Origin of the sequence: Methylobacterium sp. UNC378MF (assembly GCF_900103195.1) — a bacterium.
GTDB lineage: Bacteria > Pseudomonadota > Alphaproteobacteria > Rhizobiales > Beijerinckiaceae > Methylobacterium.
This window is the reverse complement of the sequence record NZ_FMWU01000003.1, coordinates 1-327,520: the sequence shown is the minus strand read 5'-3', so window position 1 is coordinate 327,520 and position 327,520 is coordinate 1. Positions and strand designations below refer to the sequence as shown.

At 69.2% G+C, this 327,520-nt stretch carries 349 protein-coding genes, 2 tRNA genes and 4 pseudogenes; 183 read left to right on the top strand and 172 right to left on the bottom strand.

The features are described 5' to 3' along the window. Window positions 1-719 precede the first annotated feature (719 nt). Window positions 720-1,625, top strand: a complete 906-nt coding sequence (locus BLT59_RS05160; protein WP_091777163.1) for an NAD(P)-dependent oxidoreductase — start codon at window positions 720-722, stop codon at window positions 1,623-1,625. Window positions 1,626-1,671: 46 nt separating this feature from the next. Here the strand turns inward: BLT59_RS05160 and BLT59_RS05155 are convergent, their stop codons facing one another. From BLT59_RS05155 to BLT59_RS05145, 3 genes are all read right to left on the bottom strand, one after another. After that, window positions 1,672-1,908, bottom strand: a complete 237-nt coding sequence (locus BLT59_RS05155) for a DUF6894 family protein (RefSeq protein WP_091777162.1) — start codon at window positions 1,906-1,908, stop codon at window positions 1,672-1,674. 72 nt (window positions 1,909-1,980) lie between these two features. Continuing rightward, window positions 1,981-3,912 carry an ABCB family ABC transporter ATP-binding protein/permease gene (locus BLT59_RS05150; protein ID WP_091777161.1) on the bottom strand — a complete coding sequence of 644 codons (1,932 nt, stop codon included), beginning with the start codon at window positions 3,910-3,912 and terminating at the stop codon, window positions 1,981-1,983. 84 nt (window positions 3,913-3,996) lie between these two features. Then, window positions 3,997-4,197, bottom strand: coding sequence for a DUF1127 domain-containing protein (locus tag BLT59_RS05145; RefSeq protein WP_091777160.1), 201 nt, complete (start codon window positions 4,195-4,197; stop codon window positions 3,997-3,999). 104 nt (window positions 4,198-4,301) lie between these two features. Between BLT59_RS05145 and BLT59_RS05140 the strand changes: the two genes are divergently transcribed. After that, window positions 4,302-5,636 (top strand): aminotransferase-like domain-containing protein, encoded by a 1,335-nt coding sequence (locus BLT59_RS05140; RefSeq protein WP_091777158.1) that lies wholly within the window; start codon window positions 4,302-4,304, stop codon window positions 5,634-5,636. 11 nt (window positions 5,637-5,647) lie between these two features. Here BLT59_RS05140 and BLT59_RS05135 read toward each other — a convergent pair whose 3' ends face one another. Beyond that, window positions 5,648-7,141, bottom strand: coding sequence for a LysM peptidoglycan-binding domain-containing protein (locus tag BLT59_RS05135; RefSeq protein WP_091777156.1), 1,494 nt, complete (start codon window positions 7,139-7,141; stop codon window positions 5,648-5,650). Between the two features lie 227 nt (window positions 7,142-7,368). Between BLT59_RS05135 and BLT59_RS05130 the strand changes: the two genes are divergently transcribed. Next, the gene (locus BLT59_RS05130; RefSeq protein WP_091777154.1) at window positions 7,369-7,965 is read left to right on the top strand and encodes an LOG family protein; all 597 of its coding nucleotides are present in this window, start codon (window positions 7,369-7,371) and stop codon (window positions 7,963-7,965) included. A gap of 72 nt (window positions 7,966-8,037) precedes the next feature. Here BLT59_RS05130 and BLT59_RS05125 read toward each other — a convergent pair whose 3' ends face one another. Then, a complete protein-coding gene (locus tag BLT59_RS05125) occupies window positions 8,038-9,699 on the bottom strand; it encodes a methyl-accepting chemotaxis protein (RefSeq protein ID WP_244513840.1) in 1,662 nt (553 codons plus the stop codon). A 401-nt stretch (window positions 9,700-10,100) separates the two neighbouring features. Here BLT59_RS05125 and BLT59_RS05120 point away from each other — a divergent pair, with 401 nt between their 5' ends. Beyond that, on the top strand, window positions 10,101-11,888 hold the full coding sequence (locus BLT59_RS05120; RefSeq protein WP_091777153.1) for a methanol/ethanol family PQQ-dependent dehydrogenase: 1,788 nt from the start codon (window positions 10,101-10,103) through the stop codon (window positions 11,886-11,888). Here the strand turns inward: BLT59_RS05120 and BLT59_RS05115 are convergent. Continuing rightward, window positions 11,842-12,771, bottom strand: coding sequence for a LysR family transcriptional regulator (locus BLT59_RS05115; protein ID WP_091777151.1), 930 nt, complete (start codon window positions 12,769-12,771; stop codon window positions 11,842-11,844). The genes BLT59_RS05120 and BLT59_RS05115 overlap by 47 nt on opposite strands. 92 nt (window positions 12,772-12,863) lie before the next feature. Here BLT59_RS05115 and BLT59_RS05110 point away from each other — a divergent pair, with 92 nt between their 5' ends. Further along, entirely contained in the window at window positions 12,864-13,733 is an 870-nt protein-coding gene (locus BLT59_RS05110; RefSeq protein ID WP_091777149.1) for an aldo/keto reductase family oxidoreductase, read from the top strand. 158 nt (window positions 13,734-13,891) lie between these two features. Here the strand turns inward: BLT59_RS05110 and BLT59_RS05105 are convergent, their stop codons facing one another. The 7 genes from BLT59_RS05105 to BLT59_RS05075 form a co-directional block, all read right to left on the bottom strand. Next, window positions 13,892-15,121: an ABC transporter substrate-binding protein gene (locus tag BLT59_RS05105; protein WP_091777147.1), complete on the bottom strand. Its 1,230-nt coding sequence runs from the start codon at window positions 15,119-15,121 to the stop codon at window positions 13,892-13,894. Between the two features lie 397 nt (window positions 15,122-15,518). Then, on the bottom strand, window positions 15,519-16,403 hold the full coding sequence (locus tag BLT59_RS05100; protein WP_091777145.1) for a beta-keto acid cleavage family enzyme: 885 nt from the start codon (window positions 16,401-16,403) through the stop codon (window positions 15,519-15,521). A gap of 18 nt (window positions 16,404-16,421) precedes the next feature. Next, a complete protein-coding gene (locus tag BLT59_RS05095; RefSeq protein ID WP_091777144.1) occupies window positions 16,422-17,180 on the bottom strand; it encodes an SDR family NAD(P)-dependent oxidoreductase in 759 nt (252 codons plus the stop codon). Continuing rightward, a complete protein-coding gene (locus BLT59_RS05090) occupies window positions 17,177-18,127 on the bottom strand; it encodes a 3-hydroxyacyl-CoA dehydrogenase family protein (protein WP_091777142.1) in 951 nt (316 codons plus the stop codon). The genes BLT59_RS05095 and BLT59_RS05090 overlap by 4 nt, the downstream gene beginning before the upstream one ends. Window positions 18,128-18,192: 65 nt before the next feature. Next, entirely contained in the window at window positions 18,193-19,044 is an 852-nt protein-coding gene (locus BLT59_RS05085; protein ID WP_091777140.1) for an AAA family ATPase, read from the bottom strand. 199 nt (window positions 19,045-19,243) lie between these two features. Beyond that, window positions 19,244-19,885, bottom strand: a complete 642-nt coding sequence (locus BLT59_RS05080) for a hypothetical protein (protein ID WP_091777138.1) — start codon at window positions 19,883-19,885, stop codon at window positions 19,244-19,246. Continuing rightward, on the bottom strand, window positions 19,882-21,141 hold the full coding sequence (locus BLT59_RS05075) for an ATPase (protein WP_091777136.1): 1,260 nt from the start codon (window positions 21,139-21,141) through the stop codon (window positions 19,882-19,884). The genes BLT59_RS05080 and BLT59_RS05075 overlap by 4 nt, the downstream gene beginning before the upstream one ends. A 313-nt stretch (window positions 21,142-21,454) precedes the next feature. On the opposite strand from BLT59_RS05075, the gene BLT59_RS05070 reads away from it, so the two are divergent. Further along, window positions 21,455-23,299: a cation:proton antiporter domain-containing protein gene (locus tag BLT59_RS05070; RefSeq protein WP_091777134.1), complete on the top strand. Its 1,845-nt coding sequence runs from the start codon at window positions 21,455-21,457 to the stop codon at window positions 23,297-23,299. Between the two features lie 76 nt (window positions 23,300-23,375). Here BLT59_RS05070 and BLT59_RS05065 read toward each other — a convergent pair whose 3' ends face one another. Next, the gene (locus tag BLT59_RS05065) at window positions 23,376-23,783 is read right to left on the bottom strand and encodes a hypothetical protein (protein WP_091777132.1); all 408 of its coding nucleotides are present in this window, start codon (window positions 23,781-23,783) and stop codon (window positions 23,376-23,378) included. Window positions 23,784-24,118: 335 nt separating this feature from the next. Between BLT59_RS05065 and BLT59_RS05060 the strand changes: the two genes are divergently transcribed. Next, window positions 24,119-25,294 carry a vWA domain-containing protein gene (locus BLT59_RS05060; protein WP_091777130.1) on the top strand — a complete coding sequence of 392 codons (1,176 nt, stop codon included), beginning with the start codon at window positions 24,119-24,121 and terminating at the stop codon, window positions 25,292-25,294. Window positions 25,295-25,435: 141 nt separating this feature from the next. On the opposite strand, the gene BLT59_RS05055 is transcribed toward BLT59_RS05060, so the two are convergent. Together BLT59_RS05055 and BLT59_RS05050 are read right to left on the bottom strand one after the other, a co-directional pair. Next, complete coding sequence (locus BLT59_RS05055; RefSeq protein ID WP_091777129.1) at window positions 25,436-25,756, bottom strand: 2Fe-2S iron-sulfur cluster-binding protein; 321 nt, start codon at window positions 25,754-25,756, stop codon at window positions 25,436-25,438. Between the two features lie 134 nt (window positions 25,757-25,890). Then, on the bottom strand, window positions 25,891-26,211 hold the full coding sequence (locus BLT59_RS05050; protein ID WP_091777127.1) for an Hpt domain-containing protein: 321 nt from the start codon (window positions 26,209-26,211) through the stop codon (window positions 25,891-25,893). Window positions 26,212-26,499: 288 nt separating this feature from the next. Here BLT59_RS05050 and BLT59_RS05045 point away from each other — a divergent pair, with 288 nt between their 5' ends. Next, entirely contained in the window at window positions 26,500-33,897 is a 7,398-nt protein-coding gene (locus BLT59_RS05045) for an apolipoprotein A-IV repeat region-like domain-containing protein (RefSeq protein WP_091777125.1), read from the top strand. A gap of 135 nt (window positions 33,898-34,032) precedes the next feature. Here BLT59_RS05045 and BLT59_RS05040 read toward each other — a convergent pair whose 3' ends face one another. Both BLT59_RS05040 and BLT59_RS05035 read right to left on the bottom strand, forming a co-directional pair. Continuing rightward, the gene (locus tag BLT59_RS05040; RefSeq protein ID WP_091777123.1) at window positions 34,033-34,473 is read right to left on the bottom strand and encodes a DUF1489 family protein; all 441 of its coding nucleotides are present in this window, start codon (window positions 34,471-34,473) and stop codon (window positions 34,033-34,035) included. 108 nt (window positions 34,474-34,581) lie between these two features. Next, on the bottom strand, window positions 34,582-35,796 hold the full coding sequence (locus BLT59_RS05035) for a hypothetical protein (protein ID WP_091777121.1): 1,215 nt from the start codon (window positions 35,794-35,796) through the stop codon (window positions 34,582-34,584). Window positions 35,797-35,935: 139 nt separating this feature from the next. Here BLT59_RS05035 and BLT59_RS05030 point away from each other — a divergent pair, with 139 nt between their 5' ends. The 6 genes from BLT59_RS05030 (at window position 35,936) to BLT59_RS05005 (ending at window position 42,238) form a co-directional block, all read left to right on the top strand. Further along, window positions 35,936-37,111, top strand: coding sequence for an MFS transporter (locus BLT59_RS05030; protein WP_091777119.1), 1,176 nt, complete (start codon window positions 35,936-35,938; stop codon window positions 37,109-37,111). Window positions 37,112-37,160: 49 nt separating this feature from the next. Beyond that, on the top strand, window positions 37,161-38,315 hold the full coding sequence (locus tag BLT59_RS05025; RefSeq protein ID WP_091777117.1) for an ABC transporter permease: 1,155 nt from the start codon (window positions 37,161-37,163) through the stop codon (window positions 38,313-38,315). Between the two features lie 10 nt (window positions 38,316-38,325). Continuing rightward, complete coding sequence (locus BLT59_RS05020) at window positions 38,326-39,135, top strand: ABC transporter ATP-binding protein (protein WP_175543931.1); 810 nt, start codon at window positions 38,326-38,328, stop codon at window positions 39,133-39,135. Between the two features lie 107 nt (window positions 39,136-39,242). After that, complete coding sequence (locus tag BLT59_RS05015; protein WP_091777115.1) at window positions 39,243-40,325, top strand: MlaD family protein; 1,083 nt, start codon at window positions 39,243-39,245, stop codon at window positions 40,323-40,325. A 121-nt stretch (window positions 40,326-40,446) separates the two neighbouring features. Next, on the top strand, window positions 40,447-41,025 hold the full coding sequence (locus BLT59_RS05010; RefSeq protein WP_091777113.1) for an ABC-type transport auxiliary lipoprotein family protein: 579 nt from the start codon (window positions 40,447-40,449) through the stop codon (window positions 41,023-41,025). A 244-nt stretch (window positions 41,026-41,269) separates the two neighbouring features. Beyond that, entirely contained in the window at window positions 41,270-42,238 is a 969-nt protein-coding gene (locus BLT59_RS05005; RefSeq protein WP_091777111.1) for an AraC-like ligand-binding domain-containing protein, read from the top strand. A gap of 12 nt (window positions 42,239-42,250) precedes the next feature. Here BLT59_RS05005 and BLT59_RS05000 read toward each other — a convergent pair whose 3' ends face one another. From BLT59_RS05000 to thiE, 3 genes are all read right to left on the bottom strand, one after another. Continuing rightward, entirely contained in the window at window positions 42,251-42,877 is a 627-nt protein-coding gene (locus tag BLT59_RS05000; protein WP_091777109.1) for a helix-turn-helix domain-containing protein, read from the bottom strand. A gap of 124 nt (window positions 42,878-43,001) precedes the next feature. Beyond that, window positions 43,002-43,817 carry a bifunctional hydroxymethylpyrimidine kinase/phosphomethylpyrimidine kinase gene (gene thiD / locus BLT59_RS04995; RefSeq protein ID WP_091777107.1) on the bottom strand — a complete coding sequence of 272 codons (816 nt, stop codon included), beginning with the start codon at window positions 43,815-43,817 and terminating at the stop codon, window positions 43,002-43,004. After that, window positions 43,814-44,524, bottom strand: a complete 711-nt coding sequence (gene thiE, locus BLT59_RS04990; RefSeq protein ID WP_091777105.1) for a thiamine phosphate synthase — start codon at window positions 44,522-44,524, stop codon at window positions 43,814-43,816. The genes thiD and thiE overlap by 4 nt, the downstream gene beginning before the upstream one ends. A 192-nt stretch (window positions 44,525-44,716) precedes the next feature. Here thiE and BLT59_RS04985 point away from each other — a divergent pair, with 192 nt between their 5' ends. Continuing rightward, window positions 44,717-45,712: an NUDIX hydrolase gene (locus tag BLT59_RS04985; protein ID WP_091777103.1), complete on the top strand. Its 996-nt coding sequence runs from the start codon at window positions 44,717-44,719 to the stop codon at window positions 45,710-45,712. Window positions 45,713-45,733: 21 nt separating this feature from the next. Here the strand turns inward: BLT59_RS04985 and BLT59_RS04980 are convergent, their stop codons facing one another. The 6 genes from BLT59_RS04980 to BLT59_RS04955 form a co-directional block, all read right to left on the bottom strand. Beyond that, window positions 45,734-47,290 carry a serine hydrolase gene (locus BLT59_RS04980; protein ID WP_091777100.1) on the bottom strand — a complete coding sequence of 519 codons (1,557 nt, stop codon included), beginning with the start codon at window positions 47,288-47,290 and terminating at the stop codon, window positions 45,734-45,736. A gap of 160 nt (window positions 47,291-47,450) precedes the next feature. Further along, entirely contained in the window at window positions 47,451-47,732 is a 282-nt protein-coding gene (locus BLT59_RS04975) for a DUF333 domain-containing protein (RefSeq protein ID WP_091777098.1), read from the bottom strand. 13 nt (window positions 47,733-47,745) lie between these two features. Next, on the bottom strand, window positions 47,746-48,564 hold the full coding sequence (gene panB / locus BLT59_RS04970) for a 3-methyl-2-oxobutanoate hydroxymethyltransferase (protein WP_091777096.1): 819 nt from the start codon (window positions 48,562-48,564) through the stop codon (window positions 47,746-47,748). A gap of 214 nt (window positions 48,565-48,778) precedes the next feature. Next, window positions 48,779-49,375, bottom strand: coding sequence for a rhodanese-like domain-containing protein (locus BLT59_RS04965; RefSeq protein ID WP_091777095.1), 597 nt, complete (start codon window positions 49,373-49,375; stop codon window positions 48,779-48,781). A gap of 2 nt (window positions 49,376-49,377) precedes the next feature. Then, complete coding sequence (locus BLT59_RS04960; RefSeq protein WP_091777092.1) at window positions 49,378-50,217, bottom strand: quinoprotein dehydrogenase-associated SoxYZ-like carrier; 840 nt, start codon at window positions 50,215-50,217, stop codon at window positions 49,378-49,380. Window positions 50,218-50,258: 41 nt separating this feature from the next. Then, a complete protein-coding gene (locus tag BLT59_RS04955) occupies window positions 50,259-51,221 on the bottom strand; it encodes a quinoprotein relay system zinc metallohydrolase 2 (RefSeq protein WP_091777090.1) in 963 nt (320 codons plus the stop codon). Between the two features lie 126 nt (window positions 51,222-51,347). On the opposite strand from BLT59_RS04955, the gene BLT59_RS04950 reads away from it, so the two are divergent. Next, window positions 51,348-51,914, top strand: coding sequence for a TetR/AcrR family transcriptional regulator (locus tag BLT59_RS04950; protein ID WP_091777088.1), 567 nt, complete (start codon window positions 51,348-51,350; stop codon window positions 51,912-51,914). Here the strand turns inward: BLT59_RS04950 and queC are convergent. The 4 genes from queC to BLT59_RS04930 all read right to left on the bottom strand — a co-directional run bounded on the left by queC (window position 51,901) and on the right by BLT59_RS04930 (window position 54,800). Further along, entirely contained in the window at window positions 51,901-52,620 is a 720-nt protein-coding gene (gene queC / locus BLT59_RS04945) for a 7-cyano-7-deazaguanine synthase QueC (protein WP_091777086.1), read from the bottom strand. The two genes, BLT59_RS04950 and queC, sit on opposite strands and share 14 nt — an antisense overlap. After that, window positions 52,610-52,966, bottom strand: coding sequence for a 6-carboxytetrahydropterin synthase QueD (queD, locus tag BLT59_RS04940; protein ID WP_091777084.1), 357 nt, complete (start codon window positions 52,964-52,966; stop codon window positions 52,610-52,612). The genes queC and queD overlap by 11 nt, the downstream gene beginning before the upstream one ends. A gap of 100 nt (window positions 52,967-53,066) precedes the next feature. Continuing rightward, window positions 53,067-54,020 carry a dihydrodipicolinate synthase family protein gene (locus BLT59_RS04935; RefSeq protein ID WP_091777082.1) on the bottom strand — a complete coding sequence of 318 codons (954 nt, stop codon included), beginning with the start codon at window positions 54,018-54,020 and terminating at the stop codon, window positions 53,067-53,069. Window positions 54,021-54,122: 102 nt separating this feature from the next. After that, entirely contained in the window at window positions 54,123-54,800 is a 678-nt protein-coding gene (locus BLT59_RS04930; RefSeq protein ID WP_091777080.1) for a GntR family transcriptional regulator, read from the bottom strand. A gap of 121 nt (window positions 54,801-54,921) precedes the next feature. Between BLT59_RS04930 and BLT59_RS04925 the strand changes: the two genes are divergently transcribed. Then, window positions 54,922-56,517, top strand: a complete 1,596-nt coding sequence (locus tag BLT59_RS04925; RefSeq protein WP_091777078.1) for an ABC transporter substrate-binding protein — start codon at window positions 54,922-54,924, stop codon at window positions 56,515-56,517. 139 nt (window positions 56,518-56,656) lie between these two features. Here the strand turns inward: BLT59_RS04925 and cobT are convergent, their stop codons facing one another. Beyond that, on the bottom strand, window positions 56,657-57,697 hold the full coding sequence (gene cobT / locus BLT59_RS04920) for a nicotinate-nucleotide--dimethylbenzimidazole phosphoribosyltransferase (RefSeq protein ID WP_175543930.1): 1,041 nt from the start codon (window positions 57,695-57,697) through the stop codon (window positions 56,657-56,659). Window positions 57,698-57,783: 86 nt separating this feature from the next. Here cobT and cobS point away from each other — a divergent pair, with 86 nt between their 5' ends. From cobS to BLT59_RS04905, 3 genes are read left to right on the top strand one after another with little or no spacing between them, the layout of a single operon-like run. Continuing rightward, window positions 57,784-58,617: an adenosylcobinamide-GDP ribazoletransferase gene (gene cobS, locus BLT59_RS04915; RefSeq protein ID WP_091777076.1), complete on the top strand. Its 834-nt coding sequence runs from the start codon at window positions 57,784-57,786 to the stop codon at window positions 58,615-58,617. A 52-nt stretch (window positions 58,618-58,669) separates the two neighbouring features. Continuing rightward, entirely contained in the window at window positions 58,670-58,882 is a 213-nt protein-coding gene (locus BLT59_RS04910) for a DUF1289 domain-containing protein (RefSeq protein ID WP_091777074.1), read from the top strand. Next, on the top strand, window positions 58,879-59,571 hold the full coding sequence (locus BLT59_RS04905) for a retropepsin-like aspartic protease family protein (RefSeq protein WP_091777072.1): 693 nt from the start codon (window positions 58,879-58,881) through the stop codon (window positions 59,569-59,571). The genes BLT59_RS04910 and BLT59_RS04905 overlap by 4 nt, the downstream gene beginning before the upstream one ends. A gap of 12 nt (window positions 59,572-59,583) precedes the next feature. On the opposite strand, the gene dusA is transcribed toward BLT59_RS04905, so the two are convergent. The 4 genes from dusA to BLT59_RS04885 all read right to left on the bottom strand — a co-directional run bounded on the left by dusA (window position 59,584) and on the right by BLT59_RS04885 (window position 62,239). Continuing rightward, on the bottom strand, window positions 59,584-60,591 hold the full coding sequence (gene dusA / locus BLT59_RS04900; RefSeq protein ID WP_091777070.1) for a tRNA dihydrouridine(20/20a) synthase DusA: 1,008 nt from the start codon (window positions 60,589-60,591) through the stop codon (window positions 59,584-59,586). Between the two features lie 180 nt (window positions 60,592-60,771). Then, window positions 60,772-61,047, bottom strand: coding sequence for a hypothetical protein (locus BLT59_RS04895; protein WP_175543929.1), 276 nt, complete (start codon window positions 61,045-61,047; stop codon window positions 60,772-60,774). A 193-nt stretch (window positions 61,048-61,240) separates the two neighbouring features. Continuing rightward, on the bottom strand, window positions 61,241-61,444 hold the full coding sequence (locus BLT59_RS31695; RefSeq protein ID WP_244513838.1) for a hypothetical protein: 204 nt from the start codon (window positions 61,442-61,444) through the stop codon (window positions 61,241-61,243). A 579-nt stretch (window positions 61,445-62,023) separates the two neighbouring features. Further along, window positions 62,024-62,239 (bottom strand): hypothetical protein, encoded by a 216-nt coding sequence (locus BLT59_RS04885; protein ID WP_139173955.1) that lies wholly within the window; start codon window positions 62,237-62,239, stop codon window positions 62,024-62,026. A gap of 1,297 nt (window positions 62,240-63,536) precedes the next feature. Between BLT59_RS04885 and BLT59_RS04880 the strand changes: the two genes are divergently transcribed. Next, entirely contained in the window at window positions 63,537-65,114 is a 1,578-nt protein-coding gene (locus BLT59_RS04880) for a methyl-accepting chemotaxis protein (RefSeq protein ID WP_091777067.1), read from the top strand. A 55-nt stretch (window positions 65,115-65,169) separates the two neighbouring features. Here BLT59_RS04880 and BLT59_RS04875 read toward each other — a convergent pair whose 3' ends face one another. Then, a complete protein-coding gene (locus tag BLT59_RS04875) occupies window positions 65,170-66,045 on the bottom strand; it encodes an SDR family oxidoreductase (RefSeq protein ID WP_091777065.1) in 876 nt (291 codons plus the stop codon). Window positions 66,046-66,401: 356 nt separating this feature from the next. Here BLT59_RS04875 and BLT59_RS32105 point away from each other — a divergent pair, with 356 nt between their 5' ends. The 3 genes from BLT59_RS32105 (at window position 66,402) to BLT59_RS04865 (ending at window position 67,345) form a co-directional block, all read left to right on the top strand. Further along, on the top strand, window positions 66,402-66,524 hold the full coding sequence (locus tag BLT59_RS32105) for a hypothetical protein (RefSeq protein WP_280141029.1): 123 nt from the start codon (window positions 66,402-66,404) through the stop codon (window positions 66,522-66,524). 13 nt (window positions 66,525-66,537) lie between these two features. Then, window positions 66,538-66,753: a hypothetical protein gene (locus tag BLT59_RS04870; RefSeq protein ID WP_091777063.1), complete on the top strand. Its 216-nt coding sequence runs from the start codon at window positions 66,538-66,540 to the stop codon at window positions 66,751-66,753. A gap of 166 nt (window positions 66,754-66,919) precedes the next feature. Further along, window positions 66,920-67,345, top strand: a complete 426-nt coding sequence (locus tag BLT59_RS04865; RefSeq protein WP_091777061.1) for a GFA family protein — start codon at window positions 66,920-66,922, stop codon at window positions 67,343-67,345. Between the two features lie 101 nt (window positions 67,346-67,446). On the opposite strand, the gene BLT59_RS04860 is transcribed toward BLT59_RS04865, so the two are convergent. Continuing rightward, entirely contained in the window at window positions 67,447-68,094 is a 648-nt protein-coding gene (locus BLT59_RS04860; protein WP_091777060.1) for an urease accessory protein UreE, read from the bottom strand. 221 nt (window positions 68,095-68,315) lie between these two features. Between BLT59_RS04860 and BLT59_RS04855 the strand changes: the two genes are divergently transcribed. From BLT59_RS04855 to BLT59_RS04845, 3 genes are all read left to right on the top strand, one after another. Further along, the gene (locus BLT59_RS04855; protein ID WP_043347377.1) at window positions 68,316-68,585 is read left to right on the top strand and encodes a hypothetical protein; all 270 of its coding nucleotides are present in this window, start codon (window positions 68,316-68,318) and stop codon (window positions 68,583-68,585) included. Window positions 68,586-68,737: 152 nt separating this feature from the next. Continuing rightward, window positions 68,738-69,478 (top strand): TerB family tellurite resistance protein, encoded by a 741-nt coding sequence (locus BLT59_RS04850; RefSeq protein WP_091777058.1) that lies wholly within the window; start codon window positions 68,738-68,740, stop codon window positions 69,476-69,478. Window positions 69,479-69,582: 104 nt separating this feature from the next. Then, window positions 69,583-70,338, top strand: coding sequence for an N-acetylmuramoyl-L-alanine amidase (locus BLT59_RS04845; RefSeq protein WP_091777056.1), 756 nt, complete (start codon window positions 69,583-69,585; stop codon window positions 70,336-70,338). 13 nt (window positions 70,339-70,351) lie between these two features. Here BLT59_RS04845 and BLT59_RS04840 read toward each other — a convergent pair whose 3' ends face one another. Then, window positions 70,352-71,386 (bottom strand): TerC family protein, encoded by a 1,035-nt coding sequence (locus BLT59_RS04840; RefSeq protein ID WP_091777202.1) that lies wholly within the window; start codon window positions 71,384-71,386, stop codon window positions 70,352-70,354. A gap of 167 nt (window positions 71,387-71,553) precedes the next feature. Then, window positions 71,554-72,519 (bottom strand): GlxA family transcriptional regulator, encoded by a 966-nt coding sequence (locus tag BLT59_RS04835; RefSeq protein WP_091777054.1) that lies wholly within the window; start codon window positions 72,517-72,519, stop codon window positions 71,554-71,556. A 118-nt stretch (window positions 72,520-72,637) separates the two neighbouring features. On the opposite strand from BLT59_RS04835, the gene BLT59_RS04830 reads away from it, so the two are divergent. Further along, window positions 72,638-73,315, top strand: coding sequence for an HD domain-containing protein (locus BLT59_RS04830; RefSeq protein WP_091777052.1), 678 nt, complete (start codon window positions 72,638-72,640; stop codon window positions 73,313-73,315). A gap of 56 nt (window positions 73,316-73,371) precedes the next feature. Here BLT59_RS04830 and BLT59_RS04825 read toward each other — a convergent pair whose 3' ends face one another. Continuing rightward, window positions 73,372-74,904 carry an MDR family MFS transporter gene (locus tag BLT59_RS04825; protein WP_091777051.1) on the bottom strand — a complete coding sequence of 511 codons (1,533 nt, stop codon included), beginning with the start codon at window positions 74,902-74,904 and terminating at the stop codon, window positions 73,372-73,374. A gap of 257 nt (window positions 74,905-75,161) precedes the next feature. Between BLT59_RS04825 and BLT59_RS04820 the strand changes: the two genes are divergently transcribed. After that, a complete protein-coding gene (locus tag BLT59_RS04820; protein WP_091777200.1) occupies window positions 75,162-76,379 on the top strand; it encodes a TIGR03862 family flavoprotein in 1,218 nt (405 codons plus the stop codon). 10 nt (window positions 76,380-76,389) lie between these two features. On the opposite strand, the gene BLT59_RS04815 is transcribed toward BLT59_RS04820, so the two are convergent. After that, on the bottom strand, window positions 76,390-77,298 hold the full coding sequence (locus BLT59_RS04815) for a collagen-like protein (RefSeq protein ID WP_091777049.1): 909 nt from the start codon (window positions 77,296-77,298) through the stop codon (window positions 76,390-76,392). Window positions 77,299-77,529: 231 nt separating this feature from the next. On the opposite strand from BLT59_RS04815, the gene BLT59_RS04810 reads away from it, so the two are divergent. The 4 genes from BLT59_RS04810 to BLT59_RS04795 are packed head-to-tail and all read left to right on the top strand — an operon-like array spanning window position 77,530 to window position 83,786. Then, the gene (locus tag BLT59_RS04810) at window positions 77,530-78,309 is read left to right on the top strand and encodes an ImuA family protein (RefSeq protein WP_091777047.1); all 780 of its coding nucleotides are present in this window, start codon (window positions 77,530-77,532) and stop codon (window positions 78,307-78,309) included. Beyond that, window positions 78,236-79,990, top strand: coding sequence for a Y-family DNA polymerase (locus BLT59_RS04805; RefSeq protein ID WP_091777045.1), 1,755 nt, complete (start codon window positions 78,236-78,238; stop codon window positions 79,988-79,990). The genes BLT59_RS04810 and BLT59_RS04805 overlap by 74 nt, the downstream gene beginning before the upstream one ends. Next, the gene (locus tag BLT59_RS04800) at window positions 79,987-83,277 is read left to right on the top strand and encodes an error-prone DNA polymerase (RefSeq protein WP_091777043.1); all 3,291 of its coding nucleotides are present in this window, start codon (window positions 79,987-79,989) and stop codon (window positions 83,275-83,277) included. The genes BLT59_RS04805 and BLT59_RS04800 overlap by 4 nt, the downstream gene beginning before the upstream one ends. Window positions 83,278-83,321: 44 nt before the next feature. Beyond that, window positions 83,322-83,786 carry a hypothetical protein gene (locus BLT59_RS04795; RefSeq protein WP_091777041.1) on the top strand — a complete coding sequence of 155 codons (465 nt, stop codon included), beginning with the start codon at window positions 83,322-83,324 and terminating at the stop codon, window positions 83,784-83,786. A gap of 39 nt (window positions 83,787-83,825) precedes the next feature. Here the strand turns inward: BLT59_RS04795 and fae are convergent, their stop codons facing one another. Next, a complete protein-coding gene (fae, locus tag BLT59_RS04790; RefSeq protein ID WP_012318995.1) occupies window positions 83,826-84,365 on the bottom strand; it encodes a formaldehyde-activating enzyme in 540 nt (179 codons plus the stop codon). A 345-nt stretch (window positions 84,366-84,710) separates the two neighbouring features. On the opposite strand from fae, the gene BLT59_RS04785 reads away from it, so the two are divergent. Further along, the gene (locus tag BLT59_RS04785; protein ID WP_012318997.1) at window positions 84,711-84,926 is read left to right on the top strand and encodes a hypothetical protein; all 216 of its coding nucleotides are present in this window, start codon (window positions 84,711-84,713) and stop codon (window positions 84,924-84,926) included. A 7-nt stretch (window positions 84,927-84,933) separates the two neighbouring features. On the opposite strand, the gene BLT59_RS04780 is transcribed toward BLT59_RS04785, so the two are convergent. Next, window positions 84,934-85,383: a hypothetical protein gene (locus BLT59_RS04780; protein WP_091777198.1), complete on the bottom strand. Its 450-nt coding sequence runs from the start codon at window positions 85,381-85,383 to the stop codon at window positions 84,934-84,936. A 247-nt stretch (window positions 85,384-85,630) separates the two neighbouring features. On the opposite strand from BLT59_RS04780, the gene lexA reads away from it, so the two are divergent. Continuing rightward, window positions 85,631-86,356, top strand: coding sequence for a transcriptional repressor LexA (gene lexA / locus BLT59_RS04775; RefSeq protein ID WP_091777039.1), 726 nt, complete (start codon window positions 85,631-85,633; stop codon window positions 86,354-86,356). On the opposite strand, the gene BLT59_RS04770 is transcribed toward lexA, so the two are convergent. Further along, a complete protein-coding gene (locus BLT59_RS04770; protein WP_091777037.1) occupies window positions 86,350-88,641 on the bottom strand; it encodes a ComEC/Rec2 family competence protein in 2,292 nt (763 codons plus the stop codon). The genes lexA and BLT59_RS04770 overlap by 7 nt on opposite strands. A gap of 194 nt (window positions 88,642-88,835) precedes the next feature. On the opposite strand from BLT59_RS04770, the gene gltX reads away from it, so the two are divergent. From gltX to BLT59_RS04755, 3 genes are all read left to right on the top strand, one after another. Next, window positions 88,836-90,263 (top strand): glutamate--tRNA ligase, encoded by a 1,428-nt coding sequence (gene gltX, locus BLT59_RS04765; RefSeq protein ID WP_091777035.1) that lies wholly within the window; start codon window positions 88,836-88,838, stop codon window positions 90,261-90,263. A gap of 242 nt (window positions 90,264-90,505) precedes the next feature. Then, the gene (gltA, locus tag BLT59_RS04760; RefSeq protein WP_091777033.1) at window positions 90,506-91,795 is read left to right on the top strand and encodes a citrate synthase; all 1,290 of its coding nucleotides are present in this window, start codon (window positions 90,506-90,508) and stop codon (window positions 91,793-91,795) included. Window positions 91,796-91,847: 52 nt separating this feature from the next. Beyond that, window positions 91,848-92,753 carry a DNA-3-methyladenine glycosylase family protein gene (locus BLT59_RS04755; RefSeq protein ID WP_091777031.1) on the top strand — a complete coding sequence of 302 codons (906 nt, stop codon included), beginning with the start codon at window positions 91,848-91,850 and terminating at the stop codon, window positions 92,751-92,753. Window positions 92,754-92,918: 165 nt separating this feature from the next. On the opposite strand, the gene parC is transcribed toward BLT59_RS04755, so the two are convergent. Then, entirely contained in the window at window positions 92,919-95,165 is a 2,247-nt protein-coding gene (gene parC, locus BLT59_RS04750; RefSeq protein ID WP_091777029.1) for a DNA topoisomerase IV subunit A, read from the bottom strand. Window positions 95,166-95,364: 199 nt separating this feature from the next. Further along, window positions 95,365-96,084, bottom strand: coding sequence for a DNA repair protein RecO (gene recO, locus BLT59_RS04745; RefSeq protein WP_091777027.1), 720 nt, complete (start codon window positions 96,082-96,084; stop codon window positions 95,365-95,367). A gap of 155 nt (window positions 96,085-96,239) precedes the next feature. Between recO and BLT59_RS04740 the strand changes: the two genes are divergently transcribed. After that, window positions 96,240-96,632: a hypothetical protein gene (locus BLT59_RS04740; RefSeq protein WP_091777025.1), complete on the top strand. Its 393-nt coding sequence runs from the start codon at window positions 96,240-96,242 to the stop codon at window positions 96,630-96,632. Window positions 96,633-96,651: 19 nt separating this feature from the next. Further along, complete coding sequence (locus tag BLT59_RS04735) at window positions 96,652-97,347, top strand: gamma-glutamylcyclotransferase (RefSeq protein WP_091777023.1); 696 nt, start codon at window positions 96,652-96,654, stop codon at window positions 97,345-97,347. 156 nt (window positions 97,348-97,503) lie between these two features. Here BLT59_RS04735 and BLT59_RS31155 read toward each other — a convergent pair whose 3' ends face one another. Beyond that, on the bottom strand, window positions 97,504-97,647 hold the full coding sequence (locus BLT59_RS31155) for a hypothetical protein (protein ID WP_173009175.1): 144 nt from the start codon (window positions 97,645-97,647) through the stop codon (window positions 97,504-97,506). Window positions 97,648-97,822: 175 nt separating this feature from the next. Between BLT59_RS31155 and BLT59_RS04730 the strand changes: the two genes are divergently transcribed. Next, window positions 97,823-98,446, top strand: a complete 624-nt coding sequence (locus BLT59_RS04730) for a hypothetical protein (protein WP_091777021.1) — start codon at window positions 97,823-97,825, stop codon at window positions 98,444-98,446. 23 nt (window positions 98,447-98,469) lie between these two features. Here the strand turns inward: BLT59_RS04730 and BLT59_RS04725 are convergent, their stop codons facing one another. Both BLT59_RS04725 and dnaE read right to left on the bottom strand, forming a co-directional pair. After that, the gene (locus BLT59_RS04725; RefSeq protein WP_091777019.1) at window positions 98,470-99,771 is read right to left on the bottom strand and encodes an Nramp family divalent metal transporter; all 1,302 of its coding nucleotides are present in this window, start codon (window positions 99,769-99,771) and stop codon (window positions 98,470-98,472) included. Between the two features lie 388 nt (window positions 99,772-100,159). Next, the gene (gene dnaE / locus BLT59_RS04720; protein WP_091777017.1) at window positions 100,160-103,678 is read right to left on the bottom strand and encodes a DNA polymerase III subunit alpha; all 3,519 of its coding nucleotides are present in this window, start codon (window positions 103,676-103,678) and stop codon (window positions 100,160-100,162) included. A 539-nt stretch (window positions 103,679-104,217) separates the two neighbouring features. Between dnaE and BLT59_RS04715 the strand changes: the two genes are divergently transcribed. Continuing rightward, window positions 104,218-105,510, top strand: a complete 1,293-nt coding sequence (locus tag BLT59_RS04715; RefSeq protein ID WP_091777015.1) for a glycosyltransferase — start codon at window positions 104,218-104,220, stop codon at window positions 105,508-105,510. 184 nt (window positions 105,511-105,694) lie between these two features. Here the strand turns inward: BLT59_RS04715 and BLT59_RS04710 are convergent, their stop codons facing one another. The 4 genes from BLT59_RS04710 to proS all read right to left on the bottom strand — a co-directional run bounded on the left by BLT59_RS04710 (window position 105,695) and on the right by proS (window position 109,752). Beyond that, window positions 105,695-105,955, bottom strand: coding sequence for a hypothetical protein (locus BLT59_RS04710; RefSeq protein WP_091777013.1), 261 nt, complete (start codon window positions 105,953-105,955; stop codon window positions 105,695-105,697). A gap of 436 nt (window positions 105,956-106,391) precedes the next feature. Then, on the bottom strand, window positions 106,392-107,105 hold the full coding sequence (locus BLT59_RS04705) for an ABC transporter ATP-binding protein (RefSeq protein WP_091777011.1): 714 nt from the start codon (window positions 107,103-107,105) through the stop codon (window positions 106,392-106,394). Between the two features lie 13 nt (window positions 107,106-107,118). Continuing rightward, complete coding sequence (locus BLT59_RS04700) at window positions 107,119-108,417, bottom strand: lipoprotein-releasing ABC transporter permease subunit (protein WP_091777009.1); 1,299 nt, start codon at window positions 108,415-108,417, stop codon at window positions 107,119-107,121. Between the two features lie 9 nt (window positions 108,418-108,426). Continuing rightward, entirely contained in the window at window positions 108,427-109,752 is a 1,326-nt protein-coding gene (proS, locus tag BLT59_RS04695) for a proline--tRNA ligase (protein ID WP_091777007.1), read from the bottom strand. A 611-nt stretch (window positions 109,753-110,363) separates the two neighbouring features. On the opposite strand from proS, the gene BLT59_RS04690 reads away from it, so the two are divergent. Beyond that, complete coding sequence (locus BLT59_RS04690) at window positions 110,364-110,558, top strand: YegP family protein (RefSeq protein WP_091777005.1); 195 nt, start codon at window positions 110,364-110,366, stop codon at window positions 110,556-110,558. Window positions 110,559-110,564: 6 nt separating this feature from the next. Here BLT59_RS04690 and BLT59_RS04685 read toward each other — a convergent pair whose 3' ends face one another. The 19 genes from BLT59_RS04685 to BLT59_RS04595 form a co-directional block, all read right to left on the bottom strand. Then, the gene (locus BLT59_RS04685) at window positions 110,565-110,891 is read right to left on the bottom strand and encodes a DUF1467 family protein (protein WP_091777003.1); all 327 of its coding nucleotides are present in this window, start codon (window positions 110,889-110,891) and stop codon (window positions 110,565-110,567) included. Between the two features lie 4 nt (window positions 110,892-110,895). Beyond that, window positions 110,896-111,300 (bottom strand): methylmalonyl-CoA epimerase, encoded by a 405-nt coding sequence (mce, locus tag BLT59_RS04680; protein ID WP_091777001.1) that lies wholly within the window; start codon window positions 111,298-111,300, stop codon window positions 110,896-110,898. 216 nt (window positions 111,301-111,516) lie between these two features. Beyond that, window positions 111,517-113,190 carry a ribonuclease J gene (locus tag BLT59_RS04675; RefSeq protein ID WP_091776999.1) on the bottom strand — a complete coding sequence of 558 codons (1,674 nt, stop codon included), beginning with the start codon at window positions 113,188-113,190 and terminating at the stop codon, window positions 111,517-111,519. 16 nt (window positions 113,191-113,206) lie between these two features. Then, on the bottom strand, window positions 113,207-114,010 hold the full coding sequence (locus BLT59_RS04670) for a biotin--[acetyl-CoA-carboxylase] ligase (protein ID WP_091776997.1): 804 nt from the start codon (window positions 114,008-114,010) through the stop codon (window positions 113,207-113,209). A gap of 7 nt (window positions 114,011-114,017) precedes the next feature. Next, a complete protein-coding gene (gene nuoN / locus BLT59_RS04665; RefSeq protein WP_091776995.1) occupies window positions 114,018-115,463 on the bottom strand; it encodes an NADH-quinone oxidoreductase subunit NuoN in 1,446 nt (481 codons plus the stop codon). A 10-nt stretch (window positions 115,464-115,473) separates the two neighbouring features. Continuing rightward, window positions 115,474-116,994, bottom strand: a complete 1,521-nt coding sequence (locus BLT59_RS04660) for an NADH-quinone oxidoreductase subunit M (RefSeq protein ID WP_091776993.1) — start codon at window positions 116,992-116,994, stop codon at window positions 115,474-115,476. A 1-nt stretch (window position 116,995) separates the two neighbouring features. Continuing rightward, a complete protein-coding gene (nuoL, locus tag BLT59_RS04655) occupies window positions 116,996-119,101 on the bottom strand; it encodes an NADH-quinone oxidoreductase subunit L (protein WP_091776992.1) in 2,106 nt (701 codons plus the stop codon). An 82-nt stretch (window positions 119,102-119,183) separates the two neighbouring features. Continuing rightward, entirely contained in the window at window positions 119,184-119,489 is a 306-nt protein-coding gene (nuoK, locus tag BLT59_RS04650) for an NADH-quinone oxidoreductase subunit NuoK (protein WP_043351891.1), read from the bottom strand. Between the two features lie 22 nt (window positions 119,490-119,511). Further along, complete coding sequence (locus BLT59_RS04645; protein ID WP_091776991.1) at window positions 119,512-120,132, bottom strand: NADH-quinone oxidoreductase subunit J; 621 nt, start codon at window positions 120,130-120,132, stop codon at window positions 119,512-119,514. A 222-nt stretch (window positions 120,133-120,354) separates the two neighbouring features. Continuing rightward, entirely contained in the window at window positions 120,355-120,843 is a 489-nt protein-coding gene (gene nuoI / locus BLT59_RS04640) for an NADH-quinone oxidoreductase subunit NuoI (RefSeq protein ID WP_091776990.1), read from the bottom strand. Window positions 120,844-120,866: 23 nt separating this feature from the next. Then, window positions 120,867-121,889 carry an NADH-quinone oxidoreductase subunit NuoH gene (gene nuoH / locus BLT59_RS04635; protein WP_091776989.1) on the bottom strand — a complete coding sequence of 341 codons (1,023 nt, stop codon included), beginning with the start codon at window positions 121,887-121,889 and terminating at the stop codon, window positions 120,867-120,869. A 13-nt stretch (window positions 121,890-121,902) separates the two neighbouring features. Then, complete coding sequence (gene nuoG / locus BLT59_RS04630; protein WP_091776987.1) at window positions 121,903-123,984, bottom strand: NADH-quinone oxidoreductase subunit NuoG; 2,082 nt, start codon at window positions 123,982-123,984, stop codon at window positions 121,903-121,905. Between the two features lie 10 nt (window positions 123,985-123,994). Further along, entirely contained in the window at window positions 123,995-124,204 is a 210-nt protein-coding gene (locus tag BLT59_RS04625; RefSeq protein ID WP_012319031.1) for a hypothetical protein, read from the bottom strand. Between the two features lie 4 nt (window positions 124,205-124,208). Next, window positions 124,209-125,510 (bottom strand): NADH-quinone oxidoreductase subunit NuoF, encoded by a 1,302-nt coding sequence (gene nuoF, locus BLT59_RS04620; protein ID WP_091776985.1) that lies wholly within the window; start codon window positions 125,508-125,510, stop codon window positions 124,209-124,211. 9 nt (window positions 125,511-125,519) lie between these two features. After that, window positions 125,520-126,881: an NADH-quinone oxidoreductase subunit NuoE gene (gene nuoE / locus BLT59_RS04615; protein ID WP_091776983.1), complete on the bottom strand. Its 1,362-nt coding sequence runs from the start codon at window positions 126,879-126,881 to the stop codon at window positions 125,520-125,522. A gap of 10 nt (window positions 126,882-126,891) precedes the next feature. Continuing rightward, window positions 126,892-128,082, bottom strand: coding sequence for an NADH-quinone oxidoreductase subunit D (locus BLT59_RS04610; protein ID WP_091776981.1), 1,191 nt, complete (start codon window positions 128,080-128,082; stop codon window positions 126,892-126,894). Window positions 128,083-128,098: 16 nt separating this feature from the next. Beyond that, complete coding sequence (locus tag BLT59_RS04605; protein ID WP_091776980.1) at window positions 128,099-128,746, bottom strand: NADH-quinone oxidoreductase subunit C; 648 nt, start codon at window positions 128,744-128,746, stop codon at window positions 128,099-128,101. Between the two features lie 9 nt (window positions 128,747-128,755). Further along, a complete protein-coding gene (locus BLT59_RS04600) occupies window positions 128,756-129,355 on the bottom strand; it encodes a NuoB/complex I 20 kDa subunit family protein (RefSeq protein WP_043353985.1) in 600 nt (199 codons plus the stop codon). Window positions 129,356-129,397: 42 nt separating this feature from the next. Next, window positions 129,398-129,763 carry an NADH-quinone oxidoreductase subunit A gene (locus tag BLT59_RS04595; RefSeq protein WP_007560754.1) on the bottom strand — a complete coding sequence of 122 codons (366 nt, stop codon included), beginning with the start codon at window positions 129,761-129,763 and terminating at the stop codon, window positions 129,398-129,400. A 363-nt stretch (window positions 129,764-130,126) separates the two neighbouring features. Between BLT59_RS04595 and BLT59_RS04590 the strand changes: the two genes are divergently transcribed. After that, a tRNA-Asp gene (locus tag BLT59_RS04590) sits at window positions 130,127-130,203 on the top strand. A 202-nt stretch (window positions 130,204-130,405) separates the two neighbouring features. Here the strand turns inward: BLT59_RS04590 and BLT59_RS04585 are convergent. The 34 genes from BLT59_RS04585 to BLT59_RS04425 are packed head-to-tail and all read right to left on the bottom strand — an operon-like array spanning window position 130,406 to window position 146,607. Beyond that, a complete protein-coding gene (locus tag BLT59_RS04585) occupies window positions 130,406-130,807 on the bottom strand; it encodes a GIY-YIG nuclease family protein (protein WP_091776978.1) in 402 nt (133 codons plus the stop codon). Continuing rightward, window positions 130,804-131,952: a hypothetical protein gene (locus BLT59_RS04580; RefSeq protein WP_091776976.1), complete on the bottom strand. Its 1,149-nt coding sequence runs from the start codon at window positions 131,950-131,952 to the stop codon at window positions 130,804-130,806. Before BLT59_RS04580 ends, BLT59_RS04585 begins: the two co-directional genes overlap by 4 nt. Further along, window positions 131,915-132,190 (bottom strand): hypothetical protein, encoded by a 276-nt coding sequence (locus BLT59_RS30530; RefSeq protein ID WP_139173952.1) that lies wholly within the window; start codon window positions 132,188-132,190, stop codon window positions 131,915-131,917. The genes BLT59_RS04580 and BLT59_RS30530 overlap by 38 nt, the downstream gene beginning before the upstream one ends. Before the next feature lie 43 nt (window positions 132,191-132,233). Next, window positions 132,234-132,623 carry a hypothetical protein gene (locus tag BLT59_RS04575; protein ID WP_091776974.1) on the bottom strand — a complete coding sequence of 130 codons (390 nt, stop codon included), beginning with the start codon at window positions 132,621-132,623 and terminating at the stop codon, window positions 132,234-132,236. Then, the gene (locus tag BLT59_RS04570) at window positions 132,620-132,892 is read right to left on the bottom strand and encodes a hypothetical protein (protein ID WP_091776972.1); all 273 of its coding nucleotides are present in this window, start codon (window positions 132,890-132,892) and stop codon (window positions 132,620-132,622) included. Before BLT59_RS04570 ends, BLT59_RS04575 begins: the two co-directional genes overlap by 4 nt. 3 nt (window positions 132,893-132,895) lie before the next feature. Then, window positions 132,896-133,117, bottom strand: coding sequence for a hypothetical protein (locus BLT59_RS04565; protein ID WP_175543928.1), 222 nt, complete (start codon window positions 133,115-133,117; stop codon window positions 132,896-132,898). Then, entirely contained in the window at window positions 133,092-133,427 is a 336-nt protein-coding gene (locus BLT59_RS04560; protein WP_091776971.1) for a hypothetical protein, read from the bottom strand. Before BLT59_RS04560 ends, BLT59_RS04565 begins: the two co-directional genes overlap by 26 nt. Further along, a complete protein-coding gene (locus tag BLT59_RS04555; protein WP_091776969.1) occupies window positions 133,424-133,795 on the bottom strand; it encodes a hypothetical protein in 372 nt (123 codons plus the stop codon). The genes BLT59_RS04560 and BLT59_RS04555 overlap by 4 nt, the downstream gene beginning before the upstream one ends. Continuing rightward, window positions 133,792-134,562: a hypothetical protein gene (locus BLT59_RS04550; RefSeq protein ID WP_091776967.1), complete on the bottom strand. Its 771-nt coding sequence runs from the start codon at window positions 134,560-134,562 to the stop codon at window positions 133,792-133,794. The genes BLT59_RS04555 and BLT59_RS04550 overlap by 4 nt, the downstream gene beginning before the upstream one ends. After that, window positions 134,562-134,837 (bottom strand): DUF2312 domain-containing protein, encoded by a 276-nt coding sequence (locus BLT59_RS04545; RefSeq protein WP_091776965.1) that lies wholly within the window; start codon window positions 134,835-134,837, stop codon window positions 134,562-134,564. Before BLT59_RS04545 ends, BLT59_RS04550 begins: the two co-directional genes overlap by 1 nt. Continuing rightward, window positions 134,834-135,520, bottom strand: coding sequence for a DUF7168 domain-containing protein (locus BLT59_RS04540; RefSeq protein WP_091776963.1), 687 nt, complete (start codon window positions 135,518-135,520; stop codon window positions 134,834-134,836). Before BLT59_RS04540 ends, BLT59_RS04545 begins: the two co-directional genes overlap by 4 nt. Beyond that, window positions 135,517-135,870: a hypothetical protein gene (locus BLT59_RS04535; RefSeq protein WP_091776961.1), complete on the bottom strand. Its 354-nt coding sequence runs from the start codon at window positions 135,868-135,870 to the stop codon at window positions 135,517-135,519. The genes BLT59_RS04540 and BLT59_RS04535 overlap by 4 nt, the downstream gene beginning before the upstream one ends. Continuing rightward, window positions 135,867-136,523, bottom strand: coding sequence for a hypothetical protein (locus BLT59_RS04530; RefSeq protein WP_091776959.1), 657 nt, complete (start codon window positions 136,521-136,523; stop codon window positions 135,867-135,869). Before BLT59_RS04530 ends, BLT59_RS04535 begins: the two co-directional genes overlap by 4 nt. Further along, window positions 136,520-136,807: a hypothetical protein gene (locus BLT59_RS04525; protein WP_091776957.1), complete on the bottom strand. Its 288-nt coding sequence runs from the start codon at window positions 136,805-136,807 to the stop codon at window positions 136,520-136,522. The genes BLT59_RS04530 and BLT59_RS04525 overlap by 4 nt, the downstream gene beginning before the upstream one ends. Beyond that, a complete protein-coding gene (locus tag BLT59_RS04520) occupies window positions 136,804-137,622 on the bottom strand; it encodes an MmcB family DNA repair protein (protein WP_244513836.1) in 819 nt (272 codons plus the stop codon). The genes BLT59_RS04525 and BLT59_RS04520 overlap by 4 nt, the downstream gene beginning before the upstream one ends. Window positions 137,623-137,666: 44 nt before the next feature. After that, the gene (locus BLT59_RS04515; RefSeq protein WP_091776956.1) at window positions 137,667-138,035 is read right to left on the bottom strand and encodes a hypothetical protein; all 369 of its coding nucleotides are present in this window, start codon (window positions 138,033-138,035) and stop codon (window positions 137,667-137,669) included. Next, the gene (locus BLT59_RS04510; protein ID WP_091776954.1) at window positions 138,032-138,388 is read right to left on the bottom strand and encodes a hypothetical protein; all 357 of its coding nucleotides are present in this window, start codon (window positions 138,386-138,388) and stop codon (window positions 138,032-138,034) included. Before BLT59_RS04510 ends, BLT59_RS04515 begins: the two co-directional genes overlap by 4 nt. Beyond that, window positions 138,385-138,825: an ASCH domain-containing protein gene (locus BLT59_RS04505; RefSeq protein WP_091776952.1), complete on the bottom strand. Its 441-nt coding sequence runs from the start codon at window positions 138,823-138,825 to the stop codon at window positions 138,385-138,387. Before BLT59_RS04505 ends, BLT59_RS04510 begins: the two co-directional genes overlap by 4 nt. A gap of 1 nt (window position 138,826) precedes the next feature. Then, a complete protein-coding gene (locus BLT59_RS04500) occupies window positions 138,827-140,911 on the bottom strand; it encodes a DNA cytosine methyltransferase (RefSeq protein ID WP_091776951.1) in 2,085 nt (694 codons plus the stop codon). Beyond that, on the bottom strand, window positions 140,908-141,117 hold the full coding sequence (locus BLT59_RS04495) for a hypothetical protein (RefSeq protein ID WP_139173949.1): 210 nt from the start codon (window positions 141,115-141,117) through the stop codon (window positions 140,908-140,910). Before BLT59_RS04495 ends, BLT59_RS04500 begins: the two co-directional genes overlap by 4 nt. Next, entirely contained in the window at window positions 141,114-141,881 is a 768-nt protein-coding gene (locus BLT59_RS04490) for a helix-turn-helix domain-containing protein (RefSeq protein WP_091776947.1), read from the bottom strand. The genes BLT59_RS04495 and BLT59_RS04490 overlap by 4 nt, the downstream gene beginning before the upstream one ends. Further along, window positions 141,881-142,165 (bottom strand): hypothetical protein, encoded by a 285-nt coding sequence (locus tag BLT59_RS04485; protein WP_091776945.1) that lies wholly within the window; start codon window positions 142,163-142,165, stop codon window positions 141,881-141,883. Before BLT59_RS04485 ends, BLT59_RS04490 begins: the two co-directional genes overlap by 1 nt. Next, the gene (locus BLT59_RS04480; RefSeq protein WP_139173946.1) at window positions 142,162-142,557 is read right to left on the bottom strand and encodes a hypothetical protein; all 396 of its coding nucleotides are present in this window, start codon (window positions 142,555-142,557) and stop codon (window positions 142,162-142,164) included. Before BLT59_RS04480 ends, BLT59_RS04485 begins: the two co-directional genes overlap by 4 nt. Then, window positions 142,554-142,784: a hypothetical protein gene (locus BLT59_RS04475; protein ID WP_091776941.1), complete on the bottom strand. Its 231-nt coding sequence runs from the start codon at window positions 142,782-142,784 to the stop codon at window positions 142,554-142,556. The genes BLT59_RS04480 and BLT59_RS04475 overlap by 4 nt, the downstream gene beginning before the upstream one ends. Beyond that, window positions 142,784-143,185: a hypothetical protein gene (locus BLT59_RS04470; protein ID WP_091776939.1), complete on the bottom strand. Its 402-nt coding sequence runs from the start codon at window positions 143,183-143,185 to the stop codon at window positions 142,784-142,786. The genes BLT59_RS04475 and BLT59_RS04470 overlap by 1 nt, the downstream gene beginning before the upstream one ends. Beyond that, window positions 143,182-143,472 (bottom strand): hypothetical protein, encoded by a 291-nt coding sequence (locus BLT59_RS04465; protein WP_091776937.1) that lies wholly within the window; start codon window positions 143,470-143,472, stop codon window positions 143,182-143,184. Before BLT59_RS04465 ends, BLT59_RS04470 begins: the two co-directional genes overlap by 4 nt. Next, window positions 143,469-143,924 carry a hypothetical protein gene (locus tag BLT59_RS04460; protein WP_091776935.1) on the bottom strand — a complete coding sequence of 152 codons (456 nt, stop codon included), beginning with the start codon at window positions 143,922-143,924 and terminating at the stop codon, window positions 143,469-143,471. The genes BLT59_RS04465 and BLT59_RS04460 overlap by 4 nt, the downstream gene beginning before the upstream one ends. Then, window positions 143,921-144,292 (bottom strand): hypothetical protein, encoded by a 372-nt coding sequence (locus BLT59_RS04455; protein WP_091776933.1) that lies wholly within the window; start codon window positions 144,290-144,292, stop codon window positions 143,921-143,923. The genes BLT59_RS04460 and BLT59_RS04455 overlap by 4 nt, the downstream gene beginning before the upstream one ends. Continuing rightward, the gene (locus BLT59_RS04450; protein WP_091776931.1) at window positions 144,289-144,570 is read right to left on the bottom strand and encodes a hypothetical protein; all 282 of its coding nucleotides are present in this window, start codon (window positions 144,568-144,570) and stop codon (window positions 144,289-144,291) included. The genes BLT59_RS04455 and BLT59_RS04450 overlap by 4 nt, the downstream gene beginning before the upstream one ends. Before the next feature lies 1 nt (window position 144,571). Next, the gene (locus tag BLT59_RS04445) at window positions 144,572-145,060 is read right to left on the bottom strand and encodes a hypothetical protein (RefSeq protein ID WP_091776930.1); all 489 of its coding nucleotides are present in this window, start codon (window positions 145,058-145,060) and stop codon (window positions 144,572-144,574) included. A gap of 1 nt (window position 145,061) precedes the next feature. Continuing rightward, window positions 145,062-145,337 (bottom strand): hypothetical protein, encoded by a 276-nt coding sequence (locus BLT59_RS04440; protein ID WP_091776928.1) that lies wholly within the window; start codon window positions 145,335-145,337, stop codon window positions 145,062-145,064. A gap of 1 nt (window position 145,338) precedes the next feature. Further along, window positions 145,339-145,752, bottom strand: coding sequence for a hypothetical protein (locus BLT59_RS04435; RefSeq protein ID WP_091776927.1), 414 nt, complete (start codon window positions 145,750-145,752; stop codon window positions 145,339-145,341). A gap of 1 nt (window position 145,753) precedes the next feature. Beyond that, window positions 145,754-146,098, bottom strand: coding sequence for a hypothetical protein (locus BLT59_RS04430; protein WP_139173943.1), 345 nt, complete (start codon window positions 146,096-146,098; stop codon window positions 145,754-145,756). After that, on the bottom strand, window positions 146,095-146,607 hold the full coding sequence (locus tag BLT59_RS04425; RefSeq protein ID WP_139173940.1) for an HNH endonuclease: 513 nt from the start codon (window positions 146,605-146,607) through the stop codon (window positions 146,095-146,097). Before BLT59_RS04425 ends, BLT59_RS04430 begins: the two co-directional genes overlap by 4 nt. 96 nt (window positions 146,608-146,703) lie before the next feature. On the opposite strand from BLT59_RS04425, the gene BLT59_RS04420 reads away from it, so the two are divergent. Then, window positions 146,704-146,970, top strand: a complete 267-nt coding sequence (locus BLT59_RS04420) for a hypothetical protein (RefSeq protein WP_091776922.1) — start codon at window positions 146,704-146,706, stop codon at window positions 146,968-146,970. Between the two features lie 15 nt (window positions 146,971-146,985). Here the strand turns inward: BLT59_RS04420 and BLT59_RS04415 are convergent, their stop codons facing one another. Then, window positions 146,986-147,516 (bottom strand): hypothetical protein, encoded by a 531-nt coding sequence (locus BLT59_RS04415; protein ID WP_091776921.1) that lies wholly within the window; start codon window positions 147,514-147,516, stop codon window positions 146,986-146,988. Next, window positions 147,513-148,292 carry a LexA family transcriptional regulator gene (locus BLT59_RS04410; protein ID WP_280141033.1) on the bottom strand — a complete coding sequence of 260 codons (780 nt, stop codon included), beginning with the start codon at window positions 148,290-148,292 and terminating at the stop codon, window positions 147,513-147,515. The genes BLT59_RS04415 and BLT59_RS04410 overlap by 4 nt, the downstream gene beginning before the upstream one ends. Window positions 148,293-148,389: 97 nt before the next feature. On the opposite strand from BLT59_RS04410, the gene BLT59_RS04405 reads away from it, so the two are divergent. The 71 genes from BLT59_RS04405 (at window position 148,390) to BLT59_RS04090 (ending at window position 194,681) form a co-directional block, all read left to right on the top strand. Then, entirely contained in the window at window positions 148,390-148,635 is a 246-nt protein-coding gene (locus BLT59_RS04405) for a helix-turn-helix domain-containing protein (protein WP_091776917.1), read from the top strand. After that, window positions 148,632-148,868: a hypothetical protein gene (locus BLT59_RS04400; protein WP_091776915.1), complete on the top strand. Its 237-nt coding sequence runs from the start codon at window positions 148,632-148,634 to the stop codon at window positions 148,866-148,868. The genes BLT59_RS04405 and BLT59_RS04400 overlap by 4 nt, the downstream gene beginning before the upstream one ends. Then, entirely contained in the window at window positions 148,869-149,345 is a 477-nt protein-coding gene (locus BLT59_RS04395) for a hypothetical protein (RefSeq protein WP_091776913.1), read from the top strand. Next, window positions 149,346-149,954: a hypothetical protein gene (locus BLT59_RS04390; RefSeq protein ID WP_091776911.1), complete on the top strand. Its 609-nt coding sequence runs from the start codon at window positions 149,346-149,348 to the stop codon at window positions 149,952-149,954. Between the two features lies 1 nt (window position 149,955). After that, the gene (locus BLT59_RS04385) at window positions 149,956-150,246 is read left to right on the top strand and encodes a hypothetical protein (protein ID WP_091776909.1); all 291 of its coding nucleotides are present in this window, start codon (window positions 149,956-149,958) and stop codon (window positions 150,244-150,246) included. Between the two features lie 75 nt (window positions 150,247-150,321). Further along, window positions 150,322-150,513, top strand: coding sequence for a hypothetical protein (locus tag BLT59_RS04380; protein WP_091776907.1), 192 nt, complete (start codon window positions 150,322-150,324; stop codon window positions 150,511-150,513). Window positions 150,514-151,212: 699 nt separating this feature from the next. Continuing rightward, a complete protein-coding gene (locus BLT59_RS04375; protein ID WP_091776905.1) occupies window positions 151,213-151,404 on the top strand; it encodes a hypothetical protein in 192 nt (63 codons plus the stop codon). After that, window positions 151,401-151,598, top strand: coding sequence for a hypothetical protein (locus BLT59_RS04370; RefSeq protein WP_091776903.1), 198 nt, complete (start codon window positions 151,401-151,403; stop codon window positions 151,596-151,598). The genes BLT59_RS04375 and BLT59_RS04370 overlap by 4 nt, the downstream gene beginning before the upstream one ends. Before the next feature lie 9 nt (window positions 151,599-151,607). Beyond that, window positions 151,608-152,495, top strand: a complete 888-nt coding sequence (locus BLT59_RS04365) for a TAXI family TRAP transporter solute-binding subunit (RefSeq protein WP_091776901.1) — start codon at window positions 151,608-151,610, stop codon at window positions 152,493-152,495. 4 nt (window positions 152,496-152,499) lie between these two features. After that, on the top strand, window positions 152,500-152,712 hold the full coding sequence (locus tag BLT59_RS04360) for a hypothetical protein (RefSeq protein ID WP_091776899.1): 213 nt from the start codon (window positions 152,500-152,502) through the stop codon (window positions 152,710-152,712). Continuing rightward, window positions 152,713-152,967, top strand: coding sequence for a hypothetical protein (locus BLT59_RS04355; RefSeq protein WP_091776897.1), 255 nt, complete (start codon window positions 152,713-152,715; stop codon window positions 152,965-152,967). A gap of 107 nt (window positions 152,968-153,074) precedes the next feature. Then, on the top strand, window positions 153,075-153,896 hold the full coding sequence (locus BLT59_RS04350) for an MT-A70 family methyltransferase (protein ID WP_244513834.1): 822 nt from the start codon (window positions 153,075-153,077) through the stop codon (window positions 153,894-153,896). Then, window positions 153,893-154,057, top strand: a complete 165-nt coding sequence (locus BLT59_RS31150; protein ID WP_165923124.1) for a hypothetical protein — start codon at window positions 153,893-153,895, stop codon at window positions 154,055-154,057. The genes BLT59_RS04350 and BLT59_RS31150 overlap by 4 nt, the downstream gene beginning before the upstream one ends. Beyond that, on the top strand, window positions 154,054-154,548 hold the full coding sequence (locus BLT59_RS04345) for a hypothetical protein (RefSeq protein WP_091776896.1): 495 nt from the start codon (window positions 154,054-154,056) through the stop codon (window positions 154,546-154,548). Before BLT59_RS31150 ends, BLT59_RS04345 begins: the two co-directional genes overlap by 4 nt. A gap of 123 nt (window positions 154,549-154,671) precedes the next feature. Further along, window positions 154,672-155,064, top strand: a complete 393-nt coding sequence (locus BLT59_RS04340) for a hypothetical protein (RefSeq protein WP_091776894.1) — start codon at window positions 154,672-154,674, stop codon at window positions 155,062-155,064. 354 nt (window positions 155,065-155,418) lie between these two features. Continuing rightward, window positions 155,419-156,450, top strand: coding sequence for a helix-turn-helix domain-containing protein (locus BLT59_RS04335; protein WP_175543926.1), 1,032 nt, complete (start codon window positions 155,419-155,421; stop codon window positions 156,448-156,450). Between the two features lie 91 nt (window positions 156,451-156,541). Then, on the top strand, window positions 156,542-157,105 hold the full coding sequence (locus BLT59_RS31145; RefSeq protein ID WP_175543925.1) for a hypothetical protein: 564 nt from the start codon (window positions 156,542-156,544) through the stop codon (window positions 157,103-157,105). A 58-nt stretch (window positions 157,106-157,163) separates the two neighbouring features. Then, window positions 157,164-157,598 carry a Ros/MucR family transcriptional regulator gene (locus BLT59_RS04330; protein ID WP_091776890.1) on the top strand — a complete coding sequence of 145 codons (435 nt, stop codon included), beginning with the start codon at window positions 157,164-157,166 and terminating at the stop codon, window positions 157,596-157,598. Window positions 157,599-157,806: 208 nt separating this feature from the next. Then, a complete protein-coding gene (locus tag BLT59_RS04325; RefSeq protein ID WP_175543924.1) occupies window positions 157,807-159,501 on the top strand; it encodes an AIPR family protein in 1,695 nt (564 codons plus the stop codon). A 510-nt stretch (window positions 159,502-160,011) separates the two neighbouring features. Then, complete coding sequence (locus tag BLT59_RS04320) at window positions 160,012-160,326, top strand: hypothetical protein (protein ID WP_091776887.1); 315 nt, start codon at window positions 160,012-160,014, stop codon at window positions 160,324-160,326. 74 nt (window positions 160,327-160,400) lie between these two features. Beyond that, complete coding sequence (locus tag BLT59_RS04315) at window positions 160,401-161,429, top strand: hypothetical protein (protein WP_091776885.1); 1,029 nt, start codon at window positions 160,401-160,403, stop codon at window positions 161,427-161,429. A gap of 124 nt (window positions 161,430-161,553) precedes the next feature. Beyond that, a complete protein-coding gene (locus BLT59_RS04310) occupies window positions 161,554-161,832 on the top strand; it encodes a hypothetical protein (protein ID WP_091776883.1) in 279 nt (92 codons plus the stop codon). Window positions 161,833-162,391: 559 nt separating this feature from the next. Then, window positions 162,392-162,718, top strand: coding sequence for a hypothetical protein (locus tag BLT59_RS04305; protein ID WP_091776881.1), 327 nt, complete (start codon window positions 162,392-162,394; stop codon window positions 162,716-162,718). A 61-nt stretch (window positions 162,719-162,779) separates the two neighbouring features. Continuing rightward, window positions 162,780-163,010, top strand: a complete 231-nt coding sequence (locus BLT59_RS04300) for a hypothetical protein (RefSeq protein WP_091776880.1) — start codon at window positions 162,780-162,782, stop codon at window positions 163,008-163,010. After that, the gene (locus tag BLT59_RS31140) at window positions 163,010-163,174 is read left to right on the top strand and encodes a hypothetical protein (protein ID WP_175543923.1); all 165 of its coding nucleotides are present in this window, start codon (window positions 163,010-163,012) and stop codon (window positions 163,172-163,174) included. Before BLT59_RS04300 ends, BLT59_RS31140 begins: the two co-directional genes overlap by 1 nt. 4 nt (window positions 163,175-163,178) lie before the next feature. After that, on the top strand, window positions 163,179-163,556 hold the full coding sequence (locus BLT59_RS04295) for a hypothetical protein (protein ID WP_139173937.1): 378 nt from the start codon (window positions 163,179-163,181) through the stop codon (window positions 163,554-163,556). Continuing rightward, window positions 163,556-163,708, top strand: coding sequence for a hypothetical protein (locus tag BLT59_RS31135; RefSeq protein WP_175543922.1), 153 nt, complete (start codon window positions 163,556-163,558; stop codon window positions 163,706-163,708). Before BLT59_RS04295 ends, BLT59_RS31135 begins: the two co-directional genes overlap by 1 nt. A gap of 1 nt (window position 163,709) precedes the next feature. After that, on the top strand, window positions 163,710-164,021 hold the full coding sequence (locus tag BLT59_RS04290; RefSeq protein WP_091776875.1) for a hypothetical protein: 312 nt from the start codon (window positions 163,710-163,712) through the stop codon (window positions 164,019-164,021). Window position 164,022: 1 nt separating this feature from the next. After that, window positions 164,023-164,175 carry a hypothetical protein gene (locus BLT59_RS31130; RefSeq protein WP_175543921.1) on the top strand — a complete coding sequence of 51 codons (153 nt, stop codon included), beginning with the start codon at window positions 164,023-164,025 and terminating at the stop codon, window positions 164,173-164,175. Beyond that, a complete protein-coding gene (locus tag BLT59_RS04285) occupies window positions 164,172-164,468 on the top strand; it encodes a hypothetical protein (protein WP_091776873.1) in 297 nt (98 codons plus the stop codon). The genes BLT59_RS31130 and BLT59_RS04285 overlap by 4 nt, the downstream gene beginning before the upstream one ends. Continuing rightward, window positions 164,465-164,668 (top strand): hypothetical protein, encoded by a 204-nt coding sequence (locus BLT59_RS04280; RefSeq protein WP_091776871.1) that lies wholly within the window; start codon window positions 164,465-164,467, stop codon window positions 164,666-164,668. Before BLT59_RS04285 ends, BLT59_RS04280 begins: the two co-directional genes overlap by 4 nt. Window positions 164,669-164,724: 56 nt before the next feature. Continuing rightward, entirely contained in the window at window positions 164,725-165,072 is a 348-nt protein-coding gene (locus BLT59_RS04275; protein ID WP_244513833.1) for a hypothetical protein, read from the top strand. Next, the gene (locus tag BLT59_RS31125; RefSeq protein WP_175543920.1) at window positions 165,056-165,205 is read left to right on the top strand and encodes a hypothetical protein; all 150 of its coding nucleotides are present in this window, start codon (window positions 165,056-165,058) and stop codon (window positions 165,203-165,205) included. The genes BLT59_RS04275 and BLT59_RS31125 overlap by 17 nt, the downstream gene beginning before the upstream one ends. A gap of 178 nt (window positions 165,206-165,383) precedes the next feature. Beyond that, window positions 165,384-166,232, top strand: coding sequence for a recombinase family protein (locus BLT59_RS04270; RefSeq protein ID WP_091776869.1), 849 nt, complete (start codon window positions 165,384-165,386; stop codon window positions 166,230-166,232). Window positions 166,233-166,237: 5 nt separating this feature from the next. Then, complete coding sequence (locus BLT59_RS04265) at window positions 166,238-166,498, top strand: hypothetical protein (RefSeq protein ID WP_091776867.1); 261 nt, start codon at window positions 166,238-166,240, stop codon at window positions 166,496-166,498. A 78-nt stretch (window positions 166,499-166,576) separates the two neighbouring features. Continuing rightward, on the top strand, window positions 166,577-167,305 hold the full coding sequence (locus tag BLT59_RS04260) for a hypothetical protein (RefSeq protein WP_091776865.1): 729 nt from the start codon (window positions 166,577-166,579) through the stop codon (window positions 167,303-167,305). 201 nt (window positions 167,306-167,506) lie between these two features. Further along, on the top strand, window positions 167,507-168,073 hold the full coding sequence (locus BLT59_RS04255; RefSeq protein WP_091776863.1) for a terminase small subunit: 567 nt from the start codon (window positions 167,507-167,509) through the stop codon (window positions 168,071-168,073). 22 nt (window positions 168,074-168,095) lie between these two features. Beyond that, on the top strand, window positions 168,096-170,087 hold the full coding sequence (locus tag BLT59_RS04250; RefSeq protein ID WP_210185965.1) for a terminase gpA endonuclease subunit: 1,992 nt from the start codon (window positions 168,096-168,098) through the stop codon (window positions 170,085-170,087). Next, window positions 170,078-170,308 carry a phage head-tail joining protein gene (locus BLT59_RS04245; RefSeq protein WP_091776859.1) on the top strand — a complete coding sequence of 77 codons (231 nt, stop codon included), beginning with the start codon at window positions 170,078-170,080 and terminating at the stop codon, window positions 170,306-170,308. Before BLT59_RS04250 ends, BLT59_RS04245 begins: the two co-directional genes overlap by 10 nt. Next, entirely contained in the window at window positions 170,308-171,975 is a 1,668-nt protein-coding gene (locus BLT59_RS31690) for a phage portal protein (protein WP_091776857.1), read from the top strand. Before BLT59_RS04245 ends, BLT59_RS31690 begins: the two co-directional genes overlap by 1 nt. Then, window positions 171,884-173,083: an HK97 family phage prohead protease gene (locus BLT59_RS04235; RefSeq protein ID WP_280141032.1), complete on the top strand. Its 1,200-nt coding sequence runs from the start codon at window positions 171,884-171,886 to the stop codon at window positions 173,081-173,083. The genes BLT59_RS31690 and BLT59_RS04235 overlap by 92 nt, the downstream gene beginning before the upstream one ends. Before the next feature lie 36 nt (window positions 173,084-173,119). Beyond that, entirely contained in the window at window positions 173,120-173,512 is a 393-nt protein-coding gene (locus tag BLT59_RS04230; protein WP_091776853.1) for a head decoration protein, read from the top strand. Window positions 173,513-173,581: 69 nt separating this feature from the next. Further along, window positions 173,582-174,622, top strand: a complete 1,041-nt coding sequence (locus tag BLT59_RS04225; protein ID WP_091776851.1) for a major capsid protein — start codon at window positions 173,582-173,584, stop codon at window positions 174,620-174,622. Between the two features lie 74 nt (window positions 174,623-174,696). Beyond that, the gene (locus BLT59_RS04220; protein ID WP_091776849.1) at window positions 174,697-174,948 is read left to right on the top strand and encodes a hypothetical protein; all 252 of its coding nucleotides are present in this window, start codon (window positions 174,697-174,699) and stop codon (window positions 174,946-174,948) included. 6 nt (window positions 174,949-174,954) lie between these two features. Next, window positions 174,955-175,308, top strand: a complete 354-nt coding sequence (locus tag BLT59_RS04215) for a head-tail joining protein (protein ID WP_091776847.1) — start codon at window positions 174,955-174,957, stop codon at window positions 175,306-175,308. Beyond that, window positions 175,305-175,898: a hypothetical protein gene (locus BLT59_RS04210; protein ID WP_139173934.1), complete on the top strand. Its 594-nt coding sequence runs from the start codon at window positions 175,305-175,307 to the stop codon at window positions 175,896-175,898. The genes BLT59_RS04215 and BLT59_RS04210 overlap by 4 nt, the downstream gene beginning before the upstream one ends. A gap of 37 nt (window positions 175,899-175,935) precedes the next feature. After that, window positions 175,936-176,166, top strand: a complete 231-nt coding sequence (locus BLT59_RS04205; RefSeq protein ID WP_091776844.1) for a hypothetical protein — start codon at window positions 175,936-175,938, stop codon at window positions 176,164-176,166. 6 nt (window positions 176,167-176,172) lie between these two features. Continuing rightward, window positions 176,173-177,696, top strand: coding sequence for a phage tail sheath C-terminal domain-containing protein (locus tag BLT59_RS04200; protein ID WP_091776842.1), 1,524 nt, complete (start codon window positions 176,173-176,175; stop codon window positions 177,694-177,696). A gap of 68 nt (window positions 177,697-177,764) precedes the next feature. After that, complete coding sequence (locus BLT59_RS04195) at window positions 177,765-178,124, top strand: phage tail tube protein (RefSeq protein WP_091776840.1); 360 nt, start codon at window positions 177,765-177,767, stop codon at window positions 178,122-178,124. Window positions 178,125-178,132: 8 nt separating this feature from the next. Beyond that, on the top strand, window positions 178,133-178,462 hold the full coding sequence (locus BLT59_RS04190; RefSeq protein WP_139173931.1) for a phage tail assembly protein: 330 nt from the start codon (window positions 178,133-178,135) through the stop codon (window positions 178,460-178,462). 123 nt (window positions 178,463-178,585) lie between these two features. Further along, entirely contained in the window at window positions 178,586-181,105 is a 2,520-nt protein-coding gene (locus tag BLT59_RS04185; protein ID WP_091776836.1) for a lysozyme family protein, read from the top strand. A 35-nt stretch (window positions 181,106-181,140) separates the two neighbouring features. Next, a complete protein-coding gene (locus tag BLT59_RS04180; protein WP_091776835.1) occupies window positions 181,141-181,617 on the top strand; it encodes a DNA circularization N-terminal domain-containing protein in 477 nt (158 codons plus the stop codon). A 6-nt stretch (window positions 181,618-181,623) separates the two neighbouring features. Then, window positions 181,624-182,298, top strand: a complete 675-nt coding sequence (locus tag BLT59_RS04175) for a hypothetical protein (protein WP_091776833.1) — start codon at window positions 181,624-181,626, stop codon at window positions 182,296-182,298. 9 nt (window positions 182,299-182,307) lie between these two features. After that, entirely contained in the window at window positions 182,308-183,471 is a 1,164-nt protein-coding gene (locus tag BLT59_RS04170) for a phage baseplate assembly protein (RefSeq protein ID WP_091776831.1), read from the top strand. A gap of 13 nt (window positions 183,472-183,484) precedes the next feature. Next, on the top strand, window positions 183,485-184,576 hold the full coding sequence (locus BLT59_RS04165; RefSeq protein ID WP_091776829.1) for a phage baseplate assembly protein: 1,092 nt from the start codon (window positions 183,485-183,487) through the stop codon (window positions 184,574-184,576). 10 nt (window positions 184,577-184,586) lie between these two features. Beyond that, the gene (locus tag BLT59_RS04160) at window positions 184,587-185,111 is read left to right on the top strand and encodes a phage GP46 family protein (RefSeq protein WP_091776827.1); all 525 of its coding nucleotides are present in this window, start codon (window positions 184,587-184,589) and stop codon (window positions 185,109-185,111) included. A 73-nt stretch (window positions 185,112-185,184) separates the two neighbouring features. Further along, window positions 185,185-186,258 (top strand): baseplate J/gp47 family protein, encoded by a 1,074-nt coding sequence (locus BLT59_RS04155; RefSeq protein WP_091776825.1) that lies wholly within the window; start codon window positions 185,185-185,187, stop codon window positions 186,256-186,258. Further along, a complete protein-coding gene (locus BLT59_RS04150) occupies window positions 186,255-186,971 on the top strand; it encodes a YmfQ family protein (protein ID WP_091776823.1) in 717 nt (238 codons plus the stop codon). Before BLT59_RS04155 ends, BLT59_RS04150 begins: the two co-directional genes overlap by 4 nt. A 24-nt stretch (window positions 186,972-186,995) precedes the next feature. Then, window positions 186,996-188,168 carry a hypothetical protein gene (locus BLT59_RS04145; protein WP_091776821.1) on the top strand — a complete coding sequence of 391 codons (1,173 nt, stop codon included), beginning with the start codon at window positions 186,996-186,998 and terminating at the stop codon, window positions 188,166-188,168. A gap of 55 nt (window positions 188,169-188,223) precedes the next feature. Beyond that, window positions 188,224-188,736 (top strand): hypothetical protein, encoded by a 513-nt coding sequence (locus tag BLT59_RS04140; protein WP_139173928.1) that lies wholly within the window; start codon window positions 188,224-188,226, stop codon window positions 188,734-188,736. A 75-nt stretch (window positions 188,737-188,811) separates the two neighbouring features. Continuing rightward, window positions 188,812-189,468, top strand: a complete 657-nt coding sequence (locus tag BLT59_RS30525) for a hypothetical protein (RefSeq protein ID WP_139173925.1) — start codon at window positions 188,812-188,814, stop codon at window positions 189,466-189,468. A gap of 10 nt (window positions 189,469-189,478) precedes the next feature. Beyond that, window positions 189,479-190,717, top strand: coding sequence for a collagen-like protein (locus tag BLT59_RS30520; protein ID WP_139173923.1), 1,239 nt, complete (start codon window positions 189,479-189,481; stop codon window positions 190,715-190,717). 9 nt (window positions 190,718-190,726) lie between these two features. Continuing rightward, window positions 190,727-191,236 carry a DUF4376 domain-containing protein gene (locus BLT59_RS04130; RefSeq protein ID WP_091776817.1) on the top strand — a complete coding sequence of 170 codons (510 nt, stop codon included), beginning with the start codon at window positions 190,727-190,729 and terminating at the stop codon, window positions 191,234-191,236. Window positions 191,237-191,240: 4 nt separating this feature from the next. After that, window positions 191,241-191,687: a hypothetical protein gene (locus BLT59_RS04125; protein WP_091776815.1), complete on the top strand. Its 447-nt coding sequence runs from the start codon at window positions 191,241-191,243 to the stop codon at window positions 191,685-191,687. Between the two features lie 156 nt (window positions 191,688-191,843). Next, window positions 191,844-192,239: a septal ring lytic transglycosylase RlpA family protein gene (locus tag BLT59_RS04120; protein WP_091776813.1), complete on the top strand. Its 396-nt coding sequence runs from the start codon at window positions 191,844-191,846 to the stop codon at window positions 192,237-192,239. After that, window positions 192,239-192,472 (top strand): hypothetical protein, encoded by a 234-nt coding sequence (locus BLT59_RS04115; RefSeq protein WP_091776811.1) that lies wholly within the window; start codon window positions 192,239-192,241, stop codon window positions 192,470-192,472. The genes BLT59_RS04120 and BLT59_RS04115 overlap by 1 nt, the downstream gene beginning before the upstream one ends. Before the next feature lie 14 nt (window positions 192,473-192,486). Then, window positions 192,487-192,750, top strand: coding sequence for a DUF7940 domain-containing protein (locus BLT59_RS04110; protein WP_091776809.1), 264 nt, complete (start codon window positions 192,487-192,489; stop codon window positions 192,748-192,750). Further along, window positions 192,750-193,265 carry a lysozyme gene (locus BLT59_RS04105; protein WP_091776806.1) on the top strand — a complete coding sequence of 172 codons (516 nt, stop codon included), beginning with the start codon at window positions 192,750-192,752 and terminating at the stop codon, window positions 193,263-193,265. Before BLT59_RS04110 ends, BLT59_RS04105 begins: the two co-directional genes overlap by 1 nt. Before the next feature lie 3 nt (window positions 193,266-193,268). Beyond that, window positions 193,269-193,700: a hypothetical protein gene (locus BLT59_RS04100; protein WP_091776803.1), complete on the top strand. Its 432-nt coding sequence runs from the start codon at window positions 193,269-193,271 to the stop codon at window positions 193,698-193,700. Beyond that, complete coding sequence (locus tag BLT59_RS04095) at window positions 193,624-193,944, top strand: hypothetical protein (RefSeq protein ID WP_091776800.1); 321 nt, start codon at window positions 193,624-193,626, stop codon at window positions 193,942-193,944. The genes BLT59_RS04100 and BLT59_RS04095 overlap by 77 nt, the downstream gene beginning before the upstream one ends. A gap of 134 nt (window positions 193,945-194,078) precedes the next feature. Continuing rightward, complete coding sequence (locus BLT59_RS04090) at window positions 194,079-194,681, top strand: hypothetical protein (RefSeq protein WP_091776797.1); 603 nt, start codon at window positions 194,079-194,081, stop codon at window positions 194,679-194,681. A gap of 82 nt (window positions 194,682-194,763) precedes the next feature. Here BLT59_RS04090 and BLT59_RS30515 read toward each other — a convergent pair whose 3' ends face one another. Beyond that, window positions 194,764-195,525, bottom strand: a complete 762-nt coding sequence (locus tag BLT59_RS30515; RefSeq protein ID WP_139173921.1) for a hypothetical protein — start codon at window positions 195,523-195,525, stop codon at window positions 194,764-194,766. A 252-nt stretch (window positions 195,526-195,777) separates the two neighbouring features. Here BLT59_RS30515 and BLT59_RS04085 point away from each other — a divergent pair, with 252 nt between their 5' ends. Further along, window positions 195,778-196,167 carry a hypothetical protein gene (locus BLT59_RS04085; protein WP_091776795.1) on the top strand — a complete coding sequence of 130 codons (390 nt, stop codon included), beginning with the start codon at window positions 195,778-195,780 and terminating at the stop codon, window positions 196,165-196,167. Between the two features lie 140 nt (window positions 196,168-196,307). Beyond that, entirely contained in the window at window positions 196,308-196,505 is a 198-nt protein-coding gene (locus tag BLT59_RS04080; RefSeq protein WP_091776792.1) for a hypothetical protein, read from the top strand. On the opposite strand, the gene BLT59_RS04075 is transcribed toward BLT59_RS04080, so the two are convergent. The 6 genes from BLT59_RS04075 to BLT59_RS04045 all read right to left on the bottom strand — a co-directional run bounded on the left by BLT59_RS04075 (window position 196,502) and on the right by BLT59_RS04045 (window position 199,575). Continuing rightward, entirely contained in the window at window positions 196,502-196,807 is a 306-nt protein-coding gene (locus BLT59_RS04075) for a hypothetical protein (RefSeq protein WP_091776788.1), read from the bottom strand. The genes BLT59_RS04080 and BLT59_RS04075 overlap by 4 nt on opposite strands. Beyond that, window positions 196,804-197,031 (bottom strand): hypothetical protein, encoded by a 228-nt coding sequence (locus BLT59_RS30510; RefSeq protein ID WP_139173919.1) that lies wholly within the window; start codon window positions 197,029-197,031, stop codon window positions 196,804-196,806. The genes BLT59_RS04075 and BLT59_RS30510 overlap by 4 nt, the downstream gene beginning before the upstream one ends. Before the next feature lie 495 nt (window positions 197,032-197,526). Then, on the bottom strand, window positions 197,527-198,183 hold the full coding sequence (locus BLT59_RS04065; RefSeq protein WP_091776781.1) for a class I SAM-dependent methyltransferase: 657 nt from the start codon (window positions 198,181-198,183) through the stop codon (window positions 197,527-197,529). A 425-nt stretch (window positions 198,184-198,608) separates the two neighbouring features. Beyond that, on the bottom strand, window positions 198,609-198,791 hold the full coding sequence (locus BLT59_RS04055; protein WP_091776775.1) for a hypothetical protein: 183 nt from the start codon (window positions 198,789-198,791) through the stop codon (window positions 198,609-198,611). Between the two features lie 3 nt (window positions 198,792-198,794). Further along, a complete protein-coding gene (locus BLT59_RS04050) occupies window positions 198,795-199,301 on the bottom strand; it encodes a hypothetical protein (protein ID WP_091776771.1) in 507 nt (168 codons plus the stop codon). A gap of 13 nt (window positions 199,302-199,314) precedes the next feature. After that, window positions 199,315-199,575, bottom strand: a complete 261-nt coding sequence (locus tag BLT59_RS04045) for a hypothetical protein (RefSeq protein WP_091776769.1) — start codon at window positions 199,573-199,575, stop codon at window positions 199,315-199,317. A gap of 130 nt (window positions 199,576-199,705) precedes the next feature. On the opposite strand from BLT59_RS04045, the gene parA reads away from it, so the two are divergent. Continuing rightward, window positions 199,706-200,368 carry a ParA family partition ATPase gene (gene parA / locus BLT59_RS04040; protein ID WP_091776767.1) on the top strand — a complete coding sequence of 221 codons (663 nt, stop codon included), beginning with the start codon at window positions 199,706-199,708 and terminating at the stop codon, window positions 200,366-200,368. 5 nt (window positions 200,369-200,373) lie between these two features. Further along, window positions 200,374-200,652 carry a ribbon-helix-helix domain-containing protein gene (locus BLT59_RS04035; RefSeq protein WP_091776765.1) on the top strand — a complete coding sequence of 93 codons (279 nt, stop codon included), beginning with the start codon at window positions 200,374-200,376 and terminating at the stop codon, window positions 200,650-200,652. 250 nt (window positions 200,653-200,902) lie between these two features. Here the strand turns inward: BLT59_RS04035 and BLT59_RS04030 are convergent, their stop codons facing one another. Both BLT59_RS04030 and BLT59_RS04025 read right to left on the bottom strand, forming a co-directional pair. Further along, window positions 200,903-201,805 carry an EamA family transporter gene (locus tag BLT59_RS04030; RefSeq protein WP_091776763.1) on the bottom strand — a complete coding sequence of 301 codons (903 nt, stop codon included), beginning with the start codon at window positions 201,803-201,805 and terminating at the stop codon, window positions 200,903-200,905. Window positions 201,806-201,845: 40 nt separating this feature from the next. After that, entirely contained in the window at window positions 201,846-202,169 is a 324-nt protein-coding gene (locus tag BLT59_RS04025) for a DUF1127 domain-containing protein (RefSeq protein ID WP_091776761.1), read from the bottom strand. Between the two features lie 114 nt (window positions 202,170-202,283). Here BLT59_RS04025 and BLT59_RS04020 point away from each other — a divergent pair, with 114 nt between their 5' ends. Continuing rightward, entirely contained in the window at window positions 202,284-203,675 is a 1,392-nt protein-coding gene (locus tag BLT59_RS04020; RefSeq protein WP_091776759.1) for an aminotransferase-like domain-containing protein, read from the top strand. A 10-nt stretch (window positions 203,676-203,685) separates the two neighbouring features. On the opposite strand, the gene BLT59_RS04015 is transcribed toward BLT59_RS04020, so the two are convergent. Both BLT59_RS04015 and BLT59_RS04010 read right to left on the bottom strand, forming a co-directional pair. Beyond that, on the bottom strand, window positions 203,686-205,011 hold the full coding sequence (locus tag BLT59_RS04015; protein WP_091776758.1) for a sensor histidine kinase: 1,326 nt from the start codon (window positions 205,009-205,011) through the stop codon (window positions 203,686-203,688). Further along, the gene (locus BLT59_RS04010) at window positions 205,011-205,676 is read right to left on the bottom strand and encodes a response regulator transcription factor (protein WP_091776756.1); all 666 of its coding nucleotides are present in this window, start codon (window positions 205,674-205,676) and stop codon (window positions 205,011-205,013) included. Before BLT59_RS04010 ends, BLT59_RS04015 begins: the two co-directional genes overlap by 1 nt. Before the next feature lie 329 nt (window positions 205,677-206,005). On the opposite strand from BLT59_RS04010, the gene BLT59_RS04005 reads away from it, so the two are divergent. The 10 genes from BLT59_RS04005 to BLT59_RS03960 all read left to right on the top strand — a co-directional run bounded on the left by BLT59_RS04005 (window position 206,006) and on the right by BLT59_RS03960 (window position 216,968). Continuing rightward, a complete protein-coding gene (locus BLT59_RS04005; RefSeq protein WP_091776754.1) occupies window positions 206,006-206,686 on the top strand; it encodes a DNA-binding protein in 681 nt (226 codons plus the stop codon). Window positions 206,687-206,776: 90 nt separating this feature from the next. Beyond that, window positions 206,777-207,085 (top strand): hypothetical protein, encoded by a 309-nt coding sequence (locus BLT59_RS04000; protein WP_244513843.1) that lies wholly within the window; start codon window positions 206,777-206,779, stop codon window positions 207,083-207,085. A 79-nt stretch (window positions 207,086-207,164) separates the two neighbouring features. Next, the gene (locus BLT59_RS03995; protein ID WP_091776752.1) at window positions 207,165-208,916 is read left to right on the top strand and encodes an ABC transporter ATP-binding protein; all 1,752 of its coding nucleotides are present in this window, start codon (window positions 207,165-207,167) and stop codon (window positions 208,914-208,916) included. A gap of 76 nt (window positions 208,917-208,992) precedes the next feature. Beyond that, complete coding sequence (locus BLT59_RS03990) at window positions 208,993-209,868, top strand: aldose 1-epimerase family protein (protein WP_091776750.1); 876 nt, start codon at window positions 208,993-208,995, stop codon at window positions 209,866-209,868. A gap of 3 nt (window positions 209,869-209,871) precedes the next feature. After that, complete coding sequence (locus tag BLT59_RS03985; protein WP_091776748.1) at window positions 209,872-210,570, top strand: uroporphyrinogen-III synthase; 699 nt, start codon at window positions 209,872-209,874, stop codon at window positions 210,568-210,570. 357 nt (window positions 210,571-210,927) lie between these two features. Further along, window positions 210,928-212,841 carry a translation initiation factor 2 gene (locus BLT59_RS03980; RefSeq protein ID WP_244513831.1) on the top strand — a complete coding sequence of 638 codons (1,914 nt, stop codon included), beginning with the start codon at window positions 210,928-210,930 and terminating at the stop codon, window positions 212,839-212,841. A gap of 125 nt (window positions 212,842-212,966) precedes the next feature. Further along, window positions 212,967-214,592 (top strand): heme biosynthesis HemY N-terminal domain-containing protein, encoded by a 1,626-nt coding sequence (locus tag BLT59_RS03975; protein WP_091776744.1) that lies wholly within the window; start codon window positions 212,967-212,969, stop codon window positions 214,590-214,592. 239 nt (window positions 214,593-214,831) lie between these two features. Next, entirely contained in the window at window positions 214,832-215,266 is a 435-nt protein-coding gene (locus BLT59_RS03970; protein WP_091776742.1) for an NUDIX hydrolase, read from the top strand. 101 nt (window positions 215,267-215,367) lie between these two features. Next, window positions 215,368-215,442, top strand: a tRNA-Thr gene (locus BLT59_RS03965). 116 nt (window positions 215,443-215,558) lie between these two features. Then, a complete protein-coding gene (locus tag BLT59_RS03960) occupies window positions 215,559-216,968 on the top strand; it encodes a DUF6538 domain-containing protein (protein ID WP_244513830.1) in 1,410 nt (469 codons plus the stop codon). 339 nt (window positions 216,969-217,307) lie between these two features. Here BLT59_RS03960 and BLT59_RS30505 read toward each other — a convergent pair whose 3' ends face one another. Beyond that, the gene (locus BLT59_RS30505; protein WP_139173917.1) at window positions 217,308-217,565 is read right to left on the bottom strand and encodes a hypothetical protein; all 258 of its coding nucleotides are present in this window, start codon (window positions 217,563-217,565) and stop codon (window positions 217,308-217,310) included. A gap of 166 nt (window positions 217,566-217,731) precedes the next feature. Between BLT59_RS30505 and BLT59_RS30500 the strand changes: the two genes are divergently transcribed. The 5 genes from BLT59_RS30500 to BLT59_RS03940 all read left to right on the top strand — a co-directional run bounded on the left by BLT59_RS30500 (window position 217,732) and on the right by BLT59_RS03940 (window position 223,733). Further along, window positions 217,732-218,352, top strand: coding sequence for a hypothetical protein (locus BLT59_RS30500; protein WP_139173915.1), 621 nt, complete (start codon window positions 217,732-217,734; stop codon window positions 218,350-218,352). 106 nt (window positions 218,353-218,458) lie between these two features. Next, entirely contained in the window at window positions 218,459-219,106 is a 648-nt protein-coding gene (locus BLT59_RS30495; RefSeq protein ID WP_139173913.1) for a hypothetical protein, read from the top strand. A 1,218-nt stretch (window positions 219,107-220,324) separates the two neighbouring features. Further along, window positions 220,325-221,710, top strand: coding sequence for a hypothetical protein (locus BLT59_RS03950; RefSeq protein ID WP_091776737.1), 1,386 nt, complete (start codon window positions 220,325-220,327; stop codon window positions 221,708-221,710). Further along, on the top strand, window positions 221,707-222,153 hold the full coding sequence (locus tag BLT59_RS03945) for a hypothetical protein (RefSeq protein ID WP_139173911.1): 447 nt from the start codon (window positions 221,707-221,709) through the stop codon (window positions 222,151-222,153). The genes BLT59_RS03950 and BLT59_RS03945 overlap by 4 nt, the downstream gene beginning before the upstream one ends. Window positions 222,154-222,227: 74 nt before the next feature. Next, on the top strand, window positions 222,228-223,733 hold the full coding sequence (locus BLT59_RS03940) for a phage tail tip lysozyme (RefSeq protein WP_139173909.1): 1,506 nt from the start codon (window positions 222,228-222,230) through the stop codon (window positions 223,731-223,733). Between the two features lie 97 nt (window positions 223,734-223,830). Here the strand turns inward: BLT59_RS03940 and BLT59_RS03935 are convergent, their stop codons facing one another. Beyond that, entirely contained in the window at window positions 223,831-224,787 is a 957-nt protein-coding gene (locus tag BLT59_RS03935) for a DUF5655 domain-containing protein (RefSeq protein WP_091777186.1), read from the bottom strand. 149 nt (window positions 224,788-224,936) lie between these two features. Beyond that, on the bottom strand, window positions 224,937-225,479 hold the full coding sequence (locus BLT59_RS03930) for a hypothetical protein (protein ID WP_091776731.1): 543 nt from the start codon (window positions 225,477-225,479) through the stop codon (window positions 224,937-224,939). A 180-nt stretch (window positions 225,480-225,659) separates the two neighbouring features. On the opposite strand from BLT59_RS03930, the gene BLT59_RS03925 reads away from it, so the two are divergent. The 4 genes from BLT59_RS03925 (at window position 225,660) to BLT59_RS03915 (ending at window position 229,729) form a co-directional block, all read left to right on the top strand. Further along, window positions 225,660-226,214, top strand: a complete 555-nt coding sequence (locus BLT59_RS03925; protein ID WP_091776729.1) for a recombinase family protein — start codon at window positions 225,660-225,662, stop codon at window positions 226,212-226,214. 469 nt (window positions 226,215-226,683) lie between these two features. Then, window positions 226,684-226,911, top strand: a complete 228-nt coding sequence (locus BLT59_RS30490) for a hypothetical protein (protein WP_139173907.1) — start codon at window positions 226,684-226,686, stop codon at window positions 226,909-226,911. A gap of 76 nt (window positions 226,912-226,987) precedes the next feature. Then, a complete protein-coding gene (locus BLT59_RS03920) occupies window positions 226,988-227,353 on the top strand; it encodes a hypothetical protein (protein WP_091776727.1) in 366 nt (121 codons plus the stop codon). A gap of 1,128 nt (window positions 227,354-228,481) precedes the next feature. Then, window positions 228,482-229,729, top strand: coding sequence for a flavin-containing monooxygenase (locus tag BLT59_RS03915; protein WP_091776726.1), 1,248 nt, complete (start codon window positions 228,482-228,484; stop codon window positions 229,727-229,729). Between the two features lie 390 nt (window positions 229,730-230,119). Here the strand turns inward: BLT59_RS03915 and BLT59_RS03910 are convergent, their stop codons facing one another. From BLT59_RS03910 to BLT59_RS03860, 11 genes are all read right to left on the bottom strand, one after another. Continuing rightward, window positions 230,120-231,052: a 2-hydroxyacid dehydrogenase gene (locus BLT59_RS03910; protein ID WP_091776724.1), complete on the bottom strand. Its 933-nt coding sequence runs from the start codon at window positions 231,050-231,052 to the stop codon at window positions 230,120-230,122. Next, window positions 231,049-231,504 (bottom strand): type II 3-dehydroquinate dehydratase, encoded by a 456-nt coding sequence (locus BLT59_RS03905; RefSeq protein WP_091776722.1) that lies wholly within the window; start codon window positions 231,502-231,504, stop codon window positions 231,049-231,051. The genes BLT59_RS03910 and BLT59_RS03905 overlap by 4 nt, the downstream gene beginning before the upstream one ends. Window positions 231,505-231,580: 76 nt before the next feature. Beyond that, complete coding sequence (locus tag BLT59_RS03900; RefSeq protein WP_091776720.1) at window positions 231,581-232,528, bottom strand: LysR family transcriptional regulator; 948 nt, start codon at window positions 232,526-232,528, stop codon at window positions 231,581-231,583. A gap of 59 nt (window positions 232,529-232,587) precedes the next feature. Continuing rightward, window positions 232,588-233,262 carry a DUF1028 domain-containing protein gene (locus BLT59_RS03895; RefSeq protein WP_091776719.1) on the bottom strand — a complete coding sequence of 225 codons (675 nt, stop codon included), beginning with the start codon at window positions 233,260-233,262 and terminating at the stop codon, window positions 232,588-232,590. Beyond that, entirely contained in the window at window positions 233,259-233,681 is a 423-nt protein-coding gene (locus BLT59_RS03890; RefSeq protein WP_091776717.1) for a RidA family protein, read from the bottom strand. Before BLT59_RS03890 ends, BLT59_RS03895 begins: the two co-directional genes overlap by 4 nt. Window positions 233,682-234,140: 459 nt before the next feature. Next, entirely contained in the window at window positions 234,141-234,758 is a 618-nt protein-coding gene (locus BLT59_RS03885; protein ID WP_091776715.1) for a glutathione S-transferase, read from the bottom strand. 66 nt (window positions 234,759-234,824) lie between these two features. After that, entirely contained in the window at window positions 234,825-235,970 is a 1,146-nt protein-coding gene (locus tag BLT59_RS03880) for an ABC transporter ATP-binding protein (protein ID WP_091776713.1), read from the bottom strand. Beyond that, a complete protein-coding gene (locus tag BLT59_RS03875; RefSeq protein ID WP_091776711.1) occupies window positions 235,951-236,769 on the bottom strand; it encodes an ABC transporter permease in 819 nt (272 codons plus the stop codon). Before BLT59_RS03875 ends, BLT59_RS03880 begins: the two co-directional genes overlap by 20 nt. Next, the gene (locus tag BLT59_RS03870; protein ID WP_091776709.1) at window positions 236,769-237,632 is read right to left on the bottom strand and encodes an ABC transporter permease; all 864 of its coding nucleotides are present in this window, start codon (window positions 237,630-237,632) and stop codon (window positions 236,769-236,771) included. Before BLT59_RS03870 ends, BLT59_RS03875 begins: the two co-directional genes overlap by 1 nt. A gap of 137 nt (window positions 237,633-237,769) precedes the next feature. After that, complete coding sequence (locus tag BLT59_RS03865; RefSeq protein WP_210185964.1) at window positions 237,770-238,804, bottom strand: ABC transporter substrate-binding protein; 1,035 nt, start codon at window positions 238,802-238,804, stop codon at window positions 237,770-237,772. Between the two features lie 241 nt (window positions 238,805-239,045). Further along, entirely contained in the window at window positions 239,046-240,239 is a 1,194-nt protein-coding gene (locus BLT59_RS03860; RefSeq protein WP_091776707.1) for an alpha-hydroxy acid oxidase, read from the bottom strand. A 712-nt stretch (window positions 240,240-240,951) separates the two neighbouring features. On the opposite strand from BLT59_RS03860, the gene BLT59_RS03855 reads away from it, so the two are divergent. From BLT59_RS03855 to BLT59_RS03840, 4 genes are all read left to right on the top strand, one after another. Then, complete coding sequence (locus BLT59_RS03855) at window positions 240,952-242,115, top strand: ABC transporter substrate-binding protein (protein ID WP_091776705.1); 1,164 nt, start codon at window positions 240,952-240,954, stop codon at window positions 242,113-242,115. A gap of 64 nt (window positions 242,116-242,179) precedes the next feature. Then, window positions 242,180-243,055 (top strand): branched-chain amino acid ABC transporter permease, encoded by an 876-nt coding sequence (locus BLT59_RS03850; RefSeq protein ID WP_012329745.1) that lies wholly within the window; start codon window positions 242,180-242,182, stop codon window positions 243,053-243,055. After that, the gene (locus tag BLT59_RS03845; RefSeq protein WP_091776703.1) at window positions 243,052-244,881 is read left to right on the top strand and encodes a branched-chain amino acid ABC transporter ATP-binding protein/permease; all 1,830 of its coding nucleotides are present in this window, start codon (window positions 243,052-243,054) and stop codon (window positions 244,879-244,881) included. Before BLT59_RS03850 ends, BLT59_RS03845 begins: the two co-directional genes overlap by 4 nt. A gap of 6 nt (window positions 244,882-244,887) precedes the next feature. Continuing rightward, the gene (locus BLT59_RS03840; RefSeq protein WP_091776701.1) at window positions 244,888-245,655 is read left to right on the top strand and encodes an ABC transporter ATP-binding protein; all 768 of its coding nucleotides are present in this window, start codon (window positions 244,888-244,890) and stop codon (window positions 245,653-245,655) included. Window positions 245,656-245,816: 161 nt separating this feature from the next. On the opposite strand, the gene BLT59_RS03835 is transcribed toward BLT59_RS03840, so the two are convergent. The 3 genes from BLT59_RS03835 to BLT59_RS03825 form a co-directional block, all read right to left on the bottom strand. Then, a complete protein-coding gene (locus tag BLT59_RS03835; protein WP_091776699.1) occupies window positions 245,817-246,008 on the bottom strand; it encodes a hypothetical protein in 192 nt (63 codons plus the stop codon). Between the two features lie 201 nt (window positions 246,009-246,209). After that, entirely contained in the window at window positions 246,210-247,793 is a 1,584-nt protein-coding gene (locus BLT59_RS03830; RefSeq protein WP_091776697.1) for a GMC family oxidoreductase, read from the bottom strand. Next, on the bottom strand, window positions 247,790-249,349 hold the full coding sequence (locus tag BLT59_RS03825) for an ABC transporter substrate-binding protein (protein WP_091777182.1): 1,560 nt from the start codon (window positions 249,347-249,349) through the stop codon (window positions 247,790-247,792). The genes BLT59_RS03830 and BLT59_RS03825 overlap by 4 nt, the downstream gene beginning before the upstream one ends. 252 nt (window positions 249,350-249,601) lie before the next feature. Between BLT59_RS03825 and BLT59_RS03820 the strand changes: the two genes are divergently transcribed. From BLT59_RS03820 to BLT59_RS03805, 4 genes are read left to right on the top strand one after another with little or no spacing between them, the layout of a single operon-like run. Then, the gene (locus BLT59_RS03820; RefSeq protein WP_091776695.1) at window positions 249,602-251,185 is read left to right on the top strand and encodes an ABC transporter substrate-binding protein; all 1,584 of its coding nucleotides are present in this window, start codon (window positions 249,602-249,604) and stop codon (window positions 251,183-251,185) included. Beyond that, entirely contained in the window at window positions 251,182-252,168 is a 987-nt protein-coding gene (locus tag BLT59_RS03815; RefSeq protein WP_091776693.1) for an ABC transporter permease, read from the top strand. Before BLT59_RS03820 ends, BLT59_RS03815 begins: the two co-directional genes overlap by 4 nt. Beyond that, window positions 252,168-253,004: an ABC transporter permease gene (locus tag BLT59_RS03810; RefSeq protein WP_091776691.1), complete on the top strand. Its 837-nt coding sequence runs from the start codon at window positions 252,168-252,170 to the stop codon at window positions 253,002-253,004. Before BLT59_RS03815 ends, BLT59_RS03810 begins: the two co-directional genes overlap by 1 nt. Beyond that, on the top strand, window positions 253,001-254,653 hold the full coding sequence (locus BLT59_RS03805; protein WP_091776689.1) for an ABC transporter ATP-binding protein: 1,653 nt from the start codon (window positions 253,001-253,003) through the stop codon (window positions 254,651-254,653). Before BLT59_RS03810 ends, BLT59_RS03805 begins: the two co-directional genes overlap by 4 nt. A gap of 9 nt (window positions 254,654-254,662) precedes the next feature. Here BLT59_RS03805 and BLT59_RS03800 read toward each other — a convergent pair whose 3' ends face one another. Next, window positions 254,663-256,699, bottom strand: coding sequence for a molybdopterin oxidoreductase family protein (locus BLT59_RS03800; protein WP_091776687.1), 2,037 nt, complete (start codon window positions 256,697-256,699; stop codon window positions 254,663-254,665). 80 nt (window positions 256,700-256,779) lie between these two features. Between BLT59_RS03800 and BLT59_RS03795 the strand changes: the two genes are divergently transcribed. From BLT59_RS03795 to BLT59_RS03770, 6 genes are all read left to right on the top strand, one after another. Continuing rightward, window positions 256,780-257,679, top strand: a complete 900-nt coding sequence (locus BLT59_RS03795) for a fatty acid desaturase (protein ID WP_091776686.1) — start codon at window positions 256,780-256,782, stop codon at window positions 257,677-257,679. After that, complete coding sequence (locus tag BLT59_RS03790) at window positions 257,676-258,698, top strand: alpha/beta fold hydrolase (protein ID WP_091776684.1); 1,023 nt, start codon at window positions 257,676-257,678, stop codon at window positions 258,696-258,698. Before BLT59_RS03795 ends, BLT59_RS03790 begins: the two co-directional genes overlap by 4 nt. 301 nt (window positions 258,699-258,999) lie before the next feature. Next, window positions 259,000-261,039, top strand: coding sequence for a YgiQ family radical SAM protein (locus tag BLT59_RS03785; RefSeq protein WP_091777180.1), 2,040 nt, complete (start codon window positions 259,000-259,002; stop codon window positions 261,037-261,039). 668 nt (window positions 261,040-261,707) lie between these two features. Continuing rightward, window positions 261,708-261,989, top strand: coding sequence for a hypothetical protein (locus BLT59_RS03780; protein ID WP_091776682.1), 282 nt, complete (start codon window positions 261,708-261,710; stop codon window positions 261,987-261,989). A gap of 480 nt (window positions 261,990-262,469) precedes the next feature. Further along, window positions 262,470-263,327, top strand: coding sequence for a manganese catalase family protein (locus BLT59_RS03775; RefSeq protein ID WP_091776680.1), 858 nt, complete (start codon window positions 262,470-262,472; stop codon window positions 263,325-263,327). Between the two features lie 181 nt (window positions 263,328-263,508). After that, the gene (locus BLT59_RS03770) at window positions 263,509-263,760 is read left to right on the top strand and encodes a metal-sensitive transcriptional regulator (protein WP_348272280.1); all 252 of its coding nucleotides are present in this window, start codon (window positions 263,509-263,511) and stop codon (window positions 263,758-263,760) included. A 42-nt stretch (window positions 263,761-263,802) separates the two neighbouring features. Here the strand turns inward: BLT59_RS03770 and BLT59_RS03765 are convergent, their stop codons facing one another. Next, window positions 263,803-264,048 carry a hypothetical protein gene (locus BLT59_RS03765; protein ID WP_091776676.1) on the bottom strand — a complete coding sequence of 82 codons (246 nt, stop codon included), beginning with the start codon at window positions 264,046-264,048 and terminating at the stop codon, window positions 263,803-263,805. 299 nt (window positions 264,049-264,347) lie between these two features. Here BLT59_RS03765 and BLT59_RS03760 point away from each other — a divergent pair, with 299 nt between their 5' ends. Together BLT59_RS03760 and BLT59_RS03755 are read left to right on the top strand one after the other, a co-directional pair. After that, window positions 264,348-265,097, top strand: a complete 750-nt coding sequence (locus BLT59_RS03760; protein ID WP_091776674.1) for a sigma-70 family RNA polymerase sigma factor — start codon at window positions 264,348-264,350, stop codon at window positions 265,095-265,097. Window positions 265,098-265,183: 86 nt separating this feature from the next. Further along, window positions 265,184-265,564, top strand: a complete 381-nt coding sequence (locus BLT59_RS03755) for a TonB family protein (RefSeq protein WP_091776672.1) — start codon at window positions 265,184-265,186, stop codon at window positions 265,562-265,564. Window positions 265,565-265,639: 75 nt separating this feature from the next. Here BLT59_RS03755 and BLT59_RS03750 read toward each other — a convergent pair whose 3' ends face one another. Beyond that, the gene (locus tag BLT59_RS03750; protein WP_091776670.1) at window positions 265,640-265,876 is read right to left on the bottom strand and encodes a hypothetical protein; all 237 of its coding nucleotides are present in this window, start codon (window positions 265,874-265,876) and stop codon (window positions 265,640-265,642) included. Between the two features lie 376 nt (window positions 265,877-266,252). On the opposite strand from BLT59_RS03750, the gene BLT59_RS03745 reads away from it, so the two are divergent. Continuing rightward, on the top strand, window positions 266,253-266,474 hold the full coding sequence (locus BLT59_RS03745) for a hypothetical protein (protein WP_091776669.1): 222 nt from the start codon (window positions 266,253-266,255) through the stop codon (window positions 266,472-266,474). Between the two features lie 100 nt (window positions 266,475-266,574). On the opposite strand, the gene BLT59_RS03740 is transcribed toward BLT59_RS03745, so the two are convergent. Both BLT59_RS03740 and BLT59_RS03735 read right to left on the bottom strand, forming a co-directional pair. Next, window positions 266,575-267,162, bottom strand: a complete 588-nt coding sequence (locus BLT59_RS03740) for a TadE/TadG family type IV pilus assembly protein (protein WP_091776667.1) — start codon at window positions 267,160-267,162, stop codon at window positions 266,575-266,577. Continuing rightward, window positions 267,156-267,767 carry a TadE/TadG family type IV pilus assembly protein gene (locus BLT59_RS03735; protein ID WP_091776665.1) on the bottom strand — a complete coding sequence of 204 codons (612 nt, stop codon included), beginning with the start codon at window positions 267,765-267,767 and terminating at the stop codon, window positions 267,156-267,158. Before BLT59_RS03735 ends, BLT59_RS03740 begins: the two co-directional genes overlap by 7 nt. A gap of 387 nt (window positions 267,768-268,154) precedes the next feature. On the opposite strand from BLT59_RS03735, the gene BLT59_RS03730 reads away from it, so the two are divergent. From BLT59_RS03730 to BLT59_RS03720, 3 genes are all read left to right on the top strand, one after another. Beyond that, a complete protein-coding gene (locus BLT59_RS03730) occupies window positions 268,155-269,555 on the top strand; it encodes a TadE/TadG family type IV pilus assembly protein (RefSeq protein WP_348272279.1) in 1,401 nt (466 codons plus the stop codon). A gap of 54 nt (window positions 269,556-269,609) precedes the next feature. Beyond that, window positions 269,610-270,647 (top strand): HD-GYP domain-containing protein, encoded by a 1,038-nt coding sequence (locus tag BLT59_RS03725; protein ID WP_091776661.1) that lies wholly within the window; start codon window positions 269,610-269,612, stop codon window positions 270,645-270,647. A 62-nt stretch (window positions 270,648-270,709) separates the two neighbouring features. After that, window positions 270,710-273,427 (top strand): hybrid sensor histidine kinase/response regulator, encoded by a 2,718-nt coding sequence (locus tag BLT59_RS03720; RefSeq protein WP_091776659.1) that lies wholly within the window; start codon window positions 270,710-270,712, stop codon window positions 273,425-273,427. Window positions 273,428-273,784: 357 nt separating this feature from the next. Here the strand turns inward: BLT59_RS03720 and BLT59_RS03715 are convergent, their stop codons facing one another. The 5 genes from BLT59_RS03715 to BLT59_RS03695 form a co-directional block, all read right to left on the bottom strand. Beyond that, the gene (locus tag BLT59_RS03715; protein ID WP_091776657.1) at window positions 273,785-275,029 is read right to left on the bottom strand and encodes a KpsE/RkpR family capsule polysaccharide export protein; all 1,245 of its coding nucleotides are present in this window, start codon (window positions 275,027-275,029) and stop codon (window positions 273,785-273,787) included. A gap of 254 nt (window positions 275,030-275,283) precedes the next feature. After that, complete coding sequence (locus BLT59_RS03710) at window positions 275,284-275,478, bottom strand: helix-hairpin-helix domain-containing protein (protein ID WP_091776655.1); 195 nt, start codon at window positions 275,476-275,478, stop codon at window positions 275,284-275,286. Between the two features lie 56 nt (window positions 275,479-275,534). Beyond that, entirely contained in the window at window positions 275,535-275,969 is a 435-nt protein-coding gene (locus BLT59_RS03705) for a response regulator (RefSeq protein ID WP_244513828.1), read from the bottom strand. 20 nt (window positions 275,970-275,989) lie between these two features. Beyond that, complete coding sequence (locus BLT59_RS03700) at window positions 275,990-277,108, bottom strand: sensor histidine kinase (RefSeq protein WP_091777178.1); 1,119 nt, start codon at window positions 277,106-277,108, stop codon at window positions 275,990-275,992. Between the two features lie 204 nt (window positions 277,109-277,312). Next, on the bottom strand, window positions 277,313-277,810 hold the full coding sequence (locus tag BLT59_RS03695) for a peptide deformylase (protein ID WP_091776651.1): 498 nt from the start codon (window positions 277,808-277,810) through the stop codon (window positions 277,313-277,315). Between the two features lie 991 nt (window positions 277,811-278,801). On the opposite strand from BLT59_RS03695, the gene BLT59_RS03685 reads away from it, so the two are divergent. Together BLT59_RS03685 and BLT59_RS03680 are read left to right on the top strand one after the other, a co-directional pair. Continuing rightward, the gene (locus tag BLT59_RS03685; protein ID WP_091776647.1) at window positions 278,802-281,843 is read left to right on the top strand and encodes a PAS domain S-box protein; all 3,042 of its coding nucleotides are present in this window, start codon (window positions 278,802-278,804) and stop codon (window positions 281,841-281,843) included. 469 nt (window positions 281,844-282,312) lie between these two features. Continuing rightward, the gene (locus BLT59_RS03680; protein ID WP_091776645.1) at window positions 282,313-283,161 is read left to right on the top strand and encodes an HTD2 family dehydratase; all 849 of its coding nucleotides are present in this window, start codon (window positions 282,313-282,315) and stop codon (window positions 283,159-283,161) included. Window positions 283,162-283,270: 109 nt separating this feature from the next. On the opposite strand, the gene BLT59_RS03675 is transcribed toward BLT59_RS03680, so the two are convergent. Beyond that, on the bottom strand, window positions 283,271-283,708 hold the full coding sequence (locus BLT59_RS03675; protein ID WP_244513827.1) for an NAD-binding protein: 438 nt from the start codon (window positions 283,706-283,708) through the stop codon (window positions 283,271-283,273). 179 nt (window positions 283,709-283,887) lie between these two features. On the opposite strand from BLT59_RS03675, the gene BLT59_RS03670 reads away from it, so the two are divergent. From BLT59_RS03670 to BLT59_RS03660, 3 genes are read left to right on the top strand one after another with little or no spacing between them, the layout of a single operon-like run. Continuing rightward, complete coding sequence (locus BLT59_RS03670; RefSeq protein WP_091776643.1) at window positions 283,888-284,394, top strand: DoxX family protein; 507 nt, start codon at window positions 283,888-283,890, stop codon at window positions 284,392-284,394. After that, window positions 284,391-285,635, top strand: a complete 1,245-nt coding sequence (gene chrA / locus BLT59_RS03665) for a chromate efflux transporter (RefSeq protein ID WP_091776641.1) — start codon at window positions 284,391-284,393, stop codon at window positions 285,633-285,635. The genes BLT59_RS03670 and chrA overlap by 4 nt, the downstream gene beginning before the upstream one ends. A 14-nt stretch (window positions 285,636-285,649) precedes the next feature. Further along, window positions 285,650-286,462 carry a sulfurtransferase gene (locus BLT59_RS03660; RefSeq protein WP_091776639.1) on the top strand — a complete coding sequence of 271 codons (813 nt, stop codon included), beginning with the start codon at window positions 285,650-285,652 and terminating at the stop codon, window positions 286,460-286,462. Here BLT59_RS03660 and BLT59_RS03655 read toward each other — a convergent pair. Further along, the gene (locus tag BLT59_RS03655; protein WP_091777176.1) at window positions 286,456-286,791 is read right to left on the bottom strand and encodes a PadR family transcriptional regulator; all 336 of its coding nucleotides are present in this window, start codon (window positions 286,789-286,791) and stop codon (window positions 286,456-286,458) included. The two genes, BLT59_RS03660 and BLT59_RS03655, sit on opposite strands and share 7 nt — an antisense overlap. A 127-nt stretch (window positions 286,792-286,918) precedes the next feature. Beyond that, window positions 286,919-287,259, bottom strand: a pseudogene (locus BLT59_RS03650) (nickel/cobalt efflux protein RcnA); the annotation flags it as partial. On the opposite strand from BLT59_RS03650, the pseudogene BLT59_RS31685 reads away from it, so the two are divergent. After that, window positions 287,252-287,404, top strand: a pseudogene (locus BLT59_RS31685) (chromate transporter); the annotation flags it as partial. The pseudogenes BLT59_RS03650 and BLT59_RS31685 overlap by 8 nt on opposite strands. A gap of 339 nt (window positions 287,405-287,743) precedes the next feature. On the opposite strand, the gene BLT59_RS03640 reads toward BLT59_RS31685, so the two are convergent. Together BLT59_RS03640 and BLT59_RS03635 are read right to left on the bottom strand one after the other, a co-directional pair. Further along, complete coding sequence (locus tag BLT59_RS03640; protein ID WP_091776635.1) at window positions 287,744-288,667, bottom strand: DUF6328 family protein; 924 nt, start codon at window positions 288,665-288,667, stop codon at window positions 287,744-287,746. Window positions 288,668-288,748: 81 nt separating this feature from the next. Further along, a complete protein-coding gene (locus tag BLT59_RS03635) occupies window positions 288,749-289,648 on the bottom strand; it encodes a phosphatidylserine decarboxylase (RefSeq protein ID WP_091776633.1) in 900 nt (299 codons plus the stop codon). A gap of 296 nt (window positions 289,649-289,944) precedes the next feature. Here BLT59_RS03635 and BLT59_RS03630 point away from each other — a divergent pair, with 296 nt between their 5' ends. Then, on the top strand, window positions 289,945-290,952 hold the full coding sequence (locus tag BLT59_RS03630) for a CorA family divalent cation transporter (RefSeq protein WP_244513821.1): 1,008 nt from the start codon (window positions 289,945-289,947) through the stop codon (window positions 290,950-290,952). A 30-nt stretch (window positions 290,953-290,982) separates the two neighbouring features. Here BLT59_RS03630 and BLT59_RS03625 read toward each other — a convergent pair whose 3' ends face one another. Genes BLT59_RS03625 through BLT59_RS03615 form a run of 3 tightly spaced genes read right to left on the bottom strand, consistent with a single transcriptional unit; the run spans window position 290,983 to window position 296,090 of the window. Beyond that, window positions 290,983-293,139 (bottom strand): ATP-binding protein, encoded by a 2,157-nt coding sequence (locus tag BLT59_RS03625; protein ID WP_091776631.1) that lies wholly within the window; start codon window positions 293,137-293,139, stop codon window positions 290,983-290,985. Beyond that, the gene (locus BLT59_RS03620) at window positions 293,132-295,897 is read right to left on the bottom strand and encodes a PAS domain-containing hybrid sensor histidine kinase/response regulator (RefSeq protein ID WP_175543919.1); all 2,766 of its coding nucleotides are present in this window, start codon (window positions 295,895-295,897) and stop codon (window positions 293,132-293,134) included. The genes BLT59_RS03625 and BLT59_RS03620 overlap by 8 nt, the downstream gene beginning before the upstream one ends. Before the next feature lie 4 nt (window positions 295,898-295,901). Continuing rightward, window positions 295,902-296,090: a type II toxin-antitoxin system ParD family antitoxin gene (locus tag BLT59_RS03615; protein ID WP_091776627.1), complete on the bottom strand. Its 189-nt coding sequence runs from the start codon at window positions 296,088-296,090 to the stop codon at window positions 295,902-295,904. Window positions 296,091-296,665: 575 nt separating this feature from the next. Here BLT59_RS03615 and BLT59_RS03610 point away from each other — a divergent pair. After that, complete coding sequence (locus BLT59_RS03610) at window positions 296,666-297,751, top strand: sensor histidine kinase (RefSeq protein WP_091776625.1); 1,086 nt, start codon at window positions 296,666-296,668, stop codon at window positions 297,749-297,751. A gap of 31 nt (window positions 297,752-297,782) precedes the next feature. Here BLT59_RS03610 and BLT59_RS03605 read toward each other — a convergent pair whose 3' ends face one another. The 4 genes from BLT59_RS03605 to BLT59_RS03590 all read right to left on the bottom strand — a co-directional run bounded on the left by BLT59_RS03605 (window position 297,783) and on the right by BLT59_RS03590 (window position 300,618). Next, window positions 297,783-298,016, bottom strand: a complete 234-nt coding sequence (locus tag BLT59_RS03605) for a DUF6894 family protein (RefSeq protein WP_091776623.1) — start codon at window positions 298,014-298,016, stop codon at window positions 297,783-297,785. A gap of 239 nt (window positions 298,017-298,255) precedes the next feature. After that, window positions 298,256-298,447 (bottom strand): hypothetical protein, encoded by a 192-nt coding sequence (locus BLT59_RS31120; protein ID WP_091776621.1) that lies wholly within the window; start codon window positions 298,445-298,447, stop codon window positions 298,256-298,258. Between the two features lie 376 nt (window positions 298,448-298,823). Continuing rightward, window positions 298,824-299,483: a DUF1345 domain-containing protein gene (locus BLT59_RS03595; RefSeq protein WP_091776619.1), complete on the bottom strand. Its 660-nt coding sequence runs from the start codon at window positions 299,481-299,483 to the stop codon at window positions 298,824-298,826. Window positions 299,484-299,622: 139 nt separating this feature from the next. Further along, window positions 299,623-300,618 (bottom strand): hypothetical protein, encoded by a 996-nt coding sequence (locus BLT59_RS03590; RefSeq protein WP_091776617.1) that lies wholly within the window; start codon window positions 300,616-300,618, stop codon window positions 299,623-299,625. A 172-nt stretch (window positions 300,619-300,790) separates the two neighbouring features. Here BLT59_RS03590 and BLT59_RS03585 point away from each other — a divergent pair. Continuing rightward, window positions 300,791-301,445 (top strand): annotated as a pseudogene (locus BLT59_RS03585) (GGDEF domain-containing protein); the annotation flags it as partial. A gap of 222 nt (window positions 301,446-301,667) precedes the next feature. On the opposite strand, the gene BLT59_RS03580 reads toward BLT59_RS03585, so the two are convergent. The 3 genes and pseudogenes from BLT59_RS03580 to BLT59_RS31680 form a co-directional block, all read right to left on the bottom strand. Further along, window positions 301,668-303,776 carry a response regulator gene (locus BLT59_RS03580; protein ID WP_091776615.1) on the bottom strand — a complete coding sequence of 703 codons (2,109 nt, stop codon included), beginning with the start codon at window positions 303,774-303,776 and terminating at the stop codon, window positions 301,668-301,670. After that, complete coding sequence (locus BLT59_RS03575) at window positions 303,773-309,586, bottom strand: HAMP domain-containing protein (protein WP_091776613.1); 5,814 nt, start codon at window positions 309,584-309,586, stop codon at window positions 303,773-303,775. The genes BLT59_RS03580 and BLT59_RS03575 overlap by 4 nt, the downstream gene beginning before the upstream one ends. A gap of 360 nt (window positions 309,587-309,946) precedes the next feature. Continuing rightward, window positions 309,947-310,991 (bottom strand): annotated as a pseudogene (locus tag BLT59_RS31680) (integrase core domain-containing protein); the annotation flags it as partial. 1,203 nt (window positions 310,992-312,194) lie between these two features. Between BLT59_RS31680 and BLT59_RS03555 the strand changes: the two are divergent. After that, on the top strand, window positions 312,195-312,977 hold the full coding sequence (locus tag BLT59_RS03555; protein WP_244513817.1) for a PAS domain-containing protein: 783 nt from the start codon (window positions 312,195-312,197) through the stop codon (window positions 312,975-312,977). Here BLT59_RS03555 and BLT59_RS03550 read toward each other — a convergent pair. The 6 genes from BLT59_RS03550 to BLT59_RS03525 form a co-directional block, all read right to left on the bottom strand. Beyond that, window positions 312,892-314,169: a cation:proton antiporter gene (locus tag BLT59_RS03550; protein ID WP_091776605.1), complete on the bottom strand. Its 1,278-nt coding sequence runs from the start codon at window positions 314,167-314,169 to the stop codon at window positions 312,892-312,894. The two genes, BLT59_RS03555 and BLT59_RS03550, sit on opposite strands and share 86 nt — an antisense overlap. 146 nt (window positions 314,170-314,315) lie before the next feature. Continuing rightward, a complete protein-coding gene (locus BLT59_RS03545) occupies window positions 314,316-315,176 on the bottom strand; it encodes a transglutaminase family protein (RefSeq protein WP_091776603.1) in 861 nt (286 codons plus the stop codon). Between the two features lie 654 nt (window positions 315,177-315,830). Beyond that, window positions 315,831-316,187, bottom strand: coding sequence for a hypothetical protein (locus BLT59_RS03540; RefSeq protein ID WP_091776601.1), 357 nt, complete (start codon window positions 316,185-316,187; stop codon window positions 315,831-315,833). Between the two features lie 475 nt (window positions 316,188-316,662). Next, on the bottom strand, window positions 316,663-317,634 hold the full coding sequence (locus BLT59_RS03535; protein WP_091776599.1) for an alpha/beta fold hydrolase: 972 nt from the start codon (window positions 317,632-317,634) through the stop codon (window positions 316,663-316,665). Window positions 317,635-317,934: 300 nt separating this feature from the next. Then, window positions 317,935-318,135, bottom strand: coding sequence for a hypothetical protein (locus BLT59_RS03530; protein WP_091776598.1), 201 nt, complete (start codon window positions 318,133-318,135; stop codon window positions 317,935-317,937). Between the two features lie 73 nt (window positions 318,136-318,208). Beyond that, window positions 318,209-318,595: a hypothetical protein gene (locus BLT59_RS03525; protein ID WP_139173903.1), complete on the bottom strand. Its 387-nt coding sequence runs from the start codon at window positions 318,593-318,595 to the stop codon at window positions 318,209-318,211. 480 nt (window positions 318,596-319,075) lie between these two features. On the opposite strand from BLT59_RS03525, the gene BLT59_RS03520 reads away from it, so the two are divergent. Continuing rightward, window positions 319,076-319,333, top strand: a complete 258-nt coding sequence (locus BLT59_RS03520; protein ID WP_139173901.1) for a hypothetical protein — start codon at window positions 319,076-319,078, stop codon at window positions 319,331-319,333. 111 nt (window positions 319,334-319,444) lie between these two features. Here the strand turns inward: BLT59_RS03520 and BLT59_RS30470 are convergent, their stop codons facing one another. Next, a complete protein-coding gene (locus BLT59_RS30470; protein WP_139173899.1) occupies window positions 319,445-319,807 on the bottom strand; it encodes a hypothetical protein in 363 nt (120 codons plus the stop codon). 141 nt (window positions 319,808-319,948) lie between these two features. Here BLT59_RS30470 and BLT59_RS03515 point away from each other — a divergent pair, with 141 nt between their 5' ends. From BLT59_RS03515 to BLT59_RS03475, 10 genes are all read left to right on the top strand, one after another. Next, on the top strand, window positions 319,949-320,158 hold the full coding sequence (locus tag BLT59_RS03515) for a cold-shock protein (protein ID WP_012329763.1): 210 nt from the start codon (window positions 319,949-319,951) through the stop codon (window positions 320,156-320,158). A gap of 105 nt (window positions 320,159-320,263) precedes the next feature. After that, window positions 320,264-320,626: a DUF6481 family protein gene (locus tag BLT59_RS03510; protein ID WP_244513816.1), complete on the top strand. Its 363-nt coding sequence runs from the start codon at window positions 320,264-320,266 to the stop codon at window positions 320,624-320,626. 42 nt (window positions 320,627-320,668) lie between these two features. Next, on the top strand, window positions 320,669-320,866 hold the full coding sequence (locus tag BLT59_RS03505; protein ID WP_091776590.1) for a hypothetical protein: 198 nt from the start codon (window positions 320,669-320,671) through the stop codon (window positions 320,864-320,866). A gap of 634 nt (window positions 320,867-321,500) precedes the next feature. Beyond that, window positions 321,501-321,746 (top strand): hypothetical protein, encoded by a 246-nt coding sequence (locus BLT59_RS03500; RefSeq protein ID WP_091777170.1) that lies wholly within the window; start codon window positions 321,501-321,503, stop codon window positions 321,744-321,746. A 45-nt stretch (window positions 321,747-321,791) separates the two neighbouring features. Continuing rightward, window positions 321,792-322,028: a hypothetical protein gene (locus BLT59_RS03495; RefSeq protein WP_091777168.1), complete on the top strand. Its 237-nt coding sequence runs from the start codon at window positions 321,792-321,794 to the stop codon at window positions 322,026-322,028. Window positions 322,029-322,219: 191 nt separating this feature from the next. Then, window positions 322,220-322,438, top strand: a complete 219-nt coding sequence (locus BLT59_RS03490; RefSeq protein WP_091777166.1) for a hypothetical protein — start codon at window positions 322,220-322,222, stop codon at window positions 322,436-322,438. 246 nt (window positions 322,439-322,684) lie between these two features. Beyond that, a complete protein-coding gene (locus BLT59_RS31115) occupies window positions 322,685-322,840 on the top strand; it encodes a hypothetical protein (RefSeq protein ID WP_175543916.1) in 156 nt (51 codons plus the stop codon). A 458-nt stretch (window positions 322,841-323,298) separates the two neighbouring features. Further along, window positions 323,299-323,511: a hypothetical protein gene (locus tag BLT59_RS31675; RefSeq protein ID WP_244513815.1), complete on the top strand. Its 213-nt coding sequence runs from the start codon at window positions 323,299-323,301 to the stop codon at window positions 323,509-323,511. 303 nt (window positions 323,512-323,814) lie between these two features. Beyond that, complete coding sequence (locus tag BLT59_RS03480; RefSeq protein WP_091776586.1) at window positions 323,815-324,183, top strand: hypothetical protein; 369 nt, start codon at window positions 323,815-323,817, stop codon at window positions 324,181-324,183. Between the two features lie 124 nt (window positions 324,184-324,307). After that, window positions 324,308-324,550 carry a DUF6522 family protein gene (locus BLT59_RS03475; RefSeq protein WP_091777164.1) on the top strand — a complete coding sequence of 81 codons (243 nt, stop codon included), beginning with the start codon at window positions 324,308-324,310 and terminating at the stop codon, window positions 324,548-324,550. 281 nt (window positions 324,551-324,831) lie between these two features. Here the strand turns inward: BLT59_RS03475 and BLT59_RS03470 are convergent, their stop codons facing one another. From BLT59_RS03470 to BLT59_RS03465, 3 genes are all read right to left on the bottom strand, one after another. Beyond that, on the bottom strand, window positions 324,832-325,041 hold the full coding sequence (locus BLT59_RS03470) for a hypothetical protein (protein ID WP_244513814.1): 210 nt from the start codon (window positions 325,039-325,041) through the stop codon (window positions 324,832-324,834). A gap of 66 nt (window positions 325,042-325,107) precedes the next feature. Further along, window positions 325,108-325,239: a hypothetical protein gene (locus BLT59_RS32100; RefSeq protein ID WP_280141026.1), complete on the bottom strand. Its 132-nt coding sequence runs from the start codon at window positions 325,237-325,239 to the stop codon at window positions 325,108-325,110. 43 nt (window positions 325,240-325,282) lie between these two features. Further along, window positions 325,283-325,558, bottom strand: coding sequence for a hypothetical protein (locus BLT59_RS03465; RefSeq protein WP_091776582.1), 276 nt, complete (start codon window positions 325,556-325,558; stop codon window positions 325,283-325,285). A 1,389-nt stretch (window positions 325,559-326,947) separates the two neighbouring features. Here BLT59_RS03465 and groES point away from each other — a divergent pair. Together groES and BLT59_RS03455 are read left to right on the top strand one after the other, a co-directional pair. Further along, complete coding sequence (gene groES, locus BLT59_RS03460; RefSeq protein ID WP_091776580.1) at window positions 326,948-327,235, top strand: co-chaperone GroES; 288 nt, start codon at window positions 326,948-326,950, stop codon at window positions 327,233-327,235. 99 nt (window positions 327,236-327,334) lie between these two features. After that, window positions 327,335-327,520, top strand: a 186-nt coding sequence (locus BLT59_RS03455; RefSeq protein WP_279603349.1) for a TCP-1/cpn60 chaperonin family protein, incomplete at its 3' end; no start/stop codon positions are given.

The following is a 327,520-nucleotide window of genomic DNA, read 5'->3' as shown; positions in this document are numbered from 1 at the left end:
CGCGGTGTCTTCCGACGCCCCGGACCTGCGCCTGCCTGCCAAGCGGTCTCTGCGAGGCGCACGCACCTCCGGAACCCGCTATCAGCGCCGTGGCCTTCCAGCCGTCCCGCCTCGTCGTGGGCGGGTCCGCAGGTCGCTCAGGGTCAGCCCAGAAGCGGGTCGGCGCGGGGGCATTTCCGCACCCGCCGGGCAAAGCACCGCCCGGTCTCACGCCCGCCACCGAGACACGCCCCGTACCGGTTCGCCGCCCGGGGCGATGGCGGCTGAGAGCCACCGACGCAGGCACCGCCCTCACCCACGGACCCGCCCGGTCAGCCACCGGACGAGCCCCTTGAAGGACGCCCCAGGATCGCTCCCGAAGCGCCGTGGGCAGGTGCGGCTAGGAAGCACAAAATAGGAACATTGTCAAGATCGGGGAGCGATGGGGCGCCTCGACGCGTGAGCGCGCGGCGCGGGTCCCCTCTCCCGCACGCGAGAGGGGGTAGGGCGCGGATGTCGCGACCGGAGGCGCCTGCCATTCAGACCGTTGCAGCACGACCGGGAGCGGCCCAGAGCCGCCTTCGGATCCGGATCCCGGATCCCGTTGCGCGGCCCCGGGATGACCTGCCTCCCACGAATGGCAGGGGCCGGGACTGGAAGACGGCCCCGTCCGGCGACATGCTGGCGCGGCGCCTCCCCCACACGGGCGGGCACCCGGCACTCGGAACAGGGACAACCGCATGGCTGCGCGCCTCGCCCTCCTCGGTCTCGGCGCGATGGGGCATCCCATCGCCCGCAACCTCGCCGCCAAGCGGGACTCCGACGGCGAGACGCTCGTCGCGATCGATTCCGATCCGGTTCGCCTCGCCGGCCTCGACGCGCCGGGCCTCGTCGCCACGACCGATCCCGGTCAGGCCGCCGGCGCCGACGTGCTGTTCCTGTGCCTGCCGAACGGCGACGCGGTGGAGGCGGCCCTCCTCGGGACCGGAGCCCTGGCGGAGCGCCTCGCCCCGGGGGCGGTCGTGGTGGATCTCAGCACCATCGCGCACGCCAAGGCGCTGGCGATCGGCCGCGCCGTGGCGGCGACGGGGCGGTCCTTCGTTGACGCGCCCGTCTCCGGGGCGCCGGCCGGCGCCGAGGCCGGAACGCTCACCGTGATGTGCGGCGGCGAGGCCGGGGCGGTCGCGCGGGTGCGCCCGCTCCTGGAGCGGATCGGCACGACCCTCCTCCACATGGGCCCGGCCGGGTCCGGCCAGCTCACCAAGACGATCAACAACGTGCTCTACGACATCAACATCGCGGCGCTGGCCGAGGTGCTGCCGATGGCCGTCGCCATGGGGCTCGACCCGGATCAGGTCGCCCAGGTGGTCACCACGGGTACGAGCCGGAGCTACGCGGCGCAGTATTTCGTGCCGCGCATCCTCCAGGGCCGCTTCGACGAGGGCTACCCGATGGGGGCGGCCTACAAGGACCTCGTCGCCGCCGCGGCGATCGCGGCGGAGAACGGCTTCCCGATGCCGGTCACCGCGGCCGCCACCGCCACCTACCAGACCGCCCTGCGCCAGGGTCACGGCGACCGGGACAAGGGTGCCATGGTGCTGCCGTTCGAGGACCTGCTCGGGGTCCGGGTGCGGTCGCGGCCGTAGAGGCATCGGGCGGTCGATCCCGACCGTCCCACCCGCGCCCTGGAGCTTACGGCAGCTCGAGCACGTCCTTCAGCGGCACCACCGCCAGGACCTGACCCGACGCGTCGGCGATCTCGAAGGACTGCCCGGCCAGCACCGCGCCGTCGACCCGCTGGATCTCCAAGAGCGCCCGGGCGGAGCGCTCGGCCTCGCTGCGGGCGGCGTCGAGGTCGGGCAGGTCGGAGCCGTCGAGATCCTCGACCCGCCACTGACCGTGCCGGATGTGCAGGTAGAAGCGCGGCATAACCGGAAAACCGCGCTTACCGCCTCGGGTTGCGTTCCGCCTGGACTGCGCTCTCCACGTGTGGCCTCCCGGTCACTCCGCGGCCTCGGTCTCCGGCACGGCGGCGTGGCCCGACCGGGGCGGGAGCACCGGCGCGTCGGCGCGCTGGAGCACCTCCAGGGCGGCGTCGGCCTCCCGCTGGCGGTCCCACAGCGCCGCGTAGACGCCCCCGGCCTCCAGCAATTCGGCGTGGGTGCCGCGCTCGACGATTCGGCCGTGATCGAGGACCAGGATCGCGTCGGCATTGACCACCGTGGACAGGCGGTGGGCGATGACCAGGGTGGTGCGGCCGCGGCTGACCCGGTCCAGAGCCGACTGGATCTCGGCCTCCGTGAAGGAATCGAGCGCCGAGGTCGCCTCGTCGAGCACCAGGATCGGCGGCGCCTTCAGGATGGTCCGGGCAATCGCGACCCGCTGCTTCTCGCCGCCCGAGAGCTTCAGGCCGCGCTCGCCCACCGGCGTGTCGTAGCCCTCCGGCAGGCTCGACACGAAGCGGTCGATCTGGGCGAGCCGGGCCGCCTCGCGCAGCTCCGCGTCGGTGGCGTCGGCGCGGCCGTAGCGGATGTTGTAGCCGATCGTGTCGTTGAACAGCACCGTGTCCTGCGGGACCATGCCGATCGCCGCCCGCAAGCTCGCCTGCGTCACCGCGGCGATGTCCTGCCCGTCGATGCTGATCCGGCCGGCCGACGGCTCGTAGAACCGGAACAGCAGGCGCGAGAGCGTCGACTTGCCGGCGCCCGAGGGCCCCACCACCGCCACCGTCTGGCCCGCCGGGATCTCGAAGGAGACGCCGCGCAGGATCGGCCGCTCGGGATTGTAGGCGAAGCGGACATCCGCGAACCGCACCGTTCCGCCCGCCACGGCGAGCGGAGCGGCGCCCGGCCGGTCGGCGATCTCGGGGTTCTGCCCGAGGATGCGGAACATGTCGTCGATGTCGATCAGCGCCTGTTTGATCTCGCGGTAGATCATGCCCATGAAGTTGAGGGGCATCGCGAGCTGCACCAGCATGGTGTTGGCGAGCACGAAGCCGCCGATGGTGGTGCGCCCGGCCAGGATGTCCCGGGCGGCGAGCCACATCACCACGGTCATGCCCAGCGTGAAGATCACCGCCTGGCCGGCATTGAGCACCGCCAGCGACACGTAGGTCTGGGTCGAGGCCTTCTCGTATTTCGCCATCGACTCGTCGTAGCGGGCGGCCTCGCGGGCTTCCGCGCCGAAGTACTTGACCGTCTCGTAGTTGAGCAGCGAATCGACCGCCTTGGTGTTGGCGTCCGTGTCCGACGCGTTCATCCGGCGGCGGATGGCGATCCGCCACTCGGTCGCCTTGTAGGTGAAGGCCAGATAGGCCGCGACCGTCAGGAAGGCGGTCGCCGCGTAGGTCCAGCTGAACTCGTAGGCCAGCACGCCGAGCACCAGCACGAACTCGACGATGGTCGGCACCAGGGTCAGCACCATCAGGCGCGACAATTCCTCGATGCCGGCGCGGCCGCGCTCCAGCACCCGGGTCAGGCCGCCGGTCTTGCGCTCCAGGTGGAAGCGCAGCGACAGGCGGTGCATGTGCTCGAAGGTCTGGAGCGCCAGCCGCCGCACCGCGTGCATCGCGACCTTGGCGAACAGCCCGTCGCGCACCTGGGTCAGCGCCGACATGGCGATCCGCGAGACGCCGTAGAGGGCGATCAGCAGCATCGGCGCGGCGAGCAGGCCGGTGGGCACCGGCGCATGATCGCCCGCTTGGCCGCCGACCGCCGCGACCAGCGCGTCGGTGATCCACTTGAAGGTGAACGGCGTCACCATGGTCACGAGCTTGGCGGCGAGCAGCAGCCCGAAGGCCAGGAAGACCCGGCGCTGCAGATCGGGCCGCCCGTGGGGCCAGAGATGCGGCCAGAGCCGCCGGTAGGTGGCGATCAGGCCGGGGCGCTCGGCCGGGATCTTCGGCCCGGCCGCGGGCGCGGTGTCATCGGTCATGGGGATTCTGGGAAGCGTGTCGCGAGACCCGCATATAGGCCGGTGATCGCGCCGGATCACCCGCGCTGCGTGCATGTCCCCGTCTCACGCCCGCCAGAACGGCTTCCCGATCTCGGCGCGCAGGTCCCACGGTTCGAGGCCGGCGTCCCGGGCCTGGTCGGGGTGGAGCGCCGCCAGGGCGCGGCGCGTGCGGATCCGCTGCAGCCACGTGCGGAGCAGGGACGGGCGCGGGGACGGGCGCGGGCGAACGAGGGCGCGTGACGACGACAATGTGACGGCAGGCATCGCAGACGATCCGGTGGCGGGAATGCAGTCCGGCCGGGATTGCTGGCGCAGCATTGATCCGATACAAAACTCGGATCAATCGAAACATTGACCTCGGAGCAATTATGCGAGCCGCGGATTACCGCTCCGTCGCCGACGCGATCGCGGCCGACATCGCGGCGGGCCGGCTCCGCCCCGGCACGCGGCTGCCGCCGCAGCGCGACTTCGCCTATGCCCGCGGCATCGCGGTCTCGACGGCGAGTCGCGTCTACGCGGAGCTGGCCCGCCGGGGGCTGGTGACCGGCGAGGTCGGGCGCGGCACCTATGTCCGCAGCGATCCGGGGCGTGCCGGCCTCCTCCGGCCGGAGCCGCCCCCGGCGGCCCTCGACCTGCAGCGGACCCATTCGCGCCTGCCCGAGCAGGAGGCCGTCCTGGCCGAGACCCTGGCGGCGCTCGCCCGCGACGACGGCCAGATCGGCTTCAGCCAGTACGGGCCCGCGGGCACGCCGTCGGCGCAGGCGATCGCCGCCGGGTTCCTGGCCCGGGAGGGCTACGCCCCCGATCCCGCCGACATCCTGTTCACCGGCAACGGCCGGCAGGCGCTGGCCGCCGCCCTGGCGGCCCTGGCGGCGCCCGGCGAGCGGATCGGCTGCGAGCCCCTGACCTATCCGGGGGTGAAGGGCATCGCGGCACGGCTCGGGATCACGCTGATCCCGCTCACCATGGACGCCGAGGGCGTCTGCCCCGAGGCGCTGCTCCAGGCCCACCGGGCGACCCCGCTGAGCGGCGTCTATCTCCAGCCGACCCTGCACAACCCCCTCGGCGCCACGATGGGGCCGGCGCGCCGGGCCGCCCTGGCGGAGGTGCTGGAGCGGACCGGGCTCACCGCCATCGAGGACGCGGTCTACAGCTTCCTGGCCGAGGCGCCGCCGCTCGCCGGCCTCGCGCCGGACCGGGTGATCTTCGTGGACAGCCTGTCGAAGCGGGTGATGCCGGCGCTGACGGTCGGCCTGATCGCCGCGCCGCCGTCCCTCACCGACCGGCTCGCCGCCTCCGTCCGCCAGGGCGCCTGGACGGTGCTGGGCCTGTCGCTGGCGGCCGGCATGCACTGGATGGCGGGGGGCTCGGCCGCGGCGCTGGCTGAGGCCAAGCGCCGGGACGCCGCGGCCCGGCAGGCCCTCGCCCGGGCGGCTCTGGCCGACCTGCGGTTGGTGGGCGATCCGCAGGCCTACCACCTCTGGCTGGAACTCCCCGAGACCTGGCGAGCCGAGGCCTACGCGGCCGCGGCCCTGCGCCAGGGCATCGCCCTCCTCCCGGCCTCGGCCTTCGCGGTCCATCCCGGTCACGCGCCGAACGCCGTGCGCCTCGCCCTGGCCTCGCCGTCCCGGGAGGAGCTCGACCGGGCACTGCGCAGCCTGCGCCGCCTGGCCTTCGCGGGCGACGATCAGGTGGTGGAGTAAGGCGGGACCGCTCAGCCGCGCTTGTCGGTGGGCAGCACGAAGATCTGGCCCGGATAGATCAGGTCCGGATCGCGGATCTGGTTCTGGTTGGCGTCGTAGATCACCGTGTAGCGCTCGCCGCGGCCGTAGGTGCGCTGGCTGATCCGCCAGAGATTGTCGCCGCGGGTGATCCGGGCGGTGCTGATCTCCGGCACGAACACCGCGCCGACCTGGTTCGGCCCCGCCATGTCGGCCATCGGGGCGTTCGAGGCGGCGGCCGGGGGCGATGCCGCGGCCGGCCCGTCCCGATCGGCACCCGCCCGCGTGCCCTGATCGCGCACCCCGCTTTGGGCGGGCGACGGTGCGGGCTCGGCGGTCTCCCGGGCGGCAACCTGCGCCGGCTCCGGCACCGACAGGGGAACCGCCGCGCGGCTGGCGACCTTGCCGGTGGCCGGATCGACCTGGTCGATCCGCACCTGATACTGGCCGGGCTTGAGCCCGCGCCCGATCGTGAAACTCGCCCGTCCGTCCGGCCCGATGCTGCCCGGGGCGACCGGCGTGTCGTTGAGGTAGAGCTGGATCCGCGCTCCCGGTGTGCCGGTGGCCGTCACGAACAGGCGGCCGTTCCCCTGCACGTCCACGCTGACGATCCGGGTCGTCGCCGACCCGGACGCCGCGGCCTCGCGGTTCTCTCCCGTCCCGGCCGGCCGCGCCGTCGGCGCGCCGCCGGTATTCCTGCCGCCGGGTTCGGCGCCGGGCTTGGGACCAGTCTTGGGACCAGGCTCGGGGCCGACCTTCGAGCCGACCTTGGCGCCGGCCCTGGCGTCGGCCGTCGCGCCAGGCTGCGACAGCACGACGGTTGCGGCGTCCGGGGCGGTCAGGGCCACGAGGGGCTGGCGGTCCCGTCCAGGGGCGACGTCCACCGCGACGCTCTGCTGCGACTCGGTCGCGCGCCCGTCCACGCCGGTCATGCGCAGGCGCAGGGTGCTGGCGCCCGCCGGCAGGGCCGGCGGCACGATCGCGAACTGGCCGTTGGCGTCGGCCTTGGCCCGGGCCACGGGCTTGCCGTCGACCAGCATCTCGATCGCGGCGTCCGGTGCGCCGCGGCCGGCGACCACGGCATCGCCGTTCGGCTCGATGCGGACGATGTCGAAGCGCGGCGCCTCGGCCGCGTCCGGCCGGCGCGAATCCGCGCCCGGGCCGGGCCCGGCCTGCGATGCGCCGGGCGCGGCGACGCGGGGATCCGGCGGGAGCGCGGCCATGGTGCCCGCCCCCGGCGCCGGGCTCGCCCGGCCCGGCTTGTCGTCGCGGAAATCGATCGCCGGATCGGGGCGGCCGGCCTGGGCGCCCGGATCGGCGAGGCTGCGCAGGCTGCCGCTCGGCACCGACGGTGCGGACGTCGCCGGGCCGGAGCGGCCGGTGAAGCGCCGCAGGGAGTCGCCGCCGAACAGCGCCAGCACGAGTCCGAGTCCGCCGAGGAGACCGGCGAGCGCCAGGGCGAGACTGCGCCGCACCTGTCTCGACATCGCCACGAAGGCCTCCCCTGATCCTGCCGCCGCCCGTCGGGCGGGCCCTGCGCCCGCGCGAAAATCGTCGACGGCGCCGCCCATAATACCGTACATGGTCCCGACACCAAGCCGTCCCGCCGCCCAGGCGGGTGAATCCCCCGCGAATTCAGCAGTTTGGCACGTGGAGTGCCGGTTGCGGGGCTCGTTCTGGACGGCTCGCAACGGACGCGCGAGGAGGGCGCCGGATGGCTCCGGTGAGGACAGTCTGTGTCTATTGCGGCTCCGGCTTCGGCCGCGACCCGGCCTTCCGCGCGGCGGCCGAGACCCTCGGCACCGCGGTCGCGCAGGCCGGGATGGGCCTCGTCTATGGCGGCGGCGATGTCGGGCTGATGGGCACGGTGGCGCGTGCGGCGCTCGCCGCCGGCGGCCACGTCACCGGCATCATCCCGGATTTCCTCCAGGCGCGCGAGCACATGCTGGCGGACATCCAGGAGACCGTGGTGGTGTCCGACATGCACACCCGCAAGCGCCTGATGTTCGAGCGCTCGGACGCCTTCGTGACCCTGCCGGGCGGCATCGGCACCCTGGAGGAACTCGTCGAGCAGCTGACCTGGGCGCAGCTCGGGCGGCACCGCAAGCCCGTGGTGCTGGTCTCGGTCGCCGAGTTCTGGTCGCCGCTGCTGGCCCTGTTCGAGCACATGCGCGGCCACGGCTTCATCCGCGAGGGGCTCGATCTCAGCTACCTCGTCGCCCGCGAGGCGGCCGACGTGGTGCCGATGCTCCGCCAGGCCGGCCACGAGCCGGATCCCCAGGCCGAGACCATCGTCCAGCAGCGGATGTAGCCGCGGATTTGAGAGGCGGAAGGGGGCGGCGCGCGGGGCGCGGGCCGCCCCGAACCCCCGATGCCGGCGCGATCAGGCTGCGCGCACGTCGGCGATGAAGCGCTGGACCTCGGCGCCGAGCCGCTCGGCGTGGCCGGACAGGGCCGAGGCCGAGGCGAGGACCTGCGTGGCCGCCGCCCCGGTCCCCTCGGCGGCATCGGCCACGCCCGTGATGGTGGTGGTGACCGCCCCGGTCCCGGCCGCCGCCTCCGCGACGTTGCGGACGATCTCCTGCGTCGCCGCCGATTGCTCCTCGACCGCCGTGGCGATGCTGGTGGCGACGCTGTTGATCTCGCGGATCCGTCCGGTGATCGAACCGATGGCCGCCACTGCCTCGGTGGTCGCCCCCTGGATCTGCCCGATCTGCGCGGCGATCTCGTCTGTGGCTTTGGCCGTCTGGTTCGCCAGTTCCTTGACCTCGGTGGCGACCACCGCGAAGCCACGCCCGGCCTCGCCGGCCCGCGCCGCCTCGATGGTGGCGTTCAGCGCCAGCAGGTTGGTCTGCCCGGCGATGTTCGAGATCAGCCCGACCACGTCGCCGATCCGGGTCGCGGCGGCGCTCAGCGCCTGCACGGATTGGGCGGTCCGGTCGGCCTCGCTCACGGCACCCTGTGCCAGGTCCGCCGAGCCGGTCACCTGCCGGCCGATCTCGGAGACCGACGAGCCGAGCTGCTCGGCCGCGGAAGCCACCGTCTGGACGTTGGTCGATGCGGCCGCCGCCGCCGAGGCGACGGTGGCCGATTTCATCGCCGTCTCGTTGGCCGTGCCGGTCATGCTCTCGGCGGTGGCCTGCAATTCGGTGGCGGCGTCCGAGACCACCCGGATGATCCCGCCGACCGTGCGCTCGAACCCGTCGGCGATCGCCTGCATCGCGGATTTGCGCCGCGCCTCGGCCTCGGTGCGGGCCTCGGCGGCCTCCGCCTCGAGGGTGCGGCTGCGGATCAGGTTGTCCCGGAACACACGGGCGGACCGCGCCGTCTCGCCGATCTCGTCGAAGCGCTCGGTGTAGGGGATCGCGACGTCGCTCCGGCCGTCGGCGATGCCGAGCAGCACCTCGCCGATCCGGCGGATCGGGCGGGAGACGCCGAAGATCATCAGCAGCGCCGACGCCAGCACGACAGCGAGGCCGACCAGCCCGATGATCAGGCCGCGCCAGCTCGCCGCATCGGCCTGGGCCAGGGCGGCCTCGGTCGCGCCCGCCGTGAAGGACTGCGCGTTCTTGATCGATTCGCCGATGACCCGGTCGGCCGCGGCCTCGATCTCGCCGAGCGCCCTGCGCGCCTTTGCCCGGGCCTCCGGCTGCCTCTCCGTCAGGTACGACCGGGCGTCGCCGGCGTAACGCAGCAGCCCCTCCTGGGTCCGCTTGAGCACGTCGGGCTTGAGCGCGATGGCGATCGGGCGATCGAGGCCCTCGGCGGCCGGACGGGCGATCTGGTCGAGTTCCCTGGTGGCCGCTTCGTCGAGCCTGTCCGCGGGCCGGGCTTCGAGGCTGTGCAGGGCGTCGCGCATCCGGGCCATCGCGAGCTGCGCACCCACGATCCCGTTCAGGATCGTCTGCTCGCGGCCGATCGCCGCGATATTGCCGACCATGGTCTGTGCGCTGAACCATTGGTTGGCGATCATGCCGAAGACCAGAAGGCAAGCCGTCACCGCGGCGATGGTGACCTTCGTGCCGATCTTGAACTTGAGTGTCACCGTTCATCCCCCGTCGCGAACAGGGAACATCGCCGATCGCGCAGCGCAAGTCATCGTCCTTTTGACAAAGTCCAAGGAACGACGATCTCGTTCGGCTTCATGATCTTGGATAAAAACTATGCTATCGGCTTAATGTGCTAATACTGGCGCGGAAAATAGCAATATTACTGTAATGATGTCAGAAAATATTGTTCGACAAGAAATATTTAACCCTTCTCGCGAATGCGCGCTGCCTCCGAGCAACGACATGGAGGACGCCGCGTCGCCCACGGTGCCGGAAAGGCTCGGCGGGCGACGCGGCGGTGCGTCGGCGATGTCGGCCGGGTCCGACGCGCGGGCGGATGCCCGGCATCCGGTGTAAGAGGCCGCCGGCTCCCGCCTCGGACGAGGAATGGTTCAGGATGCGCGCTTCCCTCCTCGCGGCCCTGCCGCTCGCCTGCCTCGCCGGCGGGGCATCGGCCGACCCGGGGCCGGTCCTCCAGACCCTGGACTACGCCAACACCCGCTATTCCGATCTCGACCGGATCGACGCCGGCAATGTCGGCCGCCTCAAGGTCGCCTGGACCTTCTCCACCGGCGTGCTGCGCGGCCACGAGGGCGCGCCGATCGTGGTCGGGCACGTGATGGTCGTGCACACGCCGTTCCCCAACGTGGTCTACGCCCTCGACCTCGACCAGGGCGGGAAGATCCTGTGGCGCTACGCGCCGCGGCAGGACGCGAGCGTGATCGCGGTGATGTGCTGCGACACGGTCTCGCGCGGGCTGGCCTACGCGGACGGGCGGCTGTTCCTGCAGCAGGCCGACACCACCGTGGTGGCGCTCGATCCGGAGAGCGGCCGGGTGCTGTGGTCGGTGAAGAACGGCGATCCGGGCCGGGGCGAGACCAACACCGCCACGGTCCTGCCGGTGCACGGCAAGCTCATCGTCGGGCTGGCGGGGGGCGAGTACGGGGCGCGCTGCCACGTCACCGCCTACGATCAGGCGACGGGCAAGCGGCTCTGGCGCGCCTACGCCACCGGGCCGGATGCCGACATGCTGGTCGATCCGGAGACGACGACCGAGCTGGGGCGCCCGATCGGCACGGATTCCTCCCTGAAGAGCTGGGCGGGCGACCAGTGGCGGACCGGCGGCGCCTGCAGCTGGGGCTGGTTCTCCTACGACCCGGATTTGAACCTCGTCTATTACGGCACCGGCAATCCCGCGACCTGGAACCCGGCCCAGCGCCCGGGCGACAACCGCTGGTCTCAGGCGATCATCGCCCGCGACGCCGATACGGGCATCGCCCGCTGGGTCTACCAGATGACCCCCCACGACCAGTGGGACTATGACGGCGTCAACGAGATGATCCTCACCGAGCAGGTGATCGGCGGCCGGCCGCGCAAGGTGCTGACCCATTTCGACCGCAACGGCTTCGGCTACACGCTGGACCGCGCCACGGGCGCATTGCTGGTGGCGGAGAAGTTCGACCCCACGGTCAACTGGGCCAGCCGGGTCGAGACGGATCCGGCCGCGCCGGGCTACGGCCGGCCTCTGGTCGACAAAAGCTATGCGCCGGGCGAGGCCGAGGAGGACGAGACCACCAAGAACATCTGCCCCGGCGCGCTCGGCGCCAAGAACCAGCAGCCCGCCGCCTACTCGCCCAAGACGCGCCTGTTCTACGTGCCGACCAACCACATGTGCATGGATTACGAGGCGTTCCGCGTCACCTACACGCCCGGCCAGCCCTATGTCGGCGCGACCCTGACCCTGCACCCGCCCGAGGGTTCGGGCCGGACCGGGGCGTTCATCGCCTGGGACGGCGCCAGGGGCCGGATCGCCTGGACGATCCCGGAACCCTTCTCGGTCTGGTCCGGGGCGCTCGCCACCGCGGGCAACGTGGTCTTCTACGGCACCCTCGAAGGCTACCTGAAGGCGGTCGATGCCCGGGACGGGCGCGAACTCTACCGGTTCAAGACGCCGTCCGGCATCGTCGGCAACGTCACCACCTACCTGCACGACGGAAAGCAATACGTGGCGGTGCTCTCGGGCGTCGGCGGCTGGGCCGGGATCGGGCTGGCGGCCGGGCTCACCGATCCCGCCGACGGCTCGGGGGCGGTCGGCGGCTACGCGGCCCTGTCGCAGTATACGGCGCCGGGCGGGCAGCTCACGGTGTTCGAACTGCCGGATCCGGCACCGCCGGCCGGCCACTGACGAAATCCACGAAGGCGCGCAGCGGCGCCGGCAGGTGCCGCCGGCCCGGATAGTAGAGGAACGGCCCGGAAAATTCCTGCCACCAGGGTTCCAGCACCGGCTCCAGGGCGCCGCTCTCGAGATGCGGGCGCAGCCAATCCTCGAACAGGTGGACGATCCCCGAGCCGGCGACCGCCGCCGCCACCGCGAGGTCGCTGGCGCCGACGCGCACGATCAGCGGCCCGGACGGGTCCACCCGGACGATGGCGCCGTCGCGCTCGAATTCCCAGGGCGCCGTCAGCGCGCCGCTGGGGAAGCGGCCGAGCAGGCAGGCGTGCTCCAGGAGGTCGCGCGGATGGCCCGGCCGGCCGCGTCGGTCGAGATAGGCGGGCGACGCCGCGGTGGCGAAGCGCTGCCGCCGCGGGCCGATCGGCACGGCGATCATGTCCTGCTCCAGCCGCTCGTCGTAGCGGATGCCGGCGTCGCAGCCCGCCGCCAGCACGTCCACGAAGCCGTCCTCGACCACCACCTCCAGGCGGATCTCCGGGTAGGCCGCCAGGAAGGGCGGCACGAGCGCCGGCAGCACCAGCCGGGCGGCGCTGAGCGGCACGTTGAGCCGCAGCGTGCCCGCGGGCCGGTCGCGGAACCCGTTCACCACGTCGAGGGCGGATTCCACCTCGGCGAGCGCCGGGCCGAGCCGCTCCAGCAGGCGGGCGCCGGCCTCGGTCGGCGCGACGCTGCGGGTGGTGCGGTTCAGGAGGCGCACGCCCAGCCCCGCCTCCAGCCGGCGCACCGCCTCGCTGAGGCTCGACGCGCTCCCGCCGCTCGCCCGGGCGCCCTCGCGAAACCCGCCGGCCCGCGCCACGGTCACGAAGGCGGCGAGGTCCGCGAGATCCTGGGTCATCGTTCGAGAATCCGCACAGGCCGTGCCGATTGTCACGGCTTATCGGCGCAAAAACGGGCGTCTACATCCGGGGCACCAACAGGAGATTTGCCATGACCGATCTCGCGCAGGCCGGGACCTTCCGACTCGGCGACCGCACCGTGAAGCGCCTGGGCTACGGGGCCATGCAACTCGCCGGGCCCGGCGTGTTCGGGCCGCCCAAGGACCGCTCCGCCGCGGTCGCGGTGCTGCGCGCGGCCGTGGCCGCGGGCGTCGACCACATCGACACCAGCGACTTCTACGGGCCGCACGTCACCAACCAGATCATCCGCGAGGCGCTGCACCCCTACCCGGACGATCTCGTGATCGTCACCAAGGTCGGCGCCAGGCGCGGGGCCGACGCCTCGTGGAACCCGGCCTTCTCGGCCGCGGACCTCACCCAGGCGGTCCACGACAACCTGCGCAACCTCGGCGTCGATGCCCTCGACGTGGTCAACCTGCGCCTGATGTTCGATGTCCACGGCCCCGCGGAAGGGCCGATCGAGGCGCCGCTGACGGTGCTGGCGGAGCTGCAGCGGCAGGGGCTGATCCGCCGGATCGGCCTGAGCAACGCCACGCCGCGCCAGGTCGCGGACGGGCGCCGGATCACCGACATCGTCTGCGTGCAGAACCAGTACAACCTCGCCCATCGGAGCGACGACGCGTTCATCGATGATCTGGCAGCGGCCGGTATCGCCTACGTACCGTTCTTCCCGCTGGGTGGGTTCAGCCCGCTGCAGTCGGACACCCTGTCGGAGGTGGCGGCCGGGCTCGGGGCGACGCCGATGCAGGTGGCGCTCGCGTGGCTGCTGCGCCGGTCGCCCAACATCCTGCTGATCCCGGGGACGTCCTCGCTCGGCCACCTGCGGGAGAACCTCGCGGCGGCCGCGCTCGCGCTCCCGGATGAGGCGATGGCGGCCCTCGACCGGATCGGGGCGGCGTGAACGGCTTCCGTTCGGACGCGTCGGTTGCGGTCTCCCCTCCCGTCATCGCGAGCGTAGCGAAGTGACCCAGGGCAGCGCGACGACGGTCGGCGTCGCGCCGTCTGGATTGCTTCGCTCCGCTCGCAAAGACGGCGGTGCCGCCATGATCGACTCGACGCCTACTTCGCCGTCTGCTGCGCCAGCATCGGGCAGCCGCCCTCGCTCATCGGCCGGAAGGCCTGCTCGGCGGGGATCGTCTCCAGCACCTTGTAGAGGTCCCACTCGCCCTTCGACTCGGCGGGCGCCTTGGCCTCGAACAGGTACATCGGGTGGATCTTGCGCCCGTCCGGACGGATCGTGCCCTTGCCGAACAGGGGGTCGTCGGTGGGCATCTCCTTCATCTTGGCGACCACGGCGGCGCCGTCCTTGGCCGAGTGCAGGGCTTCCACCGCCTTCAGGTAATGCAGCGTGCTGGCGTAGACGCCCGCCTGGTAGGAGGTCGGCTTCTTGCCGGGCATCCGCTTCTCGAAGCGCTCCGCGAAGGCGCGGGTGCCGTCGTTGAGGTCCCAGTAGAACGAGGCGGTGAAGGCGAGGCCCTGCGCCACCTCCAGGCCCAGCGAGTGGATGTCGGTGATGGCGATCAGCAGGGCCGCGAGGGTCTGGCCGCCCTGGCGGATGCCGAATTCGTGCGCCTGCTTGATGGCGTTGGCGGCATCCAGCCCGGCATCGGCCAGCCCGATCACCTGCGCGCCCGAGGCCTGGGCCTGGAGCAGGAACGACGAGAAGTCCGGGTTCGGGAACGGCGTGCGCACGCCGCCGACGACCGTGCCGCCGTTCTTCTCCACCACCGCCTTGGTGTCGCGCTCCAGCGCGAGGCCGAAGGCGTAATCGGCGGTGATGAAGTACCAGGACTTGCCGCCGCGCTTGAGCATCGCCTTGCCGGTGCCGTTGGCGAGCGCCGCGGTGTCGTAGGTCCAGTGCACGGTGTTGGGCGTGCAGGCCGGGCCGGTGAGGTCGGCGGTGCCGCCGCCCGAGTTGATGAAGGCCTTGTTCTTCTCCTTGGTGATCTGCGCGATGGCGAGCGCCACCGAGGAGGTCGGCACGTCGAACACCGCGTCGACGCCGTCGCGGTCGTACCATTGCCGGGTGATGGAGGCGCCGACATCGGGCTTGTTCTGGTGGTCGGCGGCGACGACCTCGACCTTCAGCCCATGCGCCTCCGGCTTGAAGTCCTCGACCGCCATGCGGGCGGCGACCACCGAGCCCTCGCCGGTGGAATCGAAGTAGACGCCGGAGCGGTCGTTCAGCACGCCGATCTTCACCGGCACGAGGTCGGCCGCGAGCGCCGCGCCGGCGCCGAGCGCGCACAGACTTCCGAGCAGCCGCGCGGCGAGGTGGCGGAGCGTCATGTCTCTCTCCCTGTCGTGTCGCACCCGGCGGCGTTGATCGCCGCTCGGGATGTTTCCGAATGCAGACTATCCGTGGCGGTTCGCGGCCGGAACGGCCGCCGGTGAGGATGCGGGCGATCCGTCAGGGGCGGGCTTTCCCCTCCCCCACTGAGGCTACGATATTCGCACATCGTCGGCCGAGACGCGCGCTCCTCCCCCTTGCGGGGAGGAGCCGGAGGTGGGGGTGGTTCAGGATGAGGCGGTGCGGTGCCTTCTGCACCACCCCCACCCCTGGCCCCTCCCCGCAAGGGGGAGGGGACAAGCGCTTTTCTTTCACACCGTTGGTGTCGGACTGAGACGTGTAAATCCGTTGGCCCACAGAGGGGGGAGGAAGATCCGCGGCAGGCGCGCAGGCCATCTACCCCCGCGGCGCCAGCCCGAAGATCGCCCGCGCCTGGTCGGGGGTGGCCGGCTCCCGGTCGATGTGCGCGAGCAGGCTCACGGCCTTCTCGACCAGCGCGGCGTTGCTCGGCGCGAGTTTTCCGCGGGACAGGTACAGGTTGTCCTCCAGTCCGACGCGGACGTTGCCGCCCATGCCGGCGGCGACCGCGAGGATCGGGAACTCCTCCCGGCCGATGCCGAAGGCCGACCAGATCGCGTCCTCCGGCAGCCGCGCCCGCATCGCCACCAAAGCCTCCGGCGTCGCCGGGGCGCCCCAGGGGATGCCGAGGCAGATCTGGAACAGGGGCGGGCGCGCCAGATGCCCCTCGGCGATCAGGTGCCGGGCCAGCTCGATCTGGCCGAGATCGAACACCTCGATCTCCGGCTTCACCCCGGCCGCCCGGATCTGCGCCGCCATGGCGCGCAGGTGGCCGGGGGTGTTCAGGAACAGGTGCTCGCCGAAATTCATCGTGGCGATGTCGAGGGTGCAGATCTCCGGCCGCAGCGCGCCGACGTGCCGGGTGCGGACCTCCGGGGCCACGAAGGTCGTGCCCGGGCCGGCGACCGCCGGGTCGGGGTCGCCCGGCACGAACCGCCCCCCCGCCCCCGTGGTCAGGTTGAGGATCACGGCGTCGTTCTTCTCGCGGATCCGCTCCACCACCTCGCGGTAATGGGCGAGGTCCATGCTGGGCGCGGCGGTCTCGGGATCGCGGACGTGGATGTGGACCACCGCGGCCCCGGCGGCGGCGGCTTCGAGCGCCGATTGGGCGATGGCCTGCGGACTCACCGGCACGGCCGGGTTCTTCCGCGGCGTGTCGAAGGAGCCCGTGAGGGCGCAGGTGATGACGGTGGTGCTCGACATGTGTGTGCTCCCCGAGCGTCAGATCGCGCCGCCGTCGACCGTGATTGTCTCGCCGGTGATGTAGGCCGCGCCGGCCGCGAGGAAGAAGATCGTCTCGGCGATGTCCTCCGGCCGGGCCATCCGGCCGAGCATGGTGCGCCCCACGGTCGCGGCCTTGCGCTCCTCCGACCAGGGCTCGGTCCAGGGCGTGGCGACGAGGCCCGGCGCCACCGCGTTGACCCGCACGTCCGGCGCCAGCGCCCGGGCGAGGCTGCGGGTCAGGTTGATCAGCCCGGCCTTGCTGGCCGCGTAGGCCACCGAGGAGCCCCGCCGCCCGAGCCCGGCGACCGACGCGGTGTTGACGATGGCGCCCCGGCTCGCCTTGAGGGTCGCGGCCGCGGCCCGGGCGCAGCGGAACGGCCCGAGCAGGTTGGTCCCCAGGATCGTGGCCCAGAACGCCTCGGTCATCGCGTCGAGGTCCTCGAAGGCGATGGGCGTGGTGGTGCCCGACGTGCCGGCATTGTTGATGAGCACGTCGAGGCCGCCGAGCCGGTCGATCCCGGCCGCCACCATCGCCTCGGCTTGCCCGGGCGCGGACACGTCTCCGGGCAGCGCGATCACCGAGAGCCCTGCTCCGGCGAGCCGGGCGGCCTCGGCGGGGCCGCGGGAATCGTCGGGCAGGTGGTTCAGCGCCACCGCGGCGCCGTTGCGGGCGAAGATCGCGACGGTCGCCAGCCCGATGCCCGAGGAGGCCCCGGTGACGAGGACGCGCCGTCCGGACAGGTCCGCTCCGATCATGATCCCTCCATCCGGCCGATCCCGGCCATCGCCGCCTTGAGCGCCAGGAGCTTGCGGTCGCGCTCCTGGAACAGCTCTTCCGGAGAGCGCCCGCCCCAGTCGAAGTAGCCGCGCCCCGCCATCACCCCGGTCCGGCCGGCGGCGCAGAGGGCATCGAGGGTCTCGGAGCGGGTGCGCGGCGGCGGCGGCGCGTAGCTGCCGTTGGCCAGCGCCCGCTGCGTCAGCTCCAGGCCGGTGAAATCGGCCTTGGCGAGGTGGCCGAGGATCGGGATGCGCAGCGAGAGGCCGTGGATGATCGCGTCGTCGATGTCCCGCGGCGCGGCGACGTCCGCGTCGAGGAGCCGGAACACCTCGGCGCTGATCGCCTGCTGGATGCGGTTGGCGATGTAGCCGGGGATGAAGCGCTTCAGCACGATCGGGACCTGGCCGAGGGCGCGCACGAGGTCGGCCATGGCGGCGACGACCGCCGGGTCGGTGCCGGGCCCCGGCACCACGTCGACGAGGTCGACGATGTAGGGCGGCGTGTACCAGTGCAGGATCAGCGCCCGCGCCTGCCGGCGTTCCGGGATCAGCGGGAAGACGTCGAGGTAGCTGGTGTTGCTGGCGAGGATCGCGTCGGCCGGGCAGAGCCGGTCGAGCTCCGCGAAGAGCGCGCCCTTGGCCTCCGGGTTCTCGGTGATCGCCTCGATGACGAGGCCGGCGCCCGACACCGCCGCGTCGAGCTCGGCCTCGACCCGGACGGCCCGGTCCAGCCGCGCGGCATCCCAGCCCTCCGCTGCGGCGCCCGCCTCCCGCAGGGTCGCGAGCGCCGATGCCATGAGGCCGGGGATCCGCGCGCGGGTCTCGGGCTGCGTGTCGGTGATCCGCACGCGGTGTCCGCCGAGCGCCAGCACCAGGGCGATGCCGTGCCCCATCACGCCGCCGCCGACGATCGCGATCTCGCCCATGCCGCACGCTCCTGTCCCTGTCCCGGGCTCCTCTCTCGGGAGTCCTCGGGTCTTCCGTCCGGCCCTCAGCCGCCGCGCTGGTCCCGGCGCATCATGAAGGCCAGCTTCTCGAACAGGCTGACATCCTGCTCGTTCTTCAGGAGCGCCCCGTGCAGCGGCGGGATCAGCTTGCGGCCGTCATGCTCGCGCAAGGTCTCGGGGGCGATGTCCTCGGAGACGAGGAGCTTCAGCCAGTCGAGCAGCTCCGAGGTCGAGGGCTTCTTCTTGAGGCCCGGGACCTCGCGCATCGCCAGGAAGGTCCGCAGGGCCTCCTCGACGAGGCGGTGCTTGATGCCCGGATAATGCACGTCGACGATGCGCTGCAGCGTCTCGGCGTCGGGGAACTTGATGTAGTGGAAGAAGCAGCGGCGCAGGAACGCGTCCGGCAGCTCCTTCTCGTTGTTCGACGTGATGATCACGATCGGCCGGCGCACGGCCTTCACGGTCTCGCCGGTCTCGTAAACGTGGAACTCCATCCGGTCGAGTTCGGTGAGGAGGTCGTTGGGGAACTCGATATCGGCCTTGTCGATCTCGTCGATCAGCAGGACCGGGCGCTCGGGCGCCGTGAACGCCTCCCACAGCTTGCCGCGCCGGATGTAGTTGCCGATCTCCGAGACCCGCGGGTCGCCGAGCTGGGAGTCGCGCAGGCGCGAGACCGCGTCGTACTCGTACAGGCCCTGCTGCGCCTTGGTGGTCGACTTGATGTTCCAGACGATCAGCGGCGCGTTCAGCCCCTTGGCGATCTCCTCGGCCAGCACGGTCTTGCCGGTCCCGGGCTCACCCTTCACGAGGAGCGGCCGTTCCAGGACCACGGCGGCGTTGACCGCCGCGGTGAGGTCGGGGGTCGCGACGTAGGTCTCGGTTCCGGAAAAGCGCATCGCGGTCTCGGAGAGGTGGGCTCGGGCCCAGGGGTAACGCGCCGTGCCGCCGGGCCGCAAGCGCCGAGCCCATCTGGCCAAATCTGTCCGAGCCCGTCATCACGAGCGAAGCGAAGTGACCCAGGGCAGCGCGACGTTTTGAGGCGTGACGACGCCCTGGATTGCTTCGCTCGCAAGGACGGTATCGCCGCGAGCGATCTCAGCCCTTCTCGTGCCAGACGCAGTTCCGGGCCAGGATCTCCAGGTTGACGTCCGACTTCTGCGGCTGCGGCAGGGTCTTGCCGTCCATGGCGAGGTCGATCTTGATCTCGACCTGACCCTTCGCCTCGGCCGTGCGGCGGGAGAAGTAGCAGTATTGCTGGTAGGGCTGGTCGGCGCTGTCCTTGAAGTTCCAGCCGGTCACGATCTGCCCGTCGAGGTAGGGCACCTGCTTGAACACCGTGAAGGTGGTGTTCACCGCAGCCTTCGAGGCCGGGGCCGCGTCGCTGCCGAGCTGCGCCCGGGTGGGCGTCGGCGAGGCGGCGACCTTGGGCAGGCCCTCGAGCTTGAGCGTGTTGTCGGTCAGCGTGACCTCGCCCTTGGTCTTCAGGGTCACGTCCGAGAGCGCCGCCTGCATGGCGGCGGCGATCTTTTCCGCCGCGGTGTCGAACTGGTTCAAGGTCGCCCAGCCATAGGCCGCGGCGCCGACGCCGATGCCGGCGAGGCACGCGAAGGCGCCGAAGCCCAGGGCCCGGAACAGGAAAGCCCGGGCCGCGACGTAGCTCGAATCCGCCCGCAGGCGGGAATTCACCTGCTGAGCGAGGGCGATGTTCTCAGGGGTCCCGCTCGCGACGTAGTTCATGCGCCGGCTCCAGCGGCAGGGAGGGTCGGGCCCGGATGGGTCTGGTTGGGCATCGCCTGCTGACCCGGGGCCGGGCGGTTCATCGGGATCACCGCGCCCGAGGCGTTGGCGGCCCGCGGCAGGATCGGCTCGGGATGCGAGCGCAGGGCGTCGGCGATCGCGTCGAGCATGTAAGGAGCGGCCTCCGGATTCACGGCGGCGCCGAGATCGTCCTCGTCCATGAAGGTCCGGCGGGTCGAGACCGCGCAGAGCGCCAGAATGGTCGACGCGAAGGCGGCGCAGACCGCGGGCAGGAACACGAAGATCCGCAGGAAGGCGTGGACCTGGCTCTCGGTCACGTCGATCGGGTCGACGCCGTAGACCATGGCGGTGAAGGAGTGGAGCTGCGAGCGGTTGACCGCGTTCCGGTAGCCCTGCTCGGCGTCGGCCACGCGGCGGTCGGCGGCGCCCGGATCGAGGGCGGCGCGCGCCTTGCGGGCCTCCTCCAGGTCCTTGATCATCCCGGCGCGGTCGGCGGACGCCTTGGCGACGCCCTGGGACAGGGCGGCGACGCGGGGATCGGCCACGCATTTCAGGTTCTGGTACTTCCGGCCCTTGCTGTTGGTGCCGAAGACCCGCTCGCAGCGCTGGGCCGGCAGGCCGGCGAGCTGCTGGGCGTTGTCGGCGGAGCGCTTCTCGATCTGGTCGAGCTCGGCCGTGTACTGGGCCACACGCTCGTCCGCGGCCTTGATCCGGTCGCCGATCGTGGCGCGGTCGGCCTGGGCGTCCTTCAGGGCGGTCTTGGTCCGGGCCGCCTCCATCAGGCGGGGGTGGAACATCATCTCGCCGAGCTGCGACACCGACTTGGTGGTCACGCCCGCCGCGAAGATGATGCCGAGCACCGCCAGGGCGCGCACGAAGTACGAGCGCTGGGTGCGGGCCAGGATGCCCAGCGGCACCCGGCACAGCTCCACCGCCGCGTAGACCAGCGGGGCCAGCAGCATGAAGTAGAAGGCGTGCCAGTCTCCGTCGCTGTAGACGCCGGCGAACAGCCACGCGCCCCAGAGCGAGGCGCCGATCACCATGAACTCGACGAGGTACGCGATCCCCACGTAGCCCCACTTTATGCGGTAGCCCTTCTCGACGTGGCGCTGGTGTCGCCAGCGATCCGTCTCGAGCCTCCACTCGCGCTTCTCGCGCTCGAGATCGCGGCTGGGAGGCGCTGGCGGACCGGAAAATATCGATTTGATGGAGATCATCGGCCTCGTCGCATCCATCCGGTCCAGTTCCGGGCTGGGCCCGGCCGAGCTTAACCCCCGGTTAACTCAGGCGTGTATGCGCCCATTGTGCCGATTTTGAGCCGCGTTGCACGCCTCCACCGCACGCATCCTCTGGATGGCCGGCTCCATCCCGCGTGCCGGTGACGGAAATGTCTCACCCCGGGTCTGTATCCGGCTTGTGTCAGATCGCACATGTGCGGGACCGGTCGGGGGCCGAATCCGGTTGCTCGAAGGGCGGGCCCAACCCATGATCGCGCAGCCGTGATCGGCATCCCCCTGCCCCCGAGAGACGAGGTTCGATCCGCCGCCGATGCCAGAGGTCCACGCCGGCTCCTACAAGGAAGCGATCCTGTTTCTCGTCACAGCGGGCATCGTGGTGCCGCTGTTCCACCGCCTCCGGATCTCGCCGGTGCTCGGCTTCATCGGCGCCGGCGCCCTGCTGGGACCCTTCGGCCTCGGTCGCCTGGCCGATGCTCATCCCTACGTGCACCTGTTCACCATCGGCAATCGCGCGGAGATCGCGCATCTCGCCGAGTTCGGCGTGATCTTCCTGATGTTCATGATCGGGATCGAGCTGTCCTGGGAGCGCCTGCGGGTCCTGCGCCGGCTGGTCTTCGGCCTCGGCTCCCTGCAGGTGGGCTGCTCCGCGCTGATCCTCGGGGCGATCCTCTACGGGCTCAACGTGCCGCTCGCCGGCGCAGTGATCGTCGGCATCGGCCTCGCCCTGTCGTCGACCGCCGTGGTGCTGCCGGTTCTGGCCGAGCAGAAGCGGCTGAACGCGCCCACCGGCCGCACCAGCTTCGCGGTCCTGCTGTTCCAGGATCTGGCGGTGGCGCCGGCCCTGTTCGCGATCGCGGTGCTCGGCCGCGACGATGGCGGCGACAAGGGCTGGGCGCTCGCCATGGCGCTGGGCCAGGCCGCCGTCGCGCTGGTGCTGATCGTGGTTGCCGGCCGCCTCGCTCTGCGCCCGCTGTTCCAGCTCGTGGCGCGCACGCGCTCCACCGAGCTGTTCATGGCGGCCTGCCTGCTGGTCATCGTCGGCACGGCGCTGACCGCGGCGGCGAGCGGCCTGTCGATGACGCTCGGCGCCTTCGTGGCCGGCCTGCTGCTCGCCGAGACCGAGTACCGCCGGGCGATCGAGGCGACGATCGACCCGTTCAAGGGCCTGCTGCTCGGCGTGTTCTTCGTCTCGGTGGGCATGAACCTCGACCCGGCCCAGCTGATGGCGACGCCCGGCGCGATCCTCGGCCTGTCGCTGGCGCTGGTCCTGATCAAGGCCGCCGTGGTGATGATGGCGGCCCCGGTCCTGAAGATCCCCCGCCCGGTGGCCCTGGAGACGGCGCTCCTGCTCGGCCCGAGCGGCGAGTTCGCGTACGTGCTGATCGGCGGAGCCATGGCCACGGGGCTCGTGCCCGAGGATGTCGGCGCGGCGGCCCTCGTGGTGACCACCGTCACGATGATCATGATCCCGGCTCTGGCGGCGATCGGCCGGCGGCTCAAGATGCGGGCGACGGCCAGCGCCCAGGCCGCCGTCAAGGCGGAGCCGTGGCCGGAGCGGGTGGAGAACCGGGTGATCGTGGCGGGCTTCGGCCGCGTCGGCCGGCAGGTCGGCGAGATGCTGGAGCGGCACAAGATCCCGTATCTCGCCCTCGATTCCGACGCCGCCCGGGTCGCCGAGCAGCGCCGCGCCGGGGCGCCGGTCTATTTCGGCGACAGCGGCAACACCGAGATGCTGCGCCGCTGCGACATCGCCACGGCCCGGGCGCTGGTCGTCACCCTCGACAATCCCCGCGCCGTCGAGGCTGCGGTGGCGGCAGCCCGCGCCGAGCGGCCGGACCTGACCATCGTGGCCCGGGCCCGCGACGCCCGCCACGCCTCCGCGCTCTACGAACTCGGCGTCGACGACGCGGTGCCGGAGACGATCGAGGCGTCCCTGCAGCTGTCCGAGGCCGTGCTGGTCGATGTCGGCGTGCCGATGGGGCTGGTGATCGCGTCGATCCACGAGCGGCGGGACGAGTATCGCACCTTGCTGAAGAAGCGCGAGAGCGAGGCGAAGCCGATCTTCCGGGCCCGGCGGACCGTGGGCAAGGCCCTGGGCAAGGCGCCGGTCAAGCGGGAGCCCGAGCGCCAGGAGGCGGCCGGCCAGGAGGCCTGAGGGCGGCCTTCCGCGGTCGTCGCCGGAACGCCGCGACGCGCGCGGCCGGTCGGCAGGCTCCGATGCGGCTTCCGCCTCAGATCAGGGCAGGATGCGCGTCGTCGTGTTTGGGCCGCCGCGCCACCCGGCTGCGCGGCGCCGGCTCGAACCCGTCGGCGAAGCTGCACCGGTAGACCAGCTCGTCCGCCGGCCCGAGGCCGGTGAGGAGGGGCACCGTCACGGTGTCTCCGGAGAAGCGCCAGCCGCGGGCGCCTTTGTCCCAGTAGAGCCAGACCGTCCCGGGATAGCCCCGCAGGGTGAAGACCGCGGCCTTGCGCGACAGGGCCTGCACCGCCCGCGGGGCATACATGCCCTTGTCGCGGTAGGCCTCCCGGGTCGCCTCCGGCTGACGGTCCATGAAGGTGTTGCGCACCAGCTGAATCGTCGCCCCCGGCTTCCCGAGAAACCGCTTGAATTCCGTCAGATTCCGCAGGATGACCGCCATCGCAGGTCTCCTCGCTTGGCCGGTGCGGACCGCGTTGCCGCCTCCGCACACACTCGATGCCCCGAGTTGAGCGATTCCCGTGACCGATTGAGTGACTGGACGAGGCTTGTCCGGGCACATATCAACAGATTCGGTGACTTATACCCAGGTTATGAGTCCCGTCGGCCCGGAGAGACTCATTCCGGCCCAGGAATCAGCCGCGTCGGCGGGGCTGAATCTTGTCGACCATCGCCGAAGACTCGGGCGACATCCGGGAAAGTCCTGACCCGCCCGGCGCGGCTCCGGCCGATTCGCACGGACTTGACCCGGGCGCCCGGCTGGCGCGTTCTCCCGGGATGCTGCTGCAGTTCTTCACGGCCCTCCGGGACGCCAAGGTTCCCGTCTCCCTGAAGGAGTATCTGACGCTGCTCGGCGCCCTCGACCGGGGCCTCGCGGAGCACGATGTCGAGGCGTTCTACTTCCTGTCGCGCACGGCGCTCGTGAAGGACGAGGCGCATCTCGACCGGTTCGACCGGGTGTTCGGCACGGTGTTCAAGGGGCTGGAGACCCTCGGTGAGGCGGTGGAGCCGAGCCCCATCCCCGAGGAATGGCTGAGGAAGCTCACCGAGAAGTACCTGACCGAGGCCGAGAAGGCGGAACTCAAGGCGCTCGGCTGGGACAAGCTGTTCGAGACCCTGAAGCAGCGGCTCGCCGAGCAGAAGGGGCGCCACCAGGGCGGCTCGAAATGGATCGGCACCGGCGGCACCTCGCCCTTCGGCGCCTACGGCTACAATCCCGAGGGGATCCGCATCGGCCAGGACGGGAACCGCAACTTCCGGGCGGTGAAGGTCTGGGACAGGCGCGAGTTCAAGGATCTCGACGACGACCGGGAGATCGGCGCGCGCAACATGCGCCTCGCGCTGCGGCGCCTGCGCCGCTTCGCCCGGACGGGCGCGGCCGAGGAGCTCGACCTCGACGGCACGATCCGCGAAAGCGCCCGCCAGGGCTACATCGACGTGAAGCTGCGGCCGGAGCGGCGCAATGCCGTGAAGGTCCTGCTGTTCCTGGATGTCGGCGGCTCGATGGACTGGCACATCGAGCAGGCGGAGGCGCTGTTCTCGGCGGCGCGCTCGGAGTTCAAGCACCTCGCGCACTATTACTTCCACAACTGTCCCTACGAGGCGGTCTGGACCGAGAACCGCCGGCGCAACGAGACGAAGACGCCGCTCCTCGACGTGATCCGCACCTACGGGAGCGACTACCGGCTCGTCTTCGTCGGCGACGCCTCGATGAGCCCCTACGAGATCGCCACCCCCGGCGGCTCCGTGGAGCATTGGAACGAGGAGGCGGGCGCGGTCTGGATGCAGCGGCTCCTCGACCACTTCCCCAAGGTGGCGTGGCTGAACCCGGTGCCCGAGGCGCACTGGGGCTACACGCAGTCGATCGGCATGATGCAGCGGCTGGTCGCCGGCCGGATGTTCCCCCTCACGCTGGAGGGGCTCGACGCCGCGGCGCGGGCGCTGGTGCGGTAAAGCGCAACCTTCCCGGGCTTCGGGCGCGCCCGTCCGACCCGCTCCCTCATCCTTCGAGGTCTCCGCTCCGGCACCTCAGGATGAGGGGGGTGCGTTGGACGGCGGATCCGGCGCCCGGCCGCTCCGCCAGCGGAGGGCCTGTCAGCCCTGCTGGGACGGCGTCGTCACCACGAGACCATCGAGTGCCGGCGTGATCTTGATCTGGCAGGAGAGGCGGGAATTCTCGCGGACATCGCTGGCGAAATCCAGCATGTCCTGCTCCATGTCCTGCGCCTTGCCGACCGTGTCGATCCAAGCGTCGGCCACGTAGACGTGGCAGGTGGCGCAGGCGCAGGCGCCGCCGCATTCCGCGTCGATACCCGGGACGTTATTACGCAGAGCCGTCTCCATCACGGTCGCGCCGACGCTGCCTTCGACGGTGCGCTCCGTCCCGGCGTGGTCGACGTAGGTGATCTTGGGCATGCTGGGGGCTCCGGGCTCGCGTCGAGCGCAACCTGTCCGACGGGCGGCGTGCCTGCTTGGCGGCTGGAAACGCGGAATGCAAGCGCGGCTTTAGACACCGCTCCCGGATCCAGCGCCGCATTGCAGCGATGCCGTCACGCCCGCGCCTCCGCGATCTCCGCGAGCGCCTGCGCGACCGCGGCCGCGAGGGCGTCGACCGGCACGGGGCCGTTGCTCTCGCGCAGACGCGCCTCTGCGGCATCCGCCAGGGTCCGCACGTGGACGGCCCCGACCCCGGCGGCCGAGCCCTTCAGGGTATGGGCGAGGTCGGCGCGCTGGTCCCGCGGCAGGGCCGGGTCGGCGAGGCGCGGCAGGATCGACCGGCACTGGCCGGCGAACAGCTCCAGGACCTCGCGGGCGAGATCGGCGTCGCCGCCGGTCTGGGCCTCGAGTTCCGCGGGGTCGATGGCCTGCATGCTCGGGCTCCCGGCATCCGGATTCGTCGGGGATTGCGGATCTGATCCACACAATTCACCCCCTGATTCGCCGGGTGGGGATCGCGCCGGACCCCTCCTGTGCGGCAGGATGGTAGAGGCGGTGAGCGACGGGCCCGGTAACCATTCGGTTAACGTTTTCTGGGGCCGGTCGAGGGCTCGGGTATCGGCAGTCGCTGCCCGAGTTTAGTCTTGTAATGGTAAACGGGGCGTTGCGTCTCCGGTTCAAGCCTCTCCAGGCGCCGGTGAACCCGTGTAACGAGGCGTTGAATGGCGACCGAGAAGAAGCTGAAGGACCCGGCCGAGGCCGCGCTCTCTGCGATCGAGCAGGCGCTGAACCTCGACGCCCTGACGCCGAACGGCACCGATGGCCGCGCCGAGCCGCGCCTGCCCGATGTCGGTGACGCCGATCCCCTGCGCGACGGCGGCCTGGAGGCCGCCGGGCGGACCATGCCGCCGCGCCTGGACCTCGACCCGCCGCTCGCCTCCGACCTGCCGCCGCCGGGGCTGGACCGCCCGCGCCGCGAGGGCGGGCTCCTGCCTCCCGACCGCTCGCTCGTGGCCAACGACGACCGGCGCAACATCGGCATCCTGCAGCAGACCCTGCGGGTGCGTTCTTCGCCCAAGCCCTACCTGTTCGCGCTGGCCGCCGGCGCCGTCTGGATCGGCGCCCTCGTGCTGATCGCCTGGGCCAAGTCCGAGGGTGACCTGCGCGCCGTTGTCTCGGGGCTCACCGCCCTGCAGGCGAGCGTCGGTGCCGCGGCCCTGTTCGCCCCGGTGGTGCTGTTCGTGATCGCCGCGATGCTGGCGGTGCGCGCCCAGGAGATGCGCCTCGTCGCCCGCGCGGTCGGCGAGGTCGCGGTGCGTCTGGCCGAGCCCGAGAGCTTCTCCACCGACGCGGTCCTGACCATGTCGCAGACCGTGCGCCGCGAGGTGGCGGCGGTGGGCGACGGCGTCGAGCGGGCGCTCGCCCGGGCCGGCGAGCTGGAGACCCTGGTCCGCGGCGAGATCGCCACGCTGGAGCGCGCCTATTCCGACAACGAGATCCGCATCCGCTCCCTCGTCGACGAGCTGGTGGCCCAGCGCGAGGCGATCGTCACCAACGCCGACCGGGTGCGCAACGCCATCACCGGCTCGCACCAGAGCCTGAGCCAGGAACTGGAGGGCGCCTCCGACCGGATCGTCTCCGCGGTGACCGGCGCGGGCGAGCGCGTGACCGGCGCCCTGGAGACCCGCGGCGCCGCGATCACCGCCTCCCTGGGCGAGGCCGGCGACCGGGTGGTCAACCTGATGACCGCCCGGGGCAGCGACCTCGTCGACACGCTCGCGGCCACCAGCCAGGAGGTGCGCGGCAGCTTCCAGGAGGTCGGCGAGACCCTGACCCGCGCCTTCGAGAGCCGCGCCGGCGCGGCGACCGGCGCCTTCCAGGCCGCCGGCGCTGCCCTGGCCGAGCGCCTGTCCGAGAATGCCGGCGCCCTGACCCGGACCCTGGAGGAGACCGGCAGCCGCGTGGGCGACGCGCTGGAGCGTCAGGCCGGCACGGTGCGCGAGAGCTTCGAACGGTCGGTCACGGGGCTGGAATCCGTCTTCCTGGCGCGGGGCTCGGAGCTGACCGAGCGCTTCGGCGCGATGGGCGCCGAGATCACCGCCCGCTTCGCCGATACCGGCTCGGCCCTGACCCAGGATATTGCCGGCCGCGGTCTCGCCCTGCGCGCCGAGATCGAGAGCGCGGGCCTGTCGGTCGCCGAGACGATCGAGGGCCGCGGGCGCGACGCCCAGGCCGCCCTGGTGCTGGCCGCCAGCGGCGCCGGCGAGACCCTGACCGCCCGTGCCGGCGCCGTGCGCGACGACCTTGTCGGCACCGCCGAGCGGATCGCCGAGGCGCTGGCGGAGCGCGGCGGCGCCCTCGCCGAGCGGATGGACGGCATCGCGGCGCGCCTCGACGAGACCGTGACGGTCCGGGCCGCGGATCTGGAGCATCGGGTCGCGGCGGCGGCCGAGCAGGCCGGCGGCAGCATCGCGCACCGGACCGAGACGGTCGCGGCGAGTCTGGAGGCTGCCTTCGCGGCCCTGGGCCAGGGCTTCGAGGCGGGCGCCTCCTCCGCGGTCCAGTCCCTGCGCGGCACCGTCGAGGGCCTGTCGGGCGAGATCGACGGCCGCACCGCCGAGGCGGTCGCGGCGCTCCAGCGCGGCGCCGAGGCGGCCACCAATGCCCTGCGCGGCACCGCCGAGGACGCCACCGGCGCGGTCGAGGCCCGGACCCTCGAGGCCGTGCGGGTGTTCGAGCGCCGGGTCGCGGATTCCGCCGCTGCCCTGTCGGCGCGCACCGAGGAAGCGGCCGCCGCCCTGCGGAATGCCGCCGATCAGGCGAGCCAGGCCGCCGAGACGCAGACGCGGGATGCCGCCGCCCGGCTCACCGAGGCCCTGGAGACCCTGCGCAACGCGTCCGGCGAGGTCACCGGCGCCGTCGAGGCCGAGACCGCGATCCTCACGGCCCGGTTCCGCGACGCCGCCGACCGCGCCGGCACCGAACTCGGCGCCCGCGGCACCGCCGCCGTCGCGGCGGTCCGCGCCGCCCTCGACGATCTCAACCGTGAACTCGCCGCCCGGACCGGCGACGCCACCGGCAGCCTCGCCGAGGCCGCCCGCGCGATCTCGGCCGACCTCGCGGCCCGGATCGGCGAGATGGAAGCCGCCTTCGGCGCGCATGGTCGCGGCGTGGCCGAGCTGCTCGCCAGCCATGCCGACGAGACCCAGGCCCGGATCAGCGGCACCGGCCGCGACATCGTGCTCGCCGTGGCGAGCCAGGGCGCCCGCATCGCCGACACCCTCAGCCAGACCGGCGCGAGCTTCGCCGAGACTGCCGACGGCCGGGTCCGGGCGATCGACGAGACGCTGGGCAACCGCCTCGCCGCCCTGCAGGAGACCATCGCCCGCGGCGACATCCTGGCCGACCGGATCGGCCGCGACACCGCCGCGCTGGGCGAGACCGTCGGGGCCCGTCTGGAGGAGATGGACCGGCTCCTCACCGGCAAGGGTCAGGACGTCGCCGAGACGATCGCCGCCCGGGCCCGCGAGGCCGGCAGCCTGATCGAGACCCATCTCGGCGGCCTGGAGACCCGCTCCGCGGAGCGCGCCGCCGAGATCGCCGCCGCCGTGGCGGCGCTCGTCCGTCAGATCGACGACAATCTCGGCAGCCGCGCCGACGCCGTGGACGCGGCTCTGCGCGCCCGGACCGACGACATGGCCCGGATCATGGCCGAGGGCCATCGCGGCCTGATCGAGATGCTGGAGGGCCGCACATCCGGGCTCGGCCAGGACATCGCCCGGCACACGGGCGAGATCGCGCGCCGGATCGAGGAGAGCGCCGGCCATTTCGACACCGGCGTCATCGGTCGCCTGCAGGCGATCGCCGAGACCCTGGACGAGCGCGCCCGCCTCGTGGACGAGAGCTTCGGCGTGCAGGCCTTCGAGGCGATCCGCCTGATCGAGGCGCGCACCCGCGCGGTGGACGAGGAACTGGCCGGCCGGACCCGCGACCTCGTGGCGATGATCGCCGACCGGACCGGCGGCCTCGACGGCGCCATGGCCGAGCGCGTCCGCGCCCTCACGGGCACCATCGAGGAGGCCACGCGCGGCCTGGAGGCCGCGCTGGCGAACCGCGCGGATTCGATGATCCGGCTGGTGGACGAGCGCACCGAGAATGCCGACGCGGCGCTGGCTGCCCGCACCGAGGCCGTGCACGCGGCCTTCGCGGAGCGCGCCGACCTCCTCGGCCGCCTGATCGACGCGCGCATCGCCGCCATGTCGGGCGAGCTCGACGAGAAGGGCCGCGCCGTGTTCGGGGCGATCGGCGGACGGATCACCGAACTGGCGCGCCTGTTCGACCGCGGCGGCACCTCGCTGGCCGAGCTGATCGACCAGCGCGGCGAGAGCGTGCTCGCCAAGCTCCAGCAGACTATCGCGGATGCCGAGCGGATGCTGGACGCCGGCGAGGGCCGCCTGGGCCACACCCTGTCGAGCCGCACCGCCGACATCAGCGGCCTGCTCGACGAGGGCGTGCGCTCGGTCCACACCCTGCTGGACGACCGGACCAACCAGATCCGCGTGATGCTGGACGACCACGCCGGCACCCTGGCCGCGACCCTCGACGGCCGCATGGGCCCGATCCACGAGGCTCTGGACGGCCGCGGGCAGGCGCTGGTCGCCGCCCTGGAGGGCGCGTTCGGCTCCGCCACCGGCGCCCTCGACGACCGCACCCGCCAACTCGGCAGTCTGTTCGACGAGCGGCTGGGCCATCTCGAGAGCTTGGTCGACGGCCGCGGCAACCGCCTCGCCGACACGCTCACCGCCCGCGCCCAGGCCCTGCGCACCCTGTTCGAGGAGGCCCAGGCGGCCCTCGATGGCGTGGTCGAGGGCGGCGGCGGCCGCTTCGCCGCCACGGTCGATGCCCGCATCCAGTCCCTGCGCGCGGTGCTGGAGGAGGCGCCCGCCGCCGTCTCGGCCCTGGTGGAGACCCGCGAGCGCCAGCTCGCCGCCACCCTCGACGCCCGCACGCAGCGCCTGCAGACCCTGTTCGAAGAGGCCCAGGCCGGCCTGCGCGACCTCGTGGACGGGCGCGGCCAGGAAGTCGCCGACGCCATCGCGGCCCGGACCGAGGGCCTGCGCACGACCCTCGACGCGGCGCCCGCCCAGATGGCGGACCTGCTCGACAATCGTCTCGCCGACCTCCAGGGCCTGTTCGAGCGGGCGCAGGGCGAGATCGACCGCCTCGTGGACAATCGCGGCCGCCAGATCGCCGGGACGATCGAACATCGCACCCAGGCGCTCCAGGCGACGATCGAGGGGGTGAACCCGGCCATCGCCGGGCTGCTCGAGGAGCGCGAGAACCGCCTCGCCGAGACCCTCAAGGAGCGGACGGGCGAGCTGCAGACCCTGTTCGATCGGGTGCAGAACCGCCTCGGCGCCCTGGTCGAGGGCACCGGCCGCGACGTGTCCGAGCGGGTCGACGCGCGCATCGAGACCCTGCGGGCGACCTTCGAGCAGGCGCGCGCGTCGATCGAAGGGCTTCTGGAGGAGCGCAGCCAGGCCCTGGTGGCGGCGGCCGAGGGCCGCACCGGCGCCCTGGTCGAGGTGTTCGATACCCGCCTTCGCGATCTCGACGGTGCCGTCGAGGGCCGCACCGGTGCGCTGGTCGAGACCTTCGACGCCCGCCTGCGCGCCCTCGACGGCGTCGTCGCGGGCCGCACCGGCACGCTGGTCGAGACCTTCGACACCCGTCTGCGGGAGCTGGACGGCGTGGTCGAAGGCCGCACCGCGGCCCTGGCGCAGGCCGTGGAGGCGCAGAGCGAGGCCCTGGCCCGCGGCGTCGACGCCCGTGCCGATGCCTTCACCCAGCGCATCGACAGCCGCATGCGGCTGTTCGCGACCCTGGTGGCGCAGCGCGCCGACACCCTGGCCACCGCCTTCGACGATCGCCATGACGCCTTCGCGGGCCTCATGGACGAGCGCACGGCGTCCCTGGTCGCCGCCCTCGACGAGCGGGCCCGCGCCCATGCCGAGCAGGTCGAGGCCCACAACGCGGCTTTGGCCGAGACGCTCAGCCGCCGCGAGGAAGCGCTCGCCGGCCTGATCGACGCCCGCACCGAGGCCCTCGGGGCCGGGTTCGAGCGGCGTGCCACGGCGCTCGGCGCCCTGGTGGATGCCCGCGGCGAGGCCCTGTCCCGCCGCCTCGCCGAGAGCGCCGAGACTCTGGTGCGCGCCATCGAGGAGCGCGGCGGCGCGCTGCTCGCCAGCGTCGAGGGCAGCGGCCGCGCCGTCGGCGACAGCCTGGAGGGCCATGTCGAGCGCCTGCGCGGCGCCATCGACGGGCCGATGATGGACCTGTCCCGAGCCCTGGCGGACCGGGCCGAGGCGATCGAGCGGGCGCTCGCCGAGACCGGTGTGCCCCTGGCCGAGAGCCTGCGGGAGCGGACCGAGGAACTGGCCGTGCAGTCGCGGGCCTCGGCCGAGTTGCTGCGCGCCGCCGTCGAGGACGGCGCGGGCCGCACCCTGTCGGAGCTGTTCGAAACCAACGATCGCATGGGTCGCGAACTCGGCAGCCTGCTCCAGCGGATCGAGGCCGCCAACACGGCGCTGACCGACCTCGTGGCCGGCGCCGACACCAATCTCGGCGCGATCGAGCAGGGACTCGCGGGCCGGATCGAGCAGGTCCAGACGGCACTGGAGCGCATCGCCGCCGAGACCGGCCGGGCGAGCGCCGGCGTCTCGGCCCAGGTCGAGGCCCTGCGTGGCGCCGCCGACGGGGCGCTCAGCGAGGCCTCGCGCCTCGCCGAGACCCTCGACGGGCGCGGCCGCTCGCTCGGGGAGCAGACCGCCGCGCATGTGGCGGCCCTCGACCGGGCCGCAGCCTCCCTCGCGGCCATCGAGGAGCGCATCGGTTCGGCGCTGTCGGGCCGGGAGACGAAGCTCACCGAGGCGCTCGCCGCCTTCGAGGCCCGGGCCGCCGCCCTGGAGCAGAACGGCAACGTCCTGGCCGAGACCATCGAGCAGACCCTGCGCGCCGCCGAGGAGCGGGCCCGCACCGTCGGCGAGTCCCTGGCCCAGTCGGCCCAGGGTGCCGGTGCCTCGGTGACGAGCGCCTTCGCCGACCTGAAGGACAGCGCCAGCGCCGAGAGCGAGAAGACGGCCCAGGGTGTCCGGCAGGTCATCGAGGAGGCGGCCCGCGAGATGCGCAGCGGCTTCCAGGAGGCCCAGGCCAGCTTCGGCGACTCCTTCTCGGCGCTGCGCGAGATGGCGGGCTCGATCCGCGGCGAACTCGACGCGACCCGCGCCGAACTCGCCAAGGGCGTCCTCGAACTGCCGCGCGAGACGCAGGATGCCACCGGCGAGATGCGCCGGGTGGTGGCGGACCAGATCAAGGCGCTCAACGAACTGTCGTCCCTGGTCGCCCGCTCGGGCCGCTCGGTCGACGTCGCCCAGCCGCAGGCGCAGACCCAGCGCCGGGTCGCGGAGGGTGGCGGCCGCGCCGTCGCGGCGGCGCCTGCCGCCGCGGCACCCGCGGCCGCGCCGGCCGCACCCGCGGCTCCGGCCCTGCCGGCCCCCGCGGCGACGCCGCGGACCGCCACCGCCAGGATCGAGGCGCCGCGCCCCTCCGCGACCGCCCGCCCGGCGCAGGCCGGCGACAAGCGCGGCTGGCTGTCCGACCTGCTGACCCGCGCCTCGCTGGATGACGACGAGGAACCGGCGGCAGAGGCTCCGACCGCCGCACCGGCCCCCGCAGCGCCGGCCCGCCGGCCCGCGGTGGCCGCCGCCGAGACCGGACGGATCGCCCTCGACACGATCTCGACCGACATCGCCAAGATGATCGAGCATCGGACCGCGGTCGACCTGTGGGAACGCTACCGCCGCGGCGAGCCGAACCTGTTCGACCCGCGGATCTACACGCCGCAGGGCCGGGCGACCTTCGCGGAGATCCAGCGTCGGTACCGGTCGGATGCGGAGTTCCGCCGCAGCGTCGACCGCTATGTCAGCGAGTTCGAGCGCCTGCTCGGCGACGTCGTCAAGAACGACAGCGACGCCAAGCGCACCGACGCCTACCTGACCTCGGAGACCGGCAAGGTCTACACGATGCTGGCCCATGCCAGCGGGCGCTTCGACGGGGCGTAGGGCGACGTATCCCGCCGGGCCGGGCGGCTCCGGCGGGACACACGGAGGAGGATGGGGGAGGCTCATGCCATCCTCGCCTCATCCTGCGCTGCGCTCCAGCACGTCGGGATGAGGGCGCGGACCGGAGGATCCTGGTCAGAGCAGGCCGAGGCCGACCAACTCGCGCCGCAGAGCCTCGGGCATGGCGGCGAGGTCCCCGGAGGCCTCGGCCCCGAGATCGGCCGGCGCGTCGCGCGCCGTGAGGTAGCGCCACCCCTGGAAGGGCCGGTAGGGCCGGGGCGCCACCGGGACGAGGCGCGGATCGAAGACCAGCCGGCAGCGCGGGATGCCGTCCGCGCCGGTCAGCGGCTCGATCGCGGTGATCGCCTGCCGGCAGGACAGCGTCCCGCGGATCACCCAGTAGATCGAGCCGTGTCCGGTGATCTCGTGATGGCGCTTGGGCAGGGTGCGGGTGACGTGGAAGGGGGCCGCTGGCCGTCCCTCCCGGAGCGCCTCCTCCCGGAACCGGGTCTGCCGGGCCTCGAGGTCGGCGATGGTGGCGGGGCCGACGCAAAGCTTGATCAGGTGCAGGGCCACGGAGGTGTATGCTCGGGATTGCCGGGGGCGCCCCTGATAGCAGGGTCCGCGCCGGGGCGCGCCTGCCGAACCGTCCGGGCGAGAGGCGTCGGCCCCGCGCGGAACCCCTCAGGCGAACAGGGCGAGCCGCTGCTCCGGCGTCAGCGCCTCGATCTCGGCGAAGCTCGGAGCCGGCTCCTCCGGCGGCATGGCCGGCTCGGGGGCCGCCGCGACGTCCTCCTCCCAGGCGAGGTCGGCCATGTCCTCTCCGATCGCGGTGTCGGGCTCCGGCGCGGCCGCGGCGAACGGCTCGGTGACAGGAGGGGAGGCCGCCGCCGGGGCCGGCTCGAAGGCCGTCTCAGGGACAAGGTCCGGGATCGCCGCCGGGACGGTCTCGATGTCGGCCTGCAGGTCGGTCTGCGGATCGGTCAGCAAGTCTGCCTGCAGATCGCCCTCCTCGACCGGCGCGAGGGCGGCGTCCGGCTCAAGATCCGCGACCAGGTCCGGCGCGGCGATGTTCGCCTCGGCCGGCGCTTCGGCCGGTGCTTCGGCCTCCGGCTCGGCCGCGGCCCACTCGGCCTCCGCCGAGACCGGCAGGAACACCAGATCCTCGTGGAGCGCGGGGCTGCCGGGGCGGGCCACGAGGGCCGCCACTGTGACGGCCGGCACGTCCATGGCGATGTAGCGGTCGATGTCGCTCTGGTTCAGATCGGCCGGCTCGCCGGCCGGCCGCGCGGCCCGGTGGGGCGGCACCCGCACCGCGTCCTCGCCCCAGATGGCGATCATCGCGGAGACCCGGTCTTCCAGGTAGCGCAGGGTGTAGACGATCCGGGCGGTGCGCTGCGCGGTCAGGTCCTGGAAGGAGCAGGCCGTGTAGATCGCGGTGGCGTGGCGGTCGAGGTCGTCGCAGGCCTGCGCGTCGGCGCCACGCTCGCGCAGGGTCCAGGCCGCCTCCTGGATCGCCTCGGCGGCGCCCAGGATGTCGGAGGTCGCCTGTTCGGTCTCGCGCACGATGGCGTCGAGGGCGAGCGAGGCCTGCGTCAAGCGGGTCTCGTCGCTGTTCGGGGCGTTGAGCGCCGCGATCTCGCCCTTGGTCCGGCTGATCGCGTCGGCCATGTCGAGGAGGTTGCCGCGCAGGTGGCCGAACGCCTCCTGGCCGCGGTCGGCGGTGACGCTCCGCTCCAGCCGCGCGATCGCCCCGAGCAGCACCTCGGTCTCGGCGCCCCGGTTGCGGCGCGCATATTCGGCGAGGAACCAGCGACCGCGCTCGCTGGCGCTGATCGTCGCCTCGATCGCCTCGTACTCGGCCGAAGCGTTCGCGCTCGGGTTGACGGAACCGAACATGGGCCTCTCTGGACGCTGACGGCGGGCGCAGTGGCGGCCCGCCCCGGTGCGCCTCAATCCCCGGGAATTTGACAGAGTCCCTTTAACGGGCGCTTACGGGCGGCCTTCCGCCTCCCGCCCCCTCCCGTCGAGACCCGCCTTGCCCCGCCCGTCCGGCCCGGCGCGCCTGTCGCTGCTCTATGCCGTGGTGTTCACCGAGATCGGCATCGCCATGCCGTTCATGCCCATGTGGCTCGACGCGCTCGGCCTCGATGCCGGGGTGATCGGCCTGCTGCTCGCCCTGCCGATCGCCACCCGAATCGCCGCCACGGCGCCGCTGATGGCGCTCCTCGACCGCGGACTGGGGCCCCGGCGGCTGATCCTGCTCGGCAGCCTCGCCCTCAGCCTGACCTACGCGCTGATGCCCGCGGCGGCCGGGATCGCCTGGCCGTGGCTCGCCGTGCTGATCGTGCTCAACGCGGTCGCCGGCGCGCCGCTGGTGCCCTGCATCGACTATCTGACCCTCGCGGCCGTGCGCCGGGACAGCCGCCTCGCCTATTCGCGGATCCGGATGGCGGGTTCCGTCGCGTTCCTGATGGCGAACCTCGCGGGCGGGGTCCTGCTCTCGGCGCTCGGCGGGCGGCTCGCCGTGCCGCTGCTGCTGACCGGCCTCGCCCTCGGCGCGGCGGTGGTGGCCTGGCGCAGCCGCGCGGTGACGGCGTTGCCGGCGGCGGCGGAGGGATCCGGCCGCCCCCGGCTGCCGCTGAAGCTCTGGCTGTGCATCGGCGCGGCCGCCGCGATCCAGGCGAGCCACGGGGCGATCTACGGGTTCGGCAGCATCTACTGGACGAGCCAGGGGATCCCGCCGGCCTGGATCGGCTCGCTCTGGGCGACGGGCGTGCTGGCCGAGATCGCCCTGTTCGCCGCCCTGCCCGCCCTGCCCGCCGCCTGGCGCAGCCCGGTGCGGCTCCTCGGCGCCGGGGCCGTCGCGGCGATCCTGCGCGCGTGCGGCATGTACCTCCTCGGCGACCATCTCGCCGCGCTGGTGCCGCTCCAGTGCCTTCACGGCCTGACCTTCGGGGCGACGCAGCTCGGTGCCATGGCGGCGGTCTCGGCCAACGCGCCCGACGGTGCCCGCGGCCGGGCGCAGGGCACGCTCAGCGCCGTCAATGCCGGGATCTCGGTGGTCGCCACCTTGGGAAGCGGCCTCGCCTACCGGGCCGGCGGCCCCCTCGCCTTCCTGCTGATGGCGCCGCTGGCGGCCGCGGGCCTGGGTCTCGCCCTGGCCTCCCGCCGCGCACCGGGGGTGAGGTTGGAGACGGATCGTCAACCGTAATGTCGTCATAACCGCCGGGCAGGGTGGTGCCTCGATCGAGGAGTTAAGGGTGTTGCTGAGCGAGGGCACTGTTCCCGGCGCCTTGGCCGGCGCCGCGCTGCGGGAGCGGTCGGCCGACGGCCGGCTGGTGCTCGACGGCCGCTGGACCGCCGACCAGGCACCGGCCGTCGAGGCCGCGGCCGCGGGCATCGCGGCGGCCGGCCGCGCCGGGCCGGTGGCGGTCGACCTGTCGGGGATCGCGCGCCTCGATACGCTCGGCGCCTGGGTGCTGGAGCGGACCCGCGCCGAGATCGCGCAGGCGGGCAGCACCCTCACCTATCTCAACGCACGGCCGGAGCACCGCACCCTGCTGAGCGAGGTGCGCCTGCGCGAGCCTGACGCTCCGGCACCGCGGCGGCACGGGCCGGTCATCGGCCTGCTCGACGCCACCGGGCGCCAGACCGTGCAGGGCGGCCACGAATTCGTCACCGCCCTCGCCTTCCTGGGCGAGCTGATCGCCGCCTGCGGCCGCGTCGCCCTGCGGCCCGGCACGTTCCGCGGCAACGCCCTGATCAACCAGATCCAGCAGGTGGCGCTCAACGGCACGCCGATCATCGTGCTGATCTCGTTCCTCGTGGGCGGCATCGTCGCCCAGCAGGGCATCTTCCAGCTCCAGCGCTTCGGCGCCCAGACCTTCGTGGTCAACCTGATCGGCCTCTTGATCCTGCGCGAGATGGGCGTGCTGCTCACCTCGATCATGGTTGCCGGCCGCTCCGGCTCGGCGATCACCGCCGAGATCGGCTCCATGCGCATGCGCGAGGAGGTCGACGCCCTGCGGGTCATGGGCCTCGATCCGGTCGAGATCCTGATCGTGCCCCGGGTGCTCGCCCTGATGATCGGTCTGCCGATGCTGACCCTGATCGGCGACCTCGCGGCGCTCGCCGGCGGCGGCCTCACCGCGATGCTCTACGGCGGCCTGACCCTCGACCAGTTCCTGGTCCGGCTCCAGGCGGCGGTGGGCGTCCACCACGTCATGGTCGGCCTGATCAAGGCGCCGTTCATGGCGCTGACCATCGGGGTGATCGCCACGATCGAGGGCTTCGCGGTCGAGGGCTCCGCGGAATCGCTCGGCCGCCACGTCACTGCGTCGGTGGTGAAATCCATCTTCATGGTCATCGTCCTCGACGGCCTGTTCGCGGTGTTCTTCGCCGCGATCGACTTCTGAGGGCGCCCCGATGAATGCCTCGTCGAACGCCTCGTCGAACGCCTCCGCCCCGATCATCCGCGTGCGCGACCTCGTGGTCGGTTTCCGCGACCGCAACATCCTCAAAGGCCTGAGCCTGGACATCCGCGCCGGCGAGATCCTGGGCTTTGTCGGGCCCTCGGGTCAGGGCAAGTCGGTGCTCACCCGGACGATCCTGGGACTCAACCCCAAGCGCGCCGGGACGATCGAGGTGTTCGGCCGTGACGTCGATGAACTCACCTATGCCGAGCGGCGCCGGATGGAGCAGCGCTGGGGCGTGCTGTTCCAGCAGGGTGCCCTGTTCTCGGCGCTCACCGTCAAGCAGAACATCCAGGTGCCGATGCGCGAGCACCTGAACCTGTCCGAGCGCCTCCTCGACGAGTTCGCCCGGCTCAAGATCGAGATGGTCGGCCTGAAGCCCGACGCCGCCGACAAGCTGCCCTCGGAATTGTCGGGCGGCATGATCAAGCGCGCGGCGCTCGCCCGCTCCCTCGCGCTCGATCCCGAGATCCTGTTCCTCGACGAGCCGACCTCGGGCCTCGACCCGATTGGCGCGGGCGAGTTCGACGACCTCGTCTCGACCCTCAAGGAGACGCTGGGCCTGACCGTCTTCATGGTCACCCACGACCTCGACAGCCTCTACACCGCCTGCGACCGCATCGCGGCGCTCGGCGACGGCCAGATCATCGCGGCCGGCACGATCGACGAGATGCTGGCGAGCGACCATCCCTGGCTGCGCTCCTACTTCCACGGCAAGCGCGCCCGGACCATCGCCACCGGCGGCGCCTCGGCTCATGCCTGATCCGATGCCTGATCGCAGCCCCACCCAGATCCCGCCCTGCTCCCCACCGGGAGCCGGGGCCGCAGGCCCGGGCGGATCTCCGCCGGCCAGAACCGCAGGTTGAGCGCATGGAAACCCGCGCGAATTACGCCCTCATCGGGGCCTTCACCATCGCCGTCATCCTGGCGGGCTTCGGCACCGTGCTGTGGCTCTCCGGCGGCTCGTCGCGGCAGGTCAGCCAGATCGTCCGCATCGTCTTCTCCGGCTCGGTCGGGGGGCTGTCGCGCGGCTCGAGCGTGAACTTCAACGGCATCAAGGTCGGTGAGGTCACCGATATCCGCCTCGCCCCGCAGGATCCCCGCCGGGTGCTCGCCACGATCAAGGTCGATCCCGCGACGCCGCTCCGGGCCGACACCCGCGCCCGCCTCGATTCGGCGATGCTCACCGGCGTCTCGGTGATCTCCCTGTCGGGCGGCAATGCCGACGCGCCGGTGCTGGCCCCGATGGCCAACGGCGAGCCGCCGACGATCTTCGCCGATTCCTCCGACATGCAGGACATGATGGCGCTGGCACGCCAGGTGGCGCAGCGGGCCGACGACATGCTGGCCCGGCTCGACCGGCTCGTCTCCGCCAACGAGGGGGCGATCAACCGGTCGCTCGCCAATGTCGAGACCTTCTCGAAGACGCTGGCGGATGCCGGCCCGAACATCTCCGCGCTGGTCAAGGCGGTGGACGGGGCCAAGCTCGGCCGCGTGATCGACAACGCCGACCGCTTCTCCGCGGCCCTGTCCAAGGCCAGCCCCGACATCGAGGCCGGCCTGCACGATGCCCGCTCCCTCGCCGCCAAGCTCAACGCCTCGGCCGACAAGATCGACGCGGTCCTCAACGGCGCGCAGGGCTTCCTGGGGTCGGCCTCCGGCCAGGAAGGCTCCAGCACCTTCTCGGAGATCCGCGCGGCGGCGATCTCGGTGCGTGACGCCGGCAAGGCGTTCCGGACCATGTCGGAGAACCTCGACAAGCGCACCGCCAGCATCTCGGCCAATTTCGGCCGGCTGAGCGGCACCGGCCGCCGGGAGGTGGAGGCCCTGTCGGGGGACGGCCAGCGGACGCTGAGCACCCTCAACCGCACGGTGCGCAGCCTGGAGCGCGACCCGAGCCAGGTGATCTTCGGCGGCAAGCCATCGTTGCCCGAATACAACGGCGGGCGGTGAAATCGCGTGTGGCCGGGCGCATGTGTCCCGGCGCACGGCACGGATGCCACGGCGGATTAGTTTTAACCGCATAGCTTATACAGCTCCGCCGTTCGCCGGCGGGGTCCTTCAGGTCATGCGTATGGTCCGCTCGTCCCACATCGCCGCCGCCGTGCTGCTCGCCGCCCTCCTGGGCGGCTGCGGCGGCGCGGCGCCCCTCACCTTCGACCTCGCGGCGCTGCCGTCCGCGGGGCGGCCGGTCGCGGCCGGCCGGTCGATCGCGGTCTCGGAGCCGGTGAGCATCCAGCCCTTCGAGGCCGACCGGATCATCGTGCGCGAGAATGGCGGGGCGCTCTCCTTCCTGGGCGGCGGCCAATGGGCCGACCGGCTGCCGCGGCTGATCCAGACGCGGCTCATCCAGAGCCTGGAGAATTCCGGCCGGCTCCGCTCGGTGAGCCGGCCCGGCGATAAGGTCGTGGCCGACTACCAGCTGATCAGCGAGATCCGTGCCTTCGACGTCCAGGCCGGGACCGGCGAGGCGGTGGTCGACCTGTCGCTGAAGCTCGTCGCCGATGGCACCGGCAAGGTGACGGCGGCCCGCATCTTCACGGCCCGGGTGCCGGTGGCCAAGGTCGACGCCGGCAACGGCGCCCGCGCCCTCGACCAGGCGTTGACCACCGTGCTGGCCGACGTGGTGCGGTGGGTGAATAGCGGGCGCTGACGCCCCGAGGCTGGCCGTCGCCGACGCGTCCGCGGGGCCAGGGCGTTCACGATAGAACGTCTCCCCGAATGCCAGCCGTGCGGATCCACTCCGCGGTCCGTCAGGCGCGACGGGCGATGGGACGAGCCCGACGATTCATCGTGAGCGCGCGGGAATTCCTGCCGATCGGTCCGTGTCCCGCGGCGTCGTGCGTGGACGGATCGCGGTTGCAGTTTGCAGCAATCGCGGTCATACGGCTGCCGCGATGCAGACCCTGTTTTCAACCGAAGGTGTATTGGAAAAGGATAGGTTTCGCCTTTGGCGAGACGTCTGCGAAGATCGCTTGGTTCCTATGGCGCAGACTTGTCTCAACGACGAGCCCTTTGACGCGACGATTGAGGGAACCAGTATCGGCGGCCTGGTCTTCACGAAATTCGCCCTGCGCAATCTGCGTGCGGCCACGACACCGCGCACGCTTCGCCATGAAAACCATAAGACCGACCACCTGTTCATGAGCATCGTGCTCTCGGGACACGTGCGCGCAAATCAGTACGATCGATCGAGCACGGATCGGGTCGGCGATTTCTCGATCCGGGATACGAATACGCCCTGGACGATCGAGCACAGCGGCTACAGCGAGGTGCTGGCCATCGGGATCCCGCGGGAGCGGCTGGAGGAGTCCCTGGGATCCGCCCGCCTGTTCGCCGGCGTCACCGTCGGCGGCGATCTCCCGACCGCGACCCTGACCCGGTCCTTTCTGAGCAACCTGCTCAGTCTGGGAGACCGGCTGACGCCGCAGGTGGCCGAGAGTTTGGTCTCGACGGGCCTCGACCTGATCGTCGCCAGCCTCGCGGAGCGGCTCGCGCAGGAGGTGCGGCAGCCCGTCCGGGACAGCGTCGTGATGCAGCGCGCCCAGGCCTATATCGAGGCCAATCTCCACGATCCGAGCCTGGACCCGCCCCGGCTCGCGGCCGCGACCGGCGTGTCCCTGCGGCGGCTGCAGCTGCTGTTCGGCGCGCAGGGGCGGCACATCTCCGACTGGATCTGGCACCGCAGGCTGGAGGCGGCCGCCAAGCGCTTGGCCGATCCGGGCTGCCTCCACATGCCGCTGGGGACCCTGGCGTATGGCTGCGGCTTCATGAGCCAGTCCCATTTCTCCCGGCGGTTCAAGGAGCGCTACGGCCTGGGCCCGCGCGACTACAGACAGCGGGCCCTGTCGCGCGCCGCCGAATGAGCGGCGCGGTCCTCACTCCATCACGGCGGCCTTCATGATCACCACCATGGTGGCCCGGGCCGGACCGTCCGTGCAGCGCACGAGGTGGGGCCGGTCACAGCGGTAGCGCAGGGTCTCGCCGGCCCGCGCCCGCTGCACGATGCCGCCGATCTCGACCTCGAACGCCCCCTCGGTGACCGACAGGGACTCCACCGAACCGCGCTGGTGCGGGTCCGAATCGAGGAGGCCGCCGGGATCGGCCGTGACCTCGTACCATTGCAGCCACTCGATCGTCTTGAGCCAGCCGATGATCGCCAGCCGCACCTTCCCGTCCTCGGAGACGAGGATCGGCGTGTCGGCCCGGGAGGTCTTCTCGATGAACGGCTCCTCGTCGCCGGTAGCCAGAACCCGCTCGATGGACACGTCGAGCGCCTGCGACAGGCGCCAGATCGTCGCGAGCGTCGGGTTGGTCTCGTTGCGCTCGATCTGGCTGATGATTGACTTGGCCACGCCTGATTGCTCGGCCAGTTCCGAGAGCGACAGGTTGTAGGCCTTGCGCAACCGCTGGATGGTCTTGCCGAGCTGGCCGGAGAGGACCTGCGCCCCGGTCAGCAGGTCGCGCCCCCGCGCCCGGTCGGGCCGTTCCGCCTGATCCTGCATCGTTCCCGATCCGCCTGCGCCGTTCCATTATCCGAACGATCGTGCGCTTCTTCAAACGCAATCGCTGCCCGGTTGCAAGGCGGCGGGCGGTATGCGCACCGGAAAGCGCCGGCGCCCGACCGGTCTACGACCAGACGGCGTGGAAATGGTGGACCGGCCCGTGCCCGGTCCCGACCGCCAGGCTGTCCGCCGCCGCGAGGGCGGCCGTGAGGTAATCCTTGGCGTCCGCCACCGCCTCGGGCAGCGCCAGGCCCTGGGCGAGTCCCGCCGCCACCGCGGCCGAGAGCGTGCAGCCGGTGCCGTGGGTGTTGCGCGTGGCGATCCGCGGCGCCGACAGGGTCCGCAGGGCGCCGTCCGCGGTGACGAGGTGGTCGATGCTCTCGCGCCCCGTGCCGTGGCCACCCTTGATCAGCACCGCCCGGGCGCCGAGGGCCAGGAGCCGGCGCGCCTGGGCCACGATCGTCGCCGGGTCCGTCGCGACGGCCTCGCCGAGGAGCACCGCGGCCTCCGGCAGGTTGGGGGTGATCAGGTCGGCCCGCGGCAGCAGCCGCTCGCGGAGCGTCGCCACGGCCGCGTCGGTGATCAGCCGGTCGCCGCTGGTGGCCACCATCACGGGGTCCAGAACGACCGGGATCGACCCGGCGTGGCGCGCCAGGCCTTCGGCGACCGCCGCGATCACCGCGGTTTGGGACAGCATGCCGACCTTCACGGCCTTCACGGCGAGGTCGGAGAACACGCTGTCGATCTGACGGGCGACGAAATCCGCCGGCACGTCGTGGATGCCCTGGACGCCCTTGGTGTTCTGCGCCGTCAGCGCCGTGATCACGCTGGCGCCGTAGACGCCCAGCGCCGAGAAGGTCTTGAGGTCCGCCTGGATGCCGGCGCCGCCGCCGGAATCCGAGCCCGCGATCGTCACCGCGATGGGGGCGGGGGTGCTCATCGGGCGCCCGCCCGCTCGGCCAGGGCGGCGTCGATTCGCGCGCGCAGATCGCGGGCACGCTGCCGCACGGATTCGGCGCCGAACAAGGCGGTGATCACCGCGACGCCGTCCGCCCCCGCGGCGATCACCGCGGCGGCGTTGTCGAGGCCGATTCCCGCGATGGCGCCGAGCGGCAGGCCGGCCCCGCGGGCGAGGCGGGCACGGAAGGCGATGCTGGCGAAGCCGTCCAGGCCCACCGGCGGGTCGGGATTGTCCTTGCTGGTGGTGGCGAACACGCCGCCGATGCAGGCATAGTCGACGGGCAGCCGGTACAGCTCGTCGGCCTGGGCGGGCTTCTTCAGGGTGAGGCCGATGATCGCGCCCTCCCCCAGGAGCCGGCGCGCGTCGGCCGGGTGGAGGTCGCTCTGGCCGAGATGCACCCCGTCCGCGCCCGCCGCGAGGGCGAGGTCGACGCGGTCGTTGACGAGGACCGGGACCCGGCCGCCCACCGCCGCCAGGATCGCCCGGATCCGCGCCAGGGCGGCCCGCGCATCGGCGATGTCCTTCTCGCGGTACTGGAGCAGGGTGCAGCCCCCCGCCACCGCCTCGGCGCCGAGCTCCGCCAGCCGCGCCCCGTCGGCGCCGCAGACGCCGACGTCCAGGAGCCCGTAGAGCCGCAGGTCGACGGCCCGGCTGCCGGTCGCGGGAGAAGTGGCGGTCGCTGGCATCGCTGTCGTCGCTCGATACGCCCCGGCCGGCTCCGTGCCGGCCCTCCCGGGGCCCTGTTTGGGCAGCCCTCGCGGCGTTGGCAAGCGGGCCGGGCCCGCTCCGTCATACGGCGGCGTTGACGCGCGGCGATCCTGTCCCCCTATAGGTGGGACCCGCTACGGCGTATCCCGGGGAGAGGCGGTCGAGGAACGATGAAGGGTGCCGCGACGCAGACGGATGCGCGCGGGGCGCAGGCCCCGCCGGAGCGCTCCTCCGTAGGCCTCGTCGCGGTGATCGTCGCCGCGACCAAGGGGGAGCCGCGCGCCCTGACGATCCGGGTCCCGGACCAGGCGCCCGGCCGCGGCGACGGCCTGCCGGCCGGCCCCCTCGTCCCCGAGCACGCCACGCTGGAGCGGGGCCTGCGCGCCTGGGTCGAGCGGCAGACGCACCAGCGCCTCGGCTACGTGGAGCAGCTCTATACTTTCGGCGACCGCGACCGCTCCGGCACGGCGACCGTGTCGGGGGTGCACTCGCTCTCGGTGGCCTATCTGGCGCTCGTCCGCGAGGAGCGGCCGGCGGGGATCGCCGAGGCCGCTTGGCAGAACTGGTACCGCTACCTGCCCTACGAGGATTTCCGGCAGGGGCGCCCGCGCCAGCTCGATGCCATCGAGGCGCGGCTCGCCGCCTGGGCGTCCGAACCCGAGGATTGCGCCACGCGGACCCGCCGCCTGGACCGCCTCGGCCTGACCTTCGGCATGAACGGCGGCACGTGGAACGAGGAGCGCGTCCTCGAGCGCTACGAGCTGCTGTTCGAGGCCGGGCTGATCCCGGAGGCGCGGGGCAACCCGGGCCCGGCCCTGCCGAACGATCCGACCGGCGTGCCCATGGCGTTCGACCATCGGCGGGTGCTCGCCACCGCGATCGGGCGGCTGCGGGGCAAGATCAAGTACCGCCCGGTGGTGTTCGAGCTGATGCCGCCGGAATTCACCCTGCTGCAGCTGCAGAAGACCGTGGAGGCCCTGTCGGGGACGCAGCTGCACAAGCAGAACTTCCGGCGCCTCGTGGCCCAGCAGGGGCTGGTGGAGGAGACCGAGAGCGTCACCAGCGGCGCCGCCGGCCGGCCGGCGCGGCTGGTGCGCTTCCGCCGGGAGGTGCTGCTGGAGCGCCCGGCCCCGGGCCTGCGGCTGCCGTCGCGGCGCGCGGGGTGACGGCCGCGGTGCTGTCCGGGCTCAATCCTGCCGCGCGAGGGTGCCGAGCCCGCTCGCGTTGAGCGCGTCCACCGTCAGGGCGGCGGCCCGGCCGTCGCTCCCGATGGCGAAGCGGATGGCGGAGGGGCGATCGGGCGCCTCCGCGTCCGGGAAGCTGAGGAAGAGGTCGCGGTCGAAGTGCTGCAGCGGGTACCGGCGCGCGCCGTTGGGCCCGACCGTCAGCGTCAGGGCGCCGTCCGCCTCGGCCACCACGGCCTCGCCGACATAGGCGTTGGCGTAGCGCCCCGCGTAGGCCGACGGCGCCAGGGGCGCGGAGGCCCCGACCGGCTTCGTGCCGTGGGCCGCCTTGTCGGCGGCGATGCCCGGCGCGAACAGGTTCTCGTAGGCCGCGCCCCAGGCCGTCACCCAGTCCCGGCCGACCCGGCCGTCGAAGACGAGGTCGGCGAAGCTGTCGGCAAGCCCTTCCGGCACGCCGGACGGGAAGGCGTTGGTCAGGACGAGGATCCCGAGACCGGCCTCCGGATGGATCGAGACGAGGGTCTGCGCGCCGACGCTGAAGGCGCCCGCGTGGCCCCAGACGAGGCCGTGGCGGCCGTACTCGACGTTCCAGCCAAGGCCGTAGAAGGACGCGGCCCCGGTCACGGGGTTGCGGCCGCGGGCCATGAGCGGGACGTGCGTCTGCGCCAGGGCCGTGGCCGCGACGCGCTGCGCGCCTTCGAAGCGGCCGTTGCCGATCACGAGCCGCAACCAGCGCGCGAGGTCGCGGACAGGGCCGCTGACGCCGCCGGCCGGGGCCTGTGCGTCGGGGTTGCGCTCGACCTTGGCGGCCCAGACACCGCCGGCCCGGACGTGGAGTGTCGCGCGGTCGGCCCGGCCCAGGAACTCCGCGTGGGTCGTGCCGGTGGCGGTCATCCCGAGGAGCCGGAACAGCCGGTCCCGGGCCACGGCCTCCCAGGGCTGGCCGGTCGGCTTCGCGGCGGCGACCGCGCCCTCGGTGAAGCCGAAATTGCTGTACGCGTAGCCGGCGCGGAAGCTCGAGGCGGGGGGCACGTGGCGGAGCCGGTGCAGGATCGCGTCGCGGCCGAAGCCGATCGACTCCAGATCGTCGCCGGCGATCCCCGGCAGCCCGCTGCGATGGTTGAGGAAGTCGCGCACCGTGACCTGCGCGGTCGGGTAGGCCTCGTGCAGCTGGAAGGCGGGATCGAGATCCGCGACGCGCGAATCCCAGTCGACCACCCCGTCGCCCACCAGGGCCGCCACGATCGTCGCGGTGACGGGCTTGGACAGGGAGGCGATCTGGAAGACTGTGTCGGGGCCGACCGGCTCGGGCTTCCCGGCCTGCCTGAGGCCGTATCCCTTCAGGAGGAGCGTCTCGTCGCCGAGGACGACCGCGACCGCGAGGCCCGGCACGGCGCCCGCGTCGACGGCCCGCTGCGCCAGCGCCTCCAGCGCCGGCAGCTGCGCCTCGACCTGCGCCCGCGTGAGCGACCCGGCGGATCCGGCTCCGGGCCCGACCGCGATCAGGCCAAGGGCGAGGCACAGGCGGACGAGACGCCGGCGCGATCGGGCCCGCTGCATGAGTCGTCGATCCTGCCTGAGAGAGCTCGGGCGACGAGAGTGGCATCGTCAGGCCGGCGAGATCAATCACGACGGCACGGGCCGCGCTTCGAATGCGTGGCCGGCCCGATGAGAGGCGGACGAAGACTGTCCGAGAACCGGACCGGACGCGCCGGCCGGGCTATCGGAACGGGTTGGCGTCGGGTGTCGGCTTCACGCCGTGGAGCATCCGGTACAGCGTCCATTCCTCGACGATCTTCCGGCCCGGAAGGGCGCAGAGCCCGATCTCGCCTCCATCCGTCAGCTTCGCGATGATGGATTGTCCGCCCATCGTCGCGCAGAAGGCCGAGGCCGGGTTTTCCAGCGCGTGCACCGGTCCCGGCCGCGCGATGGCGGCGCCTATCGCGAGCACGACGACAAGCCTCGCGGCGCGCAGGCCCACGGGCACGATCGGACGATCCATGGACTGCCCTGCCCTACCCGTAGGTGTGGTCGTCGGCCGGGAACCGCCCGGCCCGAACCTCGTCCGCGTAGGCCTTCACAGCCTCCTCGATATGGGCCCGCAGGCTGCCGAACTGGCGCACGAATTTCGGGGTGCGCTCGGAAAGGCCGAGCATGTCCTCCAGCACCAGGATCTGCCCGTCGCAGACCGCCGAGGCGCCGATGCCTATCGTGGCGGCAGTAACCTGGGGTGAGGTTGCGATCGCCCGCGCCACCGGCTCGACGATGCCCTCCAGCACGATCGCGAAGGCCCCGGCCTCGGAGATCGCGCGGGCATCCTCCAGGAGGCGGCGCTCGTCGTCGGGGGCCCGGCCCTGCACCTTGAAGCCACCCATCGTGTTCACCGCCTGCGGCGTGAGTCCGATATGGCCCATCACCGGCACGCCGCGCTGGACGAGGAACGCCACCGTCTCGGCGAAATGGGCGCCGCCCTCCATCTTGATCGCCCCGGCGCCGGTCTCCTTCAGAACCCGGGAAGCGCTGAGGAAGGCCTGCTCGCGGCTCGCCTCGTAGGAGCCGAACGGCATGTCGACCACGACCAGCGCCTTCTCGGTGCCGCGGATCACTGCCTGGGCCTGGAGGATCATCATCTCCAGGGTGACGGGAATCGTCGATTCCATCCCGTGCATGACCATGCCGAGGGAATCGCCCACCAGGATGAAGTCGCAATAGGGATCGACGATGCCGGCCGTGTGGGCGTGATAGGCGGTGAGCGCGATGATCTTGCGCCCCTCGGCCTTGCGCTTGCCGATATCGATGGCCCGGAGCCGTCGGGACTGCACGACCTGCGACATGGTTCAGATCCCTTTCGGCTCTTTTCCCTCCCCCTTGTGGGGAGGGGCCGGGGTGGGGGTGGTTCAGGATTAGGGGCCGTGGTGCCTTCTGCACCACCCCCACTTCCAACGCCTCCCCGCAAGGGGGAGGAGAGTGCCCAGTCCGGTGAATTCAGCGGCTTTCAGGCCCTCGCCTCAGAGGGGCTGCTCCTCTTACACCGGCCGACGCCGCGGGTCAGCGCCCCGCCTGCGGCTCGGCGCCCGCACGCCAGTCCGGATCGACCTTCAGGTTTGCGGTCTCGTGCTTCTCCTGCCAGCCCTCGACGCCCTGAGGGAACCAGCGCACGCCGGTATAGCCTTTCAGCACCAGCCGCTTGGCGGCGTTCCAGCTGCCCCAGCACTCCACGTGGCAGAACACCACGACGGGCTTGGCCTTGTCGCCCCCGGTCAGGGCCGCGACGCGAGCATAGAACAACGCCTCGCGCGCCGGTGCCAGGGGCTCGGCGCCGGCCTCCGGCATCCAGACGGCGCCGGGGATCGAGGGATGCACCGGCAGCCAGAGGCGGCCCTCCGGGAAGTTCGATGGCTTGCGGTCCGGGGCCGCCACGTCGAGCAGCACCGGCTTGTCGGGGCCGGCCATCAGGGCGGCGACGGCATCGGCGTCGACCACCGCCGCCCCTCTCAGGGTCGGCGGCGTGTAGCCCTTCGGAGGACCGGCATAGAGCCCCTCCGGCTCGGGCACGTTGACCGGCGAATCCGCCGGCGCGGCGGCGAGGCAGAGGAAGGCGGCGCAGGCCGCCGCGGCCCGGCCGGTCAGGAGGAGGCGCCGCATGCTCAGTTCGTCGGGCTCGGGGGGGTGAAGCTGTGCTGCCAGCGGCCGCCCTGGTTGTCGGAGGCCGCCACCTGGATCGGCTTGCCGTCCGGCTTGAACGCGAAGTTGATCACCGGGTTCGAGGCGATCGAGATGTCGCCCGTCATGGTGAAGACCGTCCGGTCGCCCGCCGAGACGGTGAGCTTGTCGATGTAGCGCGCCGGCGTGTAGTCGCGGGTCACCTGGTTCATCTGCATGCCGGAAAAATTCGGGTGGCGGATCATCAGCGTCGCCTCCACGGGCTTGCCGGCCGCGGTCTCGGCGAACTTCATGCGCATGTCGCCCATGCCCTTCATGGCCTCCTCGTCGCTCATGCCCATCGGGGCCGAGCAGCCGCCGGACGCCTTCACGAACTGCTTGGCCTCGTAGAGCGTGCCGTCCGTCGTCTCCACCACGGCATGCATGTCGGTGTAGTTGTTGACCCGCACCCGCAGCTTCAGCTCCGCCGGGTCGGCCGCCGGGCCGAACTCGAACTTGGCCGCGTAGGGCGCCGGGTTGTCGTCGATGATCAGCGAGACCGCCTTGATCTGCCCGTCATTGGGCATGGTCAGGGTGATCGGCACCAGGGCGGCGTCCAGCGCCCGGGCAGGCGCCTCGATCTTCACGAGGCTGTCGGTCGGGGCGATCTGACGGTCGCCGAAGATCGACTTGGCGATCTCCTGCCAGCGGGCTGCCCGCTCCTGATCCGTGTCGGAGGCGCCGGCCGCCTGCGCCATGCCGGCGAGCGGGCCCGACAGGGCACTCGTCGCCAGGACGAGGCCGAGGGCGAGGGTGGAGACTGATTGTCCGATCCTGTGAGTCATGGCGTGCCTCCCGATTGGCTTGGATATGGGGATCCCGAAACCTATTCCCACTCGAGTTCCTGGTAGGCCACGGTGACGTTGCGGCCGTTATAGGTGTCGAACAGCGCCCACTTGTCCCGCTGGTCCGCGGCGACGCTGGTCACTGCCTTGTCGATGGGAACGTCCTGGGCGATCGCCGCGCGGGTGCCGTCGCGCAGGGCTTTCAGGTAGCCGGAGAGGTCGGCGAGCGCCGGGGCGAGGTCGACCGCGACGGGGCCGTGGCCCGGCACGGCCCGGGCGGGACCCATCGCCTTCAGGCGCTCGATCTCGGCCAGCCAGCCCTTGAGGCTGCCGTCGAGGGACGGGATCCGGTTCACGAACAGCAGGTCGGCGGGGAAGAGCAGGCCGCTGCCGGAATCGATCATCGACAGGTCGGAGGTGGTGTGCGCCGGGCCGTGGGCCGTGAAGGTTAGGCGGCGGTCGCCGAGGTCGATCTCGGCCGTGTCGGCGACGCTCAGGGTCGGGTAGACCACCGGACCGGTGCGGTCCTCGCCCAGCAGATCGATCAGCCGCTTGCGGTAGAACTCGCCCCGCGCCGACAGCGCCTCGGTGAGCTTGGCGTGGCCGATGAAGACCGGCTTGTCCTGGACGAAGGCCCCCGCCCCGAAGACGTGGTCCGGGTGAACGTGGGTCAGCACCACGTGGGTGATCGGCTTGTCCGTACGCTTGACGATCTCGGCGCGCAGCCACTGGCCGTCGGCGAGGCTGCCGCCGGATTCGGTCACCACCACGCCGTTCCTGCCGATGAGGAAGCCGATATTGGCGATGGCGTCGGCGTTCTCGGGCGTGGCGTCGGCGATCAGGCCCTTGCGCACGAACAGGCCCGGCCCGACCTCCTCCATCGTGAAGCTCTCGGCGGCGCGGCCCAGCGTCGGCGCGCAGCACAGGCAGAACCCCGCAAAGAGGGCGTGCCGCCGCGTCAGCCCGGTGGCCAGCGTCCCCGGATGGACGGCGGATGCCGTCATGCCGAAACCTCCCGATCTTGATTGTCTACCATTAAGTAGGTAGATTGCGCCTCGGTCAAGGGGCGGGCCACGGCCGATATCGCAACGGGGCCCATATTCCCGTGAGCTGGAGCGACGATCGCCGCGATGAGGGATACCCGCGCCGAGCTGCTGATGCAGGCCGAGACTCTGGTGCGGGGCCGCGGCTTTGCCGGCTTCAGCTACGCCGACCTCGCCGCGGCGGTGGGCATCCGCAAGGCGAGCATCCACCACCACTTCCCCACCAAGGTCGATCTCGGCGCTGCCCTGGTGGCGGCCTACGCGGCGCGCTACGCCGCCGCCCTGGAGACGATCCGCCTCGACGTGCCGGACGGGCCGGGCCGGGTCGAGGCCTATGGGCGGCTCTATCTCGGCGGCGTCGAGCAGGGGCTCGGCTGCCTGTGCGCGGCGCTGGCCATCGAGGGCGAGGCGCTGCCCGGGCGCCTGCGCCGGGATATCGCGGCTTTTTTCGCCGATCACCTCGCGTGGCTGGAGGCGATTCTGCGCGCGGGGCAGGCCGACGGCACCGTCCGCGGCGGGGCCGATCCGGCGGCCCTCGCCCGCTACGTCGTCGCGACGCTGGAAGGCGCGCTGCTGATGGAACGGCTGTTCGCGAGCCCGGCCGCCTTCCAGGGAACGCTGGCGGTACTGGTCGACGGGCTCAGGCCGCGATGAACCGGGCGTAGCCGTCCGCCCGCAGCCGGCAGGCCGGGCAGGTCCCGCAGCCGTAGCCCCAGGGATGCCGCTTCCCGCGCTCGCCGAGGTAGCAGGTGTGGCTCTCCTCGACGATCAGGTCGACCAGCGCCCGTCCGCCCAGGCTTTCGGCGAGGCCCCAGGTCTGCGCCTTGTCGAGCCACATCAGCGGCGTGTGCAGCACGAAGCGCCGCTCCATGCCGAGATTGAGCGCCACCTGCAGGGCCTTGATCGTGTCGTCCCGGCAATCGGGATAGCCGGAATAGTCGGTCTCGCACATGCCGCCGACCACGTGCCGGAGCCCCCGCCGATAGGCGAGCGCGGCCGCGAAGGTCAGGAACACGAGGTTGCGGCCGGGAACGAAGGTGTTGGGCAGGCCCGACGCCTCGTAACCGATCGCGGCCTCCCGGGTCAGCGCCGTCTCGGAGATCTGTCCCAGAGCGTCGAGCGCGACCGTGTGGTCGTCACCGAGCCGGGATGCCCAGGCCGGGTTGAGGCCCGTCGTGCCCGCCCGCAGGGCCGCGCGGCGGTCGAGCTCGACCCGGTGGCGCTGTCCGTAGTCGAAGCCGAGGGTCTCGACATGGCCGAACCGGTCCAGCGCCCAGGCCAGGCAGGTGGCCGAATCCTGGCCCCCGGAGAACAGAACCAGCGCGGCGCGGTCGCCCGGGATCGCGGCGTCACTCGCCATCGTACTCGGCCCAGGACATCGGGGTCTCGGCGACCCGCACCCGCGCGAGGCCCGGCAGGTCCGGCCGCAGGCGCTGCCAGATCCAGGCCGCGATGTTCTCCGCGGTCGGATTCTCCAGCCCCTCGATCTCGTTGAGGCAATGGTGGTCGAGCCGCGCCAGCAGCGGGCCGAAGATCGACTCGATGTCGTAGAAGTCGATCACCCAGCCGGTCTGGGGATCGACCGGGCCGGCCACCGTCAGCTCGACCCGGTAGGAATGCCCGTGCATCCGGTGGCAGCGGTGGGTCTCGGGCACGTTTGGCAGCCGATGGGCCGCCTCGAAGGTGAAGGCTTGGGTGATCTTCATGGGCGGGATTCGCGGGCTCGGACCGATCTCGCACCCGCCATAGCGCCGACGGGCGGTCCCGCGCAAAGATGGGCTGCCCTGCGGCGGCCGCGGTGGAGGATCAGGCCCCGGCGGCCTCCTCCGACCACTGTGCGTACCATGCCTTGAACAGACGCAGCTGGTTCTCCGCGTAGTGGCGCTGGCCGGCGCTCAGCGCGTCGGAGGCGTTGAAGTGGAGTTCGTATTCCGGGTTTCCTTCCAGCACCATCAGGTACTTGTAGTACAGGACGAGGTCGGTCCCCTCGTCGAAGCTGGACAGGATCGCCAGGGCGGAATCGAGTTCTTCCGCCCGCCGCCGGGCCAGGACGTCGCCGCCCGCCGCCTTCTCGCACAAGGCGACAAGGTGGAGGACCTCCCGCGGCAGGACGTTGCCGATGCCCGTGATGGCACCCCGGGCGCCGCAATTGACGTAGCCGTGCACCACCTGCGTATCCACCCCGACCATCAGGGTGATCTCGGGCGACTGGCCGGTAATGTGCTCGGCCGCGTAGGTGAGCGAGGCCGCGCCCCCGAATTCCTTGAATCCGACGAGGTGTGGGTAGCGGCTGCGCAGGCTGAAGAACAGATCCGCGCGGGTCTCGAAGCCGTAATAGGGGCTGTTGTAGATCACCGACGGCAGGTCGACGGCCGCCTCGAGGATGCCGGAGAAGTGGGCCTCCTGCGCCGCCGCCGAGCTGCCGCGCGACAGCACCCGCGGGATGATCATCAGGCCGTGGGCGCCGGCCGCCTTGGCATGCGCCGCGAGCGCCGCCGCCCGCTTCGGGTTCTGCGCGCCGGTCCCGACGATCACCGGAACGCCGGCTGCCAGCAGCCGCTCGACGCCTTCCATCCGCTCCTCGTCGGTCAGGAGCGGCCAGTCGCCCATCGAGCCGCAATAGACGACCGCCGACATCCCTTCGGCGACGAGGTCCTTCCCCTTCCGCGCGAGGGCGTCGAGATCGGGTGTCCGATCCGGCCGGCAGGGCGTCATCAGGGCCGGGATCGTGCCGGAGAAGATGTGTCGGTCGGAGGCCATCGCCGGCTCGTCTGCTGGGAGGAGGATCGTCCCGGCGGGCCTTGCAGGTCGCGCCGGGCGGCAGCCTCTCCATGGCAGCGACGTGCGATTCTGGCAAGGATTTTATACAATCTTGGCCGATTTCGTCAGCCCTGAGGTCTCGCCGAGGAAGGCCATCAGCGCGGCGGCGACGTGGTCGATATGGTCGGTCAGGAGGGCGCAGGCGGCCGAGACGTGGCCGTTCCGGCACAGCCGAACGATCTCGCGGTGCTCGCGGTCGGCCCGTTCCAACTCGGCGTTGTCCGTTGACAGCTGCAGGCGCGTGTAGCGGTCGCACTCGGCCAGGAGGGAGCCGACGAGGGCGAGGGCCCGGGGGCGCTCGGCCCGGCTGTAGAGGAGGAGGTGCAGATCCGTGTTGAGGGCGCCCCAGCGCGCCGTCGCGCCGTCGCGCAATGCCGCGGCGTAATCCTCCAGCAGAGCGTCGGCCCGCGCGAAATCCTCGGCGGTGAGGCGCGGGGCCGACAGGGATAGGAGCCGGGGCTCCAGGGTGCCCCTGAGTTCGAGGGCCTCGGCCGCGTCCGCCGGCGAGAGCGGCGCCACCATCGCCCCGCGGTGCGGGTGGATTCGCACCAGGCCCTCGGCTTCGAGCTGGAACAGGGCTTCCCGTACCGGGATGCGGCTGGCGCCGAATTCCGCCGCGAGGCCGTCCTGGCGGAGCTGCGACCCGGCCGGGTAGCGCCCGTCAAGGATGCGGCGCCGGATCTCGGACCCGATCGAACCCGCGATGGTCCGGTTCTTCATCGTCGCGCTCCACCGTCGGACCCGGTCGTGGTCGAGGCCCTTGACGGCGAGGCCCCGGTGTTGAAATTGTATAAAATCCAGCGGGCCTCGGGGGCCCTGTATAGCAGAGGGGTTGCCCGCGATGACGCTTCACCGTCGCCAGCTTCTGGCCGGGACCGCCTGCGCGGCCGCCGCCAGCATCGGCCGCCCGTACCTCGCCCGGGCCCAGCCCGGTGGCGGCAGCGTGCTGCGCTTCATCCCCTCGACGCCCCTGCCGTCCCTCGATCCGATCGTCGCCACGAGCTACGTCATCCGCAACCACGGCTATCTGGTCTACGACACGTTGTTCGCCACAGACGAGCATTTCCGGATCCAGCCTCAGATGGTCAGCGACTGGCAGACCGCGCCCGACGGCCTGCGCTGGACCTTCCATCTCCGCGACGGACTCACCTTCCACGACGGCTCCCCCGTCGAGGCCAAGGACTGCATCGCGTCCATCGCGCGCTGGTCCAAGCGGGACGCCTTCGGCCAGACCCTGGCGGGGTTCGTGGAGGCGTACGGCCAGGAGGATGCGCGGACCTTCACCATCACGTTGAAGAAGCCGTTCCCCCTGCTCCCGGCGGCCCTCGGCAAGCTGTCCTCCAACGTGCCCTTCATCATGCCGGAGCGCATCGCCCTGCAGGATGCCTCCAAGCCGATCGCCGACGCCACCGGCTCCGGGCCCTGGCGCTTCGAGGCGCGGGAATGGATCCCCGGCCAGAACGCGATCTACACGCGCCATGCCGGCTACCGGCCCCGCGAGGAGGCACCCTCCTGGGCGGCCGGCGGCAAGGTCGCCAAGGTCGACCGGATCGAGTGGCTGGCCATCACCGAGGCCTCGGCGGCGGTCGGCGCGATGATCCAGGGGGCGGTCGACTGGTACGAGCAGCCGGCGATCGACCTGATCCCGGTCCTCAAGGGCAAGCCGGGGATCGAGATCCGCAACGTGCCGCTCGGGCTGATCCTGCTGATGCGGTTCAACCACACGCAGCCGCCGTTCAACAATCCCGAGATCCGCCGGGCCGTAATGATGGCCATGAAGCAGGACGACTACATGCAGGCGGTGGTCGGCAGCCCGGAATATTACCAGGAGGCCAAGACCTTCTTCACGCCGGGCTCGCCGATGTCGACCGGCGCCGGCGGGGCCGCCGCCATGCAGGCGGATCTCGCCAAGGCCAAGGCGATGCTGTCCAAGGCCGGCTACAAGGGCGAGCGGGTGGTGCTGCTGGCCCCAGCCGACCAGCCGATCGCCTACAACCAGTCGCTGGTGACCCAGGACCTGCTCAAGCAGCTCGGGATGAACGTCGATCTGGTCTCCACCGACTGGGGCAGCTTCATCGCCCGCCGCGGCAATCGCGGGCCGGTCGATGCCGGCGGATGGTCGCTGTTCCACACGCTCTGGTCGGGCGCGGATGTGCTGAACCCGGCGCTCCACCCGCTGATCCGGGCCAACGGTCAGGCCGCGTGGTTCGGCTGGCCCGACGATCCGACGCTGGAATCGCTGCGCGGCGAGTGGATCGCCACGAGCGACGAGGCGCAGCAGAAGGCGCTCGCCGCCCGCATCGAGGAGCGGGCCTTCGAGGTCGTGCCGTACGCCCCGGCAGGCCTCGTGCAGCAGCCGATGGCCGTGAGTTCGAAGCTCAAGGGCATGGTGATGGCGCCCGTGCAGTTCTTCTGGAACATCGAGAAGACCGCCTGAGTCCGGGCGCTCCCGAGGAAGGTTCGTCTTTGCGAGCGCAGCGAAGCAACCCAGGGCAGCGGGCCGCTGATGGGCGTGGCGCCGCTGGATTGCTTCGCTCCGCTCGCAAAGACGCGAGGGCGCAGGTGCCCGCGCGGCTTCAGCCCGCGCCCTTCTCGGACACCCCGGCCTGCGCGAAGGTCGCCATGCCGGTGTGGCAGGCGAGCGCGCCCTTGAGCAGGCCCATCGCCATCCCGGCGCCCGAGGCCTCGCCGAGGCGCATGCCGAGCGCCAGCAGCGGCACCAGCCCGAGCCGCTCCAGAACCTCGGCGTGGACGCCCTCCGCCGAGACGTGGCCGGCCAGGCAATGGTCGAGGGCGCTCGGATCGGCGGCGTGCAGCACGGCGGCCGCGGCGGTCGCCACGTAGCCGTCGATCACCACCGGAATGCGCTGCAGCCGGGCCGCCAGGATTGCCCCCGCCATGGCGGCGATCTCACGGCCGCCCAGGCGCGCCAGGACCTGGAGCGGGTCTCCGAGGTGGCCGGCATGGTGCGCGAGCGCCGCCTCCACGGCGGCGACCTTGCGGGACAGGCCGTCCCCGTCCACGCCCGTGCCGCGCCCGACCCAGTGGGCGGGGTCGCCGCCGAACAAGGCGGCGTAGAGGGCGGCCGCCACCGTGGTGTTGCCGATGCCCATCTCGCCGATGCCGAGGCAGTCGGTGCCGGCGGCCACCGCCTCCATGCCGAACGCCATGGTGGCGACCGTGGCGCGCTCGTCGAGGGCCGGCCCCTCCGTGATGTCGCCGGTGGGCATGTCGAGGGCGAGGTCGAACACCTTGAAGCCGAGCCCGTAGGCGGCGCAGATCTGGTTGATCGCCCCGCCGCCGGCGGCGAAATTGTCGAGCATCTGCCGGTTGACCGCATCGGGGAAGGCCGAGACGCCCCGGCGCGTGACCCCGTGGCTGCCGGCGAAGACGCAGACCAGCGGCCGGTCGAAGCTCGGCGGTGCCTTGCCCTGCCACGCCGCCAGCCAGGACACGAGGCTCTCCAGCCGTCCGAGAGAGCCCGCGGGCTTCGTCAGGGTCGCGTCCCGGGCCGCGACGGCGGCCTGCGCCTCCGTGTCGGGGCCCGGCATCGCCTTCAGCAGGTTGCGGATGTCGTCGAAGGGGCCGGGTTCGGGGGCGGTCATCGGGTCGGTCATGGCGGCGATGATTTCCTGTGGGCGCCCCCGGACGGGGAGATTATACTGGACCGGCGCGCGGTGGCGGGCGGATGCGAGAGACCGCGATGGACAGGCAGACCGGCGGTGAGGCCGACTGGCCCGGGCGCGGCGCCCTCTACGACCTCGCCGGGTGCCTGCGCTTCTACTCCCGCCTGCCGGTGCCGCAACTGCCCGGCGAGCCGGACCCGCACCGGAGCCCCGACTTCACCACCCTGCCGCGGATGCTGCCGCTGGCCGGCCTGATCCTCGCGCTGCCGGCCGCCCTGGTGCTGGTGGCCGCCTGGACCATCCGGCTCGGGCCGTTCCTGGCCGCGACGCTCGCGGTGGCGATCCTGGTGGTGGCCACGGGGGCGCTGCACGAGGACGGGTTCGCCGACGTCGCCGACGGGTTCGGCGGCGGCACCACGCGGGAGCGCCGCCTGGAGATCATGCGCGACAGCCGGATCGGCGCCTATGGGGGCGCGGCGCTGGTCCTGGCGCTGGCCCTGCGGATCGGCGCCCTGGCGACGCTTCTCGACCGGACCGGCTACGCCGCCGCCACCGGTCTGATCCTGTCGGCCGCCCTGTCGCGGATCGCCGCCCTCGCCCCGATGGTGCTGCTGGCGCCGGCGCGGCCGGGCGGCCTCTCCGCCTCGGTCGGCCGCCCGGACCGGGCGAGCCTCGCCACCGCCCTCGGTCTGGGCGCGGTCCTGGCGCTCGGCGCCGTGCCGCTCGGCCTGCCGCCCGGCGGGGTCGCGCTGATGATCCTGTGCGCCGGCCTCGCGACTCTGGGCCTCACCCGGCTGGCGCGCGCCAAGATCGGCGGCCAGACCGGCGACGTCATCGGCGCCTGCCAGCAGGCCGCGGAGATCGCCGCCCTGCTGGCCCTGGTGGCGGCGACGGCGGGCGTGGCGGACTGACAGATCCCGCCGCGTCTTGACCCGGCCACGATCCCCCGGCCAAGGATCACCGATGCCGCCCGCGCCGAAACCCGCCTCGCCCTGCACCAAGGTCTGCGTCCTCGACGCGGCGACCGGCCTGTGCGGCGGCTGCGGGCGGACCCGCGACGAGATCGCCGCCTGGGGCGCGCTGTCGGAGGCGCAGCGCCGCGCCGTGATGGCGGGGCTCGCGGCCCGGATGCGCACCGCCGGCCTCACACTCCTGGAAGCGCCGCTGCCGTCATGATCTATCTCGGCCTCGCGGCCCTCGCCCTGGTTCTCGTCGCCCTGGTCCTCGGCGACGGCAGCGACAGCGTCGGCGGCGTGATCGGGCCCGACCAATTGGCGAACCTCGCCTGGACCGGCACAATCCTGCTCCTGGTGGTGGCCGGGTTCTGGCGGCAATTCACGGCCCGGCCCGGCGCGAACCTGCAGGCACTCCTGGCCTGGGCGCTGATCGGCCTCGCCCTGGTCATCGGCTACAGCTACCGCGACCGGATCCAGGACGTCGGCGCCCGGGTGCTCGGCGATCTCCGGCCGGGGAGCGCGACCTCGAGCGGCGACGGCTCGGTCACCGTCACAAGGCGGGCGGACGGCGATTTCCGGGTCGACGCCGAGGTGAACGGCCGGGTGCAGCCCTTCCTGTTCGACACCGGGGCGAGCAGCGTCGTGCTCACCGCCGAGAACGCTGCGGCCCTGGGGCTCACGCCCGCGCCCGCCGATTTCACCGCCCGCGTCTCCACCGCCAACGGCATCACCTACGCGGCGCCGACCCAGCTCGACTCGCTGAGCGTCGGGACGATCACCGAGCGGCGGGTGAACGCCATGGTGGCCAAGCCGGGCGCATTGTCGGCGAATCTCCTCGGTCAGACCTTCCTGTCGCGGCTCTCCGGCTACGAGGTCCGGGGCGACCGCCTGATCCTGCGCCGGCCCTGACCGGTCTGCCATTCAGGCCGCGCGGGCTTCGGGCGCGGCGCGGGAGACCAGCGCCACCGCCTCCCGCAGGGTCGCAAGATCGGCCTCCGGGCGCATGCCGTGGGTCGAGAGGTGGCGCCGGAAGGCCCGCGCCCCCGGCCGGCCGTTGAACAGCCCGAGCATGTGCCGGGTGACCGCGTGCAGGCGCTCACCCCGGGCGAGGGCTGCGGCGATGTAGGGCTCGAACGCCGCCACCGCCGCGAAGGCGTCGGGGGCCGGGGCCGGCACGCCGAACAGGTCGGGATCGACGCCGAGCAGCAGCGCCGGCTCGGTATAGGCGGCGCGGCCGACCATCACGCCGTCGACCTCGGCGAGCCGCGCCCGCGCGGCGTCCAGATCGCGCAGGCCTCCATTGACCGCGATCGGCAGCCCGGGAAGCCGCTGCTTCAGCCGCGCCGCCCGGCCATAATCGAGGGGCGGCACGTCCCGGTTCTCCTTGGGCGAGAGCCCCTGGAGCCAGGCCTTGCGGGCGTGGACGATCAGCCCGTCAACGCCCGCCGCGACTACGGCGTCGGCCAGGGTGTCGAGCGCCGCCTCGGGATCCTGATCGTCGACGCCGATCCGGCACTTCACCGTCACCGGCACGGCGACCGCCGCCTTCAGGGCCGCCACGCAATCGCCGACGAGGGCCGGCTCGCGCATCAGGCAGGCGCCGAAGCGGCCTTCCTGCACCCGGTCCGAGGGGCAGCCGACATTGAGGTTGACCTCGTCATAGCCGAGATCCGCGGCGATCCGGGCGGCCTGCGCCAGCTCGGCCGGGTCCGAGCCGCCGAGCTGGACCGCCACCGGATGCTCGACCGCCGCGAAGCCGAGCAGTCGCTCGCGCGGCCCGTGCAGCACCGCGCCGGTCGTCACCATCTCGGTGTAGAGCCGCGCGCGGGCCGAGAGGGACCGGTGGAACGCGCGGCAATGCCGGTCCGTCCAGTCCATCATCGGGGCGACGGAAAAGCGCCATCCACTGAGATTTCTGGGTTCTTCCATTCCGGCAATCACTTGCTGTCGCTTTCGTGCTGTACCTCGCCGGGTCTCGGCGTGCCTCATCGGGCGTCGGATTGCTCGTAGTACAGCTTTGCTGTGCCTGCTCGACCCCGTGCTGTACCGCCACGGGGGAGCGCGATGGGGGCCATCGTCGAGCGCGCGGAAGAACGGGACGACGGGGTATCACGCCCAGATCGTCGTCAAAAGAGACGGTAAGATCGATCGCGAAACCCGGACCTTCGACCGGCGCGCGGCGGCCAGGGCCTCGCCGTTGCTCCGTGGCGTCGCCTCTTGCTTCCGCACGATCCGAGCCCGATCCCGAAGCGTGACCTTGTTCGTCGGCCTTTCCAGGCAGGCTGCCTCGAACGCCGCGATCGCCATGGGCAGCGGGTAGACCGTGGCCAGGTGCAGCTCGAGCTCGCCGCCGATCCGGTCCCAGACCTCGATCGTGTAGGGCATGAGCTTGGATCCGGCGCGGAGTGCATCGCTGCCTCGGCAAATGAATGCCCCACAGGTGGGTGCCGGGCTACGGCCGCCGGACGAGCCTGACCGCCGGCTCCAACAGGTAGGGCGAGCCGGATAGGTCCGTTCCGTCACCCGCGCGGCAGGCGATGATGTCGTTGCCCCTGTCGTAGCGGAGCGGACGCGCCGATCACGCCGCCAACAACGGCGTCCACAGGCCTGCTGCGTCTGTTGTTATCGCGCAGATCACCGCATCGTCGACCGACCTGCGCACCTCGACCACGTGTGGCGCGCCCGGGGCCAAGGGAGTCGCCAAGCCGAGGTCGAAGCCGTGGCGGCCGTCGCCTACCCCCAAGGCCGCAATGTCGGCCCGGTACAATGCGGCCACGGTCATCGCCACGATCCGACCGTCAACCACGATGTCCAGGCACACAGTGGCGTCAGGGTCCGCCCTATCCTGCGCCCACCCTGCCACGCGGGTACCATCGCACCGGTCAAGCCACGCCCGCACGGTGCCGAACCCCATCGGCTCGGCCGATGCGCCAGAGCGTCGGATCAGGCGCTTGCACAGCGGCGCGTACCGTCACCGACTTTCGTGAGGCTGCCGGGGGGACCGTTGTTGTCGTGGATCTGGTTGCCGAGGTTCCGAGTTACGCCCGCGGCCGTGCCGGGATCGATTGATAGGGAGCCGGCAACGCCGATCCCACCGCCGAGCGGCAGGCTGTTACTAAAAGGCCCCGCGCGGCGGTGCCGGCGGGGCTGAGTGAATCCCTGTGAGGAATGCCGGGTTGTCGCAAGCTGCGGGCCACCGGCACCAAAAACCGCCGCGGCCGGAGCCGGGCGGTTCACGATGGTCTCGCTGAAGGACTATCGAGGTTCGGTCTCCGCGCAGGGATGCGGCGCGGTTGCAGTCTCTGGACCGAGAGGCATCCCATCCGAAGCCGGGACAGCCTCTCGAACCAGGCGGCCCGGCTCACCGCCCCGCCAGCCCCACCTTCACCAGCACGATCCCGCCGAACGCCACAGCAGCGCCGCCGAGACCGGGCCCCAACCAGTACCGCAGCCGCGCGAAGCTCCGCACGAAGCGCTTGGTCGCGGCGCTGGTCGCGGGCCCGGTGGGCAGCCCGGATCGCGTCGAGCTCGTGGGCGTCGATCCGCCGGGCCTCGCGCCGCCAGAGATCTTCGGCACGCCCATAACTGAGTGTCTCCCGGTCGCCGAGGAAGACGTTCGCGGCCTTTCACGGCCCTGGCCGCGCGGGTGATGGCGGCCTTCACGCTGTCGCCGACCGGCCGCGGCTCGGCGATCTCCTGGAGCAGCAGGGCGGCGCATTCGAGGGTCGTCATGCGGCCATGCCCCCCGCGGGGCTCCCGAGAGCGCGGACGGATTGTCCGAGGTCTCGGGAGAGTTTTCCGACATCTCGGGAACGCTGCGGTGCAGGGTAACGGCACCGGGGCAAGACGGAGGAGATGGCGAACTGGCAGGACGGAGACACCAGCCGGACCGCGGGCTTGCCGGCGGGCGGTCCGGACCGGGAGGCGCGCGAGCCCCGTGGCGGGATGGGCCGGGCGACTCGAGGTGGTCTCACCCACGACGCACCTCCGGAGGCCGAAGGCCCGGCATGGGGACGCCACGGCCAGGGCGGCAGATGTAGACGGTGATCGAGGCACCGGAAGGCCGGCCATGACCCTCATCCTCGACCCCGCCGCCATCGCGGCGGCACCCTTCACCACGGGCTGTCCGCTGCAGATCGGGCCCGAGGGCGCGGCCCGGCTGATCCGGCTCGGCACGCGGGATGGGCCGGAGGCCGTGGTCGCCGTGCTGAGGCTCGATTCCCTCCAGGCGGCTGATTTCGGTACTGTATCCGTACAGCATGGCCGGGCCGCAGCCGCATTTGCAGAGCGCGGAGAGGCACTAGTCCGTCCAGTCCCTCATCGGGGCGACGGAAAAGCGCCATCCCGCCCGTGCACCGCGTTCGTCAGCCGCCGTCACGTTCCTTGATCCGTGCCGTGTTCCCCCTCGCGATGCGTCCCGCCGGGGCGCCGCGCGCCCGGAGGCCGATGAAGGGCGCGGGAGGGCATCGGATATCACCGGATGCCAACCGGCGAAACGACATGCGGTGCCGGCCGAGCCGTCGCCGGCGTCGCGGGCAGCCCGTAAGGGCGACCGGCACGGCGAGGCGGCATCGGTCGGCGCGCCGGCCGGTCGTGACGGTCGTTCCTTGGACGTCGCGCGGGCCCCGAAGATCATGCCGTGGCATGGCACGCATGTGCGGTTAGCATGGAATGATTCCAAGAATACCTGAGATAATGTTCTCATGCGATGCTTGATGATCGCCGATTCGTTTTCGATAAAACTTTGAGATGTCCATTTATTGGCGGGAATATAGGAAATGACAATTGGAAGTAAATTGTTTTATCTTGTCGGCGGCATTTTGCTGGCATTCATAGGGATCGTGGGCATTCAGGTATCCTCCGTTGGCCCGGTGATGATGGACGGCCGTAAGGCCGCCATCCGCGCCCAGGTCGAGTCGGCGCACGGCATCGTGGCGGCGTTCGCCCGTCAGGCGGAGGCTGGAGTCATCACGGCCGACGAGGCACAACGGCGTGCCGCCGATGCCCTGCGGGCGATGCGCTACAACGGCAGCGACTACGTCTTCGTCTACAGCTCGGCTCCGGGCAATATCGGCCGCAACGTCGTGCATCCCGATCCCAAGATCGAAGGCACTCGGTCGCGCGATGACGCGGCGATGAAGAAGACCTTCGTCTGGACGATGATCCAGCGCGCCCAGGCGGGCGGCGACTTCACCGAGTACCGCTGGGCTCGGCTCGGCGAGACCGAGCCGGCCCCGAAGGTCGCCTACTCGCTCGCCTACGAGCCGTGGCACTGGGTCATCAACTCCGCGCTCTACGTGGACGACATCCATGCCATGGACCGGGCGCGGATGGTCACCACCCTGCTCTGGCTGACGCCCCTCGCGATCGGGATCGGGGTGGTGGGATTCCTGCTGGCGCGCAGCATCACGCGCCCGCTGAGCGCCTTCACGTCGGCCCTGCATCGGCTCGCGGGTGGCGAGATGGGTGTCGACATCCCGGGGCGCGGCCGGCGCGACGAGATCGGCCAGATGGCCGAGGCTGCCGGCGTGTTCCGGGACAGCATGATTCAGGCGCAGACGCTGTCATCCGAACAACTGGCGGAGCAGGAGCGCCGGCAGGAGCGCGCCCGCTGGATGGAGGCGGTGACCCGCAGCTTCGATGCCGAGGCGAGCGAACTCCTGGCGCAGGTCGACGGCGCGGCCTCCGGCATGCGCGAGGCCTGCCGGGCGATGTCGGCCACCGCCGCGGAGGCGGCGCAGCAGGCCGGTTCGGCAGCCGGCGCCGCGCAGCAGGCCGCGACCAACGTGCAGACGGTGGCGGCGGCCACCGAGGAACTGTCGGTCTCGATCGGGGAGATCAGCGGGCAGGTCACCAAGTCGGCCGAGATCGCCCGTCAGGCCGTGACCGAGGCGGAGCGGACCGATCGACAGATCCGCGGGCTGGCAGGGGCGGCGGAGAAGATCGGGGAGGTCGTGCGGATCATCTCGGCGATCGCCGAGCAGACGAACCTCCTGGCGCTGAACGCGACGATCGAGGCGGCGCGGGCCGGCGCGTCGGGACGCGGATTCGCGGTGGTCGCCGCCGAGGTGAAGGGTTTGGCCGGGCAGACCGCGAAAGCCACCGAGGAGATCACCGCCCAGATCGCCGCAATCCAGGGGGAGACCACACAGGCGGTTCACGCGGTCCGCACGATCGGCGGCACGGTCGACACGATGAACGCCATCGCTAGCGCCATCGCAGCGGCCGTCGAGCAGCAGCGGTTCGCCACGGGGCACATCGCGCAGAATATCGACGAGGCGGCCCGCGGAACCGATTCCGTGAGCCAGAACGTCGTCTCCACCTCGGCCGCCGCGGAGGCAACGCGCCGCGTGGCCGGCGAGGTCGGTGCAGCCGCCGGCGATGTCTGCCGCAGCGCCGAGGCCCTGCGCGCCGAAGTCATGCGCTTTCTCGCCGAGATGCGTGCCGCCTGAGACCGCCGTCGGCCCGGACGGCACCCGCCGTTGTGGGTGCTGTCCAGGCGGCGTGTCAGAACACCGGCATGGCACCGGCCACCGTGACGAGCGCGCCCGATGTGTAGCTGCTCTCCTCCGAGGCCAGCATCACGTAGGCCGAGGCGAGTTCGGCCGGTTGTCCGGGCCGGCCGAACGGCACCTGGCTGCCGAAGGATTTCACCGAATCCTGGCTCATCCCGGAGGGAATGAACGGGGTCCAGATGGGCCCGGGCAGCACGCCGTTCACGCGCACGCCTGTCTCGGCAAGCAGCTGGGCCAGACTCAGCACCATGTTGCTCAGGGCGCCCTTGGTGGCGCTGTAAGCCAGGAGCGACGGCATCGGATGCTTGGAATTCACCGACGAGGTGAAGATCACCGAGGCGCCGGGCTTCAGATGGGCGAGCGCCGCCTTGGTCACGTAGAACGGGCCGAACACGTTGGTGCGGAAATGGTCCTCGAACACGGTGTCGTCGATTCCGGCGAGGTCCGCGTTCGGCTGCTGGAACGCGCCGTTGTTGACCAGCACGTCCAGGCGGCCGAACGTCTCCACCGTGCGGGCGACGATCTGGCGTGCGTAGGCGGCGTCCTTGAGGTCGCCCGGCAGCAGCAGCGCGCGCCGTCCCGCCTTCTCGATCCATTGGGCGACCGCTTCCGCGTCGGCCTGCTCGTGCGGCAGGTAGGAGATGGCGACGTCCGCCCCCTCCCGCGCGAAGGCGATGGCGACCGCGCGGCCGATGCCGCTGTCGCCGCCGGTGATCAGCGCCGCCTGACCGGTCAGCTTGCCCGAGCCCTTGTAGCTCGCCTCGCCGTGGTCGGGTTCCGGCTCCATGCGCCCGGTCATGCCGGGGAAGCTCTGGGGCTGCGCCGCGAAGGGCGGGCGGGGATACTTGTGCAGCGGATCCGTGGTCACGCGTCGTCTCCGGTTGGGATGCCGGTCCAACTGAACGGTGACCAGGGTGTTCCGCTGCCCTGGCGCCGCGCCGCGGCCGATTCCCGTTCGGGCCGGCCCCTGCCGAGCGGAGACACGAACCCGTTTCCCGACGACGGGCCGACACAGGCCAGCAACAGGCCGTCGTCAGTCTGGCCTTGAGGAGACCGCGCTATGATCGACGTTCAGCCGGAGGGTCGGGCCGCCCGCGTGATCGATCGCGTCCTGATCTGCGCAGCGATGCTCTCGCTCACCTTCGGACTGGCTACGGGCCTGTGGGGCCTGCTGCAGTGAGTCGGCCCCGGGACACGGATCCACGACAAGGACCCGGCGCGCGGATGATGACCCGTTCAGGTCGCACCACCATGCACCGGCCCGGACGCGATTACACCGCCGTGGCGTTGATCGGCGTGGGGCTCACGGTGCTCGTGCTCGCGCTGCTGCTGGTCGGGATGCCATGAGCGGGCGCCGGAGATGCTGCTGAACCGTGCGGTCGTCGCGGCGGTGATCGGGGCGGCCGCGGCGTTCCTGCTGTACCTGGCGGCCCTCGCCCACGCGGCGCTGTCGCCGAACGAGCCCTACGCGGCCAGCATCGGCCTCACCCTCGACCAGTGCGTGGCCGTCCAGGACAGCCTGTCTGCCGAGGCGGCGAGCCTGTACTGCCGCAGGCCCGTGCCGAAGCGCCTGTGACCGGCGGCGATCGCGGTCTCCCGAGGCGTCGGCGCGTGAGTTTTCCTCACAGGCCGTGTGAAGACATGACGATTGTCGGGATCCTCGCTCGCACCTAGACCGTCGGGGGCCTGTTGGACCGGTCGCTGAGCCGGATCCCAGGAAATCGCACGGGGGCACCAGCATCATGGCGGACGATGCGACGATCCGGACCGGGCGGTGTCATTGCGGCGCCGTGCGCTTCGAGGCGGCCCTCAGCGACGATCTCGCGACGATCCGCCGATGCACCTGCTCGTATTGCCGCATGCGCGGCGCCGTCGTCGTCATGGCGCAGCCGGGCGGGGTGAGGATCCTGCAGGGTGCGGAGGCGCTGACGACCTACCGGTTCCATACCGGGGTGGCGCAGCACTTCTTCTGCTCCCGCTGCGGCGTCTACACGCATCATCAGCGGCGGTCGGACCCGAACGTTCACGCCGTCAACGTCGCCTGCCTGGACGGGGTCAGCCCCTTCGATTTCCCGGAGGTTCCGGTGATGGACGGCGTCAATCACACGAACGATACCGGCCAGCCCACGCGCCGCGCCGGCACGCTGCGCTTCATTCCCGCAGGGTGACGGCCGCGGGCCGTCCGGGGTCGGAGGCCGGCATGGAGTCCTCGATCGGTCCCGTCTGACCGGCCCGGTCTACCGGCGCCGCCCCGGGCCGGGTTCAAAGGCTAATGATCGTGGCCGCAGCCGGGACCGTGCACGTGGCCGTGATCATGACCGTGATTCTGGTGCCCGTGCTCGCGATGGTGTTCGTGTTCGTGGCTGTGCTCATGGCCGTGCTCATGGCTGTGACCATGGTCATGCGCGTGATCGGGCCCGTGATGATCGTGGCCGTGATCATGGTGGGCATGATGATCGTGGCCGTGATCGTGCCCGCAGGTGCTGTGATCGTGGGCGGCGTGCTCGGGCCGGAAGGCGCGGGAGACCGGGGTCGCGACGCAGCCCTGCCCGCGCACGAGTTCGGCCGCGGCAGGGGTAGCCGGGACGTAGAGCACGTCCGCGCCGATCTCGGCGTCCACGTGGCTGCCGCCGAGCTGCCAGGCCAGGCGCAGCAGGCGGACCGGATTCTCGGCGCGCACCTCCAGGAGGTCCTCGGCGGCCGCCTGCACCGCGATGAGACGACCGTCGTCGAGGCGCAGGGCGTCGCCGTCTTCCAGGGCCGCGGCCTTGGTGAGCGCGACGTCGAAGGCGAGCCCGCCCTCCCCGACCAGGGATCCCGCAACGGCGTCCCGGGCCGCGCGATCGAGGGTCACCGTATCGGCGACACGGTCGGCGCGCACCGCGGCCCGGCGGACGATCGTGGTGGCTGTCGGCATGGGATCCTCGGACGTGGTGCCGGATATGGCTCTGCGGTACCCCGGCCGGAGCGCCGCCTCTGGACCGTGGCATAGGGCGAGACGGGAACCCGGTGCAACTCATGGCGCAGCCGATGGAACCTTAGCCGTATGGCCGACATTCCTTTCCTGCTAAGCTCGGGGCGATCCGCCGCGATCACGGCCACAGGCCGGACTGAATGCACAAGGGAGTTCTGGGGACCATGAAGAAGCTGACGGCAGCCGCCCTCGCCACCATCGCCGCCCTCTCGCTCGCCGGCTGCAACACCCCGGAAGACCGGGCTCTGGGCGGTGCGGGCCTCGGCGCCCTGACCGGTGCGGCAATCGGCGCGGCCGCCACCGGCCGCGCGGGCGGCGCCCTGGCGGGTGCCGCGATCGGCGGCGCCGGCGGCGCCATCGTGGGGGCCTCGACCGCGCCGCGCTGCCCCTATGGCACGTATCGCGACGCCTACGGCAACGTCTATTGCCGCTAAGCTGAGCTGGGCGGGCCGGGCGCGTCCCGGCCCTTCCTCGCGGCGTGCAGAGCGGCTATCCCGTCGCTCGGCCGGGTGCGTTCCGGCGCCGGAACCACGCCGCCCCCGATGACAGAACCGAGCCGAGGATCAGCGCCGGGACCGGGTCGCCCATGAGCCAGGAGACCAAGTCTCAGGGCGTCTGGGGCAAGCTCGGCGGCGCGGGCTTCGGCCTCGCGATCGGTGGCCCGCTCGGGGCGCTGATCGGGGGCGTTGCGGGCCATTTCCTGATGGACCGGGTCGGCGCGCCCTTCGGGCGGACGCCGCGCGACGTCGTGTTCACCACGGGCCTCGTGGCCCTCGCCGCCAAGATGGCCAAGTCCGACGGCGTCGTGCTGCCCTCGGAAGTCGAGGCCTTTGGTCGGGTCGTGCGGGTGGAGCCCGCGGCGCGCCCGGGTGTGGAGCGCCTGTTCGACCTCGCCAAGAAGACCACGAACGGCTTCGAGGCCTACGCACGCCAGCTGGCGACGACCTTCGGCGACGAGCCGGCCCTGCTGGAGGACGTGCTCGACGGCCTGTTCCAGATCGCGGGCGCCGACGGTGCGCTGCACGAGGCCGAGGAGCGCTACCTGCGCGCGGTCTCCGGAATTTTCGGCTTCGACGAGGCCGCGTTCCGGCGCATCGCCGCCCGGCACGTGCGGCTGCCGGACGATCCCTACGGCGTCCTCGGGCTCGACCGTGCGGCGGACGACGCCGCCGTGAAGGCGCGCCATCGCGCGCTGGTGGCCGAGCATCACCCGGATCGGGCGCTGGCCCGCGGTCTTCCGACGGAGGCGGTGGCCATCGCCACCCGGCGGCTCGCCGCGATCAACGCGGCCTACGACCGGATCGCGCAGGAGCGCGGGCTGCGGTGAGTCTCGCGCCGCCGGATCCGAGCAGGTGAGGACGCGCGCCGGGTAACGCGCCGCGTTCCGCGCGATCCGGTGCGTCGCGGCTCCAACCGTGGCACAAGCCCGGCATGACGCTGAATCCGGACAGCCCCCTCGCCCGCCGCGTCGCGCCCTCGCCGAACCACGGCGCCCGCCGCACGGGACCGCTCGACCTGCTGATCCTGCACTACACCGGGATGGAGAGCGGGGCCGCCGCCCTGGCACGCCTGCGCGATCCGCTGAGCGAGGTCTCGGCCCACTATCTCGTGTTCGAGGATGGCGGAATCGTTCAGATGGTGCCGGAGGGCCGCCGGGCCTGGCATGCCGGCGCCGGCGCCTGGAAGGGCGAGACCGACGTCAATTCCCGGTCGATCGGGATCGAGATCGTCCATCCGGGCCATGCCGGCGGCCTGCCGCCCTATCCGGAGGCGCAGGTCGACGCGGTGATCGCGCTGGCCCGGGACATCCTCGGCCGCTGGCCGATCCCGCCGGAGCGCGTGCTCGCCCATTCCGACATCGCGCCCGAGCGCAAGGAGGATCCGGGAGAGACCTTCCCGTGGGAGCGCCTCGCCGCGGCGGGGGTGGGTCATCACGTGCCCCCCGCCCGCCTGCAGGACGGCCGGTTCTTCGCGCGGGGCGACGCTGGTCAACCCGTCGAGGCGCTGCAGGCGATGTTCGCGCTCTACGGCTACGACCAGCCGGTGACCGGGGTGTTTGACGAACACACCCAGGCGGTGGTCGCCGCGTTCCAGCGCCATTTCCGCCCGGCGCGGGTGGACGGCGTGGCCGATGCCTCGACCATCACCACCCTGCGCGATCTGATCGCGGCGCTGCCGGCGGCCTGAGGGCTGGTCCGCCTCAGGCGCGGTGGGCCCGGGCCTCGTGGGGGTGCCCGGCCTCCGAGGCCGAGGGAGTCGGCGCGTCGGTCCGGGTCCGCCAGAGACTGTAGAAGACGCCGGCCGCCAGCAGCGTCAGGGTCACCACCAGGGAGACCCACGGCGGCACCGTCACCAGCCCGAACGTGTCGGCCACCACGATCTTGGCGCCGATGAAGATCAGGATGAAGGCGAGGGCCGTCTTCAGATAGGCGAACCGGTCGACCATCGCGGCCAGCGCGAAGTAGAGGGCGCGCAGGCCCAGGATCGCGAAGATGTTGGAGGTGTAGACCACGAACGTGTCCGTGGTGATCGCGAAGATCGCCGGGACGCTGTCGACCGCGAAGATCACGTCGGCACCGTTGACCAGCACCAGGGCAAGTGCCAGCGGGGTGAAGTACAGGGCGACCCGGCCGGTCTTCGGATCGGTCTTGCGCACCGTGAAGCGCTGGCCGTGCAGGTCGGGAGTGACTCGGAAGGTGGTCTTGAACCAGCGCACGACGGCGCTGTTCTGGAAGTCGCCCTCCTCCTCGTCCCCCGAGAACAGGATCTTCAGGCCGGCGTAGATCAGGAAGGCCGCGAACAGCGACAGCACCCAGTGCACCTCATGCACCAGGGCGGCGCCGAGCCCGATCATCAGGCCGCGCAGCACCACCGCCGCCAGGATGCCCCAGAGCAGGACCCGGTGCTGGGCCGCCCGGGGGACGCCCAGTGCCGTGAGGATCATGGCGATGACGAAGACGTTGTCCATCGACAGCGACTTCTCGACCACCAGGCCGGTGACATATTCCTGGCCGGACTGCGGCCCGAGATACCACCAGATCCAGCCGCCGAAGGCGAGGCCGAGGGCGAGGTAGAAACCGGTGAGGGCCAAGCTCTCCCGGACGCCGATCTCGTGCTCCTTGTCGCGGTGGAGGAGCCCGAGGTCGAATGCGAGCAGGCAGGCGATCAGGACGTGGAATCCGAGCCACATCCACAATGGCTTACCGAGCCATTCGACGGTGAGGACGTCCATCATGTGCGGGACCTGATGCTGATTCCAGATGGAAAGCATCGGCTCCGACATCACGGGCGCTGAGGAGCGCCCGCCAGAGGGGCCCGCAGCCGATGGGAGCGAGGTAAGCGGTGATCGGGGCGAATCAAGGGCAGTCCCGCGATGCCCGGGGACAGGGTGCGCAGGGCGCCTCAACCACGGGCATGCCGGCGCCGGTACTCCGCGGGTGTCGTGCCGACCCGTCGCTGGAAGGCCCGCCGGAGGGTGTCGACATCCCGGAACCCGCAGGCGCCCGCGACCTGCTTCAGGGCGATCTCGCCCGTCTCGAGGAGACGGCGCCCGGCCTCGATCCGCACGGTCTCGACGTAGGCGGCCGGGGTCAGGCCGGTCTCGGCCCGGAACAGGCGCGCGAAGTGGCGCGGGCTCATCCCAGCCCGTTCGGCGAGCCGCTCGATGCCGTGATCCTCCGCCGGGTGGGCGGCTACCCAGCGCTGCACCTCCTGGAGGGCCGAGCGGCCGGCTGGGGCGCTGACCCCGCGGCGGCTGAACTGCATCTGACCGCCGCCGCGCTTGAAGAACATGACGAGCTGGGCTGCCACCCGGCGGGCGATCTCGGCACCCTGGTCCTCCTCCACCAGCGCCAGCGCGAGATCGAGCCCCGCCGTGACGCCGGCCGCGGTCCGCACCGGCCCGTCGAACAGGCAGATCGCGTCGGGCTCGACCTGCGCCTCGGGGTAGCGCACGGCCAGCCTCTCTGCCACGGCCCAGTGCGTCGTGACCCGGCGGCCCGTCAGGAGGCCGGCCTGCCCGAGCAGGAAGGCCCCGCTGCAGACCGAGCCGTAGCGTCGGCAGTGCGCCGCCGCGTCGGCTAGCCATGCGAGGAGATCGGCGCCAACGGCCGCCTCGTGGATCCTGGGCGCGCCGGCTACGAGGAGCGTGTCGAAGGCCGCGCCCGCATCGGCGGGCGCCAAGCGATCCGGGAGCAGGCGACGGCCCGACGAGGTCGTGATCGGGCCGGGCTCCGTCCCGATGAGGGCGAGGCTGTAGAGCGTGCGGCCGCTCTGCGCATTCGCCTCGGCGAAGACGTCCAGTGGTCCGGCCACGTCGAGGAGCTGGACGTTCGGCAGGGCGAGGAGTCCGATCGAACGGGACGTCATGGGAGGGCCATGGCCGAAGGTGCGGGCACGTTGGCAGAAATCATCGCTTCACGACGATTGCTGTCAAACCGAGTGTCTCGTAGCGCAGAGGGACACGCAGCGCAAAGGAGCCCCGTCGATGCGCCTCCCCTCCGAAGCCGTCGTCCCCGACAGCGCCCTCGCCAAAGCGATCACCGCCTTCGTCCGCGACAGCGAGACCGAACTGCTCTTCAACCATTCGAGCCGGGTCTATCACTTCGGTGCCCTGGCCGGCCTCCAGCGCGGCCTGACCTTCGACCGCGAGCTGCTCTACGCGGGCGCCATGTTCCACGATCTCGGCCTGATGCCGGATCACAGCAGCGCGGCGGAGCGCTTCGAGGTGGACGGCGCCAACGCCGCCCGCGATTTCCTCAAGGCGCACGGCGTTCCGGAGACGGATGTCGACACGGTCTGGACGGCCATCGCGCTCCACACCACGCCCGGCATCCCGGTGCACATGCACCCGGTGGTCGCGCTGGTCACGGCCGGCGTCGAGATGGATGTGCTCGGCCTGACCTATAGCCAGTATTCCGATGCCGAGCGCGAGGCGGTCGTCTCGGCTTATCCCCGCTCGCCGGACTTCAAGGAAGACATCATCCAGGCCTTCTATGACGGCATCCGGCACAAGCCGGATACCACCTTCGGCAACGTGAAGGCCGACGTGATTGCCGACAAGGAGCCGGGATTTCGTAAAGGCAACTTCTGCAGCGTGATCCGGGCCTCCCGCTGGCCAGGTGGCGCGCATGCGCCGGGATGCGGCTGCGGCCAGCAAAGCTGAGGCGCATCGGGGCCGAGGCGCTTGGCCATTGCGGCGTATCGGGCCGGCCGTGACCCTCAGGTCGGCTTATCCGACGTCCTGCCGTCCATCTTCGGCGAGCTGCGCTCGCCGAGCGGCCGCTCCTCCATGATTGCCAGGAACGCGAAGGCCGCGAAGAGTCCGAGGCAGGCGGCCAGGAACACGTACCGGAAGGTCAAGGCGAGCTGCGCCGGATCGGCGCCGCGGATCAGGCTCTCGACGTCGTGACCCCCTGTCCCGCCCGCGGCGCCGCCGAGCACGATGGTGCCGAAGGCCGCCACGATCAGCGCCCCTCCGAGGGAGCGGAAGAAGTTCATCGCGGCGGTGGCGATCCCGAGCTGGTGGCGCGCCACCGCATTCTGGATCGTGATGGTGGAGAGCGGCAGGATCGTCCCGATCCCCATGGAGAGCAGTGCGAACAGCACCTCCATGAGCCAGAAGGGGAGCGCCCGGCCCTGCCAGGCGATCAGGGCGCAGCAGGCGAGGCTGACGCTCATCATGGCGAGCGGCACGCGCTTGTAGTGCCGGAAATAGATCATCGACCGTCCCGACAGGGTCGCGCCCGTCACGGTCCCGACCATCAGCGGCACCAGGGCCACGCCGGCCTCGCTCGCCGAGAGGCCGATCACCCCTTCGAGGAAGATCGGCACGTAGATGGTCAGCCCGATGAAGGTGCCCATGGCGAAGCAGGCGGCGAGCGTCGCGCTGTAGACCACTTGGTTCCGCAGGACCTCCGTGGGGATCAGCGGCTCGGCCGCCGTGGCGAGCCGCACCGCGAAACCGGCGCCCAGAGCCGCGGCCAGGGCGAGGAGGCCGAGGACCGGTGCGGAACTCCACGGGTAGCGCACGCCGCCCCAGCTCAGGGCCAGCAGCAGGGCGATCGAGCCTGCGACCATCAGGCCGGCACCGGGCCAGTCGAGGCGGTGCTGGCGGTCATAGCGCGGCAGGCGCTTCAGGTTGGCGTTGGTCAGCGCGAAAGCGAGGACGCCGATCGGCAGGTTGATCCAGAAGATCAGCGACCAGTGCAGGTGCTGGGCGAAGAAGCCCCCGAGCAGCGGCCCCGCCACCGAGGCGGTCACGAACACGCCCGCGATCACCACCTGGTAGCGCGCCCGCTCCTTGGGCGCCATGATGTCGGCCAGGATGGTCTGGGCCAAGGCGATCAGCCCGCCGCCGCCGATGCCCTGGAGGCCCCGGGCGAGCGCCAGCGTCACCATCGTGGGCGCGAGCGCGCAGGCGAGCGACCCGAGCACGAAGGTCGCGATGGCGATCAGCAGCATGATCCGCCGGCCATGGATGTCGCTGAGCTTGCCGTAGAGCGGGGTCACCGCCGTGGAGGCCAGGAGGTAGGCGGTGACGATCCAGGGCAGGTTGGCCGCGTCGCCGAGGTCGAGTCCGATGGTCGGCATGGCGGTCGCCACGATGGTCTGGTCGAGGGCCGCGAGGAGCATCGCGGTCATGAGGCCGTAGACGATCGCGCGGATTTCGCCGGGACTGAGCAGGGCCTGCGGGGCGACGGGCTGCGCCTTGGTCTGCGGCTGGATCTCGGTGACGGCGACGGGGCTGGCCACGTGTTTGAGAGCCTCTGATCCGGGCCGTGCCAGCCGACCGTCCGGGGCGGACGGAGCCTGGGGCGGCATGAGGAGGTGCGCGGACGGGTTGCGGTCGCGTGCCGGTGTGGCGGTATCCGCGGGGCCCGGGATCGGAAAGAACGTACGTTCGGGCGTGTCCGGTTCCTAGCGCAATGCTGGAGGACGGCCCATGGCGCCCGGCGCCGATCCGGCCTTCGCCCTTGACAGAGAGCGCCGGCCTGTCGCTCTCCCGGCAGATGCCGGATGACAGGGATGCAATCGCGATCGTCGGCGGCGGGCCGGCCGGGCTCGCCGCGGCCGAGGTGCTGGGTGAGGCCGGCTGCGCGGTCACGGTCTACGAGCGCATGCCCTCGGTCGCCCGCAAGCTGCTGATCGCCGGGCGCGGCGGTCTCAACATCACCCACAGCGAGGGGCGGGCGGACTTCCTCGCGCGCTACCACCCGCGCGGGGTCCTCGATGACGCCATCGCGGCTTTCCCGCCCGACGCCTTGCGGGATTGGTGCGCGGAACTCGGTGAGCCGACCTTCGTCGGCTCGAGCGGGCGGGTGTTCCCGCAGAGCTTCAAGGCTTCGCCCCTGCTGCGGGCGTGGCTGACGCGGCTCGGCCGGCTCGGGGTCCGGATCCGCACCCGCCATCGCCTCACGGGGATTGCCGAGGGCCTGCGTTTCGAGACCCCGGATGGTTCGCGCGAGATCCGTCCCCGCGCCACTCTGCTGGCCCTCGGCGGGGCGAGCTGGCCGCGCCTCGGGTCGGACGGGCGCTGGGTGCCGCTCCTCGAAGGGCTCGGCGTGGCGGTGTCGCCCCTGCGTCCGGCCAATGCCGGCTTCGCGGTGGCGTGGTCCGACCTGTTCCGGGATCGCTTCTCCGGCGCGCCGCTGAAGCGGGTGGCGCTCGCCTGCGACGGCACCACGGTGCGGGGAGAGGCCGTGATCACGGAGGCCGGCATCGAGGGTGGGGCGATCTACGCCCTCTCGCGCCCCTTGCGCGAGGCGATCGCGGCCGAGGGCAGCGCGCGGCTCGTCGTGGATCTGCGCCCGGATCTGACCCGGGAGGTTCTCGCCCGCCGTCTGTCCGGCGCCAGGCCGGGCGACTCCGCCGCGACCCGGCTGCGCAAGGCCGCGGGTCTCCCAGCCGTGGCGGTGGGGCTGCTGCGCGAGGCGGCCGGCGCCGCCCTCCCGGCGGATCCAGCGGCGCTCGCCGGGCTGATCAAGGCCGCGCCGCTCACCCTCACCGCCTCCGCGCCGATCGAGCGGGCGATCTCGACGGCGGGCGGCGTTCGGCTCGACGCCCTCGACGGGCGGTCCATGCTGCGTGCCCGTCCGGGCCTGTTCCTGGCCGGCGAGATGCTCGACTGGGAGGCGCCGACCGGCGGCTACCTGCTCCAGGGCGCCTTCGCGGGGGGGCGGGCGGCCGCCGCCGGGATGCTCGACTGGCTGCGCGAGACCGGCGGCTGACCCGCCCGCCTCAGGGCCGCGTGCAGAACCCGACGATGCCGGTCGCCTCCGCCGGGCAGCTGGCGCCCTCCCCGTCGTAGACCGGTGCGCCGCCCTTGAGGCAGTGGGCCGTGACCAGCATCTCGCCGGTCCCGCAGGTGATCGTGCAGCCCCCCGGACAGTCGGATTTGCGCACGGGCCGCAAGCTGGCGGCCTCGCCCTTCGGGCCCGGGCCGCCCTGCGGTCCGACCGGACCCCGCGGGCCGGGAGGACCCTGCAGGCCGGAAGGCCCGGTGTCGCCCTTCGGGCCCGGTGCGCCCTGCGGCCCGGCCGCGCCCTGGGGACCGGGCTCCCCCTTCGGTCCGGGCTCGCCCTGGGGACCCGTATCGCCCTTGAGACCCTGCTCGCCTTGAGGTCCCTGCTCGCCCTTGGGCCCCTGATCCCCCTTGGGACCGGTCTCACCCTTGGGACCGGTCTCACCCTTGGGGCCCGTCTCGCCGGGCGGTCCCGCGGCACCCTGGGGACCGGGCGGTCCGGGCGGACCCTCGGGCGCGCAGTTCGCCACCACCGCCTCGCGCTCGTCCGGCTCCGCCTTCAGCGTCACCACGCAGGTCGAGGGCCGGTAGGGCAGCCGGAAGGTGAACCGGCCGCGCCGGTCGGCCTGGATCGAGATGTCGTCGTCCAGCACCACGATCGCCCCGGGCTTGCGCACCGAGCCCGAGATCCGCAGGTCGCCGGCCTCGATCCGCGCGTCGTAGACCATGATCGGCTGGCTCGGGGCCTGCGCTTGGCGGACCCGCGGGCGGGCCGGGCGAGACCGCCCCGTCGCGGGGGCGGCCGCGACCGGATCCGGAGCGGCGGCACCCGGCGGATCCGCCTGCTGGCCGAGCGCCGCCCCCGACAGGGCGAGCAGGATCGTCAGAGTGAGGGCTGAGCGCATGCGCGGTCCGGTTTGGCCGCGTCACGCACGCGGCGCCCGGACATTGGTCTCGCCCTGCGATTGCGGTCAACCGGGACTTCGGAACCGGCAGCTGCAGCCGGTTCCACAGGCGTCCACAGCCATCCACAGGCCAAGCCGCTGAGGCGACGCGTGATTCCGGCACCCCACTGAAACCGTTTGTGGGCGTTCCTGTTATGTTCCTATCGTCCAGCATGACCGGAGCCGACGGAGATGGGGCTGGACCCTGCGGACGAGACCGAAGGGGCGATCGCGCGCGCCGATCCCCGGGCACGGCTCGCGGCCCTGCGGGCACGCCTCGCGCCGCCGGCCGGCGGCCGGGATCTGCCCCCGGTCCTGCCGCTGGGCGTGCCGGACCTCGATGCTCACCTGCCCGGCGGCGGCCTCGTCCTCGGCCCGCCCCACGAGATCGCGCCGGCCGAGCCCGTGGACGCGATCGCGGCCCTGGGCTTCGCCCTGGCGCTCGGTGCCCGTCATCTGGCGCGGATGTCCGGGGAGGCGCTGATCGTTGCGGCCCCGGGCCAGCCCCTGCCCTATGGACACGGCTTGGCCGGGCTCGGCCTCGACCCCGCCCGTCTGCTGCTCCTCGAAGCGGGCAGCGATGCGGAGGTGTTCCGCGCCCTCGAGGCGGCCCTGCACGCGCGGGCTCTCACGGTCCTGATCGGCCTCCTGCGAGACGGGATGCCGCTGAAGCCGGGCCGGCGCCTGCAACTCGCCGCGGAAGGGCCCGCGCCGCCGCTCCTGCTGATCCTGCGGCCGGCATCCGCCGGGCTGCCCAACGGGTCCGCCACCCGCTGGCGGATCGCCGCGGCGCCCGCGGCGCGGGACCGGTTCGGCACCCTCGACAGGCCGCGCTGGCGGGCGCGGCTCGAACGCTGCCGCAACGGGCGGGGCGGCGACTGGCTTCTGGAGTGGGACCATGCCGCGCATCGTCTGCATCTGCCTGAGCCACTGGCCGGTGACGCGGCTGCGGCGGGCCGGTCTCGCGCCTGAGCGCGGCCCCCTCGCGGTGGCGGCCGAAGGGGCCGGCGGTCTGCGGCTCGTGGCCCTCGACCCGGAGGCCCGCGCCCTGGGCCTGAACCCCGGCGAGCCCCTCGGCCGTGTCCGGGCGCGGATCGGCGTGCAGCTCCAGGTCTATCCGGCCGACCCGGAAGCCGACCGGGATTCCCTGCTGCGGCTCTGCCGCTGGGCTTCCGCCTACGCGCCCCTCGTGGCGCCGTTCGGGCCGGCCGAGGCGGCGGACGGGTTCTACATCGACGTCGCCGGGGCGAGCCATCTGCGCGGCGGCGAGGCGAACCTCGTCGCGGATCTGGCCGCCCGGCTCGCCCGCGCCACCATCCCGGCGCGGATCGCGCTGGCCGACACGCCCGGCGCCGCCTTCGCTCTGGCCCGCCACGGCGGGACCGACCGGATCGTCGTTCCGCCCGGCGGATGTGCCGAGGCCCTGCGGGGCCTGCCCGTCGAAGCCCTGCGCCTCGACCCCGACATCGCCGCGGGCCTGCGGCGGCTCGGCCTGCGTCGGATCGAAGAACTCGATGCTTTGCCCCGGGGGCCGCTGGCCCGCCGCTTCGGCGAGGCCCTGCTTTTGCGCCTCGATCAGGCCTTGGGCCGCCGGGCCGAGCCCCTGGCGCCCCTGACGGAGGCGGCCAAATACGCCGCCGCGCGCGGCTTCCTCGATCCGATCGGGCGGCAATCGGATATCGTCCGGACCGCCCGGGACCTGATGGCGGAGATCGCCCCCCGGCTGGAGCGAGACGGGCTCGGTGCCTGTGCCCTGCGTCTCGCCCTTCACCGGGTCGATGGCGCCGTGCGTGATCTCGATCTCGGCCTGTCGCGCCCGGAGCGTCACCCGGAGCGGGTGGCGGCCCTCGTCTCCCTGCGCCTCGACCGGCTGGGATCCGCCCTCGATGCCGGCTTCGGCTTCGAGACGGTCGCGCTGGCCGTCACGGTGACCGGCGCCATGCCGGCTCGCCAGATGGATCTCGGTTCCACGATGGCGGGTGACGGGGTCGGGTTCCTGGCCGACGCCCTGGCGCAGCGCCTCGGGCGGGGATTGCTGCGGCTCGAACCATGGGCGAGCCATCTTCCGGAGCGGGCCGACCGGGGCCGTGCTTGGGTTGCCAAGGAGGATCACGGATCGTTGCCGGCGATGGGCGGCGGTCAAATGCTGGCGCTCCCTCCCCCCTCCTCGGGGGAAGGTGACCCCCGCGTCAGCCGGAGTCGGGAGAGGGGAACCCGGATCCCGAAAGGGGCACGACCGGCGGGACGGGCAGAGCCCCCTTCTGCACCGTCGCTCCCCTCTCCCGGCCCCCTTTTGGGGGCACGCTTCCCCGCAGAGGGGGGAGGGAAGGCGCGCACCATCGCCTCCCCCTGGCCCGGCCATCTCCCGCCCCGGCCCCTGGTGCTGTTCCCCCGGGGCGAGGCCGCCCTCGATGTGCTCGCCACCGTGCCCGAGGGGCCGCCCCGGCGCTTCCGCTGGCGCGCGCAGATCCACAAGGTCGCCCATGCCGAGGGGCCGGAGCGGATCGCCGCTGAATGGTGGCGGGAGCCCGGCGCGGAGCGCGATTACTACCGCATCGAGTGCGAGGCCGGGCACCGTCTCTGGCTCTATCGCGACGGCCCGCACGCCCCCGACCGCCCGGCCGCGTGGTACGTCCACGGGCTGTTCGCGTGAGCGCTCCTCAGGTCCCGTACGCCGAACTCGCCGTCACCACGAACTTCTCCTTCCTGCACGGCGCATCGCACCCGCAGGAATACGTCGTGCAGGCGGCGGCCTACGGCCTCGCCGCGATCGGCATCGCCGACCGCAACACCGTGGCCGGCGTGGTGCGGGCCCACGCGGCGGCGCGGGCGCTCGAAGCCGAGGGCACGAAGATCCGGATCCTGCCGGGGGTTCGGCTCGTCAGCGAGGAGGGGTTCGAGGCCGTCACCTACCCGATGGACCGGGAGGCCTGGGGGCGCCTCTGCCGGCTGCTCACCCTGGGCAACCGGCGCGTCCGCAAGGGCGATTGCCGCTTCTCCTTCGCCGAGATGCTGGAGGCCGCGGAGGGGCAGATGTTCATCGCCATGCCGCCGGCACGGCGACTGCCCGAGGGGTTCCGGGCGCGGCTGGAGGCGCTCGCCGCCGCGGCGCCGGGCCGGACCTTCCTCGGGGCGAGCCACACGCGAAGCGGCGACGAGCGGCGGCGCCTGGGGCTGCTCGCCGAGATGGGTACGGCCGCCCGCGCCCCGATGGTCGCGGTCTCCGACGCGCTCTACCACCATCCCGAGCGGCGCCCGCTCCAGGACGTGGTCACCTGCATCCGTGCGGGCTGCCGGATCGGCGAGGCCGGCTACCGCCTGGAGGCCAATGCCGAGCGCCACCTCAAGCCCGCCGCCGAGATGGCGCGGCTGTTCGCCGACCACCCGGAGGCGCTGGCCCGCACCGTCGAGATCGCCGAGGCCTGCGGCTTCTGCCTGTCCCAGCTGCGCTACGAATATCCCGACGAGCCGGTGCCTCCGGGTCGCACGCCGCAGGAATATCTGGCGGAGAAGACCTTCGAGCGGGCGCGCTGGCGCTACGGCGGCGACATTCCGGCCGCCGTCATGGCGACGCTCCACGAGGAGCTGCGGCTCATCGCCAAGATGGATTACGCCCGCTACTTCCTGACCCTGTTCGATGTGGTCGAGTTCGCCCGCGGCAAAGGGATCCTCTGCCAGGGCCGGGGCTCGGCGGCCAATTCCGCCGTGTGCTTCTGCCTCGGCATCACCGCGGTGGACCCGTCGAAGCACCGGCTGCTCTTCGCCCGCTTCATCTCGGAGAACCGGGGCGAGCCGCCCGACATCGACGTCGATTTCGAGCACGAGCGCCGCGAGGAGGTGATCCAGCACCTCTACGCCCGCTACGGCCGCGAGCGCGCCGCCCTCTGCGCCACGGTGATCCATTACCGCCCGCGCATGGCGATCCGCGAGGTCGGCAAGGTCTTAGGTCTCACCGAGGACGTGACCGCGGCGATCGCCGACACGGTCTGGGGCTCCTGGGGCACCGGGATGCCGGACCAGCATGTGCGCGAGGCCGGCCTCGATCCGGAGAACCCCGCGATCCGGCAGGCGCTCGACCTCGCCCACCAGCTGATCGGCTTCCCGCGCCACCTGTCGCAGCACGTCGGCGGCTTCGTGCTGACCCGCGGCCGCCTCGACGAGACCGTGCCGGTGGGCAACGGCGCCATGGCGGACCGCACCTTCATCGAGTGGGACAAGGACGACATCGACGCGATCGGCCTGATGAAGGTCGACGTGCTGGCGCTCGGCATGCTGACCTGCCTCAAGCGCGGCCTCGACTTCCTGGAGCGGGACCACGGCAGGTTCTACGAGACGCTGGCCGACCTGCCGCAGGAGGATCCCGAGACCTACGCGATGCTGGCGAGAGCCGATTCCGTCGGCGTGTTCCAGGTCGAGAGCCGGGCGCAGATGTCGATGCTGCCGCGCCTCAAGCCCAAGGAATTCTACGACCTCGTGGTGCAGGTCGCAATCGTGCGCCCCGGCCCGATCCAGGGCGACATGGTCCACCCCTACCTGCGCCGCCGCTCCGGGATCGACCCGGTGGAGTACCCGGCCCCGCACCCGGATCACGGGCCGGCGGACGAGCTGAAGGAGGTCCTGCAGAAGACCTACGGCGTGCCGCTCTTCCAAGAGCACGCCATGCAGATCGCCATCACGGCGGCGGGCTTCACCCCGGCGGAGGCCGACGGCCTGCGCCGGGCGATGGCGACCTTCCGCCATGTCGGCTCGATCGGCGGCTTCGCTGAGAAATTCATCGGCGGCATGACCCGCCGGGGTTACCCGCAGGACTTCGCCGAGCGCTGCTTCGCGCAGATCCGCGGCTTCTCCACCTACGGCTTCCCGGAGAGCCACGCGGCGAGCTTCGCGCTCCTCGTCTACGCCTCGGCCTGGATGAAGTGCCGGCACCCCGACGTCTTCCTGGCCGCGATCCTCAACGCCCAGCCGATGGGCTTCTACCAGCCGGCCCAGCTCGTGCGCGACGCCCGGGCCCACGGCGTCGAGGTGCGGGGCGTCTGCGTCAACGCCAGCGACTGGGACTGCACCCTGGAGCCGGCCGGGAATCCGGCTCTGCACGCCGTGCGGATCGGTCTGCGGGTGGTGCGCGGCCTGCCGGAGGCCGCGATGCGGCGGCTCGTGCGGCTGCGGGCCAACGGCTACGCCAGCATCGAGGGCCTGCAGGCGTCCCTCGCCCTGCCCCGCAACGCCCTGGAGCGGCTGGCCGAGGCGGACGCGTTCCGGTCGCTCGGCCTCGACCGGCGCGCCGCCCTCTGGATGGTCCGCACCCTGGAGGGGACCTCGGCGCGCAAGGCCGCCAAGGCGGATCCGAGCGAGCGCCGTGCCCATCTCCTCGAGGCACCCCTGCCGCTCTTCGCCTGGCACGCCGATGACGGCCTGTTCCGGCACGAGCCGGCGGTGGACCTGCCGGCCCTGGCCCCGTCCGAGGCGGTGGCCGAGGATTATTCCGCCACCGGCCTGTCGCTGCAGGGGCACCCTGTCGCGTTCTTCCGGGGGCGGCTCGCCCGGATCGGCGCGATCCCGGCCCGGGCCCATCTCGATCCTTCCCTGCCCCAGGGGGCGCGGGTCACGGTGGCGGGCCTCGTGCTGATCCGCCAGCGGCCCGGCACCGCCAAGGGCGTGGTCTTCCTGACCCTGGAGGACGAGACCGGTATCGCCAACGTGATCATCTGGAAGACGGTGTTCGAGGCCAATCGGAGGGCCGCCATGCAGGCCCGGTTCCTCGCGGTGCGCGGCCGGATCCAGCGGGCGGACGGGGTGGTCCACCTCGTGGCGGAGGGGTTTCGCGACCTCACCGCCGCTCTGCGCGACCTGCGGGAGGCCGGCATGAAGCTGCCGCCCGAGAACACGGATTTCGGCGTGCCCCCGGACCGGCGGGTCTATCGCAGCCGGGATTTCCACTGACGAGCGCCCCTCGACAGGCCCCGCGCCGCGCGTAGAGTGCGGCGATGTCGAGCTTCGCCGTTCCGCGCCTCCTCCTCGCCGCCTGCGCGGCCCTGCCCCTCCTGGCGGAGGCCGCCCGGGCCGACAGCTGTGACGACCTCACCCGCCAGATCGCCGGTGCGATTGGCGGCCGGGTCGGCAAGCGCGCGGGGCCGAGCATCGACATCCGCGTGGCCGGTCCGATCAAGTTCGACGTCACCTGCCGGGCCGAGCCGATCGTGCAGGCGACCTCCGCCGAGCCGACCCCCTCGGCGGCCTTCTTCCGCGACCTGTCGGTGGCCTCCGAGATCCTCGTCGGCGAGCCGGCCGCGACCGTCGAGCCGATCATCGCCAACGCCTACCGGACTTCCCTGACGGAGCGGCGCAAGTCATTCATCCAGCAGAACGGCTGGTCGGCCTCCTGCTACACCGACCCGGGCAGCAGCACGATGCGCACCCTCTGCTCGGTGGGGCGCATCCCGCCGGGCTGAGGCGGACCTAAGCCGGCAGGATGCGTGGCGCTGGCTTGATCAGTACTCGATCACGCCGTCGAGCGCGTAGTGCTTCACGGTTTTCCGGTTGGCGATCAGCTCGTCCACCGTCGGCTCGCCCTTGAGGGCGCGGGCGATGGCGAGCTTCGTCGCCTCGTAGTTGGTCCGGTAGAGGTCTTTCTGGTCGAGGTTGTCGTCCTCGGCGCAGCGCGGGTCGAGCCAGATCATGATGATCATGCACAGCTCGTCGAGCCCGTCCTTGGGCAGGATGCCCTCGATGATGCAGTCCACGATCGCGTCGCCGGTGGCGGCCTGGACCACACCGCCGAGGAGTTCGACGTACTCGGCCGTGTGGATCGTGGCCTTGGTGGTCATCATCGTGGCCGGGCGCACCAGCTGGTTGAGGTCGCGCACCACGAACATGCGCGTGTGGCCCTGGACCTGCCCCATCATCGACGCGAAGGCCTGGCCGACCGGACCGCGCACCGAGCCGATCAGCACCTCCGGCATGGCGTCGGTGTACTGGCCCTCGGCCGCCAGCACCGTGGCCTCGCCCGCGCGGAACCAGATCTCTTGCATGTTCGAACTCCACCTGATCGGAGCCCGCGGGAGACATCATCGGAGCGCTTGCGTCAATCGCTTCGGAGCAGGCCAACCCGGTCGCGGACGCCGGCCATCGCACCGGCGGTCGTGATCCCCGGCGACCGCGGCGGCCCCCTGTCGGCCGGCCGGACGGCGGGTGCCACTCCCGACCGCCGTCATCCGTATCGGCGCGCATCATCACCCGTCGGCGGCCTGCGGCCTTGAGGAACGCCGACAGGCGAGGCAGGGAAGCGCGGGGCGCGGCTCGGGAACAGTCCCGGGCCTGGGCCGTTCCGGCGGGGGCCTGCGGCGCTTCCCCGGGGCATGCGGGAGGAACGTAAGATGGCGGAGAGCACGGATCGAGGCTCCGGCTGGAGCCTTCAGGCGAGCGCCGTTCCCGACGGAGTGCGCCTGGAACTCGCCCTCGCCGATCTCGGCGGCGCGCCGGTCACCGCCGCTATCGTGCTCGACCGGGCAGAGGCCCGGGCCTTCGCCCGCGCCCTGCTCGCCGCCGCCGGTGACGCGGCGGAACGGACCTTCCCGAAGCCGGGCGCCTGATGGCCGGTCAGCGCGCGCCGAGGCCCGGATTGCGGCCCGGCAGACGCGGCACCACGGAACCGCGCTTCTCGACCGGCGCATCGCACGCGTAGGCGAACTCGGTCTTCAGTGGATCGAAGACGGTCTCACCGGTGATCCGGCAATCCTCGCGCACGGTCTCGTCGAGATAGGCCCGGGCGGCGGTGCGGAAGCGCTTCACCCGGGTCGCGTCCGGCTCCGGATCGATCCGGACCTCGCTCAAATTGCAGCCGGTATATTCGCGCAGGGCGTTGGAGACGAGCAGCATCCGGCGCAGCTGCCGATTATCGTAGACCTCGTAGGGCTCCTTGCAGCCGATCGTCACCACCTGTGGGGTGAGCGCCACGTAGTTGCGCGAGATGTAGGAGAATCCGGTGGTGCAGCCGGCCAGGCCGAGGGCGGCGAGGCCGAGGGGCAGAAGCGCTGCGGGTCGTCGCATCCTCGTCATTCCAAGAGGGTCCCTGCCCGCGCCCCGGATCCGCCGCCCCTCCGGCGGGGCAGCGCGGTGCATTGAAACGGCTCCGCTTATGCCGTCAATGCGTTTCTCGGCTTCTCCCGCCGGCTGGCCGCGACGCGCCAAGCGTGGCGGTGCCATCTTGCGGAACACTTGCGGAACGTTTAACCTGTTCGTGATTTGTTTCGGAGACCGTCACGTGGCGGTCCGCCAAGCCGCGAGTCCCCCGTCGATGCTCACGCGCAAGCAGCTGGACCTCCTGCGATTCATCCAGAGCCGGATGCAGGAATGTGGTGTCCCGCCGTCCTTCGACGAGATGAAGGACGCCCTCGATCTCAAGTCGAAGTCCGGCATCCACCGGCTGATCACGGCCCTGGAGGAGCGCGGCTTCCTCCGGCGCCTTCCGAATCGGGCGCGCGCCATCGAGGTGATCCGCATTCCCGAGAGCCTCGGCCAGATGGCGCCGTCCTCGGCTCCGGCCGAACCGCGCCGCTTCACCCCGAGCGTGGTCGAGGGCGGCAAATCCAAGCAGCCACCGGCACCGGCCAGCACGCGGATGATCGACGAGGCCGGCCGCGCCATCTCGATCCCCGTGATGGGCCGGATCGCGGCCGGTACGCCGGTCTCCGCGATCCAGAATCAGAGCCACGCCATCACCCTGTCGCCGGACTTCGTGGCTGGCGGCGAGCACTACGCCCTTGAGGTGCGCGGCGACTCGATGGTCGAGGCCGGCATCCTCGACGGCGACCTTGTGGTGATCCGCAAGCAGGACACCGCCAATACCGGCGACATCATCGTGGCGCTGATCGACGACGAGGAGGCGACGCTCAAGCGCCTGCGCCGCCGCGGCTCCTCGATCGCCCTGGAGGCCGCCAACCCGGCCTACGAGACCCGCGTCCTCGGGCCTGACCGGGTCCAGATCCAGGGCCGCCTCGTCAGCCTCGTCCGTCGCTACTGAAGCGGCTCGGTCGGTGCGTCACCGGGGACCAAGTTCCCGCCTGGCGCACCGGCTTCCGGAGGCGTTGCCGCCCCATCCTCTGGAGCGTGGGCGCCTTCCGACGCCGCGATGATCGGCTGCGGCTGTCCCGGCCCGGGTGCCGAACGCGGTTGCCAGGGCACGGCGCGGCCGTCGGCCCGGGCGTAGCGGGTAGTGAAGCCTTGGCCGTCGGCTCGGAGGGCTACCGCTCCGCGGGCGGCCAGAACGCGCCGGTCGATCACCAGGGGACCTGTGCAGGTCGGCGGCGCCGTGAGGCCGGTGATCAGGATCGCGGCGCGGGCGCAATCTTCCGCGAAGGCCCGCCGGTCCCGTACCAGGGCGACCGCCCTCCCATCCGGCAGGCGCGCGGTGCATCCGAGCCGGTCGCAGCGGCCGCTGCCCGAACGGACGATCAGCGCCCCGGGCTGCCGTCCGTCGCCATCCGCCTTCAGCCATTGTTCGAGGACGAAGCCAGAGGGGCTGCCGAGGGCCGCGAGACGGCCGTCCGCTCCCCGTACGGCAGCGCCCGCGCCCTGTCGGTCGGCGTAGAGGTCGTAGCGGTCCGGCCGGGCCGCGAGGACGAGGCCGAACAGGAGCGGCGGCACGGCAAGCCAGCGCAGGCGGGAGGCCGGGAGCGTCGCCAGCAGCAGGCCGAGGGTCAGCAGGATCAGGGCCGCGGTGCCGAAGGCCGGCACGACGATGATCGACCGCTCGAATCCGGCGATCCAGTGGGAGACGGCAAGCATGCCGCCCACCGCCTGGCCCATCAGCCACCAGATCGGCCGGTCGAGGGCGAAGGGATAGGCCAGGATCCCGATCACCGCCGACGGCATCACCACCAGTGAGACGAGCGGCAGGGTCAGGGCGTTGCCGACGAGCCCGAAGGGCTGGACGGTCTGGAAATGGTAGGTGGCGAAGGGTGCGGTCGCGATCTGCGCCACCAGGGTCGTGGCCAGGGTCCCGGCGACCGCCGAGAGGCCGGTGCCGACGAGCCGCCCGATCCGGCCGGCCCCCGGGCGCATGAACAGCCGCCCGTCGATCAGCCGCGCGCAGGCGATCAGCCCGGCCACGGCACCGAAGGACATCTGGAAGCTCGGGCCGAGCAGGCCCTCCGGCTCCCGGGCCAGGGCGATCAGCGCGGCCAGCGCGAGGTTGCGCATCGACAGGGCCGGCCGGTCCACCAGGATCGCACCCAGCATGATCAGGGTCATGATCAGCGAGCGCTCGGCCGCGATGTCCCAGCCCGAGAAAGCGCAGTAGGCGGTGACGCCCAGCATGGCGAAGCCGGCCGCGATCTTCTTGATCGGCCAGAGAAGCGCGCAGTACGGGACCAGGGCGAGAGCCGCCCGCACCAGCCAGAACACCACGCCCGCGGCCAGCACCATGTGGAGACCGGAGATCGACACCACGTGGTAGATGCCGGCTGCGCGCAGCGCATCGTTGGTCGCCGGCCCGATCAGTCCCCGCTTGCCCGTCACCAGGGCGGCCGCCACCGCTCCGGCCTGGCCGCCGGCCGCCTCCGCGATCCGGCGAGTCAGCCCGTTGCGGGCCTCGTCCAGCGTCGCGGCGAGCCGCAGGCGGAGAGGGGGTGGCTCGGAGGGCGGCCGGACGGCGACGGCGCCGACCAACGAGCCCACCGCACCGATCCCCTGGAAATAGGCATCCCGGGCGAAGTCGTACCCGCCCGGCCGGGCGGCCTCGGGCGGCGGCAGCAGCCGGGCCGTGGCGGCGACGACGTCGCCGGGCCGCGGGATCGGCGTCTTGCGGAACGAGACCCGCACCCGGACGGGCCGCACCTCCGGGGCAAGTCCGGCGAAGCTCTCGACCCGGATCACCAGCCGGGCGCCCACTTCGCGCTCGTCGAGGGCCTCGACCATCCCGACGAGCGGGCCGATGGTGGTGCGTGTGAGGATCGGGGCGGCGACCTGCGAGACCCGCCAGGTCGCGGCCGCGAAGCCCAGGAACGCGGCCGCCACTCCGAGGGCGAGCGCCAGGGCCGCCGGCCGCGCGCCCAGGGCAGGGATCAACGCCAGGGCGAGGGCTGCGCCGGTCAGGGGAGCGGCCAGGAGCGGGGGGCCGTCGGCCGCCACGAAGTGGGCCAGAATCCCGACGCCGAAGGCCACCGCCAACCAGGGGAACAGCCGGCGCTGTTCGGCGTCCCGGGCGATGCCCTCGGCCACCCAGGTACGGATGACCGGGAGGGCGGGCGCGCGGGGGCCGGCCAGCGCCACCGCGCCTCCCGCCAGCCTCGCGCCGATCCGCCGCATCGCCGTCACCCCGCTCCGCGCGACCTGTCGTCGGCGGTCGGACGATTCCTCGGGCGATTCTTAACGCATCCGCTGGCCCGTGCTACAGCCGGTGCTTCGTGCTACGGGCGCCCTGTCGAGCCCCTCGCCGCTCCGCCGCCCCTTCGCCGTCCTTCGCGCTCCGTCCGCGACCAGCCCCGGAACATACCGGACCGATGTCCTCAGCCGTCGTCACGCGCTTCGCCCCCTCGCCCACCGGCTACCTGCATATCGGCGGGGCCCGCACGGCTTTGTTCAACTGGCTCTACGCCCGCCACACCGGCGGACGCATGCTGCTGCGCATCGAGGACACCGACCGCGAGCGCTCAACCAAGGGCGCGATCGACGCGATCCTCGACGGCCTCTCCTGGCTCGGCCTCGACTGGGACGGCGACGTGGTCTTCCAGTTTGCCCGCGCGGAGCGCCACCGCGCGGTGGCCGAGGCGCTGCTGGCCGCGGGCCGCGCCTATCATTGCTACGCCACCGCCGAGGAACTGGTGCAGATGCGGGAGACCGCCCGTGCGGAGGGGCGGGCGCCCCGCTACGACGGCCGCTGGCGCGACCGCGACCCGTCCGAGGCCCCGGCCGGGGTCAAGCCGGTGATCCGCCTGCGCGCGCCGACCGAGGGCGAGACCGTGGTCGAGGACGCCGTCCAGGGCCGCGTGACCTGGGCCAACAAGGACCTCGACGACCTCGTCCTCCTGCGTTCCGACGGTACGCCGACCTACATGCTCGCGGTCGTGGTCGACGACCACGACATGGGCGTCACGCAGATCATCCGCGGCGACGATCACCTCACCAACGCGGCCCGCCAGAGCCAGATCTTTTCCGCCCTGGGCTGGGATGTCCCCAGGATGGCCCATATCCCGCTGATCCACGGGGCGGACGGAGCCAAGCTCTCGAAGCGCCACGGCGCGCTCGGCGTCGAGGCCTATCGCGATCTCGGCTACCTGCCGGCGGCGCTCCGCAACTACCTCGTGCGCCTGGGCTGGAGCCACGGCGACCAGGAGGTCTTCTCCACCGAGGAGATGATCGCGGCCTTCGACCTCGGCGCGGTGGGACGCTCCGCGGCGCGGTTCGACTTCGCCAAGCTCGCCAATCTCAACGGCCTCTACATCCGCACCAGCGCCGATGCCGACCTCGTGGCGGCGATCGAGACCATCCTGCCCAATGTCGGCCCTGAGCGCGGCTTGTCGGCGCCGTTGCAGCCGGACCTCAAGGGCAAGCTCACCGAGGCCATGCCCGGCCTGAAGGAGCGGGCGAAGACCCTGATCGAACTCCTCGACAGCGCCTACTATCTCTACGCCCAGCGCCCCCTGGCACTGGACGACAAGGCCCGCGCGCTGCTCTCCGACGAGGGCCGTGCCCGCCTCGCCGGCGTGCGGCCGGCGCTGGAGGCGCTGCCAGACTGGAGCGCGGCCGCCACCGAGGGCGCCGTGCGCCAATATGCCGAGGCGGCCGGCTGCAAGCTCGGTCAGGTGGCCCAGCCCCTGCGCGCGGCGCTGACCGGCCGCACCACCTCCCCGCCCCTGTTCGACGTGATGGCGGTGCTCGGCCGGGACGAGACCCTGGCCCGCCTCGGCGACCAGGCATCCCAGGGCTGAGTCCGCCGGGCGCAGCCGGGAACCCTGCGACCCGGCCCGGATTTCGCTTGGTGGAATTGGCTTGACGAATTCGCTTGGCGTCGGGGTCGGGTTGTCACCGATCCCGTTGCTGCTGCAGTGCCGTTTGGGTAACCCATGCCTGTGAGCACCCGCAGCATAATGCGTGTGCTCAGGCCCCCGGGACCGGCTCGGGCAGCCCGAGGCCGGCATCCGCCACGTCGCCAGAGAAGGGTCCACGATCCATGAGCGCACCCAGCACCATCACCGTGGACGGCAAGTCGATCGAGCTGCCGGTGAAATCCGGCACGATCGGGCCGGACGTGATCGATATCGGCAAGCTCTACGCCCAGACCGGCGCCTTCACCTTCGACCCGGGCTTCACCTCGACGGCGAGTTGCGAATCGAAGATCACCTACATCGACGGCGACGAGGGCGTGCTGCTCTACCGCGGTTACCCGATCGAGCAGCTCGCCGAGAAGGGCGACTTCCTCGAGACCTGCTACCTGATGCTGTTCGGCGCCCTGCCGACTGCCCCCCAGCGGGCCGATTTCGAGTACCGGGTCACGCGCCACACCATGGTGCACGACCAGATGAACCGGTTCTTCACCGGCTTCCGCCGCGACGCGCACCCGATGGCCGTGATGGTCGCCTCGGTGGGCGCGCTCTCGGCCTTCTACCACGATTCCACCGACATCACGGACGAGAGCCAGCGGCTGATCGCGTCGATCCGCATGATCGCCAAGATGCCGACGCTGGCGGCGATGGCCTACAAGTATTCGATCGGCCAGCCTTTCGTGTATCCGAAGAACGACCTCGACTACACCTCGAACTTCCTGCGCATGTGCTACGCCGTGCCGTGCGAGGAATACGAGGTGAACCCGGTCTTCGCTCGGGCGCTCGACAAGATCTTCATCCTGCATGCCGACCACGAGCAGAACGCCTCGACCTCGACGGTGCGACTCGCGGGCTCGTCCGGCGCCAACCCCTTCGCCTGCATCGCGGCCGGCATCGCCTGCCTCTGGGGCCCGGCCCATGGCGGCGCCAACGAGGCGGCGCTCAAGATGCTGATGGAGATCGGCACGCCTGAGAATGTCGGCAAGTACGTCGCCAAGGCCAAGGACAAGAACGACCCGTTCCGCCTGATGGGCTTCGGTCACCGGGTCTACAAGAATTACGACCCGCGCGCCCGGATCATGCAGAGCACCACCCACCAGGTGCTGAAGGAGCTCGGCAAGACCGACGATCCGCTCCTCCACGTCGCCATGGAGCTGGAGCAGATCGCCCTCAAGGACGAGTACTTCATCGAGAAGAAGCTCTACCCGAACATCGATTTCTACTCGGGCATCACCCTCAAGGCGATGGGCTTCCCCACCGACATGTTCACGGTGCTGTTCGCGGTGGCCCGCACGGTGGGCTGGATCGCCCAGTGGGCCGAGATGATCGAGGACCCGTCGCAGAAGATCGGCCGCCCGCGCCAGCTCTACGTCGGCCCGGCCCAGCGCGACTACGTGGCGGTCGATCAGCGCGGCTGAGGCGGACCTGTCCTCTGAGAACACCAACGGGGCGGCCGAGAGGCCGCCCTTCGTGTTCGTGGAGGCGCCGGACGGGTTCGGCCTCTGCCTCCCCTGCCACCCGCCCTACGACTGGGCGGCGATCCACGCCTTCCTGGGCAAGCGCGCGATCACCGGCATCGAGTCGGTCGCGCCTGACGGCTCGGCCTACAGGCGCACGATCCGCGTCGCGGAGCGGCACGGGTTCCTGACGGTGGAGCCCGCCGGGGATCACCTTCACGTCGCGCTGCGCGGCATCGATCCCCTCCACGCCTCCCCGGTAGCCGAGCGCCTGCGCCGCCTGTTCGATTGTGACGCGGATCCGGCCGCCATTGCAGCGTGCCTCACTGCGGATCCGATCCTGGCTCCGCTGGTTGCGGCGCGGCCGGGCCTGCGCCTGCCGGGCGCTTGGGACCCGTTCGAAACCGGCTGCCGGGCGATCCTCGGCCAGCAGGTCTCGGTGGCGGCTGCGATCGGGCTAGCCGGCAAGCTGGTCGCGGCATTCGGGACGCCCCTCGCGGCGCCGGTGGGCGGCCTGACCCACGTCTTTCCGGACCCGGCGGCGCTGGTCGAGGCGGATGTCGCCCTGGCGCTCAACATGCCGCGGGCCCGCGGCGCGGCGATCCGGGCACTCGCGGGGGCGGCGCTGGCCAATCCGGACCTGTTCGCCCCGGCCGAGTCGCTGGAGTCTGCGGTTCTGCGCTTCACGGCGATCCGCGGGATCGGGCCGTGGACCGCGCAGTACATCGCCATGCGGGCGCTCAAGCTGCCAGACGCCCTGCCGGTGGGCGATGTCGGGCTGCTGCGGGCACTGGAGACCGGCACCGGGCGGCCGAGCCCCGCTGAACTCCTGGCTCGGGCCGAGGCGTGGCGGCCATATCGCGCGTACGCGGCCCAGCACCTCTGGGCGGCGGACGAAGTGGTTGTGAGGAGGCGGTGACTGAGTTTGCGACTTTTTGCTTCTGCCCTGCTTTCATCATGAGCGAAGCGACCCAGTCGATGCGATGATACTCATCGTTGACGGATGTGGTTGAGGCGCGGCCTCGCGCTCCACCCTCCCCCGCCGAGGGGGGAGGGAAGCCGTCCAGAGATTGAAGAACGCGGCTCAGCGCCCGAACCGCTCGAATTTCGGGAAACTGCGCGCCATCATCAGCCCAACCTCCGCCCGGTGGCCGAGCCATTTCTCCAGCACCGACGCATTGGCGAGCCGGCCCTCCGGCGAGCCGTCCTGCCAGGGAAGGCCGTCGGCCAGCTTGAACACATGCGCGTCGACGAGCCCGCCGCTGCGGCAGCGCTGGAGGCGGACACCCTTGCCGCGGGCAAGCTCGGCCACCTCGGAGATCGGGAAGATCAGCAGCAGCTTTTCCGTGTTGACCACCGCCACGTGGTCGCCATCCGCCGGCACCAGCACGGCCGCTTTGGCGTCGCCGTCGAGGCCGAGCACGTTCTTGCCCTTGCGGGTATTGGCCACGAGCGCGTCGGCGGGCGCCACGAAGCCGCGCCCGTCGGAGCCCGCGATCAGCAGCTTGGTCTCCGGCCGGTAGGGTAGCGCCGCCACGATCTCGGTCCCGTCGTCGAGATCGGCCATCAGCCGCACCGGGTCGCCGAAGCCGCGCCCGCCCGGCAGCTTCGAGGCTTCGAGCGTGAACACCTTGCCGTTGGTGGCGAGCAGCAGGATCTTCTGGGTCGTCTCGGTCGGGAAGGCGATCTTCAGCGTGTCGTCGCCCTTGAAGGCCACACCGGAGAGGTCGGCGACATGGCCCTTGAGCGCCCGGATCCAGCCCTTGGTCGAGACGATCACGGTGATCGGCTCGCGCTCGACCAGCGCCGCTGTGAAGTCGATACCGCCGACATCCGGCGGGCTTGCCAGCGTCGTGCGGCGCTTGCCCAGCTTGGTCTCGGGCCCGAAGGTCTTCTTCACGGCGCGGATCTGCGCCTGGATCGCCTTCCACTGCGCCGGCTCGGAGGCGAGCAGGGCGTCGATCTCGGCCTTCTCGGCGGTCAGCGCCTCGAACTCGCGCTTCAGCTCCATCTCCTCCAGCTTGCGCAGGGAGCGCAGGCGGGTGTCGAGGATCGCGTTGGCCTGGAGCTCGGTCAGCTCGAACCGGGCCATGAGGGCGGCCTTCGGCTCGTCCTCCTCGCGGATGATGCGGATCACCTCGTCGAGGTCGAGATAGACGATGAGCAGGCCGCCGAGGATCTCCAGGCGCCGGTCGATCTGGCCGAGGCGGTAGCGCGAGCGGCGCTGCAGCACCACGCGGCGATGGTCGACCCATTCCCGCAGGCACTCGACGAGTCCGATGACCTTCGGCACGAGTCCGCCGACCAGGACGTTGAGGTTCAAGGGGATCCGAGCCTCGAGTTCCGTGAGCCGGAACAGCGATTCCATCAGGATGACCGGATCGACCGTGCGCGAGCGCGGCTCCAGCACGACGCGCACGTCCTCGGCGGATTCATCGCGCACGTCGGCGAGCAGCGGCAGCTTCTTCTCCTGGAGGAGTTCGGCCATCTTCTCGATCAGCCGCCCCTTCGGGATGCCGTAGGGGATCTCGGTGACGACGATGTTCCACGTCCCGCGGCCGAGGTCCTCCTTGGTCCAGCGGGCGCGCACCCGGAAGGCGCCGCGGCCGGTCCGGTAGGCCTCGGCGATCGACTCAGGTGAATCGACCAGGATGCCGCCGGTGGGGAAGTCCGGCCCGTGGACGAATTTGGCGAGATGTGCCGAGGTCGCCTCGGGATGATCAATCAGGTAGAGCGCGGCTGTGCACAGCTCGGCGGCGTTGTGCGGCGGGATCGAGGTCGCCATGCCGACCGCGATGCCCTGGCTGCCGTTGGCGAGCAGGTTCGGGAAGGCCGCCGGCAGCACCACCGGCTCCTCCTTCTCACCGTTGTAGGAGGGCCGGAAATCGACCGTGTCCTCGTCGATCCCGTCGAGCAGCAGCCGTGCGACCTCGGTGAGCCGCGCCTCGGTGTAGCGGTAGGCGGCAGGCCCATCGCCGTCGATGTTGCCGAAATTGCCCTGGCCATCGACCAGCGGGTAGCGCTGGGCGAAGTCCTGGGAGAGCCGGACCAGCGCGTCGTAGATCGCCTGATCGCCGTGCGGGTGGAAATCGCCCATCACGTCGCCGACGATCTTGGCGCATTTCTTGTGCGCCGTGGTCGGGTCGAGCCGGAGCAGCCGCATCCCGTACAGGATGCGCCGGTGCACCGGCTTCAGCCCGTCGCGGGCATCCGGGAGCGCCCGGTGCATGATCGTGGAGAGCGCGTAGGCGAGGTAGCGCTCCTCCAGCGCGGATTTCAGCTCGACGCTCTCGATCCCGTCGCCGGACGGCGGCTCGAAGGGATGGCCCATGACGGCTCCTCAGTTCAACATCTCGTACGCGCCCCGTCATTCCGGGGCCGCGCAGCGGAACCCGGAATCCAGACCCGTCCAGCTCCCCGGACCGGGCGGAGGGCGCCGCGTTCATCCGTCGAGGGGCGGCTCCAGGTTCCGGACCCGCCTGCAGCGCTCCAGAGTGCCGGCCGGGCGCATCTAGAACAGAACACGAACATTACTCGGCCTCGCGGCCAAGCGCAACGAATCTCGCCCGCTCCTCGGGCGGCCCGAGGCCGCGGGGACCCCAGACGTGCCGGTCGAGGAAGTACCCCGTCAAGGTAAACCCTTGTGCAACGCCGTCCGGACCCGGGGATCCGCCGGCATGCAGGAAGGTCGGGAGCGCCAGCAGACGGTCCCGGTAGGGCTCGCCCGCCGAGGCGCTGACCGCCCGGCCGCTCTTGGGCGAGACATAGGCCAGCGCGTCGTTGCCGCCGGTGGCCGCGCAGGCGGTCAGGTCGAGGCCGAAGCCGAGTTCCGACAGGATCGCCAATTCAAAGCGCACCATCAGAGGCGGCGCGATGGCCGGGTCGTCGAGGTGCTCCACGAGGATCCCTGCCGCCTCGTAGAGCGCCGGATGCGGATCGCGCTCGGGGAGGAGCCGCAGCAGGGCGGCCATGTGGCCCAGACCGTAGAGGGCGAGGCTCGATTCGATCAGCCGCGAGACCTGCGACTCGAGGGGCTCCACCACGTAGGAGCCGAGGCCCTCGTCGAGGCGTGCCCGCCACGTCAGCCGCACCCGGTTGCCGGGCTGCAGCACCGGCTGCATCCGGCGCGAGCGCCCGCCATGCACGAGGCCGAGATGGCGCCCGTGGGCTTCGGTCATCGCCTCCAGGATGACGCCGGTCTCCCCGTGCCGGCGCAGGCCGAGCACCAGGGCGTCGTCGGTCCATTGCATCGCGCGTCGCGTCTTGAAGTGAGAGGTTGGGATGGGACGGGTGCGGCGCGCGACGGGCGCGTTCCGCTGAGTCTCGTCATATAGGGAGCCGCGACGTCCGGCGCCGCAGGCGTGATGGTCAGCCTCAGGCAGCCTTGGCCGGGTAGCGATGACCGATGCCGCCCCGCGCCGCTCTCGCCGCTCTCCTTGCCCTCGTCAGCCTCGGTGCGCAGGCGGCACCGAAGCCTGCGTCCGGGGATGTGCCGTCCCCGGCCCTCCTCCAACGGATCGCCGCGCTGGCGCTCAAGCAGGTGGCGTTCGGCTCGGTCTCGCTGCTGCCGGTGCGGTTCGAAGGCAGCCGAATTGCAGGTCCGATCGAGGATGGCGGCCAGATGATCTATTGCGTGTCGGGTCGGATGTACGGCCGGACCTTCGGCAAGCCCGAGCGGCCGAAGGTTACCTTGCGCTACGCGGCCGACCGGCTCACGGTGCTCGACGACGACGAGGTCTGCACCGGGCATCGGACCCGGCCTTTCCCCGAGCTGGACGCTTTGGGCAACAAGCCCTGAGCCCTCCGCGTTGAGGCCCATGCCTCACGCCCCCGCCCGAACCCTGGATCTCAGCCTCGACCTGATCGCGCGCGCCCATTCGGTCCCGGTGCCCGACGACCCGAGCGCCCTCGCCGTGCTGAGCGATGCGGAACTGCGCCCGGGACTCGAGGCGATCGTCGCCGGGCGCGAGGGCAGCGACCTCTGGGTCTTCGCCTACGGCTCGCTGATGTGGAATCCGGAATTCCCAGTCGCCGAGCGCCGGATCGGCATGGTGAGGGGTTTTCACCGCCGGTTCTGCCTGCTCCAGCGCCGCTTCCGCGGGACGCCGGAGCGGCCGGGCTTCGTCCTGGCGCTGGACCGCGGCGGCCTGTGCCGGGGCGTCGCCTTCCGCCTGCCCGGCATGGAGATCCGCGAGGCGCTGATGCCGGTCTGGCGGCGGGAGATGCGCGGCCGCGGCTATGTCGCCCGCTGGCTGCCGGTCGCCACCGAGGCCGGGACCGTCTCGGCGCTGACCTTCCTGGCCAACCGCGCCAGCGACCGCTACGCCGGCCGCCTCTCCGATGCGGAGATCGCCGAGAAGATCGCCGCCGCCTGCGGACACAAGGGACCGAGCGCCGAATACCTGTTCCGGACCGTGGAGGCCTGCGAGCGCCTCGGCATCCGCGACCGGCATCTCTGGAGCCTCCAGGCGTTGGTGGCCGCCCGGCTCAGGGCCTGCACAGCGGGGGCGTGATCACGTCTCTCGCTGACGGATGCGGCGCCCCGCCCTGTGAGCGCAGGACAGCAATCCAGCGGCGCCACGCTCATCGATATTGCGCTACCCTGGCGGCGCTCGCTATTACGGGACGGCCTTCATCCCGCCAGGGCTTCAACCGACAACAGAACCCGCTCAGGCCCAGGCCCGCTTCATCGCGATCACGACACGTCCGCCCGCGTGCTCCGTATCCGGGTTGCGCGGCTCCCGGATGCCGGGGGCGCGGCCGGTGGTGACGTAGACCAGAAGGGTAAGGGCGAGCAGGATCTTCGTGCGCATGGCGACGCTCAAGCTTGAGCGAGCGTGCATAGGATCGATCGGTTTTTACGAAGTTGCTGCAATGCACATCGGTGCGGGTGCACCCCGTTTCCTGCCGACGTGGTGAAGGAAGGGTTGCGGCGGGGCCGCGATCGTCTATGCCGCCGGCCCTGGACAGCCACGGGTGGAGGATGGAATGCGGCTCCGGATCGGCGTGGCCCTGGCGGTCGTGGTCATCGCGGCGGCGGGCTTCCTCGCGGGGCCCCTGAGCCGCGGAGACAGGCTTTCCGATATCCTCACTGGGCAGACGCCGCTGCTGGCCGGCGCAGCCCGGGCGCCCGGAGGCGGCGCGGACCTGTCCGGCGCCGCCGACCTGGGGACGGACCAGCGCCCGGCGACCCTGCGCATCGCCTGCGAGCCGGCCGGTTCGGGCCTCTCGGCGGCGCTGACGGTGCCGCGCTTCGCCGAACTGGCGCCGCGCTTCGACTTCGCCGGCCTTGCAGGCTCCGACAGCGAGACACCCCTCACCGGGATCCTGGTTTCGAGCGCCGGCAGCGTGCGCTCCGTGCGCATGCCGGTCCAGGGCGCGGCGACCGGACGGGAGGCGGGCTTCACCCTGACGGTAACCGGGGCACGCCGCGGCGAGGATCCCCTGCGCGGGGTCGCCCAAGCCCTCACCCAGCCCGGCACCAGGCTCACTTGGACGCAGGCGAGCCCGCGCTCCGGAGATCCGGCCCTGACGGCGGTGTTCACGGTGACGGAGGCCGACGCGGCTGCGTTGAAGAATGCGCTCGGCGGCTGCCTCGCGGCACCGTTCTAGGGGATGTGCGGACGATCAGCACCTCACCAGAACCACGTTACGACCAAGCAGACCGTGGCCAGGAACGTCACCGCCGTAGTGGCCCAGCCCAGGAGGTTCGTCAGCCAACCGTTGATGCGGCCGCCCATCACGGCCGGGTCGTTGGTCATGAGCATCAGCAGCAGCAGGAGCGGCGGCACCGAGAAGCCCTGCACGATGCCGGACCAGACCAGCGCCCGCATCGGGTTGAAGCCGAGGAAGTTCAGCCCCACCGCCGCCACCGTCACGGCCGCGATCGTGCCGTAGAACAGCTTCGCTTCCCTCGGTCGGGCGTGGAGGCTGCCGTCCCGGCCGATCCCCTGCACGAGGTCGTAGGCCGCGCCCGTCGTCATCACCGGCACCGCCAGGAAGCCGACCCCGACGATGCCCAGCGCGAAGAGATACTTCGCGCCCGGGCCCGCCAGCGGCTCCAGCGCGGCGGCGGCCTGGGCGGCGCTCTCGATCTCGGTCTGCCCCGCCTGATGGAGCGTTGCGCCGGTGGACAGGAGGATGGCGTAGAGGATCAGATTCGAGAACAGCATCCCGATCACCACGTCCCGGCGGGTTTTGCGCAGTTCTGCGTCGGTCGCGCCTTTGCGCTGCCGCACCGTATGGCGCCCCTGCGCGATCTCCTCCTCGACCTCCTGGTTCGACTGCCACGTATAGATGTAGGCCGAGAGCGAAGTGCCGATGCAGGCGACGATCATCGACAGGAACTCGGCATCGAAGCGGACCTGCGGCACGAACGTGCTGCGCAGAACCGCGACGGGGTCGGGCTTGGCCAGGATCGCGGCTGCCACGTAGGCGAACAGGGCGAGTGCCAGCCAGCGGAAGATGTCGCGCAGGAGCGCGTAGGAACCGAAGATCTGAAAGCCCAGGATCGCTGCGGCGGCGGCGACCACGATGATGGGGATCGGCACAGGCACCAGCAGGTTCAGGGCCGCGCCGATCCCGCCGAGATTGGCTGCCGCCTCGATCACGTTGCCGGTGAAGGCGCCGAGCACCACCGGGTAGAGGATCCCGCGCGGGTAGCGGTCGCGGACCGCCGCGAACAGGCCCTTGCCGTAGACCTGCCCGAGCTTGGCCGAGACGTAGACGACAACCACCATCATCGGCAGGACGACGGGGGCGATCCAGAGGAACAGCAGGCCGAATTTGGCGCCGGCGCTGGCATAGGTGCCGATGGCGGAGGGATCGTCGTCGGCGGCGCCGGTGATCACCCCGGTGCTCAGCGCGTGAAGCAGGCTCCCACCCTTGGGCCGCTGGTCCGGGACGTCGATCTCAGGCTTCGGGCGTGGCTGGTCCATGGAACCTCGTCGCAAGATGCGCAGAGGTCCAACCGGACGGGCTTGAGAGTGTTCTCAGTCAGACATCCGCACCCCGATCCCAGCTGCGCACGCGGCGAGCGCGCGGGATGCGGGGCGGACTTGCGGTGCTGGCCTGCACCGGGTGCTGGAACCGCGCGTGTTCGCGTCGGAGCCGCTCGGTTCCAGCACCCGCTCGGGCGCGCATCCGCCACCGACCCGGTCTCCACCGCGGCGGAGAACGCTCTGCCAGGCTGCCGCAGACTCCCCGGCTTTCCATCGTCCCTGCGCGCGGAGCGACGCCATCCCGGAGCGCTACGCTCCTCGACTTGGCGCCGCCCCGGGTTGCTTCGTGCAGGTCACAGAGTGGGATCGGCTTCTGCACCGCCCCTCAGCTCACCTCCACCTGCACCACCCCCGGCACGGTCCGGAGCTGGCCGGCCAGTGCCGGACTCGCCTGGAACTTGCCGGGCAGCCGGATCTCCACCTCGCGTCCGCCGCCGTCGAGCTTGAGGATCAGCGACACCTCGCTCTCGCCCCGCATCGACAGACGCTGCTGCACGGGGGCGACACCGCGCGGGTCGCTGAGATGAATGCGGATGCCCTTCTGGTGGCGGGCTACCGCCTGATCGAGGGGCTCGGCGGTGAGGATCCGGGCGCGCACGTCCTCGCCCTCCAGGTTTGCCTGGAGCTGGAGCACCAGGGGGCGGCCCGGTTCGAGGATGTCGCGGTACTGGGCAAGCCCCTCGGAGAAGATGATCGCTTCGAAATGCGCGGTCCGGTCCGAGAGGGTGACGATGCCCATCTTGTTGCCGGTCTTGGTGCGCCGCTCCGCCCGGTCGAGCACCGAGGCCGCCACCCGGCCGACGCTCGAGGTCCCGGCCCGCACCGCGCGGCAGAAATCGGCCCAGCTCTGCACCCGCAGCTTGTCGAGCAGGTCGCCGTACTCGTCGAGCGGGTGGCCCGAGATGAAGAACCCGATCGCTGCGTATTCGCGCTTCAGCGTGTCGGCCATGGGCCAGATCTCGTGGGGCGGGATCCGCAAGGACACGTCGTCCGCCACCACGCCGCCGAACATATCGGTGACGCCCGCGGACGCGGCCTCCGCCGCGCTGGCGGCGAGCTTCATCATCGGCTCCACCGCCGCGAAGGCGCGCGCCCGGTCCGGCTCGATGCAGTCGAGGGCCCCGGCCTGGACGAGGCTCTCCAGGGTGCGCTTGTTGATCATCCGGGGGTTCAGCCGGCGGGCGAGGCAGGCGAGGTCCTTGAACGGCCGGTCGCCGCGGGCCTCCACCAGCGCCCGCACCGCCTCGCGGCCGACGCCCTTGATGGCGGCGAGCGCGTAGAAGATCTTGCCGTCGCGCACCTCGAACACCTCGCCGGAGGTGTTGATCGACGGCGGCTCGACGATGATCTTGAGGCGCTGTGCGTCCTGGCGGAATTCGGCGAGCTTGTCGGTGTTGTCGATGTCGAGGGTCATGGCGGCGGCCAGGAACTCGACCGGATAGTTCGCCTTCAGGTAGGCGGTCTGGTAGGTCAGCAGCGCGTAGGCCGCCGCGTGGCTCTTGTTGAAGCCGTAATCGGCGAATTTGGCGAGCAGGTCGAAGATCTCGTTGGCCTTGGCCTTGGTCAGGCCGCGCTCGGTGCAGCCCTTCAGGAACCGGTCGCGCTGCGCGTCCATCTCGGCGCGGATCTTCTTGCCCATGGCGCGCCGGAGCATGTCGGCCTCGCCCAGCGAGTAGCCGGCGAGGACCTTCGCGATCTCCATCACCTGTTCCTGGTAGACGATGATGCCGAAGGTCTCCTTCAGCATCGGCTCCAGCTTCGGATCCGGATACCAGGACGCCTCGTTGCCGGCGTCGCGGCCGAGCTTGCGCTCGCAATAGACCGGGATGTTGGCCATCGGGCCCGGCCGGTAGAGCGCCACCAGGGCGATGATGTCCTCCAGCCGGTCGGCCTGCATCTCGCAGAGCGCCTTGCGCATGCCGGCCGATTCCACCTGGAACACGCCGACCGTCTCGCCCCGGCCCATGGGCCCGTAGGTGTTCGGGTCGTCGAGCGGCAGCGAGGCGAGGTCGATGTGGATGCCGCGCTGCTTGAGGAGATCCGTGCAGCAGCGCAGCATGGTCAGGGTCTTGAGGCCCAGGAAGTCGAACTTCACCAGCCCCGCCTGCTCGACCCACTTCATGTTGAACTGGGTCACCCGCATGCCGGTCTTCGGGTCTCGGTAGAGCGGGACCAGCTCCTCCAGCGGCCTATCGCCGATCACCACGCCGGCCGCGTGGGTCGAGGCGTGGCGGTGCAGGCCTTCGAGCTTCTTGGCGATGTCGATGAGCCGGCCGACGATCGGCTCCTCCTCCATGGCCTGCTGGAGCTTGGGCTCGCCCTCGATCGCCTGGGCGAGCGTCACGGGGTTGGCCGGGTTCTGCGGCACCAGCTTGGTCAGCTTGTCGACCTGCCCGTAGGGCATCTCCAGGACGCGGCCGACGTCGCGCAGCACGCCGCGAGCGAGCAGCGTACCGAAGGTGATGATCTGCCCGACCTGCCCCTCGCCGTAGCGCTGCTGCACGTACCGGATCACCCGCTCGCGGCCCTCGACGCAGAAGTCGATGTCGAAATCCGGCATCGAGACGCGCTCGGGGTTGAGGAAGCGCTCGAACAGCAGGCCGAAACGGAGCGGGTCGAGGTCGGTGATCAGCAGCGACCACGCCACCAGCGAGCCCGCGCCGGAGCCGCGGCCCGGACCCACCGGGATATCGTGGTCCTTGGCCCACTTGATGAAGTCCGAGACGATCAGGAAGTAGCCCGGGAACTTCATCTTGACGATGACGTCGAGCTCGAAGGCGAGGCGCTTGCGGTAATCCTCCTCGGAGAAGCCCGGCGCCGTGCCGTGCTGCTTCAGGCGCAGGTCCAGCCCGGCCTCGGCCTGCCGGCGCAACTCCGTCGGCTCGTCGGCCGAGACCGCCTGCACGCCCGTGTCGTCCACCTCCGCCAGGGCGTCCGCCATCGGGGGCTTCTCGCCCGCCGCAACGGCACCGAAATTCGGCAGGATCGGCTTGCGTGTCCGCGCCCGGACGGCGCAGCGCATGGCGATCTCGACCGTGGCCTGGAGCGCATCCGGCAGGTCGCGGAACAGCTCGGCCATCTCGGCCCGGGTCTTGAAGGCATGGCTCGGCGTCAGACGGCGGCGGCGCTCGTCCGAGACGAGGCGGCCCTCTGCGATCGCGAGCAGCGCATCATGCGCGTCGTAATCGTCGGGCTTGGCGAAGTAGGGCTCGTTCGTCGCGACGATCCCGAGGCCGTGCCGGCCCGCGAGATCGAGGAGCGCGGTCTCGATCCGCCCCTCCTCCGGCACGCCGTGGCGCTGGATCTCGACGTAGAGCCGGTCCTCGCCGAAGGTCTCCTTGAGCCGCTTCAGGCGGCTGAGCGCCAGTTCGGGCCGCCCGGTCCGGAACGCTGTATCAAGGGGCCCCGCCATCCCGCCCGTGAGCGCGATGAGCCCATCCGAGGATCCCGCGAGCGCAGCCGCGTCGAGCCGGGGGGACTCGCCGAGCGCCGTATCGAAATAGGCGCGGCTCGCCAGCCGCAGCAGGTTGGCGTAGCCGGTTTCGTCCTGGGCGAGGAGCACGATGCCGTGGCTCGCCGGCGCCTGCCGTTGGTGCGGATCGGCAGCCTCGAACGCCACCGAGAGCTGCACCCCGGCGATCGGCTGGACGCCCTCCCCGGCCGCCTTCTCGGAGAACTCGAGCGCGCCGAACAGGTTGTTGGTGTCGGTCAGGGCGAGCGCCGGCTGCCTGTCGGCGACTGCCGCCTTGATCAGCGAGCCGACCTTCAGCGCCCCTTCGAGGAGGGAATAGGACGAGTGGACATGGAGGTGGACGAATCCGACCTCCTTGAGCTGGCGTGGCATGGCCGACCTTGTTCCGGGGCCGGCCAGCATCCCCGCTCCCCGGCTCCAAGTCGACGTGTGCCGGGTCACCGCGAGACGATATCCACCGGTCGTGCCCGGGAAACACCACTTCGCGCAGGCCCTGTGGACAATCGGCATCGCAGGGCCGATCGCCTGTGCAAAACCCGTCCGCGATGGGAACTGGGTGGGCTTTGGAAAAATCCGGCTAACGAACCGGTGCCAAGGCTATCGCCCAGGCGCCGACCGCCGCGAACAACAGCCCAAAGGCCATGAACTCGACCATTCCGGTCAGGACCATCCGTTTCAGCATCGACCTGCCTCCCGTGTTCCGGTCCTAGTATGTTCATGTTTTGTTCTAATGGAAGCGTGATCGGGCCGCAGATGGGCTCCGTTCTTTCGATAAGGTAAAAAGTGTCTTGATGCGGATCCGGCGGGCTGGCATGCCCCCGCCCGCAGGACGAGCTCGTCACCCGCTGGGGGGTTCGAAGGAGCCAGCCATTTCCACGCACCGGACGGTCGAACGGTTCGACGTCGCCCTCGTGGCCGTCGGCACACACGGCGACGTGTTGCCGTTCATCGCGCTGGGACACGAGTTGCTGAAGCGTGGTCACGGCGTCTCCCTGGCGGCTCCGGCCCCGTTCGAGGCGATGGCCCGTCGGGCCGGCCTCGCCTTCCAGCCCCTCGGTACGGTGGCGGATTACGAGGCGGTGATCCGCCAGCCGGATCTCTGGCACCCGAAGCAGGGCTTCCGGCCGATGTTCGATTACGCCCTGCAGGTCACCGAGCCGGCTTGTCTGTGGCTCGGGGCGACCCGGGCGCGGGGCGTCGACCTGCGCGTGGTGGCCTCGCCGCTGGGTTGGGGGGCGCGGCTCGCGCAGGATCTCTACGATCTGCCGACCGCCACGCTTCACGTGATGCCATTCCTGATCGAGAGTCGCTACGATCCGCCTCGCCTGCCGGGCCTGCCGCTGCCGCGCTTCCTGCCGGCATCCCTGCGGGCGTACGTAAATCTCGGTGTCGACAAGGCCGCGGTCGGTCCGTTCACGCTGCCCCCGCTCAACGCCCTGCGCGCGCGTCTCGGCCTCGATCCGGTTTATCGGCTGCGGCACTGGTGGAACAGCCCGACCGGCATGCTCCTGATGTTTCCCGACTGGTATGCGGCGCCGCAGGCCGATTGGCCGGGTCAGGCTTTGCAGCTCGGCTTCCCGTTGGTCGACCGCTTCGGCGACGTGGCGGTCATGCCGCCCGAGCTGGACGTGTTCCTCGATGCGGGCGACCCGCCGATCGTGTTCACCTATGGCTCGGCGATGCGCCACGGGGGCGGCTTCTTCGACACCGCGGTGCGGCTGTGCCGGCGCATGGGGCGGCGTGGCGTCCTGCTCGCCCCTCAGGGCGGCCAGATTCCGAAGCCGCTGCCGGCCAACATCATCCACCTGCCCTACGCACCCCTGAGCGCTCTGCTGCCGCGCAGCGCGGCCCTGGTCCATCACGGCGGCGTCGGCACAGTGGCGCAGGCGCTGGCCGCGGGCATCCCGCAGCTCGTGGTCCCCGTCGCATTCGACCATTTCGACGAGGGGCAGCGGCTGAGGGACCGCGATCTGGGCGCTACCCTGAGCCGTCGCGCCTTCCGTCCCGCGCGGGCGGCCCGGGTCCTGGGCCGGCTGCTCGCCGATCCCGCCGTGGCCGAGGCCTGCGCGGCGGCCCGGGCCAAGATGGCGGCGAGCCCCGACGCCATCATCGACGCCTGCGACTATGTCGAGGCGCTGGCGTCCAGCGCTCCTACTGGCCATGCGAGCGAAGCGGGCGGGACCGGATCGCCCGGCGCGCCCTGACGGGTCCGTACAGGACCCGGACGCGAAAGCCCCAGCGGCGGCGCCCCACGAGGGGGCGGCGCCATCGCGTTACTGGCCCAACAAAGTTGTGGCCGAGCCGACGAGGGTCATGAGCAGGCCGCTCACGAAGGCGCCGATCATGACGTAGGAGAGAGCCTTGAGCTTCATCCGTCCCCGCGTCGGATCAGCAGCGGTAGCCGCCGGTGGTCTGGCCGTATTGCTTCACAGGCCGCGTCTGCTGATCCGCATTGCCTTCAGCGGCCGAACTCATCGGGCAGCCCGTGTAGATGGGGTTGTCGTGAACCCCGAGACTCAGGGATCCGGTCGTCTCGACCTCGTAGGGGGCGAAGCCTGTCCAGCGAGCGCCGTTCGCCGCCATAGCGGACGAGATCGGAGCGGCGCCAAGGACAAGAGCGGTGACGGCAGCAGCGATGCGGATCTTCATGGCGAGGCTCCAGAGATTGCGCAGTACAGGCCGGTTGTTCGGCTCTGTTTTGTCTTGCGTAATCATAAGATAGGGAGCCCGTGTCTTTCGCGACGTGACTCGCCGCACGCGGCGCGATGGATTAAAAATCGCATGCATTGGTGGGGGCTGAGCCCGGGGAGCGGGTTCCGAGAACATCGCGAATGAGGAGCGTGGGGCCGGTAAACCGCCGGCGCGGCGCGCGGGGGCGGACGTCCGGGATGTCCAGGCGCACGAAGCCCGGCAACCGGGCGGCGTGCGGCCCGCGCGTGGCGTTGCTGGGAAGCTCTGCCCGCAAGGACGGTGCCGAAGCCATCATGCGGACCCTGTATCGGACCGAGCCCGCGTCAACGCTCACGGCGACGCGAGCACCGATCTGCTGGGCGACGGGATGGTCCGTGCAGATGTGTCGTCGGCCTCAGTCGAGCTGCGTGATCAGTCCGTCGCGGATGGTCACGCGCCGATCCATGCGGGCGGCCAGCTCGAGGTTGTGGGTCGCGACCAGAGCGGCGAGGCCCGAGGCGCGGACCAGCGACATCAGCACCGAGAAGACGTGGCCCGCCGTCCCCGGGTCGAGATTGCCGGTGGGCTCGTCGGCCAGAAGGAGGCGCGGGCCGTTGGCCACCGCCCGGGCGATGGCGACGCGCTGCTGCTCGCCCCCCGACAGCTCGGCCGGCCGATGCGGGAGCCGCTCCTTGAGGCCGAGGAAGCTCAGCAGTTCCGTGGCGCGGGCCTTCGCCTCCGGACGCTTCAGGCCGCGGATGAGCTGCGGCATCACCACGTTCTCCAGGGCCGAGAATTCCGGCAGGAGATGGTGGAACTGGTAGACGAAGCCCATCTCCTCGCGCCGCAGGCGGGTGCGCTCGGCATCGGCCATCGCCGCGGTGGGGTGGCCGCCGATATAGATCTCGCCCCCGTCCGGTCGCTCCAGAAGCCCGGCGAGATGCAGCAGCGTCGACTTGCCGGCGCCCGACGGCGCCACCAGCGCGACCAGCTCCCCCGGCCAGATCGCGAGGTCGGCCCCGCGCAGGATCTCCAGGGCGCCCTCGGCCTGGGGATAGCGCCGCTCGACGCGGGAAAAGAACAGGGCCGGGACCGGCTGGTCGCCGGTTGTCTGGCTCGACTCGCTCATCGGATGCGGCCCGTCAGCCGTAGCGGAGGGCCTGCACCGGATCGAGCCGGGCGGCGCGCCAGGAGGGATACAGCGTCGCCGCGAGCGACAGCAGCAGGGAGGTGACCACCACGGCGGTGATCTCCTTCGGGTTCATCTGGGCCGGGATCTCGGCGAGGAACCGAACGGTCGGGTCCCAGGCGCCGGGAAACAGCACGTGCTGGATCGGCTTGATATTGAGCGTGATCAGGATGCCGAGCCCCAGTCCGCTGAGCGTCCCGACGACGCCGATCAGCGCGCCGTTGATCAGGAACACCCGCATGATCGTGCCCGGCGTCGCCCCCATGGTGCGCAGGATCGCGATATCGCTCGACTTGTCGCGCACCAGCAGGATCAGTCCGGAGACGATGTTGAGCGTCGCCACCACGACGATCAGGCTGAGGATCAGGAACATCACGTTCCGCTCGACCTCCAGCGCCCCGAAGAAGGTCCGGTTGCGCTGGCGCCAATCGGTGAGCAGGATCGGGCGCTCGGCCGCCATCTCCAGGGGCTCGCGCATCTCGCCGACATGATCGGGATCGTCGACGTAGATCTCGATCATGCTGACGTCGCCGTCCTTGTTGAAGAAGGCCTGCGCCTCGGTCAGCGGCATGAACACGAAGGTCTGGTCGAACTCGGTCATCCCGACCTCGAACACCGCCTTGACCGTATAGCTCTTGGTCCGCGGCGCGGTCCCGAAGGGCGTCGACGAGCCCTTGGGCGTCACCAGCGTGATCGTGTCTCCGGCCTGCAGGCCGAGGGTGTCGGCCAGCCGCCGGCCGATCAGCACGCCGGTGCCGTCGTCGAAACCCTCCAGGGTGCCGCCGCGGATCGATGACGAGACGGCCGCCAGCGCGTCGAGGTCGGCGGCGCGCACGCCGCGGATGATCACGCCCGAGCCGCCATATTGCGACGAGGCGAAGGCCTGACCCTCCACCAGCGGCACCGCCGCACGCACGCCCGCCACCTTCGACAGGCGCTCCGAGAGATCGGTCCAGTCGTTGAGCGGCCGGTCGATCGGCGTCGCGAACAGGTGGCCGTTGATGCCGACGATCTTCGACAGCAGCTCCGCCCGGAAGCCGTTCATCACCGAGAGCACGATGATCAGCGTGGCGACGCCCAGCGCGATGCCGAGCACCGAGAAGAACGCCACCACCGAGACGCCGCCGCCCCGGCGGCGCGCGCGCAGGTAGCGGCCGGCGAGGATCCACTCGAACGGTGCGAAGGGTGCGGTGCCCTGGCGGAACGAGGCCGCGAAGGTCCTGGCCCGGTCCAGCGCCGCTGATGCCGCCATCGGCACGCCTCAGACGCGCCGGATGCGCGCCAGCAGGTCGACGGTCGCGAGGCTCTCGCGCTCGCCCCCGGCGCGCCGCTTCAGCTCGACCTTGCCCTCCGCCAGGCCCTTCGGCCCGACGATCACCTGCCAGGGCAGGCCGATCAGGTCAGCGGTGGCGAACTTGGCGCCGGGGCGCTCGTCGCGGTCGTCGTAGAGCACCGACAGGCCGGCGGTCTCGAGATCCGACTGGATCTGCGCGCAGGCGGCGTCGGTGACGGTATCCCCGACCTTGAGGTTGATCAGCGCCACGTCGAACGGCGCCACCGAATCCGGCCAGATGATGCCGGCCTCGTCGTGACTGGCCTCGATGATCGCCGCCACCAGCCGGCTCGGGCCGATGCCGTAGGAGCCCATATGGACCGGCCGCTCGATCCCGTCCGGCCCGGCAACCTTGGCGCCCATCGGCTCGGAATACTTGGTGCCGAAGTAGAAGATGTGCCCGACCTCGATGCCGCGGGCCGCGAGGCGGCTCTCCTCCGGCACCTCCGCGAAGGCCTCCGGCTCGTGCATCTCCTCGGTGGCCGCGTAGTGCGAGGTCCAGGCGTCGACGATGCCCTGAAGGCCGGCGACATCGTCGAAATCGACGGTCTCGGGCGGGATGTCGAAATCGAGATAGGCCTTGTCGCAGAAGACCTCGCTCTCACCCGTCTTGGCCAGGATGATGAACTCGTGGGACAGGTCGCCGCCGATCGGGCCGGTATCGGCGCGCATCGGGATCGCCTTGAGGCCCAGCCCCGCGAAGGTGCGCAGATACGCCACGAACATCCGGTTGTAGGCGTGGCGCGCCCCGGCCTGGTCGAAGTCGAACGAGTAGGCGTCCTTCATCAGGAACTCGCGGGAGCGCATCGTACCGAAGCGCGGCCGCACCTCGTCGCGGAACTTCCACGAGATCTGGTAGAGGTTCTTGGGCAGGTCCTTGTAGGAGCGCACGCTCGCCCGGAAGATCTCGGTGACCATCTCCTCGGCGGTGGGGCCGTAGAGCATCTCGCGCTCGTGCCGGTCCTTCAGGCGCAGCATCTCCTTGCCGTAGGCGTCATAGCGGCCGGATTCCCGCCACAGCTCCGCCGATTGCACCGTCGGCATCAGGATCTCGATGGCGCCGGAGCGGTCCTGCTCCCGGCGGATCACCGCGCAGACGCGCTCCAGCACCCGCAGGCCGAGCGGCAGCCAGGCGTAGATGCCGGCGGATTCCTGGCGCACGAGGCCGGCACGCAGCATCAGCCGGTGCGAGACGATCTCGGCTTCCTTGGGCGTCTCGCGCAAGGTCGGCATGAAATAGCGGGAGAGACGCATGTCTTCAGGGTCTTGGAAGTGGGTCGGCCGGGAGGAGCCGCGGCGCGCCGGCACACAACACGCCGGAGACGCAAATTACAAGCACTGCGCGACCACGGCGCGGCGTAATCGCGGCGAACCCGAGGCGGCCGGGCGGGCTCGGCGGGACCAGTGCCTAGGAAGAAAGCCGTCTGCCCATTTGCCGGCAAGAAAGCGCAGATTTTTCTCGTAGACCCGGTGACAACACGAAATGTTGTTCCTATAAGCGTCCGGCGATGTTTGCGACGCCCGGAAGAGGTGGCGCAAGGTCCGAGTCTCGGGAGGAAAAGCGACCGCCCCGCAGCCAATGCGTGGGATATTCAAAGGTCGAGCCATTGAAGCTTGAAAAGCAAGGCCTCGGGCCTTGCTTTTTTTATTTCTGCCCATCGTGGGTGTTGCCATCTCCGCCGGAAGCGTGGCGTCTCTTAGACGCGGCCCGCACGGCTGGATGATGCCGCGTGCTGTGGAGAGCGGTGAAAGCGCGGAGAACCCGCCGCTTCGTCCACTTCTCGACATTTCGGGGCCAAGTCACTAACCCGCCGGGCTCTTTGCGGGCGCATGGTCGGTCGCAGAGCGTATCGCGCGAGCCCGCCATGCATTTCGAGATCCGCCAGGACGGCAGAAGTTGGTCCTGGATCCTGCTGAACGACACCGGCGAGACGATCGCCGTGTCCGAGCAGACCTTCCCGTCGGCCGCGCAGGCTTCGGCGGCCGCCCTCGCCTTCTCCCATCTGGTCGCCCGGGCCGGAAAGTCGCTGACGGTGACGCCTTCGGGATCTCTGCTCTGAGCCGGGCTACAGGCCGGTGAGCGGGAACACGGCAAGGGCGATGAGGAAGGCGGCGCCCGCTACCAGCGTCGTCCAGATGGCTTTCTCGCGCAACCGCGGCGCCGCCGGCGCACCCGGATCCTGTCCGGGTACCACGTGGCTGGGCCGCGTTTCCGGCTGGTTGCGCAAGGGGAGGACCGCGAAGAGCAACGTCCACCAGACCACGAAGTACAGGGCGATCGCACCGCCCACCGTGAGCTTGAACAGGCCGACCCCCGCCGCCACGAAGGCGGCGACCAGCATCGTGATGACGGCCAGCGTCACCGGCGTCGAGCGGGCCAGCGCGTTCATCATCCCCTCACACCTGTTCCAACTCGACCAGGGTGCCCAGGAAGTCCTTCGGGTGCAGGAACAGGACCGGCTTGCCATGGGCGCCGATCCGCGGCTCGCCCGTGCCGAGCACCCGCGCGCCCTGCGCCTTGAGCTTGTCGCGGGCCGCCAGGATGTCGTCGACCTCGTAGCAGACATGGTGGATGCCGCCGCCCGGGTTGCGCGCCACGAAGGCCTCGATCGGCGAGCCCTCGCCCAGCGGCGCCATCAGCTCGATCTTGCTGTTCGGCAACTCGACGAACACGACCGTGACACCGTGCTCGGGCTGCGGCAGCGGCGGCGTGATCGTGGCGCCGAGCGTGTCGCGATAGACCGCGCAGGCGGCGTCGAGATCCTGCACGGCGATGGCCACGTGATTGAGACGGCCGATCATGGTTGTTTCCTCCCCGTATCGCGCACCGATGGCACTTTGCCGCCCTCTCCATCCGCCGGCCTCATCCTGAGGTGCCGGAGCGCAGCGGAGTCCTCGACGAGGATTCCGGGGTCCGCGCAGCCGGCTGGACGGATCCTTCGAGGCCCGCTTCGCGGGCGTCTCAGGATGAGGGGAATGGGTGGGATCTGCCTCGGTACGTCGCGCCAGTTTCGTACCTTAAACTTCCACAACCTGCACGTGGCAGGCGGGCTTCTTGCCCCAGACCTCGTTGACAGCGGTGCGCACGGCCCGGTCGACCGTCTTCTCGACGCTCTCCGAGTCCTTGAGCTTGCCCCGCGACATCCCCGACAGGGTCCGGGAGACCGCGTCGACCACCGTCTCGATCAGCGGATCGCCCGACCGGCCGCGGTTCGGCAGGCCGATGATGTCCACCGCCGGCTCGCCCAGCACGGCGCCGTCCTCGTCGATCGCGATGGCCACCGAGACGAGACCGGCCTGCATGAGCTTGCGCCGCTCCGGAATCGCCCGGTCCTTCTCGTCGATCAGGACGTCGCCGTCCTTGAACAGGCGGCCGGCCTTCACGTTGTCGATCACCGCCGGCGTACCGGGGCTGAGGCGGATGAGGCTACCGTTGCGGGCCTTGACGACGTTCTGGACACCCTGCGCCCTGGCGAAGCGGGCATGCTCGTCGAGATGCAGCGCCTCGCCGTGGACCGGGATCGCCGTGCCGGGGCGGGTCCACCGGTACATCTCGACCATCTCGTCCCGGCGCGGGTGGCCGGAGACGTGGACGAGTTCGGTGCGGTCGGTGATCACTTCAACGCCCTGCTCGATCAGATCGTTGATGATCGACCCGACATCGCGCTCGTTGCCGGGGATGGCGCGCGAGGAGAAGATCACCTGGTCGCCCGGGGCGAGGCTGATATCGGGGTGGTCGCGGCGGGAGACCCGGGCGAGCGCCGCCCGCGGCTCGCCCTGCGAGCCGGTGAGCAGGGCCACGACCCGCTCGCGCGGCAGCGACTTCCACGAATCCGCGCGGCGGAACTCGGGCAGCCCGTCAAGGTAGCCGCATTCGCGGGCGACATCGATCACCCGATCCATGGCGCGGCCGACCGCGATGACCTCGCGCCCGCAGGCGGCCGCGGCCTCGGCGACCGCGCGGATGCGGGCGACGTTCGACGCGAAGGTAGTCACCGCGACCCGGTGCGGTGCGTCGGCGATCAGCGTCTTGAGGGTCTCGGCCACGGTCTTTTCGCTAGGCGAGAAGCCCTCGCGCACCACGTTGGTCGAGTCGCAGACGATGGCGAGGATCCCCTCGTCACCCAAGGCCGTAAACGCCTCCGGCGAAGTGACCGAGCCGGCGACCGGCGTCGGGTCGATCTTCCAGTCTCCGGTGTGGAGCACGAGGCCCGCCGCGGTGCGGATCGCGATCGCGTTCGACTCCGGAATGGAGTGTGAGACCGGTACGTATTCGAGTTCGAACGGTCCGACGGTCACCCGCCGGCCGGGCTTCACCTCGCGCAATTCGACCTTCGGGGCGCCCGGCTCGGAGAGGCGGCGCGTCTCCAACAGGTTCTTGGCGAAGCGCGTCGCATAGACCGGCACCTTGAGCCGCGGCCACAGCTCGGAGATCGCCCCGATATGGTCCTCGTGCGCGTGGGTGATGAAGATCCCCAACAGGTCCTTGCGTCGCTCCTCGATGAAGGAGAGGTCCGGAAACATCAGATCGACGCCCGGCATCTTCTCTTCGCTTGCGAAGCCCATCCCGCAATCGACCATGATCCACTTGCGGCCCTTCTCCGGCCCGAAGCCGTAGAGTGCCGCATTCATCCCGATCTCGCCCACGCCGCCGAGCGGCAGGAAGACCAGCTCCTCCTGTCCCTTAACCATCTGTCGTCGTCCAACTTCAGGCCGCCGTCGCGGCCGATCCGAAATGCACCTCGCCCGCCGTCACGGTATGCCGGTTCCCGTCGGGGGCGAGGATCACGAGCCGCCCCCCCTCGTCGATCGTCTCGAACACGCCCTTGAGGCTATGTCCGCCGCTGTGCACCGCGATCTCCGATCCGAGACCGGCGGCCCGCGCGAGCCAGTCAGCGCGCAGGGCAGCGAAATTCCGTCCCCGGTCCCAGGCGCGCGCCCGCGCGGCCATCCGGTCCGAGAGATGTTCCAGTAGCGCCTCGGCGCCGGCCGCGTAACCCGTCGCGGCCAAGCTCGTCGCGCCGAGTCCCTCCGGAGCCGCCGCGACGTTCACGCCGAAGCCGACCACGACGGCGCGGCGGCCGCCCGGCAGCGTCTCGGCCTCAAGGAGCAGGCCGGCGAGCTTGGCCCCGTCGCGCAGCACGTCGTTCGGCCATTTGAGCTTCAGAGATCGGGCGGCGAGGCCGGAAACGGTATCCGGCAGGGTGCCGCAGGCCGCCTCCAGCGCCTCGATCAGCGCCAGGCCGGCCACGAAGCCCAGCTCGGCGAGGTGCTCGGGTGGGACGCCGGCCACCGGCCAGAGTACGCTCGCCGCGAGGTTGCCCGGCAGCGAGGTCCAGCTGTTGCCGCGCCGGCCACGGCCCGCTTCCTGGCGGTGGGTGACCACCCAAAGGGGACCGGTCTCGCCCGCATGCGCCCGCGCCATGGCCTCCGTGTTGGTGGAGCCGAGGGTGTCGTGGACGTGCAGGCGATGACCCTGGGCGCGCGCCCCCGGTCCGAGTCGGTAGCTCAAGGTCGTCCTAGAACAGCGACCGCGCGGCCCGGCCGGCGGCGCCGACCAGCGGGCCGGGCAGCAGAAAGAACAGCACCACGACCACGCTCGACAGGGCCAGAACCACGCGCAGACCCGGAGCCATCGCCTCGTAGGGCTCCTTCGGCTCGTCGAAATACATGATCTTGACCAGCCGCAGGTAGTAGTAGGCGCCGACCACGCTGGTCACCACGCCGATCACCGCCAGCGTCACGAGGCCCGCCTTGATGGCCGCGGCGAAGACGTAGAACTTCGCGAAGAACCCGGCGAGCGGCGGGATGCCGGCCAGCGAGAACATCATCGCGGCGAGGCAGAAGGCCAGCCAGGGATGAGTGCGCGACAGGCCCGAAAGGTCCTCGATCGACTCGAACATCACGTCCCGGCGCCGGAGCGACAGGATGATCGCGAAGGTGCCGAGCGTCATGGCGAGGTAGATGATCATGTAGGTGACGAGCCCGCTGATCCCCTCCTCCGAGCCGCAGGCCAGGCCGATCAGCGCGTAGCCGATATTGGCGATCGACGAGTAGGCCATGAGGCGCTTGATCGAGCTCTGGCCGATGGCCGCGAATGAGCCCAGCGCCATCGACACGACCGCGACGAAGATGAAGATCTGCTGCCAGATCGCCGTCACGTCCGGCATCGCGCCGATGAACACCCGCACGGTCATCGCCACGGCGGCCATCTTGGGCGCGGTGGCGAAGAAGGCCGTCACCGGCGTCGGCGAGCCCTCGTAAACGTCGGGCGTCCACATGTGGAACGGCACGGCCGACATCTTGAAGCACACGCCCGCGGCCAGGAACACGATGCCGAGCACGATGCCGAGGCCCGCATTCTCGTTCAGCGCCGAGACGATCCCGGGGAATGAGACCGTGCCGGTGAAGCCGTAGACCAGCGAGGCGCCGTAGAGCAGCATGCCCGACGAGAGAGCGCCGAGAACGAAGTATTTCAGGCCGGCCTCGGTGGACTTCACGTCGTCCCGGTGGAACGCCGCGATCACGTAGGCGGCGAGCGACTGCAGCTCCAGCCCGAGATAGAGCGCGATCAGGTCGTTGGCCGAGACCATCACCATCATGCCGATGGTGCAGAGCAGGATCAGCACCGGGAACTCGAACCGGTCGATCCGCTCGCGCTTGAAGAAGTCGTGCGCCAGCAGGATCGTCGCCGAGGAGCCGAGCAGCACCAGCGACTTCATCACCTTCGAGAAGGAATCCGACACGAACGCGCCAGACAGGGTCGTGACCCGTCCGTGGACCGGCTGGGAGATCACCACCGAGAGGGCGACGAGGAGCAGGATCAGGGCGCCGATGCTCACGGTCTCGGTCGAGCGGTCACCGCGCCACGCACCGTAGAGGATCAGGACCATGACGCCGATCCCGAGGATCAGCTCGGGCAGGAGCGGTGCCAGCGAGGGCAGGACGGAGTGGACGGTGGGCATGTCTTCCGTCTCAGCGCGCGACCGGCAGCGCGGCGGCCGCGGTCTGGGTGTTGGACAGGGCGGCCTTCATGCTGGTCATCAGCGCGTCGGTCGAGGGCGCGAACACGTCGAGCACGGGGGACGGGTGCACGCCGTAATAGATCGTCAGGGCCACCAGCGGCGCCAGGATGATCTTCTCCCGGAGATCGAGGTCGAGGATGCCCTGGAGATTCGGTTTCTCCAGCTTGCCGTAGATCACCCGCGCGTAGAGCCACAGGGCGTAGGCCGCCGACAGGATGATGCCGAAGGTCGAGAAGAAGGCGACGTTCGGGTTCGCCTTGAAGGCGCCGAGCATCGCCAGGAATTCGCCGACGAAGCCGGACGTGCCCGGCAGGCCGACATTGGCCATGGTGAAGATCAGCATCGCCACGGCGTAGAGCGGCATCCGCTTCACGAGGCCGCCATAGGCGGCGATCTCGCGGGTGTGCATCCGGTCGTAGACCACGCCGACGCAGAGGAAGAGCGCCCCCGACACGATGCCGTGGGAAATCATCAGGAACAGCGCGCCCTGGATGCCCTGCTCGTTCAGGGTGAACAGGCCCAGCGTCACGAAGCCCATATGGGCGACCGACGAGTAGGCGATCAGCTTCTTGATGTCGGTCTGCATCATCGCAGTGAGCGATGTGAAGATGATGGCGATCACCGAGAGGGCGAAGACGAGGGGCGCGAACTCCTGGCTCGCAACCGGCAGCATCGGCAGCGAGATTCGGATGAAGCCGTAGCCGCCCATCTTCAGGAGGATGCCCGCCAGGATCACCGACCCGGCGGTCGGCGCCTCCACGTGGGCGTCGGGCAGCCAGGTATGAACCGGCCACATCGGCATCTTCACCGCGAAAGAGGCGAAGAAGGCGAGCCACAGCCAGGTCTGCATCTGCGCCGGGAAGCGGGTCTGCAGAAGGGTCGGGATGTCGGTGGTGCCGGCCTGCCAGTACATCGCCATGACGGCGAGCAGCATCAGCACCGAGCCGAGCAGGGTATAGAGGAAGAACTTGAAGCTCGCGTAGATCCGGCGCTGGCCGCCCCAGATGCCGATGATCAGGAACATCGGGATCAGGCCGGCCTCGAAGAACAGGTAGAACAGCAGCAGGTCGAGGGAGGCGAACACGCCGATCATCGTCGTCTCGAGGACGAGGAAGGCGACGAAGTACTCCTTCACCCGGAAGTGGATCGAGTGCCACGAGGCGCCGATGCAGAACGGCATCAGGAAGGTGGTCAGCAGGATCAGCGGCATCGAGAAGCCGTCGACGCCGAGCTTGAACCGGATCGTCTCGGTGAGCCACGCGTGGCTCTCGACCAGCTGGAAGCTCGACGAGGCGGCGTCGTAGCGGCTCCAGGCCACCAGGGAGAGGAGGAAGGTGACGATCGTGGTGGCAAGCGCGGCCCAGCGGCTGTTGCGCGCGACCGATTCCTCATCGCCGTTCAGCGTCAGGATGAAGGCCGCGCCGCAGAGCGGCACGATCAGCAGGCCGGAGAGGATGCCGAGGCCGAGCATGTCAGTGAGCACCCTTGGGCAGACCGGACATCAGGTACCAGCTGATCAGGCCGGCGACGCCGATGAGCATGACGAAGGCGTAGTGGTAGACGTAGCCGGTCTGGAGGCGGACGACACCGCGGGTCACGTCGACGACGCGGGCCGCGATCCCGTTCGGCCCGAGGCCGTCGATGATCCGGCCGTCGCCCTGCTTCCAGAGGAACAGGCCGAAATCCTTGGCCGGGCGGACGAAGATCCGGTCGTAGATCTCGTCGAAGTACCACTTGTTGAGCAGGAACCGGTACAGCGACGGCTGCTGCGCGGCGAGTTCGCCAGGCAGCTCCGGCCGGCGGATATACATCCAGTAGGCGAGGACGAAGCCGAGGATCAGCATGATCAGCGGCGAGTAGGAGACCAGCGCCGGGACCTCGTGGATCTCGTGCATGATGTGGTTGTTCGGCCCGTGCGCCAGGGCGTGGCCCCAGAACGCGTCCATCCCCTCGCCGATGAAGCGGTTGTGGAAGATGATCCCAGCGAACAGCGCGCCGAAGGCGAGGATCGCCAGCGGGATCGTCATCACCAGCGGGCTCTCGTGGGGCGTGTGGTCGCCGTGGTGGCCGTGATGGTCGTCGGCCACGAGGTCGCTCTTGTGGGCCGGCTCGATGTCATGGCCCTTGTCGTCGTGGGCGACGCCCTCGGTGTGGCCGGGCGCACCGTCGGCCTCGTGCGCCATGGTCGAGTGGGCCACCGCGGGGGCGTCATGATGGTGGTCATGGGCCGCGTGGGCGCCCCAACGGGCCGGACCCTCGAAGGTCATGAAGAACAGGCGCCAGGAGTAGAACGAGGTGAAGAACGCCGCCACGACCACGCACAGGAAGGCGAGGGTGTGCCCGGGCCGGGTCGACGCATAGGCCGCCTCGATGATCGCGTCCTTCGAGTAGTAGCCGGCCGTGTAGGGGAAGCCGATCAGCGCCAGGGAGCCGATCGCCATCATGGCGCTGGTGTAGGGGATGTAGCGGCGCAGGCCGCCCATGTTCCGCATGTCCTGCTCGTGGTGCATCGCGTGGATGACCGAGCCGGCTCCGAGGAACAGCAGCGCCTTGAAGAAGGCGTGGGTGAACAGGTGGAACACGCCGGCCGAGTAGGCGCCGACGCCGAGCGCCACGAACATGTAGCCGAGCTGCGAGCAGGTCGAGTAGGCGATCACCCGCTTGATGTCGTTCTGCACGAGGCCGACCGTGGCGGCGAAGAACGCCGTGATGCCGCCGATCACCGTCACGACGACGAGCGCGTTCGGCGCCTCCTCGAACAGCGGCGACAGGCGCGCGACCATGAACACGCCGGCGGTCACCATGGTGGCGGCGTGGATCAGCGCCGAGACCGGGGTCGGGCCCTCCATGGCGTCCGGCAGCCAGGTGTGCAGCAGGAACTGCGCCGACTTGCCCATGGCGCCCATGAACAGCAGCAGGCAGGCGAGCGTCAGGGCGTTCCAGTCGTAGCCGAGGAAGTGGAACGAGAGCGTCTTGATCGCGTCGACCTTGCCGAAGATCGCGTCGAACGCCACCGAGCCGGTCAGCACGAAGACCAGGAAGATGCCGAGGGAGAAGCCGAAATCGCCGACGCGGTTGACGATGAACGCCTTCATGGCGGCGGCGTTGGCCGAGGGCTTCTCGTACCAGAAGCCGATCAGCAGGTAGGAGGCGAGGCCCACGCCCTCCCAGCCGAAGAACATCTGCACGAGGTTGTCGGCCGTCACCAGCATCAGCATGGCGAAGGTGAACAGCGACAGGTAGGCGAAGAAGCGCGGCCGGTGCGGATCCTCCTCCATGTAGCCTACGGAGTAGAGGTGCACGAGGGTCGAGACCGTGGTCACCACCACCAGCATGACCCGCGTCAGGGTATCGACCTTGAAGGCCCAGTCGACCTGCAGGTCGCCGGCCGAGAACCAGGAGGCCACCTGCACCCGCTCGGCGTGGCCGCCGTCGAGGAACACGCCCCAGGCGATCAGCGCCGTGAAGGCGAGGAACGCCGTGGTGATGTACTCGCAGGCCCGCGCCCCGATGTACCGGCCGAACAGGCCGGCGATCAGGAAGCCGATGAGCGGGAAGAAGACGATCGCGTGATACATCGCTCTCTTGCAGTCCGTCCTCCGGGCCGGCCGCTATGCGGCGGCGTCCGGATGTGAATCGGGGCGTGCGGGGAAGGAGGCCCTAGCCCTTCATCATGCTCACGTCTTCCACCGCGATGGAGCCGCGGTTGCGGAAGAACACCACCAGGATGGCGAGGCCGATCGCCGACTCGGCGGCCGCGACGGTCAGCACGAACAGAGCGAAGACCTGTCCGGTGATGTCGTTGAGCTGTGTCGAGAAGGCGACAAGGTTGATGTTGACCGAGAGCAGGATCAGCTCGATCGACATCAGGATGACGATGATGTTCTTGCGGTTGATGAAGATGCCGAGCACGCCGAGCGTGAACAGGATCGCCGCGACGGTGAGATAGTGGCTCAGGCCGATCATCGTTCGAAACCTCCGGCGGGCATCAGACCTCGACACCCTGGCGCGACGGGACCTTGCGGGTCTCCACCGCCATGGCCTGGGTGCGGGCGTTCTGGACCGCGATGTTCTGGCGCTTGACGCCCGGCCGGTCGCGCAGCGTCAGCACGATCGCGCCGATCATGGCGACCAGCAGGATCAGGCCGGCGAGCTGGAAGAAGTAGGCGTAGTCCGTGTAGATCACCCGCCCCAGAGCCTGGGCGTTGGTGAGGTTCTCGGCGGCCGCGACGTTGCCGAGCGGTGCCTGGACGAGGCCCGGATCGATGCTCCACGAGCCGACGACCAGCAAGATCTCGACCAGGAAGATCGCGCCGATGAGGGCGCCAATTGGGAGATACTGCTGGAAGCCCTGGCGCAGCTCGGCGAAATCGACGTCGAGCATCATCACCACGAACAGGAACAAGACCGCCACGGCGCCCACGTAGACTACGACCAGGATCATCGCCAGGAACTCGGCGCCCATCAGGACGAACAGTCCGGCGGCGTTCACGAAGGCGAGGATCAGGAACAGCACCGAGGCGACGGGATTGCGCGAGGCGATCACCATGAAGCCCGACGCGACCGTGATGCTCGCGAACAGATAGAAGAAGGCGGCTGCTGCGGTCATGCGCTGGTCGGGATCGGCCGCCGGAGCGGCCCCTTCTGCCGTGCGTGGAGACGGTCCGCAGCGGGCGGCCCGTCTATAGAACCCGGTCGGCGGGGGCACAACAGCGCCCCCGGCATGGCTCTAGAGCATCGCATCGGAAACCGGAACCGGTTCGATGCTCTAGGGCCTTGTTTTTGCATCATCTTCTTCCGAAAGCCGGTGACCGTCTTTCGGGATGATGCCTTAGCGGTAAGGCGCGTCCATCGCGATGTTGCGGGCGATCTCGCGCTCCCAGCGGTCGCCGTTCAGTAGGAGCTTCTGCTTGTCGTAGAGCAGCTCCTCCCGGGTCTCGACCGAGAACTCGAAGTTCGGCCCCTCGACGATCGCGTCCACCGGGCAGGCCTCCTGGCACATGCCGCAATAGATGCACTTCACCATGTCGATGTCGTACCGGGTCGTGCGGCGTGTGCCGTCGTTGCGGCGCGGACCGGCCTCGATGGTGATCGCCTGGGCCGGGCAGATCGCCTCGCAGAGCTTGCAGGCGATGCAGCGCTCCTCGCCGTTGGGATAGCGGCGCAGCGCATGCTCGCCTCGGAAGCGCGGCCCGCGATGGCCCATCTCGAAGGGATAGTTGATCGTGGCCTTCGGCTTGAAGAAGTAGCGCATGCCGAGGATCATCCCCGACACGAACTCCTTCAGAAGAAGGCTTTTCGCAATCTGATCGAGCTTCATGCCGCGATCTCCGGTTTCATGCGTCAGGCGCCCGGGGCCAGGCCGGTGAGCTTCAACACGAAGGCCACCACCACCACCGAGACGAGCGAAATGGGCAGAAACACCTTCCAGCCGAGGCGCATGAGCTGATCGTAGCGGTAGCGCGGCACGATCGACTTCACCATGGCGAACAGGAAGAACAGGAAGCTGGCCTTCAGGGTGAACCAGATCACGCCCGGCACCCAGGTGAAGGGCGCGAACGGGATCGGGGACAGCCAGCCGCCCATGAACAGGATGGTCCCCAGCGCGCACATGCTCATGATGGCGACGTACTCGCCGAGCATGAACAGCAGGTACGGCGTCGAGGAATACTCGACCATGTAGCCGGCCACGAGCTCCGACTCGGCCTCCGGCAGGTCGAAGGGCGGGCGGTTGGTCTCGGCGAGCGCCGAGACGAAGAACACCACGAACATCGGGAACAGCCACAGCCAGTACCAGCCGAAGAGGCCGAGGCTGGTGTCCTGCGCCATCACGATGCGCGAGAGGTTGAGCGATCCGGCGCAGAGCAGGACGCAGATGATCACGAAGCCCAGCGACACCTCGTAGGAGATCATCTGGGCCGCCGAGCGGAGCGCGCCGAGGAACGCGTATTTCGAGTTCGACGCCCAGCCGCCCATGATGACGCCGTACACGCCGAGCGACGAGATCGCGAAGATGTAGGTGATGCCGACGTTGATGTCGGCGATCGCCCAGCCGTCGGCGAGCGGGATCACCGCCCAGCTCGACAGGGCGAGCATCGCGAAGACCAGCGGCGCCAGCAGGTAGATCGCCTTGTTGGCGCCCGCCGGGATCACCGGCTCCTTGATCACGAACTTGATCAGATCGGCGAAGGACTGGAACAGGCCGAACGGCCCGACCACGTTCGGGCCGCGCCGGAGCTGCACGGCCGCCCAGATCTTCCGGTCGGCGAGCAGCGCGTAGGCGATGAACACGAGGAGCGCGGAGAGCAGCACGAAGCTCTTCAGCACGATCAGGAGCACGGTCCCGAGGATTTCGAGCGACGTCATCGGTCTTGAGCTCCTACTCGGCCGCCGCGAGGGGCCGCGCCTCGGCGGCGCGCTCCCGGGCGAGGCGCGAGCACTCCGCGAGGATGCGCGAGGCGCGGGCGATCGGGTTGGTGAGGTAGAAGTCGGTCACGGGCGACGCGAAGGCCGGCCCGGTCGCGGAGCCGCCGAGGCCGGCAAGACGATCGACCGCCTCGGTCACGGTGCCGGGCTCGACGGCGCCGACCGCCGCGAGATGCGGGTGGGCGGCGTAGAGCGCCCGGCGCAGCGCCGTGAGCGAGTCGAAGGGCAGGCGGTGGCCCAGCACGTCCGAGAGGGCGCGCAGGATCGCCCAATCCTCGCGCGCATCGCCCGGCGGGAAGGCGGCGCGGTTGCCCATCTGGACCCGGCCTTCCGTGTTCACCCAGGTCGCCGACTTCTCGCTGTAGGCGGCCCCCGGCAGGATCACGTCGGCGCGGGAGGCGCCGCGGTCGCCGTGGCTGCCCTGGTAGACCACGAAGGCGCCCGGGGCGACGTCGCGCTCGTCGGCGCCGAGGTTGAACAGGACGTCGAGCGCCCCCGGCTCCAGCATCTGCGCGAAGGTCAGGCCGCCCTCCCCCGGCACGAAGCCGAGATCCAGCGCGCCGACCCGGGCGGCCGCCGTGTGCAGCACGCCGAAGCCGTTCGCCTCGGCCGAGACTGCGCCGATCTCCTTCGCGAGGGAGGCGGCGGCCGCCAGCACGCCCGGCGCGGCGTTGGCGCCGACGATCACGAGCGGCGCCTTTGCCTCCTTGAGGATCTCGAAGAAGCTGTGCTCGCCGCGGGCGAGCGCCGCCAGCGAGTCGGGGCCGGCGCCGATGTAGTGGCTCGGATAGGTCAGGTCGACCGGCTCACCGATCACGCCCACCGCCAGCGGCGCCATGCGCCAGCGCTTGCGGATGCGGACGTTCAGCAGCGAGGCCTCGGTGCGCGGGTTGGCGCCGACGATCAGGATCGCGTCCGCCGCCTCGATGCCCGGGATGGTCGGGTTGAAGATGTACGAGGCGCGGCCCAGCGCCGGGTCGAGGCCGCCATCGGTCTGGCGGCAATCGAGGTTCGGCGAGCCGAGGCTCTTGATCAGCTCGCGGAGCGCGAAGATCTCCTCGACGCCCGCGAGGTCGCCGACAACCGCGCCGATCCGCTTCGGATCCGCGCCCTTCACCTTGGCGGCGATGGCCTGGAACGCCTCACCCCAGGAAGCGGGACGCAGCCGGCCGTTCTCGCGCAGGTAGGGCCGGTCGAGGCGCTGCATCCGCAGCCCGTCGATGTGATAGCGGGTCTTGTCGGAGATCCACTCCTCGTTGATCTCCTCGTTGATCCGCGGCTCGATCTGCATGACCTCGCGGCCGCGTGTGTCGATGCGGATCGAGGAGCCGACCGCGTCCATCACATCGACCGACTCGGTCTTGTTCAGCTCCCAGGGGCGGACGTTGTAGCTCTGCGGCCGGTGCACGAGGGCGCCCACCGGGCAGAGGTCGGCGACGTTGCCCTGGAGCTCCGAGGCCATCGACTGCTCGAGGTAGCTGGTGATCTCCATGTCCTCGCCGCGCCCGATGGCGCCGAGGTCCGGCACGCCCGCCACCTCGGCGAGGAAGCGTACGCAGCGGGTGCAGTGGATGCAGCGGTTCATCGCGGTCCGCACCAGCGGGCCGATATGCTTCTCCTCGACGGCGCGCTTGTTCTCCTGGTAGCGGGTCGAGTCGACCCCGTAGGCCATGGCCTGGTCCTGCAGGTCGCAATGGCCGCCCTGGTCGCAGATCGGGCAGTCGAGTGGGTGGTTGATGAGGAGGAACTCCATCACCCCCTCGCGGGCCTTCTTGGTGCCCTGCGAGCGCGTCAGCACCTCCGGCGGCTCGCCGTTCGGGCCGGGGCGGCAATCCTTCACCGCGTAGGCGCAGGAGGCCACCGGCTTCGGCGCGCCCTTCAGCTCGACGAGGCACATGCGGCAATTGCCGGCGATCGACAGGCGCTCGTGGAAGCAGAAGCGCGGGATCTCGGCCCCCGCGGCCTCGCAGGCCTGGAGCAGCGTGTAATCGGCGGGGACGTCGACCTCGGTGCCGTCGACGAGGATTTTTGTCATCGGTGCAATCTCAGTGCGGGGCGTCGGCGAGATCGAGGCGTCGCTCGATCCGCTCGATGCGAAGCTCGACCCTGTCGATCCGCCGGTGGACGCCAGCCAGATTCTCTTCGACCGCAGCCATGCGGCCTTTCAGTTCTCGGACATCATCGCTGAGGCGATCGACCTTCTCGTCGATCCGCCGCAGGTACACGAGCATCAGGTTGTCAGGCTGGCTCGTCATCGGATCACTCCGCGGCCATCGGCACAGGCTCGCTGTGCGGGTTGGCGGTGTAGCGGTCGATGCGCTTCTCGATCTCCGGCCGGAAGTGCTTGATCAGGCCCTGGATCGGCCAGGCCGCCGCGTCGCCCAGCGCGCAGATCGTGTGACCCTCGATCTGCTTGGTGACCTCGAACAGCATGTCGATCTCGCGCTTCTGGGCGCGGCCCTCGGTCATGCGCTGCATCACCCGCCACATCCAGCCGGTGCCCTCGCGGCAGGGCGTGCACTGGCCGCAGGATTCGTGCTTGTAGAAGTACGAGATCCGGGTGATCGCCGCGACGATGTCGGTGGACTTGTCGAGCACGATCACCGCCGCGGTGCCGAGGCCGGAGCCCAGGTTGCGCAGGGTGTCGAAGTCCATCTTGGCGTCGATGATCTGCTCGGCCGGCACCAGCGGCACCGACGAGCCGCCCGGGATCGAGCACAGCAGATTGTCCCAGCCGCCGCGCATGCCGCCGCAATGGCGGTCGATGAGCTCGCGGAAGGTGATGCCCAGCTCCTCCTCGACGTTGCACGGCTTGTTGACGTGCCCGGAGACGCAGAAGAGCTTGGTGCCGGTGTTGTTCTTGCCGCCGAGCCCGGCGAACCACGCGCCGCCCCGGCGCAGGATCGTGCCGGCGACCGCGATCGACTCGACGTTGTTCACGGTCGTGGGGCAGCCGTAGAGGCCCATATTGGCCGGGAAGGGCGGCTTCAGCCGCGGCATCCCCTTCTTGCCCTCGAGGCTCTCGATGAGCGCCGTCTCCTCGCCGCAGATATAGGCGCCCGCGCCGTGGTGGACGTAGATGTCGAACGGGTAGTCGTGGACGTTCGACTGGCCGACGAGCCGGGCCGCGTAGGCCTCGTCCACGGCCTTTTGGAGCGCGTGCTTCTCGGCGACGTACTCGCCGCGGATGTAGATGTAGCAGGCATGCGCGTTCATCGCGAAGCAGGCCAGCATGCAGCCCTCGATCAGGAGATGCGGGTCGTGCCGCATGATCTCCCGGTCCTTGCAGGTGCCCGGCTCCGACTCGTCGGCGTTGACCACGAGGTAGTGCGGGCGCCCGTCGGACTTCTTGGGCATGAACGACCACTTGAGGCCGGTGGGGAAGCCCGCGCCGCCGCGGCCGCGCAGGCCTGAGGCCTTCATCTCCTCGATGATCCAGTCGCGGCCCTGCTCCAGCAGGAACTTGGTCCCGTCCCAGGCGCCGCGCTTCTTGGCGGCGTCCAGGCCCGGCGAGTGCAGGCCGTAGAGATTGGTGAAGATGCGATCCTGATCCGACAGCATGTCAGGTCCTCACTGAGCCGGCGCCGACAGGGCCTTGGCCTGCCCCACCCAGTTCTCCCGGTCGATGCGACCCGGGAACGCGAGGTAGGTGCCGACCCAGGCGATCTCGTCGCGGGACCAGGCGGCGATCTGGTCGAAATGGTAGATGCCGAGCCCGTTCAGGCGCTGGCTGTTGCCCGGGCCGATGCCCTTGATGCGCGTCAGCTCGTCCGGCTTCCCGGCACGGGCGGCCTCCAGACCGGGCGGGCGCTTGCCCACGGCGTCGGCCTTCTGCTCGGGGCTCGCATCCTTCGGCAGGGCTGCGAGCGCGCCGGCGATGCGGGCCTCCTCGGTCTCAGCCGCCACTTCGCCCTCGCTGGCGCCGGAGGCCTCGGGCTGCTGCGGAACCGCGTCGCGGGCCGGCGTTTCTTGGTGGCCCTGCTCGCCGGCGGCGGGCTCACCCGCGACGACGCGCTCGGCCGGCGAGTCGAGCACGTCCGCGTCGCCCTGGCGGGCGGCCCCGTGCTTGGCGGTGGATCGGCCGCGCTCGGCCGCGTCGGCGCGGTCCTCGGGCTTGACCGGCGTCTCGCCGCCGGCCGCACGTTGGGCCGGAGCGTCGGTGACCGTGCGCTCCACCGGGCGTCCGGCATCGGGCCGGGCCGGCTTCGGATTCTCGGCGGCCTGCTGGGTGCCGGCAGCCGCTTCGCCGGTCGCGGCGGCCGGCTCCGCGGCCTTGCCAGCCTCCTCGAAGCGCTTTCGCCACGCGCCGACCCGCGAGCCGTCGAAGAGGGTTGGGTCGGTGAGCGTGTTCACCGCGTCCTGGGGCTCGGACGACACGCGCCCGGTCTGGGAGCCGACCTTCACCGGTCGACCGGCAGCGAGGTCGTCCATCAGCTGTCCGAGCGACTCGGGCGTCAGGTCCTCGTAGTAGTCCTGGTTGATCTGCACCATCGGCGCATTGCAGCAGGCGCCCAGGCACTCGACCTCGAGCCACGAGAAGTTGCCGTCGGCCGAGACGTGGCCCGCCGGTCCGAGGCGGGCCTGAAGCATCTCCTTGAGGCCCCGCGCGCCGCAGGAATCGCACGGGACCGTGCCGCAGACCTGGATCCAGAATCGCCCGACCGGCTCCAGGGCGAACATCGTGTAGAAGGTCGCCACCTCCAGCACGCGGATGTTCGGCATGCCGAGCTCGGCCGCCACCGCCTCGATGGCCGCGCGCGGCAGCCAGCCGCCGTTCTGCTCCTGCGCCCGCCAGAGCAGCGAGATCACCGCGGAGGCCTGGCGACCTTCCGGGTACTTGGCGATCTGGGTCCTGGCCCACTCGGCGTTCTCGGGGGAGAACGCGAAGCTCTCGGGCTGCTCCGAGGCGGGGGCGAGTCTGCGGTTTGCCATCGCTTCTGTCTTACCGATCCACTTCGCCGAACACGATATCGAGCGTGCCGAGCACGCAGGACACGTCGGCTAAGAGGTGCCCGCGGCACATCCAGTCCATCGCCTGAAGATGCGCGAAGCCCGGCGCGCGAATCTTGCAGCGGTACGGCTTGTTGGTCCCGTCGGACACCAGATACACGCCGAACTCGCCCTTGGGCGCTTCCACGGCCGCGTAGACCTCGCCCTCGGGCACGTGAAAGCCCTCGGTGTAGAGCTTGAAGTGGTGGATGAGCGCCTCCATCGAGCGCTTCATCTCCCGGCGCGGCGGCGGCGCGAACTTGCCGTCGAGGGCCGCGATCGGCCCCTGCCCGGCAGGCTCGCGCAGCTTGGCGACGCACTGCTTCATGATGCGCACCGACTGGCGCATCTCCTCCATGCGGATCACCTGGCGATCATAGGTGTCGCCGTTCTTGCCCACGGGGATGTCGAATTCCATCTCCTCGTAGCACTCGTAGGGCTGCGCCTTGCGCAGATCCCACGGGATGCCCGAGCCGCGCACCATCACGCCCGAGAAGCCCCACTCCATCGCCTCGTCCACCGACACGATGCCGATGTCGACGTTGCGCTGCTTGAAGATGCGGTTGGCCATGACGAGGTCGTCGAGATCCTGGACGACCTGCAGGAACGGGTCGCAGAACGCCTCGATGTCGTCGATCAGCTTCGGCGGCAGGTCTTGGTGGACGCCGCCGGGCCGGAAGTAGTTGGCGTGGAGCCGGGCGCCGGAGGCCCGCTCGTAGAAGATCATCAGCTTCTCGCGCTCCTCGAAGCCCCAGAGCGGGGGCGTGAGGGCGCCGACGTCCATCGCCTGCGTGGTGACGTTGAGGAGGTGCGACAGCAGGCGGCCGATCTCGCAGAACAGCACGCGGATCAGCTGCGCGCGCCGCGGCACCTCGATCCCGGCGAGCTTCTCGATCGCCAGGCAGAAGGCATGCTCCTGGTTCATCGGCGACACGTAGTCGAGCCGGTCGAAATAGGGCGTCGCCTGCAGGTAGGTCTTGTACTCGATCAGCTTCTCGGTGCCGCGGTGGAGCAGCCCGATATGCGGGTCGACCCGCTCGACCACCTCGCCGTCGAGTTCCAGCACGAGGCGCAGCACCCCGTGCGCCGCCGGGTGCTGCGGGCCGAAATTGATCGCGAAGTTGCGGATGTTGTGTTCGGTCACGGACGGTCTCCGCGGCTCATGCCGACGTCTTCTCGTCGCCGGGCAGCACGTAATCGGTGCCTTCCCACGGCGACAAGAAGTCGAAGTTCCGGAATTCCTGCGTTAGCTGCACCGGCTCGTAGACCACCCGCGCCTGGTCCTGGTCGTAGCGGACCTCGACGAAGCCGGTGAGCGGGAAGTCCTTGCGCAGGGGGTGCCCCTCGAAGCCGTAATCGGTGAGCAGGCGGCGCAGGTCGGGATGGCCCGAGAACAGGATCCCGTAGAGGTCGTAGGTCTCGCGCTCGTACCAGTTGGCCGCCGGAAAGACCTCGATCACCGAGGGGACGGGCGTCACCTCGTCGGTCTGCACCTTCACCCGGATGCGCAGGTTATGGCGCAGGGAGAGCAGGTGGTAGACCACGTCGAAGCGCTTCTCGCGCTGCGGATAGTCCACACCGCAGATGTCGATGAAGTTGCGGAACGCGCAGGCCGGATCGTCGCGCAGGTATGTCAGCGCGTAGACGATGTCGGAGGCCTGGACCACCAAAGTCAGCTCGCCGAACGCGATGGCGTGGGACACCACCGCCGGGCCGAGGGCGCCGATGACGCGCTCCGCCATGGCGGCCACGGCGTCGTCGCCGTAGACCGGCTGAGTGTGGGGCAGGATCGAGATGCCGTTGGTCATGGCCGCTCCTCAGCGCTCGATCGTGCCGGTCCGGCGGATCTTCTTCTGCAGCAGCAGCACGCCGTAGAGCAGCGCCTCGGCGGTGGGCGGGCATCCGGGCACGTAGATGTCCACCGGCACGACCCGGTCGCAGCCGCGCACCACCGAGTAGGAATAGTGGTAGTAGCCGCCGCCGTTGGCACAGGAGCCCATCGAGATCACGTAGCGCGGCTCCGGCATCTGGTCGTAGACCTTGCGCAGCGCCGGGGCCATCTTGTTGGTCAGGGTGCCGGCGACGATCATCACGTCGGACTGGCGCGGCGAGCCGCGCGGCGCGAAGCCGAATCGCTCGCAATCGTAGCGCGGCATCGACATCTGCATCATCTCGACCGCGCAGCAGGCGAGACCGAAGGTCATCCACATCAGCGAGCCCGTGCGGGCCCAGTTGATCAGCTCATCCGTGGTGGTGAGCAGGAAGCCCCGGTCGGCCAGCTCGTCGCTGATCGACAGGAAGGTCGGGTCGTCCGCGCCGATCGGGCGGCCGGTGTTGGGATCGATGATCCCCTTCGGCTGCGGCGCGATCGCGGGGGCGCGGGAGAGGGCACGGTTCGTGTCGGTGATCAGGGCCATCGGCGACTCAGGAATTCGGTGCGGGCGGCGAGCGGCGGGACATCAATCCCATTCGAGGGCGCCCTTGCGCCACTCGTAGACGAAACCGACGGTCAGCACGCCCAGGAAGACGATCATCGACCAGAAGCCGAACCAGCCCAGATCCCCGAAGGTGATCGCCCAGGGGAAGAGGAACGCGACCTCGAGGTCGAAGATGATGAACAGGATGGCGACGAGGTAGAAGCGCACGTCGAACTTCATGCGGGCATCGTCGAACGCGTTGAAGCCGCACTCGTAGGCCGAGAGCTTCTCGGGATCGGGGCTCTTGAAGGCCACCAGGAACGGGACGACCAGCAGCGCCGTGGCGATGAACAGCGCCACGCCGATGAACACGATGAGCGGCAGGTAATCCGCCAACAATCCGGTCATGCCAGGGCCTCGCGAGACGAGTGAAACCGCGGTGCGACGCCGACCCGGATCCGCCCGTGGAATTGTTCTTATGCCAGGATGCGCGCGGCCGGAGGCTTAGTCGAGCCGCCGGCCCGTGACAATGGCTTGTCGCGTCGCACAAAGCGCGCTGTCAGCTGTCCTGTCAGTCCTGTCCGAGATGGGATTGTGCGGCACGAACACAACACGACGGAAGCGCGCAGGTCTCGAGTCGGGGTGCCACGTCGTGCCCCTGGGTCCAGGGGGACGCGAATCCGCGCCGGATGCGCTTGACAGGTCCTGAAGCGCCCCATAAACCCCGCCCCGTCGCCGGGCGAAACGCCCCCTCCGAGGCGACCACGCCGTGCGGGCGTAGCTCAGTTGGTTAGAGTGCCGGCCTGTCACGCCGGAGGTCGCGGGTTCGAGCCCCGTCGCCCGCGCCACTTTTTTCCCATTATTGCAGTCGGTTACGAAGCGGGTACGGCCACGCCGTTCAACCGCTAACCGTCAAGCTGTCAAACTTTCAGACCCGGTTTGTTCGCTCGGCACGTCGACGTCGGGCATTTCGAGCCGGCCCATCATCACGCTCCGCATGATCGTCTTCATGATCAGCGGACTGGCGGTGAACCACTCACCCTTGCGGCGCTAGGCGTCGAAGCGCCGGTGCAGCCTGGTCTCTTCGGCCTTGGTGCCGCGAAAGGCGGCGATCATGCTCGGCTTGTCCGGCATTCCGGTCGCCAACTCGCCGGCGCGCGAGAGTGGCTGTTTCGAGAAGCCGATCTTGATGCGGTCCCCGCATCTCAGGAAGTAGACGTAGCCGCTTCGTGACGGAGAGATCGCGGGCGGCTCGCCGCGGCTGGCTGCCCGGGCCTCCTGCCAGCGCGCTGTCCATAGCGCCGCCTGTGCCCGCGCCTCCGGACCGTCCTCGCCACACGGGACGAGGCTGAAGCCGAGCGCCTTCATCCTGGGCGTCGGACACCAGTAGCCGAGCTTGCGGCCGTGGCGCTCCCGGATGACGTAGTAGGCGATCTTCGCGGGCCGACTCATTTCGAGGCCCTCGTGGCACGCGCCCTCCTCCGGGCGTTCAGCCGCGCGCGATCGACGGCCTGGACGGCATTGATGTCGACCGGCTGGTAGGTGCGCTCCAGCTCCGCGTTGGCGGCGATCGAGTTGGCGAGCTTCGCGCCCAGGTGCTCCCGTGACGCACCCCCTGCCCTCGCCTCGATCGCGACCGAGCGACGGATGTCGAGCATCTGCCGGGTCTCCTTCGGATCGACCAAGCGGCGCAGATCGCGGAAGTCCTCGGCGAGCGAGTTCTTCCGGTACGGCGCCCCCTCTCGGGTTCGGAACAGCGGCGTCGACGGCAACGGCCGCAGGCCCAGGCCTTCGAGATAGGCTCTCATCAGCACGGCCGACCGCCGCGACAGCGTGCCGATCGCCGCCTGCCCCGTCTTGGCGCGGCCGATCTCGAAAGCGCCGAAGCGGCCGACGCGCACGAGTTGGCCTGCCGTGAGAGATCGGGCGTCGACCGGCGAGAAGGCGGTGTCCCACATGATCGACACGAGGCAGGCGAGGCCGCGGTAGCCCTCGCGCCAGGCGCGGTGGATGATCCGGCGCAGCTCGTGCTCCTGCCAGATTGCCGCCCGCGCCTTGGGTGTGACGCGGCGGACGCCGAGCGAAGGGTCCGCGCCGCGGGCGCAGTAGAACGGTCGGCCGCCGCTCATGGCGGCCGCCACGACCCAGAGTGCGCGCCAGATCTTCATGGCCCGGTGCGCCTCGCGCACGCCGGCCGACTCGATCAGGTCGGCGTACCAAGCGTCGATCAGGTCGTAATCGACCGTGTGCGGGGCGACGTCGCCGAAGATCGGAGCGATGTAGCGCCAGCCCCGCTCCCAGTCCTCGCGGGTGCGCGCTTGCTTGCGGTTCCAACCTTCTGTGGCCCGGTAGCGGTCATAGGCCTCGCCGAGGGATCCGCGCGGCCACTTCGGCTTCTCGGCCGCCTTCACGCCCTTGCGGTGCGCCTGCCAGCGCTCGTTCCAGGTTCTGGCATCGCGCCAGGCGTCGGGCCCGTCAGGGCCAAGCGCGATCAGCGAGAACCCCGCAGCCTTCATCTTCGGCGTCGGGCACCAGTAGGCCAGCCGTTTGCCGTGTCGCTCACGAACGACGAGGTAGGGGATCTTCACGGTGCCCACCGGTTCGTCTCTCCGCGAGTCGCTGTCTGGCGACCGAAGCGTCACGCGCCTCGCCGAGGACTGTCAATTCGGGGAAGAGATCGGGATGGCGCCGGCGGCGCCAGCGGTCGATCGCTTCGATGCAGTAGTGGCCAGAGGTCGGGTCGGCGGAAGGGAAGCCGCGCCGACGCAGCTCGGGCAGCGCCGACTCGAACTCGCGCACGCCGGCGAAGCCCATGCGTGCCGCGACCTTAGCCACGGGTACGTCGCCGATCTCAGGTATGAGCTGCGGCCGTCCCACGTCACGCCCTCCACGCTTGGCCGGCTGCCCGGCGCATCTCTTCCTCTGCCGGCAGCTCCGGGGCGGCTGAAGGCTCCGGATCGCCAAGGGTGAGCGTGGGCGTGGACGCCTCGGCGGCTTGTCCAGTTCGCGCATCCGCGACCCGCGCGCGCACGTCCGGCCAGTTCCGACGGTCGGCCCATTGCGCCCAAACGTTCTGCGCGGCGTCGTGGAAGGCCTCCGCCTCGTCCCGCAGCTGCTCTGACCGCCGCAGCAGCGACTTCGCCTCGCGGGTCAGCATGCTGGCGCGCGTGTGGAGGTCGACCGCGCGCTTCGCACTGCGAGCGGCCGCATCGCGCATCGCGTCGGCATAGCCGGCCGCATAGTCGTCGCTCTCCGAAGGACGCGTCACGATCCCGGCCTCCCGAAGCGGAAGCCCTCGACCCGGGCGATCTCATCGCGCAGCTGGGCGAGCCTCGCGGCCTGGAGCTGGCGCGCGTAGTTCTCCGCCGCCCAGCGCTGGCGGTGCCACTGGCGCCCCTCGCCGGTGAGGCAGTAGCCGAACGCGCCATAGTGGACGGTATCGCCCACGACCTTGCCCCAGACCTCCAGGATCTCGCCGGCGAACAGCGGGTCGGGGGTGAGATAGACGTGCACGAGGGGCGCGGGATCATCAGGCACGGCTCACGCCTCCGGGATCTGCGGGTGCGGGAAGGTGCGCTCGGTCGCGTCGCCGGCAGCGGCGAGGAGCGCCCGGGCGAAGGCGCGCGCCTCTTCGCGCGTCAGGTCGAGCGCCACGGTGAGATCACGGCCCAGGACGTCGAGCCCGAGCTGGACGCCGCCGGCGATGGGACGGGCGGCCAGCGCCCAAGCGGATGTGTCAGAGGTGCGCAAAGCTGGCTCCATGCGCCACGGCCCGCTCACCGTCCGGGCAAACCTTGTTGATCGCCTCAGCGAGCGTCGCGTCGCGGCCCTTCACCCGTTTGATCAGGACGTCGAGGTCCGTGTTGCAGACATCCTTGTAGGCGACCCAGATCTGCGAGCCGCGGATGTTCATGTCGTCTAGGTCGAGGACGAACATCATGAAATCCATGCCCTGGATCTTCTGCGACAGATCGGTGAGGACCCTGAGCGCGCCCATGTTGCCCTCTACGAAGGGCAGGAGCGGATCGCCCATGCGGTAGCGCTTTCGCTGTGTTGCGAGCCGTTCGGTCATGCGGCGGTCCTTCCGTGGCTGGCTTGCAGCGCGTCCCAGGCCCTGTCTCGGGCAGCCTCGAGGCGCTTGGCCGCGCGATCGGCGCGCTCCCGCTCGACCCGCTTGGCCTCCCGGACCGCGACGGGGTCGACGAAGGATTGCGCGACCGATGCGGGATCCATCGGCGCAAAGGCCGCGACGTATGCGGAGAAGGCCTCCAGCTCCCGCTCGCGGGCATCCAGCGCCCGACGGGCGAGGACGTCCCAGCGCGCCCGCCACAGCTCTGCGGGACGCAGGTTGAAGGAAAGCCGCGCCTTGATGAGCTGTAGCAGCTCGTCGCGGTCGAGATCTTCGAGAGCGATTGGGGGCGGGGCGGGCGCTGCGCTCATGCCGCGTCTCCGATGTCCTGCTCGGCCAGCACGCACATGATGGAGCAGTCGATCGCCGGCTCTCCGTCATGGTCGCCGCGGTTCGGATCGAGCTCGTCGAGCATGATCGGCGTGCCGTCCGGCTCCCGCCAGAACGCCGCGTTGAGGCGGAGCGCGCGCTGCTGGGCGGCGCGTCTGGCGAACACCTCGGGGAACACCTTCCGGGTGTGGTTCCAGTACCCCATGCCTCCCTTCACGCAGCCGAGGCAGTTGTTGTTGCGGAAGCCGAGCCGGTACATCGCCGGCAGCTCAATCCCGGCGCGGGCCACGATCGCGTGGCAGTCGGCCTTGGTGAGCCCCGCCTCAATCAGCGGGAACTCCATCGCCTCGACGCTCTGCGAGCGCAGGCGGGCCGCTCGATCCTGTTCCTCGACGGTGTAGCCGAACACCAGCACGTCGGTCGGACGCTGGAAGGCGTTGGCCGGCTCGCGCTTCATCGCGCCGGTGCAGACCGCGCCGCGGTGGCTCCTCATGAACCGCTCACGGACGAACACGTCGTCGATGTCGCGGAAGCGGTCCGAGGCCACGACCACGATGGGCTGGCCGAACCACCGCTCGCAGTCGCGCCGGAAGCGGGCATTGTCCGGGTGCTCGGACCGCGAGTCGCTGTTGAGGACGACGACCTCACGGTCTGTGCCGCGGTGCTTCGCGATGGTGAGCTTGGTCGCCACCGCGCTCGCGTCGCCGCACGAGTACTTGCAGATGATCCGTGGGGTGCGGCGCTGCATTACGCGAGCCCCAGCGCCTGCATGTAGAGCTCGAGGATCGCCTCCTGCTCCTGGCGCTCGCTGTGGTCCTGCTTGCGGATGCGCAGGATCGTGCGGACGGCCTTCGCGTCGAAGCCCCGGCCCTTCAGCTCGGCGAACACCTCCTTGATGTCGCCCATGATGCCGGCCTTCTCTTCCTCGAGGCGCTCCAGGCGCTCGATGAACTGCTTCAGCTCGTCGGCCGCGACGCCTTCGGCGGCGGCGACGTCGCCCGATGTGGACAGGCCTGCAGTCATGATGCCCTCTCGATGAGACCGGCCGGCGCCGTGCCGGCGTTGGTGACGCCGCGGTCGAGGCGGGCGCGATCGCCGGCGCGATGGCCGGCCCAGGCAGCGTCCTGGAACCGCGGGTCACGCGCAGATCGCCCGCACTCCCGGGTGTCGGGGAAGCGCGCATCCAGGACACGCTGCGCGGCCGCGAGCGCGGTCGGATCGCGCGACTCGCGGAACAGCGCGGTCAGCCGTTGGCGCAGCCGCAGGACCATCGCGTCGGTGAAGTCGGTCGTGGCTGCCCGTCGGGTGCGCAGGTTGCGTCGGCGACGGTAGAACTCGCCCGCCTGGAAGCGCTTCACCTCGGCTTCGACCGAGCGGACGCACAGGTCGCGCAGGTAGGCCGCAACCTCCGGGCCCGGCGACCGACCGATGAACAGGAACTGGCGGTTCCACTGCCAGATCGCGGCCGTGTTGGTGACGGCCGCGATCGTGTTGACCAGATCCCAACGCCAGTTCGGCCGCGACGAGGCCTCGGCCGCCGTCGACTCCGTCATCACCAGCTCGTCCTCCGACAAGCCGTGCTCCCGCATCAGCCGCGCAGCGACCTCGGCCGCGGCCATCGCTTCAGCTTCCGTGCAGCCGGCGCCCGTCGTCTTGGCGCGCAGGGCGGAGATCTTCGCCTTCAGGCGATCGGAGGCGGCGGTCATGCGGATGCAGCCTCGGTGACCACGGGCGCCGACCAGGTGGGCCGCTCCGCCGCTTGGCGCCGCGCGAAGGCGGCCCGGATCTCGGGGACACGACCGAGAGCGAGCTTCGCGGCCAGACGCCCAGGCGGGTTGTAGCGCAGGCCGGTAGGCAGGCCCTGCATCAGCGCGCGGGCCGGATCGCGATAGGCGTGGACCTGCGCCTCGGTGAAGCCCGCCTGGAACAGGTGGACGATGGTGCAGGCCTCCTCGGGGCCTGACGTCCGCTCCTGCATCACCCGCACCATGCGGATGACGTGGTCGAGCGCGTCGGGCGCGCGGCGGGCGGCATGGATCATGGACGGCGACGTCATGGGCGGGCCTCCTGAGGTTGCGGGGTGGATCGACGGGCCCGGGCCGGCCGGGCGGCCTTCTTCCGGGCCTTCTTCGGTGTGGCAGCTGCGACCTCTTGCGGTGTCGGGGCACGCCAGGTCTGCGACCACTCGGGACCGAACAGGCCGTCGTTGCCCGGCACGATCAGGCGCAGCGCGATCGCGCGCTCGGCGACAGCCGTGCGGATCCGGCGGCCGGAGGGCGCGAGCCGGTAGCCACGCGCGCCATCGTCGCTGACGGTCACCACCAGGACAGCGCCGGCCGTGAGATCGGCGAGCAGCTGCAGCACCGGCTTCGCGGTCCGCTTCCTCGGCAGGACGATGATCGCCGGCTCGGCCGCGACCGGCCGGGGCGCCTCGGGCTCGCCAGCGCCGTTCCACTCGGCGTCCGTAGCAGTCCAGGCGCGGCGTCGCGCTTCGGCGCGCACCTGCAGCTCGACCTCGGCGATCCACGCCTCGATCCGGGCGGCCACGTCCCGCCCAGCTGGGACGAGGTACGTCCAAGGCGCGGCTGCGGCCTGCAGGCGCGGAAACGTCTTGCGCAGGCCCACCACGAGCCAGAACTGACGCGGCAGGCTCACGAGGAAGCCCCCGGAGATCTCCGCGACGCCGATCGGGACCGGGACGGGCTTCATGACCCGGCCTCCGTCGCCTCAGGCGCAGCCCAGCGGCTGCACGCCGGCGCCTTCGCCCGCACGTCACTGGCGATGCCGGCGGTCCAGCCCCGGCGCATCAGCCCGCATTTCAGGTAGACCCGCGCCATCTGCCGGCGGACGACGTGCGCACAGGATCCGCAGGTTTCACCGGCCGGGCCGGTACCGGGCAGCGCAGCGTAGCCCTTCGGAGTGGTGCCGGCCTTGAGGCGTTTTCGCTCCTGCGGCGTGAGGGCACGATCGAGGTTGAAGAGGTCGGCAATCATGCGCGGCCCCTCTTGGTTCTCTTGCTCTCCGTCGGCGGCTTGCGCGGCGGCAGCCCGATCTCAGCCAGGGCCTCTTCGACACGGGCGGCACAGCTGCGCAGCGTCTCGGCGGCGTGCTGGAGGCCGTGGAAGGCCTTGTCGACGCCGCTCTTCTTCAGCGCGGCGACGGCGCGGCCGGTCTCCTCAGCGTCCCAGTTGAACCCGCGGAATTCGCTGATCTTGAAGCCGGCCGCGGCCTCGAAGGCCTCGACATCGCGGATGACCTGGTCGCGGTCCCCTACGCGCATCTCGACGGCTCGCCGGACGCGCTCGTCGAACGCCTCTTCCTTCTCGCGCATCCGTCGGGTGATCGCGGCCTCGACGGCGGCGTCGTCCGTCTTGGAAGCCCGGCGGAGGAGCGCGGCGAGGAAGCGGCGATCGCAGTCTTTGGCGTCCGTGCGGGTCGCCTCGCGGACGGTGGTCAGCCGCTCGCCGTCGAAGTCGATCCAGCCCCAGGCCGGCGGGATCTCGTCCGAGCTCTCGACGACGCCGGGGCCCGTGACGAGCCACCACCGGTCGCAATACGCGGCAATCGTCTCTGCCTTCTCCGGCCGCTTGCGCTCGTTGCGCCAGTCGTACCGGCTGACCTTGATCTCCATGCCGTGGAGCTCGAGGCCACGGCTCGGCCACAGGCTCATGGCGACCGCATCGGCGAAGCGCGTGTGCCGGGCGCCGGTGGCGTCGCCAACCTCGAACAGCAGCGCCCACTCCGGCGCGCAGAAGCGGCGGCGAAGCGCGACGCGCACGTCGGCCGCCGTGATGGGCTTCGCGGGCACGCGGGCTTTCGGAGGCGTGAGGAGGTCGGAGACAGGGGCCGGCTTCACGACATCACCCCGAAAAGGTCAGGGGTCAGCGGTCGGCCGTTCGTCGCCACTGCCGGCCGAACGCCGTGTTCGGCCAGCGCCCGCAGGTCCGGGATCATCTCCAGCTCGACCTCAGCCCGGGTGTATTCCCAGCCGGGGAGGCAGGCGTGGTGGAAGCGGTCGTTGACCTGGAGGAAGCCCGGTAGGTTCGCCCAGGTGACGTGACACTCGCCGCGGCGCGGGTTGCTGAAGTCGAGGAACGCGACGCTGCGCTCCCCCCGAGTGGACGGATCGGCGATGGCGGCGGCCAGGGTGCGGGCGGCGATCGCCGCGTCGGCGCGCTCCTGCATGGTCGGCGGTGGGAGCTTGGGGGCGCGGCGGGTCATGCTGCAACCTCAGCAGCCGAGGGCCGCGCGTCGGCGCGGAGCACGATGACCGGCTTGAACCGCAGGATGGCTATCCGCGTCAGCACCGGCTCGCCGCGGGCCTTCATGGACTCGATCTCGGCATCGGAAGGCGCCGCCGGATCGTACTGCATCACCATCCAGTAGGGCTGGCCGCCGGCGCGGACGAAGGCGTGGTCGAACGCGCCATCGAGGCGCCGCCACATCTTCCCGGGGGTCGTGCCCGTCGGGTAGCTGGCGCTGTAGTCGCGCAGGTCCTCGAACTGCTGCGGGGTGAGGCGCAGGCGGGGAAGCGTCGCGATGAAGTCGCGGGGCTGCGGAACGACGCGTGTCATGCAGCTACTCCCGCGATATCGAGCGCGTCGGCCGCCACGAGCGGCTGCCATCGGATCAGCACACCGTGGAAAGTGTCGACGCCGGGATGCTCGGCGCGCCAGAAGGCGTGCAACTCGTCGAAGTCGGCGAAGCCGTCGGCCCGGGCGAAGTTCTGGAGGGCGCGCGCCGTGAGCCAGTGCTCCGCGAGCGCACCCTCGGCGTCGAAGATCAGGACCTCCGGCACGCGCCGCGCGCGCGGCAGCTCGATCCGGATCGGATTGACGGACAGGCAGGGTGTCTCACCCAGCCGCCGGCACTGGCGGGTGCGCATCCCGGTGTAGAGCTGCACGAGCTCGCCCGGGCGGGCGTGACGCTTCCGTTCGGCCCGGATCGTCTGCGCCTTGGTGCCGGCGAGGATGGGCGGCCCGAACCACTTCTTGAAGCTGTAGGCGACCACGTCAGGCCTCCCCAGATGTAAGAGGCAGGTCGAGCGACGCGGCGATCGCCACGGGGCGGACCCAGATCGGCTCGCTCGACAGCAGGAAGGTCTCGCCGGCCTTCGCGAGCAGCAGCGTCCGGGCGATCACGCCCATGACGGCCTCGGCCGCGGCGGGCGGGACCATATTGCCGATCCGCTCGCGCCAGGCGCTGTCGGACTGGCCGTGCATGGCGAAGCCGACGTCTTCGGGCCCGACGTAGCTCTGGAGCGCGGCGAGCTCGAAGGTGGTGAAGGGCCGGTGCCAGGTCCCGTCGAGCGCCTGGATCACCGCGACGAGGCGGTCGTCTGGCGCCGGCAGCGCGGCGGGCGGATCGATCTCGGCGGGCTCGCGCGGGTCGGCCACGGACCAGCGGCCGTTGTCGTGCTGGCCGGAGCCGGTGACCGCGTAGGCCGATCCGCTCCAGGGCGTGACGCCGTAGTGGCCGCCGTTCTGGAACACCTCCCGGCCGCCGCGGGCGAACTCGGGCCGCGGGTCGGCGACGCACAGCGCTCCGGAGCCGATGCGGTCCGCGCCCGTCACCGTGCCGGCGGCGCTCCCGTACGGCACCACCTTGAGCTTGTTCCGGTGTGCGGTGCCGGCCCAGGTGCAGCGCGGATCAGCAACGGCGAAGCGCCCGGTGGTCGCCTCGGCCTGTGCGGTGATCGCGCCGACTGGCTCGTCCAGCGCCAGCACGCCCATGGTCTGATCGCGCCACGGGCGGGCCGGCCGCGGATCCGCCAGCGCGAAGGCGCCCTGCCCAGTCGTCGACGCGCCGATGACGGTGCCGGCCGCCTCGCCGTAGCCGGTGACGCGATACTTGCCCGCGCCCCGGAAGCCCGCGGCTGCGCGGGGATCCGCCACGCAGGCCGCAGCGCCGGTGACGTGCCGGGCTCCCGTCACCGTGCGGGCATGATCACCCCAAGGCACGATGCGGAAGATGTTGGTGTGCGCACCTCGGGAAAAGCCGGTCCGCGGGTCGGCGACGGAGAGCGTCCCTTGCCCGGGCGATTTCTGGCCGGTGACCACGCCCGCCGTCTGATCCCACCGCTTCACGCCGAGTTGCGCGTACTCGTGCCCGTAGCCCGGGCGGGGATCGGCTACCGCGAAGGTGCCGGTGGTCGGCGAGCCGCGCCCCGTGACGACGCCGGCCGTCTCATCCCACGCCCGGACGCCGAGGACGCCGCGATGCCAGTTCGCGCCCGGCTCGATCGCGTAGTCCTGCAGAATGCCGTCGGCGATGCGCAGGCGGTTGAGCGAGCGCCAGTCCGACCCGGCCTCGACGAACGCGAGGCGCACCCACGTCTTCCACTGGAGCGCCGGCATCCGGTGCATCGGGCCCGCGGCCGGGTCGCCCGGGAGCGGGAGCGCGTCGAGGACCTCGCCGACGCCGCGCAGGCGCTTCTTCTCGGGCTCGTACAGGAAGGGCGGGACCTTCTGCGCGTGCCGGGCCACCAAGAGGAAGCGCTTCCGGCTCTGCGCGAGGCCGCCCAGCACGCCGCAGTCGTGCGTCGTCTCGGCGAACACGTAGCCGTAGGCGGTGAGCAGCGCGCCGATCTGGTCGAGGAGCTGCCGCCCGCGGGTCGCGATGCGCGGCACGTTCTCGAACAGGATGAACTCGGGCGGATCGTCCTGCCACGCCTCCAGGGTGAGCCAGACGGCGCGCAGGGTGAGGCCGTTCAGCGCCTGGTACTTCGCGCTGACCGAGAGCTTGTCCGAGAGCAGGCCGGAGAAGCCCTTGCAGGGCGCCGACATGAAGACGACGTGCGGGCGCTCGCCATGGGCGGCGCGCTGGAAGTCCTGCGGCGAGGCCTCGCGCCAGCCTGACGGCGGCACGCGACCATGGAACGCCGCGTACTGCTCGGCCGTGAAGAGGTCGAGCACGGTGCCGGGCACGCCCGCGACGCGGTCGAAGTCGGCGATGCCAGCCGGGTCGACGTCGACGCCGCCGATGCACCGCGGCTTGGCCACGACATGGCCGACGCGGGCCTGACCGCGGTTGAAGCCCTTGGCGCCGCCGCCGGCCCCGCCGCAGACGTGGAAATGCAGGATCTTTTGCTGGATCACGAACGGGCCTCGGCGGCGGATGGGAGGGGTGGCGCGGCTTGGGCCTCGGCCTGGGTGTTGTCGTTGGCCGCTCGCTCCGCCGCCTCCTTCCGCGCGATCGCCTTCCGCAGCTGCTCGTCGAGCCACGGGATCAGCACGATCGCGACGGCGATCGACAGGACGAAAAGGCCCATGGCGAGGGCGAGCGGGGCGGAGCGGCCGGTCATGTGCACCCACCCTGGCAAGGGGGCTGCGGCACGCCCTCGACCGCCATCCTCAGCAGCGCGTTGCGAATGGTGGTATGGTCGCGATCGCCGAACAGGCGGCCCAGGCCGACGAGCGGGAGGTCCGGACGCGCCGCGCGGACGGCGGCGATCGCGGCCCAGCGGGCGCGGATCAGCGGCGCGGTCTTGCCGGGACCGATGATCTCGGCCCGGGTGATGCCGAAGGCGGCCGCCACGTCGTCGATGATCCGCTCGGGCTCACGGGCGACCGGCGGCTGAGGGACGCCTAGGACGGCTACCCTGCGCAGCGCGTAGCGGATCCCGGTCGGGTCGCGGTCGAAGGCACGCCCGAGCTGCCCGAACGACAGATCTGGGCGGGCTTCACGCACCGCGACGATCGCCGCCCAGCGCGCCCGCACGAGCGGCGCGACCTGGCTGAAGCTGAGGATGTCCGCGTAGGCGAACCCGAAGGCCTCGGCGACGCGGGCGATGATGCGCTTGGGCTCGCGGGCGGTCTGCTCTGGGTCGAGGACCTGAAAGACGCGCGCGTCCATCTCGGACCGAGCCGCGAGCGCGGCCGCTTCACGCTCTTGAGCCTCTCGCTGGACCCGCTCGCGCTGCGCCTCGACGAGGGCCCGCGTGCGGCCATGCTCCTGGCGGGGACGCACCGTGCGGAGCGCCCAGGTCCGCTCCCGCAGGGCGCGGTAGTGCGCCTGCAGGGCGGCAGCATCCGTGAACTCGCGAACGGGGGCGCCCTGACGGAGCATCAGCGCGGCTCCCCGGTCGCGGCGGTGGCGAGCGGCGTCGACAGGTCGACGATCACCTCTGCGGTGTTGGCGAGTGACACGCGCTGATCGCGCGGCATGCGGTAGAAGGCGGCGGCGAGACGTGCGCCCGCGGGGTCGAGGAGCAGTGCGGCGACATGCACGCTGGGGCTCTGCTCGGCCACGGGGGACTCGCGGCGGGGCGCGGTGAAGTGCTCGACCGGGAGGTTGAGCGTCGCCGCGATCTGGCCGAGCAGCGCGCCGGAGCGGGATGGGGCGGCGTTCATTGGGCGCGCCCCTGGGTCGGGGCGCGGAACTCCTGCACGATATCGATCGTGGCAGGCTTGTCGAAGATGTCCCGCACCCGGTCGACGAGCGAGTCCAAGAGCACGATCGCGATGCGCTCCGCGGAACCCTCGTCCCCGTCAGCGCACGAAAGGCAGAAGCTCGCGATCACGTTGGCGATCGCGCTCGCCAACATCACGCTCGTGGTGCGGCCGTCGACGCCCAGATCCATCGCTTCCGCGATCGGGGTCAGGGCGCTTTCCATGACGGCGTGCGCGAGCTCGCGATTGATCGCCTCCAGGCGATCCTTTGGCGGAGGAAGCGCCTTGGCGGCTTCGTTGGCGGCGGCGAATGCGGCCACCAGCGCATCTCGGCGGGGACTGAGCGTCGTCATCGGGCGCACCACAGCGGCGAGGGAGCGGGAGGCGGGGCGGCGTAGTCCAGGCGTTCCGGCGGGCAGTCGGCGACCCCGAAGCGGCCGTCGAAGCGGACGGCGATGCCCTTCAGCCCGGCGCGGGGCGGCGCCACCGTCCCGAGGCGGCCGGAGAGACGTTCGACCACGCGGGCGCCGATGGCGGTCGGCGCGTGCGGGTGCGTCTGCTTGATGAGGTCGTAGGCCATCACGGCAGCTCCCCGCGGTCGGGGATGCTCACGCCGGCGGCCCGGGCCCGGGCGTCGTCGAACCGCTGCATGCGGCCGCTGAGGGCGAGCTGCCCGTTGCTGCGAAGGCGCCCCTGCTCGGCGAGCCGGATCAGCGCGTCGAGCGCGGCCGCGGCGATGACCTCCTCGTCCTGGATGCCCTCGGTCGGGCCGTAACAGGCGAGCAGGGCGACCGGGATCCGCTGACCCGGCGCGCCCCGATCATCGGGATGCGGGGGCGTGCCCACTTCCTTCAGGAACGGGTCGAGCAGCTGCAGCGGCAGGGACACGTGGCCCACGAAGTGCCGACGCTTCCAGTCCCAGCTCACGTCGACGAGCTCGCCGTGAAAGGCGCCCGGCCGGGCTTCGCGCGGGCCGCTCACGACAGGATCGCCCAGGTGTAGGCGCCGAAGGCGGCGAGCACGGCGATCGCCACGACGTCGCGGGCGTGGCCGAGCGCCTGGATCCAAGGCCGCTCGGAGGCCGCCAGCTCGACGTAGGTCGGGACGAGGGCCATCGCCTCGGAGAGGTGCGCCTCGACGTCCTCGGCCAGGAACTCGGCCTTGAGCGCCGCGGCGGCCAGCGCCGGGCTGATGCGGGTGACGGGGTCGAGGCGGGCCAGCCGGCGCGCCATCGGGATCGTGGTCGGGATGAGGGTACGCTGGATCACGACTGGTTCTCCGGGTTCGAGGCGGGGGCGGCGGGAAGCGGGTGAGCGGCGGCGTCCATCGCGATCAGCGCCCGGGCGACGAGCTTGCGAAGCGCGAGAGCCTCTTTGGGATCGAGGACCGCCGGCGGGACGCCGCGTCCCCAGATGACGGCGCGGTCGAGCGCATCGGGGCCGGACGCGAGGACGATCATCACGTGCGCCCCGACATCGAGCGCGAGGGCAGACACGTCGGCGGGGTTGAGCGGACCGGCCTTGCGGGGCGGCACCGGCAAGGCGTCGAGGGCCGCCAAGACTGCCCGGACCTCGAAGAGCGCGCCGTCCAGGACCTCGTCGTCCCGCAGGCGATCGCCGAGACCGTCGATCTGTGCCTGCGGCCAGCCCTGGGCGCGCCACAGCGCTTCCAGTGCAGCGCGCTCGCGGCGGTCGGGGATGAGGTCGATCCGGCGGGTCATGCGCGCGGCCCCCGCAGGCAGGCCGGCAGCGGCACCTTGGGCGCGTCCTCACCGCTGTTGCACTCCAGCGAGAGGAGACCGATCAGGAGGCCGAGGTAGTAGGCCGCCTGGGGCTCAGTCGCGAACTCATCCGGGATCTGCGCCTTGGCCCACTCGCTGAGCTCGGACAGATCGTTCGCCTTCTGCGCCGAGCTGGCGACAGGGCGGCGGCCGCCGAGGCCGGAGCGCGTGGGCCAGCCACCGCAGGCGTTGCCGACCGGGCCCGAGGCCGGCCCGCGGAACACTTGCCCGAAGAAGGACTGGAGCTGCTGGTCGAACCCGAGCACGACGTGCCGGTCCGGCCGGTCGAGGAGCAGGTGGCGGCTCACGAGATCACTCCCACGGGCACGGGGTCGTAGGCGGGCAGCTCGGCGTGGTGGACGAGCGTCAGGCCGTCATTGGTGCGGGCGAGGACGGCGCCGGACTCGTGGAGGTCGAGCGCCGCTAGGCGGCTCCGGAAGGCCCGGGCGACCGGATGGGTTGGGCGCAGCAGCGTGCCGTTCCCCGGCAGGCGGTCGAGCCAGTCGACGACGTAGACCGTCTCTCCGGTGCTCTCGTCGAGCACCACGCGGCGGCCGGCGAGCGGATGATCCTTGGCGTGGGGCATGTCAGGCAGCCTCCCCGTAGCGGCGGCGCGCCGCGGTCTCTGCGCCGTCCTGCAGGACGGCTTCGACGAGCCTCTCGCGCACCACGGTCTCGACGATGCGGCGGGCGAGCTCGCCGGCGCGGATCCCGCGCGCGGCCGCGGCCAACCGGAGGCCTTCGGCGATCGCCGGCGCGACCCGCAGCTCGGCGCTCTCGATCTCGATCCGGCGGGCGTCGAGGAATAGCTCGCGCTGCTCGGCCGGATCGGCGCGGTGGAAGACGTGCGTCAGGGCGATCCAGCCGTACTCGCGCACCAGGACCATCGGGCCCGTCTTGCCGGCACAGCGCGCAGGCGCCTCGACCTCGGTGGCGACGGGCTGGCCGTCCCGGAACTGCCCGACCCACACCAGGATCGGCGCGCCGACCGGATAGGCGGCGTTGAAGGCAGCCACGCGGGCCTGACGGAGCGTCGGGCTCGGGCCGGGCGTGAGGGTCGGGCGCAGGCGAGCCATGTCAGGCCCTCCCCGCGCGGCGAAGGACCTGGCCGCCCGGGCGCCAGGCCTCGAAGACGACGGCGAGGTGCTCGTCGCACCAGGAGCCGTGCTTGTTCGGGCCGCCCTGGCTGGTCGGCCGGCCGCAGAAACGGTGGTCCGTGCCGACGGACGAGCACGGGAAGCGGCACTGCCGGCCCGGCTTGATCTCCTCCAGCCGGTAGGCGCCGAAGGCCGGCGTCGGCGGGGTGATCGGCGCCGGCTCGGGCGCGGGCTGGCGGCGGGCGCGGGCGGCCATGTCAGCGGCCCTCTGCGGTGGCGGGCTCACCGAGCCAGAACACGACGTACGGCATGCCGCCGGGCATCACGTGCCAGTACTCCCGGGGAAGGCACCACTGGCCGCGCCGCGCCGCGATGGCGAGGACACACAGGGCCTCCATCGTCGTGTGCAGATCGGCCCATTGCTGGCCGTGGCGGTCGTTGCAGAGGTTGAGGAAGGTCCAGCCCCCGCCGCGCCCTTGCACGAAGGCGTCTTCCAGCTCGCCGATCAGCTGCTCGATCTGCGGGGTGGCCGTGGTGATTGCCTCGACGCTGAAGCGATACGTCGCGATGATGCCTTCGACGTCGACGGTGGGCCCGGTCGGCTCATCTCCGGCGAGGCTGGCGAGCAGGATGTCGCGGACGGCCGCACCGGTGAGGATGGGATCGGCCATGTCAGCGGCCCTCCGCCTTCACGACGGCAGCCTTGGTGTGCTCGAGGATGACGGCGATCGGTACTTCGGCGACCGCCTCGCCGTTCATGCGAACCACCACCTTCGTCCGGTCCGTGTCGACGTTGACCGCGTTGATCAGGAACTCGGCGAGGCCGAGCATCCCCTTGAGCTGGACGAGCATCTCGGGCGCCGCGGCCACGAGCGCCCCGTTGGCCGCGGCTTGCGCGCGTGGCCCCATGCCGTGGTGATCGCAGTCGACGACGAGGCGACCCCGCTTGTCGAACACCATCTCGGGACGCGCGCTGTCCTGATGCCAGGGAGCGGGCGAGTGAGCGGGCACGCTCATAGGTCCCTCACGTCAATCGAGCTGAGGCGGGAGCGGACAGCGCCGGTGTCCCGGTCGCGGGTGAGGCCGTCGAAGCCCTTTCTCACCCGGTCGTAGCGGCCACCGGCCATCGGCTTGCGGGGCGCCCGCAGGCGATGGTGCGCGTCGTAGGCGCGGCGGGTGTCGGCGATGGCGGTCTGATCAGCCGCAGTCTTCGCCCTATCGCAGTCTTTGCAGAGCACTTGGCAGTTCGAGAGATCTGCCCGGCCGCCGTGAAAGTCCGTGACGACGTGGTCGAAGACGTACTGGCTGGCCTGGAGCACCGCCTCGCAGCGAAAGCCGGTCGGAAGCACGCCCTCGCACTGCCCTTCGGCGCGCGCGAGGGCGGCCTTGCGGACGTCTGTCGGGAAGTTGGTACGGCGGCGGGCGGCCACGGGCGACTCCATCGCGATGGGCGATGGCGCATCCTCCCCAAAACGGGGAACATCGTCAACCCCGTTATGGGGAATTTTGGCGTGGTGGCTTTTCAACAGCTATCCACAGCCTGGGGAGAACATCGAACTTCGTTCTTGATTTGTTCCCAGGGTGGCGCTCGGATGGGCCCAACGCAGAGTTGAGGAGCGTCCATGCCCCTGAAGCCAATCGTTGCGTACGGAGTGCAGTTGTTCGTCCTGCTGAAGGGCAAGCTTGCCCAGGGACGCTACATCGAATGTAACGGCGTCTCAGACGCCTGTAAAATTGCCGAGGAGAAGGTAAGAACTGGGCGTGCTGTCGGCGCAGCTGCTTTCACGCGGACAGTTGTCGACCCGGACTACGACGACGGCTCCGACCCGATCACGCTGGCGATCTTCGGAAAGGTGCCGCCTGGACTGGCAGACCAGCTTCCGTTCTAGCCCCGCATGCCGCGATCAGAAGGGGCGCTTCGGCTTGGCTGGTTGGCAGAAGTTCTGCTGGATGAAGGCCATCGCGCGAAGCACCTTCCGCGTCTCGTTGATCCCCCCGACGGGTGTTTCGATGGCGTTCCAACACCGCAGGCCGGCGTTGTCCTTCATGCACCAGGCAGCTTCGCCCTCGAAGAGAATGCTTGGCGTCAAATTGTATCGAGGCGTCGAGGTCCGATAATCACCAGTCAACTGCGAGAAGTTGTACTGCTGGATAACCGGGTTGCCATCGTTGAGCTTTCTCGACTGGAAAGAGCAGTCGGGTCCCGCCATTCGTTGCAGCTGAAGTACAAAATTGCCGGGCATCTCGACGAGTACGGTATTGTCGTCGACCCGCGTGAACGTTTCTTGGTCCTGATATGGATAGAGCACGGTTGCGACAGCATCGATCAGGCCGGGGCTGTCCAAGTTGAGGCCATGCCCATCCTTGGCGGACGCAAACACCGCCCAGCCGGACACGATGAGCGTCACGATCACGGTCAGGGCATAGCGCGTCACGGCCGCCTCCAGCGCTGCACCTGCCGCACCGCGCTGGCGACGAAGGCGACGATCTCCGCTTCGATCCCGCCCCCCTCTTCCTCTAGGAAGAACTCCAGAGGTGTGAGGCCTTTCGGGATGATGATCGGCTTCTGCCAGCGCTCGTGATCCGAGTCGGGCCAGAGCTCGACATGCGTGTCCGTTCTCAAGAAGCGCTTGGCGGTGCGCTGTCGCAACAGGCCGGCGTTCCGGCGCAGCTCGACGATGACGAGGTCGCCATCCTTCGGCCGATAGCGGGTTGGGATCGCGGAGATGCAGACGAGCACATCGCCGTCGGCGGCGAAGCGATTGATCGACTCACCCCGCACGACGAGGCCGTATTGATGCTCCGAGGGCCAGCGCGGATCTGAGCGAACGGGAACGGGATCGAACGCAGGCTCGTCCACAAAATCGTCGATCTCGATCCAGCGCCCGGCTGCAACCTCGCCAACCACCGAAAGAAGGTCCTCGTCCCTCTCTGCGGTTGCGGCTCGCGCGCGCTCCAGCAGCACATCCTCGAATTTGGGCGTGGCCGTAGAGGTGATGTCAGCGAGAACGTCGCTGATCTCAGAAGGCTGCACTTTGAAAATTTCGGCGGCCTTGGCGATCCGCTCGGCTTTGAGCCCTCGATCGCCGTCCTCGATCTTGATGTAGCCGCCCTTGGACATGCCAAAAGCGGCCGCGGCCTGCTCCTGCGTCATGCCAGACGCCTCGCGCAGACGCTTCAGGTTGTTCCGCGGGCGAACCGTTTTCCCCATAGCGGGGACAATCGCTGAACGCCGTTCGTGCGTCGCTCCCCAAGTTGGGACAGACTCCACTTGACGGAGATCCCCGATTTGGGGAATCGTCTGGGCCATGCGGTTGCTCGACTACATGCGAGAGGAAGGACTCGACGACGAGGCGTTCGCCGAACGCCTCGGCGAGTGCGGTCCGTATGCCGTGAAAAAGTGGAAGTACGGGGAGCGCGAACCGGACGCTTCGACGATCGTGCGGATCGAGCGCGCGACCGGGGGGCGTGTCGGCCTCACCGATTGGGCGGCCCAATCCGACGCGCGTAAAGCCAAGCGCGTCGCTGCCCCCGCCGAGGGAGCCGCGGCATGAGCGCCACGCTTGCCGTCGCTCTCCCGGTCCAGCCCATGCGAGCGGTCCTGGTCGCAGTCCAGGATCGCCAGCTCGGCGGCAGTCAAATCGTCGAGCTCGAGCCTCAGGTCGCCCGCCAGATCGCTGCCGATCTCATCCAGGCGGCCGACCTCGCCGAGGCCCGAAAGCTTCGTGGCCGCACCACCCGCCTCGCGCTGGTCAGCGACGTCTCTGCCGAGCGGGAGCAGGCGTAGATGGCGACCGACCCCGCCTTCACCGCCGCGATCAGCGAGCTCTCCGACGCTATCCTCTACGCGGCCGCCGGCCTCGCGGCGGTGATCTTGGTCATGGGCGCGGTGCTCGCCGTCGGCGTCTCCGAGATCGTCCAGCAGCTGCGCGAGCTCGCCGACCACGTCGACGAGATCCGGATGGAAGGGGTCGATATCAACGTCGACGCCGAAGCGGTCGGCCGCTCGCCCTTCGACGCCGAGCAGCTCGTCCGGCTCTACGGCTACATCCTCGGCCTCTGGCTCAAGCGCACCAAGCTGCAGGGCGAGCAGATCCCGTCCACCGAGCGCGTGACGCTCGACCTCGCCGAGGCCGTCGGCGTCGAGCTTCCGACCCGCCAAGACGTCGTCGGCATCCGGCCGAACGGCACCACCGTCCAGACGTCGCTCCTGCCCTACGGCGCGGAGCCGATCCCCGCCGCCCTCGCTCCGGAGAACGTGTGAATGGCCGCCACCCTGCGCATCGTCGACGAGAGCGAGTACGGTCCCGAGCCGAAGGATGTCGCCATCCCGCATGGCGCCACCGTCACGGTCCGCCGCCATGGGCAGGGCGCCGATGTGACGGTGCTCCCCGGTGAGACTGCCCCAGTTTCCCAAGCGCCCGATCGCCTGATCGCGGTCCACGGCTTCACGGTAGAGCGCAACCGCCCCGGATGCGCGGAAGTCCTGATCCAGGATGCGCAGCGCGAGGAGTGGCGCCTGTTCCTGGGTGGGAGCATAGGCGGCGATCTCGCAAGCTGCCTGCGGGGCGGGGAGCTGGTCCCTGCCCGCGACGCTCACGAGGCCGCGCTCGCGCGCCGCGCCAATGCCGAGGCGCAGCTGGCGGAGCTCGAGGTCGCGGAGAAGACGCGTGCCGCCCGCGCGAACGACCGGGACGTCTGCGCAGATCGACTGAGCCTCGACACCGACGAAGATGCCGGCACCATCACGCTCTGCGCGGCAGTGGTCGGGGGCGGCCCCGAGTTGAAGGTCGGGCTCCGGCGCGATCAGCTCCTGTGGCTGGCGCAGCAGCTTCTGGCCGCCTACGGGCGCCTCGACCGCAAGGGGCGTTAGGATGCCCTCCCGCCGCAGCGTCCTCGCCTTTCTCGGGCTCGCCCCGGTCGCAGCTCCGGCCGCGATCGCAGCCGCCGCACGGCCGGAGCAGCTGGTCGCTGGCGTCGACATCGGTGCGGTCGGCGGCGAGGTCGGTGTGTACGCCATCACACCCGGCGGCCTGCGCGCTGTTCTGCTTGGCGATCTGCGGCAGGCGAACTTCGCCGAGATCGTGCAGGCCTGCCGGTTCTTCGGCGCGGCCGGGATCCCGCACGGCATCTGGGTCCCTTCTTCACCCGAGGGAGACGCCTGATGCACCCTCGACAGCCGGCCCCCGCCCGCGCATCTGTGTCCGTCCCTCGCGCTCAAGCCCAAGGCGCCGACTCCTGTGCTGCTGCGTATCGCTGCCTTCCTGTTGGCCGTACTCCTGGTGCTGGGGGCGCTGCCGGCGATGCGCCGCGCCGACAGGGCGGTCGCGGAGGGGCGCCCCCGCTCGACGGTGCTCTACGAGGCTGCGCGGGCCGTCCTGGCGATCGCCGCCGCGGCCGCGCTCTGTCTCTGGCTCCTGTTGAGCCGGTAGCCGCACAGATCCGGCCGCTGACGGCCGTCCGAGGTTCGACCGGTGCTTGGGCAAGCGCCGGCCGGGCATGCCCTTCTATGGGCGTTTCCTCCCTAGACTCCGCCGGGGCCTGCGGGCTCCGGCGCCTTTTGGGAGACGATAGAGCTACGCGCGATGGCGCGGACAGAGCGGCCCGAGGCGACCAGGGCGACGGTGGGGATGCTGCGACGGCAGCACCGAGCCAGTCCGTTGAGAAGGTCGTGCCGGGGGCGACGGGTGATGGCGACGGCCTGACCTCGGCCCCTGGTCCCGGCGTCATGCCGGGCAGTAATTCGCCCGAGTGGGCACCCGACAGCAGAAGGGCGGCCGCGTGATGCGAACCGCCCCTGCTCACCTCCACGCGCCTCACAGCCTGCCAGCCCCGGCGCGTGATCTGCCGCATCGTTCTGCCGACCTCCCGGCGAGGGACGATCCATGACCGCCTCGCTCTTCCCGACCGGACCTATCGGCCGATCAACCTCGATGCCCACAGCATCGAGGAGTGCAATGGGAAAGTCTGGCCGAAGCAACGGTAGGATTGCCCCTTCTGACGGTAGAACTTTAGGGGAACGCGTTGCTTCGTATCTACGCGCGAAGCATCCGGAGAAGACGGCCCCTTACGTAGCGAGCGAGATCGGCGTCTCTGCCGAGACCGTCCGGAAGTGGCTTGAGCAGGGGTCCGTGCCGAACGGCGCCGCCATGCTCGCCCTGATCCGGCGGTATCGGATGAGCTTCGTCGACGTCGTCCTCGGCGAAGACGCGGACGAATGGATCGCGGAGCTCGCCCGCCAGGAAGAGCAGGAGCGCCTTGAGGCCGAGGCGGCCGCGATCCGGCAGAAGCTCGCCTTCGTCATGGGCGGAGGCTCGCGATGAACCTCCGCTGGCACATCCTGCGCGCTGTCGCGACCGCTCTGCGCTGGCTGTCACTCCCCTTCCTGCTCGTCGGCTCGGTGGCGACGCCGATCCTCGCGGTGGCCGCGGCCTGCGAGGACCGGGCCCGCGAGTGGGATCCGCGTCTGTGGTCGCGCGGCCAGCACACCGACCTCCACCCCCCTCCTGGAGCCTGAGACCCGTCCATGCGCGCCCCGCTCGCAGCCCTCGCCCTCGTCCTCGCCAGCAGTTCGGCCGCCCTCGCGGCCGAGCCACCGACCTTCCGCCTCTGCACCGGCTCCGAATCCGGCAACTACTTCCGGGCCGGCCACATGCTGAAGAGCAAGGCCGGGAGCCTGAAGATCGAGGTCGTGCCCACGCAGGGCTCGCTCGACAACCTGGACAAGCTCTCGGCCGGAAGTTGCGAGGGGGCCTTCGTCCAGTCCGACGCGCTCTTGGTCTACTCGTCGAAGAACGCGGCCGCGCTCTCGACGATCGAGCGCGCCGGCGTGCTCTACCAGGAGCAGGTCCACCTCATCTGCAACCGCGGCGCGGGGATCTCCCGCATCACGGACCTGGGCAAGGCCAACACCGTAGCGGTGGGCCCGGACGGCTCCGGCGGCCGCACGACCTGGGACGCCTTCGCGCTCGCCGACAAGAAGCGCTTCGGGCCGGTGAACGTCGACACGCGCTCGGGCGTGCGCGCCCTGTCCGCGGTGGCCGATGGCAGCCAGGTGCAGTGCGCGCTCTGGGTCGGGGCGCTCAACGCGTCCTTCATCAAGAACGACGCGCAGGCGCAGGGCGACCGCGTCGTGCTGGTCCGCTCCGACGATCAGGAGATGGTCGGAGCGGCGAAGGATGCCCGCGGTCAGCCGGTCTACAGCTACGGCTCGATTCCGGCCGGCACGTACCCGCGGGTCCAGCCGGGCGGCCTCGTCTTCGGCACCAAGGCCCTCGACACGATCGCGGTCGACGCGCTGTTCGTCACCGCGATCCCGTGGGTGAACGCCAACGAGCGCGCCTACGACGGTCTGCTGCGGGCCTTCACGGCCGCCAAGCCGCAGATCCAGGCGATCGCGCAGCCGCAGGACTGACGCCGTGGCCGCCCGCTCCCCCTCCCTCTGGGTCCTGATCGCCGCCTCCGTCACGACGGCGATCATGGTGCACCCGAGCGTCGCGGCGCTGCTTACGCTGCCGATTCAGCTCGGGTTGCTCGTCGTCCTGCGCTGGACGGCGCGCCGGGAGGGGCGGCTGATCGAGCGCACCTATCCGAGCGCGCGCCTGTCCTGGCCCAGCCGGGAGGCCCGGTAGATGGCTGCCCCGCTCACAGGCCTCGGTAGCCGCTCCCCGATTCCCGACCTGCCGCGCTGCGCGTGCGGCTGCCGCCGCGCGGCCTCGCGCGGCTTTCCCGGCGACGTCCACTACGCGCCGACCTGCGTCCCGCCGGCCCTGCGTTTCCCGTGGGAGCCCGGCTACGCAGCCCCGGCCGCCGCGCCCGAGCTGCCGGCGATCGCCGCGGCCCCGGCTGCCCAGGCCGATCTGCTGTCCGGATTCGCGCCGGCATGACGTCGGGGCGCGCCACCCCGCGCGCCAGCTCCACTCGTACTCCGCCCGCCCTCCAGGGAAGCTTGATGCGCGGCCTGTTGCGTTTTGTGCCCAGCGAGATCGACACGATGGCCCGCTCTCTCCTGGCCAAGGAGCAGGAGGCGGCCCGCGAGCGCATGGCCGCTGGCGGGAAGGGTGGCCTCAAGCTCGTGAAAGTTTCACGACCTTCCCTGACCCTCGACGCCATCGGGCGCCGGTTCGACATCTCCGGACGGCAGCTCCGGAAGATCATGGACGTGTGCGAGGCGGCCGCGGCCGATCCGGACCGGTTCGGGCCTCTGCTCGCCGAGATGGACGCCAAGGGGAAGGTCGACGGCCCGCACACCAAGCTGCTGCGGATGCGCGACGAGATCCGGATTCTGGACCTCGCGCCGGTCGACGGCCGCTTCCGCACCCTCGTCCTCGATCCGCCCTGGCAGGAGGACAACATCTCCGAGGCCGCCGGGCACGATTACGCGACGATGACCCTCGCGGAGATCGCCGCGGTCCCGGTCGAGGCCTGGGCCGAGGACAACGCCCATCTCTACCTCTGGGCGACGAACAACACGCTTCAGGTCGCCTTCGGCCTGCTCGAATCCTACGGGTTCAAGCACAAGACGTTGCTGACCTGGACGAAGCCGGATCTCGGCCTCGGCCGCTACTTCCGGAACACGACGGAGCACGTGATCTTCGCCGTGCGCGGCGAGATGCGCACTCGCGCGGCCGCCCGTTCGATCCGGACCGATCACGACTGGCCGGTGGGCGAGAACAGTGCGAAGCCGGACGGGTTCTACGACCTGGTCCGCGCGTGCAGCTTCCCGCCCTACGGCGAGGCGTTCCAGCGTCAACCGCGGCCGGACTTCGTGAACCTCTACCAGGCGCCGGCCGCCGTGCGTGAGGCCGCCGAATGACGGCCGCCACGCTCCTCATGGCGATTGCCGCCCTCGAATCCGAAGCGCTGCATCGGCGGACGCGGCGCGGTGGCTTCGTCCCGCAGCTGGCGGCGCTTCATGCGTCCCGCTTCGCGGTGGCCGGCCTCCTGCTCGCCTTGCTGTGGGCGCTCGGACGATGAGCGCAAATCCGCACCGCCGCGGGCTTCTGGGCCTGTTCGCCGCCGCGCCGATCGCCGCGGCCGCCGGCGTCCAGCCCGCATCGGTGCTCGGCCGTGCCCGGACACTCTCGCTGCGTGTAGGGGCCGAGGAGTGGGTGACCGGGGCCATGGCCCGAGCCCGGGAGAACGTGGCCGGCCCTGGGCTCCAGGGTATCGAGGCCGCGATCGAGCGTGCCCACCCGCTCGATCGCGAGCTTCCGCCCGAACTGGCGGATGTCTTCGCGCGCCTCGACGCCAAACCGGCCGCCGCCGAGGCGCAGTTCAGCGCCGAGGCCCGCGCGATCGCCGCGGTGGCGCTGGTCTACCCGCCCGAGATCGCAGCCTTCCGCTCGTTCGGCGCACCCATGCGCCGTCGGTTCTACGCCGAGCTGCTGACGCGCGAATCCGCGCGCTTGGCCGCCGCGAGCGAACCGCCGCCGATGCCGCCGGCATCGTCCGGACCGGACGCCTAGCGTGGCGTTCGGGAGCAAGCCCCGCAGGGGCTCCGACTCCCAAGCGACTCGGACTCTGAATCCGCTCCCGGCCCTCACCGGCCGCCCCACCGCGCCCGCGCGGCAACCCTCCCGAGGTCATCGATGAGCGCGCCCACCACCAAGGTACTGATGTCGGCCGGCAACCCGACCGGCCGGAAGCTCGAGGAGCTGCTGGTCGAGATCGCCGAGGACCTGCGCGTCAAGAACGACGCCCTCGAGGCGGATCCATCTCCGACCTCGCGCGCAATCCGGATCAACAACCTCGGCATCCTCGACTGCCTGGCGCTCGCCGGGGTTCGCCAGCTCGACACGCTCCGGCGGCTCGACCTGATCGGGCCTGACCAGGGCGCGGGCGGTACGCCGCGCATCGGCGCCGGCGCGGCCGACACGCCCGCGCCTGCTGCCGGCATCGTTACCGAGGCCACCGCCGCACCGACCGTGACGTCCGGCTCCGACCTGGTCGTGCCGGCGCCCACCGTCCTGCCGGCCGTCTGACGCGCGGAGCCGCCCAGCCATGAACCCACAGCTCTGGCCCTTGCCCCGCGGTCCCCCGCGCCAGGACATCAGATCCTCGCTCGCCCTGCGTCAGGTCCGCGCCTCGTGCCCGACTGATGCCGCCCGGTCCGGACGAGATCCGGCCTTCCGCAGGTCCTGAGCTGCCGCCTCCAGACGCCGTCTTTTTCGGCGGAGGCCTTCGCTCGGTCCCGTGTTGCGAGCGTCTCACACCGCCCCGCCGACCCGACCGCCGTTCGCGAGCAGCGATTTCAGCGACGGGTGTTCGCGTGCCCGGAGCCGGACAGGCTTCGCGGCCGGCCAATGAAGCTTTGCCTGAACGAAGGCGCACCGCCCATGAGTATCGAGGCCATCCACTACGTCATGAAGACGGACATCCCGGACGGGATCGCGAAGCTCGTCGCCTTCGTGATCGCGGACTATGCGCACGCCGAGACCGGGCAGGCCTGGCCGAAGGTCGAGACGCTGGCGCGCAAGTGCTCGCAGTCCGTCCGGACCGTCCAGCGCAAGATCCGTGTCCTGGAGGACCTCGGCATCCTGCGGGTCGAACAGCGCCACGCCGAGACCGGCCGGCAGCGGGAGAACCTGTTCGTCCTCTACCTGCCGGGCGTACCGCGGCCGGCGGCGAACGACCTGTCGCCGCCCCGATCGAGCGGCCGGCCGAAGCGCGGGGAGGGTGACACACAGTCACCCATACCGCCGCCCGATCCAGTCACCCTCGGGGGTGTCACAGCAGTCACCCCCGAGGGTGACACTGCTGTCACCCCTAGAGGAATCCCCCAGAAGGAATCCACCAGAAGGGAATCCTCCAGGAGAGAGACTCGGGACTCGTCGCTCCCCCCCGCGTCCGCTCACGCGGCCACGGCCCCCAAGGGGGCTCCCTCTCCCCGGGCTGTTTTGTGTCCCGATGGATTCGCGCCGGAGGGGCGCCACTACGCCGCCGCCGAGGCCCTCGGCTTCGACGCCGCCTTCGTTCGGCAGACCGCCGCCAGCATGCATCGCTGGTCACACGCCAACGCGCACCGGCCGATCGCCCGGAAGTCCGACTGGGCGCTGGCCTTCGACGGGATCCTCGACACCGCGCTCCGCGAGGCCGCCGAGCGCGCCGCCCGCGAGACCCGCCGCTCCACCACCGCATCCGCTTCGCCCCGCCGCTCCACGAACGGCGGACTCGCCCTCGTCGCCGAGATGATTGGATTGCCCCATGAGCCTGCCGACCTCCTCGATGTCCTCGGCCTACAGTCGGGCCGTGCTCCCGCTGCTCCCGACGCGGGAGTCGGATCGCTTCATCGCGCAGTTCACGAACCGGCTGGAGGACACGCCGGGCTCCTTCCGGCGCAAGCGTCTGCCCGTCGCTTCGGCGCCTAACCGGACGCAGCAAGACTGGCTGGAGCACCGGCGGGACGAGCTGCGGCACGCGCTCGTCCCGACACCGGGGCCGGAGGCGAACCGGGAGATCATGCTCCTGATCGCCAGCAAGGCGAACTTCGGCGCCGACGCGCAGGAGCTCACCACGAAGGTCGGGTTCTACGCCCAGGCCCTCGCCGGCGAGCCGACCTGGGCGATCGAGCGAGCCCGGCTCCGGTTCCGCCAGCCCGGCTGGCACTGCCTCTGGGACGGCAAGGGCTGCCCGTCCGACACCGACGTCGTCGCCGAGTGCCGGTACGAGACCCTGCCGCTCGAGACCGAGCTGGCGAGGGTCGAGGCGATCCTCGGCGCCGAGCTCTACGACACCGGCGCCACCGACGACGACCGGGCGAACGCTGTCGCTCACTGGGAGACGGTGAAGGCGGAGCTGCGCGGCGAGGCCGTGATCACCGAGCAGACGGAGGAGGAGATCTCCGCCGAGCGGGCGGCCATGGCCCGCGCGAACGATCGCTTCCGCCAGCGAGCCCGGATCGAGGCCGAAGCGCAGGGTCGCGGCCAAGCCATGTGGGGCCGACTCCCGATCAGCGACGAGCTCGCCCGCAAGATCGGCCTGCGGGTGCCGATCCCCGTCGACCACGAAGAGGAGGTCCACTGAGCCGACGCGCCAGGCCGGCGCGCATCCCCCGGCCTCACATCCCCACAGGAGCTCTCCAGTGTCCGACACCCAAGACGACATCCTCAGCCTCACCGCCGGCATCGTGGCGGCCTACGTCAGCCGGCAGGCCGTATCAGCGACCGATCTGCCTAGCCTCATGCGCACCGTCCGCGATGGCCTAGTCGCGCTCCAGGAGCCGGCGCCGGCTGTGGCGACCGACAAGCCCGAGGGCTTTCGCCTGACAGCCACCGAGATCCGCAAGTCGATGAAGCCCGACGCTCTGATCAGCTTCCTCGACGGCAAGCCGTACAAGACGCTGAAGCGGCATCTGACGTCCCACGGCCTGACCCCGGCGGGCTACCGCGCACGCTTCGGCCTGCCCGACGACTATCCCATGGTCGCCGCGGGCTACGCCGCGAAGCGCTCGGCGCTCGCGAAGGCGATCGGGCTGGGCGTACCCGGCGCACAGGCGGCGCGGCAGGCGGCGGAATGAACGCGTTTTTGGGGCAGCACCTTGCCTGCGCTAGGCCAGGTCTGCAGAGCGCATTCACAAGTTCCATGCTGCCATTGCAAAGCGAGGAGGCATGACAGCCTCCTGCAACAAAGCTTGCGATCGGTCGTGCTTCCAACAGCGGCCTTGCCGGCTTCGATATCCGCATGACAGGATGGGGCTATTTCGCAGCGCCGTCCAAGGTCCAACTATGGCGATCGATGTCGACTATCCCGCGTTACTTGAAAATTTTCGTGAGCACATGGCTCCTAAGCGCTCAGAAAGTGCATCGTTCCTAATCTGGTATTTGGAACAATATTATCGCCTTGAAGACGTCGAGGCCGTCGATGCAGTCTGCGACCAACCGGGCGACAAGGGCGTAGACGGAATATTCATTAACGACAACAATCAGACGATAACAATATTTCAGTCAAAGGTTTCGCATAGATCGGACACAGCGTTGGGAGATTTCGCCCTTCGCAATTTCCTCGGAACGCTTCGACAATTCCAATCTGTTGAAACGGCAGAGCATCTCATGAAGACTGCGGGGATGGCTCAAGTTGCTCAGTTGATTAAGCGTTCTGGTCTTCTAGAAAAACTACCTTCTTATGAATTGCATGGCGAATTTGTTGCCAACATAGATCTTGACCGAAACGGCGCTGATTTCTTGGACCGGCACAATAAGGAGATCGCGTTTGTCGGGAAAAAAGAACTACTGGCAAATTACATCTCCGATGAACGCGATCTTCCCAAGCAAAAAATAGTTACCTTCGACGTATTTGGGGTCAAGTGCGCGGAGCACATTGCCGGAACCGGCACCAAAGCGGTCATCGCTCCCATACGAGCACGCGAGTTAGTAGAACTAGACGGCATCGAAGATCAATCTCTCTTTACATATAATGTTCGCGGGCCACTAGGCCGGACGAGTGTGAATAAAGACCTCGTAAAAAGCGTTAAAGATAGCTCTACTCATCGGAATTTTCCGCTTTTCCATAATGGCATTACAGTAATAGCAAAGCATCTAAAGATGGATGAAGAGAAGATCGAAATTGGCGGCTACTACGTTGTCAACGGATGCCAAAGCGTGACATCTCTTCACGGGAATAAGTCCGCTATCACTGACGATCTGAAGCTGCTGACGAAGTTCATCCAAATGGACCCAACTTCCGACGAGGCAAAACAGATTACCGAATATTCAAACAATCAGAATGGGGTTCGTTCCAGGGATTTTAAGTCCAATAACGCTATTCAAATTCGTCTGCGCACCGAATTCGCGCAACACTATAAGGATCGGTATATTTTTGAGATCAAGCGTGGCGAGACCTCGGCCGCGGGCGAGCCTATTTCAAACGAAGAGGCCGGCCTGTACCTCATGGCCTTTGATCTTAAAGAGCCGTGGGGCACACATCGGAAGTATGAAGTATTCGAAGATAAGCATAGCGCTCTTTTCGGAAGGCCATACGTTACCGCAGACAGGATTGTGATGCTGAGGGTCATAGATGATGAAATCAAGGCGCAATTAATCAAATTCAAAGAGCCGCTGCTCGCGCAATATAAACTCACTAGATATATGTTAATGTACATTCTTCGCGAGATGCTTAGCGAAGATACTAAGTTCAAAGAAATAATCGATTACCCGGAATTATACGTGCGAGACCTGAAGCTCAGTAATGCATTCCGAAGAGCTATTTCCATATTCATTTCTGATATTATTGTAGACATCAATGAAGAGAGTAAGAGTTTTGGCGAGGATTTTGATTATAGGGGAAAGATAAAAGACGCGGATTGGGTGAGGGAGATCACGAAAACGATACAGAAGGGTTATCATAAGAACGTCAATCGCGGACGTCAGGATAGTTTTGAAATGGAGTGGAGCAAGTGCGTGAAGCATCAGGAAGCCAACTGAACATTTATGCATGATGTAAATATCTGAAATACCAAACCCAACATCCGTCGCCTCAGAGCCGCCCCTCTCAGCGAATTGCGAAATCCGGGCATGCAAATTTCAGGCTGATGGAAGAGCACCATAATCAGTGCCACGAGGCCGGACATTCGTCCGGCCCCGCAAGATCTGAAAACCCATCGCCAGCAGATGATCGAGAATGGTGAGGGCGTTGGGAATGTCGATTACACCGAGAAACGACCCGCTTCCCCGATGACCTGATCGCGATGAAGGAACCGCACTCGGCGCCCTGGGAGGGGCAGAAGCCGCCGGATCAAAATTGAGATCCCCTTCATTTGATCCGACATTGTGCAAGCCGACCATTGCCGAGCTGCCACGGTTCCGCACCAGGGAACATGCTAGGAACGGCTGGCGGCGATCAGGACCGCCTCGTCGCGTAAGATGCCGCTCCGCCAGGAAGGTCCACCACTCGACCCCGCCCTCGGCCACACCCCAAGCTGGACGAGTGGCGACGTGCTGCTCTGGATGAAGCGGGCCTATGCCACGAACCCGCGAACGCGGAGCGCTGCCGAGATCCGGCCGCTGAACTGGCTCAACGAATACCTCAACATCGCCGATCCGGACTGGACGAAGAAGCGCGACCTTCTGCTGCTGTGGGCCAAGTGCCGTGCCGAGGGCGGAAGCTTTCAGGAGGCAATTCGGGGACGACCACTGAAGTATGGATCGTCCGCCACAGCCTACCGCCTGCGCGATGAGGCCGCCGAGCAGATCGCGGCCGGCATCAACGCGGCGATCATCCGCAGTCAAGCCAAACTGAATTCATCTTGACACTGAGAAAACCAGCGGCGGATCAACGCGTGCTGCCGCTTTGTATCGAACCGGCACAGCACTGGGGACCCACCGTGCCGGCAACAACGCAGTCGCAGAGCACCACCCACGCCTTCGCGCCGGCCCGGCGCGCCTCACCCGGTCGCCACGCCGGCGGCATCCGTCAGAGCCGCGTCCACGCCCCGCCGATCGGCACCCGTCGTCCGGAGACGCCGAACAAGCGCGTCATGGACATCGAGGACGTGCTGCGCTGGGCGTTCGTCGACGAGCTGCCGAAGCGGCGCGAGGACGACGGCTCGTTCCGGTTGCGCGAGTTCCCCTCGGTCTGCCCGATGTTCGCGATGGCCCAGCACGGCGGCCGGATCGAGAACTTCTCCCGCGAGCCCGGCTTCCCGGCAGCGATGGGCGAGCCGCATCCCGACGCGCTGATCGTCGAGGCTGCTGTCCTTGGGCTCTCCCGCTTCGCCGAGCATCGGTTCGACGGCGACCTTGGACTCGCCCCGGATCTGCCGGCGGGCCAGGACCAGCAAGGGCCGATGGTGCGGGCGATGGAGCAGCTCGTCGACATCGTGCGGATCCGGGCCCGGCTCGGCGCGCGCCCGACCTTCGCCGCATCTCCGGAGCCGGCGGCCTTGGTCGACGAGAAGCGTGGTCGACCGGTGGTAATGATCCAGCGCACCGTCATGAAGACCGATGCCGAAGGGCGGCTGCGCCCCCACATCATCGAGGAGCGTGTGGGCGCCGAAGGCAAGGATCGGTATCCGCGTGGGGCCTACTGCGTGATCGAGTGGGACGATCCGAAGTCGATCCTGATCGAACGGGCCGAATACGCGGCATGGTGGGCCGGGCTCGACCTGCTGGCGCACGAACTCTCCGGCAAGCTTGCGTCGATCGCCGTGCTGCCGCCAGCGGCCGCCCAGCGCCCCTGGGCCGGCGAGACTGATGCGGCGAAGCCAAAGCGGATCCTGGACAACCCGTCGAGTCGCAAGCGCCTACGCGAGCAGCGCGTCGACCAGGTCGTGAACTACCTGCTGTCGCATCGCCGGAAGAGCAGCCCGCGCAAGCCGAAGGCAGCTCCGGCGGCGCAGTCCGCGACAGCTTGATCGCTTAGCTGCGGCGGCCCCAGCACGAGGATCTGCCTGGGAGTATGGTTGGTACCCCGGTTATAGTAGATGCTGCCGCGGCGCCGAGACCGAGCGGCGAAGATACACGCTGCAGGGTTGTGGGATGGGCAAGGCCGCGGACAACGAGCGCAAGAAACTAAAGGCTACTTGGTACAATAATCTGTCCATTGGCCTGATGCTCGGCGGGATATTCATCCCATATCTCGGTGCGATAACGAAAATGGGGTACATTTCCAGCAAGATAACGTCTGGCGAGTTTTTTTCTTTTGAGGACCAAGCTTACGCGGTGGGTGCAATTGTCAGCATGGTCCTCGCATTTACAGGCGCGCGCACCCTCCGAAGAAGCGCTGATGAGATCGCCTCGCGGATCGAGGGGGACTGACGGATCTGGCCCTGTCGAATGGGACTTGACTGCGGTTTGTCGCTTGACGCATATGGACAGCGCAGAAGTTTAAGACGGCCCCGGCGGAAACCCCGCGCGGGGCCGTTGTCGTTCAGGGAGGCCAGCCATGAAGCGCTGATCTCACCGAGGCGGCCGACCTCTGAAGCGGACAGCTTCGCCCGCTCTGACCCTGACAGTCTGACCTATAGCGGCCTCACAAAGCCGATAGCGGCCTCACAAAGCCGGGTTCGGGTATCGCTTCGTGCCCCCGGACAAGCTTGCCGCACGTTGTGTTCACGCCCCTCGATCCCTGAAACACGGGATATGGCCGCACGTCACGGGCGGCCGAGAGGACAGAACCGAGGCGCACATCATCGCGGACCCCGCGTGAGCTTCCGGGCTCCACGCTTCAGCCCCGCGGGTGTGAAGGCCGACGTCTCACCCTCCACGATGCCCGGAAGGGCCGCCGAACCGACGGCGTGAAACACAGGTCCCCTCGCTCTTGGGGTCAACGAGCCGTCGCCTGCGAACGTCATCGCGGCCCCCTTTCAGCGATGCGGTGCAGGAGGCGATCGTCTATGATCCCCACCATGACGCGCGCGCACAGCGCCCGGTGATGACCGAGCGCGACATCGCCGAGCGCCTCCGGCAGCTCTGCAGCAAGGCCGACCGGCTGAAGATGCCGAGCCATCGGCACAGCGCTGAGGCGTTCATGGTCGACCGCGACGAGATCCGCGACGGCCTGCGCCGGTTCTACCGCGAGCTGACCGGGCACTGGCCCGATCAGGAGGCCTCCGGCCCGCCGCGTCGTGCGCCGGCGCCGATCCCGACCGCCGTCCTGCGCCACCGCGAGCGAACCAGGACCACACGCCTCATCCGCGTCTGACGATCCGCCCGACCCACAGATCCCAACCCCGCTCCGGCGGGGTTTTTCTTTGAGGCCTCCCATGATCCCCGAGCTGCGCGCCTCCATCCAGGAGGCACGGATCGCCGCGCTCATCGGCAGGACCTGCCTGTCGAGCGTAGCTGCGGTCCACATGGGTCGTGTCGCTGCGGCCTGGAACGCGATCGCGCCGCAGCGCATCGCCGCCACACGGGAGGTGCACGGCGCCACCATGGTGCTGCACCCGACCAAGGGATGGCGCCGCATCCGCCACAAGCGCCTCGGGATCGCCTGATGACGCTTCGCCAGCGCATGGCCACCGTCGCGATGTGCGACGCGGTGCTCGCCTGCTCGGCCTGCACGCCGAGTCTCCGCCGCCGTGCGGAGTGCCTGCGCGCCCACGCCTCCGGGGACTACTCCCGGATGAGCTTCGGCACCCTCGTGATCGTGGTGGCCTGACGTGATGCTGCAGGACACCTCGCTTCGCATCGGGCTGCCGGCCTCGATGCCGCCGCGTCCCATGGCCGATCGCTTGGCCGACGCATCCCCGACCCCGGGTGAGCTCTGCCGCGCGGATCGGACCGCCCGGATGGTCCAGGCGCTGCCTGACGATGGCGCGGTGGTCATCGTCCACTCGCCGGGCGCTGTGATCCTGATCCGCGAGGCTATCCGCGAGTTGCGGGGCACCGAGGTCGCGGCGCAGACGCGCGTCGTGGCCGCGCCCACCATGGCTGACGAGCGCCGCGTGACCGCCGGCCTCAGCCTCCCGGTCTTCCGCGACCACTTCGTCGACGAGCAGCGCGAATACGCGCGCGCCGTCATGCAGGCGTGGCGGCTGTGATGCCCCGACTGGTCGTGCGCCTGGGGCTCCTCCTCGGCCTGCGTCGCGCCGTGCCGACCCCGGTTCGGTCCTGGCGCGATCCCAAGCCACCGGTCTGTGTCGGTCGTCCGGTCCACACCGGCCGCGCCCTGTCGTGCGGCGAGGCGCCCTGACATGCGCCTCAGCCTCTACGAAGCCATGCCGACGCTCGTGCCGCTCACCCCGGCCCAGGCCCGCGCCGCCCACGCGGAGCGCGAGCTGGAGCGCGCGACCCATCTCTGCCGGCGCCTCGGCGTCGATCCCGACCGCCACGCACCGCTCATCCTGAAGACGATGGACGCTTACGTCGCCGAGGGGAAGCAGGACCGCCTCCCGGCGATCGCCGAGGCGCTGTCCGAGCTGATGCCCCCGTCGGCCGCGTCCTTCGAACACACCCTGATGCTCGGCCTCGCGATCGGCCTAGTCGTCGCGTCGGAGAAGGCCTGACATGGACGGCCTCATCCTCGACGTCCCCGCGCCGGAGCACATCGCGCCCTTCGTGCCGCCGGTCTGCCTCTCCCCGATGACCGCGCAGGTCCTGGCGATCGCGCTGGTGATCCTGCTGTGCGCCGCTCTGATGCCGACGAAGGGCAACCGATGATGACGATCCGCGGTCTGCTGGCGCTTCTCATTCTGGAGATGGCGCTGGCGGTCGCGATGCTGCTCGGCGCCATGGCCGGCGGCCACGCCGAGACCATCGGCTGGCGCATCGAGGTCCAGGCCTGCACGAAGGCCTGCCGGATCGTGCTCGGCCGCGAGCGCGCCGAGAACAAGTACACCTGCATGACGCGCGCTGCGCGCATCGCCGAGTTCGCCGACCTCACGAAGCTGCTGCCGGCCGGCGCGCGGATCACCGCCCGCTGTCTGCCCGTCGACGGGATGCCCTCGGCATGAACACGGTCTTCGCCCTCATCCTGGTCTGCGCCGCCTCGACGGCCCAGCCCGAGTGCTCGCGGGAGACCGCGCTCGACGTCATCACCGTGAAGACGCCCTCCGTCTTCGCCTGTCTCATGACGGGCCAGACGAGCGTCGCCCGCGAGCAGCTGCTCGGCGACGGCCGCTACACCAAGGTGGTGTGCGGCTCCCGCCCGTGAGTTCCAACCGCCGCGTCGCCTGGGGCGCCGCCTTCGCCAAGGCCCGAGGGGATCGCATGGTACGCCGTGAGATCCGCGAGGAGCGTCTGCGCGGGCAGCGCTGCTCGGTGCTCGACCTCTCCGCGTGGCGCGGCCAGTCCGGCCGCCGCTACGTCGTGGCGGTCTACACGCTGGCCCAGGCCCGCTCCGACGTCGACGCGCCCGGCGCCGTCCTGATCGGCGTGCGTCGCGGTGATGACGGGCTCGCCCGCATCGTCGGCGTCGGCTGGCGCGGCACGATGGCCGAGGCCGTCGAGCTCGCCGCGGCTGACGGCGCGACGGAGATCCACGCGCATCGCCTCGCCGACTCCGACGAGGACCGCGAGGCGATCGTCGAGGACCTAGTGGGTGACGATGCGCTCTGAGCCGCGCCCCCACCTCGACCTCTGGTCCCTCGTCGCGATCTACGCGGCCGCGGCCACGATCGTCGTCGAGGCGAGCTACCAGCTGCCGATGACCCTGCTCGACGAGTGGGGTCGGATCCTGCGGGACCGATGATGTTCCGCGCCTGGTACCGCCGGTTCGCACTGGGCTTTGCCCGGGCGTTCGCCGCCTGATTGGACCCGGTTTGGCCGGTCCAGACCGCACGCCAAACCGGCCAATTACTACACCTCTTAAGGTCTAGTAATTGGCCCTCAGGTCCTCGAAAAACAATAGCAAAAACAGGGGCTTGCGGGTGGCTGCAAGTAGCGCCCGCGCCCGACGCGCGCTCCGTAGGAATGCTGTCCAGGCGGCAGAACGCGAGGAGGTCCGGGCGCTCGCCGTCGGCTACCTGCGGGTGTCGACGGATGAGCAGGCCCAGCGCGGCAACAGCCTGCCCGAGCAGGAACAGGCGATCCGCGCTTACGCCACGGCCGTCGGCCTCGACCTCGTCCAGGTCCTGGCCGACCCCGGTGTGTCCGGTACCGTGAAGCCTGCCGAGCGGCCGGGCTTCAGCCAGGTCCTGCAGCTCGCCGCCGACCGGCGCTTCAGCGTGCTCCTGGTGAAACGCTTCGACCGCCTGGCGCGCAACATCGCGCTGGCGGTCACCACCTCGGCCGAGCTCGACACGCTGCACGGTGTGACGATCCGCTCGGTGACGGAGGCGATCGACACGGGCTCGCCATCGGGCAAGCTCATCTTCGGCGTCCTCTCGGCGATGGCCGAGCAGGAGCGCTCGGTCATCATCGAGCGGACCAAGGGCGGCCGGATGCAGAAGGCCGGCCGCGGCGGCTTCGCTGGCGGCGTCATTCCCTACGGCTACCTGTCCGATGGGAAGGGCGGCCTGCTGATCGACGTCGAGCGGGCGCCGATCGTGCGCCGGATCTTCGATGAGAACGGCGCCGGCCGCACCCTCAAGGCGATCGCCGACGGCTTGAACGCCGACGGTGTGCCGTCGCCGAAGGGCAAGCGCTGGTGGCCCTCGAACGTGAGCTACCTGCTCAACAACCAGGTCTACTCGGGCAAGGTCGAGTACGTCTTCGTGACGGACGGCGCCGTGACCCACGTGAACCGCCAGGGCACGCATGCCCGCATCGTCCGGTGAGCCCTTTGGCCGAAGAGATCGACCGCCAGTTGGACCGCCTCGAGGTCCGGCACGGCGACATCCTGGTACTGCGTACGTCGCAGAAGCTGCAGCCAGCGACGGCCGCGCGCTGGCAGGACGACCTGATCCGCATGTGCGCGGCCGCCGGCGTCCGGGACGTCACCGTCCTGGTCCTCGACAACGCTGCCGAGCTGTCGATCGAGCGGCCGGCCACGCGCCTCGTCCAGCAGAGCCGGGACGTGCCGCAACCGATGCAGGTCTGCTGACCATGGCCGCGCAGACGCTGACGATCCTCGATCCGGTCTCGGGCGAGCTGAAGACCATCACCGTCGGGCGCTGATCCCATGCTGAAGCTCGACGCCAGCGAGTTCGGCCTCAAGGCCGAGGCCGCTGGTCGGGCTGCCCGGCAGGTGCCGTTCGTCGCCGCGGTCGCACTGACCAACGCGATGAAGGACGCACGGGAGGCCGAGCGCGAGACCATGCGGTCCGTGTTCGACCAGCCGTCGAACTTCACGCTCAACAGCCTGATGGTCCGGCCGGCCACGAAGCAACGCCTCCAGGCGGAGCTCGGCTTCAAGGAGGGCGGCAGCTCGATCCCGGCCTGGAAGTTCCTCGGGCCTCAAGTCGCCGGCGGCACGCGCCGCCACAAGCGGTTCGAGGTCCTGCTGATCCGCAAGGGTCTGATGCTCGCCGGCGAGTTCGCGGTGCCCAGCACGCGCTGCCCGCGGGACGGCAACGGCAACGTGTCGGGGGCCTTCATCACCCGCATGCTCTCGGCGCTGGGCGCGCAGTCGGATCGGTACCAGAACACCACGGCGCGCTCGAAGCGCCGCAACGTCGGGCGGAACGTCGAGTACATCGTCTTCCGCAACCACGGTAAGGCGCCGGACGGGATCTACCTTCAGAAGGAGAAGTGGGCGGTGCCCATCTTCCTGTTCGTGAAGGGCGTCAGCTACTCCAAGCGCTTCCCCTACTACGAGAAGGCGGGCGCCGTGGTGCCGGCTGCGTACCGGAAGCACTTCCGGGCGGCGTGGGAGCGCTTCGTCGTCAACGACGTGCGCCGCAAGGGCTGATCCGGCGGCGGTCGCCAGCGGCCCGCGCAGGCTTCGGGAGGGCCATCCGGGCGCCCGAGGGGCGAGCCAGAGGGCCGAGAGGATGCCTCACCCCCCTCCCAGGCCAAATCCAGGGTCCTTCCGGGAGGGGGGTGCCGGTGAGGGGAATTCGGACCCCATCGGTCCACCCTCTGAGAAATTTCGAAATCGGGGTTGTTGTTTATGACCGGCCCGATTGATGGCCGGCCGATCAATCGCGGCGAGTTGGCGAGCCTCTGTGGCGTCAGCCTGCCCACGATCGACGGCTGGGTCGAGAAGGGCTGCCCGTTCCTTGAGCGCGGCAGCAAGGGCGTCGAGTGGCGCTTCGACTCGGCTGCCGTGATCGACTGGCGCATCCAGCGTGCCGTCGAGAGCGCGGTGACGGGCGCCGGCGACGAGAACACTAAGGCCAAGCGCGAGGACGCCGACTGTCGTCGGGCGATCGCAAACGCGACCATCGCGGAGATCGGCGCCGACGAAGCGCAGAAGGCGGTCGTGTCCAGACACGACGTCGTCGCCGACATGGCGGCTTTCTGCCAGGTCCTGAAGACCGGCCTGTCGAACATGGCCTCGAAAGTCGCCGCCCGCGCGACCACCATGACCAGCGCCCCCGAGATCGAGGGGATGGTCCGGACCGAAACGAACCGCGCCTTCACGGCCGCTCGCGAGGAGATTGCGCAGCGGTGGTTCGGCGCGCGCGGCAAGGACCACGATGAAAGCGGAGCCGACCAGCCATCCCCTGCCGGGTAGGTACGGGGCCGGTCGCGAGGCCATGCGCCGCGACCTGGATGCGCTATTCGACGACGCCCTGGCCTTCAAGCCGCGCATGAGCGGCTCGGAGTGGGCGGAAAAGTACGGGCGGATCCCGAAGTCGACCGGCGCCGAGAGCGGCCCGGTGACCCTCTACGGCTACCAGCGCGGCCTTCTGGACGCGATGTGCGATCCGGAAATCCCGCTGGTCACCGTGCTGAAGGCGGCCCGCGTCGGCTACACCCGGCTCGCCACGCTCGCGATCGGCTACCACCTGCACCAGGAGCCGACGCTCTGCGCGGTGGCGCAGCCGGTCGAGGATGATGCGGAGGAGTTCGGCGCCACCGAGATCGCGCCGATGCTGCGCGAAACTCCTGTGCTGGCCCGTATGCTACGGCCGGTCCGGAAGGGCGAAAAGCAGGACTCCGCGACCTTCTACCAGATGTCGAACGGCGCCCTCGTGCGCGTCGTCGGCGCGGCTTCGGATGACGCGTTCCGGCGCTACTCCGCCCGGTTCATGTTCGCCGACGAGATCGACGGTGACGGCTGGACACCCGGCGCCAAGACGCAGGGCGACAAGCTCAAGCTGTTCTGGACCCGCGGCGAGACCTTCTACAACCGCAAGCAGGTCCGAGGCTCGACCCCGCTCCTCGAGGAGACAAGCCGGGTCTGGAAGCTGTGGCTGGCCTCGGACCAGCGGCGATACTTCGTACCCTGCCCGCAGTGCTCGGAGACCGCCGGCGAGCTTTCCGGCTGGCAGTACCTCGATTGGGGCGGCAAGGACACGCCGCACGGCCTGAAGTGGGACCTGAACGAAGACGGGTCGCTCAAATCCGTCTGGTACCAGGGCACCTGCGGCTGCATCATCGACGAGGGCCGCAAGGCCTGGATGGACGCGCACGGTGATTGGCGCCCGACGGCGACGCCGAAGGCGCCCGGTCACGTCGGCTTCCACCTCTGGACCGGCATGTCGCTCAACGCGAACGCCGCTTGGCCGGTGATCGTGCAGGAGTGGTTGGAAGCGCTGGAGGACCCGGCGAACCTCGTCCAGCCGTTCAATAACCTTCGCCTCGGCCGGCCGCACCGGCAGACCTTCGGACAGGAGATCAAGCCCGGCGTCTTCCTTGAGCGGCGCGAGGAGTACGGCGCCGAGGTGCCGGACTTCGTGTCCTTCCTGACGCTCGGTGGCGACGTCCAGTCCGGCGCTAACGCTCGAATTGAGGGGGCGGTTTGGGGCTGGGGTCCCGGGCTCGAATGCGCCCTGATCGGCCACTTCGTCATCCCAGGCGATCCGGCACAACCGGAGGTCTGGCGCGACCTCGATGCCCTGCTGAAGCGAACCTTCAAGAAGGGTGACGGAACCGAGCTGCGCGTGCGGGCGGCCGCCATCGACTCCGGCGGCCACCACACGGCCGAGACCTATGCCTTCTGCACCGAGCGCCGGAAGCGGCGGGTCTGGGCGATCAAGGGTAAGTCCGAGGCGCGAGGCTCCCGCACCAAGGTGTGGCCACGGCTGCCGTCCTCGAAGCTCGGCGCGTCCTGGTACATGATCGGCGGCAACGCCGCCCGCGACTTCGCCTACGGTTCGCTCACAGTCACCGACCCGGGCCCGCGGCACGTCCGCTTCCCGATCGAGCCGGCCCGCGGGTCGCGCCCGATCGACGCCGAGTACTTCGAGCAGCTCACCCGCGAGAAGCTGGTGGTGCACCAGCGCCTCGGCTTCACCGAGTGGCAGAAGCCCAAGGCCGCTCACGAAGCGGGCGTGTGCTTCGTCTACGCCTACGTCGCCGTCTGCGGCCTCCAGGCGATGAGCGGCCGTTACGTCGCGCTGGGCAAGCTGCCCGAGCGCGAGGACGGCCCCGACGACCCGGCGGAGACTTCGGAAGCCCACGCGGCAACGGAAGGCCCGGCGAAACCGCAAGCGGTCGAGCGCCAGGTCGTGGCCACGCGTGCCCAACCCGCCAAGGCCCCTGATTGGGAGCCACCCCGCAAGAGGCAATCGAAATGGCTGTAGACTACAGCGCCCAGATTGCCGCGATGCAGGCCGCCCTCGCGCAGGGCGTGCTGACGGTTTCCTATGAAGGAAAATCGGCTTCGTACCGCTCCTTCCAGGAGATGATTCAGATCATCGCCTACCTGGAGCGGCAGCAGGCCCGGGCGAACGGTCAGCGCGTGCCGACTGTCGGTCTGGCGAGCTTCGATCGCGGCTACCATCGTCGCGGGTACGGCTGCTGATGGCCGGCGAGATAAAGGTCGAGGGCGCGGAGACCGCCGCCGCTCGCCCGCGCAAGCGCTCCTACGAGGCCGCGCAGCGCAGCCGGAACGGCGACGCGTGGCTCGGCCCAGTCCGGTCGGCAGACGCGGAGATCTACAACGAGGCCCGAACCCTGCGCGACAAGTCGCGCTGGCTCGTGCGCAATAATCCGTTCGCCGCCAAGGCGACGGCGAGCCTCGTGTCGAACGTCGTTGGCGAGGGCATCGTGCCCCGGCCGGTGACCGGTTCGCCTTCGAAGGACCGCAAGATCTGGGAGGCGTTCCAGCGCTGGTCGTTCCGCTGCGACCACGCCGGGCGGCTCGATTTCTACGGCCTCCAGGCGCTGATGTTCCGGGAAATGGTCGAGGGCGGCGACGCCCTGATCCGACGCCGGTACGTCAAGAAGCGCGGCAAGGGCGACGTGCCGCTGGAGCTGCAGCTGCTCGAGGCCGACTTCCTCGACCCGATGCGCAACGGCGTGCTGAACGAAGGCGCGCTAACCATCCAGGGTGTCGAGATCGACATGGCGAGCCAGAAGCGGCGCGCCTACTGGCTCTACCCGTACCACCCCGGCAACCTGCCGTACTTCTACGGCGGCGAGCCGATGGTGTCGGCGCCGGTGCCGGCCGACGAGGTCCTGCACGTCTTCGAGATGCAACGGACCCAGACGCGCGGCGTCCCGTGGGGCACGCCGGCGATCGAGCCGACGAACCTGCAGGCGGACTACGAGCTCGCGGAGATCGTCCGGAAGAAGACCGAGGCGTGCATCGTCGGCTTCGTGGTCGGTGCCGAGAACGCCGACGAGGACTCTGTCGGCATCAAGGTCCAGGATGCCGACGGCAACGAGGTCGAGCGCTTCGAGCCCGGCATGATCCCGCGTCTCCACGGCGCGAAGGACGTCCGGTTCAACGCGCCTTCGGCCGTGGGCGGCTACGGCGAGTACAAGATCAAGAAGCTGCAGGAGATCGCGGCCGGCTGGCGCATGCCGGCCGAGCTGATCTCCAACGACCTGTCCGAGGTGAACTTCTCCTCGATGCGCGGCGGCCTGGTCGAGTTCCGGCGCCTCGTCGGCACGATCCAGTGGCAGATCCTGATCCAGATGGCGCTCCAGCCGATCTGGGAATGGTGGTGCGAGGCCGCCTACCTCGCGGGCGTGATCGACGCCCCGTACATCCCGGTCGAGTGGTCGCCCCCTGAGTTCGCCTGGGTCGACCCACTGGCCGATGCCCAGACCGCTGCGCTCGAAGTCCGCAACGGTTTCCGCACCTGGCAGGACGTCGTGGCCGAGAAGGGGCGCAACCCCGACGACGTGCTCGATGGCATCCGCGCCTTCAACGTGAAGGTCGACGACCTTGAGATCATCCTCGACTCGGACCCGCGGCGCACCAACGCCAAGGGCGTCCAGCAACCGGAGCAGGAGGAGGACGCCGGCGAGGAGCCCGAGCTCTCCCGCCCGAACCGGAGCGCCGCCCGCGGCCGAAGGGGTCGTGCAGCTCCCGCAGTTCGACCGCTTGGCGGCCGTGCGCGCGGAGAGCTTCGACGCGGACAGCAACACCATCGAGATCGTCTGGACGACGGGCGCGAGCGTCCGGCGCTACGACTGGTGGGACGGGACCGAGTACGACGAAGTCCTCTCGGTCGAACCTAAGGCAATCCGCCTGGAGCGCCTGAACCTCGGCGCTCCCTTCCTCGACAGCCACTGCTCCTACGGCTGCGACAACGTCATCGGCGCGGTCGTGCCCGGCTCGGCCAAGATCGAGGACGGCCGCGGGCTCGCCCGCATCCAGCTCTCGAAGGCGCCCGGCGTCGCCGACACGGTCCAGAAGATCCGCGAAGGCGTCATCCGCAACGTCAGCGTCGGCTACTGGGTCCACAAGGTCGAGAAGACCGAGGCCGACGACGGCACGGTTGCCCGCTGGGACGTGGTCGATTGGGAGCCGCTGGAGATCTCCGCGGTCCCGATCCCGGCCGACGCGGCCTCTCAGATCCGTTCCGACCAGGCCGAAGGCGACGGCCCGAAGCTCCGCGCCTGTCTGGTCGTCACCCGCACCCCGGCCTCCGGGCCGTCCCCGAAGGCCCGAGGAGAAAGCCCCATGGCCACCAAGCCCGTCAAGCCGAAGTCCCAGCGCGCCAAGTCCCCGGCCGAGCTCGAAGCTGAGAAGAAGCGCCTCGCCGAGGCCCGCCGCCGCGCCGCTGAGCAGCGCGCCGCGCGCGACGACGAGTCCGAGACCGACGAGGACGCGGAAGGCGACGCCGAGCGCGACGAGGACCAGGACGAGGAGCGCGATGGCGACGACGCCGAGGACGGTGACGCCGGTTCGGACGACGAGCGTGACGGTGATGACCATGCCGAGGACGATGAGGATCGTGACGGCGACGACGAGGACGATGGAGAGGGCGAGCGCGCCGCCCCGAAGCCGGCCAAGCGCAAGGCCCTGACCCCGGCGGAGGTCCGCAGGGCCGCCGAGGCCGCGGTGCGCGCCGATCGCGTTCGCGGCGCCAAGATCCGTGAGATCGCCAAGCAGTTCGGCTTCCCGAACCTCGGTGAGCGCCACGCCAACGGCGAGACCTCGGTCCGGGCGTTCAAGGATCTCGTCCTCGAGCGCCTCGCCGCCCGCCAGGCCAAGCGCAGCTCCACCACCTTCGCGGCGGCGTCCACCGCGGGCGTCGGCGAGGAGTACCGCGGCGCGACCCCGCCGGCCCGCGACGTCGAGAAGGGTGCCGCCGAGGCGCGCGCCCTGCTCGGCAAGAAGTAACCGGCGCCGCAGCGCACAGTTAAGGATACCCTCACGATGGGCACCAACAACGTCGTCGCGTCCTACGACCCGACCGCGCTCTTCGCGGGCGCCTTCCCGGTCCGCCAGCGCGTGGTCACGCTGGCCTCCGGCGCCAACCTCGCCGGCGCGCCGCTGAAGCGCGGAGCGCTCCTCGGACGCGTCACCGCGAGCGACAAGTACATCCTGTCCGTCGCCACCGCGTCGGACGGCTCGCAGGTTCCGGCCGCAATCCTCGCCGCCGACACCGATGCGAGCGCGGCCGACGTGAAGACGCCGGCCTACTTCGAGGGCGAGTTCGCGGGCGAGATCATGCAGATCGACGCCTCCTGGAGCATCGCCACCGTGCAGGCCGCTCTGCGTCAGGCCAACTCGCACCTGTACGTGCGTTCGGTCGGCACCCTCGGCTGATCCGCTTCCACCCATCCCGGTAGATCGCAGGGCCCCGTCGCGGGCCCTTTTCTTTTGGAGCCCGCGATCATGGCGATCGACTACAATTCCACCGCACAGCTGCTCGGCGCCTTCGGCGTCCTCGATAAGGCCAAGCCCGTCCTCCTGAACCTGTTCTTCCCCATGGAGCAGGTGTTCGACACCGAGGAGGTCTACTTCGACCGCGTGCAGCGCGCCCGGAAGCTGGCGCCCTTCGTGGTGCCGACCGTCGAGGGCAAGCCGCAGCGCTCGCGCGGCTACACCACGATGGGCTTCCGGCCTCCATACGTGAAGCCGATGCACAGCATCGAGCCGCAGAAGATGCTGAAGCGCCGGGTCGGCGAGCAGCTGCTCGGCACCATGACCCCGATGCAGCGCTTCAACCTCGCGCTGTTCGACAACATGGTCCTGGAGGACGACCAGATCACCCGCCGTGAGGAGTGGATGGCCTCGCAGCTGCTGCTGACGGGCGCCATGACCTGCCAGGGCGACGATCACCCGCCGGTGCTGGTCGATCTGAACCGGAACCCGAACCACACCGTCGCGCTCACCGGCGCCCTGCGCTGGGGCCAGACCGGCGTCGATCCGTACCAGAACGTCCGGACCTGGGCGAAGACGGTGCAGCGCAACTCGGGCTTCCACCCGGGGACCATCGTGTTCGATCCGCTGGCCGCCGACGCGTTCCTGCAGTCGCCCGGCGTTACCCGTGTGATGAACACCTACCGGCAGACCTCCGGCAACGTCGATCTGGCCGGCAAGGTCACCGGCGGCGGTCTCGGCGAGGAGGTGAAGTACCTCGGCAACATCGGCGAATTCGACGTCTTCCAGTACCAGCAGCTGTACATGGACGACAACGGCGTCGTGCAGCAGTTCATGCCCGACAACTCGGTCATCATGGGCAACCCGGTCGGCTGCCAGGGCATCCGCACCTACGGCGCCGTGCAGGACGCTGATGCCGGCCTCGCGCCGCTGGCGCGCTTCCCGAAGGTCTGGAAGGAGAACAACCCCTCCGCATGGTTCTCCATGATGCAGTCGGCCCCCCTGCCGCTGCTCGGCTGGGTCGACGCGACCTTCTCCGCGATCGTCGCCTGACGCCTTCGCGCCGCTGATCCCGCGGCGCCCGCGTGGCGCCGCTTCCGCCAATCCTAGAATGCGAGGGCCCGACCATGGCCACCAAGAAGATCGTCGCCGGCGCGACGCTGCATGTCCCCCACAAGGACTTCAAGCCGTACGACTTCGACACGATGGGGAACCGCTCCGGCGGGAACTACAAGATCGTCGAGTTCGCCCCGGGTGACGTCCTCGACCTCGATGCCGACGAGGCCGACGCGCTGATCGCGCTCGGTCGCGCCACCCTCTTCGAGGAGAAGAAGGCCCCCGAGGTCCAGGCGCTCGCCGGCGACGGCAAGGCCAAGTAAGCGGCCGTGATCGACTTCGCCGCCCTGGCGCTCGGGCCCGGCATCACCGCGTTCGGGCGCCCGGTCACGGTGACGCCGACCTCGGGCAAGACGCCGATCGCGCCCTTCGCCGCCACCGGCGTGTGGACCTCGCGCAACGTCGACCTCTCACTGGAGGGCGACAAGAGCATGAACACCCGGGTGCTCACCCTCGGGATCGCGCTCTCGGCTTGGCCGGCGCCACCGAAACAGGGTTGGGCCGTCAGCATCCCGGCCTCGGGTTTCTACCCCGACGAGGGCACGCTCTGGATCGACGACGTCGATCTCGATGGCCAAGGCGGGGCGACGCTCACCCTCAAGAAGAAACCCCCGGGGGCGTGATGGCATCGGACGCCACGAAGATCCGCGAGGCGATCATCGCGCGCCTCACGGGCCAGGACTGGCTGCCGGTCACCGGCTTTCGCCGTGTGGCGCGTCCGCAGCTCCAGGAAGACGAGATCCCCGCCCTCCTGGTGGTGATCGCGGACGAGATGGAAACGCCCGAGGACGAGGCGAACTGCGGCGAGCCGCGGTTCATGGACGAGGTGACGATCGGGATCTCGTACTGCGTGGGCTACGCTCCGCCCGAAGAACTCGACGAACAGCTCGACGCGGCGACCGACGGCATCCGCAAGCGGTTGCTGCAGGACCCGACCTTCGTGCGCGGCGTCGACTGGTCGAAGGCGGAGGACGATCCCGACCGCTATCCGCTGTTCGAGGCGGTGACGAAGGTCCGGCGCGGCCGCCTCTATCCGCAGGACGGGGCCTCGTACTTCGGCGAGGGCCGGATCGAGATGACCTTCCAGTTCCGCACGAACTACGAGCCGGACCTCGACGACGTCCTCGAGCACGTCGTCATCACCGCCCGCCCGGCCGGTGCCGGCCCGGGCACGCCCCCGATCGGGCTCAAGATCGACATCCCCACGACCTGAGCCGGCCCGCGCCGCTCCCTTCCCCGAGGACACAGCCATGGCCGGTGAAACCACGGTCGCCGTCGAGGCGACCGAGGCGCGCTTCCGCGTGCTCAAGCACTTCCCGTCGCAGATCGGCTTCGAGGCGGATGGCACCGCCCGCTGGCCGGCCGACCAGTTCACCTTCCGGCTCCGGGACGAGGGCGCGATCCGCCTCCTCGAGGACCTGCACGACGCCGGCACCCCCGCAACCGCCGGCGCCGCCGCGCCTGCCGCCTCGCAGGAGTAAGCCGCGATGGGCATCACCACGATCCCGGACAACTACAAGATCCCGGGCCCGAACACGCAGTTCGACCCCTCGCAGGCCGGGACGCCGGTCGCGCCGAAGTGGATGCTGCTCGTCGGCCACCCGACCGCGGCCGCCAACGTGCCGCCGAACAAGGCCGTGGCCTGCGGGACCAACGCCGACGCCGACATCGCCTTCGGCCCGGGCTCGATGCTCGCGCGCATGTTCAAGACGGCCTTCAAGGGCGTCACCAGCGTGCCGATCATCTGCCTGCCGGTGCCGGAGCCGGCCGCCGGCGTCGCCGCCACCGGCACGATCACGGTGGCTGCCGCCCCCACGGTCGCGGGCACGCTCGCGCTGTACGTCGCCGGCCAGCTCGTCCCGGTGGCGATCGTCTCGGCCGACACGACCGCGACCGTGGCCACCAAGATCGCCGCCGCGATCCAGGCCACCACGGACCTGCCGGTCACCGCGACCGCGGCCGGCGCCGTCGTCACCCTGACCTGCAAGTGGAAGGGGCTGACCGGCAACAGCGTGACCGTGCTCGACAGCTATCTCGGCACCTACGGGGGCGAGCAGCTGCCGGTCGGCCTGGCGCTGACCTATCCGACCGGCAACCTGCTCGCCGGCGGGACCGGCACGCCGGACTTCACCAGCGCGATCGCGGCGATCGGCGACCGGCCGTACAAGTTCGTCGGCCTGCCGTTCCACGACAGCGGCTCCTTCGCGGTGTGGGACCAGGAGTACGGCTTCACCGACTCCGGACGCTGGGGCCCGTACCGGCAGAGCTACGGCCAGATCTTCTCGGCGCGCCGCGGCACCTATGCCGACACCTTCCTGTGGGGGCAGTCGAACAACTCCGCGCTGATCTCGCCCATGGGCTTCGAGACCCAAAGCCCGAGCCCGGGCTGGGAGTGGACGGCGGCCTACACCGCCGCGGCCGCGTTCTCGATCAACGCCTACCCGGCTCAGCCGCTCCAGACCCTGCCGCTGATCGGCGTGCTGCCGGCGCCGGCGGACTACCGCTGGAACAAGGCGCAGCTGAATTCGCTCGCCCAGGTCGGCATCGCCATCCAGGGCACGGACATCTACGGCGGGTCGACCAACCAGCCGGTGATCCTGCGGGAGCAGACGGCCTACCAGAAGAACGCCTACGGGCAGGCCGACAACGCCTACGAGCTGGTGACGACGCTGGCCACCCTCGACGAGCGCTATACCCGGGTGCGGCAGTCGCTGACGAACAAGTTCCCGCGCCACGCGCTCGCCAACGACGGGACCAAGTTCGGCACCGGCAAGCCGATCGTCACCCCGCTGATGATAAAGGGGCAGATGGTCTCGGACTACCGGGCGATGGAGCTCGACGGCCTGGTCGAGAACGCCGACCTCTACATCGCGAACCTGTCGGTCACGCGATCGGCCACCGAGCAGAACACGGTCGAGATCCTGGATCCGCCGGACGTCGTGAACCAGCTGCGGCGGCTCAACATCAAGGCGCAGTTCCGCCTGCAATTCCCGCTGGCCGCCGCGGCCTGATCGGCCCTCCACCCATCCCAGCAACCTGACCCGCCCTTCGTGGCGGGTTTTTCTTTGGAGGCCCGACCATGGGTCAGAGGTTCGCCGGTACCGCCTACCTGACGGCGGCCGGCAAGATGTACGATCTGCGCGGCGGCCTGATCGTCTCGCCCTCGCGGATCAAGCGCGAGCCCGTGGCCGGGCAGGACGGCGTGCACGGCTTCATCGAGACGCAGCTCGTGCCCTTCATCAAGGCCGACCTGTCGACGACCGATGGTCTGTCCGTCGCCGAGCTCGACGCGATGACGGACATCACGGTCACCGTCCAGCTCGCCAACGGCAAGAACTACATCCTGTCCGGCGCATGGTCGGCCGGCGCGCACGAGATCGGCACTGCCGACGGTAAGGTCGCCGTCGAGTGGCGCGGCCTCTCCTGCGACGAGCTGTGAGCGCCGCGATGACGGACACCACGACCCCCGCTCGCGACCCGCGCGAGATCAGCTGGCCGCTGGAGCATCCGCTCGCCAAGCCCATCGTCGTCGGCCAGGATACGCTGCAGGTGCTGATCCTGCGCGAGCCCACCGGCGAGGAGGTCCTCAAGTTCGGCCTCCTGGAAGGGCTGTCGGCCGACCAGTTCTTCCCGCTGGTCGCCAGCCTCTCGGCGACGCCGCCCCCGGTGCTGATGAAGATCGGCGCCCGTGACATCCTGCAGCTGGGGACCATCCTCAGCCGTTTTTTCGTGTGGGCGGCCCAGCCGCCGATGCCGTCGACGACTGCCTCCGCCTAGGCCTCGCGTTCCACGCGTGGCCGTTCCGCGATCCGCCGGCCGCGATGCCGGCGGCGACCGTGACCCACCTGATGGCCCGCACTCTGGCGCTGATGCCGCGCCCCGCTCCACGCGAGGACGAGGATGGCTGACGACAAGCTCAGGATCGTCGCCACCGTCGAGGATCAGTTCACCGGACCGCTGTCCAAGCTCGAGAAGGGCATCAAGCGGGTCGGCGACGAGACGACCAAGCAGGGCGCGACCTGGAAGAAGGACTGGGCCGGCGTCCGGGAGGAGGTCGGCAAGTTCCAGGGTGTCCTGCGCGGCTTCGACCCGATCTTCGCGGCCGTCGGTGTGACGGGCTTCGGCGCGGCCATGTCGATCACCGGCATGGTGTCGGCGCTGCGCGGCTTCAGCGGCTCGACGCAGCAGCTGTCGATGCTGTCCCGGGAAACCGGCGTGGCGGTCGACAAGCTGCGCGCGTTCGGGGCGCTCGGCGAGCGGTTCGGCGTGTCGGCCGACAGCATGAAGAGCTCGGTCGCGTCCTTCGCGACCTCGATGTTCGACCTGCGCCGGCGCTGGGGCGAGGCCTACTCCGGCCTCCAGGCGATGAACCTCGGCAAGCTCGCCGAGGACCTGGTCAACGCGCCCAACATGGACGAGGCGCTCAAGCGCGCCGTCGACGGGATCCAGGCGATCCCGGAGCCGGAGGTGCGTCGGCGCGTGTCGCGGATGCTGTTCGGCGCCGACGACATCGCCCGCATCGCCGGGTCGATGACGGGCAAGTTCTCCGAGGCGTTGGCCCAGGTCCAGAAAGAGGTCGGGCACCTCGACAAACAGACCGAGGAGGCGGCCGCCCGCTTCGAGCAGAGCATGGGCCGGATCGGCGCCGCGGCCGAGCGGCTGAAGCTCAAGGTCCTCGGGCCGATGCTCAAGGGCACGGCCGACCTGATCGAGGACGCCGAGAAGAACGGGCTACGCGGCAACGAGGGCGAGCAGGCGCTCCGCAATCAGCTGTCCCCGTTCGGCGGGCCAGAGGCGACACCGCGGGACAAGCTGGAGGGCCGTCGCGCCCAGGTCGAGCAGCAGCTCAAGCTCCTGGAGGCCGGCCCGCGCGGGGCGGATTACCAGCGCAAGCACGATCGCATGATCGAGGAGCTTAAGCGCGTCGCCGACGAGCTGCAGAAGGTCCGGGAGAGCGGCGGGGCGAGCGTCAGCCCTTCGAGCTTCGGCGGGTCCACGAGCGGCGGCGGATCGCTGATCCAGAAGGCGGCCTGGGGCGGCTTCGGCTCCTCAGCTGGCGCGAGTTCTGCGATCCCGACCTACGGCAGCTCGGGCGGCATAGGCGCGGGCGGTGGATCCGGCGGCGGGTCGGGTGGCGGTACACGTGCCCCGGCGGCTCCTGATCTCGGCGATGGCATCCGCGGGCGCCCGTTCGGCAGCAAGGGGCCGGTCGGCAGCTCAAGCGGTCCTCTCGGCAGCGAAGCGCCGATCGGCGACCGCGGCATGCTGGATCTGATCGCGCGCGCGGAGGGAACGACGCGCCGCGGCTACAACGACAGCTTCGCTCACCAAGTCGGCGGCGACCTGACCGGCAAGACGCTCGGCGAGATCGAGCAGATCCAGCGCGGCATGCGCGGATCCTCGGCGATCGGCCGCTATCAGTTCATGCGCGGCACGCTGTTCGGCAGCGGGCGTAGGGGCGATCGAGGACTGCTGGGCGAACTCGGCCTCGGCCGGGACGACAAGTTCACGCCGGAGTTGCAGGACCGGCTGGCGAACGCCCTGATCGAGCGCCGCTACAAGGAGGCCAAGCGCGCGCAAGCCAGGCAGGGCGGCGACTTCATGCGCCACTTCCGGACCGCTCTGGCACGCGAGTGGGCGAGCTTCCCGGGCGATTACGGGCAGCGCGGCCGCAACGGGGGCATGTACCCCGGGCAAAGCGCCAGCATCGGCCGCGACCGACTTACCGAGGGGGCGCAACGCTGGCTGGACGAGCGCGAGGGGCGCGTCGCGACCTCGCGATCCGAGTCCGGTCGTCGCTCCGAGGTTCTCGCCGATCCGAACGACGAGCGCCGAAAGCCCGACGAGGGCGGCATCCGACAGGTCACCCCCTGGAAGAAGGCGCCGGCGCTCGCTCCGACCAAGGCGAGCATGGAGGGTGGCTCGGAGGACTTTCCGTCGTTCCTGAAACGCAGGGCAGAGGGCGGCGCCACCTTCGGTCAACGTGAGGACGAGGCGATCGAAGATCAGCGCCGACGCACCGTCGGTGGGATGAACGATGACCTCGACCGCGCGCGGCAGGAGGCTCCAGACGGCGACACCGAGACGACCGGAAGCCGGCACTATGCCGACATCCAGGGCCGCTCGAATGACCCGGCCTACAAGCCCACGCGCGATCTGACCCTCGATGAGATCCGCAAGTTCCGTAGACCGGATCGGAAGGTCGGCGACGCGCTGATGGACCGCTTCTACGGGAGGGGCGGCCCCGGCGGCGGGCCGGGCATGCAGATGCCGGGCGCGCCGGTCGATCCCAGGGGCACCCTGCACATCAAGTTCGACAGCGCGCCCGCGGGCATGACGCACCGGGCCGACATGGGCGGGCTGTTCCGGGAGACGACCGTGTCGAAGGGTCGGCCGCAGATGGACATGGACCGGGCGTAGCGGCCCGGATCCACCAACGATCAAAGGCCTTCCGCATGTCCTGGCGCGACGAGCTCCGCCCGCCGTCGTTCCGCGGCGTGCCGTTCCACATCGAGGCGAACACCCGCTTCGGTGGGCGGCGGGGCTTCACATACGAGTTCGCCAAGTCCGAGCGCAGCTCGGACGAGGACCTCGGGCGCCGAGTCACCCGCGTGGCGATCTCCGCCTACGTCATCGGCCCGGATTACCTCGATCAGGCCGACGACCTGGAGGCGGCGCTCCAGCGGGAAGGCGCCGGTCTCCTCGTCCTGTCCACGATGGGACAGGCGACGATGCGCTGCGAGACCTACCAGCGGATCGAGACGAAGGACCAGGGCGGCTTGGCCCGCTTCGAGATGGCCTTCGTGCGCTCTCAGGTCGGGGTCGCCGCCCCGTCGGGGCGGGAGAACACCCAGGCCGCCGCGCGCGCGGCGGCCGCGCAGAACGCGACCGCGGCCGAACTGTCCGCCGGCAGCGACGACGACTGGAGCTAGGACCGGATGACCTTCGCCCAGCGCCGCGTCGCCGTCGCGGCGCTGAAGGCCGTCCTCGACGCGCTGCTCGCCTCCGGCGTCGACGCCGCGAGCCAGGACGGGGCGACGCTCCGGCAGCTCTGCGGCGCGCTCTCGGCCGATGCGGTCGGCCAGGTCCAGGCCGGCACCTTCGGGCCGCCGCTACGCGCGTGCTTCACGGCCGCCACCGCAGCCGGCGCCACGTTCGTCGGCATGGACCGGGTGCGGCAGACGGCACAGGCCGTCACGGCTCCGGATTTACCGGTGCAGCGCGTCGCCCAGATCGCCGCGCGCCTCGCGCTCACCGAGATGGTGAACATCCTGGCCGGGACCGTCTTCACGTCCCGGCAGGACGTCGATGCGGCGCTGGCGCGGATGAACCTCGCGTTCGCCCCGGCCGAAGACTTCGCAGCCGGTCGCTTCGACAACACCGCGTGGCGCGCGCTCACCGCGCTGCACGCGGCCTGTGTCCGCGATCTCACGGCCCGGGGCAGGCCGCTGCCGCGGCTCGTGTCCTACAGCTTCGGCACGCGCATGCCGCTGCTGACGCTCGCCAACCGGCTGTTCGGCGACGCGAGCCGCGCCGAGCAGCTGCTCGCGGAGAACCGCGACGTGGTCCACCCCCTGTTCATGCCGGCCTCCGGCAACGCCTTCTCCGGCTGAGAGCGACCGGTGCCCAATCCCGACCTGATCTGCGAGGTCCGCACCGAGGGCGGCGTCTACCAGGACTGGCTGACCGTCCAGGTGTCCCAGTCCTTCGATGCCGCGTGGCAGCGCACCTTCCGCCTCACCTGCGCCGAGCCGGAGGATCCGAACAGCCGCCGCCAGACGACATCGGGCTCCTCGTGGGGCGAGGCCGCTCAGATCGCGGCCCAGCGTCTCCTACCCGGGATGCGCGTGGACATCGCGCTCGCGGGCGAAGTCGTCATCCAAGAAGGCTACATCGGCAACCGGCAGACCGCCTTCGACGCCAACCGGCACGGCGTCCAGGTGTCGGGCTTCTCGAAGGCCGAGCTCACCCGCAAGGCGTCGGCCGACGGCGGCACCGGGCAGTTCCGTGGCTACAAGCTCGACGCGATCGCCAACCGGCTGCTGAGACCGCACGGGCTCAAGTTTCGGGTTGAGGGTGGTCCGGACGGCTGGGACACTCCGTTCCCGAACTTCACGATCCGACACGGCGAGACGCCCTTCGACGCGATCTCGCGCGGGTGCCGGCAGCGCGGTCTGTGGCTGCGGGCCGACGCCAACGGGGATTTCGTCGCCGGCGCGCGCCAGGGCGGCAAAGGGGCGATGTTCGAGCAGGGGCTCAACATCCTATCGGCCAACTGCTCGATCGACATGCCGTCGGTTCAGGAGATCGTCGCGCGCTCGCAGGTCGCCGGCTCCGACAGCCTGTTCGGGCGCCAGGCCGCGGAGATCTCCGCCAAGGCCCAGATGAGCAACGGCGTGCCCGGTCTCGCCCGCAAGGTCCTGGCCGAGATGCCGCTCGGCCAGAAGGAGCTGCAGCTGCGCACCAACATGGAGGCGCAGGCGATCGAGGCCGATCTCCTGCGGGTGACGCTGGCCTACCAGGGCTGGCTCAACCCGAACGGAGAGCTTTGGGCGCTGTCCGACTTCGTGACCGTCCGTTCGGGCATGCTGTTTCCGCTGGCCGACCCTCAGATGGACCTGAAGCTCTGGGCCTACACCTATGGTCAGACGCCGGAGGGTCAAACCACGACGGCCATCGAGCTCGTGAACGCCAAGGCGTTCCAGCAGAAGAACCCCGACGGGCAGGCCTCCGACGGCTTCTACAACCAACCCGTGACGCAGGCGCAGCCCGAGGCGCGCACATGACTGGGGGCGCGGCATGAGCACCTTGCGCGCCGGCGGCGACGACGGCGCTCGCCGGGCCTACCTCGGCATCGCCCGCGGTACTCTCGTTGCGGTCGACGACTCGACCAAGCTCCAGGAGCACACGGTCCGCGCGTGGTTCGGTGACCTCTACACCAACGTCGAGCACTGGCACCCCTACGGCTTCAGCAGCGTCCCCCTGAAGCCGACCGATCAGGAGCAGGGGCAGGCCGAGGTCCTGGTCGCCGCCGTGGGTGGCAACCCCGACCACCCGGTCGTGATCGCCACCGCGGACCGCCGCCACCGCCCGAAGAACCTCAAGCCCGGCGAGAGCTCGCACCACGACGATCAGCGCCAGCACACGCACTTGACCCGGGACGGCGTCAACCAGACCGGCAAGAAGGTCACGATCACGGGCGGAGACGACGGCTCGGGCCGAGCGGTCAAACCCGCCATCGACAATTTTGAGCTCAACGAGCAGCTGAAGGGGCTCGCCGCCCGCCTGTCGCAGGTCGAGGACTCGCACCACGCCCTGTTCGATGTGGTGTCGAAGTTTCGCCAGAACGCTGAAGCCGTCGTCCCGGCTCTCGTCCCGGTCAACGCCGTCACCCAGGTGACGAACGCCCTAAGCGGCGCGCCGGGCGGCCTCGACGCCATGAAGGCGCTCGCGGAAGGAAAGCTCACCGGCTACCTGCAGAACGCCCTCCAGCGCGGCCTGAAGGCGTTCCTAAACCCGGGCCGGCTCATGGGCATGGCGAGCCTGCTGTCGGGTAACGTCGAGGGCCTGATCGCCGGCCTTGAGGCGCAGATCGCCGGGCTGATCGCCAACAACCCGGTGATCGGCCTCGTGGACGACCTCGTCGACGAGCTGGAGGCGCTGAATGCCAGCGGCGGCCCCGAGGCGGCGATCGCCGCGAAGGCCGCGGAGCTGACCGGCCAGATCGAGCAGCTGACCCGGGCCAATTCGGTCATTGCTCAGATCGGCAAGCTCCGCGGCGCGCTCCAGCTGCTCGCCGACCAGGCCGGGCCGGGCTTGAACTTCCTGGAGCCGCAGAAGCGGCTCGTGCAGGGCCTGACGAAGTCGATGCGCTTCGGCGGCCCGGGCTGAGAGACCCGCCATGACCGACGTCCGGATCGCGCCGAAGAGCGTCGCCCCAGGCCAGCCCTTCCAGGCCGTCGACTTCAACCTGCTGCTCACGCCGGCCGGTCAGCTCGACACCTCGGACGAGATGGCGACCGCCGTCGTCGTCGCCCTGATGACCGACGCGCTCGCCGGTCCGGACGACGAACTGCCGGACTCGCGCGACACCGACCGCCGCGGCTGGTGGGGCGACGTCGACGCGAAAGAGATCTGGGACGGCTGGCCGATCGGCTCGAAGCTCTGGCTCCTGTCCCGGACCACGATCACCGGGGTGGCCGCCCGCAAGGGCGCCACGACGGTCCAGATCGAGGACTACATCCGCGAGGCGCTCCAGCCGTTCCTGGACCGGCGGATCGCCAGCCGCCTTGACGTCACTGTAGTGCGCGCCGGCGTCGAGCGGATCGAGGCGCGCATCGTGATGTATCGCGGCGACGAGCTTCTTCTGGATCTGAGATTTTCGGATCTGTGGGCCGGGATCGTCGTGTCCGCGCCGACCGGCTGACCGGCCGCCACCACCGCCACCGCCCAAGCCGACCCGCTGGAAGCCGCCACCGCGGCGCGCCCGAGACTGTCCCATGCCGTTCACCCTGCCGGACCTGCCGAGCGTGCGCCGGCAGAACCGCGACTTCCTGGCCGCCTTCCTTGAGGGCGCCGACGCGAGCGTCCCGAACAGCGCGCTGCGCGTGCTCTCGGACCAGAACGCCGGCGGCGCGTTCCTGAACCTGAAGTACCTCGCGTGGCTCGCCAAGAACCTCCTGCCCGACATGGCGGAGAAGGGCTGGCTCGACCGCTGGGCCAACATCCTGTTCGGCGGCCGTAAGGCGGCGACCTTCGCCGCGGGCAGGATCACGGTCACCGGCACGCCCGGCACGCTCCTGCCGGCCGGCACGCCGCTCGCGACCTCGGACGGGATCCAGTACCAGACAGCGGCCGACGTCTATCTATCGGCCACCACGACGCCCGTGGCGGTCACATGCCTGACCGCCGGCGCCATCGGCAATCGCGACCAGGGCGCCCTGCTCTCGCTCACGGTCGCGGTGTCCAGCGTCAACGCGCAGGCCACCGTCGTTCTGATTGACGGCGGCGCCGACACCGAGAGCGACGAGGACCTGCGCGCGCGCATCCTGCTGCGGATCCGCAACCCGCCGATGGGCGGGTGCGTCACCGACTACCAGCAATGGACCCTGTCGCTGCCGGGCGTGTCCCGGGTGTGGGTCGCGCCCTGCGAGATGGGCCCCGGCACCGTCACGGTGCGCTTCGCCTGCGACGTGCTGCGGGCGTCGAGCGACGGCCTGCCCACCGCCGACGACTGCGCGCTCGCCAAGGCCTACCTCGACACGGTCCGGCCCGTGACGGTGGCCGACCTGTTCGTGCCGCCGTCGATCCCGCAGGGGATCGTGCCGCGGATCCTGAACCTGTCCGCCGACACGCCCTCGCTGCGCCTGGCGATCGAGGCGGCGCTCCAGGCGATGCTGCTGGAGCGCGCCGCGCCGGGCCAGACAATCTTCGCCTGCTGGATCTCCGACGCGATCTCCGAGGCCGTCGGCGACGTGACCTTCGATCTCGCGACCGGGGATTTCGTGATGGCGAACCGCGGCTCGATCGCCTCGCTGAAGGCCCAGTTCGGCGGCGGGATCGCGTTCACATGAGCGACGGGTTCATCCGGCGCGACGGCGAGGATTACGCGCAGGCCTTCGCCCGCCTGCTGCCGACCGGCGAGGCGTGGTCGCGCGATCCCGATGGCTGCCTGATGCAGCTCGTGCGAGGCCAAGCGGAGATCTGGGGCGCGGTTGTCGATCCGCGCGCGGCCGACCTGCTGCAGATCGAGGCCGACCCGCGCTTCACCTACGAGCTGCTCGCGGACTGGGAACGGGCCTACGGACTGCCGGACCCGTGCGTGCCGGTCGTCCAGACCCTGACCGAGCGGCGCCAGGCGCTCGTGCAGAAGATCGCGATGCAGGGCGGCCAGTCGCGCGCCTTCTTCATCGGGGTGGCGGCCTCGCTCGGCTACCAGATTACGATCACCGAGTACGTGCCGTTCCAGTTCGGGCTCTCGGCCTTCGGGAGCTCACACGGGCGGATCGCCCCGCCCTGGGTCCGCTTCTACTGGACCGTGCGCGTCAACGGCGGGCGCACGACGCGCTTCCAGTTCGGCACGTCCTCCTTCGGCCGCGATGCCATCCTCGAGGTCCGCAAGGCCGAGGATCTGGAGTGCATCTTCGGGCGGCTCAAGCCCGCCCACACGCTGGTCCTGTTCGACTACCACGACGCCGCACCGACCTTGAGCGTCGAGCGGTTCAACTCCGGCACCTCGCGCTTCGGGGCCGACCCGATCCTGCGCGTCGTCGCCTCCGACATCTGATCCCGGCCCTCCCGGAGCTCCCCCGTGAAGCAGCACTATCCGCTCGACCCGGTGACGGGCATCGAGAACCCGGCGCTCGCCTGGGCGAACGGCAACCCGTCTACCGGAACGGACGGGTCGTACCCGCCTTTCGGCCTGTTTCTCGACCCGCAGAAGGAGCTCCTGAACCTTCAGCGCGCCAGCGGGCTGTCCGACAGCGCCGACGGCTCCGATACGGCGCAGGCGTCCCAGGCCGTGTCCCGTGGCACGTGGCTCGGGACGATCGGCCAGCCCGCCACCGTCAACGACCTCGTCACCGCGCTGCCCGGTTCGGTGATCTGGCCGGCCCTCCTGATCGGCATGGAGTTCTCCGGCGCCATCAGCGCGCCGAACACCGGCCCGATGACCGTGACGATGACGGGCTTCGGCACGCTGCCGGGGAAGGTCAACCTCCTCGGCAAGGCCGGCGGCGCGCTTCAGGCCGGCGATGTGCCGGCGAACGTGCCGTTCAAGTTCCGCTTCGATGGGACGGCCTTCCGCATGGGCGCCCCGGTCGTGAGCGACCAGGCCGCGACGGCCATGTCCGTCATCCTCACGAAGCCCGCAGCCCTGGTCGTGTGGGTTGATCCGCTCAACGGCAATGATGCCAACGACGGCACCCTGCCGGGCAAAGCCTACAAGACGCTCGACGCCGCGCTGGCCAAGACGCAGTCGTACTCGCTGACGATCTACCTGCTCGGCGACGTCACCTGGAACCTGCGTCAGAACCTCTTCAACAACAACACGATCCAGGGCGTGACCGCGGATGCTGCCGGCAATATCACCGGGTACACGCTGCGCGGAGTGACCCTGAAGGGCGAGGCGAACAACAGCCCGTTGCCTCAGGGGCGCTGTGCAGCGGGCGCCTTCCTGTACAGTCTGAACCTGTCCTTCAGCTACTGCTACATCTTGATGCCCGACATCCCATCCGGGGTGGCGATCTTCGATCATTTCCGGGTCATCAACGGCGGCAACGTCGTTCTCTCGGCCTGCACGGTTGCGACGGCCGGTAGCGCGCCCGGCGCGCTGATAGGTAACGCGGCCGGTAACGCGCAGGCCGGCGGCTACATCGGCGGCAGCACCCTCTCCGGCTCGACCCCGGGGCACCTGTTCTACTCCGTCTCCGCCGGCCAGAACCCGAACGGCGTGCTCTACCGCTCGAACCTGACGAGCGCGTGAGGAGGCTTCTGCCTCCCCCACTTCCACTGCCCGCGCCATCGCCGGAGACTGTCCCGTGAACCTTCCCTTGCTCACCGTCCCGCACGATGGCGGGCGCATGGTCGATGCTACGCTCGATCAGCTCACCGCGGCCGGCGTCCCCGCCGACGCCATCCTCGCCGCCGTCAGGCCCGTGCTGAAGAAGCAGGTCGATGACGAGGCTGAGAAGCTGCGCCTGGAGCTCATCACGCCGGGGTCCGGTCAGGCGATGGAGTATCAGGAGGTCTATAACGAGGCCGTCCAGATCGCCAACGCGCTGGCGGCCAACGCCGCCGCCGACCTCGACCCGACGGCCTTCCCGATGTTGGCGGGCTCGATCGGGACCAACCTCGACCCGAAAACCGAGCGGGCGACCGTCGATGTTGCCGGAGAGGCGCGCGCCGCCCTCGCGGCCTATGACGCCTACCAGAAGGTGGGCGCCGCAATCCGCAGCGCACGTCTGAAGGGCAAGGCGGCGATCGACGCGGCGGCAGACGTGACGGCGGCGTGCGAGGTGGCCGCGAGCATTGACTGGCCGCCGCTGCCATAGCCCGTCGGTCCTGAACGCTGCCGTCCGCGCCGCCTCCGGGCGGCTTTTTCATGCCGATCGCCTGAGGTGCGGTGGATGTCGAGCCTCACCCTGATCCAGCCGCAGCCGGTCGATTTCGAGACCCAGCAGACTTGCGACTGGCTCGATCCGCTCCCGGTGATCGGACAGGCGGGCCTGGGCGGGATCGCCGCGGCCTCCACCAACATCGGGACCGGCACGCTCACCGTCGCATCGATCGTGGGCGGGACGCCGCTGGGCGCCTACCGCGTCACGGTGATCACGGCCGGCGCTTTGGCTCAATTCAGCGTGGCGGACCCGAATGGAGCGCTGATCGCACAGGGCGCGACCGGCGTCCCCCTGTACGCCGGCGGCATCACTTTGACGGTGACGCAGGGTGCGACGCCGTTCGCGGTCGGCGACAGCTTCGCGGTCGGCGTCCTGCCCGCGCCGGTCGACCTCTCTGGGCTCCGGTTCGACCTCGACTGCCGCGCCGGCCTGGGATCGGCGACGTTCGCGCTCCAGGCCTCCACCGCGGACGCTACGCCCACGATCATCAACGGCGGGACGTCCGGCGTGATCGCCATGCGCGTGCTCAAGGCCGCGTTGGCGCGGTGCCCGACCGGAACCTACCCCTACTCGATCCTGGCCACCGACCCGGCCACCGGGCTTACCGTCCCGGCCTTCTACGGCACGATCCACCACGTCGCGGTCGCCGCGCAACTCGGCTCCTGAGGGCATCCGCATGGCGATCCGCAGGACCACGCCCGCGGCCCCCGCGGTGTATCTCGGCGGCCCTGCGGGGCCGCAGGGCGACACCGGAGCCACCGGACCGTCCGGACCCGCCGGACCGCAGGGGGCTACCGGCCCGACCGGCCCTCAGACCTGGCAGACCCCGCCCGTCGCCTGGGCTGCTTTGACCGCCTACGCGGCGACCGCGCCGGCCTCGACCGTCACCTACGGTGGCGAGAGTTACGTCTGCTCAACGAGCCACACCTCGACCGCGACCTTCGACGCGACGAAGTGGACTAAGCTCGCGACCAAGGGCTCTGACGGGTCGTCGGCCACGGCGTTCGCCGCCCCACAGGGTCGCCTGACGCTCACCCCCGGCGTGCCGGTGCTGACGGCCGCAGTGAACGCGGCGACGAGCGTCCTGTATACCCCGGCTCAGGGCAATCTGATCCCGCTGTGGAACGGGTCGTCCGACGTGATGACCGCCTTCGCCGAGGTCTCGCAGGCGCTCTCGGACACGGCAAAGAGCCCCGCCGCGGCCGCGGCCGGCAACGTCTACGATCTCTTCGCCTGGAACGATGCCGGGACGGTCCGTGTCACCCGCGGGCCCGCGTGGGCGGCCGGCGCCACGGCGGGCTCGAATACCGCGCGCGGGGCCGGCGCGGGCTCTACTGCGCTCTCCCGCGTCAACGGCCTGCTGCGCAACGCGGTCGCAATCGCGAACGGGCCGGCCGCGGGCTTTGGCACTTGGGTCGGCACGATCGTGACCGACCCCTCGGGCGCCACGGTCTCATTCAACCCAGGCTCGGCGGCGGCCAACGGTGGCGCGGCTTGGGTAGGACTGTGGAATGCCTTCGACCGCAAGCCGGTGGCCCTGAACGTCCAGGACACCAACGCCAGCCACTCCTACGCCTCCGCGACGTTGCGGGCCTATGCCAATTCCACGACGTGGCGCGCGACCGTGGTGCGCGGCCTCGACGTCGACGGGGTGATCGCGTCGCTGATCTCGCAGGCCGCGAACGGCAGTGGGGTCAGCTACCTCGGGATCGGACTCGACAGCACGGCCGCCAACGCACCCGGCGCGATGCTGGGGCTTGAGGCGAACGCAAACGCGACGACGCTTGCCCGCTACGCCGGCCTTCCCGGAGTGGGACTGCATTTCCTCCAGGCTCTGGAGGCGACCGACGCCGCCAACAGCACATCGACCTTCGTCAACAACCGCGCGCAACTCGACGTGCTGACGACGTTCTGAGGGCCGACCATGGATATTCAGGCGCTCCACGCCGCTATCGCGGCCGTCTGCCCGATCCTCGGCGTGTCGACGGCCGATTCGAACGACCGGTCCACGTGGCGGATCGACTTCGATCCCAGCGCTACGGGTGTGCAGAGGCAGACAGCGACCGCGCTGATCGCGGCCTACACGGGCGTCGATCTCGCCGCCTACATCGCGAACGCCCACGCGGCTCTTCGCGATGGCGGCGTGACGATCGGGGGCATGCGGATCAAGACCGATGCCGAGAGCCGCGGCCTGATCGACGGCGCCTACGCGCTGAGCCAAGCACAGCCCGACAAGTCGATCGACTTCAAGGCCGCGTCCGGCTGGGTCGCGATCGACAGCCAGACCATGCAGACGGTGGCGATTGCCGTCGGTCAGTGGGTGCAGGCCTGCTACTCCGCCTACCGCAAGCTCGACGAGGGGCGCGTGGCAGGGACGGTGACCACGACGGCACAGGTCGACGCAGCGTTTGCAGCCGTCACGCTGCCGAGCTGACCCTATGACGCCGCTCCCAATCTACCGCCAGCCGCTCGACGGCACCGAGATGGTCCGGGTCCTGAAGGATGGGCGCTTCTACATGGCGCCGCTGTCCGCCGTGCTCGACCTGCTCGGCGTGCCGGCCACGCTCGCCCCGATCCTCGCCCGCCTCGCGGCGCTCGAGGGCCGGCCCGAGGAGGTCGCGCACTTCACCGCGTCGGCCAAGCTCCCCAACGCGGCCGCGCTCGCGAGCTTCACGCTGACGCTGACCGGCCTCGTGCCGGCGCGGGCCGGCGATGTCCTCAAGGCCGGCGAGCAGGTCGAGGTCCGGGCCAAGCTGCCGGCAGGCCTTGAGATGGGCCTGCCGCTGGTCACCGCCGACGGGACGGTCGCCGTCTCGTTCAAGACCACGCTGGCGCTCTCCGCCGGCACGACGCCGGTCACCTTCGACATCACCGCGCTGCGGTAGGCGCGCCGTCCGCCTGAGGCCCGACCGTTCCCGAAGATTTCGGGAACGGTGGCGGCCCGCCGCCCTCCGCCCTTCCGGGCTGGAGCCGCCCCGCACGCGGGGATCGGTGAAACACGGCGAGCCGCGCCGCCCCCTACCACGCTTCCGGAGACCACCATGATCCTCCAGCGCCTCGCGCTGCGGGCGGCGATCGCCTGCGCGCTGCTGCTCGTGCCCGGCCACGCCCGCGCCTGGGAGGGGATCGCCTCGACCTACGGCCGCGAGATCTTCCGCATCAACCCGAAGGGCCTGACCGCGAACGGCGAGCGGTTCAAGCCGATGGGCCGGACGGCGGCGATCTGGGACGTCCCGTTCAATACGCGGCTCCGGGTGACGCACCTCGCCACCGGCCGGAGCATCGTCGTCCGCGTCAACGATCGCGGCCCGCATCGTCGGCTCGGGCGGCTGATCGACCTGTCGACCGGATCGTGCCGCGCGCTCGGTGCCTGCGGCCTCGCCCGGGTGCGGGTCGAGGTCGTGCCGTCCGGGCGCCGCGTCGCGGACGCGCGCTGATGCGCGTCCGGATTCTGGCGGCGCTCGCCGGCGTCCTGGTGGCAGGCGCGCCGGCCGCGGCCACCGCCCGCCCGCGCATCCCGCACCTACCGGCCCGGCCGAGTGCTGCGAGCCTTCTGGCCGCGGCGCCAATCGCGCCGAACGGCCTGCTCATCCACGACGCCGGCCGCCTGCGCACCCTGGAGCTCGACGAGCTCGCGCCGCTGCGCCTGCGCCTCTCCATCCCGTTCTGACCAGGAGACACCCGATGTCCGCGTTCCTCGCGCGCCTCGGCGCGGCCGTCCGCGCGCGCCTGCACGAGAACTGGCGTGAGCTGCTGCTCCGCGCCTGGAGCGTGCGCTTCATGCTGCTCGCCGCGCTCTGCGACGGGCTCGCGGAGGCCTGCAGCTTCTTCACCGACGCGCCGGCCGCGGTCCGCCCGTGGGTCGCGGCTGCGGCTCTCTTCTTCACGGTCGCGGCCGTGGGCGCGCGGCTGATGCCGCAGGGCAACGTCAACGGCGGAGGCGCGTGATGCTCGCATCCATCTTCCGCCGGTCCGCCGCAGCCGTGGCGAAGCTGCCGCCCCAGGCCAAGGGCCGCCTCATCGCCGGCACCGCGCTCGCGGCGCTGTGCTGCACCACGATCACCGGCTTCGAGGGGCTGCGCACCTCGGCCTATCGCGACTCGATCGGCGTGCCGACGATCTGCATCGGCGAGACCAAGGGTGTCCGCATGGGCATGACGGTCTCGAAGCCGCAGTGCGAGGCGATGCTGCTCAAGCGGCTGACCGAGGACTTCGCCCCGGCGATGGAGCGGTGTGTCACCCGGCCGATGGGCGACGATACCTACGCGGCGTTCCTGAGCCTCTCCTACAACATCGGCTCGGGCGGCTTCTGCAAGAGCTCGGTCGTGCGCCTCTACAACGCCGGCGACCGCCGCGCGGCCTGCCACGCCATCCTCAAGTTCGACCGCGCCGGCGGCCGCGTCGTCGCCGGCCTCGTGCGGCGGCGCAAGGCCGAGGAAGCGCTCTGCCTCAAGGGGGTCTGACCCATGCTCGGTTTCCTGTTCCAGGCGTGGGCGGCGTTCTCGCCGCTCGCGTCGATCGTCGGCGCGTGCGGGATCGCCTGCGTCGTCGTCGCCTTCGTCGGCGCGATGTTCGTGCCCGAGCGGCTGAAGATGCCGCTGATCGGCGTCGGCGCGCTCCTCATCACCGGCGCCGCAATCTGGCAGGCGGCCGAGGCCAAGGGCGCGCACGACGCCTTTAAGGTCGTCGCCGCCGCCAACCTGAAGGCCGAGCGCGAGCGCGCCGAGAAGGCCGAGGCGATCACCAAAGATCTGGCCGAGCAGGCGACCCGCGATCTGGCGGCTGCCCAGGCCGACAACGCCCAGCTGAAGGACCTGAACGATGCGCTCGCCCACGATCCGCGCGGCACTCATCCTGCCGTTCCTCGCGATCTCGCTCGCCGCCTGCGTGCACTCTGAGCCGGTCCCCGCGCTCGACGTCAGCGCGCCGGCCGAGATCCGCGTGATCCTGCCCGAGCCGCCCTCCGATGTCGCCGCCTGCCTGAAGCGGTCCTTTCCGGAGATCCCGGACCGGGCGCTGAGCACCGCCGACGTCGTGCGGATTATCGGTCGGGCGAAGATCCAAGATCGTGCCAAGACCGCGTGCGGGCTGCGCGCGCTTGCCTGGATCGAGGCCGTGCACCGGGACTTCGCCAAGCCCTGACCGGCACCCAAAGCCCGTGAAAGTTTCACGGGCTTCCCACTCTGACATTCGGCCCCTCGCGCACGTGGGACGGGGTCTCTCTCCGCGCGACCGGAACACCGGCGCGCGACTCTCCGGCCTTGGGGGCCAGGACCATGACCGCACAGCTCCAGCAGCAGCAGATCCAGCCCATGACCGGACGGCCGATGGACGAGCGCATCACCTCGCTCGAGGTGCGGGTCGGCGGGATCGAGGATGGGATCAAGACCATCGTCGGGAAGCTCGATTCCCGAGATCGCATCCCGTGGGGCGTGATCGGGACGTTCGCCGGCATCATGCTCACTGTCATCGCGTCGATTGGCGGCCTCGCCTTCCGTCCGCTGGGCGACGGCATCGCCGACCTGAAGGCCTCGCTCGTGAAGATGGAGGCGCGCGCCGATCGCTACGTGCCCCGCGAGGACCTAGACGCGCGCTTCTCCGTCATCACCCAGCGCCGGGACGATCTCCAGCGTCTGTCGGACGCGCGGGTCGAGCGGATCGAGCGCGATCTCGACACGGTATCCAAGCAGATCGTCCCCCGCGGCGAGCACGAGCAGATGTGGGCCGCCCAGCGCGCCCGCGATGCGGATTTGCAGCGTCAGTCCGATCAGAACCGGCAGGGGCTCTACGACCTCAACACCCCGCGCGACACCATCCAGGGCATGCAGCGCCGGATCGACGAGATCGAACGGGACGCCCGGGCGCCAGCGCGCCGGTAGCGCCGCTTCACACCCTACTTCACACTGCCCTGGGCGCCCTGGCTTCGGCCGGGGCGCCTTTCGTCGTTTCCGGATCCAAGATCTACAAACCTGGTGGTTTCAGTCCTACAAAGAGCTGCGTGTGGTCGTCATTTGTGTAGTTTACGGCCGGCTGCAGATTTGCAGATTTTAGAGCCTCGATCACTGGGTTGCCCGGCTTCGTTGTGATACCAATGCCATATTGTGGCATGACATTTATAACCGTGGCGTGGACGATCACATGCGCGTCAGCGAGCGCTTGGGTAATTTCTCTGGCAAAATTTCTTGACTCAGGATCCTGTAGACAAATCACATTCACATAAAGTGGATCTGTGATTTTTGAAAGCGCTTCGGCAATGGCAAACCGCTGGCCGGGCAAGATATGCCTGGATGCCATTGCGCCTTCCAACTTGAGGCGGGCACTATGCTCTTGCTCCACTATGCGTTGGAGTTGCAAATTGGAGCCGTCAATCTGCGCGGTTCGCTCCCGGGCCTCTTCGGCTTCGCGCTCCAGTAGCGCAGTCCGCTCCTTGGCTGTGGCAGCGACCTCAGCGGCCTGCTTTCCAGCTTTGTCCGCATCAGCTACTCTTGCGTCGGCCTCGTGGCTTGCCCGGAGGGAAAACTGCCATAGCGCCAAGCTCGCCAGGGCGGCCACGGCTGAGAAGCTCAGCTGGAGCTTATTTGCGCTCTGACGCAACTTAGGACGGTCGGAGCCCGTTTCGTAACGCAAGCTTAAACGCCAAAGCCAGAAACTCGCGATCAACGCGGCGGCAAGCGAGAAAAGGTAAATTACGTTAGACCACCACAGAAAGTCGTCGGTAGACATGTTGCCTCAATGGCTCTTCTTATCAGGGTGCCTGTTTTTCGTCGGGTTTATCATCGCTGTTAACGTGTGGGACTACCTTCCCGCCCGTAAGCGCTCTGGTAGCTGAGGTTCAGGACCCAAGCCAGTTCGGATCGTTGGAGCTGCGCGCCTATGCGGCGCTGTAGGACTTATGCGATCCAGCATGGCGAGACTGTTTCGCTTCCACAAGCGCTCGCCCTATTTCGTTAAGGGGCCCGCGGTACCGCCGCCGGCATGTCAGCCAGCCTCGCCCCCGCTGCCCTCCCGCCCGCCGTGGCTTCATGGCGCGACCAGATCGAGCGCCTGTCCGAGCACGCCTCGCCGTGCCGGTATCTCCTGCCGGCGCGATGGGCGGCGATGCGGGCGAACGCGCTGGCGTTCATCGACGAGCACGGCGCCGAGGCGCACCGGCTCGGCTGGACGGCGCCGCAGCTCTTTGGCGTCCACCCGGAGCACGGCTTCCTGCGCGTCGAGTATGCCGGGGCTCTGATGGTCAACGACAGCAAGGCGGTCGGCGTCGAGCCGGACCGGATCGTGTTCGACCGCTTCTCCGGGTACCGGACCAAGCCGGGTCAGACGTGGGGGCCGCCGGTCTGGGAGTATGCCGCAAAGGGCCGCGGCTGATCGCGCCTGTGATCTGCGAGGATGTCGGGGGCAACCACAGTCTTAGCCGGCACAGGTTGTTGCGTCCGCCAAGCCATTAACGCGGAAGGCCTTTTCGCAGCGCATCATGCCGGTATGTCCACTCGCATACCGAGCCCACAATGCGCTTCGAGATCCGATCCACTGGCCGCCACCTCTGGACCTGGGTGCTGCTCGACGCAGCGCACATGCCGGTGACGGAATCGGACCGGACTTTTCCGTCGGAGGCGCAGGCGTCGGCCGCCGCGCTGGCGTTCTCGAAGCTGGTCACCCGCGCGGGCAAGTCGCTGACCGGCGGGCCGGCGGGCGGCCTGCTCTAGTTGCCGTCTTTCTTGGGCCACGCGGGCACCGTCTGCGGATCAGGCTTCGAGCAGGCGCCGCACCGAAGCGTCATGCCGGCATCGGGCACGAAGCTCGTGGACGGCCACGCCCCCACGTAGATCGGCGTCTCGTCGACGCAGCCGCAGTCGCAGATCACCCGGACCGCTCGCACCCCCTTGTCCATCGCCTGCTGGAACGTCATCGGCGTGATCTCATAGCCGTCGACGTCGTAGGCGCGGCGCGGATTGCGCGAGTGGATCGGCAGCGGCGTGCGCCGGCCAGTTGCGAGCGAATGCGTCATCGGCGACTCCTTGGTGACGTGGACGGATGACGCTGCGCATGTTGCTCGGCCTCATCCTCGGCCGCGCGCTCCTCTGTCGCGGCGATGAGCAGATCGAGCCAAGCGACGGCCGCTTCAGGGCCTTCCCGGCCTCGCGTGTCTTCGAACTTCTGCCCGATCTGCAACTGGTGCCATGCGCGCACATCGGACAGCGCCTTCAGGTAGCCCTTCTGCTCGTCGGTCATGAGCCGCCCGGCACCAGCGGCAGTCCGGCCCGCGCACTCCAGGCCTTCGCCCGAGCCCAGGCGGCCGCCAGGGCCTCAATCGCCTCGTCCCGGGTGTCGGCCATGCCGTTCAGCGGTCGGACGCCGTCGGCTTCGTGCCCGCGCTGGCAGCCGGTGCAGCTCCAGGTCCACGAGCCGTACTGCAGGTCGCCATTGGTTCCTTGGATCCGGCCAACGTACTGACCCGCCGCAGGCGGCAGCTAGGCTCCTCCCCACTTCCGCCCCACCGCGCCGGGCTTTCCTTCAACCGCTGCCGCGATATCTCTAGGATCAAGCTCGACTTTCTCCCCCAGGGTGCCGAGCCTGAGGAGCCCGCGCGGTTCGCCGGCGCGGGCTTTTTCGTGCCCGTCCGTCAGCGCGGCTTCAGAGCCGGTGACTTCGGTTCTTCAACGGGCCGCTCCAGCCTTCAGCTAACCCGGTGCTCACGAAGTGCGACAGTGGGCTGTAGCATTGCAATCATGGGCGCACCTTGTCCCTGCCGCAAAACCACATCCTCCGCAGTCCATTTTCCCAATTTTTTTTATTCTGAACAACCCAGTCGTATCTATGCATGCCAGAATTGCATCTATTATCACGGAGTCGGTGATAGTTAATGTTATTGCCTTTAAAAAACTGCTCAACCATATCGGCTGACGGCCTGGAACCTATCCCGACTATAGATTGATCGTATCCGTCTTTGTTTTCTTCGATTTTTATCTCAAAATGTGGATCATCACTATCGCAGACCTCAGTTTCCAATACGAGATATTTGCAAATCTCGAAACACCCGGCCAGCGAAGTCTGCCAGTCATTAAGATGATACAGAACGCCAAAATGGATAATTAGATCAAAATGACCGATATCCCTATCGAAAACAAGTCCGTTTTCCAGATTGCACAATACTACTTTATTTGATCCGAGCATAGGCAACCTATTTCGAATAGCCTCCACGTGCTCGGGACGCCCTTCAGAAAGGGTTACATCGGCCCCCAGGGCCCAAAGAGCGGCCCCAATATCTCCGTACCCACAACCAAGTTCCAAGATACGCTTGCCTCTGAACCATCCTTCGCCATAGTATTCGACAAGGGCGGCAATCCTCTTAATCCTCCACTCGACATAATGACCATCGAACATCTACATCTCCGGCTGTGCAAGTTGCTAAAAACTAGGCTTATTATACTTATGCTATCGAGTGTTTTTATGCTGGCAGAATTGCAGCACTGCCGTAGCCAGTGTTAGCCTAGAACCGAGGTTGGCTCCAGAGCCCACGCATGTGAAAAAGGGCTGTAGCGAGTTTGCGGTGTTGTGCAGCGAAATCGTCGTGCATCCTCTCCCCTTATCCTCGCCCTTCCAACGCGTCCGTCAGCGCCCGTGCGCAAATCCTAGCAGCCTCAACGCCTTCCTCTGGCGACAACCGCCTGGTCTGAAGCCTTCGCTCTCGCTCTGCGCAGATGTAGAAATAGGCGCAGGCCTTCCCGTTGGCGTCCACCACCTTGATCGCTTCCTCCAGGCGTTCGATGCGTAGCGGGAGGGAGAGGCCGAATGGGTTGGCCGGCTGCTCAGCCATCGGAACCCTCGACGAGTCCGCGGCTCGCGGCGAGGCGCCACAGATCCGCATCCGTGAAGACCAGGTCGCCGATCTGCCAGCGTTCGAGCTTGTCGCCGATTGGCGCAACCGCGACGCCGGCGGCTCGTAGCGCGGCGACCGCCTCTATGATCGGGTCGGCCTCGTCGTCCCGCATCTGTCAGCCGATCAATCCGAACTTCGGGTCCCAATCCGATGGCTTGATCTTCGGGATATAATCGGGGAAGCGCTGCGAGCACGCCAACAGGAAGTACCCGAGGGCATTGTCCACGAAGACCTGCTCATCGCCTACGGTCACAAGAAGGCCCGAACCATCCCAGCGCCCCTGGTCAGCACCAGCGCCCTCCACATCAGCGGCGAACGCCTGGACATATCTCTCGTCGCCGGGTTTGAACGGCACACCGAAGTCCCTGCCGCAGTGCTTGGTCCCGTTCGCCATCCCATCAATCGCATCATAATAGGAGGGCAGGTCCGAACGCAGCACCTTGCGGATGCGCTTCAGCTCGGCCTCGGGCTTGATGGCTGGCGGAGCGGTGCGCGACAGATAGTCGGGGATGTGAAAGGCGGCGATCGCGGAAAGGTAAGCCAGCCGTCGGTCACCGGTATTCTGCATGAACTCCCGCACCGTGGGCATGACGACCACCTGAACGTATTCGGCTGGCGTCACAGCACTGTCTCCGTCATCCCTTCACCGGGTGCGCCAGCAGGATCGCGGTCCGGACCATGTTGCGCTTCCACGCCGGCTTGTCGGTGGTGAGCGCTTCGGCCGCGCGCGTGTTCGTCCGGAGCGTCTCGACGAGGTCGAGGGTCCAGCCCTTCGCGAGCGGGTAGGCCTCGGTCGCCAGATCCGCGAGAACAGCGTCGACCGCAGCGTCGATCTCCTGGTCGGTGATCTCGGCGGCCTTGCGCAGCTCGGAGACGGTCGCGGGGTCTTTGGCCATCGCCGACAGCTATCTCAGACGCATCTCAGCGTCCACGCAGCCCTATCGCCGCTGCGTACACGAACGCTTAAGGTCTGAAGATGAACCTACGTGTAGGCAGGCCGACAGGCCGACGAACGGACGTGCCGACATGCGGACAATCTCTGTGGTGAGCCAGAAGGGCGGTGCCGGCAAGACGACGATCGCCGTCCACCTCGCGGTCGCAGCACAGGCCGCGGGCTTGAGCGTGGCGATCATCGACATGGATCCACAGGCGAGCGCTGCCCGCTGGTCCGACGATCGCACGGCCGAGGAGCCCGAGGTCGTGTCGATCCAGCCGGCCCGGCTGGCCAAGACGTTGGACACGGCGCGGGCCGCCGGCGCTGACCTGGTGGTGATCGACACGGCGCCGAACGCCGACGGCGCAGCGCTCACCGCGATCCGCGCCTCCGACCTCGTGCTGATCCCGTGCCGCCCGTCGGCCTTCGACCTCGCGGCGATCGCCACCACACGCGAGCTCGTCCGGATCGAGAAGAGGGCGGCCTACATCGTCCTGTCGGCCGCACCGGTCCGTAGCGCGCTCGTCGCCGAGGCCAGCGCCGGCCTCACGGAAGAAGGCGCCCAGATTGCACCGGTGGTGCTGCACAACCGGATCGCCTTCTCCCACGCCGTCATCGATGGCCGCACCGCCACGGAATACGAGCCGGGCGGCAAGGCGGCCGAGGAAGCGCGTGCGCTGATGCTTTGGGCCTGTAGGCATGTCGGCCTGTCGCCAGATAGACAGGCCGACACGACGACACTGGCGGCGGAGTGAGCCGGATGAAGCGCGGGACCCTGATGGGGAAGAAGCCGGCGACCGAGCCGGCGTCGGCGGCTGAAGCGCCGGCAGAGCCCGTGGCGCCGTCCGCTCCAACCCAGGCACGTCCGGCCAAGGCCAAGACGCGCGAGGGCAAGCGGAACGTGACCGCGTTCGTCGACGAGGCGGCGCACCGCCAGCTCCGGATGCTGGCGGCGACGGAGGATGCCGCGATGCAGGACCTCTTCGTCGAGGCGCTCAACCTGCTGTTCGAGAACCGGGGCCTGTCGCGGATCGCTTGAGGCCGGGCGCCGTCAGACTCCGGGCCTTCCTCGAAGAGCGTTTTCGGAGACCAAAAGTCTGACGGACCTTTGATGGATCTGCATTTCCGCCCCGCCTGTCACGCCGGAGGTCGCGGGTTCGAGCCCCGTCGCCCGCGCCACGTTCCCCGATTTTCCCATCGAAATCCATCACGATCGGCTCTGTGCCGGTGAGAGCCCGCGCGTTCCGGGCGGCACGATCCCGCGTCGGAACGAGATGTGCGGCCGGCGGTCAGGCTGCCTTCGGCGCTTCCGGTTCAGGCTTCATCGCAGGGACAGCGCCCGGCCGCGTGCCGCGGAGACTCAGTGCGATCCCCGCCAGGATCAGACAGCCACCCGCCAGGATGTCGGCGCTCAGAGGCTCGCCCACGACGAGATGCGTGCTCAGGATGCCGGCCACCGGCACCAGCAGGGCGAAGGGTGTCACGGCGGCCGCAGGGTAGCGGGTCAGGAGCCCGTTCCAGAGGCCGAAGGCGAGGAGCGTCGTCGGGTAGGCCTGGAACGCGACCGATCCGATCGCGCCCCAGCTTGGATGCGCCAGCGGCGCCAGGGCGCCCGCTCCCTCGATGATCAGCGACAGGATCAGCAGAGGCGGCGTGGTCGCGAGGCTGCCCCAGACCATCAGCGCCAGCCTGTCGACCGGGCCGATCCGCTTCACGATGACGTTCGCGCTGGCCCAGGCCAGGGCCGCTCCGATGACGAGGAGCAGCGGGCCGAGCGGGGCGCCTCCGCCCCGCCCGAGCGCCACCGCGGCGACGCCGATGAGCGCGATGCTGCCGCCCAGGACCTGAAGTCCGCGCGGGCGCTCCCGTTGCACCGCCCAGGCGAGCGCGACGGTGAAGGGGACTTGGACCTGGATGAGGAGGGACGACAGCCCGGCCGGCATGCCGAGGCGGATCGCCGTCATGAGCAGCCCGAACTGGCCGACCCCGAGGGCGAGGCCGAACCCCGCCACCAGGGCGGCGGGGGCCCGGGGCGGCCGGATCACCAGCGCCGCCGGCAGGGCCGCGAAGCCGAAGCGCAGGGCACACAGCATCAGCGGCGGCACCGTCTCCAAGCCGACCTTGATGGCCACGAAGGCCAGCCCGAGGATCGTGACCACCAGGATTGCGGCGAGCCCGTCGCGCAGCGTCATGGACGCATCCTACGCCGCACGCCGTCGCGCCACCACCGCGTCACCACCGCCGCGCGGCGGTCCGGGCCCGGCGGCGCTCGTCGCGCCGGCCCACCAGCAGGTGGATCGCGTCGCCCGTTCCCGGCACGCAGGCATCCGCCACGTCCTGGGGCGTCAACCCGATATCCTTCAATTCCCGGTCGGACAGGGTCGACAGGCGCTGGAGCACGCGCCGGTTCATCGCTGCCCGCGACAGGCCCGCGCGCACTTCCGCAGCGACGGCCAGCACGGCCCCGGCGGTCCGGGCGAGCCATCCGCTCCGCGATCCGGACCGGGTTGCGATTCGGGCTTCGAGGGCGTCGGTTTCGGTTAGGCACTGAGTCATGGATCCCCTCCTCCGTCGTTCCGGGGCGTCACGATCCTGGCGGCCCGGGGCTGGCGGCGACAGGAACACTTCGGTACGGTTCGGAAGAATTGTCCGCACGAAAGAGCAGTACGGATGGCGGTCGCAGTCAGGAGCCCCGGGACGCGCGTCGAGGCCGTGGTCGGCGAGATCCGGGAACGGATCGCGGCGCGACGGCTGGTCCCGGGCGTGCGGATCCCCTCGGTGCGGGCCTTCGCGGAGACGATGGGCGTCTCGAAATCCACCGTCGTCGAGGCCTACGAGCGCCTCGCCGCAGAGGGCGCGGTGGTGCCGCGGCCGGGCTCGGGCTTCTACGTCGCCGGTAAGACCCGGCCCCTCTCGCTCCAGGCGATGGGGCCGCGGCTCGACCGGATTGTCGACCCGCTCTGGATCACGCGGCAGGCGCAGCAGGCCGGCTCCGACCAGCTGAAGCCCGGCGCCGGCTGGCTGCCCGATTCCTGGATGCCCCACGAGGCGATCCGCCGGGGCCTGCGCCGGGTGGCCCGGGCCGACCTCGCCGAGATGACCAATTACGACCGGCCGCTCGGCTACGAGCCCCTGCGCCACCAGATCGCCCGCAAGATCGGCGAGAAGGGCGTCGGTGCCGAGCCCGACCAGATCGTGCTGGTCGAATCGGCCACGCAGGCGCTGGACCTCGTCTGCCGCTTCCTGCTTCAGCCCGGCGACACCGTGCTGGTGGACGATCCCTGCTACTTCAACTTCCTCGCGCTGCTGCGGGCGCAGCGCGTCGCGGTGGTCGGCGTGCCGATCACGCCGGAGGGGCCGGACCTGCGGGCGCTCGCGACCCTGCTGGAGCAGCACCGGCCGCGCTTCTACCTGACCAACGCGGCCCTCCAGAACCCGACCGGGGCGAGCCTCGCACCGACCGTGGCGCACCGGCTCCTCAAGCTGTGCGAGGCGCACGACACGCTCATCGTCGAGGACGAGATCTTCGGCGACCTCGAGCCCGAGGCGGCCCCACGGCTCGCCGGCTTCGACGGGCTGGAGCGGGTGATCCAGATCGGCAGCTTCTCCAAGACCCTGTCGGCGGCCGCGCGCTGCGGCTGGATCGCGCTCCGGGCCGACTGGGTCGAGCCCCTGGTCGATCTCAAGCTCGCCCTCAGCCTCGGCAACGGCCACATCACGGCCGCGCTGGTGCACGCCCTGATCACCGAGGGCGCCTACCGGCGGCACCTCGCCGAGACCCGCCGCCGGCTCGCCGGCGCGATGGTGCAGGCCTCCGCGGAGCTGCGCGCCTGCGGCCTGGAGACCTGGGCGCAGCCCCGGGGCGGCTTCTTCCTGTGGATGCGGCTGCCCGACGGGCGCGACGGGGCCGATGTGGCCCGCCGGGCGCTGGCCCGCGGCATGGTGCTGGCGCCGGGCACGTCGTTCAGCCTGTCGGAGACCTGGAACGGCTACATGCGCTTCAACGTCGCCCACTGCGCCGATCCGCGGATCCGGCCGATCCTCCGGGAGGCGCTGGGCTGACGGATCCCGGTCAGGCCGGGAGAACCAAGCCCACCCGCAGGCCGCCGAGATCCGACCGCCCGAGACTCAGGCCACCGCCGTACAGCTCGGCGAGTTCCAGGGTGATCGGCAGCCCGAAGCCGTGGCCCGGCACGCCCTCGTCGAGGCGGCGGCCCCGAGCCATGACGGCCGAGGCCGCCGCCGGGTCGAGCCCGGGCCCGTCATCCTCCACCGAGACGGACACGTCGCCGTCGCGCGCCGTCGCGGTGACCCGCACGCGGCTCCGGCACCAGCGGCAGGCATTGTCCACGAGGTTGCCGAGCATCTCGTCGAGATCCTGGCCCTCGCAGGAGACCGACAGGGCCTCCGGGACCTCGATGTCGATCACCGCGCCTTTCTCGGCGTGGATCCGGGTCAGCGCGGCGCGCAGGTCCGACAGCCGCGGCGCCAGGGGCGTGCGCCCCCGGGCCGATCCCGCCAGGGCCGCAGCCCGGGCGCGCCGGAGGTGGTGGCGCACCCGCCGGTCCATGTCGTCGACCTGCCGGCGCAGCGCGCCGTCCGGGTCGCGGGCGGGGTCGGCGAGCGCCATCGACAGGGTGGCGAGCGGCGTCTTGAGGGCGTGGGCGAGGTTGGCGACGTGGCCGCGGGCGCGTTCCAGGTTCTGCGCATTCTGGTCGAGGAGCGCGTTGAGTTCCGCCACCACCGGCGCGATCTCGGCAGGCTGGTCCGCCGGCACGCGCTCGCGCCGCCCCGACCGGACCGACGCGAGGTCCGCGCGCAGGCGCGTCAGCGGCGCCAGGCCCAGGCGCACTTGGAAGGCCAGCCCGGCGAGCAGGCACAGGCCGAGGATGCCGAGCGCCAGGGCGAGGCTGGTCAGCGCCTCGCGCAGCGGCCCGCGCAGCTCCCCCTCGGGCGCGGCCACCACGATCGTCGCCGGCTCGGGCCCGGGCACAACCAGCACGCGGGCGACGAGGGGCTCGTCGCGCGGCCCCGTGCCCGAGGCCGGGTGGGGTCGGCCGGGCTCGTCGTCCGGTCCCGGATCGGACAGGCGGATGTCGCCGCCGCGCAGGGAGCCCGAGCGGATGGTCTCGGTTCCGCGGCGCACCTCCCAGGCCCAGCCGGGGCCGGGCCGGTCGAAGGGCGGCGCGTCCAGGCCCTGCGGGAGGATGCCGGCCTCGAGCCCGGCCCGCAGCGCGACGACCTGCGCGTCGAGCCGGCCGTCGAGCTGCCCGCGCACGAACCGGTGCAGGATTACCCCGATGGCGAGGCCCGCCACCACCAGGGCCGCCAGCACCATCACCAGGGCCGCCGCGAGCAGCCGGGCGCGAAGCGAGCGTCGCGGCACCGTCGCCGCCATCAGGCGGGCTCCGCGTGCAGGCGGTAGCCGTGGCCGCGCACGCTCTCGATCCGCGCCGGGGCGATCTTCCGGCGCAGGCGCGTGATGATCACCTCGACGGAGTTCGAATCGACGTCGGCGTCGCCCTCGTAGACCCGCTCGATCAGGTGCGGGCGCGGCACCACGGTCTCGCGGTTCAGCATCAGGCAGGACAGGACCCGCCATTCCAGGCCGGTGAGCCTGAGCGGCAGGCCCTCGTGCTCGAAGGCGCCGAGACCTGGATCGAAGCTCAAGGGGCCGCAGGTGATCCGGCTCGCTCCCCCGCCCTGGGACCGGCGCACGAGGGCGCGCAGGCGGATCACCAGCTCCTCCACGCGGACCGGCTTCACGAGATAGTCGTCCGCCCCCGCCTTGAAGGCCGCGACCTTGTCACTCCAGCCGTCCCGGGCGGTGAGCACCAGCACCGGCAGGGTCCGCCCGACCCCGCGCCAGGCCCGCAGCACCGAGACACCGTCGCCCTTCGGCAGGCCGAGATCGAGCACGACGGCGTCGTAGCCCTCGGTCTCGCCGAGATGCTGGGCGTCCTCGCCGGTGGCGGCGCGGTCGAGCACGAAGTTCTCGGCGCGCAGGACCTTGGCGACCTCCGCCGCGAGGGCCGCGTCGTCCTCCACCAGCAGGATCTTCACCGGTCTCACCTCCCCGTCTGGTCCGCGATGGCCGGATTCGACCGCTGCCGGCGCGATGCCCCGGGCGGCCGGCCGGTTTCACCCGCTGCGGCCAGGACTTACGTCCGTGGTCTCACCCGGGCCGTCGGGACGGCCACGCGGGTGCCGACCTGTCGGCCCGCATCAGCGCCCGCTGCCAAGCCTTTGAGCCCGCACGGGTTCCACACGGAGCGCTCTAGGGCGGCGCGTTTAACCGGGCCTGAACCGCGCGGTTCAGACCGGATTGCCGGCGGCTCCCTAGGAAGGGGCATCGGATCGAGCGGATCCGGACCCTTCAGAGGATTGAGATCATGAGCGACGACAAGACCATCGACGGGACCGTGCGGGAGGTCCGCGAGACCGCCAGGCCGGCGTCGAGGGCGGTCCCGCGGCGGACCTGGGTAGTCGGCGCGATGGCGCTGCCGCTGACCCTGGGCGCCGTCGGCCTGTCCCTGGCGCAGGGCACGCCGTTCCAGCCGACGCCGGTCGCGCCGGTGGCGATCCAGGCCCTGGCCCCATCGGGCGCGACCGCCATCAAGGGCGCGGTCGCGGAGATCTTCGGCAACAAGTTCGTGGTGCAGGACGGGACCGGGCGGGCCCTCGTCGAGACGGGCCGCGAGGGTGAGGGCGGCGGCCTCGTCGCCAAAGGCGAGACCGTGACGGTGCAGGGCCGCTTCGAGACCGGCTTCCTGCACGCCCGGGTCCTGACCCACGGGGACGGGCGCACGCTGCTGCTCGGGCCGGCCGGCGGCCCTCCGACCGGCAGCCTGGACTGGGCCAAGGACCGGCTCGGTCTCGGGCCGAAGCCCGACATGGCCGCCCTGACTGCCTCGGTCCAGGCGGCGGGCTACGGCGACGTGCGGGTCACGGGCCGCGGGCCGCGCCACTTCGAGGTGGCCGCGAAGGACCGGGACGGCCGCGAGCACCAGCTCCATGTCGGCTTCGACGGCCAGGTGCGGGAGCGCCCGGCGCCGGGGCTGCCGCCGCTCTGAGCCCGGCCCGGGCGGGAGGGGGCGTGCAACCCTTCCGCGCCTGCCGCGTCCTCCTGTCTCTCGACCGGCAGGAGGCGCGCCGTGGAACCGATGAAGCCGATGGAACCCATGAAGCCGATGGAACCGATGAAACCCATGGAGCCGATGAAGGGCATGGAGCCCTGGTGGCCGAAGGATCTCGGCGAGCCCGCGACCAGCGGCGCGCAGAACGGGATGAAGTACGCATTCTTCCCGGACAAGCGCCGCCTCCTCGTCGACCGCGACGGGCGGGTCTCGACTTACGACAGCGGTGACCACCGGATCGGCGGCGTCGCGCAGGCGGACGGGGCCGCCAAGACCCTGACCTTCACCGGCCAGGACGGCGAGGTCGACCTGGGCTCCCTCAAGAAGCTCGACTGAGCCCGGCGTGGACAGGCCGGAACGGCGCGCTTAAGCCCGGCCCGACCATGCGAGCAGCCCCGCCAGACCCCGCGACGCCATGCGCGCGCTGATCGACCTCGTCCGCGCCATGCGGGCAGCCGACCGGCGCCGGCTCGGCCTGATTGCCCTCGGCCTCGCGGCGGCGGCGCTGCTCGAGGTGGTGGGCGTCGCCTCGGTGATCCCGTTCCTCACGCTGGTCGGGGACCCGTCGGCGGCGACCCGGATCCCCTACCTGGCCCAGGCCCGGGGCGCCCTCGGCCTGACCGACGAGCGCGGCTTCCTGCTGGTGACCGGCGGCGCGGCGCTCGCGGCGATCCTCGTCACCGCGCTGGTGAATGCCGGGCTGACCTACGCGCAGCTCCGATTCACGCACTTGGCCGGCTACAGCCTCAGCCGGCGGCTGCTGTTCCGCTACCTCGACCGGGAGCGGTTGTTCTTCGCGAAGGCCAACAGCGCCGAGCTCGCCAAGAACGTGCTGTCCGAGACCGACCGGCTGGTCATCGGCGCGCTGACGCCCGCCACGGTGCTCGCCTCGCGGGCGAGCTCGGCGCTCGCGGTGATCGCCTTCCTGCTGGCCTACGCGCCGCAGCTCGCGCTGATCCTGGGGGGCGGCTTCGGCGGCCTCTATGTCGGGATCTACCTCGTGATGCGTGCCCGGCTGGCGCGGCTGGGCAGCCGCACCGTCGCCGACAACGAGGCCCGCTTCCGGATCGTGCAGGAGACCTTCGGGGCTCTCACCGAGCTGAAGCTCTACGGGCGCGCGGAGGCGTTCGCGTCGCGGTTCGACGCCCCGGCGCGGGCCTACGCCCTCGCCACCGCGGCGAGCCAGCTCACCGGCCAGATGCCGCGCTTCGTCATCGAGGCGCTGGCCTTCGGCGGGGTGATCGTGGTGGTGCTGTTCGCGCTCGCCCGGGGTCTCGACGTCGCCGGGATCCTGCCGCTGCTCGGCCTGTTCGCCTTCGCGGGCTACCGCATGCTGCCGGCCTTCCAGAACATCTTCACCTCGGTGGCGCTGATGCGCTTCACCCTGCCGGCGGTGCGGGTGATCGTCGACGAGCTCGCCGACGAGCGGGAGCCCCGGCCCCGCACCGCGGAGCGGCTGCCCTTCGCGACGGCGATCCGCCTCGAGGGCCTCGGCTTCGACTACGGCACCGGCCGGCCGGCGCTCGCCGGGATCGACCTGGCGATCCCAGTCAACACCACGATCGGCCTCGCCGGGCGGACCGGCTCGGGCAAGTCGACGCTGGCGGGACTGATCCTCGGCGTCCTGAGCCCGACCATCGGGCAGATCACCGTGGACGGCCGGCCCCTCGACGCCGGGACCCTGCCCGCCTGGCAGAACCGGATCGGCTACGTCCCGCAGGAGGTGTTCCTGGTGGACGGCACCGTGGCGGAGAACATCGCGCTCGGCCTCGACGCGCCGGACCTCGCCGCCGTCGAGCGGGCGGCGCGGCTCGCCGGCGCCCACGAGTTCGTCGCGGCTCTGCCCCACGGCTACGCCGAGCGGGTCGGCGAGCGCGGGGCGCGGCTCTCCGGCGGCCAGCGCCAGCGCGTCGGCATCGCCCGGGCGCTCTACCACGACCCGGACGTCATCGTGTTCGACGAGGCGACCTCCGCCCTCGACGACGAGACGCAGGCGGCCGTGATGCGGGCGCTGCGCGCCCTGTCGGGCCGGCGGACGCTGATCCTGATCGCCCATCGCCTCTCGACCCTGGAGGGCGCCGACGCGGTCCACGTCCTGGAGGCGGGCCGGATCGTCGCCTCCGGGCCGCCCGAGGCGGTCCTGCCGGGGCTCGGCACGGCGGCGTGAGCCGCCCCTTGCTGGCCCCTTGCGTCCGGCCCGGCCTCCGTTACCTCGGCTGTCCGAGGCAGACCGGGAGAGCACCGTGACCACGCGCATCGAGCTGACCGCAGCGGACGGCACCACCGCGACGCTCGCGACCCACGGGGCCGAGCCGGTCTCCTGGCGGGTCGGCGGGACCGAGTATCTCTGGAGCGGCGACCCCGAGCACTGGAACCGCCACGCGCCCTGGCTCTTCCCGGTGGTCGGCGCCTCGGCCGGCGGGCACGTGACGGTCGGCTCCGAGCGCTACCCGATGGCGCAGCACGGCTTCGCCCGGGACCTGCCCTTCGCGGTGGTCGACCGGAGCGCCGACGCGGTGACCCTGCGCCTGACCGACGGGCCTGAGACGCGGGCGCACTACCCGTTCGCGTTCCGGCTCGACGTCGCCGCGCGGGTCCGCCCGGCGGGTCTCGACCTCGACGTGACCGTCGCCAATCCCGGCGACGTCCCCCTGCCCTACGCCCTCGGCTTCCACCCGGCCTTCCCATGGCCCTTCGCGGGCGGCACCCGCGCGCGGGATGGCGGCTACGCGGTGGCCTTCGAGCAGGCGGAGCGGCCCTTCGCGCCCCAGGTCGGCCCGGGCGGCCTGCTGCTGCGCGACGAGCAGCCGATCCCCCTCGCCGGGGACACGCTGCCCCTCGATCCGGCGCTCTTCACCGAGGCCTTCGTGTTCCGGAACGCCCGCAGCCGCTGGATGCGCTTCACCGGCCCCGGCCGGTCGATCCGCATGGAGATGGCGGATTTCCCCCACCTGGCGGTTTGGACCAAGCCCACCGCGCCGTTCCTGTCGCTCGAGTGCTGGACCGGCTACGCCGACTGGTCGGGCTTCGCGGGCGACCTCGCCGAGCGCGATTCGCAGCGCCTGCTCGCCCCGGGCGCCGCCGCGCGCCACGGCGTCCGCCTGACGCTGGACGCCTAGCCGTTGCGGATCTGGGTGGCGCGGCCCGAGCCGGGGGCGACGCGGACCGGGGCGGCGCTCGCGGCGCTGGGCCACGCGCCGCTCGTGGAACCCGTGCTGGCGGTGCGGCCGACCGCGGCGGCGCCGCCCATGGGACCCTTCGCCGCGCTGCTCCTCACCAGCGCCAGCGCGATTCCGGCAGCCCGGGACGCGCCGGCCCTGCGGGGCCTTCCGGTCTTCGCCGTCGGCGCGCGGACCGCCGCCCTGGCCCGCGAGGCCGGTCTCGGCCCCGTGCGGGAGGGCCCCGGCGATGCCGCGGGCCTCGCTGCCCTGGTGGCGGCGACGCTGACACCCGGCACGGCGCTCCTTCACGCGACCGGGGCCGAGCGCAAGCCGGAACCGGCGGCGACGCTCGCGGCGGCCGGATTCCGGATCAGCGCCTTCGTGGCCTACCGGGCCGAGGCGCTGGAGCGCTTGCCCCCGGCGGTCGGCCGCGAACTCGCCGGGAATCGCCTCGAGGCCGCCCTCCACTATTCCCGGCGCAGCGCCGCCGTCGCCCTTGCCCTCGCGGATGGTTCGGAGCACGGCGGAGCTTTCCGCCGGCTGAGGCATTACTGCCTATCGCCGGATGTCGCGGCACCCCTGGAAGCCGCCGGTGTTCCGGTCCATTTCGTCGCGGCACGCCCGCGCGAAGCGGACCTGCTCGACGCCCTGGCGCCGTGACCGGGCTAACCGTGCGGTGACAGGGAGGCCGGGCCGCCGTATCTCGCCCTCGCGCCCGGCGCCGCCGCGGTGCTAGGGGGGCGCGGCGACGCCGAAGAGTTGGAGGACTTGCCCGTGACGCCACCACCCAGCGACGCCGACAAGCCCGGCCCCGGCGGCGGCCGGAAGCCGGACGCCGCGCCCGGCAAGCCCGGGCAGCCCAGCCCGTCCGGGAGCGCGTCCCGACCGGCCACGATGTCGGCGTCCACCGCTTCGACGTCGGCTTCCACGTCGGCTTCCTCCACCGCCGGCGGCGGCGCGAAGGGGCCGCAGGGATCGGCGCCCGGAACTCCGCCCAAGCCGGCAACCGACCCGGTCGTGACCGCCAAGCCCGGCACGATCGATCCGAAGGCCGACGCCGGCAAGCCGGCTTCCGGGGCCGACGGCCTGAAGTCGTCGACCGGCCCGGCCGCGCAGACGGCGGGCGCCAAGATCGATCCCGTCAAGCCCGATCCCCTGAAGGCGGGCGCCGCCGCGTCGTCGGGCTCCGACGCCCGGGTCGGATCGTCCGCGTCCGCGTCGACGGCCTCCACCACCGCGTCCGGCGCGTCCGGGGCCACGATCGATCCGAAATCCGCGCAGCCCGGAACCGGCCCGCAGGGCGGTCCCCGTCCGGGCGGACCCGCTTCCGGTGCCGCGGGCACGGCGGCGGCCAGCGCGGTGACGGCCGGTCCGATCATCGACCTGAAGGCCAAGCGGATCCCGGATCCGCCGGCCGCCGGCAAGGAGCCGTCCAAGGATGCTCCCAAGGACGCCACCAGGGACGGCAAGGAGCCGCCGAAGGGCCCGATCCCTGCGGTGGCCGCCGCCGACCCCGCCAGAAGCGCCGCCGCGCCCAAGGCCCGGGCCGGGTTCGGCTCGCTCGCGGCCGCGGGGCTGCTCGGGGGCGTGATCGGCGCCGGCCTGCTGTTCGGCGCCGAGAAGGCCGGGATCGGCCCCGACCCGCGCCTGAACGCCCTGGACCAGAGGCTCTCCAGCCAGCTCGCATCCCTCGACAAGCGTCTCGACGGCTTGGCCCCGCGCGACGCGGTGACGGCGCTCGACAAACGCGTCGCCGCCGCTGAGGCGAGCGCCAAGCAGGCGCTGGACAAGTCCGGCGCGGCGCCCGCTTCCGCCGCCGACGGGCAAGCTGCCGGTCAGGCCTCCGGTCAAGCCCCGGCCGTGCCGCCGGATCTCGTCGCCCGCCTCGACAGCCTCGATCAGCGCGTCGCGGCGCTGCAGGAGGAGCCCGGTCAGGAGCCCGGCCGCGACCAGCCGGCCGACTCGAAGCTCGGCGCGGTCCAGGACAACGCCAAGCAGATCGCCGACCTCGAGACTCGCCTGAAGGCGGTGGAGGATGGCGGCGCCAACAAGGGCGCGGCCGAGGAGGCCGCCCGGAAGGTCGCGGCGCTGCAGAGCGAGGTGGAGCAGAAGACCAAGGCGAATGCCGAGGCCGACGCGGCCCTGGGGCAGCGGCTCGACTCGCTGCAGCAGGCCGTCGACGCGCGGGTGAAGGCCGCCACCGAGGCGGTCCAGGCCGCGACCCAGGCGAGCCGCACCGCCGCCGAGGCCGGACAGGCCCAGGCCGCGGAGGCTGCGAAGGCAGTCGACCGGCGGCTGCAGGAGCAGGCCGACCAGATCGCCGCCCTGGACAAGAGCGTGGCGCAGCGCGCCGAGGCCAGCACCGTCCAGGCGGCGCTCCGGGTCGTCGTCGCCGACCGGGTGGCGGCCGCGCTGGAATCCGGGGCGAGCTATGCCGAGCCGCTGGCGACCCTGCGCAAGCTCGATCCGGGAACGGAGGTGCAGGCCAAGGCCCTCGCCCCCTTCGCCGACGGCGGCGCCCCCTCGGCGGCGGATCTCGCCGACACGTTCCGGCCGATCGCCGAGCGGATCGCGGCCAAGCGGCAGGCGCAGCGCGCCAGGAGCGCGGCCGAGACCGGCGATTTCCGCACCAAGCTCCTCAGCATGGCCGACGGTCTCGTGCAGATCCGCAAGGCCGATGCGCCCGCCCCCGAGGCCTCGGGCGATCCGGAGAGCAAGGTCCAGGCGTCCCTCGACCGCGGCGACCTGACGGCAGCCTCGGCGGCCTTCGCGGCGCTCCCGGCCGAGGCCCAGGAGCAGGCTGGGGATTTCGGCGCCAAGCTCAAGGCCCGGGCCGAGGCCGAGCAGGCCGTGCGCACCCTGCTCGACAGCGCCTTCAAGGCCCTGCCGGTCGGCGCGCCCCAGCCGGCCCAAGCCGCCCCCGGGCGCTAGTCCGGTGAGGGCCCCGATCCGCGCGCTGCGCGGCCGCATCATCTCCGAGCGGGCGCGCAGGCGCCCCGCTCCTCCCGCCCCCCGCGACGGCCGCCAGCCGGCCGCCGACAGGAGATACTGACCCCATGTGGCGCGCCCTCGCCTTCCTGGCTCTGCTCGCACTCGCCGCCTTCGGGGCGGTCTGGATCGCCGACAGGCCCGGCACCGTCACCGTCGTCTGGAACGGCTACCAGATCGGCACCAGCCTCGCGGTCGCCCTCGTGGGCGTGATCGCGGCCGCGATTGTCCTGGGCGTGCTCTGGGCGATCGTGCGCGGCGTCATCGGCCTGCCGGAGGCCCTGGTCCGCGGCTCGGCCGAGCGCCGCCGGGCCAAGGGCCTCTCGGCCCTCTCCCGCGGCATGGTCGCGGTGGGCTCGGGCGATCCTCTGGCGGCTCGCCGCTTCGCGGGCGACGCCGAGCGGCTCCTCGGCACCGAGCCGCTGACCCTGCTGCTCAAGGCGCAGGCGGCGCAGATCTCCGGCGACCGGGACGCGGCCGAGAGCGCCTTCCAGCGCATGGTCGACGATCCCGAGACCCGGGTCCTGGGCCTGCGCGGCCTGTTCGTGGAGGCCCGGCGCCGCGAGGACGAGACCGCCGCCCGCGCCTACGCCACCGAGGCTGCCCGCCTCGCCCCAAGCGTCACCTGGGCCAACGAGGCCGTGCTTGAGGCGCAGAGCGCCGACGGCGACTGGGCGGCCGCCCTCGAGACGATCGAGCGTCGCTCGTCCCTCGGACTGATCGACAAGGCCGCGGCCCGACGCCAGCGGGCGGTGCTCCTCACCGCGATCGCCGGCGAGCGCGAGGCCGGCGAGCCGGAACTCGCCGCGGAGCGCATCCTGCAGGCGGTCAAACTCGCCCCCGACCTCGTCCCGGCGGCTTGTATCGCCGGCCGCCTCCTCGCCCGCCGCGGTGACGTCAAGAAGGCCGCGCGGATCGTCGAGGCGGCCTGGAAGGCCAATCCCCATCCCGACCTCGCCAAGGTCTATCTCGGCCTGCGGCCCGGCGACTCGGTCCGCGACCGCCTCGCCCGCGCCGAGGTCCTGGCGAAGCTGTCCGTCTGGGATCCGGAATCCCGGCTCGCCCTGGGCCAGGCTGCCCTCGACGCGCGGGACTACAAGCGGGCCCGGGAGGCCGTGAAGCCCCTGCTCGCCGACCGTCCGACTGCCCGGGCCTGCCTGATGATGGCGGCCATCGAGGAGGCCGAGCACGGGGCCGCCTCCGGCCAGGCCCGCGAGTGGCTCGCCCGGGCCGCCCGCGCGCCACGCGACCGCGTCTGGATCGCCGACGGCATCGCCTCCGACACCTGGGCACCGGTCTCGCCGGTAACCGGGCGCCTCGACGCCTTCGCTTGGCGCGAGCCGCCGAACACGCTCGCCGCCGCACCCCCGGTGGAGCCGGAAGCGGACGCTGCTGGTCCGGCGCTCGTGTCGGCAGCCCCGAAAGCCGCGGCGCCGGTTTCCAGACCGGTCCCTACGTCGATTCCCCCGTCGGTCCCCACGTCGCCCCCCACTTCGGCCCCTGTCTCGGCCTCGATCTCGTCCCCGGCGTCGACCGCTGCCGGCCCGGCCTCGGCCGCGCCGATCCCGACCGTCCTGCCGGCGAAGGCGAGCACCCCGAAGGCGCCCGGTGCCGACCCGGTATCAGCCGGGATGGCGGCTGCCGCGCTGCCGCCGTCCGGTGCGGGTGAACGCGCGGTCCGCCGGATCGGCTGACCGGTCGGATCGCAGAGCCGGCTATTGCCGGCTGTGCGGACGCGGAATGACAGGAGCGCCGCGGGGTCACGGGCACGCCGCGGCGCTCGACTATTGCAAGTTGAATGAGCTGGCTTGCCGTGTAGCTTGTCGTGAGAGCCGCCGACCGAGGATCCGATCATCCCCCAGCCTGCCCAGAGCCTGCACGCGCCGTTGATCCCGTCGGATCGGGGCGGCGTCCCGCGTCGCGCGGTGCGGCCGTGACCCTCCTCGACGAGGAGAGCGAGCCGCGCCGGCAGGTCGGAGCCCTGCCGTTCCGGTCCGGGCGGGACGGAAAGACCAAGATCCTGCTGGTGACCTCGCGGGAGAGTCGCCGCTGGGTCATCCCCAAGGGGTGGCCGATGAAGGGCCGCAAGCCGTTTGAGGCGGCCGCGCGGGAGGCCTACGAGGAGGCCGGCCTGCGCGGTGCGGTCGGCAAGCGCCCGATCGGCCTGTACCTCTATCAGAAGCGCCTCCGGAACCTCGACACCGTCCTGTGTCAGGTGAAGGTGTTCCCCCTGGAGGTGCGCAAGCAGCTCAAGCACTTCCCCGAGGCGCGTCAGCGCGAGCTGCGCTGGTTCACGCCGTCGGAGGCCGCCGAGGCAGTCTCCGAGCCGGGCCTCGCCGCCCTGATCCGGGCCGCAGCGCGCACGTAAAATGCGCGGAAGCGCAACACGGCGTTGCCAACGCTGCGGCGATCCGTTATGGCCCCACTCGGCCGGACGGACACGCCCTCCACGGGGCGCCTCGGTCACCTGCTGCGGTAGCTCAGTGGTAGAGCACTTCATTGGTAATGAAGAGGTCGAGAGTTCAATCCTCTCTCGCAGCACCACCTACATTCCTATTTACGGTGTAGAGACAAGGGCTTAAGGGCTCTTTGGGTGCGTCCCTGGTGCAACCGGGGGTGCTACTTTGGCCTGGAAGCTTCTCGATACCGGGTGCCTGGTGGTGAAGGTCCGCTACGTTCGCGACTTCAAGGGCGATGGGGTCCTCTGGTACGTGCGGCGCATCCCTGCCCACGCTCAGCCTCACCACGGCGGCAAGACGCATATCCGTAAGAGCCTCAAGACCCGGGATCTGAAGGTTGCCACGGCGGCTGCGGCCAAGCTCGCATCGGCTGATGATGTCCTGTGGGCCTCGCTGGCGGCCGATGAGGGACGGGGCCGTGTCACCACCCCTGCGAACCGGGAGGCAGCCAAGGCGCTCTTGGCAGTCCTCGATCTAACCCCCGGCATCCTCACGCCCGGCCGCAAGCTTCAGCCGTGGGAGGACCCTACAGACGCGTTAGACCGCTACTTCATGCGACGGTATGGGCCAGCCTACATGGAAGCCCGGCAGTCCCCGGAACTCGAACACATCGACGTTGAAGACTTCTGGACACCCTGGGAGCGGGAGGCCGTAAGGCTTCTCAAAGAGGGTGATACGCTACCTGAGGCCAAGCTGAGCGATGCCCTCGCGATCTACCTCAAGCTTCACCCCCGGGGAGCTCAGGCCAAATTCAGGGCTGATGCTGAGCGTGTGTTCTCGCAGGTCTACGGCGCGCTGGGTGACCTAACGCTGAAGGAGTGTCGGCGGGATCATGCTCACAAGCTCCTGGAGGCCATGTTAGCGAAGGGGAACAAGACACAGACTGTCCGGCGCAATCTCACCACCGTAGTGGCTGTGTTCAATCGGGGGCTCATTGAGTTCGACCTACAGTCCCGAAACAACCCCTTCGAGAGCTTACACATTCCTCAGGAGAGCGAGGATGCCAAGGAGCGGTCGCCGTTCACATCAGAGGAGCTTGTGTCGATCACTAAGGCTTGTCGTGAGAGAGACGACTACATACGCCACATCATAGCCGTCCAATTGGACACTGGGGCGCGTCTGGCAGAGGTCGTTGGTCTGCTGCGGACTGATGTGGTTCTGAGCGGCGCTGTTCCTCACATCATCATCCAGCCTCACACAAGTCTCGGTAGGACGCTCAAGACGCCCGCCAGCGAGCGTAAGGTGCCTTTGGTAGGTGAGGCCCTTTGGGCGGCTCAGCGGGCTCTGGCGGCTCCTAGGAAGCGAGACACGGCCCCCTCCCCTTGGCTGTTCCCACAGTACGTCAAGGATGGGACACTCAGGGCCGGCCACTCGGCTGCTACCATCAACAAATGGCTGGGCGGTCTCCTAGGCAACGACAAGACCTCACACTCCTTCAGGCACGCCATGAGGGACCGCCTGAGGCACGCTGGCATCCCAGAGCCCATCCAGGACATCCTTGGCGGCTGGGGCAAGCGTTCCATCGGTCAGGGCTACGGCGAGGGGTATACGCTGGAGCAACTTCATGAGCACATGTTGAAGGTGGTCCTGAAGGCTCCCCAGGCCGCTTGATCGAAGCGATATGCGATGGCGCTGCTAGAGCCTGATGACTTCCCCCCGACACTGAGGGACCGTCTGAAAGCCGCTGGTGCTGGTGCCTTCCTGTTGGCCGTGGGCTCGCTGATGCTGTGGCGTGCTCCGGTTTACGCAGATCCTTCCTGGACACCATCGTTCCATAGGATGCGCTATCTGCTGGATTGGCCCCCGTTCTGGCGCGGGGCACACATGGCAATCCTAGGATCCTGGTTCGTAGTGTTCTCTCTGGTGGCCCTTTGGAAGGCGCTGAGGCCCTTTACACCTCGACCTGAGCTACCGCGATGACGAAGTACCGACCGACGCGGAAGTCGAGCCTCACCACTCCTGCTCACTGATGAAGCCGCCACGATCCCGCTTGCGCCTGGGTGGCTCTTGATCCTGGCCGTTGTCATCCATGTTGAGGATCACAGTTCCCTGGCGGCCCTTGCTGATCCAGAGATTGCCCGATGTGTCTCGGAACCCGGTAACGCCATTGGGGCAGTACACCGTCCCTGAACTTTCGGTGCAGACTTGAGCCATCGCTGGAGCACCTGAAAGCAGCACAGAGGCAAGGGCGAAGGCATTGAAGCGCATGGCTTGACAGTAGAGACAACCTGGGCCGTTCCGCAAGCAGGCCACCAGGGCCGACGTTCCACCAGGTAGCGAAAAGATGGAATTGGCGTGGATTCCTATCGCTAAGGGATTGCACTCATAGCTCAGCGAGCGGTACCTTCACTGTTCGTTCTCGTGTGAGGCACGGATGGCGAAGCAACCCAACGGCAAGAGTGGTGGACGCTTCAGGCTAGTTGTCCTGGAGGCTGAACTCGGCGACGGTAATGATTTCGCTCAGATGGCACAGGCCATACAGCACGCCCTCAAGCCAACCCAGGCCGCTGTCCCACCACGTGTAATCATCCAGGCACCTGCACAAGGTCTGCCAGCATCTCAGCAGTTGCTTGATGATACTTCCGACGATGCGGCGCAGGAATTACAAGACGAGCCTGTTGCCGAGCCTACGATCCGCAAGCCTAAGGAGCCGCGTGTTAGACGCGTGACTGTGCCTACTGCTGTCGACCTGGATCCATCAGCAGCGGCATCCTGGAAAGAATACGCATCAAAGCGGAAGGCTGAGAGCGACGCTGAGAGATTTCTTGTTGTTGCAGCTTGGTCGAGGGAATGCCTGTCTAACGAGCCGATCAATCAGGGGCATGTGTATGCTTGTTACCGCTTGGCGGGTTGGTCTGTGAAGATAGCCGATTTTGGCGCGCCGCTGCGGAAACTCAAGTACGATCAGAAACTCATCGGCGATGGAAAAGAGGGTTATACGATTACGCAAATTGGTCTTGCTGTGGTCGATGAATTGAGTATCGCAGGCGATTGAAGAAGTGGAACCTAAAGAATTTGCCGATGGCGTTCCTCGTTTCCACCAACTAACGAAGGTAGAACAGACCACTGCGTTTGCTTGGTATCTCCACAATCATAAGGGAATGCCAGCGTTTACCGCTGCCCAACTGAGGGATGCATTTAGGAAGGCACTTACTGAGCCGCCAGATCTTTCATTGTACCTGCCTCGATTAGCCTCGAAGAAGCCACCTCAGCTTCGTCAGACTCGTGACCTCTACAGGCTGGAGGAGACACTAAGGAGGAAACTCGACGCTCGGTATGGCGCTCAACCGACTTCGATAGCTGTCGCATCACTCCTTGTTGCGCTGCCGGCCAAAGTTCCGGACTTAGCCGAACGAGCGTTCCTTTCAGAAGCCCTGAACTGCTATCGGGTGAAAGCCTACCGAGCCGCCATCGTTATGGCTTGGAACCTTGCTTTTGACCATCTCCGCCGTTGGACGATGGCAGAACCCGCACGGCTTGCGAAGTTCAACACGTCACTCCAGGTCAAATTTCCAAAAAAGGGACTGATAATTGCAGTGGTTGACGACTTTGATGACCTTAAGGAAAAGGAGGTCATTGAGATCCTCAAACACGCAAAGCTCGTCACTTCAAACGTATCCGGAATCCTTGAAGAGAAGCTCAGGAGGCGCAACAGGGTGGCTCATCCTTCCTCCATTGAGGTCACACAGGCGCAAGCGGATGATGCAATTACCGACCTAGTCAACAATGTGGTTCTGGCGATCATCTAGTCCAGCACTGTCTTTGGATGATTTCTGGGTTCCTCAGATCGCCCCTTGAAATGCCTCATGAGCCAAAAGCGGCGCATACCCACAGCCCCGCTAGGGCTCCCAGGACGCCCCTCAGCCTCTCCCGGCCCCTCTTCTGCCCCGAGCTCCTCACGGCCGTCCTGGGACTTCCTGGCGCATTACAGAGGCATTCCAGGGCCCGTTCACCGGCCCCTCCCGTGACTGGGTGAGTTCCTGAGCACCCTCAGGGTCTTGGTTCGGTTTGGTGGTCGCAACGGAGACCCTTTAGAGAACGGACGGATCGCGCGGGGTCTCGCTGAGTAGCTTGGTTCCGCAGGTCGCTCAGGAGCTTGACCCGACTTAAGGCCTGAATAACTCACCCTCTAGAGAACCCGGGCGCCACACGGGGCCTCGGAGGTTAGCAGGGTTCCCAAGAACGCTCAGAAGCTTGGACCACTTTAAGGGCCACAACGTGCCCCCTCCAGAGAACCGCCGTTCCCTATCCCCGCCCGTCGATGGGCAACCGAGGCAGTCTGGTAGCTTGGTTCTCGTGTTCCCTCAGGGGCTTGGCGGAAACTTCCGGCCGCAAACGTCCCCCTTTAGAGAGCCGTGAGGCTGCCAGGGTTCTGAGGGCCATCCCGTGATGGGCAAGGTTCCTAATATAGCTCCGTGGGTTAGCCCAGATTGGATGTCGCAACGGTGGCCCTCTAGAGAACACACGGCTTCCGAGACGGTATCCGGCGGTGCTGTAGGTCGGGCCTGAAGGTTCGTAGCGTAGGCTGTTGGACCGACAGTCATCCGTTTCGTGGTTAGGGCTTGGATGCTAGAGACCTAAGTCTGTTCGTAGGCTCTAAGTCCTAAAATGATAGCATCGCCGAACGGGCCGATTTTATAGGCAAGGTTCCTGATATCGCTCAGAGGGTTACGACACTTTAAGGACCGAATAATCCCCCCTTTAGAGAAAACAGGCGCAAACCGACCCGCCCGCAGGCACCTCCCGAAGCCACCCCGCAGTGGACCCGGAGACCCGTCGTTCTCTCGCTGATCCCGTCATCGATCAAAAAGACCACATCACGTCAGACCCTGGGGGCCGCTGTGCTCCTGGGTTTTTCCTTATGCCATTTACTAATGGTAGTCCTGGGGTCCACCTACAGACCCAGATCACTGAGGGAGATGACTGTTATAGATATACACATGAGAGGATACCCATGAGGATCAGGGATGACTCAGGACACTGAGGATGACGATGATGGTATAAACACAAAGGAGAAGGACCATTGGCTCAATCAGTACCGCCTATCGAGACCGGGGTCTCTAGGCTCTGTGTTGGATGTGGTGATTGATGAGGTCACGTTCATCGAAGAGAGAGCCAGGAAGCGCAGGGCAAAGGACGCTGAGACCTTCCGCCTCGTTACCGATGTAGTTGTGTCCAATCTGGCCTACAGCCTCCTCAGGCACCCCGAAGGCAAACCCTTGGTCATCTCCCGCGACACAGGAGGCCGCAGAGCCTACGATAATCCGGCGATCCCCCGGGCCACCTTCGTTCAGACGGTGGACCTCCTGGAGGCCGCAGGGTTCCTCACTCAGGCGATGGGTGCCAGGGGCAGAGGCCTGACCACCATTCGAGCCACCAGCCGTCTCGCGGCCTTGGTGTCCGGTCTGGGCGTGGACCTGGGATGCTTCAGGATCGATAGGAACTACCCGCTCCTGATGCTCAGACGGAAGGTTGTCCACGGCCCAGGCCAGCCACCGACCAGAAGGGACATCGAGTTCCAGGACACCCCTGAGACTGAGCGCATCCGATTGGAGATGTCTCGCCTAAACAGCTTCCTGGCTGGTGCGGATCTGGAGTTCATCCCCGATGGCCTGGGCTTGGTGGACACCATCAATGACCGCACCCTCAGTCGCCGATTTGTGGTCCTGAACGACCAGGCCGCGCGCTTCGATCAAGTCGGCCGTCTCAGTGGTGGCTTCTGGACGAACCTGGAGAAAGACCGCAGGGGCAGCCTCCGCATCCAAGGCGAACCCATCGCGGACCTCGACTTCGAGGCGATGCACCCCAGGATAGCTTACCTGCTGCTGGGCAAGGAGTGGTCCCAGGACGACCCATACGATTTGACCGGGCTCTTGGACGGCTATGACCACTCGAACAAGGAGCACCGGAGCGCCGTCAAGAAGGGCCTCTCATCTCTGTTAAATGGTGGCCGGGCCGGTCGGAAGTACGGAAAGCCGCTAGAGGGCCTACCCCCTGGAGCCACGCCAGCAAGCCTCCGCGCCGCTCTGAAGGCCAAGCATCCCGCACTGGTGCCTATCATTGATCCCCCGGTGCCTCTCAAGGTTCCCCTGGGCTATCGATTGATGAAGCTTGAAAGTGACATCCTCCTTGAGGCGCTAGACCACCTCATGTCCTTGAGTGTTGTGGCTCTTCCAAGCCATGATGGTGTTTTCGTCGCACAGAGCAACACTGCAATCGCTCAGGAAGCCCTACAGGAGGCCTCCAAATTCATTCTGGATGTTACCCTGCCTGTGAAGCCTAAACCCGTTCCTGAGCCAATACAGCCCATCCCACGGGCTGCACACAACCAACCCACTCACTGTTGCGCATGACCACGACCAAAACGACGAAGACGAACAAGAAGCCGAAGCTTAAAACCAAGCCTCGCATGGCCCTTAACCAGTTCATTCCGAACCACCGAGACTTCCAGAAAGAGGTAGCTCGACTTGAGGAGATGCTTGGAACGAATGCCGACCCGGAGGCCACCTTAGACCTCCCCGCTGGGATGAGCCGGGAGTGGGCCGAAGAAGCCTGGCCGGTCGTCAAAGCAAACGCTGAGAGACAGTTCAGGCCCCTGAAGCCGGGCACTGAGTTCCCATCAGGCATCTACGCTGACCGGGCATGGCTGGCGACTCTCCTCATCATGGAAAGCCCCTTCAATCCTCGACTCAGGACATTGGCTATCAGGCAGGTGCTTGGTGTTGATGAAATGAGAGAGAAGGCCACCAAGAGACTAGCAAGGGCTGCCCGCAGAGCCGAAGCCTCTCAGAACTAAACCACAACACAATCAACCCAGCAGAACGTGAGGCTATCCCTGGTCTCGCGAGCGATAACCTATGGAAAGAACGCATGACTAATTGGAACGTCGATCTGAAGAACCCCTTCTCTCAGGCGCTCATCCGAGTTGGACAACAGCGGGGATACCCTGCGATGGCTATTGCTGCATCGATTGGTAATGCCGCCCAGGAGAGTGGTCTACGCATGGATGCTCTCGGTGACAACGGGAGCGCCCATGGTGGCTTCCAGTGGCGCAAGGACCGCTTCCAGAACCTCCAGAACACCGCTGGTGCCATGGGTAAGGCTTGGACTGACCCTGAGGTCCAGGCGAACCACTGGTACAACGAGATGGATGGGAAGTACGGGGGTGAGAAGCCGTATGGCGATGCTCTGAAGGCCGCTAGGAACGACCGTGAGGCCAACGAGGCGGTTATCCGCTCCCTGAGGCCTGCGGGTTCCCAGGATGGCGTCAGGAACGCCCACAACTACTCTGGGCGTCTCAATGCCACCCAGGAGGCCTTCCGGCTTCTCAGTGGCTCCGATGGTGGTGTGAACCCAGGCGTACTCTCAAAGGGCAACCCTGCGGACCTTCCGGCAGAGGGTGCTCAGGACGCATCGTTTCAGATGCCCCAACAGGCTCCCCCGAAGGAGGGCTGGGATGCCTTCATGTCCGGTGGCCCAGGTGCGCTGTTCGGACAGCCTCAGGCGGGGTGGAATCTCGGGGATGCCCTGACAGGCGCTGGTGCGGCCCTGATGGCTCGTGACAACCCGGATGGCGCCAAGTCCCTCTTGGCTGGCATGAGGGCACTACAGAAGGTCAATGAGGACCCTGGCATCAACACCCAGATCGACTCCAGGACCGGCCGTGCGTACACCTACGACAGCAAGGGCAACGTCTCCGTCAAGCAAATCCACGCACCTGACGCCAAGCCCATCAGCGACACCGCTGTGAAGCTCATCCAGGGCAACAACGATGCCTCTGAGGCTGCCTGGAACGCTGCTGAGGGCACTCGGAAGTACACCCGGCTCCTGATGGACGGGAAGGTCAACCTTTCTGCCCTGAGCCGCATCGGCAATGACTTCGCCACGTTCACCAACGACTCTGATGAGGGCACACGGAACGCTGCTGGCCTGATGTCCCATCTGATGAGGATGCGGGACGCCAAGCTCTTTGAGGCCAAGGGTGTCCAGACCGAGGGAGACGCTACGCGGGCGCTTGAAGCATTGCTGCCCGGAAACGCCAAGTTCGACAACAAGGCTGTTGCGTCGCTATTCCGTGACCTGAGCAAGGAGTTTACCGGCACCTACGACGAGAAGCAGCGGTACAATCAAGCTCTCTTCACTCGTTACAAGGACTACGACCCTGAAGGCTTCTACAAGTCTCGCTACGACGACCGCATGAAGCAGGCCCGAGACGCTGATGCTCTCATTGAGAAGGGATGGGGCAACTTCGCGAACCCTCCCGCTGCACCTGTGGTGACCTCCGGAACAGCCCCGACCGGGAGAGACCCTGTGAAATCCGCAGGGAAGCCCAAGGGCAGCTTCCTGGAGTTCTTTGATAGGCGTGCGGCTCAGTAGCAGCCATACCGCTCAGTGGGCTTCCTAGGCGATTGTAGAAGGCATGAGGATAACCGGGGGAGGCTATGTGGTCTCCCTCGACCTCACCAACAGGCAATCACGACCCTTCGTAGCTTCTCACGAACAGCGGCTGAGCCTTTGCAAAATCATCCATGGACCTCATGGTCACTTCGAGATTGCCAGTTCCGAAATGGCCCACCTTAGTGACATCGCGTGTGAAGCCATCTTCAAGAGCAACCGTTGCGGGGTCCACCTTGAGGAATGCGATGACGACCTTTGTCTGCGGGTAAACCTCCAGACAAGCGAAGTTCTTGATGCGCTTGAACGCTACGTAGTAGCTTAGCTCCTTGACCTGAACATCATCGCCCAGGGCAATCAGGTACTCTTTGATTGCACTGAAGATATCCTGAAGGGCAACGCTCGACTGGCTGAGGCGGTAGGCGATGCGGCTGGACTTGTATTTGTCTTCGAGTGTGGCACCGTCAGACACAACAGAGGGCAATACGACGCCTTCCGCAGCAACAGCCTGGTTCGCGTTCGAGGGCTTGGCCTGCTTGGGAGCATGAACAAGCTCAATCATCAGCAGGTCGGAACCAAAGCGGCGGTAGCGAAGAAGCTCTATGTTCCGAGCAATCTGCTTGACCGCATGAGCATCATACCGTGTGAAATCACCAGCGATGCATAACAGTCGTGGAGCAGACCACTCCACAGCCTTCGCCGCCTCATGGCCCAACTTCTCCATTGCGAGCCACTGGAACTCCTTGCGATGGTCCAGGAGCCAGTCAAGGTAATAGAGCCCTTGGTTTACGACATTCTCATTTACTGAGCGCTTGTACTCAATGATGACGGGTGTGCCATCTTCATCAAGGCCTAAAGTATCGATCCGACCGCCATGGGCCGGGCCTGTCGAGTACTCGCTTGCCAGGAAACGTACACCTAACAGGGCCTCCAGGTTGCCCTCGAAGAGCTTCTGGAGTGACTTCTCAACCTGAACGGCCTCACCCTGGAGTTCACTTACAACCTCGCCCAAACGGAACAGCTTAATGTCGCTCATTGCGCGCACCTTACACACCAAGGGCGCCTGTGGTGAACCCGGGACGGCCCCGACTGGGAGGGAGCTTGTGAAAGCCTCTGAGAAGCCCAAGGGGTGCTTCCTGAACTTCGTGGGCGGGCGTCGCAGTTTGCGGATCTGCCGCCTCTCGCTTAGGGCGTTTGACGAGAATTCGCTTCCAGTACCTGACGAACATGCTCATGGAAAACCGCACGATTGATCGCATCGTCCTCACTCATGTTGAACTCGTCTAACCGGCCCTCCTTACGAGCAAATGCTTCTCTCAAATGACTTAGCACTCCGCCAATGATACGCCCCCACTGCTCCGCGCGTTGATTGAACGACATTAGGAACTCGTGAGGCCGTTCGCCTGATCTTGCGCCGCCAGCATGGTATAGCCGATACAAATTGTGGCAGATCAGGTTGCGGTCCTCAATGAGCCGCTCCAGATCATCCGACGCAAGCATCAAGGGGCCACCGAACACCTTTGCAATTTGACCGAGAGTGCTTTTCAGCTCTCTGTAGTCCCCCCTCAGGAACTTCTCTGGTGTTAGATCCCGGAATCGCTTTTCCTTCTGCGCCTCAGGAAGGTGGCTAAGGTGGGCAGCGAGTCCATAGAGGGCAAACTCCAGGCGCTGAGATTGGTACACGGCCAATCCGAGGAGGGTCATTTCGAGTTCGTCAGGCGCTGCCATTGCTCAATCTCCTCGTAGGAAGCACAAGCCGGATCGCAGCGTTCCAATAGGGCAAGCTCCAGCGGAACGTTCCGGTCCACCCCTGGTCTCGTTCCAAAAGAATGGGTTTGACAGTCGGAACAGCTCCGCTCACTATGTCTAGGACTTCAACGGAACGATCTTGGTCCCGGAGCCCTCCCGATGCTCATTGGCTACGCCCGCACCTCCACCTTGGAACAGGAAGCCGGCCTCGACGCCCAGGTGAGGGACCTGAAGGCTCTCGGGTGCGAACGCATCCACTCGGAACAAGTGTCGTCTGTGGGCCAGCGCAAGGAGCTTGAGGCCGCCCTGGATTTTGTGAGGGCTGGGGACATCCTGGTTGTGACGAAGCTCGATAGGCTCGCACGCTCAGTAACCCACATGGGCGACATCATCGCAAAGCTGGAGGCCAAGGGCGTAGCCCTTCGCATCGTCAACCTGGGGGTGGACACCTCAACACCCACCGGCAAGCTGATGCTCAACGTCCTGGGTGGTGTGGCTCAGTTCGAGCGTGAGATGATGCTGGAGCGGCAACGAGAGGGCATCGCTAAGGCCAAAGCTGAGGGCGCCTACAAGGGACGCAAGCCTACCGCACGGGCGAAGGCTGAGGACATCAAAGCCATGGCTGCCCAGGGTCTCAGCATGGGTGTAATCGCCACCAAGCTTGGTATCGGCAAGGCCTCGGTCCACCGGGTGCTGACCGCCAAGGAGGCATGAGGCTACGCCCGGCCCCAAAGCCGAGACACAGACAGCCAATGTCCCCGAAGTCAGCCCCGGATTCCCTGAGGCCATCGGTCCTTTTGGTGAGCCCGTGGTCACCAATGGCCTCTCCTGTCCGCTGGTGACGCTGAGGCCCGGGACGGTTCGGATCGTGGGGCGGACTTTGGGTCCTCTCCATAGAGTCTCCTTTTCCGCTTCGAGTTCTGAAAGCGCCCCCAGGCCCCCACTTTCAAATTCCCGGTAAAGCCCCTCGTTGTTGTTCGTCCTTACCGTGCAGTGTTCGCTGTGGGATGGGCCGGGGCCACAGGATGTTTAGTCCTCGAACCCCACATGCCAATTGGTATCCGATGGAACTACGCGTGTTAATCTGCAATTTAAACACGAAAAATCACTTGCTAAACGCGACGACTTGTGAGAGAGACCGAAGCGTAGCCGCAGAAACACAGATAGCGGTGGGGGACAGACCGTGTTACATACGCTTCACTATGATGTTGCCTACTACGCACCTGGCAGCAAGCGTCATCCGGGAGAGCTTAAAGACCTCTGTGCCTTTGCCCCACTGACATCGCTAGGCTTAAAGAAGCTTCTGAGTGCCCCGGCGGGCAAATGGGACGGCCAGTTCCTTCACACAACGCCTGATGATGATGGCGAAGCGGTGATGGACCATCTTGAGGACGTTGAAGTCCACATGTGATTCTTGAGAGACTTAGGCCCTCCGGGGCCTTTTCTTGTGACTGATACAAGCCAATCCAGATTCCACAGGAGGCCGCATGGGTGGCGAGATCATCGGAAACGACGGGCTGCCCCTCAAGTCCCTGGGGCGCCTCAAGGACGTGATAGGAGCCTTCAGGAGCCTGGAGCCGAACTTGCCGGCCTCCTACATTGACGCCTTCTTGGCTGTGGCTCTGAGGCCCGGCCAGGGGCCAACTGATTACGCCGCCATGCTGGGGACGATCCAGCCGGTTGCCTCACGGACCCTGATGGAAATTGGGGAGTCGGCCAGGACCCGGGTGGCCCCGCTGCACTTGGTGGCGTCTCACCCGCACCCGGAGAGCCGCAGGCAGATAGCGTACGATCTGACCCCCAAGGGCTACACTCTTGCCTACAGGGTCGGAATGATGCTCCAGGGGCGTTAGGAGGCTCAGAAATTCTGAGGGACCGGATGAGCCTCCCGGCCGAACCGGGGGCACCTTCAAGGCTGACACCCCTATGGGACTCCGGGGGCCGGGGGAAATCCAGGACCCGCCACGGACTGCTTGCGAGACCAGGGGCATCCTGTTAGCCAGACACCCCTTGCAGGCCACAGACGGCGCGGGCTGTAGGTGCCACATTGGGTGCAACGGGCGCTCTTGAGTGAATTGTAGAACTGTTGTAAATCAAAGACTTAGGGCGTGCCCTTTGGTTCCTCAATCCTCTCTCGCAGCACCAGCTTTCCCCTTTTAGTAAGCCAGTAACTCGTCAAGCCGGCGGGTTCTTCTGCGTGGCGGTCAAGGCCGCTGGTCGGTGTCGGGACCGCGCTGAGGAAACAGTGCCTGTGAATGCGCCCGGCGCGGCGCTGGACGTTCAGGCCGCCCGACGGAACTCCGCCGACGGCAAGCCGTGACGTCGATACAACCGTTCAAGCGCAGCTCTGCTTCGCGGCGCACGGCGGAGTCCGGATCGAGCGTATCCGGCCGACAATCACTCAGGCTGAGACCCGCCGCCCGAACGGTGACAGGCCCCTTCCTGTGCGGGTAGACTTCCGCGCAGGACAGCCGCGATGCGGAATGAGGCCCACGCGTCATTTGTGCGGGCTCAGCGTTTACGGAAAGCTTTGGGGAAGCGCGCGGCGGTGTGCGTCGGTCCGGTGGCAGGCCAGCCCGGCGGCCGGACGCCGATCCTGGACATGTCGAAGATGCTCGGGAACGTCGGACTTGCCGGTTAGCCGATCGCCAGGAGCAGAACAGACCTGTCGACGCTGAGACGCGTTCGGGGAGCCGGATCGCCGCGTCGCACTTACGGTGTCGCGCCATCGTGCGATCAGATCTCGTCGCGTCCCGCCCGGCTCGAGCTGGTCTTTCGGGTCCTGATGCTCTGACCGGGGGGCGCAGTTCGCTTTTTCCGAAGCGTGCGATAAGAAAATCGTGCTTGTGCTGTCAAGATCCAGCAACTTCAATACTCGCAACAACTTTCGTGATCCTCGCTAAGGCAGATCGAAGGTCCGCGCCTGAAGGCGCATCGCGTGCGTCTGCGGTCAGAGCGCCTGGGACGTTTTTGGAGCTGACATGTCAGTCGAAGCCACCGACACCCTGGTCGTTGGGGCAGGCCAGTCCGGCATCGCGATGAGCGAGCATCTCAGCGCATTGGGTATTCCGCACATCGTTCTTGAGCGCAGCCGCATTGCGGAGAACTGGCGTTCCATGCGCTGGGACTCGCTCGTCGCCAACGGTCCGGCCTGGCACGACCGATTTCCGAACCTGAAATTCGAGGACGTGCACCCGGATGCGTTTCCTGCAAAAGACCGGATGGCACAGTATTTCGACGATTACGCCAAGATGATCGAGGCTCCGATCCGAACGGGCGTGGAGGTCAAGCACGTCAAGCACAGCCAGGGTCGGCCCGGATATACCATCACCACCTCGGACGGCGTCTTCGAGGCTCGGAGGGTCGTGGCGGCGACCGGACCGTTCCAGGTTCCGTCGTTTCCGGAGATCATTCCGACCGATGCGCCGGTCGATCAACTGCATTCCTCGGCCTACAAGAACCCTCAGCAACTGGCCGATGGCGCCGTGCTGGTGGTCGGATGCGGCGCTTCGGGTTCGCAGATCGCCGAGGAACTCTGCAAGGCCGGCAAGACGGTGTATCTCTCGGTCGGCGAGCATTACCGGCCGCCCCGTGCCTATCGCCAGCGCGACTACACATGGTGGCTGGGTGCGCTCGGCCTTTGGGACGAGGTCAAGTCGAAGCGCAAGAAGCGGCACGTCGCTTTCGCCGTGAGCGGTTACGAAGGCGGACGGACCGTGGACTTCCGGCGACTGGCCCATATGGGGGTGACGCTCGTCGGGGTGACCAAAGCTTACGAGGACGGCATCCTGCGCTTCGAGGACGACCTCGTGAGGAACATCGCCCAAGGCGATGAAGCCTATTTCGAAGTCCTGCGGGACGCCGACGCCTATATCGAGCGCAAAGGCATGGACCTGCCGCCCGAGCCCGAAGCGTGGCAGCTCCTGGAAGATCCGGCCTGTCTCAAGCAGCCGATTGCCAGCCTCGATATCAGGGCTCTGAACATCACGACCGTTCTCTGGGCCACCGGCTTCAAATATGATTTCAGCTGGCTCGACGTCGATGCGTTCGACGAGCAGGGCATGCCACTGCACAAGCGGGGCGTCTCGGCCGAGAACGGTATATACTTCCTCGGACTTCCCGATCTGACGAACCGTGCGTCGGCTTTCATCTACGGATGCTGGCAGGACGCCAAGCACATTGCCGACCATATCGTCATTCAGCGCAACTACGACGCCTATACGCGCTGATGAGCGGCGGATCGGTCGGGCTTCCATGCCCGAGACGGAGTGTGTTCCTGCGCCCGATGGAAGGGCGCGCTGGCAGTCTCCGCGCGTCCGAGCCGAGCCGTTTCCGGCTCGTCACCACGGATTCACGCGCCTCCTCTCGCTCTCGCCTGCCAGCTCCCTCCAGGCCCGAACAGGGACCAGGAAAACCTCTCCTCACAAGCAGAGGGGCGCGGACGATGCGCGCCAGGCCTAGGCGATCAGCTGACCCGTAGGAGAGCGGTCACGGCCGCCTCCGATGCCGGGTCGGCGCAAGAGCGCGCCGCAAGCGAGCGCGTTGCGACAGCCCATGGGAGCGCCCATGGGCGCGTCCGCGGGCCTGGCGCTTCCCACCGGCCCGCGAAGGGGGCATTGTCAGTATCCCCTTGTAAGATCAACGCGCTGCGCCGGGGCGTGACCTGCCCGCACCCGCTGGATGTTCTCGGCGATCTGCCGGGCGGCCGAGGCCGGAATCGCGACCGAGGCGAGATGGGGCGTCACGAGGACGTTCTCCATCCCCCAGAGCGCGTGCCCGTCGGCCAGGGGTTCAGTCTCGAAGACGTCGAGGGTCGCGCCGCCAACATGGCCCGACGCCAGGGCCGCCACCAGGGCCGCCTCGTCGATGACCGCCCCGCGCGAGACGTTGACGAGCTTGGCGCCCCGCGGCAGCGCGGCGATCTCGGCCGCTCCGATCAGGCGCCGGGTCTCGGGTGTAAGCGGCAGCATCACCAGCAAGATCTCGGTCTGCGCGAGGAACGGGATCAGCGCATCCGGGCCCGCGTGGCAGGCGATCCCCGGCAGCGTCTTCGGCGTGCGGGACCACCCGGCGACGGAAAAGCCCTGACGCGCGAGTTCGAGCGCCGCCGCGCCGCCGAGTTCGCCCAAGCCGAGCACGCCGACCCGGATTTCGCGGGCCTCGCGCGGATGGACGTAGTGCCAGCGGCCGGCACGCTGGGCTTCCTCGAAAGTCGGAATGTTGCGGGCATAGCGCAGCACTGCGAACAGCACGTAATGCGTCATCATCCGCGCCATCTCGGGGTCGGACAGGCGCGTCACCGGCACATCGGGCAGGTCGTCCCGGCCGGCGAGGGCGTCGGCGCCCGCGCCGAGGATGGTGACGAGCCGGAGACCGGGGTAGCGGGCGAAGAACCCAGCGGGCGGCTTCCAGACAAGGGCGTAGCGGACATCGTCCTCGGCCCCGATCACCTCGGGCGTCCTGACGCGAAGATCCGGCAGGAGCCCTTCCAACGCCGTGCGCCAGGGCTCGACCGGATCGACCGCGCTCGCGAAGACTAAGGTTTCGCTCATGCCCGCGCCTCGCGCACTCGGGTTGCGAGGGCTGTGATCGCGAGTTCGTAACCGAAGCCGCCGAGCCCCGCGATGACACCGGTCGCCGCCCGCGACATGTAGGAATGGTGCCGGAAGGGCTCCCGCTTCCAGATGTTGCTCATGTGCACCTCGATGATTGGGCCGGGGAAGGCGAGAAGCGCGTCGAGGATCGCGATGGAGGTGTAGGTGAGCCCGGCGGCGTTGATGGCGAGACCCGCAGCCGTCCCCCGCCCCTCCTGGATCCAGTCGATCAGCACGCCCTCGTGGTTCGATTGCCGGAAATCGAGGGCGACGCCGACGGATTCGGCGTGGCGCTCGCAACGCGCCTTCAACTCTGGGAAACTCTCCGTCCCGTAGGTGCCGCTGGGATCGAGCCCGTAGAGGTTGGCATTCGGGCCGTTCAGGAAGAGGATCGGGATCGGAGCGGTCATGCGGCCTTCCTTGAAGGATCTCTCTGCCGTCACTGGGTCGGGGCCTGCCCGCCCCGGCTGCGCGGGGCGAGGAGGGTCAGCGCGGCACACGCCTCTCGATGGCCGGGGCGACCATGCCGGGGATGTAGGCATCCGAGATGAAGGCCCGGCAATGCGTCTCGAAGGCTTCCACGAGGCGCGAGCGATTGAGCTGTTTCAGGCGTGCGAGGCCGATGCGCATCGGGCGGTGGGTGCCGGCGAGGCGCACCCGCTTGAGCCTCTTCCCGTCGAGGGCGAGATCGGAGCGCGGGCGCACGTTGAACAGGGTGTAGCCGTGGCCGTTGGCCACCATGGTGCGCACCACCTCCTGATGCGCCGAGCGGGCAACGACCTTCGGCTGCAGACCCTCGGCCATGAAGAGGGCGAGGAAGTATTCTCGGCTCAGCGGCAGGTCGAGCAGGATCATCGGCTCATCGACGAGGTCGGCCATCGCGACCGCCGCCTGTTCGGCGAGAGGATGCCCCTCCGCCACCAGCACGTGCGGCGGCAGATCGACGAGGGGGGTGAAGTGGATGTCGTTGGGCACGTGCAGATCGTAGGTCAGCGCGACTTCGGTCTCGGAACGGCGCAGGCCGGTGATCAGCTGTTCCTGATCGCCCTCGACGTAGCGGATCTGCGTGGCGGGGAAGGCCGTGGTGAAGGCGTGGGCGAGTTCAGGCACCAGCATCGGTGCGAGAGTCACCATGCAGCCGAGCGAGAGAGGCCCCCGAACCTGGCCCCCAGCTTCCGAGGCCAGGGTGTAGAGGCCCTCGGCCTGCTCCACGAGGGCTTTGGCCTCGCGCAGCACCTCGCGCCCGATCGGCGTCAGCGAGAGCCCCTGCGCGTGGTGGCGCACGAAGAGCTGCACCGAGAGTTCCCGCTCCAGATGGGCGATGGCCGTCGAGATCGAGGGCTGTGAGATGTGAATGCGCTCGGACGCGAGCGTGATGCTTCCGGTCTGGCCGGCGGCGATGAAGTATTCGAGTTGGCGCAGGGTGAACCGCATCCGCCGCTTTCAGCGAGCAGCCAAGCCGACCGGAATGCCGCCGCGCGCCCCGTCCCCGTTCATAGGTTGCCCGGTACTCCGTAGCTCGGGGCGGCGACCGGGTCGAGGGCGCGGGTAACGTAGGCGTCGAGTTGCGGACGATAGAGGTCCCACAGCGCGGAAAGCGCCGCGATCGGGCAATCCTCGGTCCAGTCGACCCGCAGGTCTGCGACGGGCCACGCGACCTCGCGCACCAGCATCAGCCCGGCCGAGTGGACCGGTCCGGCCTCGCCGCCCGCGGCCAGCGCGGCCCGCATGGCGGTGAGCAGACGGTCACCGAGATGGCCCGATGTGCCAAGGAAGGCGTCGACCATCGCCTGGGGGACACCCGCATCCGCGAGGAGATTGCCGCCGCAGGCGACGTCCGCGGCGCGCGCCTCCGCCCAGATCCCGAGCGCCCTGGGGCCCGAATGGATCGCCGCGCCTCCGGCGGCGTCCACGGCGAGCACCTGGCGGTACTCCATCTGTCCGCCGACCCGCCGCAGGACGGCGACGGCCTCCGCGGCGTCGGCGCCGAGCGCCATCAGGTCGAGGGCACGGCGACCGAGCGCAGGATCCGTGACATTCTGGCTCGCGACCGCGCCGATTCCGGCACGGGCGTGGGCACAACGCGCCGCCACCGCGGGCGAGGAGGACGATACGGCGACCCCGAACATGCCGGTCGACGCGCAGCGCGCCACGATCGAGAAGGTCACGCGTCCTCCGGGATGACAGCGATGGCGTCGATCTCCACGAGCCATTCGGGCCGAGCGAGCGCGGAGACGACGATCCCGGTCGAGACCGGATGGACGCCCTTCAGCCAGCGCCCGACGGTCCGATAGACCGGCTCGCGATAGCGCGGATCGACGAGGTAGATCGTGATCTTGCAGACATCCTCCAGCTTCGAGCCCGCCTCCTCCAGAAGCATCGCGATATTGGCCATCGCCTTCTCGGCCTGACCCGCCGCGTCGCCGACAGCGACGCTCTCGGAGGTGTCGAGATCCTGGCCAATCTGCCCGCGCACGAAGACCATCTGCCCCCGTGCCACCACGGTCTGGCAGAGATCGTTGTCGATCTGCTGCTCCGGATAGGTGTCGCGCGTGTTGAAAGGCCGGATCCGTTTGTGGACGGTCATCAGGTCGTTCCTACCTCCGGGAGCGGGGGACACGGTTTCGGAGATGCGCCAGGCGGCTCTCCCGCCGCTGGAGCAGCTGCCCGGACAGCGCCTGTGTTGAGACTGAGGAGGCCGAGGATATCGATCCGGTCGTCGGCAACAATAAGCACTTGCCGGGGTTTTGGTTCGGAAAATCCGAAGCCGCCGACAGCCCGACCCGGCCGAAACGAGCGACTGACGTGTTGTCCCTGGCGGGAGCCGATGGGTTGGAAGTGCTTGTCCTGCACGAAGGCGCTAACGCGGCTCAGTTCACCCTCCGCGGCCGAGCATGACACTCACCGACACCACCTGCACGTCACGATCGCGCCCATGTCGTCGATCCGGGGCTCCCTTGCCGAGTGGTCGTCCGGCCGCGACGGGTACGCTGAGGTGCCCTAAGGGACCGAAGCGGCCCTGTCGCTGACCCCGCCTCCGCTTCGATCAGGTGGAGGCGGCATCAGGCGTCGTGCGCACCATTGACGGACGCTGGCTGAACGCCGCGTACCACGCGGTCGCTGCTGGCCGGCCGGTACGCCAGGCCAGATCGGGGAAGCGGAAATCGAGGTAGCCGAGGGCGCAGCCCGCCGCGACCGTGCCGATATCGACTTCGCCCGCATCCCGCGTGAGCGTAGCCTCCATTCGGTCGAGGGCGCCGCCGATCTTCGCGATCTGGCCCGCCTCCCACGCGTCCCAGCGCGCGGGGGTCGGCCGCATGACGCGCTCGTAGCGAAGCAGCAGCGCCGCATCGAGCAATCCGTCCGCGAGCGCATGGCGGGTGAGCGCATCCCAGCGGGCTTCGCCCTCGGGAAACAAGCGGGGGCCGGAGGAACGCACATCGAGGTATTCGCAGATCACCCGGCTGTCGAACAGGGCGGTTCCGTCGCCGGTGATCAGGGTCGGCACCTTGCCGAGTGGGTTGTGGCGCGCCGTCTCCGGATTGCGCTCTGTCGGCGTCGCGATGACCGGCACCCTCTCGATCGCTTCTGCCTGGCCGGTTTCATGAGCGACGACCATGACCTTCCGAACGTACGGGGAGGTTCTCGCGTAGAGCAGCTTCATCGGGTGTGTTCCTGTCCCGGCCAGAACCGGCCCGGCAACGCGCGACGCCGCAAGGGCCGAACCGCATCACGCCTCGGGCGGGAAGGCGACGAGGCCGCCTTGAGGCACGAGGAGGCCGACCGGTGTTCCGGGCGCGTAGGTGGCGAGCGCACCCTGCCCTGGAACCCGCACCACCACGCGCCCGCCCTCGTCGAGATCGGCATGCAGATCGATGTGGGTGCCCTGGTACACGAGGGCTGCGACCTGCGCCGGCAGGGTTCCCGCTTCGCCGGCCGGCCGTATGCCGAGATGATCCGGCCGCACGAACACGTCGACAGCGGCGCCCGCCGCGCACGTGCTCAAGGCGCCGGCCGCGACCTCGCGGCGCAAATCGCGGATCGCGACCGTAGCGCGCTCCCCTGCGCAGGCCTCGAGGCGACCGGGCAGCAGGTTCACGTCGCCGATGAAACCGGCCACGAAGCGATCCTGCGGATGCCGGTAGATCTGGTCTGGCGTGCCGAGCTGGCGGACCCTGCCGGCCGACATCACCACGATCCGGTCCGACATGCTCAGCGCCTCGCCCTGGTCGTGGGTGACGAAGACCGTCGTCACCCCGAGCCGGCGCTGGATCTCCTTCAGCTCGACCTGCATTGCCCCGCGGAGGTTCTTGTCCAGCGCCGAGAATGGCTCGTCGAGGAGCAGCACCCTCGGCCGGATGACGAGGGCGCGGGCGAGCGCCACGCGCTGCTGCTGTCCTCCGGACAGCTGGCGGGGAGAGCGGTCGGCAAACCCCGTCAATTTCACGAGGGCGAGGGCCGCGTCCACGCGCTCGGCGATCTCCCGCTTCGGGACGCCACGCATGCGCAGGCCGTAGCCGACGTTCTTCGCCACGCTCATGTGCGGGAACAGGGCGTAGTTCTGGAAGACGATGCCGATCTCGCGCTCGTAGGGCGGCGTGGCCGTCACGAGGTCGCCCCCGATGAAGATCTCGCCAGCATCCGCTTCCAGGAAGCCCGCCATCAGATTCAGCAGAGTGGTCTTGCCACAGCCAGAGGGGCCAAGGAGCGTCAGGAACTCGCCCTGCTCCACCTGCAGCCAGGTCTCCTCCAGCGCGGTCACAGCGCCGAAGCGCTTCACCACGCCGTCGAGGCGCACCGCCGGGTTGCCCCGCGGGCTTGCGGCGGCCCCGGGCAGGCTCGCCGGCGGGGGGAGGTCAACGGCCTTGCTCAACATTCAGGACCTTGCCGAGCCCGAGGAACGTGTTGGCGACGATCAGAAGGGTGGCCGTCACCGCGATGTAGATCACCGAGACCGCCGCCAGCGTCGGGTCCGCGAACTCGCGGACGTAGCCGTACATCGCCACCGGCAGGGTCTGGGTCACCTGGCCCGTCACGAAGAGCGAGGCCGTGAACTCGTTGAAGGAGAGGATCGCGGCGAACAGCCAGCCGCTGACGAGGCCGGGCGCCAGCAGCGGCAGGGTGATGGTGCCGAGCACCCGGCCCGGCCGGGCACCGAGGCTCGCCGCGGCGAGTTCCAGTCGCTCATCGATGTTCTGGAGCGAGATGTAGACGCTGCGGATCACGAAGGGCAGCACGACGATCACGTGGGTGAGCACCACGACGGGGAAGCCCCGCGCCGCGCCGATCCCGGTCGCCAGGACCAGGAGACCCAGACCAATGGTGAAGTGCGGTACGATCAGCGGTGAGAGCAGCACGCCCTCCAGACCCGCCTTGAAGCGGAACCTGTAACGCTTCAGGGCAATCGCGAAGCCGGTGCCGACGGCGAGCGCGATGGTCGAGGCCCAGGCGGTGACGACGAGGCTGTTCCACAGGCCTGTCTGGAAGTCGCGGTAGGTCAGCGCCCGGGTAAACCAGCGCGTCGAGTATTTCGTCGGGGGGAAGCTCAGGATCGCCCGGTCGTTGAAGGCGGCGAGCGTCACCACGAAGGCCGGAAGAACGACGAAGGCGAGGATCAGCCCGACGAGGAGCTTGCCGGAGATCCCCAGGATCTGGGTACTGAGGCCTCGGCGCATCAATGGCCTCCGAGGGCTTCGAGGGGACGGGCGGCGCGTCGTACGAGCCACATCGTGCCAAGCGCCAGTACGAGCCCAGCGAGGCTCAGAGTGGCAGCGACCGGGAAATTGAAGGAGGAGAGACCGAGCTGATAGACCAGCGTCGAGACGACGCCGATCTTGCCGCCGCCGATCACCTGAGGCGTGGCGAAGGCGCTGAAGGTCCAGGCGAAGGCGGTGGTGAAGCCCGCCACGACGCCCGGCATCGAGAGCGGCAGGGTCACCGTGAGAAAGGCGCGCACCGGCCCGGCCCCGAGGCTCTGGGCAGCGCGCTCGTAGTCGCGGTCGATATGGGCGAGGGCTGCCGCCAGCATGATGACCATCACCGGCAGCGTTACGTGGACGAGGGCGACGATCACCCCGAGTTCGGTGAACATGAGCTGGATCGGCCGGTCGATCAATCCGATCTGGCGCAAGCTCGCGTTGACGAAGCCCGTGTTGCCGAGCACCACCGTCCAGGCATAGGTGCGCACCACCTCACCCAGGAAGAGCGGCGTCACCGCGATGATGAGGATGATCGATTTCAGCAGGATCGAGCGCGTGCGCACCAATGCGTAGGCGACGGGATATCCGACGAACAAGGTGATCAGCGCCGTCTCGAAGCAGATCAGCACGGTGTCGCGCAGCGCCCGCAGCACGATCGGCCGCGTGAGATCCGAGAAGTTCTCCAGCGTGAACCCGCCGACGTCGAGGGAGCCGGGCACGTAGGCGTGCAGGCTGTAGCGCAGGATCGCGACCATCGCGGCCACGATCGCAGCGGCCACCAGCACGGCTGGCGTTACGAACAGGGGCAGGAAGGGCCGGCGGCGGATCGCGGGTTTCATAGGGCTCCCCGGAACGCTCTCCTCCGCTGTCTCGGGAGGAGCCGGAAGTGGGGGTGATTCAGGGTGAGGCGGTGCCTGCTGCGCCACCCCCGCCCTACGCTGCCCGCGCAGGGGGGCGGAGGATCAGAGAGCCGGCCTCAACGTGCCATGATGTTCTCGGCGAACCACTTGCGCCAGACAGCGGTCTTCTCGGCCCTGAGCTTCGGATCGATGTTGATGGCCTGAGCCTTCCACTGTTCGGCCGTCGTGAATACCCCCGGGAGCTTGGCGATCTCGGGGTCGACCTTGGCGTTGGTGACGGTGGGGCTGCCCTTCTTGAGTTCCGCAATCTTGGCCTGCACTGCGGGGTCGAGGGCGATGTTGATGAACTTGTAGGCCAGATCCGCTTTCTTGGAGCCCGCGTTTATTGCCACCGTGTCGATGCCGAGCACGCCGCCTTCCTTCGGAATCACCACGGTGATCGGCACGTCCTGGCCCTTCATGTAGTAGGCGTTCATGGTCAGGACGACCTGGACCGGCGTCTCGCCGGTGGCGATGAGCTGCTGGCTGTTGGCGTCGTTGGTGTAGAAGGCCCGGAAATTGGGCTTTAGCGCCTCGAGCTTGGCCTGTCCCTTCTCCCAGGTGGCCGGGTCGCCGCCCGAGAGCAGCGCCGAGACGGCGATGATGTGACTGGGGTCGAAGTCGGGCGCGGCGAGGCTGTTCGTCAGCCTCGGGTCCCACAGATCGGCCCAGGAGCCGAAGGTCATCCCCTTCGGGACGAGGTCCGCCCGGTAGCCGATCGTGTAGACGTAGCCCCAGGTGCCGATATGGGCGGGGCTGACCCTGGCCTGATCGACGAGGTTCGCCGCGTTCGGGATCTTCGCGAGGTCGAGGGTCTCGAACAGGCCGTCATTGACGTAGAGCCAGCCGACATGGGCGGTCGTGAAAGTGACATCGCTCTCGGGCGAACCCTTGGCGAGCTTGGCCTTGTTCAACCTGTCGATGGTGCCGCCGGTAATGTACTCGACTTCAGCGCCGGTCTCGGCCTTGAATTTCGAGGCGATGGCCTCGTCGATCAGATCACGGAAGCTGCCCCCCCAGGTGCTGACGACAAGCTTCTCGGCCGCCTGAACCGGAACGATCGAGGCGATCAGCACCGACACGGCGATGAGAGAGGCTGGAAGGGATGTCACGTCGGCTGTTCCTCTTGATGAGATCGGCTGATGGTGCTTTGCAAATAGAGGGCCATTTGCTCAAACCGAGACTGACCGATATCTTCACTCAAATATACGAACGACCGATTTCATTAGTTCATCTCGGCTCAGGTTGAAAAAACTAGACCGCCAAGCGACGCCATAAAGTAAGATTTACGGAGGCTTCTGGATCGGAAATTTTGATGCAGGGACGCTCTGCATCGAAATGGCTGTCGCGCCGTCAGGACGCGATCCGGCGCGCGGGCGGCGCATCGTTCCGATTATCCTGTGCGGCGGGCGTCCAGAGGATCGACCGGTCGACGGCGCGGATGTCGCGATGGCCGCACAGAGCCATCGTCGTATCGAGTTCCGTGCGGATGATCTCCAGGGATCGGGCGACGCCCGCCTGGCCGTAGGCGCCGAGCCCATAGAGGAAGGCGCGCCCGATGAGCACGCCCTTCGCGCCGAGCGCGATGGCCTTCAGCACGTCCTGGCCCGAGCGGATCCCGCCATCCATCAACACCTCGATGCGCGTGCCGACCGCCTCGGTGATCCGGGGAAGCGCGACTATGGACGACGGGGCGCCGTCGAGCTGCCTCCCCCCATGGTTCGAGACGATAAGCGCCTCCGCGCCGGTCGCGGCCGCCTTCTCAGCATCCTCGACGTCCAGAACGCCCTTCAGGATCAGGGGGCCCTGCCAGCGGTCGCGGATCCGTCGCACGTCGTCCCAGTCAAGGCGCGGGTCGAACTGGTCCGCCGCCCAGGCGGAGATGGAGCGAGTGTCGCGCACACCTTCCACATGTCCCACGATGTTGCGGAAGGTCCGGCGCTTCGTGCGCAGCATGGACCAGCACCAGCGCGGCTTGGTCAGGAGATCGAGGGCGGTGCCCGGCGTCAGCTTCGGCGGGGCCGACAGGCCGTTCCGGATGTCCTTGTGGCGCTGCCCGAGGATCTGGAGGTCCAGCGTCAGGACCAGGGCCGAGCAGCCTGCCGCCTTCGCGCGGTCGATGAGGCGGTCGTTGAAGCTGCGGTCGCGCATGAAGTACAGCTGAAACCAGAACGGCTTGCTCACGTTCTCCGCGACATCCTCGATGCTGCAGATGCTCATCGTGGACAGCGTGAACGGCACGCCTGCCGACTCCGCCGCCCGCGCCGCCAGGATCTCGCCGTCGGCGTGCTGCATGCCCGTGAGCCCCGTGGGCGCTAGGGCGACCGGCATCGCGACGGCTTGGCCGGCCATCGTCGTGGCGAGGGAACGGTTGGTCATATCGACCGCGACGCGCTGGCGGAGCTTGATGCCGGCGAAATCGGCCTCGTTCGCGCGGTAGGTCGACTCGGTCCACGAACCGGAGTCGCAGTAATCGTAGAACATCCGCGGTACGCGCCGCTTGGCAACCCGCCGCAGGTCCTCGACCGTCGTGATAATGGGCGCCATGGGATGTTCGACCTCGCGATCGGATGAGGGGACGGATCGCGGGAGCCGCAGGATCGCGCCCGCTGTCCCAGCTGCCCTGAGCACCGGCAAGCGTCTCAGGGCCCGATGACCCGTGTCGGGCGTTCGACGGTGCAACGGTTTGCTGGAAAACGAAAGGCCACGCGGCCGGAACGCTCTGTCGAAGCGGGGCTGAGGCGGGGATGCGCGGCATTCCCATCGCCGTCGAACGATTCGGCCGAGGCGGCTTCAGGTCACGAAGCCGGGCATGCCGACGGCCGCATCGGCGCCGGCTGCATGACCTCCGACATCGCCGCTCGCGGTCTGCCCGCTTCCGGACTCAAGCCGCAGGCACGCCGACGTCCCGCGCGGCTGAGACACATGGGTGCCGGTCCATCACCTTCGCGTTGTGTCGAAGCTGCCAGGATCGCGCGAGCGTACAGACCTTCTATAAAACTCATGGATCTCGTCCGCGCCCGAGACAAGCGTCGGATGTCTGCCTGAAAATACACATAGAGTGTCTGTGGTGCGCGTCTCTCCGCGATCGCTCTTCCCGCTCGCCGCGCCGCACCGGAGGCCGCCGAGTGACGATCTGAAGGCTTCTTCTCATTGAAGCAGACCAGCGAACCTGTCGCAGGATAGACATCGCCGCGCGGAGTATGGACCATCGTTGGCAACGCCGGCCTCGAGCATCGGCGGTGGGACGGATACGCCAATGAGGACGACGCGCCGCGTTTTCTTGACGGGTGCCGCATCCGCGCTCGCGGGCGGTCTTGTGCCGGGCGTGATCCGCTCGGCTTGCGCACAGGGCGCCGGAGCGACGGTCCGGATCGGCATGGTGCTTCCGGTGACGGGGCCAGGCGCGGATGCCGGCCGCTACGCGCTCGCTGGGGCCAAAATCGCCCTGGAGGCGGTCAACAAGGCCGGCGGGGTGCTGGGAAAGCCGCTGGAGATCGTCACCGAGGACGACCAGACCACCAACCCGGGCGCGGTCTTCGCCTTCTCAAAACTCGCTTCGCAGAGCGACCTCGTCGGCTTCCTCGGCTCGATCCGCTCGACGCAGAACCACGCCATGGCGCCCGACATCCTGAAGACGGGCAAGCCTGTCTGTTTCGGCGGTACCGACCCGGTTCTGACGCAACTCGGCAATCCCTGGCTGTTCCGCTTCCGCCCCAACGACAGCTTCTCGGCACGGGTGATCGCCGAGCATGGCGTCAACGGGCTGGGCAAGAAGAAGTGGGCGATCATCCACTCCACCGACGCTTTCGGCACCAGCGGCGCCAAGGCATTGACCGAGAGCCTCGCTCAGGGCGGCGCTACCGTCGCCCTCGACCAGGGCTACACCAACCAGAGCCAGGACTTCACGCCAGTCGTGCTGGCGATCCGGCAATCGGGCGCCGACGTGATCGGCTCGTACTTCACCTTCGAGAACGACATCGGCATCTTCGCGCGGCAACTGCGCCAGCTCGGCGTCACCGCACCCTGGGTCGGCTCCCCGTCGATCACCAACGTGACCGCCCTGAAGCTCGCCGGACCGTCGCTCTACGGCACCTACGGCGTGGCCGATTACGCCGAGGAGTCGAGCGACGCCGCCCGCGCCTTCGGCAAGACCTACCGGGCGGCGATGAAGATCGCCCCTGACAACCAATCGTCCTGGACCTTCGACGCGGTCACGGTGCTGGCCAAGGCGATCAACACGGCGGGCAAGACCGACCCGCAGGCGATCCGCGAGGCGATCCTCGCGGTGCGCGGTCACGAGGGCGCCGAGGGCACCTACAACTTCGACAAGAACGGTGACGGCCTGCACGGCTACAACGTCGTGCGCAACGACAAGGGCAACATCGTCTTCGACCGGCGGATCGACTTCTACAAGGGTTGAGACCGGGTCTTCACCGCCCAGGCGCGGGAACAACCTTCGACGGGGACATGAGAGTGCGGACCGCATGGACCTGATCCTGCAGCTCCTCTTCACCGGGATCGGCATCGGCTCCGTCTACGCCCTGGTGGCGCTCGGCTTCGTGCTGATCTTCCGCGCCACCAACGTGGTGAACTTCGCCCAGGGCGAGTTCTCGATGGTGGCGGCCTTCCTGATGGTGGTCTTCGCCGTCGACCTGCAATGGCCCTACTGGCTCTCGCTCCTCCTCACCCTTGGAGGGATGGCGCTGCTCGGCGCGCTGTTCAATCTCGGCGTCTACTATCCGCTGCGCCACCGCAGCTACCTGCCGGTGATCATCTCGACCATCGGCGCCTCGATCTTCCTGGCCAACACCACGCTCGCCCTCTACGGACCGCAGCCGCAGGTGCTCCCGCCCGTCTTCGAGACCCAAGGGTTCCTGCTCGGGCCGGTCTTTCTCGACAGCCAGTATCTGCTGATCATCGCGGTGACGGCGGCGCTGGTGGCGTTCCAGTACTGGTTCTTCGAGCACACTTTGGTCGGCAAGAAGCTGCAGGCGACCTCCCAGGACAAGGAGATGGCCGCGCTCCTCGGCATCCCGGTGGCCGGGATGATCATGCTGACCTTCGTGTACAGCGCGGTGCTCGGCGGCATCGCCGGCATCCTGGTGGCGCCTGTGCTGTTCGTGTCGATCCAGATGGGGGCCACGATCGCCCTCAAGGCTTTCGCGGCGACCATCATCGGCGGCTTCGGCGACGTGACCGGGGCGATCATCGGCGGCTTGGCGCTCGGCATCATCGAGACCTTCGGGGCGGCCTACATCTCGGTGCCCTACAAGGACGCCTTCGCCTTCCTGGTCCTCGTGGTCTTCCTGGTCGTGCGCCCGCAGGGCCTGTTTGGCGAGCGCGTGGCGGAGAAGGCATGAGCGGCACCCCCTCCCCCGTCGCCAGCCCGGCCGCAGCAGCGCCGGCCCCCCGACGTCTGCCCCTCGGCAGCCTTGCCTACGCGGTGCTGGCGGCCGTCCTGGTGGCGCTCGCCGCCACGACGCCGCTCAGCGGCTACGCCCTCAATATCCTGATGCAGGCGGCCACCTATGCCATCGCGGTGATCGGGCTCACCATCGTGCTCGGCCTGTGCGGGCAGATCAACTTGGCCCAGGCGGCGTTCTTCGGGATCGGCGCCTACGCGGTCGGGCTCGGTACGGTCGACGGGGGGCTGAACTTCTGGATCTGCTTGATCATCGGCCTCGGCCTCGCCGTAGTGCTCGGCGCCGGGCTCGGCGCCTCGACGCTGCGGCTCGGCGGTCACTACCTCGCCATGGTGACGATCTCGTTCCAGCAGATCCTGACGCTGGTGCTCACCAACTGGATCCCGGTGACGCACGGGCCCGACGGCGTGCCCAACATCCGCCGCCCTACCCTATTCGCGGACGGGCAGAGCTACCTCGCTTTGTGCGTGCTCGTCCTGGCGATCGTGGGCTGGCTCGTGTGGCACATGCCGCAGACCCGGCTCGGGCGCGCCATGCGGGCGGTACGGGACAACGAGCTCGCCGCGGGCGTATCGGGGATCGACATCTACCGCACCAAGATCGCGGCCTTCGCGCTCGGTGCGCTTCTTGCGGGGCTCGGCGGCGGCCTGTTCGCCGGCAGTTTCACCTATATTAGCCCGGACCAGTTCTCCTTCGCCGAGTCGATCGTCTTCCTGACGATGGCGCTTCTCGGCGGCGTCGGCTCGCCGGTGGGCGCCGTGATCGGCACGACCCTGCTGATCCTGATCCCGGAATGGCTCCGCTTTCTCAAGGAGATTCCGGGGCTCTACCTCGCGATCTACGGGCTCGCGGTGATCCTGATCGTGGTGTTCATGCCTGACGGGATCTGGGGCTTCCTCGGCGACCAGGTCCGGCGCCTGCGCCGGGTCCGCCCTGGGCAGGCGCCAGTGCCCGAGCTCACGCTCGTCCAGGGGGAGGCCTCCGCCGCGCCGATGCTTGAGGTCTCGGGGCTTGCCAAGCACTTCGGCGGCCTCAAGGCGGTGGACGCGGTGAGCTTCACGGTGGCGCGGGGCGGCATTCACGCGCTGATCGGGCCGAACGGCTCCGGCAAGACCACGACGCTCAACGTCCTCTCGGGCCTCTACAGTCCCACGGGGGGCACCGTGCGCCTGGCCGGACAGGACATCACGCGGCTGCCGCCGCACCGGCGGGCGGCGGCCGGCATCGGGCGCACCTTCCAGAACATACGCCTGTTTCGCTCCATGAGTGCCCTGGAGAACGTCATCATCGGCGCTGAGCGGCCCAACAACCCACTTTCCGCCCGCGATCGGGCGAGTCTGGAGGCCCGCGCCCGGGCGGCCCTGGCCTTCGTCGGCCTCGAGGCGCGGGCGCTGGAGCCGATCTCCGGCTTCTCGTACGGGCACCAGCGCCTGATCGAGATCGCCCGGGCACTCGCCGGCAACCCCGTGCTGCTGCTGCTCGACGAGCCGGCCGCGGGTCTCAATTCCAGCGAGAAGATCGCGCTGACGGGGTTGCTGCGCCGGATGGCCGCCAAAGGTCTGACCATCCTGATCATCGATCACGACATGACGCTGGTGAGCGACGTGGCGGGTCACATCACCGTGCTGAACTTCGGCCGCCGCATCGCCGATGGCGTCACGGCAGGCGTGCTCCGCGAGCCCGCGGTGATCGAGGCCTATCTCGGCGAGGACGCCTCCGCGGGCCCGGCAACGAGCCTGAAAACCGACCTCGCTCCGGTGTGACCCGCGATGACGCCACCTGAGACCCCGCCCGCCGCGCCGCTTCTGCAGATCCGCGACCTCGTGGTCCGCTACGGGGAGATCGAGGCCGTGCGCGGATTGTCGGTCTCCGTTGATGCCGGGGAGGTCGTGACGCTGCTCGGCTCCAACGGGGCCGGCAAGTCAACAACCCTCAAGGCGATCTCGGGGCTCGTGCGGCCCGCCGCCGGCACGATCCTGCTGGAGGGGCAGCCTCTTGAGGGCCTGAAGCCGGAGGCGATCGTGCGCATGGGTGTCGCCCACGTGCCCGAGGGGCGCCGGATCTTCCCGGGCCTGACCGTGCGCGAGAACATCATGCTGGGCGCCTCGAACCGCTCCGGGCTCGCCAAGCGGGCCCTGCGCGACGAGGTCGAGGCGATGTTCGACCTCTTTCCCGACATCCGCCGGTTCGGCGACGCCCTGGGCTGGACGCTGTCGGGGGGGCAGCTTCAGATGGTGGCGCTCGCCCGCGGTCTGATGGCCAAGCCGCGCCTCTTGCTGCTGGATGAGCCCTCCCTCGGCTTAGCTCCGGTGATCGTCCAGGCAGTGTTCGCGATCATCGCCGAGGTGCGCCGCCGCGGGACCACGGTGCTGCTGGTGGAGCAGAATGCCCGGATGGGTCTCTCGGTCGCCGATCGGGGCTACGTGCTCGAGACGGGCCGGCTCGTCCTGGAAGGCGAGCCTCAGGCATTGTGGGCCAACGACGAGATCCGATCGGCGTATCTCGGAGGGCGGACGAGGCCTGAGCTTGCGGTCTGACCGTACCGTTCCTCGGTGGCCGCTTCGTTTTTCACGCTGATGGCGAAGGCCGGTCCGATGGTCAAGATCTCCAGCCGCATCCGTGCCTCCTTCGTGCCGCCCGGCGGCGGATCATGTGCGGAGCGTCCGAGAAGGTCGCGCCGCGAAGGGCGACATCCTTCTCAGCGTGCGCCTGCTCTTACCACCGGCAGCAACGCATTGCGCAGGACGTGCCCGGTCGTCACCCGAGCCTCGGCCTCGCCCTCATCGCGGGCGGTGGTGGCGCAATCTATGCCGATCTGATCCCGCAGGCAGGCGCGCATCACCCGGGCGCAGACCGCGAGGTAGTACAGCGCGAGCGCGACGGCCGGCATGACGAGGTGGCGGCCGGCGTCCTGGCCCTCGTCCCGACCCTTTTTGTGCGCCGACGGTGTCGTAAGCCACTGGCCCGGGGGCGGATTGCCGGTACGCCGTCATCGTACCCATTCCAGGGCAGACAGTCCCTGGAAATATGGTCTTGAGGCGGATGCGGGCTGGCAAGTTGAATTAGCAATTCCGTCCGAAACCAATTGATATTAAGGATGTTCTATACGGATCCTTTGAGCAAGATTTTCGCCGATCATCACGCAGGTGAAATGCAGATTGGCTCTGCAATCGCTCGGCATGATGGAGGCGTCGCAGACCCGTAATCCGTCGATTCCACGAACCTTGAGATCAGGATCGACGACACCGGACGAGTCGTGCCAGCCGGTCATGCGGCACGTGCCGGCCGCGTGCTGGATGTCACCGGCTTCGGCGAGCATCAAAGCATCGAGATCCCCATCAGGGAGGCCGGCGGCGTCGCCGATCGGGAGCGGGCTCTCACCGAACCGGATCGCCGTCGCGAGACCGTCCAGAGCCGGATGTTCCGTCAGCCGGGCGAGGCGGCGCACCGCGTCGCGCAGCCGCACGCGGTCTCGCGGATCATCGAGCATGTTCTCGTCGATGACGGGATGGGCCTCGGGATCGGCCGAGGTGAGGTGCAGCGTCCCGCGTGAGAACGCGTCGTAGAGGCCGACGCCGACCGCCCCTTGCGGCGTCGGTTCCGGCCCGGTCAGGGTCCGGTGATTGTAGGCCACCACGATCATGTCGCGCTCCCCGCCACCCGCGAGACCGCTCGAATACGTGACGCAGCAATTGGTGTGGCGGGCATCCGGGCCGAGCGCCCGGTGCTGGGGCTTGAGATCCATCGTCGCCCGCAGGATCGGATGGTCCATGAAGTTGCGGCCGACCGCCTCGTGCGCCTGCCGGACGGGAATGCCGAGGTCGCGGAGCGGCTCGACCGGGCCGATCCCGGAGCGCATCAGGATTGCCGGGCTGTGGACGGCGCCGGCGCAGAGCACGATCTCGCGGCCGTGGATCTCGGTCCAGGGCTCCGCACCGAAGCGGACGCGGAGTCCGACCGCCCGTTGTCCTTCGAACAGGACGCGATCGACCAGGGCCTCGCAGCGGATGTCGAGATTCGGCCGGTCACGAGCCGGCTCCAGGTAGCCGTCATTCGTCGTCACCCGGTGACCGTTTCGGCTGTTGATCGGGTTGCACGAGACCCCCTCGCCCGTCGGCGCATTGAGATCCGCCTTCCAGGGATAGCCCGCCGCGAGAGCAGCCTCGCGAAGGCCCAGATCCACCGCGCCCCAGGCCTCCAGCTTCGCGCGGTAGACCGGGAGCGGGCCGCCGCGCCGGGCACCGTCCGCGGCGGCGAAATCGGCGTCGTCCTCGATCCGATCGAAGAGGGGCAGCACATCCCGGGCCGACCAGCCGGTGCAGCCCTGCTCGGCCCAGGCGTCGAAGGCCGCCGGGACGCCGCGGATCGCGATCTGCGCGTTCACCGTCGAGCTGCCGCCGAGCGCACGACCGCGCCAGTAGAAGCGGGGCTCCTGCACACGGGTTCGCCGGCTCATCAGCCCGGGCCACTGCCAGTCCGCCTGATGCTCCGGGTCATGCATGAACGGGACGATGTTGGCCGAGCGCAGCGCCGGGGGCGCGTCGGTGGAGCGCCAGTCGCGTCCGGCCTCCAGCAGGAGCACCCGCCGGTGCGGATCCTCCGACAGGCGGGCCGCCAGCGCCGCTCCGGCGGAGCCGGCGCCGACCACGACGATATCGTACGGGTTTGCGCTCATTGTTTCTCGACGTTCCAGAAGAGCGGGATGGCGGAGGGGATCAGGCCGGTGAGGGAGGTCCGGTAGGCTGCCGGCTGGGCGAACTGGCCGAATGGGACGACCAGCCCCTCGCCGTAGATGACGGTCTGGATCTCGCCCGCGATGGCGCGCCGCTTCTCCAGATCGGGCTCGCGGGCGAAGCGGTCGAACAGGCTGACCATGCGCGGATCGCACATGAATCCTGAACTCGCCGCGTCCTTGCAGTTGAAGTTGATCGCGGAGTTCGTCAGCGGCGAGCTGAGATCGAGGCCCAGAGCATGGATGCCGAAGAGGCTCCACCCGGCCTTTTTCGTGCGCCGGGCGAGCAGGGCTGCCCAATCCATAACCTGCAGGTCCACGGTGAAGCCGGCCCGCTTCAGGCGGTCGGCCAGGATGGTCGAAGACACGCGCGCGGCCTCAAGATCATTGGCCACCATCACGGTCACCGGCTCGCCCTTGTAGGCGGTCGCCGCCAGGGCGGTCCGTGCCGCCGCCACCGAGGGGTCGTGCAGGAGCTCGGTCCCGACATGCGTCTCGTAAGGTGAGCCGCAGATGAAGAAGGCGTCGCAGGTTTGCGAGAAGCGCTGGTCGAGGCCGAACCCGTCCAGGACCTCGCGCTGATCGACGAGCCTCAGCAGCACGCGCCGGATCGCCGGGTCGTCGAACGGCTTGGACGCCGTGTTGATGCGGTAATGGCCTGTGAACCGATGCGGGCCGGTGAAATTCATCACCGCCAAGCCCTTGTTGGCCTCGATCTGGTCGATCAGGTCGAAGGGCGCGTACTGCATGAAGTCGATCTCGCCCGCGCCGAGGGCGCCCGTGGCCGTCGCACCGTCGGGGATGACGCGGATGTCGAGGGCGTCGATCTTCACGACCTTGCCGCCCGCCAGGAAGTCGGCCGGCTCGGAGCGCGGCCGGTAATCGGGATTCCGGCGCAGCAGCATGTGGTCGCCGGGGATGTGCGCGGTGCGGTCGTAGACGAAGGGACCGGAGCCCACGACCTCGGAAAGCTGCGTTGCGGGGGGCGTTGCGGCGAGCCGGGCCGGCATGATGAAAGGTGTGGGGCTCGATGTCGTGCCGAGCGTGTCGAGCACGAGGCCGTAGGGCTCCCGCAGCGTCAGCACGAAGGTCCTGTCGTCCACGGCGTCGAGGGTGGCCGTCACGTCCATGAGTCGGCCGCCCAGCGCGCTGCGGGCCGCCCAGCGTCTCAGCGATGCAACGCAATCGACGGCCCGGACCGGCGTGCCGTCGTGAAAGCGCAGGCCCTCGCGCAGGGTGAAGCGCCAGGTCAGGCGGTCCTCCGACTCCGACCATCTGTCCACCATCTGCGGCTTGAACACGCCCTTCGCGTCCGGCGCGAACAACGTGTCGTAGACCATGAAGCCGAAGGTCCGCGTGATGTAGGCGGTGGTGAAGTAGGGATCGAGGGTGACGATCTCGGCTTCCAGCACCGCCTTCACCGTCGTCTCCGCTCCGGCGGAGGCCGGCGCGAGCAGGGCCGCGGCCGCGAGCAGGCCGGAAAACCAGGATCGTCTCATGCGCATTCACCCTTTGCCCTGATCCGGTAGGCAAACCGGATACCAAGCGACTGGCGCGCCGGCGGCGGGATGTCGCCGGAATACGCCAGAACCGGTCCAGCGCCGGCCTCATCGACCCGGAGGTACCGCGGAGCGCGCCTGCATCCGAGGGAAATGGCCTGTTCGATGCATCAGGCTGTCCAGCGATCCCGGTCTTCGGTGGAGATCGCAGGACCGCCTTGAGCATGTTCCGAGGCGCCGGAAAGGTCACGGATGAATCGACGCGATTTCGCCAAGCTCGTTCTCGCCGCAGGCGCGGCGGGGCCGATACCCTTCGGCATCACGCGCGCCGCCGGTCAGACCCGCGGCGGGATCCTCAACACCGTGATCCAGCCCGAGCCGCCGATCCTGGTCTCGGCGCTCAACCAGCAGGCGCCGACGCTCACGGTCTGCGGCAAGATCTACGAGAGCCTGCTGACCTACGACTTCGATCTCACGCCCAGGCCTGGCATGGCCCAGAGCTGGGAGCGCAGCCCGGATGGCCTGACCTACACGTTCAAGCTGTTTCCCGGCATCACCTTCCACGACGGCTCACCGATGACCTCCGAGGACGTGGTGTTCTCGGTCACCAAGGCGCTGATGGAGGCTCATGCCCGGGCGCGCGGCACCTTCGCGCGCCTCGCCTCGGCGGAGGCGCCGGATCCGCTGACCGTGGTGTTCAAGCTGAAGGCGCCGTTCGCGCCGTTCCTGCACGCCTTCGACGCCACCACCGCGCCGATCATCTCCAAGGCGCTCTACGAGAATACCGACCTGCGACAGAACCCGAACAACGCCCGGGCGATCGGCACGGGACCGTTCAAGCTCAAGGAGTGGGTCAAGGGCTCCCACATCCACCTCGTGCGCCATGAGGGTTACTACCGGAAAGGCGAGCCCTATCTCGACGAGATCTATTACCGAGTGATACCGGACGCCGCCTCGCGGGCGGTCGCCCTGGAGAGCGGCACGATCCAGCTGACCCAGTGGAACGATGTCGAGGCCTTCGACGTGCCGCGCCTCAAGGCGCTGCCGAACCTCGACATGACCACGAAGGGCTACGAGTTCTACGCGCCCCATCTCTGGCTGGAGATGAACACCCGCATCGCGCCGATGAACGACAAGCGCTTCCGCCAGGCGGTACTGTACGCCATCGACCGGGAAGCCCTGCGCAAGCGCGTGTTCTTCGGTCTCGGCAAGGTCGCCACCGGCCCGGTCTCGTCGAAGACCCGGTTCTACGAGCCGGACGTGCCAAAATACGAGTATGCGCCCGCCAAGGCGGTGGCTCTCCTCGACGCGATGGGGCTGAAGCCCGGCGCCGACGGCAAGCGGGTGACCCTCAAATACCTCGTGCCGCCCTACGGCGAGATGTGGCAGCGGGTGGCCGAGTACGTGCGCCAGTCCCTCGGCAAGGTCGGGATCGACATCGTGCTGGAGGGCATCGATGTCGGCGGCTGGGCGGCGCGCTGCGGCAACTGGGAATTCGAGATCTCTGCGCCCTGGACCTACCAGTACGGCGATCCGGCGCTCGGCGTGTCACGCTCCTACATTTCCTCGAACATCCGCAAGGGCATCCTGTTCTCGAACACCGCCGGGTACAGCAATCCGGAGGTCGACCGGCTGTTCGAGGAGGCCGCCGTGGCGCAGGACGACGCCACCCGGCAGAAACTCTACAGCCAGGTCCAGAAGATCCTGGTCGAGGACGCCGCGGTGGCGTGGCTCATGGAGCTCGACTTCCCGACCTTCACCGACAAGCACATCAAGGATCTCGTCGTTACCGGCAGCGGCGTGAACGACACCTTCGCCCGGGCCTACCGCGCATGAGGATGCTGGCCGGACTGGCCGCCTGGATCGCGCGGACGCTGGCGGTGATCCTGGTCATCGCCAGCGTGAACTTCGCCCTCGTCCACGCGGCGCCGGGCGATCCCGCGCAGGTCATAGCCGGCCAGTCCGGCGCCTCGGACGAGACCCTGCTCCGGCAGCTCCGGGCCGAGTACGGCCTCGACAAGCCCTACGCGGTGCAGCTCGCGACCTATCTGGGCCGGGTGCTGCGGCTCGATCTCGGTTACTCCTATCGGCAGCAGCGGCCGGTCCTCGGCCTCGTCCTGGAGCGGCTGCCCGCGACCCTGCTGCTGACCGGCACCGCCTTCGCCCTGGCGCTCGGCTTCGGGATCCTGCTCGGCACCCTCTCGGGCGTGCGGGCGGGCCGGTGGTCCGACACCCTGATCGGCCTCGTGGCTCTGGTGCTCTACGCCATGCCGGTCTTCTGGCTCGGCCTGATGCTGGTGCTGGTCTTCTCGGTCCAGCTCGAATGGCTGCCGGCCTTCGGCTACCGCAGCGTCGGCGCGACCTTCTCGCCGCTCGGTCAGGTCGGCGACGTGCTGGCGCATCTGGTCCTGCCCGCCCTGTCGCTCGCCGCGGTCTACCTCGCAGTCTACGCAAGGCTGATGCGGACCGCGATCGTCGAGGTCGCCGCCCAGGATTACGTGAAGACCGCCCGGGCCAAGGGCCTGACCCGCGGCCGCGTGATCCGCGACCACATGATCCGCAACGCGATCCTGCCGGTGGTCACCGTCGCCGGCATGCAGGCCGGGGCGCTGGTCGGCGGCTCGGTGGTGGTCGAGACCGTCTTCGCCTGGCCGGGCCTCGGCCGGCTGGTGTTCGAGGCCCTCAGCCAGCGCGACTACCCCGTCCTGCTCGGCCTCTTCCTCGTCATGTCGGTGCTCGTGATCCTGATCAACATGCTGACCGACCTGCTCGCGCGGCTGATCGACCCGCGGATCGCCGCCTCCGCGAGGGCCGCGTGATGGGCTTCGTCCGCGCGTTCCTGCGCAATCCCGGCGGCCCGATCGGCCTCGTCCTCCTCGCCGCGGTGGTCGCGGTGGCGCTGCTCGCGCCGCTTTTGGCGCCGGTCGATCCCTGGGAGATGGTCGGCGCCCCGTTCGAGCCGCCGCTCAGCCCCGACCTGCCCCTGGGCTCGGACACGATGGGCCGGGACATCGCGTCGGGGCTCGCCCACGGCGCCCGGGTCTCGCTGGCGATCGGCCTGTCCTCGACGCTCGCGGCCCTGCTGGTGGGCGTCGTGATCGGGGCGACGGCCGGATGGTTCGGCGGCCTCACCGACGCCGTGCTGATGCGGGTCGCCGAGCTGTTCCAGACGATTCCCGGCTTCATCCTGGCCGTCCTGCTGGTCGCCACCCTGGGGCCGTCCCTGTCCCACGAGATCCTGGCCATCGCGGCGATCAGCTGGCCGCCCCTGGCGCGCCTGACCCGGGGCGAGTTCCTGCGGCTGCGGAACCGGGACTTCGTGCGCGCCGCCGCCTGCCAGGGCGAGCGGCCGGCCGCCCTGGTCCTGCGCCACATCCTGCCGAACGCCCTGGCGCCGCTCATCGTCACCGGCGCGCTTACGGTGGCCACCGCGATCCTGATCGAGAGCGCGCTGAGCTTCCTCGGCCTCGGCGACCCGAACCTGATGTCCTGGGGCTACATGGTCGGCGCCGCCCGCACGGTCATCCGGCAGGCCTGGTGGATGAGCGTCTTTCCCGGCGCCGCGATCCTCGTGACGGTGCTGGCCATCAACCTCGTCGGCGAGGCGCTCAACGACGCGCTCAACCCGCGGCTCGCCCGGGGGAGCCGCGCATGAGCGAGCCGGTCCTGTCGATCACCGACCTCTCGGTCAGCCTGCCGGCGGGGGCCGACCGCGCCCAGGCGGTGAGCGGCGTCTCCCTCACCGTGGCGGCCAACGAGATCGTCTGCCTCGTGGGCGAGTCCGGCTCCGGCAAGTCGATGATCGCCCACACGATCCTCGGCCTCCTGCCGCCGGGCGTGGCGGTGGCGGGCGGCGCGGTTACCCTGTGCGGGCGCGACGTCGCCGCCGCCTCCGAGGCGGAGCTGCGGGCCATCCGCGGCCGCGACGCCGCGATGATCTTCCAGGAGCCGCTGAGCGCGCTGAACCCGCTGAAGCGGGCCGGCGAACAGATCGCCGAGGCGATCCGGGTCCAGGCCCCCGCGACGCCGCGCGCCGTGGTCGCGGCCCGGGTCGGCGCGCTGATCGAGGCCGTGGGCCTGCCCGACCCGGCCCGGATCCGCGACAGCTTCCCGTTCGCCCTGTCGGGCGGCCAGCGCCAGCGGGTGATGATCGCCATCGCCATGGCCAACAACCCGGCGCTGCTGGTGGCCGACGAGCCGACCACCGCCCTCGACGTGACCACGCAGGCCCAGATCCTCGCGCTGATCCGCCGGCTCCAGGGCGAGCGCCGGATGGGCGTCCTGCTGATCACCCACGATTTCGGCGTCGTCGCGGAGGTCGCCGACCGTGTCGTGGTGATGCGCGACGGCCGGGTCGTCGAGCAGGGCAGCGCCGAGGCGGTCCTGACCGCGCCGCGCGATCCCTACACCCGGGCGCTGGTTGCGGCGGTGCCGCATGCCGGCCGCCGCCCGGCGCGCGCGGCCCCGGCGGCGCGGCCGCCGCTCCTCGAGATCGAGACGCTCTCGAAGACCTTCACCCTGCGGCAGGGTTGGTTCCGCCCGCCCCGGCAGGTGGTCGCCGCCGACGCCCTCTCCCTCACGCTGGCACCCGGCGAGACGGTGGCGGTGGTCGGCGAATCCGGATCGGGCAAGTCGACCCTGGGCCAGATGATCCTGCGCCTGGCCGAGCCGGATTCGGGCCGCATCATCTTCGACGGCCAGGATCTCCTGGCCCTGCGCGGCGAGGCTCTCCGGGCCGAACGGCGGCGCATCCAGATCGTGTTCCAGGATCCGTTCGCGGCGCTGAACCCGCGCCAGAGGGTCGGCGACGCCATCGCCCGCGGGCCCATGGCCTACGGGGCGCCGAAGGATCGGGCGATGGCCGAGGCGCGGGCGCTGCTCGACCGGGTCGGCCTGAAGGCGGGTGCGGCGGACCGCTTCCCGCACGAGTTCTCGGGGGGGCAGCGCCAGCGCATCTGCATCGCCCGGGCACTGGCGCTGAAGCCGCGCATCCTCGTGGCCGACGAGGCGGTCTCGGCCCTCGACGTCTCCGTGCAGGCCCGTGTGCTCGACCTGCTCGCCGAGCTCCGGGCGGAGTACAACCTCGCGATGCTGTTCATCACCCACGACCTGCGCATCGCCGCGCGGATCGCCGACCGGGTGGCGGTGATGCAGCGGGGCCGGATCGTCGAGGCCGGTCCGGCCGAGACCCTGTTCGCCGCGCCCGCGCACGCCTACACGCGGGGGCTGATCGCGGCGATCCCGGGCCGGCGCCTGTTCGGCGGCCTGGGAGAAGCACCGGTGCCCGAGGCGCTGACGGCCTGAGCGTCCAGCTCAGGCCGCCCGGACCCAGACCGCGGTGTCGTGGAAGGCGGCGCCGTCGTTGGGCGCCGCCGGCGCGGCGCCGATCAGGGTGTTGATCCCGCTGCCGCCCGCGAAGGACGCGCTCGGCCACAGGCTCTCGACCACCACCACGCCCGGCTGCTGCCCCTCGGCGAGGCGCGCGTGCAGCCGGACCCGGCCGCGGCTATTCCCGATCTCGACGGCGTCGCCCGTGCCGATCCCGAGCCGCGCGCCGTCCGCCGGGTGGAGCAGGCAGGTCGGCCGCCCCTCGCGGCGGATCGATTCGGCCACGTTGGTGAAGGTCGCGTTGAGGAACTGGCGGGCCGGCGGGGCGATCATCCGGAACGGGTGCTCCGCGTCTCCGGGCTCGGCCACCGGCCAGTGATCGGGCAGGGCCGGCATCCCGGCCGCGCGGGGGCCGAGCGCCGCCCAGTCGGGGGCGAAGCGGAAGCGCCCGTCCGGATGGCCGAACCCGTTCAGGAAGTGGCTCTCGGCGAAGTCCGGCTGCGCGTCGATCCAGCCGGCGGCCTCCAGCCGGTCGAGCCCGCCCCAGCCCGAGCGGGCCAGGGTCGCGTCGGCGAGATCCCGGGCGCTCAGTCGGAATCCCGCATGGTCCGCGCCGAGCCGGGCGGCGAGCGCGCCGAGCAGTGCGTGGTTCGAGCGGCATTCCCCCGGCGGCTCCAGGATCGCCGGTCCCGCCTGGATGTGGCTGTGGCCGCCGGCCCCGTAGATGTCGTCGTGCTCCAGGAAGGTGGTGGCCGGCAGCACGAGGTCGGCCAGCGCTGCGGTCTCGGTCATGAACTGCTCGTGCACGGCCACGAACACGTCCGGTCGCGACAAGCCGGCGCGCACCCGGGCGCTGTCGGGGGCCGAGACGGCGGGATTGGCCGACTGGATCAGCATGGCGCGCACCGGCGGCCCGCCCTGCAGGGCGTCGGGATCGTCGGTGAGCACGGCGCCGATCCGGCTCATGTCGAGCTCGCGCACGCCCGGCGCCTTGACGTCGAGGCCCTCCGTCAGGGTCTTGTCCCAGTTGAAGATCGCCGCCTGCTGCCAGAGCGCGCCGCCGCCCTCGTGCTGCCAAGCGCCCGTGACGGTAGGCAGGCAGGTCACCGCATGCAGGTTCACGGCGCCGTTGCGGGTCCGCGTGAAGCCGAAGCCGCAGCGGATGTAGCTGCGCGGCGTCCGGCCGTAGAGAGCCGCGAAGGCCTCGATCGCGGCGGGCTGCAGGCCGGTGATGGCCGCCGCCCATTCGGGCGTGCGCGACGCGAGATGCGCCTCCAGCGCCGACGTATCCTCGGCATGGGCGGCGAGGTAGGCCCGATCCGCGAGGCCGTCGCGGAACAGCACGTGGAGCACCGCGCAGGCGAGAGCCCCGTCGGTGCCGGGCCTCGGCGCGAGGTGGATGTCGGCGGCCGCCGCGGTGCCGGTGCGGTAGGGATCGATCACCACCAGCTTGGCGCCCCGCGTCTTGCGGGCGCGGCTGATGTGGGTCATCGCGTTGACCTGGGTGCTCACCGGGTTGCCGCCCCAGACCACGATCAGGTCGGACAAAGCCATCTCGCGGGGATCCGGCCCGGCGATCCGGCCGGTTCCGGCGCTCCAGCCCGCGATCGCCACCGCCGTGCAGATCGTACGCTTGCGCCGGGAATAGCCCATCGCGTGGGTCAGCCGGTGGATGCCGTCGCGCTGGACGAGGCCCATGGTCCCGCCGGAATTATACGGCCAGACCGCCTCCGGACCCCAGCGCTCCGCCGTCTCCGAGAAGGCCGCGGCCACCCGGTCGAGCGCGGCGTCCCAGGCGATCCGCCGCCACTGTCCGCTGCCCTTGGCGCCGACGCGCTCGAGCGGGTGCAGGATCCGGTCGGGATGGTGGACGCGCTCGCCGTAGCGGCTGACCTTCGCGCAGATCACCCCGGCCGTGTAGGGGTTGTCGCCGCCCCGGACCGAGACGACGCGGCCGTCCGCCACCTGCACGTCGAGGCTGCAGGCGGAGGGGCAATCATGGGGGCAGACGGTCCGGACCAAGCGACGAACTCCCGTGTCACCGGCATGGATGATGCAAAGCCCGTGCGTTTTTGAGGCTCACACACGGTCCGGCATAACAAATGGCTTCGGCAAGCGGACGAATTCTCACGGGCGCGGAGGTGAAGGCGCTGTCGCGGCGCTCGGACCTGCGCGGCGCCATGCGCCTCGGCGCCCATGTGCTGATGCTGGCCGGTTCCGGCTGGCTGGTCTGGCGCTCGGGGCCCTGGACGCTCGTCCCGGCCATGCTGCTGCTGGGAATCGTGCAGTCGGCATTGTTCGCACCGATCCACGAGACCATTCACCTGACGGCCTTCCGCTCCCGGGGCGCCAACGCGGTGACGGGCTGGCTGGTGGCGTGTCCGTCGCTCCTGAACTGGCACTTCTACACGGCCTTCCACCTCGCTCACCATCGCCACACCCAGGATCCCGAGCGCGATCCGGAACTCGCGCTGATGCCGCCCTCCACCCTCGACGCCTATGTCTGGCGCGTCCTGGCGCTCCCCTACTGGCGCACCCGCCTTCAGGTGGCCTGGGCCGGCCTGCGCGGCGACCTCTCCGCCTACCCGTTCATCCCGGAACGCGCCGCACCGCGGATCATCCGCTCGCTTCGGGCGATGTGCGCGTTCCTGCTCGCCGTCTCCGCCCTCGCGATGGTGCTGGTCGGCTGGTGGGCACCGCTGGTGTTCTGGATCGGGCCGCAGCTTCTCGGCCAGCCGTTCCTGCGGCTCTACCTGCTCACCGAGCACACACTCTGCACGATGGACGACAACGGCCTGACCAACACCCGCACGACCTTGACCAACGGCCTCATGCGGCTCCTCATGTGGAACATGCCCTTCCACACCGAGCACCACCTCTACCCGTCGATCCCGTTCCACCGCCTGCCGGACGCCCATCGGGCGATGCGCGCGCGTCTCGGCGTGCTGCAGCGGGGCTACGCCCGCTGGCATGTCGGCTTCGTGCGGACGCTGCGCGCGTGACCGGCTGGCCGACTGCCACCGGAACCTTCGATCTCGGCGACCTGCCCCTGCAATCGGGGGCAGTGCTGCCGGGCGCGCGCCTGCGATGGAAGACGCACGGGACCCTGTCGCCCGGGCGCGACAACGTCGTGCTCTACCCGACGAGCTACGGGGCCCAGCATCCGGACCTCGAATGGCTGATCGGGCCCGATGGGGTGCTCGATCCGGGCCGCTGGTTCATCGTCATCCCGGACATGTTCGGCAACGGGTTGTCGTCGAGCCCGTCGAACACGCCGGACTGGCCGGGCCTCGTCACCGCCTGGGACAACGTCCACGCCCAGCGCCGCCTGCTCGCGGAGACCTGGGGGATCGAGCGGCTCCACGCGGTCTACGGCTGGTCCATGGGGGCGCAGCAGGCCTATCACTGGGCCGCCCTGTTTCCCGAGCAGGTCGCCCGGGCGGTGATCAATTGCGGGAGCGCCCGCACGGCCACGCACAACCGCGTGTTTCTGAAGGGCCTGATGGCGGTCCTGGAGGCGGCGCCGGAGCACCGCGGCGCGGGCCGATTCTCGGCCGAGCCCGCCGCCGCCCTCCGGGCCTTCGGACGTATCTATGCGGGCTGGGCGCTCAGCCAGGACTTCTACCGGGCGGACCTGCACCGGACCGCACTCGGCGCCCCGGATCTCGATACCTTCCTGCGCACCGACTGGGAGGAGCGCTTCGCCCGCCGCCCCGCCGCCGACCTCTACGCGCAGCTCTGCACCTGGGACGCGGGTGACGTCAGTCGCGACCCGCGCTTCGGTGGCGACCTCGTGCGGGCACTGGGTGCGATCACGGCCCGGCTGCTGCTGATGCCGGGGGAGACCGATCTCTACTTCCGCGTCGCCGACAACGCCGCCGAACTGCCGCACCTGCGCGCGGCTGTGCTGCGGCCGATCCCGAGCATCTGGGGCCATCGCGCGGGCAATCCGTCGACCCATCCAGCCGATGCCGCCTTTCTCCGCGACACCGTGCGGGCGTTCCTGGCCTCGTCCGAATGATCGCCCTCTGATCGTCGGGACCGGCGACAGAGACATGCGCGGACCGGCTCGGGGGTCCAGGCCCCTGTCGCGAACAGCATCGAGAGGAGGCATGTCCGCATCGGGCCCATGACCGTGCCGCACGGGTATCGCGGCCGGGATCAGGCTCGGATCCCGCCTCGCCCGCGGTAGGTTTGCCATCGCGGAAACGCTTCAGGCGCAGGCTGGCGGCAAGGCTCAACCGCTCTGATACGGCGGTGATTCCCGTCGCACCTTTGCGATTCATTGAGCGCGCGGTCCCGGCGGACTATGCATGGACCCCATGGAAATCCGAGCTTCCGCCAAACAATCCTTGGCTCCCTTCGCCTGTAAACCGTCACCGACCGCAAAGGCGGCGCCGTTCCTGCCGATGAGCCGCGCCGAGATGGCGGCGCTCGGGTGGGAATCCTGCGACATCGTGCTGGTGACGGGTGACGCCTACGTGGATCATCCCAGCTTCGGCATGGCCATCATCGGCCGGCTGCTCGAAGCGCAGGGCTTCCGGGTCGGCATCATCGCCCAGCCCGACTGGCATTCGGCGGAGCCGTTCAAGGCCTTGGGCAGGCCGAGGCTGTTCTTCGGCGTCACCGGCGGCAACCTCGATTCGATGGTGAACCGCTACACGGCGGACCGGCGGCTGCGGCACGACGACGCCTACACGGCCGGCGGCGAAGGCGGCCGGCGCCCGGACCGCTGCACCATCGTCTACACGCAGCGCTGCCGCGAGGCCTACAAGGACGTGCCGATCGTGCTCGGCGGTATCGAGGCGTCGCTGCGCCGGATCGCCCACTACGATTACTGGTCCGACAAGGTGCGCCGCTCGATCCTGGCGGACGCGAAGGCGGATCTGCTCCTCTACGGCAATGCCGAGCGCGCCGTGGTCGAGGTGGCGAACCGCCTCGCGGCCGGGGAGGCGCCGCACGAACTCGACGCGATCCGGGGCGTCGCCCTGTTCCGCCGCGTGCCCGGTCATTACACCGAGCTGCCCGCCGACGATCTCGACTCGACGGACGAGGCCGCGACCCGCCGGCCCGGCGAGACCGTGATCCGGCTCCCCGCCTACGAGCAGGTCAAGGACGACAAGGAGGCCTATGCCCGCGCCTCGCGCGTCCTGCACCGGGAGGCCAATCCCGGCAACGCGCGCCCGCTCGTCCAGCGCCACGGCGACCGCGACTTGTGGCTCAACCCGCCGCCGATCCCGCTGACCAGCGACGAGATGGACGCGGTCTACGACCTGCCCTACGCCCGCGCGCCCCACCCGTCCTACGGCGACGCGAAGATCCCCGCCTGGGACATGATCAAGTTCTCGGTGACGATCATGCGCGGCTGCTTCGGCGGCTGCACCTTCTGCTCCATCACGGAGCACGAGGGCCGCGTCATCCAGAACCGCTCGGAGGGCTCGATCCTGCGCGAGATCGAGCGGATCCGCGACAAGACGCCGGGCTTCACGGGCGTGATCTCGGATGTCGGGGGGCCGACGGCGAACATGTACCGGATGGCCTGCAAGGACCCGAAGATCGAGGCGGCGTGCCGGCTGCCGTCCTGCGTGTTCCCGGACATCTGCCCGAACCTGAACACCTCGCACGACGACCTGATCCGCCTCTACCGCAAGGTCCGCGAGGTGAAGGGCGTCAAGAAGGTGATGGTCGCCTCCGGCGTCCGCTACGACCTCGCGGTCAAGAGCCCCGAATACATCAAGGAGCTCGTGACCCACCACGTCGGCGGCCGCCTGAAGATCGCGCCCGAGCACACCGAGCGCGGCCCCCTCGACAAGATGATGAAGCCGGGGATCGGCACCTACGACCGCTTCAAGGAGATGTTCGACGCCGCCGCCAAGGAGGCGGGCAAGAAGTACTACCTCATCCCGTACTTCATCGCGGCCCATCCGGGCACGACCGACGAGGACATGATGCACCTCGCGCTCTGGCTTAAGGCGAACAACTACCGCGCCGATCAGGTCCAGACGTTCCTGCCCTCGCCGATGGCGACAGCCACCGCGATGTACCACACCGAGATCAACACGCTGCGGGGCGTGAAACGCGGCGGCAGCGAGTCGGTCGAGGCGATCAAGGGGCTGCGCCAGCGCCGGCTGCACAAGGCGTTCCTGCGCTACCACGATCCGGAGAACTGGCCGCTGCTGCGCGAGGCGCTGCGGGAGATGGGCCGCGCCGATCTCATCGGACCGCGGCCGGACCAGCTCGTGCCGTTCTCGCAGCCGCCGGGAACCGGCGCCGGTGCGGGCCGGACGGGCGGCCAGCCGCGCCCCCGTTACACGGGCGGCGGTCAGCGCTTCACCACGAAGGGCGTGCCGCTGCGGAAGTGACGGTCCGCGCACCTGAGAGCGCAGCTTACGAGTGACGCGGATCGCGGGTGAGTTCCGCGTGGACCTGCCGACCGCAATGAGCATCCGGAACCTGCGGCCATGATGCGGCGTCGCTCCGACCGTCGCCGCCGACACGGGCTGCTCTCGTACCGCAGCCGTCACCTCTTCGAATGACGGTCCGGCACCTTGAACCCCGCGCGCCGCCAGATCCCTCACGCGCCGAATCGCGTCGCTCTTCTGGCCGCCTGACGCCTCACGCCTGCGGACATAGGCTTCCGCGTCGCGCCATTCAGCGGATCGCGCCCCGACGTTCCGGCCTTGAGACATCAGCCTATCCTCCGGCCACTGCGTGGCGATCACGTGCGCAGGCTTGTGCGGCTTCGTTCTCAACCGTCCTTGTTCTCGCTTAGAAGCCACCTCTCGGAGCGGACCAGTCCATCGGGGACGGATCGCGTCCGCTTGACAAGCACACTGGATTTTCACACAAAGCACTGGAGATCTGGAGCTAACTCTTTGTTTCTCAATAAGATATAGGTTGAGAGCGAGGGGTCGATCCTCTCTCGCGGCCCGTCTGGACGATGCTTAGGGCTCCCGAGCGGAAGCTGTTGCAGACAGAGGCCCGCAGCGGCGATCAGGCTGACATCATGCGCTGAAGAGGACGTGCGGACGTGAACTCGACAGCCTTGTTCACCATGCTCGGCCTCGTCTTCGGCTGGGCGACCTTGGCGGGCGCGGCCCTGATCACCGGCCGGATTGCCACATTCGCGTTCCTGATCCTGACTGTGGTCGCACTCTACCTCTACGTTCCGTGGGTCCGGCTGCGTGCCAGCGGGATCGACGGTTCCAGCCGGCCGGTTCGGTTCTGGACGAATGTCGCCATGCTGGCTGTCAGCCTCGCCGCCTGCCTCGCCTTCGGGATGATGCTCGCCCGGCGCACAGGGCTCCTGTAAGCTCCCGCGGGCCGCGACGCGGCCCGGCCCCGAGGCCGCGGTTCCGGGATGACGAGTGCGGCGGCACCGATCCGAGGCCCGGCTGCCCCCTCCCGACGGTGACTCCGAACCCTGCGCGGCCCGCGGGTGCGCCTCGGACGAAGCGCCGGCGGCATCCGTGCGGCCAGACAACAGATCCCGCCGGCCGGCGTTTCGCGCGGCTAGGCTAACATGGATGCGGTGCTCCTAACATAAATCATGTAATTGCCGTCTCTTAAGCGTCGCCGTGTCCTGGGAGTTTCACCGGCAATAGCCTGACATAGCATAATAAAATAGGTTATTCTGGAAATAGATCGTTATAAATATCGCCGAAGATCGAACCGGAGTCTCAAAGCGGAGTTGAACAGGGTGCGAGGCTCGATGCTCCCACGGAGTACCGGGCCGGTGGCCGATCATGCGGTGGGCTTGAGCACGCCGTGCCTCTCGCGAGGGACAGACAATATGTACTATCACGACAAGCGGCTTCAGTACCCGGTCAAGGTCGACAGCCCGGACCCGATCTACGCCCGCATGCTCCAGCAGGCGATCGGCGGCATCGAGGGCGAGATCCGGGTCTGTTTCCAGTACTTCTTCCAGGCCTGGGGCAACCGCGCCCCGACCACGAAATACCGCGACATGCTGCTCAATACGGCCACCGAGGAGATCGGCCATATCGAGATGCTCGCGACCGCCGTGGCGATGAACCTTGAGACCGCGCCCACCAAGGTGCAGGAGGCCGGGGCCGCCGACGCCATCGTCGGGGCCGTGATGGGCGGTGAGAACCCGCGCCACATCGCCGAGGGCATGCTGCACAAGACGCTGCTGTCCACCGGCATGGCCGCCTTCCCGGGCAATTCCGACGGCCTGCCCTTCGACATGAGCCACATCTACGCCAGCGGCAACATCGCAGCTGACATGTATTGCAACGTCGCTGCCGAGGCGACGGGCCGCATTCTGGCGGTGCGGCTCTACAATGCCACGAACGATGCCGGCATGCGGGACATGTGGAGCTTCCTCATCGCCCGCGACACGATGCACCAGCAGCAATGGCTGTCGGTGATCGAGGAACTCGGCGGCCACGAAGGCACGCTGCCGATCCCGAACTCCTTCCCGCAGAGCGAGGAGAACCAGAAGTTCAACTACAACTTCTTCTCGACGTCGGCAGATGGCTCACCGCCCCCGGCTGGCCGCTGGACACAAGGCCCGTCGCTCGACGGCAAGGGCGAGTTCAGCGTCGTCCAGAACCAGCCGATGGGCGAGGAGCCGGTACTCGGCCCGGCACGCCCCGACAGCGGCGCGCAATCCCAGCAGATCGGCTGATCGGCTCGGCGCCCCGGCCGGTCCCCCTCCCGGCCGGGGCGCCTCCATCGGAGAGGGCTACGCCCCGGCGTGCAACGACGCGGGCGTAGACCCAAAACAAGTGGCTTGCAGAACGGTGACAAGCGGCACAGTCGTCGATGGTCGTGTCTGCCTCGTCCGAACGGAGGCGGAGCGCACGCCGCTGATCCGGCGGCTGGGGCGGATCGAGGGACAAGTTCGGGGCCTGCGAGCGATGGTCGAGGCCGACCGGCACTGCCTGGACGAGATCCAACAGATCCGGGCCATGACGGCGGCTCTGCGCGAAGTCGGCCTGCTGATCATCGACCAGCATGTCAACGAGGGGCTCCGCCTGGCTGCCCGAGGTCAGGACCGGGAGGCAGTGATGGCGGACCTACTCCGGGTTCTGCGGGCCGCGATGGCGGAGGCCGGTTAGGCGTGCGGGTCGCCGGCCCCAGCGCCTCGTTTGGTCTGCGGCTCAGTGCTTGGTCAGCGTCTCGACGACCGTGCCCGGCCCGATACGCTCCGAGAAGCGGGCGAGCCGGCTCCGGCTCGGCTCCTCGAGGCCTCCGGCATGGGCGAAGGTGGTCAGGGCGATGCCGACGAGGAAGCGTGCCTCCTCCACGGTCACGGCCCGGCCGCTCAAGGTGCTGGCCGCACCCCGTACTGCGAGGACAGCCTCTTGGAAGGCGGGGTCGTGCTCAAGATCCGAGAGCCGGGTCATAGGCGCGAGCCCCCGGTCCGGTCGGTCGCACCCGCGCTACGGTCAGGATCCGCCTTCGCAGTGGCGAAATTATTGAATGCGCTGCCGCAGATCCGGATGCGCAGTGAGCAGTTTTCCGGCACGTATGTCCTCATCGAAGCCCCTTATCCTGTTTCCATGTCTGGCGCGATTGTCGGAGAATGAAGCATATATCCGATCGGATATACGCCGGGTCGCTGATCTATGTTGCGGCAGATTTAGTGTGATCAGGGATTAGTGGCAGCGCTCGCATTTTCATCCCATTCAGGTGATCGGCTATCATGCTCGAACTCTCGCTCGACGCTGATACAATCGACACGCAGGCGCCCCGGCTCCCCGACAGCGTGCAGTATCATCTCGGCCTTCTGCTTGCGGCGACCTACGCGCAGGATAACGTCGAGCCAACCATCGCGGATCGCTTCGCCGAACTGCTGAGGTTGCTGGACGGTGCCTTCGGCCGGGCGCAGGACGGCCGCGAGAAGGCGTTCCAGACTGCGCTCCTGGCCATGGTGCCGAACCTGCAGCGCTTCGCGCGCTCGCTTCTGCGTAGTCATGTCGGTGCCGACGACCTGTTGCAGAACACGCTTCTGCGGGCTTGGCGCTCCCGTGCCAGCTTCGCACCGGGCACGAACCTGGAAGCCTGGCTGTTCACGATCATGCGCAACCAGTTCTACAACGAGCACCGCAAGCGCGGGCGCGAGGTACAGGACGAGGATGGCGCCCAGGCGGAGCGGATGGTGTCGCTGCCCGAGCAGGGGGGCCATCTCGACCTGAGCGACGTGCAGGCTGCCCTCGACCGCTTGGCGCCGCCGATGCGGCAGGCGCTGGTGCTCGTGGCAATCGAGAGCCTCACCTACGAGGAGACCGCCGCCGTCATGCAGTGCCGGATCGGCACCGTGAAGAGCCGGGTCTGGCGGGCCCGGACGCAGCTCGCAGAGATGCTGGGCTATACCGGTATCGAGGTCGGCAGCGACGACGTCATGCTGGCCGCCGCGGGTCCGAAGGGCCGGAAATCCACCGCCGTCTCGTGACGGCGACCGGTGACGGGGTCGCAGGAGACCCGCCTCTGCGGGTAGGGTCGGCTCTCGATCCAGGCTCAGGGAGCCGCCGTTTCCCCATGTCGCCGCGCGTCGTCAAATCCGCTTCCGTCGTATTCGGCCTGATCCTGGCACCCGGGGTGGCTGAGGCGCGGAGCGCCCCGGGACCGGCCGCGCGAGCGTGGCTCTCGGAACTCGTCACACGGATCGATGCCGCCGACCGCGCCGGGACCCGACAGGCTCCCGGCCGGGGCCGTGGAACCGTGCTCGTCCATGTGCAGATCGCCCCGGACGGGGCGGTGCAGGCCGCGGAGATCGAGCAGAGTTCGGGCTCGCCGAAGCTCGATCAGCGCGCGCTCCGCGCCGTGCAGGGGATCAGCCCGGCCCCCGTGCCGCCCGCCGCACTCCTGGGTGAGGCCGGGATCGTCGATCTCAGCATTCCGGTCGAATTCGGCCGCTGAACGGCAGGCAGCCGGCCGGTGCCGCGGGCGGCTGCTGGCATTCCCGGTTCCTCCCCGACATCGCCACAGATCCGGTCAGCGGTTCGGATCGGTGTCGGCGCTCAGATAGGCCCCGAGGAGGTAACCAGCCTGAAGGGCTGTCAGATAGGCAAACAACAGCAGGATCTTCTCGGCGTCGAGATGTGCCCAGACGAAGACCCAGAGGCTCAGCCAAGCGAGGCTGACCAGCATCGAGCTGGCCATCAAAACCGCTGCCCGATACCGCCAGCCCTCCCACATGCCCACCGCGAAGAGCAGGGCAGCAACCAGCAACGGGTTGTCTCCTTCCGCGCGAAAGATAAAATTTTACGCGCTAAGCCACTGGCGGTTAACGGATTTTAGGCCGCGTTCCCGACCTTCGCGGGTGAGTTTTAAATTTGTATTAACTTGGCTGTTCCGTTTGCGCCGTCCGTCAGCCGTCATGGCCTGGCGCGGCTTCCCTCTTCCGCCACAAGCGCGGTGGGTGAGCGAGGACATGCAGAATGCGAGCCACGCGGATTCCTGACTTGACCTAGAGCCGACGATCTCGCCTCCATATCGACGAGATCAATATGGAGTATCGATCGCATTTGTTTGGATCATGTTGCTCTGCAACGTAGATAACCCCTCGAAGCCGGGTAGGACCCGGACAACGAGAGGTTGTCACACCATGACCATTCGCACCATCGTTATCGCCGCCCTCGCCGCCGCTCCGATGATCGGCACCGCCCTCGCCGATGAGACCATTGCGCTGACACCGCCGATCTATCGTGAGCAGGCTCGTCCCACGGCCGCCGTCAGGCCGGCCTCCGAGCTGAGCACGACGCCGCGCCTCGTCCCCGCGAGCCCGGCCTCGCGGCGGGTCGTCGCCGCCGCGGTCTCGACCCGCTGAAGCGGGCCGTGGCCATGATCCGGCGCCACCGGATGATCCAGTGGCGCCGGCAGCAAATCCGGTCCGGCACGCGTTCGCCCGGAAACTGTCTGCCCGCCGGTCAGGCTGGGCAGGGCTTGCCGCCGGGCAGAACCACTTCGCTCTGTCCGTTGTAGATATCGCCACCGCGCACCGGCCAGACCTTCTTGTATCGGAAGGTCCAACTGGTCATTTTCGAGAGGACCGGAAAGATCGGACGATAGACCATCGTCACTTCCGACACGACAAAGCGGTCGCCGTTCCGGGTCATTCCGGCGGGCGGTGCCCCCAGCGAGGCGCCGGCGGCGTAGGCTTGGCCGTTGGATTCAGCGCTTGAGCAGACCTTGGTCGTCGGCGAGCTGCCGTTGCTGTAGGTGCCCGCCGCCGTCAGCACGATGCTGGCACTGCTCACGTCGTAGGGGTTCGAGATCGCGCCCGTCGCGGCGAAGATCGGCTTGAGGTCGGCGTAGCTGCCACGGGAGATCAGATCCGCCATCGTGGCCGTCGCATTGTCGAGGCGCTTGCCGACCATGTAGGCGCGAGGCAGTTCGATCGATCCCATCAGGATCAGCAGCAGGATCGGGGCGATCATGCTGAACTCGATCGCGCTGACGCCCTCCCGGTTGCCGATGAGGCGGATCAGGCCGGCGCGGAGACGAACACTCAGCACGGTTTGGGCTCGTAATCCTCGGCCCGGAAGATCTCGGTCGTGACCAGCAGCTGCGACTTGTCGGACATGATCCGACCGGTGAAATCCAGCATTCGAAACAGGCGCATCACGGGCACGGCAACCCGGACTGTTATCGTATCGCCGCCCTGGGGACATTCGAACCGCGTGCCGAAGCCGGTCGCCCAGGTCTTCGTGGTTTTGTCGAACGGTTCCGCCGGTTGCGACGTCGAGTACGAGGCCGCTCGCGATACGTCTAGGCGCAGATCGGCGCAGGGGAACAACGCCGATGGGCCGGCGCAGACGATCTTGCGGAGGCGCTGGCTCGGATCGCTGCCGTCGGACCCGTCGTGAAAGGTGCCGGTGCGCAACTGTCGGACGCTGCGGTCGACCGCGATGTCGAGCGTCTGCTGCTCGATGGCTACGACGCCGGATTCCGCTACGACGCCCAGAAGCGCCAGGAACGGTGCGGCCAGAAGCGCGAACTCAACCGCTGAGGCACCGGCCCGATGGCCGGCGAACCGCTCGACGCGTCCAGCCATGCCGGTACGGCTGCCGGATCTGCGTGGACGGCGGACAGTCGCGCGGCGTCGCAGGATGCCCATCATGACACACGAACTCTGCAGGTCCTGAGCCTGCCGCCGTCCCGCCACAGTGGCGCGGGCAAAACACGGTACCCGTGCGGCCGTTTAAAAACCGTTCGAATCCGAGTGGAATTTGCCGCCTTTCCCGGGGCGCATCAAAACTCCTCCACTGTCTTGTCGTGTGCGCCTCGTTTATATGTATTGCTGCACTCGCTCAGCTTGAGGAATAGCACACGATCAGCTATTCGCGCAGCGGCGGGCTTCAACAGGGCCGCGTTTAGAATTTGTTTACACTGAAACAAGGCTCGTTCGAGCGACGATAGCTTTGTGGGGCATCAGCGCGACGGATTCTTAGGAGCTGGGCCCTAAACCTTCGGGCGGGCGGCTGAAGCCGCTGCTTTAGCCGATCCGATCCTCCAGGGAGAACAGCCCATTTCCGCCTTCTGGAGAGCGCTCCGTATCGGTTCGCGCGCCCTGGCGGACCGGTCCGGCTCGGTAGCCCTGACCTTCGGCTTGAGCGCCGTGGTGCTGCTCGGCCTGACCGGCGGCGGCGTCGACTACGCCCGCCTCGCCGCCCGGCGCAGCCAGCTCCAGAACGCGGCCGATGCCGGCGTCCTGGCGGCGGGCAACTACCTCAAACTTGCCGTCTCCACCTCGACGGCGGCCAAGAGCATCGTGGTCGACACGATTCAGGCTCAGGCGGTGCCGCGCCAAGAGAGCCCTTATGCCCTTCGAGTCGACGTCGCGGACGACAAGACCAGCGTTGCCGTGACGGTCGACGAGACCGTCAAGCTCGCCTTCGGCGGCTTTGTCGGCGTGCCGACCGTCAAGGTCGCGGTCCGCTCCAAGGCCAGCGTCGTCGGCAAGATGCGCCTGTGCCTTTTGACGCTGGACCCCCTCGCCGCCGGAGCTTTCGAGCTGGAGAAGAGCGCCGAGGTCACCGCCCTGGATTGCTCGCTCTACAGCAACTCGCTGAGCCCGCGCGGCATGGTCGGCATGGACAGCGCCTATGCCCGGGCTCAGACGATCTGCTCCTCGGGCGGCTTCGACGGCGCGCGCGCGAATTTCGCCCCGCCGCCGCAGACGGGCTGTCCGCCTATCCAGGACCCCCTGAAGGACAGGGCGCCTCCGCTGATCGGCGCATGCTCGTCGATCCCGTCCTCAGCCAACAGCAATCGCGACACCAGCGGCAATCTCGTCGACCAGAGCGCCACCCTCGATCCGGGGACTTATTGCGGCGGCCTGCATATCACCAAGAATGCGTCCGTGACGCTGCGCGCCGGCACCTACGTGATGAAGGACGGGCCGCTGATCGTCGACAAGAATGCCGCGATGGCCGGAACCGACGTCGCCTTCTACTTCACCGGCGACAGGGCCGGCCTCGTCTTCGACAAGAAGACCACGGTCAGCCTGTCGGCACCGACCACCGGACCCATGGCGGGCCTTCTGATGATGGAGGACCGCACGGTCAGCGATCCCGTGGATCCGACCACGGCGGTTCTGGGGGACGTGCTGAGCCCGATCGCCCCAACGCCGCCGCCGCTTGCGGCGACCAAGCCCATGCGCACCTACCGCATCATCAGCGACAACGCGCGGACCATGCTGGGCACGCTCTACCTGCCGGCCGGCCGCGTGGTGATCGACGCGAGCAAGCCCGTCTCCGACCAGTCCGCCTACACGGTGATCGTGGCTCAGCAGGTCAATCTCTACCAGGGCCCGAACCTGTACCTGAACGCGAACTACGACTCGACCAGCGTGCCGGTGCCCAAAGGGGTCGGCCCCCTGTCGGGTAAGCTGCTTCTGTCGCAATAGTGGAGGACGCGATGCCGCCCCTTCGTCGATGGCTTGACGCTCGGGAGTGAAACGGTGCTCGCATTGATCCTCGACGATTCCGAGATGAACAACCTGCTGATCATGCAGGCGCTCAAGCCCGTGGCCGATTGCGAGCCGGTCGCCTTCACGAGCCCTGTGACGGCGCTCGACTTTCTGCGGGCGAATGTCGAGCGGATCGGGGTCGTCGTCACCGATTACGACATGCCCGGTCTGACCGGCCTGGACGTCATCGCGGCGGCGCGGACGATCCCGGGCTTCGCGCATGTGCCGATCGTGATGGTGACGAGTCTCGACCAGCGCAGCCTGCGCCACCAGGCCCTGCGCGCCGGCGCCACCGACTTCCTCGGCAAGCCCTGCGATCCCGTCGAGATCCAGGCGCGCATCACCAACCTGATGAAGATCAGCGCGGCCCACCGGCAGGAGCAGGACCGGGCCGCTTGTCTCGCCCGCGAGGTCGCGGCGGCGGTCGCGGTCATCGAGGCGCGGGAGCGCGAGATCATCGCCCTCCTCATGCGCGCCGCCGAGCACCGCGACACCGATACCGGCGATCACATCGCCCGGGTGGCCGGCTATGTGGGCGTCATCGCTCAGAACCTCGGCTTCGATCCGGCGGAGATCCGGATCCTGAAGCTTGCCTCCACGATGCACGATGTCGGCAAGATCGGCGTTCCCGATGCGATCCTGCTCAAACCGGGCCCGCTCACCTCCGAGGAACGCGCCGAGATGGAGAAGCATGCCGAGCGCGGCCGGCGGATCCTGGAGGGCAGCACCTCCGACGTCGTGCGCCTCGCCGCCGAGATCGCCGAGACCCACCACGAGCGCTGGGACGGCACCGGCTACCCGAAAGGCCTCAGCGGCGAGGCGATCCCACTCTCCGGCCGCATCGTGGCGGTGGCGGACGTGTTCGACGCCCTGGTGACCGAGCGGCCCTACAAGGTGGCCTGGCCCCTCGAGCGCGCGCGGACCTTCGTGGCGGACCAAGCCGGCCGCCACTTCGACCCGCGCTGCGTCGATGCCTTCCTGGCGGGCTGGGACGCGGTGACGCGAACCTGCCTCCGCGCGGCCGCCTGATAGGGTCACTTGCCACCCCTCCCCGCGATCAGGCCCGTCCGGGCCGCCTGAAGGAGTAGAGCGTGCATCTCGCGTGGCTCAGGCCGAGACGCTCTCTGGCCGGCCGGCTGGCGCTGGCGGTGACCGGCGCCGTCACGGCGGCGCTCGTCCTGGCCGCCGCCCTGGCCGTCTGGCGCGAGGTCGCCCGCTATGCCGCCGACAAGCACGCGGCTCTGGAGGCCGTCGCGCAGGTCTTCGCGCATGGCGGTGCCCGAGCCACGGCCGAAAACGATGCCGACGCCGCGGCCGCGTCGCTGCGGGCCATCGGCAAGGTGCCGTCCATCGTCTACGGCGCAATCGAGCGGCCGGACGGGTCCATCCTCGCCGAGCAGGGGCTCGGCCTTCGCCTGACACAGGACGCCGCCCTGGACGGCGCGGATCTCTCTCTCCTGAACCTCCTCGCTACCCATAGCCTTCAGGCGACCGCGCCGATCGTGGAGAACGGGCGCCCCGTCGGCCGGGTCGTGCTGATCGGCGAGACCGACGACATCCTCGGCCACATCTGGGCGGTGGCGCAGAACGCCGCGCTGGCGGCGCTGCTGGCCGTCGCGATCGGGATCGGCGTCTCGCTCTACCTGCAGCGCAGCGTCACACGCCCGCTGGCCGCCCTCACCCGCACCATGGAGGCGGTGCGCCTGCGCCACGACTACGCGCAGCGCGCGCCCGTGGGGGGCGACGACGAGGTCGGCGCGTTGGCGCGCACCTTCAACGATCTGCTCTCTGCGGTGAACGAGCGTGACCACCGCCTCGCCACCCACACCGCCCTCCTCGAAACGGAGGTCCGGGCCCGGACGGCCGATCTGAGCGAGGCCAAGCAGGCGGCCGACGCCGCCAACGCTGCCAAGTCGACCTTCCTGGCGACGATGAGCCACGAGATCCGGACGCCGATGAACGGTGTCCTGGTCATGGCGGAGCTGCTGGCGAGTTCCGAACTGCCGGCACGCCAGCGCCGCTACGCCGAGGTCATTGCCCGCTCGGGAAGGTCGCTCCTGGCGATCATCAACGACATCCTCGACTTCGCGAAGGTCGAGGCGGGTAAGCTCGATCTCGAGTGCGTGCCCCTGAGCCCCGCCGAGATCGCCGACACGGTGGTGACGCTCTTCGCCGAGCGAGCCCGGGCGGCCGGGCTCGACCTCGCGGCCGAGGTCGCGCCGGAGGTGCCCCAGGCGATCCTCGGCGACCCGGTCCGCCTGGGGCAGGTGGTGAGCAACTTCGTGTCGAACGCGCTGAAGTTCACCGAGGCCGGGCACGTGGCCGTCCGGATGGCGATCGATGCCGGCGACGGATGCCTCGTCATCGCGGTGACCGACACCGGAATCGGTATCCCCCAGGACAAGCTGGCCACGATCTTCTCGGCCTTCTCGCAGGCCGACCAATCGACGACCCGCCGCTTCGGCGGCACCGGCCTTGGGCTGTCGATCGCCCGGCAGATCATCGCCGCGATGGGCGGCACCGTGGCGGTGGAAAGCCGCGTCGGCACGGGCTCGACCTTCAGCGTGCGTATCCCCGTGACCGTCGCCGAACCCGCCCGCCCGTTCCTGCGCCGCACCGCGGTGCCGGCCGCGATCGCGCTGGACATGGCCGCTCCAGCCACGCGGTCTGCCCTTGCGGCCAGCCTGAGAACGGCCGGCTTCGTACCGGTCACGGCGGATAGCGGCGCTCCCGCCCACTGGATCCTCGATGCATCCGCCCTCGTGGTGGCAGGACGCCGGCCGGACCGGGCCGAGCGCGTGCTGGTCCTCGCGGGGCCGGATGACGTCGTCGCCGACCAAGCGCTCCGGTCTGGCCTCGCCGACGCGGTGCTGCGCTGGCCCGTGACCCAGGCGGAATTGCAGCCCCTCCTCGCGGCACTGACCGCGGGCGACGCGTTCGCCTCGTCGAGCGCGGGCGCTGTCGCGGTCGACCGGCTCCCGCAATTTCCGGCTGCACGGGTGCTCGTCGCCGACGACAGCGCGGTCAACCGTGAGGTCGCCCTCGAGGCGCTGGCCCGCTGCGGCGTGACCGAGGTCGTCACCGTCGAGGACGGCGCCGCGGCGGTGGCGGCCGCTGGGGCGCGGCGCTTCGACCTGATCCTGATGGACGGCAGCATGCCGGTCCTCGACGGCTTCACGGCTGCGCGAACGATCCGACAGCGCGAGGTGGCCACGGGGCGGCGCATTCCGATCGTCGCGCTCACGGCTCACGTTCTTGGCGAGGCCGCGCAGGCCGCGGAGGCCGCCGGCATGGACGGAACGCTCCTGAAGCCGTTCACGCTGCGGCAATTGGCCGACCTCCTGCAGGCGCATGTCCCGGCGCTCCGGGACACGGCATCTGCCGCCGCAGCGCAATCGGGCGTGGCGGAGCTTGGCGCACCGGTCGCCGCACCACCCGAGGCACCGGCCGCCGACGACCTTCTCGACGCCGAGGTCCTGGACGGTCTGCTCGGCCTGGGAGACGGCGCCTTTCTCGAGCGCGTCCTCGACCTGTATCGGGAACAGGGCCCGGTGGCGCTCGCCATCCTCAGATCGGCCTTCGCCGCCTCGGATCAGCCGGCCATCGCCAGGGCCGCACACAGCCTCAGGTCGATGAGTGCGAATGTCGGGGCGCGCGCGCTCGTCGCACGGCTGCGCACCATTGAGGAGGCCGCCCGAAGCGGGGCCTGTGCCGAGCCGCCGGGCGCGTGCGACGTACTGGAGTCCCTGCTCACCGCGACGATCGACGGTCTTGAGCGGCGAACCCGGCTCCAAGCGGCGGCGGCCTAGGATCGCACGGAAGCGGAGGGCGATGAAGCGGGGCTGGCTCCACAGGTCGGCCGCTGCACCCTCTGTAGAGCCGCCCGGCAAGCTTGACTGTGCGGCCCGATGCAGTCGGGGCGTCGGCGGTCTCACGACCCGCATGTCCGATTGGATCAACGAGAATGGCGGCCGCCTATTCCTCCGGAAGACCAAGAGATTTCGCAGCCCAGCCCTGCGCTCCGCCAACTGGCATGCCAGTCGAGCGCGCGTTACGGTCTCGCTTCCTCCCAAGCACTGCCTCAGCCCGCCCGGTTCGCCGCGGCGGGCCTTTTCGTAGCCGTTGCGGACAGGCCCGTCCGCGGGCGTCACCCGATCCGGGCACCGTCAATTCATGAGCATACGCCGAGTGAACATCGCGGCCGCGAACAGCACGGCGGCGGCGGCGGTGATGATGCTCGTCATCAGGATCCGTCGCGGCTCGGTCGAAGATCCGGCCTTGATGGGCTCGACGATCGGTACCAGGGCCACGACCTGCTGCTGGGCCACGATGCGGGCCCGGTCATAGGCCAGCTGGACATCGCGGTGATATTTCTCAGCGTTCTCGCGCTCGTGCTCCAGACCTTCGAACCGCGTGAGCGCGTCCGACAGGCGCCGCTTCTCCGTCGGCGCGGTGCCGGCCAGCTGCTGCTGAACCTTCGCGATATTCGTGTCGAGATCGGCGATCTGCTGCTTCAGGTCGATGATGCTGCGGGATTGCGGGCCGAGATCCCGCTGAAGCACCGCTAACTGCACCGCGAGCTTGGTGCGCGATTCCCGCAGTTCCGATACCGACTTGATGGTGGCGGTGTTCGACTTGATGACGTCCAGCACCCCCTCACGGTTGCGCAGCTCGTTCAGGGCGGCATTGGCCTTGGCCTCCCGCTCCTCGGCGAGCTTCAGGACACGCGTGCTCACATCCAGGGCATCCTGGCGGGACCTCATGCTGAGGTCGTTCAACATCCGCTCGGTATCGGCCATCACCGCTTTGGTGATGGCAAGCGATTCGTCGGGGTCGAAGGCCTCGACAGAGAGCGACATGATGCCGGACGCGGATTCGACGTCGACGTCGACGCGACGCTTCCAGTACCGCAGGAACTTCTCGATCGGCTTCTCCGGGTTGAAGCGGGAGAACATGTCGATATCGTCCCGGCCATACCATTCGCGGATCGGAAGTTCTGCCGAGACGGCTTCGACCATCGGCCGGCTATGGATGTATTCCTGTGCGATCAGCGTCTCCTGGGCGACCGTCGCCTTGATCACGCCCGCGTTGGTGCCGACCGTATCGGGCGTCGCCCTGTCAGCGGTCCCGACGGTCGGTCGGATCGCGAACCGCGCCTCGGTCACGTAGCGGTCGGAGGCGATCAGGCCGTAATAGATCGCGCCGGCCAGGGTCGGCAGGATGAAGCAGATGACGAAGAGCAGCGGCAGCCAGGGATCGCTTTTGACGTGGCTCTGATACGAGCGCACGCCCTTCTTGGTGTCGGGAAGGCCGGGCAGGCGCGCGAACTGCCGCAGCGACTGCGCGATCACGGTGTTCCGGTCGATGCCTTTCAGAGGCCGGCCCTGGGCTTTCTCGACCTGCATGTTCATCGTTGCTACTCGAAGCTCGGGCTGGTGCGGGCGTGATCGGCCCGCGTGGCAGTCTTGCCGCTCGCACAGCCCATCACACGGACAGGCGGCGAAAGCATGTCAGCCGAGATCGACCCAGGGCGGCTCGATCGGCCGGGACGGCCGCGACCGCGATGCATCGGGGCAGGAACCCCGACCCGGAGCGCGCGGTCGATAGGTCGCAGCGCACGGTTGCAGCCTTTGCTCTGCATGCGCAGGAAGGACCCTCTCTTGGGTCACGAGCTTGCCGCGACCGTGATCTGATCCGCGAGGCCGTCGGTCTTGCCGCTGAGGCCCGGAACCTCGTCGAGCTGCCGCAGGCTTGTGAAACGGCCGCGCTCCTCCCGATAGCGCACGATCTCGAAACCGTGCCCCTTTAGCGCCGGCACGCGGTCCAGTTCCTCGGCCGTTGCCGTGTTGAGATCGATCATCGCGGTCCCTTCCGCTATGGTTCTCTCGGTGCTGGCTCCACGTCAGCCTGATGATCTCAACGGACAGGATCGGCCCGGAATTGCTTGGGCGCGGCCTCAGTCGCCGGACAGCGGCATGACGGCGGCAGACCTGCCGCAGCCGTGCGGTCTCGCCCCTCACCGTTGAGCAGGCGGACGAGCAGGTGCTCCAGCGGCGCTGCCTGATAGGGCTTCTGAAGCACCGGGACAGTTCGATAGGCCGCGTCCAAGCCGTGTTGCCCATACCCGGTCGCGAACAGGAACGGCGTGCAGCGCTCCAGCAGCAGATCGGCGACCGGATAGCTGCGCGCATCGCCGAGGTTCACATCCAGCACCGCCAGATCGAAATCCTCAGCCTGGGCATGCGCCAAGGCCTTGTCGAGGCGCATGGCTACGACGACCTCACAGCCCAAGTCGAGCAGCATGTCCTCGGCTAGCATGGCGACGAGGCTCTCGTCCTCGACCAGCAGCACCCGGCGTCCAGCCAATGGCGTCATGGAGCGCGCAGCTCCGCGAGCGTCTCCTGGCCGACCCAGCCGAGCTGGGTCAGTGGGATGTGCAATTGGCAGGTCAGGCCTGCCGGCGCATAGGTGAGCGCGGCGCTGCCATCGAACTCCAGCGGCAATTGCCGCTCGATAAGCCGTGAACCGAACCCCTTGCGGGTTGGCGGTGTGACCGCGGGGCCGCCCCGTTCTTCCCAGAGCAGGTCGAGTTGCTGACGGCCGACATCCAGGTCACGCAGGGACCAAGTCACTGCAACCTGGCCTTCTGGCGTGGACAGGGCACCGTACTTCGCGGCATTGGTCATCAACTCATGCAGCGCCATCGTAAGTGTCACTGCCACCTTGGGATGCAGCCGCGCATCCGGCCCTTGTAGCTGAAAGCGCTCACCGTCGATCTCCGCCAAAAGGTGGGGAGCCAGCGCGCGGTCGACCACGCTGCGCAGGCTCGCGCTCTCCCAATTGTCCTCGACCAGCACGTTGTGGGCGTTGGACAACGCGGCCATCCGGGCGTCGAAAACCGCCCGCGCCGTCTGGTCCGTCTGCCCGCGAAAGGTCTGCGCGGCAATCGACTGCACGATGGCAAGGGTGTTCTTCACCCGGTGGTTCAGCTCGTTGAGCAGCAGGCGCTGGCGCTCGGCCGCCGCCTTCTCCTCGCTGATGTCGCGGACCTCGATGATCGTGCCGATGATGTTGGCCGCATCATCCCGGATCGGGCTGGCGGTGAACGCCACGGGGAAGAAGTGCCCGTCCTTGTGCACGAACACCTCCTCGCCCCGCTCCTGGTTGTTCTCCGGGAAGGCACGATCGATCGCACACTCCGCCAGCGGGAAGGGGCGTCCGTCCGGATAGGTGTGATGGACGATGTCGTGCAGCGGGCAGTCGCGCGCGAGAACCTCCTGAAGCGTCCATCCGGTCAACTGCTCGGCGGCCCGGTTCATGTAGATGCAGTGCTGCCGGTCATCCATCAGGAAGATCGACACGGAGGCGTTGTCGAGGACTGCATTGAGGCGCCGCTCGCTCTCGAACAGCTGGCCCGATCCATGCCGCAGGCTCACAAGCGGCGCACTGGCGCCAGCGGAAGACTGAAGCGGCTGCCGTGAATTCGGCACGGTCACGACCCTTCGCGCGGGTTGATCTGACACCCTGCGCGCGGTCCTGTCGGACCATCGCCACTGGGCACGATGGACGGGCGCCTGCGCTGAGAGGCGCAGAGCTGGGCTGTGCAACACACCATGCTTGGCAGATGTTCCGCCTGGGGGACGGATAGGCTGGCCTGTCCCGCCCGGGCCACGCTGATGCGAAGCCGGACGGGACTAAGCGGACTTCAGCCTCGCAAAGCGTTTCACGAGTCGATCACGCTTCAAGCGCGACAACCGGGCGATCCAGAACACGCCGTCGAGCTGATCGATCTCGTGCTGGATGACCGCGGCCGGAAAGCCCTCCACCTCCTCTTCGTGGGCTGACCCTTCGAGGCCGCGGTAGCTCAGGCGAACACGGGCGGCCCGGGTGACCCGCTCGCGCACCCCCGGCATGCTGACGCTGCCCTCGTCGTGGACCGCCGTGTCCGGAGAAGCCCAGGAAACGGTGGGGTTCACGTAGACGCGCGCGTTCTCGTCCGGCGATATCCTGACCACCATGAGCCGTGCAGCCACGCCGATATGCGGGGCCGTCAGGCCGATGGCGCTCGCGGCCATGAGCGTGTCCCGAACATCGTCCGCAAGGGCCGTCAGGGTCGGCCCAAAATCGTCGACCGGGGCGGCCGGACGCATGAGACGGGGATCGGGGAACAGGACGAGGGCACGCGCCGGCACGGTTGATCACTCCCCTGCGGCGTTGCGAAATCCCGCCGCGCGCTATGGAAGCCCGTCAGCGGCGCGGATCGTCAAGACGGATGAGGGTCGAAGTTGTCCCGTCGGGCTTCTGTGGTGCGCGAGAACTTTCGGAAGCCCGAGCGACAGAATGATTTCGGAAGCTCGGCCGATGCTTACGATCATAACATTCGGACCGGCCAGCTGGACGGCAGGACGCGGAAGCGTGCCAAGCGCCCGATCGGCCGGCTTGTGCGCAAGAGCACGTCGGGCGCCGCGCATTTCGTGTGTCAGATCTTTCGAAATCATGCCGCAACTTGGCCCTTCGAGAAAGGCACCGCTTCGCAGAAGGAGAAGTCCTCATGGTTGCAGGGCGGTCGAATACGGACGACGTCTTCGAGACGTTGCTCAGGCGGACGATCACGGAGTCTGTGATCGACGGTATGGATCACGGGAAAGCCGGCGAGGACGACCTCATCATCCGCCTGAGACAGTATGAGCGGCGGGCGCGCCAGGAGCAGCTGAGTTCCCAGACGCTCCAGGTCCTCTTGTCGGCGCGGCGCCTTCTGGGTGACGGAGCGCGATTGGATCCGTGACGCGGATCGGCCGGGCGCGGAATGGCATCCGGGCCTGGCGCCGCAATGACGCGGCGGGGCTGTGGGTATCCCATCCCGCCGTCCCGTGGCAGCAGCAGGGCTGCAGCCTGTTCGGTCGGCCCGATCGATCCTCTGGATCCCGCGATTGAGCAACCCTCTCGTTTCGTTGGCTTTGACAAGCCGGGCGACTCGTGGGACCGCTCGGCCATGCCGGGGGAACAGACACGCGATCGCGCTCCGACAATCGGACGGAACGGGCACGTCCTTGCCGAGACCCCATCGTGCGATCATCCGCTGGCGCGCGACATCGCGGCTGGCCGCCCGACAGAGCAAGACCGGCACCGTCCCGTCGGGAGCGGATAAGCTCCCGATGCCCTTCCAAGCACCGCCAGGATGTCATGCACGGGAGAACTGACGCCACGATCTGCGCCCCGGCCTTCCTGGCTGACGGCGGCGGAATGGGCGTGCTCCTGCGCGAGCACCCCTGGGCGGGCACGCCGCTCGGCGACCTGTTCTCCTGGCCGGACGCTCTGACGACGCTCATCGGCATCATGTTCGGTTCCAACCAGCCGATGTTCATCGTCTGGGGACCGGAGCGGAGTCTCTTATACAACGATCTCTACGCCCAGATTCTGGGCGACAGGCATCCTTCGGCTCTCGGCCGCGACTACCTCGAGATCTGGCGCGAGATTGAAGCCGACCTCAAGCCCCTGGTGGACAAGGCCTATTTCGGCCGCCCTGTCCATGCGGGAGATGTCGAGCACGTCCTGCACGGCCGTAACTTTGCGGACGAGCTTCGATTCTCCCTCTCTTTCGTGCCCATCCGGGAGACGGCGGGGCACGTCAACGGTCTGTATGGGACCTGCACCGTGATCGCGGGTCCGGTGCCCGTCGCGCGCCGTCCGCACGAGACGGAATCGTCGCGCCGCGACAACGAGGAGCAGCAATCCTTCCTGCTGGATCTCAGCGACACGCTGCGACCGCTGACCGCATCGGCGGAGATCGTCGAGGTAGCCTCGCGTCGCCTCGGCGAGCGGCTCGGTGCCAGCCGCGTCTTTTATGCCGAGATCGGCGGCAGCCTGATGAAGGTCGAGCGGGAATACGCCCGGGGTGTCGGTTCGATCGTGGGCGAGCATTCGCTGGCGGCGTTCGGCCCAGACCTTCTGGCCGCCTACCGCAACAGCGCGGTCGTCGCGGTCGAGGACGTGGCCACCGACCTCCGGTTCAGCCACGAGGCGCGTGCCGGCCTCCAATCGCGACAGGTGGCTGCCTTCGTCGACGTCGTGCTGTTTCGTGGCGAGGAGTGGGTGAGCCTGCTGGCCGTCCAGAGCGCGATCCCGCGCGTCTGGACCACGGCCGAAGGCAACCTGATCCGGGACGTCGGCGAACGCGTCAAGGCGGCGATCGAGCGTGCCCGCGCCGAGGCGGCCTTGCGCAGGAGCGAGGAGCATCTGACGGCCATCTTCGCGGGTGCCTCCGTCGGCTTGTCCGAAGTCGATGCCACCGGTCGCTTCCTGCGGGTCAACACCGAGTTCTGCCGCATCCTCGGGCGTTCGGAAGATGCGCTGTTGCGTCTGGACATCGCCCAGGTCACCGGCCCCGAAGACCTGTCGCCCAGCCGGGCCGCGATCGCGCAGGCCCTTGAGACCGACCAAAGCGTCGCCCTCGACAAGCGGTACCTTCGTCCGGACGGCTCATCGATCTGGGCGAGCAGCAGCATTCGGCGTCTCGACGACGCGGACGGCAGGCTCAAGAGCCTGCTGATCGTGACGGCCGATCTGAGCCGGCGCAAGGAGGCCGAGCAGCGGCTGGCCGAGAGCGAGCGCCGCCTCCAGCACCTGAACGAGACCTTGGAGCTGCAGGTCTTCGAACGGACGGCAGAGCGCAATCTGTTCGCCACGATTGTCGAGAGGACAGACGTCATGGTGATGGCGGTTGACCTCGGCTACAACATTCTGGCGATCAACAAGGCGAATGCTGACGAGTTCGAGCGCATCTACGGCGTGCGACCGAGGGTCGGCGACAACATGCTCGATCTGCTGGCCGATCAGCCCGAGCATCAGGCCCAGGTTCGGGCGGGTTGGGGGCGCGGACTGGCCGGTGAGGAGTTCACTCTGGTCCAGGATTTCGGCGATGCCGAGCGGGCACGCCCCTCCTACGAGATCAGCTTCCGCACGCTGCGTGACGCGCGGGGCGAGCGCATGGGCTGCTATCAGTTCGTCATGGACGTCACGGATCGGTTACGTGGCCACGCCGAGCTGGCCCAGGCGCAGGAAGCTTTGCGCCAATCCCAGAAGCTGGAGGCGGTCGGACAGCTCACGGGCGGCGTGGCGCACGACTTCAACAACCTGCTGACCATCATCCGATCCTCGGTCGACTTCCTGCGCCGGCCTGATCTGCCGGAGGTCCGCAAGCGCCGCTACCTCGACGCGGTCACCGAAACCGTCGAACGAGCCGCGAAGCTCACGGGTCAGCTGCTGGCCTTCGCCCGCCGCCAAGCCCTCACGCCCGAAGTGTTCGACGTCGGCCAGCGGGTGCTGGCGATCGCCGACATGCTCGACACGCTGACGGGCGCGCGGGTGCAGGTCCTGCCCGAGGTGCCGGATGCGACCTGCCTCGTCCGGGCGGACGTGAGCCAGTTCGAGACCGCACTGGTCAACATGGCCGTCAACGCCCGTGATGCCATGGATGGTGAAGGCACACTGATCCTGCGCGTGACCTGCGGTGCGGCGCTGCCGGCCATTCGCGGCCACGCCGGTTCCCAGAAGCCCTTCGCGGCGGTGTCGTTGATCGACACCGGCACCGGCATTCCACCGGAGCAGATCGGACGGATCTTCGAGCCGTTCTTCACCACCAAGGAGGTGGGCAAGGGAACCGGCCTCGGCCTGTCTCAGGTGTTCGGCTTCGCCAAGCAGTCGGGAGGCGATGTCGATGTGCGCAGCACGCTGGGCCAGGGCACCGTGTTCACGCTCTACCTGCCGGAAGTGCCGCCCGGGGAGCGACCGGCCGACGATCATCTGCAGGATGCGGATCTCGCGCCCCTCGGGACGGGCCAGCGCATCCTGGTTGTCGAGGACAATGTCGGCGTCGGGCAGTTCGCGACCCAGATCCTGGAGGATCTGGGCTACCAGCCGACCTGGGCGGCCAATGCCGAGGAGGCGCTGGACGAACTCGGGCGGGCGGGGAACCGGTTCGATCTGGTGTTCTCGGACGTGGTGATGCCCGGTATGGGGGGTGTCGCGCTCGCGCAGGAACTGCAGCAGCGCTCACCACGGGTGCCGGTGGTGCTGACATCGGGCTACAGCCACGTGCTGGCCCAGTCGGACGCCCATGGGTTCACGTTGCTGCACAAGCCGTACTCGGCCGAGCAGCTCAGCCGGATCCTTCATCAGGTCCTGGGCCTGCGCAGGACATCGGGCGTGCTCTCCGATCCGGCTTGAAACCGGTCTTGCTATAGCGACCCCGCGGGACGGACTTGCTGATACGTCGCGCAAACGCTCGACTGCGGCGCGCGCAGATGGTCAGGCGCTGCGAGGCTCCGATATCCTGAAGCGGAATGATGCGGATCCCCAGAATTCGAAGCCGGCACGATGGCGAGGCCGGCCAGATCCTCGACCATGTGGCAGATCCCGCGGGCCGCCGAAGGCGGGGCGCCGCTGCGCGGCCAGCGGGGGACACGATCATCTGGATGTCCCCGCGAAACGGAAACGTCTCTGCCTCGGCGACGCCCCCATCGCCACCCTGCGTGAGACCAAGGCGATCTGAGAGCCCTTTTTGAGCGCGGCTTCCCGATCTTCCATTTCAGGATGACGGCGCGGGCTGCAGAACCGCCGTCATGGACCTCGCTCGTCGGTGTTTTCAGATGTCAAACGGGCTCCGAGCCAATCGCGAACGACCGAGGTATCGTTGATGACCGCGCTCGATATGGATCACCTGCGCAGCTGGATCGGCCGCACCCGCTCGGTTCGCGACAGCGTCACGCCCCGTCTCGTGAACGAGTTCCGCGCCACCTTCGGAAGTGCCCTGGCGCCCGTGCGGGAGGATGAGGCGCCGCTGGCGCTCCATTGGTGCCTTGCCCCTGAGACGCCGGCGGCCGACTTGCTCGGGCCGGACGGGCATGCCGCGAAGGGCGGCTTCCTCCCGCCGGTGCCCCTGCCGCGGCGCATGTGGGCGGGCGGTGAGATCGAGACCCTGGCGCCCCTGTGTCTCGGCGACGAGGTCATGCGCCGTGAGACCGTGGCGGATGTGATCGCCAAGGAAGGCCGCACCGGGGCCCTCTGCTTCGTCACCGTCCGGCACGAATACGAGACGCCCCGCGGCGTGGCCATTCGCGAGCGGCAGGACATCGTCTACCGTGCGGCGGCCGAGCCCGGGCGCCAGAGCGCGACGCTTCAACCCTCGCCGCTCACGGGCGCGCCCGACCGCGTGCGGGCGGTCGAGGCCACCACGATCCTGCTGTTCCGCTACTCGGCCATGACGTTCAACGGCCACCGCTTTCACTACGACTTCCCGTACGCGACGGACGTCGAAGGGTATCCGGGCCTCGTGGTCCACGGTCCGATCCAGGCCAGCCTGCTGTTCAACCTCGCGGCCGAGAGCCTGGGCGGGGTCCCCCGCATCTTTCGCTACCGTGGCGTGTCTCCGATGATCGCCGGCCAGACCTTCCGCGTCGCCGGGCAGACGAACGGAGCGGCCTTTGCCGGTGTGACCCTCGACGCCCGTGACGGCGCCTGCATGACGGCATCCGCCGAACGTTGAAGGAACGACGATCCAGACGTGGCACGCGCGGAAGCCGACGGCGGATGCCGCGACGAGGCCGACGAAGCCCCGCCTGCAGCATCCGGCGCGGCGGCCACCTGGTCGCACCTCAGGACAGGTCCGCCGCATCGCGATCGGGATGGTGTCGCAGCTCGGGAGTCCCCTGCACCGGACCGACATGTCGCTCCGCATCGGTCCGGCCCTCGGCGCGTGCGGTATCGATGAAGACGCGCGCCTCGCCCTCTCGCACGCCGAGACTGCGCAACGCATAGAAGGTCATGCCAAGGGCCAGTTCCCGCTCGCCCGTCACCGCGAGGCCGACCCCGTCGTCCTCGAGACGCCGTCGTTCCGCATCGCTGTGCGTGCGGACCACCATGTCGACCCCCGGGTTCAGTGCGCGCGCGGCCTCGACGAGCCGACGGGCCTGATGCGCACCGGGCGTGGTGATGACGAGTCGGCGGGCCGTGCTGAGGCTGGCCGCGTCGAGGATGCCGGGGGTCTGTCGAATCGCGGCGAGCGACTTGCCGATCATGATCGCGCCGAGCAAGCTGATCGCGACAGCGGCGGGACAGGCCCGCGAGGGAGCCTTGTTCCAACCCTTCGCTCCCGATATCGAAAACCGATACCGTAGGGTCCCGCTTCGATCCCGATGGGTGCGACCGCGTTCCGAGGCGAGAATCCATGGCGGTCCTGGGCCGGCCGCCCTCCTCACAAGGAAGTGACGGGATGAGCGTTTGGCACGCCCTTCTGCGAACCAAGGAGACGGGGTGGGTCATCCTTGTGCGCCTGCTGGTGGGTCTCGTGGTGTTCTTTCCGGAAGGTCTGCAGAAGCTGCTCCACCCCGAGGTGCTCGGTGCTGGACGCTTCGCCAGGATCGGCATCCCCTATCCCGAACTGATGGGACCCTTCGTCGGCGTCGTCGAGACCCTCTGTGGGCTTCTGATCGTCGTAGGTCTGGCAACCCGTGCGGCTACGGTCCCGCTTCTGGTCGTGATGGCGGTGGCGCTCGTCTCCACGAAGGTGCCGATTCTGCTCGGGCATGACCTCGGATCCTTCCATCTCCCGGCCGACATCAAGCGGGTTGGGTTCTGGAGCGCTCAGCACGAGGCGCGCGCCGACCTGACGATGACGTTGGGGCTGTTGTTCCTGCTCATCGTCGGTGCCGGACGCTGGTCCCTGGATGCCCGGCTCGCCCGCTTCCCCTCGACACGCCCAGACCGAGGTCGCCCATGACCTATGCCCCGTCGTCCACGGAGCCCGGACGGACCGATACGGCTTCCACAAGCTCGCCCGGCTCCATCGGGGAGGTGTTCCTCGCCTTCCTCAAGCTCGGCTTGACCTCGTTCGGCGGCCCGATTGCGCATCTTGGCTACTTCCGCGACGAGCTGGTCACCCGGCGGCGCTGGCTGGACGAGCGCGCCTATGCCGACCTGGTGGCGCTCTGCCAGTTCCTGCCCGGGCCTGCTTCCAGCCAGGTCGGCTTCTCGCTCGGCGTGCTGCGGGGCGGCGGCCTTCTCGGCGGTCTCGCCGCATGGACGGGCTTCACCCTGCCCTCGGCCCTGCTGCTTCTGGCCTTCGCCTACGGCGCCAGCGCGCTTTCGGGCCCGGTGGCCGAGGGTGCGATCCACGGCCTCAAGCTCGTCGCCGTCGCGGTGGTCGCGCAGGCGGTCTGGGGCATGGCCCGCTCGCTGGCGCCGGATCGGCCACGCGCCGGCGTCGCGGTTGCGGCACTGTTCCTCACCGTGTTCGTCGAAGGTTCGGTCGGGCAGCTCGGGTCCATCATCCTCGGCGCCCTCGCCGGTCTCGTGCTCTGCCGGGCGGCGGCGCAAGAGCAGGACGGGCATCTCGCCTTCCCGGTCTCCAGGCGGGCCGGCGCCGCGACCCTGGGCGCCTTCGCCCTGCTCCTGGTCGCCCCCCAAGTGCTGGCCGCCGGCCTGCAATCCCAAGCCTTGGCGCTGTTCGACGCATTCTACCGCTCCGGGGCTCTGGTATTCGGCGGCGGCCACGTGGTGCTGCCGCTGCTGCAGGCCGAGGTGGTCGCGCCGGGCTGGGTCAGCCCCGGCACCTTCCTCGCCGGCTACGGGGCCGCCCAGGCCGTCCCTGGACCGCTGTTCACGTTCGCGGCCTATCTCGGCGCCGTCGCCGGACCGGCGCCCCACGGGGTGATCGGTTCGGCCATCGCGCTGGTCGCGATCTTCCTGCCCGGGGTGCTGCTGGTCTACGGCATGCTGCCCTACTGGGACGCCTTCCGGACACGTCCGCTCGCCCAGGCGGCCATGCGCGGCACCAACGCCGCCGTGGTCGGCATCCTCGGTTCCGCTCTCTACAATCCCGTCTGGACCAGTGCCGTCGGCAACCCGCGCGATTTCGCGGTGGCCGTACTGGCGTTCGTGCTGCTCACGGTCGGCCGGGTGCCGCCGTGGGTCGTCGTCGCACTCACGGCTCTGGGCGGTGTCGTCCTGGCCCTGCTCTGACCGGAGCGGTATCCATGTCTCAGTCAGCCTTGCTCGACCCGGCCGCCCTCGACCCGTCCTGGCTGGTGCTCGATGCCCGCAGCGAGGGGGATTACGGGCAAGGCCATTGGCCGGGTGCGGCGCGCGTGCCTGTCTCCGACTGGGAGGCGGCCGCCAAACAGGCGAACACCGACCTGTCCGAGGACGGGCACTGGCGCACGCTGATCGGCAACCTCGGGGTTGACGGTCGGCGGCCCGTGGCGGTCTACGACGACGGCCGGATGACCGAGGCCGCACGCGTGTGGTTCATCCTGCAGCATTTCCGGGTGCCGGCCGCCGTGCTCGATGGCGGCTGGCCTGCGCTCACCGCCCGGCCCGGCGCCCGGATGGACAGCATGCCGGTGATGCCGACTCCGGCGGCCCTCGATCCGGCGCCGGCCAGCCACGCTTCCGTCGGCTTGGTCACCCGCCAAGAGCTCCGGGACCGGCTCGACGGCAGCACCCAGATCTTCGACGCGCGCACGGCCGCCGAGTTCGCCGGCGACGACCTGCGCAAGAACGCGCGCGGGGGCCACCTGCCCGGGGCGCGGCGGGTCGGCCATGCCGACCTGCTGACGGCCGAGGGCCGGATGAAACCTGCCGGGGAACTGCGCGCCATGCTGGAGCGCGCCGGCTTCCGACCCGGTGAGCGGATCGTCACCCACTGCGACGGCGGCGGGCGTGCGGCGCTGGCCGCCCTGGCCGCCGTGCAGGCCGGCTTCACCCGGGTGGGTGCCTACTACCTCAGTTTCTCGGACTGGGCGAAGGATGAAAGCTGTCCCGTCGTGAGGGACGGCGACGGTCATTGATGCGAGATGCTGCCGTGGTCGGGTTCCTCGCGCGGCAGCACCTCGTGGAACAACTCGCGCATGCGCTCACGCGCCAGGGCGAGGGCATCGCAGCCCAACGGGGTCGCGCGATAGATCCTCCGCTGACTACGGCCGGCCCGTTCCGTCCGTGAGGTCAGGTATCCCCGGCGTTCCATGGCGTGCAGCATCGGGTAGAGGGTCCCGGCGCTGAGCTTGTAGCCGTGCCGGCCCAATTCCTCGATCATCCACTGGCCGTAGAGGTCGCCCTCGGCAGCGTGGTGGAGGATGTGCAGCCGGACGAAGCCAGCCAGTAGATCCTGGTGTTCCATGTGAACAAGGTCGCGGATAACCCGGCGCAATGACAGGAAAAAGGTCGTGCGCACCGGGTTATGCAGGCTCTCCGCCGCGCGCTGGAGGGGCGATGCTGGGGACCCCGCCGTCGAGGAGGGATGTCGGTCAACCAGCCAAGCTCGATACGCTGTTCACCTGTGTCGCCGCAGGATGGTGGAGGCCCTCCCAGCCGAGCCTGCCCGTGCAGAGGACGACCAGGGCGGCCGAGCCGTAGGGCGCCGTCCGTCCGAAGCCGCCGAGTCTTGACCAGTGCGAGGCGACATGTCTGACGCTGAGCGCCGCGGTAACGCCGGCCGAGACCATCGTCAGCGCCAGCTCGACGCTGAAGCAGACGACCAACGCCAAGCCCAGGCCAACGGCTTGAGCTGGATGCACAGCAGCAGGACTGTGACGGCCGCCGGCCACGGGATCAGCCCTCCGGTCAGGCCGAACTGAACGATCTGCCCCGGCGCCGCCCCCGAAGCGCCGCGGCCCGTAACCCTGGCCGAGGCCGTCCAGATCTCGGCGCGCATCGGGGCGCACTCCTTCGGCGGGCCGGCCGGGCAGATCGCCGTGATGCACCGCATCCTCGTCGAGGAAAGGCGCTGTATCCAGCGTGCTGCCGCGGGGCACGTGCTTCGAATGCTGCTGACCTGGGACGCGCGGCGAGGAGGTGCCGTCCTGGCTGTGGTCGAGCTCGCCAGCCGGCACGAGGTCGGCTACCTGCAGCACTGCCGCCGCTACGCCGGCAGGCACGCCGCTCGAGCGGGGGAGCCGGAGCCGGCACCACGCTCCTGACCGGCGGCTCTCACGGCCAGGTCGTCGCGCGCTACCGGGAGCTCGTCGCGGCCAACACTCAACGTCTCATGGGCGGTGCTTGAGCTCACTCTGCACAGGCCGGAGGTGGCCCTGTCGCGGGCACAGCGGCCGCGAGCATGCGGTGGCTGCCACTCAATCGGTGACGCCGCGCCTCCGTTGCAGCAGGGCCGGGTGCACGTGCCAGAGGCCGACGAGCAGCGCGAGTGACGCGACGGCCGCGACGATTCCGGTCGTGTCCGACGCGACGACCTTCGCAACCACCACCCCGAGGTCAGCCGAGATGCCGAGCGCCAGGGTGGCGCTGGACGCGAGCAGGAAACGGCTGCCCAGAGCGTGAAACTCCGGCGTGTCCTCGCCCGCATAGACGATGCGGTGGAAGGCCGCCGGGGCCATCAGCCAGACCACCGTCAGGACCAGGAAGCCGAGCGCCGCCAAGTGCACAAGCTTCGCGGCGAAGGCCAGCTTCTCGAACGCCTCGGAGAAGGTGATCACCAGCTGGAAGCCGAGGAGCGCCTGGGCGCCGGGGAGCACCACGCGCGCCTCGGTCAGCATCTGCTCGATTTTGGTCTCCAGCGTGGTGTGCTCGTGCTCGGGCTCCTGGCGCGTCATGTTGCGCTCCTTGTCTCCGATAGTCCGCGCCTTGAGCGCTTCCAGCCCGTACCAGAAGAGGAGAGCGAGCCCGCAGACCACGAGGCCGACGGCGGCGCCGGGGCCGAGCCCCAGAACCGGCTCCGCGGCGAGGAACAGGTCGGCCCCGAACGCAAGCGCGAAGGGTGCGAGCGCGAGGCCGGCATAGCGCCCAATCACGCCGAGGAGGCGCTTGGTGTCCCGCCCGCCCTCCACCATCCTGTGCTGGATCGAGGGGGTGATGAGCAGCGCGATGGTCAGGGTGATGAGGGCAAGCGCCGCGACCCAGACCACGCGGTCATGGAACGGCAGGCGCTCGAAGGTTGGGCGGAAGGCGCCTTGGAACTGGAAGCCCAGCAGGATCTGCGACCCGAGGATGAGGATGCGGGTCTCGTCGAGGCCAACCTTCACTTTCTTCGACAGGGACATACGCAACGAGGTCCAACGGTGCCGGGATGCAGCAATCGACCACCGCCACGTCGGGTTCCGAAGACAAACCCGGGGCGCGTACTACGCACTTCTGAGGCTTATGGCGACGGGTTCGCCCAGGCGCACGATGGTCTCCATGCCCTGCGGCGTGTGCTCCCGGATGTCATCCGCTGGCCGCCACGCGCCGGGCTCACCGAAGATGGCCACCGCCGAACCGCCGAACTTGAACACCGATTTCTGCTCCCCGCGGCGGAACGGCCGGTCGAGCGGGTGACGCTGCACGATGCGTCCGACCGTGAGTGCGCCGAACTCGACGAAGCCGAGCCGGCCGAAATGCTCGGTCTCCAGGATGTTCACTTGGCGCTCGTTGCGGATATAGATGTCCGGCTTGTTGTGCACGGCCGTCCACGACACCGTCCAGATGCTATGCCCCAATCGCTCGTGGTCCAGCGTCCGCCCGTCGTCGGGGTAGTGAACGTGGTGGTAGTCGACCGGCGAGAGCCGCATCAGCAGGACGGGGCCGCCGAGGAAGGGCTTGGCTCGCTCGGCATTGCCGAGGATGTCCGCCGCGGCGAGTGACTGGCCCTTCACCGGGAAGCGCTGCTCGGGGCCGAACCGCTCCCAGCCGAAGTAGCGCGCCTCGGCCGGCGCCCCCATCGTGCCCGGGTCCTCGGGAAAGCGGCGCTTGCCGGGCTTGAACTCGCGCACGAACCAGTCGGCGTAGCAGCGGTAACGGCGCTCCTCGAATTCGCTCATGTCGATGTGGTACTCGCGCACGAACGGGTCGATGTTACGTCTCGTCCAGGGCGCGTCCTGGTAGAGCGCGTAGAGCTTGTCGAAGAGAGGTGTCGCGCGCAGCCACTGCCCTGGGGCGCGCAGCGGCCTCGTCTCATAGGTTGTCTGGTGGTCGGGCATGAACTCCTCGACCACTTTGCCCTTGTCGCGGTCCCACAGCTTCAGTGGCTTCGGATCAGCCGCCATCACGTCCCCTTACGCGACCCGGCAACGATGACGGGTCCGGGAGCAACAACCCTCGCAGGCTAGGGGCGTTCCTCCGGCCGCCGACGCATGGCGGCACTCGCCGCGCCTCCGCGTCAACAGCCGATGCGTCCGCCCCCCACCGCAACGAACCGCAGCCGCTCGCCGTTGAGGAGACCCCAGTCGCGGACGCTCACGATGACCCTTCTCGCCCTTCTCATCGCCCGCCGCCTCGCCGTCGCCGGCACCTTCGCGCGTGTAGGGTTCGCGACCGACTGAGCCGGCCCGTCCGACCCGCGATGACCGTCTCGCAAGGCGCCTCGCCGCCCGGCCTGCTCTGGGCGATGTCCTTCAACGAGCGGGGCTGCGGCCACCGCCTCCAACCTGACGAGGCGCTCCCTGACCTGGGTGCCTTCGGTGCCGGCTTCCTCTGGCTCCACTTCGACCTGAAGGTGGCCGAGCTCAAGCCGCTGATCGACGCCGGGCATGTCGGGCCGCAGCGCCTTGCCGAGGCTGTCTTCCGTCCTGACGAGCACCAGCGCGTCACCGTCGCGGACGGCCACGTCGGCGGTGTGGTTGCCGACCTGGCCCGGCCGGGAGCCAAGCCGGACGCCTCGGGTCGCCTGCACTTCGTGATGGGGCCGCGCTCGCTGGTGAGCGGACGCTGGGGCCCGGCGGAGAGCCCGGATGCCACCCGCGCCACCGCCGAGGAGGGGCATCCGATTCCTTCGCCCGTGCTGCTCCTGGAGACGATGGTCAGCTACGTGGTCGCTTCCATGGCGGCGACGGGCCAGCGGCTCTCGGACGAGGTCGACGGAATCGAGGACCGTGTGCTCGACGGGCGCGTGCGCGACGACCGCAGGCGCTTGGGCCCGATCCGCCGGAGCACCGTGCGCCTGCACAGGCAACTGCTCGGGCTTGCCGCAGTCTTCCACCGGCTGGAAGAGGACGACGCCGCCCGGGATTTGCACGGGCCGGCGGTCGCGGTGGCGGCGCGGCTGGCACAGCGGCTGGATGCCCTCGATCGGGACGTGACCGCGCTCGCCGAGCGTGCCCGGCTGCTGCAGGAGGAGGTGGCCGCCCGCGTGGCCGAGGAGAGCAACCGCCAACTCTACGTGCTGTCGGTCCTCTCGGCCCTGTTCCTGCCTCCGACCTTCCTCACTGGGCTGTTCGGCATGAACGTGAAGGGTCTGCCGTTTGCCGAGGATCCGCACGGCTTCCTGTCTGTCGGCGGCTTGTCCCTTGCCTCGGCGGTGGCGACCTACGGCATCATTCGGGCCCTCGGGATCAGACCACCGCGCAGCTGACGGCGGCGCCCCTGTGCCGACTTTCGGGGCCTACGCCTCCGAGGGGGCTGCTCGAACCTTCGGCATGCGCGTGATGGCAGTCCGCAGGACCTTGCCGACCTGCTCGGCTGAGTAGGGCTTGCGCACGAGCTCGAACCCGTGGACTTCGTCCTGCGCCAGCACGTGGCTGTAGCCGGATGTCAGGATCACCGGCATCTCAGGATGCAGCTCCCGCAGCGTCTTTGCGAGCTCAATTCCGCCCATGCCGGGCATCACCACGTCCGAGAAGACCGCGTCGAAGCGGAAGGGCACCGCCTCGATCTCGGCGAGCGCTGCCTCCGCGGTCTGGGTCAGGACGGTGCCGTAGCCGAGATCGTGCAGGATCTGCGTGCAGAAGCGACCGATCTCGACGTTGTCCTCCACCACCAGGATGCACTCGTCGGCATCCTCGACCGGCACGCCCTCCGGCTCGACTGCGTCCCTCGCCGCGCCCTCGTCCGCGTCCGCCTGGGGCAGGTAGAGCGTGAAGCTGGTACCGCGCCCGAGGACACTCGCCACGTCGACGTCGCCGCCGGACTGCTTGGCGAAGCCGAGGACCTGGCTGAGCCCCAACCCGGTGCCCTTGCCCACCTCCTTGGTGGTGAAGAACGGCTCGAAGATCCGCCCGAGCTGGTCCGGCGCGATGCCGGAACCCGTGTCCGTGACTGCCACCACCACGAAACGGTTCGCCGAGGCGGCGTGGCCGCGGATCGTCGGCTTCTGGCGGTTGCAAGTCAACGCGATGGTCAGCGTGCCCTCGCCCCCCATGGCGTCGCGCGCATTCACCGCGAGGTTCACCAGCGCGGTCTCGAATTGGCTGGCGTCGGCCCGCACGAAGCAGGGGGTTTCGGGCTTCTCCGTCACGATGCGGATGCGCGCGCCCGTGAGGGAATCGAGCATGGCGGCCACGGCCGCGAGGCGCTCGCCGGCGTCGAACACCTCCGGCCTGAGCGCCTGGCGCCGGGCGAAGGCGAGAAGCTGCGCGGTCAGCTTCGCCGCCCGCTCCACCGTGTCGGAGACCGCATCCATGTAGCGGGCGCGGCGCTCTGCCGAGAGCTCGGGCCGGCGCAGGAAGTCGATGGACGAACGGATGATGGTGAGCAGGTTGTTGAAATCGTGCGCCACGCCTCCCGTCAGTTGCCCGATGGCCTCCATCTTCTGGGCCTGAACCAGCGCGTCCTGCGCCTCGGCGAGTTCGCGGGTCCTCTCCTCGACCCGACGCTCAAGGGTCTCTTTCATGCCCTGCAGGGCGTCGCGGAGATGCCGGTCGGCCACGGCGCGTCGCTCGACATTCCGGGCCAGCCGGGTGGTCAGGGCTGCAAGCCAGAGCGCCAGGACGATGACGAGGAGGGCCGTCCCGGTCTCGGCCTCCAGCAGGCCTGCACGGACGGCATGGAGTTGCAGCAGGCCGAGCACCAGCGGCGCGACCACGGTCGCCGGCAGCAGGTGGCGGGTCATGGGCCCGGCCTCGCCCCCGCCGAGCGCGGTCGCCACCCACGGCCGGTTGGGGCGGCTGAGGAGCACCCCGAGTGACAGCGTGCCGAGTGTCAGCGCGGTGAGAAGCGCCATGCGGGAGAACGGGCCACTCTGGTGGAAGGCGCCGAGGCCGTATGCGTAGCCGAGGCCGCCAACCGCCGCGACGACGAAGGCGAGCATGGCCGCGGCGGTGCCGATGCGACGGAGGCGACGGCTCCGGGCATCTTGGAGGATGAGGCCCGAGGCAGCGCCGACGAGGCCGACGGCGGTCGCCAGGGCCATGCCGCTGCCGGGTGCCAGCGGCGCGAACACAAGCCGCTGGACCAAGTCGTCTGGGCGGAAGCTTCCCTGCAGGGCGTATTGCAGGCCCCCGCCGAGCGCGACGGCCGCGGCCGCGCCGGCAAGGCCCCGACCGGCGCGACGGCTCGCCCGCGCGCCGTCGCGCCGGGCCGCGAACAGCAAGGCTCCCCCGAGCAGGAGGGTGCCGAGCGCGGTGAGCACGACCATCGGCGGCTGACCGGGGATAAGGCGACGCATCGCTGGCACGTCGAGCCACCAGCCGGCGAGGACGATCAGGGACACGCCCGCGCCGATGATGCCGCAGGCCCGCGCGATCCGCCGGGCCCGCGCCGCGGCCCTCATCGACCGGGAGGGCGCCGCCTCGGGCAGGCTTGGCCGTTCGGCGTCAGCCATGCGCGATCATCTCGCGGATGCGCACGCCCAGTGTCTCGACCGCGAAGGGCTTGGTCAGCACGGCCATGCCGGGCTCCAGGTGGCCGTTGCCGACCATCGCGTTCTCGGCGTAGCCGGTGATGAAAAGCACCTTCAGGTCGGGACGGCGCTCGCGGCCGGCATCGGCCATCTGCCGCCCGTTCATGCCACCGGGCAACCCCACGTCGGTGATCAGCAGGTCGATACGCACGTCCGATTGCAGCACCTTCAGCCCCGAGGCGCTGTCGGCCGCTTCGATGGCCGTGTAGCCCAGATCCTCCAGCACCTCGGTCACCAGCATGCGCACGGTCGGCTCGTCGTCGACCACCAGGACCGTCTCGCCCTGCTCGGCACGCTGCACCTCCCCAAAACCCGCCAGCGAGTCGTCTTCGTCCAATGCACCGCGGTGGCGCGGCAGGTAGATGCAGACGGTCGTGCCCTCGCCGATTTCGGAATAGATGCGCACCTGCCCGCCCGACTGCTTGGCAAAGCCGTAGATCATGCTCAGCCCGAGGCCGGTGCCCTGCCCGATGGGCTTGGTCGTGAAGAACGGGTCGAACGCCTTGGCGATGACGTCCGGAGTCATACCGGTCCCTGTGTCGGTCACGCAGAGCGACAGGTACTGTCCCGCCGGGATATCGTGCTTCCTGGCCGCGTAGGTGTCGAGCCACCTGTTGGCCGTCTCGACGGTGATACGGCCAAGCTCCGGCATCGCGTCGCGTGCGTTGATGCAGAGGTTCAGCAGCGCGTTCTCAAGCTGGTGCGGGTCGACCAGCGCCGGCCACAGGCCGGAGGCGCCGACCACCTCGACCTCGATGGCAGGACCGACCGTGCGCTGGATCAGCTCCTCCATGCCCTGGACGAGGGCGTTCACGTCGGTGGGCTTCGGGTCGAGGGTCTGGCGCCGCGAGAAGGCGAGCAGGCGGTGGGTGAGCGCGGCGGCGCGCTTCGAGGCACCCTGCGCCGCCGTCATGTAGCGGTCAAGGTCGGTCAGGCGGCCCTGGCTCATCCGGGTCTGCATCAGCTCCAACGAGCCGGAGATGCCGGCGAGCAGGTTGTTGAAGTCATGTGCCAGGCCGCCGGTCAGCTGGCCGACCGCCTCCATCTTCTGCGCCTGCCGCAGCTGTTCTTCGAGGCGGGCGCGCTCCTCCGCAGCCTCCTTCTCGGCGGTGACATCGCGACCGATGCCCGTCAGCCGCTCGCCGCCAGGCTCCGGCGCCAGCTTCCAGGCGATCCAGCGCCAAGTCCCGTCGGCGGCCTTCACCCGGTCCTCGAACCGGACTGGCCGGCCCGTCGTCCGCATGTCGAGCAGCGCCTCCATCACGACGGGAAAGTCGTCGGGGTGGACGATCTCGGCATATGGCCGGGTCAGCAGCGTCTCCTCGTCATGGCCGAGCAGAACGGTCCATGACGGACTCACCCGAAGGAGCCGACCCTCGTAGTCGGCGTTGACGAGTAGGTCCTCGCTGAGATCCCAGAGGCGGTCTCGCTCGGCGGCCAGCCCCGCCTCGGCGTCGCGCTGGGCGGTGACGTCCTGGACGAACACGTAGAAGCCGTCGACCGCGCCCCTGGCGTCGCGGCGCGGCTCGTAGCGGATGTCGGCGATGCGGCGCCTTCCGTCCGGCCACGGCCAAGCTAGGTCCAGGCGAACCGGCGAACCGGCGAGCGCCCGCTCGATGTGGGGCAAGCGAGCCCGGAAGCCCGCCTCATCGACCAGATCGGGGATGGTTCGGCCGACCACTTCCTCAGGCGCGCGGTCGAACCAGTCGCGGTAGGCATGGTTCGCGAAGCGGTAGGTCAGGGAGCGATCGACGAAGGAGACCAGCAGGGGCAACGCGTCGGCGACGAGGCGCATCTCGGCCTCGCTCGCGCGCAGGGCCGCCTCGGCAAGCCTGCGGTCGTGCACGTCCTCGACGACGCCGTACCAACGGATGACCGTGCCGGCCTCGTCACGGCGCGGGTAGGCGCGGGCACGCTGCCAGCGGTACTCGCCGGTGGCGGCGATGCGGATGCGGTAATCGACATCCACGGGCTCGCCCGACGCCAGGCGTTCCGCGAACACGGCCGCCGTCGGCCCCAGGTCTTCGGGGTGGAGCGCCTTGGTCCAGCCGGTGCCGTCCGGCTCGCCCGGTGCCTGGCCAGTAAGCTCGAGCCAGCGGTGCGAGTGAGAGGTGATGTTGCCTTGCGGGTCACAGGTCCAAGGCACCTGCGGGTTCAGCTCGACCGTCTGGCGGAAGTGCTCTTCGCTCTCGCGGAGGGCCCGGTCGGCTAGGACCCGCGCGGTGGTCTCGTTGGTGAAGACGAAGAGGCCCGCGATTCGACCCTCGCCGTCGAGCACGCGCGAGTAGGAGAACGAGAACCAGGTCTCGGCCGGACCGCGGTCGGTGTCGAGCTTCCACGGCAGGTCGTTGAAGCGCGAGCTTCGGCCCGCGAAGGCGTCATCGATGATGGGCTTGGCTTGGTCCCACGCGTCGGCCCAGACCACGTCGAAGCGCTCGCCCATGGCCCAGGGCCGCCGTGGCCCGAGCAGGGGCGCATAGGTGTCGTTGAAGAAGAATGTGAGGTCCGGGCCCCAGGCCAAGAGCATGGATTCCGGCGAGTTCAGCACCAGGCTGAGTGCTGTGCGAAGCTCTGCCGGCCAAGTATGGGGTGGCCCGAGCCGGTGGTTCGACCAATCGCGCTCGCGGATCATGCGGGCGGCCTCGCCGCCACCCGCTAAGAAAGCCAGGCTGTCGCTCACCGGTTCAGGCCTCGCCCGGCGCAGATCTGGTTTCGCGGTGGGCCTTGAAAGCGAGTTCGCGCTCTTCGAGAAGCCGAAGGGCCGTGCGCATCACCTCGCTCATGTTGCCGTAACGGCCCGACGCGAGCAGCTGCTCGGCGACGGCGAGCAGCTCCGGGCTGAGCGAGATGGTGACGGATTTGCGGACGGGCATGAGGGGCTGTGGCCTGTAGGATCAGGTCACACAACGCGGCGGCGTGCCGCAAGGCCTCGACCTTGGTAAGCACCGCGACGTCGGGCGCGGCAAGCGGCCGTCGGGTGAACCCCTCACCCCGCTTTGCCGTGGCGCCGCCGCCGCAGCGCCGGGTGTACCTGCCAGAGCCCGAGCAGCAGCATGAGCGAGGCGACGGCCGGAACGACCCCAGCGGTGCGCACGCTCCGCCGAAGAGGCAATCGGGGCGATAAGGATGGCCTGGCGCTCGCCCACGTCGTTCACGAACGGTGGCGGGCAGTGCCTGTCATCATCGCCTTCGGGTTACGCGGAGATTTCGCGCATGCGCTGCCTCCGAGTGTCTGGAACCGGCCGAAGCCTCACGGTGACGACACGCTTCTTCGCCTGGTCCTGACCGAACTCTCGTACGCTGGGCCTACGCGTCCTACGGCGCGGTGATGTCGGCTTAGGCATCTGCCGGCCTGCGCCTTGATTGCTGTGCTGGCCATGCGCCCAAGCTCTCAGTATTCTGGCTTGGCGGCTGCGCTTGCGCCGCCGGGGACTATGGCGCGGAACCGATGTGGGGGCTCATCACTGAGCAGATGCTGCACCGGCGGTCGCGCTGGGTTGGCTATCTGGCCGCCCTTGTCATTGTCGGAGTGGCCTACGCCGCTGGCCGATGGACATGGCCGTCGATGCAGGTCTACCCGTTCTTCTTCTATTTCCCGGCCGTGTTCCTGTCGGCAGTCCTGTTCAACCATCGGGCCGGCTACGTCGCGGCGGTCGCCGCGGCCGTCTTGGTCACGCTGCGCCTCGAGCCTTGGGACAGCTTCTGGATCGCGCAACCGCGCGACCAGTTCGCCTGGTTGGCGTTTTTGATCTTCAGCCTCTTCCTGGCGGCCCTGGTCGAGGAGCTGCGCAGGTTACTCCACCGGACCCGGTGTGCCGAACACGAGGCCCGTGCGGCCGAGCAGCGGGCGTGCGCGGCGGAGGAGCAGAAGGACCTGTTCCTGCGTGAGGCCGTCCACCGCTTCAAGAACGATCTCACCATCGTCGCCTCCCTGCTTCGCACGCAGGAGCGTCGGATTGGCGACGGTGCGGCCAAGACCATGCTCGTCAACACGACCAACCGGGTCCAGGTCATGGCCCGCGTGCACGACCGGCTACGCATCGGGCCCGGCGCCGCCGCGGAGGTGAACACGCGGGAGTTCATCGAAGAGCTCTGCGCCGACCTGCAGGCCTCACTCGTGGACCTGCGCCCCGTCGCGGTGGAGGTCAGGGCCGAGCCCCACCCGCTCCCGCACGATCAAGCGGTGGCCGTCGGCCTGATCATCAACGAGGCGGTGACCAACGCGCTGAAGTACGCCTTCCCCGATGAGCGCTCTGGCACCGTGAGCGTGTCCTTTGTGCGCCGAGGGCCGGAGTTCCTGCTGCGTGTGAAGGACGATGGCATCGGCTTCGACCCGGAGCGGGCGCCCCGCGCCGGAGGCATTGGCCGCCGCCTGGTCCAATCGATGGCGCAGCAACTCGGCGGGCAGCTCACTGTCGAGCCCGATGAGGGTCGGCCCGGCACCGTCGTCTCGGTGACCTTCCCCCAAGCGTCCGACGCGCGGGCGGCCGAGCCGCAACCCGGCCTTAAGCGTTCCGCCGCCGTCGAGGGCTGATGGCACCGGGTTCGAAGCGGTTCCCCGGGCGTTACCGGTCGAGGATCTCGCGGAACGAGATCTCGAACAGGACCTGCCCTACTTCGTTCGTCACGACGAAATTGTACCGCCTGGGATGGTCGCCGACGCTTGGCAGCTCGGCCGCCAGTGGCGGGATGGCGGCGCATGCCTCCAGGTAGGCCTCCTCGGCGCTCGCCGGTTCGAGCCCGTCTTCGTCAGCCTCCAGGCGCCCTCGCGCGCATAAGTCGAAGTGGTAGACCGCCATCAGGACCCGCGGATGCGCACTCCTGACGGGCAACCCGCGCCGCGCCATTCGGTCCCCGAGACATCGAGGCAGGCGACGCGGGAACTGGTGGCTCTCGCCGGAACTTGCGCTTCATCCGCCTGGAGCGACGGTGTGCCTGGGGCAAGGGCGGCGTTCCCGTATGACCGGATGATGGTGGAGCGGTTCCGTGCGGCGTTCCCCCGCGCGGTGGCGCGACGACCTGGGCGCAAGTCCATCTTCTACTTGGGAGTGGCGCGGGTGAGCGGCTCCGTGCGGAGCTCTGCGCCGCGTATGGTCCAGGGCCGGAGTTCGGGTACGATTTCGGAGATCTCGCGCATGGCGCGGTCCAAGAATTCCTCGACCCGAAAGTGATCGAGTTGGTCCTCGACCTTGTTCAGCTGGACCGGGTCGCGGCCGCAATCGGCCTCCACCTACTTCGCGCGAACCAGGCAGGCGGCGCTCTCGGCCTGGAACTTGTCGGCCAGCGCGAGCAGGTGGTCGCAGTTCTTGAGTTTCTCGGTGCGCAGGGCCTCCCTGGCGGCGCCCGCGCGAGATGGGGCTATCGATGGCGATCGGGAACCTGATGGCCGCTTCTGAGACCTTGTCCTGCACCCATCGAATGACCGGGACGGGCGCATTACCGTCAGGCTGGTTCCGAAGCCTCTCGACGCTGCAGCCGAGACGCCGGACACTCAGATCGCAGTGCCTTGTGCCAGCACAGGCGCATCGTCGACGCCGGGATAACGAACTGTCCTCTCAAACTTGGTATGGCCAAGCAGAATTCGTGCGGTGTATCCGTCGTCTATTTCAATGCTGAGCAAGGCCAGCGGCCATGTTCACCGCTAACGCCAGGAGGCTCGTGTTGAAGAAGTAGGCGTAGAGCGTCTGCAGGGTTGCGATCCTACGCATTTGCTTTGCAGTGATGTCAGTGTCGGATGTCTGCGATGTCGCTCCAATCGTTACGGAAAAATAGAAGAAATCCCAAAAATCCGGATGGTCGTCGCCGTTGAAATCCAAGCCACCACGAGGCTTGCCGCCCTCTTCGCCATAGTAGACGTGCGCGTAGTGGGTGGTGAAGACCACCTGCACGAAGGCCCATGCGCAGAGCAGCGTCAGGGCCGAGAGCACAATATGAGGGATTCGATATACATCCTGCTCATCCTGGCCGAACAGCAACATTGCCACAGCCCCGCAGCTCGCAGCAGCGGCAAGAACTGCAAACAGGGAGATCGTGAACGCGCTATCATCGAGGCGGGATGCTTCGCGGCGGAGCGCTTCACTCGATCCGCGCGTCAGCTGAAAGACGACCAGCGCCACATAGCTGACTACGCCGACACACCAGCCGATTAGGAGCCTCGTCCAAACCGATGGGACCGGCAGGATCAGGCTTAATGCCAAGCAAAGCGCAGCCGAACCGAGAAGTCGCGGCCGGAGCCAAAATGCTTGAGCGGTTCTGGGAAGATGCATTTCTCGGACTCAACGCTGAGGAGCGCGCGCCGCCTGCCAAGGGCGACCGGTTCGGAGTTTAGAGCGTTTGCTCCCCACGACGGCGCCAACTGTGGTGCGAGGGCTCAGAACGGTTCGCGGGCGAGGTCGTTGTTACCGCTTAGAATTCCATGCCGAACTTCACGCGTAAGTTTTGGCGCTCGAACTGTGTCAGGCCAAGGCCGCGCCGGGCATAGGCCGGATCGGTGTCGCGCCCCCACGCTTGAGCCGCGTACGCCACGGTCAGCCAGATCTTCTCGGTGAACCGGTGATGCAGGACAGGGCCGATGAGCACTGCCGCGCTCTCCAGCCGATTTAGGAAAACGCCGTCGTAGCCGCGCAAGTAGCGCACCTCCGGGCCCACGAAAGTCCCTTCCGTCACCTGCCCAACCACTGCGTTTGACCAGAGGAAGGTCGAGGATCGGTAGCCCCGGCCCGCGGTGCCCCGCTGGCGCCCGGCCGCAGGCTCGAAGCTGATGTTGCTGCCGTACCATACGCTGCCGGGCACAAGCTGCACATCGAGCTGGATGAGGCTTTCCATGTCGAACACGTTCGCGCCATTGCCCTCGACGGGCAGGATCCGCGTGAAGCGCGGGCGCAGCTCGATAGCGAAGCCCAGTGGCTGCTCGGCCGATCCTTTCAGGAACTGGTACTTCAGCTCCGCCGAGGCACCGTCGAAGGTGCCGAATGCCTTGTCGTCCAAGTCCGCGATGTTGCGTTGCCGGCGGAGATTGCCGAAGGCGCTCAGCTCGACGCTGAACCGGTCAGCGGGGTTGAACTGGTAGGAGAACCGCGTGTCGAGTACGCGGTAGGTGGAAGGGCCCGGACCATCACGGCGCTTGCTGAAGCGCGAGATGGTGTCGACCAGGACCTCCTGCTCCCCCTTCTCGCCAGTGTCAGAGCCTTCGGTGAAGCCGAACAGGTGCTCCGTATCGACATCCTTCTGCCCGTCGGTTTTGCCGCGCTTCCCGCCCGAGCTGCCGCTGTTCGACGAGGATTTCGCCTTGTCCTCCTTCGGCTCCTCGGCGAGCCCAGGGGCCGCCGCGAGGCTCGAGGTCAGCAACATGGCGATGGCGGATTGCGCGATGCATCTCGCCAGCAGAGCGTGCCCGATCATCACCCTGCGGCGTTCCTCGACTGATGCGCACAACGATGACTAGACGCGCAAACGGGCGCCTGCCTGTCACAGAACAGCAACGCGAGACGAAAACGCTGCGGTGAAGGGATGAATGGGCAGGGGTGACGTAGTCGGTGGTTCTTGAGCTGTGATCAGGCCTAAGAGCGCCTAGATGGCGCTCGGCGTGCTGGCGCCGCTCGGCATGCTCCTCGTGTCCACCCTGATGCTGCTCGACCTGCGGCGCGACGCCTGGAACACGGCCGAGCAGACCTCGGCCAACCTGCTTCAGGTCATCGAGCGCGACATCGCCCGCGACGTCGAGATCATCGACCTCTCCCTGCAGGCCGTCGTCGGCAACCTCAAGGTCGCCGGCGTGCGCGACCTCGAGCCCGCGATGCGCCAGCTCGTCCTGTTCGACCGCGCGGCGACGGCGCGCTACCTCCGCGTGATGCTGGTGCTCGACGAGAATGGCGACAGCGTCATCGATGCCGGCGCGGTCCCGGCGCGCAGATTGAACAACGCCGACCGGGATTACTTCCAAGCGCACAAGGCGCGCGCCGACCTCGGGCTGCATATCAGCAGGCCCCTGTACTCCCGGGCTTCTCGGTTCGCGTATCGCCGTCCTCAGCCGTCGCATCGACAAGTCGGACGGCTCCTTCGGCGGCATCGTTCTCGCCAGCCTGAAGCTGAATTACTTCGATCGGTTGTTCGACCGGATCGGCCTCGGCTCCGATGGAGCGATCAACCGCTATCTGCGCGACGGCACGCGGCACATGCGCCACCCCCGTGAAGAGGCGGACATCGGCGTGAGCATCGCCGGCGCGCCGCCATCTGTGAGGGTCCCCCGCGTAATGTCCAGGGCGTCATAGCCCGCAAAGCAGAGTGGGACCCAGTTCGCGGACACCATCAGGGCCAGCAGTCAACATGAACGACTGCATCAACAGGCCGGACACAAGACTGCACAGGACCGACGCGTCAGAAGCTCAATGCGCCACTTGCAATACGGGAGCCATCCACACAGGACATCGCAATCCAGCATCCCTCCATATTCACTCGATAGCGGTCAATCGGCCATCCAGAGTCGTCCCCCCACAAGAGCTTCGAAGCAGATTTCGCAAAACCTCAACCAAATCGCTCGCGCGGTACGGCTTCTGCAGCAACTCGAAGCCATTGATGTCCTGATCTTCCCGGAGATAGCCGGAGGTCAGCAAGATTGGCATTTGCGGCCATCGCTGACGGATGGTGTGTCCGAGGTCAATGCCGTTCGTTGCGCCTGGCATATTAACGTCGCTGAAGACGAGGGCGATGTCAGTCTCCATCTGCAGGAGGCGCAAAGCCTCGCTTCCGTCCCGTGCACTGATGACCCGGAACGCAAGCGCCTCAAAGGTTGAGACAACGGTAGATCGAACTTCGGCGTCATCCTCGACGACGAGCACGGCCTTGCCGGCGCCGTTCACCGGATGCGGAGCTCCGGCAGTCGTCGCCGGATCGATTTCCTCCGACGTGGAGCTCCGCCTGAGAAGCGCAGGCAATGTGATGACAAATCGGGTGCCGTGGTCAGGGCTGCTGTCGACAGAGATAGTTCCACCACTCTGCTGCACGAAGCCGTAGACCATGCTGAGACCGAGGCCGGTGCCCTTGCCAGCCTCCTTCGTTGTGAAGAAGGGCTCGAATACCCGGGCGAGGATCGTGGGTGGCATCCCGGTGCCCGAGTCCGAAACCGCAATCTCGACGGAGCACGAGCCTTCGACGTATCCCGGCGCAGGAGCGTCGCGACGCTGGATGCAGATGTCCAACGTGCCTCCGTCCGGCATCGCATCCCGTGCATTCACAGCAAGATTGATGAGGGCGGCCTCGAATTGCGCGTGATCGACACAGACCTCCGGCAGGTTCTCCTCCACGTTCGCGGAGATCGTGATCCGCTCGCCGAGCGTCCGCTCAAGAAGCTTGATCAGACCAGGGATGAAGCTCGTGAAGTCCAACGCTCTCGGCTGCAGAGGAGAGCGCCGGGAGAAGGCCAGCAGCCGGCTGGTGAGCTCTGCACAGCGATGCGCCCCGTCGATAGCACTTTCGACGCGGCGGAGCGCTTTCTCGTTGCCCTGAAGCGAGCCTTTCATCAGGTCGAGATTGCCGATCACGATGCTCAACATGTTGTTGAAATCGTGGGCGATCCCGCCGGTCAGGCGGCCGACTGCCTCAAGCTTGGAGGCGTGCTGCAAGCTGAGCTCAAGCTCCTTGCGCTCGGTTACGTCGAACCACATCCCGAAAAGTTCGATCGCTGTGCCGCTGTCATCCCGGTTGACGGCGATCTGGTCGAGGATGTGCCGCTCTGTGCCGTCTGCGTTCCGCCAGCGATACTCCAGAGCCACTGCGCCGGCCTTCGACACGGTCCGCAGATCTGCCAAAACGCGCTCCCGGTCGTCCGCTTCGAGGCGAGACTCCCAAAGGCTGGATTCGACAAAGGCCTCGCGCGAGAAGCCCGTGATGCGCTCGATGCTGTCGTTCGTGAAGTGAAGCCGCCGGTCTTCCAAGCCGAGCGGTGAGGTGTAGAGCGCGATGGGAAGGCCGCGCAGCACGGCGGCCTGATGCTCCGCCTGCCTGCGCAGCGCCTGTTCGGCTTCCAGTTTCTCTCCGCGCACGCGCAGGTTCTCCAGGAGCAGCTGCTTCTCGGCCGCCGCCTTGCGCTTGATCTCCTCGGTCTTGCGATACAGGTCGACGAAGACGTCGACCTTCGATTTCAGGACGAGAGGCTGGATGGGCTTGAACACATAGTCCACCGCTCCCGCGGAGTAGCCGCGGAAGATGTGCATGTCGTCTTTGTTGTGCGCCGTGAGAAACAGGATCGGGACACGAGACGTGCGCGAGCGGCTGCGGATGAGCGCGGCCACCTCATAGCCATCCATGCGCGGCATCTGCACGTCGAGCAGGATCACGGCGAAGTCATCCCGGAGGGCCCGGCGCAGGGCCTCCTCCGGTGAGTTTGCCAGGACAAGATCCACCGTCGGATTGGCGAGGATCTCTGAGGCGGCCAGCAGATTGCGTTGGTCGTCATCGACAACCAGGATCTTCGTTCGGATTGTATCCGGATCGGCGAGCGCGGCGAGCTGTTCGGCGGCAGCACCTGTACCAGTCGGATGGAAATCCAGTCGGTCCGTCATTGTGTTTGCCGTTCAAGGTCCTGTGCGCCGCCGCGAACCGGCGCGGCGCCGTTTAAGACCTCACCACGCCTCGCCAATTGCACGCGCAGCACGGCGAGGAGCTGGTCCATGTCGATCGGCTTCGAGACGTAATCGGACGCGCCCGCCTCAAGGCACTTTTCGCGGTCGCCTTTCATGGCCTTCGCGGTCACCGCGATGAGCGGCAAGCTTCGGAAGGCGGGCTGAGCCCGGATTGCGCGCATCGTCTCGTAGCCGTCCATCCCGGGCATCATGATGTCGATCAACATCGCGTCGATGTTCGGGTTGGTCTTGAGCAGCGCGATGCCGTCCTGTCCGTTCTCCGCGAACAGGACCTCCAGCCCATGCTGCTCAAGGGCGCTCGTGAGCGAGAAGATGTTGCGCAGGTCGTCGTCGACCAGGATGACGCGGCACCCCTGGAGAGACGCCACGTCCTTCCGCTCCACGAGGATCTGCTCGTCGGCCGGAACGTTGGCGATGGCGCGATGCAGGAACAGCGCGGTCTCGTCGAGCAGCCGCTCGGACGAGCGCGTGTCCTTGAGGATGACCGTCGAAGCGGTGTGCCTGAGCTGCTGCTCCTCGCCGGCCGTGAGCTCTCGGCCTGTATAGACGATGATCGGCAGCTCCTCTCCGTCCCGGGAAGCGCGGATCCGCTCGATCAGCTCGGAACCACCGATATCGGGCAAGCCGAGATCGATGATCGCGCAGTCGAACCGGCCGCCGGTCAGAGCTTCCAACGCGGCCGCGGCCGTGCCGACACCGAAGATCTTGACGTCTTCCTCGCTGAGGAGCGCCGTGATGCTGGCGCGCTGGTTCTCGTCGTCCTCGACGAGCAGGAGGTTACGCACCGGCCGGGTGATGAACTCCTTCGAGCGCTCAAGGGCCCGCATCAGGCCCTCGCGCTCCACGGGCTTCTCCAGGAAGCCGAACGCACCCGCGCGCAGGCCGCGCTTCTTCTCGTCATTGACCGAGATGACGTGGATCGGAATGTGCCGGGTGCGCGGATCGTTCTTGAGGAGGTCGAGCAACGCCCAGCCGTCCATGTCGGGCAGGCCGATGTCGAGGGTAATGGCATGCGGCTTGAAGCGGTGGGCGAGACTCAGCGCGCCCGCGCCGTCCTGCGCGATCAGGCCCTTGAACCCGCGCTCGCGCGCAAGCTCCAGCAACACCGAGGCGAACATCGCGTCGTCCTCCACGATGAGCACGATATGGTCGCCCGGGTGTACGGCGTGGCGGTCATCTGCTGAGGCCGAGAGCGCCATCGCGGCGTTCGGCTGCCGGCCCATCAGCGCCGACGTTCCGTTCCCCTCGGATGTCTCCGCCCCACGCGCAGGGACCGTCTGCACAGGCGGTTCGAAGGGCAGGAACAGGGTGAAGGTGCTGCCCGAACCGACGCGGCTCTCGACCACGATCTCGCCGCCCAGCAGACGGGCAATCTCGCGGCTGATCGCCAAGCCGAGGCCGGTGCCACCGTACTTGCGGCTCGTGGTTCCGTCGGCCTGCTGAAACGCCTCGAAGATGATCCGCTGCTTGTCCTCGGCAATGCCGATGCCGGTGTCCGTAACGGACAGGGCCATCCACTGGCTCCCGGCGCGCAGCGGTGAGCCCTCCGCGGAGCCGATCCTCAGGGAAACGCTGCCCGTCTCAGTGAACTTGAAGGCGTTGGAGAGAAGGTTCCGGAGAACCTGCTGCAGGCGTTTCGAATCCGTGCGCACCGCGCGCGGCAGGCTCGGCTCGACATCGATGACGAATGCGAGGTGACGCTCCTCGGCGAGCTGCCGGAAGGTCCTGTTGAGGTTCTCGACAAGGTCCTGCAGCGCCACGTCGCCGATCTCGAGCGATACGGTGCCGGACTCGATCTTGGAGAGATCGAGGATGTCGTTGATGAGCGACAGGAGGTCGGTCCCGGCCGCATTGATGGTCTTGGCGAATTCCCGCTGCTTGTCGGTGAGGTTCCCGTCCCGGTTGTCGGAGAGAAGTTTCGAGAGGATCAAGAGGCTGTTGAGCGGCGTGCGCAATTCGTGACTCATATTGGCCAGGAACTGCGACTTGTAGCGCGAGGTCAGGCTCAGCTGCTCGGCCTTCTCCTCCAGGGCTGTCTTGGCGACGGAAACCTCGCGGTTCTTGCCTTCGACCTCGCGCTTCTGGATCTCAAGGAGTCGGGCCTTCTCCTCCAGCTCCTCGTTGGTCTGCTGCAGACGCTCGCGCTGGCTCTTCAGAAGATCTTCGGATTGCTGCAGCGAGGCGGCCTGGAGCTCCAGGCGGTCGTTGGTCTTCTTCAGCTCTTCCTGCCGGCTCTGCAATTCGCCGGTCAGCAACTGCGACTGCTTGAGCAGGCCTTCGGTCCGCATGTTGGCGGCGATCGTGTTCAGCACGATGCCGATCGACTCCGTCAGTTGGTCGAGGAAGGATTGATGCGTCTCGCTGAACCGGTTGAACGAGGCCAACTCGATGACCGCCCGGACTTCCTGCTCGAACAGGACGGGGAGCACGATGATGTTGAGCGGCGGCGCCTCGCCGAGGGCCGAGCCGATCGTGATGTAGTCGCCGGGCACATGGGTGAGGAGGATGCGCTTCTTCTCGAAGGCGCATTGGCCCACGAGACCCTGGCGCAGGCGGTACCGGTTCGAGAGGTTCTTGCGCTCCGTGAAGGCGTAGCTCGCCATCAGATCCAGAACGGGCTCTCCGCCCTCATCCTCCACCATGTAGAACACGCCACGCTGGGCGTTCACGAGCGATGCGATCTCGGACAGGATCAGGTTCGACACGGTGGCGAGGTCGCGCTCGCCCTGCAGCATGCGGGTGAACTTGGCGAGGTTGGTCTTCAGCCAATCCTGCTCGGCGTTCTTGAGGGTCGTGTCCCGCAGGTTGCGGATCATCTCGTTGATGTTGTCCTTCAGCGAGGCGACCTCGCCGGAGGCCTCGACCGAGATCGAGCGCGCGAGATCGCCCTTCGTCACGGCGGTCGCCACTTCGGCGATGGCGCGCACCTGGGTCGTCAGGTTCGCCGCGAGCTGGTTCACGTTGTCCGTTAGATCCCGCCACAGGCCCGCGGCACCCGGCACCCGGGCCTGACCGCCGAGCTTGCCCTCGACACCCACCTCACGGGCGACGTTGGTGACCTGATCGGCAAAGGTGGCGAGCGTCTCGATCATCTCGTTGACGGTGTCGGCTAGGGCGGCGATCTCGCCCTTCGCGTCGACCGAGAGCTTCCGCTTGAGGTCGCCCTGCGCCACCGCGGTGACGACGTCCGCGATGCCGCGCACCTGCCCGGTGAGGTTGGCCGCCATCATGTTGACGTTGTCGGTGAGGTCCTTCCAGGTTCCGCCGACGCCGCGGACCTGCGCCTGTCCGCCGAGCTTGCCCTCCGAGCCGACCTCGCGGGCGACGCGGGTCACCTCGGAGGCGAAGGAATTGAGCTGATCCACCATCGTGTTGATGGTCGACTTGAGCTCCAGGATCTCGCCCTTCACGTCGACGGTGATCTTCTTGGACAGGTCGCCGTTGGCCACCGCCGTGGTCACGTCGGCGATGTTGCGCACCTGACCCGTCAAATTGGCCGCCATCATGTTGACGTTGTCGGTGAGGTCCTTCCAGGTCCCGCCGACGCCGCGGACCTGGGCTTGGCCACCAAGCTTGCCCTCAATGCCGACTTCGCGGGCGACGCGGACCACCTCCGAGGCGAAGGAATTCAGCTGATCCACCATCGTGTTGATGGTCGACTTGAGCTCCAGGATCTCCCCCTCGACAGCGACGGTGATCTTCTTGGAGAGATCGCCGTTGGCGACAGCTGTCGTGACCTCCGCGATGTTGCGGACCTGACCGGTGAGGTTGGCGGCCATCATGTTGACGTTGTCGGTCAGGCCTTTCCACACGCCCCCGACGCCCTTGACCTGCGCCTGACCGCCGAGCTTACCCTCCGTGCCGACCTCGCGGGCGACGCGGGTGACCTCGGAGGCGAAGGAATTGAGCTGGTCCACCATCGTGTTGATGGTCGACTTGAGCTCCAGGATCTCGCCCTTCACGTCGACGGTGATCTTCTTGGACAGGTCGCCGTTGGCCACCGCCGTGGTCACGTCGGCGATGTTGCGCACCTGACCCGTCAGATTGGCCGCCATCAGGTTCACGTTGTCGGTCAGATCGGCCCAGGTGCCCGCCACGCCTTCGACGCGGGCCTGTCCGCCGAGCTTGCCCTCCGAGCCGACTTCCTTCGCGACGCGAGTCACCTCGGAAGCGAAGGAATTGAGCTGATCCACCATCGTGTTGATGGTGTTCTTGAGCTCCAAGATCTCGCCGCGCACGTCAACGGTGATCTTCTTGGAGAGGTCGCCGTTGGCCACCGCGGTGGTCACGTCGGCGATGTTACGCACCTGGCCCGTCAGATTGGCGGCCATCAGGTTCACGTTGTCGGTCAGATCGGCCCAGGTGCCGGCGACTCCGCGCACTTGCGCCTGACCGCCGAGCTTGCCTTCCGAGCCGACCTCGCGGGCCACGCGGGTCACCTCGGAAGCGAAGGAATTGAGCTGATCCACCATCGTGTTGATGGTGTTCTTGAGCTCCAGAATCTCGCCGCGCACGTCGACGGTGATCTTCTTGGACAGATCGCCGTTGGCCACCGCCGTGGTCACGTCGGCGATGTTGCGCACCTGACCGGTGAGGTTGGCGGCCATCATGTTGACGTTGTCGGTCAGGTCCTTCCAGGTTCCGCCGACACCTTCGACCTGGGCCTGACCACCGAGTTTGCCCTCCGTGCCGACCTCGCGGGCCACGCGAGTCACCTCGGACGCGAAGGAGTTCAGCTGGTCCACCATCGTGTTGATGGTCAACTTCAAAGCCAGGATCTCGCCTTTGACGTCGACCGTGATCTTTTTGGAAAGATCACCCCGTGCGACAGCTGTCGTGACCTCGGCGATGTTGCGCACCTGGCCGGTGAGGTTCTCGGCCATCATGTTGACGTTGTCGGTCAGGTCCTTCCAGACACCCCCGACGCCCTTCACCTGAGCCTGTCCGCCTAGCTTGCCTTCGGAGCCCACTTCCTTGGCGACGCGGGTCACCTCCGAGGCGAAGGAGTTGAGCTGATCGACCATCGTGTTGATGGTCGATTTCAGGTCAAGGATCTCGCCCTTCACGTCGACGGTGATTTTCTTGGACAGGTCGCCGTTGGCGACGGCTGTCGTGACCTCCGCAATGTTGCGCACCTGCCCGGTGAGGTTGGCCGCCATCAGATTCACGTTGTCCGTGAGGTCCTTCCAGGTGCCGCCCACTCCCTTGACTTGGGCCTGACCACCGAGCTTGCCCTCTGAGCCGACCTCGCGGGCGACGCGGGTGACCTCGGAGGCGAAGGAGTTCAGCTGGTCCACCATCGTGTTGACCACTTTGCCGATGCGCAGGAACTCGCCCCTCAACGGGCGGCCCTCGATCTCGAGCTGCATGGTCTGTCCGAGATCGCCCTTGGCCACCGCCCCGATGACCCGCGCGACCTCGGTGGTCGGCTGAACGAGGTCGCCGATCATCGTGTTGACCGAGTCGACGCAGTCGTTCCAGCCGCCGGTTGCCGCCGGCAGCTTGCCGCGCTCATTGATGCGCCCGTCCTTGCCCACCGCCCGCGCGACTTTGTCCAGTTCCCGCGCGAGCCCTTGGTTCAGCTCGACGATGTCGTTGAACGCTTCCGCGATCTCGCCATCGATGCCTGTCAGATCGAGCGGCAGGCGGGTCGAGAAGTCGCCCTTCCGAAACGCGCGGAGACTCTTCAGGAGGAGCTTCGGCTCCAACTGCGACGTGGTCGGCGTCATTCGGATACACCTTTAGGGTAGATGCATATGCCCAACGAGGCAGCCGTCTGGGTCGCGCGCGGCAGCGACGAACAACCGACGACGAAGAGCAGCAATAGGGCCCAGCGAGGATGGTTGTCCAATCGTTCGACCCGCGAAAGAGGGCCAGCGCGTTGCACTTCCTGATGAGCAACCGTTGGACCGGACACGGAGCGACGCGCAGCCCAACATTGCTATCTAGCTTTTTCCGCGCGCTCTGGACTTAATGCATGTTAGGGGCGCTCAACTTTAGCTGAAGACCGACCCGACGCCCTGCGGGCGTGAAATCATCAAGTCTTGACCTGACCGGTATTTTGGATCGGGCCAGCTGCGAGGCTGGTGCATGGTCCCGGCCAAGGGTAGCCGCAAGGCCAGGTCTGGGTAGCTGGCAGGCGCGGGCGGCCGATAGCCCAGCGACGAATGCGGTCGGACACGGGTGTAGGTGGATTGCCATAGACCGCTCACGATCTGCGCCTCGGCCAGCGAGGAGAAGATCTCCTGGCGTAGTCACTCGTGGCGGAGCTTGCCGTTGAAGCCGTCGCAGTGACCGTTCTCCCACGGCGGTCCTGGCGCGATGTACTGGATCCGTGGGCCCGCCTCGGCGACCCATTTGCGTAGCGCTTTCGCGATCATCTCGGGACCATTATCGCAGCGGATGTGCTCCGGGACGCCGTGCAGGCACATCGCGTCGACCAGCGCCTCGATCACGCCAAAGCTGTGGATGTGCCGCGCCACCTTTGAGCAGAGGCAAGCCCGGCTGTGCGTGTCGATCCGCGTCAGGATGCGCAGGCTTTGTCCGTGGTGCGTCCGGACCTGCACGAAGTCGAAGCTCCACACGTGGTTGCGGTGGAGCGGCCGCACGCGTTTGCCCGAGCCGTCGTTCGGCCAGAGGCGCCTCTGCGGCCCATGTCGGCCGGGGGACCTTCAGCCCCTCGCGACGCCAGATGTCCTCATGGTGAGCTTGCCGAACCATGGGCCTAGTCCTTGCCTCTCGCCAGCCCGCTGGCTGTAGCAGCGCGGTAACGCGGCGATAGCCGTAGCGCCCGTACTCGGACGCCAGGGCAACGATGGCGCGGCCGTTGTCCTCGCGTCATCCCCAACTCCTCCGGTCCAGGCTGATCCTCTCAATCAGCCCGGTCCAAAGCCAGCCGGTCATGTCAGCGCTACCCATGATGAACCGGCATCAGGATCGCGGCCGGGATCCCAGCGCGCTGGATCGAACAGCGGTCGGATGACGTTCCTCACCGCCTACTCTGGCCAAACAGGAGGACCGCTCATGCGTATTCGCTATCTGCTGCCGCTCGTCGGCCTGCTCGCGCTCACGGCCTGCAAAGACGAGAAGAAGGCCGAGACCCCCCCGGCTCCTCCGCCTCCTGCGAGCACTGCGCCGGCAAACCCTGCGCCTCCGGCAACGACGACAAATCCGGCTCCAGCCAACAAGCCGTAATCAACGAGCCTTCGAGGTGGCGGGCCCTGACATGCATTCCGAGGCCACAGGACCCGCCACGCGCAACCGGGACTGATGTCGCCGCTCCGGTCGCGAAACTCACACCTGAACCGAACAACCTGGATCGGCTGCTATGGGTGGTTTTTCAGATGGCCGGCTTTCGTGCGGCCATACGTGAGAGCGGACGTCATCGCCCCACTCGCTCACGGCTCATTGCAGATGTAGGTACGGCACCTGAAATTGCGCGCATGGCAGAGCAGTCGAAACCGCCCGTCAGTGCCGTGGTCCGTATTCCAGACGTCACCATCGGAAGCCGCTCTGGCGTGACCGTTCCGGCACCGCTGCTCTGCTTCCCGTCCAAGTCAGCTGTGCTGACAGCGGTTCGCGCCTTCCGAACGCGACCTTTTCGCCGTCCAGGAGTTTCGACTCGGAATGGACTGCAGAAGCTGACCCGCCGCCCGCAAGCTGACGTTCTGGAACGCGCCCATCTCCACTCGGTGGCATGCTTGGGCAAATCCGAAGCGGACCTCGGCTGAGAGCGCCTAACAGAACGGGCACGGATCGTTTGGGCAGGCGTTGGTGGGGATGGCACGCCCGCTTCTGCCCTACACCAGCCTCGCAGCAAGCCTTATCACCCTCAACCAGATCAGACGGTTCTGTTAGGCGCTCTAAACCGCAACGTCCCTAACGCCGCGTTCCCGCCCGGCCCGGATAGCGGCGTGAGCCATCCTCAATCGACCGGATGGACGCTTCTATGGCGTCGCGGAAGGGAATACCCGAGGGCCGCATGTGCTAGAAGTTGCAGATGCTCGCCGAACACCCCCGCCACGGGGCCCAGATCGCCTCGCTGCCCGCTCGGATCCACGGCCCATTGGCCGCGGTGAACGATGCCCTCGCCGGCGCCCTGAGCCGCATGGCCGCCCGGCCGCTTCGCGTCAGGGAGAAGAAGGGGTCGGGACAGCCCGGCTCGACGGCCCGACTGTCCGCGGGCTCTGAGACCGGCCCGGGCCGATGATGTCGAACCCTTCGCTGTTCGCGGGCGGCGGCGTCATGGGCGCGTTGATGCGCGACCGTGACTGGTCGACGACGTCCCTCGGACCTCGGGAGCACTGGCCGCACTCGCTCATAGTCCTGATGCGCGTCATGCTCAGCTCGCGCCAGCCGATGTTCATCGCCTGGGGCGCCGACCGGACCCTGGTCTATAACGACAGCTACGCGCCCATGCTGGGCGCCCGGCATCCGGCGGCCCTGGGCCGCCCGTTCTTCGAGACCTGGCCTGAGGTCCGGGACGAAGTCGGGTCGCCGATGAACCGCGTGTTCGCGGGCGACCCGGTGCATATGGACGACCTGCAACTCACCCTGCACCGGAACGGCTACCCGGAAGAGGCCCACTTCGCATTCTCCTACACGCCGGTGCCGGGGGAAGACGGTTCGGTCATCGGCTTGTTCTGCGCCTGCACGGAGACGACCCGGCAGGTCCTGACGGAGCGCAAGGCCGCATCCGAGCGCCAGCGGCAGCAGGCCCTGCTCCAGCAGATGCCTGGGTTCGTGGCCGTGTTGCGCGGCCGGGAACACGTGCTCGAATACGTCAACGACGCCTACATCGCCGTCGCCGGCGAACGGGATTACCTCGGTCGGACTGTCATCCGGAGGCATCGGGCCGGCGCATCGACAAGGACCACGACGCCTGACGCCTGCCCGGACGTAGGCCCCCGACCGACCGCGTTCCCGCCAACCCACACCGCTGTGCCGTCGCAAGCACGGCGGCTTGCCGCTCCTGAACCCTCGTGTTCCTACGTGTTCTTGACGGAAACGGCGCGATACCGTGGCGGCGTCTTCGTCATGGCGAGGTCAGCACCAGGCCGAGTTGCGAATTCTCCGTCGCCCGGCCCATCCGGCGGTCGACCAAACGCAGCGTCGGCGTGACCGTGACGCCATGCATGAGGATCGAGATCAGAACCGTCAGACCAGCCGTGGCCCAGAGAAGGTCCGCGCGCTCGAACGTGGCCTGCCCGCAGGCATAGGCGAGATAGTAGACGGTCCCGAGCCCCCGGATGCCGAAGAAACTCACGACTGCGCGCTCTTCCAGCGCCCGGGCGCTGCCCAGCATGCCGACCCACCCGCTCAGGGGACGAACGACCAGAAGTGCGATCAGGGCAAACGTGACGACTTGCCAGGTGAGAGCCTGGAGCAGGCCTCCGCCGACGAGCACGGCGCCGAAGCCGACGAGCAGCACCATCATCAGGAGGCGTTCCAGCTCCTCGGCGTAGTCGTGCATCTTGCGATGATAGGCGTGCCCCCGGCTCGAGGAGCGGAGCGCCAGGGCTGCGGCGAACACGCCGATGAAGCCGTAGCCGTCGACCGCCTGGACGATACCGTAGGCAAGGCATGTCACGCCCAGGGCCACGAAGCCGTCGCCGGTCCGGGAGAGCTTCGATAGGTTCGGGAGGTGAAAGGTCAGCCAGCCGAGCACCCGGCCGATGACCGCCCCGAGCACGGCACCCACGGCGATCTTCCAGAGGACGTCGACCGCCAGCCAGTGCGACCAGGACAGGCCGGCCAGGCCACCGCCTCCGGCGAGCGCGATGGCCAGATTCACGAACGGGAAGGCGAGGCCGTCGTTGAGCCCGGCCTCGGAAGTCAGGGCGAAGCGCGGCTCGTCCTCGTGGTCCTCGGCCGGGTGGCCGACCTGGACGTCGGACGCGAGCACAGGATCCGTGGGCGCCAGGGACGAACCCAGCAGCAGCGCCGCGGCGACCCCGAGTCCGAGCAGGGTCGAGGCCAAGGCCGTCAAGGCCAGGATCGTCAGCGGCATCGCGATGCCGAGCAACCGCCACGTCACGGCCCAGCGTTTCCAGCCGATGAGCCGGTCGATCTTCAGGCCCGCGCCCATCAACGCGATGACGACAACGGCCTCGGTGGCGTGCTCGATAAGCTTCAGGTGCAAGCCCGGATGGGGCGTGAGGTCGGCCACAGCCGGGATGCCGGAGAGAGCGGCGCCGATGCCGACGCAGCAGATGGGCAGGGACAGGGGGAGCGCCCGGAGCACCATCGGCAGCCATGCCGTCAGAAGCACCAGGACACCGAACCCGGCGACGACGAGGACATAGGTTTCCATTAGAAGGTGAACTGTGCCCAGCCCGGCGCGTTCCTGGTGTCGGCGCGTCCGCGACGGTCGGTCCGCCAGGGCCTTCCGGATTGAAACGAGGGTTTGGCTGCCCAAACCGCGACCTGCCAGCCGGCGCCTCGGGCCCGGGGCACAGGTCAGTCAGCGACCTGAACGGCGACAGACATGTCGCGGAAGGCCTCGGCCGGACCGACGAAACTACCCGTCACCGGCATGGCTTGGCGGATGTCGCGCGCGACGGCGACCGGGATCAGGTTCGCACTGCCCACGCTGCGGTTGGTCGGATCGAAGGTTACCCAGCCGGCGCCCGGGAGGTAGACCTCGGCCCAGGCGTGGGTGGATCCGGCATCCGCCGATCCGAGCAGGCTGCGCGTGGGGTCATAGAGATAGCCCGACACGATCCGTGCGCCGAAACCGAGACTCCGGACCGCCTCGACGAAGAGCGTGGCGAGATCCCGGCAGGAGCCCAGGCCCGACGACAAGGTTTGCTCCGGCGTCTGCGTGCCCTCGTCTTCCCGAGCCTGATAGGTGATGCCGCTGCCCACCCCGGCATTGATGTCCTTGAGGAGCGACAGAGTGTCGGTCGGGCAGCCCGCCACGAACCCCTGGGCCCAGTGCTGCAGGTGCCCACCGTCGGGGCATTGTCGCATCGTCAGCGCTCCGAGGTCCGTCCAGTCGTCATCGGCGTACCGGAAGGGAAACGCGATGGCCGCGGCGGCGATGTCGAAGACCGGATAGGCCGCCGCGGACAGTTCGACGTGAACCTGGCTGTCGATGACGAGGCTGTCGGACGGCGATGCGAAGCTGGCCGTCGCGACGGCGTTCCCGGCAACGTCGTAGGCCCAGGTCACGGTTGCGTCCGGCGTCACCCTGAGGTCGTTCGAGATCAGCCTCAGGTCCCGTGCTTCCCGCGGCCGCAGCATCAGGCGGTGCGGCCCCAGCCCGACCGGCTGCCTATAGCGATACGTCGTCCGGTGGTGGATGCGGAGATCGACCAAGGTGCGCTCCTCAAGGGCTGGTCCGGTCCGGCTCATCCGCGAAGGGCGTCAGGGTCGGCGCGCTCGGCGGCGCTTCGCGTAGGACAGGACGAAGCGTATCATCTTCGGGCAGCATCGGGGCCGGTCGGGTCGGTGTGCGGGCCGGACGGATGGCCGCCGACCCAGGCATGGCCGGCGCCGTGCAGAAGCCAGTGTTCCGATGACCAGAGGCTGTTCGCTTCGGTCAAATCGATCGCGTGCCCTTCGGCCCACTGAGCGTTCCTCGACGGTGGCGACGGGAAGGTGTCCCTCCGTCTGCGACTGGGCAAGGGCGTGGCCGCCGTTGACCGGCGGGACGGTCGTGTCCCTGTCGCTGTGAAAGACGATGGCCGGCACCGGGTGCGCGGCCTGTCATGGTTGGAGCAGGGCGCCCCGGCGCATCGCGGAAGGCGCACGCGATCGAGCCGGCGGAACCGCAGGCCAATCCCGAGTGGATGCCGGCGGCCGCGTCGAGGTGCGGTTACATCACCGCCGCGGCCGCACTCCCTGAGAACAGGCCGGCGACGGAGACGCGCGACGGGTCGACGTCCAACACGGCCATAATCTCCCGGCTCGGATGTGCCGGTTCATCGCTTCGCTCTCGCGGGAGGCTCTGCCGGCGGCGATCGGATCGGGCTACGGCAACGCGCCGATCATGCCCTTGACCTCGCTCATGGTGTTCTCGCACGCCCTCTTGTCGCCGCGCCCGTCCTCGTCGACGGCACGGACGATGAGGATCCTGGCGTTCGCCACGCCACCGGCCGTCGAGACCAGGGCGGGGTCGCTCGGGGCATCGCGGCGGGCGGCCTGCACGCCCCGAAGCGATCCGGTCCGCAGGGTGTGACCCGCCTGCAGGCCGGTCACCTGAACGGCGCCGGCGCTGTCGAGACGCCGTTCGATCGTGCCGATCTGCTCGGCGCAGGACGATGCCAGGGCCGGCAACGGCGCGAGGGCGGCAGCAAGGATCGTGATGGTGGCCGGGATGGAGCGCATCGGGGTTCAGACTTTCTGCGGGGCGGCAGCATCCAGGACTCGCTCGGCGAGCATGTAACCCGATGCCGTCCCTCACTGGTCGATGCGAGGGTAGCGCTGGGACAACCCGCGCATCATCGTCTTGTTGCGTCGCAACACGGAACGCCGGGCAGGTTTGCGTTCGGAGGCGTATCCGGCCGCGGATCCGGACTTGTCTGGCAGATCCGAGACGCCGCGCGAAGGGGCCAGGGCGGGGCCGGCATGGAAGAGCCGCCTGGCCGCGTCGGGGTCTCATCGCGACGCGAATCCGTGGCACCGCAGGCTGTCGCGCGGCGTCAGCGGGCCGACCTGCCCGAGCGTCTCAGGGCCGTCGAGGCACCCCGGGAGGCGGACGTCGGTGATGTGGCTGTTCAGGCGATGGACATGATGCCAAGCCGACCTTGCCGCTGACCCGGAGCAGCACGCGCTGCCGCCCAGGTCTGCGCGCCGGAACTCCTCAGGCCGCCACGGCACGCGCGCGCTGCGCGGCAAGCTCCACGGCTGCGACGACCTGATCGGGCGCGAGGTGATGGATCATGTGACCCAATCCGGGAACCACGGTGAGCGTGCTGCCGGACACCTCGCCATGCAGCCGCCGCGATTGACGATCGACATCCGCGATCTGATCGGCACCGCCGGCGATGATCACGACGGGGAGGTTCAGTTCACGGTAGTGCCGCTGAAGCTCGACCGTGACGGGCGTCATCAGCGCCGCGTCCTCTGCGGACGCGCGCAGTTGCAGCGGCCGCAGCATCATGTCCGTAGGAAACTCCCGATCGAAGCGCGCGGGGATAGCGGCCGGGGCGAACATGCCCTTGATCATCGCCGGAAGGAGAGCGCGGCCAGCAATCGGGGAGAGGGTGTGGCGCAGGACGTCGCCGAGGATCGGGATCGCGCTTGGGGACGCGAGAACCACGTCGGCGCGCAGGGTCGGGTAGTAGTAGCCCGACGCCAGAACGAGGCTGCGGACGAGCCGGGGGGCCTGCAGGGCGAGGGCGATGGCAACCAGCGTCCCCCAGGAGTGCCCGAGCACCACAGCCTGCGTGACGCCGAGTTGCTGCAGGGCCTTCTGGTAGAGTGTCGCGTGGGCTCGCGGCGTCCAGACACCGCGGGGTCGATCGCTGTAGCCGTAGCCGGGCCGGTCGAGGATGATCACGCGGAAGCGCCTGGCAAGATCGTCGACGATGCCGCTGCTCAGGAAATCCTGGATCATGGTGCCGTTGCCGTGGATCAGCACCAGTGTCTCGCCGCGCCCGCGCTCGACGTAGTGCAGGCGCACGCCATCCACGGTCAGGAAAGCGCCGATCGGCGGCGTCCGACGCTCGGCCTGCTTCGCCCGTGAGGCGGCATAGAGCGCGGACGCTCCCAGCGCTGCCGCGGAGCCGAGCAGGGCCGAAAGCAGCCACGCTGTTCTTGGTCGGCCGGTCATGGGATTGATCCTGTTCATCGAGAATGGACGCGCAGTGCGGGTGCGGACCGACGGAAAGTGCTTCTCCCGCTATCGGGACGAGGCGCTCTCAAGCCGTCTCGGACTCGGCGCTGCGAGGTTAGAGGGTGACGCGGGTCTGATGACGCCGGTACGGCGCGTGGTCTGCGCCACCGTCCGGCAGGCTGGGGAGCCTGGGTCCGGACGCCGGCTCGGATCGGACCCGCCTGACCCGACCGCAGGGCTTGGCATGCCCGCTGGAGCGACGATCCGGTTTGATACAGAGTCAGGCCGTTTGCGGCGTTATCGCGCGTCCTGCCAACGCGCCGTGATCTCACGAAGAGCCGCGTCGCCATTCGCCTCCGAAGCGCCCTCCGAGCCGAATGACCGAACCGATCGGCGCACGATCACATCGTCCCGCGTGATCGCCCAGTCGAACCGGCCCGGCTCCTTCGGAGATGGTTTGACCTGCAGCTTATGAGGGTTCGGCTTGAAGATGATCATGTGACCTATTCAATGCCTAGATAAGCAGAATGTTTCGAGCTGGCAGCTGCCGAGATGTTTTGGTTTCTCGCGGTCACGCTGACGGTACCTGATCTGTTTCGGGCGCGGAGGCGGACAGATGCTTCCATGCTTCGACGCCCGTCGCCGCGCTCTCCAATTGCGAGGCCAGGTATTGCAGCGCAGCGGTGCAACGGGCGCCCTCGCGGCGGACATCCGCATCCTGAGCTTGATCGTCGCTTGCCGCGGCAATCGCGTCTGCGGCAAGTGTCAGCCGTTCGGCAACGCGCCTCATGGATTGCGGCCCGGTGAAGCTTGTCCGCGCATCGGAGGCGACGGCTTGAACCAGGCTTTCGAGATCGGGCTCCAAAACCATCTCCCAATGCTGCGCGTAGTTCGAAGCCATCATCTGGCACTTGGTGAACCAGCTGAACTCCAAGCCCGTAAGTCTGGGTTGAACCATCACGCCCTCCTTCATGGACAGACCGCATTCACGCGCAGGTGGCCAAGCGGCGGCCACCGTCCGCCGTCGCTGCTTGAGCGTTGGTGGGGCAGCTCACCGCCTGCTCGAGTGGTCCCATCGGCCGGTGGCGCACGGACGGTTCGTCGTACCCAGTGCCTTCCCCGGCATCCGGCATGCCGGCAGCTAAGCGCTTCACCGGCTTGCCGAGGTCAGCACGTAAGAGGGGCTGGGCCCGTCCGGTGACACATGCGCGAGTCGCAGCGCGCACGCGCCGCCGCTGACAACGGAACGATGCGGCGTCTTCCAGTAAATGGTGCCGCGAAAGTTTTTTGCCAGGGCCGATAAATATAAATATGGTAATTTATCCAGAATGGAATATCGTTTTCTCGAAGGCACGAAACTTACGTCGGTCGGCCCAAAATCCCAGTTTCGGATTGTCGGCTGCTTGAGCGCAGGCCACCATAGGAAGCGAGATTTATTATGCTTGATCGAAAGCGTTTTGGCCGCAAGATATCAATCCCATCGACCATGGAAATCAGGCGCGATCTCCTGGAAATGGCGCATGCGGACACGGTCGTGGAGTCCTTCAAGAGCCGTGGGGTGACCAGGGAAGAATTCGCGACGATGATGTCGGGCTCGGTCGCCGATAATCTGCTCTCTCTCAATCGGGCTCGGATGTTGACCCTTCGCTTCGAGCGCGCAGGGTCAGAGACCGCAGGTGATCGCATCGCTCGATGACCTGAGCTCAAAGGCAGCGAAGCGGCCCGGAGGTGCTTGCCACGCTCGGCTCTGTCGGCAAACGTGCGCGCAACGGCTTGGCTAACCGTGACTCGTTCACAGCTTGGGCCGTCAGACCAGCAACGCTTCGTCGGTCGGACACGGGACGGATGTCAGCCTTGCATTCTTCCGGACCTCCGGCCGCAACGGGCTGAGCATCAGGAACTCCGGCGCATGATCAGCACGCGCGCCGACATCAAGCCGGCTGAACGCCTTCATCGCCCGATAGACGTCGCCGCGCGCAGCTAGTGCCGGCGGCGATGAAGCAGCCGAATCCACGATGCGGCGGAAGCCGACCCGGCGCCGCTCTCGATTGCTCGCCAAGATCCCTGAAGCGAAATTGTGGGGCAAATAATCTGCGGATATCCTGGCGTAAAATGCGTGTTTATCTTTTGTGGTTGTGATTGTCGCGCCGATAGCGTACAGATGATCCATCGAATTTTGGCCAGATATTCGGCCGCATCGCCTCAACAGGGCGAGCGCCCTGCATTTCTCCCATTCTCGACGATCAGCGACCGGGCGCGTAGCAACCATGCGCCCGACACTTTTATTTGCCTAAACTGATATGGAATACCTATGACCATCGGCACCGTTAAATGGTTCAACGACACCAAGGGCTTCGGCTTCATCCAGCCGGATGACGGCGGCAAGGACGTCTTCGTCCACATCTCGGCCGTCGAGCGCGCCGGAATGCAGGGCCTGAACGAAGGCCAGAAGGTCTCCTACGAGATGGAGACCGACCGGCGTACCGGCAAGCAGTCGGCCGGCAGCCTTCAGGCCGCTTGAGCCTCGCTCATCTGCCTCTGACGAGTTTCGGAGCCGTTCCCTCGGGAGCGGCTTCATCTGCTTCTCGCAACCGCGGCTGTGCCGTGGTGCGCATAGGGAATGTACGTGGGCCAATTCAGAACCAATCAGCTCGTTGATCGTCTCGACGCGATCGCCAAAGCGCGACAGGTGACACTCGCCCGGTTCCGGGCACGTCCTGCCGCGGATGATCCGGTTGTCCTCGCACGGGAGGCGGCACGGCGCGCCGTCGTTCAGGCGCGCGACGTCCGAGCGACCGAGCGGGACGCGGCTCGTCTCGCCGCCGAGGCCGAGCGCGCGGTTGAGGCTCAGGCCGCAATGGCGCATGCCGCGGCCGAACTCGTCCGCGAAGCTGCCGAGAAGGCGGAGCGGCAGGCGAACCTCGCGGCCGAACAGAAAGCCACGCGCGACGCGCGTTTCGCTGCCCGCAAGGCGCGAGCCCGCCGGTAGGTCGGGCTCTCCGACGCGCACCCGTATTCTGGAGGACGCCCCATGTCTCACAAGTTCAAAATCGGCCAGCACGTCCGGCAGCTGGGGCTCAGCTATGCCGGCAATAAGAGCATCGTCGACGGCCTCTTCGAGGTGGTTCGCCTGACACCGGACGACCGTTCCGGCGAGCCGACCTACCGGATCAGGTCCGCGGGCGGCGAGCGTGCCGTGCGGGAGGGCGAACTCACACTTGCCTCCTGAACGGTTTCGACCGGTCGGGGCTGCGGGATAGATGCCGGTATCCTGTAGCTAGAGCTGTTCCCGGTCACGTTGAGCCGGTCGACGACGGGGCGCTCGCGTGGTGCGGAGTTGGGTTCATCCTCTCCTCGCCCTCATCCTGAGGTGCCGAAGCGAAGCGGAGGCGTCGAAGGAGGTCCCCGGCCCGCCGCGCGATCCCTTGAGTCCTGCTTCGAGGCCCGCTGACGCGGGCACCTCCGGATGGGGGGCACGGAATCGGCCGCGGCTCTAATCGGCGGGACTCGTCCGGATCGTCGGACACGGCTGTCCAACGTTTGAATCTCAGGACGCTCCGGACTGCCCCGTCCCGCTTCGGGACTGTGTAGCCCGTCGGCCGGCTTCGACGCCGCGGCGGACTTCAGCGTGAAGGCCTGGAGTCGCGGGTTCCGAGCCCACTGCTCCGACGGCCTGTCCCGCGGTTCGATGCAGACGTCGTCGGCTTGGTGAACGCGCCTCGGCATTCCCGTCGAGTAACGACCTCGCGGATCTTCATGCGGGCCGGATCAACGCGAAGGACCGGTCCGCTTTTCTGGACCGGATCGTTTTGCGGCACGGTACGTTTGACAAGAGCTGCATGTCCTGCGGCGCGGAGTCGACCGTGTACAATCCATTCTTCTCGTCGCTGATGCTGATGATCGAGTCACAGCGGGTCATCGAACTGAGGCTGGTCCGCTTGGCCTGGGGCGGTCCCGAAGGCGTTTCGGAAGCACGGTCGATGGTCGTGGAGAAGGTCAACGCCGCGGCCGAAGCCCTGACGACGCTGATGTTCGGCGGCTCGCCCGAGGCCGTCATCGCGCGCTACCGCGAACATGTCGCTGCGAATACCGAGCGGTTGAGGCTGTAGAACCCCGTGACAATCAACACCAATGCCCATTCGCCGGACGCGGCGATGATCGAGCCCAATCAGACGGCCTTCATCCTCAAGGTGACGCGGCCCGATGAAGCGGAACTATCCGGGCAACTGGTCATCTTCTACGCTGCGATAACCTGCTCCGAGGAGGAAGCGCTCGCCATCGTGCGCCGCGCCGTCAAGGCGGATGCCGCTGTCGAGCCGACGGGCGTCCGCCTGTCTCAGCAGACGGCCAGTGCCCTCGTTCTGGAAGCGGGCCTCGCACGGGCCCTCTGACACGCGGCGGCAAAACCGGGTTCGGTCACGGGGCTCGGCGCCGCGGTGACACCGCGCGGGAGGGGCTGCCGGATCGCGCGACGACTTACCCTCGGGGCCCATCCACGATCAGGGCCGATTCCATGGTCGAGCTGGACCTTCAAAAGGCGCGAGGCGTTGTGCCGACAGGTGACGAGCTGAGGACATCTGCTATGGACATCGAACGCTTAGCGGAGACCGAGAGCACGCTCTCCATCACAGACCGCCTCTGGCGCGCCGAGATGCGGAAGGTCTTCGGGTCGGATGGGGTTCTGCTCCACGGCTTCGGTGCGGAGCGTCAGGGTGCGCCCGGCACGCGGCTGCGCACGGCCTTCGAGGCGAGACGAAGCGCGATCGCAGCGTGGCGGCACGTACGGCGTCCGGCGGCTTGAGCCGATCGCATGGAAGGCCCATCGTTCGCAGCCTGTGCGCGGTCCGAGTCGTCCTTCCGCCGGATCAGCCCCATCATCGGAAGCGCGCCGTCGACGATTGCCCCAAGCCGCCCGGCATGAGCCGGTGGCGTCCAGCACCCCGCCGTCCGATCGAAGAAATGGCGGTGGCGCTATGGTTCGAGAAGGCGCATAGCCACGTATCCCTCCGCGCAATCCCGTGCCCTGGGCGACGAAGCGGAGGCCGAGATGGCTCGCGAATTCACGACCGGCAAAGCGCAGGCAGTGACGCCCGAAGACTTCAACGAGCGGGTGAAGCGACTCCTGGCCAACAAGCCTGAGCTGCTCAAGGCCGAACCGAAGACCCGAAACTTCAGGACTGGCAGGCCCCCGCAGAAGACTTGAGGTCGCGTTCCGGCTGGCGGTCGCTGGATCGCGGGCGTCAACCCGTCCCGGTCTGATCGTGCCCGGGGCCTGCTCGGTCGCGGGGCGATGGCTGTGAAAAGCCTCCCGCCGGGATGCCGCCGCTCCGGGCGGAGAGCGGCGCCCCATAACGGCAGCGACGGGACAGCGAGGTCAGGCTCATCGCAAGCAGAACACGCCTCTGCTGCGGCGGACGAGAGGTGGCACCGAGACCTCCCGCAGCTTCCGTCCTGGATTGATCCTACGGCTCCTGCACGCTGTGTTGTCGTGTTCTGGAGATCCAGGCCCTCGACAAGCCTGCGGGCCTCCTGTGCCGGCACAACACCGGAACGAGATGCGGGATCTATCCCGAACGGCCAGACGCCTGCGCCCGGTGGCATTGCCTGTGGCGCAGGATCGGCGCACGGCCGGACGCGCTTCGGCCCGGTCGATCCGGCGTGATGTTCTCGCTGGATAGCCGATCTCCTGTGGCCGATGCGCCGGATTCAGCCTGCATCCTCGGTCGCGCCGTGCACGACGTCAAAGACTTCGACCGACCGGATGCGATCGAAGGCTTCGCCATGTTCGTTCGCGAGGGATCCTTGCCGGTGTGGAAGGCACCCGAATGCGGTGCGGTTCTAGTCCATCCGGGCCCGCAGACCGCGCCGTCGTGACCGCCGGCGGCGCGGTATCGCGGGGATCGTCAAGTTCCGTGAGGCGAGGCGCCGTCGCCTGTTCGACAGGCCCGACGCTGGGCCTCCGGGCGACACGGGCTGCCCCCCGTCGCGATGCCTCTGTTGACCGCTGCGGGGCTGGACCGTGACGCGGCCAGCCAGACTCCGTTTCACGGATGTCCCGCGCAGAAGGACAAACCGGCGCAGGCTGACCGCATGACATCGCGAAGCCCGCAGGGACCAATAGATTGTGCTATGGAAAGCGTGAGGGTGCGTCCGTCGCGACCCGATCAGGAGATTTCGATGCCCGTCATTCGGTGGCTGATCTCCAAAACGATCCAGTTTTTCCTGGGCAGCGCGCAGGAGCGCAGGTCCGATGCGACCGCAAAGAGAAAGGAAGAGGGGACGTTCGAGGGCGCGTCTGCAAGCAAGGATCGGAACTTCGAGGAAAATTACGCCGCGGCTGCACGGCTCCTCAGGACTCGGATCGATCAGGAGTTTCCGGATGCCTACTATGCGCGGCTCAGCTCCGGCCGGAACAGCTCGTGCGATTACGGGCAGGATCGTGCTCTCGCCATCGACACCATGTCGATCGCCATAGCCATGGCGCTGCGGAACGGTGCCACCGTTCAACAGGCCGCCACGGCGGGGGCAGCCAGCATCGGCATCTGACCGAGACGCGGGAGCGCCGGCTTCGCCGCATCCGCGCTCGATGCGGGCGCATGGACGAGAAGGAAGGGTGCTATGGTCGGTCTCAGCCCCGCAAGCTGCTGCCGCGCTGATGGAGACCTGCTCCGTGAAGCTCGCATTCGGCCGCATGGGTGATTGGCTTGTCGATCCCCGCGAATTGGCGCCTCGACTCGGTGTGAGCACCGCAGACCTGAAGCGCATGGACCGGCAGGGACGGCTCGATGCCCGCGTCGCGTCCAGTGATGGCGACGGCATCTGTCTGACCCGCGTGACCGTCCGGCTGCATGACAGGGGCTGGCGCGGCATCTTCGACGAGAGCGGCGCGCTCGTCAGCGAAGAGATGTGGTGAGCCCGTCAGGACCGCCAGTCGCCCGAGGCCGGCCAAGGCGCGGCTTCCAAGAGGTCCCTCCCGCTGCGGACGTCACCCCTTCGTCGATCCTGCCATCTCACGGGTCCGCTCAACCACCGCGAGCAGCCCGTCGATTGCCTTCTCCTGTCGTTCCGCGCAGTTCGCATGCAGGATAAACCGAAGCAGGAGCTCCTGGGCGACGATGCCGTCACGCTCTGCTCAGCTGACGAGCGAGCGACACTCGCCCAGGCACGCTTCCTGTCCAGACATGCTGGGGTCCATCAATGACTGCGCGGGAGCGGCGTCCTGGGCATCAGGCCCTCGACGCGCAGCTTCAATCGGGTGGTCCGGATCGCCTCCACGGTCCGCCACGGAACATGCTTGGCTATGCCCTCGGTTTCGAGCTCCGTGAGCTGATCAATCAGCTCTCCCTGCTCCTGAAGGCCTGGGCGCTGCGACATGCGGACGATCATCCCGATCAGCTTCCGCATCACCGGGCACATCCGCGGGCGAACGGGCTCTATCATACCGAGCAGCCATGGTGATCGGACATCGCCTCAGCCTCGACCGCTGGTCTTCATGGCAGCCGCGACAGTCCCCTTGTTCGAGGGCGCCGCGGCGTTAGTCTTGGGCACGGGCTTCTTCGGCTTCTTGGTCTCTCGGTTCCCGCGCTTCTTGTCCGTCGCCATGGTCTTGCTCCTGGATATGCTGCGAGGCCGGCCGGAGCCGTCTTCACCGTCCGATCGTGGGCTGGTCCGCAGGCTGGATCGCGATCGCGAGCGGGCTCCTGACCGAACCGAAGACAGCGACGAGGCGGTTGCTGGCCCAAAGCTCGGTGCGATGGCCGTCGATCAACCGTGCCGCCTGCCGCCTGGCATCACCGTCGTCGCGGGCGGTGATGATGCAGGACCTGAGCACGCCGCCGCCCTGAGCGAATCGATGCACCTGATAGGCTCGGCGCGCGTGCCGCGAGCGGGGCTTGGTGGAGAACGCGATGATGTCCGCCATGCGCGCCTGTCCGTTGCAGGCGGGGGCATGGACCCTCAGCCACCGGAGCCTGGATTAACCGATCCGGTGATCTCCTCACTCTGCGCCCTCGCAGCCGACAAAGATAGCCCTGACCGCGACAGGCCCGAACGCGGCCTGCCGCGGGCCCCGAGGACGCGCCCGCTTGACTGGATCCGCGCCTCGACCGGCCGGCACGCCATCCAGGCGCGGTCCAAGGGTTGCGGGCGGCCGCGCGAGGGGCCGCGCCGCAGAAGCTGACCTGCTGCAGCGGGTGCTGCGCGGCGATGCGGGGGCCATCCCGGGGAATCGAGCCGCGGGCGCACCGTCTCCAACGGCACGCGGGCCGGAAATCGAGCCGCGGATCGTCCAGAACGCTGCGTCTGGCATTCACGGATCCCGAGTGCTCTCAATCGTATTGGAGAGCCGGAAGCCGCAGCGAACGTCTGATGTCCGACCGAACAAGTGACTGCCTCCCGAATGGGTGCATGTCATTGGGTGCATGTCGCTGGCATCCGATCACCTCGGTTCTACCTGGCATTCATCACCGGCCGATTGATGCAGGCGTCGGCGGCCGGAAGAGCCGTGCGCTTTCGCTTGCGACGGGAGACGACGCGCGATGCTCCAAGCTTCGGACCGGCACGCCACGACCATGCTCATTCGGAAGCTGGAGAGTATCGTGGGGCGAACTGACACCGTCGCACATGTTGAAAAAGAAGCGTGGCACAGGGCCCTCCGCCGTGGATGGCGGGAGCTGCAAGCGCTCAGCTGCGGGCATGCCACAATGAGCCCATAGTACCGTTAACGATTGCATGAAGCGGCAAACGATGCCGTACAATACATCTCACCTCACGCAGTTGTCGGCGTGCCGCACCAGTTCCATCGGCCGCAGTGATACTGTGCGATGCAGTCGTTCAACTGGCGGATTTTCAAGGGAACTGGTGTTCCAGCCGGTGTCGGTCCGCTCGGCGGCCGCGCGAACTCATGGGAGGCATAGCCGACGCAGGAGTGAAAACTAGCTCTTGAGAGGTTTCGCGATGTAGTCCGAAGGCCATCGCGGCCGCCACGTCTGACGCGTCAGACGTGGCGCAGAGCCGGTGGGCTACGCTCCGCGTTTGAACGTCTGGCTTCGGCGATTCGGGCGTTGCCCATGAGACAGACGACGGAGGCAGGCTCGATGCTGCCGGGTCCAAACCGCAGCGGCAGCGGGGAGGCATCGCGCCGGCTCCCCATGCGGCAGGCCTCGACCTCGTTCACCGCATTAGCACTTCCACACGTCGAGTGCTAAGGATGCGTCGATCGGGCCGCGATGCTCTGTGTCGCCGCTACCCCTCCCGCGATAGCGCCAACCGTCTCGGTTGGATCTCGCTTGGGATCGATCAGGATCTGACAATGAAATTCCGTCCGCTGCACGACCGCGTGGTGCTCCGTCGCATCGAAGGCGAGGAAAAGACCAAGGGCGGCATCATTATTCCCGATACGGTCAAGGAGAAGCCGCAGGAGGGCGAGGTCGTCGCCGTGGGACCAGGGGCCCGCGACGAGGCCGGCAAGATCAACGCGCTCGACGTCAAGGCCGGTGACCGCGTCCTGTTCGGCAAGTGGAGCGGCACTGAGGTCAAGATCGACGGTCAGGACCTCCTGATCGTGAAGGAATCCGACATCCTGGGCGTCGTCGCCTAGCCCGATCAAGCCGCTCGCGGCCTTGAACGATGACCTACCCATTGAGGCGCCCGCTGTGGTGTGCCTCGGGTCCAGACGACAGATGATGAGCGCCCCACCATGTCCGCCAAAGACGTTCGCTTTTCGGTCGATGCCCGCGAGAAGATGCTGCGCGGTGTCGAGCTGCTCGCCAGCGCTGTGAAGGTGACGTTGGGCCCGAAGGGCCGCAACGTCGTGATCGAGAAGAGCTTCGGCGCCCCGCGCATCACCAAGGACGGTGTGACGGTCGCCAAGGAGATCGAGCTC

Coding starts and splice junctions, on each gene's coding strand:
- BLT59_RS05160 (WP_091777163.1), top strand. CDS start 720: ATGGCTGCGCGCCTCGCCCTCCTCGGTCTCGGCGCGATGGGGCATCCC.
- BLT59_RS05155 (WP_091777162.1), bottom strand. CDS start 1,908: ATGCCGCGCTTCTACCTGCACATCCGGCACGGTCAGTGGCGGGTCGAG.
- BLT59_RS05150 (WP_091777161.1), bottom strand. CDS start 3,912: ATGACCGATGACACCGCGCCCGCGGCCGGGCCGAAGATCCCGGCCGAG.
- BLT59_RS05145 (WP_091777160.1), bottom strand. CDS start 4,197: ATGCCTGCCGTCACATTGTCGTCGTCACGCGCCCTCGTTCGCCCGCGC.
- BLT59_RS05140 (WP_091777158.1), top strand. CDS start 4,302: ATGCGAGCCGCGGATTACCGCTCCGTCGCCGACGCGATCGCGGCCGAC.
- BLT59_RS05135 (WP_091777156.1), bottom strand. CDS start 7,141: ATGTCGAGACAGGTGCGGCGCAGTCTCGCCCTGGCGCTCGCCGGTCTC.
- BLT59_RS05130 (WP_091777154.1), top strand. CDS start 7,369: ATGGCTCCGGTGAGGACAGTCTGTGTCTATTGCGGCTCCGGCTTCGGC.
- BLT59_RS05120 (WP_091777153.1), top strand. CDS start 10,101: ATGCGCGCTTCCCTCCTCGCGGCCCTGCCGCTCGCCTGCCTCGCCGGC.
- BLT59_RS05115 (WP_091777151.1), bottom strand. CDS start 12,771: ATGACCCAGGATCTCGCGGACCTCGCCGCCTTCGTGACCGTGGCGCGG.
- BLT59_RS05110 (WP_091777149.1), top strand. CDS start 12,864: ATGACCGATCTCGCGCAGGCCGGGACCTTCCGACTCGGCGACCGCACC.
- BLT59_RS05105 (WP_091777147.1), bottom strand. CDS start 15,121: ATGACGCTCCGCCACCTCGCCGCGCGGCTGCTCGGAAGTCTGTGCGCG.
- BLT59_RS05100 (WP_091777145.1), bottom strand. CDS start 16,403: ATGTCGAGCACCACCGTCATCACCTGCGCCCTCACGGGCTCCTTCGAC.
- BLT59_RS05095 (WP_091777144.1), bottom strand. CDS start 17,180: ATGATCGGAGCGGACCTGTCCGGACGGCGCGTCCTCGTCACCGGGGCC.
- BLT59_RS05090 (WP_091777142.1), bottom strand. CDS start 18,127: ATGGGCGAGATCGCGATCGTCGGCGGCGGCGTGATGGGGCACGGCATC.
- BLT59_RS05085 (WP_091777140.1), bottom strand. CDS start 19,044: ATGCGCTTTTCCGGAACCGAGACCTACGTCGCGACCCCCGACCTCACC.
- BLT59_RS05080 (WP_091777138.1), bottom strand. CDS start 19,885: ATGAACTACGTCGCGAGCGGGACCCCTGAGAACATCGCCCTCGCTCAG.
- BLT59_RS05075 (WP_091777136.1), bottom strand. CDS start 21,141: ATGGATGCGACGAGGCCGATGATCTCCATCAAATCGATATTTTCCGGT.
- BLT59_RS05070 (WP_091777134.1), top strand. CDS start 21,455: ATGCCAGAGGTCCACGCCGGCTCCTACAAGGAAGCGATCCTGTTTCTC.
- BLT59_RS05065 (WP_091777132.1), bottom strand. CDS start 23,783: ATGGCGGTCATCCTGCGGAATCTGACGGAATTCAAGCGGTTTCTCGGG.
- BLT59_RS05060 (WP_091777130.1), top strand. CDS start 24,119: ATGCTGCTGCAGTTCTTCACGGCCCTCCGGGACGCCAAGGTTCCCGTC.
- BLT59_RS05055 (WP_091777129.1), bottom strand. CDS start 25,756: ATGCCCAAGATCACCTACGTCGACCACGCCGGGACGGAGCGCACCGTC.
- BLT59_RS05050 (WP_091777127.1), bottom strand. CDS start 26,211: ATGCAGGCCATCGACCCCGCGGAACTCGAGGCCCAGACCGGCGGCGAC.
- BLT59_RS05045 (WP_091777125.1), top strand. CDS start 26,500: ATGGCGACCGAGAAGAAGCTGAAGGACCCGGCCGAGGCCGCGCTCTCT.
- BLT59_RS05035 (WP_091777121.1), bottom strand. CDS start 35,796: ATGTTCGGTTCCGTCAACCCGAGCGCGAACGCTTCGGCCGAGTACGAG.
- BLT59_RS05020 (WP_175543931.1), top strand. CDS start 38,326: ATGAATGCCTCGTCGAACGCCTCGTCGAACGCCTCCGCCCCGATCATC.
- BLT59_RS05015 (WP_091777115.1), top strand. CDS start 39,243: ATGGAAACCCGCGCGAATTACGCCCTCATCGGGGCCTTCACCATCGCC.
- BLT59_RS05010 (WP_091777113.1), top strand. CDS start 40,447: ATGGTCCGCTCGTCCCACATCGCCGCCGCCGTGCTGCTCGCCGCCCTC.
- BLT59_RS05005 (WP_091777111.1), top strand. CDS start 41,270: ATGCAGACCCTGTTTTCAACCGAAGGTGTATTGGAAAAGGATAGGTTT.
- BLT59_RS05000 (WP_091777109.1), bottom strand. CDS start 42,877: ATGCAGGATCAGGCGGAACGGCCCGACCGGGCGCGGGGGCGCGACCTG.
- thiD (WP_091777107.1), bottom strand. CDS start 43,817: ATGAGCACCCCCGCCCCCATCGCGGTGACGATCGCGGGCTCGGATTCC.
- thiE (WP_091777105.1), bottom strand. CDS start 44,524: ATGCCAGCGACCGCCACTTCTCCCGCGACCGGCAGCCGGGCCGTCGAC.
- BLT59_RS04985 (WP_091777103.1), top strand. CDS start 44,717: ATGAAGGGTGCCGCGACGCAGACGGATGCGCGCGGGGCGCAGGCCCCG.
- BLT59_RS04980 (WP_091777100.1), bottom strand. CDS start 47,290: ATGCAGCGGGCCCGATCGCGCCGGCGTCTCGTCCGCCTGTGCCTCGCC.
- BLT59_RS04975 (WP_091777098.1), bottom strand. CDS start 47,732: ATGGATCGTCCGATCGTGCCCGTGGGCCTGCGCGCCGCGAGGCTTGTC.
- panB (WP_091777096.1), bottom strand. CDS start 48,564: ATGTCGCAGGTCGTGCAGTCCCGACGGCTCCGGGCCATCGATATCGGC.
- BLT59_RS04965 (WP_091777095.1), bottom strand. CDS start 49,375: ATGCGGCGCCTCCTCCTGACCGGCCGGGCCGCGGCGGCCTGCGCCGCC.
- BLT59_RS04960 (WP_091777092.1), bottom strand. CDS start 50,217: ATGACTCACAGGATCGGACAATCAGTCTCCACCCTCGCCCTCGGCCTC.
- BLT59_RS04955 (WP_091777090.1), bottom strand. CDS start 51,221: ATGACGGCATCCGCCGTCCATCCGGGGACGCTGGCCACCGGGCTGACG.
- BLT59_RS04950 (WP_091777088.1), top strand. CDS start 51,348: ATGAGGGATACCCGCGCCGAGCTGCTGATGCAGGCCGAGACTCTGGTG.
- queC (WP_091777086.1), bottom strand. CDS start 52,620: ATGGCGAGTGACGCCGCGATCCCGGGCGACCGCGCCGCGCTGGTTCTG.
- queD (WP_091777084.1), bottom strand. CDS start 52,966: ATGAAGATCACCCAAGCCTTCACCTTCGAGGCGGCCCATCGGCTGCCA.
- BLT59_RS04935 (WP_091777082.1), bottom strand. CDS start 54,020: ATGGCCTCCGACCGACACATCTTCTCCGGCACGATCCCGGCCCTGATG.
- BLT59_RS04930 (WP_091777080.1), bottom strand. CDS start 54,800: ATGAAGAACCGGACCATCGCGGGTTCGATCGGGTCCGAGATCCGGCGC.
- BLT59_RS04925 (WP_091777078.1), top strand. CDS start 54,922: ATGACGCTTCACCGTCGCCAGCTTCTGGCCGGGACCGCCTGCGCGGCC.
- cobT (WP_175543930.1), bottom strand. CDS start 57,697: ATGACCGACCCGATGACCGCCCCCGAACCCGGCCCCTTCGACGACATC.
- cobS (WP_091777076.1), top strand. CDS start 57,784: ATGGACAGGCAGACCGGCGGTGAGGCCGACTGGCCCGGGCGCGGCGCC.
- BLT59_RS04910 (WP_091777074.1), top strand. CDS start 58,670: ATGCCGCCCGCGCCGAAACCCGCCTCGCCCTGCACCAAGGTCTGCGTC.
- BLT59_RS04905 (WP_091777072.1), top strand. CDS start 58,879: ATGATCTATCTCGGCCTCGCGGCCCTCGCCCTGGTTCTCGTCGCCCTG.
- dusA (WP_091777070.1), bottom strand. CDS start 60,591: ATGGAAGAACCCAGAAATCTCAGTGGATGGCGCTTTTCCGTCGCCCCG.
- BLT59_RS04895 (WP_175543929.1), bottom strand. CDS start 61,047: ATGCCCTACACGATCGAGGTCTGGGACCGGATCGGCGGCGAGCTCGAG.
- BLT59_RS31695 (WP_244513838.1), bottom strand. CDS start 61,444: ATGACCGTGGCCGCATTGTACCGGGCCGACATTGCGGCCTTGGGGGTA.
- BLT59_RS04880 (WP_091777067.1), top strand. CDS start 63,537: ATGATGGACGGCCGTAAGGCCGCCATCCGCGCCCAGGTCGAGTCGGCG.
- BLT59_RS32105 (WP_280141029.1), top strand. CDS start 66,402: ATGATGACCCGTTCAGGTCGCACCACCATGCACCGGCCCGGACGCGAT.
- BLT59_RS04870 (WP_091777063.1), top strand. CDS start 66,538: ATGCTGCTGAACCGTGCGGTCGTCGCGGCGGTGATCGGGGCGGCCGCG.
- BLT59_RS04865 (WP_091777061.1), top strand. CDS start 66,920: ATGGCGGACGATGCGACGATCCGGACCGGGCGGTGTCATTGCGGCGCC.
- BLT59_RS04860 (WP_091777060.1), bottom strand. CDS start 68,094: ATGCCGACAGCCACCACGATCGTCCGCCGGGCCGCGGTGCGCGCCGAC.
- BLT59_RS04855 (WP_043347377.1), top strand. CDS start 68,316: ATGAAGAAGCTGACGGCAGCCGCCCTCGCCACCATCGCCGCCCTCTCG.
- BLT59_RS04850 (WP_091777058.1), top strand. CDS start 68,738: ATGAGCCAGGAGACCAAGTCTCAGGGCGTCTGGGGCAAGCTCGGCGGC.
- BLT59_RS04845 (WP_091777056.1), top strand. CDS start 69,583: ATGACGCTGAATCCGGACAGCCCCCTCGCCCGCCGCGTCGCGCCCTCG.
- BLT59_RS04840 (WP_091777202.1), bottom strand. CDS start 71,386: ATGATGGACGTCCTCACCGTCGAATGGCTCGGTAAGCCATTGTGGATG.
- BLT59_RS04835 (WP_091777054.1), bottom strand. CDS start 72,519: ATGACGTCCCGTTCGATCGGACTCCTCGCCCTGCCGAACGTCCAGCTC.
- BLT59_RS04830 (WP_091777052.1), top strand. CDS start 72,638: ATGCGCCTCCCCTCCGAAGCCGTCGTCCCCGACAGCGCCCTCGCCAAA.
- BLT59_RS04820 (WP_091777200.1), top strand. CDS start 75,162: ATGCCGGATGACAGGGATGCAATCGCGATCGTCGGCGGCGGGCCGGCC.
- BLT59_RS04815 (WP_091777049.1), bottom strand. CDS start 77,298: ATGCGCTCAGCCCTCACTCTGACGATCCTGCTCGCCCTGTCGGGGGCG.
- BLT59_RS04810 (WP_091777047.1), top strand. CDS start 77,530: ATGGGGCTGGACCCTGCGGACGAGACCGAAGGGGCGATCGCGCGCGCC.
- BLT59_RS04805 (WP_091777045.1), top strand. CDS start 78,236: ATGCCGCGCATCGTCTGCATCTGCCTGAGCCACTGGCCGGTGACGCGG.
- BLT59_RS04795 (WP_091777041.1), top strand. CDS start 83,322: ATGTCGAGCTTCGCCGTTCCGCGCCTCCTCCTCGCCGCCTGCGCGGCC.
- fae (WP_012318995.1), bottom strand. CDS start 84,365: ATGCAAGAGATCTGGTTCCGCGCGGGCGAGGCCACGGTGCTGGCGGCC.
- BLT59_RS04785 (WP_012318997.1), top strand. CDS start 84,711: ATGGCGGAGAGCACGGATCGAGGCTCCGGCTGGAGCCTTCAGGCGAGC.
- BLT59_RS04780 (WP_091777198.1), bottom strand. CDS start 85,383: ATGCGACGACCCGCAGCGCTTCTGCCCCTCGGCCTCGCCGCCCTCGGC.
- lexA (WP_091777039.1), top strand. CDS start 85,631: ATGCTCACGCGCAAGCAGCTGGACCTCCTGCGATTCATCCAGAGCCGG.
- BLT59_RS04770 (WP_091777037.1), bottom strand. CDS start 88,641: ATGCGGCGGATCGGCGCGAGGCTGGCGGGAGGCGCGGTGGCGCTGGCC.
- gltX (WP_091777035.1), top strand. CDS start 88,836: ATGTCCTCAGCCGTCGTCACGCGCTTCGCCCCCTCGCCCACCGGCTAC.
- gltA (WP_091777033.1), top strand. CDS start 90,506: ATGAGCGCACCCAGCACCATCACCGTGGACGGCAAGTCGATCGAGCTG.
- parC (WP_091777029.1), bottom strand. CDS start 95,165: ATGGGCCATCCCTTCGAGCCGCCGTCCGGCGACGGGATCGAGAGCGTC.
- recO (WP_091777027.1), bottom strand. CDS start 96,084: ATGCAATGGACCGACGACGCCCTGGTGCTCGGCCTGCGCCGGCACGGG.
- BLT59_RS04740 (WP_091777025.1), top strand. CDS start 96,240: ATGCCGCCCCGCGCCGCTCTCGCCGCTCTCCTTGCCCTCGTCAGCCTC.
- BLT59_RS04735 (WP_091777023.1), top strand. CDS start 96,652: ATGCCTCACGCCCCCGCCCGAACCCTGGATCTCAGCCTCGACCTGATC.
- BLT59_RS31155 (WP_173009175.1), bottom strand. CDS start 97,647: ATGCGCACGAAGATCCTGCTCGCCCTTACCCTTCTGGTCTACGTCACC.
- BLT59_RS04730 (WP_091777021.1), top strand. CDS start 97,823: ATGCGGCTCCGGATCGGCGTGGCCCTGGCGGTCGTGGTCATCGCGGCG.
- BLT59_RS04725 (WP_091777019.1), bottom strand. CDS start 99,771: ATGGACCAGCCACGCCCGAAGCCTGAGATCGACGTCCCGGACCAGCGG.
- dnaE (WP_091777017.1), bottom strand. CDS start 103,678: ATGCCACGCCAGCTCAAGGAGGTCGGATTCGTCCACCTCCATGTCCAC.
- BLT59_RS04710 (WP_091777013.1), bottom strand. CDS start 105,955: ATGAAGATCCGCATCGCTGCTGCCGTCACCGCTCTTGTCCTTGGCGCC.
- BLT59_RS04705 (WP_091777011.1), bottom strand. CDS start 107,105: ATGAGCGAGTCGAGCCAGACAACCGGCGACCAGCCGGTCCCGGCCCTG.
- BLT59_RS04700 (WP_091777009.1), bottom strand. CDS start 108,417: ATGGCGGCATCAGCGGCGCTGGACCGGGCCAGGACCTTCGCGGCCTCG.
- proS (WP_091777007.1), bottom strand. CDS start 109,752: ATGCGTCTCTCCCGCTATTTCATGCCGACCTTGCGCGAGACGCCCAAG.
- BLT59_RS04690 (WP_091777005.1), top strand. CDS start 110,364: ATGCATTTCGAGATCCGCCAGGACGGCAGAAGTTGGTCCTGGATCCTG.
- BLT59_RS04685 (WP_091777003.1), bottom strand. CDS start 110,891: ATGATGAACGCGCTGGCCCGCTCGACGCCGGTGACGCTGGCCGTCATC.
- mce (WP_091777001.1), bottom strand. CDS start 111,300: ATGATCGGCCGTCTCAATCACGTGGCCATCGCCGTGCAGGATCTCGAC.
- BLT59_RS04675 (WP_091776999.1), bottom strand. CDS start 113,190: ATGGTTAAGGGACAGGAGGAGCTGGTCTTCCTGCCGCTCGGCGGCGTG.
- nuoN (WP_091776995.1), bottom strand. CDS start 115,463: ATGCCCACCGTCCACTCCGTCCTGCCCTCGCTGGCACCGCTCCTGCCC.
- BLT59_RS04660 (WP_091776993.1), bottom strand. CDS start 116,994: ATGCTCGGCCTCGGCATCCTCTCCGGCCTGCTGATCGTGCCGCTCTGC.
- nuoL (WP_091776992.1), bottom strand. CDS start 119,101: ATGTATCACGCGATCGTCTTCTTCCCGCTCATCGGCTTCCTGATCGCC.
- nuoK (WP_043351891.1), bottom strand. CDS start 119,489: ATGATCGGCCTGAGCCACTATCTCACCGTCGCGGCGATCCTGTTCACG.
- BLT59_RS04645 (WP_091776991.1), bottom strand. CDS start 120,132: ATGACCGCAGCAGCCGCCTTCTTCTATCTGTTCGCGAGCATCACGGTC.
- nuoI (WP_091776990.1), bottom strand. CDS start 120,843: ATGAAGCTCGATCAGATTGCGAAAAGCCTTCTTCTGAAGGAGTTCGTG.
- nuoH (WP_091776989.1), bottom strand. CDS start 121,889: ATGACGTCGCTCGAAATCCTCGGGACCGTGCTCCTGATCGTGCTGAAG.
- nuoG (WP_091776987.1), bottom strand. CDS start 123,984: ATGACAAAAATCCTCGTCGACGGCACCGAGGTCGACGTCCCCGCCGAT.
- BLT59_RS04625 (WP_012319031.1), bottom strand. CDS start 124,204: ATGACGAGCCAGCCTGACAACCTGATGCTCGTGTACCTGCGGCGGATC.
- nuoF (WP_091776985.1), bottom strand. CDS start 125,510: ATGCTGTCGGATCAGGATCGCATCTTCACCAATCTCTACGGCCTGCAC.
- nuoE (WP_091776983.1), bottom strand. CDS start 126,881: ATGGCAAACCGCAGACTCGCCCCCGCCTCGGAGCAGCCCGAGAGCTTC.
- BLT59_RS04605 (WP_091776980.1), bottom strand. CDS start 128,746: ATGACCAACGGCATCTCGATCCTGCCCCACACTCAGCCGGTCTACGGC.
- BLT59_RS04600 (WP_043353985.1), bottom strand. CDS start 129,355: ATGGCCCTGATCACCGACACGAACCGTGCCCTCTCCCGCGCCCCCGCG.
- BLT59_RS04595 (WP_007560754.1), bottom strand. CDS start 129,763: ATGACCGGATTGTTGGCGGATTACCTGCCGCTCATCGTGTTCATCGGC.
- BLT59_RS04585 (WP_091776978.1), bottom strand. CDS start 130,807: ATGAGTCGGCCCGCGAAGATCGCCTACTACGTCATCCGGGAGCGCCAC.
- BLT59_RS04565 (WP_175543928.1), bottom strand. CDS start 133,117: ATGGAGCCAGCTTTGCGCACCTCTGACACATCCGCTTGGGCGCTGGCC.
- BLT59_RS04560 (WP_091776971.1), bottom strand. CDS start 133,427: ATGACCGAACGGCTCGCAACACAGCGAAAGCGCTACCGCATGGGCGAT.
- BLT59_RS04555 (WP_091776969.1), bottom strand. CDS start 133,795: ATGAGCGCAGCGCCCGCCCCGCCCCCAATCGCTCTCGAAGATCTCGAC.
- BLT59_RS04550 (WP_091776967.1), bottom strand. CDS start 134,562: ATGCAGCGCCGCACCCCACGGATCATCTGCAAGTACTCGTGCGGCGAC.
- BLT59_RS04545 (WP_091776965.1), bottom strand. CDS start 134,837: ATGACTGCAGGCCTGTCCACATCGGGCGACGTCGCCGCCGCCGAAGGC.
- BLT59_RS04540 (WP_091776963.1), bottom strand. CDS start 135,520: ATGACCGCCGCCTCCGATCGCCTGAAGGCGAAGATCTCCGCCCTGCGC.
- BLT59_RS04535 (WP_091776961.1), bottom strand. CDS start 135,870: ATGACGTCGCCGTCCATGATCCATGCCGCCCGCCGCGCGCCCGACGCG.
- BLT59_RS04530 (WP_091776959.1), bottom strand. CDS start 136,523: ATGAAGCCCGTCCCGGTCCCGATCGGCGTCGCGGAGATCTCCGGGGGC.
- BLT59_RS04525 (WP_091776957.1), bottom strand. CDS start 136,807: ATGATTGCCGACCTCTTCAACCTCGATCGTGCCCTCACGCCGCAGGAG.
- BLT59_RS04515 (WP_091776956.1), bottom strand. CDS start 138,035: ATGACCCGCCGCGCCCCCAAGCTCCCACCGCCGACCATGCAGGAGCGC.
- BLT59_RS04510 (WP_091776954.1), bottom strand. CDS start 138,388: ATGACACGCGTCGTTCCGCAGCCCCGCGACTTCATCGCGACGCTTCCC.
- BLT59_RS04495 (WP_139173949.1), bottom strand. CDS start 141,117: ATGACCGGCCGCTCCGCCCCGCTCGCCCTCGCCATGGGCCTTTTCGTC.
- BLT59_RS04490 (WP_091776947.1), bottom strand. CDS start 141,881: ATGCTCCGTCAGGGCGCCCCCGTTCGCGAGTTCACGGATGCTGCCGCC.
- BLT59_RS04485 (WP_091776945.1), bottom strand. CDS start 142,165: ATGAACGCCGCCCCATCCCGCTCCGGCGCGCTGCTCGGCCAGATCGCG.
- BLT59_RS04480 (WP_139173946.1), bottom strand. CDS start 142,557: ATGACGACGCTCAGTCCCCGCCGAGATGCGCTGGTGGCCGCATTCGCC.
- BLT59_RS04475 (WP_091776941.1), bottom strand. CDS start 142,784: ATGGCCTACGACCTCATCAAGCAGACGCACCCGCACGCGCCGACCGCC.
- BLT59_RS04460 (WP_091776935.1), bottom strand. CDS start 143,924: ATGACCCGCCGGATCGACCTCATCCCCGACCGCCGCGAGCGCGCTGCA.
- BLT59_RS04450 (WP_091776931.1), bottom strand. CDS start 144,570: ATGCCCCACGCCAAGGATCATCCGCTCGCCGGCCGCCGCGTGGTGCTC.
- BLT59_RS04445 (WP_091776930.1), bottom strand. CDS start 145,060: ATGGCTCGCCTGCGCCCGACCCTCACGCCCGGCCCGAGCCCGACGCTC.
- BLT59_RS04440 (WP_091776928.1), bottom strand. CDS start 145,337: ATGGCCGCCCGCGCCCGCCGCCAGCCCGCGCCCGAGCCGGCGCCGATC.
- BLT59_RS04435 (WP_091776927.1), bottom strand. CDS start 145,752: ATGGCCGATCCCATCCTCACCGGTGCGGCCGTCCGCGACATCCTGCTC.
- BLT59_RS04430 (WP_139173943.1), bottom strand. CDS start 146,098: ATGAGCGTGCCCGCTCACTCGCCCGCTCCCTGGCATCAGGACAGCGCG.
- BLT59_RS04420 (WP_091776922.1), top strand. CDS start 146,704: ATGCCCCTGAAGCCAATCGTTGCGTACGGAGTGCAGTTGTTCGTCCTG.
- BLT59_RS04410 (WP_280141033.1), bottom strand. CDS start 148,292: ATGGGGAAAACGGTTCGCCCGCGGAACAACCTGAAGCGTCTGCGCGAG.
- BLT59_RS04405 (WP_091776917.1), top strand. CDS start 148,390: ATGCGGTTGCTCGACTACATGCGAGAGGAAGGACTCGACGACGAGGCG.
- BLT59_RS04400 (WP_091776915.1), top strand. CDS start 148,632: ATGAGCGCCACGCTTGCCGTCGCTCTCCCGGTCCAGCCCATGCGAGCG.
- BLT59_RS04395 (WP_091776913.1), top strand. CDS start 148,869: ATGGCGACCGACCCCGCCTTCACCGCCGCGATCAGCGAGCTCTCCGAC.
- BLT59_RS04390 (WP_091776911.1), top strand. CDS start 149,346: ATGGCCGCCACCCTGCGCATCGTCGACGAGAGCGAGTACGGTCCCGAG.
- BLT59_RS04385 (WP_091776909.1), top strand. CDS start 149,956: ATGCCCTCCCGCCGCAGCGTCCTCGCCTTTCTCGGGCTCGCCCCGGTC.
- BLT59_RS04370 (WP_091776903.1), top strand. CDS start 151,401: ATGAACCTCCGCTGGCACATCCTGCGCGCTGTCGCGACCGCTCTGCGC.
- BLT59_RS04365 (WP_091776901.1), top strand. CDS start 151,608: ATGCGCGCCCCGCTCGCAGCCCTCGCCCTCGTCCTCGCCAGCAGTTCG.
- BLT59_RS04355 (WP_091776897.1), top strand. CDS start 152,713: ATGGCTGCCCCGCTCACAGGCCTCGGTAGCCGCTCCCCGATTCCCGAC.
- BLT59_RS04350 (WP_244513834.1), top strand. CDS start 153,075: ATGGCCCGCTCTCTCCTGGCCAAGGAGCAGGAGGCGGCCCGCGAGCGC.
- BLT59_RS31150 (WP_165923124.1), top strand. CDS start 153,893: ATGACGGCCGCCACGCTCCTCATGGCGATTGCCGCCCTCGAATCCGAA.
- BLT59_RS04345 (WP_091776896.1), top strand. CDS start 154,054: ATGAGCGCAAATCCGCACCGCCGCGGGCTTCTGGGCCTGTTCGCCGCC.
- BLT59_RS04340 (WP_091776894.1), top strand. CDS start 154,672: ATGAGCGCGCCCACCACCAAGGTACTGATGTCGGCCGGCAACCCGACC.
- BLT59_RS04335 (WP_175543926.1), top strand. CDS start 155,419: ATGAGTATCGAGGCCATCCACTACGTCATGAAGACGGACATCCCGGAC.
- BLT59_RS31145 (WP_175543925.1), top strand. CDS start 156,542: ATGCTCCTGATCGCCAGCAAGGCGAACTTCGGCGCCGACGCGCAGGAG.
- BLT59_RS04325 (WP_175543924.1), top strand. CDS start 157,807: ATGGCGATCGATGTCGACTATCCCGCGTTACTTGAAAATTTTCGTGAG.
- BLT59_RS04310 (WP_091776883.1), top strand. CDS start 161,554: ATGGGCAAGGCCGCGGACAACGAGCGCAAGAAACTAAAGGCTACTTGG.
- BLT59_RS04300 (WP_091776880.1), top strand. CDS start 162,780: ATGATCCCCGAGCTGCGCGCCTCCATCCAGGAGGCACGGATCGCCGCG.
- BLT59_RS31140 (WP_175543923.1), top strand. CDS start 163,010: ATGACGCTTCGCCAGCGCATGGCCACCGTCGCGATGTGCGACGCGGTG.
- BLT59_RS04295 (WP_139173937.1), top strand. CDS start 163,179: ATGCTGCAGGACACCTCGCTTCGCATCGGGCTGCCGGCCTCGATGCCG.
- BLT59_RS31135 (WP_175543922.1), top strand. CDS start 163,556: ATGCCCCGACTGGTCGTGCGCCTGGGGCTCCTCCTCGGCCTGCGTCGC.
- BLT59_RS04290 (WP_091776875.1), top strand. CDS start 163,710: ATGCGCCTCAGCCTCTACGAAGCCATGCCGACGCTCGTGCCGCTCACC.
- BLT59_RS31130 (WP_175543921.1), top strand. CDS start 164,023: ATGGACGGCCTCATCCTCGACGTCCCCGCGCCGGAGCACATCGCGCCC.
- BLT59_RS04285 (WP_091776873.1), top strand. CDS start 164,172: ATGATGACGATCCGCGGTCTGCTGGCGCTTCTCATTCTGGAGATGGCG.
- BLT59_RS04280 (WP_091776871.1), top strand. CDS start 164,465: ATGAACACGGTCTTCGCCCTCATCCTGGTCTGCGCCGCCTCGACGGCC.
- BLT59_RS04275 (WP_244513833.1), top strand. CDS start 164,725: ATGGTACGCCGTGAGATCCGCGAGGAGCGTCTGCGCGGGCAGCGCTGC.
- BLT59_RS04260 (WP_091776865.1), top strand. CDS start 166,577: ATGCTGAAGCTCGACGCCAGCGAGTTCGGCCTCAAGGCCGAGGCCGCT.
- BLT59_RS04255 (WP_091776863.1), top strand. CDS start 167,507: ATGACCGGCCCGATTGATGGCCGGCCGATCAATCGCGGCGAGTTGGCG.
- BLT59_RS04250 (WP_210185965.1), top strand. CDS start 168,096: ATGCGCCGCGACCTGGATGCGCTATTCGACGACGCCCTGGCCTTCAAG.
- BLT59_RS04245 (WP_091776859.1), top strand. CDS start 170,078: ATGGCTGTAGACTACAGCGCCCAGATTGCCGCGATGCAGGCCGCCCTC.
- BLT59_RS31690 (WP_091776857.1), top strand. CDS start 170,308: ATGGCCGGCGAGATAAAGGTCGAGGGCGCGGAGACCGCCGCCGCTCGC.
- BLT59_RS04230 (WP_091776853.1), top strand. CDS start 173,120: ATGGGCACCAACAACGTCGTCGCGTCCTACGACCCGACCGCGCTCTTC.
- BLT59_RS04225 (WP_091776851.1), top strand. CDS start 173,582: ATGGCGATCGACTACAATTCCACCGCACAGCTGCTCGGCGCCTTCGGC.
- BLT59_RS04220 (WP_091776849.1), top strand. CDS start 174,697: ATGGCCACCAAGAAGATCGTCGCCGGCGCGACGCTGCATGTCCCCCAC.
- BLT59_RS04205 (WP_091776844.1), top strand. CDS start 175,936: ATGGCCGGTGAAACCACGGTCGCCGTCGAGGCGACCGAGGCGCGCTTC.
- BLT59_RS04200 (WP_091776842.1), top strand. CDS start 176,173: ATGGGCATCACCACGATCCCGGACAACTACAAGATCCCGGGCCCGAAC.
- BLT59_RS04195 (WP_091776840.1), top strand. CDS start 177,765: ATGGGTCAGAGGTTCGCCGGTACCGCCTACCTGACGGCGGCCGGCAAG.
- BLT59_RS04190 (WP_139173931.1), top strand. CDS start 178,133: ATGACGGACACCACGACCCCCGCTCGCGACCCGCGCGAGATCAGCTGG.
- BLT59_RS04185 (WP_091776836.1), top strand. CDS start 178,586: ATGGCTGACGACAAGCTCAGGATCGTCGCCACCGTCGAGGATCAGTTC.
- BLT59_RS04180 (WP_091776835.1), top strand. CDS start 181,141: ATGTCCTGGCGCGACGAGCTCCGCCCGCCGTCGTTCCGCGGCGTGCCG.
- BLT59_RS04175 (WP_091776833.1), top strand. CDS start 181,624: ATGACCTTCGCCCAGCGCCGCGTCGCCGTCGCGGCGCTGAAGGCCGTC.
- BLT59_RS04165 (WP_091776829.1), top strand. CDS start 183,485: ATGAGCACCTTGCGCGCCGGCGGCGACGACGGCGCTCGCCGGGCCTAC.
- BLT59_RS04160 (WP_091776827.1), top strand. CDS start 184,587: ATGACCGACGTCCGGATCGCGCCGAAGAGCGTCGCCCCAGGCCAGCCC.
- BLT59_RS04155 (WP_091776825.1), top strand. CDS start 185,185: ATGCCGTTCACCCTGCCGGACCTGCCGAGCGTGCGCCGGCAGAACCGC.
- BLT59_RS04150 (WP_091776823.1), top strand. CDS start 186,255: ATGAGCGACGGGTTCATCCGGCGCGACGGCGAGGATTACGCGCAGGCC.
- BLT59_RS30525 (WP_139173925.1), top strand. CDS start 188,812: ATGTCGAGCCTCACCCTGATCCAGCCGCAGCCGGTCGATTTCGAGACC.
- BLT59_RS30520 (WP_139173923.1), top strand. CDS start 189,479: ATGGCGATCCGCAGGACCACGCCCGCGGCCCCCGCGGTGTATCTCGGC.
- BLT59_RS04130 (WP_091776817.1), top strand. CDS start 190,727: ATGGATATTCAGGCGCTCCACGCCGCTATCGCGGCCGTCTGCCCGATC.
- BLT59_RS04125 (WP_091776815.1), top strand. CDS start 191,241: ATGACGCCGCTCCCAATCTACCGCCAGCCGCTCGACGGCACCGAGATG.
- BLT59_RS04120 (WP_091776813.1), top strand. CDS start 191,844: ATGATCCTCCAGCGCCTCGCGCTGCGGGCGGCGATCGCCTGCGCGCTG.
- BLT59_RS04115 (WP_091776811.1), top strand. CDS start 192,239: ATGCGCGTCCGGATTCTGGCGGCGCTCGCCGGCGTCCTGGTGGCAGGC.
- BLT59_RS04110 (WP_091776809.1), top strand. CDS start 192,487: ATGTCCGCGTTCCTCGCGCGCCTCGGCGCGGCCGTCCGCGCGCGCCTG.
- BLT59_RS04105 (WP_091776806.1), top strand. CDS start 192,750: ATGCTCGCATCCATCTTCCGCCGGTCCGCCGCAGCCGTGGCGAAGCTG.
- BLT59_RS04100 (WP_091776803.1), top strand. CDS start 193,269: ATGCTCGGTTTCCTGTTCCAGGCGTGGGCGGCGTTCTCGCCGCTCGCG.
- BLT59_RS04095 (WP_091776800.1), top strand. CDS start 193,624: ATGCGCTCGCCCACGATCCGCGCGGCACTCATCCTGCCGTTCCTCGCG.
- BLT59_RS04090 (WP_091776797.1), top strand. CDS start 194,079: ATGACCGCACAGCTCCAGCAGCAGCAGATCCAGCCCATGACCGGACGG.
- BLT59_RS30515 (WP_139173921.1), bottom strand. CDS start 195,525: ATGTCTACCGACGACTTTCTGTGGTGGTCTAACGTAATTTACCTTTTC.
- BLT59_RS04085 (WP_091776795.1), top strand. CDS start 195,778: ATGTCAGCCAGCCTCGCCCCCGCTGCCCTCCCGCCCGCCGTGGCTTCA.
- BLT59_RS04080 (WP_091776792.1), top strand. CDS start 196,308: ATGCGCTTCGAGATCCGATCCACTGGCCGCCACCTCTGGACCTGGGTG.
- BLT59_RS04075 (WP_091776788.1), bottom strand. CDS start 196,807: ATGACGCATTCGCTCGCAACTGGCCGGCGCACGCCGCTGCCGATCCAC.
- BLT59_RS30510 (WP_139173919.1), bottom strand. CDS start 197,031: ATGACCGACGAGCAGAAGGGCTACCTGAAGGCGCTGTCCGATGTGCGC.
- BLT59_RS04065 (WP_091776781.1), bottom strand. CDS start 198,183: ATGTTCGATGGTCATTATGTCGAGTGGAGGATTAAGAGGATTGCCGCC.
- BLT59_RS04055 (WP_091776775.1), bottom strand. CDS start 198,791: ATGCGGGACGACGAGGCCGACCCGATCATAGAGGCGGTCGCCGCGCTA.
- BLT59_RS04045 (WP_091776769.1), bottom strand. CDS start 199,575: ATGGCCAAAGACCCCGCGACCGTCTCCGAGCTGCGCAAGGCCGCCGAG.
- parA (WP_091776767.1), top strand. CDS start 199,706: ATGCGGACAATCTCTGTGGTGAGCCAGAAGGGCGGTGCCGGCAAGACG.
- BLT59_RS04035 (WP_091776765.1), top strand. CDS start 200,374: ATGAAGCGCGGGACCCTGATGGGGAAGAAGCCGGCGACCGAGCCGGCG.
- BLT59_RS04030 (WP_091776763.1), bottom strand. CDS start 201,805: ATGACGCTGCGCGACGGGCTCGCCGCAATCCTGGTGGTCACGATCCTC.
- BLT59_RS04025 (WP_091776761.1), bottom strand. CDS start 202,169: ATGACTCAGTGCCTAACCGAAACCGACGCCCTCGAAGCCCGAATCGCA.
- BLT59_RS04020 (WP_091776759.1), top strand. CDS start 202,284: ATGGCGGTCGCAGTCAGGAGCCCCGGGACGCGCGTCGAGGCCGTGGTC.
- BLT59_RS04015 (WP_091776758.1), bottom strand. CDS start 205,011: ATGGCGGCGACGGTGCCGCGACGCTCGCTTCGCGCCCGGCTGCTCGCG.
- BLT59_RS04005 (WP_091776754.1), top strand. CDS start 206,006: ATGAGCGACGACAAGACCATCGACGGGACCGTGCGGGAGGTCCGCGAG.
- BLT59_RS04000 (WP_244513843.1), top strand. CDS start 206,777: ATGAAGCCGATGGAACCCATGAAGCCGATGGAACCGATGAAACCCATG.
- BLT59_RS03995 (WP_091776752.1), top strand. CDS start 207,165: ATGCGCGCGCTGATCGACCTCGTCCGCGCCATGCGGGCAGCCGACCGG.
- BLT59_RS03975 (WP_091776744.1), top strand. CDS start 212,967: ATGTGGCGCGCCCTCGCCTTCCTGGCTCTGCTCGCACTCGCCGCCTTC.
- BLT59_RS30505 (WP_139173917.1), bottom strand. CDS start 217,565: ATGCGCTTCAATGCCTTCGCCCTTGCCTCTGTGCTGCTTTCAGGTGCT.
- BLT59_RS30500 (WP_139173915.1), top strand. CDS start 217,732: ATGGCGAAGCAACCCAACGGCAAGAGTGGTGGACGCTTCAGGCTAGTT.
- BLT59_RS30495 (WP_139173913.1), top strand. CDS start 218,459: ATGCCAGCGTTTACCGCTGCCCAACTGAGGGATGCATTTAGGAAGGCA.
- BLT59_RS03950 (WP_091776737.1), top strand. CDS start 220,325: ATGACTCAGGACACTGAGGATGACGATGATGGTATAAACACAAAGGAG.
- BLT59_RS03945 (WP_139173911.1), top strand. CDS start 221,707: ATGACCACGACCAAAACGACGAAGACGAACAAGAAGCCGAAGCTTAAA.
- BLT59_RS03940 (WP_139173909.1), top strand. CDS start 222,228: ATGACTAATTGGAACGTCGATCTGAAGAACCCCTTCTCTCAGGCGCTC.
- BLT59_RS03935 (WP_091777186.1), bottom strand. CDS start 224,787: ATGAGCGACATTAAGCTGTTCCGTTTGGGCGAGGTTGTAAGTGAACTC.
- BLT59_RS03930 (WP_091776731.1), bottom strand. CDS start 225,479: ATGGCAGCGCCTGACGAACTCGAAATGACCCTCCTCGGATTGGCCGTG.
- BLT59_RS03925 (WP_091776729.1), top strand. CDS start 225,660: ATGCTCATTGGCTACGCCCGCACCTCCACCTTGGAACAGGAAGCCGGC.
- BLT59_RS03920 (WP_091776727.1), top strand. CDS start 226,988: ATGGGTGGCGAGATCATCGGAAACGACGGGCTGCCCCTCAAGTCCCTG.
- BLT59_RS03915 (WP_091776726.1), top strand. CDS start 228,482: ATGTCAGTCGAAGCCACCGACACCCTGGTCGTTGGGGCAGGCCAGTCC.
- BLT59_RS03910 (WP_091776724.1), bottom strand. CDS start 231,052: ATGAGCGAAACCTTAGTCTTCGCGAGCGCGGTCGATCCGGTCGAGCCC.
- BLT59_RS03905 (WP_091776722.1), bottom strand. CDS start 231,504: ATGACCGCTCCGATCCCGATCCTCTTCCTGAACGGCCCGAATGCCAAC.
- BLT59_RS03900 (WP_091776720.1), bottom strand. CDS start 232,528: ATGCGGTTCACCCTGCGCCAACTCGAATACTTCATCGCCGCCGGCCAG.
- BLT59_RS03890 (WP_091776717.1), bottom strand. CDS start 233,681: ATGACCGTCCACAAACGGATCCGGCCTTTCAACACGCGCGACACCTAT.
- BLT59_RS03885 (WP_091776715.1), bottom strand. CDS start 234,758: ATGAAGCTGCTCTACGCGAGAACCTCCCCGTACGTTCGGAAGGTCATG.
- BLT59_RS03880 (WP_091776713.1), bottom strand. CDS start 235,970: ATGTTGAGCAAGGCCGTTGACCTCCCCCCGCCGGCGAGCCTGCCCGGG.
- BLT59_RS03875 (WP_091776711.1), bottom strand. CDS start 236,769: ATGCGCCGAGGCCTCAGTACCCAGATCCTGGGGATCTCCGGCAAGCTC.
- BLT59_RS03870 (WP_091776709.1), bottom strand. CDS start 237,632: ATGAAACCCGCGATCCGCCGCCGGCCCTTCCTGCCCCTGTTCGTAACG.
- BLT59_RS03860 (WP_091776707.1), bottom strand. CDS start 240,239: ATGGCGCCCATTATCACGACGGTCGAGGACCTGCGGCGGGTTGCCAAG.
- BLT59_RS03855 (WP_091776705.1), top strand. CDS start 240,952: ATGAGGACGACGCGCCGCGTTTTCTTGACGGGTGCCGCATCCGCGCTC.
- BLT59_RS03850 (WP_012329745.1), top strand. CDS start 242,180: ATGGACCTGATCCTGCAGCTCCTCTTCACCGGGATCGGCATCGGCTCC.
- BLT59_RS03845 (WP_091776703.1), top strand. CDS start 243,052: ATGAGCGGCACCCCCTCCCCCGTCGCCAGCCCGGCCGCAGCAGCGCCG.
- BLT59_RS03840 (WP_091776701.1), top strand. CDS start 244,888: ATGACGCCACCTGAGACCCCGCCCGCCGCGCCGCTTCTGCAGATCCGC.
- BLT59_RS03835 (WP_091776699.1), bottom strand. CDS start 246,008: ATGCCGGCCGTCGCGCTCGCGCTGTACTACCTCGCGGTCTGCGCCCGG.
- BLT59_RS03830 (WP_091776697.1), bottom strand. CDS start 247,793: ATGAGCGCAAACCCGTACGATATCGTCGTGGTCGGCGCCGGCTCCGCC.
- BLT59_RS03825 (WP_091777182.1), bottom strand. CDS start 249,349: ATGAGACGATCCTGGTTTTCCGGCCTGCTCGCGGCCGCGGCCCTGCTC.
- BLT59_RS03820 (WP_091776695.1), top strand. CDS start 249,602: ATGAATCGACGCGATTTCGCCAAGCTCGTTCTCGCCGCAGGCGCGGCG.
- BLT59_RS03815 (WP_091776693.1), top strand. CDS start 251,182: ATGAGGATGCTGGCCGGACTGGCCGCCTGGATCGCGCGGACGCTGGCG.
- BLT59_RS03810 (WP_091776691.1), top strand. CDS start 252,168: ATGGGCTTCGTCCGCGCGTTCCTGCGCAATCCCGGCGGCCCGATCGGC.
- BLT59_RS03805 (WP_091776689.1), top strand. CDS start 253,001: ATGAGCGAGCCGGTCCTGTCGATCACCGACCTCTCGGTCAGCCTGCCG.
- BLT59_RS03795 (WP_091776686.1), top strand. CDS start 256,780: ATGGCTTCGGCAAGCGGACGAATTCTCACGGGCGCGGAGGTGAAGGCG.
- BLT59_RS03785 (WP_091777180.1), top strand. CDS start 259,000: ATGGAAATCCGAGCTTCCGCCAAACAATCCTTGGCTCCCTTCGCCTGT.
- BLT59_RS03775 (WP_091776680.1), top strand. CDS start 262,470: ATGTACTATCACGACAAGCGGCTTCAGTACCCGGTCAAGGTCGACAGC.
- BLT59_RS03765 (WP_091776676.1), bottom strand. CDS start 264,048: ATGACCCGGCTCTCGGATCTTGAGCACGACCCCGCCTTCCAAGAGGCT.
- BLT59_RS03760 (WP_091776674.1), top strand. CDS start 264,348: ATGCTCGAACTCTCGCTCGACGCTGATACAATCGACACGCAGGCGCCC.
- BLT59_RS03755 (WP_091776672.1), top strand. CDS start 265,184: ATGTCGCCGCGCGTCGTCAAATCCGCTTCCGTCGTATTCGGCCTGATC.
- BLT59_RS03745 (WP_091776669.1), top strand. CDS start 266,253: ATGACCATTCGCACCATCGTTATCGCCGCCCTCGCCGCCGCTCCGATG.
- BLT59_RS03735 (WP_091776665.1), bottom strand. CDS start 267,767: ATGATGGGCATCCTGCGACGCCGCGCGACTGTCCGCCGTCCACGCAGA.
- BLT59_RS03715 (WP_091776657.1), bottom strand. CDS start 275,029: ATGAACATGCAGGTCGAGAAAGCCCAGGGCCGGCCTCTGAAAGGCATC.
- BLT59_RS03710 (WP_091776655.1), bottom strand. CDS start 275,478: ATGATCGATCTCAACACGGCAACGGCCGAGGAACTGGACCGCGTGCCG.
- BLT59_RS03685 (WP_091776647.1), top strand. CDS start 278,802: ATGCACGGGAGAACTGACGCCACGATCTGCGCCCCGGCCTTCCTGGCT.
- BLT59_RS03680 (WP_091776645.1), top strand. CDS start 282,313: ATGACCGCGCTCGATATGGATCACCTGCGCAGCTGGATCGGCCGCACC.
- BLT59_RS03670 (WP_091776643.1), top strand. CDS start 283,888: ATGAGCGTTTGGCACGCCCTTCTGCGAACCAAGGAGACGGGGTGGGTC.
- chrA (WP_091776641.1), top strand. CDS start 284,391: ATGACCTATGCCCCGTCGTCCACGGAGCCCGGACGGACCGATACGGCT.
- BLT59_RS03660 (WP_091776639.1), top strand. CDS start 285,650: ATGTCTCAGTCAGCCTTGCTCGACCCGGCCGCCCTCGACCCGTCCTGG.
- BLT59_RS03655 (WP_091777176.1), bottom strand. CDS start 286,791: ATGGAACACCAGGATCTACTGGCTGGCTTCGTCCGGCTGCACATCCTC.
- BLT59_RS03640 (WP_091776635.1), bottom strand. CDS start 288,667: ATGTCCCTGTCGAAGAAAGTGAAGGTTGGCCTCGACGAGACCCGCATC.
- BLT59_RS03635 (WP_091776633.1), bottom strand. CDS start 289,648: ATGGCGGCTGATCCGAAGCCACTGAAGCTGTGGGACCGCGACAAGGGC.
- BLT59_RS03630 (WP_244513821.1), top strand. CDS start 289,945: ATGACCGTCTCGCAAGGCGCCTCGCCGCCCGGCCTGCTCTGGGCGATG.
- BLT59_RS03625 (WP_091776631.1), bottom strand. CDS start 293,139: ATGGCTGACGCCGAACGGCCAAGCCTGCCCGAGGCGGCGCCCTCCCGG.
- BLT59_RS03615 (WP_091776627.1), bottom strand. CDS start 296,090: ATGCCCGTCCGCAAATCCGTCACCATCTCGCTCAGCCCGGAGCTGCTC.
- BLT59_RS03610 (WP_091776625.1), top strand. CDS start 296,666: ATGTGGGGGCTCATCACTGAGCAGATGCTGCACCGGCGGTCGCGCTGG.
- BLT59_RS03605 (WP_091776623.1), bottom strand. CDS start 298,016: ATGGCGGTCTACCACTTCGACTTATGCGCGCGAGGGCGCCTGGAGGCT.
- BLT59_RS03595 (WP_091776619.1), bottom strand. CDS start 299,483: ATGCATCTTCCCAGAACCGCTCAAGCATTTTGGCTCCGGCCGCGACTT.
- BLT59_RS03590 (WP_091776617.1), bottom strand. CDS start 300,618: ATGATCGGGCACGCTCTGCTGGCGAGATGCATCGCGCAATCCGCCATC.
- BLT59_RS03580 (WP_091776615.1), bottom strand. CDS start 303,776: ATGACGGACCGACTGGATTTCCATCCGACTGGTACAGGTGCTGCCGCC.
- BLT59_RS03575 (WP_091776613.1), bottom strand. CDS start 309,586: ATGACGCCGACCACGTCGCAGTTGGAGCCGAAGCTCCTCCTGAAGAGT.
- BLT59_RS03555 (WP_244513817.1), top strand. CDS start 312,195: ATGCTCAGCTCGCGCCAGCCGATGTTCATCGCCTGGGGCGCCGACCGG.
- BLT59_RS03550 (WP_091776605.1), bottom strand. CDS start 314,169: ATGGAAACCTATGTCCTCGTCGTCGCCGGGTTCGGTGTCCTGGTGCTT.
- BLT59_RS03540 (WP_091776601.1), bottom strand. CDS start 316,187: ATGCGCTCCATCCCGGCCACCATCACGATCCTTGCTGCCGCCCTCGCG.
- BLT59_RS03535 (WP_091776599.1), bottom strand. CDS start 317,634: ATGACCGGCCGACCAAGAACAGCGTGGCTGCTTTCGGCCCTGCTCGGC.
- BLT59_RS03530 (WP_091776598.1), bottom strand. CDS start 318,135: ATGATCATCTTCAAGCCGAACCCTCATAAGCTGCAGGTCAAACCATCT.
- BLT59_RS03525 (WP_139173903.1), bottom strand. CDS start 318,595: ATGGTTCAACCCAGACTTACGGGCTTGGAGTTCAGCTGGTTCACCAAG.
- BLT59_RS03520 (WP_139173901.1), top strand. CDS start 319,076: ATGCTTGATCGAAAGCGTTTTGGCCGCAAGATATCAATCCCATCGACC.
- BLT59_RS30470 (WP_139173899.1), bottom strand. CDS start 319,807: ATGGATCATCTGTACGCTATCGGCGCGACAATCACAACCACAAAAGAT.
- BLT59_RS03515 (WP_012329763.1), top strand. CDS start 319,949: ATGACCATCGGCACCGTTAAATGGTTCAACGACACCAAGGGCTTCGGC.
- BLT59_RS03505 (WP_091776590.1), top strand. CDS start 320,669: ATGTCTCACAAGTTCAAAATCGGCCAGCACGTCCGGCAGCTGGGGCTC.
- BLT59_RS03495 (WP_091777168.1), top strand. CDS start 321,792: ATGATCGAGCCCAATCAGACGGCCTTCATCCTCAAGGTGACGCGGCCC.
- BLT59_RS03490 (WP_091777166.1), top strand. CDS start 322,220: ATGGACATCGAACGCTTAGCGGAGACCGAGAGCACGCTCTCCATCACA.
- BLT59_RS31115 (WP_175543916.1), top strand. CDS start 322,685: ATGGCTCGCGAATTCACGACCGGCAAAGCGCAGGCAGTGACGCCCGAA.
- BLT59_RS31675 (WP_244513815.1), top strand. CDS start 323,299: ATGTTCTCGCTGGATAGCCGATCTCCTGTGGCCGATGCGCCGGATTCA.
- BLT59_RS03480 (WP_091776586.1), top strand. CDS start 323,815: ATGCCCGTCATTCGGTGGCTGATCTCCAAAACGATCCAGTTTTTCCTG.
- BLT59_RS03470 (WP_244513814.1), bottom strand. CDS start 325,041: ATGCGGAAGCTGATCGGGATGATCGTCCGCATGTCGCAGCGCCCAGGC.
- BLT59_RS32100 (WP_280141026.1), bottom strand. CDS start 325,239: ATGGCGACGGACAAGAAGCGCGGGAACCGAGAGACCAAGAAGCCGAAG.
- BLT59_RS03465 (WP_091776582.1), bottom strand. CDS start 325,558: ATGGCGGACATCATCGCGTTCTCCACCAAGCCCCGCTCGCGGCACGCG.
- groES (WP_091776580.1), top strand. CDS start 326,948: ATGAAATTCCGTCCGCTGCACGACCGCGTGGTGCTCCGTCGCATCGAA.